Raw genomic sequence first — 407,534 nt, 5'->3', positions numbered from 1 at the left:
GGGGGCTGGTGCGGTTCGCTTCGCTCTCCGTGCCCGTGCTTCGCACGGGCTGGCGCCTTCCGCTTCGCTTCAGGCGCCGGTGGATGGGTCTCCGCTTCGCGGGGACCTTGGTGTTGCTGTGTCAGGGGTTCTGGTGCCCCGCCTTTGGCGGGGCACCAGAAGGGGATTCCGCTTCGCTCCATCCCCAGGGCCCCTTCCGGCTTCGCCTGCAGGGACCAAAAACCCGCTTCGCGGGTTGGCTGGCTACGGGGAGGGTGGTGTGGTTGGTTCAGTTGCTACATCATTTTGATGCAGCATGTAGTGATGGCAGTTGTGGGGTGTGCCCCGGGGTGGCCCCGCATCGCTGGTGTCGTGGACCAGTGAAACTGCGTAACGCTCAATCAATCTGCGCAGTCGGCTCCACGCCCTCGCCCGAGAAGCGATCACCTATCCCAAGGCCATCGCCCTCGCCCAGTTCTTCGCCCGCCACCCGCGCATGCTCCACGTTCGCGAACGCCCTGGGCGCGCTCATCCCCTCCACACCGCTGTCGCCACTCTGCTGGGCGGGCACAAACGGCGCCGGCAGCGATATCAGTGGGGGCAGGATCCCGTGTAGCTGATGACGATGTCCCCTGTCATCTCTGTATGCCGATATCCATCAGCCGGATACCAGGAGGCCATCCACTCAGCCAGCGTCCACGGACAACTCAAGGACCGCGCCCCAGACAGCCCACTCTCCCCCCTCATCACCGCACAGAACGGCGAACAACTCACCCGCACCGCAACAGGAATCCACTACCACCTGAAACCCGCACCGTAGAAGCAAGACCAATTACGCCCATCCCCCACCACAACCCTGAACAGCGACGACACCACCACGTTCTACCAACGAGCAACCAACTGACCAGCAACATCACCAAAAACACCAGCACCACATCAGCATCCATGTCACCACTCAAAACCCCGACCACAACAGCCTGAACAACAGAAACCTGCAGCTACCACACTGACACCACCATCCCGAACCACCACCAACAAAAACCCGCAGATCATCACGAACGGTCCTGCCGCCGACGGCTCGTTGACCGTGGGCATCGACGGCGTGCTCGTCCTTGCGCACTCCGAGAAGCAGGACGCCACCGCGACCTGAATGAAGACCTTCGGCCATCATCCGCTCGTCGCGTTCGTCGACCACGGCCAGGTCGGGTCCGGAGAGCCGGTGGCCGCGCTGCTGCGGCCCGGCAACGCGGGCTCCAACACCGCGAGCGATCACATCACCACCACGGGGCTCGCCCTGGCCCAGCTCCCCAAACACCTGCGGCGCCACGAACGCCCGTACCTCGTCCTCGGTCGCAGGGAACTCCGGTACCCGTAGGCGTCGCGGATCTCCCACGCGTGCTCGTACCGGCTCTGCCGACGGTCCGCTCGGTGCGCTTCGGTGCTCAGACCGTGTGAGCGCAGCGCCGGGGAAGACCTCCGAGTACCGGACCACATCGCCCTCGGCATGGCCGGACAGCACGATGACCAGGGCCTGGTCGACGTTCAGGCGCGTACTTCGGGGTCGGCCGCGGGCCTCGCCGGGCCGGAGAGTTCGGAGGCGGACCCACCCCCGGTGAGAATCCCGAGGGCGGTACGGGAGATCAGTGCGTCCGTGGCGGTGGACGGCGTGCCCGCCACTCCGGAGCGCATCAGAGTGCTGCCCTCGAGCAGGGCGATGAACACCTCGGCGCGGGCGCGGTGTTCCTCCTGTGGTACGCCGGGTGCGTGGGTGCGGATGCGGTCGGCGAGCAGATCCGCGTACTGGCGGTAGAAGGCGCGGACCGCGACGGCGACGGCCTCGTCACGCGCCGCGAGGGCCCACAGTTCAACGAAGACGCGGACCAGCTGGGTGTCGGACTGCTGAGCGAGCAGCAGGCCGATCACTTCGTCCGGCCTGCCGTCCGGGACCACCTCGGTGACCCGGTCGAGGGAGCGTTGGAGGATGCGGGCGAGGAGTTCGGCGACCAGGCTGTCCCGGGAGGGGAAGTAGTGCTGGAGGTGGCCGAGTCGGATGCCCGCTGTGTCCGCGACGGCGCGGAGAGAGAGGGCCGTGTACCCGCCGTCGACGAGGGTGGCCTCTGCGGCGTCGAGGAGGGCGGCCCGGCGCGCGGCGCCTTTGGCGGTGGTCACGCGGCCGCCACGGAAGAAGGCGCGGAAGACGCAGAAGAAGACGGCACGACGTCGATCAGGACGCCCGCCGCTTCCAGGGCCGGCAGAACCGTGGTCGGCAGCGGATGCGACTCGGGGAAGGCGAGCCCGGCCCGCGCCGCCGGTGCGCCGTCGTCACCGAGTACGCGTCGCAGGCCGAGGAGCCCGCCGGCGGCGGTCATGTGCGCCTGGCCGCGCGGGTCGGTCACGGTGGCGGTCAGGGAGCCCCCCGGCCCGCGCACCTCGATACGGACGGCCGCCGTGCCGCCCTCGCCGGGCGAGTAGAGGAGGCGGCGGCGCACGGGCCGCCAGCAGTCGCCCCGGGCGTGCCGGAAGAATCCGGTCCTGCCGAGGGCAATCAGGGTGGACGTGGAGGAGTTGCTGCTGAAGCCGATACGAGTGGTGACGGTACGGGCTCCCAGGGTCAGGGGCAGGGTGAACTGCTCGGGGGTGTCGATCCTGGCGACCCTGGTGCGGTCCTGGCCGATGGCGAGCGTACGGGCGCTGGTGAGCGGGCTCACCACCTTGCCCCGGCCCTCTTCGAGCACCTCGAAGTCGACCCCGAGCCGGTCCATGAACTCCACCGAGTCCACCCCCGCCCGGTCGGCGAGGTCGTAGCGGATCGCGGTGTCGACGCTCTCCACGCCGCCCAGCCGCTCCGCGAGGGCGGCGGCCACCAGCGGAACCACCCCGCCCATCCACCCGGAGGAGAGCAGCGTCGGCGCCGTGGGCGAGCCCAGCGACACCAGGGCTACCGCGCGCTGCATCCTGGCCGTCCAGCGCGTCACGTCCACATACGGGATTCCGCCGCCCAGGGCCGCCCGCAGCACCCGGTCGTCCGGATCGTTCACCAGGCTCACCACGGCTCGAACGGAGGCGTGGAACGGCTCGGGGGCGGACAGGTCCCACCGGAGGGCCTCGGCGGAGACCTCGCGGCACAGCTCCGCCGCTTTCCCGGGCGATCGCCCCGCGAACAGCAGCGGCCACCGCCCCCGCGCCGCCCTCGCCAGTTCCGCGCCCACCGTCCCGTATCCACCGACGAGCAGAACCGGGCCCTCGGGGTCGTGCACCAGCTGATCAATGTTCATGAATACGACTATAGGTCACTCGACCTAAAAGCGGACATGATCGCCTCAGCGTCGTACGCGCCCCTGGTCGCTCTGCTCCAGGGCCTTCGGTCTCATGATGAGCGCCTGGTCGAGCAGCTCGCCTCCCGCGCCCTGTCACGGAGCAGCAGGGAGCGGGCGGTGCACGTGGAGCGGGATGAGGACGGGCGGATCATCCACGCCGGTCCCGACGGCGAGGGCGGGGGTGAGGGTGAGGGTGAGGGTGAGGGTGAGGGCGAGGAGGGCGGTACGAAGGCGGTGGTGGAGTCGGCGTTGCTGCACTTCTCGACACCGCGTGATCCCGCGACCATCGCGGCGTTCCTGCGGACCCGGGTCTACCGGCCCGAGTCGCTGGTCTGGCTCGACGGCTACCAAGCACTACGACGCTGGCGCGAGCACCACGAGGTCACGGGACTGTTCGCGGTGCCGTACGACACCGAAACCGACGTCGGCGTGGTGCGGTTTCCCCTCGGCCAGTGGGTGCACCAGCAACGGCGGGTCCAGCGGGCCGGTGAGCTCGACTCCCATCGCAAAACCCTCCTCGACCGGGAGGGGATGGTGTGGGAGCCGGGAGACGAGGCGTGGGAGACGAAGTTCGCCGCACTGCTGTCCTTCCGCCGCCGCCAGGGGCATCTGGCGCCCCGGCAGGACGCCGTGTGGGGTGAGAGCGAGGCCGAGGGCCTGGTGGCGATCGGGCAGCTCATGGCGAACCTGCGGCGGACGGACGGCCTCGGCAAAGACCAGAAGCGTGCCGGGGAACGGGCCGAGCAGCTGACCGCCATCGATGAGGACTGGAACTGCGTGTGGCCGCTCGACTGGCAACGCCACTACCGGATCCTCGCCGACCTCACCGACACCGAGACCGGCAAAACCCTCCCCGACATCCAACCCGGCATCCTCTTCAACGGAGACGACCTCGGCAAATGGCTCGCACAGCAACGACGGGCACACACCTGGGCGCAGCTCAGCGATGAGCAGCAGGAACGGCTCAGCGGGCTCGGTGTGACACCCGACGAGATCGCCGCCGTGCCGGCGGCGCGCGCGGCCAAGGGGGCTGGTGGACTGCCGAAGGCGTCGTTCCGGCGGGGCGTGGCGGCCCTCGCGCAGTGGGTGGAGCGGGAGGGCGACCGGCCGGTCCCGCGGAAGCACGAGGAGCCCGTCGACATCGACGGCCAGGAGCACGTCGTGAAACTCGGCGTATTTATCAGTAACACCAAGTGCCGACGCGGCCGGCTCACCCCCGAACAGCGCCAGGCCCTCGCGGAGCTCGGAGTGGAGTGGACGTGACACCAGCCGCAGCCGGTCGTTGAACCGGTGGAACGGCACTGCACAGAGAGACCCCGGGCATCACCGCCCGGGGTTTCGTGCTGTCGGCTGCGGTGACCGGTGGCGGTTCAGGTGGTCGCGTCGTCGGGGGCGGCCTGGAGGCGGTCGAGGCGTTCGTAGAGGGCGCGGACAAGGCGGGCCCGGTCCGACGCATTGCGCTCACCCGGTGCAGAGTTGAATGCCAGTTGCTGAACTAACGGGCCCTCATGAGGAGCATTCTGAAAGACTTCGGTACGGCAGTATCCGACATGGGCGCAGGGATGCCCGAGGGGCAGGAGGCCCAGTGTGCAGCCGATAGTCATCGTGCTGATCTTGCTGGGGCTGCTCGTATTCACAGCCCTGTTCAAGGCAATTCATATCATTCCGGAAGCCAGCACCGCCATCGTGCAGCGGTTCGGCCGGTACACCCGCACCCTCAACGCGGGCCTCAGCATCGTCGTCCCTTTCGTCGACTCGATCCGCAACCGGATCGACCTGCGTGAACAGGTCGTGCCCTTCCCGCCGCAGCCGGTGATCACCCAGGACAGCCTGGTGGTCAACATCGACACCGTCATCTACTACCAGGTGACCGACGCACGGGCGGCGACGTACGAGGTCGCGAGCTACATCCAGGCCATCGAGCAGCTCACCGTCACCACGCTCCGCAACATCATCGGCGGCATGGACCTGGAACGGACCCTGACCTCCCGCGAGGAGATCAACGCCGCGCTGCGCGGAGTCCTCGACGAGGCCACAGGCAAGTGGGGCATCCGCGTCAACCGCGTCGAGCTCAAGGCGATCGAGCCGCCGCCCTCCATCCAGGACTCGATGGAGAAGCATATGCGCGCCGACCGCGACAAACGCGCAGCCATCCTGCACGCCGAGGGAGTGAGAGAGACGATGCTGCTGAAGGCTGAGACGGAGCGGGATGTGGCCGCGATACTCGCCCACAAGGATGCGACGACTCGTATCGCACCGCCGGCGCCCGTCGAAGTGGCTCCGCAGCTCAGGCACCAGCCGCTGCGGGAGGACGACCCCCGCCGTATCGGCCGATACCAGCTAACCGCGAGGCTGGGCCAGGGAGGGATGGGGACGGTATTTCTCGGTAGGTCCCCTGGAGAGCGCATGGTCGCGGTCAAGGTCATCCATACCGAGTTCGCCACCGACCCGACATTCCGGCAACGGTTCGCCCGCGAGATCGCAGCCGCACGCCTCGTCGGCGGATTCCACACTGCTGCCGTCGTCGACGCCGACGCCGACAGCGAACACCCTTGGCTTGTCACCGAGTACATCCCCGGCCCGTCACTCCACGATGTTCTCCAGCAGCACGGCGCGCTGCCCCCGAGAACCCTTCATATCCTCGCTCTCGGCATCGCCGAGGCGCTCGAGGGAATCCACTCCTGCAGCATCATCCATCGTGACCTCAAACCCAGCAACATCATCGTGTCCACAACGGGCCCGCGTGTCATCGACTTCGGTATCGCACGAGCCTTTGACAGCACCGCGCTCACCCGCACCAACGTCGTCGTAGGCACACAAGGCTTCCTAGCCCCAGAGCAACTCGCGGGCTCAGCAAGCACCCCCGCCACCGACCTCTACGCCTACGGCATGGTGCTGTGCCACGCCGCCGGAGCCGTGCCCTTCCCGGACGGCGAAACCCTTGAGTCAGCCCTCGAACTGCTGCCGTCGACCCTCGTCAACGTCATCACCAACTGCCTCAACCACGACCCCGCTCACCGCCCGACCGGCACAGAGGTACTAGGCACTGTTTCTCGGATCATGTTCTGAGCCAGATGACGAGGGCTGCGAGGGTGACGGTGCCGAGGTAGATGTAGGCGCGTTTCTCGTAGCGGGTAGCGACGGCGCGGAAGCCCTTCAGGCGGTTGATTGCGCGTTCGACGGTGTTGCGTTTCTTGTAGCGCTCGCTGTCGAAACCGGTGGGACGACCGCCTCGGGAACCGCGATTCTTGCGGTGTCTCTGCTGGTCGCGGCGTTCGGGGATGGTGTGCCGGATGCCGCGTCGCCGCAGGTAACGACGGTTCTTCCGAGAGGTGTAGGCCTTGTCCGCCAGGACATGGTCGGGCCGGGTCCGAGGTCGGCCGACTCCGATGCGGGGCACGGAGACCTGCTCCAGCACTCGCTCGAACTGGGGGCCGTCACCGTAGTGTCCGGGCGTCAGGACGAGGGCGAGGGGCCGGCATCGCCCGTCGGCGGCAAGGTGGATCTTGGTGGTGAATCCGCCACGGGAACGTCCCAGACACTCGCCGATCTGACCACTTCCTCCAACCGGACCGTCAGTTTCCTCAACACCGGATCGACCTGGTTCGTCCCCCCAGCGATCCCCTTGAGGGGCCGCGACCGCCGTCGCCTTGCGCGCGCCGGCGGCGTGCTGGTGGGCCCGCACAGCTGTCGAGTCCACCGAGACGTCCCAGTCGATCTGGCCCGCGGCATCCTCGGCCGCCTGGATCCGCGACAGCAGCATCGCCCATGTTCCATCCGCTGACCAGCGGCGATGGCGTTTGTAGACGGTCTCCCACGGCCCGAACCGCTCCGGTAGATCCCTCCACTGCACGCCCGTCCGGACCCGGTAGAGCACCCCGTTGATCACCCGACGGTGGTCACTCCACCGGCCCCCGCGGGCCCCACCAGGAGGCAAGAACGACTCCAACCGGTCCCACTCCGCATTCGTCAGATCGCCACGGCCCATACAAACAGCCTGACCCCAACACCCCACGTACGTCAGGAGATCCGAGAAACAGTGCCTAGAACAGCTCACCCAGATCCACCAACAGTCCGCAGATTGGCTGCCACCCCCCATCCGCACGATGGTTGATCTCCACAACGCCCCTACCGCCTAACTCGGCCGTCACCACCACCATGGCCGCCGCGCCGTGGACCGCATCGCCCCGCCGCCACCAGGCGCGGCCCCGCAGCTCGCAGAGCACCTCACCACGGCCGGCCAGCCGTGGACACGTTCAAGCAGTGGCCCAGCCTTGGGTCACTGCTTCTCCGTACTGCCCGTCGGACCGTACGGACGCGTTACCCCGGCACGCCGAGGCCCCGTCCGCGTCGCATGCCGCCAGTAGAATCCCTGCCGTTGCGTCAAGGTCAAGCCTGGATGAGCGTGTTGCCCATGGGGCGTCGGTGTTCGGTCTGCTGGGCCCAGCTGCGGATCCCGCCGACCGAGCCGTCCTGGAGCTCCGGCACAAGGTCGAACTCCACCGGATGACCGGCCGGGAAGCAGACCGTCCGGATCGAAGCCCTGGTCATCTCCCACTTCGGCGCGATACTCGGCATCTGCATGGGAGTCTTCCTCGGCTGGGCGATCACCCAGGCGGCTGGGATGGAACTCGTCGTGCCCTGGGGAGAGCTGGCCCTGTTCCTTACCGCGGCCGCCCTGGTAGGCCTCGCCGCCGCGGCAAGCCCGGCCCGCCGCGCAGCCCGACTCAACCTCCTGGCCAGTATCAAAACCGAATAGCAGCGCGCCAGTCAGCCGACAGTGCCACCGTCGAGGGCCGCTCAGCGTCCCGGCCCGAAGCCACAGGAGCGCCAGCCCGGCACATGTCAGGTAGCGGCACCCGTGCCGTGGTACGACGCGTTCTGACGACCTGCGACCAGAACACGGCCAGTTCTATGCTCCTTGGGGTGCCCGATGGCGAGCAGCGTGGCGATCCCGCATACGCAGTATGCGGTTCCCAGCCATGCCAGGAGGCGGGGGTAGTCGTCGCCGGGGGCCAGCGCGCTCTGAGCGGTCGCGAGGTGCGGCACCAGATTCGTGCCTGTTGCGAGTGTCCATGCGGCCAGGGCGAGACGCGCGGCGCGGTGCGTGCGGTTTGGGGGCGCCGCGAGCCACATGAGGGCCGGGATGCACCACACCCAGTGGTGGCTCCAGGAGATCGGTAGCAGCATCAGCCCGGTCAGTTGGACGACCAGCAGGATACCGAGGCGATCCGAACGCCGGGTGGCACGATAGCCCGCGAACACCGCTGTGCCAAGAACCAGCATCGCGCACGCGCACCACAGCAGGCCCAAACCCGTCTCCTGGCCGGTCAGCCGGGCAAGCACTCCTCGCAGCGACTGATTGCGCACCGACATCACCGACCCGACCCGGCCCGTGTCCCACAGCAGCCCCAGCCAGAAGCGGGCCGATTCCCGCGGTGCCACCAACCACCCGATTGCAAGGGTCATTCCGAAAGCGCCCAGGGACCACAGAGCCGCCTTTCTGCGGCCGGCGACAAGCAGGTACACGCTGGTGACCGCAGGAGTGAGTTTCATGCCTGCGGCGATTCCGACACCACCACCGGCAAGCACCGGCCTACCCGCTGGCAGGGCCGCCGCCGACAGGGCGATGGCTGCAAGGACAAGGTTCACCTGCCCGAGGTCGAGCGTGTGGTGGACCGGCTCGCACCACAAGAGCACCGCCGCCCACAGCATCAAGCGACCGTGCTCCAGCCGGGCACCGTCCAGCAGCACAGCGCTCCTGTCCACGATCACCAACAGGGCGAACACGCTCACCGTCTGCACCACGACCACGGCTACAGGCCATGGCAGCCAGGACAACGGCAGCAGCACAAGGGCAGCGAACGGCGGATAGGTGAACACGAGCCCGTGCGGACCCGACCGGACCTCGTACAGATGCCCGGACAGCAGGCCCGGGGCGGCCTCGTAATACACCCGGATATCCGTGGGCGCCGGCATCGACAGCAACATCAACAGCACATGAGCCGCAAGCGACGCCGCCAGTACCCACACCGCATGCCGCCGAGCCCAGCCGAGCCACGACGCGCCGCGCAACCTAGTCACATCAAGCCCTCCGCCACCATGATCAGCAACCGAGCCCTCGGCCGCTCGCGGAGAGCTCCGCGACACCACGCGGCGGCACACGGCAGAGGCTGAGGCCATCTATCATAAAAGCCGTATTGATGCTGAACTAACCTGAACGGACTATATGAGTACTAAAGGGGTGTAACGCATCTGAGGGGACGAGCAATCAGCTCGATCTCAACCGGGGCCGCCTCAATTGGATCACCGCGACGACCTCGGGGCCCGCTGCGACAGGCCCGGAAGGACTACGGAACTTCGGGTAGCCGGAAGCTGAACCGCGCCATGTGCTGTTACGGGCGCAGGTCATTCGTTCCCTGCGGTGGATCGCTCTGCTTTGTCTGCCGGGTCCCTGGGGCCCGGCACAGAGGCCAAGGTGAGGTTGAGGCGGGCACCCATATCGAGGTTGCCCTCCCCGTACGGGCGGACGTGGAACCAGAAGAGCGGGGTCAGGCCGCGCCGGTCGGCGGGCGTGAGGAGTTCGGCCCACTCCGGTTCATCGAGGACGTCCTGGAGCATCAGGGTGTTCACGTAGACCAACGCCGATTGCAGGATCTTCAGGCACAGGACGAACATCTCCTGTTCGTCGCGACGGTTCGAGGCGATCTCTCCGCCCTTGCCGTAGGCGATCACGGAGTTCGCGCCGTTGGAGGACTCCATGACGTTCAGCCCTTCCTCGATCTCCCGCTGGAGGTCGCGCAGTCGCAGGTAGCGGGCGACGAAGATGGTTTTCTGGGCGCGGCCGACCTCCAGCATTGCGGCGTAGGTGGGGTGGGAGGCGTTGCGGGTGAAGCGGCGCAGGATCGCTTCGGTGGACGCGGTCCGGGTCCGGATGGCGGTGGCGTACTTGATCATCTGGTCGTACTGCTGGGTGATGAGTTCCCAGCGGATCGGGCGGGTCAGCGCCGGAGCCAGCTGCGGGTAGGCGTCCGGTTCGCCTGCCACGGGCCGGTACAGCTTGACCTTTTTGATCCGCTTGATCCGTGGCAGCAGGTCGAAGTTCAGGAGCCTGGTGATGCCGAACCCGATGCCCGACTGGCCGTGGCTGTCTGTGTAGTTGGCCTCGACGTCCATGGTGGTGCCGTGCCGCATGGCGCCCTCGATCATCGCGGCGACTTCGGAGGCGGCGCAGTTGATCAGCTGGGAGTGGATGGCCAGGGACTTCTTCTCCACGTGCCAGTAGATGAGCACTCCGCGTCCGCCGTAGCGTGAGTGCCACTCGGTGAACAGGTTCTGGTTGTAGGCGCGCACGTGGGTGGAGTCGGAGGCGACCGCGGTCGAGCCCTGGCCCCACTCTGAGAGGATCGCAGCATGAGCGGCCCACGCCACGCCGCCACCGAATCCCACCGGCCCTTGGTCGTCTGCGACGGCGCGATGGGACTGTGGATGGCGCTGTCCGATCCCGACACCCTGCGTCATCTGTGAGGCCGTCCTTCGGGAACCCGGTGTCGTCCACCACCCACACCTGCGGGCGTCCGACACCGCGTCCTGTCCACTGTCCTGGCGGCTGTTTCTGCCCGGAAGCTGGGACGGCGCCGAGGCTGCTGACCGGCGGGCCCGCTGCCGGGTGCCCGAGAGTGAGCATCACCGGCCGAAGTGGCAGCTCGCGCTGGACATGCTCGACGAACTGGCCGCGGTCGGCCCGCGGTGCTGGTCGCGGACACCGGTTACGGGGCGAACGCCGCTTCCGCCACGGCCTGGAGGACCGGGGTCTGGCCTACGCACTGCAGGTCAAGGGTGAGATGTCCGCCCACGCCGAATCGGCGGTGCCGTATCAGCCGCCTTACGGCGGGCTACCTCGCAGCCGTATCTCTCACCACAGCTGGACCGACGTGCCGAACAGCAGTTCCTGCCGAGCCGGGCGCAGTTGGTGACAGTTATCGGCGAGCAGCTGGTGACAGATGTCGCGGCGAACTTGGCCGCACCCCGCAGGCCGGCGCCCCGACCTGGTGAAAGATAGCGCTGCGAGTCACAGGTGGCTGCGCAGGCGGACCTGAATGCGGTCGCGGATCGCGTCGTGCCCGTGGCGCAGGAGCTGCCAGAACTCGTCGGTCCCCGCCGCTCCCGGCGTCCGGGACGCCATCCCTACGATCGCGATCTGCTGTCGATCGGCCCCCGTCATGGCACTCCTCCGTCGTCAATACAGTCGCAGGTCGTACTCGACGGGAGGCTGGGCCGCTGTGCCGGTCCGGGTAGGGGGCTGTCCAGAAACTGCCAACCTTCGGGTAAACGCCGAGGTCGCGCCGTACCGGCCGGCCGGATGCCCTTGATAGTGGGTAGTTGCTGCTGCCATGCTTCAGCCATGAGGGCTGAGCGCCGTCGTCGCGGGATCGTCGGCGTAAGCCGGCCGGCCCGCCGGCGCGGACCAGGACGAGCCGATGCGGTGTCCGGCGTTCGGTGCGCCGGTCGTCCGTGCGTGGCCCCTCGGTGTGGATTTTGGTGGCGGGGGCCGGGAGCCGTCGCCTCTCCGTGCTCTCCGGATGCCTTTCACTCACCCCGGCGACCCCTAATGACGAGGACGGCCCTATGAATCCCCTCCTGCTGCCCATCGTCGCCGCGCAAGGGCTGTGGGTGCGATCGAAAACCGAGCGGATTCCCCCGGCGTCGGGCCCCACCGAAGGGACCGAGGGAGAGGGCGCCGGGGCGCCGTTGCGTATCGGTGTCCTGGGTGAATCGACGGCGGCGGGTTGCGGCGTGGACACGCAGGCAGAGGCGTTTCCGGCGCTGTTGGCCGGGATGCTCGCCGGGCGGACCGGGCGGACCGTCGCCTGGCAGGTGGTCGGGGAGTACGGCGCCACGCTGCGCCGGGTGCGCCACCGGCTGATGCCCGGGCTGGGCGGCGACCTGGACGTGGCGACGCTGCTCGTCGGCGTGAACGACGTGTTGGTGCGCCGTTCCCCGCAGGAGTGGGCGGACGATCTCGAGGCGGTCGTCGATCATCTGGCGGGGCAGGCCGAGCACGTGGTGGTGGCCGGGACCCCGCCGTTCGCGTCGGTGCCGTCCCTGCCGAGGGCGCTGGGGCATTTCCTCGCCGAGCAGGCGGCCGCCCTCGACGTGGCGTCCCGGCGGGTGTGCGCCGAACGGGAGCGGGCGACCTGGATCGGCGCGGAGGCGCTGCTGCCGATGGAACCGGAGTTCTTCGCGCGGGACGGCTTCCATCCGGGGGCGATCGGGTACCGCCGCTGGGCGGAGTCGATCGCCGATCATCTCGCCGACCACCGCGGCGACCTTCTCTCCGAAGCCATCTGAGCGGCATGAGCGACTCCGCACGGCGGGCCGAATCTGCCGCCGAATCCGCTGCCGAGGACGGGCCGCAGGAGAATCTGCCGTTCGAGGACCTGCCGTTCGTGGACGAACACTCCGTGCTGGTGAAGGCTTCCGCCGCCGACGTGTGGCGGGCGCTCGCGCGGGCGTACGGCGGTGGCAGCTCGATGTCGTCGGTGACCGGGGTGTACGGGCATCTGGTGGCTGCCGAGCCCCGGCGCAGCGGCGGAGAGCCGCTCGCCGCGGGTTCGACGCTGCCCGGTTTCGCGGTGGCCGAGTCGGTGCCGGAGCGGTTGGTCCGGTTCACCGGCCGCCACCGGTACTCGCGTTACGCGCTGGTCTTCGCCCTGGCCGAGCGGCCGGGTGGAACGCTGCTCAGTGCGCGTACGTATGCGAGGTTCCCGGGGGTGGCGGGCCGGGCGTACGGTCGGCTCGTCATCGGGTCGGGGGCGCATGCCGCTCTGCTGACCCGCCAGCTCTATGCCGTGCGCCGGCGGGCCGAGGGGTCCGCTCCGGCTGGGTGAACTCCGCCGCTGTCGCTTCCTCCTCTCCGGTCCCGGTCACGGTCGGCTTCGGCCGGGTGCCGCACGTGGTCTTCCTCTTTCATCAGGGCGGCGCGGCGCGGGGTGGGGATCAGGCCGAGTTCGGCGGCGCGTACGCCCATCTGGAAGCGGGAGTTGGCGCCGAGCAGGGTCATGATCTCCGCGACGTAGCGTCCGTAGGTTCTTACGGAGACGGTGAGTTCGCGGGCGGCGACCTCGTCCGTGACGCCCGCGTGCAGGTGGCCGAGTATCCGGCGGGCCAGGGCGGTGCGTTCGCCGTCGCCGAAGACGATCGTCCGGTGGGCGGGGTCCGCGTCGGACCAGACGCTCTCGAAGAGGGAGCAGATGGTGTTGAGGACCTCCGGTGTGCGGAGGACCGAGGATCTGGCGCCGGTTTCGGACTCGGTCACCACGAGGGCTGCCCGGCCGTCCGCGACGAGGGCCTGCAGCGGTGGCATCCGGCCGCCGCGGACGGCTGCGCCCCACTGGTCCCGTAGAGGGGCGTCATCGAGTTGGGGCGGGATCGTCAGGAGGCGTACGGAGACTCCCGACGTGGCGCCGTGCGCCTCCCGCTTGGCCCGGCCCGTCAGGCAGGGGGCCGATTCCCAGAGGCTGGACCGGCGCGCGTCGACCATGTCGATGCTGCGGGTGGCCTCGCCGACCAGGCTCCGGGCGGTGTCGAGGAGCGCGGGCCAGCTGCTGGCCACCGGGGTGGCCAGCAGCTGCCGTTCGCCGTCGGCGTCCGGTGGGCCGCCGGCCCGGGCGGTCAGCGCCCGTAGCTCGGACAGTGCTTGTTCCAGTGCGATTTTGTGTGTTTTGGACATACCTTCCCCAGCTCCTCGACCCGAATCGTCGCTCCCCGCGCCCCTGGACCCCTGGGCCCCACGGGGCTCCTGGTGTGTCTGCGTCAGGCCGGGAGCAGGCCGTACTCGACTGCTCGCGCTCCGGCCTGGAAACGGGAGTTGGCGTCGAGCTCGCGCATGATCTCGGCGACGTGGCGCCGGTAGGTGCGCAGTGAGACGTTGATGGCGCGTGCGGCGACCTCGTCGGTGTGGCCCTCGCGCATCCGCTGCAGGATGTCCTGGACGAGTTCTGTGCGCAGCCGCGCACTAGGCACTGTTTCTCGGATCATGTTCTGAGCCAGATGACGAGGGCTGCGAGGGTGACGGTGCCGAGGTAGATGTAGGCGCGTTTCTCGTAGCGGGTAGCGACGGCGCGGAAGCCCTTCAGGCGGTTGATTGCGCGTTCGACGGTGTTGCGTTTCTTGTAGCGCTCGCTGTCGAAACCGGTGGGACGACCGCCTCGGGAACCGCGATTCTTGCGGTGTCTCTGCTGGTCGCGGCGTTCGGGGATGGTGTGCCGGATGCCGCGTCGCCGCAGGTAACGACGGTTCTTCCGAGAGGTGTAGGCCTTGTCCGCCAGGACATGGTCGGGCCGGGTCCGAGGTCGGCCGACTCCGATGCGGGGCACGGAGACCTGCTCCAGCACTCGCTCGAACTGGGGGCCGTCACCGTAGTGTCCGGGCGTCAGGACGAGGGCGAGGGGCCGGCATCGCCCGTCGGCGGCAAGGTGGATCTTGGTGGTGAATCCGCCACGGGAACGTCCCAGACACTCGCCGATCTGACCACTTCCTCCAACCGGACCGTCAGTTTCCTCAACACCGGATCGACCTGGTTCGTCCCCCCAGCGATCCCCTTTTGAGGGGCCGCGACCGCCGTCGCCTTGCGCGCGCCGGCGGCGTGCTGGTGGGCCCGCACAGCTGTCGAGTCCACCGAGACGTCCCAGTCGATCTGGCCCGCGGCATCCTCGGCCGCCTGGATCCGCGACAGCAGCATCGCCCATGTTCCATCCGCTGACCAGCGGCGATGGCGTTTGTAGACGGTCTCCCACGGCCCGAACCGCTCCGGTAGATCCCTCCACTGCACGCCCGTCCGGACCCGGTAGAGCACCCCGTTGATCACCCGACGGTGGTCACTCCACCGGCCCCCGCGGGCCCCACCAGGAGGCAAGAACGACTCCAACCGGTCCCACTCCGCATTCGTCAGATCGCCACGGCCCATACAAACAGCCTGACCCCAACACCCCACGTACGTCAGGAGATCCGAGAAACAGTGCCTAGTGCTCTGACCGGAAACGATCACCGGGGTGGCGCTGACTGGTCCTGTGCCGGTTGGATGTGACGACACGTTCGGTCGGTGCGGGGAGGCGCGATGGCCAAGCCGGTCAGGGTTCGCAGGCTGGCCGAGCAGGAGGGACAGATACTGCTGCGGATCGTGCGGCGGGGCAGCACCAGCACGGTGCGCTTCCGGCGGGCGATGATGGTGCTGGCCTCGGCGGGCGGGAACCCCGTGCCGGTGATCGCGAATCTGGTGCAGGCGGACGAGGACACTGTCCGTGATGTGATCCACCGCTTCAACGAGATCGGGCTGGCCTGCCTGGACCCTCGGTGGGCGGGAGGCCGTCCCCGCCTGCTCACGGATGACGACGAGGAGTTTGTCGTCCAGACGGCCACCACCCGCCCCACCAAACTCGGCAAGCCCTTCACCCGCTGGTCGGTCCGCAAGCTCGCCGACCATCTACGGCGCAACATCGCACGCCCGATACGCATCGGCCGCGACGCCCTGCGCTGCCTGCTCGCGCGCCGCGGCGTCTCGTTCCAGCGGACCAAGACGTGGAAGGAGTCCGCCGACCCGGACTTCGACGCCAAGCTGGACCGGATCGAGTACGCGCTGACCGAGCGCCCTGACCGCACCTTCGCCTTCGACGAGTTCGGTCCGCTCGGCATCCGCCCCACCGCCAGGTCCTGCTGGGCGAAGGAGGGCAAGCCGGACCGGTTGCCGGCGACCTTCCACCGCACCCACGGAGTCACCTACTTCCACGGCTGCTACTCGGTCGGCGACGACATCATCTGGGGCGTCAACCGCCGCCACAAAGGCAGCGCCCCGTCGCTGGCCGCGCTGCAATCGATCCGGGCCGCCCGACCGGACGGCGCCCCGATCTACGTGATCCTGGACAACCTGTCCGCCCACAAGGGCAGCAAGATCCGCCGGTGGGCCCGGAAGAACAAGGTCGAGCTGTGCTTCACGCCGACCAACGCCTCCTGGGCGAACCCGATCGAGGCGCACTTCGGGCCGCTACGACAGTTCACCCTGGCCAACTCCCACCACCCCAACCACACCGTGCAGACACGGGCGCTGCAGCGATACCTACGCTGACGCAACCACAACGCCCGCCACCCCGACGTCCTGGCCGCCCAACGGCGCGAACGCGCACGTGTCCGCAGTGAGAGGGGAGTGCGGTGGGGCGGCCGACCACAGGCGGCAGCGGTCTGACGGGCCCGTCACGGCGGTCTACCCGGCCATCTCCTCGGGAGAACGACGGGTGATCTTCTTGCCCGCTTCGGTCTCCACAAGGGTCACCGCACCGATCCAGTTGCCGTCATCCGGGTACTCCCAGTTGGCCGCATCTTCGAGGACCGCGGGAAGCTGACCGCGAGGCACCAGCTCCCCAGGCTGGAGGCCCTTCTCCCCTGACGGCGACGTCCACGGGGCGACTCTACGAACCTCGATCCATCCACGATCGATGAGAGTGAGCAAGATCGCTGCCAGCTCGTTCACAGGCCGGGACTGATCGGCATCGTCGAGGTCGCCCCAGACACCAGCCAGGATGTCGATCTCATACGAATTGACCATGAACGCTTCCTCGGACTTGGTCAACGCCTGCCACTCACGCTCACTCATTCACCGATCATCGCAGGACACCCCGGTGATCGTTTCCGGTCAGAGCACTAGCGCATCGCGGAACACGACGTATAGGACGTCGACGGCTTCGCTGGCAGCCGTCCAAGCCAGCTTGATCTGCTTGTCGGTGACATCAGCCGCGTGCAGGTGGGAGGGGGGTTCAGTGCCATCTTTGCTCGCTGAGAGTGGCGGGCCCAACGGAAGTATCAGCAGTCATGATCTATGTGCTCGCGAGCAGCCATCACCCAAAGCGCGAAATCTGCGCCCATGGACGGGTGGGCCGCCACCGGTGTCATCGGGAAGATCCGTGACCAGCTCCGCAAGCGGAGTCGCCGGCAGACGGGCCGGACCCCAAGTCGCCACCGTCATCGGCGCTTCCGTCCTCGTCGAGCTCGTCCCTTCGGCCGGCAGGCCGAAGGGACGAGGCAGAGCGAGCCGAACTTCTCTCCACACTCCCTACTACGGAACGGGGACAGCCCGGCCTCTCGATGCAGCCGTGAGAGGTGGTGGGATCCGTCCCGCCCATTTTGTGCGCCGTGATGGTCCGCTGCGGTGTCCGGTGATGATGGCGCTCTGCCTACTGCGCGCCCAGTTCTTGCAGCATCTTCTGCTGATGGCGGTGACCGATCGTCTCGTAGCCGATCACGGTGACGAAGGGCGCGAGCATGACCACGAGCAGGCACACCGCGATGGCCACTCCGGCGGCGGCCAGGAGGACTGCCGCGACCAGTACGGCGACGGTGAGGGCAACCAGAAGGATGTGGAAGCGGTCTGCCGTGGACAGCAGCAGGGTGTGCAGGAGGTAGACCATCAGCATGTAGAGGCCGACGGGGAGAGCGAGGGCGAGGACGACGGCGGTGCCGGAGATCTTGGCGTGGTGTTCCATGTACAGGCCTGCCACGTGCAGCCCGGCGCCGGCTCCGGCGACGCCGATGAACAGGGGGATGTGACCGTAGCCGAAGAGGTATCCGCGGCCGCGGCGGTGCGCCAGGATGTCGCCGAACGGCGTCAGGAAATACATCCACCACATACCGAAGGTCAGGCCCACACCGGCGATGACAACGGCGATCGCGTTCCAGGTCCAGTGCGTGCCGTCCCCGCCGCCCAGGAGGTCCCCGGAGGAGGCGACCGTACCGACGACGCCCTCGCCGAGGACGATGATCGCGAAGAGCCCGTACCGTTCGGCGACGTGGTGCGGGTGCCAGGGCGTGCCGCCCGCGGAGCCCTGCGTAAGCACCGGCAGGACGAGTTCGAGGGCGCCCAGAACGCCGAACGCGGCGTAGACGGCGCCGTTCGGCATGGGCACGAAGGCCACGACGATCCAGCCGGCCTGGACGATCACCGTCCAGCGAATGTTCGCCATGCCCACGTCGTGGAACGACGGGGACTGCCGGGCGGCGCGCCACCACTGGAGCACCATCGCGATCCGCATCACGACGTAGCCGATGACCATGGCACGTAGTGCGAGGTGGCCGCCTTCCTCGACGGAGTGGAACATCGCGGGCAGGCCGAGCGAGAAGACGACGACGCCGATCATCTGCACCATCGTCACGGCCCGGTAGAGCCAGTCGTCGGTGGCGAATGCAGAGGCGAACCAGCTGAAGCTGATCCAGGCGATGCTGATCGCGAACATCGCCAGGACGAATGCGATGACCGCCTGGCCGGCATGCCCACCGGCGACCATCTCGGCGAACTGGAACGCCGCCGTGCCGACGGCGACCACGAACGTCAGGTCGAACAACAGCTCCAGCGGCGAGGAGACCCGGCCGTGCTCTTCCGGGTCACGGCCGTTCATGGGGACCAGCCGTCGCGACAGACCGAGCTTGCCGGTGGGTGGGGAATCATTCATGTGCGGCAGTATTTCTGACGCTGTCCCTGCCCGCCCGGCCGCACTGCCGACGCAGAGTTCTCCGGCGACAAGGGTGAAACACTTTACCCGCTCGGCCCCAGCAGCATCGCGGCATGTGGCTATTCGAGCAGCGGTCTCTCCTGGACGTAGCTCTGTGCTCGGTCCCTGACGTGCTCGTCGGCGTCTGCCAGCAGCACGGCCGCAGGCTCCGGCTGCCGGGGACGAACTCACCGAGGAGCAGTTGGGCTCGCTGAGGAAGCTGGGCCTGGACTGGGCGTGAATGCCGTCGTTGCTGGCCTGCTGGGCTAGATCCGGGGCACCTTGCGTGCGGCGGCGGCCAGGAGCGTGCTGACGGCTGCTGGTTCAGTGCCGGTCACGGTGGCGATCTTGTCGATACTCAGCCGCAGTTCCTCGTGGAGGAGCAACGTCTCCTCCACTGGCGTCAGCGTACGGCCGCTGCGTCGGGCCACGGCCTGGGTATGGCGTTGCCAGGACCAGGCCACCGGGTCGGGCTCGTGAACGATGGTGGTCCAGTTGCTGGCTACGAGGTCGAAGAGGTGGGAGACCGCTATCTGGGCTTCCTCCGGGGCGAGGCGGGCTGCGGCGTAGGCGCGGTAGGCGGGTCGGTGCAGGTCGTAGAACGCGTGCAGGGCTGGCGCAGCGAGTTCTTCGTGGTCGGCGCATCGTCGACCCGTGAGGTGATGGTGAGGGGGCGCGCAGGGGCCGGGTGCGTGTGGTCAGGTCCCGGTCGATGGTCTGCGGGTTGTACGGTCGTCCCCCACGCGTACGGGCTGCACCTTGTTGACGTGCAGCGTTAGAACAGATTTGCCTGTTCTTGGCGTGGGTTGGGGGACGTCGGCGGATCGCTCCGCCGAGGTGGCACTGTGCCGGGTGGCGCAGTGTCTTCCCGTTTCTTCGTCTCGTGCTTCCGTCCCCGTAGGGCCGGGAGTCTGACGGGGACTCCGCGGGCTTTTTGGGTCTCCCCGCTACCGGGGGCGACCGTTCCTGCTCGTTGGGTGCCGCTGAGGACGGCGTTGGCTGCGATGTTGCGGGCGGCGTTCGTGTCGCGGTCGATCCATAGTCCGCATGCGTCGCAGTGGAAGGTTCTGACGGCCAGCGTCAGGCGTGGGTTTTGCCATCCGCAGGTCGAACAGGTCTTGCTGGAAGGCCACCAGCGGTCAAGGACCGCGAGCTGGGAGCCGTACCAGGATGCTTTGCAGGTGAGCTGTCGGCGCAGTTCTCCGGGGGCGGCGTCCAGGATGGACCGGTTGAGGCCAGCTTTCTGTCGCACGTGTTTTCCTGGTGCGGCTGTGGTGCCGCGTGCGCTGCCGGTCATGCCTGCGACGTTGAGGCCTTCGATCGCGACGGTGGCGAACCGGGTGGTGAGCTGCTTGGTGATGGTGTGCAGCGTGGTGTCGCGGCGTTCGGCGACTTCGTGGTGGAGGCGGGCGACGCGGCGGTGTGCCTTGGTCCGGCGTGCGGAGCCTTTCTGGGTGCGTGAGAGTGCTCGCTGAACTTTGGCCAGTCGTTTTTCGGCGCGGCGGATGTGGCGGGGGTTGATCAGGAACAGGGTGGTGGGGTCGTCGGGGGTGAGGGGTTGAGAGAGGGCGGCGAGGTATTTCACGCCGGCGTCGATGCCGACGGTGCCGCGGGCGTGCTGACGGCCGGTCGGTTTGTCGGGCAGTTCGGTGGTGACCTTGCAGAGCACGGAGGCGTACCAGCGGTGTCCGGCTCGGGCCACGGTGACTGACTGTACGAATGCCTGGTCGCGTTCGACGAGGCGTGCCAGGCGTTTCCCGGAGTCGTGAGTCGTACTTCGCCGATTGTGGGCAGGCGCAGTCGCCGGTATCCGGTGAGCCGGATCGAGGGCTTCTTTCCGTCGTGGTGGAGGCGGAAGGCGTCTCGGGTCCGGCCTTTTTTCTTGAAGCGTGGGTATCCGAAGCGGCAGCCGGCTCGTTTGCCGCGCAGGGAGTCCAGCCAGCTTCCCCAGGCCGGGTCGGCGTCGATCATCGCTGACTGGAAGGCGTAGGTGTTGACTTCGTGCCACCAGGGGCAGGGCCGGGCCGGTCCCTGCACACCGTCGGCAAGGTCGGGGGAACGGGAGTCGCCCTTGATCTGGTTCAGGTGCTTCTGCACGGACGGCTTCGTCGGTACCGGTACCCGCACCCCTTACGGGCCTCAACCTCTGGGATCCCCGAGTCGACCAGGACCTGAACCCGGTGCCGCCATTCCTGGTGTGCGGCGACCTTCATGCCGATCGCGTGGTTGAACGCCCAGCGCGCCGCCCCCGCGTGACGCACCAGGGCCTCTTCCTGGGCGGAGGTCGGGTCCAGCGTGAACCGGAACGCCCGTAACACCTCGCTCTGCACGATGAACACCTCCTCCGCATCCAGTCGCCTTCATGCCACTGCCGACTGCAGGCGGCGGCACCGACAACGCAGTTCTGGATGTTCTCCCTCGGCTTGGTCGAACGGCGCTGCGGTATCGATGGCGGCAGTTCAGGGAGCCGTCGGGAGTCTTGGTAGAACTGCTGATCAGCCACCGCTCGGTGCACCCCGCTCCGGGGCGGCCGCGGCCTCCAGTCGGTCGAGGCGTTCGTAGAGGGCGCGGAGGAGGCGGGCACGGTTGACGCCCCCTCAGAACCTGTTTTCAGGCCTCTCGGGCATTACGCGGGAAAATCCGCTCGATGGGATCCGAGGATTGCTTCTGTTGACCATCGCCGATCTGATCGTTGAAAAAGGATCACTGTGATGGGCGGTTCAAGACCAAATCGTCCGGGGATGGGACGCGACATGGCAGCAGATCAGAACAGGCCGGAGGGCGCTGGGAGTGCTGGGGGTGCTGGCGCCAGAGACGATCGGCAACTACCACGGGGCGGTGAGCCGACGGCGAACGAGGAACGACCCTTCTTACAACGCCCGCAAGGCGTGCTTGCCGTGGTCGGCGGTTTCGTAGGTATTGTCGGGGGAATTTTAGGGCTGGTGTTCCTGTTGCTTCCGGACTTGCAGCCCGAACCCACCCCGGAACCCGAGCCTGGTGTGGAGTTGGTGGACTTCGACCTCGACAAAGAGGCGCTTATCCAAGCAGACATGGTTAGCGGTGGGGGTGAGCCTCAGACGACGGCTGACTGGAGATCATCTTTAGTCACCGTGATCCTCGGAAATAATGGAGATAATCCCGCACTGGTGTCGCAGGCCGAGTTCCGCTTTAGCAAGATCGCCGAAATAGGCTGCCCGTACGGGGCGGGAGGACTTGACGTGAAGGCCCGGTACGACATCAAGGTTCCCTTCGAGGCCCGTGCCCCGATGAAGCAAGTCCGCAAGATGAAGTACACCGTCCCGCCCCACGAGCAGGAGCGAGTCGCCTTCACCGTCGGCCCGGAACGGGCCTACGAGGGTAATCTGCCGCAAGTCTACGTCTTCACAATCATCCTGCGCCTCACCGACGGCTCACATATCGAGATCCCAAAGATGACGTATATGGATCCGTTTGGCCAGGAACCTGCACTCGAAGCAGCAGAACAAGCCATGACGAGCGGCCACTTCATGGCGACCGAAGCCTGCGTACGTGAGCAGGAAAGCAAAGCGCGAAATCTTGTCCGAGGTACCAAAAAGGTCTCTCCCGAACTAAGAAACTTCAGCACGCAACTGACCAGAATCACCAGCCGAAACAGCACCTGACGGATCCCCCGAACGAGCGGGCAGCGTAACCGGGTTTGATGGGTCTCGGACTGCTCCGGCGGCGACAACAATGCTTCCGCTGACGGCCTTCCGGCGGTGATGAGAAGATTCAGCCCAGGCCCTATTACTCCAGCCGTAGTTCTCCATTAGCGCTGGTCAGCGGCTTGGGTGTGGGCATTGTAGCGGGGTGGGTTGGGGCGCGGGGCGGTCTTGGCGGACCGTCCCGCGAACGTGTGACCGCGCCGCATGTAGTGGCAGTGGATCGAGCAGTCCGCAGGTGTGATCAATGATGTGCCCACGAGCGCCTGGGGTCATGAACTCGAGAACCTGTTCCTCCGGGCCGGAGCCTGCTTCGCCAGGGTTGAACCCCGGCGCCGGATGCGCGACTACGTACGAGGACTGCTGGGTCCGGTAGGTCGCAAGAACGGCTGGCAACTCGCCGAGTATGCCGGCCATGCCACCCCGGACGGGCTGCAGCACCTCCTGTCTCGCAGTCGCTGGGATGCCGACCGCCTCCGCGACGACCTGCAGTCTTATGCCACAGAACAACTCGGTTCGTCAGAAGGCGTGTTGATCATTCCAGTTCCTGTGTGGGCCGGCCGTCGTGGACGAGAAGGGTGAGTTCCTCGTACTGGGTGGGTTCGACGTCCGCGATCACGACGGCGCCCGCGCACACCGTGGCGGCGTCCGCCGGCGCGGCGTTCCACCACGGGCCGAAGTACCGCTGGGCCCAACCTGTGACCTCCGTACGGTTGCTGAGCACGGTGACGGCCGTTGTGGCGGCCTCGAGTCGGGTAGCACTGATCATGTGGCGATCCTCTCGGTATGGGCGGGGAGATGGGCGTAGGCGTCGCGGAGACTGCTGGCCGCAGAGTCCAGACACAGGCGTTCGAAACGGGTGAGCGGCGGCAGGCACGCTTCGGCCTTGCCGCCGGTGAAGCGCAGCGGGATTCCGAGCCAGACGTCCCCGTACGGCACGGACAGCTCCTCGACGCCGTCGACCAGGCCGAGGGTCTTGCGGAGCGTGGAGAGCACGGCTCCGGTGGGCCCGCAGCGGGTGCGTCCGATGCCGGAACGGATGAGTTCCGGACGACGCTGGAGGTCTTCCACGACCGTGCGCACCGGGACCGTGACGGGACGGCTGTCGACCGTGGTCGTGGAGACGCATACGACGGCGCGGTCACCGTGCTCGCCGATCACGTGGCCGCTCACGACGTCCGGAGTCACGTGGGCGTATCGGGCGAGCAGGAGCCGGTAGCGGGCCGAGTCGAGGTTCGACCCGATGCCGAAGACCCGAGCCACGCCGGACACTTCGGCGAATCGGCGAGCCATCAGGTCCACGGGGTTCGTCACGACGAGGACGGTCCCGCCGTACCCGTGCAGGTCCCGGGCGAGGGTGCCGAGAGCGGGGGCGTTCGCCGCAGCGCCTCCGCGCCGGATGTCCCGCTCGGCCGTGTTCACGAAATCGGTGCGCAGGGCGACGACCACCGCGTCACAGCCCTGGAGATACGCGACCTCGCCGGCCTCCACCGTGGTGCGCGACCTGGCTGCGAGTGCGAGGTCCTGGAGGTCGGCGACCAGGCCATGGACCTGGTCCTGCTGCCGGGACACAACGAGGAGCCTTCCGGGCAGCGCGGCAGCCACAAGGGCCGCGGAGAGGGTCTGTCCGACGGCGCCCGCTCCGACGATTCCCACCATCGGCCCGCTCATCGAGCGCTCCCGGCGGTGTGCTCGACCTCGGAGAAGAGTGTGTCCAGGAGTCGGGGGCCGGCCATCGACCCGACGAGGAGGGCGCTGGCCCGGTCCACGATGCGGGCCACCGCGCGGGCCCGCGTGACGAGGGACTGCTGATGAGGGGCCAGAGGGAGACCCGAGGTGCGCTGAGGCAGGTGCTCAGAATGTTCACCGTGTCCATGAGCCACAGGACCGCGAGCTCACGAAGTCGCCCCGCGCGAGCGTGACTGGGTAGCGCTGCGACATGCCGCGCCAGCGTGGAGGCAACGCCCTGCACGATCTGCTGTCCGGCACTCTGCTCCGACTGTGCGAGGGCGAGGAGCAGCGTCCGGTCGGTGAGCTTCGCGATGTCCGGCTGAGGTCCGGCGGCCCACTGCACGGCCGGGTCGATGAAGGTGAGACGTGGGCCGTCGATGTAGACGTGCTCGGGCTTGAGGTCTCCGAACACGACGGTGTCCTGGCGGGTCGATATGGCACCGGCCATCCGGATCAGTCGCCACACTGTGATCCGCGGGAGTTCCACGACCTCCTGACGCTCGTCTTCCGGGAGGCCGCCGTCCCGGCCGAGCGCGTCAAGGTAGGCCCCCGCTCACGCCGTTGAACTTCCGGCGGAAGACACCGACGACGGACCGCTCACCGATCGGTGCCACACGGCGCAGGCACTCCGCACCCACCGGGCCGTGCAGACCTCTGAGCGCGAGGAGAACCCCATCGAGGAGAGCACTCGTCTCCCACGGGCGGGCGGCGAGCACGTCACCCAGCGGGGTTCCACCCGCGACACGCGTGAAAAGGACCCCGCTGTGGACGCCAGCCGTCTCGCACACACGGGGGCTCCCGAGATTCCGCAGAAGCTCCAGGTTCCGCTCCTCACGGCCGGTCAACAGGTCAGGGCTGTGGACGTAGGCACGTTGTGCGTCCTGCACCTCTGTCCACGTCCCTCCGGCGCCCCTGAGAATGGACACCAACGACAGGCCCAGCCAGCTGTACTTGGCGATCAGCTGCGCAGCATGGCCGTGTACGGAGCCGACGCGCGCGCCCTCATCGTGAAGGCGATCGACGCACTCGGCTGACCCGAGCCGCGCGGCTCCAGCTGATTGTCTGTGGGCGGTCGTACCATCCGGCCGCGGCAATCGAACTGACAGACGAACTCATCGAACTGGAACGCGCAGCCTGGGCTGAGCAGCTGGAACAACGTCTGAAGGTAGAGACCGCGGCCCGCGTGCAACCAGCGATCCCCGCCCACGCCGAAGCGACCGGGCAAAGCCGATACAAGGTGGAGCGCGAGCTCAAGCGCGTCGTGCGCCACCCCGAACCGGGTGCCTGAACTCGCGATGCCAGGCCAAGCTCACCGGCCGATGCGCGCTCCGCTCCGCCCTGCCCGTACCGATGATGTCCATGCCGCGAGTGCCCTACGTGGCATCAGCCGCCGGGAAGTAGTCGCTGAGGTCCTTCGCCGAGATGCGCCAGCGGTCCGCGAACCGTTCCAAAAAGAAGACACCAGGATCGTCCAGTTTGTTGGAGCGAGCAACGGTGAGTGCGGCGGCCCTGCCCTTGACCTCGATCTTCCTCACCAGGATCTTGTCTCCGTCGACTGAGAAGAAGGTCGTGTCCATACTCTGCGCGGCAGTCTCCATGTACTCCTCGCAGTCACCGGCCGAACGTTCCAGCTCAGTCCGGGCCTCTGGTGTGTAGAGGGCGCACATCCGCTTGTAGTCGTGCCTCTGCAGCCCGTCGCCCATCGCATCCCAGACCTCCTGTACGCCAGCCTTCCCGCGCTCTGCGCCGATGGAGGCCACGCTCTTCGAGGAGAGGTTGCTGCCGTCACTGGCCGAACCCGATTCGGAACTGCTGCTCTCCCCTCCGAACTGGTTCTGATAATAGACCGCGCCTCCGATGGACACGGAGACCACGGCGACGGCAGCCACGCCGATAGCCACGGACTTGTTCTTGGTTCCCGTGATCTTCTGGCTGCCGCCGATCGATCCGGTGCTCACGCCGATTGCCCCCGCGCCGGACACGGAGGTGGACTGCTGCCCACTGATGCTCCCGGCGACCGGCCCCTCGTTGACGTTCACCTGCTGGACGGCCGTTCTCAGCTGCTCTGCGAATCCGGAATCCTTTTCGGCCTCCTCGCTGAGCACGGCCCCCACCGTGGCCGCACGGTTCGCGTCTTCCGGCCGCTCCTCAAGCCTCGCGAGCGCCTGGGCACCGAAGTCGCTGGCGCGCAGCCGCTCGGTAACGAGACGCCGTAGTTCACGACCGGCCGCGCTAGGCAGCGCACTGGAGCGGATGAGCCTGGCGAGGATCCCAGTAGCCTGCTCGCCTACGTTTGATTCTTCCATCATTCCCCCAAGCGCTTGGTGACCATGCGCTGTCAGCAGGTGAAGGTGCCGAGGCAACCTTCTGGTCCACCGTCAGTTGAGCGGTAGACCAAGAGGATCGGGGGCGGTCGAGTTGTTCTCCACGCTGCGCGGGCAGCCATAATCAATCAATCATTAATGGGCCGGCCGAAGGGCAAATCCACGGTGGAAGGCAGGGCGGGACGTCGAGAGCAGCCGCTCGATCCACAGGACGGCCCGCTGGAGCGCTTCGCGCTGGGGCTGCGCGAACTTCGCGAGAGGGCGGGCCTGACCTACGCGGAGATGGCCGACCTGGCTCATTTCGCCTCCAGCACGCTTTCTCAGGCTGCCGCTGGGCATCGGCTCCCCACCTGCCAGGTGGTCCTGGGCTACGTACGTGCCTGTGGTGAGGACCCTGGCCCCTGGGAGGGGCGCTGGGAGGACGTACGGCTCGCCTTGGACGGGCCGGAAGTGGTGCGAGGGCCGGCTGCGATCGCTCCGCATGACGTCGGCCGGGAGGACGGCACGAGTTTCGTGGGCCGTGAGCGTGAGCTCATTGCGGGCCGTGATCTGATCGAGCAATGCCGAGTCGTCACGCTTACCGGAGTCGGTGGCGTGGGGAAGACCCGGCTCGCCCGGCGTCTCCTGCTCCACTTAGCTGATCGGTTCGCAGACGGTACGTACGTGGTGGAGCTGGCCGACCGCAAGGGTGATGATGCCGTCGCGGCCGCGGTGGCGGCAGCCGTCGGCGTGCAGACACACGCGGACCTGGAGCCGCTGGCTGAACTCGCCGACGCACTGCGCGGCCGTCGCGTTCTCCTCCTGCTCGACAATTGTGAGCACCTCCTCGACGCGAGTGCCCGAACCGTTCGTGCTCTGCTCCCGCTCCTGCCGGAGCTCCGCGTTCTCACCACAAGCCGGCAGCCGTTGGATATTGGTGAAGAGCATGTCTTGCAGGTGGAACCCCTGGACCTGCCCGAGTGGGACGACGAACAAGCGAACGATGCGAGTACTACGGATGGGGCTCCTACAGCCTCATCCGCTGTGGCCCTCTTCGCCGACCGTGCCAGGGCCGCTTCTCCGGGCTTCCAGATAAGTCGAGCGAATCAGCGCACCGTGACGCGTGTGTGCCGGAAGCTGGACGGACTGCCGCTCGCGCTGGAGATTGCGGCGCGGCGGCTGCGCACTTTGAGCCTCGACGAACTCCTGGAACGGCTTGATCACCGGTTCCGTCTCCTCGGTCCGGGCGGGCGAGACCGCATGGCCCATCCGCGTCACCAGGCATTACGCGCACTGTTCGACTGGAGCTACGAACTGTGCACCGACGACGAACGATTCGCGTGGCAGCAGCTCTCATTGTGCTCGGGCGGAGTCCAGCTCGCCGACGCAGAGAACCTCTGCGGGCGCACCTCCGCGGACGGACCGCAGGATCCTGACGAAGACGCTGCCGTCGACGCCTTTGAGACTTTGGCCGGGTTGGTGGACAAGTCGCTCCTCACAAGGACGGAACTGGGCGGCCATACCCGTTTCCATATGCTGGAGACCGTCCGCGCCTATGGACAGGAGCGTCTCAGGGAAAGCGGCCGTGCTCAGCATTCGCTGCGCCGCCACCGTGCGTGGTACCTCGGCCTCGCCGCGCAAGCAGGCGCGGCCTACGGCTCATCCGACCAGGCCGACTGGCTACGGCGTCTGCGCCCCGAGCATGCAAATCTGCGGCAGATCATCGCTGCGCCCTCGCCGGCCGGAGAGCCTGCGGAAACCGTGCTGCGCGCGGCCCTCTGTCTCTGGCTGCACTGCCTGACGTCGGGAAATGTGGGAGAGGGGGCTCACTGGACGCGAACGATGATCGAACGGCACCCACTCCCGCCCACACCGGAGACCACCTTCACCTGGTGCCGGGCCGTATGGGTGGCCGGATTTCTGTTGCTTATCCATGGGGATCACGAGGCCGCGAAGCAGATGATCGGCCTGGGCGAACAGCCGATCGCCGACGCACCTGACGCACCCGGCATCGCCGATGTCGCAACGCACGAGGGGACAAGGTCTGAGCTCGTCGCCGCGTTCGCGCAGCTGCGCGGACTGGCGGCCCTGGTCATTCAGGACACTGAAAGCGCCGCAGAATACTCCCGGTCCTCACTGGCGATGGGGCAATGGTCCACGATGCTGTTGACGCAGCCTCAGTGCATCGCACAACTCGGCCTCTGCGCCGTCATCCAGAAAGACCGCGCTCACGCCGTCTCACTGATTGAGCAGGCCCTCGCCATGTCCGAGACGCGCGGAGACACGTGGCACCGCTGCTATCTGCTGTGGATCCTGGCGATTACGCGCGGAGAAGCGGGGGAAACGCGAGAGGCCCTGTACCTGCTTCAGCGTGCGCTCCGGCACACACGGGAGATCGACGAACGGATGGGGGAAGCCACTCTCAGCGAGACCCTGGCCTGGCTGCTCGCCTCCCGCGGCGACGCCCGCTCAGCGGCCTTCGTGCTGGGGGCTGCAGACCGTGTGTGGCAGCCATCCGGCGTTCCCCGCCATTTCGGATTTGCTCACATGGCGGGCCACCGCGAACGCGGTGTGGAACAGGCCCGCCACACACTTGGCGAGACTGAGTACGCACGCGCGTATCAAGAGGGTCAGCACGTCGGCCTACGACACGCACTGGATCAGGTGCTCGAGACCCAGGAGCAGCTCACCGACGGGCAATGACCATGCAGTGATTGTTGACTGGAGCCAGCGCCTCCAGGGCGCTCGGTCAGCTGTCGGGCATGCCGCCCGCTCGGGCGATGTCCTCGACCGTTTGCTGGTCCTGGGTTCGCTGGTGCTGCTGGTGGTCGAGCTTGTTTCGCATCGCGCGCAGCTTGTCGATCCATCCACGATCGATGAGGGCGAGCAAGATTTCTGCCAGCTCCTTCACGGGCCGGGACTGATCGGCATCGTCGAGATCTCCCCAGACACCGGCCAGGATGTCGATCTCATACGAATTGACCATGAACGCTTCCTCGGACTTGGTCAACGCCTGCCACTCACGCTCGCCCATACACCGATCATTACAGGACACCCGGTGATCGTTTCCGGTCACGGCACTACGTCATCGAGAAGCCGCGGCAACAGTCTGGCGTTCCTCGCCTACAGCCATCTTCGCGAACGACCCGCGCGCCGCCGTGGCGTTCGCCCGCGACTCCTGCGCCATGATCACCGCCAGGACGCCGTCCTCCCGCGATCCGCCGGTCGCTGATGATCGCTGCGCGCGTCACGTTCCCCACCACACAGCCGTGATCGACGATCCAGTGCTCGGCGTCTCACCGCTCACCATGCACGAGCCCGTAAGGCGGGGCATCCGCGCAGATCGCAGTCGGGCGGGTCAGCGATCACGGGGCGACGCGGTCTTCATGGGGCGCTTCCCGCAGGTCTTTCCCGTACGGGCGCACCTTGAGTATGGACTGGGCCGCTTCGGTCGTTCGCGTCGCCGCGTTCTGGACAGGCGGCCCGCGGCAAGGAAGCCCCGACCGTGAGGCTGCGGTCACATGTCCTGATTCTCAGCTCGCGTCGCTGTCCGTAGCCCGCTCTCGAATCGGCCATCTTGCGCCCTGAAAACGCTTGTTGGCCGGAGGGCACTCGCCCTGCCCTGTATCGCTGCGTCAGCCCGCTACACGGCGAGATGCGCCGCAGAGCTGCAAGAACCCAGGTGCCACACGACTGAGCGGCATGGTGCGCACTCCGCCACCGTAAGCCTCCACCTCGCAGACACACCTTCTCCACTGACATGAACATGCGTTTCTCGCCAACGGGGCAACGACGTGGCTGACTTGAAAGAGCCTCATGATCATCCGATGATACGCTCGCGTGCACATGCCACATGAGATTTCGCATCGGCATGGCTACAGCCAGGGGGCTCTCCGGGCGGTGCCGTCTGCCCACAGCCGAGGGTCCGCTTGGACAGATTTCGAGAGCTGGACTCCAGCCGCTCAATAGAGAGTCACATGACGAATTTTTGGCAGGATCCGACAGTCTGGGCGCTCGCCGTCGGCGTCGCTGTCGCCGCCACGGTAATCACTCGCCAGCGAAAAACGATCAAGGCGCTACGTCGTCAAAAGCAGGGCCTTCAGGGTGAGCTGGCCGCATCGCGGGGCAGGGCCGCCGGCCTCGAGTCCACCGTCGCCGAGCTGCGCAGCGGCTACGACGAGGTGGTCCGCCAGGCCAAGGAAGAGGCGGAGGAGGCCACAAACACCGTCCTGAAGTCGGCCATGCGGACCCTTCAAGGCCTCGCCGCGGAGCAGCAGCGGGCCATCTCCGGGCTGCAGAAGAAGTACGGCGACTCGGCCGTGTTGCGGGACATGCTGGACATCGACCACATGAACTCGCAATTCAACCGGCGTGCGCAGTCCATTGCTGTGCTGTGCGGCGGGTGGCTTGGCCGGCAGCGGGAGGCTGTATCGGTCTATGACGTGATCCGCGGAGCGCAGGGCCGTATCCGGCACTACCAGCGCATCGAGATCGCCTCACGGGTCGATTTCGCGGTGACCAGCCGTGCCGTCGAACCGATCGCGCTGACGGTGGCCGAGCTGCTCGACAACGCGACCAGCTATTCCGAGCCGTCCACCATGGTCGAGGTCGAGGTGCGGACGGTGCCCCGGGGCATCTGCATCGTGATCGACGACGCCGGTGTCGGCATGAGCGAGGAAGAACGGACGAACGCCACCGCTCTGCTGTCCAGCGAGTCCGCGGTGAGCGTTTCGGAGCTAGGCAACCCTCCCGCGTTCGGTTTCGCGGTGATCGGTGCCCTGTGTACGCGGTTCGGGTTCACGGTCGCCATCGACAGCACCTCTCCCTACGGCGGCGTCCGCGCGGTGGTGATGGTGCCGAAGGAGTTGTTGACCGAGATGCCCGAGCCCAAGACGCCCACTACCACGCAAGAAGTCAATGCCGCTGCCGCGAGTCGCGGTTCGGCTCCTGCGGCGACGGAGGGCGGGCTGCCCCGGCGACGGAACAAGCGCGGCATGGCGCTCGTGCCGGACGGCGGCCGCAGGTCTGATGAAGCGCCGCCGGCCCGGTCAGCAGAGGCACGGGTGGCGGCCATGGGCGCGTTTCAGCGCGGCACTCTCAGCGGCCGAAGTGCGGGGGTACCGGCCGCCGATGGTAATACGACTGCCGATTCACACGAAGGATTCGATGCCCCGTGAGCGACGACCTGTCCTGGATGCTTGAGGACGCGCTGCAGATTCCGCATGCTCTCCACGCGGTCCTGATTTCTGCCGACGGCCTCCAGATGTCCCGTACTGCGGAGATCGACAGGGGCGATGCCGACAAGGTGGCCGCCGCCGTCTCCGGCCTGCAGTCGCTCAGCCGGGCCGTCAGCTTCTTCTGCGGTGAGCACGGAGCGAACTGGCGCCAGACCCTCATCGAGTTCGACGGGGGCTGGGTGTTCCTGAACGCTGCGGGCGGCGGCAGCTACCTTGCCGTGGCGGCGTCGGCCGAGGTCGACATGCAGGACATCACGTACCGGATGCAGCAACTGGTCAGCCGGCTGGGCAAGGCGATGTCGACCGGCCTTCGCGGCGACACGGTCCCCTCATGACGGAACCCGGCCGTGCCGAGCCCGAGCCCGAGCCCGAGTTCGTGTCCGAGGCCGGAGAATTGGTCCGGCCCTACGTCATCACCCGTGGCCGTGACCTGCCCGATGAGGGCGAGTTCGCCCTCATCACTCTCGTTACGACGGCCACCGACGAGCAGCAGCGCCCCCAGCGGCTCTCGCCCGAGGAGCAGCAGATCCTGGAGATGTGCTCCAGTGGCTACCTCTCGGTCGCTGAGATCGCCGCGCACTCCCAGCTGCCGCTCGGGGTGGTCAAGGTGCTGCTCAGTTCCCTCGCCGAGGGGGGCTATCTCGTGACCCGGGCGCCGGTGCCCTCGGCCCGTCCCACCACCAAGGCCTTGCTTAAGGAGGTGCTCGATGGCCTCAAGGCTCTCCCTGTCTGAGGATGCCTACGTGCCCAGCGGCGCACAGCAGACTGCAGTGAAAATCCTGGTCGTCGGGCATTTCGCCGTCGGCAAGACCACCCTGATCGGCTCACTTTCCGAGATCACGCCGTTGTCCACCGAGGAGCGGATGACGACGCTCTCGGAGCGCGTCGACGACCTCAAAGGGGTTCAGGGAAAGGCCACCACCACCGTCGCCCTGGACTTCGGCCGGCTGACGCTGAGCGAGCGCATCGTTCTGTATCTGTTCGGCTCCCCCGGACAGCAGCGCTTCGTGAGTCTGTGGGACGACACGGCCCGCGGAGCGCTGGGCGCCCTGGTCCTGGTGGACCCCGAGCGCCTGGCCGACTCCTTCGACGTCATGGATCTGGTCGAGAGCTACGGCCTCGATTTCGCCGTGGCCATCAATCACTTCGACGGCAGTACGGTCCACACCCCGGAGGAAGTCCGGGAGGCACTCGACCTTCTGCCCGACACCCCCGTCGTCACCATCGACGCACGTGACGAGAAGTCGTCCGTCGACGCCCTGATCACCTTGGTCCGCTATCTGCACGAGCGCGCCGACCTGGAGCACACATGACAACCCCCTCTGTACCTCCGCCCGGCTGCCCCGCACACGGCAGCGGGCAGCGCATACCCCTGGACAGCGCGGAGTTCGCTGCCAATCCGCACGCGTACTACCGCTACATGCGCGAGCTCGGCCCCACCGCTCCGGTCACCATCGCCCCCGGCGTGGAGGCGACGCTGGTGACCGATTACAACGCGGCTCTGGAACTGCTGCAGGATTCGACGACCTTCCGCAAGGACTCACGCCGCTGGCGTGCACTGGCTGAGGGCTGCATCCGCCCCGACAGCCCGGTCCTGCCGCTGCTGGCCTACCGGCCGAACGCGATGTTCACCGACGGCGCCGAGCATGTGCGGCTGCGGCAGGCCATCACCGACTCCTTCGCCCGCGTCAGCAACAAGCGGCTGAGCCGGATCGTCAGCCAGGCAGCCCAGTTCCTGATCAACCAGTTCAGCGCCCGCGGCAGCGCCGACCTGCTCCGCGACTACGCCCAGCAGCTCCCGCTGTACGTGTTCAACGAGCTGTTCGGCTGCCCGGCAGAGATCGGTGACCGGGTGCTGTTCGGCATCTCCGGCATGTTCGACGGAGTCAACGCCGAGGCGGCCAGCCAGGTCCTGCTCGGAGCGGTCAGCGAGCTGGTGGCGCTCAAGCGCACCCAGCCCGGGGAGGACGTCACGTCCTACCTGATGCAGCATCCGGTGCAGCTGAACGACGAGGAACTGGCACACACGCTGGTGTTGCTCCTCGGTGCGGGCGGCGAGCCGGAGGGCAACCTGATCGGCAACGCTTTCTACACGATGCTGACCAACGAGGAGTTCGCGCGCCTGGGGCAGTTCGACAAGGCTGTGGACGACACTCTGTGGCGCAATGCGCCGATGTCCAACTATGCGCCCCATTACCCGGTGGTCGACACGGACGTGGCCGGCGACAAGGTACGCGCCGGTGACCTGGTGCTGGTGTCCTTCGGCGCCGCCAACACGGCGCTCGCGGACCGCGGTGCCGACACCCGCGGTCACCTCGCCTGGAGCGCGGGCCCGCACGCCTGCCCGTCGAAGGAGCCGGCCAGGCTGATCGCCCTGACGGGCCTGGAGACGCTGTTCAACGCCCTGCCCGACGTTGAACTCGCCGTCCCCGCGGACAGCCTCGCCTGGCGGCCCGGCCCCTTCAACCGGGCCCTGGCCTCCCTGCCCGTCCGGTTCAGCGCAGTCACCCCGCGCGCCGCGGCCGCTCCGGAGCCGACGGCCGTGCCCCGCTACCAGGCACCCCCCGTCGCGGCCGCACCCGCGCCCGCGGTGCTGCCGCCCACCGGCAAAGCGGCGCGCTGGAGCACCTTCATGAAGTGGCTGACGGGCCAGTAGCCCAAACCCCCTGTGATGCATGTGACACAGGCAGTTGATGCAGCCTGCATGAAAGATCAACTTCCTGGGTAGGACGGCGCGGAGTATCTGGAGTGACACAAGATGAAGGAGAGGCAGTGGACCTCGCAAGCATCTCCGCGCCCCCATCCGCAAGCGCCCGACCGGGCCCACGGCGCACCACCCCCAGCAGACGGAACCCAGGCGGGGGCGGCGACCCCGACCAGCCGCAGCACCGAATACCCGCTGCTCCCTGCAGTGGATTGGCCCTCGTCTCCACCCTTGTCGGCGGAGCACGTCCCCGTACTCCCGCACCGTCCGGACACGTCTCGCGCCACGACGTGCGAGGCACACGATGACCTCCCGCCGGGGCCCCGGCATACCGGCAACCAGCCCCGGCGAGAGGACGCTCGGCGACCACGTACTCGGTCAACTGCGGCTCCTGGGAGCCACGGTGGGCCTGAGCGAGGCGGACACCGAGCTGTACGGACAGGTCCTGATCGCCTCCCTCGCAGGCGCCGCCCACCGGCCGCTGTCCCTGCCGCCGGCCTCGCCCACCTTCCTCTCCGATGACCACACCCCCGTCGAGTTCTCCCTCGCCAGCGCTCCGGACGCCACCCCGGCCCTGCGAGTGCTCGTGGATCCCGGGTGGGCCCACAGCGACATGGTCACCAGCGGCCGCGCCGGGCTTGCGGTCATCCGCGCGATGGGCGCCCGCTGGGGTTTCGCCACCGACCGACTCGACGCCCTGGCCGACCTGTTCTTCCCCGCTGCAGCCCAGGGCCCCCTGGCCCTGTGGTACGCGCTCGATCTGCGCGCCGGAGGGGTCCCAGGGGTCAAGGTCTACCTGAACCCCTCCGCCTCCGGCCCGGAAAGCGCGGCCCGCACCGTGCACGAGGCACTGCGGCGGCTCGGCTACGGCCAGGCCTTCGAGCAACTGCCCCCGGCGGCCGGCTATCCGTTCCTCGCTCTGGACCTGGGCGCCTGGAGCTCCCCTCGCGTCAAGGTCTACGTGAGACACCCGCGCATGTCAGCCGATGACTCCTGCGCGCTCAGCCGTACCTCCGGAGCAACAGCGGCCGACATCCGCTACTTCTTCCACGCGGCCGCGGGCTCCCTCGCGCCGTCCGAGCGCGGCGGAATCGACCCCCTGCGACTGGTGCGGCGGCCGGCGCTCACCTGCCACTCCTTCACCGAAGGCGACAGCAACCCGAGCGGCTTCACGCTCCACATTCCCGTTCGCGACTACGTGCGCGATGACGAAGAGGCCCTCGCCCGCGCCACAGCCCTGCTGACCCGGGCCGGCATGGACCCCACCGTCCTGAACCGAGGTCTGGGAGCGCTCACACAGCGAACCCTCGCCGACGGCGTGGGGCTGATCGCCTACCTGGCCCTGGTGTACGAGCGCAACCGGCCGCCCCGGCTCACCGCCTACCTGAGTTCCGAGGCCTACCGCGTCCGGCCGCCGCAGGAGCAGTACCCGCGGGGCACCTGGATGCCTGCGCAACACCCCCAGAGCGTCCTGGACCTCGGGCACCAGGCCGTCGGCCACGTCAGCCCGCACACCGCACACCGCACACCTCACACCGCACAGAAGGAAGTCACGTGGAGCCCTACCGCATCAAGGTCGTAGAACCTCTTGCTTTCACCACCCGGGAGGAGCGCGAGGCCGCGCTGAAGCGGGTCGCCTACAACCCCTTCGACCTGCGGGCCGACGAAGTCACCATCGACCTTTTGAGCGACTCCGGGACCGGTGCCATCTCCGCGGACCAGCTCGCCGCAGGAATGCAGGGCGACGAGTCCTACGCCGGCAGCCGCTCCTTCTACCGGTGGCACGAGGTCGTCTCCGAACTCACCGGCTACCCCCACATCCTGCCGGCCCACCAAGGCCGCGCGGCCGAGCGCATCCTCTTCGCCTCGCTGCTGCGGCCTGGCACGAGTGTGCTGTCCAACACCCACTTCGACACCACCCGCGCCAACGTCGAACTGACTGGCTGCACGGCGTACGACCTGCCCTGCGCCGAGGCGAAGGACCTCGACAGCGACTTTCCGTTCAAGGGCAACATCGACCTGATCGCCCTCGAACAGGCCCTGGAGAACGCGGACCAGACGCCCGTGGGGGCCGTGCTGATGACCATCACCAACAACGGTGGCGGGGGCCAGCCGGTCAGCATGGACAACCTGCACCGCACCGCCGAACTGTGCCGCCGTCACAATGTGCCGATGATCCTCGACGCGGCCCGGTTCGCGGAGAACGCCTGGCTGGTGACCCAGCGCGAACCCGCCTACGCCGACCGCACCCCGCGCCAGGTCGCCGAGGAAGCCTTCCGTCTCGCCGACGGCTGCGTCATGAGCGCGAAGAAGGACGGGATCGTCCACATTGGCGGCTTCATCGGCCTGAAGGACGCCGAACTCGCCGAGCGGTGCGGGGGTCTGCTCATCGCCACCGAAGGATTCACCACCTACGGCGGTCTGTCCGGACGTGACCTCGACATGATGGCCCGCGGACTCCTCGAAGTGACAGAGCCGGCCTACCTCACCGAGCGCGCCGACATAGCCGCCTATCTCGCCGCACGCATCCGCGAGGCCGGCGTCGACATCGTGGAACCGGCCGGTCTGCACGCCCTCTACGTCAACGCCGGGCGCCTCCTGCCCCACATCCCCCCGCACCAGTACCCCGGCACCGCACTCGTCTGCGAGCTCTACCTGCGCGGAGGCATCCGCTCGGCGGAGCTGGGGTCGCTGTACCTCGGTGAAGAGGACGAGCACGGCAACCCTGTCAAGACGGCGCCCTACGAACTTGTACGGCTGGCTCTCCCCCGACGGGTCTACACCCGCAGCCACTACGACCACGTTGCCGCCACCCTGGCAGATATCGCGAAGAATCCTGAATCGGTCCGTGGCTACCGGGTTACGGGCCAGTCCCCGATCCTCCGGCACTTCAGCATCAAACTGGAGCCCGTGAAGTCCGGCGGCTGATCAGCGCGCTTCGTTCGTTACGACGCGAGCCCAGCCATCAGAATCCTGAAGCAGTGCAGATCCTTCGGTTGTACTGGTCCAGTGACAGTGCGGCGGCCACGGGAAGGCCCCACCCTGGTGGGCGAATTCCAGGGGTCGTTGCAACACGGGTGAGCAACTGGCTGTGGCCAGGGGCTTGGCGAGACGCTCGGCTGGGGTTTCCCAGCCGGGCGTTTTGCGTGGGCGGCGGTTGAGATGGGCGGCGACGGCCGCCAGGTCCTCGGCAGTGTGGGCCGCCAGGTCGGTGCCCTTCGGGAAGTGCTGCCGCAGCAGGCCGTTGGTGTTCTCGTTCGGGCCGCTTTGCCAGGGGCCGGCCGGGATACAGAAGTGGACCGGGATGTCGGTGGCGACGGTGGACGCCCGGTGGGCAGCCACCTCCGATCCCCGGTCCCAGGTCAGGGACCGCCAGAGGTTACGCGGGTGGGTCTTGGACAGTCGCGGCGAGTGCGTCGCGGGTGGCCAGGCTGCTGCGGCCGGTCGGCAGGTGGACGAGCATCAGGTAGCGGGTGGACCGCTCGACGAGTGTGCCGATGCCGGACTGGCCGTTCCTGCCGATACTCAGGTCGCCTTCCCAGTGGCCGGGGCCGGGATTCGGATCCCGCGCAGCGGACCCGGAAGGCCGAGAACCCGCCCGACAACTGTCCTGGCGGATCGCGCCTATTCGTCCCGCGCGATCCGTGGACACCTTCGTCGCCGAGGCATTCGGGCTCACCCGCAGCCGGCAGACCAGATCGGTCACCACCTGCGGCAAGGCCTTGCCGCAGGCCGCCCGCCCAGCTTCGACGCCGAGACATGCAAGGAGCGCAATGCCGTCGAGCGGTGCATCGCCCGACTCAGGCAGTGGCGCGGCCTGCCCCTGCGGACGCACAAACTCGCCATCGCCTGCCAGGCCGCACTCCACGTCGCGTCCATCCCTATCTGGACGCGTCAGTGACATGACTGCGGAAGCTACAGGCCCGAGCTCGGGACGAAGCCCGAAAAGGTAGGTGCGACGACCCGCCACTCGCACAGAGGAGGGTCTGTCCAGAAGTCACTGCCGACGATGCGGGGATCTGAGGGGTCAGGCCGGTAGTCGAGAGCCAAGGCGCCATCATCACCAGGGTTGCGAGTCGTGGCGATCACCATGTCTCTGTTGCCAAGGCTCCCGTTCATGGCCCGGCAGGTGGCTGCGCACCACCGGAGCGCGCCGCTGCACTCCCAGCGCGCTCCGCCAAACGGTTGATGCTGCGTCAATTCCCTTGGTATAGGAATCACTCTGATGGGTCAATTCAGGTGTCTGCATCACATGGGCGATGGTCCAGCGAGTCCTCGCGGACAATCCTCCCTCCCGGGACCGAACTCATCCCGCCAGGCCAGGCCACCCCGCATCCCCACCTGCCAGCGACCGAACGTGTCGGCCAGGGCTGGTTCGGAACGTCCGTGGATCGGAACACCCAGTCGCTGCTCGGAGAGGACTTCCGAGTGAGAGGAACCCCTCATGCCCATCAGTCCCAACCAAGGCTCCACCAGTGGCGGAACAACCGTCACCATCACAGGCGTGAACCTGTCCGGTGCCACCGCCGTCCACTTCGGGTCCCGGACAGCCACGATCACCGCGAACACCCCGACCTCGATCACCGTCATCGACCCCGCGGGCTGCGGCGTCGTCGATGTCAACGTGACGACCGCGGGAGGGACGAGCAACTCCCTCCCCTTCTTCTACATCAGCCCGCCGATCGCGGTGTCCATCGACCCGGTCTCCGGCCCCACCGCAGGCGGCAACACGGTCACGATCAACGGCTACGGCCTCTCCACGGCCACCACCATGTCCTTCGGCTCCAACAGCGCGACCCCGACGGTCGTCTCGGACAGCCGGCTGTCGGCGGTCGTTCCGGCCGGCACCTCCAGCGGTTCCGTCGACGTCACCGTCACCACCACCGGGGGAACGACCGCTCCGCTCACCTACGCTTACGTCGACGCGCCGACACTGGTCTCGCTCACACCCGCCTCGGGGTCGACGTCCGGCGGCACCGCGGTGACCCTCAACGGCACCGGCCTGGCGTCCGCCACAGCCGTCACCTTCGGCGGCATCACCGCGTCCTTCGGAGTGCTGAACAGCGCCACGCTGGTGGCCGTCACACCGTCCGGCACCACAGGTTCCGTCGATGTCGTCGTGACCACCGAGGGCGGTAGCGCCACCGTCAGCGGCGGCTTTACCTACGTGTCCGGCCCCGGTATCTGACGGCGTCTCGGACACGCAGCCGCCCATGGCGCCGGTGCGCTCCGGTCCACCGGCCCATGCCCAGCGGAAGCGGTGCGGGTACGCGTACGCCCGCCCGCACCGCTTCCGAGCCCCCAGCTCACGGCCCAGCCGGGCCGACCACACTCCTTGGAGTCGCCGTGGCCCCTCCCGTCCTCACCTCGGTCGTACCCAACACGGGTCCGGCGGCGGGCACCAATCCCGTGACCCTCAACGGAAGCCAGTTCACCGGCGCCATCGCCGTCACGTTCGGATCCGCCGCCGCCCTGTCGTACACGGTCAGCACCCCGTCGACGATCACGGCGACCGTCCCGCCCGGAACCGGCACGGTGAACGTCACCGTGCGCACTCCCGCCGGGCTCAGCAACACGACCGCCTACACCTACGCACCCACCCCGGCTCTCAGCGCGATCGCACCGAACCAGGGACCGACGTCCGGCGGGACCGGCGTGGTCCTCACCGGCACCGGCCTGACCGGGACCACCGCCGTCACCTTCGGCAGCACCCCCGCGACCTCCTACACCGTCAACTCCGCGACCCAGATCACTGCCGTCACACCGGCCGGTACCGGCGCGGTGGCGGTCACCGCGACCACTGTCGGCGGCACCTCGGGGCCGGTGTTCTTCTACTACATCAACGCACCCTCGCTGCTTTCCGTCTCGCCGGCCGAGGGACCGGCGACCGGCGGAACCAGCGTGGTCCTCACCGGCACCGGCCTGACCGGGACCACCGCCGTCACCTTCGGCAGCACCCCCGCGACCTCCTACACCGTCAACTCCGCGACCCAGATCACCGCGGTCACCCCGCCCGGTGCCGGCTCCGCCGCGTGCACCGTCACCGGTCCCGGCGGCACCAGCAATTCCGTCATCTACACGTATCTGGCGGCGCCTGCGCTCACCGCGCTCTCGCCCGCACAGGGGCCGAGGGACGCGGGCGCCGCCGTGACCTTGACAGGCACCGGCCTGACGACGGCATTCGCGGTCCGCTTCGGCACCGCACCGGCGGCCTTCACCGTGGTGTCGGACACGACTGCGATCGCGATCGCCCCGGCGGGTCCGGCGGGTTCGGTGCTGGTGAGCGTCACAACCTCGGGTGGCACCAGCAACTCGCTCGCCTACCAGCACGTCGCGCCTCCCGGGATCTAAGGGCTGTCCCGTAATCCCCGGCGGGCGCGCGACGACAGCTACGGCACCTCGCCGCGTTGTCGGAACGCCCGAATACATCCAGTATGCGGACGTCCCTCCGCCTTGCGATGCACCGCATCTGACGCCGCGCGCTGATCCGCCGGGGACCACGGAACAGCCCATAGCCAGTCGGCATCGGCGCCACCTGCCATCGCCAGCCCATTCGAGCGGGCCGATGACTCAGGTGGGTCCATCGGGACCCGCGCCTACCGCACATGCCATCAAATGCGGCCTAAGGTCACGCTCCGAACGGTCAGGCGGACCCCCGCCTGACGACCAGACCGAGGAGGCCCCTCAGTGAAAGCGTGTCTTGGACGCAAAGCCGGACTCGTGGTCGCCGTAGCGGCGGCCACACTGCTGTCCTTCGCTCCGTCGGCGGCAGCCGCCGATCAGTCGTCGACCACGGTCCAGGCCATCCCCTCCCCGGCGGCGACCGGGCAGCTGGTGACCCTCGATGCGAGGGTGACCTGCAACTCGGACCCGAGCGGCGGCCTCGGCGTGTCGTTCTTCGACGGCTCGGACCTCCTGGCGACCGCACCCGTCTCCGCCGACGGACACTCCTCACTGACCACCGGCTTCACGACCACCGGAGCACACACCATCACCGCCGCCTACAACGGCGACGACAGTTGCAGCGCTTCGAGCGCAACCACCACCGTCACCGTGTCCCAAGCCCCGTCTCCCCCGGCCAATAACCCGGGCTGCCTGCTGTGCGGGCTGATCGACTTCCACGTCGGGGACATCCACAACGAGGTCAACGTCAACAGCCACAATGTGACACGCATCGACAAGTGAGCCGGCCCGCCGGGCGCTGAACGCGCGCGAGTGGTGCCATGGACCGTGGTACCACTCGTCCGTCCGTCAAGAGAGCACCCGTGGCAGGAGTGGTCGGCCAAGAGCACAGCTCTTGAAGATCCTCCCCTGTATCCGCACCGAGCTGGCAGCGCGCTGGCTGTCACAAACGACTGTTTCTGAGAACCGGTTGGCCATAAGGCAGCTGCTCGTGCGCTCCATCGGGTCAACCCGTGCCCGTCTGCCGATCTCGCAGGTCATCAGGTCCCCTGCAATGGCGGCGGAGCAAGGCGTTTCATGGCTCATCGAGAGAAGGGGGGTGACCTGATGTTCGGCTATCGGATCAGGAGCAATACGGTCCGCGCCGGCATGGCCTTGGCGCTGACCGGCGGGACGAGTCCCCCCGCGCACGCCGCGGGCAGCGACGGGCGTGCAGACTCTTCAGAGGGGCACGTGGACCGTCGGCCCGCTGTTCCCTTAATCGCCTCACAAGCGATGCTCCTGCTGAGCTGAGGTCGAGCAGGACGAAGGACAGCCAGGTACCCCCTTCCCCGGACGTCACCGCAGAGAGTCGCATCGAGTCCGCTCGAGCGTTTCGAGTGCCGCTTACTCACCGCCCGGCACCGCCACGTTCCACCGGGTCACCGCGCCCGCGTGGTCAGCCAGGGCGCGCGACCTCGCGGGGGCGAGGGTACCGTGATGCCGTCCCTCGACCGACTCGCCGGCCTGACGCTGGAAGGGTGGGCCGCCGGTGGCGAGGGGCGGCCCACCGCCCGGACGCGGGTCAGCCCGAGACGCTCGCCCGGCCGTTCTCGATGTGCCCCATCAGCCGGCGCCGGAAGGCGTCGTCCCCGTCGACGGTGACGTCCAGGTCGTACCAGCCGTGCGCGGCGGCCGCCGAGTGCACCACGGTGCGGCTGCCCCCCGGCTTGACCTTGACGGTCCTGGTCCAGTTACGCAGGTCCGCCTCGTCGACGTATCCCCGCGGCCGCACGGTGAAGGTGAGCGTCGTCCGCCCCGTGTTGCGCAGCGTGAGATGCAGATCGCGCTCACCGGCGTCGACCCGCGACGCAACCTCGGCCGGGGCACCGTCCTTCGCGGACCCGGCGAACTCGCGGCGGAAGCCGTTCGGCCCTGTCACCGTGAACCGGTACGCCTCGCCGGTGACGGGCACCGTCCACTGCGTCGTGCCCTTCACGTCCCGGTGCTGCGGTATGGGGAACTCGCCCGCGTACGGATACAGCGCGAAGTGCGCCGACGAGCGCCCCGTGTTGCTGAGGGCCACCCGCACCGCGCCGTCCACCACCTTCGCCTGCGCGTCCGGCTGGTACGGCAGTGCGCGGGCCGGACGCGTGCCCGGCTCCTGAACGGGCATGTGCTGCACGAGGGGCGGCCTCGGTGACCAGCGGCCGCTGAACGGCGGAATGGCGCCCGGCTGCTCCGCCTCGGGTCGGCGACGTCCTCGCGAGAAGTCGAAGGCGGAGGTCAGGTCGCCGGTGACGGTGCGCCGCCAGTCGCCGATGTTCGGTTCCTCCACCCCTGTCCAGCGCTCCAGGAAGCGGATCACGGAGGTGTGGTCGAAGACCTCGGAGCAGACGTAGCCGCCGATGGTCCATGGCGAGACGACGAGCATCGGCACCCGCATACCGAGACCGGTGGGCTTGCCCTCCCACTGCTCCTCGGCCACCTCGGGCGGGGCTACCGGCGGCGGCACGTGGTCGAAGAAGCCGTCGTTCTCGTCGTAGTTGATGATGACGGCGGTGTGCCGCCACACGTCGGGGTGCTTGCCCAGCGCGTCCAGGACCTTGTAGACGATCGTCGCGCTGTGGATCGGCGAGGAGACGCTCGGGTGCTCCGAGTCGACGGCGGAGGGCACCAGATAGGAGACCTCCGGCAGCGTGCCCGCCGCCACGTCCTTGGCGAACTCGTCGGCCAGCGTTCCGGTCTCCAACCGGCGCAACGCCCGCTCGAAGAGGCGGCGTTCGGCCTTGTCCAGGGTGGCTACGCCCTCCTCCAGCAGGCCGAACAGCCGCTCCCGCTCGGCTGCGGGCGCGTCCCGCACGGCGGAGTAGAACGACTCCATGTACGTGTGCCCGCCGGTCCTCGCCAGCGCCTTGCGGGCGATGGCCTTGAAGGTGGCGAAGAACTCGATCTGGTTGTCGGTGAAGTTCTCCCACTCGGTGTACGTGCGCCAGCTGCGCCCGGCCTTCTCCAGCCGCTCCGCGTAGGTGCCCCAGTCGTATCCGGGGTGGGTGCCCTCGTCGTACGCGTCGTTGCCGACGGCCCGCTTGCCGTTCGGCTCGTTGCCCGTCTTCCCGCTCCACAGGTGGTTGCGGTTGGGGCTGGTCGAGGAGTGGATGGAGGAGTGGTAGGCGTCGCAGACCGTGAAGGTGTCGGCCAGCTCGTAGTGCAGCGGGATGTCACGGCGGTCGTAGTACGCCATGGTCGCGGCCGTCTTCACGGATACCCAGCCGTTCATCCACCCGCCGGCCCACGCCTTGCCGCCCCCGCTCCAGGAGTGGTCGAGCGCACCGATGTACTGGAGGTCCCTCTTCTGCGTCTCGGCGGCGCCGCGCACCGGGAACGGCAGCACGGAGGTGCCCAGCGGTGCGGGCTGCTCGAAGACCGGCTTGCCCGAGGGCAGCTCGACGGCGTTACGGTCACCGAAGCCGCGTACGCCCCGGAGCGTCCCGAAGTAGTGGTCGAAGGAACGGTTCTCCTGCATCAGGATCACCACGTGCTTGATGGCTCCGAGCCCGTCACGGCCTCCGGACCCCGCCGAATGTGCCGGCTGCGCGGCTATCGCGGCCTGCAGCGAAGGCGGCAGCAGCGACCCCGCCGCCGCAGCGCCGAGCGCACCCCCGCCGAGCGCGAAGAGCCGTCGCCGTGAAATGTCCGTGGTCAAGTTGAGCCTCCCGAGATCTGTCGTACTGCCGGGAAGCTAATCAAGCCGGGTGGCGCGGGGAAGGACTTCGTACGGCTTCGCGGTGAACCTCCAACAGGTCGTACGGGAAAGTCCAACCACCTCGCACGCACCCCAGCGGACCCGCCCCGCCCCGCCCGCATCGCTCGCCGACGAGCCGGCCAGCCTGCGAGACCAGGAACTCCTGATCCCTACCGAGTTCCAGCAGCAGAAAGTACGCCTGCTCGGCCTGTAACGCCCCCGCAGATCGGCGGCATCGGGGCCTGTCCGGCGCCCTTCTCGCTGCTGGCATGCTGGTAGGAGACCAGACTCTGCGTGAGGCGATCGGCCGTGTCGGCAGTTCTCCTACAGCAATTGCGTTGCAGCCCGGCCCAGCTCATCAACAACAAGGATGCGTTCGAGCGCGACCTCCGACAGGCCCTCACGCTTCGCCGCCGCCGGCACCTTCGACGAGCTCTTGCACACCGAAGCCGTCATCGCGCCCCGGCTCAGCTGACCAGCGGATTCCCCCACGGCGCGGACTCTGACCACGCGGTGCCGCTTTCCGGCAGCCGTCAGTCAGACGGCCACCAAAGCCGCCTCAAGAAGAGCAGTGAGCATCCGCATAGCAGCTTCAGTCTTCGGCCCTGTCAGGCCGTGTATCGAAAACGCCGGTCGCAGTGCTCGTCCGTGGCTGCAGCCAGCGCTGGACGGACGAGCGGTGTGGTGGTCCACGCCCGAGGCCCCTGCGATGGAACCGTTGTGCTGACGGCTGCCGGGCGGATCCGTACGGGCCTCAGGACATGCTGCCCCGGCACACCGTCCCCGGGGCCGGGGTACGGCCCGTGCGGAGGTATTGGTCGACCTTCTCCGTCACGCAGCGGTTCTGCGGGTATGTGCCGTGGCCCTCCTCCTCGGCCGTCAGGAGCACGCCGACACCGTCGCCCAGGGCGCGGGCCATGTGGCGGGCGCCGGAGTACGGGGTGATCGGATCGCCGGTGCCGCCGACCACCAGGACGGGGGCCGCGCCGTCGGCGTTCACCTGGGGCGTGGCGCGCTCGCCGTCGAACGGCCAGTCGTAACAGAGGTAGACGCCGGTGGACCAGGCCGCGCCGAAGACGGGTGAGGCGGCTCTGACGCGGGCCTCGTCCCTGTCGAGGCGTTCGAAGCCTGGGCGCAGGCTGGAGTCCGCGCAGGTGATCGCGGTCCGGGCGGCGACGTTGCTGTCGTGCGGGGTCGCCGCGCGGTCGGCGGATCCGATGTCGTCCGCGCCCTTGCTCAGCGGACGGCCGTCGTTGTGGTCGATCAGCGCGGTGAGGGCCTTGGCGAGCGGCGGCCAGCCGTCTGTGCCGAGGTCGAGATGGTCGCTGACGGCGTACGCGAGGTCGTCGGCGTCGAGCTTCCTTCCGCCGCCGGCCGGGGCGGGCTTCTTCTCCAGGCGGTCGGCCAGGCGCGCCATGCGTTGCTCGGCCTCCTCGGGCCCGTCGCCGGTCGGGCAGTGGCGGATACGGGCCGCGCAGTGCGCGGCGAACCGGTCGAACGCCGCCTGGACCGCCTTGACCTGCGACACCTGATCCTCGTTGAGGTCCTCGGTCGGATCGACGGACGCTTCGAGGACGATCCGTCCGACGTGCGACGGGTACTGATGCGCGTAGACCGCGCCGAGCGCAGTTCCGTACGAGACGCCGAAGTAGTGCAGCCGTTTGTCGCCGAGGAGGTAGCGCATCAGGTCGAGGTCGCGCGCGGTGTGCGAGGTGCCGACGTACGGGAGGAGCGCCCCGGAATGCTTGGCGCAGGCCTCGGACCCGTCGTAGCCGGTGTCGGCCGCGGTCTTCCCGCAGCGCACGGGGATGGTCGCGCCAACGCCGCGCGGGTCGAAGGAGACCAGGTCGTAGCGGTCGAGGAGCGGCTTGTACTGGCTGAGGTATTCGGGCAGTCCGCTCACGCCGGACACGCCGGGGCCGCCGAAGTTGAGGAGGAGCGAGCCGATGCGCCGGGCGTTCGGGCCGGTGGCCTTGCGGCGGATCAGGGCGACAGCGATCGTCCTGCCGTCCGGTTTCCGGTAGTCGAGGGGGGCCTTCATGGCGGCGCAGTCGTAGCCCGTGCGCGCGGTGGGCGGCGAGGTGCAGCGGGACCAGTGGAGGTGCTGGCCGGTGGTGAGCGCGGTGGGCAGACCGGCGGGCGGGTTGTTCGCGGTGAACTCCGTACGCGGCTCCGCACTCCGGCCGGGAGCGTCGTGCTGGAGCCAGGCGCCGACGGCCCCGATCGCGGCGAGGACAACCCCGGCGATGATGCGCGCACCGACCGAGAGGCCCGGTCTGCGGCTTTCTATCGGATGTGCGTCCTTCATCGAAATCCCCGCGCTCCCGCCCCTGGACGCCCGCCCCGTGCCCGCATGCCCGAACCCGTGATCGTCCGATCGTCGAATGGGTGCAGGGTACAAGCCGATTCCGACAACACGGCTCACGAGAGTGCCCAGAACTTCGGACCGCCCCGTGCTCACGCGACTCCTCCCCCGGTCCGGCCCGGCGTGTGCTGGAAGCCGGGCTGCCAGGTATGCGGCAGCGCGTCCGTCACCGGCGCCGGCGTCGTCCTCGGCCGGGGCCGCAGGCGAGGGCGCGCTCACGCATGCGGTCCTGGATCCCTGGCGGCCGGCCGGGCGGCTGCTTCGAATGCCCGGCGGGACTGCTCCACCGTGTCGACGTCGACGCCGGACTCCTGCTCCAGAAGGCGGCCGGCCCTTCGGCCGGTGTGGAACGGCCGCGGGTGCGGCCTCGATGCGTCAAGCACAGCGACGGCGTTCGGCCGGGAGTCCAGGTACGCCCCGCATCATGTACACCACGGCGACAGTGTCCACGGCCGCCAGGACGACGCCGACCACCGGCCGCACCGGGCCCACACCACCACAGCCGCACGCGCCCGCTCCCCAGACGGTTGTTGACGTCGGCGCCGTGCACACGGATTACTGAGCGGCATCCAACGGCACGGCTTTTGTTGGAGCTCCACGGCAGCGTTAGTCCGGCGGTGACAGCTGCGAGACCGTGTTCGAGGCCGTTGACGAAGGCGTGGAGGCTGGGCAGGTCGTCAGCGCGGACCGCCTTGATGCATTGCGGGAGCTGGTCACCCTGGAGCTGGGTGAGCATCTTCCCGAACGTGCGGACGTGCCCCGTGAGGGCATCGAGTTCGGGGCAGCCGGCAAGGACGGATTTGAGCTTCAGGCGCTCGCTCTCCGGCAGGGTGTCGGGGTGAGTCAGGATCCGGCCGGTGACATTGCGGTTGGCCCGACCGCATTTCGCCCTGAGAAGGGTGCCTTCCGGGTTCTCGGCGCTTCGTGGTGCGTCGGGATGTGCCCCTGGATGTCCGGCAGTCGACCGGCGGGGGGACGGGCGGGCAAGGCATGATCGAATCTCTGGGGATTCGATGGCGGGGTGTGGTGTGAGGGATTGGCGGGCCGATCCGGCGTTCGAGATGTGCCGGGCGCTGGTGGACGGAGTGGATCTGGCCTCGTTCGCGGGTGGCGCGTTCGATGTGCGAGCGGTGATGGCAGGCATCCAGTCCGGGGCCCACAGCGGGTTGCTTCTCGACGCCGTTCCGTGGGGGAACTTCCCTCACGGGAACGATGCCCGGAAGGCCGTTCACCTGCTGCACACCGGCGAGGACCACGCAAGCCACGCGACGGGCGTGCTGGGGGGCCTGTGTGCCAACGACAGCCGGGCCGCCGTCGCCCTCACCGTACCGTTCCTGATCCCCATTGCCACCGATGCCCACCACTCACACCGTGCCGCCGCCCTCGGCGTACTCTCCAGCCCGGCCCGTGCCCGGCACTTCGGCGTCGCCTCCCGCGGTGAACTCCTGCTCCACCGTACCGATCCTCGGCGTCACGTCCCCAACGACTACGACGACTACGGCGTCGAGGTGACCGGCTACCCGGCAGGCTGGTCGGTGGCCGCCGCCCGAGCCGCGATCACCGCCGAAGCACCCGCGCTCCTGCCCCTTCTCAACGACTCCGACCCCATCATCCGCATCGACGCCGCCTACGCTCTGGCCACCGCCGCCGACCCCGATCACACCGTCCGAACCGATCTCGCCACCAGGTACGCCACTGAGCATGACGCCATAGTCCGTGCCGCCCTGCTCCTCGCCGCCTCGGAGACCACCCGGGCCCACGCACATCCGCCGACCGTCCGGTGGCTCCGTGAGCGGTGGCAAGACTGGACAGAGGCCCCCGAAGTCCGCCTAGCTGCGGCGATCGGCTGGCTCTGCCTCACGGACGAACCCGCCCCCGAAGACCTCCACCAGACCATCAACACTTTCGCCACAGACGAACGCGCGCATGCCATGGACGCCCTGCCGTGGATGAACGCCGCCGCCGGATCCGGTGAACCGGGACTCCGGCGCTGCATTCGCTGCATGCTCCACCCCGAAGAGCCCGAACCGTCGGACAACCCCTGGGCCTCCTCGCCTTGAGCGCCCGGCCTCGGCCCCGTTTGTGCATCGAGGTTTTCCACCGGGGCCACGGATCTTCCAATCGCTGAATGCCGAGTGGGCACCGTTTCGGTGTGCCCTGGCCGGCCACACCGAAACGGTACTGGGCCGGCTGCATCAAGCCAGTGTCCTCACCGGCCACCACCACGACCGGAACGTCGTCCAGGACGAGGGCCTGGGCGAGGTGCTGGCCGAGCTCGGGCGCCGGGACCGGGCCCGCGGCCGTGCCCACAGCGACCGATGGCTGCGCCCGCTCCTGGAACGGTCCGGCGACGAAGGCGCGGGGGCGCAGCCGGCTGCGCGGGTGGTGGTACAGGCGACAGTGCCCGGGGCGGTCCGACTGACCCAGCGCCTGCGGGCCTGCCGCCGGGACTTCGACGACACCGGGCACGTCGTGATCGCGTCGCTGTACCAGGTCGTGCGCCGCTACCCGCGCCGGCACACAAGCGGAGCGGCGGCGAACCTCATGCCGGAAACCCTGCACCTGGCGAGCCGGGAACTGCGGGCGGACAGCCGGCCGTCCAGTCCGGCCGTGGACGCGGTGGCATAACACCCTGTCCTCGAGTCCGCCGTCATCCCCGACGGGCCGGCCCCGGCCGAACCGGCCGACGTCGTCTGGCAAACGGTGCTGCGCGGCCAGGCCGCCACCGCCGGACTCCTCGAAGACGGCGAATCCTTGACCGGGGCACGGGCCGAACCCGTCGAACTCCTCCTGTGGGCCGTGAACGCCGTGCAGCTGCCTGCCGAGCGGGCCCGGACCATCGGAGCCAAACATGGCCCGGAGTACGGGAACAGGCCGGAGTATCCCCACTGACACGGCGCCAGCGCCGCAACACGACATCCCGACTTCAACCGCAGTAACAGTACTCTGCGAGCCTGACCACCCATCAGGAACTTGGCGGAAAGAGAAGGGGGCGCCGACCGCAACTGGCAAGCAAACTCTGCCCCTGATTCAAAGACCCGGTCCGGATCAATTCTGGAACCACCACCCGGCACCACCACAACACCCACCGCATTCACCGGCCGGAAGGAGAGAGGTTCGGTTTCGAGAAGCGGCCCCCAATCGAAACGAGCTCACCCCCGCACCGGCGGGGAGCGCCTGGTCCTCGGGCAGACGCACCGTCAACCCGAGGAACACCCCGGCCGCCTCTCACGTGGCGACTACCTGCTCGGCGGCGCTCATCGGCTGCTCCGGATCGGGCCGTCGATCCAGGAGGCGAGCGCGAGGACAGCATCCGGATCGGCTTGGGTCAGGCGCACCCGCGCGCGCCACCCTGCGTACAGGGCTCAGTCATGCAGTGATCCAGTGCACTATCAGCAACAGCGGCACTCTAGGACGAGCCCGAGGCGGGCGGTGCCCGTCATCTTCCATCGCTCTCCAATTCGGAGCGGGGCCGACGAAGCATGACCATCAGGAACGCCGCGACCAACAGCACCAGCCCTGCCACGGCACTCAGCGCACCAGCCATACCAACGGTTGTCCACAGCCCGCTCTCCACACGTCTGCAAGTCGGTTCACACTCCCACGACATCGCCCCGTCGCTATGCGAACCAGCCACGCCAGCCAAACCGAGCACGAAGAGCAGGATTCCGCACCAGACCATCCAGCGTGCGGCATACAGGTACGCGCGCGAGTGAGTATCGACCATGCGACCACAGTCCCAGCCGCCCAACCGGCAGGCAACGGTGCAGGACACAGCTGAGCCCCAGGCCGGGGAGCCCGGGGTGATCCACTTACGTGGTGAGGACGAATCGTGGGGGCGCCCATCCTCACCACCACACCCCCACCCCACATCACCCCCGGCCACCCGGGCGGTCGGGCGCCCGGGCACTTCGGTATCCACGCCACAACCCGAAACCCGAGGCACGACGTCGCCACTGCCTGCGAGCTGCCCATCGTCGGACCGGCGCCGTGCCTGAACATGGTGCCCGCCACCCCGGCCGGGTACGTGCTGCACCAGTTCCCCGACACCGAGCAGCTCCTGTCCTGCAAGCCCAGGGCCGGGCATCGGTCGCCCGCGACTGGAGGCCGGCCCCCGCGCCTCAGCCCGGCGGCGAGTTGGTCCCGCCGTTCCAGTCCGCGCGCGGTGAACTACGCCTTCACCTCGTTCGAGCTGGACCGTCCTGACCCGTTCGGCGTCGCCGTCATGCTGATGGCAGAGGACGGCTACCGCGTGCGCCTCACCGAGGCGTTCGCCCGCTGAGCCCTTGGCACGGGACATCGACGACGACGCGCCCCGCCGGATCGGTGACGCGAAGGAACTGGTCCTCGCCCGCCGATGGGACTCCGACGAGCGGATCTACGTGGTGACCACCAACCTCGTCATCGACGCCCAGGAGCAGATTGTTCGACGACGCCAGTTGGACCGCATGTGGCGCGCCGGGGCGGCCATCAGCTGGCTGTCTCTACTCGCTGCGCTATCGGAACGGGCATCGCCCGGGGCGCCACGGGCGATGCCGGGAGGTTCGTCGTGGGCAGCCTGATCTGCGGCAGCCTGCTCCTGATGTTCCTGCTGGCGCTGGTCGGCGTCCACTTCGCCGGGCGGGACGTCTACAGCTTCCAGCGCCTGCAGGCACATCTCGCCTCCGCTCAGGAGTCGCAGTGGAAGCAAAAGGTCAAGAACAACCCGGACCTGGACGACCAGCGCAAGCTCTACCGCGAGGAAGTCACGACCGCGATCAAGCAGTACCAGGCCGACAGCCGCAAGTACCGGGCGATCCACGACGGCCTGCAAACCCTCATCATGATCGACTCAGACTCTACGACCACGATCGCGGCCCTGGACACAGCCAAGAAGCTGACCTGACAGAGCGTCACCTTTGCCGTCATCAGCTCGGCCATCACGGTGGCCGCGATGTTCACCGGCTACTACAGTTCCGCGAGCGCAGCTACTTCCTCCAGCAGCGAGGATCCCCGCAGTGCGCCCAGCAGGACGACACCCAGGGCAAAGACCAGCACGGTCGCCGGGATCGGCGGCCTCCTGCGAATGGGAGCGGCACTCGCCGGCCTGCCGGACCAGCACCGCCGCTCCCCCGGCCGTGAGAGGCAGCACGCTGTTTCATCTGACGATTTGATGACGTGGTCAAACACGACTTCCTCCTCCCCGTGAGGAGCCGATGGGTTCCACTCACGTCTCGTCAGAGTCCAGCGCTGCACTCAGAACCCTCACGGCGTCCGCGTATTGAAGGCGGTCGAACCGAAACGGGCCGAACCCCGAGTAGTCGCGTCTCTTGCGGTGAGGTTGCTCGAAGGAGCCCCAGTTCACGTGGTCAGGAGTCGCAGTGATGCCGGCCAACAGCGGCCAGCATCCCCACTCACCGCATTCACAGCCGAGCAAGGGCGTCTTCGGCCCCATGGCGTCGGTTGACTGTCCGCGGAAGTGGTTCTCCATCGGGCCAAACCGAAAGTACTGCGGGATGAGGCCTCCATAGGCGTCCCCGGCGGGCTGCATCCCGGCGCCGATCTCGAACGTGTCGATCAGCTTGGTGAGCGGGATGCCGTCGATGCATGGGACGACCTCGAACACCCCAAGAGTGTCACGGTGCTGCCGGTCGAACCGGATCAAATTGCTGGTCACCCCTTGACTGTCCCAGTTCGGCTCTCAACCGTCCGGTGAGTTTGGCGAAGGGTGGGCATGCCGAGGTTCGTTGTGTGGGTGTGCTGCTGGACTGCGGTGTCGATCTGGGCGAGTTCGTCCTCGGCCTCAGCCAGGCTGACCCGCAGCCCCTCCTCCTCACCGAGCCAGCCTTCGCGCTCGGCCTCGGCGATGCGGGCAATGAGGTTCTCGCCGATTTCCTCCAGGCGGTCCGGTCCCGTTGGGCCGGGTCCGGCCTGAGGAGTGCGCATCTGACACAGGCTTCTCTGAACAACGAGGTAAGTGCGGCTATCCGTTCGCGTGGCGTTTGCCCGGCCGCGTACGGTCTGTGCATGACGAGGACCACGCCGGACAGACCGGTGTCTGTGGAGACCGTGTTCCCGGAGCTGACCCCCTACCGAGCCCGGACGACCCGGTTGCACCCCCGACCGGGGCGGCCCGGCATGCACGACAGTCACGTCGGCGGGCCGATGCTGTGGCCGGACGGCGATCCGTGGCCGCTCTGCCACGAGCCGCACCAGCGCGAGAGCGAGGGGTACGCACCGGAGGAGATCCGCCGCGCCCGGGCCGCAGAGGTCTGGCCGCCGAGCCGGCCATGGCCCTCCGCCGGAACTCCTGGACTGGACGGATCGGTGCCCTTCCTGGGGCTGGCCCAGTTCTTCCGCCGTGACATCCCGGGCCTCGCCTGTGGGCCCGACGGCGCGGACCTGGTGCAGCTCTTCCGCTGTCCCTTCACCCACGGCCCGCACCTGGAGCGCCGCTACCACCTGCGGTGGCGACAGGCGGGGCAGACCGAGGACGCGGAACGCTTCCTTTCCGACCCGCCCCATGTGCCCCTGCTTCGATGGGAGCACGAACTCCCCGAGCCGTGTGTCCTGCATCCGGAAGAGGTGGACACCCATCCCTGGGCGGAGGACGATACGCTGCCCGCCTCGCTGATCGTGCGCATCGACGCATGGGACGACGCCCAGGTAGCGAAGCACGGCCCCGACACCCTCAGCTACCAGTTCGACCTGTCGATCCCTCCCGGCTGGCGCGTCGGCGGCTTCCCCAGCTGGGCGTCGACGGGCCCGATGGCCATCGACTGCGCATCCTGCGCAACCCCCATGCGGCTGCTGCTGACGGCCGAGGGGTACGAGATGGACGCCGGCTCGCACAGCTGGGTGCCACTGGAGGACCGTGACCCGACCCTGAGTGGGAAAGCATCGATCCGGGGCGGCCGAGCCGTTGCCCAACCCACTGGGCTCCGCTTCGGCCGGGACCGGGACCTGCACGTTTTCACCTGCCCGGCCGACCCCGGACACCTGCCCAAGTGGGTGCTCTCCTAAGCCGTTTGACGGCTTCTCCGCACCACGCCAAGTGGTCGGCTCGATGGGCCTTGACCGGCTTCTTGTGCGGGCCGGTCGCCTGTGTCTCCGTGGCGGCCGAGCCCGACTGCGGCCGGCTCGTCGACGTGATTGCCCTTGCGGCTGCGTGCCGCCGCAGCGCCTGAGAGATCGGAGTGCCGGTCATTGGCGATGGCGACGGCTCCCCCTTCGTCCAGGCGCAACGAGCCGAGGACCGCCTGGCCTGCATTCCAGACCTGGGCGGTCTGGGGTTCTGCCCCACCGAAGTCATCGGCCTCGATGTCAACCATCGGTCCTGTCTCCGAGCACGCGGTCGGCTGGCGATCAAAGCCCGCCGGCTGCGCGATCAACGATGTGTCGGACCACTCGCTCGTCGAGTGCGCGGGGTGCGCCGTGGGGCGTATCCCGCTGAGTGGTGCGGGTCGCGACCATCGCTGCGGGAGACCCGGTAGAGCACGCATGGGCGAAGCGGTCCCTCAGGCACACTCGGATCGTCGAAGTCGTCGGCCGGGTTCCGCGTCATGCCGATACGGCGCATCACGGCCTGGGAACGAAGGTTACCGACGGTCGTCGACGCAACCACTTCGTGCAGACCCAGGGCCTCGAAACCGAAGGCCAAGCAGGCCAGGGCGGCCTCGGTGGCGTAACCCTGACCCCAAGCCGAACGCGTCAACCGCCAACCGATATCCACACCGGCGAACGGCATGTCGTCGTCCACCGCGTCCAAGCCGGCACGACCGATGAACTCACCGGTACGGCGTACTTCGAGTGCCCACCACCCAAAGCCCCGCTCGTCGAACTCGGCCTGCATGCCTGCTGCCACGGCATCACTCTGCCCCCTCGTCAGCAGCTCCCCCAGGTACTCGCGGACTTCAGGATCGGCGTTCATCGCCGCCCACGGTTCGAGGTCGGACTCCCGCCAGGGACGAAGCAGTAGACGATCGGTATACAGCTCTGGCATGCACCCAGCCAACCCGACCCGAAGCACGACGTCGATCGGATATACGGGCCGTGGCTGCTACACCACCGGGCGCAGCCCCCATCAAGCCAAGCCGTCACGCGGGCCGGGTCCTCGAAGACGTTGCGGATAGGGAACTGTGGCGAGACTCTTTGATGGGCTGGTCAGTTGATCGGACACGCCTGCCCGGTTAGTGATCACAGAAGCGATGTGGGGCCGGATCGAGCCGTTGATGCCGGGATCCGGTCCGTGGGCGACGGTGGGCTGACCACCGCCGCACCCTTGAGGCCGTTGCGTGGTGGTACCGCACCTGCCCAGCGGGCTAGGGTCTTTTCAGGCCGCTCACAAGGGCTTGATCAGGTGGGCCGTGGACGGTACGTGGACGGCACGTGGGAACGCATCCTCACAGCGGTCCTTACTGCGGCGGACGAGGACGACGCTGTGGGCTGGACGGTCTCGTCGGATCGCGCCTACTCGTCCCGCGCGATCCGTGGACGCCTTCGGCGTCGAGGCATCCGGGCTGTCGTCCCGCAGCCCCCCGACCAGATCGGTCACCGTTTACGGCGAGACCGCGCCGGAGGCCGCCCGCCCGCCCGGCTTCGACGCCGAGCGATACAAGGAGCGCAACGCCGTCGAGCGGTGCATCGCTCGACTCAGGCAATGGCGCGGCCTGACCCTACGGACGGACAAACTCGCCATCACGTACCAGGCCGCACTCCACGTCGCGTCCATCTTGATCCGGGTCGGGCGCTGAGCAGGTCGCTGGACCCGGACATGCGGATCGTCAGTTGCCGAGTGCCGGCCTGATACCGAAGACGCCGATGACGGTGCCGGTGATCCGGTCGAGCAGTCGGCGGGCCTGGGGCTTGCGGAGCCACCCCTGCAGGACGCGAGCGAAGCCGATGAGGACGGCAGACCAGAGCAGACCGATCAAGATGTGCACCGTGGTAAGCAGGAGACCCATGGTGAAGTGGCCGGTACCTGAGGGGATGAACTGAGGCAGGACAGCGACGTAGAAGGCGCCCATCTTCGGGTTCAGGAGGTTGGTGAGCGTCCCCTGCCGCCAGCCGCCGCTGACCGAATCCGCGCCGGCGGCCAGAACAGAATCGTCCGTGTTTGTCGGAGGCAGCCCCCGGAATGTGTCCCGGACCATGCGGAACCCCATCCAGATCAGGTAGGCGGCGCCGATCCAGCGCAACGCGGTGTAAGCGAGATGAGAGGCCGTGAGAAGCGCCGTCACTCCGAGGGACGTAAACGCACCCCACACCATGGTGCCGGTTTGGATCCCGAGGACGACGCCCCAGGCCCTCCTGCGCCGGCCAAGGGCCGACGTGCGCAATATCAGCGCCGTGTCGAGTCCGGGAGTCAGAGTGAGAAACCCTACAACTAGGGCGAAGTACCACAGGGCGGAGCTTATTGCCATGGAATGCCGGCTCACCCCGCCAGATCGCCCGCCTTGCCAGTGGGTCCGGCGGATCTTGAGATGTCGAGCTCCTGATCCAAAGCGGCAGGCTCCAGCTGCGTATCGTCGGCGGACTGCAGTCGTTCAGCGCCAGGTCGCGCAGGCAAGCGCCGGCCGCCTCGATCTCGTTGTCGTACGCGTTCACGACGACGCACGGGGGGGTGGACACCCCGAACGAGGACAACGGCCAAGAGTGAGCTTGTCGGGAACCAGGAACAGGGCTCCTTCCGGCGCGTCGGCCGGTTCCGATCCGTACGATTCTTCGCTGTGCGTGATCCTGAGCTCCGACGTCTGCGCCCGAAACTGACGTACTTGTGACTGAGCGATTCAGTCGGCCCCTGAGCGTTGTACGTGGCCCGGCTGAGCGTGACGGTTGGCCCGGGCCGTTCGCGGGTGGCGCTCCGCCGATCCGATCGGATGCAGCGGCATGGGTTTTCTCGGTACTCCACAGCGTGGCCGATGAGTTTTTGGCTCCCGGCCAGTCCAAGCTCGTGACACCCCAGGAAAGGACAACCGCCATGTCTGAGCTCCTCGTCGACTTCATCACCTCCCTCGACGGCCACGCATCAGGAGAGGGATGGCCCGGGTTCTGGGGCCTTGAGGGCCCGGAGTACCTCTCATGGCTCGGCGAGCAGCCCGAGGTCACCTACCTGATGGGAGCGAACACCTACCGCCTGATGTCGGGCTTCGCCGCGGGCAAGGTCCCGGATGGCCAAGACGAGTTCAGGCCCGAAGAGGAGGCGTCCGTCGACGAGCTCACGCAAGCGTCCAAGATGGTGTTCTCCTCCTCACTCGAGAAGCCACTGACGTGGGCCAACTCCACGCTCGTCCGTGAAGACGCCGTCGAGACGGTCCGCGCCATGAAGTCGAGCGGCTCGGGGATCCTCAGCACAATCGGCAGCCTCAGCCTGTGCCAGTCCCTGCTACGAGCAGGACTCGTCGACCGCTTCCGGGTCGTAATGTTCCCGGTGATCACCGGGTCCACGGGCGAAGAACGCATCTACGACGGCTATCCGGACGTCGCCCTCGACATGATCGAACACCGCACCTTCGACGGCCGCATCCAACTGGTCGAGTACAAGCCCCGCGTGCTCGATCACCCGCCGCTCGGCGTCCCTGCGTGACGCCGCCCCGTCCGCCGATCTGGACGCCGCCCGGCCGGCGCCGGCGGGTGCGGAATAGGACCTGACAGGGGGCGAACGGCCAACGTCAGGACGCGCCCGGTCCACCTGGCCCCGGGTCGTCGCAGGGCAGCCCACGTACGCCCTCCCAGGCCGAAGTCGCCTCCTCCGCAAAGATCCACCTTCCGGATGCGCCGCTGGACGCTTCCTCGGCAGAGCCTCGCGAGCTGAGCGCTCTACATGGCCGATGGGGCCAACTGAAGCGCTCAGTCACAGTAACTGCGACTGAGCGCGGTGGATGACACTTGAGTGCTACGTTGGCCCATGTGCGCGCCAGGTGATCTTCGGGCCGGCGCAGCACCCAGGTTGGCAGGCCCGCGTGGGCCGCTTCGGGGGCCCATCTATCCTGGCCGGATGACGGATGCGGGGGAGTTCCGAGTCGGTGACGTGCTGTCGGTTGCCTGCCCCTTCACGGTGACCAGGGTCGAGAGGGACGTCACGTGGGATCACGTGTCGGTGCGATGGCCCTGGTGGGACATCGACAGCGACAGCGAGTTCGCCCAGTGGAACGGAATCGTCGCCCTCGGCGTGGGCAGCGGCGAGCACGTCGCGCCTGAGGTGAAGGCCGAGCTGTTCCGAACGGATCCTCCGCCCGAACAGCTGAAGGCAGGAGACGTTTGCCAGGTCGGCGTGCCACCCACCGTGGTGCATGTGACGGCTGTCGATCACCACGATCCCCCGCTGGAGACGCCCTGGCTGCCGCATCCCACCCAGACTGTGACGGTGCTGCGCCGAGGTCTGCCCTATCGCGAGTTTCCGGATGAGAGCCATCTCGATGGCTCGGGGTACACCATCCACCCTGGCGACGGGATTCCCTTCGTCTTCGAACTGTTGATGCGTCCGTACTCGTTTCTCCAGGTGGGCGACGAAGTCGCCGACGCCGTCGGCCGGGCATGGCGGTTCGACGGGCCCTGGTGCTGGACCGCCTTCGATCGAGAGTCGGACGGCGCGGTCCCTGAGTGGCCACTCGTTCTGCTCACCCGGGCAGGAACACCGTGTTTCGTCCAGGACGCGGAGGCAGTGGCTGCGAGCACAGTCAGCCGTTCGCACGAGGAGACCGTTCGAGACTGGATGTCGCTCACCGAGGCTTCGCCTACACCCTGACCCCACGGGACGCCTGCGGCATCTCTCAACTTCGAGAGGAGAGTCCCGCCCTCGCCGCCGAACACCGCCACGAACTGACCGTAACCGCAGACACGGAGCCGACTTCGAGCGTGCAGAGCGCTGCCTGCGCTCGCCGCCCGCCAACGCCGACACACTGCGCGGCGCGGACTGCTGGCTTCAGGGACCGACTGTAGCCACGACCCGCTCCGTCCCGCGTGAAGTGGTGTGCGAGGGCTGATGGCCAGAAGCGTCGACCAGTGCCGGCACTCCCGTTTGGGTGAGCGGGGCCGGGGCGCCCGCTCCGGCCCCGCTCGCCCGGAAGCTTCCTTTCGGCGGCTCCGATCCCGGAGGCCGGAACGGATCAATCGGGGTGCGTCAGTCGATCGGCGTTTCGCGTGCCCCGGACGCGAGGGGCGCCGGTTTCGCCTGAGGAGAGTTCGTACCCCCGAGAGGCAGTCGCCGGTCGGTCGCCCAGACAGCGAGCGCGCAAGCGGCGAATGCCGCTCCGAGGAGGCTGGACCCCGCCCAGCCGTGGGCGGCGAAGACAGCCGTGGTCGCGGCTGCGCCGACGGCGGAGCCGAGGGAGTAGAAGACCATATAGCTTCCGATGATGCTGCTGATGCGGTCCGGATGCGCGGTCGTGAGCAGGTGCTGGTTGCTCACGTGCACGGCCTGGACGGCGAAGTCGAGAAGCACGATTCCGACGATGGGCATCCACAGGGACCAGGGCAGTTGCGTGATCGCCGCCCACGAGAGGATGAGCAGGGCGAGCGCGAGACCGGTGACCGGTGACGCCCGCCCCGCGTCCGCCCATCGCCCCGCGCGTGCAGCACCGAGTGCGCCGGCGAGGCCGACGAGGCCGAACAGTCCGATCTGGCTCTCACTGAGCTGCCAAGGGGCTTCCGCCAGCGGCAGGGACAGTCCGCTCCACAGAGTTCCGAACGACGCGAAAAGGAAGAAGGCGATGAGTCCGCGGGTCAGAAACAGGCGCTGCCTGAACAGTCCGCCGAGTGAGAAGACGGCCCGTCCGTACCCGGCGGGCCGACTACGGCGTTCCTCCGACGGCAGTACCCGGAGTACGAGGACCGCGAGCGCCAGCGCCAGTACGGCGAGCACGAGGTATGCACTCCGCCAGCCCCACATCTCTGCGAGTGCGCCTGTCACTGCTCGGGCACCCAAGATGCCGACCACGACGCCCGACGTCACTACGCCGATGTTGCGCCCGCGTTCGGCGGGCAACGAGACGGACGCGGCGTAGGCGACCGAGGTCTGCACCACAACTGCGAACATCCCGGACACAGCGAGCCCGGCGAACGCCACCCAGGAGGCCGACGCCGAGGCCGTCAGGATCATGCCCGCCCCCATGATCGCCAGATGCAGGGCGATGAGCCGGCGCCGGTCGACCACGTCACCGAGCGGTACCAGCAGTACCAGTCCCGCCAGATAGCCGATCTGGCTGGTGGTGACGATCCAGCCGGCGAGTCCGGGCAGTACACCGAGATCGCGTCCCATCGGTGCAAGCACCGGTTGTGCCGCATACACGCTCGCCACAGCGACACCACACACCATCGCGAGCAGGAAACGCCGCCACGTGGTCATGACACCAACTTTGATTAGTAGCAAATTGAAACCGATCGAACGGTACGGCATTATGGTTTCAAACCGCAACTCAATGGGAGGTCTCATGCCACGCACCACGGCGCGCTCCACGAAGCCCGAGTGGACCGACCCCGACTGTCCTGTCGCCCGGACCCTCGATCTCGTCGGAGACAAGTGGAGCCTTCTCGTCATCCGCGACGCGATGGACGGGGCGCGATCGTTCACCGAGTTCCAGCGGCGCACCGGCATCGCCCGCAACATCCTCAGCGACCGACTCCGCAAGCTCATCGCCCACGGGCTCCTGGCCCAGTGCACCGCACCCTCGGGCCGCCGCCAGGAGTACGTCCTCACCGACAGCGGCCGCGACCTCTTCCCCGCCATCCTCACGCTCCGGCAGTGGGGAGAACGGAATGCCTTCGCGCCAGGCGAGCACCACTCCACCCTGGTCGATCAGCACGGCACACCGGTGCCGGAAATCGTGCCGACCGGCACCGACGGCGCCCTCGTCGACGCCGGCACCTCGCACGTCCGGAAGACCCCATAGGCCTGCTCCCGCCCCTGTCCCCAGGAGGGACGCTCCTCGCGCACCGCCGGCCCGAGTCACGAACGCCGGCCGACCCAACGGAGCCGCCGCCTGGATCCGTCGGATGAGCGCGCCTCCGGCGGAGGGAGGCGGCGCCGCCCATTCATCCGGAGCAATGGCGTGGTCTGGCCATCCGGACGGGCACGCTCGCTGTCGCTGACCGGGCTGCGCTCAGTTCGCCGCCATCCGCCTCTGGACGCGGTGCTGCCCGAGCCGCACGTTCATCAACTGTCGTAGAAGAACAGCTCAAGATCCTCCATGGATCCTGGCCCGGTCAGGAACCCCTCCGCCTGGGCGATCTCCGTCTCCGGTGGCACCCGCCCCTCGCGAAGAAACTCCGTCATCCACTTCTCGCCCTGCTCGCCGATCGCGTAGATGCCGGACAACAGCTCGGGCATACCGGCAGGATGCTTCGGGCTGCGCCCGGCAACAGGCTGGAGCTCCCACCCTCCCGCCCGGGCGGCAAGCCGGAGCACCCCCGCCCAATTGGCGATCCGCCCGATACGGACGTGCCACGAGTCCTCGGTGAACGGCGCAAGCCGGCCCCCGTGCAGGGCGTTGGTCGCGGCCATGATGTCCGCAACCACCTGCCGCTCCACGGCATCGCGAGCCCAGTGGCCCTCCTGCGCTTCCTCAATAGCGGCCCCCCACCACGCCCACGCGTCTTCCAGCCGAGCTGTGAATGCATCCATCCCGAGAGAGTCCCACGCGTGTCCTGCCGCTGCCGTGGCCAGCCCAAGTGCCTCAGTTGAGTCAGCCCCGGCTACAGCCGGCGCAGGAGCCGGGTCAGGTCGGCCCGCTGTTCGCCGGTGAGGTCTGCCTCCAGCATCTCCGACAGCCGGTCGACGAAGTCCGATGCCGCGGACGCGGCCTCCCGCTGCCGGTCGACCAGCTCCTTGAAGCCGGGCGGGGCCATGGGCGGAGGTTCGTCGGCGAGTTCCTCGTCAGACAGCAGTCGCCAGGTCGGCTCGTCGGTGGGGTTCATCGGGAACCACCGGATCTCGAAAGCCGGGCTCGCGGAACCGCCGCCGAAGATCCAGAGGAAGGCCTGGTACCACCAGGGTGCGTTCGCCTGGATCGGCACGGTGATCGCGCTGGGTGGATCGTTCTGGCTGGCACCGACCTGCACCGTGGACGCCCCGCCCAGAACCAGTTCTGCTGTGTGGGGTCGGAGATGCCGACGTAGGCCAGACTGGGGCTCGCGCCCTCCGGCAGTGCCCGCGCCATCACGAAGCCGTCTGTGAGGGCCTGAATGCCGATCGGCTTGTTCGGCGCCAGCGATCTGGCGATCAGGACTCCCTGGCCGAGCAACGACACCGGGCCGCCGCCGTTCAGCGCGCCGTTCACGGTGGCCCCGTTCAGCGTGCTGCTGCCCTCGACGCGCAACTGCCCGGTCACGGTGGCCTGGCTGAGGGTGGTGGGCTCGATGACGTTCAGTGTGCCGTTCACCGTGGAGTCGGCCGCGGTGAGCGTGCCGGTCTCGGTGCTGCTCAGGGTGGTGTGGCCGTCCACGTCGAGGGGGCCTGTGACGTTCACGTAGATCGCGGCGATGCTTCAGGTAGAAGCCGGGATCGACCTTGCTCAGTGCGAGGGAGCCTGCCCGCCATTGGAAGGTCGACGGATCGGATGAGGTGTACTGACGATGTCCACCGCGTGAGCACCTCGGTCCAGAACTTCTCGGAGTCCGCGGGTCCGAGGATGTCGAGAACGTGCCACCGGCTCCGTCCCCGGGATATCAGCAGCCACCACCCGGCCGCACGAGGAAGAAGGAGAGACCAGCATGGCGATTCAACGGATGGACAACGTCGGCATCGTCGTCGAGGACCTGGATGCCGCCATCGCGTTCTTCGTGGAACTCGGTATGGAGCTGGAGGGCAGGGCCGAGGTCGAGGGCCTCGTCGCCGACCAGTGCACCGGACTCGACGGCGTCCGCTGTGACATCGCCATGGTCCGGACCCCGGACGGTCACAGCCGGCTCGAGCTGGCGAAGTACCGCAGCCCCGCGGTGATGAGCGCCGGTCCGCGCGACCGGCCGCACAACATTCCGGGCACGCACCGCGTCATGTTCGCCGTCGACGACATCGAGGACACCGTTGCCCGCCTGCGTCCTCACGGCGCTGAACTCGTGGGCGAGATCGCACGGTTCGAGGACAGTTATCTGCTCTGCTACATCCGCGGCCCGGAGGGCATCATCGTCGGACTGGCCGAGCAGTTGCACTGAGGAGGAGGAACCCGGCCGTGCAGCCGGACGCGATCATCGAGGTACTGAACCGCCCGATCAGCCAGGGGCCGCCGGCCCGTGACGCGGCCCGCCCCGCCCCGCCTCACCTGCATCGCCACGGACGGATCTCCGCGCAACGCTCCGATCGAGGCGACACCGGTCATCGGTGGTACCCCGCAGGTCGGGGCGCTCGGCCACCAGCGCCGCGTCAGCTGCCGGGTTTCACAGCTTCGCACCGAAGTCCTGGGTCCACCAGGGCCCCCCGGGGCCCTGGTGGACGCCTATGCCGATGTCCTTGAAGGAGCAGTTGAGGATGTTGGCGCGATGGCCGGGGCTGTTCATCCAGGACTGCATCACCGATTCGGGAGTCTGCTGGCCTCGTGCGATGTTCTCGCCGTACGTCGACCAGCGATATCCGGCATCGGTGACACGCCGGCCCGGGTCGGCCCCGTCGGGATTGGTGTGCTCGAAGAAGTCACGGGCCGCCATGTCGTCGGAGTGCCGCTGTGCCGCGTCCGTGAGCTGCCCGTCCTCCGCGACCGGCCCGCACCCGGCCGACGCCCGCTCCTTGTTGACCAGGGCGACGACCTGGTCCGTGGTGCTCGCGGGAGCCTTCGGCCCGGCGGAGGCGCTCGGCACACGCGGAGCAGCCGTCTTCCCCGGCGTCGGCGCGACCGTGCTCCTCGGATTCCGGCTGGGGGTGGCGGTGGCGCTCTTCTTCGCGGAGGGCGAGGCCGGCTTCGGCACCGAGGGAGACAGCGAGGGTGCCGGCGCGGCGGATGCCGCGGTATCGGAGGCCGACAGGTCGGCGACGGGTCCGGTCGACGTGCGCGCCGTGGTGTCGCCGTCACTCCCGGCTCCGGGCCCTGGGGACGCGTACCACAGGCCCCCACCGGTCATGCACGCTGCCAGCACCGCACCGCCGACGGCCCGGCGCCGGTTCCGGCGGCGCCGGCGCGCGTCGGCGCGAGAGGTGATTCGGCCTCGCGACCGTCGTCCGCCCGGGGAGCGGTGCCGGCCGGGCAGGGCAGGTATCGCCCCGTCGCTCACCCCCGGACCGAACGCCCGCGCGGCGGCGACGGGTGTCATCCCCCCGTCCCGGGCCGGCCACAGCCCGAGGAGCGCCGCCGACACCGGGACCAGCGCCAGGCCCGCCAGCAGTCCCTCGGCAGGCATCATGCCGCCCCACATTCCGGCGCACCGCAGACAGTCACGGGCGTGCCGGGCTATCCGCTTGCGCCACAACGCCGAGGGACTGCCGTCCCATGTCGCGAGTACGCTGCGGAGTTCCCGGCACGACGGCTGCGCGTCGAGCGCCCGGACGACGACGCGGGCGGTCTCCAGTTGCGCCTTCATCCGCTGCACCCGGACCGCGGTGGTCTGCGGCGACAGTCCGAGTGCCCCGGCGACCTCGCTCCGGGCGAGCTCCCCCGCGCATTCCAGCCACCACAACGACAGCAGGCTCCGGTCGTCCGGCTCCAGCCACCGCGTCGCACGCGCCGTCTCCTGGCGCTGCCCGGACAGTTGCAGGCGCACCATCGTCAGATCGACGAAGTCGGCCCCGGGATCGGCGACCTCCCCGGCCTCCTCCAGTGTGCCCGGCGCGCCCATGCGCTCCTGCCCGTGCGTGCGGACGCGATTCATGGCGATCGCCACGAGCCAGGAGCGGAAGCTCTCCGGGGTCCGCAGACCGCCCAGGCCGTCCAGCGCACGGAGCATGGTGTCCTGCACCACGTCGTCCACGTCCGCCGAGCCGTTCAACGCGCGACCCACGATGTTGTAGAGGAGCGGCAGGTACGCGCTTGCCAGTGCGTCCTGCGCAGCCACGTCCCCGTTGCGCGCAGCGGTCACCATTGCCACCGTGTCCGCGGTGTGCTGATCGCTCATGAAAAAACTTCCCCGTCCATTAGGCCGCTGATGATGCCCGATGACTGGGAGACCGCCGCAGGCGGCTCTCATAACAGTTCTTCCGGTCGCGATTTCCGGCCCGCGCCCTTGCGTGGCTGCCCGGCGGCCGCGCATGTGACCGGCCGGGCAACAGCGTCCGTACGCTTCGGACTCGTACGATCAGAGCTTCTCTGTCAGCAGCTCGTGGATCGTCGTGATGAACGGGTCCGTCCTGTGCACCCGCCGGGTGCACATCGCCGCCACCGCGGTACCGGTGTCCGGGCGGAAGCCGAGGAACATCTGCTGTCCGAGCGTGGCGCCCGCGTGGAAGCAGACCGGCCCGCGCGGTGACAGATGGTGGAACCAGGTGAGCGTGTGCGTATGGGCGTGCCCCAGTCCGCGGCGCAGCAGCGGGCGCCGTACGTCCTCGAACGCGGCGGTCAGCGGGGGCGTGGGCGCGGCGGCCGCCGGGAGGTGCGCCTCCAGGAACGTGAGCAGGTCCGGGGGCGTCGCCCTGACGGCTCCGGCCGCGTTGAAGCCGCCGGTGTCCAGCGGAGGCAGGGATGTGCCGTCGCGCCGGTGGCCCACGGCGTCGCCGGGTGGCGGGCCCGGTCGCAGTCGCGTGCCGTGCAGACCGAGCGGGGCCAGTACCTCCTGCTGGAGCAGCGCCTCCCAGGGCGTACCGGTGGCGGCGGCCAGGGTGTGGCCGAGTACGGAGACCGCGAAGTTCGAGTAGTGCCAGCGGGTGCCCGGCCGGTGGCGCGGGCGGGCGCGGAGGAAGGCCCGGACGACTCGGCCGGCCGGGTAGCGGCTGTAGGGCGCGGTCGACCACCGCGGCAGCGCCTGCGGGTAGAAATCTGCCGGCAGGGCGGGGAGGCCCGAGGTGTGGGTGACCAGATGGCGCAGGGTGATGGCGTGCACGGAGGGATGCACCGGGTGGCCGGGGGCCAGCAGTTCGGCCGCCGAGTCCTCGTACCGCAGACGGCCCGCCGCGACGAGTGCGGCCAGGAGCAGCCCGGTGAAGGGTTTGGACGCGGAACCGAGCTCGTAGCGGGGTGCGTCGCCCGGCTGCACGCCTCCGTCGAGCCGGTACATCCGCCTGCCCCCGTGGCTGAGCGCGATCACGAGGCCGGGTGCGTCGATGGTCCGGGCGGCGTCGGCCAGCAGCCGGGCCCTCCCGCCGTCACCCCGGGACGGACTGCCGGCGGAGGCCCGGCGAACCTCCTGCGGGGCCGTCACGCGGGGGCCGGGGCCGCGAGGTCCGACAGCGCGCGGGACAGCGCCAGCGCCGAAGCGAACGCTGCCACCAGCGTGGGGTGGTAGACGAGGTCGAAGACGGACTCCTCGTCACCTTCCGGCATGCCGCCCATCACCGGCATCGCTCCGTCCGGCTGCTGGGCCCCGGCGAATCCCTCCCAGGCCGCCTGGTCGAGGGCCGGCTCCGGGAGGCATGCGTCGACAACGAGCAGTTCACCCAGCAGGTCCCAGCGCCCGAGGTCGAGCCAGTCGTCGAGCCACACCGGAAGCCAGAGGGCGAGGTAGTCCGCCACGTCGGCGGGCAGCCCGGCCGGGTTGGCGCCCCAGTCGGTCAGGTGGAAGACCGTGTGGGTGATGTCGTAGCCGATGTTCCCCTCGACGGTCCAGGGCTCGGGCCGTCGGGACAGCCAGGTGCGCCGGTACGCCTCGTCGAGGGGCATGCTCGGCTCCAGTCCGAAGCGACGCTCCATGGCGCTGAGTCCGAGCCGGCGCACCGGGACGACCTCCAGCGCGCCCCAGCTGCTCAGCCGGTGGTTCAGCCGGACAGCCGCCTCCAGGGACGGTTCCCGGAACCCCAGCTCCCGGAACGGTACGTAGACCTCCATCGGTACGGGACAGAGCGGTTCGCGCCGCTGACCGTCGAGCAGGCGGCTCCCCGAGCCCAGCAGTTCGTGCCAGGCGTGGTCGAGGAGCTTGCGCGCCAGGGAGGCCTGCCGGGAGCCCGCGACCCCTTCCCGGAAGATGACCTTGCTGATGAGCGCCAGTTCGCCCAGTGGCTTGAACCGGTCCAGGACCCCCACCTCGGGGGGCGGGTCGTCATCCAGCCGGAACCCTGCGCGGTGCTCGTACAGCCATCCCAGGGCCCGCGCGCCCACGTCATGGATCTGCTGGATGCCGCTCATGCGGCAACTCCCTTCGTGCGGCTGGTGCGGAGCCGGGTGCGGCTCATACGGCGGCCGCCCCGGTGACCGCTGCGGCTCCATCCGCCCGGTGCGTGGTGAGCCGCTTGAGGCACAGTGCGGCGGCGAACGCGGTCACCAGGGTGGAGTGGTAGCAGGCGAGGAAGGGGTACGGGTCCGGCTCCGCGGCCGGTCCCGCTCCCGCATCGCCCGGTGAGGCGGCCTGCACGGTGGGGCCCGTCTCCGGTACGGCACCGCTCGGGGCCTGCGCGGTGGCGAGCGCGGGCCAGGCCGCGTCCAGCAGGTCCGTGGGCGGCGTCCCCGGCAGGGCCGCGGCGACCGCGAGCAGTTCGCCGGTCAGGTCCCACTGCCGGCTCTCCAGGCATCCGTCGATCCAGGGTGGCAGCCAGGCCCGCAGATAGGCGTCGATGTCGGCGGGCATCCGCTCGGGGACACAGCACCAGTCCGTGATGTGGAAGACGGTGTGGGTCAGGGCGTAGCCGGAAGGCCCCTCGAACATCCACGGCTCGGACAGCCCGCCCAGCCAGGTGCGCGCGAGGACCTCACCGGCGTCGGCGTGCGGGGCGGTGCCGACCCGCCGCTCCGAGTTGATGAGTCCCAGCTCCCGGTTGGCGTGCTGCTCGGTGTGGGCCCAGCCCCTGGTCGCGGAGAGCGTCGCGGCCAGACGCTCGAAGCCCTCGCTGCGCAGTCCGTATCCGGCGAAGGCGGCGTAGATCTCGTACGGGTACGCGGCGAAGGGCTCGCCGCGCAGCAGTTCCAGCAGCAGGTCACCGGAGTGCACCTGGTCCCACGCGAACGTGATGAGGTCCCCGGCGGTCTCGTGTTCAGGGGTGTCCGGGGCCGTGCTGCGGCGGATCGTGGTGCAGAGCTGGGCCAGTTCGCCGAGGGGTTTGAGGGTGCGGTTGACCTCGGTGTGCGGCTCCAGTACGTCCGGGGGGAGCACGAAGCCCGAACGGTGTGCGTCGGCCCAGCCGAGCGCCTTGCGCAGTACGCCGGGCAGGGCGGACAGTGCCGCGCCCGCCCTGCCGCCGGGGGCGGTGGCCACCGATGCCGTCACCGCGCCCGCCCCTCGGCCATCAGCCGGGCCGCCCGCACGTGCAGCGCGACCCGGGGGTCGGTGCCGCCCATGAGCTCGACGAAGTCGAGTCCGCGGTCCAGGCCCAGGCTGTCGGGCCGGCCGTCCAGCGCGGCCAGCCAGCGGCCGGCACCCGCCGCCTGGAGCCAGTTGCGCCGCCGCACCGCGCGGACGAACCCGCGGGACAGGTCCACGACCCGGTGGGCGGCGGCCCGGTGCACGGCCGACGAGGCGGCGGGCACGGCGAGCGGGGCCAGCACGGAGAGCTGATGGGTGAAGGCCTGCCAGGGGGCTCCTTCGAGCCACGCCGCATCCGGCTCGTCGGTACCGGGTGCGGCGGCCGGCGGCTGACCGGGGGCCGATGCCGTCCGGTGCAGGGCGGACATCATGCCCCAGTGGCTCCAGGCCGCGGCGTCGGAGGCGTCGGGCCGGGGCGGGAACTCCCGCACGGCACGGTCGAGCACGGCGATGTCTCCGGGGTGCGGATGGCGCCCGTACAGCACACTGGGCAGAAGCAGATCGGCTCCGATGACACGTACCGCTGCGATTCCCGTCCGGTTGTCCTCGTCGATTCCGGCCGCGCCGCAAACCGTGGCGAGGTGGTCCCCGCTCCGAAGAGCGAGGACCACCTCTGTTGCCAGGTCATGCACGGCACCCGCGAGGGGGGACGAAGCATGTGACTGGTCCATGTGCTGCCGACTAGCCCTTCTTCGGGCGCGGGGTCGGCGGCGAGAGCAGCAGCGCGGAGCCGCCTCCGAGGAGGGCGAGGTACGCGCACTCGCGGGAGTCGCGGTAGAAGCCTTCGGCCTCGCCCGGGTTGAGCGCCTCGTCGAGGTCGAGCTCGATGTCGGTGGCAGTGGATTCTGTCTTGTACATGGGTGTTGCCCCGTCCTGTGGGAAGTGGGGGTTGCCGTACGTTTCGAGTGGAATGCAAGAAATGCGAAGCCGCAAACCAGACGGGCCGGCCAGATAATTTCCCCATTCAATTGAATGGTGAATTCAAGGAATTCCCAGCAAGGCGCTGACCTGGCGTAATGCGTATTCCGCTCACCGGACTGGGGGTAGTGCGCGGGGCGCATCCAGCGTGCCGGGGCGTGCATCGGGCGATCGATCGCCGCACGTTCTTGTGGGTACGTGCCCGAGGGGCCGAGCGGACGGTCACCGAGTGGCGCGCGGGAGCTCCGCGCGCGGCAGCCGCCTCCACCGCGACGGGCCCCGACCCGGCCTGCTCAAGGCCCTGGACCCCACTGATCCGGATGAGCTGTGCGCCGGCCTGCCTGAGCGCGGCCGGCTCGCTGTCGTCGACGGCCGGGCGGCCGGAAGCGGGGTGCCCCCGGCCTCGCACGCAAGGATGCGGGGCTGCATTTCTGTGCCCGTGGTGCGGCAGAACCGAGCCGGCCCTCACCCAGCCATCGGCCACCGTGTCACCGGTACCTGTCGCCGTCGCGTACTGATGCGAGGGCGTCTGTCACCAGGCCGTCTGTACGGTGACGCGGCGCAGGGACAGCCGGGCAAGGCCGTCCCTGCCGCCTGGCGCCGCTACGTCCACGACACGGCGACGTACTCGGGTATGAGGTCGGACTCGGGCACGACCACGCGCGAGAGATAGCGGCGTTGCAGGTCCTCGGGTCCCTGGTTCTCGAACTCCGCGCCGAGCAGTGAGGTCAGCTCGTCATCGGTCAGATAGGTGGCTTCCTCGGGGACCGAGCGGCTCCGGAACCAGTCGCGCTGATCAGCGAGTACCCGGCTCTCCGCGGCCGCCGCCGGCCAGTAGCTGACGGCGCTCACCACACAGTTGTCGAAGCCCGCGCCAAGGCCGACCACTGCACGCGCGTCCTCGGGAGGCAGATAGAAGACCACGCCCTCGGCCACGTATGCCACGGGCCGACCGTCAGCGAACTCGTTGACGAGCGAGATCAGTTCGCTGCGTGCGGACGGATCGTTGAGGTCCACCGGCGCATGCCGGACGTCACGCTCCGGCAGGACACCTGACGCCACCAGTTCCGTCACACGCTGCTGCTTGGCCCGGACCAGATCGGGCAGGTCCACCTCCAGCGCAGCCCTGAACGGAAGCAGCCACGGGTACGACGAGAAGCCGGCACCGCAGTTCACCAGGATCGTGTCGGGATCCTTGCGCAGCGCGGCCCCGAGGGTGTCGGCGACGCACCGTCCGCGCAGCGACACGACCAGGTCATCGTGCTCGTACACCACTTCGGCGAACTTGTCCCAAAGACCGCGCACCGCAGGCCGCTCACCATCCGGCATCCACGCCGCCGCGAGCGGGTCCCCGGCGAGATCAGGCCGTCGGGCCCGGGATTCGTTGACAAGGTAGGCGGTCGCCTCAACTCCACGATGCATGACTGCATACTCCCGGGGTCATGGATGGTCTCACCGCGTGATCCAAGTTCACTCCGAGTCCTTATGCAACTCACTTTAGGTAAAGGGATGTTGGCACTCACCGCAGGTCACGCGGAGACGCCTCGGGCGGGAGGGCGCTGCTGCACCGAGGCGCCGTCCCGCCACCGGTCTCTGCTCTCCGAGATCGCGGCCGACCGTCGGCCGCTCCCCCGTAACGCACCGGCCCGAGGGCGGTTCGTGGGGCCCCAGGTCACCGCACCGGCCGTCGGAGGCGTTCCGTAGGATCCGATCGTGACGACGGGAACAGGGACGACGGAGACAGGTGTGCCGGGGGCAGAGTGGGGGCCGCCGACCGAGGCCGAGCGGCTGCTCCACGAGACGGCGGCAGCCGGCAACCGGGACGCGATGCTGGACACCCTGGCCAGGAGCAGGCTCTTCGTGCTCGTCGCCCGGCTGCACGCGGACACTCCCGGCTTCACTCCCCCGCTCACCGCACAGCCGGATCCCGCGACGCCGGGCCGGATGTGCGTCACCGTGCTGACCTCCGGCACATTGCCGCCCTGGCACCCTGACTGGGTTTTCGAGGTGACCGGCCTCGACGAGCTCGCGCGCCGCTGGCCGAACGGAGTGCGGTGGCTGGGAATCAATCCGGGCACGCCGTATGCCGTCACTCTCGAGGCCGGCCCGGGACGTCGCCGGGCGTGGCAGAAGGCCCACGCACGGTCCGGGGGGCCGCAGACCGGGCTGCTGCTGACCCATCGGGCCGGACCGCTGCACGGACCGCTCGCACACGGACTGGCCCTCGGAGCCCATCTCGCCGTGCACAACAGCCTCGTCTGGAACGACCTGGGCGCCACCTACGAGGGGTACTCGACCGATCGCGCCCGGCTTCGCAATCCCTGGGGAGTGCTGGACCGCGCGGCCTACCGGGAGACCCTCGAAGCACTGCTGGCCACCCGGCTCGTCGGCCGTACCTACCAGTCGGTGCTCCGGATCCGTCGCACCCTCGCCGGGCGCCTGGGCCGCAACCCCACGACTCCGGAGTGGTCCGCCGCGCTCACCGATGCGCTGACGCGCCGCCAGTCGACACCGTCCGAGGCGGCCGAGGCCCATGAGGCACTGGGGCTGACCATCACGTACGAGGGCAGGCTCCGCGCGGATGGCGCTCTCGGCGCCGACGAACGGGTCGACACACTGGCCGCCTTCGACTACGGGCGGGCCGTCAACGTCGTACGGCTCGCGCTGGGCGCCCGCCTCTGCGATCCGCGCGAAGCCGAACAGACCGTGCTGCGGATCGGCGCTCTGGCCGGGCAGGAATACAGTTCCTGGGCTCAGTTCTCGCTCGGCTACTCGCTCGCCCGTGTGTTGCACTTCGACGCGGACGATCAGTCCGGGGTCAAGTACGGGCAGTCACTCGCACAGCACAGCATCCTGACGCAGGACCCCAACAGCCCCTACCGGAACATCGCATGGTCATGAATCCACTGCCCTCCCACCCCGGCCACCCTGCCCACGGCGTCCCCTGGATGTCGCCTTCGGTGACGGAACATCTGCTGTACGAGGCGGGAGTACGCGGTGACTCGGAGGCCCAACTGCGGGTGCTGGCCGGCGAGGAGCTGTACATCGTTGCGCCGAAGTCCGAGGTGGACGCCGCGCCCGACATGATCACATGGCGCTCGCTCCGGGACGAGGCCGGTCGGAGCTGCCGGCCGGTGCTCACCCGAGGGATGCTGCCGCCATGGCATCCGGAGTGGGTGTTCCACGCTGTCTCCCTCAGGTGGGTGGCGGAGTTCGACTGGCGCGATCCCTATCAGCTGCTGTCCGTCAACACGGGCACTCCCGCCCAGATACTCTTCCCGGCCACGCCCCCGCACCGCGCGATGTGGCGGCGCTACCACGCGGAGAACGACCGCCCGAGGAACGACCGTCTGATCGCGTTGCGCCACGGCGCGCTGCACGGTCCCCTGGCCTACGGGCTGGCGTGCGGGGCGCATCTGGCGGTCGGCAACGGCGTGCCCTGGAACGAGGTGGGCACCGCCTACCACGACTACTCGCGCGAGCGGGAACAGCTCAGCGACTCATGGGGCATCACCGAACCGACGGGCTGGCGGAGGCAGTTGGACGCTCTCCTGGATGCGCGCAACAGTCCCGCCGAGCCTGATTTCGCACTCCGGGTGCGTGAACAGCTCAGGGCCGGGCTGGGCGAGCAGCCGTCTGCGGACCTGTGGCGCGAAACGGCCGCCGGGCATGCCCAGGACATCGGGGTGGGCCACGACACGGTCAGGGACATCGAGGAGCTCGTACGGCGCATCGTCAGGTACGAGGCCCGGTTCCGCGCCGACGGGCTGCTGCCGCCGGACGGCCGGGTGACCACGACCGTCGCCTACGACTACGGGCGCGCGGTGAATCTGGCCAGGTGGGGGCTGTCCGCCCGATTCTGCGTTCCGCACGAGGCGGAGCAGGCCGTCGTCCACGCCGGTGCGCTGAGCAGATCGGCCTACCGGTCCTGGGAGGACTTCTCGGCGGGGTACGCGCTGGGCCGTGTGCTGCGGTTCGACGGCGAGGACTACGGCGCCTACTACCGGAGCAATGTCACGGCGCACCGTCTGCTGACGGAGAGCGAGGGCAGCCCATGGCGGAACATCTCCTGGCGCTGAGCCTGCCGACCACTTCTGTGGCGTTGCCGACGATCCGGCGGTCGGGCAGTCCGGCGGTCCTGGCGCAGACCCACCGGATCGCGGGAACGCTCCGCAAGGCGCCAACCGGCAGTTGGGCGACCGGGGCAGCCCACGTCCCGGTCGACGGCCGGCGTCAGGGCCCCGGTGGCGGCCGGCCGGTCGGCCACACCCAGCACCGGTCCGTGCTGGACCTTCACGAAAGTCCCCGGTCGGAGCGGTGCAGGGCAGTACTCGCCGGTCTCGTCCGGTGGGGAAGACTGAGCCCATGAGGGACATCGTTTTCACGCGCAACAGCGGCTGGATCCCGAACGTGATCCGCGAGGGCGGTGAGCTGAAGCTGACGCTCGGCGCTGGGGCCGACGCCAACCATGAACCTCGCACGTTCACGTTCTCGATCGGGGAAGCCCATCTTGCGGTGATCCGGGAGGACCTGGCCAGACACCTGCTGCTGTGGAGTGCGGTCCTTCCGCTGTGCGACGCCGCCGGAACCCGGGCCCGGCTCGACGAGGACGCTGCCGTCGCACTCCTGGACCCGATCCTCCTGGCCGCACCGGCGGACGTCGACGCGCTCTTCCAGCGCATCCGGTGGGACAGGGGCCGGCTCATCGCCCATGGAGCCGACATCGGTCTGCTCGAGCGCGGTCAGGTCTGCGCGGCAATGCGCTCGGCGACAGAGACCTCCGACGAGATACGCGCTCGGACCTACCACGCGGACCGTCGTCGCGCCGAGCGCGGAGCCGTACTCGGTCCGCTCGACGCCGCGATTCTGAGGTACACGGGCCAGTACCTGCACGGCGCGACGGTCCCGAGGAGGAAGCCCGATGCCGTCGACCCCGCGCTGCTGCCCGAGGTCATGTGTGTGATCGCCACCGCGGAGCAGGCGTGCGCCGGGATACGGATCGGCCGCGACCCGCGGCGGGGAAAGCGCGCCACGGACAAACGCGACTGGGATCGGATGGCGGCGACTGTCGACGCTGCCGTGCGCCGTGCACACCCCATGCTCGTCGATGACGCGGTGCGTAGCGTGAGCTTTCTGATGTGCTCGGAGGCCGCGGACCGCTCCAGGAGCACACCCATCGACGATGACGAGAAGGCTGGCGGCGCGAGCGCGAGGAAGAGAATCCTGTCGTTCACCGACGACAAGGGTGCCGAGAAGAAGTGGCTCCCAGGCAATCCCCGCACTGCCACCGCGGAGTTCTGGGAGTTCGTCGGCGATCGCGCTGCCGCGGACAGTGAAGTCTTCACCATCGAGGACGAGGAGATGGGCGAAGGGATCCAGCTCCACTTCTACGCGGACTCCATCGCCCGGATCACGACGGCCCACGAGGGTGCGGGCGGCTCGGATCCTGAGTACCGGGTCGAGTACGGCCTGGTCGACGGGATCGGCGGGTACCGGAACCTGGTGAGCGCCTTCGTCCGGGGCGGCTGCGCCGCACTCGAGGCGCACGGCTCCTGGATGTCGGATGCCGCCGAGTTCGAGCGCGCGCGTCGGCGGCGCGACGCCGAGTAGTCACGGCGGGAGCCCGCGCACGCGCCGTAGGAAGGGACCCGCGAAAGCGCGGACGGCGGCGGGGGAACTCGCACATCATCGTGCGCATTCCGCACGCCAGATAGCTGACCGGTGCCGAAGCCGGGGTTTCGCGCCGTGTCGAGAGGGTGCGACTGTCTGCGCGTCACAGCCTCCACCCCCTACCCACACGCCTCATCGCCGACTACCTTAATTCGGAATCTGTATCCAATATATGGAACTCATGAGAGTTGAGGTGCTGTGCACACGCTCACCTTCTTGACCATCGGTCAGGCCCCGCGTCCGGACCTGTCCGAAGCCATCGAGGCGCACCTGCCGTCGACCGCACGGGTACGGCACGCCGGTGTGCTCGACGGCCTGTCCCGTCGGGAGATCGAGCTCCGGTTCGGGGCGGCGGAGGGGCGTGCGACCCTTCTGAGCCGACTGGCCGGCGGCGGTTCCGTGACCCTGGACGCCGATGCCGTCGGCGCGGGGCTGCAGTCGCGCATCGATCAGGTGGAGGACGCGGGCGCCGACGTCGTGGTGCTCCTGTGCACCGGCGCGTTCCCCGGTCTGCGGACCCGGCGGGCGCGACTCGTCGAGCCGGACGTCCTCGTGACCGGATACGTCGGCACGGTCCTGCGGGGCAGCCGTGCCGGGTTCGTCGTACCGCTGCCGGAGCAGGTGACCGAGGCTCGTGAGAAGTGGCGGGCCGTCGTTCCGGCCCCCGCGTTCACCACGGCCTCGCCGTACGCCGACGACGATGCGGCCCTGCTCGCGGCGGCCCGTACACATCTTGAGGCCGGGGCGGACGTCCTGATGCTCGACTGCATGGGGTACGGGGCGCGGCACCGCCGGTCACTGCGCGCGGCGGGGCTCACCGTGCCGATACTGACGCCGGGTGCGGTGGTGGGCGCCGCCCTCGGCCCGCTGCTGGACTGAGGGCGCCTCAGCGGCCGGCGTCGGTCTCGACGTACCGCAGCCAGTACGGGTCACCGATGCGCTTGCCGACGCGCAGGGCGGCGTCCCGTACCGCCCGGCCGAAGCGGGCCGCGTTCCCGTCGTGCAGCTCGGGCGCGGGCAGCGCGACGCCGATGCCGAAGATCTGCCCCGTGTCACTGTCGAGCACGGCTGCGGAGACGCCGGCAACGTTCGGGACGTACTCGCCGCGCGAGGACTCCCAGCCGTCGGCGCGCACCCGGGCCAGGCACGAGGTCAGCTCGCCGGGGGTGCGCGGCGCCGAGCCCGTGCTCTGTTCGAGACGGGCGTCGACGAGTCGCAGCACCTGCGCGTCGTCCAGGCGGGCGAGCAGCGCCCGCCCCATGGAGCTGGCGTAGGCCGGCGCCCGGGTACCGGCCGGGGTGTACGCCTGGAGGGCACCGGTCGTGCCGAGCCGCATCTGCAGCACGAGCGACTCGGGGCCGTCCAGCACGTCCACGTAGCCGGTGTATCCGATGTCGGCGACCAGCCTGGCCAGCTCTTCCTCCAGGAGGGAGGCCGTGCTGCGCGAGGCACGGAAGTGATACGAGGCCTCCATGACGAGGACGCCGGGGCGGTAGGCGCGGCTCATCGGGTCGCGGTCGAGGAAGCCGTACTCGGCCATCATGCTCAGCGTCCGCGACACGGAGCTCTTGGGCAGGTCCAGCGCCCCCGCCACATCCGTGACGGTCAGATCGCGCTGCAGGCGCGCCATCAGCCGCAGGACGTCGCGCGCGTTGGCGAGTGTGCTCACCGTTCTCCCGCCTCCCCCGGGCTCCCCCGAGTCGTGTCGTCCGATCGTAAGCGGCGCCCGTGCGTCTTCGTGACCGCCCCTCGTCCGCGGCTCCGGACTGCCCGCATACCGAGAGCCCCGGGCCGGACCCTTGACGGCGGACCGCACCATATGGATGATCCAGGTAGATCCAGATATTCAGACGTAGTTCCAGATTTTAGAACTTCTCCAGGCGACTGACAAGGCGCCCACCCGCACGGGAGCACCGAAGACCCATGAGCACTGACGCCTCACCCCAGGCAGAGACCTCGCACCCCGCGACTGAGGGCCAAAGCCATCCCCGCGCCCTCGCGCCCGGCAACCTGATCCTCACCGTGGTGCTCAGCGTGTTCGGCGCGATCGTCGGGGTACAGCTGCTCGCCACGCTCGGCGTCACCCCCAGCACCTCGCTGATCGGCGCGCTGGCCGCGATGACACTGGCCCGCGTACCGCTCATGTGGTTCCGCGGCTTCCGCTCGGTGCATGCCCAGAACCTCGCCCAGACCAGCATCTCCTCGGCCACGTTCGGCGCCGCGAACAGCCTGTTCCTGCCGATCGGCATTCCGTTCCTGTTCGGCATGGACAACATGATCATCCCGATGCTGATCGGGGTCTCCGCCGCGATGCTGGTCGACGCCTGGCTGCTCTACCGGATGTACGACACCCCGGCCTTCCCCGCGAAGAACCCCTGGCCGCCCGGGCTCGCCGCCGCCCAGGCCATCAAGGCCGGCGACGAGGGCGGTCGCCGCGCCAAGGTGCTCGGGCTGGGCCTGCTGACCGGTCTGGCCGGCGCCGCGTTCACGCTGCCGATGTCGGCGTTCGGCGTGGCCCTGATCGGCGGGTTCGGCGCCATGGCCGCCTTCGGTGTCGGCCTGCTCTTCAACCAGTACGCCGACCCGCTGTTCGGGCTCGACCTGAACGCGATGTACCTGCCCCACGGCATGATGATGGGGGCGGGCCTGGTCGCCCTGATCCAGGTCGGCCGCACCCTGGTCAAGGCCCGGCGCACAGCGGCGGACGACACCCGCGCGACCGGACCGGCCGACGCGCCGGAAGGCGCCCGGCGGCTGGGGCGCTCCATGCGGCTGGGCTTCGGCGCCTACCTCGCGATCTCGGTCCTGCTGGCGTTCGGCACCGGCGCAGCCACGCACATGAGCCCCGGCATGCTGATCGGCTTCCTCCTGTACGCCTCCGTCGCCGCGTTCCTGCACGAACTGCTCGTCGGCATCGCGTCGATGCACTCCGGCTGGTTCCCGGCCTTCGCGATCGCCCTGATCACACTGCTGCTCGGCATCCTCATCGGCTTCCCGACCGAGGCACTCGTCGTGCTGTCCGGCTTCACCGCCGCGACCGGCCCGGCCTTCGCCGACATGGGGTACGACCTGAAGGCGGGCTATCTGCTGCGCGGCGAGAACGCCGACCCGGCCTTCGAGCTGGAGGGCCGCCGTCAGCAGCTGATCGCCGCGATGATCGGCTTCGGCGTCGCCATCGTCGTCGTCCTGGTCTCGTACCGGATGTTCTTCCACAACGGACAGACCGCCCCGATCGACGCCGCGTACGTCGCCGCGATCAAGGCGGGCCCGTCCGCGGAGACCGCCCGGGACCTCGCCCTGTGGGCGATCCCCGGCGCGATCGTGCAACTGATCGGCGGCTCGAAGCGCCAGCTCGGCATCCTGCTGGCGACCGGGCTGCTGATCACCACACCGATGGCCGGCTGGATGGTCGCCGCGGGCATCGCCGTCCGCGTCCTCGCGCCGCGCGTCCTCGGCCCGAAGGCCAAGGACGACCTGGAGGTCTTCGCCGGCGGCGCGATCGCCGGCGACGCCCTCTACTCGTTCGGCAACGGCGTGTTCAAGGCCGCCAAGTAGGCCGGCGGGCCTTGCAGCCGGACGGCCCGTACATCCCCTCGCACCCCTGTACAGAACCCCCCTGGGAGCCCCTCGTGAAGCGACAGTTGACCCATGACGACATCCGCGCGGCCGTGTACGGCGGTGCCGTACTGGGCGGAGGCGGCGGCGGATTCGTCGAGCGGGGTCTGCGCACCGCCGAACTGGCCCTCCAGATCGGCATACCGGAACTGTGGTCGGCCGATGAGTTCGCCGACGACGACCTGACGGCAACCGTGGCCCTGGTCGGCGCCCCCGCAGCGCCCGACCCACAGGTTCTGCCCACGCACCTGCTGCGCGCCCTGGAGCTCCTGCGCCGCGACCTGCCGCGCCCGATCGTCGCGATCCACACGAACGAGAACGGCGCCGAGACCACCATCAACGGCTGGTTCCACTCCGCGATGACCGGCCTGCCCGTCATCGACCTGGCCTGCAACGGCCGCGCCCACCCGTCCAGCGTGATGGGCGCGATGGGCCTGCACCTGGAGGACGACTACCGCTCTGTCCAGGGCTACGCGGGCGGCAAGCCGTACGCCTACGTCGAGGGCTCGGTCTCCGGCCGGCTGGAGGCCACGTCGAACGTGGTCCGGCGGGCCTCCGTGGAGTCGGGCGGCTGGGTGGGCGTCGCCCGCAACCCCGTCGAGGTCGGCTACGCGGTGCGCAACGGCGCGCCCGGTGCCATCGGCTTCGCCATCGAGCTGGGCCGCCGCTTCCTGGCGGAAGGCGTGCTCGGCGCCGCCCAGCACCTCGGCGGTGAGATCGCCGTCACCGGCACGGTACGCGAGTACCGCTGCGAGCAGCGGGAGGGCCTGGACATCGGTGTCGCGGTCCTGGACGACGCGGCACGCACCACCCTGTACATCGTCAACGAGTACATGGCGCTGGACGTCGCCGGTGCCCGCCGGGCCTCGTTCCCCGATCTGATCACGACGTTCGACGAGGCCGGGCAGCCGCTCGCCTCCGCCGCCGTCGAGGTCGGCAAGCAGGTCAGCGTCCTGGTCGCCCCGGCCGGGAACCTTCTGCTCTCCCGGACGATGTACATGCCCGAGGTGTACGCGCCGGTGGAGGAGCTGCTCGGCATCGAGTTCGCCCCGGCCGCGAAGGCCCTCGCCGATGCCTGAGCAGGCTCCGGCCGGTGTCGCCGGCCCCGCGCGACGCCTCGCATCGGGCCTGGCGCTGATCCTCAACGCCTGCGCCCTCCGGGCCCGGCCCGAGTGAAACCTCCGCCCGCGCGGACCGAACGACGCGCGGGAACGAAAGGGGGACCGCCCCGGAATGCTTCCGGGGCGTTCCCTTTCGCGCCAACGGCCGTGCTGGATCAGCTCGTCAGGTCGGGGCGCTGTGTCACCCGGATCGAGTTGACCAACGTCGTGCCGGTGACCGCCTTGAAGCCCACGTCCAGCCGGCCGTCGGTGACCTTGACCGTGAACGTCCTGGACAGCGCGGTCCGGGCTCCGCCCGACTCCAGGCGGACGTCCACGTCCGCGACCTTCTCCACGCCTTCGGCCGTCACGTCGAAGACTCGCTGCCCCGGCTTCACGCCCGCCGGCTCGGCGAAGCCCAGCTCCACCTGGTAGAAGCCGTTCGGCACGGCACCGAAGCGGTACTCGCTGACGCCCTCCCGGCCCGAGCGCAGCAGTTGCTGCTCCTGGGAGCTGTCGGCACCCGCGATGTCCTTGCGGGTGTAGGTGAGGGCAGTACTGTCACCCACGTATCCGAACGAGCCCTCCGCGTAGGGCCGGTCCGGGGTCCAGCTGTCGCCGGCGGCGTCCACGGACGCGGTGTCCGCACCGACGTCCACACCCTTCTGATACGCCGGGACGACCAGCTTCAGCGGCAGTGAGAGCGTCGGTGTGCGGGCGCTCTCCGATGTCAGCACCAGGGTTCCCGTGTAGACGGTGCCGGGTTTGGCGGCCGCCGTGTCGAACGTCAGCGTGACCTGGCGCTGCGCGCCCGCGCCGAGCGTTCCGGACGCCGGGGAGACCTTCAGCCAGGGGGCGCCGGACTTCTCCGCGACGGTGTACGCGGCGGACGAGCCGCCGTTGGTGAGGGTCAAGGTGCGCCGGCGCTGCTCGCCCGGCGGAACGACCAGCTGCCACCCGGAACCGCTGTCGGCACGCACCGCGCCCGTGGTCAGGGCGGATTCGGTGCGCAGCGCGGACAGGCTGCCCAGTTCGGCCGTGCGGGTCGCCGTGGCGTAGTGCGACGCCGTGACCGTGACCTTGTGGTCGGCGGCCGCGGTCACCGGGACCTGCGCCAGGTACGCGCCGTCGGCCCGGGTGGTCGCCGTGCCGACGCTCGTCCCGTCGCGGGTGACGGTGACGGTGGCGCCGGTGACCGGCTTGCCGTCGTTGGCGTCGGTCACCGTGCCGGAGACGACCGCGTGGCCCTCGGGCCGGAAGCTGATCGCCATGCCGTCACGGACGGAGAGCTGGTCGAACGAGTACTGGAAGGCGTCGGTGCCGTCGTGGTTCTCCGCGCCGATGGTGGCGCCGGCCCCCTGCTCGAAGCCCTTCTCGCTCGGGTCGATGCCCTTGTAGTGGAAGGAGTAGGTACCGTCCTCGCCGAGCACGGCGGCGAAGCCGATGCGCCGGCTCGTGTCGCGGGCGATGAGCATGTCTCGCCACTCGACGACGTACTCGCGGTGCGGGGCGGTGCCACGGACCGACGTGTAGATGCCCGACGAGGCGTCCATGGCGAGCTGGTCCCAGAAGGGCGAGAGCGCACCGTTGGCCGGGGCCTTGGCGGGCAGGGGGGTGTTGTCGAGCAGCGCGAGGTAGCCGAAGATCAGCTGGCCGTCGCGGGTGACCCAGCCCTTGTCGTACGTGTGGCCGTACAGGGCGACGGGGAACGGCGGGGTGACGGCCTGGTAGGCCGACGAGGACGTTCCGATGCCGAGCTCGGTCTCGCCGGTGGGGTACTCCGCGGACACCTGGCGGCAGGTGGTGCCGAAGGCGTCGGTGCGGGTGGCGAGGGCGATGTCCTTGGTGGCCGTGCCCGTGGCGATGTCGGTCACGATGCCGATGGTGGCCGCGCAGTGGTTGAGCGGGGTCAGGCTGATCCGGTAACTGCCCACGGGCAGCGTCAGCTTGTAGCTGCCGTCGGCCGCGGTCGTGGCGCGGACCGGGGTGCCCTGCACCTTGAACGCGACGTCGGCCTCGGTACCGGAGTCGCTGCGCACGGTACCGGTCAGGGTGCCGGTGGGTGCGGTGGCGAGCGCCGTGTCGTGGGTGGCTGAGCCGCCGTCGGTGACGGTGAGTCCGGCGGTGTCGGTGACGTAGCCGAACTTGCTGACGGACACCGTGTAGGCGCCGGAGACCAGCCGCGGGAAGGCGTAGGTGCCGTCCTTCTTCGTGGTCAGGGTGGCGTGCGTGGGACCGGCCACGGAGACCTCGACGTCGGCGGCCCGTTCGCCGCCGATGGTGACGGTGCCGGTGAGGGCGCCGACGTGGTCGCGCGGGGCCGCGTCGACGGCGGCGTACGCGTCGAGCCGGCCTTCGCCGTAGACGTTGTTGAAGGCCGTGGTGCCGCCGCAGGAGGTGTCGTCGACGTCGATCGCGGCCTTGTTCAGCACGGCTTCGGTGGCGGTGATGTCACCGCGCAGCGCCGGGGCCGCCGACCAGAGCAGGGCGACGGTGGCCGCGGTGTGCGGCGAGGCCATCGACGTGCCCGACTTGGCCGCGTAGCCGCCGCCGGGGGTGGCGGAGCGGACGTTCACGCCGGGGGCGGAGATGTTCGGCTTGACGGTGCCGTCGATGCCCGGTCCGCGTGAGGAGAACGAGGCGATCTTGTTGTTGCTGTCGAAGGCGCCCGAGGCGTACGTGTTCGTGAGCGCGCCCGGGGAGCCGGCGGTGTCGCAGTACGGTCCCGCGTTGCCGTTGGAGAAGGCCGGGAAGATCCCGGCGTCCCGCCACGACTGCACCATCGCCTGGTACCAGGTGTCCAGGCTGTCGGAGCCCCACGAGTTGTTGATGACGTCGGGGGCGCGATCGGGGCGCGGGTTCTCCCCGTCGGCGTCGGTCGGCGCGAGCATCCACTGCCCGGCGGCGAGCAGCGCGTCGCGCGGACAGCCGTCCGGGGTGCAGGCCTTGGCCGCCATCCAGCGGGCGCCGGGTGCGACGCCGATGGAGTTGGCGGTGCCGTCCTCGCCGACCATGGTGCCCATCGTGTGGGTGCCGTGCCCCTGGTCGTCGCAGGGCTTCGCCGTACCGCAGGTGTGGGTCGCGTCGAACCAGTTGTAGGCGTGGTCGTACGTGCCGTCGGCCTTCAGGCCGCGGTAGGCGGCGGCGAGGGCGGGGTGCTGGTGGTCGACGCCGGTGTCGATGCTGCCGATGACCGTGCCTTCGCCGCGTACCCCGTACTCGTTCCACACCTTGGGGGCGTTGATCCGGTCGACGTTCCACTCGATGCCGTCGACCTCGGCCTCGTTGGTGCCGTTGACCGTGGGCGGGAGCGGGACGGTGTCGTCGGCCTCGATCGACGCGACGTCGGAGCGGGCGGCGATCTTCGTGGCCAGGGCCTTGCTGCCGGTGACCTTGACGGTGTTGCTGATCCAGTACGACGTGTAGGACGCGTCGGCCTGCTTCAGCAGGGCCGTGAGTCCTTGCTGCGACGTCTTGGCGTACGCGGTCTTCGCCTTCAGGACGGCACGGCCCCGACCTGTCTTGGTCGCGGCCTTCTTCGCGGCCGAGGTGTCGGCCTGGGAGGCGAGCTGCACCCAGAACGAGACTTTGTCGTGCCGGGTGAAGTCCTTGAGCAGGGCGCCGTCCGCCTTGCTCTGCAAGGTGGTCGGCGGGACCGGTTCGGTGTCGGCGGCGACGGCCGGCAGAGCACCCAGGAAGGGGGCGCCCAGGGCCGTGGCGAGCGCGGTGGAGAGGAGTCCTCGCCACCGGGGTGTTCTGTGTCGGTTCACGTCTGCCTTCCTCATGGGATCAGTTGCTCAGGTCGGGACGCTGGGTGACGCGGATGGCGTTGACGAGGGTCTTCTCGGCGCCGGTGGCGACCAGCCGGACGTTCAGCCGGCCGTCGGTGACGGTGACCGTGAAGGACTTGGTGAGCGCCCGGTAGCTGCCGCCGGTCTCGGCGACGATGTCGAGGTCGGGCAGGTGGACGGAGCCCTCGGCGAGGACGTCGGTGAGGCGCTGCCCGGCCGTGACGTTGCCGAGCTCGGCGAAGTCCAGCTCGACCTGGTAGGTGCCGTTCGGCACCTGGTCGAAGCGGTATTCGAGGGCGCCTTCTCGGGCGGTGCGCAGCAGCTTGTCGTCGGTGGTGTCCTCGATGGCGTTGGTGGTGCTCACCTTCGTGGACCGGCCGACGAAGCCGTACGAGCCGGCCGTGTACTTCTGGTCCGGGGTCCATGCGTCGGACGCGGAGTCGGTGTACGCCTTGGCCCCGCCGGCGTCGATCGCCGTGCGGTAGGCGGGCACGGACACGGTCACCGGAATCCTGATCTCCGGGGTGCGGCCGCTGTCGGAGGCTACGACGACGGTGCCCTTGAGGGCGGTGCCGGGCGCCACACCGTGCGTGTCGAAGGTCAGGACGACCTTCTGCTCACCGCCCTTGGCCAGCCGGCCCTGTGCGGGCGCGGCGCTGAACCAGGAGGAGCCACTCGCCTCGGTGACCGTGTAGCCGGTGTCGGAAGCGGAGTTGGCGAGGGTGAGTGTGCGCTGCCTGCTTTCCTCGGCGGGGACGACGACGGTCGTCGCGGTCGCCGGGGTGGCGGTGACCTTTCCGGTGGTCAGCCCGGTGGAGAACTGTCCGGTCGAGCCGGTCGCGAGTGCGACGGTGCGGGTGCCCGCCGTGTAGTGCGCGGCGGTGACGGTGACGTCGTAGTCGGCCTTGTCGCCGGTCACCGGCGTCTGTACCAGGTAGCCGCCGTCGGCCCCCGTGGTGCCGGTGGCGACGGTCTCGCCGTCACGCGCGACGGTGACGGTGGCGCCGGCGAGCGCCTTGGCGTCGTTGCCGTCGGTGACGGTGCCGGTCAGGGCGGCGCTGCGGGTGGGCCGGAACTCGACGGCCAGGCCGTCGCTGACGGATTTCTCGTTGTACGAGTACTGCAGAGCGTCGGTGCCGTCCCCGTTCTCCGCCCCGATCGTGGCGCCCGAACCCTGCGCATAGTCGCCGCCGGTGGGGTTGCGGTAGTGGAAGGAGTAGGTGCCGTCCTCGCCGATCACCACGGAGAAGTCGAGCTTCTGCGTGCGCGCGACGGACGTCACCATGTTCCGCCACTCCACGACGATCTCGCGGTGCGGGGCGGTGCCGCGGGCCGACCAGTAGAGGTCACCGCCGTCGGTGGCCAGCTGAAGGTTGTCCCAGAACGGGTAGAGGGAGCCGCTGGGGAGTCCCGTGTAGGGCAGGGTCCGGTTGGCGCTGACGTTGACGGACGGCTCGAAGCTGAGATAGCCCTCGACGTTCGCGGCGGCCTGCCGGTACGTCTTGCCGTACAGCGCCACCGGGAAGGGGAACTTGACCGCGGCCGAGCCCTCGTAGTCGCTGCTGGTGCTCAGCTTGGTGGCACCGGAGGGGAACGCGGTGTCGTGCGTGGTCCGGCATACGGTGCCGAACCGGTCGCCGCGGTTGGGCAGGGTGAGGTCCTTGCCGGCCTCGCCCGCGGCGACCTGGACGCCGAACGATCCGATCGTGGCGCAGCGGGAGACCGGGGTGACGGTCAGCTGGTAGGCACCGGCGGGGAGCCGGAGCGCGTACGTACCGTCGGTCGCCGTCGTGGTGGTGGTGTCGGCGGGGGCGCCCGCCACCACGATCTTCGCGCCGGCTTCGGGGCCGGACAGAGTGGTCACGGTGCCGGTGAGCGTGCCGATGGGCGCGAGGGCGAGGGCCAGGTCGCGAGTGGCGGTGGCGTCCTCGATGACGGTGGCGGTGGATTCGGCGGTCGTGTAGCCGAACTTGGTGACCTTGACCTTGTAGTCGCCGGCCATGAGCTTCGGCAGGCTGTACGTGCCGTCGGCGCGGGTGTCGGCGAGGGCGTTCATCGGTCCGTCGAGTTCCACGGTGGCGCCGGCCAGCGGTGCGCCGTCGGAGGTGACGGTGCCGTTGAGGCCGCCGAGCGGGCCGCGGGGCACGGATGCGACGGCCTCGTAGGCGTCGAGCCGGCCCTCGCCGTAGACGTTGTTGTTCTCGGCGCTGCCGCCGCAGGTGGTGTCGTCCACGTCGTGGGCGGTGCGGTCGAGGAGGCGTTCGGTGGCCGCGACGTCGCCCCGGACCGCCGGGGACGCCGCCCACATCAGGGCGACGGTGGCGGCGGTGTGCGGTGAGGCCATCGACGTACCGGACATGACGGCGTAGCCGCCGCCGGGGGCGGCCGAGCGGACGTCGATACCGGGGGCGGCGATGTCAGGCTTGACGGCACCGTCCTCGCCGGTACCGCGGGACGAGAAGTACGCGATGTCACCGTCACTGTCGAAGGCGCCGGTGGCGTAGCTGTTGGTGTAGGCGCCCGGGGAACCGGCGGTGGCGCAACCGGGGCCGTCGTTGCCGTTGGAGAACGCGGGGAAGATCCCCGCGTCGGTCCATGACTGGACCATGTCCTTGTACCAGGTGTCGATGACGCCGGCACCCCAGGAGTTGTTGACGACGTCGGGGGCCAGATCCGGGCGCGGGTTGTCGCCGTTGCGGTCGGTGGGCGCGAGGATCCACTGCCCGGCAGCCATCAGCGCGTCCTGCCCGCAGCCGATCGGGGTGCACGCCTTGGCGGCGATCCACTGGGCGCCGGGCGCGACACCGATCCTGTTGCCGTCACGGTCGTCCCCGACCATGGTGCCCATGGTGTGGGTTCCGTGCCCGTAGTCGTCGCAGGGGGCGTCGCCCGAGCAGCTCGCGGTGGCGTCGAACCAGTTGTAGTCGTGCTGGTACGTGCCGTCTGCCTCCAGGCCGCGGTACTTGTTCATCAGCGTCGAGTGCTGGTAGTCGACGCCGGTGTCGATGTTGGCGACGACTGTGCCGCTTCCGTTGACGCCCAACTCGTCCCAGACCTTGGGCGCGTTGATGCTGTCGAGATTCCACTCGACGCCGTTGACCGTCGGTTCCTGCTCGGCGGGCAGTTCTTCGGGCAGCTGGAGGAGCTTGTCGGCCGCGATGGAGGCGACCTCCGGGCGGGCGGCGATCTTCTGGGCGAGGGCCTTGTCGCCCGTGATCTTGAGGGTGTTGCTGATCCAGTACGACGTGGCGTGCGCGCCCGCCTCCTTCACCAGGGCCTCGATGCCGGCCTGGGTGGTGGCGGCGTGCCGCTTCTTCGCCGCGATGACGGCCTTGTCCCGGCCCACCCGGGTCTTCGCCCGCTTCGCGGCCGAGGTGTCGGCCTTGGAGCCGACCTGCACCCAGAAGGTCGTGGTGTCCTTCTTGTCCAGCTGCCGGACGACCTCGGTGTCGGCCTTGGCCCGCAGTTCGGCCGCAGGTGACGGCGCGGGGTCGGCGGTGGCGGGGACCGCTGCGAGGAGCGGCATTCCCATGGCTACGGTGAGCGCGACGGCCAGCAGACCGTGCCGTCGCGCAAGTTGCTGTCTCACGTGCGGACTCTCTTTCCGGAGGATATGAGCAGGGGCCGGGCGGGGCCGGCGTGGACCGGCCGGGTCAGGAGAATGCCGGTGGCAGGGGCCTGGTCAGCCCGGACCGGAACTCATCATTGGCAGGCGCATGACATTCACGAGCAAAGGGGTGACGCCGCCGCGCCGCCGCGAGGGAACCTGCCGCAACACGCACTCTCCTTCACAGGAAGTCCACGCAAGGGACCGTGGGACGTTCGCGAGGTGGTGATCACACAGCAGTATGAGTGCGGCACAGCAGGTCATCAGGGGTGCTTGGCTGGCGAGTTGGCGACATGACGCGCTCTCGCCAACCGGCCGTCCGGACGGGTGGAACGGCCCCGCCCCGACCTCGAGCGCCCCCGGACGGGCCGTCCGGGGGCGCTCGACGGGGCCGGCCGGATCCGTCACTTCACTGCGTAGGCCCGGGTGATGGTCTGCTGCACCGAATCGCCGTCGGCGTCTTCGGCGCCGAGGCGCAACGACATGAAGCGGGAGCCCTCGGGGTGGTGAGTGGAGACTGCGAAGGGGCCCTCGGCACCACCGGTCACCCCACGGTGGCCGCGATGGCGCCCGGATGGTCGGCGCAGCGCAGGTCCTGCGCGTAGGGGTGCGCGGTCCGCGCGTGGTAATCGGCCGCGATCCGGACGGAGTTGCTGTTGTCCACCTTCAGCGTGGAGGCGGCCATGCCTGGCGTCCGGCCGAGGCCGCTCGCACCGAGGGCGAGGGCGGCAGCCGCCGCCAAGAGGGGCAACCGTCTGGATCCGGGCACGCGGGACTCCTTGTCGACATGGAAGTGCGGGGAGACCCCCGGAGCCTCGCGGATGCCCGCGCACCCCGACAATGCGTACCGCTGGCCAGTGTGCGACAGCGTGCCGGATGTCGCCCCTCCGCCAGGTGCGCCCCGACCGGCCATCGGGCTTACCGTCAGATCCAGTTGTTGCGCATGGCGTACCAGCCGAGTTGCAGCCGGGACGTCACCGACGCCAGGTCCATGAGCGCCCGCAGTCTGCGCTGCACCGTGCGGGGCGAGGTGCCGAGCTGGTTCGCGGTCGCCGCGTCCGTGAGGCCGGAGAGCATCAGCTGGAGGATCTGCCGGTCGACCGGGGTGAGTTCGGCGACCTCACGCAGATACGGCCGGGAGTGCCGCCACACGGCGGCGAACAGCTCGGTCACCAGCATCGTCAGCGGCTGCCGCAGCAGCACCGCACGCTCCGGGCCGAGCTGGACCATGGCGACGTCCCCGTCGGCCACGGCCAGTTTGAGCAGCGGGCTGTCCGTCACCCGCACCTGCTCACCGCGTCGTACCCGTTCCTCCAGGGCGGCCACCGCCGCCGGTTCGGCGAGGAAGTCGCGGTCGACCAGGAGCTGGTAGGTGACTCCGGAGGGAGCCCGGCGGTAGTCGGCGGACGTGTCCGGCGCCGACGACAGCGTCTGCGACACCGGCGTGATCCTGTTCAGGCCCGTCAGAAACGCCTGGAACGTGTGGCGCGCACCGGTTTCGAGCTCCAGGATGCGGCGGGCCTGTGCCGCCGGGCCGTCGACCGTCTCCACGCGCACCCGGCCGTCGTCCGGGGTCCGGTCGCGCACCAGGGCGGCCACGGCCGACTCGGCGCGCCGCAGTTCGTGCCCCAGCTGCCGGAAGACCGCGTGCAGTTGCTCCTCCGAGGCCTCGGTCCCGGCAGGCGCGCGCACGTCCCGAGGGGGCGCCTGGTCCGCCTCCTCGGCAGTCGTCACTGTTCGTCCAAGATCGGGCATGGCGTCAGTCTGACCGACCGTCGCGACGGTGTCCCGGTCCCCGAACCCCGCACGCAGACACCGCAGAAGGCCGATTCGCCCCGTCAGCGCTGGCCCGGAAGGGGTTCGCCGCCCACGTGAACGGGCCGTGGCGTAAGTGCGACATGTCGCGTCCTCGCCACCTGGTAAGGACACCGTCACTCCCCCGCCGCGGGCGGGCAGCCGAGCGGACCGGGCCCCTTGACGAGGGGCGCCGGTCCACTCGTGTTCCGTCCTACCGAAGGGGCTTGTTGACCTGGAAGGCCCGGGTGACGGTCTGCCTGACCGCGCTGCCGTCGTTCGCCGCGACGGTGGCCCGCAAGGTCGCGTACGAGGCGCCCCCGGGTGCGGTCAGACAGGTGTGCGACGGCGTTCCGTGCCGGCCCGCGGTGACTGTGGCCACGTGCCAGGTGGCACCGTCGTCCCAGCTGACCTCAAGCCCGGCGGGAGCGACCGCGGCTTCGACGGCGCCCGGTGCGCGCTGGACATCCACGTCCACCCGGGTCGTGGCATAGCGAGGGGCGCCGCCCGAGGCGTCGAGGCCGTGCGGGGTGAACCGGACTGCCATGAGCGGCAGGATGGTTCCGGCGCCGTCGTCGGTGTCCGAGTCGAAGCTCCACTGCGACCGCACTCGGGTGGACAGCGTGGCGTAGGGCTGGTCACGGGTGATATCCGCGTCGAGTGTGTAGCGACCGGGGCCCGCCGGAGCCGGGATGGTCCTACCGCTGCCGACGGCGTTCCACGTACTCACCTTCTGACCGTCCCTGGCCAGGGTGAGGGTGCCCGAAGCGCCCCAGTCGGATCCGCCCCGGCTGCCGTCGCCGTCGACGAACCACGGCGCGCCGGCCCAGATGACGGAGTCGTTGATCCGGTAGGCGGGCGCGGCCGGCAGCCCCGGTCCGACCACCGCGGCCGCGAAGTCCAGTCGCCGCAGGGCGTGCGGGCCGACCGTCTGCGTCGACGTCGCGAGGGACTGCCGCCCGGCGACCGAGGCCCGGTCGAGCCATTCGCCCGGTGTGCGGTAGTCACGCACGGTCGACGGGAAGCGGACCGACTGGTCGACGAACAGCGGGAGCAGGGCGTCGTCGTCCGGGGTGGCCGCGGTGGTGCCTGCGGCCGGGGTGCCCTGGGCGTTGAAGTGGACGCGCACGTCGGTCAGGTCCCGGCGCTGGACCGAGAAGGCGGGCCGGGCCGGGACACCGTCGTTCCAGGTGCGCGCCACGTGGTAGAAGAACGGGCTGGGCGCCGCCGACGAGGCGTCCTCGGCCGCGAACACGGCGAACGTACGGTACTTGGCGTCCGGCTCGGCGAACGGCGTCGCGTACAGCGACTCTCCGGCGCGCTCACCGGTGGTGACCACGCTCAGTGTGTACGTGCCGGTGCCGGCGGGCAGCGCGAGTGCGGCCTGCACGGCTGTGGCGTGGGCCGCGCGGTCGTGGACGTCCGCGCGAACCGGAGCGGCGGTGCGGGCGTCGAGGTCGACCGTGGTGTCCGCCACGGGGGTGACCGACGTGGCGGCCATCGTGGTGGTGCGTCCCGTGCCGGTACCGCTGTTGATCGTCATGCCGATCCAGTACTGCGCCTCGGGCACGGACGCCGTTCCGGTGCCCGCGATGATGCGGACCGGGTAGCGGTCGCCGGTCCACCGGTTGACCACCAGGGCGGTTCCGGTGGCCGGGGTGCCATCACGCTGCTCCGCGTGGAGCGTCAGCTGATGGGTGGGAATGGGGCTGTTGACGCCGAGGATCGTACGGGTGACGGCCCTGCCGTCCAGCGATGCCGTGAGGATCGCGGACCACGGGCCGTGCGGCAGCAGGCCTGCCCGGGTGGTGACGGTCGCGGTCGCGGTGCCGTGCGCGGGGACGGTGACCCTGTCGCGGTCGACCGAGAACTGCTCGGCGTTGCCCGGCTGTGCGGTGGGCGACAGCGGCTTGTCGAGAGCCAGGTCGAGCGTCGCGTCGCTGTCACCGGAGTTGGTGAGGGTGACGGTGTGCTCGGTGTCCCTGCCTGCGCCGTCGGACCAGCCGGCTGTCGTCGTCAGGTTCGCGGGAGAGGCGAGGACCGTCTGCCCGACGGCGCGGCCGACGTCCACCCGGCCGGTGCCCTGCTGGTAGGCTGAGCGCTTCGTGTTCGACTCCGCGCTGTTCATGAGCGCGGTCTTGATCTGCTCGCCGCTCCAGTCGGGGTGCGCCTGTGCGACGAGTGCGGCGGAGCCCGCCACGTGCGGCGTCGCCATCGACGTCCCGCTCTTGGCGGTGTGGCCGCCACCCATCTTCGCCGCGACGATGCTGACGCCGGGCGCCGTGATGTCGGGCTTCACGGCGTTGTCGCTGGGGCGGGGGCCGCGGCTGGAGAACGCGGCGAGCTGGTCGTCGGCGTCGACCGCGCCCACGGCCAGGGCGGCGTTCGCGATGGCGGGTGCGCCGACCGTCGCGGTCCCGTACTCACCGTCGTTGCCCGCGGCGACGACGAAGAGCGTGCCGGTGCTCGCCGACAGGTCGTTGATGACCGCGATCGCGGGGTCCTCCTCGTCCGCGGGACCGCCGAGGCTCAGATTGACGACCTTGGCGTGGACGGTGTTGACGGCCCAGTCGATGCCGGCGAGGAGCGCGGAGGTGGGGCAGGAGCCGGTGCTGTCGCAGACCTTGCCCACGGCGAGCGACGCGTCGGGGGCCACACCGCGGTAGGTGCTGTCGACGCCGGCGATGGTGGAGGCGACGTGGGTGCCGTGGCCGTTGTCGTCCTCGGCGGTGTCGCCGCCGAGGAAGTTGGACGAGACCGTCACCCGGCCGGCCAGGTCAGGGTGGTCGGAGTCGTATCCGCTGTCGAGGACGGCGACCGTGACGCCCTTGCCCGTGTACCCGTTGCCCCAGGCCTCGGGAGCGTGGATCTGGGGCACGCTCCTGTCGAGGGCGACGTGCATCCGGCCGTCCAGCCAGAGCTTGTTCGCACCGCCCGCGAGCGAACCGCCGGTGCCGGCGGTCAGGCGCTTCCAGGTGCCGGCCGCGTCGGTGCGGTCATGCGGGTCGAGTGCGGTCAGGCCCAGGCGGGGTATCGCGTGCCCGGGGTGGGCCGCCGAGCCGGCCGCGTCCCGGGCCCTGCTCGCGGCGCCCGCTCCCTTGGCATGCTGAACGATCATCCCCACGGCGCCGGGGGCGGTGGTGCCCTTCGCGCCGTAACCGGCGTCCAGCAGCGCCTCGACGTCGAAGAGGCGGGGGTCGAGGCGGCCGGCGGCAAGCAACGGCTCGGCATCCGCGGGCACGACGGTGACGTCGCCGTCACCCACGGAACTGGTGGTGAAGGTGACGTCCTCCCGGCCGGGGCCTGGGGTGACGGTGGCCGAGCGGAGCTCGGAACCGGAGCGCTCGACCGTCACGGTGTCGCCGGTGGGCAGCGGCACGGTGAAGGTGGTGGCTGCCTGTGTACGGGGCTCGGCGGCCGGTCCGGACGGGTCCGCCGCGTGGGCGGTGGTGGCAGGTATGGCGGGTATGAGCGCCGCCATCATGCCGGCAGCGGCCGCGATGGTTCTGACGTGCACGGAGAGAACCCCCAAAGATCGCAGAGCGAGGACGGATCGAATCCTTGCAGCGCCGGGGCTCTCAACCAGGCTCACGGAGTGGCGACTTGACGACGCGTCGCAGATCCGCCACCGCGGGGCCGCCCGGTGGGGGCGACCCCGCGGTGTCCCTCAACGGACTTCGTACGCGCGGATCATCGTCTGGTCGACCCGCGCCCCGTGCACGTCGGCGAGCGTGACGCGCAGGTGCACGAACGTGCCTGCGGGCGCGTCGCCCGGAACCGTCGCCCGCCACGCGCCGTGGGACCTCCGCACGTCCGCGCTGTGCCAGTCGGTGACCGCGTCCATGGTGGCCTGGTCACCGTAGGCGTACTGCACCTCGACGGCGCCCAGGGCCACCGGGCCGTCCGCTCCGTCCACGACGGCGCCGATGCCGATCGTGGTGCTCTCCCCCGCCGGGCGTGCGTTGCGCAGGTCCGACGGGAGGTCGAGGACCGGGACGAGGAGGCGCTGGGCACCCTGGTCGGCGGCACCGGAACGGAAGTCCCACTGCGTGCTGTACGCGAGACCGGTGCGGTCCGCGGCCGACAGCGGCCGGCGCCAGCTCTGACGGAACGTCACGTCGGCGGTGTCCCGCTGCAGTTCGAAGATGCCCGACACCAGAGCCTGCGGTTCGCCGTTCACCAGCAGCTGCCGGGTGCCGTAGTCGTTCCGGCCGGCGGTGGAGTCGTGGCCGCCGGCGTCGCCGAACGGGGCGACGGTGAAGGCCAGCCGATTGCTGTCGCGGGTCATCAGCGCGGCGCTGTAGGTGTTGCGCACGGGGCCGTACGGCGACTTGTACCAGTACGCCACCGACTTGCCCCGCGACGCCTTGCGCGGGCCGTCATAGGCGGTGCCGCCGTTCGGGCCGAGGTCGCGGCGCATCAGGGTCGTCCATGTCAGGCCCTCGCTGCCCGACGGTGTGAAGTACTCGGTGCGCTGCTGCGGGGCGTGCAGCGGCAGTGTCGTGCCGCCCGCCCACACGGCGGGCATGCCGGGCAGGCCCACCTTCACGTCGGACCAGTACGTGGCATCGCCGGTGGCCTGCTGTACGTGGTAGCGGGCGTCGGTGACGGCGAGCCCGCTGTCGCGCACCCGCTGGGTGCCGGGCCGGATCGCGTCCTTCGAGACGTGGGCCAGGTTGTAGACGTACGGGCTGTTCGCGGTCGCGGTGCCGGACCAGCCGATCTTCGCCGAACCCGACTGCGCGGCCTCGGCCTTGAGGGTGAGCGCGTCGTCCCAGGTGATGGTGGCCTGCGGAACACCGCCCTCGGGGCCGGTGATCTGGAAGCGGCCCCCGCTGTCGGGTACGGCGGCCAGGACGCCGGCGGCGCCGGCCTTCGCGGCGGCCGTTTCCCAGGTGTAGGCGTTGCCGCCCCCGGTGCCCGCGTCGACCAGGGCGACCTTGCCCTTCAGGTCGTGGGCCGCGAAGCCGTCGTCCGTGCCCTTGCCGATCGCGACGACCTCGGCTGTGCCCCTGCCGTCGAACTCCGTCGCCTTCTGCACCGGCAGCGAGTCCAGCACCCGTCCGCCTCCCGAGGTGAACCGGGCGAGCGGAGCGGTCTGCCGCGCCGAGGCGAGGAACGTGACCTTGTCGGCGTGCCCGACCGGCTGGGCGTAGATCGCCTTGGCGTACGAGGGGACGGAGGTGGCGTAGCCGGCGAGCAGCCGTCCGGCGCTGTCCAGGCCGTAGGTCAGCCCGATCGCGAACCCGTTGAGCCGGCTCGCGCGGTCGGTGTCCCACGCGACCCGCTCGGCGTCGCGCGCGTCGAGGGTGACCGTGGTGTCGCCGGAGACGGTGAGTTCCGGCCGGTAGAGCTGCGACACCGAGGCCACACTGCCGATGCTGCCCGGCTCGTCCCGGGTCATGATCAGAGCGCTGAGGGCGTACGCGCCGAGCGGCACCCGGATCGTGGTGCTGCCCGCGGCCGGGTAGCCGAGGGTGTACCGCTTCGCGGTGTCGCGATGGTCGTCGAACAGCTGGAACGCCGACGGGGATTCCGCCGGGTCGCCGTGCCGGTCGAGCCCCTTGACGGTCAGGTCGGCCGACGGCACCTCCAGGTGCACGCCGAAGGGGACGGTGACGCGCACGCCGTGGGCGCCCGTACCGAGGAGGCGGCCGGTGAGCGTGCCGTAGTCACCGGCGTCGAGCTTCGCCGCCGGGTCGATGCGGACCGGCACGTCGGCGGTGCCGTTCGCCGGGACGGTGACCTTGGTACGGGCCGCCTCGGCAAAGCCGTGGACGCGCGAGCCGTCGTCGCCGCGCACATCGCGCACGTCGAGGGTGAGGGTGACGTCCCTGTCCGTGACGTTGGTCAGCGTGATGGTCCTGTCGACCGGCTGGAGTCCGGACTGCGGATACGCGAAGTCGCCGAGCAGCGGGCCGGGTTCACCCACCACCGGCTGGGACATCGCACGGGCCACGTCCATCGGGCCTGCGCCCTGGTCCAGGACGGGGGCGTCGGTGTCCTTCGCCGAAGAGGTGAGCAGCGCCTTGAGGCGGGCCGGTGCGAGGCCGGGGTGCTGCTGGAGGAGGAGCGCGGCGCCGCCGGCGACGTGCGGGGTGGCCATCGAGGTGCCGGACATCGACTGGTACGCCTGGGCGCCACGCCCGCCCGCCCGCGCGGCGACGACGTCGACGCCCTGGGAGGCGATGTCGGGCTTGGCGTTGATCCCGTCGGCGGAGGGGCCGCGGCTGGAGAACGACGCGGTCTCGTCGTGGCGGTCGACGGCGCCGACGGTGAGGGCGCTCGGCGCGCAACCGGGCGTGGAAACGGTGCCGCGCAGCGAGGCGTTGCCCGCCGCGATGACGAACAGGGCCTTGTCGCCGAGGCGCTGGACCGCTTCGACGTCGGGGCCGGAGCAGCTGGTGGAGCCGTCGGCGCCGAGCGACATGGACACCACCTTCGCGCCTTCGGCGACGGCCCATTCCATGCCGTTGACGATGCCGCTGAGTGTGCCGGAGCCGTCGTCGCCGAGCACCTTGCCGACGAGCAGCCCGGCCCCCGGTGCCATGCCCGCGTACCGGCCGTCGGACGCTGCGCCGGTGCCCGCGATGGTGGACGCGGTGTGGGTGCCGTGGCCGGTGCGGTCCTGCGCGTCCTGGCCGTTGACGAACACCTTGGTCTGCGTGATCCGGCCGGCGAGGTCGGGGTGGTCCGCGTCCGCGCCGGTGTCCAGGACTGCGACCTTGACGCCGGAGCCGTCGAGCCCCGCCTTGTGGGCGGTGCCGGCCCCGGTGAGCGGGACGGTCGGGGTGCCGAGTGCGTCGGCGGCGCTTCCCCTGACCTTGGCGTCCAGCCAGATCTTGGTGACACCGCCGGCCGAGCGTGCCGAAGCCTTCGCCGGGGTCAGGTCCTGCCACGCGTCGGCGGCGGACTCCTTCGCGACGTCGAGGCCGGCGCCGCCGATGGAATCGAGCGTGGCGGTGGTCCGGGTACCCGGCCGGGCGGTCCGCGGTGCGCGGCCGCCGGCGTACTCGACGATCACCGGCATCGTGGCGGAGTGCGCGTCGTCGTAGCCGTCGGCGACGAGTCCTCCGATGTCGAAGAGCCGTATGTCGACGAGTCCGGCGTCGACCAGCTTCTCGACGCCCTGCGGGAAGACATAGGTGCGAGTTCCGTCCTGCCAGACGGCGGCGGGGTGGTCGGTGCCGTCCACGGGACGGGGTGCGGCCGACAGGATCCGGCCGTCGGGGGCCAGTCGCGCATCGACCACGTCACCGGTGACGAGGGTGACGGTCACGGTGCGGGCCGCCGCACCACCTGCACCGGTCGGCGGGGGGGCCGTGGCACCGGCGTGCGCTGCGGGTATGCCGACGGCCATCAGGGCGACGGTCGCGAGGCCGGCGGCCGTGGACCGCCATGGTCGGGTGCGTCTCACGGAACAGCTCCTGGTCGAAAGGGGTGATGGACCAGCAGCGTCGCCAATTCCTCACCGCCATGGGTGTGTTCGGGCTGGCGAGTGGCCGCCATGACGTAATCCCGACATGGGCGGCACCTCGGATGCGTACACCCCCGAAGCCCTGCCGAGGGGGGCCCTGCCCCTGCGCGCACGACGGCGGCGAGACTAGGGGCATGTCGTCTGTTCCAGAAACACCGTCCTCACAGCCCACCGGCGCCGCGACGTCCGCCCCTGCCCTGCGCGCGTCACTCGTCGAGCTGCAGGAGCAACTGCGCGGAACCGACGCCGTGCTGACCCGGCTGCTGAGCCGGTGGCAGCCGGGCGCGGGCGGGAACGACGAGCACTTCGTCAGAGTCTGGGAGAACCGGGCGGACCAGGCCCGCCGCATCCACGAACTGGAGTACGCGGCCCGGACTTCGCTGCTCGTCTTCCAGTCCGGGGCGAACACGGTCGCCCCCGTCCCGACGACGCTGCCCGACGAACCCGAGGAGCGCCAGGCGGACGCCACCGGGCCGGCGATGCGCAAGGACGGCAACCCTGACGCCGCGTACCGCGTCGTCGTGGACCGTGACTTCCTCTCCGAGCCTGCCGCGCTGCGCGCACTCGACCAGCGTGTGGCGCAGGGCCACGACGTCCGCGTCGTCGACCAGCCGTTGGTCAAGCTGGTCGTCGCGGACGGCGAGACGGCGATGGTCCGGCTGGAGCCCGGACATTCGCTGGAGCTGCGGCCGCCGCTCGTACTGCTCGCCACAGAGCTGTTCGAGTCGGTGTGGCGCCGCTCGCGCCCGTATCTGCGCGAGGACGGCGATCTGAGTCCCACCGACCGCCGCATTCTGCAGCTGATGCTGTCCGGACTGACCGACGCGGCGACGGCCCATCAGCTGGGCACGTCGCCGCGTACGGTGCAGCGCCGGGTGCGGGCGCTGATGGATCTGGCCGCCGTGGCGTCACGCGTTCAGCTGGGCTGGTACGCGATGCGCAACAACTGGGTGTGAGCACCCGCCGCGGCGGCCCTGCGCCTACATCAGGTCCAGGTAGTCCTCCAGCGACTTGCCGCGCAGGCGCTTGACCGGGTCGGTGTAGTGGTCGGCCGTGCTGTTCTGCGCCAGGTAGTTGTCCTTCACCCAGGCGAGATCCTTCACGCCGACCGTGCCGTCGTGGTCGATGTCGGCGGCGCGGTCGGCCGTCCCGCGCGCCGCGTACACGGCTGCCGCGTCCCGGACGTCGACGACGTCGTCGCCGTTGACGTCACCGGCGACGAGCACGGCCATCGAGCCGGCGCTGTTCCCGGCCACGCCCCAGGTGCCGTCCAGGCCGAGGTCGATGTCCTCGGTCCAGGTGAAGTGACCGGGCGCGGTCACCCGGAACCGGTACGGCTTGTCGGACGGAGTCAGCCCGCTGACGGAAATCCGGCCCGCCTTGTCCACGGCGACCTCGCGGCTGGTGCCGTCGGGCGAGGTGAGCGTCGCCTCGATGCCGTCGGCGGTGTGGTCGCGGACGTTGTCGTACGCGCCTTCCCTGGTGAGCAGGGCCTGGACGGCCGGGCGGGCGCCGAAGGTCGACGTCGGGTTGAGCATCCGCACCGCACCGTAGAACTGGATGTTCAGGTTCGTCTTGGTGCCCGCCGTGTCGACGGCGGACATGGCACCCGAGCTCAGGCCGGCATTCGTCGTCACCGTCCCACCGGTCACCTCGTACGTCACCTTCAGCAAGGGCATCGAGTCGCCGCTCAGGCCCGCGCTGTCGTCGACGTCGAAGGAGAGGGTGCTGTACGAGGACGATCCGGCCGACACGTCGGTGCGGCGGATCGCGGACGGGCCGTGTGCCTTCAGTTCGTCGGTCGGTTCGATGGAGACGAGCTTGACGTTCCGGTCGTCGTAGCGGATCTGCGAAGTGACCGTCCTCCAGTTCTTCAGCTCGTGTGCGGTCAGCGTGTATGTGACACGGTCCCCGGCCCGCGCCGATGACGCGCTCGCGTCGCCGACCACGTAGGGCGTGCCCTTCCTCATGATGTTGATCCGGCGGATGCCGCTGATGTTGCCGGCGGCGTCCGTGGGCCACAGCTTGAGCTGCGCGACGGGCGGGCCGACGGGAAGCTTGACCTGCCCGTCCACGGCCCCGTCGGACCCCGCCGGGAAGCTTCCTTCGGGCGCGTTCGGGTTGTAGAGCGAGTAGTACAGGCGGTTGTCGCTCTGGCCGATGTCGAGGCCCGCGGCGCGGATGTCGTCGGCCTGGGCGTCCAGCAGTGTGCCGGTCACGTGGAACGACGTGGCGTCGGCGGGTTGTTCGACGACGGTGGGGTGGGCCGGGTCCCAGGCTCCGTAGGCGTCCTCGTACGCGGGCAGTTCCGTGTCCACGTACACGTCACGCAGTTCGCTGTCGGTGCCGCCGGCGGCGTCCGTGCCGACGATGCGCAGCTTGTAGTGGCCGTCGTCGATGAAGCGGCCGCGCGGGTCGAACGGGGTGGCCTTGTCGCCGGTCGACGGGAAGTACCAGGGTCCGACAGTCGCCGGGCCGTACAGGACGCCCTCGGTGAGCCCGACGGTGTTGATGCCGCCGATGTAGCCGAGGTCCTTGCCGTCGGCGTCGGCGAGGAAGATGTCGATGCTGCGCAGCTGTCCGGCCATCCTCAGATTGAAGGTGGCCGCACCGCTCCCGACGGCTCCCTGGTCGGAACCCCGTCCGGTCGACATGACGGACTTGGTCATGTCGACCTCCTCGAACCCGGACTTGGCGACACGCATGCCGAACGGGACGTGCAGCGCGGGCATCCCGCTGCCGCTTCGCGGTGTCAGCGTGACCGTGCCCTCGTAGTAGCCGGCCGCGGCATCGGCGGGCACCCGCAGGGCGGCGGCAACGGACTTCTTGCCGTGGGCTCCGACCTTGATCCGGTCACTGGTGGTCAGGGTGATGTGCGAGGCGTCGGCGTCCGCGGAACCGCCGGAACCGCGTCTGAAGGCCGTCCGTACGTCGTACGTGACGGGCCTGCCGCTGTCGTTGACCACGCGCAGGGTGCGCTCGATGCTCGTGGCGCGGCCCACCGGCAGCACCCCGAGGTCCAACGCGCCCGTGACGGCGTCGACTTCGGTCTGCGAGCCGTCCACCGTGACGTGCGGGGTGGTCTCCGGGACCTGCACGGCTGCGGTGGCGTGCACGGCCGTGTACGGATCGACGGCTCCGGCACCGGCCTCGAAGACGCTGACGTCGCCGGGCAGTTCGGTCGCCGTGTTCATCAGCGCCGTCTTGATGTCGTCGGGGCTCAGTCCGCGGTCGTGCTGGAGCATCAGCGCGGCGGTGCCGGCGACGTACGGTGCGGCCATCGAGGTTCCGCTGAGGCGGGCGTACGCGTACGTGTAGTCGCCGCCGGCCGGGTCGATGATGTCGGCCGGTACGGACGACAGGACGCTGACGCCGGGCGCGGTGACCTCGGGCTTGATGGCCGCGCTGCCGTAGACCGGGCCGCGCGAACTGAAGTCGGCCAGTGCCCCGTCGCCGAGCCGGAAGGTTCCGGCCGGGGTGAACGAGACCTCGGCACCTGCTGCCGTCAGTGCGGCGCCGTCCGCCGCGGTCAACGAGAACGCCGGAACGTAGTTCGGGCTCTCACCGATGTAGTTCGGGATGTGCCCCTCGTCGGCGTTGTTGTTGACGAGGAGAACGGCCGCGGCGCCGTTGTCGTGTGCGCGTCGCACCTTCTCGTCGAGCGGGATGCCGCCACGCAGGACCAGGGCGGCCTTGCCGGTGATGTCCTTGCCGGTGTATCCGGCAGCGGTGCCGGTACCGACGCCGACGACCGCCAGGGGGCCGTCCGCCAGCTTGTCGAGGGCGTCGCCGTAGGGCTGGGCGAGCAGCCGGCCCTGCGCCGTCACCGATCCGGCGGTCAGCGTGTACGCGGGCAGCGTCAGCGGTTCGGAGTGGGCGCCGACCGTCAGCGAGAGGGCGGACGCGGCCGGAGTGGCGACGGTGCCCGGCTTCGGGCCACTGTTCCCGGCGGCGATGACGGTGGTGACGCCCGCGAGGACCAGGTTGTCGGCGGCTATGGACTGCGGGCTGAGCGGGTCGTTGATGGCGGCACCCAGGGACATGTTGACAACGTCCATGCCGTCGTCGGCCGCCTTGTCCATCGCGGCGATGATGTTGCTGGTACTGCCGCTGCCATAGGGGCCGAGGACCCGGTAGGCGTGGACGGAGGCACCGGGGGCGACGCCGTGCGCGGCCCGCGCCTTCGCCTCGGATCCCTGTCCGGCGATGATGCCGGCGACGTGGGTGCCGTGCTCGGTGTAGTACGTGGAACCCTGGTTGGTCTCGGCCTGGCCCGACGCCTTCCAGTCCTCGTACGTGGTCTCCATCGGGTCGGCGTCGTCGTCGACGAAGTCGTAGCCGCCCGCGTACACGCCCTTGAGGTCGGGGTGCCGGTAGTCGATCCCGGTGTCGATGATGCCGACCTTGACGCCCTTGCCGGTGATGCCTTCGGCGTGCAGGCGGGCCACGCCGCCGTCGGCGCCGCCGGTCTGCCCGCCGCCCGGCGCGGTGGCCTCCGGGTCGGAGAGCGCCTTCACCGTACTGTCCGGCCACACCGAGGCGACCTCGGCGTGGTCGAGCAGTTCGGCGACCCGGTCACCGGGCAGGCTGAGGCTGACCCCGTCGAAGCTGTGGGTGTAGCTGCGGTGCAGCCGGGGAGCCCGGGACTGCTTGCCGGACTTCCCCGCGGTGGCCTGCTTCTCGGGAAACATGTCCTTGAGCACGTCACGGAACGCGCCCTGTGCCTCGGTCACCGCGGCGCGCGCGTCCGTATCGCTGAGGCTGCGCCCTTGGGCGGCGGCAAGGAGGCGCGCGGTCCGGGCGGGCGGCGTGCGCAGTTGCACGATGACGTCGACGGGGTCGGCGGACTTCAGCGCCGCCTTGTCCGTGACGCGCAGGCCCCCCATGTCTAGCGTCGCCATCCGGTGCAGCGCCTGGCGCTCCTGGCCGTCCAGGGAGGCGAGCACGCCGAGGGCGTTAGGCGTGCTGCTGCCCGGGTTCGATGCGGCGACGGCCACGGGCGTCATGCCCGCCACAGCGGCGAGGACCGCGGCCGCCATCACCAGGGACAGGCGCCTTTGTTCCGGGACATGCGTCATGTTCACCTTGCTCCGCTCTGTACTTCACGGGGACCTTCGCACGATCATCGGCGCGTGACGGAACAACACGGAAGGGCGTCCGATGGCGCATTCACGACGTGTCGTCAAACCGCCATCACCGGCTCGGCACTCGGAGCAAGAGGCTGACAGGCCTATGCCGTGCGGACGTCCAGGGTCTTTCGTTAGGTCCAGGCCGGATCGGGGAGGGAGGGGGTCCGGTGCGTGCAGCTGCAAGGCGGAGGATGAGGCCGCTGGGATGCGGGACGCGGAAGCCGCGTGATCGCACGCAATAATCCCGGTGAAGTCGGCGATCATCCCCGGGATACTGGTCGCTCATGGATGAGGTCGAAGTCGTCGTCGCCCACTCCGAGCGCGCCACTCTGCGCGTCGGCGACATGTTCTTGAAGGTGGATCCCGATCAGGCGCGCATCGACGTCGAGGTCGAGGCGATGTCCCTCGCGCCGGTCCCGACCCCCGAGGTCCTGTGGCGCAGGCCGCCCGTCCTCGCAATCGCCGCTCTCCCGGGGACGACTCTTGGGCGCCTCGGCGGGCCGTCGACCGGGTCGCCGGCGGCGTGGGCCGCGGCAGGTGCCGCCATCCGGACGCTGCACGAAGCGCCCCTGCCGCCCCTGCCGGGCCGGGCCGGGCGGAGCGTCGCCGCGCTGGAGGCGGAACTCGACGCCGAGTGCGAGTTGCTCGTGACGAACGGCGTCCTGCCCGCCGACCTGGTCACCCGCAACCACCAGGTCGCCAAGGGCGCGCTCCGGCCGTGGACTCCGGCGTTCACGCACGGCGACCTGCAGATCGCGCACGTCTTCGTCGACGGCGACGAGGTCACCGGCATCATCGACTGGTCCGAGGCGGGCCAGGGTGATGCCCTGTACGACCTCGCCACCTTCACGCTCGGACACGAGGAGCACCTCGACGACGTCATCGCCGGCTACGGCACCGACATCGACCTCGACGTGATCCACGCGTGGTGGTCGTTGCGAAGCCTGCTGGCGGTCCGCTGGCTGATCGAGCACGGCTTCGACCCCTCCGCACCGGGCTGTGAGATCGATGTGCTGAGATCCCGTATGTGAAGCTGCGCGGGCCGGACTGCCACGGATGCGTTCTGGCACATGGAGGGACCGAGAGTGGGAAAGAAGCGAGCAGGGTGGCGACCGGACCGACTGCGCGAGCGGCGGGAGGCCAATGGCCTCACATTGGAAAGGGCGGGCGAACGGCTACGGGAGGTTGCTGAGAGGGCAGACCTCCATGGCATTCCAGCCACGAACCCGCAGACCTTGTGGCAGCACGAGCAGGGCGAGGTCTACCCCGGCCCCCACTACCGGCGCGCCTACTGCCTCCTCCACGGGGCCACAGAACCCGAACTGGGCTTCCGCACCGCTCTGCCGGGCGAGGAGACGTCCTTCCGGATCACGCCGAAGAGCGACCGGTTCGACGGTGCGCGCGTCCTTGCTGTCGAACGAGCCATTCACCGCATCCTGACCGGAAGTGAGGACGCGGGGCACCTCCCTCTCCAGCAGCGCATCATTGACGCTTCGCAGCGACGGCACACCGGGGGTGACCCGCACCGCCCGGTCCTGATCCTGGTCGGCGGATACGCCGGCAGTGGAAAGACAGAGTTGGCGAGGTTCTTCGTCCAGCTCACCGGCTGGCCGCTGCTCGACAAGGATCCGCTGACCGGGCCGCTCGTGGAGCGACTCCTGGTCGCACTGGGCGGCGACCCGAACGACCGGCACACAGAGCTCTACAGGGAGCAGGTCCGGTCGGTGGAGTACGACTGCCTCATGCAGGCGGCGATGGCCAGCATCAAGTGCGGAATCAGCACCGTGCTGAGCGCGCCGTTCATCGCGGAGATGACCGACCCGGCCTGGATGCAACGTCTTGCGAACCGGGCCGCCGGTCTGGGAGTCGACCTGTTCCCTGTCTGGGTTCGCTGCGACGAGGAATCGATGCGCGAGCACATCACCTTCCGCTCCGCAGCCCGGGACGCCTGGAAGCTCCAGCGCTGGGACGAGTACATGGCCACGATCGACCTGGACCTGCGCCCGACCGTGCCCCACCTGGTTGTCGACAACAGTCTGGGCACCGCAGTGACGCTCGCGGACCAGGCCCGGCAGGCACTGCGGGCGGTGCACCCATGACCGAAGTTGCAGACATGCCCCGCCCACGAGACACCCACGGTGCCCCACCCAGGGGCAGTTGGCTGTCCACAGACCCGGTAGGACGGGCAGGGAGGCGCAGGGGGCGTCCGCTCAGACGCCCCCTGCGCCTCCCGTAGGCTCCCGGCATGTCCTTCGGGGTGGATGCGCGGGAACTGTACGAAGCCCTGGCGTGGTGCGAGGGGGTGGAGCCGTACGAGACGATCGTCGTGCCGTGGGTTGATCGGGCCCAGGACGGCTACCGCGCATGGCTGGCCACGGCGGCCGAGGACGACTCATGGTGGGCCGAGAAGAAGACGGAGCCCGACGGCCAGGAACTCGTGTGGGAGCTCTACGCCCTGCACCGCGTCAGCGACCGGCTGCTGCTCACCTTCGAGCCTTCATCCGACGAGCCCGACTCCCCGGACCTGCGGCCCTTGATCTCGGAGCGCGAGTATCTCGACTTGTTCACCTCGCTCGGCATGACCCCGTTCGATGGCACCGACGCGTTCGACCCGTTCCTCCACGAGATCGTCGAGGTCGAACAGGCCGACGACCCGCACGCGCCGATTGAGATCACCGAGGTCCTCCTGCCCGGCCTGATGCTGGGCCGGCTTCTGTTCAGCCGGGCCGGCGTGCGGATCCGCGCCGGCATCGAGCACGCACAGCGCGGCGTCGCGGACCGCTCGCCGTTGTACTGGACGTTCCGGCGCCGTCACCGGCCAACGGTCGACCTGTCCCAGGGCTGGGGCCGCAATTCCCAGTGGCGCACCGACTTCCGACTTGACTACCGGACCCCGGCCGGCGATCGGCTCAACGTGGCAGGGGATCGTCCGATCGACGGCCGTGCCGACCTGCACCCCGACCACCCGGAGAATCTCAGCCCTGAGGAGAGGCTTCTGGCGCCCGGCGACCGGCGTGAGCTACTGCGCCACCGCTGCTTCCTGCGCGCACCCGAGGCCGCGTTCGCCCTGGCCGGATCCCCCGGCTGGGAGCAGGATCTGATGCCCTTCGACTGGCGGCTTCCGGATTCCGAGACCTGACCCCGGGACTCTTGCCGCGCATAGGCGTCGATGGGCTCTGTCAGCGCGCCGTCCATCACCCGCAGCGCCTGGTGTTCCGGCGAACTCCTTGATCACGACGCGGGGATCCGGCTCGGCTCCCCTCCCGGCGTCTCCGGTCGCCGAGAGAGACGTGACCCGACAAACTCTCACATCGGCTCGATGATCTTCTTCCGCAGGTGCCCGTAGATCACCGAGGTGCGTACGTCTGCGAGCTCCTGCCGCTCGGTCAGCTTGTCCAGAACCACGGAATGCAGCTGATCGGTGTCGCGGACCGCGACATGGAGGAGGAAGTCGTCGGTGCCCGTCAGCACGAACACCGCGATCACCTCGGGCATGCGCGCCACGAAGGCTTTGAACTGCTCGATGACCGCACGCGTCGGCGGCCGGACCCGCACGGCGATCATCGCTTGCAGCCCCCGGTCCAGCGAGGGGAGGTCCACCTCAGCATGGAATCCGAGCAGCACACCGCGCTCACGGAGCGCGCGCACTCGCTCCAGGCAGGTGGAGGGCGCGATACCCAACTCCTGTGCCAGGTCCCGGTTGGTGCGCCGACCGTCTTGCTGCAGAAGTCGCAGCAAGGTCGAATCTAGTTCGTCCACGTTCCGCCCCGCACCTCAGTATCCGAACTATGTTCGTCCAGTTTGCCATTCTTCCGGATTGATTTCTAGCGTTCCCCTCACAATCCCGTTCATGGTTCGCACCCCTGCCGTGCGGGTCAGGGCGGAGTCGGGGTTCGGGACGAGAGGGCATCAGCCGTGGAAGAACGGAAGACGAGGGCTCTGGCGATCTGTGCAGTCGTGGCAGCCGCGCTGTTGTGGAGCAGCTCCTACGCGGTGACCAAGGAGGTGCTGGCGGACGTCGGGCCGCTGACCATCGGGGCCATCCGCTTCACCGTCGCCGCCGTACTGCTCGCGATCATGGTGCGTATGCGACGCAACCCGGCCGCCCCGCCGGATGCCCGCCGGCGGCGGATGATCCACCTGAGCGGCCTGCTCGGCATCACGGCCTACTTCGTGCTGGAGAACATCGGCGTCGAGCTGTCGACCGCCTCGGACGCCTCCCTGATCGTGGCCACCTATCCGCTGATGACCATGCTTCTGGAGCTGGCTCTCCTGCGGACCAGGATGCCGCTGCTCCGGGTCAGCGGCGTGCTGCTCGCCGCGCTGGGAGCCTTCCTGGTCGTCCGCAACGGGGCGGAAGTCGGAGGCGGCGAACGCTGGTCCGGCGACGTTCTTCTCCTGCTCGGCGGTCTGATGTGGGCCGGATACAACGTGCTGGGCAAGTACGCGGGCCGCGGGCAGGACGCGGTGAGCCTCACCTACCACCAGACTGCGGCAGGCGCCGCCGGCTTCCTCCTCGTCTCGCTCCTGGAGACCGGGGAGTGGCGGGTGCCGGACGCTTCGGCCTCGGTGATGCTCGTCTATCTGGCCGTGGCTTGTTCCGTCGGCGGATTCCTCCTCTACAACTACGGACTGCGCAGGATGACTTCGAGCGTCGCGGTCAACATTCTCAACCTGGTTCCCGTGTTCGGTGTGCTCGGTGCCGTGGTGATCAACAAGGAGACGGTCCAGCTCACGCAGGCCCTTGGCGGGATGGTCATCATCGCCGGTGTGGCACTCGGATTGATCGAACGCCGGGCAGTCGTCCAGAAGGCCGCGGTTCCCGAGCCGAGTCCGGTCACCGATCGCATCTGAAGGCCTGGAGGGCCCAGCCCTCCGGAACCCGAACCCGCATGAGGGCCGGCGCACGTCCGGGGCCAGGGCCCGCCGAACTCGCGCCGAGCGGGGGCGGAGACCCGGCCGATCCGCCCGGGTCGACCACTGCATACCAGGCCATCGCGTACGCCTGCGCCCCAGGCGATCTCGCACCCGCCCCGGGGCAGGTCATCCGCCCGCGGCGTCCTCGGCGTCCTCGGCCTCCCAGCGCAGCAGGTCGCCCGGCTGGCACTTGAGCGCCTCGCAGAGCGAGGCGAGCGTCGTGAAGCGCACCGCATTGGCGCGGCCGCTCTTGAGTACCGCCAGGTTGGCGGGCGTGATCCCGACGCGGTCCGCGAGCTCGCCCACGGACATCTTCCGCCTGGCCAGCATCACATCGGTGTCGACGGTGATCGGCATCAGATCACCTCGTCCAACTCGGCCTGCATCTGTGCCGCTTCGACATCACGCGCGAGGGCCTGGGCGAGCAGCATCCGCAGCACGTGCACGATGAGTGCGACCCCCAGGACGGCCACGTAGGATCGCGATCAATCTGTTCGGCACACCGAGGGCAAGACCCACATGAGCGCCGTCCTGGCCATGATCCACATACGCGCTGCGGTCCGACGCAACGCCCCGAACTCCTGGCCACTCACAACCATGCCCTGAATCCATGCCGAGACCCCGATCTGCGGGGCGCAGGCACCGAAACAGCGGTCGGGCGGCGTGGGGGTGGTTCCCGCGGGGATGGTCGCGGTGGGGTGGGACGGTGGGTACGACAGCGTCTCCCCCTGCACCCGGCAGGGCAACCGATTTGGGGGCCGGTCCGCGTACGCTCCCTGTGCAATGTGTCTCTACCGGGGCTGATCGTGGTCGTTGTCCTCGAACAGTTCCCGGGTACGGCGCAGCAGGGCTTCCCGTACGTCGTCCGGTGACAGGACCCGCAGGGGTGTGGCCAGGCCGAGGAGGTACCTGGCGAGCCCGTCCGCGTCGGGGCCCCCGATGTCGACGATTGTGTGGTCGGGGCCTTCCGGGCGATGGGTTCCGACCGTCGGCGGGATCAGCTCGAGCGCCTGCTCCACGGGCAAGCGGAGACGGATCGTCGCATAGAGCGGGTAGGCTCCGGTCGCGATGGAGCGGGAGACAAGCAGCGCCGGGTCGGGTGGGTCGATGAGCTCCACCGGGCGCCCGGTGGACTGTATCCGGCCAACTCTGTCAGCCCGGAATGTACGCCATTCGTCCCGCGTCACGTCCCGGGCGACGAAGTACCAACGGCGTCCGGTGTGCACCAGACGGTAGGGGTCGACATCCCGGACGGTGGCCGTCCCCTCCCGATCGCGGTACGAGAGTCGGCAACGCTCGGCCCGGCGACAGGCACCGGCCAGTTCCAGGAGCATGCCGGGCGCGATCTGCGGCGCGTCGGGTCTTGTCGTGTGAACAAAGGCGTCGTCCATTTCGCCCAGCCGGTCCGCGATGCGGCCTGGCAGAACCTGACGCAACTTCAGCAGAGCGGACAGTGCGGCCTGGTCACCGCCGAGAACGCCGCTGAGTGCGGCCTCGCGCAGTGCGATGGCCACCGCGAGTGCCTCTGAGTCATCGAGGATCAACGGCGGCAACCGGGATCCGGGGCGGAGGCGATAGCCGCCCCAGGGACCGGGGTCGGACTCGACTCCGTAGCCGAGCTCCCGAAGCCTGGCGATGTCCCGCCTCACAGTGCGCTCGGTGACCGTCATACGGCCTGCCAGTTCGCTGCAGGTCCACGACGGCCGCGAGGACAGCAGCGACACCAGTCGCAGCAGGCGGGCGGATGTGCTGATCACACCGTGAAGTGTCCCGCATGACCAGGACCGAATCTGTCCTGGTCCCGTCATAGCGTCTTCCCCATGACCACTGGAAACACGTCCGTACCGGCGATCCGCTACTCGGCAGTCACCTTCGACTGCCCCGACCCTGCCGAACTGGCCCGCTTCTACGGCGAGGCCCTCGGCCTTTCCGTCGCCTACTCCACCGACGACTTCGTCCTGCTCGGCCAGGAGGGATCGGCCGGACTGGGATTCAACCGGCTGACCGACTACAGGCGTCCCACCTGGCCAGACCCTTCTCAGGAGAAGCAGGCCCACATCGAACTGGGCGTCGACGACCTGGACGCCGCGCATGCCCACCTGCTGGCCCTGGGTGCGGTCGAGCCCCCGGCCCAGCCCCAGCCCGACCGGTGGCGCGTCCTGCTGGACCCCGCCGGCCACCCGTTCTGCATCACCACCCTGGTCTGAACATGATCGGCAGATTGATGACCATGACCGCGTACCCGGGCAAGGGAGGCGAACTCGCCGCCGTTCTGCTGAAGGTCGCGGAGAGGCTGGATGGCTTCCCCGGCTGCGAGATCTACCTGATCAGCCAGGAGGCAGCCAACCCGGACACGGTGAACGTCATCGAGGTCTGGCAGGACGAGAACAGTGCGCAGGCCGCCCTCGCCGCTCCGGTGGACGCCGGCAGTCCCGACCCCGCAGATGTCCTCGCGCTGCTGTCGTCCCCACCGCACCGCACGGACCTCGCTGTCCTGGGCGGTGTGGGCCTCCCTGCTACCGACGGCCGGTCCTTACGACCCCCGCCGCAGGAATAGCCGCCGTCGCCCGCGCCATCACGTGGCCGGACCGGCCTCGTGGTGGAGAGCGGGTGCGCGTCAGATGCGGAGCGTCCCGGGGAACGCGCCGTGGCCGACGTCCGGTGCGGTGAGGGCCAGCCAGCCGTGGCCGCGCACGTCAGTGCCCGGGCCGACCTCGTCGGGGTCGACGGAGAGGTGTCCGCAGGCGGACCGGGCGCCCGCGGTGCCCGCGTTCGACGGAACGTGGTCGTACTCGGGATCGGCATCCGGGTCGTCTCCGGCGAGGGTCTCCCACGGCAGTGGATCGCCTTCCCATTCGGGGTCGCTCTCGGCTGCGTACTGACGGATCACCCGGCCGTTCTCGGCGACGATCCACACATCCGAGCCGCCGGCGTCGTCCAGGAAGAAGAGCTGAGCATGGCCGCAGTGGACACTGACCCGCTCGACCGTCTCGATCATGTCGTCCCAGGGGTCGCCAACGAGGAGGTCGAAGGGACCGAAGACCAGGCGCCAGCCGTCCAGTTCCGGGGTGACGAAGGCCCTCCCCACACTGTCGGGGCCGTCCTGCCCGAGCAGCCGGCCCTCCGCCGCCTCGACACCGGCGGCGACCGTGACAGGCCGTCGGTCGTGCAGGCCCAGCGCCTCGAAGACGCCCTCGTACGACGCCCCGGGCACCGCCATCCACCAGCCGCTCAGGACCGATGAAGGAAGCGTCGGAACCTCGTCCAGGATCTTCACCCGTATCAGCCGCTCGAGCGCCGCCCGGTCACGGTCGTCGAGGGCGTCGGCACCGCCGCCCGCCACAAGTGCGGCCATCGCGCCGCGTCGGATCCTCGGGGACGCGGCCGGGTCGTGACGCAGTGAGCGCAGCCGCGGCCGGAAGGATTCGTGCAGCAGGCGGGCGTAGTCGGATGCCTTGTAGGGGACGACGCGCCCCCCGGCGAACGTACGCACCAGGCCCATGAGTCCCGCCTCGGAGTCCACCCGCAGCCTGATGAGCCCCTGAAAGCCGCTGCTCGACTTCCCGTAGTCCGGATCGGCCGCCAGGGCGGCGTACTGGTCGGCGGAGCTCTCGTCGAACACCCTGAGGAGCCGCCCCGCCTGCCAGTCCGTCACTTCCTTGCGCCGCCAGGCCGCCAGCACACCGTCGAACGCCGGCGGACCGATGAGACTCAACGCCCGCATCACCGGCTGAAGACCGGCTGTGCGCTGCACCCCGGCCACCCCTCGGAGCAGTTCCGGCACCACGCTGTCGGCATGTTCCGCCAGCCGTGCGGCGGCGGCATCCACGCGTGCGGCGTCCTCGCTGTCGCGGTCCTCGAGAAGGGATTCGATCTTCATGCGGAGCACAGTAGCCCAGCGACCGGGCCCGCCCAGCGGGAAGGTGAACGCTCGAACTACCCACTCCAGCCAACTACTTCGACCAGAAGAGGCGCCGGCCAGACGACGCATCACCCACTCCCGCGCACGCCTTCCACGGACGGATCCCCATACGCCGACACGTGCCGTCCGAAGCGGTTGGATGTCCCGCACCTTGATCGCCTGTAGGTACCGGAGTGCCCACACGCGATGAGCGCGGTGCCCCTCGGCGAACCGCCAGCGAGGTCGAACCGGAGTACGGGACGCAGGTTCGCGGCCCTGGCCTAGCAACGCCCTCGAGGAACCCGAGCCCCTGACAGGGCTTTGGTCATCCTCGACCACCGTTGCGGGAAACCGTTAGGCTTCGTGCTCCCTGGCCGACGCGATACCCAGTCGAACCGCTTCCAGCAGCGTTTCCAGGCCCTGCGCCCGCTGCCACTCCTCGGCCGAATGGTGCCATGTGTGGTGCGCCGCAGGGGCTTCGGGTGAACCGGAGACGATCTCGACGGTCCGCCTCCCCTTCCGGTCGGGACCCGTGACCCGCAGGTCCATGTTCCGGATGTGGAACCGCTTCGGATAGCTGCCGAAGACCTCCAGGATCCGGCCGTCGAAGGTGTAGAACTCTCTACCTGCCCTGGCCGTGGTCTCGTCGGTCATGGGGTGACGCTACACGCGGGTACCCGAGGCCGTCAGGCCCCGGCCGCGAGCGGGTCCATCACCGCTCACACCGCCGGACGGACCGCCGCAGGAGACCGCGACGCCGTCCGAACCCGGCTTCACGCCTCCCTACAGCACCGGGACAGCCCGTTCGGCTGGTGCGGGCAAGGCAGTCAGCGGTGACCCAGCACATTGACGACCTGACCATTGGGGTCGCGTACGAAGAACCGCCGCACGCCCCACTCCTCGTCCTGCAACGGGTGAACGATCTCCGCACCGCTCTCCCGCATGACCGCATAGGCCGCATCCACGTCGTCCACCTCGACGCTCATGTCGGGGGTGACCGGCGCTGTCCTGTCATGGGTCATGATGCTGATCTGCGCGGTCGGGCTCGACGGGGAAGCGAGCGTCATAATCCAACCGTGGTTCATGACCTCCTCGAAGCCGAGCAGTCCGTAGAACTCCCGGCTCTCCTGCACGGCCTTCGAGTGAATGTTGGGCACGGCACGTCGAACAGACATTGACCACTCCAGGTGAGGACGAACCCGTCTCGCTGTCTCCCCAGGAGTATTACGGCACGTCCGTCGCCGCACGCCGTTTCGCAACACGCTCCGGCACAAGGAGGGGACCAGCGTGTCCATCGCTTTCCCCGAGTCCTTCCCGACGACTTCCCTCCCGAAGCCCTCCCGCAATTCCCAAGCCCTTCGGCGCAACGATCACCGCAGTCCGTCACCCAGGCAGTTCACCCGATCGAGGTCCCAGCCGAACATCGCAGGCGACGCCCCGAGGCGGACGGGACTGTGGCCAGTTGTCGCCGGCAGGCAGAAGAGCGGGGCGCAGAAGCCGCAGACTGCGCACTGGGAGCGGATACGGCAGTGCTGCCCGACGGCCATGACATGCCGAGTTCTCCGCACCCGCCGGTCAGCACTCATCCCGGCGACCGTCTCGACGGCGTGCGGTTCAGCTCCGGAAACCAATGGCGACATCGGGTGCGGGAACTGCCCGAACCGCCCGAACTACCCATGGCGATCAGGCTCGACCGAGTCGGTCAGCATGCCGCGCACGGTGCCTGTGACGGCCCTCAGATCGACGGCACAGCGCCCAGTCTCACGTGACGCTTCTCGCCGCCCGTCCGGAAACGACATACCTCGTTGAGCCCGCCTGTGGAACTTGTACTCAGCAGCGAGGCGGCGGGGCCGTGCGGTCGGACGACAACGACCCGGCCGGGTTCTCCGTGCAACTGGCTTCTGCGGAATCCGCATCCGGGTGGGATGCGAGCCGAGTCACGGCAGAACCACTCCGTCGTATATGGACCAGATCTCCTGCAACGTAGGCTCACGGATTGTGAACCAACAGGGTGAGGTCGGCATGACGCGCTATCTGGTCCTTCATGACTATGGGATGGGGGGTCTGTGGTGGTGGGTGTGGGCAGGCTCGGCCGAGGAGATCACCGGTGCCTGTGCCGAGGTTGAGGTGGTCTCGGACCCGGATGTCATGAGCCGTGCCGAGACGTGGACCTTGGAAGAGGTCCGCCTTGACGATCCGGATCCGAATCCGCTGTCCAGCCTTCGCGCTCAGCGGGATGCCCAGCGTGGTCAGCCGGGATTCGGCTTCCTCGCGGGACGGGAGCGTGTGTGCCTGCGCTGGCCGGAGGACGATGAGGGAGACGTCTTCCTGATGGAACTCGGACCGGACGGCAGGCGGTTGCGGCAGGTTGAGGTCGGTCCGGACGGTGGTTCGGTCAAGACGGGCATCGAGGACTGGCCCTTCAACCCGCCGTTCGACCTTCATGATCCGCAGTATGTGCCGATGGAGATCGAACCTGCTGACTTTCAGGAAGCGTGGCAGCGGGCCCGTCACGAGTCCGAGTCCCAGGACTGATCAGGCAGGTTCGCTGCGGGGCAATATCCCCGGAGGGAGGGGCCCCGGGGCCGGGCGAGGGCATCGGCGGCATGGCCTCGGCGGCGACCAAGCGGTGGGGGCAGGGGCCAGGTTCGGCACGCGCTGCGTCATCAGCCGTTCGTAGTTGCCCGTCGAAAGTACCGTCTGCCCGGCCAGGGCCATGCGGCCCCGGCCGGGCGGGCGGATCAGCGCAGTCCCGCGAAGAGATCGTTCTCGGGGACGGCCGCGCCGGTGGTGTCCTTGACACGCACGAACGTCTCCACGCCCATGAACTCGCCGAACCTCTCCCTGCCCATCTTGAGGAAGAAGATGTTCTCTCCCTGACTGGCATGCGCGGCCAGCGAATCGAATTTCTGACCGCTGAATGCGGTGGTGTCCACCCACGTGGTGATCTCGTCGTCGGGGAGGCCGATCTCGGCCATCGCGGCGGCCTCGGCAGGATCCGGCTCCGGCATGTCGGGATGAAACTCGCGGATGATCTCGCCGAACCGCTGCATGCCCGAGCGGGGCATCGTGGTCCAGTACACCTTCGGTGTCAGCTCGGTCATCTCGAGCGCCGCCATGGTGATGCGATGCGCCTGGATGTGGTCGGGGTGGCCGTAGAAGCCGTTCTCGTCGTAGGTGACGACCACATCGGGCCGGTAGTGCCGCATCAGCTCCGCAAGGCGGGCGGCGCCCTTCTCCACGGGGGTCTGCCAGAAGGATCCGGGGGCGTCGTTGCTCGGCCAGCCCATCATCCCGGAGTCGGCATAGTCCAGCATCTCCAGGTCACTGACCTTCAGGACGTCACAGCTCGCCTCGAGTTCTTGACGGCGCATCAAGGCCACAGCCGCCGGATCGTGCCCGGGATCGCCCGGCTTGACGCCTTCCGGTCCGTCACCGCAACCGCCGTCGGTACACGTCACAAGAACCGTGCGGATGCCCTCCGCCGCGTACCGCGCGAGGACCCCTCCGGTTCCGGTGGCCTCGTCGTCGGGGTGGGCATGCACTGCCATGAGGGTCAAGGGCCGGTCAGTCATGAAACATTCCTCCAGCAGAAATACGTCTTTGGCCGAGTGAGCGGCGGCGTTCCGCGATGACGGGGCCCGGTTCCTGCCGGAGCGGACCACCTGATTGTCTCCGTGTTTCCCGCCCGCGTGGCACCGGTCCCCCGCTCGATGCAACAGTGCGAGCCGGACCGGCTGTTCCCGCCCCGGCGTATTGATCTTCCGGGCGTCGGCGTTTCAGCGCGAACAAGGTACGGGCGCGACTCTGCACGTCTCAGCTCCACGCCGGATCTCACTCCCATCCGGCACCTGCCGTGCGATTCCGACACGAAATCTGAACCCCAACATCGCCAGGTCACGGAACTGATCCCTCCTGCGTCGGCCGTAGAGATGTGCTGCTTGAGACGCCAGGGGCGGGCGCGCCCCCCGCTTTGGGGACTGCTTCGTTGTATCCGTGGCGTGCGAGCTGGAGGCTCGGCGGATTTCCGGTGATACGCGCGTCAGCTCATGTTCGGGGCCGGTCCTTCATACCGGGTCGGCGGCTCCGGGGGCGCGGGGGCTGCGTGCCGGTGGACCTTGGGCCCGTAGGGCCGCGACTTCGTTTCGTAGTTCGGTCAATTCCCGGTGCAGTGCCTGGATAGCGACGATGGCCACGCCGTTGGCATCGGTGCAGCAGATCGTTCGGTCGTTCTCACCGACCCCGAACGCCTTCCACCAGTCCTGCGCCATGGGCCCCAGATGGCGCACGTGTGGCGGGTCCCAGTGGTAGCGCCAGGTACTGACCGGCAGCTGCACCACCTGCTCCAGCACCTGGTAACCGTTGACCGGGTCGCCGCCGCGCACCGCCCCCGGCACGGCATCGGACGCCAGACCGGCCGCGGATGCGCCCTGCCCCGGGCGCATCCTGGCCAGGGCCGGCATCCATGTCCTGGCCAAGGAACCCTTCATCCGACGGTAGTTCATCGCTCCCAGACCACCGCGGTGACCTCGGTCTTCAGCCCGCGGTCCGAAAAGAGCAGGCTGCCCCCACCACCGCGGTTCTCAGGGCTGTTCACCGGCAGCTGGACCAGACCGCTGCCCACCCCGCTGCTGTACGTCGTCACGCCGACCGCGGTGACCTCACGCTCCTTGTTGATCATCGTGGTGTCGTGAGCGGCATTGCCCGCCGCCAGAATGTTCGTGCTCGCGACGGCCGGAACACTCGCCGCACCTGTACCCGCAGCCGCGGTGGCAGTCAGTACCAGCAGACGGCGGGCAACACGCTTCGTGAACATCAGGCATCCTTCCGGCCGGGACGCCGAGTGCGTCCGCGACACCCCTAACGGCCTAATGCCCCAAAAGGCACGTAGGTCCGCGCACCTCTTCACGTCTTCCAGCCCGATGCTCGTAGCAGCAATCACCACAGCCAGGCGGTGGAATGCCCACCCGGGGCAGGGGGCCCGGGGGCGAGGTCATGCCGGCACCCCTGCGAGTGGCACAGCGGCGATCGGATTCCATCTGATGTGCGCGCCGTCGTGCCATTGCTCAACGAGGTGCAGTCGGTCCACGACCACAGTCCCGGACAACGGCTGGGCGATGGCGGCCAGCGCGGCCTTGAGGCTGACCGCGTCGATTGCCTCAGCGCCGTCCGAGGCGTAGGCGAGCGACATGTGCGGGTAGCGGCTCGGTGCGGCCTTGAAGTCCGCTCCGGCGCAGGCCGTCACCTGGGTGACGGCGTTCACGATCTCGGTGAACGGCAGTCCTGGCCATCCGCCGATCTCGATTCCGACATTGCCCACGGAGGGCCGGTCGAACGTCAAGGTGAAGGGCCGCACCGTCTGCGCGTAGCGCCCGACTTCCTTGATGAGCGCGTCCGTGTCGACGTCACCGCTGCCCAGTCCGACCGCGTGCAGAAGCGTGCAGTGCATTCCACTCACCGGCACGCCTTTCAGCCCCGGCGAGGCAAGTCCCTTGTACGGCACCGAGAGAGATCCGGCCTCATCAGGGGTCGGCAGAATGTGCCAGTGCAGATCGCGACGGCCCGGCGGCCAGAAGCGTCCCACCCGCTCAAAGAAGTTCTCCACTGTCTCTTCCCCTCTGTTGACCGGTATCGCGCCCATCCTCGTTGCCGTACAGGGACGGCAGACTCCGGCGCCGCTGGGCAAGTCTCCCGCCGCCGCATTCGCCCGCTCCGCAGCCTCAGCCGGGCGCGGTGCGACGGCGGTCGGAAGTGAGCAGATAGGCGACTGCCATGTCGCTCAGTTCGTCCGCGTACCGGCGTCGGGCAGCGTCTCCGGCAGGACTGTCGGGGCGCAGGGAGTCATGGAAACAGGCGCCGAGGATGGCACGGGCCACGGTGTCCAGGGCAGTCTCCGCATCGGAGCGCCGGATCCGGTCCGTGTAGGGGCCTGCCGCTTCGAGCAGGAGGCGGTGGATTTCGGTGATCGTGCGGGCCCCCCGGTCCAGGGCTCGCGTTCCCCGTGCATGCATCAGTTCAGGAAAGAGCCGGCTGCTGTCGGCGAAGGACTGCAGGAGTGCGTGCGCGTATGCGTCCAGGACTCCGGCGAGTGACGGCTCGGCGGCCCGCAGTTGCTCGGCCACGTACTGCTCGCGTCGTTCCAGCATCCGTTCCGTCAGGGCGTTGATCAGCTGTTCTTTGTCCTCGAAGCGACGGTAGATCGTGCCGACCGAGACGCCCGCGCGTTCCGCGACGCCGGTGATCGTCATCTCGCCCAGGCCGGAGGAGGAGGCGATTTCCTCGGCCGCCTGCAGCACACGCGCCAGCGTCGCGGCGCTGCGTGCCTGCCGGGGTGCCCGGTAGGGCGCTGGGCGGTCTGGCTCCTCAGTCATGTCACGCATCGTATCGGCGGCGGTCTCACCAGGTTCTTTGACAGGTGGGGCACCCCTCTGGGTACCCTCAAGATGCGAATGTGAATTCACATTCGCATGAGAGTCCTACGGGAGGTTCGCGAATGACCGACACCCAGACATCTCCGCTCGTGACCGTGACGCTGGAGTCGGGGCCCAGCAGCGCCGGGAGCATCGACGACTTCGAGCTGTTCTATGCCCGCCGCGCCCTCGATCGCTTCAGGACGCGGCTGGGACGCCAGGGGCTGCTCGACCTCCTGGCCGCGGACATCGAGGAGGGCAACGCCTTCCTGCGGGACGGTGCGGCCGCCTCCGACGGCCGCTTCACGGCAGGCACGACCGTGCTCACGACGCGGGGCCTCACATCGGGCGCCTTCCTGGCCTGGATGGACAAGGCCTTCGCGGGCGACGAGAACGCGCTCCTTGCCGCACACCCCGAGCACTACGTGATGACTCCCGGGGCCTACGGATCGTTCAACGTGGTGGAGAACATCGGCCCCCACGTCTGCTCCTTCTACATGGGCGGCTGGGGAACGGACGCGATGGCCTGGGCCGAGGACGCGGACGAGCTCCTTCCCGAGTCCGACTTTCCGCACAAGATGTCCTCGAACCTCTTCCTCGCCGACGGTACGGTCGTCGGGCGGGCGCTGACCCAGTTCGGTGACACCGCTGACGGGTTCACCGCGAGCCTGACCGTCTACGCGCCCACCGCCTGCCCGCAGGACGTCCTGGAGCACCATCTGCGGCACTACGCCGTCGAGTTCAGGAACTGGATCACCGCTGCGGCGGTCGGCCGCGCCTGAGGTCTCCGGCCGGGCGCCGGGCCCGGACGGCCCCGTACGATCCGACGTCCGGCCGGTAGACCATCCGGTCTGCCGGCCGCACGCACCTCGGCGGCACGGACCACCGCCCTGCATCCTGGGCTTCTTCAGCTGGTCCACCGCACGAGCGCCGACGCGCTCCCCAGTCCCGAGTTGTCAGATCCGGGTGGGAAACGAGGAAGCGGTCGAGTCGTGGCTGCTGCGCGGGAGGCCGCAATCGTTCCGTGCGCCGGCACGCCCCGCGACGAACAGTTGCTGTCCCGGGCCACGGTCACCCCCGCACCACCGAAGCGCGCCGTGCCCCTGGTGCGCCGCGGCGATCGCGTACTCACACCGCCGGAACAGGCATTCGCCGACCTGGTCCGAGCCCCGGCCGAGTAGCCTTCCTGACGGACCGTCAATATGTGATGTACGCGCTCGCTCCCGGCCGGCTCACGTCGAGCACGCCTGCCCCTGAGGGCGACCTCGTCTCATCAGTGGTCCGCGCGGTCGCCCTCCTGCTCGGCGACCAGCGTGGTGGCGACCCAGAAGGCGTCGTAGTTGTGGAGGCGGGCCGGGCCGCGGGCTCGACGCGCCACTGCGGTCACACGGCGCCCCGGGCGAACTGCAGATCCGGAGGTGTCCGCCCGTGCCCTGGCTCCCGCGTTCAGCGGTCCTGGACTACAGGCAGGCCGTGGCGCCGGCTGGGCGCCACGGCCTGCCCTCGGACGAGCCGGGGTGAAGCAGCTGGTGTCAGCGGGTGCGGATGCCGAGTGCGACAAGCTGGGTGACCGCGTCGTCGGCGAAGTTGTCGTCGCTGACGAGGAGCAGGCTCCGCTCGCCGCCCGGCAGGGCCGGACCCCAGGTCATGCCCTCGGTGTTGTCGACCGTGGACAGGCCCAGGTCATGGAAGTCGGCGACCAGCTTCTTGCGCATCGGCAGGACCTGGCGGCCGGCCAGGGAGTCGAAGGCCTGCACCTCGGTCGCTCCGCGGGTGGTGGCGTCGTAGAGACGGATCTTGTAGCCCGAGCCCGCCACCCAGCTCCGTTCGAGTACGAGGTAGCGGCTGGGGTCATCGGGGAACGCGAGGATCGAGGGCACCCCGGTGTCCGGCGGCCAGGGGCTGGACGGGTCGGACTCGGCGAAGATCGGGTCGACGGGGTAGGCGAACTGTCCGAGCACTCCGCCGTCCCGGCTCTGCTGGGTGACGCGGACCAGGGCTCCGTGTTCCAGGGTGGGATCCGGGCCGTCCTGAAGCAGCGGCCCCTCGACGGCGCTGGTCACCACGCGGTCCCTGTCCCCGAAGGTGAACGCTTCGACCGCCTTGTTCCGCCGGGGACCCCGATCGCCCAGGGTGACCTCGTAGTTGGCGGGCAGTGGCAGTTGGCCACGGTAGGCGCCGATACGGTTGGCGAACTGAATCGACGGCTGGATCACCGGTTGGCCGGCCGAGGTCGGCCGGTCGCCTTCCTGCGCCCACCAGTACCGGCAGCTGCGCGGGTCCACCCGCACCTCCTCCGGGTCCACGGCCTTCCCGTCGCCGACGCTCGCCGGCGGGTAGACCGATCCGTCCGGCTGAAGGAACGGGTGGGTGCCGGTGAAGTCGACGGAGTGCACACCGGCGCCGTCCAGCCTGATCCTGGCGGTGTAGAAGCGGGCGGGCTGGAGATTCGAGCGGTCGTCACTGATCATGACGTACTCGCCCGTGCACGGATTGCGGTCGATGCCGGAGAGCCCGCCAACCGTCGTGTCCCGGAAGGCGAGTTTGTACGGAACGATCTTCTCGCCCAGCAGCCGGGCCTTCGCCCCGAGGGCGGACTTCACGGCGGGACCGGGCCTCGCGGCGGCCGTATCCGACCGGGTTCCGGTGCCGCTCGGCTGGGCCGCCACCGCGGGGGCCATCGTCGCCGCCAGCACCAGAGCCGTGACAGAGGCACGGCGGATCAAGGAAGTTCTCATGCAATCGATCTTGGACCACACACGCACCGAGCACAGTCCCCCATACGCATGACGAAAGAGTGCAGGGGAGTGAAGCCGCGACAGGTCAGGAATGAGCCATACGACGCAGTCGAGTTGACCACGTCGCACCCGAACAGGGCGTCCGGCTCGGCATGCACGCGCACCACAGCAACCGCCCGCAGGCCATTCCGAACAGTCCGGCCACGGTTGACGGGTCCCCGTCAGGGCGGACATCCGTCAGGGCAGACCGGTCGACACACAACCCACCACCGCGAAAACTCTTCGCAGCACCCGGCACCACCCATCACCGGGTGCGCGGAGGAGAGTCAACCATGACCAGATTATCCGCGAGGCGGAGATGCCGGCTGCTGGCAGCGGGCCTGTCGCTCGTCCTGCTGCCGGCAGGGCAGGCCTTCGCAACCGGGGCATCGGGGACGGCGGGTGCGGGCGCAGAACGCGCAACGCCGCCCGTGCACTCACCCAGCACCGCGCGAACCGTCACACTGATCACCGGTGACCAGGTGACCGTGACCGACCTCGGCGCGGGCCGGAAGTCGGTCGCAGTCGAACGCCCCGAGGGCGCGACCGGAGCGGTTCGCAGCGAGATATCCGACGGCCGGATCACCGTCATCCCCGACGAGGCCCGGCCCTACCTCCAGTCAGGCGCCCTCGACGCCGAACTGTTCGACGTCACCGCTCTGCTCGAGCAGGGGCTCGGAGACCCGTCGTCCGACGGACTCCCCCTCATCGTGACGTACACGAAGAACACCCGGAGCGCGACGCCCCGCGGAACCCGTCAGGTCCGAGGACTGCCGAGCATCGGGGGCGCGGCCGTAAAGGCGTCGGGGTCCGGGGAGTTCTGGCGCGCGGTCGCGTCGGACGTCACCCCCGGGGCACGCGGCGCGACTTCAGGAGCTGCGCGTCTGTCAGGAGGCATCGAGAAGATCTGGCTGGACGCACGCGTCGACGCCGCGATGGAGGCCAGCAACACCCAGATCGGCACCCCCACGGCCTGGGAGGCCGGGCTGACCGGCAAGGGCGTCAAGGTCGCCGTCCTCGACACGGGCGTGGACCTGACCCACCCCGACCTCACGGACCGGGTGAGCGAGACCAGGAGCTTCATCGACGGCGAGGAGGTCGCCGACCGGCACGGCCACGGCACACATGTCTCGTCCACCGTCGGTGGCAGTGGCGCCGCGTCCGCCGGCAAGGAGAAGGGTGTCGCACCCGGCGCCACGCTCGCCGTCGGCAAGGTTCTCGACAACCAGGGGTCCGGCACCGAATCGCAGATCATCGCCGGCATGGAGTGGGCGGCCAAGGACATCCACGCCAGGATCGTCTCCATGAGCCTCGGATCGTCGCAGGGCAGTGACGGCACCGACCCGATGGCCCAGGCGGTGAACACTCTCTCCAAGGACACGGGCGCCCTGTTCGTGATCGCGGCCGGCAACTCCGGATACCCCGGCACCATCGGCTCCCCCGGCGCTGCCGACTCCGCACTGACGATCGGCGCGGTCGACTCCGCCGACCGGCGTGCCGCCTTCTCCAGCCAGGGACCGCGTCTCGGCGACAACGCGCTGAAGCCCGATCTGTCCGCGCCGGGTGTGAACATCCTCGCGGCCCGTTCGCAGCTCGTCAGCGGCAGCGGCCCGTACACATCGATGAGCGGCACCTCCATGGCCACCCCGCACGTCGCTGGCGTGGCGGCGCTGCTCGCCGAGAAGCACCCCGACTGGAGCGGACAGCAGCTCAAGGACGGGCTGATGAGCACGTCCAAGGAGATCGGCGGCACGTCGTACGAGGTGGGTGCGGGCCGGGTGGACGTCCCGTCCGCGATCGGCGCGCAGATCACCGCGACCGGCAGCGCCGATCTCGGCTTCTTCAGCTGGCCGTACGAGGAGAACAAGCCGGTCACGAAGACGCTGACCTACACCAACTCCTCCGACCGGCCGGTCACCCTGGCGCTGACGGCCGAGGGCGCTCCCGCCGGAGTGGTCACCCTCGCCGACTCCGCTCTCACCGTGCCGGCACACGGCACCGCGCAGACCACGGTCACCGGTGACGGCACCGCCGCGCCCGTCGGCGCCACCTCCGGCCGGATCCTCGCCAAGGACGGCGGCACGGTCGTCGCGCACACCGCCTTCGGCCTGACCAAGGAGAACGAGCGCCACACCCTCACCATCCACGTCAAGGACCGGGACGGCGCGGCATCCGCCGCGAACCTCGCCGTGAAGGAGCTGGCCAAGGACACGGACGCCTTCCCCGCCCGGGTCGGCGAATCCGGCACGCTCGAGCTGCGGCTGCTGCCCGGCACGTACACCTTGTCGACCTTCCTCGACGTGCGCGGCAGCAGGGGCAAGGACTCGCTGGGGCTCGGTCTGCTCACCGAGCCCGAGGTCACCATGGACCGTGACCGCGAAGTCACCCTCGACGGAACGAAGTTGCGGGAGATCAGGGCCGAGGTGGACCAGCGGACCCAGACCCGTCAGCTGCTGATGAGGTTCGACCGGGCCGCGAACGGCTCGTCCTTCTCCGGGGGCGCGCAGGTCCCGCCGAAGTACGACAGCATCTTCGCCGCGCCGACCCGCAAGCCCGCCACGGGCACGTTCGAGTACCGGACCGTGTGGCGGCTCGGCCGGCCTCAGCTCGATGTCGAGACGGGCGGGTCACGGCTCGGCGAGACCGCCGTGCAGTACGGATCGGACATGTTCACCGGGCACAAGCGCATGGCCCTGGTCGACGCGGGTGCCGGATCCACCGCCGACTACGCCGGCAAGGATGTGGCGGGCAAGGCGGTTGTCGTGCGCTATACCGGAGCGGTCACGACCGTCGAGCTGGCCCAGAACGCCCGTGACGCCGGCGCCGCGGCCCTGCTCGTCACCGACGAGGCTCCCGGACGGCTGATGGCCAACTTCAGCGGGGACGACGGGGAGACTCGCCCCCTGTACAGCGCGACCGTGAACGCAAAGGACGGAGCGCGCCTGATCGAGGCCGCTCGGCTCGGCCAGGAAGTGGAACTGACCGGCACCCAGTTCACGCCGTTCGTCTACGACCTCACGGAGGGATACCCGGGGGCGATCCCCACCGACCTGACGTACCGGCCGGCCAAGAGCGAACTGGCCGTCGTCAAGAACAAGTTCCACGCGACGATGGCTGCCGACGGCGGCGAGTTCCGCTACTCGATCACCGACGCGTTCCCCGTCGGCCTGGGGTTCCAGGAGAAGATCAAGTTCCCGGCGGAACGCACCGACTACATCAGCTCCGGGCCCGGCAAGAACTGGCACGAATCCATGTCGAGCGGCCCGGGCGCCCTTGAGGAGCGCAGCGGCATCGTGCACTACCGTGGCGGCATCCGCACCGGGGTCGACTGGTTCAAGCCTGTCTGGCACCCGTGGCTGGGTACCGGCCTGGGCTGGGGCCAGCAGCGCGCGGGCAACGACCTGCAGTTCAACACGCCGGGCTGGGGCGACTCCGGGCCGGACCACACCGGATTCGGCGAGGTGTACAACCAGAAGTCGCTGACCCAGTTCACCGAGGTCTACGTGGACGGGGTGCGGGTCGACCGCAGGAAGAGCTCGGGGGCGTACGCCCGGAACGTCAAGTCGACCGAGCAGGACTTCAGGGTCGTCACCGACACCACGATGGATCCGGACGTCTGGGGGCTCTCCTCGAAGGGCCACTCCGAGTGGACCTTCAGGTCGTCGGCCACGCCGGCCGACCGGTGGACGTATCTGCCGCTCCTCAACCTCGGCTTCGACGTCGACACCGACATCCGGGGTGATGTACCGGCCGGGAAGCGGCTGGATCTCGGGATCTTCTCCGAGTACGTCAAGGGAGCCCCGGACACCGGGCGGATCACCGGCTCCACGCTGGAGGTCTCCTTCGACGACGGCGCGACGTGGAGGTCCGTCGACCTCGACGGTGTGCGCGGCGAGTCCGCCGCCTGGGCCGGCTCCGTGCGGGTCCCGGGCGACGCGCGGTACATCTCCGTACGGGCCTCGGCCGCCGATGACAGGGGCGGATCGGTCAAGCAGGAGATCATCCGCGCGATCGGCGTGCGGAAGTAGCACTCCGGGTGGGAGCCGGGCCGTCGGGCCCGGCTCCCACCTGCCGCCGGCGTGAGCGCTACTCAGTTCACCGGCCGACGCGGCGCCACTGCTGGCCCGTGCCGCCATCGGCTTCCTGCTGCTCGACCGTCGCACCGTCGGCGGCCGAGTCGCCGGTTATGCCGAGTACCTTGCCGCTCCGCACACAGGTGAGGGTGACGTAGCCGTCACCGGCGTCGGCGATCGTCCACTGCTGGCTGGTGCTGTGCTCGGGCGTCCACGTGGTGACCTTCGCACCGGCCTCCGAGACACCGCCCCAGACGGCCCAGATCAGGGGTGTGCTGCCGTGCGTGGTGTAGATCTCGCACTGCCCCGAGCCCACGGGGACGAACCGGAACTGCTGGTTCAGGGCCGCACTCGGCGTGTACTGGATCAGTCCGGTGCCGTTGGCGGTGGAGGCACCGGGAACGTCGACCGCCTTGCCCGACCGGCGGTTGACCAGCTGGAAGACGGAGTGCTGAGCAGGTGGTGCGACCGTGACGAAGCCGGCGGCGGGGATCGTGACGTGGCTGCTCCACTCCCCGAAGACGACATCGGTGGACCTGCCGGCGGCGCCCCGCAACGTCGCGTCGGTGACCTGGCCGTCCTTCCACCGCATGTCCAGGGTGAAGCCTCCGCGCACCCCTATTCCGGTGACGGACCCGGCGGCGGCCCAGGCACCCGGGAGGGCCGGAAGGAGCTCCACCCGTCCGGGGCGGGACTGCACCAGCATCTGGATCATCGCCACGGGCGTACCGAAGTTGGCGTCGATCTGGAACACGGAACTGCTGCCGAAGCTGTACCTGTCGAACAGGTTGATCGCGCTGCCGTTGCTGAAGTTCACCGACGGCCTCAGCACGTCCAGGACGAGCTCGTAGGCCTTGTCCGCGTGCTTCAGCTTCGCCCAGCAGATGGCCCGCCAGGCGCTGGCCCAGCCGAAGCTCGCCATGCCGCGCGCCTCCAGCAGCCTGGTCGCGCCCGTGACGAGCTCGGCCGGGGAGTCCTCGATGGCGATGCGGTCACCGGGGAAGAGGCCTATGAGCGGTGACAGATGACGGTGCGTCGTCTCGCCGAGGTTGTCGTCGCTCATCCACTCCTCGAGCCAGCCGCTGGTGGTGCTCACCTCCGGCAGGTACAGCCTGTCCTGGAGACCCTTCACCGTGGCGGCGTAGGCGGCGTCCTTGCCCAGCGCGGAGGCCGCGGCGCGGTAGTTCCGGAACAGCTGCCAGACCAGTTCCTGCGCGTAGGTGATCCCTCGCGCGTCCTGCGGCCCGTGCTCCGGTGACCAGTCGTGGTCGTCGACGAGTACCTGCCTCGTACCGCCGGTCGCGGGGTCGGGCACGGTCATCGTGATCAGCCGCGACTCCCAGAATTCACAGGCGCCCTTGAGCAGCGGGTAGATCCTGGCGAGGTGAGCGTTGTCCTGGGTGTACTCATAGTGCTCGTACAGGGAGTTGCACATCCACGCGTTGCCGGCCGGGTGCCACCACCAGCCGTTGCCGCCCCAGATGTTCGTGGAGATCCCCATGGTCCAGCCCGCGACCTTGCCCGAGGTGTTGCGGAAACGGTTGCGGGAGTCCTGGAAGAGGTTCCTGGTGGCCGCCTGCCATCCGGGCAGCTGGGCGACGCAGTAATCGGTGAACGCGTCGAAGCACTCGGGCAGTCCCGCACGGTCGGGCAGCCAGTAGTTCATCTGAACGTTGATGTCGCTGTGGTAGTCGCTCATCCAGGAAGGGGTGTTGGTGTCGACCCAGAGGCCCTGGAGGTTGGTGGGGAGGCTGCTGCGGGAGCCGCACATCGTCAGGTAGCGGCCGAACTGCAGGTAGGACGCCTCCAGTTCGGGGTCGGGCGCCGAGCCGGCGGCGCGGGCCGCGAGCCGGGTGGGCGTGTCCATCGCCCGCTGCGCGGCGGACGAGGTGCCCAGGTCCACCGCCATCCGCTGCTGCAGACGCTGGAAGTCGGAGACGTGGGTGGCGAGCAGCGCGGCGCCGCCGGCCGCCGCCGCCCGCGTCGCCCTGGTGCGGGCGGCGTTCAGGGGCGCGAGCGACGTGTCCTTGTACGCCGTGGACGGGTCGGCCTTGTAGTTCGTGCCGCCGGAGACGACCAGGACCACCTCGGAGCAGCCGCTGAAGGTCACCTTCGCGCCTGACGCCGACACGGTGCCACCGATCCCCACGGCCTTCACCGCGGTGGCGTACTTCAGGGTGTTGGGCAGTGCCGCCGAGAACGACACCTCCGCGGCTCCGGCGTTCGCCGCCACGGTTTCGCCCCGGGTCCCCGACAGGGTCATGGACCCCGTGTAGGTGCCGCCGCCGCTCTGCGTCAGCCTGATCACCACCACGTCGTCGGGGTGGCTGGAGAAGACCTCGCGCCGGTAGGTGACACCGCCGGTCCGGTACGACGCGGTCACCAGGCCGTTGCTCATGTCCAGCGTGCGGCGGTAGTCGCCGACTGTCCCGAGGCTGTGGGCCGGGATGTCGAGCACCGTCTTGGCCAGCATCCCGAACGTACCGAAGTCGCCTGTGCCGTAAGGAAACTGCCCGTCCGACTGGAGCACGGCATTGGCATGGCCGGTCCACAGCGTCGCGTCCGTCAGGACCATCACGTCGTGCGAGGGATCGCCGGTGACGAGAGCTCCCAGCCGGCCGTTCCCGATGGGCAGGCCCTCCTCGGTCATCCGGTTCTCAGCGCCGGGCCCGGTGTACCAGAGCGTCACCGCGTCACCCTCCGGCACGAGCGACAGCGCTTCGGGACGCGATACGGCGGCAGCGTTCCCGGTGAACTCCGGCAGTGACGACAACGCGACCAGCGCGGTCATCGACGCGGCCGCACGCAGTACGCCGCGACGCGACATGCCGGCCTCGTCCTGGGCAGGGTGCTGAGCAGGTGTACGACGGGACATGGACTGCGGCTCCTTCTGGGGCAGCGGTGCTCGAATCGTGGGGGTGCGGCGGCCGCAGTGCGGCGCCTGGACAGAAGTGCAGTGGCACAGGCGCCTCCTGTCAATGAGTTCAACCAACCTTTCCTATACGATTCATGTCGCTCAGCACGAGCATCCCGGGTCCGGGCCATGGAATCCGGGTCCGCCCCAGCCGGATCCAACCACGGTGAGCCACGTTCAGGACTACACGTATGAACCTCCCGATGCCTCCCAACCAAGGCACATCTCCGCCACTTTGGGCGCATGCGGGCGAACGTGGGACCTGGGATGGATCGCGCCGCGGACCTTGACGAGGCGAGCCGACTTGTCAACCATCACCTCATCAATTTCCTATTTGATTTCTGAGGAGGTGGTGGAGATGCGTCTCCCGACCAGATCTGTGGTGCCCGGGATTCTCGCCGCTGCGGTTCTGCCGGCATCTGCCGCCTGCACCGTGAAGACGTCCGGTGAGCCCGCGAACGACCGGCCCCGGGCCTCGGGCAGGGCCGGCGGCGGAGCCCAGCTCGCCGACGGGTCAGGCACGAAGGTGGCGCTGGTCCCCGGTGGGGCCCACCCGTATTTTCATCCGTGGAAGACGGCCGGGGCAGCAGCCGAGAAAGCGTACGGCCTCGGCGACGTGACCTTCGACGAGACGGCCGAATGGGACCAGCAGAAGCAGAACAACCTGCTGTCCACGCTGGCGGCCCGTGGCTACAACGCCTTCGGCGTGTTCGGGGTCTCGCCCACCGACATCAACACCACCATCGCCGACCTGAAGTCGCAGGGGCTGGCCGTGGCCTCGCTGGGCTCGTGCCCGGCCGGCGGCACGAACGAGACCGACTTCTGCCTGTCGACGGATGTCGAGCTCGCCGCGTACAAGGCGGCGCGCGCCGCCATCGACGCGATGGGCGGCAAGGGCACCCTCGTACACCTCACCGGCAACAACGTCGACGCCAACACCCAGCTCCGGATGAAGGGCGTCTCCAAGGCGGTGGCCGAGTCCGGCGGCAAGGTCGAACTGCTCCAGACCATCACCGACATCGACAAGGACCTCCAGACCGCGCAGAAGGCCGTCTCGGACCTGCTCGCGGCCAAGGGCAGCAGGATCCAGGGCATCGTCGCCACCGCCTGCAACCCGGCGATGGCCGCAGCCGACGCGGTCGGCAGCGCCGGCTCGAAGGCCGAGGTCGTCGCCATCGACGACGCTGTCGGTGGCGCAGCAGCAGCTGGTGGAGATAGCGAAGGCGCTCTACACCGACAGCAAGGTGCTGCTCCTGGACGAGCCGACCGCCTCCCTGTCGCCGCAGGAGGCGGAGCGGCTGTTCGAGGTGGTCCGGCGCCTGGCGGCCAGGGGTACCTGCGTCGTCTTCGTCAGCCACACACTCGAAGAGGTCTTCGCCCTCTGCGACACCGTCACGGTGCTCCGTGACGGCCGGTCCGTGCTGGAGTCCTCTCCGCTCTCGGATCACACGCACGACGACGTGGTCGGCCTGATGGTGGGCCGCGCGCACTCGGCCGCGCGCACTCGGCCGCGGAGATGTCGCCCCGTGACGTCGACGCCGGCGCACCGCCGGTTCTCTCGCTCGACCGGCTCTCGACCGCCGACGGGCACGAGGACGTCTGCCTGGAGGTGCGCCCGGGTGAGATCCTCGGTCTGTACGGTCTGGTGGGTGCCGGCCGCAGCGAACTCGTGAAGGCGGTCCTGGGCCTGGACCGCTGCACCGGCGGTGAGATCCGGGTGCGCGGCAAGGCCGCCCGGATCAGCTCGCCCCGTCAGGCGCTCCACCGGTACGGCATCGGCTACCTGACCGAGAACCGCAAGGAGGAGGGCGTCTTCCTCGATCAGCCCGTCCACCGCAACATCACGGTGACGGTGTGGAGAAGGCTGGCCCGGGCGCCGGGCTTCGTCCCGGCACGCAAGGCGCGCACCATCGCACAGGGCCTCGTCGACCGTCTGGGTATCCGCGTCGGGGACTCGGGCAGAACGCGGGCGAACTCTCCGGAGGCAACCAGCAGAAGGTGAGCCTGGCGAAGTGGCTCGCTCCGACACCCGCCTGCTCATCGTCGACGAGCCGACCGTCGGCGTCGACGTCCGCACCAAGCACGCCTTCCACGAACTGCTGTGGTAGCTGGCCCGTGACGGTCTGCCCATCCCGCTGATCAGCAGCGACCTTCCGGAGATGGTCACGCTCGCCGACCGGGTCGTCGTGATGGCGGAACACCGGATCCGTGGAGAGGTCGCCAACGACCACGACTACGCCCGCATGAGCGGCCGGATCATCCGTATGATCCACGACCGTCCGGCCTCCATGGTCCACGACCGCGCGGCCTCCGCCGTGGCCACGAAGGCCGATGCCGGATGAGGCGGGTGGCCCAGGTGATCCGGTTCCTCCCCGAGAAGCTCGACGAGTACCGCGCCCTGCACCGCCGCGTACCGCAGCAGGTGCTGGACCGTCTGCGGGATTGTCACATCACGAACTACTCGATCCATCTCCTCGGCGACCGGCTCTTCGCCTACTTCGAGTACCACGGCGCCGATCTGGCCGCCGACCTCGCGCTGATGGCCGCGGACGAGCCCACGCAGGCGTGGTGGCAGCTCACCGATCCGTGCCAGGAGCCCGTGGCGGAGGCGGCGGCCGGGGAGCGATGGGCGTCGATGGAGCAGGTGTTCCTCATGGAGTGACCGGCCCGGCCCCGCGCTCCGTGGCGGAACCGGGGGCAGGCCGAGGCGGCCGGCCCCGGCCTTCCGTGCTCACGAGCGCCCCACCTCGGGAGTTCACCACGGCCCCCACTCCCGGCTGGCTAAACTACGACTGTCCCCAGAGGTCCCGAGCAACAGGAGAACGGATGCCCACGCAGGACCGTTCTGCCGACGGGCTCAAGGAACCGGGCGGAAAGCCACCGGCTGCGCAGCCTGCCAGGCAGGTGCTCTCGGACAGCGTCTACGAGAGCATCAAGGCCATGGTCATGGACCATGAGATCGCGCCGGGGGCCCGCGTCGGCATTGACGCCCTCTCACGGACGCTGGGAGTGTCGCCGACCCCTGTACGTGAGGCGCTGGCCCGCCTCGAGGCGGACGGTCTGGTGGTGAAGCGGTCCCTTTCCGGCTACCGCGCGACCGCACTGCTGACGCGGCAGGGACTCGAGGAGCTCTTCGAGATGCGGCTGCTCCTGGAGCCGCGCGCCGCGGCGCTGGCCGCGACGCACGCCACCGAGGAGCAGCTGGACACGATGGAACGGATCGTGGAGGAGATGCGGACGCTTCCGGGACCGACCGGCCGCTACGCGGACTACCGCGACTTCGCGGTCCTGGACCAACGCTTCCACGACGCGATCGCGGCCGCGTCGCATCGGCCCCTGCTCGCCGATGCGGTCGAGCGGCTCCACTCGCACCTGCACATCTTCCGGCTCAGCACCGTGACGGTCGCCGAGGATCCCACGCTGGCCGAGCACGAGCGGGTCGTACGCGCCGTGCTCCGCAGGAAGGCCGACCGCGCCGCCGAGGCCATGACGGAACATCTGACGGTCAGCCTCCGGCGCCGGCTCGCCCAGGAGACCGGGGCCTGAGCCGCGTCCCGCCGCTCGACGCGGTGGCGGCCGGCGGTCAGGCCAGGCGCAGGCGCACCCATGCCGACAGCCGGTCGACGGCGACGATCAGGACCAGCACGACCAGGATGTGTGTCAGCATCTCGTCGAACTGGAACAGTTTGATCGACTGGTTGATCAGGAAGCCGATCCCACCCGCGCCGACGAGGCCGAGCACCAGCGACGCACGCACGTTGACGTCGAGCCGGTACAGCAGCAGTCCGATCAGCTGGGGTGTCACGGTCGGCAGCAGGGCGTGCGCCGCGATCTGGATCCGGCCCGCGCCCGCCGAGCGCAGGGCCTGCACGGGACCGGGGTCGGCGTCCTCCAGCGCCTCCGCCCACAGCTTGCCCATCACACCGATGTTGTGGAGGAGCAGCGCCAGTACACCCGGGAAGGGGCCGAGTCCGACAGCGGTGACGAAGATCAGGGCGAAGACCACGTCGGGTACGGCGCGCAGGAACGACAGCAGGGAGCGCGCCGCCTGGTAGACCGTCGTCGAGGGGGCGGTCCCGCGTGCCGCGAGCAGTGCCAGGAGCAGCGAGAACGGCACGGACAGGGTCGTTCCGAGCAACGCGATCCACAGGGTGACCAGCGCGCCGTTGAGGCTGGGTTCCAGGACGTCCCAGCTCAGATCGGGCGGGATCGCGTCACCCAGGAAGTCCGCGATGCCGCCCCAGCCCTCGGCCAGTGCGCCGAAGGACATGTCGGTGGTGTTCCACGCGACCACATGAGCGGTGACCACTGCGGCGGCGACCACGGCTCCCACAGCCGTGGCCCGTGGCCGGACGGGCTTCGCCGGTACGGGAAGCCTCCGCACCTCGTTGAGATCGATCATGAAACGGCCTCCACAACCGCGGACTGGTACAGGGCGTCGACGTTCTGGCCGGGGTGCCCGTCCAGGATCATCCGGCCGTCTCGCAGCCCGACCATGCGGTCGGCGTGGCGGGCGGCGAGCGAGGGCTGGTGCAGGACGGCGAGGACGGCCAGGCCCGCGTCGTGGGCGAGTTCGGCCAGCAGCGCGAGTACCTGCTCGGACGCGGCCGGATCCAGTGCGGACACCGGTTCGTCGGCCAGCAGCACGCGGGGGCGCTGGCACAGGGCACGGGCCACGGCGACGCGCTGCTGCTGGCCACCGGAGAGGCGGCCCGCGCGTTCGTGCGCACGGTCGGCGAGACCCACCCGGTCCAGGCAGGCCATCGCCTCCTCCCGCAGTGCGCGCGGGAACAGTGCGGGAACCAGCGAGTGCCGCAGCCGCAGCCGTCCGAGGGCGCCGGCGCACACGTTCTCCAGGACGCTTCGTCGGCGTACGAGGTGGATGTGCTGGAAGACCACGGCGATGTCCAGCGGGCCGCAGGGCTTCCCGTCGATGCTCACACTGCCCGCCGCCATCGGCTCCAGGCCGGCGGCGGCCCGCAGCAGGGTCGACTTGCCGGAGCCGTTGGCCCCGAGCACGGCGAGCAGCTCGCCCCGGGCGACGTCGACGTCCACCCCGTGCAGCACCTGCCGCTCTCCGTACCGCACGGTGATCCCGGACAGGGTGAGCATCAGACGTCCTTCTCGGTCAGGTTCAGGGCGGCGGCCAGGTCGAAGAGCGGCTGGTACGTGGACTTGTCCACGGCGATCAGCGGCGCCGGCGGATCGACGTCGAGGAGGGCGCCGATCTCACCGACCTTGTCCGCCGGCAGCTTCAGCAGGGCGTCGGTGACGGCCTTCTTGAACTCGGCGTCGAGGCTGCCGCGGACGGTGATGGGGTCGTTGGGGATCGGGTCGGAGCCCCATACCTTGCGGAACCGGGACGGGTCGAAGGTGCCCGCGTCGGTGGCGCTCGCCAGCTGCTGGGAGTTGATCTCGGCGGCGTCGACCGTTCCCTTGGCGAGGGCCAGCAGCGCCTCCGGGTGGCCTCCGGCGTAGTTGACCTTGACGTCGTCCTTCTTCAGGCCCGCGTCGAGCATCGCCTGTCGCGGCAGGGCGTCGCCGGACGTCGATCCGACGGACGCCAGCGCGAGGGAGTGCCCCTTGAGGTCCTCGACCGATGTGATGCCGGAGTCCTTCGGCACCCAGATGCCTGCGGTGTAGCTGGACACCTCGCCCTTGCCGTCACCGAACGAGGCGATGGCCTCGGCCTTGGCGCGCCGGCTGGCGAAGACGTAGCCGAGGGGCCCGAACATGGCTATGTCGAGCTTGCCGTTCTCCATAGCCAGAACCTCGGCCGAGTAGTCCTCGGTGACGGTCAGCTCCACCTCGCAGTCCAGGCTTTCACCGAGGGCGTCGGCGAGGACCTTGGCTGCGGGGGTGAGCTTGGCGGGGTCCTCGAAGGGCTCCACCCCGAAGCGGATCCTGCCGCCGGGGCAGGTGGCGGACTCCGCCTTGTCCGAACCGCCGCCACAGGCGGTCAGGGACAGTACGGCGACCACGGCGAGCGAGGTGGCGAGGGTGAAACGGCGGACGGGCACGGTGAACTCCGGGTTCGAGGGCAGCACAGGGGAAATGACGCGGTGCGAACGGGGTGAGGGGGGGCGCTCGCCGGGGCGGCTGTGGCCAAACGTGTCAGCCACAGCCACCCCGGTCAACACTTGTATCGACAGGTTGCCAACTGTTCATCTCTGAGTCGGCAAGAGGTTGTCCGGCCCCGGCACGGAGGCGGACAGGAGGGAGCGGGCGGTTCAGCGGTGACTGTGTCCGCGACCGTCTTCGGCGTGCTTCCCGTCCCGGCCGTGGTGGGCCTGCGCGGGGCGCCTGGGGTAGGAGGTGTGTCCGAGTTCGGCCGCGCTTCGGGTCACCTCGAAAAGGCGCTCGCCGTCACGGTTGATCCAGGTCGCCGTGAGGGTCGGCATGTCGAGCGTCGTGTCGGCGACGAGCTTGAGGAAGACATGCGGCTCGACGGCGCTGTGCACCAGGTAGGGGCTGGGCACGTTGAGGCTCGGGATGGTGCTGTCGTGCATGGGACTCACGATGAACTGCCACAGGTCGTAGCCGACCCGGGGACCGTAGCTCAGGGCGCGGGAGACGTGGATGTCGCCGCCGATCAGGAAGCAGCCCGGGATCTCCTCCTGCGCGATGAAGTCGTAGATCGCCTCCCGCTCGTAGGAGTAGGTGGCCCAGTCGTCCTTCTCGGCGTTCTGCTTGTCGTCCCAGATCATGCCGGTGGCGATGGCCTTGAACGGCGCCGTGCTGCCGCGGAGCTGCTTGCGGAGCCAGTCCCACTGCACCGTGCCCAGACAGGTCACCTGCGTACTGTCGGCCCAGCTCGGTGCGGTCCGACTGAACCAGCGCGGGTCCAGGAGGAAGACCTCGATCGGGCCACGGCGGAAGGATGTATAGACACCCTCGCCGTCCGTTCGCTGCTTGAGGATCTTCCCGTCCGCGGTCTGCCCGAAGGTGGGATTGGCACGGTAGTTGACGAAGGCCGTGCGGTTCTGGCGCTTGCTCTTGTAGTCGCCGTGGAAGTCGTTGCCCCCGAAGTCGTGGTCGTCCCAGGTGGCCCAGACGGGCATGGAACTGATCATCCGGGAGATCTCCGGCTGCACCAGGAACGTACGGTGTTTCTGGCGGGCCACCGCGAGGTCGGAGCTGTCGACGTACGGAGTGTCGCCGAGCATGACGAAGCTGTCACAGCCCTCCTCCATGATCCTGGTCCACACGTGGTCGGGGACGGACGAGCCGCAGGAGCCCATCCCCATGGTCACCACGGAGGGCTTGTCGGGATCGGGCGAGGTGGCGAACGAGCCGGTCATGGGCGTGAAGCCGGCCGCCTCCTTGACCGGGGTGAGGACGAACTCGTACTCCGTGTCCGGAGCCAGGCCCCGCAGGTGGGCGATGAGCGTGTCGTCGTTGTCGGGCTCGATACGGGTGGTGACGGTGCGCCAGGCCTTCGCGCCGCGCCCGCCCAGCTCCCGGTAGGCACAGTTCCAGCGGGCATGAAGTACGGGGTCGAGCCCGGGGCGGGCCCAGATGCGGGCGTTGCCGGGTTCGGTGTGGCCGACCATCGGACCGACCGGCCGCTCGGGCGGCATCGGTGTCGGAACCACGGCGGGCGCCGTCCCGGTACGCACCGTCGTGACGTAGCCGGCCAGCGCGGTGAAGAACGCCTCGCTGTCCGCCACCGCCTCGGCCGGCTGCACCACCGTGCCCGCACTGTTGCGGATCTTGTCCACGGTCAGGCTGGTGACGAGGAACCGGCCGGAACCGAACTGGCCCTCCAGCAGCGCGGGCGGGAACCCGGAGGCGGAGCAGGCCATCAGCACCCGCATCGAACTCCACCGCTGAACCGTCTCGTAGCTCACCCGCGGACTGGCGTTCCGGCCGGTGAACAGCCGGCCGTTGCTGACGCGCAGCCCCTTGACGAGCGGGTGGCCGGGATCGGCCGGGTGGATCGTGTCGTAGTCGGCGTCGGTGCGGACGGCGGACAGACCGCTCGGCAGATAGGACACCGCCGCGCCGTACTGGTCGGACTGCGCGAGGTCCAGCACGACACGACGGTCGGCGACGAACCTGCGCAGGGAGTCGGCCTGGTCGGCGACGTAGTCGAGATAGTCGTCGCTGTTGTTCGTGAACGTGCCGAAGGCGATCAGGTCGGCCGGCTGCTGCTGCTCGTCGGCAGGCAGCGTCAGGTCGAGCGGCACGACCTCGAAGCCTGCCCGGCGCAGCAGTTCGGCCAGCCCGAGGGCCTTGGTCCAGGGGTCTTCGTACTCCAGGACGGCGGCGCGCAGCGGGGTGGTGTCATCCGCGGCGCGCGGCGCGCCGCCTGCGGCGAACGCCGGTGCGGCGGCACCGACCGTGAGCGCGGCGGCGACCCCGCCCGTGAGTATCTTCCGTCTGTCCAGACCGTTGTCCGGCATGTGTCTCTCCTTCGGAACGCGGTTCCCGGTCCGCCTTGTGCGGATACGGAGACCGAGCGGTGGGGTTGCCCCTCTCGGGGGCTGTGCCGCAGACGCTGGCAGAGTGAGCCGCGGGCGGCAATAGCTTGTATCGACAAGTCATTCGGAGTTCACGCACACCTCCGGCGCGCTGTGCGATGTTCACCCGCGTCGGGGATCACGCGTTCCTCCCCGACGGCCGCAGATCGGGCCCGTTCACTCCAGGCCCGGCAGAACGGCCTGGCGTGGCGCATCCGCTCCCTGGGCGGCCCGCACGGCAGCGCCGAGATCACCCAGGCGATAGGCCCCTTCCACGAGACCGGCGAAGGGGTGGGCGGCATGACGTGCGGCGAGGAAGGCCACAGCCGTCCGGAGGTCGGCGGGCCGGTAGTTGTGCACACCGGTGACCGTGCGCAGGCCCCGCACCAGCCACTCGGGATCGACGGGGACGGTGTCCGCCGGGGAGACAGAGCCGGCCAGCACGGCGGTCCCGCCGATGTCGAGGGCGGACAGACAAGCCCGGACGGCGTCCGTCCGGCCCGACAGCTCCAGGGCGATGTCGACCGGGCCCGGCGGTTCGCCCACGTCCAGCATCCGGGCGGCCCCGAACTGCCCGGCGCGCGCCCGCCGGGCCGGGGACGGATCGACGGCGGTCACGCGGGCGCCTCCCAGGGCGGCCATCGCCACCGCCGTCAGGCCGAGCATGCCCGCACCGGTGACCAGCACCTCGCGCCCCTCCAGGGGGCCGGCTGCGGCGATGACGGCAGCGACGGTGGCGGTCGCGCAGGACGCCGGAGCGGCGACCGCATCCGGCAGCCCCTCGGGTACGGCGGCGATGGCGGTACCCGGCAGCAGTACGCAGTGCGTGGCGAACCCGCCCGTCAGGGGGGCCCGTTCGTCGAGTGGCTCGTGCCCGTACTTGCGCAGGTCCCGGCACTTCTGCGGGTGGCCGCGCCGGCAGCGCGGGCAGGTCCCGCAGGACGCGGTGACCGACCACACCACCCGCAGCCCCGGAACCACCGGAGTGCCGTCCACGCACGACGGTGCCCCCGGCCCCACCGCCAGTACGGTGCCGACCTGTTCATGCCCCAGCACCGCCGGAACCGGGGACGGCCGCCTGCCGTTCACGGTGTGCAGGTCGCTGCCGCACACCGTTGCGAGGTCGATGCGCACCAGCACCTCGCCCTCGCCGGGCGACCGCGCAGTGGTGGTGGTCACCAGCGTGAAGGGCCGGCCGGCCCCGTCCCAGCGGGCGTAGCGGACGGCGAGGAGTTCGTCGGGGATGGTTCCAGGCATCGTGTCAGCTCAATCCGTCATGATTGCTTGCAGGCGGGTAAGCAACATGTATAGACAGCTTTTCGGGGCCGGGGCGAAACTCCAGATGAACAGCGGATGCAGACGCCGTTCCACGCCGCACCCGCGTGGTCGTACCCGACGCCCGAGGCCGGCCGCATGTCCCCCCGAACCGCGCGCGACAGCCGGGCAGTCCGGCCCGAATCACCTGAGAGAACCCGGATGTGCCCGAGGTTCCGGCGCGGAAGGTCCTCACACGGCCGGCCGACCGGGGACCGGGGCGGCGGGGGCGAAACCTGTAGGGTCAAGTCCATGGCCACCCCTCTGCACCGGACCATCGCAGCCGAACTCCGTCATCGGGTTCGTTCCGGGAACCTCGAGGTCGGTGAGTCATTGCCGTCCGAGTCCCAGCTCTGCGAAGAGTTCTCGGCGTCCCGAGGGCCGGTCCGCCAGGCCCTCGCCACCTTGCGGGACGAGGGGCTCATCGGCGGCGGGCAGGGCAGGCGGACCGTGGTGCTGGACACCGTCCCCACCCAGCCGTTCGAGTCGTTCCTGTCCTTCACCCGCCGGGCGGAACTGACCGGCCACTCCCCCGGCCAGAAACTGCAGGAGATCGCGCTGCGCCGTCCCGAACCGGAGATCTCCGCGGCCCTCCAGATCAACCAGGACGACCTCGCGGTGCAGCTCGTCAGACTGCGTCTGCTCGACGGACGCCCCGCGATGCTGGAACGCATGACGTACGTCGAGTCGGTGGGCCGTCCGTTGATCTCCGCGGACCTGGACGCCGGTTCCATCTACGCACTGCTCACCGAGCAGGGAGTGGACCTGCACTCGGCCCGGCACACGTTCGACGCCGTACCCGCCAACACTCTGGACGCCGAGCTCCTGAACGTCCCCGAGGGTTTCCCGCTGCTCAGGGAGCGACGCCTGACCACGGATTCCCAAGGCACCCCCGTCGAATGGTCCGAAGACCGCTACCGCTCGGACACCGCGACCGTGACGGTCACCAACACCCGCAGCTCCCGTACCGCCATGCTCTGAGCGCGGCACCACTTCCCCGGCCGCTTCCGCGCCTCAGGCGAACCGGGCGGACACACCTCCGTCGACGGCCCAGTCGGCACCGGTGACGAAGCCTGCGGCGTCGGACAGGAGGAAGGCGACCACGGAGGCGACCTGGTCGGGGGTTCCGAGCCGGCCGAGGATGTGTTTGGCGACTGCCTCCTGCCGGACCTCGGGCTTCTCCTGGCCGAAGTACTCGGCCAGGAGATCGGTCTCGATGTAGCCGGGGCTGACCGCGTTGACCCGGACTCCCTTCGGCCCCACCTCCAGGGCCATGCTGCGGGTCAGGCCGACCAGGCCCGCCTTGGCGGAGGCGTAGGGGAACATGCCGGGGCAGGTCATCGTGGCGTGCATCGAGGCGATGTTCACGATCGCGCCCCGCCCCCGGTCCGTCATGCCGGGCAGGACGGCCCTGGCCATGAGCCACGCCCCCTTGAGATCGACCCCGAACACCTCGTCCCACTGCTGCGTGGTCATGGAGACCACATCGGCGTAGGAGTTGCGCCCCGCATTGTTGACCAGGCCCGTCGCCGGGCCGATTTCCTCACGCAGTGCGGTGACCGCGTCATGGACCTGGTCCTCACAGGTGATGTCGCACACCGCCCAGGCCGCTGCCGGACCGATGCGGCGCGCGGTCTCGCGCGCGCCGTCACCGTCGATGTCCAGCACACCCACCCGTGCACCGGCGGCCGCCGCCATCGTGGCCACGGCGGCGCCGATGCCGCGGGCGGCGCCGGTGACCAGTACTGCCTCGCCGTTCAGGTCGTTCATGTCGGTCCTCCGTTCCGCGCGGGGCGCGGGGTGCCGTCCAGGTGGGGTGAGGAGGCCCGCAGAGCGGCCGGGTCAAGTCCCCGCCGCCAGGGCCTCGTTCGGCGTGCGGCTCGATGATGAGCACGACCGAACTTAGCAGCTAAGCTGAGAGGAAGGCAGTGTTTCAGAACCCGGAAGACGGTGACGCCGTGTTCCGGAGAGGTGAGAGAGCGAACGCATGACGATCGGGCGGACGACACTGAGCCACCATGTGGCGCAGGAGATCATCGGCGAGATCAAGCTGCGCGGTCCGCGGGCGGGCGACGAGATCCCGGCCGAGGGCGAGCTCGCCGAGCGGCACGGCGTCAACCGTCTCGCCGTGCGCGAAGCGATCCGCACGCTGGTCGCCCGCGGTGTCCTCGTCTCCGGCCAGGGCAAGCGTGCGCGCGTGGCGGTCCCCGCTCCTGCGGTCCTGGAGCAGATCATCGACTTCCGCCTCAGCCAGAACTCGATGGATCTGGTGGACCCGCTCGACTCGCGCAGGGCGAGTTACCGCGGCCGGGAGCGCCGGGGCGCTGGCCAGGAGGCCACGGTCGAGGCGCACAGGCGTATCGCCGACGCGATCGCCGCCGGCGAGGGGGACCGTGCGGCCGAGGCCATGACCGCCCACCTCGCGGAGACCGGTCACGACCTCGGCCTGTGACGCGCCCCGGACGGCAGCCCCCGTCCGTGATGCTGCCCGGACGGACGGTCAGGGCAGCAGTCGCACCCGCGCCGTGCCGCTCCAGCCGGCCGGCAGCGTGATCGCGGGGTCGATGTAGTTCCCCCAGGCCAGGTCCGGGTAGTTGATACGGGCGCTGACGATCAGGCCGACTCCGGGAGCCCGGCGCGGGAACGAGTCGCTCGTCAGCGCCTCGAACGCGTCGAGGACCACAAGGGCGTCGGAGGCGGCGGCGTTCCTGCGGCCCGTCACGCGCACGCTGACGGTGTGCTCGCCCTCCGCCAGACCGGAGCGTTCGAACACCCGTTGCTGGAACTGCTTGTCCGACGCGTAGAGGTCCACCTCGGTCGCGCTCCCGCCGTCGACGGAGATCTCGGCGATTCCCTGACCGGGACCCTTGGGGCAGATGACGCGGACGCCGGTGCCCCAGACCCTGACGGTCGCCGTGTCGCCCGCACTGCCGCTGAAGGATTCGGTGCGTCCCAGATCGCCGCCGGTCCACGTCTCGGTCGAGTCCGCATGCGTCCATGACCCCGTGTGGAGGACCTTGTCCGAGGCGTCGTCGACCACCGGGTCCACCACCTGGAACGCGTCGACGAGCGCGTAGATGCCCTTCGAAGCGGCGTTCTTGGTTCCGGTGCACTCCCCCCTGACGGTGTGCCGTCCGTACGCCAGCGATGTGCTCCGGAAGACGAGTTGAGCCGGCACCTTGCCCGGTCCGTAGAGGTCGACCGTCTCGGCGGGCTTGCCGTCCACCGAGATCTTCACGATGCCGAGGTTGTCCGCCCGGGCGGAGTACAGACCGACACCGGTGCCCGTGAACGTCAGCTCCGCCGCCGCCCCCGCCACGTCGGTGAAGGACTCCGTGCCGAACAGGTCGCCGGCGGTGTAGTCCGCACTCGCGTCCTCGTGGGTCCAGGCACCAATGTAGACGATGTCCGGGGACGCGTCGTCGATCAGCACCGGCTCGATCGGTGCCAGCCGGACCGAGTCGGTGCCGTCCGACTCGACCTGTACGCCCGGTCCTGCCGTGCCCGTGGTGGCCTTGGCGACCCGGACCTGCGCCTTGGTGCTGCGGAAGTCATTGGTCCAGTGCGCGGCGCCGTCCTTGCCGAACAGGAAGTAACTGTGCGTGTCCTGGGCCCATGGCCAGTCAGGCCTCGTGCGGTATCCGTCGGCGCCTGATGCCCGGTCGCGGGTCGCGGTGCCTGCGGCCCGGCCGATGTGGTCGTCGGGGTACGCCGTCCACTGCGCATCGCGCTGCCAGCTCAGGGTGTCCGTCCCGTCGGCGAGGACATACCGTACGCCGACGTCGCTGACCTGGCCGGAGGGCGGGTTGGCGATCGTATACGTCGTCGTCAGCAGTCCACGGGGGCTGACCGCCACCGCGACGGTGGTCTCGATGGCGCCGAAACGGCCCTTCAAGGTGACGGTCACCTGTCCGTCGGCCGTCCTCGCACTCGCCGACGTTCCCGCCCACTGACCGGGTACCGTACGGGAGATCACCAGGTCCGGGCCGCTGGTGAGGATCACCGTGCCGTCGGCGGATGCTTCGGTGAGCCGCGCGGTGTGCTTGTCGAACACCACTGTGAACGGTGCGTCGACGCCCGTGACGGTGATGGTGTCCGCGGTCTCGACGACGGTGGGCGCCGCGCCGCTGTCGGGGGGGGGGGGAAGGACGGCTTCGCCCGGGTGTTGAGCGAGAGGCGGTAGTCGTCCACGAGCGCCGATCCACGCCGGAAGGTGAGCCGGAGGGTGTCGCGGGCCGACCAGGCGCCGGCCGGGACGGTCAGGGTGCCGCTCTGCCGGGGCGCGATGTCGACGCCCTTGAGGGTGCCCGACCTGCTGCCCGTCTGCCAGCTCACCGTCAGTTCGCCGAGGTTGCTGTGGTCGTGCCAGTTCGTGACGGGCACCGGTATCGAGCGTCCGGGGGTCAGGCCGGTGAGTACCCCGTCCACGATCTGTACCGGAGAGTAGGCCTTCTTGGTGAGCCAGAACTCGGGCTTGCGGCGCCGCCACAGGTCGATGATGCCCCATTCGCCGTATCCCACCGGCCCGTTGGCCAGATGGAACACCTCGTCGATGGCCGCCCAGATGGCACCGCCCACGACTCCGTCCGTGGCACGGAACTTGACCGCCAGCTTCGCGATGCTGTGGCCCCAGTAGTCGCGCACCCCGGGGTCTTCCTTCAGCGTGCCCACGTTGTAGCACGGCACGTGGGCGAACTCGCCGTACTGGATGGGCTGGCCGGGGTTGCCGTTGGCGTTCTGGAGGTTGGGGTAGTGACCGCTGTAGATGTCGGTCTGGGTTCCCCCGTTGTGCTGCCCCATGTCCTCGAAGAGCGTCGGGCGTGAGGGGTCGGTCTCGTGGGCGTAGGTGTTCTCCGAGGCGAAGTTGCGCCCCATGCCGCTCTCGTTGCCGACCGACCACTCGACCACGCCGGCGTGGCTGCGGTCCCGCTCGATCATCTCGGCGAACTGCGTCATGTACTGCTCGGTATATGCGGGGTCGTCGACCGTGCCCTGCTGGAAACAGACGGGCGCCTCGACCTCGACGTAGAGTCCGAGGCGGTCGGCCCAGTCGAGCAGCGCCGGTGTCGGCGGGTAGTGCGAGGTACGGATGAAGTTGCAGTTCGCCTCCTTGTAGAGCCGGGCGGCCTGCTCCTCCATGTCCGGGTTCGTCGAACGGCCCTGCTTCTCCGTGATGCTGTGGTGGCAGACACCCAGCAGGTGAACAGGCTTGCCGTTGACGATCAGTTGATTGCCCTCGACCTTGACCTGGCGGAATCCGATCGCCCGGGTCACCGTCTGCGAAACACCTCCAGCGGTGAACGTCGCCTTCAGGGTGTACAGGTGGGGGTGTTCCGCGTCCCATTTGAGCGGGGCTCTGACCGGAATCACCCCCTGCTGCTGGGGATCCGCCCCGGTCAGAGTGATCTTCGACGGCGTGATCGCGACCGGTCGCCCCGCCGGATCGGTGAGGGTGAGCTTCACTGTTCCGCTCTGCCCTGCCTGGACCGCCGCGGCCGCCGTCACCGTGAGCGTCGCGTCCTTGTACGCGCTGTCGAATGTCGTGTCCGCGTGCAGCCTCGTGAGGTGGGAGGCCGGGAGGGCCACGAGTATCACATCGCGCAGGATGCCGCCGATGATGTGGTGCGCGTAGTCGGACTGGCCGGCGATGCTGGTCGGCCGGTCGGTGACGCCGAGGGTGAGGACCGCCTTGCGCCCCGGTGTCACCAGAGAGGTGATGTCGGCGTACCACGTGGTGAAGCCGCCGTCGTGGGTGCGTACGGCGGTGCCGTTCACCCACAGCCGGGCATAGCTGTATACGCCGTCGAAGCGGAGCATGACGCGCTTGCCGTGCTGGCCCAGCTCCGCGCGCAGGGCGTGGACAGTTCGTACGCGGTGACGGACCCTGAGGCCCCGACCGGCGTCCTCATCCGTGACAGTCATCCGGCGCGTGCGATCGACGTGCAGTATCTGCGCGCGGGTTCGGCCGCTTCCCGGCTGTCGCCGGACGAACTGGAGCCCGGCATGTTCGAGGGGGCACGGCTCGTGCACATCACCGGGATCAACCCGATGCTGTCGGCCTCGGCGAACCGGGCGACCTGGCGTCTGGTCGAACTGGCGCGAGCCGCCGGGGCGAAGCTCTCGTTCGATCCGAACATCCGCCACAAGCTCGGCTCCCCTGCCCGCTGGCGCGAGGTCGTCGGCCCGCTGCTGGCCCACGCCGACGTGGTGCTGGCGGGCGAGGACGAATGGGAGCTGCTCGGCATCACGCATCCGGCCTCCCTGCTGGAGGCCGGGCCCACCACGGTCGTCGTCAAGCACCGCGAAAAGTCGGCCACCTGCCTGACCCGTGGGGGCGATGCCTGCCGCCGGCCCGCCTTCGGCGTCCCGGTCGCCGACCCCGTGGGAGCGGGGGACGCCTTCGCCGCGGGCTTCCTCTCCGGTCTGCTGCGTGGTCACGGCCCGGACCAGTGCCTGCGCCAGGGCGCCGCTGTCGCGGCGCTGGTCGTCCAGTGCCCCACGGACACGGACGGACTGCCCGACCGGGCCGGACTCGACCGCGCTCTGGCCGGCTTCACAGGCACCCACGCGGAAACCGTCCTGCGGTGACGGCGACGAACGGACCACACCGGGCCGGCACACCACTTCACGAACGGAAGCGCAGGAACGTCATGTACCGATGGGAAACCACCCAGGCCGTCACCGCACAGCGCGTGTTCGGCATCATCCGCACGGCAGGTCCTGCCGAGGCCGTCGCGGCGGCGGAAGCCGTGCTGGACGCCGGGCTGCACGCCGTGGAGATCGCCCTGACCACACCACGTGCTCTCACCGCCCTGGCCCGCCTCGCCGAGACCCGCCCTGACGCGCTGCTCGGCGCGGGCACCGTCATCGACGCGGCTGCGGCACGCGCCGCCGTCGAAGCGGGCGCCCGCTTCCTCGTATCGCCGAGCCTCCATCCGGAGGTCATCCGCACGGGACACCGCTACGGGGTTCCGGTCTTCCCCGGCGTTGCCACGCCCACCGAAATGGTGCGCGCCCTGGAGGAGGGTGCTGACGCGTTGAAGCTCTTTCCGGCATCGGCCGTCTCACCCGCCTGGCTGCGCGACGTGCGGGCCGCACTCCCCCAGGCGCCCGTGCTGCCCACGGGAGGTGTGACAATCGACAACGCGCCGGAATGGATCGCCGCGGGTGCGGTGGCCTGCGGGATCGGTTCGGCCTTGACAGCGGGCGGTGCCCGGGGCGCCGGCGACCGGGTGGGCGCTCTCCTGCGCAGGCTCGCCGATCCTCGTTGACGTGCGCGGAACGACAGGATCGGCAGGGGCCGGCGTTTTGGGAACGAGCTACAGGGAGTGGCGTGGAACTTCACGGACTGCACGGTCAGGTGGTCGAGCGGATCGGGGAATCCCTCGCCGCGGAGGAGATCCGTGCGGGCGACGTACTGCGTCTCGAGGACGTACAGGACCGGTACGGAGTCTCGCGGACCGTGGCACGCGAGGCGGTCCGGGTCCTGGAGTCGAAGCGGGTCGTCACGAGCCGGCCCCGCGTGGGAATCACCGTACGGCCGATGGCCGAGTGGAACCTCTACGACCCCCAGGTCATCCGATGGCGACTGGCCTCGCCCTTCCGCAGCGCCCAGCTGCGCGAACTCACCGAGTTGCGGGCGGCGGTGGAGCCCTCCGCCGCCGCCCTGGCCGCGGTGGGTGCGTCGCACGGCACCCGGAGATCACTCGTCGAGCTCGCGCAGGCGATGGAGGCTGTCGCCCGCGCCGATGACATCCAGGGCTTCATAGCGGCGGACCTGGCCTTTCACCGGGCGCTGCTGAACGCGTCGGGGAACGGGATGTTCGCCCAGCTCTCCGAGGTCACCGAGGAGCTTCTCCTCGCCCGCCGCGACCTGCCCCTGATGCCGGACCACGTGGACGTGGACGCCGTACGCCGCCATATGGAGGTGGCCGAGGCCATCGCCGACGGCCGCCCGGACGATGCGTCGCGGTGCGTCCGCGCGATCGTCGATTCCGCCCACCGCGAGGTGGAACAACTCCTGGAAGGGGGCGCGCACTGCGCGCTCGGCAGCAGTCCCGGCGCGGCCTGACGCGGCGGCACCTCCCCTCACACGGCTGAGTGGGTCCGGGACAGGTTTCCGGAGAGTGTCCACCAGAGGACGCCGTAGATGATCACAATGCCGGCGATGCACAGGGCGGCGTCCGTCGCGTCCAGGGTCATCGCGAGGCCCCCCGCCACCAGTTGACTCACCCCGAGGGACAGAGTGGAGAACATGAAGTCGACACTCAGTACCCGCCCGCGGATGCCGTCCGGCGTCGCCGACTGAAGGGAGAAGGACGACAGGGTGGAGTTCATGCTGCCCCCGACATGGGCCAGAACGACCAGCATGACAGCCATCGGGAACCAGGTGACCAGGGAGAATCCCGCGTAGGCGAGGCCGAACGTGAGTGTCGCGGCCAGGGTGAGCAGGCGGATCCGGCCCTCTCGCCCCGACAGGAGCCGGCGCCCCAGCACGGGACCGATCAGCGCTCCCACTCCCCGTGCGGCGTACAGGAGGCCCACTCCGGCAGCGCCCACGTGGAACACGGCAGCGCCCAGGGCGGGGAACAGCGCCAGCACCCCGTTCCCCAGGGCGGTTCCCGGCTTGGCCAGCAGCAGGGCCACGATTCGGCGGTCCTCGCGGGCGAACGAGGCGGTCTCGCGCAGATCCTCGCGCACGCCTCCCCGCGCCTTCCCGCCCCGGCTTTCACCGCAGGGCTTGCGTACCCGCTGGACCAGAGCCGCGGAGACACAGAAGGAGACCGCGTCGATGGCGAAACACCAGTAGGTGCCGACGGCGGAGGCGAGGAGCGCACCCAGCGAGGCGCCCACGGCGAGCATCACTCCCCAGGCACCTCCGCCGAGGGCGTTGGCGGTCAGCAGATCCGGTTTGGGCACCAGATTGGGCAGGGCGGCGTTCGCGGCGGGACCGTAGAACGCCTTCACGCCCGCGACGCCGCCCAGGGCGATCAGGGCGATCCACGCCGTCGACTCGGTTCGCACGAGGAACAGGGTGGCGATGAAGCCGGCGGACAGCAGATCGCAGAGAACCATCAGCCGCCGGCGGTCCACCCGGTCGACGATCACCCCGGCGTACGGGGACAGCGCGGCGATCACCAGCGTGTCGGCCGCGAGGACCAGCGCCCCCCACTGGGGGGCGCCGGTCAGCTCCTGGAGCAGGGCCAGGAGCGGGATCATCGCGAACCAGTCACCGCCGAGACTGACCAGCTGGGACAGGTAGACGCGCCGGAAATCCGCTTCCTGGCGCAGCAGCTGCCAGGCCGGCCTCGGTGGTGCGGGAGCGTCCGGTGGGCTGTCCGTCGCGCTACTGTCCGTCAGCACGCAGGTCCTCACGGAGCTCGTCGGACTTGCCTGTCAGGAGAAGGGCGAGCCGGTGCCGGTTCGCCGCGGGCAGCGCCTCGAGCACCCGCTCATCGACCCGGCCGAGGAATCCGCGGCCCAGGTCCAGGGCCGTCGCCATCGCGGCATCGGTGTTCTCGAGCATCGCGAGCATCGCGATCCGCAGGTCACCGAGGCACATGTCCCGCTCGTAGGCGGGCAGGAGTCCGGGGGCGTGCTCCCGGAGGATGTCTCCGGTGTCCACCATCATGCGCATGCGAGCCGCGATGTTGTCGGGCTCGTACAGCCGCTGCGTGATCGAGGGCTCCCCGGCCTCCCGGATGCGCCAGTGGTACACGACCTGCCCGACGACGTCGACCGCCTGTGCCTCGATGTGAGCCCGCACCGTGACCGGCGCGTCCTCGTACTGGGCCAGGGAGAAGGCGAGCCGGTGGAGGTCCCAGAACGACCGCCGGAACACCTTGTTCCAGATCATCCGGTCGAGGATCAGGTCATGGTCGCGGGTGATGTGGGTGCGGCGGCGCGCGGCGGCGAAGACATCGGCGTACCGGGGATGGCGGTGGGTTCCCTCGGAGTTGAGGCGCCGTACGTCCCCGGACGCGAAGTCGGAGCCGGTGGACTCCAGCGAGTCCACCAGTGCCCGGTAGGCCGTCGGCGGTACGACGTCGTCGGAGTCGGCGAACGCCAGATAGGTGCCGGTCGCCTGCTCGGCGCCGGCGTTGCGGGCGGCGCTGAGACCGCGGTTGGGCTGGGTGACGAGGGAGAAGCGCTCGTCCTTGGCCACCCACGAAGAGGCGATCTGCGGGCTGCTGTCGCTCGAGCCGTCGTCGACCAGAACGACTTCGATGTCATCGAGGTGCTGCGCGGCCAGGGACTCCAGCAGTTCGGGGAAGTACGGGGCGACGTTGTAGAAGGGCACGACGACGCTGAGTGTCGGCATCTGGAGCTACCTCAGTCCTGGGAAGTGCGGGCGAGAGTTCCTGTGGCGCAGGCGATTCCTCCTGCGCCCTTGATGAGTTCCGGAATCGGGACACGGGCGACGCACTCGACTCCGTGGCGCGACAGCAGAGCCGCCGTGTGACGGGACCCGGACGGCATGAGTACCGCCCGTGGTGCCACCGTGACGAAGTTGAATGCCAGGTGGGTGCGGACCTCGTCGGACTCGGGGATGTCGACGACCGTGAAGCCCTGCTCACGCAGGTGCCTGACCTCCGCAGGGTTCATCATCGAGGTCCGGGCCGCGAGCAGGTCCGTGTCGAGCACCTGGAGAACACCCAGCAGGTGCTGGATCCCGGCCGGCACGGACAGCCGCAGGACCCGTGCGCCCTGCTGCCCGGCCTCGTCCGCGACCTGTCGCGCACCGGCAGCGTTCGTACGCGCGCCGAGGCCCACGGCGACGAGATCGGAACGCAGCCACTGGGCGTCGGCGCCTTCGAAGACACCGTCGGCGCCGATGGTCCGGGCCACCGGTACGCCGAGACGGGCGCAGAGCCTGAGGGCCTGCATCTCCTCGCCCGCGCGGACGGCGCTCGCCATCCGAGGGATCACAGCGCCCGCCCCGGTCATCCAGAGCAGGTCGCGCACGTACATCGCGTTGGCACCGCGGTACGGATTCCTTCCGGGCGGCTCCGCGGCGGGCACGTCGTGAACGGTGCTGCCGGGCGGCTCCGCGGCGGGCAGCTCGTGCACGGTGATGCCCAGCGCGCCGTACGCCTCGGCCAGTGCCTCGATGTCGCGGCGGAGCGCGGCGTGGTCGATCCGTTCGAGGTGTTGCAGCGCGTCCGGCTCACCGCTGGTGAGAAGTGCGGCGGACGGGCAGTGCAGGACGATGTCGGTGAGCCGGTCGGATTCGCGCCTCACACGCAACGGCGCCCATGTCTCACCGGCCGCGATGTCGTCCTCGTGCCGCCCGTGGCGGACGCGCCAGCCCGGCCCGTGGTACGCGGCGGAGGTCACAGCCATCGGTCCTCCTCCCCCTTGCGGTAGCCGAGCTCGTCCGCGACCTCCCGTATCTCCGGTTGGCCGACGGCCGGAAGTACGAGACCGGCGCGCCGGCGCCAGCGCGACGGGCCGGGCCGGGCGGTCGCCATCACGACCGGAAGGCATACGGGTTGAGGGGGCTGCCGGATCTCCGCGAAGTCGAAGACGGACCGCAGGGTCCGCTCCCGCGTTGCCGGATCGAGGATCTGCTCGAACGGCACCCGCAGGACCGCGTCTGCGGTGTCGGGGCCGAGCGCGTCGAGCGCGGCTCGGTGCGCCCCCGCCCACTGGTTGGCTCCCACCCACTCGAGCGGCTGGTCGACGAGCTTCTCCCAGCCGGGCGGGATGTCGAAGTTCCACCAGCGCCGGGCGTCCGGTCCGAGTTCCGAGTATCCGGCGATGCTCAGGGTGTGCCGGTCGGAGACGTCGTACGAGAAGAATCCCCGGTCCCGCCATCCGTCGTAGAGCCCGTTCACGCTCGCTGCGGGATTCCGGGTGAGATGGACGACCCGGATCCTGGCGTTCGGCATCAGCCGTCGGAGCAGCGGGAGCCGGTAGGCGTCGACGGACGACTTGATCACCACTGGGTGGTGTCGCAGCGCGTCACGATCGACGGCGGTGCGGGCGTGCGGGACGACGAAGGGCGGTTCCTCGATGCAGTATCCGTCGTGGGGCGGGCGCAGGACGGTGGTGGCGGGCTCGCCCCGCAGAGCGGGCGGCAGATCGTAGAAGGACGGATCGATACGGGGATGGCACGTGCGAAGGTGACGCAGGACAGCGGCGAACAGAGTGCCGGGATCGTCGGGACGGGGACATGTCCGCACAGCGTGGGCGACGGCGTCCCGGACGGATTCATGACCGATCTCCTCCAGCGGCCACTGGAGGGCGAGGCGTCGGGTCAGGACGTCCGTGTACTGTCTCCGCGCCGCGGCGTCGACGGGTGGGCGTGGCGGTCCCGAACCGAGCAGGGACATGAAGTCCGCGGAGATTTCGGACCAGTTGAACTCGACGTCGCTCTCCAGCGCGTCGGAGCCGTCGCGGCCCCGGTCGAGCCGGTTCAGCTTGTACAGGGCGGTGTGCTCACCTCCGAGGGACAGCGTGCCCGGCTGGTCGGAGAGGATCCGGTGAAGAAGACTGCTGCCGCCCCGGGACGAGGCCACGATCGCCACGACGGCGGTGACCTGGGACAGGTCCACGTCGTCGGCGCTGTGCACCCCGGCCATCGCACGGCGGGCGGCGGCTGTCGAACGCTCGCGCGACGGGACTTCGGATACCGGTGTCATCGGACCGGGACCTCGCTGCCGGCAGCCGTTTCGAAGGCGATGCTTCCGCCCGGCGGAACGTCGATGGCGAGAGAGCCTCCGGGGTGTTCGCGCCCGGCTGCCAGCGGCTCGCCGGTCGGCGACAGGACGGTGAAGCAGAGCCCGGCGTCCGGTGCTTCCACCGTCAGCCGGGTCGCGTACCCGCCGTTGAGAACGACGGCCGGCCGGTGGATCCGGCAGGATGTGGCGGGCTGGAGAACGAACACGACGTCGCGCTCGTCGGCCGCCGCGCGCAGGACGCTGTGCGAGGTGTTGTCCGCGGTCCGGTACCGCAGGAATCCGCTCATGTTCTCCGCGTACAGCCGGTGATGCCACCGGAGCACGTCCTTGCCCTCGTCCGACAGGCTCGAGAAGTCCGCGCCGTAGGCCGGAATTCCGGCGGCCAGCATGACGATGACCGCCACGGCGATGTCCTGCGGCGTGTCACGGGGGCCGAACGTCTGGTAGTCGTTGATCGCGGTCGGCGTGTACGACTGCACGTGCAGGGTCCGCAGGAAGTTCGACCGTGGGTCGAACGGGGCGTCGCCCGCTCGTGTACAGGTGCCGTACGGCGTGAGGGACACCGTGCCGTAGTTCTGCTTGAGCTCGACGATGTAGTCCGGGGACACTTCACGCGTTCGCCGGTCGGCGTCCGCCAGCATCATCCGCAGGCCCGTGAGCATGGAGTCCAGGTCGTGCTCATGATGCGGGCTCTCGCACCTCAGGTCGGGTATCCAGTTGAACAGGTCGTACTTGGCTCCGTGGAATCCGTACTCCTGGACCAGCCGTAAGCAGACGTCGGCCATCACGCCGCGTGCCTCGGCGTTCATGAAGCACAGGGAGTAGAACTGTGTCTCGCCCAGGACGGGTTCACCGGAGCCCGGGGCCATGAGCAGACGACGGCGGTCGGCGAAACAGTCGGCGGCGGGTCCGACGGCGTGCGGGGCACACCAGATGACGGCCCGTGCCCCCATCGCCCCGACACGGCGTACCAGTCCCGGCATGTCGGGGAACTTCTCGGGATCGGGCTTCCAGTCGCCGATGTTCAGCGGGGTTTCGTAGGCGGTGTCGAGACCGGGCCCGAACCAGCCGTCGTCGATGATGAAGTTGCGGACGCCGACGTCGAGGCCGATCCTGACGTTCTCCAGGACCATCTCCGCACCGATGTCGTCGCTGGCCCAGTCGGTCCAGCTGCACCAGAACGGTTCGAACGACTCCGCGACGATGCGGTCGTCCAGCCCGGACAGGTCACGGGTCCGCTCGGAGAAGTCCCGCAGGACATTCATCCACGGCCCGTGACTTCCTTCCTCCGGCCGGGTCAGGAGGTAGACGTGCTCGGTGAGGGAACCATCGGCCGCCGAGGCGGACCGGGGCAGGGGGTAGTCCTCCGTGCCACGGCGGATACTCACCTCGACGCCGCCGGTGTGGACGTTCAGCGCGCGATTGGAGACGGGCTCCAGAAGGCGCAGGTCGGTCTCGACGAGAGTGCCCACGACGCCCATGGCCAGTTCCACGTTCTGGTCCCGGCCGGTGAACATGTAGAGCGGGACCTTGACGTCGTTGATCCTCGAACGGGCGAGTCTGCCGAATTTCCAGAAGCCGGTGACATGCATGAGGTTCATGAACCACCGGCCGCTGTCCGGCGGTACGACCTCGTCGAAGTTGCCTATCGGGGCACGCAGCAGGTACTCGACGGACGCGATCCGCTCGCCGGCCGGGGGGCGCGCGGTTACCCGGTAGGGTGCCGTCGCGCTGATGCCGACACTCATGCCGGCGTCGACGGCGTCAGCCGCTGTCCCGAGTGCGAAGGGGCCGAACTCTCTCTCCTCTCCGCTCTCGAGCCGGACGATCAGACGCATCCGCGGTACCTCGTTCACCTGCTGCCCTTCTGGTTGTGGGTTTCTTCCGGGAGCTCGGGAGTGCTGTCGCGGCCGGGTCCGCGGGTGTGCGAGCTGTGAGACGGCCGGCTCGTGCTGGACCGCCTCGCAGCGCCTCCGGCCGATCAGCGCCAGACGGCTTCCTGCTGTGGCTTCCAGGTCCATGAGGGCAGGCCGGGAAGGGTGCCGGAGGGGCGAGGGACGCCTTGGATCGCGTCGTCCCAGGCGGAGATTTCCAGGATCAGGTCGGCGCGGGCCGCTTCGTCGAGGCTCTTCAGATTGATCGTCCAGCTCTCGCCGTGGTACAGGTCGTTCGTGATCCTCGTTCCCGCACCGGTCAGCGTCGCTTCGCCGCCTCGGTAGTCGAGTACCAGGTGGGCCTCGGCCAGACCCGCGAGCGCCGTTGAGCTGCTGTTGATACGCCACCGGCCGGCGCCCAGGGAGGTGAGCTGCGGAGCGGCCGGGGCCTTGGGGAGCTGGTAGGTGCAGCGCGTGAAGGGCTTCTCCGTCGTAGCCGCCTTCCACCCGGTGGCCGGGGCCAGGCCTTCGGCGGGGAAGATGTCGGCGGTGATCCTGCTGCCGGCGGGGCCGCTGAATCGCACGGCCGGCTGCACACCGGTCACGTTGGCCGTGCCGGTGAGCACCAGCCGGTCGCGGCCGTTGAGCGGGGTGACCACCGCGCTCAGCGATTCGGCCTCGGTGAGCACGATGATCCTGGCGGCCGGGGCGGTGGCCCCGGCCTTGCGCACCAGCAGCGAGGTGCGCTGTCCGGCCGGAAGCGTCGCGATGCGCTCGTTCCCGGTCACCGTCTGGGTGACCGTGCCCAGTTCGGCGGTGATGTCGGTGGTGCTGTCGAAGGCGAGTGCGCGGTCCGTCCAGTCCGGGGCCCAGTAGACCCAGGTGGGGACGTCGTCGCCGGCGAGCTTCGCCAGTGGTTCGAGCGTGGCCCAGCGCAGGTCGACGCCGTTCAGGTCGGTCATGACGGGGAAGAAGTTGTACCGCCCCTCCGGCATCGTCAGCGGCTCGGCGGGCAACGTGACCGTGCCACCGGCTGTGCTCACCCGGATCTGGACGTCGGACCGGGCCGGCAGGGTGACGTTGCGCTGGGTGTTGTTGACGAAGGCGAAGCCTCGGCCGTCGGTGTCGAAGCGGCCGATGTAACGCAGCCGGCGGGTCTGCGCCGGGTCCATGATCTGTCCGGGGTCGCGGGCGATCCGCGTCCTGATGAGTTCCTCCGCGCAGGTGGTGACAAAGGTGTGGAGGCGCCGGTACTGGTGGTAGGAGTCCCGGGTCTGTCCGAACTCGCCCAGCGGTGCCTGGAAGTCGTAGGTGAGCGGCCAGTTGCCGCTCAGGCCCGGCATCTGGGTCCCCCCGTGGAACATGTAGTAGCCCAGGTAGTTGGCGCCTCGCCCCACACTGTCGTAGGCGTGCGCCGCTACGTACTCGCGCTCGACGAGGAAGCGGTCGTTCCCGCGCATCGGGCTGCCCGTGCCGAGCTCGCAGAACCCGCGGGGGTAGTCGAGCGTGTCGTAGGTCGCCCCGCCGATGTCGGTGTTGGCGGTCCACTCGTCGGTGCCGTAGATGAACCCGGACGTGGCCGAGGTGCCCGCGCCCCACTCCCATCCACGGTAGGTGTAGGCGCCCTGGAGGGGGATCGCGGTGTCCTTGTCGAATCTGGAGTTGGCCGTGACCGTGTAATAGGGCACCACCATGCCGTGGGCGGTGCACATCTGCCGCAGGGTGGTGATGTGGGCCGGGTCGCCGTTGGCGAATTCGTTCTCGAGCTGAATGCCGACGACGGGGCCGCCGTCCTTGGCCCACATGCCGGTGAGCTGAGCGGCGATCCGGGCGAAGTAGGCGTCGACCTTGGCCAGGTACCCCGCGTCGTTGGTACGTGAACCGGGCAGGGCGAAGGAGGGGATCCCCCCGTCCGTGGTCTCCGCGTTGATGAACGGGCCCACGCGGAGCCAGACCATCATCCCCTGCCGCTGAGCGGCGGCCACGAAGGCCCTCAGGTCCTTGCGTCCCGTCCAGTCGAAGGTTCCTTCGGTCTGCTCGTGGTGGTTCCAGAACACGTAGGTGGCCGCGATGCCCACCCCGGCGGCGCGCATCTTGCCCAGCTCCCGCTCCCAGAGTGCGGAGGGATGGCGGACGTAGTGGTACTCACCGCTCACCGGATACCAGGGCGCCCCGTTGCGGGACCAGCCGTTGCGCGTCACACCGTAGGCGACCCCGCCCGCGACGCCGCCGGCGTTGGCGAGCGGTGTGTCGGGCCGTGACTCGATGGCGGTGGCGTCCAGCCGGTAGGGCGCGGGCGTCGCCGTCCAGAGCTGGGCCGGGTCGTCGGTGTAGGAGCGGATCTCGATCCCGGCGCCGGCAGTGGTCGCGGAGTCCACGACCGAGAGGAGCTTCCCGCTCGCTCTGCCGACGATCTTCACCCGGCCCTGCCCGGCGTCGTCCAGCTTCCACTGCTGGTTGGCGGCGCCGCTGCCGCTCCACTGGATCACCCGCGCGCCGTCGTCGGTCCGGCCGCCCGACACATCGAGCACCTTGCCCGAGTTCGTGGAGACGATCGTCACCCAGCCGTCGCCCTGATCGACCGTGCTCCACTCCTGATTGGGCGAGCCGGTGGCCGTCCACTGGATGATCGCGGCGCCGTCGTCCGGTGCGCGGCCGTAGACGTCGAGCATGCAGCCGCTGTGCACGTTCGTGAGGGTCAGGGGCGCCCCGGCCACTCGGTCCGCCGCGTATGCCCGTGAGGGCCGGATCAGTTCGCTGAGCACCGGACCGGCGGCGAGGACAACCGCCCCGGCTCCCAGCATCCGTATCACGCTGCGGCGGGCCGGTCCGCTGTGCCCGTTGCTCTTCCGGTTGTCCATCTCGGCTCCTGTGTTGGGTGCTTCGTCGATGCGCGTGTCATACGTGTCCACCGCCGTCGTCACCGCCGTGCGTGGATCCGCTCCGCGGCAGGCCGTGCAGGGGCTGCGCGTACGTGGGAGGGATACCGGTCACGGCCGCGGGGTGAGTGGCGGTGCCGGGTCACCACTCGGAGGTGAAGTGCACCGGCGAACCGCCGACGGTGAAGTCCCTGAAGCGGAACGGGATGTCGGAGTCCGAGACGCTCTCCACCTCGGCCAGCACACCGAAGCGGGCACTCCCGAGCCAGGACGCGTCGATCGGATCGCCGAGACGGGTGAAGTCCGTACCGTCGAGGGAGTACGAGGCGGTGACGCTGTCGCCGGTGCGCTGCAGACGCAGCCAGAGGTCGTCCTGATCGGGATCCGGCGCCCGGTACGGCTCCTCGGCCCGGGCCCCCTGCTCCGAGGAGAGGGTGAGGGTGGGGCTGCCTGAGTTGTGCTTGCGCTGGAGGGCGATGTAGTCGTCGTCGCCGCGGTAGAGGAGGAGACCGGCCTCCATGTAGCCGCGTTGCGTGCGGCCGCTCATCCTGACCGTCGCGGTTCCGCTGCCGTTCCCGGTGCCGGTGAGGACGAGGTTGCGGGCGCTGTTGGCGCCGGCCCACAGGAATCCCCGGCCGCTGGGGGTGAGCTGAAGGGTGTCGCCGGGAAGGACGGCGCGGTGGTCTGGCAGGTCGCGGACCACGGACCACGCGTCGGGGTCCAGGGCCAGCGGCTTGGCGCAGGCGGACGAGGCGGGGTCCGCGCCGACCGTGAGCGTGACCGGTACGCCTGTGGTGTCCCCGAGTCGGCTGTGTGTGACGGGCGTGATGACGGCTGTGCCGGCGGACCCTGCCGTGACCTTTCCGGCCGGGTCGACGCCGGCGACGGTCGCGTTGCTGGTGGTGTAGCTCGTCGTCGGCAGCAGGGGCAGGACGTGGTCCGCGCCGTTCACGACCTCGTCGCCGGTGACCTGGGCCGGGTCGGTGGCATCGAGGTCGGCGCGCAGGTTGAGGCCGTTGTCGAAGTCGTTGCCGCTGATGACGGCCCCGGAGGAGCCCCGGTAGGAGAACAGTGAGGTGGAGTACGGCGAGCCGGTGGTGACGGTACGCACGGAAGTCGTGCTGCCGGGTGCCGGGCACAGGTTCTTCGCCTGAGCGGCGAAAGTGGTGTGCCGGTCGAGGCGGGCGACCTTGTTCGACTTGAAGGTGATGCCGCCCACGCTCTTGGCGTCGAGCAGCCGCACGTCACCGGTCTCGAAGTCGTTGTTCTCGACGCGGATGTTGCGGTGCACGGGGCGGGCGGCATCCACGGTCTGGTTGGTCGGCTCGACGAAGATCACGGGCCCGGCGGGCCGCTGGAAGGTGTTGCGGCGGATCAGGACATCGGTGACCGGACCGGACTCGTACCACTGGTAGGCGTCGGAGGAGATGAAGATGCTGGCCATCGACATGCCGTCGAAGACGTTGTCCTCGATGACGACCGGCTTTCGTGTGGTGACCAGGACGCCGCGGGTGGGGATGTCGCGGAAGGTGTTGCCGCTGATCTCGACCGACGGGGTGTAGGTGGTGTTCTCCACCACGAAGTCCCGGGGGCTGACCGAGTCCGGGACGGGCTTGTCGAAGGTGACCGTCATGCTCGTCAGGGACTTGTCGTGGTCCTGGCCCGAGGGGCCGTCGACGAACACGACCCGGGCCGTCACACCGGGCACCGGCAGCATCGTCCGTTTGTCCACGATCTCCACCGTGTCGCCGGCGTGGAACTGCGGGAATCCGGCCGTCTCGTCGTGCCGGTACTCCAGGGTGAGCGCGTTGGGCGCGGGACGTCCGGTCACCTCCAGGTAGGTGCCGTGGATGTTGATCGCGTCGTCGTGCGCGCCGTCGAACAGGTTGTCGGTGATGTTCACCCTGCCCTTGACCCCCGACATCTGGACGAAGTCGGCGAATCCGGCCGTGGTGCGTCCGGAGGCGGGGTCGGTCCGGAACTCGTTGTTCTTGATGGTGACGTTCTCGCTGAGCTGCCCCACGAAGCCGAAGCCGTGCAGGTAGCGGGCCTTCAGGCCCTGGACGGTGACGTCCCTGGACTCCCAGAGGAGGGCCGAGGGGGTGTCCCGCACGGTCTGGCGCATCTGGTACACCAGTCCGCGGTCGCCCGGCGCTGTCCCGGTGCTGTAGTCGATGCGCAGCCTCTGGGCACCGAGATCCGTCATGGAGGCCACGCCCTGGAACAACGGATTGGATCCGCGCCAGGTGCGCTTCGCCGCGGGGTCGTGGACCTGGGTGTACTGCATGCCGTTGACTCCGGACCAGTACGGCAGGCCGGTGGCCGGGCTGGTCTCCCCCAGCCAGGTCACCTGCCTGTCACCGACCGAGAACCCGTTGCCCGCAGGAATCTTCAGTACGCGGTAGGCGTGGCCGTCGCTCACCCCGGCCTCGCTGACGGTCGCGTCGACCACCTTCGGGGCGGTGTAGTCGAAGCTGAAGTCCTTGACGGTGACACGGTGTGAGCGGATCGCCGCGAAGGTGGTCATCAGCCCGTGGAACTGCAGATGCGATCCGTCGCCGTCGACGGTGACGTCGTCCATGTCCTCGAGGAGGATGCCGATCCGCTTGTCCTTGTACGTCTGGTCGGCGCCGACGGTGTTGGAGACGTACAGCTCGCGGACCTCGGCCTGCTCCGGATAGATCTGGTAGGTGCCGTGGGGGAAGACGATCCGCACCGGACCCTCGATCGTCCCGGCGTGCTCCACGGCCTTGGCGACCGCGGCGGCGCTGTCGTGCCGGCCGGTCGGGTCGGCGCCGAACGCCGTCACCTCGACCACGGTCTCGGAGGCAGCCCGGGCGGCTCCCACGGGCAGGGGCCCGAGCAGGGTGGAGGCGACGACCGCGACGGACACACCCAGGGCGAGCACGGGCCAACGGAGAAGGTGCTGCATGGGGAACTCCTGCGGCTCTGGTGGGGGTGAGTGACAGCCAGTCGCAGAGGACTGGACCATGCGGCGCGCACGACCCGAGCGGCGTCCCGGCCGCTGATGCGCATGCACCTGGGAACGTAAACATCTGCGAGTACGACATGCCCTGCGTGTTGGATTAAGTGCAGCATGCCCCTCAACTGGCGTCAATATCTGTGCAGTTATGTTGTTCCTTGTGGGAACAGGCCTCTGGCCCGGCTTCCGGCACCCCACTTCGGCGATGCCGGCCCGCCTGGCATCCTTGACGTGATCCAGGAGGGGCACATGTCATTCGCGCACTACGTGGAACGGCTCGCCGGTGAGGTGGTCGCAGGGTTTCCGGGCGACTGCGGGATCTACGCGGTGACGTTCCGCATCGACAGTGTCGATCAGGATCCGCGGTTTCCGTACGTGGCGGTCGGCTACACGACCGAGGCCGACGCCGCGAAGTCGGCGCAGCAGGCGCAGACGGCCTCGGACGCCTGGGAGACCCGCTGGAGTTACGCGTACTTCCCCGAGACGGCTCTCGAAGGGGTGCGTACCGTCGGGTGTGATCCGCAGGGCGCGGCGGCGCACCGGCAAGAGGCGGAGTCCCGGGGGCTCCGGTACGAGGACGACGAAGAGCCGGACGGGCGCGACGAGTTGCTGGTCGAATGGTTCTACGAGGTCTGTGTCGGGGCGGCCCGTCGCCTCCACGGGAGCGGCCGGATCGTGGAGGCCCTGGGGCGCCCGGTGCCGGTCGTTCTCTACGACATGTTCGAGCCGGACGCGATGTTCGGGCTGACCTCGGCCGCCAATCCGGCCGCGCTGGTGGCGGAGTTCATGGCACAGGATCCGGGTGAGGATCCGTCCGGCACCACCAGCGAACGTCCAGAGGGCTGAGAAGGCCGGACCGGCCCCGGACCTGTGGGCCCGTCAGTCGTCCGCGGCCACGCAGCGGAAGCCGATGTTGCCTGAGCTGCTGTCCGGTGTGTTGGAGCTTCGGGCATCGACCCGGTAGCGGAAGCAGTAGCTGTCGTGACAGAGGTAGGAGCCGCCGCGCATCACCTTCCTGCCGGTGGTGTGCGGCGGGCCGGCGGGGTTGGACCGGGGTCCGGTGACGTGCCAGGCGGGGTGGAACCAGTCGGCGCACCACTCCCACACGTTTCCGCAGGCATTGTGGATGCCGTAGCCGTTGGGGGCGTACGCGTCGGCGGGGGCCGTGCCCAGGTATCCGTCGGCGCCGGTGTTGCGCGTGGGGAACTCGCCCTGCCACACGTTCATCCGGTGCACGCCCGCCGGCTCGCGCTCGTTGCCCCAGGGATAGCGGGCCTGTACGAGGCCGCCGCGCGCCGCGTACTCCCACTCGGCCTCGGTCGGCAGCCTCTTGCCCGCCCACTTCGCGAAGGCGCGGGCGTCGCGCCAGGTGACGTGCACCACCGGGTGGTTCATCCGGTCGGCGATGTCCGATCCGGGGCCTTCCGGGTTGCGCCAGTGGGCGCCCCGGACCTCTCGCCACCAGGGTGTCGCGGCCACGGCGGGCGCGGACCGGAGCCCCGCGTCGAGCAGGCCGTCGAAGACGAACGACGTGCCCAGCCGCTCGGCCACCGTCACCCATCCTGTCGCTCCGGCGAACGCGGCGAAGGCCTCGTTCGTCACCGTGGTGACATCGACCCAGAAGGGATCGAGCCGGATCTCGCGTACGGGCCCTTCCCCGTCGGCGGGATATCCGTCCCCCGCGTCGGTTCCCATCAGGAACGTTCCGCCGGCCAGGCGCACCATAGCGGCCCGGTCCGGCGGACTCGTGCGCTCCCGCCGGCTTGGTCCCTCCGGTGTGCCGGGCTCCGGCAGCGGTCCGGTCCGGCGGGCCGCGGCGCAGCACGACTTCGGGGTCGGGTCGTTCATGTGGGGTGGCACCTTGTTCCGTGGGGCGGGCCGGTGGGCGGGGGCTGAGGGTGTCTGACGCCCCCTGCCCCCGGGCCTTGGGCCCGGGGGCAGGGGGCAGGGGGCGTCAGACGGATACTGGCGCGTCGGCCACGCGGCTTCGGCGGGCGGCTTCCACGATCGCGACGATGTCGAGCACTTCGGCTTCGGGGACGTTGGGCCTGCCGGTACGGCACGCGCTGACGAGCGAGGCGAGCAGACCGGTGAGCATGGGGGGGCCGGCCTCGATGGTGAGCTCCCGCGCCTCCTGGCCGTCGCTGACACGCACCTGGGTGAAGGGCGACCATTGCGCATCGCCGCCGAGTGTGGCGACGCGGCCGTCCGGCCATGTCAGTGTGGTCCGGCGGCCCCGGCGGGCGTCGACGTTCACGCAGCCGGGGCCGAGCGCGGCAACCGCGAGGTCCACCAGGTGTACCCCGTACCAGGCCAGACCCGGGTGGCCGGGCTGGGTCGGCAACGGTCCCGTGAGGTCGATGCGCCGGGGGCGGAACGAGGTGAGCGCACTGCGGAACTCCGGGGTGAACCGCTTCGGTGAGCCGGCCAGCGGAAGGCATCCGTGCGCGTGCGCCGTGGCCAGCATGGACCGCGCGTCGGCCGTCGACAGGGCGAAGCGGGTGTCGACGTAGACGGGCTTGCCGAAGGGGGCGAGCCGGGTGAAGTAGTCGGGGTGGGTACGCGCGTCGGCGGCGACGACGAGCAGGGCGTCGCTGGCTTCGGCGACCTCTTCCGGGGTCTCGCGGAGCTCGACGCCGAGACCCGCCACCTCGTCGGCGAAGCCGTCGATCCGGTCACGGCTGGGCGGGAAGTCGGCCGCCGCCCGGCCCTTGAACGCGCTGACGACCCTGCCACCCGGCACCTCGCCGTTGATTCCGTCTGCGAAGAGACGGGTGAAGGACGGGGCGTGCGGTGAGTCCAGTCCGATGAGGCCGAACCGCACCGGCGCTGCCGGCCCCTTGCCGCCCGTCATCCCTTGACTCCGCTCGATGTGATGCTGGCGACGATGTGGCGCTGCAGCACCAGGAAGACGATGAGGCACGGGATGAAGCTGACCAGGGAGGCGGACATGATGTCCGCCGTGGAGACCGTCTCGGTGTGGAGCGTGGCGAGCCCCACGGTCAGGGTGCGGGCCGCGTCGGTCTGGCCCACGACGAGGGGCCAGAGCAGATCGTTCCAGTGCCACAGGAAGACGAAGATCGCGAGCGTCGCCAGCACCGGACGGATGAGGGGCAGCACGATCGCGACGAAGGTGCGCCACTCCCCCGCGCCGTCGATGCGGGCGGCGTCGAAGATCTCGTCCGGGAGGTCGCGGACGAACTGCCGGATGAGGAAGACCGCCTGGGCGTTGGCGAGAGTGGGCATGATCAGTCCCCAGAGCGTGTTCACCCCGTCCATGCGGGCGACCAGGATGAAGGTGGGGATGAGGGTCGCCTGCATCGGCACCATGAGCGTGGCGACGATGGCCCAGAGCAGGACGTTGCGGCCGGGGAAGCGTTTGCGTACGAGGGCGTAGGCGGCCATGGACGCCGTGAGGAGGATGACCACCACCGAGACGGCCGAGTACACGAGCGAGTTCAGCAGCCAGACGGGGAACTCGCCGATGTCGAAGATGCGGGTGATGTTGTCGAACGTGAGCGCGTGCGGGATCGCGTGCGGGAGGGTGGGGGCGTCCTTCGGCGAGAGCGCGAGGACGACCACGGCGATCAGCGGCGCGACGGTGAACAGCGAGATGACGGCGAGAGCCAGCCCGGGGCCGCTGCGGCGCAGGCGTTCGCGGCCCCGACTGCGATGGGCGACGCGCGGGTGCGAAGTGGTCACTTGGCGTCCTTTCCTTCGACGAACCGCCGCTGGATCAGGGAGAGGATGAGCACGATGGCGAAGAGCACCATGCCGACCGCGGACGCGTAGCCGAAGTCGAGGAACTTGAAGCCCTCGTCGTAGAGGAAGTAGATGAGGCTGTGGCTGGCCCGGTTGGGCCCGCCGCCGGTCATCACGTAGATCGTGTCGAAGACCTGGAATCCGACGATGGTCTCGATGACGAGCACGAAGAAGAGCACGGGCCTCAGCAGGGGCAGGGTGATGTACCAGAACGCCTGCCGGCTGTTCGCCCCGTCGATGCGTGCCGCTTCGTGCACCTCCGCGGGCTGCGCCTTGAGTCCGGCGAGCAGGACGAGCATGGAGTAGCCGAAGCCCTTCCACACGGCGACGAGGGCCAGGGAAGCCAGGACCAGCAGCTGGTCACCGGAGAGGAACGGCACGGGTCCTGCGCCGATCTTGTCCAGCGCCGTGTTCAGCGGTCCGTCACTGGCGAAGATCCATGACCAGACGATGCCCGCCATGACGAAGGAGCTGAGGTAGGGCACGAACAGCAGGGCGCGGAAGGTGCCGGAGAACCGCACGATCTTGTTCAGCAGTACGGCGCCGGCCAGCGCGACGGCCATGATCATGGGGACGAAGAGGAGTACGTACGTCGCCGTCGCGCCGAGGCTCTGCCAGAAGTGGGGGTCGGAGAACAGCCGGGTGTAGTTGTCGGTCCCGAGCCAGGTCACGTCGCCGTTGAGACGGTAGCGCGTCAGACTCATGGCGCCGGCGCCCGCGATCGGGAAGAACTTGAACAGTCCGAAGATGACGAGGGTGGGCAGCACGAACAGGATGCCGACGACCGCCTCGCGGCGGCGGAGCCGGCCGATCGTGGCGCGGCTGTTCACGGTCGTGCCCGTAGCCTCGGGGCGTCGGGTTTTCCTGCCGTCCGAGACCGTTCTCGGAGGTGTGTGTACGGACATGGCGGCCAATCAGCGCTGAGGGGTGGGGAAGAGACCGGTGGCGGCCCCTGGGCCTTTCGTTTGGATCAGGCCGGATCAGGGAGCGGGGTCCGGTGCGTGCAGCTGCGAGGCGGAGGAGGGAGTCGGATGGGGTCTCCCCCGCTCGAGCGAAGCCGAGAGCTCGGGGAAGGAGCATTGGCGACCGACGAAAACGCCGGAGTGGTCCCCCCTGGTCGAGCGAAGCAGAGACCTCGGGGGAGCGCGTGCCAGGCCCCGCGAGCCCGGCCTGATGCAAACGAGAGGCCCCTGACAGGGCCGCGCGACGCCGCGGGTCAGGAGCGGGCCAGCAGTTCGCGTGCCTCCTTCCCGGCCTTCTCGAGTGCCTCCCGCGCCGACAGGTCCCCGCCCAGGGCGCCCTGGATGTAGGGGGCGAGCGCCGCCATCACCTGGCGGGCGGCCGGGGAGGGCTCCCCGGGGCTGGCGTACTGCAACGAGTCGCTCAGGGCCTTGAAGTCGGGCCCGGTGCCGGGTGCCTTCACGTCCGTGCGGGTGGGGAAGTTTCCTGCCGCGGCGTTGAGGGACGCCTGTCGCTCGGGTGAACTCAGGTAGGTGAGTACGTCGTTCGCCGCGTCGCGGTTCTCGTCCTTGGTGATGGACGTCAGCGCGAGGAGTCCCGGGTTGCCGTACGTGGCGCGCTCCTTGCCCTGGAGGGGAAGGCCGAGAGCCACGTTGTCCTTGCCCAGCGCGGCCCGCATCTGGGTGAGTTCGGGAAGCGAGGTGACGGCGCGCATCGCGGCCTTGCCGTCGGCGATGGGCGCACCCTCGACAGCAGGGCCGTCGGTGGCCGCGTCGGCGGGCAGGCCGCCCTTCTTCTTGAGGTCGACCAGGAACTGCAGGGCGGACACTCCCGCGTCGGAGTCGAACGCGACGTCCTTGCCGTCGTCGGTGAAGACGCTGCCGCCGGCCTGCCAGAGCAGGGGGTAGAACGAGAGATTCAGCGTCTGCTCGGGGCTGCCCGCGTAGTCCATGACCGCGATGCCCTTCTTGGCCAGCACGGGGGCGGCCGCGAGGACGTCGTCCCAGGTCTTCGGGAGGCCGAGTCCGGCGTCGGCGAAGATCTTCGTGTTGTAGGCGGTCGTGTTGATGTTCTGGAAGAGCGGTACGCCGAAGAGTTCCCCGTCGATGGTGGCGGCCTTGAGCGTCTCGGGGTAGAAGGCCTTCCGCTGGTCCTTCACCGCGTCGTCGACGGGAAGCAGGCCTCCCACCGTCTGGTACGTCGCGGCCTGGTCGGGGGTGATGAGCACGATGTCCGGGCCGGAACCCGCGGCGAGGGCCGCGGATATCTGGGCGTCGCGCTTGTCGAACGTCTGCATCTGGATGGTGAGGTCGGTGCCCGGGTGGGTCCGCTCGAAGTCCGCCTCGGTCTTCTCCCAGTACTTCTTGCCGGCCGCCTCGTCCTTGATGACCGGGTACATCCACACGGTCACTTCGGGCTTGCCGCCGTTGCCGGGGGCGGAGCAGGCCGTGGACACCACGGCGAAGGAGGCGGCCAGGACTGCGGTGCGCAGCGGTCGGATGTTCATGCTGATTCTCTCTCTCGTGCTCGGTCTGGTGCCGCGCCGCTGCCGGGGCGGTGGGCGTCGGGGGCCTCGGGGGACGCGGACGGTGCGACGCACCGGTGACCCGCGGCACGGGTCAGCGCCGTGAGGGCGTCGCGATGGCGCGCCAGCAGGGGCTGGTCCGTGAGCAGGGGGTCACCGGCCTCCCGCATCCAGCCGAGGAGTGCGGTGGCCAGTTCGGTGAAGACGCCGGCGTACGCGGGGTCGTCGGCCACGTTGCGGGTCTCGTGCGGATCGTGTGCGAGGTCGTACAGCTCCAGCAGCGGGCTCGACCCGATGGTGGGGCCGTTCAGGTCGGCCGGCAGGCTGCGGTGCACCCATGACTGTGTGGGGTCCATCGCGCGCGGTGCGTTGGCGAAGTTGACGATGAGCTTGTGGGTGTCCGAGCGCGCCGAGCGCTTCGGGTCGTAGTACGTGTGGTGGGTGAGCTGCCCGAAGGTGTGGGCGGGGGGTGCGGCTCCCGCCTCCAGGAGCGGGACGAGGCTGGTTCCGGCGATGCCCTCGGGTTCGGGCAGGCCGACGAGTTCGAGGAGCGTGGGCAGCACGTCGACATGGCTCACCATGGGGGCGATCCGGCGTCCTTCCCACGCCGCGCGGCCGGGCACCCTCATCATGAGCGCGACTTCGAGGCCGGGGTCGTACAGCGTGCATTTGGCGCGGGGCAGCGGTAGTCCGTGGTCGGTGGTGAAGACCACGACCGTCTCCTGCCTCAGCCCCAGGGCGTCGAGATGTTCCAGGATCCGGCCGACGCCCTCGTCCATGTGCCGTACCGCGCCCTGCAGTTCGGCGATCTCCTCACGCGCTCCCGCGTCGTCGTGCAGATACGCAGGGACCGTGTGGCCGAGCGAGTCATCGGGGCTGACGGCATCACCCAGGAAACCCATCACCCCTGGCCGGTCGTCCTTGGACGGGGTGCGGTGCGGTTCGTGGAAGCCGACCTGGAGGTAGAAGGGCCGCGCCCCCTGCGCCGCCCGGTCGAGTGCGCCGGTGGCGCGCTCGACGACGACGTCCCGGTCCCCGCCGGTGCGCACCCGGTCGAAACCGAGCCGCGCCGCCACGACGTCGTCGGGCAGGACCCGGGACTCGTGGTGCACGCCGATGAGTTCGGTGCGGTACCCGGCCGTCCGCAACCGGTGGGCGAGGTGGCCGGACGGATCGGCCAGGTCCCAGCCGAACGGGTCGTGGGTGAGGCCGAGCACCCCGTTCGTCTGGGGATAGGTGCCGGTGAACAGGGAGGCTCTGGCGGGGCTGCAGTGCGGCGCTGTGGCGAAGGCCGCCTCGAAGAGGGCTCCCTCCTCGGCGAGTTCGTCCAGGTGCGGGGTGACGACCGTGGGCACGGCGTAGGCGCCGAGGAACCGGCCGAGGTCGTGGCAGTGGAGCACCAGGATGTTGCGTGCCATGTCGCTGTTCATGCCATGGACTCCATCGCCTGGCGCGTGACCGCGTGCTCGAGCGGCTCACCGGTGAGGTGCCGTCGGATCTCGTCCACCACGATCCGTCCGGCCCGGCGGCGGGAGTCGGAGGTGGCGCCGGCGATGTGCGGGGTGAGCAGCACATTGGGAAGGCTCCGCCAGCGGTCGCCGGCGGGCAGGGGTTCGTCGTCGAAGACGTCCAGTGCCGCGTCGATCCGGTCCGAGGCCACCGCGTCGAACAGGGCGTCCATGTCGATGACCGAGGAGCGGGCCGTGTTCACCACCAGGCCGCCGTCCTTGAGGGACGCGATCTCGTCGGCGCCGATCATGCCGCTGGTCTCGTCGGTCGCGGGGGCGTGGACGGCGAGTACGTCGCACCAGGGGAGCAGCGACGGGAGTGCGGCAGCGAGCGGGGCGAGGGGATCAATTTCGGCCAGATACGGGTCGTGGACGCGCACTTCGGCGCCGAGCGCCCGGCAGGCCTCGATGTAGCGGCGGCCGGTGCGTGAGGCGCCGACGACGCCGATGCGCGCGCCCCGGATCTCGCGCGCCTTGCGCACCCCGCGGGCCGTCTGCCAGTCCGCTCCCCGGCGCAGCGCGTGGTCGTAGCGGTGGGTGCGCCGCAACAGGGACAGGGTGAAGGAGAGCGAAAGTTCCGCGACCGCGGGCGCCATCGCCGCACCGGCCTGGGACACCGGGATCCCGGTCTCCCAGAAGTCGTCGCCGACCAGCCAGTGGAGCGAGGAGGCCGCGTGCATGACGAACCGCAGATCGGGTGCGAGAGCGAGCCGTTCTGCGTCGAGCCGCGGGAAGCCCCACGCGGTGACGAGCACGTGCACGCCCGCCAGGGCGCTCCGGAACGCCTCCGGTGTGTGCAGGGTTTCCGGTTCGGCCTCCGTCACTTCCCCCAGGGCCGCGAGGGCCCTGCGGGTCTCCGGCGGGAAGAACGCCTCGGATTCGGCTGCGGGAACGCTCAGCAGGATCCGGGTCTTTTCAGGGGGACGGGGGCCGCTGGGCGGCTCGGGGTCGGCACCGACCGTATGACTCATGTGGCGGAAACTTGCCAGCCTGCGCTACTTTTGTCAATGACCGAATTAAGTGGGGCCTGCCAGAATGCAGACCCCACATGCCGAGCAGCGCGAAGGATCCGCCTGAGATGAAGCCACGTGCCGGGAGCAAAGCCCTGATCCGCGAGATCAACGAAGCCCTGGTTCTCGATGTCGTACGGGCCCAGGGTCCGGTGGCGCGCGCGGTGATCGCCGCTCGTACGGGTCTCAGCGCGGCGACCGTCACGGGAATCGCGGGCAAGCTCCTGCAGTCCGGGCTCCTCTCCGAGACCGACGCGGTGCCCAGCACCGGCGGACGTCCGGCCCGCCTGCTGGAACTGGGCAGCGACACCGTGCTCGCGGCGGGCGTACGGCTCTCCGGCACCGAGGCGTTCGTGACCCTGGTCAACCTCCGCGGGGACATGATCGCCTCACACCGGGAGACCCTCGCGTCCACCAGCCCCGACGACGCCGAGGCCGCCATCGCGCGCGCCGTGGCGGTGGCCGCGGCCCGGCGCCCCGCGGCCACCCTGACCGGGGTGGGCGTCGCCGTCTCCGGAGTCGTCGACCAGGCGACCGGGGTGGTCCGCCACAGCGGCTCCCTCGGCTGGGAGAACGTGCCGCTCCGGGACCGGCTGGCCGGGCTGACGGGCGCCCCGGTCGTCCTCGACAGCTACGTCAACTCCTTCGCTTCCGGGCTGCTCCTGTTCGACGGCCGGCTGGCCGGCCGCGACCTGCTGGTCTTCAGCGTGGGTCCGAGCCTCGGAGCCTCGGTGGTGGTCCAGGGACGCATCCACCGCGGCTTCAACGGTTCGGCGGGAGGGTTCGCCCATTCCCGCGTCTGCGCGGGCACCGCTGCCGTACGGCCCTGTCACTGCGGGGCGGTGAACTGCCTGGAGACATGGAGCAGTCACTGGGGCATCCGGCGTGAACTGGAACGACGGAGCGAGGCCCCTGAGCACCTGTCAGGCGACGGCGAAGAGGTCGTCACGGACGCCGCGGACAAGCTCGGTGCCGCCATGGCGAACGCGGCCAAGATGTTCGGCCCCGAACGCGTGGTGATGGCGTTCACCCGCGAGATGGACCTCCCCGCCTTCGCGGCCCGGACGGAGCGGATGTTCCGCCTGCAGTACGCACAGGAGAACACGCCCGCCCCCGAGGTGGAACTGGCCACCGCCGACGAACCGGCACTCGCCAGGGGCGCCGCGTACAACGTCCTGGCCCGGCTGTTCACCGCGGAGGTCTCGGAGTCCGACGCGGGGCGGCCGACCGCGGTGTGAACGCACCGTCGGTGAGAGTTTGACCTTGCCACTGGCGGCAGGGTTGCACGATGGCCGGCATGACAAGCACCGCACCGCGCAGCAGCAGAGTCGTCGTCGTTACCGGAGCCGGCACCGGCATCGGCCGGGCCACCGCCCATGCCTTCGCAGCCGAGGGCGCCCACGTCATCGCGGTCGGACGGCGAAGCGCTCCGCTCGACGAGACCGCGTCGGGCAGCAGTCGCATCACCCCGCTGTCCGCCGACATCACCGCCGACGGCGAACCGGAACGGATCGTCCGGACCGTCTCGGAGACATACGGCCGACTGGACGTGCTGGTCAACAACGCCGGCATCGTCCGCAGCGGCGCCCTCGGCAAGCTGACGCCGGAGATGATCACGGCTCAGCTTGCCACCAACCTCGTCGCTCCGGCCCTGCTGGCCCAGGCCGCCCTTCCGTTGCTGGAGACATCGGGCGGAGTGATCGTCAACGTCAGTACGTCGGTGGGGCAGCGGGCCTGGCCCGGCAACTCCGTCTACGCCGCGAGCAAGGCCGCCCTGGAAATCCTGACCCGCAGCTGGGCGGTCGAGCTGGCACCCCGAGGGATCCGGGTGGTGGCGGTCGCCCCCGGCGCGATCGCCACTCCGATCGGTGAACACCAGGGCCTGACCCCTGAGCGATTGGCGGCAGTGCGGGAGTGGCAACTCGCGCACACCCCGCTGGCCCGGATCGGGCACCCCGAGGAAGTGGCCTGGGCGATCACCCAACTTGCCGCACCGGCCGCATCGTTCGTCACCGGAGTGGTCCTCCCCGTCGACGGCGGCGCGGTGGTGGCGTGATAGGAGTGGCCCAGGAGGTGGGGCTGGTGCGGATCGGTGAGCTGGCCGGGGCAACCGGGACGACAGCGCGGGCACTACGGCACTACGAGCAGTCCGGGCTGATCTCCTCGACGCGGGCCTCCAACGGCTACCGCGTCTACGACGAACTCGCGGTGGGGCGGGTCCGCAACATCCGCCATCTGCTCACCGCCGGACTCACCCTGGAGGACGTGCGCGTTTTCCTGCCCTGCCTGGACGGTGATGTGGCCGCCGTACCGCCCTCGGACAAGGGTCTGCGGGTCGCACGGGAACGGCTGGCGGTCCTCAACGAACGCATCGCGGCCCAGACCGAGGCCCGCGACCGGCTGGCAGCCGCACTCGCCGACCCCCTCGGACGTTCCCAGGAAGTGCCTCCACCCTTCGCACATGGATCTGGCTGACAGACGCGGCGTGCCGGTCCACCACCGCGCCTGAGTGGCTCTCCCCTGCTCGGAGCGCATCTCGCGGATCCCGTGGTCCGGGCCGACGGGCAGGGCGAGGAAGCAGTTCTGCCATGGATGATCGTGGGGTGTTGGTCCACGTAGAAGCAGTTCGGCAGGCCTCGGGCAAGGCTGCGATGGTTCGGGTGCGCTCGAGTGCGGGTATGGCCGTGGCGCTTTGGTGCGGGGATCCGACGGATGTGGGCTGTGAGCATCACGTGGAGTGGACTGTCGATGCCGACGTGGCCTGGGGCGGCAACACGCAACCAGTGGTTTCGTCCTCGCCCGCCTTGAGTGAGGACGGCGATCAGGTCGTCTTCCGAGGGCGTCTGAGTCTCACCGTCGACGGCGGGGCCGTGCTGGAGCTGGGTGACTCGCAGATCCTGTTCGACCTCGCCGACCCGCCGCCTCCGGTCGCGGCTGACGGAACGTGGGTCGAGATCCGGGTGCAGCGGACCGGCGTCAGCCTGTATCCCTGTCTGCTGTGACGCACGCGACGGCGACGCTGTCGCCGTTCACCCCCCTGGACCTTCGGTGTTGATACCCGAGTGGGCCTGCGGCTCATCAGGTCAACGATCGCTGTGCTGATCATGGCTTCGAAGCGGTGATCAGGACCACCCGGGACCGCCGCCCTGCGCAATCCCCAAGAGGCCCTCCCGCCAGAGGGGACCGCTGATCAGGAGGCGGGGCCGCCGGTCGGATTCCTCTCCCAGAACACTTCGTCGTGCCATGCGCCGTCGGCGTAGAAGTGGTCATGGGCGATGCCCCAGGACCTGAATCCGTGCTTGCGCAGGATCGCCTGAGACGCGAGGTTCGACAGTTGGGTGTGTGCCTCCAGCCGATGCAGCTTCAGCTCGTCGTCGGCGATCCGCAGCGCGAGGCCGACGGCGCGGCTCGTGTGCCCGAGCCCCTGGTGGAGAGAAGAGACCCAGTAGCCGAGGAATCCCTTCTGGAACGGGCCGCGCAGGATCGAGCTGATGCTGACCTGCCCGATGACTGTCCCGTCGCAGACCACAACGCCCGGCCACGCGAGCCCCTTGCCGTGGGAGGCCAGAAGGGCTTCGATGACCGGGGCCTGCCCGTCGGCCGTGTAGAACTCCGCGGGCCTCTCGGGCAGCCAGCGCGCATACGCCTCCCGGTCCCGGGAGAGCAGGCCCGCGAGTGCGGGACCGTCGGAGGGCTCGATCAAGCGAATCAACGTGGAGCTCACGGGTCTTCCGCCTGTCTTGTCAGCCGCGGCAGCCGGTCGGTGGGGCCCTGACTCAGGATCCTGACACGGGTTTGTGCGTTCCGGCCAGCGTAGTTGATGTTGCCGGGAAGGCGGTCTCGTAGCTGATCGGACTGCTCTGTCCGAAGCCGGCGCGGCAGCGCCGGACATCGGAGCGGTGCCGCGGGCGGACCCGGCGAGGCCGGCCTCTCCGCGTTGCGCTGTGCGGAACGCCGCGAGGCGCAGAGTTCCGCGTCATCCTGGCCCGGCCGTGCGAGGATCCCCCGATGCCCTCACCTCCGGACTGGCCGAACTGCTGCACCGTGACGGCCGCACCCCGGCTCTGGACGCCGAACTGACCGCCTTCGCCGCCTCGATGGGTGAGCTGGCCGCCGCGTCCGCCGGCCACGCCACGCGGTTCAACGCCCGCCGCACGGCACTGGGCACGGCTGCGGACCGCCTGGGCGACTGGGAGCATGCCCACACCGGTCTCTGGCGGAACGGACTTGCCCGGGCCGCCGCTCTCGGTGTCCCGCTGCCTGCCGCCGCGGAGCGCGATCTGGAAGCGGCCGTGGCCGAACTGTCGGATCCCGGCCCGTTCCTGGCCCTGACCAATGGCGACACCGAGTCGCACAACTTCCTGACCGGGCCGAGCGGCGGCGGCCGGCTGATCGACTTCGAGGGGGCGGGCTTCCGCCATGCCCTCACGGCCGCGACCGGTTTCACGGTCCCCGGCCCGAACTGGATGGCGGTTTCGGGGCCGGCCCAGATCGAGGCGTTCCGCCGAGCCCTGTCCCGGACGGTCCCCGAGGCCGAGGACGACCAGAGGTTCGGTTTCGGACTGGCCTCGGCCTCCCTGGTCTGGGTGATGATGCGCACCGACCGGCTCGGGTCGCTGGACGCGCGCGGCCCCGGCAACGCCTCCCGCACGCAGATGGTGGCTCTGCTTGAATCCGGAGCCCGCACCGCCGAATCGCACCGGGCCCTGCCACACCTGGCGGCGTGGTGCCGGTCCACGGCGGCCCTGCTGCGCCGCCGCTGGCCCGACACCGACATCGACACCGCCACCGCCACCGTCGCCCCCTACACCTGGCGCGAACGCCTGCCGGCCGCCGCACCCCCGGACAGCCTCGGCCCACAGAGGGGCCGGTAGCCTGCGGTTCGCGGCTTCGGCGCTCGCACCCCGCTGGTGCGGGTGGCCCCAACAGGCGGGCCACACAGGTCCGTTCCCTGAACACAGACAAGGCGAACGTCATGGCGCACCACATGAACGGCGACACCCCGCTGCCCATCGATATGGCCGCGATCCGGCGGACCGTCGAGGTGACGCGGGCCGAACGGGCCGCCAGGATCAAGGCGGACGACAGCGGCTGGCTTGCCGATCTCGCGGCGCGGGACCTCGACAGTTACCAGGAGTTCGTCGCCCAGCTGAGTGTCACTCTCAACCCCGACCTGCTCGGCTACGTCCCGGAGATCTGCGCCAGGGCTCTCGGCGACACCGGAACGACCCGCACCCTGATCGGCGACCAGCAAGTGGACGCCCCGTTCTTCCACCACGGCGACCTGGTGGTCAAGGGCGAACTGGGCGTGGGCGCGCCCTTCGTGGTCACCGGATCCGTGACGGTCGAAGGTGTGATGGCGGACAGCGCCCCCTGCTCGGTGGTGGCGATCGGCGGAACGGTGAAGGCTCGGGGGGTCCTCACCAGCGGCGAGATGCTGGTCATGGGCGACATCGAGGCCGACGTCGTCTACGGCGACTACAACGACAGCACGCTTCACGCGGGCACCATCCGCGCCCGCCTGGTCATCGAGGACGACCACGAGACGATCGCGACCGTGAAGGCGGACCTCTACTTCGACCTGGACGACTACCAGCAGGGGTACGGGGACGACGTGCAGGAGGAGCTGCGCGCGTTCCTGGTGGACGAGGTCTTCGCCGCCGATGAGGACGCCGACGAGGACGAGAGCGAGGAGATGTTCGACGCCGGCCTGCTCTTCGCCCGGCTGCGGGAGGGCCTGCCCGTCTTTCGCGCCGACGCGGCTCCCGAGGGGCGCTGAGGCCCGCCGGGCGGGCTCGTCCGCCCGCCCGGGTGCCCAACTCCCGACTCGCTCACCGAACCGCCCGGCACATCCCCCATGGACCGTCCCCAAAAGTGCCGCCCCCGCACCGGCCGGATCCCCGCCGCACCTCCTGGCCTGCCGGTTCTCCCCCGCGCGCACCTCGGCAGCCGTTCCGCCGCATCAGCCCTCCCGTGCGGCCACAACGTGACACAACCCTTGACGGGCATCAGGCCAGGGGCAAGGATGACCAAAATCTGACAACGTTGTCACCGTGCGGAGGACCCCATGCCCGATATCCCGACCTACTACGACAGACGCAGATTCGTCCAACTTGCAGGTCTGACAGGGCTGTTGACGGCCGGCTCGCTGGCGCTCCCAGGGGTGGCGGCGGCCTCGGGGCCGTCTGCCCTCACCGACGGCCGCCATCAGGACGGCGTCGAGAAGGGCGGCGCGGAGCAGGGCAGTATCGCGGAGACCTATTACCAGGTGCTGCTGACGCACACGCGCTGGGCGGAGACGCAGTGGGACTCCGCTCTCGGTCATCACACGGCCAAGGACTTCGGCTTCGCGGTGGTCCTCGGCAACGCGGTGCTCCTGACCCGGGGAACCTATGACTCCGGGCGCGCCGGCATCGGCAAGGACGAGCTCCTTTCGCGCACGCTGGCCACCATCAAGCATTTCGCCGCCTCCAACCGCCTCACCGGCGGCACGGAGTGGGGCCGTACGCTGTTCTTCGACACGACCTTCCAGTTGTACTTCGTTCTCGCCGCCCGGCTGCTCTGGGATCAGCTGGATGCCACCACGCAGCAGAATGTCGACACGATCGCCCGCGAGCAGGCGCAGTACACGACCGCTCTCGGCAGCAAGAACGACCCCGCCTCCGGGGGCTGGACGCCCAACGGGCTCAAGGGCGGTTTCGTCGGCGACACGAAGCTCGAGGAGATGGGCGTCTACGCCCAGTCGCTCGCACCGGGTCTCGCCTGGGCGCCCACCGATTCCCGGCACGACGAGTGGACAGCGGCCTTCGGCCGGTGGACCCGCAACGAAGCGGGGCTGCCCGCGGCGGATCTGGCCAATCCGGCCCTGGTCGACGGGGTCGCCGTCCATGCGAACACCGCGACGAATCTCTACGACACGTTCATCGTCGAGAACCACAATTCCTTCGGCCCGCACTACCAGGAGGAGTTGTGGCGTACGTCCGGCCGCAACGCCGCCCACTTCATCACCGCGGGCCGTCCCCTGCCGCAGGTCCTGACCGCGCAGCCGAACGCGGGGCCGCTGTGGCGCACCCTGCTGATGGTGATGAGCGACGCCGGTGAACCGCTGATGCCCATGGTGGCGGACCGTGAACACCTCTATGGACGCGATGTGATCCCGCTGGCCTTCCTGGCCCAGGTCACCGGGGACCGCACCGCCGCCTGGGCGGAGGCCGCGATGGCGAAGCGGCTGGAGCCGTACCAGGCATACGCGCCCGAGTACCGGCTCGCCAAGTTCTCGGGGGAGGCGAAGTACGAACCGGAGGCCCGCGCCGAGATCGCCATCAGCTATCTGCTGCACCGGTGGCGTGCGGCGCACGGTGGCGCCGTGACACCGCTGTCCGACGAGGAGTTCTACGCACAGGCCTCCGGGGTGAGGGACTTCGCCGGCGGACCCGGTCTGGCGGTTCAGCAGACCCCGGCGGCCTGGGCTGCCTCGGTGAGCAAGCCGGGCTTCGTCAAGTTCGCCTGGCAGCCGGCCCATGACGACTGGCTGTTCGCCCTGAGTGGCAACACCCCGATGTTCCTGCCCTCGACCGCGAGCAAGGTACTGCGCCGCTCGGTCACGACCTACCGGAAGGTCCGCGACGGTATCGACGCGACCGCCTCCGTACTCGAGCTCGACACCGGAATCGCCGGATTCACCACCCTCCCGTCGGGTGCGGTCGTCTACGCGACGAGCGGTACGGCCACCGGTGAGGGGCACCTGCAGGTACACAACCTGACGATGCCGGGGCTGGCGGGCCTGGACGGCAGTCGTACGTACACCTCGGCCGAGGGATCGGTCCGGGTGAAATCGAAGGACAGCGGGAACACTTCGGGCGGCTCTGGGCCCCGGGTGGACACCCTCGCGCTCCCCCGCGGTTCCCACCGCTTCGTCCGTATGCAGGGCGTCTCCGGACATCCCAAGTACGGCTACTCCCTCTACACCTTCTCCGTCCGGGACGGCGCGGACGGCGTCGATCTCGCCCGCTCCGCCACGGCCACCGCTTCGTCGGCGACGCCGGGCAACGAGGCGGCACGTGTGGTGGACGGCAACGACACCACCCGCTGGGCCGTCGCCGTCGCCGAACGCAATCGCCAGGACAGCTGGCTGACGGTCGACCTCGGCAGCACCGTCGCCTTCGACCACGTCACCCTGGCCTGGGAGTCCGCGGCTGCGACCAGGTACCGGGTACAGGGCTCCGACGACGGGGAGAACTGGACCGAACTGACCAGCTTCCCCGTGGCCGAGCTCACGAGCCGCGGCGGCTGGATCTCCGTGGACGGAAGGGCCGGGCTGGTGGTCCGTGACGCGGCCAATCCGCTTGCCGTCTACGGAGACATGGTTGTGCTGTCCGACGGCCCTGCCGAAGCCATCACCGTAGAGGGACACCCGACCGGAGACCCTGCCGCGCTGAAGGCGGCGGCGTCCCGGAAGGCACCGCGGGCCGGGAACCCCGTCGTTCACGCCAGCACCGCCGGCGGGCACCTGAGTCTGTTCAACCTCTCCCCCGATGCCGTGAAGACCTCGGTGGCCCTGCCCCGTCAGGGCACCGGCCTCGTTCTCTACGCCGGTTCGCAGACGGTGACCGCTTCCGGCACGGACTTCGCGGCCGAACTCGGCGCCTCGACCGCGGCCGTCGCCGCGGCCCGGTTCGTCCTCCTTCCGGCGACGGGAGGGACGGTGCCGCCCGGCGTCCGGGCGGATGTGGTCGACGCCTCGACCGTACGGCTGACCGGGCCGTCGTGCGACCTGCTCGTGACGGCGGGCAACGGCCGGCGCACGAAGGTGCGGCTGCGCCGCGGCCGGACCGCGACGGTGTCGGTGAGCGAGGTCGTTCCCTATCCGCTCGACGACGCCGCGCTGGGATGCGACACGTTCCCGAACGCACCGCGCCCCGCCGGCATGTCGGACCCGTCGGCCGCGGTGGACGGCGACCGGCAGACATCGTGGACCCCCGGATCCGACCGGGCCCGGATGGTCGTGGACCTCGGTTCCGCCCTCCCCGTCGAGCGGGTGCTCGCGGAGTGGACGACGGGCAGGGTGCCGCGGGCGGCGGTCGAGTTCAGCGACGACGGCGTCACCTACCGGCCCGGTGGAACGCTGCGGGGCCGCGGCACCACGAGCGCCCTCACCGCCGGCACCACCGCCCGCTACGTGGCACTCGACGTCTCGGGCTGGAGCGGCGCTCACGCACGCCTCAGGGCCCTCTCCGTACTCCCCCGGTAGGGCTCGCTCCTGGCGCCACACCCGCACGTGCACGTGCGCGGGGACGGTTTCGCCCGCAGCGCCGGCTGCCGGCGAAACCGTCCCCGCGCCGCAGCCCGGCCGCCGAGGCGGACGGGCCCGTCGTTCTCCGTCAGCGCGTTTCAGGCACCCGTTGGCCGGTAGGTGTCAAGACGCCCGCACATGCCGTAGCTGCCGTACTCCGCAGGGGCCGCGAAGTGTACCGAGCCGTCCGCCAGGTGGCCGGCGTCGCCCTCGGCGAGCCGGCTGAGCTGTTCCCCGGTGGCCCGGGCCGCCTCGGCGGCCCCACGCTCCCACCGGGCCCACCAGTCGGCGACCCGGGGCCGTACCAGCGCCGCGGCCGCCGCGTGGAAGGCGAGCAGGGGGCCGTTGTCGCCGGCCTCCGACGCGGCGCGCAGCTCCTGGAACCCTTCGAGCGCCAGGTCCCGGCGGCGGCGCGCGGCCTGCGAGGTGGCGTCCGTCGGCAGCGCCACGGCCTGCGCGTAACGGGCGGGATCCGCCAGGTAGGGCGGGGGCAGGGTGAGGACGGCGTCACCGGCCTCCGGAAGCCCGTTGTTCTGCATCAGCACGGTGATCCGCAGCCCGCCGTCCTCGTTGACCAGCCGGTGGATCGTGCCGGAGGTGAACCACACCACGGACCCGGGAGCGAGCGGGGTCACGGCGAACCCGCCGGCGGTCAGGGTGTGGACCGCCCCGCGCCCGGCCTCGACCACATACCCCTCGGAGCAGGTGAGATGCAGGTGCGGTGTGCCCCCGTGCAGACCGTCGGCGGCCTCCCAGTCGTAGACGCTCAGGTGGGACACGCCCACCGCTCCGGGCAGTCCGGTGAAGGTCACCACGGGCAGTCCGCGAGGTACTTGACGATGTCCGCGCGCCCGAGCCGGCCGTCGGCCACGACGACCCGGTAGCGCCGGGCGAGTGTCTCGCCCGGGGGCAGGACCAGTTCGTCGAAGAACGCCCAGGAAGGGGCGACGGCGGCGAAGGGGTCGTTGCGGACGAACCAGTGGGAGGGGTGGTTGGCGCCCTCCCCGGTGTGGTCGTTCTCGGGTGCGTGCGCGAAGACGAGGGTGGCGTGTCCGTCGACACCGTCGAACTCGCCCGTGAAGCCGAGCCAGGGCGACTGGGTGCCCATGGCCTCGGGTCCCTGCGCCCCGGCGGTCAGGATGTCACCGCCGCGGAAGGCCCGCGGTCCGCGCCAGAATAGGCCGGTGTAGCCGGCCATCTCGCGACCCTCGGTCGTGGGACTGCCGAACCGCAGGTCCTCGTCACGGAGGTTGGTGACGGCGGTGGAGACGGTGAGGTGCCAGATGCCGGACGCCGGGTCCGTGAGGGCCGCCTCGATCCTGCGCCTCTCCCCGGCCCAGGGGTCACCGTCGTGGTTGCGCCAGGTGAGCCGCTCCTCGATCACCGCCCGGCCGTCTTCCACGTGTACGTCGTCGAAGCCGTCATGGGTCATCGAGCCCACCCGGCCGGGCAGTTCGAGGTAGCCCTCGCCGTGGACGTAACTGTTGCCGCCCCAGAGGTTCTGCCCGGAGAGGTGGGAGGCGGTGACCTGAAGGCCCTTGTGCCAGCGGTGGTCGTTGGGCCGGTAGTCGGTGACGACCGCACCCGACAGGGTCGCGAGAGGATGCAGATAGGGCTTGGGGGCCTCGAAGGGGGCTTCGGGCGCGTAGACGTAGGACAGCAGGCGGGTCCCGTCCTGCGACACGTCGATGCGCTCGCCGTGGACGTGTGTGACCTTCATACGGTGGAGTTCTCCCGGTCCGTCGTGGGCACCCACCCGGGGGTCGTCTTGGTGCAGCGCGGTGGAGAGGGGCCCCGAGTCATTTCAGTAAGCGCTTTCTAAAGAGAAGCCTGTACCGCTCCGTGAACGTTGTCAACCAACTGGCGATGGGCGCCCGGACTGTTCCCGGGCACCCATCGCCAGTACCTGACGGGGCGCGCCTGAACGGGGCGCCGGGCCCTCGGGTCACCCCGGGGGCCCGCCCCCTCACGCGCCGGAACGTCCCGCTGTCCGAACGCGGTGAGGGCGGTGCGCAGCGAAAGGTCCTCTCCGGTGATCCCGCCGTTCGAGCTGTTCACGCCGTTCTACGCGAGGTGCAGCAGCCCGTTGAGCATCGAGCGGGTCGGCACCGCCTCCCCGGGAAGAGCACGAGCCGAAGCGACTCGGGTTGGGTCTCCATGGAGACCCGCTCCTGCTCGTGCCGGACGTTGACGCCGGCGAACGGCGGCAGCGGGTAGTCGGTGGAGTAGTTTCCGTTGCCGCGTCGCGTCTTCCGGCTGAGCTCTGGGGAGAGCTCCAGCCGTCCCCGTTCTCGTACACGTTCAGGGCCTTCACCGGCCAGGACCCGCCGACCGGGGCGGTACTGAGGACGCTTGGAGTGCTGAACCAGATCATGTTGGGGAGTCGGGCGAGGCAGAGTGCAATCTGCCCATTCGCAGACGTCAGATCCGAGTGACGCAGCGCGACTGCCGACCACCGGCCCGCCTATCCCCCGGCCTCAATCTCTGCCTCTGCGACGGCGATGGCGACGCCGAGAGCCGCGGCAATGTTGCCGGCCGCTGTCATGACGCGCGCCGTGCCCACGATGGGGGCGATGGCGACCAGGACGTCTTGGAGCCGTTCGGCCGTCACGTCCGCCCGCATGGCCGGGTCAATGTGCGCGGCATAGGAGATGGGAGGAGCGCCCGAGGCCGCGAGCGCGGCGATACGGGTGAGGATGAGCACGTCCGGCGGCAGGTCGCACCGTTCGACCGAGTCGACGGTCATGGCGGCCAGAGTGTCCAAGACGGGAGTTTCAGATGCTACGGACATGCGGAACCGCCTCCTGAGGCGATGGTGACATCGAGATCAGTGTGGTGAAGGCGGAGCCGAAGGCATCCACATGCACCGCACTCTCACGTTCAACCGTAGAAGCATTCCGAGTTGAGCGCCCGGGGAGCCTTGCGCGCACAGCTGCGCGGTCCACCGCTCGTCACCGATCTGACCTGGGATTTCTCCCTCCAGGGAGGGGTCCCACTCTGCCTCGGACTTCTCGTCCGCGGCGTATGCGTGAGCGGTGGGTGAGCGGACGGGGAACTGATCTCCTGGGTTTCTCCCGACGGATCAACATCTCCACTTCCTCGGCGCCGGAGAACGGCCGCTCCGCCGCACCGCCGTTCGGCACCGACGGAGGTGTCCCCTACATGACCTACGAAGCCGGGGAAAGCCTCGCGGGCGCGATCGCGATGGCCCGCGGCTGATCCTCCCCGCGGTCGCCGCACGATCCATCCGGCGACCGCGGGAGTTGTTCCACCCGTCGCCGATGAACGACACCTCGGCGCTCTTCTCGACCGGCATACCCCCGAGACCGGACGGCAGCGCCCTCCGCCGTGCCGCCTCGGGTCATTACGGAACCCGCACCTCTGCGGACTGTCGGCAGCCGCCGCCCACGCTCAGCCAGGCTCGACCGCGCTCGACCGGGCTCGACCGGGCTCGACCGGGCTCGACCGGGCTCCTCGGATTATCACTCCAGTTCCACCGATGCCGCCGGGGCATGTCGCGTTTCCGACCTTGCACCAAGCAGACGGTCGTGACACTTGCGGCCGGTGACGACATATCTGCGTCACGCCGGCCTGCCGGAACACCCGCAACGCCTTGGGAGTACGGGAGTTCCGTCGCTTCCGACTCATCGATCCCACCACGGAGACAGAACCAGCCACTCACGGAGCCTGGGCGCCAAGCACGGCTGGATCACATCGGTACCCGGACAAACATCACGCGGACGCGATCATCGTATCGAGCGAATATCGACGGTTTCCCTTGGTCCAGGGGGCGGAGGAGCCATTACTGTTCCACTGGATCTGGACGGATTCCCGTTCATATACCCCTTTTTCCCCTAGTTGCCCGGTGGCCTCCGCATACGTGTGCCACCGACCTGACCAAGGAGAGCTTGCCCGATGACTGTTGAATCGACCCCGGAAGCGCAACTGGAGCTCCCCCGGCAGTCCAGCCTGGGCACAGCGGCCGCCCGCAACCTCGCCACCACGACCAAATCCGCCCCGCAGATGCAGGAGATCACCTCCCGCTGGCTGTTGCGCATGCTTCCCTGGGTGGAGACCAAGGGCGGGGCCTACCGGGTGAACCGCCGCCTTAGCTACACCGTCGGCGACGGGAGCGTGGAGTTCGTCCAGGACGGCGCCGATGTCCGGGTGATCCCCCGCGAACTGGGTGAACTGGGCCTGCTGCGCGGCTTCGACGACGTGGAGGTGCTCACCGCCATCGCCGGGCGATGCGTCCAGCACGACTTCCGGATCGGCGAGACTCTGGTCGAGCGCGGGGCACCCGCGGACAAGCTCCACCTCATCGCCCATGGACGCATCGGCCAGACGTCCGTGGGGAATTACGGTGACGAGGTCGCCCTGGACGTACTCGCCGATGGCGACCGGTTCGGAGAGCACGCTCTGCTGGACGAGGACGCCAGGTGGGAACAGACCGCCATCGCCGAGACCTCGGGCACGCTTCTCACCCTGTCGCGCGCCGACTTCGCGGCCGTGCTGGCCACTGCACCGGGCCTGCGGGAACACATCGAAGAGTTCACTTCACTCTCCCGCCGGCGCCAGAACCATCGGGGCGAGGCGGAGATCTCGATGTCGGCCGGCCATACCGGCGAGCACGAGTTGCCCGGCGCGTTCGTCGACTACGAACTGAAGCCACGCGAGTACGAGCTCTCGGTCGCCCAGACCATTCTGCGGATCCACACGAGGGTCGCCGATCTCTACAACGGGCCGATGGATCAGACCAAGGAACAGCTCAGGCTCACCATCGAGGCGCTGCGCGAGCGCCAGGAGCACGAGCTGATCAACAACCGGGAGTTCGGCCTGCTCCACAACGCCGACTTCAAGCAGCGCCTCCAGACCCACTCCGGCCCGCCGACCCCCGACGACATGGACGAACTGCTCTGCCGGCGCCGCGGCTCCAAGTTCTTCCTCGCGCACCCCCGGACGATCGCCGCGATCGGGCGTGAGTTCAACTCGCGCGGACTCTATCCGGACCATGTCGACCTCGGCGGCCAGCAGGTCCCGGCCTGGCGCGGGGTACCGATCCTCCCCTGCAACAAGATCCCCGTCACGAAGGAGAAGACCAGCTCGATTCTCTGTATGCGTACCGGCGAGGACAACCAGGGAGTCGTCGGTCTGCACCAGACCGGATTGCCGGACGAGTACGAACCGGGCCTGTCCGTCCGCTTCATGGGCCTCGACGAGAAGGCCATCACGTCCTACCTCGTCACTACCTACTACTCCGCCGCCATCCTCGTGCCGGACGCGGTCGGCGTGCTGGAGAACGTGCAGATCGCCCGCTGGCCCAAGTAGCGGGCCCGGCCCCCAGGACAAGGCGCAACTCCCCGGAACCCCGGGGCCGGTCGCGCATGCCCTAACGGCTTCGGGACATCACCCACACCACCGAGGAGCCATGGATGCCCGCGCCCGAGCTGCCACCACCTCCACAGTCGAGCCTGCCGGATGCCGCCTCCCACTTCGGGACACACCTGCTCGCTGCCGCTGCGGCCCACGCCGCCGAGATCGAGGCCTCCAACGGCAGACCACCCCGCGTACCGTCCTTCCCCACCCCGTCTGCGCCCCCCTTCCCGGCCCCGCCTACGGTTTCCGGTGCCGCTACGTCTCCACTCCACCCCCCGGCAGCCGGGGCGCCGGCACCCAGCACCGATCTGACTCGGATCCTGCGTGGCCCCACCGGGCTGGGCACCGAGAGCCTGCGCCTGATCCTGCGGGAAGAGGCACCGGTGCCTTCGCAGCCGTCGGCACAACCGGCGGAGGGCAAACCGGTCCCGGGCCTCTACTACCACCCGGTACCCGAGCCCGACCCGGTGCGAGTGGAAGAGGTCAGCCGAAGGATCAAATCCTGGGCACTGGACGAGGTCGCCCTGTATCCCGAGGACTGGGAGCAGGAGTTCGACGGCTTCTCCGTGGGACGCTACATGGTCGCCTGTCATCCGGACGCGCCCACCATCGACCATCTGATGCTCGCCACACGCCTGATGGTGGCCGAGAACGCGGTGGACGACTGCTACTGCGAGGACCACGGAGGCTCGCCCATCGGCCTCGGTGAGCGCCTTCTGCTGGCGCACACCGCCCTCGATCCCCTGCACACGGCAGAGGAGTACCAGCCGCAATGGGCGCAGTCGCTCCACGCCGACGCGCCCCGGCGCGCCTACCGGTCCGCCATGGAGTACTTCGTCCGGGCAGCGGGCCCCTCCCAGGCGGACCGGCTCCGTCACGACATGGCCCGGCTGCACATGGGGTACCTCGCCGAAGCGGCCTGGGCCCAGCTGGACCATGTCCCGGAGGTGTGGGAGTACCTGGCAATGCGCCAGTTCAACAACTTCCGCCCCTGCCCGACCATCACCGACACCGTGGGCGGCTACGAACTGCCGGCGGACCTGCACGCCCAGGCCGCCATGCAGAAGGTCATCGCCCTCGCGGGAAACGCGACGACCATCGTGAACGACCTGTACTCGTACACCAAGGAACTCGACAGTCCCGGCCAGCACCTGAACCTGCCCGTAGTGATCGCCGAACGTGAGGGCCTCTCCGACCGGGACGCCTATCTGAAGTCGGTGGAAGTCCACAACGAGCTGATGCACGCCTTCGAGACCGAGGCCGCGGCCCTGGCCGTCGCCTGCCCCGCCCCGAACGTGCAGCGCTTCCTGCGAGGCGTGGCCGCATGGGTCGACGGCAACCACTACTGGCACCGGACCAACACCTATCGCTACACCCTGCCCGACTTCTGGTAAGAGAATGGATTCATCTGTGACCACCGAACTCACCGCCACCGCCGCCTCCACCACGCTGCACATCCCCGGCCAGGCGACCCCTTACCAGGGAGACATCGCCCGGTACTGGGACGGGGAGGCCAGGCCCGTCAATCTGCGTCTCGGCGATGTCGACGGCCTCTACCACCATCACTACGGCATCGGTGAAGTCGACCACGCCGCCCTCGGCGACGCCGAGGACAGCGAGAGCGAGAAGAAGCTGATCGCCGAACTCCACCGACTGGAGTCGGCGCAGGCCGAGGTCCTCCTGGGGCACCTCGGCAGCATCGGGCGTGACGACACCCTGGTGGACGCCGGCTGCGGCCGCGGCGGCTCGATGGTGATGGCGCACCAGCGCTTCGGATGCAAGGTCGAAGGTGTCACGCTGTCGGCCAAGCAGGCCGACTTCGCCAACACCCGTGCCCAGGAACTCGGCATCCAGGACCACGTCCGCGCCCGCGTCTGCAACATGCTCGCCACCCCGTTCGAGACCGGGTCGGCCGCGGCCTCGTGGAACAACGAGTCGAGCATGTACGTCGACCTGGACGACCTCTTCGCCGAACACTCCCGCGTCCTCTCGGTCGGCGGTCGCTATGTCACCATCACCGGCTGCTGGAATCCGCGCTACGGCCAGCCCTCGAAGTGGGTCTCGCAGATCAACGCCCACTTCGAGTGCAACATCCACTCGCGCCGGGAGTACCTGCGCGCCATGGCCGACAACCGCCTCGTGCCGCAGGCCGTCATCGACCTCACCCCCGACACCCTGCCCTACTGGGAGCTGCGGGCCACATCCTCCCTGGTCACGGGCATTGAGGACGCGTTCATCAACTCCTACAGGGACGGGTCCTTCCAGTACCTCCTGATCGCAGCCGACCGCGTCTGACCCGCTGCCGCCGGGAGGGCCCGCCCTCGATGGGACGAACCCTCCCGGCGGCCGTGCGACCGAGCCATGCTGCTGTGCCGTGCCCAGGCTGCCGTGCCGTCGCGGCCCTCGGGCCACGGTTCGGGGCCGTAACCCGGCTCCGCCGGTCAGCCGCGCACGTGCAGCCCGAATCCCGTGCGGCCCGCGGGTTCCAGTCCCTCCTTCAGGTGGAGTGAGGGGATCTCGTAGTCACCGAAGTTCTGCCGGCGGAACGCGATCGGCTCGGTCGATTCCAGGGTGAGCAGGCGCTGTTCCCAGGCCTTGGCGATGTCCGGGTAGTCGGCACGGGTGATCCTGTCGGTGCCGTACAGGACGAAGGGGGGCAGCACCTCGATGCCCGGGTAGTAGAGGATCCCGTGGTGGATCGGGAACAACAGATCGTCGATGGGCCCGTTGATCCCGCGAGCGGTGTAATGCGACTCCGGACCGCCGGCGGTCACCGACAGCAGAGCCCTCCTGCCCGCGAGGGTGCCTTCACCGAAGCGGTCTCCGTACTTGGTGCCGCTGTGCTCGCCGACGCCGTAGGCGAAGTGGTAGGTGAACACCCGGTCCACCCAGCCCTTGAGGATCGCGGGCATCGTGTACCACCACAGCGGAAACTGGAAGATGATCGTGTCGGCCCACAGCAGCTTCTCCTGCTCGGCAAGGACATCCGGGGTGAGCGCCCCGGAGTCGAAGGCCCGTCCCGAATCCAGGGCGACCTTCAGCGGGCTCGAGGCGTGCGGTCCGTAGTCCGCGGCGTCCACGACCGCCTTCCAGTTCATCGCGTACAGATCGCTCACCCGCACCTCGTGCCCCGCGGTCTCCAGCGTGGTCACCGCAAGGTCCTTCAGCGAGCTGTTGAGTGACTTCGGCTCGGGGTGTGCATAGACGATCAGCGTCTTCATGAGGGGAACTCCTTCGGATCGGATGCCTTCGATTCTGGGCACCGCGGCGCCAGGCGTTCAGGGGCGCTTCTTCCGTCGGGCGGGACTTCCTGGTATTGGCAGGGCCACCTTCGCGGACAACGCAGAGACCATACTGAGGGCATGGACGATCTTGCGGGCTTCCTGCGGACCCGGCGTTCCCGGGTCGACCCGGCGGCCGTCGGCATCCCCACCGACAGCCGCCGCCGGGTCGAGGGGCTGCGCCGCGAAGAGGTCGCGCACCTGTCCGGGGTCAGCGTCGACTACTACGTACGCCTGGAGCAGGGCCGGGCGACCCAGCCCTCCGAGCAGGTGCTCGACGCGCTCGCCCGCGTCCTCGGTCTGGACGAGACCGAACGCGGGCACCTTGACCGGCTCGCGCGGCAGCGCCGCCGCCGTGCGAAGGCGCCGGGCGGGCGGCTCCGGCCGGAGCTGCTGCGCGTCCTCGACCTGGTCCCCGACGCACCCGCACTGATCATGAACCACCGCCTGGACGTGCTCGCCGGGAACCGCCTCGCCGGGCTCCTCTACGGCCGGCCGATGCCGGGCCTGAACACAGCCCGGCACATCTTCCTCGATGAGGCCGAGCGCGGCCTGTACGCGGACTGGGAGACGTGCACCGTCGACGTGGTCGGGCACCTGCGTCTGGCCGCCGGCAAATGCCCCGATGACCCCCACCTGACCTCGCTCATCGGCGAGCTGGCGATGGGCAGTGAGCGCTTCCGGCGCCTCTGGGCCCGCGCGGACGTACGTGCCCGCACACATGGACGCAAGGCGTACCGGCACCCGCTGGTCGGACTGCTGGAACTGCACCAGGAGAACTTCGCTCTACCGGACGAATCGAGCATGGAGCTGGTGATCCTGACCGCGGCCCCCGCCGGCCCCGCCGAGGACGGACTGCGCCTGCTGGCGAGGCTGGGCTCCGCGGATTCCGGTGAGGAATCGTTCTCCCCCGCACCGGAAACCGGGGTGCGGGTGCCCCACCGTCACCCCTAGGCTGCGCCCACGGGAGGGGCGAGGCCCGTGTCAACAGTCAGTGGATCGGAGCTGCACGGGTATGACCAGTCAACTGTCCGCGATCTGCTTCAATGCGACCCAGCCGTCGGACCTGGCGCGATTCTGGTCCGGTGTCCTGGGCTGGGAGTTGGCCGACGCTCCGGATACCGGCGTCGTGATCGTGCCCCCCGATGAATCCGGGTTCCGCATCCGGTTCCTGCCGGGCCAGGAGCCGAAGACCGGCCAGAACCGGGCACACTTCGACCTGACGAGCACCTCCGCGCAGGATCAGCAGCAGACGGTGGCCAGGGCGCTCGAGCTCGGCGGCAAGCACATAGACGTGGGCCAGCTCCCGGAGGACGGACATGTGGTGCTCGCCGATCCGGACGGCAACGAGTTCTGCGTCATCGAGGCGGGCAACAAGTTCCTCGCCGACACGGGGTTCATCGGAGCGCTCGCCTGCGACGGTACGCAGGAGGTCGGCTACTTCTGGAGCGAGGCACTGCGGTGGCCGCTGGTCTGGGACCAGGACGAGGAGACCGCGATCCAGTCGCCGAACGGCGGTACGAAGATCACATGGGGCGGTCCTCCGGTGGCACCGAAGACGGGCGCGAACCGCCTGCACTTCGAGCTGGCGCTCTCCGCTGACACCGGCTGGGAGGCGGAGGTCGACCGCCTGATCGCGCTCGGCGCGAAGCGCACCGGCCTCGGTGAGGGCGACGGCGTCCGGGTACAGCTGCTCGACCCCGACGGCAACGAATTCTCCGTACGGAGGCCCCGCTGGCGGGGCAGTTGCCGGGTGGCCCGGATCTCATAGCCGTCCGGCCGAAGGACGCGCCGTCAGCAGCGGTGCATCGCCGCTGTCCATCATGGTGGCGTCGTCCGCTCCTCGGCGCTCCCGCCGGACCGGGCCGGCGCAGTGGGCCTCCGGCGAGCGCCGCCGGCACGTCCTGTCGGGAGACCGCGCGCAGCCAGACGAAACGGGCCCGGCCGTCCGGGCCCAGCTCGCGGAATCGCCGACGATCTTGTGATGCCGCCCAGCGAGCTCGCCGTTCAGGTGAATAGTCATTCCGGTTTGTCCTTTGACGTCCAGTACGCGTAGATTCCCCGCCGTGCTGCCCGCGAACTGTTGGCTCTCTGCATGCAGTTGAGCGACAACGCGACCCGTCATCATCGACCGGGAGGACCCCGCCCACATGTCCGCAACCGTCGACCGGTGGACCACTACGCTGCGCGGATCCTGGAGGGACGGCACGCTGTGGCCGTGGTGCCTGGCGGCCATCGCCGCCGCCTGCGGCTACGCCGTGGCCACCGTCTTCCACCCCGGATACCTCAGCGCGGACAGCAATACCCAGCTGGGGCAGGCGCTGGGGGACGAGCCGGTCAACGACTGGCATCCGCCGGTGATGGCACTTGCCTGGCGGATCACCATCGGGATCACCGGGGACTTCGCGACCATGGCCTCCCTGCAGGCGGCCCTGCTGTGGGGCACGCTGTGGGTCCTCGCCCGGCTGGCGTGGAGGAAGACCGGCAGCCGCGGGCTCTCCCTCGCCGTGCTGGCCGTCGGCCTTGCTCCGCACATCATGAATCTCACGGGAGTGGTGTGGAAGGACGTGCACCTGGCGTACGCGCTCCTCGCCGTCTTCGCGATCGCGCTGACTGTGCGCGATCTGCCGCAGGACCGGCCCAGGACCCGCTGGGCCCTGCTGGTGCTGGGGGTGCTCTTCCTCGCGTATGCCGCCCTCGTACGGAAGAACGGTGTTCCCGCCGCGATCCCGGTCTTCGCCCTGCTGGTCCTCGCGGCGTGGCCCGCCCCCGGCCGCCGCCGCTGGCTGGCCGCCACAGGCGTATTCCTCACGGTCGTGATCGCGGGCAGCGCCGGCGTGTCCGCGGCCACGAACCCGTCACCCACCCGCGTGTACGCGGTGATCCCTGTGGACGATCTCACCCACGTCCTCACCCCGGCCCAGGTGCGCGCCGCCGCCGGACAGGCGGGCGCGGGAGCGGACCTGCGTGACCGCCTGGTCACCGCCGCCGTCAACTGCCAGAAGCGGCACATCACCTCCGATGCGTACCTGCAGTGTTTCCCGCACCCCCGGCCGTTCGACGTGACGTATCTGAACCGGCACGCCGACGTTGTCGTCCGGATGTGGACGCAGCAGATGCCGCGGCACTGGAAGGGCTACGCCGAGTACCGGGTTCGGGTCTTCACCAAACTGCTCTTCCAGAGCAATCAGGTCTTCTGGAACGGCACCCACGTCAATGCCGGCGCCCGGCTGCACCCCGAGGCGGCGAAGGAGCCGCTGAACGACACGCTGAGGTTCGCGCTGCAGAACTATGTGACCGGCTTCGCCCGCGACCTGCCGCTGCTGTTCCAGGGCTGGTTCTGGCTGGCTGTCTCGTTGGTGCTGGTGCTGCGTCGCCGGTGGGCCGGCCCCTACACCCGGGAACTGCGGCTCATCGGGGCCAGCTCCCTCCTCTACATTCTCGCCTACCTGCCCACGGCTCCCGAGTCCAACTACCGTTACGTGTACTGGCCCGCGCTCTCCGGAACCGTCGCCCTCACACTCATCGCGATCACCTTCGTGGCGCGTCGCCGCTCGACGGCCGGCGGTTCCGCCGGCGAGTCGGACACCCTCCCCACCGTGCCGCCCGCCGGCCAGGCTCCCGACGCCGCCCCGGCGGGACCGCGCGAGGAGACCGGCGTGGCCGTGTGACCGTTGCCCCATTCCGGATCTCGCCGGAGAGACCGCGGTCGGTGAACCCATTCCTCGGGACGGTCACCGGCCGCCGCCAGCCCGATCCCGCGCACCCGCCGCAGCCAACGCGCAAGGATGTACAGACCGCCGCCGAACAACGCGCCCGGCTCCCGGACCTCCGTGACCAACGCGCAGATCCCGCTCCTGCGGCCCGGTGAGAGCACATCGTCCCGGCAAGCTCCACACGGGCGTCGAAGGTGCGAAACGCGTAGCCGCCGACAAGGAGCAGTGACGCCGCAGTGGCGGAGAGAATGGCTGCCATGACCTACGTAATCGACGCCCCCAGTGCCGACGACGGCGCGGCTCTGGGGCCTTTGCAGCTGAGGATCTGGCTGCAGACCTACCCGAACGCGGCTGCCGGGATCGATGAGACCTGGATCCGTGAGCACCGCGGCACCTCTGCCACCGCAGAAGGCATAGCCCAGTGGCGGGAGTTCATCGAAGCGGCCGAGCAGCGACCGGACCTGCTGTTCTGCCGCGTCGCCCGCTCCGGGACGGAGATCATCGGCTTTCTCTGCGGTCGCCGGGACGACGCGGTCTCCCTCGGGCCGATGTATCTGGTGAACGAAGCCCAGGGGCAGGGTATCGGCGGCCGGTTGATGACCGAGTTCCTGGCCTGGGCAGGAAACTCACCGATGCGCCTGTGGGTGACCGAGTACAACGAGCGGGCGGTCCACTTCTACGAGCGATACGGGTTCAGGACCACAGGTGAGCGAGAGATCTGGAGAGGAAGGCTGCCCAATGTGCGCATGACTCGCGACGCCACGCCGAGCGACCCCTTCGCTCGATCCCCGCAAGACTGAATACGAACAAAGCGGCGACGCACAGGGCGAGGGCTATCTCGCGCAACCGCTGCTCATGCTCCTCATGGTCGGTCAGGGTGCGCGTATGAACGGGCTCCGCCACCGTGCGCATCCAAGGTGCCGGATCGGATGTGCCCTCATATCCGATCCGGCCCAGCACCCACCACCGCTGCCTGTACTTTCACACGATCCCATTCAGGGCGCCTCGGCCTGGGGCCCGCCCGGGGACGGGGAACCGTCAGAGCGGGTTGAGACGAGCCTTGAGCAGGCAGAACTCATTGCCCTCGGGATCAGCAAGAACATGCCACTGCTCTTCGCCGGTCTGGCCGATGTCAGCCGGGCGTGCCCCGAGCTTCAGGAGGCGTTCGAGTTCCGCGTCCTGATCGCGGTCGGTGGCGTTGACGTCGATGTGCAGCCGGGTCTTCCCCGGCTCCGGCTCGTCCCTGCGGCTGAGGATGATCGTCGGCTGCGGGCCGCCGAACCCTTCGCGCGGACCGATCTCGAAGTACTCGTTCCCTTCTCGATCGAGCACCACGAAGTCCAGGACCTCGCACCAGAACCGCGCCAGCGTTTCGGGGTCGCGGCAACCGAGCACGAGCTCACTGATACGACATGCCATCGACAAAAACCTACTCTCGACGTGGGAACTGCGGGGGCGACCGCGCGCGTGACTCCTGGGCTCCCCGCAGCAGGAACATGATCGAGACCGTACCGGCTGAATCGAGCAGGTGAGAAGTATTTTGGGGGCGCCGCCCCGGCGGCTGCTGACGGCGAGGACTGTCCGCGCAGAGGACTGCGGGCGTGGGTGCCGGGCAGGGCGGCTGCCCGGCACCCCGTGGGGAAGGCAAGAGGTTGTGTGCCGTGGGGCGGCAGCCAACCCTTCACCATCCCCGGTCTATCGCCGGTGGTCAGCGGTGGTGGTGTCCGCCGCGGCCCCAGGACTCGGTGTCCACGGTGCGCCCCCGGTCATCGCGCAGGGTCGCGGTGTCGGAGTAGTTGCCCCAGACGTAGTGGTGGCGGTCCTGGTAGAGGTCCGTACGGGTGTCACGGCCGACACCCGTGTGGACACGGACGGTGGCGCGGCCCGCGAGGCGTACGTCGTCGAAGCGGAAGCGGTCGCCGTCACGGTTGCGCAGGGTCCAGCCGTCCAGGTTGACCGCGCGGCGGCTCTGGTTGGTGATCTCGACCCATTCACCGTTCAGCGACCGGTTGGAGCCGTTGTCGCGTCCGGGGCTGTCGGCCTGGACATCGCTGATGAGCACCCGGTCATGGGTGCGGTGACGGTCATGGTCCTGCGCGGAGGCCGGCAGAGCGACCGCCGAGACAAGAGCGCCGGCCGTGAGTACGGTCGCGGCGATACGGCGGGTGGCCGAAGAAGCAGACAAGGTGATGTCTCCTCAAGAACAGTGCCCCTGCCGGCCGATACGGGCGGCGGAGCGGTACGGGTTTCCCGACCCGTCCCGGGCCGAGAACCAGAACACTGCGCCCAGGAGCCGGCGCGCGGTGGACATACGCGAGCCGGTTACCAATCAGGGACATTTCCGCAACTCTCACCTGTAAACGGCACTCATATGCGGCGGATGTGACCCTGACATTCACTGACCGCTACACCCACCCGTTCAACGATCAACAGCAAGCCCTTCCCTAAGCCGGCGCCCGCCCGGGCGCCACCGGGCGCACCACCCGCACGGCGGGCACCGTCTTCGTAACGGCAGTTCTGCACGTTTCTTCGCACATCCGAACTCGAATCACACAACCGGACGAGCGAGAGTGACGTACGGCCGTATTCCTGCCGGGCGGATTCAGCCGCTCCACCGCGCTGACGCCATCCGGTGCTCACGCGCATCCACGCAGAAGGGATGCGCGCCGGATGGTTCAACCGAACACCCCCGAAAGGTGTTTGGCTGCCGCGTCGGCGCCCCTGTGGGGGCGACTACCAAATACCCTGGGAGCAGCCCTTCTCGTTGGTGTCGAGGCGGATGATGCAGACACGGGAGCCCGCGTCGGTGCCGTTCCAGTGCCAGCCGGTCTAGACGGTGCCGAAGCCGAAGGTGTAGGTGTCAGTGACCGTGGTCCAGTTGTAGTTCACCGTGCCGTCGCTGTTGTATCTCTTGCGCTCCATCCAGGCCTGGCAGAGGCCGCCGTTGTACGACTCGAAGACACCCTTGATGTCCGAGTTGAAGTCGCTCGGGTTGATGTTGGTGGTGTACGCGCGGCACTTTGCGGCGCCGCCTTCCCAGACCGTGACCATCCCGTATCCGTGCTGTTCAACGCTGGCGGAAGCCGTGGTGGCGGTGGCCGCGACGAACACGGCGGCTGAAACCGCGGCAAGGACGAGCTTCTTCTTCACTCTCACTCCAGGAGAAAGACGGGCTGCGGCCGGCTGCTGCCGACGGAGCGAAAGCTATGTCCGAAGGCCAACCCACCACAACCAACCGGTGGTTGACTCTCGCCTCGCAGCGCAGAGACCCCCGTTGGACGCCCTGGCCCCCCTGATCCCCTGCAACCAGGCCGTCGATGAGCCAGCCCATACATGGATCGTCCGGATTCACTCCGGTCGATCGCCGAGCGATCTCCGGCAGCACACGCCGGAGCGGTGCCTGTGCCTGTTCGTTGTCGACGTGCGCCCAGCACCGAGACTCAAGTTGACGCCTGATAGCGTCACCCGCTCCGGCTGGGGCAACCTGCTGGATTCCTGGCGGGATACACGGTGGCTGCTCCAGATGACAGGCTCCTCGCCGCTGCGATGTCGGACATCGCGACGGCCTTCACAGAGGCCCGGGCGGCTCGTAGGCGGAACGCTCAGTAAGCTTCGGTCACTGATTGCGGCTGCCTCCGTCACATCGTGGAGGTGTGCGAGAGAAACAGGACGGCAATTGACAACGCGAGCATGCCCAGGCAGTTCAGCCAGAATTCCTGCTTGAGGAAGCGCGCCCGGTAGTGGGCGTAGGCGGCGCAAACGAAGTAGGCGATCACCGCAACGTTCGCCGTTGCCCCGACCCCCTCGTACCGCAGTCCGGCGACGAGCCCTGCCGCTGCCAGGAGCTTGATGACTACGAGCGCCCACCACCAGTCACGCGGGAAGCGCACTCCGTCCAGGCATTGCTGGACGAACGCCGGGGGACGCACCGACATCAGCGCGTCGGAGAACAGCACCACGGCGAGCAGCGCAGTGGGCCACCACGGGTCAGGTGTACTGATCATGGTCGAGTTCCTTCGTGGTGGGCGACGAAATGGATGACTTCCTGGAACTGTGCGATCGCTGCCTGTGGTTCAAGGGCGCCGTTGCCGATGGTCATGAGGATGCCCAGGTAGCTGAAGTAGATGGTGCGCGCACCGGCGCCCGCCTCGGTGGCGGTGAGCGGAGTGCGGGCCAGAAGTGCTTCGAGTTCGGCGAGCAAGGCCTGGGCGAGAGCCTGGAAGACCTCTGATTCATGGGTGCCGCGGACGATGACTGCGGCGTACTCCCTGGACAGTTCGACGTCGAGGGAGAAGTAGGCAATGAAGGGTTCGACGAGATTCATGACCTCCTGGGCCGCCGTGGCAGGAGCCAGTGGAGTCACGTCGCCCTGCTCGTACTGGCCCTCCCTGCTGTGGTGCACGGCGGCGATCCAGGTGTCGAAGATGGCGACGAGCAGCGCGCTCTTGTCGCCCACTGACATGACGGTGCCCGTGCTCACTTCGGCGTCGGCGGCGATCTGGCGAATCGTGCTGGCGCCGAACCCCTGCTCACGGAAAAGCCGTTCGGCCGATGACAGCACCTTGCGGTGGGTCGCCTCCCGTTGCGCCGCTCTCGACTGGACGCGTTCAGTGAACATGTTCAGGATGCTAGGGCGTGTGGCCCTCACGCACAAGAGCAAGTGGCTGCGCCATGACCGACAGCGGCCCGGCGATCGAGGCTGCCGGAACGCACATGCTCGGCGCGGACCGTGCGTCACCTTCGACGCTCTCCACCCGGTCAGGCGGCGAATGGGATGATCGCCCGTATGAGTGCTGCCCAGCTTGTGATGCCGATCGCCGCTCCGTCTTTCGGGGATGTACGCCTCCGGGCCTTTGAGGAGCGCGATGCTGACATGCTCATGGACCTGTCGACCGACGCCTACGTGCCCAAGACCGGCTCGCTGCCTGGCAACGCCGACCATCCGGAGGCCCTCGCATACATCGAGCGGCAGAGCAGCCGTCTTCGCACCGGAGCCGGCTATTCCTTCTGCGTTGCGGACAAGGAGACCGACGAGGCGCTCGGGACAGCCGGCCTGTATCTCGCCCCCATCGCCGCAGGCCGGGCCACGGCGGGGTACTCCGTCGCGCCTCGCCACCGGGGCCGCAGAGTTGCAGGTCACTCGCTCATCGCCCTGACACGGTTTGCCTGGTCCATCCCGGAGCTGCACCGGATCGAGCTCTACATAGAGCCGTGGAACACGGCCTCCGTGCGCACGGCTGAATTCGCCGGATTCGAGCGCGAGGGGCTGCTCCGAAGCCATCAGGAAATCGGCGGCGAGCGCGTGGACATGCTCATGTACGCAGCGATCAGGCCGACGGCCGCGACCGGGTGAGGCAGGCGGCCGACTCGTTCGCGAACAGGCGGCGGGCGGCGGTGACGTAGACGGAAGCGGCAGGCGTCGATGGTGAGGGCCGCCGCGAAGACCGGGTGGATGTCCGGACCCCTGCCTGTCCCGTCCGCCCGGATCCGTCCGGGCTGCATTCGGTCCGCGGCAGGAGTCCGGCTCCGGTACCTGGACATCGGGTCCGGGATCTCCTCGGCCAAGAGCGCCCGGCGAAGGCTTACGCATCGGCCTCAGCGACTCATCGCGGTCTCGCGGTCCATGCGCGAGAGCTTCTCGGGATTGCGTACGGCATAGAGGCCGGCGATGAGACCGCCGTCGAGGCGCACCGCCATGACGCTGTCGACATCGCCGTCGCGGCAGACGAGCAGGGCCGGATGGCCATTGACCTGTGTCGGTTGCAGCACCATTCCGGTGCTGCGGCCCAGCAGATGGGTGATCCTGTCCAGCACACGAGCCACCTCGCCGGCGCCCACGACAGGCTCCAGAGCGGCCTGTACGACTCCGCCGCCGTCGGTCAGCAGGACGACATCGGGGGCGATCATGTCGAGCAGGCGCTGCAGATCGCCTGTTTCGATCGCCCGCCGGAACGCCGCGAGCACTTTGCGGGTCTCGGCCGGGGATGCGACGGCATGGGGCCTGCGCGCCGCGACATGAGCCCGTGCCCGGTGCGCGATCTGGCGGACTGTGGACGGTGTTTTCTCGACGGCTGCCGCGATCTCGTCGTACGAAAGGTCGAAGACCTCACGCAGCACGAACACCGCACGTTCGGTGGGCGCGAGTGTCTCGAGGACCAGCAGCATCGCCATCGAGACGCTGTCGGCCAGTTCGACGTCCTCGGCCACATCGGGCGCGGTCAACAGCGGCTCGGGCAGCCAGGGGCCGACGTAGGACTCCTTGCGCCGGCGGAGCGTGCGCAGTCTGGTCAGTGCCTGGCGCGTGGTGATCCGAACCAGGTAGGCGCGCTGTTCGCGCACCATGTCGAGGTCCACGTCCGCCCAGCGCAGCCAGGTCTCCTGCAGGACGTCCTCTGCGTCCGCCGCGGAGCCGAGCATCTCGTAGGCGACGGTGAACAACAGGTTGCGATGGGCGACGAACGCCTCGGTGGCGCGGTCCACTCTGCCGTCACGGATATGGTGCCGGGCCGTGCCGGTGTCCCGCTCGCCGCGCTCGCTCATTCCTGGCTCCCTGTCGGTGCGCTCTCGTCCGTGTCACGCACAAGACGCCGCCCCGCACCGAATTGTGACAGCCGAGCCCGGTGGCCTGCGTCACATCGCCGCACTGTCACACGGGCCGCGCGGCCGGCGTCTCGTGTTCGTCAGGAAGCCGCGCCAATGCTGCGCGCGGCACACACCAGTGACGGTAAGGACCAGAGATGGAACCCCGTATCAACCTGTTCGCCAACGCGGTCGGCGCCAGGATCGGCAAGCGGATCTATGCCGTCAGCCAGGCGATCCAGGAGTCGCCGCTGCCCAAGGACACCCAGGAACTGGTGCAGTTGCGTGCCAGCCAGATCAACGGCTGCGGATTCTGCGTCGACATCCACACCAAGGACGCCGCGGCCGCAGGTGAGACCTCGGCGCGGCTCGGCCTGGTCGCCGCCTGGCGCCATTCGACCGTGTTCACCGAGGCCGAGCGGGCCGCGCTGGCGCTCACCGAGGAAGGGACCCGTATCGCCGATGCCTCTCAAGGGGTGTCCGACGAGACCTGGTCCCTGGTGCGCAAGCACTACGACGAGGACCAGGCCATCGCGCTCGTCTCCCTGGTCGCCATGATCAACGCGACCAACCGCCTCGGCGTCATCCTGAACAACCAGGGCGGTTCCTACGAACCCGGAGCCCTCGCCGACGTCGCGAGCTGATCGCGCCGACACGATCGCGGACCCGGCCCAGAACGTTCGGTCCTGGGCCGGGCCCGGAACCCGGTGAGCAGCACGATCACGCCTCCAACGGCGCCGGGAGCGGTGGACACGGACAGACCACATGCTCAGCGCGACCGACACGATTCCTGGGGTCGTACGCTCGTGTTCGGGCATACGGACGACTGCCTTCGCTGCCCCCGACAGCCGGGGGACATCGCGAGACCGCACCCAGGGTCCTCCCCAGGCCGGTGCGCGCGGCCGAAGTGAAGCCGGCGATCTACGCGGCACGGCCCCTTCGAATGACAGACATGATCAACATCTTCCCACTGCACATGGCCGACCGGAAAGAATCAACTGCCGTACACAGAAAACGAGTTCACCGGCGAAACGACCGCCCCCATACCGCCTTAGGTGTTCGGCACCTGCTCCAAGCCACCGTAAACACGGTCGCGGTCCATGGAGTTCCCTGCTCGGCCTACCGGGGCGAGTGCAGCGACCGCATGACCCGTTGCCGTTCAGGGGCGCGCCTATCGGGGCAGGCGGCTCAGTACGGCACGGAACCTCTCCCGGCCTGCCGTGACACTTGTATCCCACAGAGTCGCGGTGTCGCCGTTCAGCGACAGGGACTGGAGCCTTCGTTCCTCGGCAACAAGGTCGGCACCCGCCCCGTCCCGGTCCAGCATCCCCATCGCGGTGAGTGCTATGTGGCCGCAGGACACCGCTTCATCAGCACTTCCCCAGCCGTGGGCGAGCAGGGCATGCCGCAGGCTGAGGACAGCGAAGTAGGCGTAGGTATCGGCGACATCGGTGATCCCCTCTTCGGACGGCTGAAGCTCCGGGAAGCGCTCCACCAGGCGTACACGCTCGGCGGCGTCGGCGAGCGGCCGGTCGGCGCACCAGAGGTCGCGTACGGACTCCGCGTAGAACTCCACGTCGGATTCCCGCCCCGGCACGTTCGCTCGCACCCCCATGAACAGCGGCGCCATGCGCTCGGCGCAGGCGGCGACGTACAGACAGATCGCCTCGCCACTCCCGTCACGAAGCGCCTCCGCGACATCTCCCTGTACCAGCTTCTCCACGTCCCGCCCTCCCTTTCGAACAGCTCACCAGGTTACATAGCGTGCTGTGCACCAAAGCTCGACGAGTGAAATCTGGCCGCAGACGGCGGCTGCCCGCCCCTGTCAGTAATGGTCACGCCCAGGCAGCGAGGCGAATGCACCTCAGATGATTCCGGCCCTGCAGCACGTTCGCGTACCACGGCCGGGCGGCGGTCACCCGCGCACCCGGCCTGATCACGTCAGCGACGACGAAGCGTACTCATCCTGGCGTAACGACCGCCGCCTACGCAGGCGCCAAGTCAAGCCCACCCCCCAGAAGAGCCGAGGACTCAGCGGGCCAACCGACAGCGCCGCCGGCAGGCGAGGCTGTCGACCCACCGGCTTCGACAGATCACTCGACAATCGTAGTCTGCTGCGATCACGCACAGCGAGCTGATCGTCGACCTGCACGGTCGGCGGCTGATCGAGTCACTCAACGGCTTCCGGCACGCGGTGAGCGAGCCGTGCAGACTGCCGGAGCGGTTCGGCCGGAACCTGGACGCGTGGTCGGACACGATCGAGACCCGGGGCATCTCTGAGGTCATCGACAGCCACGACATCCTGATCGTGCACGTCGAACAGCAGGGTCAACAGGTCCCTGCGACTTGAACCAGCAGGACGTCAACAACCTGTCCGGCATCTTCGAGGAGAGCAGAACCAGCTCGTTGTCCGTTCACTGACCTGACGAACCTTCGAACGCCTCACTCAGCGCCGGTTCCGGATGAGGATGGCAGCAAGGTGGAGCGCGGGATTACGGGACAGCCCTTAGCTTGTCCGTCCGTACATCGAGGCCGCACGCGATCGCCTCCCGGGTCCGGCGGTGGTCGGCCCACCGTCGTCCAATGACCGGATCGGCCGGCATCAACGCTCGATCCGGACCCCACATCGCATCAGTGCTCACTCACCGAACAGACACATCCGATCAACTGACGCCCTATCAAGGAGGCACCCTCTAGTCGCCGAGGACCCGCTCCCACAGAAGCCCGTCCCGCCAGCTCCCGTCTAGAAGGATCGCGGAGTGCGCGACGCCGTACGGGCTGAACCCGTTGCGACGCAGCACCCGCTGCGACGGCAGATTCTCCAGATTGGTGGACGCCTCGGCGCGGTGCAACCCGAGCTCATCCGTCATCACCCGGAGTACAAGCCCGACGGCGTTCCCGGCGTGCCCCTGATTCTGGGCGACGCTGGCTATCCAGTACCCGACGGATCCGCGACGCAGGTGTGGCTGCGGCAGGATGCCTCCGACGGTGACCTGCCCGATCACCTGGTCGTCGGCGAGCACCACTCCCGGCCAGACCACACCGGCCCGGTATCCGGCCAGCAGGCTGTCGATCCGCTCCGCCTGGCCCTCCGGGGTGAAGAAGTCGGCCGGCTGGGCCGGTTCCCACTGCCGGAAGGCCTCAAAGTCCCGCACCCTGTGCGCGGCGATCGGGGCGGCGTCGGCGGCCTCGATCAGGCGGATCCTGGTGTTGCTGCGCATGGGCTGACCCTCGTCGCGGTACGTCGGATGAGACGGCCAGCCTATGCGAGGGCGCTCGCATCACCGGACGATGCGGTGAGAGGGCGCTCGCAATCCGACGTCTGGCTTCGTTCGCTTTCAGCGACAGCTTTTGTCCATGAGTTTCAGCAGCAGCTGAGCGTCGGGAAGGTGGACACGGCCCGCTGGCGATCCGTGCTCGAAGCAGTCGACGGCGCCATGCACGACGCTGCGGAAGCGGTGAGGATCTCGGCGAAGGACCGAACATGTCCGGTGAGTGCGTCCAGTTCGGGGCAGTGGACCAGAACGGCCTTGAGCCGGATCTATTCCGTTTCGGTGAGGGGGTCGGGTGGCGGACGATCCAGCCAGCGACCGTGCGAGGTGAAGGCCGCGGTGCAGTGACCGGATCTGTCGAGAGTTGCTCGGCACGGAAGTGGGCACGAACTCGCTGGTATCTGCCCTTGTAGCAGGCGAACCGGTGGCCGGTGGGCCACGGCGAGCCAGAGCTGTCCATGGGGCATCGGGCTCGCCAACAACCGGGCGGGGTAGCTCGGGCGCCGTGCCCTGTAGGCAAGCACGGTGATCGGCGCAGGCCGGCGATGCACCCGCCTTCCGTAGCGTCATGGCACGCCTGCGCGTTCCTCGGCGCCGAGGCCGGCCTCGGACCAGGCCAGATGCGGTCCTGGCAGACAAGGCGCATTCCTCTCGCGAGATCCGTAACCACCTGCGCAGAAGAGGCATCCGAACGGTGATCCCGGTACGGGCCGATCAGCAGCCCAACCGCACACGACTCGGACGGACCGGTGGCAGACTGCCTGCCTTCAACCGAGAGGCTTACGAACAGCGCAACACCGTCGAGTGGTGCGTCAACCGCCTGAAGCAGTGGCATGGCATCGCCACCCGCGAGGAGAAGACCTCAACCATCCACCTCGCCGGTCTCCATATCGCTGGCATCTTCCTCTGGTCAGCATCATGATCAAAACCTTGCAGCCAGCCCGAGGGGTAGGCCGTGCGCGACAACTATCCGAACCTTCCAGGGTTCGAGTTCGTCCGTCTGGAAGACAGCTACGTCTTGGACATCACGATCCATCCAGGTGTCCTGAGCGTCCGGCTCGATCTGATGCTGTTGCCCGGCCACCCGGAGTACGGGGCGCCTTTTCCTGGAGATCGCGCCTGCTTTCGGCAGGCCACGCTCGCCTTCTCACACATACGTGACTTGCACTGGACGGACCAGGGCGTCGTCAAGCCGGCAGTCGACGCGAGCGGCACTCTCGACTTCGGATCAGTCGACTCCCTGACCCGCGACGACGACAACTACGAGGTGCAGGGTGACTGGGGCACGATCCTTCTGAAGTCATCCATACCCTCCCTTTCCATTGACCCGCCTCCCTCGCCTGATCCAGGCGAACCCGCCGGTGCCGTGACCGCATAGGTTCGCCGGGTTGCCGGTTGGGACGGGTGGCCCGGTGTGCTCGCCTCGGTTGGGGCGCGCTCATCGGCCTGGCGGCGGCTGAAGCCAATCCGCTCCTATGACCGCGGTGTGCTGTCCGATTACCACATGCCGAGACGACGGTGCCCCGGCAGTTCGCCGCGGCCGGTGGCACACGACGGGGTGAGCCAGGGATCCGCACCTCCGGAGCCTCCGGCATCAGGCGGGCGACCACCCGGGAGCAGAGATGCGGAGGGCGGGGTCCTTTGCGGCCCCAGCTGCACGGCGTCGTACAACAGGTGAACCGGTGAACCTTCCCGGTCGCAGCGCAATCGTGTTGACCGCCCCCGGCAGGCAGTGGTTGAGTCGGCCCGTGGACAGCACTTCTGCCAACCGGCGGCTCTGGAACCAGATCAGCAGCACCTATCAGCGCAAGCACGACCCGCAGATCGGTGCATCGCCCCGGTTGTGGGGCACGTACGCCATCCCCGATGCGCACCTGCAAGCCCTGGGTGACGTCACCGGCAAGCGCGTCCTCGAACTCGGCTGCGGCGCCGGCCAGTGGTCCAGGGCGCTCGCCGCTGAGGGTGCCAACGTGGTCGGGATCGACCTGTCCGAAGCCCAGCTCGCCGCGGCAGCTCGCGCGATGGGAGCGGCCCGCTACCCGCTGGTGCAAGGCGCCGCCGAACACCTCCCGTTCGCCGCCGACAGCTTCGACCTGGTGTTCTGCGACTACGGCGGGCTCAGCTGGGCGCCCCCGCACCTGGCCGTCCCGCAGGCCGTACGCGTACTGCGCCGCGGTGGGCGCTTGGTGTTCAACGTCGCGAGCCCATGGTTCGAAGCCTGCTACGACGAAGCCGCCAGCCGCGCAACCACTACGCTGCACCAGGACTACTTCGGGCTGGACGCCATCGCCGAAGGCCAGGGCGCGGTCAGTTATCAGCTCACCTACGGCGGCTGGATCAAGGTCCTGCGCGGCGCAGGTCTCGTCATCGACGACCTCATCGAGCCGCGGCCCGAACCCGGAACAGCCAACGGCTACAACCAGACCGACCCACCTGACTGGGCACACCGCTGGCCGGCAGAAATGCTCTGGGTAACCCACAACCCGTAGGCACCGCCGCACCGAGACGTGAAGGCACCGCACCCTCCCCGGTTGGCCCCAGAAAGTCCTGTCCCACGTGCCATCCGCGGACCGGCGCTGGACCGGACGACACCCAACGAGATCATGCGAAAGTGCCGGGCAGGGGTGGGGTGACACGGCGGGATGTGCTCAAGCCGAACGGATCCTCCTCGGCTATGACCTCACCGTCGGCGATCGTGTAGAGATGCTCACTGCGGGCCTTCTTGGCCGCGCAGTCCGGATCACGGGAGGTCTTCCAGGTCTTCAGGCGTTGAAACGCATAGCTTGGCGGCCAGATGCCACTGGAGCGTCAGGTTCAGGAGAATTCGTTGGAGTCGGCCCCAAGCGTCTTGCCTTCGACTCTTGACCGGGTGGCGCCGTCGACTGCCACACAGATACCAAACACGCGATCGTGGCTGGTCCAGCCATTGATGCGGCCACGATTACTGCTGATCTGCACCCGCTTCCTGGCGGGGTCCACGGACGACACCAAGTGCAAGTAGACCGTCCCGGCGACACGGGCGAGGACGATGTCCCCGACCTCCAACTTCGCCGGGTCGACCGGAGCAACGACCACTTGCTGCCGGCTGCGTATCAGCGGGACCATCGAGGCGCCGCTGGGCCGGAACGCCACGGTGGCCCCGCCAGCAACCCTGCCTGCCACTGCTTCCAATGCGCCCATCCGGCGATCGTGGCAGATTCCCCTGCATCAACCCACCGATTTACTCCTCCGTCTCCACAGGCGAGGCGAGCGTTGCCGGTTGCGGCGCAAGGCACTCTCGAACTCCCACGTTCTGCAACCGTCAGGCGCGCGAGCGGGTCGAAGCGGCATGCGTGCCTGGGGAGGGGCAGCCATCACGGCCGCGCTCGCGGCAATCGGCACCGGCATCGGCACCGGCATCGCAAGCAGCATCCGGCCGGTGTCCAGGGAGCTGGACACCGAGGACCTCCGGCGGTGGACCAACTAGTGTGATGCGCCAGAAATCTTGAAGGTCAGTAAGTACCGTGTTGTCATGTCGCATTCGGGGCCTTCTGCTGTGGCGATCACGTTGTCCGAGGCCGAGCGTGCCGAGTTGTTGCGCCGGACAGAGGTGCCGCACCGGCGCTCGGCTGAAAAGGCCCGCATCATCCTGGCGTGCGCTGAGGGCGGGCCTTGACCCCCGACCTACGCCTCTTGGGCCAACCCCATCGAGGCCCACTTCGGACCGCTGAGGCAGTTCACCATCGCCAACTCCAGCCACCCCAACCACACCGTGCAGACACGAGCCCTGCACGCCTGTCTACGCTGGCGCAACGCCAACGCCCGCCACCGCGACGTCCCTGGCCGCCGAACGCAAGGAACGCGCCCGCATACGAAGCGAGAAGGGCATCCGTTGGGGCGGACGCCCCTCAACACCGCAGCCTGACCAACCGCGAACTTACACAGCCACAGCGCATCATCGGTCCGCTCGTGGCCAAGCGCGGACGACCGAAGCGTTGTGAAGATGATCCCGGCTGGGCAGACCCGGAGCCCGAACGGGGCCAATTCAGGAGAAGGACGGCACCAGAGGAGAATGACTCAGGAGGCGGACGGCTCGATCTCCCCCGCGAAGACGATGACCTGGTCGATGAGGCTCCGCCGCAGATGGACGACGTCCGTTCCCGCCAGGCGGGGGCCTCCATCCGGCGTCGTGAAGACCCACTGGTACCGGGCCCACTCGTCCGGCATGTCCACCGCCGAACAGCGCACCATCGTGCCGGTCCCCGCCGGGTGGCGCCGGATGTCCAGCACGAACCGCTCGACCGCCTCGATCCCCTCACTGCGGCCCAACGGTCCCCAGAAGACCACGTCCGAGGTTAGGGCCTGGGAGAGCAGCGCAGTCACATAGCTGTCGTCCGAGGCGTTGAACGCGGAGATGAATGTGTCGATCGCGGACCGAGCGGTCTCTTCCTGCATGCACCAGTAATACCACTCGCCTCGCGGAACGCGCTCGTCCCGTGAGCCGTCTCCCGACCACGGTGAACCATCCCCGTTCACAGCACTAGGCAGTGTCTTCAGAAGCCCTTGCTTAGTGGATCATGGTCGGGTGAAACGGCGCCATGAACTGTCCGACGTCGAGTGGGAGTTCGTCCGGCCGCTACTGCCCGCGTCGCTGCGAGGGCGGAAGCGGTTGGATGATCGCACCGTGCTCAACGGCATAGTGTGGAAGTTCCGCACCGGGGTGGGATGGCGGGACGTTCCTGAGCGGTACGGCCCGTGGGGCACGCTGCACACCCGATTTCGCCGGTGGGCCCTGGACGGCACTTTCGACCGGATGCTCCGGGCCGCCCAGGCGAAGGCGGACGCGGCCGGGGGCATCGACTGGCTTGTGTCGGTCGACTCCACGGCCGTCCGGGCTCACCAGCACGCCGCCGGGGCACGAAAAGGGGGCAGTCCCGCACTCGGACGCTCCCGGGGCGGACTGACCAGCAAGATCCACCTGGCCTGCGATGCCCTGGGACGTCCGCTCGCTTTCACTGTCACTGGTGGGAACACCAACGACTGCACCCAGTTCACTGCCGTGATGGACGCGATACGGGTGCCCCGCCTCGGACCGGGACGGCCACGGAATCGGCCCGATCACGTCCTGGGCGACAAGGGCTACAGCTCCAAAGCCATCCAGGTCTGGCTCAGACAGCGCGGTGTCGGGCACACAATCCCGGAACGGGCCGACCAGATCCGAAACCGGCTCCGCCGAGGATGCCGCGGCGGGCGCCCGCCAACCTTCGATAAGCAGCTCTACAAACAGCGCAACGTCGTCGAACGCTGCTTCAACCGCTTGAAACAATGGCGCGGCATTGCCACGCGTTACGACAAGACCGCCGAGTCCTACCAGGCAGCAGTCGCTCTCGCATCGCTCCTGATGTGGGCTCGACGCTAAGCTACGGATAGTAGAGGAGCCCCTGACACCATGTCATGTGATGGATGGCGAGGGATGCCCGCACGGCTCGCGTACCGAGTTCCGCCGGGCCCGGGCAAGGTCAAGAGCCGTGCGACTCCCGGCTGTCGGAGTCACCAGCTGGCGTGCCCGTCGCCGTGGTGGCCGGTGCCGCCTGCGCCGCCCTCGGACCAACCGCCGGAGTCCAATCCGTGGCCAAGACCGTGGCCGCCGGTAGTGAAGTCGGCGTAGAGGTCACTGAGCTCGCCGAGGAGTTGGCGGGTGAGGACGTCGGCGCCGGTGGTCAGTGCCGCAGCGAGCGCCACGTCGGCGGCCGGGACCGCTCCGGCGGCTGCGGGGGTGAGAAGGTGCGTTGCGGCGAGGGCGGCCATACGGCGGCGGCCGGTGATGCCGCGCAGTCCAGGGTAGGCGGCAGGGGCGAGGCCCGCGGCCTGGGCAAGCACGGCGAGGGTGAGGTTGCGGTCAGCGGTGGACCTTGCCGAGCCAGAGCGGACCACGCTGTCGAGGCCGATCAGTAGCGCCTGGCGGCGCGGCATGTTCACGGAAAGAATGTCGTTGCGAGTACGGCCGCTGGAATCGCGCCACCGACGGACACGAACCGCCTTCTGGTCCTCCAGTTGGGAGAGGTACTCGATGGTCAGGGAGCGCGGTGTCCGGCGCAGCCAGTCCTTGAGGCCGGGCGGGGGAGTAGCTGCGCCGAGACCTTGCAGGACATTGCTCAGGCGACGGTCTTCGACAGGCCGGGTGTCCAACACCTCGATCCGTCGGCGCCCGACGGCGATCCGTCCGGCCAGGCACAGATCTGCCAACTCCGAGGCCCGCAGGGCGTACCGAAGCCGATTGTCGCTGCGTATGCGTATGCGCTGCCTGCCCGGGACTATCGCGAGCAGGAGTAGTTCATCCCCCGTAGTCATGCCTGCCAGGGTAGGCATGGCGGTCCGCGGAAGGGAGAGCTCCGCAGGATGCTCAGCGTGCTGCTTGTGCCGGAGTGTCTGCCCCCGGGAGTCTGAGCCCGGACGCACAGGCACTTCTGCCAGGACCTGGGCGGGCCTTTACGGCCTGGGGACATGGCGGAACTACTCCTGGCGTAATTGCCGTCTGCCACTCGGCGTTCTGGCGCTGGAAGCGTTGCCGAAACGCCCTGGCAGCTCCACTGCGAGACTATTCCAGCGCCCTGCGGTCGCACGCACCAGACGCAGCGTAGCCGCCCTTCGGGCGACGACGGCAGTTTGACGACAGGGCCTAGGGATGATCCTGGCGCTTGTCATCGTTCACCAGCACATGGTCACGACGGCCGGCCGCTCTGGCGGCCTGCTCGACCTTGGCACGGTGATTCTCCCAGTAGGCCGCATCGTGTTCCTGCATGTCCGTGCTCTGGGTGCCGACCGCACCGTCGAGCTGTTCACGCAGGATGTCGGCATGGCCGGCGTGCCGGTTGGTCTCGGTCAGCACGTGGACCAGGATGTTGAAGAGCTTCACGTCGGGGCGCGGCCACCAGGGCACATGACCGGGCGCGTCGATGTCGAGCGCGTCGATGGTCGCGTCCGCGTGTTCCCATGCGCGCCGGTACAGGCCAATAATCTGTTCACGGGACTCGCCCTCGGCTGCCCAGAGGTCGGTGCCGCTCGCGGCCTTGTTGTCCCAATGGGGCATCGGGTCCGGGAACGGGCGCCCGAAGACCTCGCCGAAATACCTTGCCTCCCAGGTCGCCAAGTGTTTGACGAGGCCGAGAAGGTTGGTTCCAGTGGAGGTCAGGGGACGGCGGATTTCGTACTCGGAGAGCCCGTCGAGCTTCCAGACGATCGCCTCGCGGATTCGCCGCAGATCATTGTGCAGGTACTCTTTCGCGAAATCATCGATCATGACGCACTAGCCTTCCAGGCCCCGCTGGTTTGTTCAACGCGCTGGCTTGGGCCCTTGCCAAGTGTCGTGATCCAACTACGGATTCGTCCTCGTGGGCGGGACTTGGCCCGTCTGAGCATCTTGAATGACGCGAGTGCAACTGTCGGATGTGGAGCGGGTATTCATCGAGCCAGCCATACTTGCCGATGACGGGTACGGTCTGCCCTCGGAGCGCGACTGCGGCAGCGGTTCGAGGGCGTGATCGGGCGCTTCAGGACCGGTGGGCAGTGGCCAGTGATGCCACGGGAGTTCGGCGCCTGTGCGACCGTCCACGACCGCCGCCGGCAGTGGAGGCACGCCGACGTCTTCGAGGCCCTGTTGGAGGGCCTGATCTCGCAGGCCGCGAAGCGGGGCGACGTGGAACTGTCCCTGGCCGGCGTCGACTCCACCACCGCGAGTGCTCACCACGGCGCTGCTGTGATGCACCTGGCCGAGTACATCATCACCGCCCAGGAAATGGCCACCGCTCGGAGGAGAAGGCCAGACAAGGCAAGGAGGGGCCGCCTCGAAGAACGAGGCGGACCAGGCGGACCAGCCGGAAGGAGATGGGCGGTCGGGGCGCGGGCGTCCGGTCTCCTGCGACGCCGAGTTGTTCAAGGAGCGCGACACCGAGGAAAGACGCGTCAGCAGGATCAAGGGCTGGAGGGACCGGCCACGCGCTTCGACAAGAGGTCCGACAGCTACACGGTGGGGCTTGAGCTGCGCGGCCCGGTCATCTGCTCGCGCCGCCTCCACTCCGCCACGTGATGACGACTCGGAACAGGCCAGGTAGTCGATGAGCTGTAGCAGGCCATGTCTCTTCGTATCGCCCACTCGGCCGACGTACGGGACAGCTCATGACCGGCGGCGGCCAACACAGCAACCGCCTCCCCTTGCGGCACCGGGGGCGCCGCCGTCTCCCCGCTCAGCGAAGACCGCGCTTCTCGCGTTCGGCCTCGACCAGCTCCTCCATGAGTTTCTCCGGGTCCACCCCGTACGCGGTGTCATCCAGGGCGTCGTAGTCCTGGATACCCAGCGGCAGGCCGAGCACGGCGAGTTCGGCGGCCAGCTGTGTGAACGCGATTCCCTCATCGGGTTCATCCTGATAGCTCGACCGCTCGGCAACAACCCCCTCGGTCAGGGTGAGGCCGACCAGGGTCCAGAAGCTGAACTCTGTGTCCAGCTCTATGAGGTGCCAGGCACGGTCCGCGGGCTCGCCGGGGTGCAGCCAGTAGCCGATCCATCCCTTTCCGCCCTTCGCTACGAGCTTGACGTACTTGGCCATCTCCGCGGCTGCTGCGTTGAGGGCCTGCATCTCCGGGTCCGCGAGGTCCTTTTCGCTCAGATAGCTGGTGTCCAGGAGCGGGTGGAGCTCTCCCGCCTCGAAGAAGTCGAGGTCGAGAAGGCGGGTGAAGTCGTTGCGGCCTTCCCATTGCGCCACGAGCAACACGCGCAGATCGTCGGGTATCGGACGACCGTCCAGCCGCTCGCGGGAGAACTCGGCGAGCCGTTCGTCGTACATGTGCCTTCTCCAGAGGTCGAAGCAGGATCCTCTCGTCAACGTAACAGCGGTGTCTGACAAGAGGACGGGTATGCAGGGGACTGCCCGCCACCCCCGCGATCCTGACTCGGAAAAGGTCCCAGCCGCCCGAAGCCCGCGCCCAGCAAGCATTCCCGGCCCTCTGGCCAACCGGGAATCCGACAGCACCTCACGGACTGCCCTCGCCGGTCATCTGTGACTGTCTGCGGCCGAGGAGCCGCCAACGCATCCGTGTCGTCCCACGCGCACCGGCGTCAGTCCGCCGGGGCACCGGCTGAATGAGCCGGCACCCCCGAGAACCTGGGCGAGGGAGAACGTCCGCGGTCGTCGGCGGTATACACATCGGCCGGGAGCCGGAACTGTCAGACCCTTGCGGCATGCTCACCGACATGAACGAAGACGCCTTCTGGCAGCTCATCGAGGAATGCAGGCCCCCGGCACCCGACCCGGACGCCGAACTCCTTGCAGCCGCAGTGACCGAGCGGCTCGTCCAGTCCCCGTTGTCGCTGGTCATAGGCTTTGCCGAACAGCTGTCATGGGCGCTCTACCGACTGGACCGCAAGGAGTACGGACACAACCTGTCCGATGATCCATTCCTCTACACCCGTGCCGCGGTCGTCGCCGCAGGCCGCACCGTGTTCGACAGCGTCCTCCGGGATCCTGCGGCGTTCGCTCCCTACGCCAATGACCTCATTTGGGCCGAGAGCCTGCTCTACGCACCTGACCAGGCATACGTACGCATCACCAGGGAGGAGTGGGACCGCGACACCGGCTACTCCTACGAGTCGCACTCGAACACCGAAGGATGGGCTGATTGAACGCCCTCGTTCTGCCCTCGGTGACGAACTGCCAGAGCCGTTGGTCATCCTCACGGAATGGGTTACAGAGCCAAGTACCGACAGGAGATGCGCACGATTCCGGGTTCTTGCTCAGCTTCCGTGAGGAGAGCACGCCGCGTCACGCTTGAGCGTCTCGGCAGTATGCGGGCCTGTCCGGGAAGAGCGGGAGGGAGCCGACCGGATTCGAACCGGCGTCCTCCCACATGCCGTGAAGGCACGACTACCACTGCGCTACGAACCCCATCCCGCCGACGATCGTACGAGCACCTGCGTCGAGCCCTGCACGGATACCTGCGCATCGGATCACTCGACGTGGCGGCAGCATCAAAGAAGTTGAGCCGGAACCCGTCCTCGTGAGCAGAACCACCCCGCAGACCCCGCCGGCCATGGGCCCCTGCAAGGCAGTCACCGAGGTCAGCGGCAACCCGCCGAGCGGGAGCGGGAGTCAGTGACGGCCGGATTGCGCCTCACCGGCCGCTCTGCCCGAGCACACGACGCGTCTCGTCCCCGGCATCACAGATGCCGAGGACGAGACTTCCGGGTCGCTCAGCAGGTCAGGAGGCGATGAAGCGGGCAACCCGGCCCAGCACAACCGTGTCCGTCAGGTACCCGATGTGGGTCTGGCAGGCCACGTTGTTGTTCGTCGCGCCGTTCAGCCGGGTGCTCGTGTACGGGAGGATGATGCCGTCACACGCCGAGTACCAGGTGGCGTACTTGGTGTCACCCGGCGTCTCGTCGCCCGCGGTGATCTGGGAGATGAACGAGGAACCCGGGTACATCTGCTGGCAGGTCGTGTAGATCAAGCAGGCACCCGCGTACGTGGTTCCGTGGTTCGCGCCGGCGATCGAGGCCAGGTGGCTGACGCTGGTGTTGCCGCCCAGCACCTTCAGGTAGTACTGGCTGACGAGGCCGCCCATCGAGTGATTGACGATCGCGACCTTGCTCGCGCCGGTTCGGGCCTTCACGCCATTGACGAAGGAGGCCAGGCCCTGGGCGTTGGTGATGTTGTTGCCGTAGGAGTTGTACTCGTATGCGAAGAGGTTGGAACTGGACCAGCCGTTGAGCTGGAAGACACTCATGGCTGTGACCCAGTTGGAGGCGTTGCCGGTGTACCCGTGGACGAAGACGACCGGCGTGCTGGTCGACAGGGGCTGAGCGGCGACTTCAGCAGAATTCGTGGCCGAGGCGGATGCGGTCGCGGTCTCGGCCGCCCCGGCCGTCGACGCCGAGGAGAACATGGTGAACGCGATCGTGACGGCCGCGAGGATGCCGAGGAGACGGCGGGGTGAACGACGACGCATGGTGCACTCCTGACAGGGATGCGGGGATACGGGGATGCGGATGCCTGCCCGGCCAAGAGTCGGGGAGCGGAGTGTGGGCGTCATCGGCGAAATCACCGGCGTTCGCGCGGCAGGGCGCGGCACCGGGCCGATCCGACGCCTGGCGCACCCTGTCGGACCGGGCCACTCAGCCCCTATCGCTTGAGCAGTACGGACTCTCGGGCGAAGTACCGGTGGCGTCGGTGACCTGTGTGATGTTTGCTGCCGGTCCTGTCGTGGTCACGAGGCTTCGTCCGGCCTCTGCTTCGGCGAATCGACGTCGTGGACGGGCGGATCATGTACGTCGAGGTGCTCGAAAGGAATCCCCTGCGGGACGTACGCGTGCCCTTGTCCGAGCAGTCCGGTCCGGGGTCTTCGCCACAGGGTGTGATCACAGATTCGAGTAGCCGTGCCCTGTGGAGCCGGCAGCGCGAGGACCCGAGGATCGACGGCGTCCTGAGCAGTGGGGGGCCCGCCGCCAACCGTGTCACCTCACCGCCCCCTCGCGGCCCCTTCGCCCGGATCTGCGGCCACCGCTGCGGCTGCTGCGCTGGAATCACTGACGGATGAGCCTCCTGGCCACTCCGGGCCGCGTCGCACAGCACCTCGACCTCACGGTCAACTGCGCCGGGCCTGCCCTTGATCCCTGATTCGGGCCGAGGAAAACCTCATCTGCCACACGCGTTTCAGGCACCGGCGATTCGGCCAATCCGCAGCGCTTCGCCCAGGCTTCAGAGCGCCGATGGCAGGTCCGACCCCGTGGTGCTCAAGGGGTCCAGCGCGTCCGAAATCGAGCGTGTTCGATTCCCTCTCGACGTCGTTATGCCGTGCACTGCCGAGCCATCCGCGTGCGGCACCGACGCCAAGGAGGGACACAGGTGACTGTGACCGACACCTCGACCGAATACGCGAAGAAGCCTCCCCCTCCCCCGCCGGCGACCATCTCCTTCGAAGGCAAGCACGGCAAGAATCCGCTGGCAGAGGCCAGTTTCGGAGCAATGTGCCGGCGCCTGCCCAGCGTGCTCGGGCACACTGCGCGCATGGCCTGGGCCGTCGACAGGCCCGGTGTCGTGCTCCTTCTCCTCTGCCAGGTCCTGACCGGTGCCGCCGCCGCCTGCGTCCTCGCGTTCACCGCGACAGCCATGACCCATCTGCTCGGTACGGGTACCGTGCCCGAACGCCTGCACGGGGCGCTGCCGCCCCTGATCGTGGTGACGGCCGCCGCGAGCCTCGGCAGGGTCAGCAGCGCCCTGTCCTCCTACGCCGACGGGCGGATCACACCCCTGCTCATGACCGAGGCGGACATCTCGCTCGTCTCCGCCGTGTGCCACGTGGAGACGTCCGCGTACGGAGAGGACGGTTTCGCCGACCGGCAGGAGGCCGCCGAGGTCGGTGTCACACGGACCCGGATGATGGTCCAGGACGCACAGCGGTTCATGGCGGCCCTCGTCCGCATGATCGCCGCGAGCGCGGTCATCGCGGCGCTTCACTGGATGATTCTCCCTCTGCTCCTGCTCGCGGTGCTCCCCGCCGGCGTCGGCGCTGTGCTGACCGCCCGTGTCGACTACGAGACCCACTATCTCAACGTCGGCGACCGCAACGTCCGCTCCATGATGCGCTGGTGGGCCACGTACTCCCGCTACGGTGACGAGGTCCGTGCGAACGGCATGACCGGCTACCTCATCTACTGGTACCGCTCGCTCTCCGACCGGATCGATCAGCGCACGCTGACCGCCGCGCCTCGCATGCTGCGCATCGTTCTGGCATCCAGCGCGCTGGGCGGCGCCTTCCTGCTGAGCACCTGGGCCACGCTTGCCTGGCTGGCGACCACCGGACGGGTCGCTCTGCCCGTGGCGGCCACCGCTGTGGTCGCCGTCCAGACCACACTCACCGCTCTCTCGCAGTTCGTCACCCACGGCGCCGCGATGTTCCACACCTCCCTCTACATGGCCGACATGCGGTCCTTCCTCGACATGGCGGATGAACGCGCCCCCAAGCGCGGTGAGCAGACCATCCCGGAGCATGTGGACGAGATCCGGCTCGACGAAGTCGTGTACCAGTACCCCGGCAAGGCGGAGCCGGCCGTCGCCGGCGTCTCGCTCACACTGCGCCGCGGCGAGATCCTCGCCATCGTCGGTGAGAACGGCTCGGGCAAATCAACGCTCACCAAACTCATCACCGGAATTCTTCTCGCCGACAAGGGCCGCGTCCTGTGGGACGGCATCGACCTCGCCCAGACCGATCCGGCCGCCCTGTGGAAGCGCACCGCCCTCGTACCTCAGAACTTCGCCTGCTGGCCACTGCGCGCCCGCGAGAACATCACCCTCGGCCAGCCCAAGACCCTCGACGACGGACCGGTGTGGGACGCCATCGACGCCGTCGGGATGCGGAGCGCGCTCGAGAAACTCCCCCAGCAGCTCGACACCCTTCTCGCCAAGGAGCTGTGGGGAGGTGCCGAACTGTCCGGCGGTCAGTGGCAGCGCCTTGTGGGCGGGCGCGCGCTCTACCGGCAGACGCCCCTGCTGATCCTCGACGAGCCGACTTCCCAGATGGACGCACGCGGCGAACACAAGATCTTCCTGGAGATCAAACGCATCGCTGCCGAGCGCATGACCATCGTCGTCACGCATCAGCTGGAGAACACCCGCCTGGCCGACCGCATCATCGTCATGGATGAGGGCCGAGTGATCGAGCAGGGTGGGTACCAGGACCTGGCGAACGCCGGCGGACTCTTCGCCGAGCTCCTAGCCCTGGCCAAAGACCGCTGAGAAGCGCCTCCGCCGCAGCGGCCCGAGGCCCGGCCCGGGCCTCGGCCCCGGCCTGGGCCTCGGCTGGACGCTCCCGACGCGACTGGACAACCGCACTGTCGCGGCCGCCGCACGCTCGGCTCTGGCGGCGTCCAGCCGGGCCGCGGCGGCGATGACGCGTTCGGCCGAGAGACGGAGTCGTCCCCAGCCGCAGTGGCTGAGGCCGGCGAGGCCTCCCCGGCGACCCGCGTAGTTCTGCCCACGGTGAAGACCGGCCCGACCGGGCTCGACGATCATTACAGTCCAGTCTCATGACGACGGTCACCACGAGCACAATCGAGTACCCGGCCGACGGCCTGACGATGATCGGACACCTCGCGCTCCCGGCCGGTGCCGGCCGTCGGCCGGCAGTCCTGATCGGGCCCGAGGGGCCGGGGCTGAACGACTTCCAGCGCCGCCGCGCCGACGCCCTCGCCGAACTCGGTTATGTGGCGCTGGCCTTCGATCTGCACGGCGGGCACTGGTTCACCGACCCGCAGGAGATGCTGGCGCGCGTGATGCCGCTGCTCGCCGACCCCGACCGGATGCGGGGTATCGGCCATGCGGCACTCGATGTGCTGTGCGCCGAACCACGCACCGATCCCGACCGGATCGCCGCTGTCGGCTACGGCACCGGGGGCGCGATCGCGCTGGAACTCGGCCGCGACGGGGTGGACCTGCGGGCGATCGGAACGGTAAACGGACTGACCACGGGCCGACCGGGCGAGGCGGCGCACATCCGATGCCCGGTGTGGGCCGGGGTCGGATCGGAGGACCCGATCATGCCCGCTGAGCAACGGGAGGCCTTCGCCGCCGAGATGCAGGCCGCAGGTGTCGACTGGCGCCTCGTGGTCTACGGCGGGGCCCTGCACGCCTTCCACCACCCGCCGGTCGACCAGACCGTGCTCCCCGGCGTCGGCTACCACCCGCAGCACGCTCAGCGAGCCTGGCGCGACATCGTCGGCCTGCTCGCCGAGTGCATGCCGGTAACGGAGTGAGCCAGTGGCTCTGCTCGCACCCCTGACCGCGGAGCTGCTCCCACGACACGACGGGCAGCAGCTCCGCGTCGTGCGGCCGCGCGCTGAGTCTGCGCTCCAGCGTGGGCCCCGGCAGACACGAGCTCTCTCTCACCGGACCGCGGAAGCACCACAACCCTGGGAGCGCTCTCAGCCCGATTCCGTCTGCGGATAGTCTGGTCGGAGCCGGCCACCCGGCCGGACCGGAACCCGCATCGCAGACAGAGCAGAGCCGCAGACGAGGAGCGCCCGCCTTGCCCGAGCAGACCACGGGGTCCCGCCCCACGCTGGAAGCCGTCGCCGCGCATGCCGGCGTGTCCCGGGCCACGGCCTCGCGGGTCGTCAACGGCGGCGCGGGTGTGCGCGCCCCGTTGGTGGACAAGGTACGCAAAGCGGTCGAGGAGCTCGGCTACGTTCCCAACCACGCGGCCCGCACACTGGTCACCCGGCGAAACGGCGCGGTCGCGGTGATCATCGCGGAGCCCGAGTTCCGGATCTTCTCCGACCCCTTCTTCGAACAGCAGGTACGCGGCATCAGCCGGGAGCTGACCGCGCACGACGCCCAGCTGGTACTGCTGTGGGTCGAGGGGCCCGGCGATCACGACCGGATCGCCCGCTATCTCGGCGGCGGGCATGTGGACGGGGCGCTGGCGTTCTCCTTGCACAACGACGACGAACTGCCCGCCCTCATCGGGCGGACGGGCATCCCGACCGTCTTCGGTGGGCGTCCGACGGCGGGCTCCGACATGGCCGTGCCCTTTGTGGACTGCGACAACCGGGGCGGCGCGCGGGAGGCCATCCGGCATCTGCTCTCGCTCGGCCGCCGGCACATCGCGCATATCGCGGGCCCGCGCGACCAGGCGGCCGCGCTGGACCGGATCGACGGCTACCACGACGTGCTGTTCGATGCCGATCCATCACTTCTGTGCCAGGGCGACTTCACCGAGGAGAGCGGCGCCCGCGCGATGGCCGAGCTGCTCGACCGGCGGCCGGACGTCGATGGCGTGTTCGTCTCCAATGACCTCATGGCCTCGGGAGCTCTGCGCACCCTGCGCGAGCGCGGGGTGCGGGTTCCGAAAGACGTGGCTGTGGTCGGCTTCGACGACATGCCGTCCGTCGTGCGGACCACGGAACCGGCCCTGACCACCGTCCGGCAGGACATCGAGGGCATGGGCCGGCTGATGGTCAAGCTGCTGATGCGGCAGCTCGATGACACGGGCGGCCAGGTCCCTGCGTCGGTGATCACCCCTACCACCCTGGTGCGGCGCGCCTCGGCCTGAGGATTCCCGGAAGCACGCCATGAGCCGGTAACCGGCAGGGCACCTCCGGCGGCTGCGGGCACCTCCGGCGGCTGCGGGCTCCTCGCCGGCGAGTGTCGCCTCGGTGCGCAACTGGAATGTGCTGGGGGTCTGCGACTCCGGCGGCCGGGTGGGGTCCGCACCACGCCCCACCGCGTACCGACAATCCCCGCGTCTGACGGCCCCCGCAGCGGCGACCCCGTACTGGCGATCCCCCTGGACGCTTCGACTGAACACGCTGGACGCATACGGGACTTGCCGGAGGAGAGAGTATCCGCCCGGGCGATGGAGCGGTCGCCCGCTCCGCCCCGGCGCGGGTCGCGCACCGGGCGAGGGCGGCATCGGTGGGGCGATCCTCTGGTCATCGGGAGGATGTTGTGCGCTGCCGGAAACGTAAAACTCCCGAAGACGGATGTCAACACGTGGAACGCAGCGGGGACTTGAGGCCGAGTCCAACCCGTTATGCCTTCGAGTCTTGACGGGACGCACAGCCGAGAGGCACGCTCCAGGCGCTGGTTTGAGAGCGCTCTCAAGAGAGGCGACTCTCGTTCGACCCCTGAGCCGAGGGAGGCTTCCCATGCCCATTGCCCGAGCCGCCACAAGAGCCACCGTCCGCATCGGGGCGGTCGCGCTCGCCGGGGCGCTGCTCGCTGCCTGCGGAGGTTCGTCGGATGAGACCTCGGACAGTACGGGCGGCAAAATGACGATCACCGTCGACCTGTTCGGATCCTTCGGCTACAAGGAGGCCGGGCTCTACGCCGCGTACGAGAAGGCCAACCCGGGCGTCACCATCAAGCAGACCGACACCGAGGACGAGGCCGACTACTGGAAGTCCCTCCAGACCCGGCTCGCCGGCGGCGGCGGACTCGCCGACGTCCAGGGTATCGAGGTGGGCCGGATCGCCTCCGTCACGCAGCAGCAGTCCGACAAGTTCGAGGACTTGAAGAAGTACGGCGCGGACGAGCTCAGGAGCAAGTTCGCGCAGGCCAAGTGGGCCGCCGCCACGGGGAAGAACGGTGAGGTCCTGGGACTCGGCACGGACGTGGGCCCGGAGGCCATGTGCTACCGCACGGACCTGTTCAAGAAGGCCGGGCTGCCGACGGACCGCGAACAACTGGCCCGCAAGTGGTCGACGTGGGACGGCTACCTCGAGCTCGGCAAGCAGTACAAGCAGAAGGCACCCGCCAAGAGCGCCTGGCTGGACAGTGTCGGCAGCCTCTACTCGATCATGATCGGGCAGGAGGAGAAGCGCTACTACGACGCCTCGGGCGCGCTGATCTGGGAGACCAACCCCGCTCTGAAGACGGCCTGGAACACCTCCGTCGCGGCGGCGGACAGCGGCTTGAGCGCCAAGCTGGACCAGTGGTCACCGCAGTGGAACCAGGCGTTCGCGGCCGGCTCCTTCGCCACGATGCCGTGCCCTGCCTGGATGCTCGGATACATCAAGGGTCAGGCCGGTGACGCGGGCCAGGGCAAGTGGGACATCGCGACGCTGCCCGGCGGTGCGGGCAACTGGGGCGGCTCGTACCTCGCCGTGCCGAAGGCAGCGAAGAACAAGGAGGCGGCCTACAAGTTGATCGAGTGGCTCACAGCCCCCCGGCAGCAGGCCAAGCTCTTCGAGAAGCAGGGCAACTTCCCCTCCTCCACCGGCGCGATCGAGCAGGTCGCCGATGCCAAGGACCCGTACTTCTCCAACGCCCCGATCGGCAAGATCTTCGGCGCCGCCGCCAAGGCCGCCCCGGTTCAGGTTCTCGGTGTCCACGACCAGAACGTGGCCCAGCAGATCACCAACGCGCTGAGCGAGGTCGAGCGCAAGGGCACGGCCCCGGACAAGGCGTGGGCGAACGCGAAGAAGGGCGTCGAGAACACCATCGGCTGACCCCCGGACCTCACCGCACCCCCTTCCCGCAGCCGGATCCGACCCACGGGCTCATAGCTCCCCAGCCGGATCCGGCCCACGGGCCCATTTCCCCTGCGGCCGTTTCCCACCCACGGCCCATTGCCGGACCCGGCACGCTACGCGCCCGTCCGGCAGTGGTCTCGGGAACCGGAATCCTCCGGGCCGGTCCGCAGCCCGAGCACCTGCGCCGCCGACCTGTCCGAAGGCCTGCGCCGCGATCCTGGCCGAAGGGCTGCACCACCGAACTGCCCGAAGGGCTGCACCGCCCTCCCCCGCTGCGGAGGGAGTCCGCCCACGCCCGGGGCCCCTCCCGCCCACTCCCGTAACGACTGACGAAGGGCCGAACCGTGACCCTCACAGCATCCGCGAAGCCGGCCACGCCCGAGCCGGCACCACTCCCGCCGCACCGGCCCCGGAATGTCCGGCAGACATGGCAGAAGCTCTCGCCGTACGCATACCTCGCCCCGTTCTTCACCCTGTTCGCGGCCTTCGGCCTCTTCCCGCTGATCTACACGGCCTTCGTGTCGCTCTACCGTGTCGAACTCCAGACGCCCGGCACCATGGAATGGCGTGGCCTGGGCAACTACACCGCCCTGTTCGGCGACGAGTTCTTCTGGACCTCACTGCGCAACACGTTCACCATCGGCGTGCTCTCCACAGTGCCGCAGCTGGTGATGGCCCTCGGGCTCGCGCACCTGCTCAACTACAAGCTCCGCGGCCGGACCTTCCTGCGCACGGCGATGCTCCTGCCGTACGCGACGTCCGTTGCCGCCGCCACCCTGGTCTTCGCCCAGCTCTTCGGGCGGGACTTCGGCCTGATCAACTACGTGTTCGGGCTCGTCGGCGTCAGCCCCGTCGACTGGCAGACCGGCACCGTCGCCTCGCAGATCGCTGTCTCCTCGATCGTCATCTGGCGCTGGACCGGCTACAACGCGCTGATCTACCTCGCCGGCATGCAGTCCATCCCGAACGAGCTGTACGAGGCCGCCGAGATGGACGGGGCACCGAAGTGGCGGCAGTTCTTCCATGTCACGCTGCCGGGCCTGCGGCCCACGATCGTCTTCACCGTCATCGTCTCCACCATCGGCGCGACCCAGCTCTTCGGTGAGCCGCTGCTCTTCGAGGGGTCGGTCTCCGGCGGCATCTCCCACCAGTACCAGACGCTCGGGCTCTACATGTACGAGCAGGGCTGGGGCTTCTTCCACCTGGGCCGGGCTGCGGCCATCGCCTGGGTCATGTTCCTGCTCATTGTGGTGATCGTCGGGGTCAACGCCCTGCTCGCACACCACCGTTCCCGCAAGGAGGCCGGCCGATGACCGCGCTCGCCGACCCGCCGGTCGCACTCCCCGCCCCGGAGAAGCGGCGCTCCCCCCGCAGCAGGCGCCCCTCACGCGCGGGACGGACCAACCATGGCGGAAAGCTCGCCTACGCGTTGCTGGCCGTGGCCGTACTGATCTCCGCCTTCCCGTTCTACTGGACGATCGTCGCAGCCAGCCGCTCCAACGCAGACCTCGCCCAGGTGCCGCCGTCCCTTCTGCCGGGGCCCAATCTGATGCGTAACTTCAAGGCGGTGTCGGAGGAGGCGGACATCGGCAAGGCGCTGATCAACTCCCTCATCGTCTCCGGCTCGATCACCCTCGGCACCGTGCTGTGCTGCACACTCGCCGGGTTCGCCTTCGCCAAACTGCGCTTCCGCGGCCGCGGCGCCCTGCTCGCGATCACGGTCGGCACGATGATGATCCCGCCACAGTTGGGTGTCATCCCGCTGTTCATGCTCATCGCGAAACTCCAGTGGGTGAACCAGCTCCAGGCGGTCATCCTGCCCGGCCTGGTTTCCGCGTTCGGTGTGTTCTTCATGCGCCAGTACCTGGTGCAGTCGCTGCCGGATGAGCTGATCGAAGCGGCCCGGGTGGACGGCGCGTCCACGGCCAGGATCTTCTGGTCCATCGTGGTGCCGATCGCCCGGCCGGGCATGGCCGTGCTCGGCCTGCTGACCTTCATGGCGGCATGGAACGACTTCTTCTGGCCCATCGTCGCCCTGACCTCGTCCGAGCCGACCGTGCAGGTGGCACTGCGCCAGCTCGGAGGTGGCTATGTTCATGACCAATCCGTGATCATGGCGGGTACCCTGCTGGGCACTCTGCCGGTGCTGCTGGTCTTCGGACTGCTGGGCCGTCAGATCGTCGGCGGCATCATGCAGGGAGCCGTCAAGGGCTGACACCAGACAAGCAGGCCGGGCCCGCGCCGCGGGTCCGGCCTGCTTGTCTGCCTGCGGCCCTGCCTCGATACGGACCCGGTTCACGCTTCGTCGCGGTGGGTGAGGTGGCCGTCCGTGAGCCGCCAGTAGTGCTGGTGCGGGGTCAGTTGCCAGGTCTCGTCGGCGGCGATCGCCTGTGTGACCCATTCGTGGAGTTGCGGGAGGGCCTGCGCTCGTAGAACAGCGCGGATCGAAGCACGTTCAGTTGCAGGGACCGGGTGGACGTCTATGCGGAAGCCGACCATGTCCGGGTGGATGCCACGGCCGTAGTTACGGGGGGCCGGCGCGACCCACGCAGCTCCCAGGACAATGGTCCCGCTGTCATGCCCGGTGAGAAACCCCAGGTCAGTGACTCGGGTCGCGTGAAGGCCGAGGCACTCATTGATGTCAGTGGTGGTCAGGGGCCAGGCCCGGTGCCGGGGCAGTCTTCGATTCCGTGCGGACATGGAAGCAGAGTGACAGAAAGCCGCCTTCCCGCACGACGCCCGTGGCTTGTCTCCGGGTTCCGTGCCGCCGACCGGGCTGGAGGTGCGGGGACTGACGGTGACCGGGCCCCAGACCGGTCCGATCGTCCGGCAACGGGAGGGCGGCAGGGGATGAGCAAGCCGCTGGGGCAGACATATCCTGGGGTCATGGCGACGGTATACGTACTCGACGGAACACGGATTCGAACATTGGACGACTTCTGGCGGGTCGTCATGGACGCCTTCGACGGTCCCGGGCGCCAGTACTTCGGCGGGAATTTCGCCGCCTTTGCCGACTGCCTCAGCGGCGGACCCGGACACCCGGACGTCGATGAGTACATCGTCGAATGGCGCGACCACGATGTGTCGCGTGTTCATCTCGGATACCCGGAGACGGTCCGCCGGCTGGAGCGAGACCGGACTCGGTGTCATCCATCGATCCGAACCGCCGTTGCGGCGTATCTGGCCGAGGCCCGAGGCCGGCGCGGACCGTCCGTCTTCGACCAGCTGGTCGAGGTCTTCGAGCGGTGCGCTCCCGGTGTTCTGCGGCTGCAATAGCCCGGTTGCTCAGACCTCTGGCGCAGGGACGACCGCTAGAGTCAGGCGGATGAGTGATCTTCAGCCCGTGGTATGGCTGCTCACCGGCATGCCCGGCTCGGGAAAGACCACCTTCGCGAAGGCGTTGGCACGAGACGGTGTCGTCCGTCTGTCAGTAGACGACCAGATGACCGCCCGGCATGGACGGATCGGCAAGGACCACGCCGAGCACGAACACCTCGCACTTCAGGCTCCCGTGATCGAGGACGTGCGGCGACAGCTCGTCGCACGCCTGCGGGAAGGATGTTCCGTAGTGCTGGATCACGGACTGGGCACCCGCGCGGTCAGGGACGACTACAAGCAACTGGTCGCGCAGCACGGCGCCAGGTGGCGGCTCGTCCACTTCCAGGCCGATCACGATGAGTTGTTGCGGAGACTGGCCAAGCGAAACAATGAACAGGACCATGGCGTGATTTCGCCGGAGACGCTGGCCTGGATCGCCGAGCACTCCGAAGTCCCTGCGGGTGAGGGTGAAGAGCCCCCGGTGCTTCCGGGCCCGGCCTGACAATCCCGGGCTGGGACGGCTCTCGGTCCCGCGGGCCCCGGCGGTGCCTATCTGCCTCGCTCGGCCTCGCTCGGCATCAGCGCCTCAGTCCCTCAGTCCCGCAGTCCCGCAGTCCCTCAACAACTTCAACAACTCAACGCAACGTCCCGCGACCTCTCGCGGGACGTGAGCGTGCCCGACCCCGTTCGGGGGCGGGCACGGGGATTCACCAGCCGATGCCGAGGGTGAGGGCGGTCGGCGGGTTGGCGTTGCCGAGGATCTGTACGGATGACTGATCGTTGATGTCGTCGTAGGGGAAGCCGTAGGCACGCTTGTTCAGACCCACGCTGTGGAAGAAGCCGGCGTAGCGATGCGGTAGGCGCTCTGCAACGGCTTGAAGACAGTGCCCACTGAGGCCGCGTACTGGGACATGACCTGCGCGCGGGTCATGGTGATGCCCTGGGTGTTGTCGTAGCCGGTGGCCGCCTGCGTAAGGCGTGCGGTCATGGGGAAGCCGAACTGGTCGACCTGCGTGGTGTTTCCGCCGAATGCCACGTGCCCGTGGACATAGGTGTACTCGTACCAGTCGTAGTAGACGTCGGTGTTGGGATCGTTGGGGTTGCGCAGGTCGGGGCCACCCCAGCCCTGGTCGTCGGGTGAGACGGGGATGTACATCGGGGATCCGAGCGATACGTAGATCCGTCCACCGCGGATGGGTGTGGGTGAAGGGACGGAGCCGCCCGACTGGGTCAGCGTGAACGACATGTCGGGGTAGTTCACGCCGTTCTTGACGAGATGCCCTGGTCCGGTCGCGTCCAGGTGGCTGATGTGGGCCATCGTCCCGTCGGCCCTCATGTACGACCACTGACCAGGTGTCACCTGTCCCAGGACTGTGATGTAGATCTGTGAACCCGGGTAGGCGCCCCGGGTGTTGTTCTGGAAGGTGATGGGGAATGTGCCCGCACCGCTTCCTCCCCCGCCCCCGCCATCTCCGCTGCCCACTGTGTAGGTGAGGTGCGGGGTGTCGAGGAGCGGGCCGTTCCTCTCGTACGTGAACCAGTACTCGAGGGTGAAGCCGCTCGGCAGTCCGCTGACGCTCTGCTGCCAGGTACCCGCGTTGTTCGTCATGCGGAAGCTCTGCTGTCCGGCACCGGGTGAGAGGTAGTGCACGTCGACCAGGGAGGCGGGTGCGGTCGGCCTGAACCAGATGCCGACTGTGCCGGAGCCGGACTGCGTCACGCCCTGGGGTGTATTCGGCGGCTGCCTGTGCGGGCGCGACGGTGGTGAGGGTGAGACCTGCCAGTGTCAGGAGGATGGTCAGGACGGCGGCCAGGGGCCGACTGCGTATTGGCTTTCCGGTCATGGGCAACACCTCCTGCCGGTCAGTGGCCGAACTTGAACGAGTTGATGTTCACGAAGTCGGCAGGCTGGCCGCTGGTGAAGGTGAGGTAGACATCGTGCTTGCCGGTGACGGCACCGATGTTGGCCGGCAGGTCCTTCCAGGTCTGCCAGCCGCCGGTGCCGGCGAGGGCGAAGCTGCCCGCCGGGGCGTTGGTGCGGCTGTCGACCCGTACTTCGACCAGGCCGCTGACACCGCCGGGTGCTCCACTGGCCACACGGGCGGTGAACTGTTTCGCCGGCGAGGAACCGAAGTCGACGCCCTTGTACACAGCCCAGTCACCGTTGGCCGCTGTGGTGAGGTCCTGGCCTCCGCCGGTGTCCGTCGTCGTCTCGGTGGTCAGTCCTGACTGCTGGTCTGCGGACTCCGCCTGAATGGTGCTGTACGCGTCCCGGTTGCCGGACGGCGGCGGTGTGGTGGGCGGGTCGGTCGGGGTGCCTCCTCCGCCGCCGCCGGACTGCAGCACCTGGACGTAGTCGACGACGAGCGGGTGGCCCGGCTCGGTCGCGCCGTCAGGGCCGCCGCCCAGGGCCGCGGGGAACTCGCCGCCCATGGCGACGTTGAGGATGATGAAGTAGCCGTGGTTGGTGGCGTTGGTCCAGGTGGTCGCGTCGACCTGGTTCTGGCGGACCGTGTGGTAGTTGACGCCGTCGACGTAGAAGCGCATCTCCTGTACGGCGGTCGACTTGTCCCACTCGACCGCGTAGGTGTGGAAGCCGGCCTGGCAGGTGGCTCCGGGGCACACCTTCTGGCCGCCAATGCCCGACTTCTCGTTGCACGGCCCGCCCGGGCTGGTGCCGCAGTGCATGGTGGCCCACACGTTGTTGATGCCCTGGACGTTCTCCATGATGTCCAGTTCACCGATGCCCGGCCAGTTCCACCAGTTGCCGCGGTACGGCGCCCCGAGCATCCAGAAGGCGGGCCAGTAGCCCTTGGCGGCTGCGCCCGTCACGTTCGGCATCTGCAGCCTGGCCTCGACGTGCAGTTTGCCGCCCGCGGCCGGCTCGAAATCGGACCGGACGGACTCGATGCGGCCGGAGGTCCAGTTACCGGCGCCGTCCCGCTGAGGTGTGATCCGGAGGTTGCCGGAGCCGTCGAGCGACACGTTGTCGGCGCTGGAGGTCATCGTCTCGACCTCACCGGTTCCGAATCCGCCGGGTCCACCCGGGTAACTGGTGCCCGTCGTGTACTGCCAGTTGGCCGTATTGATCCCTGATCCGGCCGGTCCGTTGAAGTCGTCGGCGAAGACTTGTGTCCAACCCGAAGGTGGCGGGGGCACGGAGGCATTCGCCGGCAGGGTGACGCTGACGGCAGCAGCGGCGAGGCTCAGGACACCGAGAGCGGCTATCAAAGCGCGTCGTACAGACGTGTTGACGTGCGGGTTTCGATTCACGAGCAGGTTCCTCCTACGTCGGGGAGTGCGCGATCACCACTTCTTGAGAGCGCTCTCAAGATGTTGCGGCCACTGTGCTCTCGACCCAATGAAGCGTCAAGAGTTAGCGCAGTGGATCCCTGAACCCATCCCGTATGGTTCAAGCGCTGACGTGACGGCGCGGCCAGAGATCGCACCCTTCAGCCACGCCGACTACCCCAGCGACCCCGGCAGGTTCGGCCGCGGCCGCTTCCGCTCTCGGGAGAGACGCCTCTCAACTCACCGAGAACCAGGGCGAATGACCCCCTCCGCGTCTCAGAGACGTCCGGCTGGGCCGACCCCCCGGGCCACCCCCTCGCTAAGGACATCGACCGTGACCGCGACGCCCCGTCATTTCCGGTTGTGAACACACCACTCGCAGTGTGCGAGGACAGGTGTTGGCCGGGACCTGGGAGGTGGCGGCTTATGGCGACAGCCACACAGCGCCAGGGGCAGGGGCAGGCTCGGGACCTCGGCCAGCCCGACCCCGGCCCCGTCCCCGCCCGGCCCTGCGCAAGGATCGCGTGCCGTTCCGGTCAGCCCGGGGCCCTTCGGCTGAGGGATTCCCAGGCCTGGTAGAGGTCGGCTCTGGCCCGGACCAGGTCCTGGACCTGGTCGTAGGACCGGCCGCCGACGATGAGCCGCCGGGGCGGTTCCGGCAGTGCGGCCAGTTCCATGACGACCGGGGCGGCTGTGCTCGGGGCCGGTCCTGTCTCCTCGCCCCACATCTCGGCCAGTTCGGCGCGCAGGGTGTCGTAGTGCGTGAGAGCCTCGGTCGCCGTGGTGCCCTGGGTGAACAGGCCGGTGTCATAGCCGCCCATCTCCACGATGGTCACCTTGATCCCGAACTGCGCGACCTCCATCGCGAGCGCCTCGCTGAATGAATCGAGCGCCACTTTGCCCGCACCGTAGAAGCCTACGGACGCCATGCCGCCGGCGGCGCCCATCGATGTGATCTGCAGGATGCGGCCGGAGCCCTGGGCGCGCAGGTGGGGCAGGACGGCTTGTGCAACCCAGACCGCGCCGAAGAAGTTGACGTCCAGATGCGCCCGGATCTGCCCCTCCGTGGCTTCCTCCACCATCCCGTAGAGCAGCCCGCCCGCGTTGTTGACCACGACGTCGAGCCGGCCGAAGGCGGCCGCGGCCCGGTCCACGCCGTCGAACACGGCCCTGCGGTCGGAGACGTCCAGCGGGAGCCCGACGAGCGTGTCCGGGTACTCGACGGCCAGGGCCGCCAGCGGCTCGGTGTTGCGGGCCGCCGCCACGACGCGGTCCCCCGCCGCCAGGGCCGCCTCGGCGAACGCCTTGCCCAGGCCCCGTGAAGCGCCAGTGATGAACCAGACTTTTGCGGTTGCCATGGAATCCCACCTCCCGTAACGAGACGGTCCGTCTCGGTTCGGCACAGCCTGCACCGCGGAAGTGACTCTGTCAATACGAAACGGTCCGTCTCGTTGGAGTGCTAGCCTGAGCCCATGTCCCAGGTCACGAAGCCGGGCCGCTCCCGGCGCAGCGAACGTTCACGGCAGGCGATCCTCGAGGCGACCCGCGCGCTGGTTTCAGAGGTCGGGTACGGAAAGGTGGCCATCGAGACCATCGCCGCACGCGCCGGCGTCGGCAAGCAGACGATCTACCGCTGGTGGCCGTCCAAGGGCGCGGTGATCTTCGACGCTTTTCTGGCGCTCAGCGAGGGCGCCGAGGGGCAGGACGCGGCACTGCCGGACACCGGCGACATCGAGAACGACCTCAGGACGGTCATGCGCGCAACCGTCGCCGAGTTCGCCGACCCGGAGTTCGAGAAACCGATCCGGGCGCTCAACAACGAGATCATCAACGATCCCGACCTGGCCGCGCTGTACCACGAGAAGCTGGCCGGGCCCCTGGACGAGGCCAAGAAGGAGCGGCTGCGCAGCGCGCAACGTGCCGGCCAACTGGCCGCGGACGCCGACCTCGGCCTGGTCCTGGAGGTGCTCTACGCGCCGCTGTTCCAGCGCTGGCTGCACCGCTCGGGCCCGCTGACCGCCGAGTACGCCGACGCGCTCGTCGACGTCACGCTCAGGGCCTTTCGGCCCTGAGGACCCGGCTGACCGGACCGGCGCGGCCGGACCGGTCAGCCCGGCGACCCCGGTCAGCCCGCGGCCGACGGTGCGAGGTGCCGCCACAGGAAGGTGTGCACCAGGGCGTTGTTGTAGGCCGACTGTTCGTTGTCGCTTGCGCCCGCGTGGCCGCCGCCGGTGTTCTCGTGGAGCAGCACACTGTGGCCGAGCTCGCGCAGCCGTGCGGCCGCTTTGCGGGCGTGGCCGGGGTGAACGCGGTCGTCGCGGGTAGAGGTGGTCAGAAGCACCGGTGGGTACACCTCGTCCGCCGTGAGCCGGTGGTACGGGGAGAGATCGCGGAGGTGCGGGCGATCGGCCCCGTCGTCCGGGTTGCCGTACTCGGCGATCCAGGACGCACCGGCCAGAAGCTTGTGGAAGCGCAGCATGTCCAGCAGAGGTACCTGAGCCACGACCGCGCCGAACAGCTGCGGATAGCGGGTGACCATCGCTCCCATGAGGAGGCCCCCGTTGCTGCCGCCTGCGGCACCCAGCATGGCCGGGGTGGTGATGCCCCGCTCGACGAGGTCCGCGGCGACGGCCGCGAAGTCCTCGAACGCGCGCGACCGGTCCGCACCCAGCGCGGCCCGGTGCCATTTCGGTCCGTACTCGCCGCCTCCCCGGATGTTCGCGATCACGTGCGTGCCGCCGCGCTCCAGCCACGCCCGGCCCGTCACCGCGCTGTAGAAGGGGGTGAGCGAGACCTCGAAGCCGCCGTAGCCGTAGAGCAGGGCGGGGCCGGGGCCCGTGCCGCGGCGGTCCGGGCCGATCACGAAGTACGGCACCCGCGTGCCGTCCCGGGAGGTCGCGAAGTACTGCTGCGCCGCGAGACCGGCCGTATCGAAACGGGCCGGAGCCTGCTTGATGATCTCCGAACCGGAGCCGATCCGGCCGCGGTAGAGGGTGGACGGCTGCAGGAACCCCGACACATCCAGGAAGTACTCGTCGGAGATGTCCGGGTCGGTGCCGACCACGGTGACGGCGGACAGTGCCGGTACATCCGCGAGCGACGAGCGCGCCCACCCGCCGCCGGGGGCGGGGGTGAGTACCTCGATGTGGGTACTGACGTCGCGCATCGTCTCCAGGATCAGGTGGTGGCGGGTCCATGAGTGCCCCGCCATGGCGGTCCGGTCATCGGGGCTGAACAGCACCTCGGCGGTGCGGTCGCCCGCCAGGAAGGCATCGAAGCCGAACGCCAGCAGCGACCCCGCGCGCTGTCCCAGCCAGTCGGACTTCAGCGTGACCATCAGATGCTCGCGGTGGGCATAGGCACTGGCGTCGTCGGGAACGTCGATCCTGACCAGCGAGGTGCCGGGGTTCACGAGGTACAGCTCGCTGCGGTGGAAGTCCAGTGACCGGGTGACGAAGTCCCGTTCGAAGCCGGGCGCGGTGTCGTGCCACCCTCCGACCGACACATCGCCCGCCTCCCCCTCGAAGACCAGGCCGGCCTCCTCCAGCGGTGTGCCGCGTCGCCACCTGCGAACCGTCCGCGGGTAGCCGGAGTCGGTCAGCGAGCCCGGCCCGAAGTCCGTACCGATGAGGACGGTGTCGGCGTCTATCCACCCTGTCTGCGTCTTCGCCTCCGGCACCTGGAACCCGCCCTCGACGAAGGTGCGGGTGGCAAGGTCGAACTCACGCACCACGGCGGCATCACCACCGTCGCGCGACAGAGCCACCAGCGCCCGGTCGTAGTCGGGGTGGCGCACCTGCGCGCCTGCCCACACCCACTTCTCGCCCTCCGTCGCGGCGAGCGCGTCGACGTCGAGGAGGACCTCCCATTCGGGTGCGTCCTTGCGGTACTGATCCAGCGTCGTGCGCCGCCACACACCGCGCACGTGCCCGGCATCCCGCCAGTAGTTGTAGAGATACTCTCCGCGACGGGTGGTGTAAGGGATCCGGTCGGAGGCGTCCAGCGCCTCCCTCAGGTGGGCCTTCAGGGCAGCGAAGTCCCCACCGGCTGCCAGCTCGGCCTCCGTCTCGGAGTTCCGCGAGGCCACCCATTCGAGCGCCGCCTCGCCGTCAACGTCTTCCAGCCACATGTACGGGTCGTCATCGATCACACCCTGAATTGTGCAGGCCCGGAGCGCGCGGCGGATCCACATCGGCCGGCAGCCGGCGGGGGCGTCACCGGTCCGGGCCTCCACGCCATGGCCCCGCCCGCCGCGCCCCCGGCCGGCACGCCCGGATGGCGTGCCGGCCCGGGGCCGGGTCGTGTCCGGTGCGGGACCCGGGTCTACTTGCGGGCGGACGCCTTTCCGGCGCTGCCGTTGATGACGAACTGTGATCCGGGTTCGACCACCACATCACCCTGGGCCGAGCCGGTGATGGTCACATCGGTCAGGGTCGCGCTTCCCCGTGCACCTCCATGGGCAAGGATTCCGGACCCGTTGACCGAGTTCTCGATGTGTACGTTCGAGATCTGCGCTCCGGGCACGGTTCCGCCGCCCGACTTGAACTGGATCCCGTCGTAGGTCGAGTCATGGATGTCGGTGTCGCGGATCGTCACACCGGGAATGTCCTGACCGGCCGCGAAGAGCGTGATCGCACCGAACTCCTGGGCCTCGCCCCAGAATGCACCTCCCGTGCGGTGGAGCGCGTTGTTGGCGATCAGGGTCTGCCCGGAGAAGGGCAGCGGGTCGTGGTCGGTCGCCAGCATGATGCCCGGGTAGTTCATCGTGTCCGAGATGATGTTGTTCTCGATCGCGTTTCCGTAGCCGCCGTAGACCGCGATGCCGTTGGCCCTCCAGGGCAACTGGATCGTGTTGTTGCGGAAGTGGTTGTCGTGGCCGATGTCCACCGACTGGTTCTTTACGTACTTGCTCGACCAGACGGCCAGTGAGTCGTCGCCGGTCGTCCTGAAGGAGGAGTTGAACACCGTCGAATTGCGCGTTCCGTTCGCGAAGTTGATGCCGTCCGCGTACGTGTCGCGAATGCGCATGCCGGTGAACTCGACACCGTCACCGGGTCCCCAGAGGTCCGGGATGTTGTCGTAGTCGCGGCCGACCCAGACACCCACGTTCGCGTGCTCCAGCCACACATTGGTGATCCTGGTGTCCTTGCCGAAGCGACCGTTCAGACCCACTCCGCCCTCGGCGTTGCCGTCCCCGCCGCGAATGGTTCCCGAGCCGAAGATGGCCAGGTCCGAGATCTTGGTGTTGTCGTCGATGTCGAAGCCGAAGTTCCCCTCGTGGGGATGGTTGATACCGCCCGCGTCCTGGGGCGCTGTCAGGGTGTACAGCTGGGAGTGCCACATGCCGGCACCACGGATCGTGACGTCGCTGATGCCGACCTGGTTGTACTGGCCCCGGTTCAGCGGGTCGTCGGTCAGGATCTTCTGCTCCTGCCGCCACTGCCCCGGCGGAATCCACACACAGCCGATGTCGCCGTTCTGGTCGGCGGTCACCGCCCGCTGGATGGCGTCGGTGTCGTCGATCCCGTCGTTCGGGACGGCTCCGTAGTCGGTGATCGAGGTGCAGCCGGCCGGCTGGGCGGCCGGCGGCGCCACCTGCTCCAGATCGACGAGGTCGATGATGTAGAAGGACGCCGAGTCACCGGCGTCGCGCTGGAGACGGAACTTCGTGCCCGCCGGATAGGTCTGGCCGAGCAGTGCGCTGGACTCGTCGAACAGCCTGCGGGCATCTCCCCCCGGCCTGTTCGTCAGCCCCTCCGGGCTGTCCGTGTCACCGTAGAGCCAGCTGTGCTTGGAGGAGAGCGTCAGTTTCCGCTCGAAGGTGTTGTTGACGTAGAGGCTGATCGTGGCCTGCGCCCCACCGCCACCGGTGGCGTCGGGGATGGAGTTGCGGACCACGATCGAGTTCGACGGTACGGTCGAGGTGACCTCGACGAACTGGCCGGTGGAGTTCAGCTGCACGGACTTGCGGCCCGAGGACTCGGTGGCGAAATTGGTGTGACCGAAGGTTCGCTTCTGGTCGGACGTCAGCAACGTGCCCTGATAGTCGCCCTGTTCCGCCTCGTACTCGGTGTACGGGACCGCGGCCCCGCGTCCGATCACGATGGCGCGCGAGAAGACGTTGTTGTTCTCGTTGGTCTCCGTGACGACGCCGGTCGCGTCCGCCGTGGCGGTCAGGTTCGCCCCTCCGCTCCTGGCGGTCCAGCTCCCTGCGATGGGCACGGTGACTGTGCCTCCGGCGGGAATGGCCCCGGTCGCTCCGTTCAGCGTGGTGCTCTCCGCCAGAAGACGGGTGACCGTTGATGAACTCACGCCTGTGGTACCGCGGTTGTGCACGGACACGGTGAAGGTGACAGCGGCGCCCACCGCGGGGTTCGTCGGGCTGGACGTGATGCCGAGCACCTCCAGGTCGGGGCCGGGGCTCTGGGAGACCTCCAGCTTCGTGACCGCGGTGCGGCTGTTGTTGCTGTTGTCCTGCTCGACGATCGTGTCGGCCGGGTCGACCGCCGCGGAGACGCTGTACGAACCCGTCGGCCGCTTGCCGACGGCGACCGGCACGATGACCGAGGCTCCGGCCGCGAGGCCGCCGACCGGTGCACTGCCGGCGACCGCTCCCTCGATGCTGACGTCGACCGTCGTCGCGGCGGCTGCCGCCGTTCCGGCGTTGCGCACGGTGACGTTCGTGGTGACGTCGTCCGTCTCGGTCGGCGTGGCGGGCGACCAGGTCAGCCCGGAGACGGTCAGGTCCGGGTTGGGGGCTGCGGTGCCGACGACCTGGATCTCGGCGACCTGAGCCCCGGGTGCACCGGTGTTGGAGAAGATCTTGAGCTGAACGTCCGCGGATCGTCCACTGATGGGGATCGTCACGGTGTTCTCGTTGCCGGAGGGGTCGAAGATGTAGTCGGCCCGGTCCTTCAGCGTGGTGAAGCCCGTGGCGGACTGGGCGCGGCCGAGCACCTGGACACTCTGGGTGCGGGTGGCCCAGGCCTGATCAGGGGAGAGCTTGACGACGACGGCCTCGATGTCGGCGTCGGCGCCGAGCTTCACCGTCAGCGTCGAGGGGTATCCGTTCGACTCCCAGTAAGTGCCGAGCTTGTCGTCGTTGGCGTTGGACGCCACGTAGTTCTGTGCGGACGACGACGCCTCGATCGGCTTGTTCAGGGCCAGGTTGGAGCCGATCGCGGGCGACGGTCCGGGATCACTCCCCGCGTCCGCGCCGTACACCTCCACCTGGGAGAGCTGTGCGGCACTCCATCCGCTGTTGGCGGTCACCTGTACACGGATGTACCGGACCTGCTTCGCGGTGAAGCCGATGGTGACGGTGTTGCCCGCCGACGGGCTGAACGCCCGGGCGGCCGAGGCGGACAGGGCGCTGAAGCCGTCCCCGTCCGTGCTGCCCTGGACGGCGAGAGTCTGGGTGCGCGCCTCCCACGTGGACGGCAGCTTCAGCACCACCTGATCGACGTCGAACCGGCTGCCGAGGTCGATCCGGACCCACTGCGGAAGTGTGCCGGGGCTCTCCCAGTACGTCTGCTGGCTGCCGTCGGTGACGTTCGAAGCCGGGTAGGCGCCGTGCGACCCGCTGGCCGTCACCTGCTTGCCCAGGGCGAGGTCAGGGCTCTGCGCGGCCGCCGAGGCGGTGACCGGCAGAAGCCCGACGGTCATCAGGGCGGCTGTCACCGCACTGGCGACGAACCGCCATCCGTATTGCTTCCATCTCATGTTGTCCTCTGTTCCGTGGGGCCGCGGGACCGGGAGGGCGCACAGGGCGGCGCCGGCCGCACGACGCGTACCGCGTCTCACGGCCGGCGAGGACCGGATGCGGACCGCCGGTTCACCGATGGGGGGCGTTCGGGGACGCCGGCAGGAGAGGGAGCAGGCAACCTGCCGGAAACTGGCGCTGTTTGACTCAATTTTTGAGTGATCTGGTCAATAATTTGCGGTGCTGAGGGGACAGGTTTCTAGCAGGTGACGCTTTTGTCAACGGTCCGCACACCGGTCCCGCACTGGCCCGCACCGGCGTGCAGCTCGGCGCCACCCCGCGGATCGCAGGTCGGAGCAGCCTTCTCGGCCATGGCGGCCGGCAGCGCCAGGCATGGAACCCCCTCGGCATGGATACGTTCACCGGCCACCTGGACGCGGCGCGGGAGTGATGGTCCGCCGCCGCCTCGCGGCGGAAGGGCTCGCCACCGACGAGGAGATCGACCGTCACCTGGCGCACGGCGCCACCGGACGCCTCGACACAGGCCCTTGCCTGTCTCATCCCGAACAGGGGACAAGAGGGCGGGAGTCGGCACTTAGCACAACCAAGCAGCAGACGAGCGTAAACATCTCAATATCGGCCTGATCAAGTGCGTACAAGCGGTATTCGGCCAACGATCGGCCTCTCGGCGGAGCCGAGACAACCCCAGATGCGGTCCCCCTGCTCTCACAGGCCGGACACAGGTTCGCGCACGGAGCCCCTGACCTCTGCCGGCAGGCACAGCGTGTACGTGGGCGGGCTGTTCGTCCTCCGTCCCAGCAGGCAATCGGAAAACGAGGAACGATGACCGGATCCCAGCATCCCCGCCTATGGCGTTCGGCGATCGCCGCCGGAGTGTCAGTCGCTGTCGTCGCCGGTGTCGTCGCCGCCGCGCCCGACAGCAAAAAGGCGCAGGCCACACCGGAGTTCAGCCTGATCGCCGCCACCACATCGGTGACCCTCGACTCCTGGAAGGAAGATCCCGGCGTCTACCTGGACCTCGGCACCTACCTCACCGCTGACGGCGGCCCGCTCGAGATCAAAGTGACCCGCAAGTCCTACAAGGACCCCGTGGTCGCCACCCAGATCATCCGCGAGGGGAACAAGACCCGGACCAGGACCCTCCCCGAGGGAGTGGTGAAGGACTTCTCCGGGCTGCCCGACTTCGCGCGGATCGAGGTCACGGACGCGGCCGGGAAGAAGGTGCTGGCCAAGACCGAGGCGTTCTGTCCCAACAACGCTTCGGGGCGTGTCCGTCCCGACGCCCCGGCCAAGTCGAAGTATCCGGAGAGCTGCCCGACGAACCCGTTCACACTCGGTTCGGTGTGGGGTGTCGAGAAGGGCTGGGCCTCCAACACCTACGCCGGATACTCCTCGGCTCCGGTGGTGCTCCCTGCCGGAAAGTACACCGCCAAGGTTTCCGTGACGAAGCGGTATCGCGATCTGTTCGGCATGGCCGACAAGCCCCAGAAGATCAAGGTGACGGTACGCGAACGGAGTTGGGAGGATCCGCAGGGGCAGACAAGGACCGCGGCCGGGCATGGATCCCACATGTCCGGGCACTCCGGCCACGCCGGGCACGGCGCCATGCGGGCTCCGGCACCCGCCGCGGCAACGAGCGGCGCGACCCCGTCGTACAACGTCGGCCACGGGCCGCTCACTGCCGCACCGCCCGCTCTGCCGTGGGCGGTCAAGAAGGCAGCCGGTCCGAAGGCGGCCCAGGTGGGTGACGCTCCGGGACAGACCGACGGCTCCCGGCAGGCGCCCGCAGCACAGCCCAACGCCAAGCGTCCGACGGGCAGGGCTGCCGTCCCGAACGTGCCCAAGCCCGATCTCCGGTCACTGCCCGCCTACGGCATCATGATCAGTGACGCCGAGGGCGACGCTCCGAACAAGGACTATCTGGCCTTCAGCGCCAACGTATGGAACGCGGGCCCCGCACAGCTCGTGGTGGACGGCTTCCGTACCCCCGGCAAGGCGCTGATGGACGCCTACCAGTACTTCTACGACGCCAAGGGCAAGCAGGTCGGCTACACGCCGACCGGCACCATGGAGTGGGACCCTCGTCCGGGCCACGAGCACTGGCACTTCACCGACTTCGCCAGCTACCGGCTGCTCAAGGCGGACAAGAAGGAGACCGTGCGCAGCGGCAAGGAGGCGTTCTGCCTGGCCAACACCGATGCGGTCGACTACACGGTGAAGAACGCCAACTGGCACCCGCAGAACACCGACCTGTCCACCGCCTGCGGACAGGAGAACTCGATCTCGGTACGCGAGGTGCTCGACATCGGCTCCGGAGACACGTACACGCAGGACCTCCCCGGCCAGTCGTTCGACATCACCAAGCTGCCGAACGGCACGTACTTCATCCAGGTGCTGGCCAACCCCGAGAAGCGGCTCAAGGAGACCAACCTCAAGAACAACAGCGCGCTGCGCAAGGTGGTCCTGGGCGGCAAGCCGGGCGCGCGCACGGTGACCGTTCCCGCCCACGACCTGGTCAACGCCAACTGATCCAGGACAGATGGATGCCGGCCCCCGGTGCGACCGCCGGGGGCCGGCGTACGGCGCGGCCCTGCCGGGCGGTCAGCGCAGGACATGCTCCTGCGGCTGCTCCGGACCCGGGGCAGCCGCGCCGGGTACAGGGGTGGCGGAACGCCCGGACGGAACAACTGTCAACACCGCGCCGCCCTATGCCGGAGCACACGGGGCACTTGCCCGGGCTCCGTGAACCGTTGGGCCGGCCCCTGCTGGAGGGTCCGGGCCCGCTCACGAAGATCCGCACACCAGTGCAGGACACCCACGACGGTAACCGCACGCTGTCAAACGTGAGTAGCATCCGGCAGCAACCTCATGGAGAAGGAGCGTGAACCACCGTGGGCAACGCAGACAGCGACAGGCAGAGCGTGCAGAGCGTCTATGCCGAGCGATTCGCCGCAGACCTCGCCACCAACCGCTCGGAGCAGGGAGAGATCGCTGCGCGTATCTCCGAGCTGGAAGCACGTCTGGAGCAGCTCAGGATGGATGAGGGCTGGCTGACCGGCATGCAGGGCAAGGTGCCGGCCGCCGCTCCGGCCGCTCGGCCGGTCTCCGCCCCGGCCACCGGCTCCGCCGCGCCGGGCGCAGAGCCCCAGGCCGCCACGGCCGTCCCCCAGCCGCGGCCTGCGACGGGTACGGATGCGACGCCCCCGGCACTCAAGGGCGCGGGCAGGAAGCGGGCCGCCGCTGGAAGGAGCGCCGCCGCACCAAAGGCGGCCAAGAAGACCGGCGGGAGCGCGGCCGTGAAGAAGAGTGCCGCCTCAGACGTTGCCCCGGCTGCCGAGGCGCCGCTGCTCCAGCTCGTCCGTGCGCTCCTGCCTGTCGGCGAGCCGCGGCTGGTGCGCGAGGTCCACGCGGATCTGGAGAAGGCGCATCCCAGCCGCAAGACGTCCACGCAGGTGGTGCGCAACACCCTGGAGACGCTCGTCAAGCGGGGTGTCATCAGCAAGGGAAACCAGAAGGGGTCGGTGCTGTACACGGCACCCGAGCCGGCCGCCGAGACGGAGCCGGCCGAGCCCGGCATGGCTTCCGCCGGGGCCTGAAACCGCAGGTACGGCACGGCGCAACGCTCCCGTCACCGGCCGGCAGCACACCGGGCCCTCGGAAGCTTCTCCGAGGGCCCGGGTGTATGCGGCGGCGCGATCAGGCAGCGGTGATGTTCTCCGCCTGCGGGCCCTTCTGGCCCTGGGTGATGTCGAAGGTGACTGCCTGGCCCTCCTGGAGCTCACGGAAGCCACTGGCGTTGATGTTCGAGTAGTGCGCGAAGACGTCCGGCCCGCCGCCGTCCTGCTGGATGAAGCCGAAACCCTTTTCGGCGTTGAACCACTTGACGGTTCCGCTGGCCATGCCGGTGCCTCTCGGTCGAAATCGGGATCCGCACCACGCGGTCCCGGTGGTGTCCTGGTCCGCCCGCACAGCAAGGCGCCCGTGCCGTAGCACGGGCCGGTACGACGAACCTCGACATCCGGGAGTGACGCTACATGGCGAATCCTCTCTCCACCAGAGAGCAACGGCGGTATCGCGTCGGCGTCGTCCCGGCACACCGGGCCGTAATGCGCCGCGACTTCACGCGATGGCCTGTCGTCAGGCCGATGGACGCCGGGTACGAGCACCGGGCGCGCGCGTGCGGGACTTCGGCGGAGCCGCGTCGTCCGTCCCGGAGGGACAGCGTCCGGCCGGCCGTTACCCGGCGGTGGTGCGCCGGCGGTCCGGGGACGGGGAGGGGATTGGCCGGAACGGCCCGTCGAGCGCCGCCCACTGGAGCAGCATGATGGTCTTGGCGTCGGCGATGTCCCCGGTGCGTATCCATGCGAGTGCCTCGTCGAAGGGCAGCTCCACCGTTTCGATGTCCTCGCCCTCGGCTGCGATTCCGTGCGCACCGGCCGCAGGCGGCACCGGCTCGTAGGGGGCGGCGAAGAAGTGCAGCCGTTCGGTGACCGACCCCGGGCTCATGTAGACGTGGAAGACCGGCTCGGGGGTCCCGATGGTGTGGCCGGTCTCCTCGGCCGCCTCCCTGCGGATGGCTTCCTCCGGCGCTTCGCCGTCGAGGAGTCCGGCGGCGGTCTCGATCAGCATCCCGTCGGGGTGTCCGTTGACGTATGCGGGCAGGCGGAACTGGCGGGTCAGCAGCACGGTGCGGCGGGCGACGTTGTGGAGCAGGACCGTGGCGCCGTCGCCCCGGTCGTAGGTCTCGCGCTGCTCCCGGCTCCAATGACCGTCGCTGTGCCGGTAGTCGAAGGTCGTCCGGCGCAGGACGTACCAGTCGCAGGAGAGCACCTCCACGTCCCTGACGCGCACCCGCGCATTCCCGGTCAGCTCCCGGCCGTGCTGGTCCAGGCCGGTGCGCCCTCGCCGGTCCGGGGTGTCCAGTCCGGCGGTCACCGCGCGGCCGGGATGTCGTCGATTCCGGTGTACACGTCCAGGCCCCGGTCCCGGGCGACCGTCACCATGCGGTCAGCGCCGTCCGAGGCACCCCCGATCCGCAGCACTGCGTCACAGCGTGCCAGCAGCCTTTCGGCGACGGGGTGGAAGATCTCCTGGAAGACAGGGTCTCCCGGGCCGGCGCTTCCCGCGGCCTCGACCAGGGGAAGGGCCAGCGCCTCGCCGGTGACCGGCAGGTGTCCCGCGCGGAAGAGCGCCAGTGCGGTCGTGTTCATCGCCCGTACGTGGGCGGCCAGCTTGGCCGGGTCGTCCCCGGTGCCCGCCCGGTAGGGGCCGGCGACCAGGATCATCAGGGGGCGTGGGACAGCGGTCATGACATGCGCTCCTTGTGGTGGAACCGGTTCAGGCCAGGGTGAGGTGAACGCCCGCGTCACGCAGGGCCGTCAGGGTCGCAGGGCCGTTGGGATGGGTGGCGGGGTCCTCTGCGGCGGCATCGGTGACGAAGTCGTCCACCGCGCCCACGGGAGCGACCTGGCTGAACGCGCGGACCCCGAGCTTGGTCGCGTCCGCCACCGCGACGGTCCGGGCGGCGCCCGCCAGCGCGGCCTGCTTGACGGCCGCGTCGTCCAGCGAGAACTCCGACCACCCGTACTCGGCGTGCACGCCGCCGATGGAGAGCACGAAGCAGTCGAAGGACAGGGCCTCCAGCGTGCGCAGGGCCAGCGGGCCGACCAGGGACCGCTCGCCGGGACGGGACCGGCCGCCGACGACCAGCAGATCGATTCCGGGCCGGTCCGCCAGGCACACCGCGGTCTGCAGGCTGAGGACGGCCACCGTCAGCGGAGCCCGTTCGGCCAGGTGCTGCGCGACGTGCAACGTGGTGGTGCCCGCGTCCAGCAGCACTCTTGAGCCCGGCTCCACCATCGCGGCGACAGCAGCGCCGAGCCGGTCCTTCGTCGCGGCCTGCCACGGCTCACGCGCCGAGAATCCGGCCCCCTCCTCGCGGGACCGCGTGGCGACGGCACCGCCGTGCACTCGGCGCACCAGCCCCTGGCGCTCCAGCGCGTCGAGATCTCTGCGCACGGTCATTTCGGAGACCCCCAGCCGCTGGGAGAGCTCCGACACGGAAACCCGGTCGGAGCCCTGCACCATCCGCAGGGTCAGGTCCAGACGATTGGCGACACCCATGGCCCATTTCTAACATATGAATGTTCGTTTGAACATGATGATGTGAGAGTTTCGGTGTCGGTGTAGTCATTGACGGAAGCCGGTGGCGGTGTGACGATGCGCCGATGCCCGCCCTGCACACACGGATGGCCACGCGCCGCCGTCACCTCACCGCATCCGTCGTCGCCCGCTGTGCGGCGGAAGTGCCGTTCTACGGGGAGCTGCCGCGCCGGACGCTCGAGGGCGAGGTGACGCGTTCGATCACGGCGGTTCACGATCTGCTGCTGCGGGCGCTGCGTGACGGCGGCGCGATGAGTCCGGGTGACCTGACCCGGCTCATCGAGTGGTCGGGGCGCCGGGCCGAGGAACGCGTGCCCCTGGAGGCGGTGATCGCCGCCTATCTCATCGGCGCCGAGGTGTGGTGGCAGGTCCTGGCCGAGACGGCTGAACCCGAGGAACTGACCGGGGCGGGGGCAAGGCTGCTGGCCTGTCTGCACGAGGCCATGCCCGCTGTCGTACTCGCTCACCGCAACGCGCAGGAGGACATCCACAGCGAGGACAAGCGGGTACGGCGGGCGCTGCTGACGGCCCTGCTGACGGGGCGGCCCTACGAGGAACTGGCGGAGGCGGCACAGGTCACGGTGGAGGGCGAGCACGAGGTCGTCGCGTTGGCGTTCGAGCCGAATCCGCCCGCCAGGCTGGTGCAGGCGTCGCTCGAGGCCCGTGCGGGGTTCCCGGTGCTGATGGATCACGTTGCCGGAATCGCGCTGCTGCCCGGTGGTTGCGACCTGACCGGCCTGCTGGAGTCGCTCGGGAAGGAGGTCGGGCAGCGCGTGTTCGCAGCGGCTTCCCCGGCCGTGGGACCGGCGGCTGTTCCCGGGGCGGCGCAGGAGGCCGGGCGCGTACTGGAACTCGTCCGTCGGCTCGGCCGCCCACCCGGCCTGTATCGCCTCGATGACGTGCTCCTGGAGTACCAACTGGCCCGTCCGGGGGACGCGCTCCTGCGGCTGGCCGCCAAGCTGGACCCGTTGGAGGAACACCCGTACCTGCTGGAGACGCTGCGCGTGTTCGTCGACCACGGGCACAACCGTCGCCAGAGCGCACTGGAGCTGTGCATCCACCGCAACACGCTGGATTACAGGCTGCACCGGGTGAGCGCGCTGACCGGCCTGGACCTCACGGTCCCCGCCGAGGCGCGGCTGCTCCAAGCGGCCCTCGTGGCCAGAGAGCTCGCCTGACGGGTGCCCGGTCCGGCCGGGGCGGTGGTGTCGGACCGGGCACCCGTCCACGCGTCGGCAAGGGGTGTGGATTCAGTGCGCGAGGAGCTCGGCAAGGGGTGTGGATCGGCGCAGGAGGTGAAGGGCACTCGTTGACGGCACTCCCTAGAGCCAGGCCTCCAGCTCCTCCTGTCTCGGTGCGAGGGTCACAGCCGTGCCCGGGTGGTCGAAGACCATGACGGGCCGGCGTGCGTCCCAGGCTTCCCAGCCGGGGTCTCCCGTGGCGGCGAACGCGATCCAGGACCGGTGCATGACATCGGCCAGCGGCTGAGGGGCGCCGGGCCCGGTCAGTGCCTCACCGTGGCGGAGGTTGTCGAAGACGAAGGCGATCTCCAGCGCATGGCACGCGCCCAGCTCCAGGACGGGTGAGGGCCAGGCGAACTCGTAGACGTACGTCCGTGCCGGCCGGGAGTCGGCGAGCCGGTTGAGCGGCCCGCGCAGCAACAGGTCCGTGGCCATCTCACCGAGGATCACCCCCGGCTTCGCGCCCGGCCGGGCGGCCCGGTACAGCCGCGCCACCCGCCCGGGGATCCGGAACTTGAGCAGGGCCAGCCGCAGTGTGAGTGCGCTGACGCGGTCCACGGCGCCGCCCGGCACGAACCACAGCCGGTACTCCTCCCGGTTGCAGCCCAGCAGCAGATCGGCCGTGGGCACCGGAGGATCCGCCGGCACGACGTCGTCGTCGACCACGATGTCGAAGCCGGGCCCCCCGCTGATCGGATCGGCCTTGCCGACCACTTCGGTCTGCACGTCCAGCAGTCGCTCACGGTCCAGCGCCGCGAACGCCTGCGCCGTGGCGGGTACGTGAAGCGCCTTGGCCATCGCCCGCACGGTCTTCGCACCCCGGCTGCGCGGCACCGTGTGCGGCGGACCGCTCTGCAGGACGGCCCGGTGGAACAGTCCGGCCGCGCGTGGGGAGGTCGTGAGGGCGGCGATGCTGATGGCTCCGGCGGACTCGCCGCACACCGTGACGTTCCCGGGATCACCGCCGAAGGCCGCGATGTTGTCCCGCACCCAGGTCAGGGCGGCGATCTGGTCCAGCAGCCCCCGGTTGTCGGGTGCGTCGGGGAACACGCCGAATCCCTCGACGCCGAGCCGGTAGTTGACCGAGACAAGGACGACTCCGTCGCGCGCGAAGGCCTCGCCGTCGTACAGCGGCATGGCGGCCGAGCCGTTCCGCAGGGATCCCCCGTGGATCCACACCATCACCGGCAGCGGTCCGCCGCCGGGATCCGGAGTCCAGACGTTGAGGTTGAGGCACTCGTCCCCCGGGATGTTCATGTCGGGGATCAGCTGGTCGAGAGGCGGCCGGTAGGGGCGTTGCGGCGCGGTCGGTCCGTACTCCAGCGCGTCACGCACTCCTTCCCAGGGCTCGACCGGTGCGGGCGCGCGGAACCGGTGGGTGCCGAACGGTGCGGCGGCGTAGGGGATCCCGAGAAACGTGGCGATCCGGTCCCGGACGCGGCCCCGGACCTTGCCTCGGCACGTGGTCGCGATGATGTCCATGTCGTTCCTTTCACGAGGTGTGCCCGCCTCCCCCGTCGCGAAGGCGAGCGGGAGGGGCGGGTACGAGGGGAATCGGGGCACCGCGGAGCCGCGGTGCCGGCCGGCGGTCGCTACGGGGTGACGGCCGGGACGCTCAGGGCGAGGCCGTTGCGACGGACGTCGGACCAGGTGGCGGAGTCGGTGCAGATGCCGCAGCCCGGGCCGAAGAACTGGGCGCGGGCCGTCTGGTCGCCCATGAGCTGGGCACGGAACCACGCCGTGGTGGGAGCGGCGAACGGGCCGGGGTCGCCCACGACGGTGAAGTGGTCGGCTCCCCGTACCTCGCCGTACAGGGCGGGTATGTGGTCGGCCGCGTCATAGAAGGCCTTGACCAGGAAGGGGAAGACGATGCTGTCCTTCTGACCGGCCAGGAGGAGTGCGGGAACGTGCACGGAGTTGATGTTGGCCAGTGGGCCCGGCTGGATCGGCAGGATGGTGTCGATGCGGGGGTCCGAGCCGACGACGATGGCGGCCGCGCCGCCCTGCGAGTGGCCCGATGCGCCGATGTGTTCCAGGTCGACGTGGTTGTGGAAGATGCTGTCCGGGTCGGCGTTCCTGCGGGTGAGCATGTCGATGCCCTCTCGCATGGAGATGCCGAGGTTGGACTGCGGGGTGTTCGCCGCTGCAACGATGAAGCCCTGGCTGGCCCAGTGGAGCAGCAGGTCCCGGTAGACGACGGGGAAGGCGAACGTGCCGTTGCCCCAGACGATCACGGGGTGCGGGCGGTCGCTGTCGGCGATGTCACGCGGGTAGTACAGGGTGGTGATCGCCCCGACTTCCACGGCGGTGGCGTACGGGCCGGGGGCGCCGAAGTCGGTGGCGGCCGCGGTGGGGGCACCGCCTGCGACCGCGGCAGTGCCGGTCGGCGCCGAGGCCGATGATGCTCCCGCGCCGGCCGACGCGGACAGGGCGAGGGTGAGTACGGCCAAGGGGACGAGCAGTTTCCTTCTCCACGACATGGCGGCTCCTTCAGTCAGGGCGAACGGAGTGATTCATCCGGGTCACACCGGTGTTCGATGGCACATCCTGCGGGAGCGATCGGCAGCCGTCTCTGCGCAATCGCGGCAATCACCGACGCCGGGGTTTGTGTGAACTGCCGACAGCCGTAGGCCGGGCGAGGGTGCCATGCTCGGCCTTGCCGACTGCTTGCGCCGGCACCGGCGGGGACATGTCAGGCAGGAGTGCTGTGCGCGTGAGCCTCCGCAGACATCTACGGCAGAAGGGCCGTTCCCGAGAGCCCCCGCAGGCATGTCACGCAAGAGTGCCGTTCCCGTGAGCCCGGCGGGCAAGTCAGGCAGGAGGGACGTCCGCACGGGGCCCCGCGGTCAGTTCGCGCTTGAGGATCTTTCCGGTGGACGTCAGGGGGAGGCTGTCGCGGAACTCCACGCTGCGGGGGTACTTGTAGGCGGCCATGCGCTCCCGGCACCAGGCGATCAGTTCCTCCTCCGTCAGTTCCGAGCCGGGGACGGGGATGACGAACGCCTTCACGTCCTCCCCGTGCGTGGCATGGGGCACGCCCACCACGGCGGCCATGCTCACAGCCGGATGCGTGATCAGGACCTCCTCGATCTCACGCGGATAGACGTTGAAGCCGCCCCGGATGATCAGGTCCTTGACCCGGTCCACGATGTAGTAGTAGCCGTCCTCGTCACGCCGGGCGATGTCCCCGGTACGGAACCAGCCGTCGCGCATCACCGAGGCCGTGTCGTCGGGGCGCCGGTAGTAGCCCTTCATGACGTTGTGGCCGCGGATCGCGATCTCCCCCTGCCCGTCGCCCGCGACGGTCTGCCAGGAATCGTCGATGAGCTTCATGTCCACGCCCACCACCGGCCTTCCGATGGACCCCGGCCTCGGCGGCAGTCCGGGCGGGTTGAAGCAGGCGACGGGCGAGGTCTCCGACAGTCCGTACCCTTCCCGCACGCCCACGCCGAAGGCCTTGCCGAACTGCTGGAGCACCTCGACGGGCAGCGCCGCCCCACCGGAGACGGCGGTACGCAGGTGCGCGGGCGGGGCCAGTTCACCGAGTGCTCCCAGCAGTGCCCAGTACATCGTCGGGACCCCCGCGAAGAACGTCACCCCTTCACGGTGCATCAGGTCGAGGGCCTGCCCGGCATCGAAGCGGGGCTGAAGAACGAGCCTGGCGCCCCGGAGCACGCCCATGTTCAGCACCGCGCTCTGGCCGAAGGCGTGGAACAGCGGCAGAGCGGCGAGCATCACTTCGTCCCCCTCCCCCTTGAACAGGCGGTCGGCGGTCATGGCGTTCATCACCATGTTGCGGTGGGTGAGTTCGGCCCCCTTGGGCCGGCCGGTCGTCCCGCTGGTGTAGAGGATCACGGCCGTGTCCTCCGCGTCCGTGGCCACCGCTTCGGCCGGCGCGGCGCCGCCCACCGTGCCCGCGTTGCCGGCATTCCCGGGGCTCGCGTTCCCGGTCCTCGTGTCTCCGGACCGGGGCAGCAGGAGGAAGTGCTCGCAGCCGGGCACCTCGTCGAAACCGGCCTGCCCCACCTGGGCCAGGGGCAGCTCCGGTGTGCCCTCGAAGCAGAGGAAGGCCTTCGCGCGGGAGTCGGCGAGGTGGTACGCGACCTCCTGCGGGCGCAACAGGACGTTCAGCGGAACCACGACCGCTCCGGCGCGCAGGATACCGAAGTAGGCGGCCGGGAAGTCCGGCACGTTCGGGCAGGTCAGGGCCACCCGGTCACCGCGGCCGACACCGCGGCGCCTCAGTCTGTCGGTAACGGCCTCGGACCGTGCGAGCAGTTGGGCGTAGGTCAGGCGGGTGTCACCGAAGACCAGCGCGGTGCGCTCCGGGTACTCCCGGGCGCTGTGCTCCAGCAGGGACGACAGATTCAGCATGGATTCTCCTCAGCGGCTCGTGAGGAAATGCTGAGGCACAACACATGCCGCACGCGGTGGGCGGATGACCTGGGTTCCGGCACCCACCTTGTGCAACTGCACAATTGCGGCCCGGTGGGTGAACCGTATGCTGACCGGCATGCCAGAGCACCACGCCGATGCCGGCCTGATCGTTCCTCCGCTGCTGTCGGTGTGTGCCGCGGGACTGCTGGAGCACGTCGATGCCCTCGCCGACGAACTGTTCCGCACGATCACCGCGGAGATCGTGCCGTACGCGCAGGCGAGCGACGAGATCCGGGCCGACGTGCGTGACTTCAACGAGCGGAATCTGCATGAGCAGTTGACGTGCATGGCACACCGACGGCCGGTGCGCACGGAAACCACCCGGCAGAGCGTCCGCCGCCGCGCCACACAGGGCGTCCCCCTCGACGCGGTTCTGCATGCCTTCCGCATCGGCTACCGCCTGATGGCCCGCGCCCTCATCGACCGCGCCAAGGAGCGGCCCGGCACGACGATGGACGACATCGCCCAGGCCTCCATGGCGCTGTGGTCGTTGCTCGATGCAGCGTCACAGACGGTCAACGACGTCTACCGGGACACCCTGGTCGGTCTGGCCCGCGCCGACGAGCTGCAGCGGCTGCTGCTCCTCGATGCCCTGCTGACCGGAAAGACGGCCGACTGGGCGATGCTCGGCGGCACCGCCGCCTCACTCGGTCTGCCGGAACAAGGGCCGTACATCTGCGTCGTCGCCGAGCACAGCGACGTCACCTCCATGGAACAGGCCCTGCTGCGCTGCGGGCTGCGCTCCGCCTGGCGCCCCCGTCCCGACGGCGTCGCCGGCATGGTCGCCCTGCCCGACCCCGCCCTCGCCTCCTCCTCCGCGCTCGTCCATGGACCTGCGGTGGTCCTCCAGGCAGTCGGCACCGCGATCACGGGGCGTGCGGGTCTCAGCCCGGCGTATACGCGACTGCGGGAGAGCGCCGATGCCCTGCGCCTGGCAACCCTTGCCCGGGCATCGCTGCCTGCCGGCACGCCCAGGGCGGTCACGCTCGATCATGATCCGGCCGCGGCGCTGGTCGCGGCCGGACACGACCTGGCCCTGCGAATGGCCTTCTCCCTCCTCGGCCCGGTCCTGGCCGCGCCGGACCGCAAGGACCTCATGGAGACGCTCACCGCGTGGCTGGACTCCGCGACCGGATCCACCACCGAGATCGCGGAGATCCTGTACTGCCACCGCAACACCGTCCGCAACCGGCTCGACCGCGTTTCCCGCCTCACCGGACGCTCCCTGCTCCGGCCGGCGGATGTCGCCGCCCTCTACGCCGGGGTGCGGGCCCTGGAGCTCCAGCCTCGGTGAACCGGCGCGGTTGATCGGATCACGTGCGCTCGACAAAGCATGATGCGTGAGTGCAGTTGCCCGAGACGTGGGAGTTTCGAGCATCTATTGACACGCCAGGGCCCATGCACTGCACTGACAGCTCCTACCTTTGTCATGCTCAAGACGATCGACAGGAGTGCGGGTGTCATCATGAAGCGAACTCACCTGACCGGCGGGTGGAGAGCGGCGCTGACCGCCGTGGCCGCCATCGTGACTCTGACAGGAACCCTGGTCACCCCCACGGCCCAGGCCTCCCCCACGGCCACCAGCCCGAGCGGCAACGAACTGGCGCTCACACCGCCCATGGGTTTCAACAACTGGGCGCGCTACGGCTGTGGCACCAACGTCCCGAACAACGGGGACCAGGGACCGACCCAACAGCTCATCCTGGAACAGGCCCAGGCGCTGGTGGACACCGGACTGGCCGGCAAGGGCTATGACACCGTCACCATCGACGACTGCTGGACCACCACGGCCCGCGACACCGACGGGAATCTCGTCGCCGATGCCGCCAAGTTCCCCAACGGCATGGGGTACATCGGAACCCGCCTGCACAGCATGGGGCTCAAATTCGGCATCTACGGCGACATCGGCACGGCGACGTGCGGCGGCTACCCGGGCAGCTGGGGCCACTTCCAGCAGGACGTGGATCTCTTCGCCGCCTGGGGCGTGGACTACATCAAGCTCGATGGCTGCAACATGCCTTCCTCCGCCGGCAGCGCAGCGGGCTACATCGATGCGTACGGCGACTTCGCGGCGGCGATGAGGGCCAACGCCTCCAAGCGCGACATGGTGTTCTCCGAGTCGTCCCCCGCGTACTTCTCCATCGGCGCGTCCGATCTCTCCGACTGGTACGACGTCATCGACGGAGCCTCGAAGAGCGGGCAGCTCTGGCGCAACGGCTATGACGTCAAGATGCGCAACATGGGCGGATCCGCCTGGGACAAGAACACCAACGGCGCCGGAGTCATGGCGCAGTACGGCTACAACTCGCTCCTGTCGCGCTATGCGGCACCCGGAAGCTGGAACGACCCCGATTTCCTCATCACCGGTGACGGGCTCACCGACGAGGAGTCCCGGTCCCAGTTCGCCCTCTGGGCGATGATGGCCTCGCCGCTGATCCTCAGCACGGATGTCGCCTCGCTCAGCGCCGAGTCCCTCGCGACCGTCGGCAATACGGACCTCATCGCCATCGACCAGGATCCGCTCGGCAGGCAGGCCGGAGTCGTCTCCCGCAACGGCACCGTGGACGTCCTGGCCCGGCCCCTGGCCAACGGCGACCGCGCCGTGTCCCTCCTGAACCGTGGCACCGCGGCCGTCCCGGCGAGCACGACACTGGCCGGGGCCGGAATCCTGGGTGACAGTTCGTGCTCCGCATCGGTCAAGAACCTGTGGACCGGAGCCACGACGACCACCGCCACCATCGGCGCCACCCTGCCCCCGCACGGCACGGCCGTCTTCCGGGTCACTCCCGGCGCGGGCTGCACCGGCCAGCAGCCGACCGGCCAGATCACCGGCATCGGCGGCAAATGCGTCGACGACAGCGGCGCGGGCACGGCGGCGGGCAACCCGGTCATCCTGTACGGATGCAACGCCGGAGCCAATCAGCGGTGGAGCCTGCCGGACGACGGCACCGTACGTACGCTGGGCAAATGCCTTGACGCCGTGCATCGGAGCGACAGTACGTACACCGGCTACCGGGCCGTGCTCAACCCCTGCGACGGGAGCACCACGCAGCAGTGGGCGTACGGGCGGAACGGATTCCTGAAGAACACAGGAGTGCCCGGGCACTGTCTCGACTCGTACGCCTCCCGGACGACCGACGGCAATCCTCTGCTCGTCGACACCTGCGCCAATTCCCGGCCGAACCAGCAGAATCAGATCTGGGCGCTGCCCGGGTAGCGGAACCGTACGGGAAACGACGGCGGTGCGGCCGGCAGGGGGGCTGCCGACCGCACCGGAATCCGCCCCGCCTCGGCCCGGGGGCCGAGGTGAGTGGCGGAAAGAGCCGGATCAGCAGACCGTGCCGCGAAGGCCCCCTGGTCAGGGGCGAATTACGGTCTGCCGGTCAAGCCCTTCCCACCACCGTTCTGAACGGCGCGGAATTCGACTGCAAGCACCGCCGAGGCAGGGCCGCACGAATCACCGCACGTCAGGCAGGGGCCGAGCCGCCCCGAGGAGCCGCAGACCAGTGCCTCACGCACTCCAGCATGGAAGGTAAACAGACCGTTTTCTACGTCCAGTTTTTAGCGCTAACCCCCGTGGCGCCAATTAGGCTCACGCCCGCTCAACGTGGCCCATACACGGGGGATTTGATCGCATGACCAACACCAACAAGGCAGCGCTCCGCACCCTGCTGAAAGACCGTCGGGCGTTGATCGACCCCACCGGGCACGGGTTCCACCGCTCGTCACGGCAGGGCCGGCGTGCCCCCGGGCTGTCCCAGCACCAGGTCGACCATCTCCTGCACCGGACCCCCGGCACGTACCGGCGTCTCGAGTCCGGGGCCTGGCCGAGGCCCGACATCGGCTTCCTGCGCGATGTCGCGATGCTCTTCGCACTCAACGAGCAGGAGTGGGTGTCCCTGTGCCGGTACGCCGGCATAGGCGACCCGCCCGGCCCGCTCACCCCCCGCTCGGGGAAGGAGGTCCCCGGCGTGTGGCAGGAGGCCGTCGACGGCATGACGCACCCCGCGTACGTCACCGACGCCTCATGGGAACTCATCGCCCACAACGCCGAGTTCGCCCGGCTCTTCCCCGACCGCCGTGTGCCCGCCAACACCATGCGCTGGATGGTCCTCGACCCCCAGGGGCGCACCATGCTCACCGACTGGGCCACCGCGTGGGCGCCCCTCGTCCTGCCGCAGCTCCGGGCCGCCCTCGCCTCCAGGCCGGAGGACGAGGTGTTGTGCCGGCTCGAGAGAGAGGTCATGGCCGACCCGGATTGTGCGCCGATCTGGGAATCGGGCGGCGCCCACATCCACCCCGACGGCGACGAGCGTCCCCTCCTCCACGCCGTCGACGGCCCCGGCTGGGTCACGATGTGCGCCGCGCAGCCCATGACCGCCCCGGGCGCCCGCCTGATCGTCCTCGTCTTCCACCCCGGGGCGCGGCGTGCCCACTCCCGCACCCCCGTGCTCCGCGCCCCGTAAGACACCTCGGGCGGCCTGATCCACAGGAGGGACGGCCGATCCGGCGGGCGGGCACTCCGAGGCCGCCGAACCCGCGTGCACGTGAATCCGCCGGGGCGCCGTGACCGTGGTCGGCGAGTGCCGCGAACCCGAACGGAACGGCACGCCCGGTCCGTTCCCGGCAATGCCCTGATCAGGGCAACGGCCCGTCCGGCGTGGCTTAGGTTGTCCTCACCCCCCACATCGCCGCCGCTCCCTGTCTGCCGGAGGATGTCGTGCCCGCCTTCATAGCCCGCCCCAGCACTGTGTTCCCTGCCCACAGGGTCGCCACCGCAGAGATCTCCGACGACATCCGCACCCACCACCCCGGCCACCCACGGCTGGGCGCGATCCTCCGCATCGTCGCCAACACCGGTGTGAACAACAGGTTCTTTACCAGGCCGCTGGGGGCGCCGACGGTGTCCGGGACCGCGGGCATCGGGGACCGGGCGATCGCGGCGTTCGGCGACGCGGTGCACATGGCGGAGAGGGCGGCGCGGGACACCCTCGGCGCCCACGGCCTCGGCCCGGGCGACGTGGACGCGATCATCACGACGCACTCCACCGGATGGGCCGTCCCGAACCTGGACATCCATCTCGTCGACCGCCTCGGACTCCGGCCCGACGTCCGCAGGATCGCGCTGACGACGATGGCATGCGCCGGCGGCACCCAGGCACTGATCCGGGCGGTCGACATGGTGACCGCCAGACCCGGATCGACCGTTCTCGTCGTCGCCGCCGAAGTCATCTCCGCCGTCTACAACCACCGGGACGAAGCGGTCGAGCACATGATCTACAAGGCGTTGTTCGGGGACAGTGCCGCCGCCGCCCTCGTCACGGGTGTGCCGGTCGGCCCGGGCCTGTGCGTCGAGTCCCCGGCGGACACCTATGAACACGTCCTGCCGCACAGTCTGACCCGGTACTCCGGTCGCGCCGACGACACCGGCTTCCACTTCGACAGCACCAAGGAGGCGTTGAGCGCCGCGGACGACGTCCTGCCCCACCTCATGGACTGGCTCGGCCCCCTTAAGGTCGACTTCGCCGTCATTCACCCCGGCAGCGCCCGCATCATCAGCGACACCGCCACCGCCCTCGGCCTCGACGCCCATGACAGCCGCCATTCCACCGACACGCTCGCCGACGAAGGCAACCTCGGCGGCGTCTCCGTGCTCCGGATCCTCGAACGCACCCACGCCGAACCCCCGCCCGGCGGGGCCACCGGCGTAGCGGTCGCGTACGGTCCCGGGTTCGCCACCGCGGCCCTGCGCGGCACCTGGACCACGTGAGCCGCAGGGGTACGTACTGCACGGCGGGCACAATGCGTACGGAATCCACCGGCAGGGCCCAGGGCATACGGGCCGAACCACGAACGGACAGCTGTCCGAGGAAGCGGGCCAGGTGACCGCCGCAGTACTCGTCCACGGCCTGTACCACCGCCCCGAACACGCTCGTCGTGGAACTCGTACGGGAACTCCTCGCGGTACCGGCCGGCCGGCGGATTCGGTCCCGGCACCCCGGTTCTGAAAGGGTCCACCCAGGCCCCGGCCACACCACCGCGGGGTCGGTCTCGCATTCCGCTGCCGCTCCGGCAGAATCTTGCAGGGAAGCCGTCGCGCGGGCGCCTTCCGGCAGAACGGACAGCACGTGATCAGTCTCCGTGAACATCAGGTGGCGGCACAGGCCCGCATCCGGGAATGGGCCGGGTTCCCGGCACGGTCCGAGGTGCCCGGACGAGGTGCGCGCGCCACCATCGTGTCCGCCACCGGATCGGGCAAGACGATCACGGCCGCCTCGGCGGCGCTGGAGAGCTTCCGTGGCGGCCGGGTTCTCGTCATGGTGCCGACCCTTGACCTTCTCGTGCAGACCGCCCGTGTGTGGCATCTGGTCGGTCACCGGGCGCCGATGGTCGCGGTGTGCTCGCTGGAGAGGGACGCCGTCCTGGAGCAGCTGGGGGTGCGTGCGACCACGAACCCCATCCAGCTGGCCCTGTGGGCCGGGCACGGTCCGGTCGTCGTGTTCGCGACGTACGCCTCGCTCGTGGACCGGGACGATGTCGAAGCCCCGTGGGACCGGCGGAAGGTTCGGGGACCGCTGGAGACCGCTCTGGCCGGCGGCGAGCCTCTGTACGGGCAGTCCATGGACCCGTTCGACCTGGCGGTCGTGGACGAGGCGCACGGTACCGCCGGGGATCTCGGCCGGGCGTGGGCCGCGATCCACGACAACCAGCGCATCCCGGCGGACTTCCGGCTCTACCTCACCGCCACTCCCCGCATCCTGGCCGCACCCCGGCCACCGAAGGGCAAGGACGGCCGCGAGCTGGACATCGCCTCCATGGCGTCCGATCCGGCCGGTACGTACGGCGAGTGGATCCATGAGCTCGGGCTCTCGGAGAGCATCGAGCGCGGCATCCTCGCGGGCTTCGAGATCGACGTCATCGAGATCCGCGACCCGGAACCGGTGAGCGGCCGGTCCGAGGAAGCGCTGCGCGGGCGCCGTCTGGCGCTGCTGCAGACGGCCCTTCTGGAGCACGCGGCGGCACACGGACTGCGGACCGTCATGACGTTCCACCAGCGCGTCGAGGAAGCGGCCGCGTTCGCTGGGAACCTGCGCGAAACGGCGGCCGAGCTGTACGCGACCGAGGCGTCCGACAGATTTCGTGAGTACGCCGCCGCGCTGCCACCGTCCTCCATCGAAGCGCGGCTCTACGATCTTCCGCCCTACCGGCACTCCCCCGCCGACCGGGTCTGGGCGGACTGGCTGTGCGGCGACCACCTCGTCTCCGAACGGCGCGAGGTCCTGCGCCAGTTCGCGAACGGCATCGACGCCCGCGACCAGCAGATGCACCGGGCGTTCCTCGCGTCCGTCCGAGTCCTCGGAGAAGGCGTGGACATCGTCGGCGAGCGCGGCGTGGAGGCCGTGTGCTTCGCGGACACCCGTGGCTCCCAGGTCGAGATCGTCCAGAACATCGGAAGGGCGCTCAGGCCCAATCCCGACGGCACGACGAAGGTCGCCAGAATCATCGTGCCGGTCTTCCTCGAGCACGGCGAGGACCCTGAGGACATGGTCGCCTCGGCCTCGTACGCGCCACTGGTCGCTGTGCTGAACGGCCTGCGCTCACACGACGAGCGGCTCGTGGAGCAGCTGGCCTCCCGCGCCCTGTCACGGAGCAGCCACGAGCGGCCCGTCCACGTGAAGCGGGAGGCGGACGGGCGGATCGTCGACGCCGGCGGGGAAGGCGGGAGCGGTGACCGGTTCGGGGAGCAGGCCATGGAGGAGACCGCGCTGCTGCACTTCGCCACCCCGCGCGACCCGGCCACCATTGCCGCGTTCCTGCGCACCCGCGTCTTCAGGCCCGAATCGCTCGTGTGGCTCGACGGCTACCAGGCGTTGCGCCGGTGGCGGGCGGAGAACGGGATCACCGGGCTGCACGCCGTGCCGTACGACACGACGACGGAGGTCGGTGTCACGAAGTCGTTCCCGCTGGGCCGGTGGGTGCACCAGCAGCGGCGCGCGTACCGCACCGGCGAACTGGAGGCGCACCGCAAGGAACAGCTCGACCACGAGGGCATGGTGTGGGAGCCCGGGGACGAGGCGTGGGAGACGAAGCTCGCCGCCCTGCGCTCCTACCACCGCGCCCATGGGCATCTGGCACCGCGCCAGGACGCCGAGTGGGGTGAGGGGGACGTCGACCTGGTGCCCGTCGGGCAGGTCATGGCCAATCTGCGGAGGAAGGGCGGCCTGGGCAAGGACCCCGAACGGGCCGGGCTGCGCTCCGCTCAGCTCGCTGCCGTCGATGAGGACTGGGCGTGCCCGTGGCCGCTGGACTGGCAGCGCCACTACGCCGTGCTCCGCGACCTCGCCCGTGACGAACCCGGCGGAACGCTGCCCCTGATCCGGCCCGGCGTCATCTTCGAGGGAGACGATCTGGGCAAGTGGCTGGTGCGGATGGCCCGTGACTGGCCGCAGTTGTCCGCCGCCCAGCGGCAGCGGCTGACCGCACTCGGCGTCCGCCCTGCCCGGCGCCCGCCCCGGGCCCGTTCCGCCAAGGGGCCGGGCACGATGCCGGCAGCCTTCCGACGAGGTCTGCAGGCACTCGCCCAGTACGTCGCCCGGGAGGGCGCGGGCACGCCCGTGCCGCGCGGGCACCTCGAAGAGATCCCGGCCGTCGGCAAGACGGAGCCGGTGGCCGTGCGGCTGGGCGTATGGATGTCGAACACCAAGGCCCGCCGCGACGGACTCACCGACCAGCAGCGCGCCGCCCTCGCGAAGCTGGGCATCACGTGGGTGTGACTCACTACGTGACCGGCTGAGTCCGTCGGGCGTGCCCGAGGGCGGATGCGCAGGCGTACGGGACGACGTACCCGGATCGGACGATGCGGAGTCCGGGCACATACGCCGGTGTTCCGGGATATGGGGCGAGGTCAGCCGAACCATACGAGCAGCCGGACGTTGTCGTCCCCGTGTAGGGCTGCGAGCTCCCGCATCGCCTGCCACACCGCGGCCCAGCGTCCCTCGTCCGGAGGGACGAGCATCCTCGCAGTGAGGATCACCGGGCGATACACGGCTCCGTTCAGGTGCACCTCGCCGCCCCGTGGCCACTCCGACGGGGCGAGGAGCAGATCCCCGCCGAAGACGTCGGCTGCCGCCTCGCTCACCTCGGGCGTGGCCCATGGCACGTCGTACAGGACGAGTTCGCCGTCCTCGCCGGGCCGCCACTCCCCCACCCAGGACCACGCGGGCCCGTCGGCCAGTGGTGCGTCCCAGTCGACCGCCGCGATCTCGGCCCACGTGGCGTACGTATGACTGTGCTGGTAGTCGATGCCGCCGGCCTCCCGTACCGGGTCCGAAACGTCGTCCGGAAGCCCTCGGCCGTCGAAGAGCGGGCGCTCCACACCCGACGCCCTGCTGACCCCGAAGAGGCAGTCCCATGCGTCGTGGTCCCGGCCCAGCCGGAAGTCCAGCAGATCGGCCTCTGTCTCCCAGCACCCGTCGGCCGAACGGCTCTCGATCGCGCCGTCGATGTCCGTCCCCATGCGGATGACCCTAAGGGGTGTCCTCAGCGGCCAGGTCCTGTCGCCAGTGGCCCGGTCCTGTCGTCAGCCGCCGGGCAATGCCGTCCCGTATATGCAGAGCCGCACGGCCAACGGCCCCGCCTCTCGGGCGCGGACCGTTGACCGTCGGCCCCAGCGGGTGTCCGGGGATTCCTCCGCCACCTGCTCCCGTGTCCGGGCTCGCGTGCTCATGCTCATGCTCATGCTCATGCTCATGCTCATCGTCCGAGTCGGCACCATCCGCAGCCGGTTCGGGGCCGGCCGGCGTGCAGGGCTGTTCTAGACGGGGAGGTTCACCGGGCGGCTTGCGGCCGGTACGGCGTTGCGGGCATGGAGGAGCGTGAGCGCCGCCAGTGTCAGGCCGCAGGTGATCCGGCCTTCGGCCAGCCACCGGGGCAGTTCCTCGGGCCTCATCCACACGGGTTCGGTGACGGACTCCATGGCCTCCGGCTCGGCGGGCTGCGCCGTCGCGGGGTCCACCTGCGCGACGAAGACGTGGACCGGGGCGGCCAGGATGCCGGTGTCGGCGTGGATGAGCCCGAGCGAGCTCATGTTCCGGCTGACCAGGCCTGTCTCCTCCCGCAGTTCACGAGCGGCGGCTTCCTCAAGTCCTTCGTCGGCCTCGACCCCGCCCCGGGGGAACTCCAGGGATGCGGCCTGTACGGGGTAGCGGTAGGCGGTCACGAGGGCGTACCCGTCGGGCCCGACGGGAACCACGACGACACCCTCCTGGTTCCACTGCCATCGCAGATACTGTCCGGCAGCCCCGGACGGGGCGATCACGTCGTCGTTGTACAGGGTGCCGAAGCGGTTGTGAAACACGGCCACCTCCCGGACACGTCGGATGGGCGGCGGTTCATCGACGGGCAGTGTGGACGTCGGTTCATCGACGGGCAGTGCGGACGTCGGTCCGGTCACCGTGGTCACTTGGCCTCCTTCGGGGATCTCCACACCCATGGAGGTATGAATTCCGGGCGGCGTGTGACATGAATGCGTGATCTTGTTCTCGCGGCCCGGTTCGGGCCGGTGAGCCGCGGACCGCCGCGGGCCGCACACGCTCCCCCGTTCGGGCCGGGTTACCGGCGACGCCCGGCATCGCAGCGGAGTCGCCGGGACGAGCGTCGGCCGGGGTGGTCCCGGCCGACGCCGTCGATCCGGCCGGGTCATCAGCGGACGCCGTTCACCGCCGCCCGGCTCAGCAGGAGTTCCGCCAGGGCCGGTTGATGCCCCATGGCCAGGAACGCCACACGCCCGGCACCGCGCCGTTCGAACTCGAACCGGTAGAAGGCCATGAAGAGAGATTGGGAGCCCATCACCTTCAGCGCCGTCACCTCCGTCCACGCCATCGCTCGTGCCCGGCCGAACAGACCGGTGACGACGAGGCCGTCGTTGAAGAGGTAGCACCTGCGGAGACCGAACCTCGCGCCGGCCCGGCCCCATGCCCAGGTGAGCCCGACCACGGCGAGCGCGACGGTGAGAGTGACGGCTCCCTTGGTCAACGCCGCCGGCGGCTGCTTGACGGCCAGCAGGACGAGTGTCACCAGGCACAGGGCCAGGAGCGTCCGCCGTGCGACCTGGGCGAGGGCGCCCCCTACGCCCGCGATGGCGTAGTCCCCCGATGCCTCGCCCCACCCGAGACGCTCCATGCCTGATCTCATGCCGGCTTCCTCCTCCGTAAGGCCATTGCGGTATCCCCTGTCTGTGCCTGCCGGCGTCATTACCTGGTCCGCGCGACGAGTTGGGCGAGCAGGCGGGCCCGCGGAACCATCTGCGCGACATTGACGTGCTCGGAATCCGCGTGCGCACCGCCCCCCACGGCCCCCAGCCCGTCGAGCGTCGGACAGCCCACCGCCGCGGTGTAGTTGGCATCCGACGCACCGCCCACAGCCGCTCCCCGCAGCGGTCCCTGGCCCTGTTCGGCGGCGATCTCGGAGGCGAGGGCGAACAGCGCGGCGGAGGACTGCGGCCCCATGGGCGGCCGTTGCCGCCCGCCCAGGACCTCGAGCCGGGCCCCTGGCGTACGCGGCGTCAGCCCGCGCAGCAGTACATCGATCCGGTCCTGCGCCGCCGTGCTGGGCACCCGTACGTCGAGCGAGAGGCGTGCCAGCGCGGGAACCGTGTTGCGCGCGCTGCCCGCCGAGAGAACGGTGGGTGTAACGGTCGCCGCACCCAGCACGTCGTCGTCCGCACCCCGCACGTCGTCGTCCGGAACCGAGACGGCCGACATGGCACCGATGCCTGCGATGGCCAGCACCTGGTGGGCGGCCTCGATCGTGGCGTTCACCCCCTTCTCCGGTTCCTGACCCGCATGGGCGGCCCTGCCGTGCACCACGACCTCGTACCGCGAAGTGCCCTTGCGGGCCGTCTTGAGCGCGCCCGCCTCGTCGGCCGAAGCCTCCAGCACGAAGGTCGCCGCACACCCTCGCGCGGAATCCTCGATCAACTGCCGGGAGGTGGTGGAACCGACCTCCTCGTCCCCGTTGACCAGGATGCACACCCCTTCCGGGGAGGGCAGGGACGCCAAGGCGTGGAACATCTGCACCAGGCCCGCCTTCATGTCCAGAACCCCGGGGCCGCGAGCCTTCCCGCCCGTCACCGACCAGGGATGCTCTCTGAGCGAGCCCATGGGCCACACCGTGTCGTGGTGCCCGACCAGCAGAACCCTCGGGGTGCCGAAGACCCATCTCAGATGGGACACACCCCCGATCACGATCCGCTCAGGCGCGGCCCCCAGCAGCCTCGCCCCGAGGGCGCCGACCACCTCCGCACTGCGCGCGACCGCAGCGTGATCGGCCGAGTAGGACTCGCAGAGCACGAGTTCCTCCAGATCGGCCAGCATCTTCGGCAGATCCACCGCCGGCTCCGTGCTCACCGGACCAGCCCCTTCTCCGTATCCCGTCGTAACCACACACGTCCCCCTCGGGTCTCTTGTGCCATGGGTGGGGCGGCGAAGCCCGGTTGCGTCCGACCTCCTCGCCGCATGAATGACGTTAGGGCGGGGTGCGGCATTCCACCAGCGACTGGATTGCATGGAAGCCATGCGTTCAGGGAATGCCATGGTCATGGATGATGAGCGAGCAGAGGCTTAACAGAAGGGTGGTGAGCGGGTGTTCGAGAACGAGGCACTGCGGCTGCTCGTGACCGTCGCGGAGAGTGGATCCTTCACGCAGGCGGCGGTCCGGCTCAACTACACGCAGTCCGCGGTGTCCAGGCGGATAGCCGCTCTGGAGCAGCAGGCGGGCGGGCCCCTGTTCGATCGGCTCCCCCGAGGCGTACGGCTCAATCCCGCCGGCCGCACTCTGCATCGGCACGCCACCGACGTACTGGACCGGCTGTCGAGAGCGGAGCGCGAACTGGCCGTGCTCCACGCCGGGCAGGGCGGGCTGCTGCATGTCGGGGCGTTCGCCACCGCCAACATCTCCCTGGTCCCCACTGCGCTGCGGGCGCTCCGGGATGCCCGGTCCGAGGTCGAGGTCGTTGCCGCCGAAGGTCCGACCGACGTCCTGATGCGGCGCCTCGCCGACGGGGCACTGGACCTCGCGGTCGTCAGCGACTACCCGTCAGGCCTGCCGCCGGCCGACGGTGTGACGACGACCGTGCTGTGCGAGGACGAATTGCGCGTCGCGCTTCCGCGCGGGCACCGGCTGGCGGGAGCCGGTGCGTTCGGCCTGGAGGAACTGCGCGACGAAGCCTGGCTCCAGAGCGCGTACGGCGACCGGCCGACCATGCTCGCCGACGCCTGCGCCCGCGCGGGATTCAGCCCCAGGAAGGTCATCCGGATCGCGGAATGGACGGGAAAGTTCGGCTACGTCGCCGCGGGGCTGGGGGTGGCGCTCGTGCCCTCGCTGGCCGCCCGGGCGGTCCCCGACACGCTCGTACTGTGCCGCCTCACCGACCCGGCTCTGCGCCGCACCCTGCACGTGGCCCTGCCCGAAGCCCCGATCCCGGCAGCGCTGGAGCTGGGTGAGCTGCTGCGTACCACCGTCGACCGGGGGTTCTGAGCTCTGCGGGGGTAGTCGCCGGTGGGGCCGCCGGGCTGACGTCCCGTCACTAGCGCGAGGAGCCGCTCAAAGTCCGCCAAAGGCCCCTTGCCGTAAGATAGTTGCCTCAGCACACTACATAGAGGGAGCGTACACGCATGCCGGTCGCACTCGGTCTCGGTCTTCCGCAGATGAAGCAGTTCGACATGGGCCGCGACGTCGCCGAGGTGGCGCGCGCGGCGGAGGCCGTCGGATACGAGAGCCTGTGGGTGTTCGAACGGGTGCTCTTTCCCGAGCCCGCCACCCAGGGGCTGTACGGAATTCCGGGGCTGGCCTGGCCCGATCACTACCGCAGCGTCGCCGATCCGCTCATCACCCTGACGCTGGCCGCTGCTGCCACCGGCCGGGCCCGCCTCGGAACCAGCGTGCTCGTCGCCCCTCTGCACGTGCCCTTCCAGCTCGCCCGCTCGCTCGCGACGCTGGACGCCGCCAGCGGCGGGCGGGTCATCGCGGGGCTCGGGACGGGTTGGTCCCTCGACGAGTACGCGGCCGCGGCCGTCGCTCCCTTCGAGAAGCGCGGGGCGGTCCTGGACGAACTGCTGGACGTGTGCGCGGCCGTGTGGGGGCCGGACCCCGTCTCGTACCAGGGGAATCTCACCACGATCGCATCGGCCGAGGTGGGGCCCAAGCCCGCACGTCCCATCCCCGTCTATCTGCCCGCGAGCGGCCCCCGGGCCACGCGCCGCCTGGTCGACCGGGCCGATGGCTGGATGCCTGTCGCCATGGGTGCGGCGCAGCTGTCCGAGCAGTGGCAGCGGGTTCAGGATGTCGCCGACGAGCGTGGCCGCACGCGCCCGGTCGGCGTCTGCGCCCGTGCCAACGCGCGCTACAGCGCGACGCCGGTGGACGGCCGGGAGCGGCAGCCGTTCCACGGCGACGTCGCGCAGATCGTCGAGGATCTGGTGGCGCACGCCGCCACGGGCGTTCCCGAGATCATGCTGGACCTCCAGGGAACCGTCCGTGATGCGTCGGAGCTCGTCGACGTGGCGACGGCGGTGTACGAGGGCGCACGGGAGGCGGGGGTCTGAGCGGTCCGCGTCCGGTCGCACGAGGAGGTTCCCGGGGGGGGCGGCCTCGCTGACACCCTCCGACGGAGGAATGCGACCGACAGCGGGTACTCGGTCGGGCCGGCGCTGCTGGTGGTGGTGCTGGTGGTGGTGCCCAACGCACCGGCTGCCCCGGCCCGTTGTCGTACCCCTGTGGCAGGGTTTTCCGTGGACGCCGAGCAGGTGTCCCCCTCCCCTGTCGGACGCCGTCCTGCAGCTGCCGAAGGAGCGCTCACATGTCCGGTCCCAATGACGCCCGCACCTCGCTCGCCGGTGTGGCCGCGCTGCTCGCCCCCGCCCATGAGGACGTCGCCGAACGGGTGTTGCGTGCCCACGACGATCCCGCGGGGTATGCGCGCGACCATGCCGGACGGCTGGAGGAGCGGGGGATCGACGGGCCGGTGCCCGACCTTGCCTGGATTGCGCTCGTCGACGCTCTTGCCGATCACCGACTGCTGGCCGAGCTGGACTGGAAGGAGGACGCGCAGGAGGTCCGGTCCCAGCTGAAGGCCCTCGAGTCCCGGCCGTCAGTCGATCCCTGGGTACTGGTCGAGGAGGACGAGATGCTCCTGCCGACCCACGAGTTCCTGGATGCCTGCGGCCGGCACTACCGCGAGGTCGGTGCGGCGCTCATGGTCCTCGACATCGATTCGGACTGCTACCCGGTGGTGGGCCTGCGCGCGGCGCGGGTCGGGGAACTGACCGCGGTGGCGGCCCGCGCCGGATTCGTCGCGCAAAGCCTCGGGACCTGATTCGGACGTACCCGGCCGATCGTTGGAAGAACAGACCGCGGCGACGACGGGAACACCCCCTCGGCGGCCCGCGGAAGGCTCGTGACGGGTCTCGCGGCGTGGCATGCGGGGCTGCCGGCCCAAGTGGCCGGCAGCGGGCCCCAAACGGCTCGAGCGAGGCCCCTCAAACCCTCATTGACCTGGTCTTTCCCGTCTCAGCCGCCTAACGTTTCCGATCGGGGAGGGAGGTACGGATGGACCGCAGGATTCGGAATGTGGACGACGTACTGAAGCTGCTGGACGGCCTGTTCGAGCCGGAGGCCGATCGCTGGACGGCGGCCGGGGCGTCCTGGTGGGACACCTTCTACGCGGACCGGACCAGGCCGGTGCCGTTCTTCACCGCGAAGCCGGACGAGAGTCTCGTCTCGTGGTTCGAGCGCGGTCTGATCGGGCCCGGCCGCGCACTCGATCTGGGCTGTGGCGCCGGCCGCAACGCGCTCCGTCTGGCGTCCCTGGGATACGAGGTCGATGCGGTCGATCTGTCACCGACGGCCATCGCCCGGTCCAGGGCGCGCACGGCGGAGGCAGGCGTCCGTATCCGGCATCTGTGCGGCGACGCGTTCGAACTCATCCCGGGCGATCCGGACCGCCGGTACGACCTCATATACGACTCAGGCTGCTTCCATCACCTGCCGCCGCACCGCCGCATCAGCTACCGCGCCCTGCTCGACCGGGCGCTCGCGCCGGGCGGTCACCTCGCCCTGACGTGCTTCGCGGCAGGCGCGATGGGATCGGAGCTCGACGACGCCGAGTTCTACACCCGCTCGCGCCTCCTCGGCGGACTCGCCTACACACCGGCGTCGTTGCGCTGGATCTTCTCCGACCTCACCGAGGTGGAGATACGCCGCATGCGGGACGAGCCGTCCGATTCACCGCTGTTCGGCGAGGCCTTCCTGTGGTCCGCGCTCTTCCAGCGCGACACCGGCCGGCGCGACACCGCCCCGCCCGACGGGAATTCCGTCACGCCGCCGGGCGCAGCCGCTGGTAGCTGACGCCGTCCTTGGTCCGCGCGAGCAGGCCGCCGATGACCAGGTAGCGGCGCAGCGCGGCACAGTCCTCGTGGACGGTGAGCAGCGCCTCGTTGACCTCGCGTTCCGTGTACGTGCGGCCGGGCTGGAACAGCGTTTCGGTGAGGTGTACGAGGAGCTGCTCGCGGCGGGCCGTCCTGCGCGGGATCGTCGTCAGACGGCCGTGCGAGAAGAGTGCTGCCACGCCGTGGCTGTTGCTGGACTGGTTGTCGGACATGGTGGGAAGCCTTTCAGCCGATTCGGCGGTCGGCAACGCATTTCCCGGGCCCGCATTGGCCCGGACACGGGCGGCGGAGGAGGTGTGATCCCGACCGGCTCCTGACGGGGGTCCGAATTGACGCGTTGCCGTTCACACGGTTCCCTGCTGCGATGACCACTCTTCGCATCGTGCCGGTGGACGGCGACGCCATGCTGCTGGACTGGCAGTACGTCCACAACACGATCATTCCCACTGCCGTGTTGTCCCTCGCGGAGGTGAGTGAACGTTCCCGTCGCAACCGGCTGGCCGTCGCCTGTCTGGGACCTGTCCTGGTGGGTTGTTCCACCGTGCGGCCCCCCGCTCCGGGCACGGAGGTCGCCACCGTGATCGCGCGAATACTGCCCCGGCACCGCCGCCGCGGATTCGGCAGCCTGCTGTACGCGCAGGGGCTGGCCGAAGCGCGCGGGCTCGGCGCCCGAGTGATCGAGACCTGTGTGCTGGAATCCAATCCGGAGGGGCTGCGCTTCGCGCTGGCGCATGGCTTCACCGAAACCGAGAGGTACGTACTGCCGGGTGACAGCGTGCCCTTCATCGATCTCAGGCTGGCCTGATCGCCGGCGTGCCGGACGCGGCGCTCTGCGGCGGGCGCAGAGCGCCGGTTGTCAGGCCTGGAGCGCGGCCAGTTCGCGCACCGTCGCCATGTCACTGAACGGGATGAGCTGTTCGCCGACGATCTGGTAGGGCTCGCTCCCCTTGCCCGCCACCAGCACGATGTCGTCCGGCCCGGCCACCGAGAGGGCGTACGCGATCGCGGCCCGCCGGTCCGCGTGGCGTTCGAACCTCGTGCCTGTGGCCCGGAGGCCGGGGGCGATCTGGTCCATGATCGCCTCGGGGTCCTCGTTCCTGGGGTTGTCCGACGTCAGGACGCAGAGGTCGGACCGGGTCCCGGCGATCTCCCCCATCCTGGCCCGCTTGGTGACGTCCCGGTCTCCCCCGCAGCCGAAGACCGTGACGACCCGGCCCGGCGAGAAGTCCCGCACGGCGCTGAGCACCTTGTCCAGGGAGTCCGGGGAGTGTGCGTAGTCCACGATCACCGCTGTGCCGCGCGGCGTCTCGAAGCGTTCGAGCCGGCCGGGGACCGGGGGCATGCGGTCGAGTGCGGCCACCAGTGCGGGCAGGTCGTGGCCAAGGAGGTGGCAGGCCGCAACGGAGGCCAGTGCGTTGGACACGGAGAACCGTCCGGGCACGGGGATCGCCGCCGGGTACTTGCTGCCCTCGTGGTGGAGGGTGAAGCGGGTACCGAAGGCGTTCATGCTCAGGTCCGTGGCCCGGTAGTCGGCCTGCGCGTCGATGCCGTACGTGGTGACCATGCCGGGCATCGTCGGCGCGATCGCCGCCCCGACCGGATCGTCCGCGTTGACCACGGCGCTCCGGCACAGCCCCTGGAAGAGGCGGAGCTTGGCGTCGCGGTAGTTCTCCATGGTGCCGTGGTCGTCCAGGTGGTCCTGGGTGAGGTTGGTGAAGATGCCGACGTCGAGGAAGGCGCGGTCCACGCGGTGGTGCAGCAGGCCCATCGACGTGGCCTCCAGGACCACGGTGGCGACCTCGCGGTCGCGCATGTGTCCGAGGAGGTACTGGAAGTCCGGTGACTCCGGTGTGGTGAGAACCGAACGGGGCATGGGGATCAGTTCGTCACCGATCCGGCTGCCCGCTGTACCGATCACCCCGACGCGCGCGCCCTCGGCGATTCGCAGCAGGGACTCCACCATGTACGAGACCGAGGTCTTTCCGTTGGTGCCGGTGACGGCCACCATGTCCATGGACCGGCCGGGCTCTCCGTGGTAGCGGGAGGTGACGACCGCCGCCGCGGTACGGGTGTCGGCGACCCGCACCACGCACGCATCCGTGGCCGCGGCACGCACGGCCGCCAGGAGCTCCGGCGACTCGCCTTCCGCGAGCACGGCGACGGCGCCCCTGGCCAGTGCCGGGCCGACGGCCTCGGGGCCGCCCTCCCGGTGTCCCGGCACGGCGATGTAGAGCGAACCCGGTGACACGCGATGCGCGTCGAAGCAGGCCCCGGCGGTGATCGGGGTCTCCGGATCGCCGAGAAGGACCTCGTGATCGTGCCCGGCCAGCAACTCCCTGAGATTCATGCAGGGGTCCTCTCGAAAATGCGGCTCGGCCCGTCGGCCGCCGCGGGGGTTGCCGACGGCGCGCCGCGGGAGCTGCGCATGGTGTGGTGCTGCGGACTGTGCAGCGAGGGAGGTGAGAGCTCCGGTGGCGGAGCGGGAGAGAACGGCCGGGAACGGAAGAACGTCCCGGCGCGGCCGGCTGTGGCGGGTGCCGGTCAGCCGTGGCCGTGCAGAGCGCGGCAGCGCACCTGGGGAGCGGCGGGGCCCAGCAGGTGAGGCACCTGTCGCAGGCACTCCTTCACCGCATCTGTGTGACCCATGTGTGGAGTGTACGTCCCATGGACCGCCGCGGATCCCGGCCGGCGTTCCGGCCTCCTGCGGCGGCTCCGGACCTGGAGCAGGGGGCGGCGGGCCGGAGCGTTCCGGCCTGCTGCGGCGGCTCCGGACCTGGAGCTGGGGGCGGCGGGCCGGGCGGCCCGACAGTGACGTCGCCGAAAGCGCGGCGGGGCCTGCCGCGCGGAAGCGGTTCGCTCCCGCGCGACAGGCCCCCTGGGGCCCGTCGGGTGTGGTCAGGCGGTGTGGAGCGTCAGCCCGTACCGGTTCAGGATCTCGTTGATCGGCTGGTGCCAGGTCTCACCTCCGGTGCTGCAATCGCCCCAGCCTCCGGAGGTGACGCCCTGCGCCTGGTCGCCGCTGATGAAGGCGCCGCCCGAGTCGCCCGGTTCGGCGCACACGCTCGTCTTGGTCATCTGGTAGACGGCGCCCTGGCTGTAGTTCACCGTCTCGTTGGTCGCCAGGACGTTGCCGCAATGCCAGTGCGATGTGGATCCGGAGCGGCAGATCGACGCGCCGACCGGTGCCACGGCCGAGCCGCGGACGAGCTGATCGGAGACGGTGCCCCAGCCCAGGACCACGGGGACCGTCCACCAGCCGTTGCCCACGCTGACCCACGCGTAGTCGTCACCGGGGAAGGAGGATCCCTGGAAGTTGCCTATCCCCGAGCCGTCCCAGCCGCTGACGGAGGCTCCCGCCTGCCCGCAGTGTCCGGCGGTGACGAATCCGCCGTACACGGAGAAGCCGATCGAGCACCGGACGTTCCCCGTGTAGTACGGGTCGCCGCCCACGGTTCCCGCGGAGAAGGTACGCGGTGCCTGGGCTGACTGCTCGACGATGACCGGCCCGGCCTTCCGGGCCCGTTCGACGAACTTCCGGACATCGTTGTCAGACCGCGCCGATGCGACGACGTCCACGACGACGCTGTTGGCCTCGGGGTCGACGTGCCAGCTGCTGACCCCGGCGGGCGCATCGAGCCGGTCGATCTTCGCCTTGGCAGCGTCGAGCCGGCGCACGGTATGGGTCACCAGGCGCACGGCGGCGCCCGTCGCCCGTACGGCAGCCGCCTGCCTGCCGCTGGTGACGGCGACGGTGAGGTCGCCCGTGGACGCGTCGAACCAGGAGCCGCCGTACGACGCTCCGGCGGCCTTCCGCGCCCTGGGCTGTATCTCGGTTGCCGTCTTCTCCGCCGACAGCCGCGCCCTGGCCTGACGCTCGGTCAGGCCGAAGTCCTTCTGCATGGCGGCCAGCAGGCCGGTGGATGCCTGCGGCGCGTCACCGGCGGCGCGGGAGGCGGTGGCGGGCGTGTCCGCGGCGGAGGCGGACGGGAATCCGGCGCCCGCCCAGGCTCCGACGAGGAGCGCGGCGGACAGGGCGGTCCGTAAAGCTGTGGTACGTCTCAAGGCCTTGGCCCTTCTGTTGTTCCGGCAGCGTGGGGGAGGAACAGCAGGCGTCCGGGAGACAACTCTCCTGAGAGCGCTCTCAGAGTGTGCCGCTCCGGACTGTAGCCCAGCACTGTTTGCAGGTCCATGCCAATGACGTAGTTCTCGTGCGGTTCCTCGGATGAGCAGCCGTACTCATCCGGCGCTCCACGGCCCGCCCTACCGTCACACCGGGCCGCGCCACAGGCGGGTACGCGCCGGGGCGTGCGGGGCAAGGGTAGCGGACATGGACAGGTCGTCGGGGCGCGCCGGTTCGGAGCCGGAGCGACAGGAGCACTGGTGTGCTCGGCCGCTCTGGTGCTCGGCGGCTGCGGGGTGGTGAGCACGAAGGAGGACCGGCGGTTCGCCGAGAAACGCGCCGAGAAGCACTGCCGCGGCCGGCCGGTCCGGTCCGCGAGGGCCGGGGACCTCTGCGACTGCCGCCGCTGTAAGGCGTGCGGAGGCGGGGCGCATCGCCTCAGGGCCGCTCGGGGCCGTAGGTGAAGGTTCTCCACAGCGCACGGACCGACTCACCGTCCCGCCAGGGGTCGGATCCCGCGGCCGGGTCCGCCGTCCCCCAGATCCTGACCCTCTCGCCCGAGGTTCCGCCGACCGGATCCCAGCCGGGGTCGCCGGTGGCCGCGAACCCGGCCCAGGCCGCGGTCATCCGCTCCGCCAGGTGCCGGTCCGCACGCGTCGGCGCGCCGCCGATGAGGAACCGGACGCTCTCCTCGCCCACGTTCCCGAAGCAGAACGGGACGTCCGCGCAGTGCCACGCGTACACCGCCGGCTGCGGCCCGCTGCCCCGCTGGCGGGCGAAGCGGGACAGGAAGGTGCGCCCGCCGGTCCGGGCATGGGATGCGGCGAGGCGGTTGCTGTACTCGCCGAACATCAGGTCCCCGTACACGGCGAGGTGGATGTCGCGCACGGGCGCACCGGGCAGAAGCGCGCGGTACCCCTCCAGCAACGTGTCCGGCAGGCCGAAGTCCCGGGCGAAACGCCCCAGTTCCTCGTCGGTCGTGATCTCGGCGCAGCTGCCGACAGCGTCCAGCAGCCAGTACTCCTGGGTGGTGTGGCAGACGAGCAGCTCGACGTCCGGAGCTGCCCCGGCGGCGATCAGGGCCACCGGGTCGCCGCGCAGGACGTGCCCGTCGGCGACGGGGCCGTAGATGACGGGGTCCCAGTGGACACGGCCGGAGTGCGGATCGTTGCGGTATCCGCCGACGACGGCATCGGAAGCGCCCACCAGCGTTCCGGCGGACGCGCCGGTCAGTCCGGCGCGCGTCGCGGGGACTCCCGCCTCGGCGGCCACCTTCTCCATGAGGTGCTCGGCGAGCTCCGGTGCGAAGCAGGGGCCGACGGCACTGTGCGCTATCGCGCGCCGGAACAGGCCGCGCGCGCCGTCCATCGTCATCAGGCAGGCCACCGCTGTCGCTCCGGAGGACTGTCCGGCCACGGTGACGCGGTCGGGCGCTCCCCCGAAGGCGGCGATGTTGTCGCGCACCCACTCAAGCGCGGCGATCTGGTCGAGCAGTCCCCGGTTGGGCGGGCAGGCGTCCTCGCCGTCGGCCGGGACATGACCGAAGCCCTCGAACCCGAGTCGGTAGTTGAGGGTGACCACGACCAGGCCGGCGCGGGCGAGCTCCGTACCGTCGAAGTCCGGCTGCGCGCCGGAGCCGAAGGTGTAGGCGCCTCCGTGGATCCACACCAGCACCGGCAGGGGGCCTTCGGGGATGCCACGATCGGGCGCCGGGGTCCAGACATTGAGGCTGAGGACGTCCTCGTCGCCGGGCGACCACCGCGGCGCGCCGGGGAGTTCGGCCGACTGCGGCGCCACCGGCCCGAAGTCCACACACGAGCGAACGCCGCTCCAGGGCCTGCGGGGTTGCGGTGCCCGGAACCGGTTCGCTCCGAACGGCGGCTCTGCGTACGGGATTCCGAGGACGGCGACGGCACCTCTGGCCGCCGCGCGTCCCCGCACCTGCCCGCTTGTCGTATCGAAGACACTCGTCAACGCTTCTCTGCCGTCCTTCGCCCCTCGCCCCCGGCCGGGGGCGGTGATCAGGATGGCAGAGCACATGGCGGCGACGCGACCGGAATGATCACCGGGTCACGAGCCGGTTCCGCGGTCGCTCCAGCCGTCGGCCCCGACGCGGGAACAGGAGCATTCAGGATGCTCACAGCCGCACTGCGCCGGGCTGTTGCGATCCGGTCGGATCGCTGCGATCCGGCCCTGCGGCCGGGTCAGCCGGCCTGGCCGATCGCGCTGCGGAGCATGGCCACTGTTGTCGCCGCCGCCGCGCGCTCCGCTTCGTCCCCCGTGGCTCGAACCCGCTCCTCCAGCAGCACCACCGCGGCCTGCAGCACACCGACGCGAACCGGAACGCTCTGCATCGCCGTCAGTACGGCTGCCGCCTGTTCCGCAGGCGTTGCCGTCGAGGCCTGCGGAATGAGGGTGGAGATACCGCGCCCGAGTGCACGGTCACGAGGCGGCTGAGCCGCGGCTGTGGTCACCGAAGAAGTCTGCCGCACCCGGTAGGCGGAATCGGTCAGCGACCTGGCCGCTGGGCCCTGGAGCCGCGCTCCGTCCGATCGTGCACACGCCTCAACAGAGCTGCCAGTTGCACGCGTTCACGGGTGGTCAGCGGTGCCAGGATGTCGTCCTGCACGGCCAGCGCGTCGGCCTGGAGGCCTGCGAGGAGTGTGCGGCCCGCGGGGGTGACGGTGACCGTGACGCGTCGCCGGTCGGCAGTGTCACGTGCCCGCTCCACCAGACCGGCCGCGCCGAGATCGTCCACGATCTTCACGATGTCGCTGCGGTCGATCGCGAGCCGCGACGCCAGTTCCCTCTGCACATGGGGCCCGAGGTCGACCAGCGCGGCGAGCACCGCCATGTGGCGGAGCCGCAGACCACGCTCGGCCAGCCGCTCCGCCAGCCTCCTCCGCGCCGTCTTGCCGGTCCTGGACATGAGGTAGGTCGTGAATCCCAGAAGGCTGGGCGGGGTCTCGTTCATCGTTCATATCGTAGGGGCGCACCAATGATGGGTACGCCCCTACTAAGAAGTCATCTCATTTGGAGGGGTCGGTAGGCTGTCGTTCATGGTGGGGATTGTTGAGCGGCTGGTGCCGGATGAGTTGTGGGAGCTGTTCCAGCGGGTGGTGCCAGAGGCGCCCTCGCGGCCTCAGGGTGGCGGTCGGCGTCGGCACGGTGATCGTGAGGTGCTGGCCGCGATCGTGTTCGTGGTCACGTCAGGCTGTACGTGGCAGCAGTTGCCCACTGCTTCGTTCGGGCCGTCGGGGGCAACGGCCCATCGCCGTTTCTCCGAGTGGTCGAAAGCCAGGGTCTGGGCCAAGCTCCACCGAGTGGTGCTCGACGAGCTCGGTTCCCGCGGCGAGTTGGACTGGTCCCGCTGCGCGATCGACTCGGTGAACATGCGGGCCCTGAAAAGGGGGATCTGACGGGTCCGAATCCTGTCGACCGGGGCAAGTTCGGGTCGAAGATCCATTTGATAACCGAGCGAACCGGTCTGCCCCTCTCCGTCGGAATCTCAGGGGCGAACCTGCACGACAGCCAGGCTCTGATCCCGCTCGTGCAAGGGATACCTCCGATCCGCTCCCGCCGCGGACCGCGGCGCCGCAAACCCGAAAAGCTCCACGCCGACAAAGGCTACGACTACGCTCACCTGCGACGGTGGTTACGTCAGCGCGGCATCCAGCAGCGCATCGCCCGCAAGGGGATCGAGTCTTCTCAGCGACTGGGCCGCCACCGGTGGACCGTTGAACGCACCATGTCCTGGCTCGCCGGCTGCCGCCGACTCCATCGACGCTACGAGCGCAAAGCCGAGCACTTCCTCGCCTTCACGAGCATCGCCTGCACCCTCATCTGCTACCGCAGACTCACCAAATGAGATGACTTCTAATGCCCGGTCGTCCGGTCGAACCGCATCCGGCCTGGCCTGGCCCGACGTGGCCGGCACCGGGCCCGTCGCCGACTCGGCCGGCACGGCACGGCGCTCAGGCCGGTGTGCCGCCCAGGTCGAAGACGAGGCGCCCGGACACCTTGCCCTCGAGGACTTCGCCGATCGAGGCGTTGATGTCCGCCAGGTCCCGGCTCTCGCGGACCACGCGGGTGCGGCCGAGTCGGTGCAGGCGGAACACTTCGGCAAGGTCCTCGCGGGTCCCGACGATCGACCCGAGGACCTTCGTGCCGTTCAGGACCGTGTCGAAGACCGGGAGCTCCAGCCTGCCCTCCGCCGGGAGCGCGACCAGGACGAGGGTGCCGCCCCGGCGCAGCGCGCCGTAGGCCGCACGGAACGACTCGTTGCTGACGGCGAGCGAGATCGCCGCGTCGGCGCCGCCGATGCGGTGGGTCTCCTCGGCGACGTCCTGGACACGGGCGTCGATGACGTGGTCGGCGCCCAGTTCCCGGGCGAGGGCCAGCTTCTCGTCGGTGACGTCGACGGCGATGGTCTCGGCGCCGAAGATCCGGGCGTACTGCAGGGCCAGATGGCCCAGGCCCCCGATGCCGGAGACGAGGGCGCGGGTGCCCGGGCGCGCACCGGACAGTTTCACCGCCTTGTACGTGGTGACACCCGCACAGGTCAGCGGCGCGGCGTCCAGCGGGTCGATACCGTCGGGCACCGGAACGACGTAGGTGCCGTGGGCGAGGGCGTACTCCGCATGGCTGCCGTCGACCGAGTAGCCGCTGTTCTGCTGCTTCAGGCAGAGCGTCTCCCACCCGGAGACGCAGTGGTCGCAGTGGCCGCACGCCTCGCCGAGCCACGGGATGGCCACACGGTCGCCCACCGCGAGATGGGTGACCTGCTCACCGGCCGCCTCCACGATGCCGATGCCCTCGTGGCCGGGAACGAACGGCGGACTCGGTTTGACCGGCCAGTCCCCCTGGGCCGCGTGGATGTCGGTGTGGCACAGCCCCGAGGCCTCCATGCGGACCAGGACCTGATGTCCGGCCGGGGTGGGGACCGGCCGGTCCTCGATGACCAGGGGCTCGGTGAAGCTGCGGACGACGGCGGCTCTCATGGGTGTTCCTCCGCTTCGATGCGTGCGTCCGGCGGTCGCGCTTCGCGCGGCGCCGGGCGCACAAGCCTCGGAACAGGGTATTTCGGATGACTGATTCTCGCCCGTTCTCGTCCCTTCTCCCCCTCCGGCCGCCCGGCCGCTACCCGCGCGCCCAGGTACGCATCGCCGTCCGTGAGGAGAAGGCCGCGACATCCTTGTCCAGCGGTTGGTCGGTGTACTGGTGAATGCGCCAGGACGCCTTGATCCGGGGCTTTCCGGCAGAGACGTAGTCGGCGATCCAGAGCCCGTCCCCGGCGTACGACGTCGTGTCGTGGTTCAGCCAGAAGTAGCGGTTGCAGTAGAGCAGGACCTTGTGGTGCGGCCGCAGTCTTTTGACCTCGCGAATGAACCGGTCCTTCTCGGCATTGCTCGCATGGGTGCCCTCGCCGTTCTGCTCCCAGTCGACGGCCAGCAGTTCGCCAGCCTTTTCCGGCGCCTTGCTCAGGAAGTACTCCGCCTGGGCCGTGATGTTCCCGGGCCAGAGGAAGTGGTAGAAGCCGACCACGCACTCTGCGTCCCGGGCGCGCTTCGTCTGCGCGGTCAGGCGTGGGTTGACGTACGAACGGCCCTCGGTGGCCTTGATGAGGACGAAATCAAGCCCGTCCGTCGCGAAGGAGGACTGATACGCGCTGACATCGACACCATGCAGCATGGGCACCGCCTTACACCGGGTCCGTGAGATTCCGCTTCCTTCTCTGTTACGTGCCCGCAGCCCGCGGGTCCCATCCTTCCGGGGCGCCGGGAAATCCAAATTGCCGCCGCCCGGAATAGCTTCCGGAAGAGCGGAGTTGGTGAACCGGCGAGACCCGTTTCGCGTATCGCTCGCACCTCAGGAAGGTCGGATCCATGAAGATCGGCATCATCGGAGCAGGGAACATCGGCGGCAACCTCACCCGGCGCCTCACCGCGCTCGGCCACGAGGTGTCCATCGCCAACTCGCGCGGCCCGCAGACCCTCACCGCTCTGGTGGAGGAGACCGGCGCCACCGCGGTCACCGCCGCCGAGGCGGCGAAGGGCGCCCAGGTCGTGGTGGTCACCGTGCCGCTCAAGGCCGTTCCGGCGCTGCCCGCCGGCTTCCTCGACGACGCCGCGGAGGGCTTCGCGGTCATCGACACCGGCAACTACTACCCGCAGCGCGACGGCCGCATCACCGCGATCGAGGACGGCCGGCCCGAGAGCCTGTGGACACAGGACCGGATCGGTCGCCCCGTCATCAAGGCCTTCAACGGGACGTACGCGCAGGACATCCTCTCCAACGGCCTTCCGGAGGGCGCCCCGGGCCGTCAGGCGCTGCCGGTGGCCGGGGACGACGCGGCCGCCAAGCAGACGGTCCGTGCCCTGATCGACGAGCTGGGCTTCGACACCGTGGACGCCGGCGGGCTCGACGAGTCCTGGCGCCAGCAGCCGGGCACGCCGGTGTACGGCAACAGGGGTGATGTCGCAGCGATCGAGAAGGCCCTGGCCGCCGCATCGGCCGAGCGGACCGCCGAGTGGCGGGCCTGAGGCCTCGTCCGGACCGCGCGTGCCGGCCGCCGTCCCCGGAGCCGCCGAGTATTTGAATCCGTTGCCCGGAACGGTGGTGCCGGGGCAGGGTACGAGGCGACCATGGTGCAGGAGGGCGGTATTCCCCGGGCCGCGGTTCCGGCAGCGGGGTTCGGGGACGAGCCGAGGCGGGGTCATGCGCAGCTATGCCGGTGTGTTGTTCGGACATCTGGTCTTCGCCACGATCTGCGGCTTTCCGGTCCCGATCGCCTTCGTTGTGGCATACACCGCCTGGCGCGAGGGCCAGGACTGGACCTGGATCCCCCTGCTCGTCGCACTGGCCGGATCGGTCCTCATTGTTGTCATCACCCTCGCGTTCTCCCGGAGCCAGTTCCCCCGGATCACCCGCAGGGACCGGGTGAAGGACGACAGCGTCTCCTACGGGGAGGAGACCCTCGTGATGTGGGCCCCGCAGTCCCCGAAGGGCCATCCGCAGGCGCGGCTGGTGCGGGCGGACGTCCTGGAGGCGTCCGTCGTGCGGTACGAACCCGATGGCGAGGCGACCTTCACGACGTACGGGGGCGACTACACACCCACCGAGTTCACGCCGCTGCTCCGGCTGAGGCTGCGGGTGCACGACACGGGTGAACCCGGAGGATCCGGCTGCTCCGACGCCTTCGAGATCACGGACGAGTGGCGGGTGCCGTCCCTCTGTCTCTCGGCGGTCACCGCGGGCCGCCTGGCCGTCCTCGTCGAACCGGCCGGCCCCGGAGCTCACGGGAAGGTCACCCCGTTGTGGCCGGCCAGTGCCCTGCTGGCGGGCACGAGGACCTGCCGGGTGATCGGCCTCGACGGCCGGCTGACCGATGTGACCCGGCGCTCCGGCCGTCAGCTGCAACAGATGCGGATCTCCCGGTCGGTGGGAGGCATCGCGCTGGCCGGCGACACGATCGACCTCCGTCGTCTGGACGCGCACACGGCGGCGCGCTACACGGCCGTGGCCGAGGCCGACCGCATCTCCCCCGAGGACCGGGCGCCGGTGACCGAGCCGGGCGAGGAGTCCCGGTGGATCGTGGACGACCTCCCGGGCGCGCGTGCGGCGTTCGGCTCGGTCGGGCGACGGTGGTCACGCCGCGGTGGGGTTCTGGTGCGTGGCCGGTTCCTGGAGATGCGCGCCACCCACACCTTCCAGGACCACGGCCCGGTCCTGGACACGGTGCTGCGGGTCCATCCGGCGGACGGCACACCGCCGTTCGAGGCCGCCCGGCGGCTCACCGTGCCGATGGACTACCTGGCGGTCCTGCACCGCACCAGGGAGGTCGTGCTCTACGCCCACCCGGACGGCGGGTCGTTCGTCGTCGACTGGCCCCGCACCGGCCTCCTCGCAGGCACCGCCTCGTCGGGCATCATCGCTCCCGACGGCCGGGAACTCCCTCTGACGGGGCGCCCCGACGTGATCTGGTCCCTGATGAATCTGCTGGCATCCCACGGCGTCTCGAACCCGGCTCCCGTCCTGGACCTGCGCCGGCGCCGGCTCAACGCCGTGGCGGGGATACTGATGGAGGCGGTGCCGGAAGTGTCTAGGAGGATTGCTCCTCAGGGGCCGGCAGGCTGTCCATGAAGGAGCTGACCGAGAAAACGGCCTGCCCGGGGCCGGGCGGTCCGTAGCCGGGGGGGGCGAGCTGAGCCCGTACTCCTCCATCGTCGAGCGGTAGGCCTCCAGCAGACGGATGTGGTACTCCAGCGGCGCCCCGTCCGGGTTGGTCCTGCCCAGGGGTGTCGTGGGCTCGGGGCACCAGGTCGTGAAGCGCGGTGTGATGCCGTGCGACATGAAGAACCGCAGGCCCTCGGTGGTCGAGTCGATGGCCTCCTTCACCGTGGTGAAGCCGAACGGCTCGGCCATCTCCACCCCGGCGACGAAGTTGGGGACGACGTTGCGGGCACCGAACGCCTCGGCGGAGTCCAGGATGCGGCGGTGCCATGCGTCGCGGCCGACGTAGCGCTCCTTGCCGGGGCAGTACAGCTCGAACAGCCGGCGGTCCCACACCTCGTAGTTGGGGTGGTAGATCTGCACCCCGTAGTCGTGAAATCGCTGTACGTCGGCCTTGGGCAGGGCCTGGGAGACGACCTTGCCGATCCACCGGCCGGGGAAACGCTCCTCGATGGCCCTGGCGTACCGGCCGTAGAAGTCGGCCTCGTCGCGGCCGCCGAGGTGGGAGGTGATGGCGCCACCGGTGAGGGTGTACACGGTGGACGTCCTCGCCGTGTCGTACCGGTCGATGACGGCCAGCGCCTCATCGACCTCCTCGACGGGCTTCACCCCCGTGTACGGGCGGCCCGCCGCCTTGTGCTGGCGCCAGTTGTGGTTGATGTCGCAGTACTGGCACTCCTCCTTCGCGCCGAAGTACTGGCAGACGCGGAAGACCGTCGGATAGACGAGGTATCCCCACCGGATGGTGGGCGCGACCTCCATCACGGACTTGCCGTTGTCCAGGGTGTGCCGGTAGTAGTCAGGCATCGGCGGCAGCCCGACATCGGAGTTCCGCCTGCCGTCGAGGTAGAGCCCGAGCACACCGCTGTCGTCGGCCGCCACACGGTAGGGGGACGCCGGGTTGACCCGTACGGAGACGACGGTGCGCCGCAGCTCGTACGGGCCGCCGGTGAGCACGATCTCCTGGGGCGGACGGCGCAGCGCGGCAGCCCCCCAGCTCGGGGAGGGTGCCGTGGTCGAAGGAGAAGATGAAGTACGACTTCGGCTTGACGTCACCGTCCTCGTTGTCGCTGAGCGCGGACTCGTCGAAGGCCAGGCCGCCACGGAGCAGGTCCTCCTTGATGACGGCCTCGCGCGGAACGTGCGGGAACCGCTCCGTGAGCTGCTCGATGAGGCGGGTGCGGCTCGCGTCGGTGCTGTCGGGGCCCGCATGGCCGGGGTCGGTGCGGCTGGGCATGTGCGGGGGCTCCTCGGTCCGGTCGTCGAAGGTGTTCCGGTTACGCCGCTCTGTCAACGAACCACGGGGCGAAGCATTCTCGCTCCGGCCGGCCGGATCCACCGGCGCCCGCCACCACCCCCTAAGTGACCGGTGAGTAGGGTGTGGGTCCGGGAGCACGTCGGCCGTGCGGTCGGCCCGACGTCCCTGAGTTGACGCCGTCGGCCGCGGAACGGAAGTGCTTCATGGCCCGCACCATGTCCGTATCGGACAGCATCGTGATTCTCGCCGAACCATCGGCTGTGTACGCCCGGTTGAGCGATCCCACCGCGATGGGGCGCTGGAGTCCGGAGAACCGCGGCGCGAAGGTCCTCGGGGAGCGGGGGGACGCGTACGTCGGCATGGTCTTCGAAGGCCGCAACAAGCGCGGGGCGATGAGCTGGACGACCCGGTGCACGGTGACGGCGGCCGACCCCGGTGAACGGTTCGCCTTCCGGGTGCACGCGATCGGGGCCCGGCGGCCGTTCCTGCCGGGCGCGATCGCCACCTGGGAGTACCGGTTCGAGGCGGTGGACGGCGGCGGCACCAAGGTCACCGAGACCTGGACCGATGACCGCCGCGCCTGGCCCGACTTCCTGGCGAACGCGTTCGACCGCGCGGCGACCCGCGGGCACACCTTCGCCGTGTTCCAGCGCCGCAACATCCGCACCACCCTCGAGCGCCTCAAGGTGGCGCTGGAGTCCCCGCTGGACGAGGGGGCACCGCGCGCGTGACGTGGCGGGAGGAGTCCGTCACTTCTCCCAGTGGGCCGGCCGGCCGAGTGAGTCCGGGAGCCGGGTTGCGCCGTTCCCCCTGGCCGCGTTGAGCTGGGACTGCGTCAGGAAGAGTGCCCCGGTCAGGTCGGCGCCGGACAGATCCGCGTCCCTGAAGTCGGCCCCGATGAGATCGGCCCGGCGCAGGTCGGCGCCGGAGAGGTCCGCCGCGATGAGGTAGGCGCCGCGCAGGTCGGCGCCCCGCAGATCCGCTCCCCCGAGGCGGGCGGCGATGAGATCACCGCCGCGGTGACTGCGCTTCTTCTTGCGCGGCACGGTGGCGCGCACGAGTTCGCTGGTACGCGCCAGCAGGGCGGCGACCTCGTCCCGGTGCGCCGCCACATCCAGCGCTGCGAGGGCGTCGGCGTCGAGGTGTGTGAGGCGTTCGGTCGCGTCGAGGGCGCGCCGGATCACTCCGTGCAGGGAGCGGGCCTCCACCAGCGACACCGCCTCGGTGAGGTACCAGAGGAGCTCGTGGAGCCGGCGCACGACGGGGAAGACCTGGAACATCTGCTGGGCGGTGTCCGGCGCCGTACGCCAGTCCCGGCCACCGAAGGTCTCCCCCGACACCTTCTGACCGGCGCCGAAGCAGTCGTACACGGTGCAGCCGGGGAAGCCTTCGCTGCGCAGCCGGGTGTGGATGCCGCAGCGGAAGTCGTCCTGGAGATTGTGGCAGGGCTTGCCCGCGTCCTTGTTGACGGCGAAGTCCGCGGACCGGGTCAGGGTCAGCGCGACGCAGCACAGTCCGAAGCAGTTGCCGCAGTCGGCCCGCAGAGCGGCACGGTCCGCCGCATCCGTGTGATCGGTGCCGGGGGCTCGGTCTTTGTCGGGCACGGTGCGTGGGTCCTTTGGAGTGCGGAGGCTCATGAACCGCCGAGCCTACCGAGGTTCGGCGCTCGCCCGGCAGCCACGCGCACCGATGTCAGTGGGGCGGCGCACACTGGCACCAGTGCGGTACGACGAAGGGGACACGAATGAGCACCGAGGAGGAAACGGGCTTCGAACCGGCCACCGGGGAGGGTCCGTCGCCCCCGGGGACGGCGGAGAACCGTGCCGCGTCGGTACGCACCGCGCTCGCCGGGATGCTTCAGATCCGTCGGCTGACCAATTCCGGCCATGCTGCCCCGGAGGCCGTACCCGCCCCGTGGGAACTGCTCAGACCGGTACGGGCCGTTGCCCTGGCCCTGGAGGCATCGGGTCAGGCCGCGTCCGCGGTCGACCCGTCGGGGCGACGCACCGCGACGGGGTACCGGGTGGCGGCGGGCACGTCGCCGGGGACGGTGCGGGTGGAGTGGCTCGGACCGCCCGGCAGCGGGGCGGCGCACGAGGAGGAGGGGGAGCTGACGCGTTGCGCGACAGTGCTGCGGGAATGGGGATGGACCGCGCTGCTGTACCGCGGGCCGCGCCGCCGGCGATTCCTGGAGGTCGAACCGCCGCCCGGTGTGCGGCGGCCGGACGGCCGATAGGCGGTGCGCCTCAGCAGTCGCCGAAGGGGACTGTCAGACCCTTGGGGGATGCTTGTTGGTCCGACACCCCGACCGGGAGATACTGAGATGCGCAAGGACGAACTCGCCGCGGCGCAGGCGTATGTGCGTTTACTGGAGGCGACCCGGGCGGCCCTGTCCGATCCGGATGACGGACCCCTGTTCATGCCTTTGCTCGCCGCGCCGATCGAAGAGGCCGACGCCGCGCTCCGGCAGGCTGGACTGTCGGGCAACGAGTCGCAGTTCTTCGATCTCGTGCGTTCGCTCCAGCCCTCGTTGTCGGGCAGCGGTCACTGAACCGCGCTCCGCGCAAGGCCCGTCGGCGATGGAGGCGGCCGGGCCACGGCCGCCCTCCGGACGTCCTTGACGAGAGCGGGCCACGACGGCACGATGGTCACGGCGTGGCCTGCGCCTCACCTCCCCCGGCCGTCCCCAGCTCGGTCTTCCACGGAGGCAAAGGGACTTCTTGTCTCAGGTCGCTGTCGTGGTCCGATCGTCTCGGGCGTGGTCGCTGGGGGGCTGACGTCCGTGGCGTGGAAGGCCGGATGACAGCCCACAGGAATCTCAAGCGCCGGGTACGTGCCCGTGCCGCCAGGACCGGTCAGTCCTATGCGACTGCCCTCCGGCATTTCCGTTCGGCTCCCCAAGGAGACGTCATGCCGGAAATAAAGAGCGTACGGCTGGCCGTGGCCCAGACCACGGTTCGTGAAGACCCCCGCAGCAGCGCCGAACTGAGGGCGAGCGGGGCGGAGGTGCGACGCCTGATGAGGGAGGCGCGTGCGGCCGGCGCCAGGGTCGTGCAGTTTCCCGAAGGTGCGACCTGCTTCCCTGACAAACGCCTGCTGTCCGTCCACGGCCCGGACGAGGTCGGACCCGCGGACTGGAGCCGGTTGCGGTGGGACGTGCTCGGAGCGGAGCTGGCGTCGACCGCGCTCCTGGCACGGGAGCTGGGGCTGTGGACCGTACTCGGCTCCGTCCACCGGCTCACCCCGCCCAACCGGCCGCACAACAGCCTGTACGTGATCTCCGACCGCGGTCGGGTGGCGACCCGCTACGACGAGCGCATGCTGTCGCACACCAAGATCTCGTACATGTACGCACCCGGGTCGACGCCGGTCACCTTCGAGGTCGGCGGTGTGCGGTTCGGATGCGCGCTGGGTATGGAGGCGCACTTCCCGGAGCTCTTCGGCGCATACGAACGGCTCGACGTCGACTGCGTCCTGTTCTCGACCACCGGAGGAGCCCTCGGTGGCGGCGAGGCCTTCGCCACGGAGATCCGGGCGCATGCGGCCACCAACCGGTACTGGGCCGGATTCGCCGTACCCGCGCAGCACGGTGACGTCACCCCGGCCGGGGTGATCGGTCCCGACGGCGAGTGGGCGGCCCGGTGCGCGCGGAGCCGAGCGCCCTCGGTGGCCGTCGCGGATCTGGGCCCACAGGATCCGGCGAGCGCCCTGGCCCGGCCGTGGCGGCGCCTGGCGCGGGCCGGTCTCTACGACGCGCACCGCGTCGAGGACGCGCGCAGCGAGGACCGTACCGGGTTCTAGGGTCTTTCGTTTGGATCCGGCCTGATCCGAACGAGAGGCCCTGGGGCCTCTCCCCGCACATGGTCCGGCCCGGTCCGCCCAGGAGGCAGGCCGGGCCGGATCCGCGTCCGTGCACGAGTCCCCGTCCGGCTGGTCCCGGGCTCCCTGCCGGGGCCGCCCTCGGCCGGGACGCCCCCTTCGTGGTGAATTGATTCAACCCCTGAAGAAGACTGGCCGGTCGCTTGACTAGTGACTGATGCCAAACCTAGCGTACGTTCCGGATGAAACGATTCACATCCTGACGGCCTCGGCCGCCGGATGACTCTGCTTACGAGGTGTTCATGTCTGATGTGTCGGCCGTCAAGGCAGCCCTGAAGTCTCAGGTGATCGAGACTCCGTCGTGGGGTTACGGCAATTCCGGGACCCGTTTCAAGGTCTTCGCGCAGCCGGGTGTGCCCCGCGATCCGTTCGAGAAGATGCAGGACGCGGCGCAGGTCCACGCCTTCACCGGGGTCGCGCCGAAGGTGTCGCTGCACATTCCCTGGGACAAGGTGGACGACTATGCCGCACTGACCCGGCACGCCGAGGGGCTCGGGCTGCGGATCGGCGCGATCAACTCCAACGTCTTCCAGGACGACGACTTCAAGCTGGGTTCGGTCACCCACCCCGACGCGGCGGTCCGGCGCAAGGCGACCGGCCATCTGCTGGAGTGCGTCGACGTGATGGACGCGACCGGGTCGCCCGATCTCAAACTGTGGTTCTCCGACGGCACGAACTACCCGGGCCAGGATGACATCGTCGCCCGTCAGGACCGGCTGGCCGAGGCGCTGGTGGAGGTCTACGAGCGCCTCGGCGACGACCAGCGCATGCTGCTGGAGTACAAGCTCTTCGAGCCGGCCTTCTACACGACGGACGTGCCCGACTGGGGCACGGCGTACGCGCACTGTCTGAAGCTCGGACCCAAGGCCCAGGTGGTCGTGGACACCGGGCACCACGCACCCGGCACGAACATCGAGTTCATCGTGGCGGTCCTGCTGCGGGAGGGACGGCTCGGCGCGTTCGACTTCAACTCACGCTTCTACGCGGACGACGATCTGATGGTGGGGGCCGCCGATCCCTTCCAGCTGTTCCGGATCATGCACGAGGTGGTCAAGAACGGTGGCCTCCGGCCCGAGACCGACGTCAATTTCATGCTCGACCAGTGCCACAACATCGAGGCGAAGATTCCTGCGGTGATCCGGTCGGTCGCCAATGTGCAGGAGGCGACGGCCAAGGCGCTCCTGGTCGACGGGGATGCGCTCGTCGCCGCACAGATGTCGGGCGATGTGCTGGCCTCGAACGCCGTTCTCATGGATGCCTACAACACCGATGTGCGGCCGCTGCTGGCCGAGGTCCGTCAGGAGCAGGGCTTGGCCGGTGACCCGGTCGCCGCCTACCTGGCCTCCGGGAACCAGGAACGCATCGCCGCCGCCCGGGTCGGCGGCACACAGGCCGGCTGGGGCGCATAGGTCCCTTCGTCTGGATCAGGCCGGATCCAGACGAGAGGCCCTGACCTCCGTACCGCGCCCCGCTTGTCGTTCACGCACTTCTCACCCCGAAGGAACCCTCATGACGTCCGCGACGCACGCCGAGGTCGCCGCGCTCCTGGAACGCGCGCACCGGATCGGATCCGATCCCCGCAACACCAACTACGCCGGGGGCAACACCTCGGTGAAGGCAGCCGGTCCCGATCCGGTCACCGGTCTCGAGGCCGAACTGCTCTGGGTCAAGGGCTCCGGGGGCGACCTCGGCACCCTGAGGGAGGAGGGTCTCGCCGTGCTGCGCCTGGACCGGGTGCGCGCCCTCAAGGAGGTGTACCCGGGTGTGGAGCGCGAGGACGAGATGGTGGCGGCGTTCGACTACTGCCTGCACGGCAGGGGCGGCGCCGCACCGTCCATCGACACCGCCATGCACGCCCTGGTCGAAGCGGCACACGTCGACCATCTGCATCCGGATTCGGGAATCGCGCTGGCCTGCGCGGCCGACGGCGAGAAGCTGACCGCCGAGTGCTATGGCGACAAGGTCGCCTGGGTGGGGTGGCGCCGGCCGGGCTTCCAGCTGGGCCTGGACATCGCGGCCGTCAAGGAGGCGAACCCGCAGGCGGTCGGCGTCGTTCTGGGCGGCCACGGCATCACGGCGTGGGGCGAGACGTCCCAGGAGTGCGAGCACAACGCCCTGTGGATGATCCGCACCGCGGAGTCCTTCCTCCGGGAGCACGGCAAGGCGGAGCCCTTCGGGTCCGTACTGCCGGACCGTACGGCCCTGTCCGCGGAGGCGCGACGGGAGCGGGCGGCGGCGCTCGCCCCGGTGATCCGCGGCCTGGCGTCCACCGATCGCGCCCAGGTCGGTCACTTCACCGATGCCGAACCGGTGCTGGACTTCCTCTCCCGCACCGGACACCCGCGGCTCGCCGCCCTCGGCACCTCCTGCCCGGACCACTTCCTCCGCACGAAGGTCAGCCCGCTGGTCCTCGACCTCCCCGGGGACGCTCCGGTCGCCGAGGCCGTGGAGCGGCTGAAGGCGCTGCACGTGGAGTACCGCGAGGCGTACCGCGCGTACTACGAGCGGCATGCCCTGCCCGGTTCCCCCGCGATGCGCGGTGCGGATCCGGCGATCGTGCTGGTGCCCGGGGTGGGGATGTTCTCCTTCGGGAAGGACAAGCAGACGGCCCGTGTCGCCGGCGAGTTCTACCTCAACGCCATCAATGTGATGCGCGGCGCGGAGGCCGTCTCCACGTACGCGCCGATCGAGGAGTCCGAGAAGTTCCGGATCGAGTACTGGGAGCTTGAGGAGGCCAAGCTGCGGCGGATGCCGAAGGCAAAACCGCTGGCCACCCGTGTCGCGCTGGTGACCGGTGCGGGCTCGGGCATCGGGCGGGCCATCGCGCACCGGCTGGTCGCCGAGGGCGCGTGCGTGGTCGTCGCGGACCTGAACGCCGAGAACGCGGCCGCAGTCGCACAGGACCTCGGCGGACCCGACCGGGCCGTCGCCGTCACCGTCGATGTGACCAGCGAGGAGCAGATCGCGGAGGCGTTCAAGGCCGCCGTTCTCGCCTTCGGCGGTGTGGACCTCGTCGTGAACAACGCGGGCATCTCCATCTCCAAGCCGCTGCTGGAGACCACGGCACGCGACTGGGACATCCAGCACGACATCATGGCGCGCGGCTCGTTCCTCGTGGCGCGCGAGGCCGCCCGGGTCATGCAGGCGCAGCACCTCGGCGGCGACATCATCTACATCGCCTCCAAGAACGCCGTGTTCGCCGGTCCGCACAACATCGCGTACTCGGCGACCAAGGCCGACCAGGCCCATCAGGTGCGGCTGCTGGCGGCGGAGCTCGGCGAGCACGGGATCCGGGTCAACGGCATCAACCCGGACGGGGTGGTGCGGGGTTCGGGGATCTTCGCGGCGGGCTGGGGCGCCCAGCGGGCGGCGACGTACGGCATCGAGGAGGAGGAGCTCGGCGCGTTCTACGCCCAGCGGACCCTACTCAAGCGCGAGGTGCTGCCCGAGCACGTGGCCAACGCCGTGTTCGCGCTGACGGGCGGCGACCTCACCCACACCACCGGCCTGCACATTCCGGTCGACGCCGGCGTGGCAGCGGCCTTCCTGCGATGACCCGGACACGATCCCCATGGCTGTGAACTCACTCGGCAGCCCGGCCGGCGACAGCGTCTTCGCCGCCGTGGACCTCGGCGCCACCAGCGGCCGGGTGATCACGGGCCGGGTGGGGGCCGCGACACTCGAACTGACCGAGGCACACCGGTTTCCCAACACACCGGTGCGCCTCCCCGACGGTCTGCGCTGGGACGTCCTGGCCCTGTACCAGGGGATGCTGGACGGGCTGCGGGCCGCCGGGCGCTCCGGTCCGGTCGCCTCGATCGGTGTCGACACCTGGGCGGTGGACTACGGGCTGCTGGACGCCGACGGGGCGTTGCTGGGGGCGCCGTTCCACTACCGGGACGGGCGCAACGCCGGGGCTCAGGACCTGTTGCCGCCGGGCGTCGGCGCGCAGGAGCTGTACGAGGTCGGCGGATTGCAGCACCTTCCCTTCAACACGGTCTTCCAGTTGCTCGCGCATCGCCGGACGGCTCAGTGGGAGGGTGCGCGGACTCTTCTGCTGATGCCCGATCTGCTGGTGCACTGGCTGACGGGCTCGGTGGGAGCGGAGATCACCAACGCGTCGACGACGGGCCTGTTCGACGCGCGACGCGGCCGCTGGGCCGATGACCTGATCGGCAGGCTGGGGCTGGAGCGTTCGCTCTTTCCGCCGCTGCGGGAGCCGGGCGATCCGGCGGGGACTCTGTTGCCGCACGTCGCCGAGTTCACCGGTCTGCCGCCCGCGACTCCGGTCACGACGGTCGCCTCGCACGACACGGCGTCGGCGGTCGCGGCGGTTCCGGCGCTGGAACGGGACTTCGCGTACGTCTCGTGCGGCACCTGGTCGCTGGCCGGACTGGAACTGGACGCGCCGGTGCTGTCCGAGCAGTCCCGGGCGGCGAACTTCACCAATGAGCGCGGGGTGGACGGCACCGTCCGCTATCTCCGCAACATCATGGGAATGTGGCTGCTGGAGGAATGCCGGCGGGAGTGGCGCCGCGAGGGCGCGGCTCCCGCGCTGGCCGGGCTGCTCGCCGACGCGGCCGCGGCGCCGCCCTTCGCCGCGGTGATCGACCCGGAGGACGAGTCGTTCCTCGCACCGGGTGACATGCCGGCCAGGATCGATGCCTACCTGCTGCGGACGGGGCAGGCGGCGCCGCGGACGCCGGGCGGATACGTGCGGTGTGTGCTGGAGAGCCTGGCGCTGGCCCACCGCGCGACCCTGCGCCGGGCTGCCGGGCTCGCCGGCCGCGCGCCGACGCGGATCCATCTGGTCGGCGGGGGCTCACGCAATGAGCTGCTGTGCCAGTGGACGGCCGACGCGAGCGGACTTCCGGTGACGGCGGGGCCGGCGGAGGCGACGGCGCTCGGCAACATCCTGTTGCAGGCGCGCGCCCGGGGCCTGGTGGGTGACCTCTCCGGTCTGCGGCAACTGGTCGCCCGTACCCAGCCGTTGCGGCACTACGAGCCGCGGGGCGACCTGCGCGACTGGGACCGGGCGGCGGCACGGATCGCTCCCGGGAGGGGGACGGCTCGTTCGCGTTGAACGTATCCCGGGAGAGGGACGGCTCGTTCGTGCTGAACGTGTCCGGGGGCGAGGTCGCCCCTGCTGGAGAGGGGCAACGGGCGCGCGGTGGCTCAGCCGGCTGCGGCGGCCGGGCCGAGGCCCAGCTCGCGGTCGCCCAGTGGTGCGAAGTGGCGTGCCACGTCCTCGTCGGTCACCTGGGAGAGCTCCGCGGGGTTCCACCCGGGGTTGCGGTCCTTGTCGATGATCTGGGCACGCACCCCCTCCACCAGGTCGGGCCCGGTGAAGGCGGTGGCCGAGACGCGGTACTCCTGGTCGAGCACCTCTTCCAGGCTGCCGAGGCGGCGGGCCCGGCGCACGGCCTCGAGCGTCACCTTGAGCGAGGTGGGCGACTTGGCCATGATCGTCGCCGCGGCCTGCTTCGCGGCGGGCACTCCGCTGCCGGTGAGGCGCTCGACGATCTCCTCGACCGTGTCCGCCGAGTAGCAGGCGTCGATCCAGCCGCGGTGCGCGGCCAGCTCACCGTCGGGGGCCGTGCCCCCGTACCGCTCGGCCGTCGCCCGGACGGCCTCGGCCGTGGTGCACGTGTCCAGGGCGGCCGTCAGGGCCGGGAGATCCTGCGTGGGTACGCAGTGGTCGGCCAGGCCGCACAGCAGCGCATCGGCCGCACCTACCGCGTCCCCGGTGAGTGCGAGGTGGGTGCCGAGCTCTCCGGGGGCCGCTCCGAGCAGGTACGTACCGCCGACGTCGGGGACGAACCCGATTCCGGTCTCGGGCATCGCGATACGGGAGCGTTCCGTGACGATCCGGACGGAGCCGTGGGCCGAGACGCCGACGCCGCCGCCCATCACGATGCCGTCCATGAGGGCGACGTACGGCTTGGGGAAGCGGGCGATCCGCGCGTTGAGCCGGTACTCGTCCCGCCAGAAATCCAGTGAGGACCGGCCACCGGCCAGGGCGTCGTCCCGGATGGAGCGGATGTCACCGCCCGCACACAGCCCCCGCTCCCCCGCACCGCTGATCACTACCGCGGCGATGGCGCTGTCCTGTTCCGCCGCCTCGAGCGCTTCCGCCATGCGCAGCACCATGGCGTGGTTCAGCGCGTTGAGGGCGCGCGGCCGGTTGAGGGTGATGTGGCGGATGCGTCCCTCGGTGTGCAGCAGGACGGGATCCTCGTGGTTCATGCGTGCGCTCCGGTCAGCCCTGTGCCGTTCCGTCCGCCGGTGACGGACGATCTTCCGCTGCCATTGTGCGGGGCGGTGTGCCGGGCGGGTCATGAGGGGGTGGTCCGGCTCCGGCGCAGGCGGAAGGAGCACTGCCGGAAAGTTTCCGCTGTGGCAGCGGTTCCGAACCGGCCAGACAATTGAGTCACGCCGTACGGCAGATCCGCCGGACGATCCCGGAGCTGGAATGACCGATCACGACCGGCCGCCGACCATTCCCGTCCCGCCCCGCCTTCTGGTCGAGAAGACACACAACGGCGAGACCGGGACGGCGGAGCGGCTTGCCATGAACCGCACCGGCAGTTTCGAGTGGGATCTCGACGCCCGGACACTGGACATCGACGAGGGCGGACTGCTGGTCTTCGGCCTTGATCCGGCCGCTTTCGACTCACGGCCCGAGTCTCTGGTGGAGCTCCTCGACCCGGCGGAACGAACCCGTCTCGATGTGGTGATAGACGAGGCCATCAAGAGCGGGAGCAATTCGTACAGCGTGCATTTCCGGGTGCCGCTCCAGGAGGGGGACGACCAGTGGACCCATGTCCAGGCGCGCATCCTGCGCAGCGCCGACGGCCGGGCGCACCGGGTGGTCGGACTGGTGCGGGACGCGACGGCGGAAGTCACCCATTCGGCCTTCGTGCTGGACCTGGAAAAGAGACGCCAGCGGCAGACCGACATCGTTGAACGCACAACGAGTGCATTGTCGCGGGCGGTGACGGTGGACGACGTGACAGCGGCCCTCACGGGACCCGGCGGGCTGGCCCGGCTGGGCGCTGACGGACTGGCTCTCGGGCTGCTGGACAACACCACGCTGAATGTCATCGCGTTGAGCGGCGAAGCCCTGGAGGTCGTCGACGAGCTGGGGCAGGGGCGGCTCGATCCGAAGTTCCCGCTGGCCGACACCGTTCTCAGCGGCCGGCCGCGGTTCGTGAGCTCGCTGAGCGCGCTGACCCGGCGCTATCCGGTGCTGGAGCCGTACATGGGGCAGCTGAAGTTCCAGGCGGCGGCCTATCTGCCGCTCGTCGCCCAGGCACGGCCCCTCGGCGGTCTGGCGCTCTTCTACCGGGAGCGCACGGCCTTCAACGCCGACGAACGCAATCTGTGTCTGGGGCTCGCCGCCATCGTCGCCCAGTCCCTCCAGCGGGCCACGCTCTTCGACGAGGAACGCGAGTTCGCCACCGGGCTCCAGTCCGCGATGCTTCCCCGGCGGATCCACGACATCGAGGGCGGGGAGATCGCCGTCCGTTACCACGCGGCATGGAGCGGCCGCCAGGTCGGCGGCGACTGGTACGACGTGATCGCCCTGCCGAAGGACCGCTTCGGCATCGTGGTGGGCGATGTACAGGGCCATGACACCCATGCGGCCGCGATCATGGGTCAGCTCAGAATCGCCCTGCGCGCGTACGCCGCCGAGGGGCATCCGCCGTCGACGGTGCTGGCCAGGGCGTCACGGTTCCTCGCCGAGCTGGACACGGAACGGTTCGCCACCTGTACGTACGCCCAGGTCGATCTGGGTACCGGAACCGTTCGCGTGGTGCGGGCCGGTCACTTCGGCCCGCTGATCCGGCACATGGACGGCCGCGTCGGCAGCCCACAGGTGCGCGGAGGCCTGCCGCTGGGCATCTCGACCGACTTCGGCGACGAGGAGTTCCCGGAGACCCGCCTGGACCTGGTGCCGGGCGAGACGCTGGTCCTCTACACCGACGGGCTGGTGGAGGAGCCGGGGGCCGACATCGACGCAGGGGTGCGCACGCTCGTCAAAGAGGTCAGCGCCGGGCCGGCGGACGCCGAGGCGCTGGCGGACCATCTGTCCGACCGGCTGTGGGAACGCTGGGGTTCCGGTGACGATGTCGCCCTGTTGGTACTGCGCCGCAGTCCGGACCCCGGCTCGCCGCGGGCACCGAGGCTCCACCAGTACATCCACCAGGCCGATCCGGAAGGGCTCTCCGACGCCCGGACCATCGTGCGTCAGGCCCTGACCGACTGGGACATGGCCAACCTCGCGGACGACGCGGAACTGGTGACCGGCGAACTGCTGGTGAACGTGCTGCTCCACACGGAGGGCGGCGCGGTGCTCACCCTGGAAGTGCTGCCCGAGCCGGTGCGGCGGGTCCGGCTGTCGGTGCAGGACCGCTCCAGCGCATGGCCCCGGCGCCGGACACCCGGCGAGACCGCGACCTCCGGCCGGGGACTGCTCCTGCTGGACGCCGTCGCCACGCGGTGGGGCATCGAGCCCCGGGGGGAGGGGAAGGCGGTGTGGTGCGAGATCGGTCCGGCGGCGCCGCCCGCCTCGGCTCCGGCCCGCAGGGACGCCGCGGAGCCGGTGGCGGAAGATCCCGCGGGCCCACCGCAATCTGCTTGAGGACAGCAGCCCGATGCCAGCAATGAGGGGCGTACCGCCTCACCGGATGTGATGCGGTACGCCCCTCGGCCGGCATTCCGGGCCCTGTATGCGCCCGGAGTGCCGGACTACGTCAGTGCTGCGCCGTACGACGCTTGCGCACGGACCACATGATGCCGCCGCCGGCCAGCAGCACGGCAACAGCCGCACCACCGATGATCGGGGTGGCGGACGACGAACCGGTCTCGGCCAGATCCGGCGAGCTGGGGCTCGGCGTGGCTGCGGCGGGCGCAGACGACGAAGCGGACTGGCTCGGCGTGTCGGTCGGGGTGGGCGTCGCCGTGGTGGGCGTCGCGGTGGTGGGCGTCGCCGTCGGCTTCGTCTCGGACGGCGTCGGCGTGGGCTTCGGCGTGCTGCCCTCGCACACCGGTGCCTGCTTGGTGTCGTCCTTCGAGTACTTGTCGCCGTCGCCGGCCTTGACGATCAGACGAACCGTCAGAGCCTTGTCGTGCTCGGGCAGCGCGATCGTCTTGTCGAGCCCCCTGCCGAAGGTCTCCGTCGGCAGCAGGTCCTTCCCGTCGACGGTGACGGTCACCTGGTTGGTGACATCAGCGTTGTACGCGGTCAGGTGCAGGCTCACTTCGGTACAGGTCACGTCCCAGGTGGGGGTGTGAGCTGCGGCCGGGCCGGCGGAGAGGACCGCGCCGGACAGACCGACAACCGCAGCGGCAGCGAGTGTTCCCGCGGCACGCCACGATCTCCTGGGTATGGTCATGGATTCTTCCTCCGCAGATGTTTCATCGCCCGAATGGCGGTGGAGCGCACAGTACTGCCCCCGTCGCCCATGTGTGCACCCGCCCCACAGAGGGTTCGGCGTCACAACCGACCCCAGATCGTCGCCGGTTGGGACATGCCGGACACAGACGTGTGTGCGGCGGCCGCCCTGTGGTGGCGCGAAGTGAACCTCCGGTCGCGGACCGTACCGACCGCACGGTCGGGGCCCGGGCCGCCCGGTTCGCCTGCGCGACCACATTCCTCAGAGCGGGCGGTGCATGATGTGCACTCCGACGAAGCCCTTCGCCGGGTGGTTGAAGCCCTCCGGCAAGGTCCCCAGGACCTCGAAGCCGAGCGAACGGTAGAGCCGGACCGCGGCGGTGTTGGTCTCCACCACAGCGTTGAACTGCATGGCGCGGTACCCGCCGGTGCGAGCCCAGTCGATCGTGTACTCGCACAGGGCACGCCCCACGCCCCGCCCGGAGTGCCGGGGATCGACCATGTAGCTGGCGCTGGCGATGTGTGAACCGTTGCCCATGTGGTTGGCGTTCATCTTCGCCGTGCCCAGGACGGTCCCGTCACCGGCGACCGCGACCACCGTTCGGTTCGGCGATTTCAGGAGCCACCAGTCCTGGGCGTCGGCCTCCCCGAGATCGAGTGGGTAGGTGAAGGTCTCGCCCGCCGCGACGATTTCGTGGAAGAAGGGCCAGATGGCGGGCCAGTCGCCCGTGGTTGCTTCCCTGATCAGCATGGCGCAAAGGATGCCCGGCACGGACGGCGTGCGCGAATCCTTAATCCCTTTCGCCGGCGCTCCCCCGCTCCGGACCTCCGCGTCCCTTGGCAAGTGCGCGGCTCCTGCCTGGCCGCCTCCGGCCGGCAGACCGCGCGGTGCCGGGTGGTGCCGTGTCCTCGCGCGGGCGCCGGTTGCCATGGGGCGTACGCAGCCGGATCCGGGCCAGGAGGCCACGCGCGCCTCCCGGCCGAACCGGTTCGCGCCGCCCACCCGGTCCCGCCGGTTCGCACTGAGCTGCCGACTCGCTCGGAACTACCGGCTCGCACTGAGCTGCCCGCTCACTCGGAACTACCGGCTCGCACTGAGCTGCCCGCTCGCTCGGAACCTCCCGCTCATCCGGTGCGCCCTGTTCCAGGGACCGGACCGGAACAGGCTCGTCCGCCGGGCCGGGCCACCGCTCGTCGCCCGGCCGCGGTGCCGGACGGAGCTCCCGGGCACTGTCCAGTTCCATGACCAGAGTGACCCGCCGCCACAGGATCTCGTCCGGCTCATCGGCGAGCATCAGCCGCGCCATCGTCTCCCGGCCGGCAGCCGACCCCCGTTGGCCGAGGACCGGTTCGGGCCGGACCCTGCCGAAGTAGGCCCGCTCATAGGGATCGTCGACCACCTCCGCCAGCTGAACCGGGTCCAGCCCCTGCGCAACGACAGCGGCCCGCGCCCAGGGATCCGCTGTGAGGGCGAGCAGACGCTCGATCCTGCGCGAGCGCCAGTTGCGCGGCCGGCAGTCCACCCCGGCGTCCAGCCGGCTGCGCATCCACGGCGGGCTGTTTCCCACCAGCAGTTCGGGTGACCGGGCCGCCAGTCCGCCCAGCTCCTGGGCGAGATAGAGCCACACCACCGCCCGGTAGCGGTTGAGATAGAAGGCGACCGGTGTGACACATCCCGCGCGTGCCAGGCGGGCGAAGCGGACGGGGCTGATGCCCAGCAGGCGTGCACCCTGCGCCGTACCCACCGTACGCACCCGCTCCTGCAGCGTGCCGGGGAATCCGTCCTCCGAGCGGAGCCGGTCGATCTCCTCCCGGCGGACCCGGGGCCGCCCGCTTCCCTGCCGCACCTCGGCGCCTACCGCCCCCAGGTGTACCGCCAGATCGAACTCGCCCCGCCTCAGTCCCAGTTCCCCTGCTGCCCGGCTCGCAGAGATCATGCCGGCACTGTCGTCGCGCACTGCTTCCGTCATCGGCATGGCGATGCTCCCCCGTGAGATCCGAATACTCTCCGTGACCACGGTAATCCGGGAAAGACAACTGCCGCCCGGCCTGTGGATAACTCCGGGGCCGGGCGGCCTTGCCGTGTCAGGGCGTGTCAGATCCGGTTGGCTCCCGCGCTCCCGCCCTGCCGCGCGGCCACACCGAGATGCTCACCCACCCTGTTGACCAGCAACGTCATTTCGTACGCCACCTGCCCCACGTCTGCGTCCGCCTCACTCAGCACACACAGGCAACTGCCCTCCCCGGCGGCCGTCACGAAGAGCATGGCTTCGTCGAACTCCACCATGGTCTGCCGCGCCTTTCCGGCGCGGAAGTGACGTCCCGATCCCCGGGCGAGGCTGTGCAGTCCGGACGAGACAGCCGCCAAATGCTCCGCGTCCTCACGTGCCAGACCGGTGCTCGCACCGGTCACCAGCCCGTCGTTCGACAGCACCAGGGCGTGCCGTATGTGCTCCACCCGGCTGGTGAGATCGTCAAGGAGCCAGTCGAGTCCCCTGTCCAGCGCCATTCTGTTCCTCCCCGTTCATGCGTTCCCCGTGCCATGCTCGTGCGCAAGCCTTGCGCACAGGTCACGTCCGGGCAAGCACCCTTCTGTACATCCCCGGGCGGGATCAGGACACGACGGCTCAGCCCACCGAGTCGAGGAGCCGTGCCGTGTGCATCCGGCCCGCGTACTCGACCATCCGGATCAGAACTTCCTTGCCGGAGTCACGGTCGCGGGCGTCGCACAGCACCACCGGTGTTCCGGGATCGAGGTCGAGGGCGCGTGACACCTCCCGCTCACCGTACGAGCGCGCCCCCGCGAAGCAGTTGACGGCGACGACGAAGGGGATCCGCCGGTGCTCGAAGTAGTCGACGGCCGGGAAGCAGTCCTCCAGCCGGCGGGTATCCGCCAGGACGACCGCACCGAGGGCACCTTGGGAGAGTTCGTCCCAGAGGAACCAGAAGCGGTCCTGACCCGGGGTACCGAACAGGTAGAGCGACAGACCTGACCGGATGGTGATGCGCCCGAAGTCCATGGCGACGGTCGTGGTGGTCTTCTGGGCAACGCCGTCGGTGTCGTCGACCGACTGGCCGGCCTCGCTGAGGAGTTCCTCCGTCCGCAGCGGCCGGATTTCACTCACCGCTCCGACCAGCGTGGTCTTTCCCACCCCGAAACCGCCGGCGACCAGGATCTTCAGGGCCAGGGCGTCGGACTGGACATCGGTCTGAACACCGGACTGGGCGGCAGCCCCGGTGGTCTCCCCCTGGGCGCTGTCAGCATGCTCGGACGGCATCGGTCACTTCTCTCGCCAGTGAGTCCCAAGATGCCGAATACGCAGGTCAGGGCGATCTTGAGGCCTCGGATTCAGTGAATCATCGGCAGGTGTACGGCGACAGCATGGCAAACAGGAACCTGGCTCGCGAGGCGGGACCGATTTTTTGAGGATGTGACTGTTTCAGCTCGTTCATTGCCCGTAACGGCTCACATTCCCCTGCGATTTTCAGCCGTTCGATTGTTCTTGGCCGATGACGGTGCGCAGCCCCTCTGCGGCCCCGCGGCTCGCCTCCTGCTGCAACTGCTCCTCGCCCAGAATGGAACGAAGCTTCTCCCACTGCCTCGTGCGACGCACCGCCACCCGGTCCGGGGCCGCCCCGTCCTCCGTGGCGGCAGGCCTCGGCCCCGCGAGTGCGCCGAGCAGACGCGCCGCCTCACGGTGGTTCCCCAGGCCCAGCTCGATGTCGGCGAGGAGTTGCGCAGCCACGTCCGCCGCCTGGCGGTCACAGAGATCGAGCATCAGGCGTACGGCCTGGACCGCGTAGCGGCGGGCCCGGTGCGGATCACCCTCCCAACGGCTTATATGGGCCAGGACCACCCTCGTCCAGGCATTGGCCTGGGCATCGGGTGCGGACAGTGTCCACTCCGCCGAACGCGTGAGCACGTCCATGGCCGCTTCGGGATCGGCCTGCACCAGGGCCAGGGCGAGGAGGGCCACCGTCATGCCCTTGCCCGGGCCGAACGCGGGATTCTCCGGCAGCAGCTCCAGCGCTTCCGTGAACTCGGCGGCCGCCTCGGCGGGCTGCCCTGTCCAGAGGTGCGCGACGCCCCTGATCTGGGCGAGCTGCCCGAGACAGGTGCTGTCTCCGTCACGGACGGCGAGCGGCCATGCCTCGGCGAGCACCGGCTGCATCGCTTCCACCTCCCCCTTGCACACCATGAGGTAGGCGAGCAGCCACAGCGCCCTGGCCGGCCGCGGCCCGAGGGTGGCGCCGAGGGAACGTTCTACGATCCGTCGCCCGTCCCCCTCCCCGGTGGCCCAGAGGAACCACAGCGAGACGGCGATGTCCGATGCGGCGTCCGCTTCGGCGGCGGGGGACAACGGTGCGGTGCCGGGGTCCATCGCGGCGTCGAGGTCGGGAAGTACCGCGAGTGCCAGCTCCCGCGCGGCGCGGTGACGCCCCAGCCGCCACTGCACGGCGGCCTCCGCGGCGACACCGGCGAAGTGCCGCCGGTGGTGCAGGACGACGGCCCACCGGTCACCCCGTTCGTCGAGCCGGGCCGCTCCGGTCCGCCGGGCGGCGACGGGCATCCGGTAGCGGCCGTCGGGGTCCGCGAGGAGCAGGTGCGGGGCCAGCCGGTCGAGTACGGCAGGGACGTCGACCACCGGCAACGCGCCCGAGGCGCACACGGCCCGCACCGCGGCCAGGTCGAATCTGCCCCGGAACAGGGAGAGCCGCTCCCAGAGCAGACGCTCCTGCGGATCACAGTCCAGGTAGGCCTGTTCGGCGTCCGCGAGCGGGCCGGACCCGGCTGAATCCCCGAGCGGGTCCTCCAGGACGGTCTGCAGACTCTCGCTGCCGAGCCGGGCCGCGGCGTGCCGCACCGCGCCCGGTATCGCGTCGAGCCGCTCGCACAGTTCCGCCACCCGGGCCCGATCGGCGGTCGGCTCGGTCCCGCCGTCCACTTCGGGTACGGGCAGCGGGTGGCCCGCGTCCGCTGCCGCCGCCGCGAACACCCGCAGCGCCTCGGGGCCGTTCAACGGGCCGAGCAGTACGGCTGCCTCGCCTGCCAGGTGCAGCCTGCGGCGGGCGGTGACCAGGAGGGATATTCCCGGGAACTCATGCAGCAGGCCCGCCGTCTCGGACCTGGCGTGGGGCCCGAGGTGTTCGCAGTCGTCCACCACCACGAGTGCGTCGCGGAGGTCCAGCCCGCGCAGGAGGGTGGCAGCTGTCGGACGCCGGCCCGGCGGTGGGCCGGCAGCGGATATCCAGTGCACCCGCCTTCCCGCCCTGAGTTCGTCGTCGGCCACCCGGCGGGCCAGCCAGGACTTCCCGATCCCCGGCGGCCCGTAGATGGTGACCAGCCGTTCCCCCGTCAGAAGCCCGCCGACGCTGCGTATTTCGTGGTCTCTGTCCAGCGCGTACACGGTTCACTCCTGTCCCGACAAGCACGGAATCACATGCTCATGGCATAGTCCGTTGACGCTCACCGATCTCCGCCGGCAACCGGCAAATCCGCCAGGAAGACACGTGCCTGCCGACAACTACGTCCTCAGCGAAGCCGACCGGTCGGTGATTCATGCGCTTCAGATAGCTCCCCGGGCCGCGTGGAGCCGGCTGGCCGCGGTCCTCGGGGGCCGGCCGGACACGTTGGCGCAGCGCTGGGCGCGCATGTGCGCCGACGGGACCGCGTGGTGCGGAGCGCTCGGCCTCCACACGGGTGAGACACCACCGTGCATGGCCTGGGTCGAGGTCTTCTGCACCGGTGAACGGGACCCTCTGCGGACCGCCCTGCTCACCGAGGATCCGCATGTGCTCTCCGTGTTCGAGGTGACCGGGGACCGCTCCATGCTGCTGTACGTCGCCTTCCCGGATCTCACGATGCTGGACGAGCACCTGTCCACCCGGCTGCTGCGGCTTCCCGGGGTGACCGGCACCCGCACCCATCTGGTCACCTCCGTGCACCGCTCCGGCACCCGCTGGCGTCTCGACCGGCTCGATCGCGTACAGACCGAGCGTCTGATCGATCTGCCCGGCCGGGGCCACGTCCCCGGCGGAGCGGCCGTCCCGTCGCTCAGGCCGGAGGACCGGCGGCTGGTCCTGGCCATGGCGGGCGATTCACGGCTCGGCGTCGCGGAACTGGCCCGTCTGCAGGGCAGGAGCGAGTCGGCCACACGGCGCCAGCTGCACCGGCTGGAGAACAGCGGAACCCTCACCCACAACTGCCGGCCCGTTCCCCTTCACTCCGGCTGGCCCGTCTCCGTCGTCTTGTGGGCGGACTTCCCCGCACCTGATCCCGCGACCCCTCCGCCCGTCGTCCACCTGCGCGAGACCGTCGACTTCATGTCGGTCACAGGTCCGCACAACCTGGCGATCACCGTCATGCTGCGCACTCTCGAGGATCTGCCGGGCTGCACCGCCGCCCTGATGCGCCGGATGCCCGGGCTCAGGATCGCGGACACGGTCGTCGTACTGCGCTGCCACAAGACCGCCGCGCAGGTGCTCGGTCCGGACGGACGCCGTATCCGTACCGTCCCGCCGGATATCTGGACTCGTCCCGTTCCGCTGCCCACCGGCCTCTGACCGGCGGATCCGCGCGGCCCGGGTGCTCCCGGAACGGCGCCTACACTGGTCACCTCGGGTGCGAGGAGTCGGCCCACGCGGACGGGAGTGCAGAGTGTCGACAGGTGCCGGCGGCGGTTTCCAGGATCCGCCCGCGGAGGTGCTGGCCCGGGCCGCTGCCGCCTTCGGTCTGCTGGCCACGCCGGCCCGTCTGCATATCGTGTGGGCCCTGGCCCAGGGCGAGAGCGATGTGACGGGGCTCGCGGAGCGGGTGGGGGGCACGCTGCCCTCGGTCAGTCAGCATCTGACGAAGCTGAAGCTGGCCGGTCTCGTCCGCTCCCGGCGCGAGGGCCGCCGGCAGGTCTACCTGGTCGATGATCCCGGTGTGGTGACGGTCGTGCGCCTGATGGTGGGCCAGCTCGCCGAGCAGGCCGGATACACGGCCGCACAGCCCGTGCGCCTTCGTGAGCTCGGTGCCTGAGAGCCCTGCCTCGGCGGGTCCCGGACGGACCGGCGACCGGTCGGCCGTCGTCGTGCCGATCCGCGGCGCAACCTCCGGCCCCGGCGCTCCCGCACGGCCTCCGGCCGCGATGACCTCGCTCCAGGTGCTGCGTTCACTCGACACCGGTCCCCGGGGGCTGCTGGAGCCTGAGGCGCAGGACCGGTTGACCCGGTTCGGTGAGAACGTCCTGCCCGCCCGGCGACCGGTCTCCTGGCCGGTGCGTTTCCTGCGTACGCTGCGCGACCCCTTCACCTCCGTGCTGCTCTGCCTGGGGCTGGTGTCGGCCGCCGTGAACGCCTGGGGCACGGCAGCCGTGACGCTGGTGCTCGTGGTCGTCAGCTGTCTGCTGCGGTCCGCTCAGGAGTACCGGGCCGAGCGGGCGACGGCCGCGCTGCGCGAACTGGTGGCGACGACCGCGACGGTGCTGCGGCGCAGCGGTCCGGGCGCGGTGCCGCAGGCCCGCGACGTGCCGGTCGGTGAGCTCGTGCCGGGTGATGTGATCCTGCTCGGACCGGGAGATCTGGTCCCTGCCGATGTGCAGTTGCTGCGCGCGAGTGGCCTCACCGTGCATCAGTCCGCCCTCACCGGGGAGTCGGCGCCGGTCGTCAAGCATCCCGTGGACTCCGGGGGCCGGGCCGGACCCGTGGTGAAGGGCGTGAGCGACGGCGGGGCGGGTGTCTTCGCGCAGCGCCGGCTGTGCTTCCAGGGCAGCAGTGTGGCGACCGGAAGCGGTACGGGGGTGGTGCTCGCGACGGGCGGGGACACCCGGTTCGCCGCCGCGTACGACCGCTCGGCACGCCGCCGTGGCGCGAGCGCGTTCGACCGGTCGGTGCAGGGGATCTCCTGGACGCTGATCCGTTTCATGCTGCTCACACCGCCACTGGTGCTGATGGCGAACGCGGCGCTGCGCGGACGGGGGCTGGAGACGCTGCCCTTCGCGGTCGCGGTCGCGGTGGGGCTGACGCCCGAGATGCTTCCGGTCATCGTCACCACGGCGCTGGCCAGGGGTGCTTCACTGCTCGCGCGCAACAGCGGCGTGATCGTCAAACGGCTGCCGGCGCTGCACGATCTGGGCGCGGTCGACGTGCTCTGCCTGGACAAGACCGGCACCCTCACCCAGGACCGTCCGGTCGTTCACGGTTCGCTCGACCGGGCGGGAGATCCTGGTCCACAGGTGCTGCACTGGGCGGCGGCGAATGCGTTCTGGACGCTGCAGCTCGCCGACCTGCCGGCACCGGACGCCCTCGACGAGGCCGTGCTGGAGGCCTGGGAGCGGCAGGAGGAGGCGGCCGCGATGCCGCAGTCCCCGATCGAGGCGTACGACGCGGTGGCCGCCCTTCCCTTCGATCCGGTGCGCCGGGTCTCCACGGCGGTGGTCCGGCCGCCCGGCCGGCTCGGCGCCCATGTCCTGGTGACGAAGGGGGCCGTGGACGCCGTCCTGGAACGGTGCGATCTGGACCCGGCGGAGCGTGAGCGGCTGGGCGCCCTGGCCGCGCGCGAGGCCGCCGAGGGTCTGCGGCTGCTCGCTGTCGCCCGTACCGAGCGGCCGGCCAGGCTCGGTGCGTACACACCGGCCGACGAACGGGGGCTGGACTTCCTCGGCTTCGTGACCCTGTGCGACGCGCTGGCTCCGAGCGCTGCCGACGCCCTGGAGGCACTGGTCCGGCAGGGTGTCGCCGTGAAGGTCCTCACCGGCGACCATCCGGGCACCGCGGCCCGGGCCTGCCGGGACCTGGGCCTGGATCCGGGACAGGTGCTCTGCGCCCAGGAGATCGACGCGCTGACGGACCCGGACCTCGCGCAGGCGGCCGGGCGGGCGACCCTCTTCGCCCGCTGCACCCCTGCGCACAAGGCCCGTGTCGTCGCCGCGCTGCGCGGCGCGGGGCACACCACCGGTTTCCTCGGCGACGGTGTCAACGACCTGCCGGCGCTGCACGCCGCCGATGTGGGCATCTGTCCGCGCAACGCGGTCGATGTCGTGCGGGAGTCCGCCGATGTGGTCCTCGCCGAGAAGGATCTCGCTGCCATCGATCATGCGATCACCGCGGGCCGGCGCAGCAGCGTCAACATCTCCGCCTATCTGCGCATCACGTTCTCCTCGAACCTCGGCAATGTCATCGCGATGCTGGCCGCGGGTCTGCTGCTGCCCTTCCTGCCGATGCTCCCGGCGCAGGTCCTCGTCCAGAACCTCTGCTTCGACGCGGCGCAGCTGGCCTTCGCCTTCGGCCGTGCCCCGTCCTCGGTCCTGCGGCGGCCGACGGTACTGCGGCCCCGGGACTTCCTGCGGTTCATCACGGGCTTCGGACTGCTGAACGCCGCCGCAGACCTTGCCACCTTCGGTGTGCTCGCCCTTGCGCTGCACGGTTCACCGTCGGACGGCCGGGCCGCCTTCCACTCCGGCTGGTTCACCGAGAACCTCCTCACCCAGGCTCTGGTGATGCTGCTGCTGCGCACTGGCCGGCGGACCGCAGAGGGCCGCGGCGGCGGGCCTGTACGCGCTGCCGCGGCGGGCCTTGCGGTCATCGGCGTCCTGCTGCCGCCGACCCCCGCGGGCCCGCCCCTGGGCCTGAGCGCACTCCCGCCGCTCTATTACCTGTTGCTGGCCACCGTCCTCGCTCTGTACGCATGTGGTCTCGCGACGGCGCGCACCCGCTACGAACGCAACCGGAGGAATTCATGACCGCCCCGAGCACCGGCCGCAGCGCCACCGGCGTCCGTACCGCCCAGGGTGGCCCGGTGCGAGTGCGCCGGGCCACGCCCGCCGATGTCGGGGCACTCGTGCGGCTGCGGGCCCTGATGCTGAGCGGCATGGGGATGGACGCCGGAGACGACAGTGCTCCGTGGCGGGCCGACGCGGCGCGGTGGTTCGCCGACCGGATACCGCGGGCGGAGGAGTTCGCGGCGTTCGTCGTGGAGGATCCCGAGCTCGGTGTGGTGGCGTGCGCGGTGGGAGCGTGCGACGCACATGCCCCGGGTCCGGGCAATCCCACCGGGCTGCACGGGCATGTGTCCAATGTGAGCACTGATCCTCGGCGGCGCCGACTGGGGTATGCCCGGGCCTGTGTCGACGCGGTGCTCACCTGGTTCGGGCAGGAGACCCGGGTGACGGTGATCGGTCTCAACGCCACGCAGGACGGGGCCGGTCTGTACGAGTCGTTCGGATTCGCGCCTCCCCGGCACCCCGCCCTGCAGTTGCGGACACCCCGGCCGGCAGGCTGATCCGTCCGCCATGTGTCAGCCGTACGAGAGGTCGCTGCACGGGTCGTCGGCGGCCGAGCGGGCGCCGTCGGCGACGGCGGACGGTACGGCGTCGGGGTTCGCCGCCGTGGGGGCGGAGGCGGGACCGGCCGTGGGCGCGTCGGCGTAGTCCCGTCCGACGATGACCTGGATTCCGGCGCCGGCGGATTCCTTGATCCGCGCCCCGGCGAAGAGCCGTGCCGTGGTCCCGGCCTCGGCCCGCAGGCCGGGCCCGTACACGATGACGGTCGCCTCCTGGTCCTGGGAGTTCGCGGTGGCCGTGCCCGTGACGGTGAAGCCGTGGGTGCGCAGCATCCCGGCCGCCCGTGCGGCGAGCCCGTTCACGGTGGTGCCGTTGTAGACGGCGACGTCGATGCCCTTGCCGGAGACGGAGGCCCCCGGAGCCAGCGTCGCGCCCGGTGCCGGTCCGGTGGGTGAGGCGCTGCCATGCGATGCGCCCGCTGTGTTGCGGCCGTCGAGCGTGCGGTCGGCCTTCAGTGCCGCCCACAGCTCGTCGGCTTCCGGTTCCACGATGGCGACGCGGGCGCCTTCGTAGCGCCAGGGAACGGTGACGAACTCGGTGTTGCGCAGGTCGATGTTCTTCATCGACATGATGAAGTCGAGCAGTTTGTCGGCCGATCCGAGACCCGGGTCGACGGTCATCGCTTCGGTGGCCGCGTTGGCCAGCGGCAGCAGCGAGGCGGGGTTCAGGCCCCGGGATCTGACCTTCTTGACCAGGGAGGCGACGAAGGCCTGCTGCCTCTTGATCCGTCCTATGTCGGAGCCGTCGCCGATGCCGTGCCGGAGGCGTACGTAGTCGAGGGCACGCTGTCCGGAGACCGTCTGTACCCCCTTGGAGAAGACGAGTGAGCCCCGGGTGGAGCGCTTGGGATTCAGGTCGCGCTGGTAGATGTCCTGCGGGAGGCAGGCCGGCACGCCGCCGACGGCCGAGGTCAGCGCGGAGAATCCGGCGAAGTCGACCACGATGGTGTGGTCGACCCGCAGGCCGGTGAGGTGTTCGACGGTGTTCTGGGTACAGGCCGGATTGCCCTGGGCGGTCTGCCCCACGGAGAACGCCTCGTTGAACTGACTGTGGTGCTGCGGGGCCGTCCAGCCGCCGTCGGGCTTCTTACAGGCCGGGATGTCGACCAGCGAGTCGCGTGGGACGGACACGGCGACGGCGTGCTTGTGGTCGGCGTAGACGTGGAGCAGGAACACGGTGTCGGAGCGGCCGACCTCGCCCGTGGCGCCGCCGAGTCCGCTGTTGTCGCCGGAGCGGGTGTCGGAGCCGATGACGAGGACGTTCTGTCCTGCGGACGTGCCGGGCGGCCGGTCACCGGAGATGCCGTCGGCGCTGAACGTGTCGATGCTGCCGTTGAGTCTGAGGTAGCCCCAGCCGGCGCCTGCGACCAGCAGCACGAGAATCGAAAGCCCGGTCATGGCCGTCCGCCGCAGCCGGCTTCCCTGTCCCCCGGTCGCCGCCCCCTTGTGACTGCTTGTCATCGACCGCCCCGTTCATCCGGCTGTCATGGAGGGGGGACTGCCGCCACCCCTGCATGGTTGTACAGTTGCGCAATGTAGCAAGTGTTGGTGTCCACCTGGACCGGCCGGACCCGTCCATCGTCGTGCCGATCCCCTGTCCACACACACCTGCTGGAAACATTGACCGGAAGACACCTGAAGAAAGGGCGTGAGGCGCATGCTGCGCAACGGCCTGGAACCCTGGCACCTGTTGGTCGTGGCGATCGTCGTGCTGGCGGTGTTCGGCTCGAAGAAACTGCCGGACACCGCCCGCGCCCTGGGCAAATCCATGAGGATCCTGAAGAGTGAGGCCAAGGCCATGAAGCAGGACGCGCCACAGTGAACCGCGCAGCCGCGGGCTCCGTGCCGCTCCATCACTTCATGGATTGCGCAATCAGGGAACCGCAGGGAAGGCGCCGTCGTTCTTTTCGGTGGCGGCCGGACAAGCGCTGGTCGAACGAGCACTGATCAGCGAATCACTGGATCATTGGAGGAAGTTCATGGGTGTGACCCTGGCCAAGGGCGGTAACGTCTCCTTGTCGAAGGAGGCGCCCGGCCTGACCGCGGTGACGGTCGGCCTGGGCTGGGACGTACGGACGACAACGGGCGCGGATCACGACCTCGACGCGAGCGCACTGCTGTGTTCGAACGCCGGCAAGGTCCTCTCCGACCTGCACTTCGTCTTCTACAACAACCTCAACAGCCCCGATGGTTCGGTCCAGCACACCGGTGACAACCTCACCGGCGAGGGCGAGGGCGACGACGAGTCCATCAACGTGGATCTCGCGGGCGTCCCCGCGGATGTCGCGAAGATAGTCTTCCCGGTCTCCATCCATGACGCGCAGAGCCGGGGGCAGAGTTTCGGCCAGGTCCGTAACGCGTTCATCCGCGTGGTGAACCAGGCCAACGGCGTGGAGCTGGCTCGCTACGACCTCAGCGAGGACGCGTCGACGGAGACGGCGATGGTGTTCGGCGAGCTGTACCGGCACGGCGCCGAGTGGAAGTTCCGCGCGGTCGGTCAGGGTTACGCCTCCGGGCTGGCGGGCATCGCGTCGGACTACGGCGTCAACGTCTGACACCTGGGCACCTGACCAGAGCGCGACCGGGCCCCGGTCCTCACCCCGGAGTACCGGGCGAGGACCGGGGCCCGCACCGCCAGTGACGGCAGGGGCAGGACCGGCTCGAACGCGCAGGGCACCTCCGGCGCGTCCGGACTGGTTCGAGCGCGCGGGTCCCCTCCGGCGGGTCGGGACAGCGGCGGCGGGCGCGGCGACGGACCACCGGCGCGCGGCGCGCTCTCAGAGCGCCCGCAGACCGTTGATCACCTCACGGAGGATGCGCTCGTCGGGCAGCTGGGCCGGCGGCACGGGGCGGCTGACCTTCACGTAACCCGATTCGAGCAGATCGCCCAGCAGGACGCGCACGACGCCGACGGGCAGGTCCGCGTCGGCGGAGAGTTCGGCGACGGACTGGGTCTCGGTCCGGCAGAGGCTGAGCAGCGTACGGTGTTCGGGCCCGAGCAGCCCGTCCTCGGTGCTCCCGGACACGGTGTCGTCGAACGTGACGAGCGCGATCAGGTCGAAATGCGCACCGCCCGGACCGGGTTCGGTCCGCCCACCGGTCATGGCGTAGGGACGGACCAGCGGGCCCGCTTCGGCGTCGTACCACTGGCTGCCGGGCAGCTCGTACGGGTCGGGGGCCCCGAGGCCCCCGTCGTTCCTGGACATGGCGGACTCAGGCCTCCTCAGCCGGCTGCCGACGACTGTCCGGCGAACCGCGCCGGTGTGCGCAGGTGCTCGCCGACGCGTTTGACGAGGCGGGCCATCTCGTAGGCGACCAGGCCGATGTCGGCGAACGCCGTGCTGAGTACGGCGAGGCAGGAGCCCTCCCCCGCGGCGGCCACGAACAGGAATCCCTCGTCCATCTCGACCATGGTCTGGCGGACGTCTCCCGCCCGGAAGTGGCGCCCGGCGCCCTTGGCCAGGCTGTGGAATCCGGAGGCGACCGCCGCCAGGTGCTCGGCGTCCTCACGGCTCAGCGCGCTGGACGCACCCACTGCCAGTCCGTCACCGGAGAGCACGACCGCGTGCCGGACCTCGCCGACCCGGGTCACCAGATCGTCCAGCAGCCAGTCGAGCTCGCCGGACCGGCCGTGTGTCCCGGTTCTCTCGTTCGCGGTCATGCGGGGTCTCCTTCGCTGGGCGGGCGGGGTTCGGTGGAACCGGGGCCGGGCGGCCGGGTACCCGGGGCCAGGCCGCCGCCGCGCACCCAGCCGGTCCGGTAGGCGGTCATCCGGTCCCTGGCCTGCTCAGGGGTGCGCCCGGCGGCGGAAACGTCGCTCCGGTCCTGCTCCCGGGGCGGCTCGGGCACGGGTTCCTCGCGCAACTGCGGGACGAGGCTGGCCTGCCGCACCCGGCGGGGCAGTCCGTCGTCGTCATCCCGGTCGGCGTCCGGGGGCGGGGCCGGGGGCGCCGTGCGGGTCTCCTCATTGGTGTCCGCCCGGCGGGGACGTCCGTGCAGCGAGGTCACCCGGGCGGTGGGGCCGGTTCGGGACTCCAGCGCCGGCGCCGGGACCGGTGCGGGGAAGGCCGTGGTCTGCGCCCGCACCGCCCGGGGGCCCGGACCGGGGCCGAACGGCGCCCGTTCGTGCTCGTCCCGGCGCTCGGCCGAGGAAGAGGCCTTGCGGGGTGCGGCCTCTTCCTCGGCCGGCGGCAGCGCACTCTGCAGCAGGGCCGTCGGCAGCAGGACCACGGCCGTCGTGCCGCCGTACGGGGAGGTGCGCAGCTGGACCCTCACCCGGTGCCGGACGGCGAGCCGGCTGACGACGAACAGGCCGAGCCGGTCGCTGTCGAAGAGGTCGAGCGCCTCCGCCTGTTCGATGCGGCGGTTGGCGTCGGCGAGGAGTTCGGGTCCCATACCGAGCCCGCGGTCCTCGATCTCCAGTGCGTAGCCGTTGCCGACAGGTTCGCCGGTGATCCGCACCTTGGTGTGCGGGGGCGAGAACTGTGCGGCGTTCTCGACGAGTTCTGCCAGCAGATGGGTGAGGTCGGCGACCGCCGTGCCCTTCACCGCGCCGTCGGGCAGCCGGCTGACCTCGATCCGGGCGTAGTCCTCGATCTCGGAGACGGCGGCCCGCACGACGTTGGTCAGGGACACCGGCATCCGCCAGGCCCGCCCCGGTGCGGCGCCGGACAGGATGATCAGGCTCTCGGCGTGCCGCCGCATCCGGGTGGTGAGGTGGTCGAGCCTGAAGAGGTCGCTGAGCTCGTCCGGGTCGTCGGCACGGCGCTCCATGCTGTCCAGGAGGTTGAGCTGACGGTGAACCAGCACCTGGCTGCGGCGCGCCAGGTTGACGAAGACGCCGGAGATCCCGTCCGCGAGCTCGGCCCGTTCGACGGCGGCGCTGAGGGCGGCCCGGTGAACGGTTCCAAGTGCCTCGCCGACCTGGCCGATCTCGTCGTGGGAGGCGAGCCCCGGCGGGGCCTCGGCCCGGATGTCGAGTTCCTCGCCCGCGCGCAGCCGTTGCATGGCCAGGGGCAGCTTGCGCCGGGCGATCTCCAGGGCGCTGTTGCGGAGGCTGACCAGCTCCACGACGAGTGCGCGCCCGATGCGTACGGAGATCACCAGGGAGGCGGCGACGGCCACACAGCCGAAGATCACGGCGGCCCCTGACGGGCTGAGCAGCCCCTGGGCGACGGGGTCCGCGCGGTCGGCGACCCGTACACCGGCGCCGGTGGCGATGCGCTGGAGTTCGCCGCGCACCTCGGACGCCGCCTGCCGCCAGGCGGTGTCGGGCACGGCGCGGGCGGCGTCGCGGCCCGGGGCGGCGGCGAGCACCTTGTCCTCGGCTGCCTGGATCCTGCTGTAGGCGGGCTTGGCGGTGAACTCCCGCCAGACGGTGCGTTCACCGGCGGGCAGGTCGGCGCCTGCGGTCTCGGTGAGGCTGCGCCGGGTGTCCACCGCGCCGGTGAACAGCCGCAGGGGGCGGTCCTTCAGGGTGCCGGTGCGGGCGGCCGTGGTCAGCAGGGCGTCCTCGCGGGCCAGCATCTCGTCGGCGCGGGCGAGTTCGAGCAGGACGCGGGCGTCGGAGCCGAGAGCATCGTCCTGGATGCCGGTGAGTGCTCCGGAGACGGCGAAGGCGGCGGTGACGGTTTCGGTGTACCGGTCGTACACGGCGCCCTCATCGCTCGCGGCGGCTTCATCGCCCGCATCACCCATATCTCTCGCGGCATCCTCGCCTCTCTCAGCAGCCCTGTCGCTCGCGGCACCCTTGCCCGTCCCTTCGCCGGCGCGCAGATCCTGGGCGAGGCCCAGGAAGCGGTCGAGGCGTCCGGCCACTCCCCCGGGCAGGCTTCCCGTCTCGCCGATGGTGTGGCCGTCGTCGAGGCGCAGTGCGCCGAGTGCGGTGTCGGTGCGCCCGGCCCGCTCCCGCAGAGCGGAGGCATGCGGACCACTGGGATCGGCCGCTTGGAGCATGGCCGCCGTGCGCTCGCTCTGCAGCGCGGCGACGGCTGCCGCCACCGGCGCCCGCACCTCCTCGTCGACGCGCTGCAACTGCCGCAGCCTTGCCACGTCCTGGGCCGTGGACACGGTGGCGAATCCCCACAGGGCGAGCAGGGAGACCACCGGCACCATGAGCAGCGAGATGATCTTCGCGCGCACGGTCCTGGGCCGCAGCGTCCAGCCGCCGCGCGGGGCGGATATGCCGTACGCGGGCAGCGGTCCGCCCTGCTCGGCGCTCTCGTCGGCCGGCGGCCCGGCGTGCGCGCGGCGGCCTCGGGCGGGCGGTGCCGGCGGGGTGCCGGGCCGGGCGTCCGAGGCACCGGTGTCCGGGCTCGTGCGGGGTGGGCGCATGGCCTCCTCGTTCCGGGTCGGAGCTGAGCGGGTCTGAGCTGAGCGGATCGGAGCTGAGCGGGTCGAATCCGGGAGGGGCGAAGCCGGGAGGGCCGTCGGCCGGCCGGTCGAGGACGGGCCGGTCGAGGACGGGAGGCCCGGAGCCGGTCGGGTCGGCCCGTCCGTCACCGGGTGCCGGCGGGTGCGGTGCCGGGGCTGCGGCCGGCGCGCCGCGTTCGGGTGCCGGGGCCGCGTCCGGCCGGTACGGCCGTTGCCGTGGAAGCCGGGTCCGCGGGTGGCTGCGCACGCCCGGCGTCGACGTACGCCGCGCGTTCCGGGGCGGTCGGGGAGAGGGCCACGAACGCCGAGGTGAGGAAGAGGTACGAGCCGAGCCCGACGGCGAGGGGGAAGATGAACTGCATGGCGGTGGCCCCGTGGAGGGTGCTTCCGGAAGGCGTCACCCGCACGGTCACGGCCAGCATCCCGGTGTAGTGCATGCTGCTGACGGCCGCGCCCATGACGAGCGAGGCGAGTGCCACGGCGCGAGGCGACCTGATGTTGAGCGCGGCCCACAGTGCGGCCGTCGCGGCGATGACCGCGATGACGACGGAGAGGACGACCCGCAGCGGGTCGTAGTGGACGGTGCCGTGCAGCCGGAGTGCCGCCATGCCCAGGTAGTGCATGCTGGCGACGCCCAGCCCGGTGGCGAACCCGCCGAGCAGCAGGGCCCGGGTCCGGTCGCGGCTGTAGCCGACGGCGAAGACGCCGCCGCCGACCACCACCATCGCGCCGAGCAGGCTGAGCAAGGTCAGCGGCACGTCGTAGCGGATGTCGGTGCCGTACACCCCGAAGCCGAGCATCGCCACGAAGTGCATGGTCCAGATGCCCGAGCCGATGGCCGATGCGGCCGTGATCAGCCAGTTGCGGCGCGAGCGCCCCGTCGTGTCGAGCGCACGCACGGTGCAGCTCAGGCCGAGCGCGGCGCCGATGCAGGCCATCGCGTACGACAGCAGCGGTGTCAGCCAGCCGAAGGTGGCGTGGTCCAGGTGTCCCATGACTCGGGGACGCTAGTCGCGCCGGAGCACGCGCCCGGGGCACATTCGAAAGGTGCCGAAATATGACAGAGAGATGTTCCCGAACGATCGCACCGTGGTCGAACGTGTACACCGATTCACGACGTTTCGTTCGGGCGACGACTGCGCGATCATGTCCGTATGGCCGATGACCACACACACGTCCAGGACTTCTTCACCGCTCGGGCCGCGGACTGGGACAGGCGCTTTCCCGACGACGGTCCGGCCTTCGACACCGCGGTCGTGGCGCTGGGGCTCCGCCCCGGCGATGCCGTGCTCGACGCCGGATGCGGCACCGGCCGGGCGATGCCGGCCCTGCGGGCGGCGGTCGGGCCCGGGGGCACGGTGCTCGGCGCCGATCTCACCGCGGCCATGCTGGAGACCGCGGCGCGCGCGGGGCGTGGCCACGACGGGCTGCTGCTCCAGGCCGACGCGGCCCGGCTGCCGCTGCGGGCGGGGACGCTCGACGCGGTGTTCGCGGCCGGCCTGATCTCGCATCTGACCCGACCGGGGCCGGATCTGGCGGAGCTGGCCCGGGTGGTGCGGCCGGGCGGGCTGCTGGCGCTGTTCCACCCCATCGGCAGAGCGGCGCTGGCCGCGCGGCACGGCCGGCGGATCACCGACGGCGATCTGCGGGCCGAGGCCAACCTCCGTCCGCTGCTGGCGCGTTCGGGCTGGACGCTGCGCTCGTACGTCGACGAGGAGGCCCGCTTCCTCGCCCTGGCCGAGCGGACGGCCTGACGGCTGCCCCGCCCGGCCCTGCTCGGACACTCCGCTCGCGCGCGGCCCCGCGCGTTCCGTTCACCCGGTCTGCGTGTCCGGTCGGCCGGGTTGCCGGACCGGACAGCCACCGGCCCCGGGTGTGGGAAACGTGCCGAGTGCGGACACCTCGTATCCGCGCGGGTAGCCCCTGATCTCCGGATTCTGCCGGGCGTAATGAGGGGAAGTGCGCGGCGGCAGCAAGCGCACGGCGCGCGCCCGCAGACGCAGAGCACCCCGGGTGAGGCCGCGGGCCACGGGGCCCGGACGCTCGTACCGGAACGCCCGCAGCAGCGAGTCGTCGAGGAGGGCGACACTCGCGCCGCGCAGGAGCGGTGCGAGGGGGCGCGGGTACCAGGACGCCATCAGCTCCAGCGTGGCGTCCGACACCGAGCGCGCGCCTTCGTCCCAGCCGAAGTGTTCGTTCTCGTAGGTGTCGAGGGTGTGCTCGAAGTCCTCGTACGTCCGCGGCAAGTCCTTGATCCCCATGTGGGCGCCCAGGGTCCGGTAGTACGCGGCGCACGCCCGCAGTTCGTGGTCGCAGAGACGGCGCCATCCGTACCTGTCGAGCCACCGCTTCGGGGTGACGACGAAGGTGCACAGCACGTAGCGCATGTTGTCGTTGCTGATGTCATAGCTGTTGTGCATCCGGTTGATCCGGCGGATGGCCGCACGCCCCGGTTCGCTGTCGAAGCCGTGCTCGACCACGGTGTCCAGGAGCAGCGCCGTGTCGTCGTACCGCTTCTGCGAATGGTCCGTCAGTTGTGCTGTCCGCGCGAGGAGTCGTCCGATGGCCGGGACGGCATAGGTTCGGTAGAGGGCCAGTTCGAGGGCGCGGGCAATGTCCCAGGGGAACTCGTATGTCGCCGTGATCCGGTAAATTTCCAGGAAGTCACGCTCCGGATCGAGGCGTTGGATTTCCTTCAGCCGGTCGAAACGCTTCACCGCACCGCCCTCTCGTCCAGGTCGAGTGTCCAACCCTATGTCCGCGGGCAAGACGGTCAGGAGGCGCGCCGCACGGGGTACGGCTGGTGCTCACGGCATCTGCCCCTCATGTGTGCGCGTCAGTCGCACAGCACGCACATCAATGAGAGGCGGTTCCCCATGACCGACGTGATCGGCATATTGCGCAGAGCCGTGACCCCCGGCCGCAAGGGCGCCCGGACCGCCGCCCCTACGCGGGCACCGGAACGCAGACAGCACAACCTCTTCGAGGCGGCCGCGACATTCGTCGCGGCGTCGGCGGAGGACGACCAGGAGCGGATGGACGAGGCAAGCGACTGGGTGTCACCGGAGCAGCTCTCCTTCGGTGTCAGCGAACTGGCCTGCCGGGCAGTCATCGCACTCGCCCGCGAGCGCGACGAATCACCGCAGGCGGTGGCACGCACCCTGCTCGGTCTGACCGACGACTGAGCCGGGCCGTCCGGCGGACGGCCGGAGCCTGACGTCCTGCCTTGTCAGGGCCTCGACGAGCGGGTTACCCACTGGTTAAGGTGCGCCGACGGACAACCATGACGGACGAGGAGGGTGCAGTGGCCGGGACGGACAACACAGTCGCCGACGACGACGCACTGTATGTGCTGACTGCGGTCCTGCTGACCCCTGCGCAGTTCCCGAGCGTGCTCGGCGACGACTACCCGGCGGCGTGTGCGGCACTGGGCCTGCAACCGTACGCCGAGGGGTACGGCCTGGTCATGGGCCAGGACGCCGACGGTGCGCGGTGGACCGTCGTCGTCGACGACGTGTCGCTGGTGGCCGTGGCGATAGCGTCCTGGGACTGCGGCATGGAGTACGACCTCTCGCCCGATGACCGTTCGGTCGTCAGCGCGCTCCCCGGCTGGCCGCTCGCCGTGGCCGTCGCCGCCCCCGGGGTGGCCGCCCCGCACGACCCGGCGCCGGACCCGGAGGCGGACGGCGTGGACCTGCCGCCGCTGTCCCCGCCCGACACCGATGCGTGGGGGCCGGCCCAGCGGCGTCTGGGCGCGGATGCGATCGCGCTGCACTGGGCAGTCTGGCGCGAGCAGATCGACGACGCGACCGTGTTCGCGCCGGGCGGCGACGGAAGCCCGGCGGGACGTGGGGACGCGAGCACGGACGGGGACACGGACGGGGACACGGACGGGGACACGGGCGAAGGCACGGACGGGGACACGGGCGAAGGCACGGGCGCAGACACGGATGTCTCCGTCGCCCAGGACCCGGAATCGGCGCAGAGCGTCGAGGACGCCCCCTCCTCCGGTCCGCATCCCGGTGTACGACGGGCTCTGGCCGAGGCACACGCCTATGTGGAGTCCCCACCGCCGCCCGGCCGTGTCCGGTCGTCCTTCGCGTCCGGCGACGCCCGGATGATACGGGCGGACGGCCCCGGCTGGTCGATGGTCGCCAGGACGGACGACATCGCGTTCCTCCTGCTGGACGAGGTACCGGGAGAGATCCTGACGGTCGGGCGCGGGACCGCGCTGCCCGGGCTGCTGAAGTCCCTGGACGCCCTGGCCGTCCGGCCGTCCTGACCGCTCGCCCCGCCTCGTCCCATCTCGCCCCGTTCTGAAGGTCGCACGTGTGAGCCCCGGGATTCAGGATCCCGGGGCTCACACGTCAGTACCGCCTCAGACGCGCTCCAGCGGCCGGTGGGGTCCGGCGGGGAGCTCGGTCCTGACCGGGTCGCCGGGCCGGACCACACCACCCGTCACGACCACGCTCATGATCCCGGCCTTGCGGACGATGTTGCCCGCCTCGTCCCGGCCCACGACCTGCTTGAGCAGACCGTCCTGGAAGTGGTCGATCTGGAGGCAGGGGTTGCGCAGCCCGGTGACCTCGACGACCGCCTCGTCGCCGAGGTGCAGCAGCGTGCCGACGGGCAGGGCCAGCAGATCGACACCACGGGTGGTGATGTTCTCCCCGAGATCACCGGGGGCGACGTCGAAGCCCGCCTCGCGCAGTTCACCGAACAGCTCTTCGTGGATGAGATGAACCTGCCGCAGATTCGGCTGGGTGGGGTCCTGAGCGACCCTGGAGCGGTGCTTGACCGTCACTCCGGCGTGCACGTCCCCTTCCACTCCCAGCCCGGCCAGGAGTGTCACACCGGCCCGGTTCGGCTTGGTGAAGGTGTACGTGTCGTTGCTGCTCACAACGGTGACTGTCCCGCTCACTGCGGAGATCCCCTCTCAGCGGCCTATTTCCTTGCGAGTGATCCTACGGAGCCTGCGCCGCTGACCTGGATCCAGTGCCAGATAGGCGATCGCGGGAACTCCGACGAGCACCAGCAGGGACAGCCAGAACCCGATGAACGGCATCAGGACGACCGCGACGACAACTCCCCCGATGGCGATCTTTGCGCTGTTCGACATCGTCCACGCCTCCTTCGCGGCCAGTGGCCGCTTCTGATGTGAGAACGCTTGTGCGTGCCCATCGGTTCCAGCCACCCCGGACTCGTCCGGGCCGGTCACCTCAGGGGCGCGCCGACCTCGTGCATATGCGCGAGGGCCTGGCGGTAGGACTCGATGAGTCCGGTCTCCGCGTACGGCATGCCGAGCGCCTCGCAGTGGGCCTTGACCAGGGGCTGCGCCAGCCGCAGGTGCGGGCGGGGCATGCTCGGGAAGAGATGGTGCTCGATCTGGTAGTTGAGCCCGCCGAGGAACCAGTCGGTGAGGACGGCGCCGCGCACGTTGCGCGAGGTGAGGACCTGGCGCTGCAGGTGGCCCCAGCGGTCCCCGTCGGGGTCGGGCATCTCCATGCCCTTGTGGTTGGGGGCGAAGGCCATGCCCAGGTGGAGGCCGAAGAGCGCGTGGTGCACGAGCGCGAACACGACGGCCTTTCCGGGCGACATGACCGTGAGCAGCAGTGTGGCGTAGAGGCCGAGGTGGGCCACCAGGAGCAGGGCGGACAGCGCTCGCTCCCGGGCGGGCTGCTGTCGCAGGTACTGGAATCCGGAGATCTTGAGGGCGATGCCTTCGAGGAGCAGCATCGGGAAGAACAGCCGGGCCTGGTTGCGGGTGAGCCAGCGGGCGAAGCCCTCACGCTGGGCCGCCTGCTTCTGGGTCCAGACCAGGGCACCGACGCCGACGTCCGGGTCCTTGTCGATGTGGTTGGGATTGGCGTGGTGACGTACGTGCTTGTCGTTCCACCACGCTTCGTTCATGCCGAGCAGCAGGTTGGCGTGGACCAGGCCGATGGCGCGGCCCGCCCTCCGGTCGCCGGATATCTGGGCATGGCCCGCGTCGTGTCCGAAGAAGGCGGTGCGGGACCAGACGATGGCGAGTGGCAGCGCGAGCAACAGGGTCCACCACGTGTTGCCGAGGAGGACCACTCCCGTGAGAACGGCGCCCAGGGCGAACAGATTGGCGGCGATGCCTGCCGCGTACCAGCCGGTGCGCCGTTCGAGGAGTCCCTGCCCCTTGACGGCTCGCAGCAGTGGCGCGAAGTCACTTCCTGTACTTCCGGCACTTCCGGCACTGTCGCGGATTCGTTCCGCGACGGTGGTTGCGGCCTGAGGCATGATGTCTCCGGTCTTAGGGGTGCGCTGACCTGATGAAACGTACGGGTCGCAGATATATAGCAGCCATGGAGCCACCACCCCGATTCCGGTGGGGCCAACCCCCTCATTCCGGAGGGGGGCCGGCCCCACCCGGCCGACATATCGGACACGGATGAGTGATTTGAATCACAGGACGGTGACCTCCGTCCCCGATTCCGGTGGAGTACCCTCGGCGACCTCGACCCACTAGTCAAATTTGAGGACTCTGACATCGCTGTGCACCGCCTCCCCGCAGCAACGCTCTCCGAGATCTCCGCACTCGCCCCCTGCTCCGTGGTCTTCCTGCCCTCGGATCCCGCCCGCACCGGGCGGGTCGCCTTCTGGCATCCCGACGGCAGCAGTCCGCCCGATGGCCCCGGAACCGTCGTGGGACTGACGGTGGCCGGTGCCGGCGCGCTGCCGTACGACGTGCCGGCGCGGGTGCTTTCGGTACGGGACGCGCTTCCCGTACTGACGCGTGCCCGCGCGTCGGCACTCGCCTCGCCGGCAGCCGCGTTCTGGGGCGCGGCGGGGCTGCTGGCCCTGCAGTTCGCGGCCCGGGGGCTGTTGCTGCCGGGGCTGAGCGCCACGGATCACGACACATGGCGGGCGGGACCGCTCACCGCGGACGACCAGACACGGATCCGCACCCTTGCCGCGTCCATGCCGCCCACCGCCCACGCGGTGCCGCTCGACGCCGCGGCAAGGCCCCTGCTGCTGCCCGAACCCGAGTGGCTGGTGCGGGCGTTCCTCGACGCGGTGGCCGATTCCCTGCCCCGCACACCTGCCGCGGCCTTCGCCGCCGGCGGCCCGGCGTTCGCCGCCGACGCACCGCAGCACCTGCCCGGTCAGCACGCCTGGGCCGCCGATGTGGCGGCCGGGCACGACGCGGGCGTACGGCTCTCGCTGCGCGTGGAGGTGTCGGGGCTCGACGGGGCCGGCGAGGCGGCCCCGGGCCGTCCGTCCGGACCTTCCTTCCGTGTGGTTCCGCAGATCCACAGTGTCAGCGATCCGGCTCTGGTCGCCGACGCCGCGGAGATCTGGTCGGGCAGCGGCCCTGCCGCCGCGGCCTTCGGTCCACGCGCCCGGATGGACGCCCTGCTGACCCTGCGCCGGGCCGCGCGGAGCTGGCCGCCCCTCACCCCGCTGCTGTCGGCGGCCGTGCCCGACGCGGTGGAGCCGGCCGACGAGGAGATCGCCGACCTCCTCGGTCCCGCCTCACGGGCCCTCGCCGTAACGGGGGTTCAGGTGCACTGGCCCAGGGGGCTGGCCCGCAGGCTCACGGCGCGCGCGGTGATCGGCCCGCCGGACGACGAGGACGGCGCCGGCGCCCAGAACGGGGCCCGGGGGCCGCTGCGTACCGCGACGGACACCGCGGCCCTCCTGTCCGCCGACGCCCTGCTGACGTTCAACTGGTGGTTCGCGCTCGGTGACCAGCAGCTCAGCCGCGCCGAGCTCGACCGGCTGGCCGAGGCCGGCCGGCCGCTGGTGCGGCTGCGCGACCAATGGGTACTGATCGATCCGGACGAGGCGCGTCGCGCCCGGGAGACCCAGGACCGCAAGGTCACCCCGGTCGACGCGCTCGGGGCGGTGCTGACCGGTTCCACCGAGGTCGACGGCCACCGGGTCGAGGTCCGGGCCACCGGCTGGCTGGAGCAGCTGCGGCAGCGGGTCGCGGACCCCGAATCCCGGCAGGCGCGGGACGACGAGCCGCCGGTCGGTCAGCCGCCCGCGCTCGCAGCGACGTTGCGCGACTACCAGCTCCGCGGCCTGAACTGGCTGCACACCATGACCTCGCTCGGGCTCGGCGGCTGCCTCGCCGACGACATGGGGCTCGGCAAGACCATCACCCTGATCGCGCTGCATCTGCACCGGCAGACACTCGAGTCGGCCGCCGGACCCACGCTGGTGGTCTGTCCGACCTCGCTGATGGGCAACTGGCAGCGGGAGATCGAGAAGTTCGCGCCGGGCACCCCGGTGCGCCGCTTCCACGGCGCGTCGCGCAGTCTGGAGGGCCTGGCGGACGGCGAGTTCGTGCTCACGACGTACGGGACGATGCGGCTGGACGCCCCGAGGCTGGCGGCCACGCGCTGGGGCATGGTGGTCGCCGACGAGGCGCAGCATGTGAAAAACCCCTACTCGGCGACGGCCAGGCAGTTGCGCACGATCGGCGCGCAGGCGCGCGTGGCGCTCACCGGTACCCCCGTGGAGAACAACCTCTCCGAGCTGTGGGCGATCCTCGACTGGACGACGCCCGGCCTGCTGGGCCGGCTCGGCACCTTCCGCACCCGCTACGCGCGGGCCGTGGAGGGAGGCAGCGACCCCGCCGCCGCCGAGCGGCTCGGCGCACTGGTCCGCCCGTTCCTGCTGCGCCGGCGCAAGTCCGACCCCGGCATCGCCCCGGAACTGCCGCCGAAGACCGAGACCGACCGCGCGGTCTCGCTGACCGCCGAACAGGCGGGCCTGTACGAGGCGGTGGTACGCGAGACGCTGGCGGCGATCTCCGACGCCGACGGGATGGCCCGGCGGGGTCTGGTGGTGAAGCTGCTGACCGCGCTCAAGCAGATCTGCAACCATCCGGCCCAGTACCTCAAGGAGGAGGAGCCGCAGATCTCGGACCGCTCGGGGAAGGTGGAGCTGCTCGACGAGTTGCTGGACACCATCCTCTCGGAGGGGGCGGGTGTCCTCGTCTTCACCCAGTACGTCCAGATGGCCCGGCTGCTCGAACGCCATCTGGCAGCACGCGGAATCCCGACCCAGTTCCTGCACGGCGGTACTCCGGTCGCGGCGCGGGAGGCGATGGTGAACCGGTTCCAGGCGGGCGAGGCGCCGGTCTTCCTGCTGTCGCTCAAGGCCGCGGGGACCGGGCTCAACCTCACCCGGGCGGGCCATGTGGTGCACTTCGACCGCTGGTGGAACCCGGCGGTCGAGGCGCAGGCCACCGACCGTGCGTACCGCATCGGGCAGACCCAGCCGGTGCAGGTTCACCGGCTGATCGCCGAGGGGACGATCGAGGACCGGATCGCTGACATGCTCGCCCGTAAACAGGGGCTCGCGGATGCGGTGCTCGGTTCCGGCGAGAGCGCCCTGACCGAGCTCAGCGATGCGGAACTGGCCGATCTGGTGGAGCTGCGAGGGGGCGCACGATGAGTGACGGATACGAGGCCGAGGCCTACGCCGACGATTTCGGCGCCGACGAGCCGCAGGACGCGGACACATCGCAGGAGGAGCGCACGTTCGCGGCTCTGCCGCCCGCGCACGGGCGCGGGTTCGCGGAGTCCTGGTGGGGCCGGGCGTGGCTGCAGGCACTGGAGGACACCGCTCTGGACGGTCAGCAGCTGAAGAAGGGGCGGCGGCTCGCCCGTGAGGGCGCGGTCGGCGCGGTGTCCGTGCGGCCCGGCCGGATCACCGCCGTCGTCCGGGACCGGGACGAGCACGCCCACCGCAGCGATGTGCTCCTCCAGGAGCTGGCCGAGGAGGAATGGGACCGGTTCCTGGACATGGCGGTCGAACGGGCCGGGCACATCGCGGCGCTGCTCGACCGGGAGCTGCCGCCGCATCTGGTCGAGGACGCGGCGGCGGCCGGCGTGGACCTGCTCCCGGCGATCGGCGACCTCGACCCGGAGTGCACCTGCGAGGCCTGGGACCACTGTCCGCACACCGCCGCCCTGTGCTACCAGCTGGCGCGCCTGCTGGACCAGGATCCGTTCGTGCTGCTCCTGATGCGGGGGCGCGGTGAGCGACGGCTGCTGGACGAGCTCCAGGTACGGATCGCGGCCCGGGCCGCGGGGCACGAGGCCGCCGGCCCCGGTGACGGTGAGGGTGACGGCGGTACGGACGAGGCCGGGGGCGGTCCGGTGCGCGGGGTTCCTGCGGCACAGGCGTACGCGAGGGCCGATGCCCTTCCCCCGCTGCCGCCGCCCCCGGTGCTTCCCCAGGAGCCGGGCCTGTCCCCCTCGCTGGACACGGAGACGGACCCGGAGCCGGGTGTGGACCCGTCGGCGCTGGAGATGCTGGCGACGGACAGCGCGGTGCGCGCCCAGCGGATGCTGGCGGACGCGCTGGCTCCCGGCCATGAACACCGGCCCCTGCCGACCGCCCTGACGCCTGGTCAGGACGCGGTGCGGCTGGCCGCCGAAGCGCATCCCGAGCCGTGGATCATGACCCGGCTGGCGACGGGCTCCGGACGCCGGCGCGCCGGGCTGCCCGCCGCGGTGCGCGCCTGGCAGTACGGAGGCGCCGCCGCGCTCGCCGTGCTCGACGAGGAATGGGTTCCGGACGCCGCCGGCCTCGCCCGCGCCAGGACTCAGCTCGCCGGAGCCTGGGAGGAGGACGAGGCGCCACGGCTGCGGGCCGGGCGCAACTGCTGGACGGCTGCGGACGGCACCGTTCAGCTCCGCTACGGGCGGGACGGGCGCTGGTATCCGTACCGCAAGGAGGGCGGGTCCTGGTTCCCGGCGGGTCCCTGCGACGACGACCCCGCGGCGGCATGGGCGCAGGCCGGCGCGGCCGACGTCTGACGGCGCATCATGGGAGGGGTACGGGCTGCCGGACTTCCCGTCCGGCTGCCCGCACCGCCCGTCCCGTCCTGAACAGCCCTTCCACTACGCCGGTTTCGGACTCCTGCCGTCTTTCGCCACCGGCTCGTCACCCGTACGGTAGGGGCCGCGAGACGCTCGGCCGTACATCGGACAGCCCATTCCGGTCATCGGACATGAGGGAGTCACGGGATGCCGGGGGAATCGGGTACCGGGCCGTTGCGCGCTGTCGTCGGTGTCCGGACGGATCAACTGCCGGAACCCGGCCGGTTGATCCGTCCCCCCACACAACAGGAGTACGCATGGACCGCAGAAGGATTCTCCAGGGCGCCGCGGCGACGGCCGCGGCTGCTCTGCTCCCCGCCTCCGTCCGGGCCACCGCCGCGACAACGGGGGACACGGACTATCCGTCGGCTCACTGGGTACCCGCGTCGACGTCCAACTACACCGTTTCGACGCGGCCTTCGGCGTACCCGGTCCAGTACGTGATCATCCATGTCACCCAGGAGATGTTCTCGGACGCCGTGGCCATCTTCCAGAACCCGGCGAAGCAGGTCTCCGCGCACTATGTGGTGCGCTCGGCCGACGGCTACATCGACCAGTGCGTGCGGGAGAAGAACATCGCCTGGCACGCCGGCAACTGGGACTACAACACCCGCAGCATCGGCATCGAGCACGAGGGCTACGTGGACCAGCCCGCCTACTTCACCGACGTCATGTACGAGAAGTCGGCGCTGCTGACGGCCTCGGTCTGCGACCGCTACTCCATCCCGAAGGACCGCGCCCATATTCTCGGACACGTCCAGGTCCCGGGAACCGACCACACCGACCCGGGTCCGAACTGGGACTGGGTCCGCTACATCCGCATGGTCAACCTCCTCGGCACGGGCTGAGAAGCCGCCGGTCCCGGGACTCCCCCGGGACCGCACCGTGGTTGTCGCCGCGGCCCGGGAACGGGTACCGGACCGGCCCACCCTGTGCGAGGGCGGCCGGCCGGCAAGCCGCACCATCGCGGACGCTCGCGGCCGTGCGGCGCGTGCCGTGAGCCGGACACGCCCGGGGTAGCATCAACGGCGGTGCCCATCAGGCGAGACAGCAGGTACAGCCTTCTTGACGGAGTCACGAAGCGCGCCGAAACTGGCGTGGACGGTCACGATTGTCAGCGCCGCCTCTGCGGGAACCGCCCCGCCCAGGTGGTCATCGGCCCCGGCCCGCTGGCAGGCAACCCTTCCACCGCGATGGGGTGCCCCGGGTGACGACCGGGTCCCGTCGGTGCGACGGGGCAAGCGTGGTCTCGCGTATCGCGAGTCCTGAAGGCGGGACCGGTGGCAATGCCCTGCAACGGTTTGACGAGGCGCCTGCACATCGATCTGCTGCGCGTCTCCAGCGCCTATTAGTCCGCGAACAGGACACGTACGCCTCCGGTGAGTCCGGCTGCGTACAGGTCCGTTCGATCCGGACCGGTACGCAGGCGCAGTCGCTCCGCATCCGGCCGCCGGTGCCCACGAGGCGCCGGTGGCTTCCTCGTTCCCCCCAGGAATTCCCATAGGGAGAGTCATGCCCGAGACAGCATCGCGCAGTTCGAGTACAGCCGACCCGTCCCCGTGTACCTCGGTTTCACCCGTGCCGGGCTCAGGTGCCGCACGCCTTCGGACCAGGCCGGCCGTGCCGTCCCCGCGCCTCCACAGCCGTATCGGAGTCGGCCTGGCCGGCGGTTTCTACGCCGCACCGCACCGCTACGAGCTGTTCCTGTCGGAGAACTGCCCGCGCTCGCTGCGCATCTCGATCACCCTCGGGCTGCTCGGTCTGCGGGGCTCGGTCGCCACCACGCTCCTGGGGCATCCCGCCGAGACCTCCGGCGCGTACGCCTCATTGCGCAGGGCGTACGAGGCCACGGAGCACCGCTACGAGGGGCCGCTGACGGCACCCGCGCTGTGCGACCGGTGGAGCGGGCGCATCGTCAGCAACCACACGCCCGGCATCCTCCGTGATCTCGCGGGCCTGCTGTCCGGTCACGACGACGCCTGCCCCTCCGCGCTGCACCCGCCGGCCCTCGCCCCGGACATCGAGGCCCTGCGCGATCTGCTGGACCGGGACGTCACCCCGGCGGCCGGGCCCTCGCAGCGGTCGGCGGCCCTGGACCTGCTGGAAGGCCGGCTCGGTCTCCACGACTACGCGCTGGGCGAGGAGCTGACGGCGGCGGACGTGGACCTGTGGGTGGCGCTCGTCCAACTCGGCCCGGCCGGCGCCCTTCGCTCACACCCCCGGCTCAGGGCCTACGTGAGCCGCCTCTCCCGCCACCCCGCCTTCCCGGACAGGAGCGCCGTGACACCCGAAGCGGCGTGAACCGGGGAGCCCGCCGACGGCCGGCGGGCTCCGTCAGGCCGGGCCGGCCGGACCGGTCCCCGACTGCCCGCCGGGGCCCGGCCGCTCCCCCGCGCCCCTGGCCGCCGACGGATAGTTCACGAACAGGACCCCGTGCACCTCGCCCTCCAACGCGCGGTAGATATGGGGCTGGTCGGCCGCCCAATGGGCGCAGGTACCGGGTTCGACACCGACGGCCCCGTCCCGCGGACCGACGACGGCAGTGCCCGACAGCACCATCAGGCTCTCCCGTGTACCGGGCACATGTGCCTCGGACTCCTGGGTGACTCCGGCCCGGATGCTGATCCGGAACACATCGGTGACCCCGCCCTCGTCCTCGAACCGTTCCAGCAGAACCCCGGTGACGGCGGTGCCCGATACGCCGGCGGGATCCGGGGCCCGGGCGCCCTGCGGCAGCGGGTCGCTCAGCACCGCGCTGAGCGGCTGGCCGAGGGCGGTGGCGAGCGCGTACAGGGTCTCCAGCGTCGGGTTGCGCAGGCCGCTCTCCAGCTCCGACAGTGTCCCCTTGCCCACTCGTGAGCGCCGCGACAGCTCCGACAGCGACAGGTCCTGCTCGCTCCGCAGGGCCCGCAGCCTGCGTCCGACGTCCTCGTTCAGTCCCATCGGCGTGCACCGCTCCACTGTCGCGTTGACGGGCATCGGCCCGGTTCTCTAGTGTTCCATAAACAGAACGTTCCGTATACGGAACAGATCGCGGCGCACCGGTCCCTTCCGGCCATCGGCGACGTCCCGCACGGCACAGGGAAGTGGCTCACTCATGTTCGCGCTCACCCGTATACGTTCGGCCGCTCCGCCCTCCGCCGTGGTCGCCGGGCTGATCGCCGTCATGGTCGGGGTCACCAGCTCCGCGGCGCTGGTCTTCACCGCCGCGAAGGCCGCGGGGGCCGACTCGCGCGAGATCTCCTCCTGGATGCTCGCGCTCGGCGTCGGCCTGGCCTGCACCTGCATCGGCCTGTCGCTGCGCTACCGGGCCCCCGTGGTCACCGCGTGGTCGACACCGGGAGCCGCACTCCTCACGACCGGTCTGAGCGGTGTGTCCATGGCGCAGGCTGTCGGGGCGTTCGTCTTCTCCGCGCTGCTCATCCTCGTGAGCGGGGTGACGGGGTGGTTCAGCCGTGTCATGAGCCGGATCCCCGTGCCACTGGCGGCCGCACTGCTCGCCGGTGTGCTGCTGCGGTTCGGCACAGGACTGTTCAGCACGATGCACGGCAGCTTCGCGGTCGCCTTCCCCATGTTCGTGCTCTATCTGCTCGGGCGGCGTCTGCTGCCCCGCTACGCGGTGCTGCTGGCGCTCGCCGCAGGTGTGCTGGCGACCGCGTTCACCGGGGGCTGGCAGCTGGGCAGGGTCCAGCTCTCCCTGGCCACACCGGTCTTCACCGCCCCGGAGTTCGACTGGAAGGTTCTCGTGAGCGTCGGCGCTCCTCTGTTCGTCGTCACGATGGCATCCCAGAACCTGCCCGGTGTGGCCGTGATCCGGGGCGCCGGGTACGACGTCCCGGTGTCCCCCGTCATGACGTGGACGGGCGCGGCCAACGCCGTACTGGCGCCGTTCGGTGCGTTCGGCCTCAACCTCGCCGCCATCACGGCCGCCATCTGCACGGGCGAGGAGGCACATCCCGACCGCGACAAGCGCTATCTGGCGGCTGTGTGGGCGGGCGTCTTCTACCTCTGCGTGGGACTGCTCGGCGCGACCGTCGCCTCCCTGCTCACCGCCATGCCGCACGAACTCGTCCTGGCCATCGCGGGAATCGGTCTGCTCGCCACCATCGAGTCCTCACTGACCGCCGCCCTGGCCGACAAGGCGTCACGGGAAGCAGCCGTGGTGACGTTCCTGGCCACGGCCTCCGGCGTGACGCTCCTGGGGATCGGCTCGGCGTTCTGGGGGCTGCTGGCCGGCCTGGTCACGAGCGCCATCGCCTCGGTGGGACGCGCCGGGGGCAAGGACCCGGCCCCCGAACCCCTGCCGCGCGAACTCGGCGTCCGCTGAGCCCTGTCGGGCAGGTCCGCCCGCCCATCCCCCTGGTGTCCCTTCCGTGGGACGGGGTTGCTCCGGACCGCCGGAGCAGGATGGGATGACCCCATGCAGAAAGCGGTTTCCCACTCCTGCCCCGAACCCCTGGCGTCCTTCGACCACCTGGACCACCGTTACCGCGGCGAGAACCCGGTCCGCACCCTCGGCCACCTCTTCCACCCCGACCGCCGGCTGCTGGCGCTCGCGGTCGCCATCTTCGTCGTGAAGCACAGCCCCATCTGGCTGCTGCCGCTGATCACCGCCACCGTCCTGGACGTCGTCGTCCAGCACGGACCGGAGTCCGGGCTCTGGAAGTCCACCGGCGTCCTCCTGTTCATCCTCGTGATCAACTACCCGCTCCACCAGTGGTACGTCCGGTGCCTCGGCGGCAGTATCCGCCGCATGGGCACCACCCTGCGCTCGGCGCTGTGCCGTCGGATGCAGCAGTTGTCCGTCGGCTACCACGCGCGGGTCAGTTCCAGCGTGCTCCAGGCCAAGGTGGTCCGTGACGTCGAGTCGGTGGAACAGATGATGCAGCAGAGCGCCGACATGGGCCTCGGCGCCGTGGTGACCCTGGTCGGCGGACTCGTCGTCATCGGTGTGCGCGTGCCCCAGTTCCTGCCCGTCTTCCTGATCGTCGTGCCCGCGGCCGGATTCCTCGTGATGAAGCTGCGCGCACGGCTGCGCAGCCACAACGAGTCCTTCCGCCGCGAGGTCGAACAACTCTCCTCCCGCGTCGGCGAGATGACGACGCTCATCCCCATCACCCGCGCCCACGGCCTGGAGCGGACCGCGCTGGGCCGCGTCGACGGTTCGCTGCGCCAGGTGTTCGCGGCAGGTCTGCGCCTGGACGTGATCAACGGCCGCTTCGGGTCCCTGGCCTGGGTCATCCTCAACACACTCGGCGTGCTCTGCCTGACCGGATCGGCACTGGTCGCCTATCACGGCTGGATGCCCATCACCCCGGGCGACGTGGTGATGCTCAGCGCCTTCTTCACCGTCCTGACCGGCTCGGTGACCACGCTCCTCGGTCTGGCGCCCGTCCTGACCAAGGGGCTGGAGTCGGTGCGTTCGGCGGGCGAGGTGCTCCAGGCGCCCGACCTGGAGCACAACTCCGGCAAGGCGCGGGTGGAGCACGTCACCGGCCGCATCGACTTCGAGGACGTCGGATTCGCGTACGACGACGCGGACCCCGCGGTCGACGGATTCACACTCTCCGCGCGGCCGGGCGAGACGATCGCCCTGGTCGGGGCCTCGGGGGCGGGCAAGTCGACCGTCCTCAACCTGCTCATCGGCTTCATCAGGCCCACCTCGGGCCGCATCATGCTCGACGGCACCGACATGGCCGGGCTCGATCTGCGCAGCTACCGGCGCTTCCTCTCGGTGGTGCCGCAGGAGTCGATCCTGTTCGAGGGCAGCATCCGCGACAACGTGACGTACGGGATGGGAGACACGGACGAGGCCACCCTGTTGCGGGCCCTGGAGGACGCCAACGCAATGGAGTTCGTCGCGCATCTGCCGCACGGCCTGGACACGGTGGTCGGCGAGCGGGGCGCACGGCTCTCGGGCGGGCAGAAGCAGCGGCTCGCGATCGCCCGGGCGCTGATACGCGACCCCAGGGTGCTGGTGCTCGACGAGGCCACCTCCGCGCTCGACAACCGTTCCGAGGCCCTCGTGCAGGAAGCCCTCTCCCGCCTCGTGCACGGCCGGACGGTCTTCGTCGTCGCCCACCGCCTCTCCACGATCCAGGGCGCCGACCGCATCGTGGCCATGGAGGGCGGCCGGATCGCGGAGGTGGGCACGCACGACGAACTGCTGGGCCGGGACGGGGTGTACGCGGGCCTCCAGCCCGCGTTCCCCTGACGGGCCGGCGCCGGGGCGGGGCCGTTCACGCCGTCACCAGTCGTGGACGGTGCCGTCCTTGAGCCGGTTGACCGGCAGATAGGCCTGCTCGTACGGGTGCGCCGCCGCCAGCTCCTCGTCCAGTTCGACCCCGATGCCCGGCGCCTCACCGGGGTGCAGGAACCCGTCGGTGAAGGTGTAGGCGTGCCGGAACACCTCCTCGGTGAGCGGGTTGTGCCCCGAGTACTCCTGGATTCCGAAGTTGTGGACGGCGAGGTCGAGGTGGACGGCCGCGGCCATACCGACGGGCGAGATGTCCTCGGGGCCGTGCACGGCGCTCTTCACCTGGTACTGCGCGGCGAAGTCGAAGAGCTTGCGCAGGGGCGTGACCCCGCCGAAGTGAGTGACCGCGGAACGCACGTAGTCGATCAGCTGCTCGGTGATCAGCGTCTGGTAGTCGTACACGGAGTTGAAGACCTCGCCGAGGGCCAGGGGCGTGGTCGTGTGCCTGCGCACCAGGCGCAGTGCCTCCTGGTTCTCGGCCGGTGTGCAGTCCTCCAGCCAGAAGGGGCGGTAGGGCTCCAGGTCCTTGCCGAGCCGGGCCGCCTGGATCGGCGTGAGCCGGTGGTGGGCGTCGTGGAGAAGCGGCAGCTCGGGCCCGAACTCGGCGCGCACCGCCTCGAAGACGGCGGGTGTATGACGCAGGTACGCGTCGGTGTCCCAGTCCTCGGCCAGGAGCCGGACCTGCTGGTGGAGTACGGGAGCGCCCCGGTCGTCCGTGGCGTGCACCCCGTAGACGGCCTTGAGCCCGGGGATGCCCGTCTGGATGCGGACGGCGGGGTAGCCGGCTGCCAGCCGGGCGCGTACGGAGTCGAGGAGTTCGGGTATGTCGCGGCCGTTGGCGTGGCCGTAGGTGGTGACGCGCTCGCGGGAGGCGCCGCCGAGCAACTGGTAGAGCGGCAGGCCGGCTGCCTTCGCCTTGATGTCCCACAGGGCCACGTCCACGGCGGCGATCGCGGCCATCGTCACCGGACCGCGCCGCCAGTAGGCGCCTCGGTAGAGGAATTGCCAGGTGTCCTCGATCCGGTGCGGGTCGAGGCCGATGAGCAGGGGCGCCACATGGTCGGTGAGGTAGCTGACGACGGCGAGCTCCCGGCCGTTGAGCGTGGCGTCACCGAGGCCGGTGAGTCCCTCGTCGGTCGTCAGTTTCAGGGTGACGAAGTTGCGTCCGGGGCTGGTGACGACGACCTTCGCGTCGACGATCTTCATGCGCGCTCGCTTTCGGGGTGCGGTGGGCAGGGCCGGTGCGGTCCGTGCGCGTTCCCGGGCCCGTCCCGGCTGCCGACGTCCATTGTCGGCCGCCGGCCCGGCCGCCGCGCACGCGCCCACATGGCGGTACGTCACTTCGCCGGCCGGTGCGCTACTCCGCGAGCCATCCCGTCGCCGGGTCCACCTGGCTCAGGAATCCGCGCGCGGCCTCCTCGAGGGCGGCGCGGTCCAGCGACAGGGCGCCATGGACCGCCGTCGTGAATCCGTACCCCTCGTTGGGACCGGAGTCCCACTCGAAGTCGTACACCCCGGGGCTGCCGGGCCGTCGGGTCACGGTGAATCTCTCGCCCTCGACGATCAACACCACGTCCGGCTCTCCTGTTCTCGCGCCGCTGTCCCGCCGCACCCAACCACAATCCCTCGCGCACCGCGCCGCACGCCGCGTCCCGCGGCCGGGTCCTGCATAGAGTGATGTGCGTGATCGTTCGTGAGAATCCAGCGCACCCGGGCCGGAAGCGGGCGGGGTACGCGGCCGCGGCAGTCGTGTTCGCCATCGGCATGTCCGGTACGACACTGCCCACCCCTCTGTACGGGCTCTACCAGGAGGAGATCGGCTTCTCCGAGTTGATGGTGACGGTGGTTTTCGCCGTGTACGCCGTCGCGGTCATCACCGTCCTGCTGGTCGCGGGCAACTACTCCGACAAGGTGGGCCGCAGACCTGTGCTGCTGTGCGCCATGGCGCTGTCCGCCGCGAGTGCGGGCTGCTTCCTGCTGCAGAGCGGGCTGCCTCTGCTCTTCGCCGGACGGGTGCTGTCCGGCTGCGCGGCCGGGCTGCTCAGCGGCGCGGCGACAGCGGCCGTGATCGAGCTGGCGGGGCCCGGCCAGAAGGCGCGGGCCGGATTCGCCGCCACTGCCGCCAACATGGGCGGACTCGGCTGCGGGCCGCTGCTCTCCGGTCTGCTGGCGCAGTACGCGCCGTGGCCGCTGATGCTGCCGTTCTGGGTCAACCTGGCGCTGGTCACCGTTGCCGCCGGGATCGCGTGGCGGCTGCCGGAGACGGTGGCGGACACGAAGCGGTGGCCGCCGCTGGAACCGCAGGGTGTCAGGGTGCCCCAGGAAGTGAAGGCCGTCTTCGTGCCGGCCGCGCTGGCGGCCTTCGCCGGCTTCGCGCTGCTCGGGCTGTTCACCGCGGTCGCGCCGAGCTTCGCCGCGCAGACGCTCGACGTGCACAATCTGGCGCTGACGGGTCTGGTGGTCTTCTCCGTGTTCTGCGCCTCGACGATCGGGCAGTCTCTGGCACCACGGATCGGTGCACGCCGCGCGCTCCCCCTCGGGTGCGCCGTCCTCGTCGCCGGACTGCTGCTCGTGGCGTCGTCGTTGCTGGCCGCGTCCCTGGCGCTGCTGATTCTGGGGGCCCTCTGCGGCGGCATCGGGCAGGGGCTCGCCTTCCGCGCCGCCCTCACCCTGGTCAGCGAGGCGACCCCTGCCAGGCACCGCGGGGGCACCATCTCCGCCTTCTTCGTCGTCGCGTACACCGGGATCTCCGTACCGGTGGTCGGCGTGGGCGCCCTGGCCACCTGGCTGGGGCTGCGCGACGCAGGCCTGGTCTTCACGGGCTGCGTGATGCTGCTGGCGGCTGGGGGCGGAGCGTACGCCATGCTCAGAATGCCCGCCGACGTGTGACGGGTCCCGGAACCGGGGCCATTTCGACCAGGAGTGCCTCTTGCCGGCCGCTCACGCATTGGCCCGAACGGGATGGTCGCAGGTGCCGCCGCTCTGGGCACCGCACCGCTGAGGGGTTCCGGGACCGGGGGTCCCCGGGGCCGCTCGCCCGGCATGATCCGGACGAGCGGCCCCGGCGGCCGAGGACGCATTCCGCGTGAGCCGGGTCACTTCCCGGCAGCCGCCGCGCATGGCTTCCCCCTTCCGGGGCAGACGGCCAGACCGCCGGGAACCACCCGGCGTCAGGGCCCGGGGCCACCGGAAGGGCAGCACACGACGTGTCGGCACAACACACCATCCATATAGCGGGAGAGTGGCGAGCGGCCGCCTCCGGCGCCACTCGCGAGATCCTCGACCCCGTCGACGCGACCGCCTTCGCCGTCGTGTCGGAGGGGGACGTCGTGGACGCGGACGCCGCGGTAGCCGCCGCCCGGGCCGCCTTCGACGCGGGGCCGTGGCCGCGCACCCCCGTCGCCGAACGCGCCGCGCTGCTCAGGCGGGTGGCCGGTCTCCTGGAGCGCGACCGGGAGCTGATCGGAGCGCTGGAGTGCCGTGACGCGGGCAAGACCCTCGAGGAGGGCCGGGCCGATGTGGACTGCGTGCGCGACACCTTCCGCTACTTCGCCGACCTCGTCATGAACGAGAGCGGCGGACGGGTCGTCGATGCCGGGTCGGACGAGATCCACAGCGTCGTGGTCCATGAGCCGGTGGGAGTCTGCGGCCTCATCACCCCGTGGAACTACCCCCTTCTCCAGGCAAGCTGGAAGATCGCCCCGGCCCTCGCGGCGGGCAACACCTTTGTGATCAAGCCCAGCGAGATCACCCCGCTCACGACCGCCGCCCTGATCTCCCTGCTTGTCGAGGCCGGTCTGCCGGACGGAGCGGCGAACCTCGTCACGGGCGCCGGCGCCACCGTCGGTGCCCGGCTCGCGGACCACCCCGACGTCGACCTGATCTCCTTCACGGGCGGACTCACCAGCGGTACGAAGGTGATGCGGGCCGCGGCGGACACGGTCAAGAAGGTCGCGCTGGAGCTCGGCGGCAAGAATCCCAACGTGGTGTTCGCGGACGCGTGCGCCACGGAGGAGGGCTTCGACACCGCGGTCGACCAGGCCCTCAACGCCGCCTTCATCCACAGCGGTCAGGTCTGCTCCGCCGGATCGCGGCTGATCGTCGAGGAGTCCGTGCGCGAGCGGTTCGTCGCCGAACTCGCCCGGCGCGCCGAACGGATCCGCATCGGCCGCGGCACGGACGCCGGGGTCGAGTGCGGTCCGCTCGTCTCCGCGCAACAGCTCGCCAGGACCGAGGAGTTCGTGGCCGGTGCGGTCAAGGAGGGGGCGGTGCTGCGGGCGGGCGGCGAACGCCCGACGGGGCCCGGCTACTTCTACCGGCCGACGGTCCTGGACCACTGCGACCGTTCCATGCGTGTCGTACGCGAGGAGGTGTTCGGCCCGGTGCTGACCGTCGAGACCTTCCGTACGGAGGACGAGGCGGTGGCCCTCGCCAACGACACCGAGTACGGCCTGGCCGGTGGTGTGTGGACCTCGGACGCCGGCCGGGGACGGCGGGTCGCGGGACGGTTGCGGCACGGCACGGTCTGGATCAACGACTTCCACCCCTATCTGCCGCAGGCCGAGTGGGGCGGCTTCGGAAAGTCGGGCATCGGCCGGGAGCTCGGCCCGACGGGTCTGGCCGAGTACCGCGAGACCAAGCACATCTACCAGAACCTCGCCCCGCGCCCCGTGCGCTGGTTCGCGGGCTGAGCGGGAGCAGAGGCGATGGAGAACATGACCCACTACGACTATGTCATCGTCGGCGGCGGCACCGCCGGTTCGGTGATCGCGTCCCGGCTCACCGAGAACCCCGCCATCACGGTCGCCCTCATCGAGGGCGGACCGAGCGACGTGGGGCGCGACGACGTGCTGACCCTGCGCCGCTGGATGGGCCTGCTCGGCGGCGAACTGGACTACGACTACCCCACCACCGAGCAGCCCCGCGGCAATTCGTACATCCGTCACAGCAGGGCCAGGGTGCTCGGCGGGTGCTCGTCCCACAACACGCTGATCGCCTTCAAGCCGCTGCCGTGCGACTGGGACGAGTGGGCCGCGGCAGGAGCGGCGGGCTGGGACGCCGCGTCGATGGACCCGTACTTCTCCCGGCTGCGCAACAACATCGTTCCCGTCGGTGAGGCCGACCGCAACGCCATCGCGAGCGACTTCGTGGACGCGGCACGCACGACGCTCGGAGTGCCGCGTGTCGAGGGCTTCAACAAGGCGGCGTTCCAGGACGGTGTGGGGTTCTTCGACCTTGCCTACCATCCCGAGGACAACAGGCGTTCCTCGGCCTCGGTCGCGTATCTGCATCCCTTCCTCGACCGGCCCAACCTCCATATCGCCCTGGAGACCTGGGCGTTCCGGCTCGAGTTCGACGGCAGCCGGGCCACCGGTGTGCGGGTGCGGACGGCAGCCGGCGAGGAGCGGCTGGTGCGTGCCCGGCGCGAAGTGGTGGTGTGCGCGGGAGCGGTGGACACCCCCCGTCTGCTGATGCACTCCGGTGTCGGTCACCGTGCCGAGCTGGAGAAGCTCGGCATTCCGGTGGTGCACGACCTGCCCGGAGTGGGTGAGAACCTGCTCGACCACCCCGAGTCGGTCATCGTCTGGGAGACGCACGGGCCGATCCCGGAGAACTCCGCGATGGACAGCGACGCCGGGCTCTTCGTCCGCCGGGATCCGCGCAGTCCGGGCCCCGACCTGATGTTCCACTTCTACCAGATCCCGTTCACGGACAATCCGGAGCGCCTCGGCTACGAGCGCCCGGCGCACGGGGTGTCGATGACACCGAACATCCCCAAGCCGAGGAGCCGGGGCCGGCTGTATCTGACGAGCCCCGACCCCGAGGTCAAACCCGCCCTGGACTTCCGCTACTTCACCGACGCGGACGACTACGACGGACGCACACTCGTCGACGGGATCAGGATCGCCCGGGAGATCGCCGCCCAGGAGCCGCTGGCCGGGTGGCTGAAGCGCGAGGTCTGCCCGGGTCCCGAGGTCACCTCGGACGAGGATCTGAGCGAGTACGCGCGCAAGGTCGCGCACACCGTCTACCACCCGGCCGGAACCTGCCGCATGGGCGCTCCCGATGACGCGCTCGCCGTGGTCGCGCCCGATCTGCGGGTCCGGGGTCTCGACGCAATCCGCATAGCCGACGCGTCGGTGTTCCCGACCATGACGACGGTCAATCCGATGATCGGTGTCCTGATGGTCGGGGAGAAGTGCGCGGAGCTGCTCGGCGCCGCCCATGGGGGTCAGTCCTGATGAACACTCCACCGCACGTCTATTCCGTACGCAACCTCTGGAAGGTGTTCGGTCCGAAGGCCGCCCTCGTCGCCGGCGATGCCGGGCTCGGTGCGCTCGACGCGGCCGAACTGCGCGCACGCACCGGTTGTACCGCCGCTGTGCGGGACGTCTCGTTCGATGTCCGCAAGGGCGAGGTGTTCGTCGTGATGGGACTCTCCGGTTCGGGCAAGTCGACGCTGGTGCGCTGCCTCACGCGGCTGATCGAGCCGACGTCCGGTGAGGTCGTCATGGACGGCGAGGACGTCCTGTCGATGAACGCCGGACGGCTGCGCGAACTGCGCCGTCACCGCGCCGCCATGGTCTTCCAGCACTTCGGTCTGCTGCCGCACCGTTCGGTACTGGACAACGTCGCGTACGGGCTGGAGATCCAGGGCATGGGCCGGGCCGAGCGCCGGAAGCGGGCTGCCGGGTTCATCGGCAAGGTCGGCCTCGACGGTCTCGAGGACCGCCGCCCCGGACAGCTCTCCGGCGGCCAGCAGCAGCGGGTCGGGCTGGCGCGGGCACTCGCCGTGGATCCCGAAGTCCTGTTGTTCGACGAGCCGTTCAGCGCCCTGGACCCGCTGATCCGCCGGGACATGCAGGAGGAGGTCGTGCGTCTGCACCGCGAGGAGGGCCGCACGATGGTCTTCATCACCCATGACCTGAACGAGGCGCTGAAGCTCGGCGACCGTATCGCACTCATGCGGGACGGCGGGATCGTGCAGCTGGGCACCCCGGAGGAGATCGTGGGCAGCCCGGCCGACGACTACGTCCGGGACTTCGTGCGGGACGTTCCGCGTGCGCAGGTGGTGACCGTACGGGCGGCCATGCGTCCCGCCGCCGGTTCGGAGGGTGTCAACGGTCCGGCGCTGGCGCCGGATGCCACCGTCTCCGAGGCCATCGAGGCCGTCGTGCGTACGGGCGAGACGGCGCGCGTGGTGGACGGCGGCCGTTGCCTGGGTGTGGTGGACCATGCCTGTCTGCTCGGCGTCGTGGCCGGGATTCCGGCTGTCGGGGAGGCCGCGTGATACGCGTGAGCGACGCATCGGCGCCGCCGGGGCGTGCACCGCTCCCGCCGGCGCGCGGGGCCGCCGCGGCGCTGCCGCGTGAGGAGCCCGCGGGCAGGTCTGTCATGGGCGGGGAGTGGTGGCGATGACCGCAACCGTCACCCCCGCGCCGGCGCCCCGGCTCGCTGCCGCCGGACTCCGTGCTTCCCTCGCACGGCATCGCACCGGTTTCCTGCTGGCCGGCGCGGCCGTGCTGCTGGTGCTGGGCACCGTTCTCGTCGGCGGTGGCGCGTGGCCCGGGGACCTCACCGTCGACCTGACGGGGCCGCTCGGCGACGTCAGCGACTGGATCATCGACAACCGCGACACGCACCCGCTGTTCCTCTACTTCTTCGGGCACATCAGCAACGGGATCGTGCTCTCGGTCCGTGGTGTCTACCTGGTCCTGCTCGCCGCCGGATGGGCCGGTGTCACGGCGGCCGCCGGGCTGATCGCGTGGCGGGTCGCGGGCGTCAGACTCGCGCTGACCGCCGTCGCCGCCTTCCTGGTCTGCGCGCTGCTCGGTATGTGGGTGCCCACAATGCAGACCCTCGCGCTGATGACTGTCGCGGTCCTGGTCTCCGTGGCGTTCGGCGCGCTTCTGGGCCTGGCCGCCGGGCTGTCGGACCGCGTCTTGCGCATGCTGCGGCCGGTACTCGACACCATGCAGGTCATGCCGGCCTACTCCTATCTGCTGCCGGTGGTACTCGTCTTCGGCATGGGTGTGCCCGCCGCCGTCCTGGCCACCGTCGTCTACGCGGCGCCGCCGATGGCCCGGCTGACGGCTCTCGGGCTGCGCGACGCCGACGCGGGTGTCATGGAGGCCGCGGCCTCGCTCGGCGCCACCGGCCGGCAGCGGCTCCTGACAGCGCGCCTTCCGCTGGCGCGCAAGGAGCTGCTGCTCGGCCTCAACCAGACGATCATGATGGCCCTGTCGATGGCCGTCATCGCCTCGGTGATCGGCGCCGGTGGTCTCGGTGACCGTGTGTACCAGGCGCTCGCCTCCGTCGATGTGGGCGCCGCGCTCGCGGCCGGGGTCCCGATCGTGCTGCTCGCCGTGGTGCTCGACCGGGTCACCTGCGCCGCCGGGGAACGCATCGGCTCCGCGACGCCGGCCGGGCCGGCACGGCTGGGCCCGGCCGTCGCGGTGGCCGGCACCGTGGTCGCCGCCGTCGCGGCCCGCCTCCTGTCCGCAACGGCCTGGCCCACCGGGTGGACGGTCGGCATCGCCGAGCCCGTGAACAGGGCCGTCGGCTGGATGACAGGCCACCTGTACTCCGGTGTACCGGTCATCGGCGGCACCGCGGACTGGGCCGCGCACTTCACCACCTGGGTCCTGGACCCCGTGCGTGACGGTCTGCAGTGGCTTCCCTGGTGGGCGGTGCTCCTGCTCATCGCCGTGCTCGCCATGCTGATCGGCACCTGGCTCACCGCCGTGACCGCCGTCCTCGCGATGGCCGCCATCGGTGTACTCGGTGTCTGGGACCCGGCGCTCGACACGCTCTCCCAGGTACTGGCGGGCGTCGCCGTGACGCTGGTGGCCGGCTTCGCCACCGGTATCGCCGCCTCCCGCAGCGAACGGGTGGAACGGGTGCTGCGTCCCGTACTCGACGTGTTCCAGACGATGCCGCAGTTCGTCTACCTCATCCCCGTCGTCGCCCTGTTCGGCGTCGGCCGCGCGCCGGCGGTGGCCGCCGCCGTCATCTACGCGCTGCCCGCCGTGGTCCGCATCACCACGCGGGGGATGAACGGCGTCGACCCCGTCACCATGGAGTCCTCGCGTTCCCTGGGCGCGACCGGCATCCAGCAACTCCTCAAGGTCCAGCTGCCGCTGGCCCGCCCGGCGCTGCTCCTCGCGGTCAACCAGGGCGTCGTCCTGGTGCTCGCCGTCGTGGTCATCGGCGGTCTCGTCGGCGGTGGCGCGCTCGGCTACTCCGCGGTGTTCGGCCTCGCCCAGGGCGACCTCGCGACCGGGCTCGTCGCCGGCGCCGCGATCGTTCTCCTCGGCCTGATGCTCGACCGCGTCACGCAGCCCACCGGGCGCCGCTCCGGAAAGGGGGCCTGACATGGCTCGTACGCGCATACCCCTCGTCGCGCTCGCATCCGTCACCGCGCTGGTGGCCGTGACCGGCTGCGGCGCGGCCGACATGACACAGCAGGCCTCGCCGTTCGCCGACGCACAGGGCGCGAGGACGGTGACGCTGTCCGTGCAGTCGTGGGTCGGTGCCCAGGCCAATGTCGCCGTGGCCCAGTACCTCCTCGAACACGAGCTGGGCTACCGCGTCGACACCGTCCAGATCGACGAGGTTCCCGCCTGGGACGCCCTCAGCCAGGGCCGGGTGGACGCCATCCTGGAGGACTGGGGGCATCCGGACCAGGAGGCCCGGTACGTCACGGACAAGAAGACGATCATCTCCGGCGGGGAGCTCGGGGTCACCGGCCACATCGGCTGGTTCGTCCCGGCGTACTTCGCGAAGGCGCACCCCGACGTCACGGACTGGCGCAACCTCAACAAGTACGCCGGCAGCTTCCGCACCGCGGAGAGCGGCGGCAAGGGCCAGCTGCTGGACGGCTCCCCGTCCTACGTCACCAACGACAAGGCGCTCGTACAGAATCTGGGCCTGGACTACCAGGTCGTGTTCTCCGGCTCCGAGGCGGCGCAGATCACCCAGATCAAGCAGTTCGCCAAGGGAAGGAAGCCGTTCCTCACCTACTGGTACAACCCGCAGTGGCTGTTCGAGAAGGTGCCTATGACGGAGGTGAAGCTGCCGGCGTACAAGGACGGCTGTGACGCCGACGCGAAGAAGGTGAAGTGCGCCTATCCGCGGACACCGCTGAAGAAGTACCTCAACGCGCGCTTCGCCGGCAGCGGCGGCAAGGCGGCCCGGTTCCTCAAGAAGTTCTCCTGGGGCACGCAGGACCAGAACGAGGTCGCCCTGATGATCGCCGACCGGAAGATGTCGCCCGAGGACGCGGCGAAGAAGTGGGTGGACGCGAACGAGCGGAAGTGGCGGGCCTGGATTCCCCGGTGACGCAGCCGCTACAGGGACCGGCCGTCGTTCGTGAGGCCGGCGGCCGGTCCCGGGGCGTACCTCACGGCCGCCGCCGGCAGCGGGGCTGCCACCCGTTCGGGTGACTCCGCGCGCGAACCCGGGCCACTCGCCGGAGGCTGACGATCTAGACGTCCCGCACCTGTGGCGTTGCGACCGGAGGTATGCATGAGCGCGATGGACATGCCGGCTGATCTGCCGAAGGAATCGGCGCGCCCCGTGGCCCGGGCCCGGCCGGCCGCGCCGAGGCTCAGCTGGCTGACACTGGCCCTGATGACCACGGCGTCGGTGGCGAGCCTGCGGGCGGCGCCCACCATGGCCGTCTACGGACTTGCCTGCGTCTTCCTCTACCTCATCCCCGCGATCGTGTTCCTGCTGCCGACCGCCCTGGTCTCGGCCGAGCTGGCGTCCGGCTGGCCCGGCGGTGTGTACCGCTGGGTGAGCGAGGGACTGTCCAAGCCGCTCGGCTTCCTGGCGGTGTGGTGCCAGTTCGCGATGACGATCTTCTACTATCCGAGCCTGCTGGCGTTCGTGGCCTCGACCATCGCGTACGTCATCGATCCGGCCCTGGCCTCCAACGGCCTCTACACCGCGATCGTGATCATGGTTCTCTACTGGACCGGTGTCTGGGTCTCCTCGCGGGGCACCAAGGCGCTGGCCGGTCTTTCCTCGTGGGGTCTCGTCATCGGGACCCTGATTCCCGGCACCGTGCTGGTCGTGCTGGGCATGGTCTTCCTCGGGCAGGGCAACTCCTCGGCCGCGCCGATGACCTCGTCGCACCTTCTCCCCCAGTGGGCCGGGCTCGCCAGCCTCGTCCTGATCGTCAACAACTTCCTGTCGTACTCCGGCATGGAGATGAACGCCGTCCACGTCTCCTCGCTGAAGAACCCGGCGAAGGAGTACCCGAAGTCGATGTTCCTCGCGATGGGTCTGGTGCTGCTGATCTTCATCCTGCCCGCGCTCGCGATCAGCTGGGTGGTCCCGGCGAACCAACTGAGCCTGACGGCCGGCGTGATGCAGGCCTTCGACGCGTTCTTCGCCCACTTCCACGTCGGCTGGATGACCCCGATCGCCGCGGTGATGCTGGTGTCCGCCTCCCTGGCCGGCATGCTGACCTGGCTGGCCGGCCCGTCCAAGGGCCTGCTGGAGATCTCCCGCGCCGAGGGCTATCTGCCGCCGTACCTCCAGCGGCTCAACAAGAACGGGATCCAGCAGAACATCCTGGTCACCCAGGGTGTGGTGACGACGGTCATCGCCCTGATGTACGCGCTGATCCCCAACGTCTCCAACGTCTACTGGATCTTCTCCACCATCACCACGCAGGTCTATCTGATCGTGTACCTGCTGATGTTCGTGGCGGCCATGCGGCTCCGCAAGACCCAGCCTGACCACCCGCGCGGCTACCGGGTCCCGGCGCTGAACGTACTGTGCGTGGTCGGCCTGCTGGCCTCCGTCGCGGCCCTCGCCATCGGCTTCGTACCGCCCTCGCAGTTCGGCGGCGGCAGCGTCGGTGTCTACGTCGCGATCATCGGCGGCGGGCTCCTCATCCTCGGCCTGCTGATCCCGTGGCTGTTCCTGAGACTGCGCAAGCCCGGCTGGCGTACGGAAGCCGCCGCGGCCGGTGAGGAGGCACTGTCATGAGCAGAACCCGATTCGCCTCGGAGCACCGCTGGGTGTACGTCGGAGCGATCGTGATCCTGGTGGCGCTCGCCGTCGTCGGTGTCATCCGCTACCAGGCCGTCAAGACCGACAACCAGGCGACGAAGAAGGCCGAACAGCTCGCTGACGCGGCGGAGGCCGCCGGGTATCCCCGCCCGGACGTAGGCACCCTCAAGCAGGCACTGGGCAACGACGGCGGCCAGGTCTGCGCCGATCCCGGCTCCTCACTGAACTCCGCGCTGTGGAAGATCAACCTGGCCAACGGTGCGACGGGCCCCGGCATGCGACCCGTGATCTCGGACACCGAGACCGTCCGGGCCGAGGCCAAGATCGTGGAGATCTACTGCCCGGAAAAGCTGGACACGATCCAGGACAAGATCGACGACCTCAAGACCGACGACACTGTGAGGCGCTGATGACCACCGACGAACTCGCCGGCCGCATCGCCGGGCTGATGCCCCGCGCGCAGGCCGATCTGACCGAACTGGTGGCCATCCCCTCGGTCGCCGATCCGCGGCAGTACCCGCCGCAGGAGTGCCGACGGGCCGCACAGTGGGTCGCCGACGCCTTCACCGAGGCCGGGCTGCACGACGTGCACCTCGTCGAGACCCCCGACGGCAGCAACGCGGTCATCGGGCACCGCCCGCCCCCGCCCGGCGCCCCCACCGTGCTGCTCTACTGCCACTACGACGTCCAGCCGCCGCTGGACGACGACGCGTGGACCACGCCGCCGTTCACCCTGACCGAACGGGACGGTCGTTGGTACGGGCGCGGCACGGCCGACTGCAAGGGCAACATCGTCATGCACCTCACCGCGCTGCGGGCGCTCGGTGACGACATCCCCGTCGGCCTCAAGTTCGTGGCCGAGGGTTCGGAGGAGCAGGGCACCGGCGGCCTGGAGGAGTACGTGGCCGCGCACCGCGAACTGTTCACCGCCGACGCCCTGCTGGTCTGCGACACCGGGAACGCGGCTGTGGGCGTCGGCACCGCGACCACCTCGCTGCGCGGGCTCGTGAACGTCGTGGTGAGCGTCGACACCCTGGCGGGCGAGGTCCACTCCGGCATGTTCGGAGGCCCCGCTCCCGACGCCCTGGCCGCCCTGATCCAGTTGCTCTCCACCCTGCGCGATCCCGAGACGGGCGCGACCCGGGTGGACGGCCTGGACGCCTCGGGCAGCTGGGAGGGCGCGGGCTACGACGAGGAGCAGTTCCGTGCCGATGCGGGCGTCCTCGACGGCGTGCCCCTCACCGGCACGGGCACCGTCGCCGACCGGCTGTGGGCCCGCCCGGCCGTCACCGTGCTCGGCGTCGACTGCCCGCCGGTGGTCGGTTCGGCGGCCGCGGTGCCGGCGACGGCCCGGGCGCGGGTCAGTCTGCGGATCCCGCCCGGCACGGACGCGGCGGCCGCCCGGACCGCCCTGACCGACCACCTGACGAAGGGTGCGCCGTGGGGGGTGCGGGTGAAGGTCGAGCCGGAGTCCAGCGGCTCGCCGTTCCGCGCGGCCACGGACGGTGCCGCGTACGGGGCTCTGGGCGAGGCGATGCGGGCGGTGTACGGCAAGCCCATGACGTTCCTGGGCCAGGGCGGTTCCATCCCGCTCTGCAACGTCCTCGCGGACGCGTATCCGGCGGCCGAGATCATCCTGATGGGGGTCGAGGAGCCCAAGTGCCTCATCCACGCCCCCAACGAGAGCGTCGACCCCACCGAGATCCAGCACATGGCGCATGTGGAGGCCCTGTTCCTCCATGAGTACGCGCGCGCGTTCCGCTGAGCCGGGTGTCCGGGCGCGGAAACGACCGGCTCCCCTCGCGGGATTCCGCGCGGGGAGCCGGTCGTTTCCCGGCCGCTGACGGGAGTCGTGGCTGCGCGGTGTGAGGGAACGTATCTTCGAGGTCAGCCCGCAGCGGTGTCCCCGGCGTCCGCCGGAGGCGCTTCGGTCAGCGCGAACCAGGCCGTCTTGCCCTCGGGTTCGGGGCGCACGCCCCACTGGTCGGCCAGGATGTCGAGGAGCAGAAGCCCCCGTCCCGACGAGGCGAGTTCCCCCGGGGTGCGCTGGTGGGGCAGTTCGTCGCCGCGGTCCATGACCTCGACGAGCAGCCGGCGCCGGCCGGTCTCCCCGGTGACGTACGCGTTGAGGGCGCCGTCCTGGTCGGTGTGGACGAGTACGTTGCCGAGCAGTTCCGTCGCCAGGAGCACGGCGGTGTCCACCTGGTCCGGCCGCGCCCAGTCGTAGAGCAGCGCCTTCAGTTCGGCCCGGGCCTCGGACAGCCCCTCGCCGTGGTCCTGGCCCACCGTCAGCATCAGCCGCCGCCGGCTGACCTCTTCCTGCGGCTGTCCGGAGTCGCGGCGCAGGAGCAGGAGGGCGATGTCGTCGCCGTCGCGTGCGGCGGCGCCCGCCTGGAGTTCGGGGCTGAGCACGGCCGCCATGAGCCGGTCGGCCATGCCCTCCAGGTCCTCGACGGGTCCGGGCGAGAACGCGTCGCGCACCCGGACCCAGCCGGTGTACATGTCGTGGCCGCCGTTCTCGATCAGCCCGTCCGTGCAGAGCATCAGGATCTCGTCGTCGTGCAGGCGCACGATGTCGACGGGATAGTCCTCCTCGCCGGGCATCAGTCCCAGCGGCAGGCCGCCGCTGACGTGCTTGATCAGACAGGTGCCGTCCGGTGTGCGCAGGACGGGGTGCGGATGTCCGGCCCGCGCGATGTGCAGGTCGCCGGTGGATGGATCGGCCTCGATGTAGAGGCAGGTGGCGAAGCGGTCCTCGTCGAGGGTGGTCAGGAAGCGCGAGGCCCGTGCCAGTACGGCGTCCGGGCCGTGTCCCTCGGCGGCGTAGGCGTGCACGGCTGTCCGCAGCTGGGCCATCAGCCCCGCCGCGTGCACATCGTGTCCCTGTACGTCTCCGATGACCAGGGCCAGCCGCCCGTTCGGCAGGTCGATGCTGTCGTGCCAGTCCCCGCCGACCATGAGCCCTCCCCCGGTCGGCACATAGCGCGTCGCCACGCTCAGTCCGGTCAGGGCCGGACCCGCGGTGCGCATGCTGTGGCGCAGACCCCGGGAGAGCTCCAGCTCCGTCCTGCCGGCCCGGGCGCGTTCGAGGACCTGGGCGATCATCCTGCCGGTCGCGGTCAGCAGAGCACGCTCGGCGGGCGTGAAGGCCACCGGAGCACGGAAGGCGGCCAGCCAGACACCGGTGACCCGCCCGGCCGTCACGAGCGGCAGGAAGGCCCATGCCTCGCGGCCCTTACGCTCGGACACGTGCCAGGTCGCCGGGAAGCGCCGACGGTACTCCTCGGCGGAGGCGAGGTAGACGGCCCGCCCCGTTCTCGCCGCCTCTGCGGCCGGATAGCCGGTCGTCATCGGCATCCGGAACCCCCGGTCGGCTCCCCCGGGCCGGAATCCGTACTGCCCCAGAACATTCAGGGTGCCCTCGCCGGTGCCGAACACACACTGGCCGTCGACCGGGAAGCCGGCGGCGTACAGAGCGGCCACCAGCTTCAGCGCGTCGTCCAGGGAGTCGGCCTCCGCGACGGCGTGCCCGGCGGAGAGCAGCAGGGAGTCACGGCGCCTGGCCTCCTCCGTCCCACCGGCCGGGCTCCCGCCGGCCGGTGCCTGCCCGGCCGGGGAGCCGGGGCGGGGCCTCTCCATCCGGTTCAGGGCTTCGATCTGGTCCAGTTCGGCCTCGAACGCGTCCGGCGGCGGCTCATGCCGTTCACCACCCATCCGGCATCCCTTCGTCCCGATGTCGTCGCCGACTGTTCGTTCCATGCTCCGACGGGAGAGCCCGGACCGCAGTGCGAGACGTCGTGACGGAGGCGGGGCGCACAGAGGTGTGCCCCGCTTCGACGCGGAAGATCAGGGGGCGGGCGGGGCGTTCTGCCAGCGCAGGCGAGGAAGGCTGTGTGCCGCCGCCGTGTCACCCGAGGTGAAGCCGCCCAGGCGGTCCCGGCCCGCCGCTACCGGTACGCCGCCGCCCTGCGTACATCGCTGAAGTCGATGGCCCGGTCGGCCTCGCGCAGGGTCTCCTCAGCCACCCGGCGTACCTCGGCCGGCACATCCCCGTGTTCCTCCACGAGACCGGCATAGATCGGTGCGTCGGTGCTGTCTGTGAAACTCACGTCGAAGTGCCTCAATCGGTTGTGTCTGCCATCGTTCGGCCGGAAACAGGGGCCGATTCTACGTGGTGCGCGAGCGCCGCCGCCGACCGCACCGAGGAGTGGGCGCGCACCACGTCCGGCCTGCGCTTCTCCCCGGTTTTCGATCTTGGCACGTCGTCGTGGCGTCCGTGCGGGAATGACCGTGCGAGGGCGGATCCGGTGCTTCCGGGCGTCCCCGGCGTTCCAGCCGGCCGGGCCGCCCGGCGAGGCATGAGATCCTGCGCCGGACGCCGGGAGGCCCGTTGACCTCAAGTCCGCTTGAGCTCATAGCGTTCTCTCTGCGCCCCGGTCCGTGTCCGGTCACCGGGAGCCGCGTCGGCTTTTTCGCACCCCGGAGGCACCGCATGAGTATGGAAGTCACCGCTTGGTCATCGCTGCACAGTGCGATGAACGCCCAGCAGGACCGCAGACCCTTCTCCCGGGCCACCGTGCGCCGGATCGCCGCCTTCGCCCGGCCGCGCCGGCGTGAGCTCCTGCGCTTCCTGCTGCTGAGCATTGTCATGGCTCTGCTGGCGGTGGCCACGCCGGTGCTGGCCGGCCATGTGGTGGACGCGATCGTGCAGGGCAAGGAGAGCGGCACCGTGACCCGGCTGGCGCTGCTGATCGCCGTGATCGCCGTGGCCGAGGCGGGGCTCGGTCTGCTGACCCGCTGGCTCTCGGCCACGCTCGGCGAGGGCCTCATCCTGGACCTGCGGACGGCCGTCTTCGACCATGTCCAGCGGATGCCGGTGGCCTTCTTCACCCGGACCCGTACCGGTGCGCTGGTGAGCCGGCTGAACAACGACGTCATCGGGGCGCAGCGCGCATTCAGCAACACCCTGTCCGGCGTGGTCTCCAACCTGGTGACCCTGGTGCTGACGCTGACCGTGATGCTGACCATTTCCTGGCAGATCACGCTGCTCGCGCTCGTCCTGCTGCCGGTGTTCGTCGTGCCGGCCCGCCGGATGGGTTCCCGCATGGCGCAGATGCAGCGCGAGGCGGCCACGCACAACGCCGCCATGGGCACCCAGATGACCGAGCGCTTCTCCGCTCCGGGCGCCACGCTCGTCAAGCTCTTCGGCCGTCCCGCCGACGAGTCCGCCGAGTTCGCCGCCCGCGCCCGCCGGGTCCGTGACATCGGCATCCGTACGGCCATGGCGCAGTCCACGTTCATCACGGCGCTCACCCTGGTCTCCGCACTGGCGCTGGCGCTCGTCTACGGACTCGGCGGCTACTACGCGCTGCGCGGCAGCCTGGAGGCGGGTGCGGTGGTGTCCCTCGCCCTGCTGCTCACCCGGCTCTACGCCCCGCTGACGTCGCTGGCCGGTGCCCGGGTCGAGGTGATGAGCGCCCTGGTGAGCTTCGAGCGGGTCTTCGAGATCCTCGATCTGAAGCCGCTGATCGCCGAGAAGCCGGATGCCCGCAAGGTGCCGGAGGGTCCGGTGTCCGTGGAGTTCGACGGTGTCTCCTTCGGCTATCCGTCCGCCGACAAGGTCTCCCTCGCGTCACTCGAAGAGGTGGCGACGCTCGACTCCCGCGGTGGTACGCAGGTGCTGCACGAGGTCTCCTTCCGTGCCGAGCCCGGCCGGATGGTCGCTCTGGTGGGATCCTCCGGCGCCGGCAAGTCGACGATCGCGCAGCTGCTGCCCCGGCTGTACGACGCCGATTCCGGTGCCGTACGGCTGAACGGCGTCGATGTGCGCGATCTGACGGCCGAGTCGATCCGCGAGACGCTCGGCATGGTCACCCAGGACGGGCACCTGTTCCACGAATCGGTCCGCGCCAATCTGACGCTGGCCAGGCCCGGGGCCACGGAGGACGACATCTGGGACGCGCTGCGGCGCTCCCGCCTGGACGGGCTGGTGGCCTCGCTGCCCGACGGGCTCGACACCGTGGTGGGCGAACGCGGCTACCGGCTCTCCGGCGGGGAGCGCCAGCGGCTGACCATCGCCCGGCTGCTGCTGGCCGGCCAGCGGGTGGTCATCCTCGACGAGGCGACCGCGCACCTCGACTCCACGTCCGAGGCTGCCGTACAGGAGGCCCTGGCGGAAGCGCTGGAGGGGCGCACCGCCGTGGTGATCGCCCACCGGCTGTCGACCGTGCGGGCGGCCGATCTGATCCTCGTCGTCGAGGACGGCCGGGTGGTCGAGCGCGGGACGCACACCGAGCTGCTGGCCACGGGCGGCCGGTACGAGGAGCTGTACCGGACCCAGTTCGAGTCGTCGGATCCGGAGGCGGAGCCGGAGACCGGGCCTGAGGCGGTGGAGGCGCACTCGGAGTCAGTCTGAGTCGGGCCGCACGCCGCGCAGTGAAGTGCCCCCGGTCCGTGCGAACCGGGGGCAGTCTTCCGTGCGGCGTGCCGGAACGTATCCGGGTCAGTGGGTGTCGGTTTCCTCGCTGGTGATGGAGCCGGTGGCCGCGTCGATGCCGAACGTGGTCTCGTTCCAGCTCTTGTCCACGACCTCGACGGACCAGGTGAGGACGTTCTTGTCGTTGTCGTCCAGGTCGACGGACGTGACGGTGCCCTTCTTCTTGTCCGTCGCGGTCGTCGCCGCCTGCTGCGGGGTCTGCTTGGCCTGGGCGATCCAGTCGGCCGTGCGGGTCTTCTCCGCGGAGTCCTGACCCTGATCCTCGACGGACTGGATCACCTTGCCGGAGACGGCGTCGATGCGCACTGTGTGCTCGGTCCCGTCCTTCGCGGCGACGGCCGCGACCCACTCCGGGCCGGTGGCGGCGGGCGAGGCGCTCGCGCCGCTGGGCGAGGCGCTTGTCCCCGACGGAGAGGGGCTCGCACTCGCACTCGCGCTGGCGCTGGCGCTGGCACTCGGGGACGCGCTCTCATCGGTGTCGTCGTCCGACTCCCCGGGGCCCCGCAGATCGAGTTCGATCAGCTTGCTGCCCGCGACGGCACCCTCGGCCGTGGTGATGGCCTTGTCGAAGGTGATCTTGGTGGAGTCGAGGAGCTTCTTGCGTTCCTGCTGGTCCTTGGACAGCGTGGCGGACGGCGACGCGCTCTTGCTCGCGCTGTTCGAGGGCGTGGCCGTCCGCTCCGGTACGGCGCGCGCGGCTTCCGAGGTGGCCGTGCCGGCCGACGTGTCAGCGCTGTCCTGGCCGCAGCCCGTGAGCAGGGCCGCGGCCAGGAGGACGCCAGCGGCGCCGGCCGCGCGGAGGCGGTGGGTGCGGAGGAGGCCGGTGTTCTTCGGTGGGAAATCACATGTCATGCCGGCATGCCTAACCGCCCGGACGGCCCGGCATGACGCAGGACCGCCCGGAGTCACCCGATCAACCGCGATCCGGTCCTCAGGCCTGCTCGTCCTCGGGGATGCTGACCAGCCACCGGGTCGCGCGCCGGGGGCGCAGATAGAGGGCCCAGTAGAGCGTGGCGACCGCGGTGATCCCACCGGTCCACAGCAGGTACTCGGCCTCCTGCTGGGTCAGGATGTACGCGAGGACGGCGATGAGCAGCACCGGGACCGCCGGCCACAGCGGCATGCGCCACGCCGGTGCGCCGCGGTGCGCGCCGCGGCGGCAGAGCAGGGCGGCGACGGCCACCAGCAGGTACATGGCGGTGACGGAGACGCCCGTGACGCCGTACAGGGTGTCGAGGTTGACGAAGCAGAGGGCCGCTCCCGGAATCCCGACGACGAGCGTCGCCACCCACGGCGAACCGAACCGGCCGAGCCGGGACAGGGCCTTGTTGACCGGGGCGGGCCATGCCTTGTCGCGGGCGGAGGCGAACAGCACCCGGGAGTTCTGGATGACCATGACGATGCCCGCGTTGATGATGGCGAGGGCGACGCAGAGGCTGACGAAGGTGCCCACGGCCGAGTTGGACCACGCCTCGACCATGCCGCTGAGGTCGCCGGAGGTCAGGGCCGCGAGGTCGGGGGCGCCCACCGTGATGGCGATGACGGGGACGAGGATGACCGCCGTCGAGATGGCGAGCGTGGCGAGGACGGTGCGGGCCACGTTGCGCCGCGGGTTCTCCAGCTCCTCCGAGAGGTAGACGGCCGTGGAGAAGCCCTGGGTGATGAAGAGGGCGATGGCGAGTCCGGAGACGACCATCATGGCGGTGACGGTCGAGCTCGTACCGCCCGGTGAGGCCACCGATCCGTGCACCAGCGCGGAGGCGCCGCGCTCCGAGTGGGCGAACCCGAGGATGGCGACGACACCTGCGGCGATCACTTCCAGCACCAGGAAGATCCCGGTGATCCACGCGTTGGCGCGCAGGTCGAGGAGGCCCGCGAGGGTGGCCAGCAGCATGACCCCCGCACCGGCGAGGGAGGCGGGGATGTGCACCAGGGGGGCCAGGTAGTCGGCGGTCCCCATGGCGATGACCGGGGGCACGATCATCACGACGAGCAGGGAGAGCACGAACACGAGCCAGCCGGCGAGCCGGCCCGCCATCGTCGACACCATGGCGTACTCACCGCCGGCGCTGGGGATGAGGGTGCCCAGCTCCGAGTAGCAGAAGGCGACCGCGACACAGAGCAGCGAGCCGATGGCGATGGTCAGGGCGGTGAAGGTACCGAGGCTGGAGAACAGGTCGGGCACGACCACGAAGAGGGTGGAGGCCGGTGTCACGCACGAGAGCGTGAGCAGGGTCCCTCCGACGACACCGATGGAACGCTTGAGCTTCTGCGGGGTGGGGCCGGTCGCGGGGGCGAGCGCCTGGGGAGCGCTGAGCGTGTCGGTCATCGAGTCGGGTTCCGATCAACAGGTGCGGTGTCAGAGCGCGGGAGCGGTATCGCCTCCGGACGAGGTGTGGTGGATGGTTCCGGTGCTCCCAGCGCGTCATGCAATACCGACGCGTTCCGCAGGTCAATAGCAGTTTTCCTTCGGAATTCGTTGCTCAGAAGCCAAGGATCAACGGTTTGTCGTTAAGAACGCATCAGGGCAACGGGATCGGCCGCGACGGGAACCGCAGGGCCGGCGCTCGAAAAGTTTCCTTCAAATCCACCGGTCGCTCCCTGTCGGGAGGCACGGCTGCGGCCTGCCTGCCTGCCGCATGGTCGCGGGAATTGCCTCCGGCGGGTCGCGATACGGCGGCTTTGGTGCGAGCCTTGATGCATGACCTGGGCGTCCTGGACGACTCGCGGAGTGTATTCGGGGCACGGCGGCGTGCTCACCGAAGAAGTCGGACCGCTGTCCGGCGACCTGACCGTGCACACCACATGGGCGGAGGGCACGGCGCAGATCACGGTGCAGTACACCGACGCGGCCGACTGGTTCACGATGTCGGGCAGCCCCGTGCCGTGCCAGTCGGAAGAGGCCAGCCGCACGCTGCACGAAGCCGTGGTGGAGGCCGTACGGCAGGGCTCGGCGGCGACGGTCCCGGCCCTGCCGCCCGACCGGGAGGCGGGGGAAGCCGCCGCGGAGTAGACCCGCATGGCAAGGGTGCGCGAGCCGTGACCGGCCCGCGCACCGCGCGCTCGGCGCCATGGGTCATTCGGTGTCACGTACCGCCACGAGGCCGTTGAACACGCCCACGTACGCCGTGCCGTCGGGACCGATGGTGACCGGCGCCCAGTTGTTGTCGTACGAGGGACCCGTGCCGGTGAGTTTCGTCCATCGGCGCTCGCCGGTGCGGTAGTCGACCGCGGTGAGATACCAGGCGTCGATGCCGAGACTGCTGGGCTGCTTCTCGTAGAAGTAGAGCAGGCCGTTGGCGGTGGAGAGCTTGGGCACGGTGGAGGGTGAGCGGACGGCGCTCTCCCAGACCGTGTCGCAGCCGCTGCCGTCGGGGCGTACGTCGATCCGGGCGACTCCGCCGACGACGCTGCGCCCCAGCAGGAGCGAGGTGACGTTCTCGTAACCGTAGTTGTTCTCGACGACGAGGCTGTTGCCCCAGCTGATCATGGAGTTGTCGGTGGTGGAGGCGCCGGAGCCGAAGACCGGGACCTTGCAGACGAGCCGTTGGCCGTCGGGAACGCCCTGGGCGCGGCGGAAGACGAGGACGTTCATCCGGTCGTCGGCGTTGTCGGTGATGGCGACGTAGTCGTCCCCGTCACCGAACAGGTCGGGGGTGGTGCCCGAACCCTGGTTAACCGAACCGGGTTTGGTACCGGTCCCCCGGTCGTACGTCTGCCGCCACTGGATCCGCGGAGTGCCGTCGGCCGGGGCCGCGAAGCTGTAGAGGGCGTGGTCGGTGACGATCGAGACACCGTCCTCCGCCACGGAGAACGAGTTCTGGATCTCCTCGCCGGTGAGCTGTACGGACCGGATGGCGGAGGTCTGCGGGTCCACCGTCCCGACCCGGCCGAGCCGGGTCACCCACCAGATGCGGCCCTGCCAGTCGGGCATGACGGAGGTGACGGGGTCGCAGGTGCCACTGGGGTACAGGTTCGTCCAGCTGACGCAGTCGTGCGGCACCTGAGCGGTGAGGTCCCAGTCGTCGACGACCACGAAGCGCCAGCTGCCGTCCGCCGCCTGTTCGTGCGCGATCCGCTGAATGTGCTGGCGGGAGTCGGCGAGGACCACCCGGTCCTGGTTGTCGAGGTAGAAGTAGGCGCCGCCCGAGGTGTCCTTGAAGATCTTCGAGAAGTCGAGCCGGGTGATGGCCTCGACGGTCGAGGAGCGCTGCGGCAGCGCGTACTCGGCGAGCGTGCCGAGGGTGCGCGGGTCCAGGAGCTTGAGCAGGAATCCGGTGAACGTACCGCACACCGTGATCAGCCGGCCCGCCGCGTCGAAGGTGGCGGTGGCGCACTCGCCGCCCAGTGGCGCGATCTGTTCGCTGCGGACCTCGGGGTCGCGCCCGAGCGGTCCGGAGTACGGGTGCGTACCGCTGCCCGCCGCGTCGCCGTGCATGCCGCTGCGGCCGTTCGGGGCGAGGAAGGGGTGCTGCGGCGGAGCCTGCCCGGGGACGGGCGCTGCCGTGGCGGGCGCCCCCGTGTAGTCGCTGACCAGCCGGTGCCCGGGGGCCCGGGGGATCTCGGCCGCGACGGCCGGCGAGCCGGACACCGTGAGCACGGTGGCACAGAGGGCCAGCGCCAGGGCCAGTCTGCGGAAGGGGCCACTTCTGGGCAGCGGGGACATCGGACTCCTCGGTCGGGGGCGGGGGGTCGCGCCGCCGCCCGACGCTAGAGCGAGGTCCTTGAGGTGTCCATGGACATGCACCGCGTTTCATGGACACTTCACGGTGGTGCAATGTTGCCGTGCGGCGCGATGCCCGGCGGCGGCACGGTGTGTCAACTCCGCCCGCGGGTACGGCGGTCGAGCATCTCGCGCCTGATCGCGGCGGCCGTGGTCCTGGCCCGGTCGGAGGCGGCCCTGCGGTCGGCCTGGGCCGGGACGAAGCGGTGCAGCGGATTCGCACAGCGCGGGCAGGGGGTGTCGTCGGTGACCAGCCGGCCGTCCTCGCAGCGCGATTCCGCACAGAGCCCGGGGCGGAGCAATTGCTCGGCGATCTCCAGGGGCTTTCGGCGGCGCCCGTCCTCGTCCTTCTCCTGAAGCGTGTGGGACCAGCGTGCGTGCCACCTGCGCTCGACGCGGTCCCGGAGCTGATCGGGGGTGCGACGGCGCAGCTCCCGCCGGATCAGTTCGACGAGTTCATTGGGGAAACGGGCGCCGAACTCCCGTATGAGCGGCGCCGGGAGCGCGTGGAAGAGATAGCCGATCGGGTCGGCCCCCGCGCGCTGCCAACGCGGGCACTGGCAGTCGCCGTCGGCCAGGAACGGGGTGCCGCAACGGCCGCACAGACCGCGGCAGTCGCCGCAGAGTCCGTGGTCGAGCCCGTCCAGATGCGGGGCGGGCGCCCGGCCGCACTCGCGGCAGCAGGAGGCGCAGAGGCCGCAGAGGCGTTCGTCGCCGACGGCCTTCGTCCAGGGCCGCTGCTGGCACCGGCAGCAGCGGCCGCTGTGGCAGTGCTCGTGGTGCACGGCGCCCGGTTCACGTCCGCGGGAAGGCAAGGGCATGGCTGGCTGTGGTCTCCGGGTCCCGGCCCGGTGTGACGCCCGACGGCTGGTGTCACGCCGGACGAGGTCGCGTCCGCGCCGCCCCGCGCCCCTTGGGACCTTTTCATACCCCTTTGCCCCTGGTCCCCGAATGACCAGATCATGTGACCGGCTGACCGTAATGATCATGTTCTGGTGTCGCACGGGACCGTCCGTGCACGTTTCCGCCCGGCTTCGGACCCTCACGGTGGATCCGCGCCATGAGGCGGATCCACCGGTCCGGCGCAGCGGTCAGGGCCTGATGCTGCTGACGACGTCGGCGGTGGCCGTGAGGCCCTCCTGGATCGTGGGCGCCATGCTCGTGCCCGCGAGGAAGAACCCCAGGAGGGCGCAGACCAGTGCATGGGAAACCTTCAGTCCGCCGTTGCGGAGGAAGATCACCGCAAGGATCAGCAGGAGCAGCACCAGTGAGATCGAAATGGCCATGGCCAACCTCCTCCGCCGCGCCGAATTGCGGCATTCGGCGGCCAGTTTGGCGTAGCGAAGGGACCATCCGGCGCACTGGCGTGTCCGCCAAACGGGTACGGCTGAACCGTCACCGCCGGGTCGGGGCGGCGCCGGTCAGGAAGCGGCTCCCCGGCCGGATTCCCACGCGTCGCGGTCGTGCGTGCGCAGGAAGCGGGCGAGCCCCGCCAGGTCGTCCGTGTTGAGGTGGTCCACGCCGGCCGCCAGCAGCTCGGCCCAGACCGCATCGCGCTCGGGACCGGCCACGTCGGGGGTGGCCCAGAAGCGCACGCGCCGCCCTTCGCGGTGGGCGGCGGCGGTGATCGCGCGCAGCCTGTCCCGTTCGGCACGCGGGATCGGCCCGGCGCCCAGCCAGCTGAAGCTCTCGGTCCAGCTGCTGCTGACGAGGGGGATGAACGCGGCCGCGGCAGCGGTGCCGAGGTCGTCGAGCCGGCCGTCGTAGAAGGCGTACCGGGTGTGCTGGACCTCCATCGGCGGGCGCGCCGTCCGGTCCCCGGAGATCACGGCGGTGACGGCTCCGGGCCGGACCCGGCCGTGCCGGAAGGCGGTGAGCATCCGCCGGTGGCGCCGGAGCTGACGGTCGAGTTCGGCATACGCCGCCGCTCCGTCCGTCTTGATGTCGATCAGCAGTTGTACGGGGGTGGGGTCGCCGGGGAACACGGTTCCGTGGTTGGCCGTGATCCTGGCGTGCAGGGGGTCGAGGTAGAGCGCGGTGAGCGTACGGGCGGGATCGAGGTCGGTTGCCTCGTGGGCGACGAGCAGTTCGCCGTCCACGAGGAAGACGTCCGCCTCCACGCTGGTGAACCCCTGCGCCAGCGCGTCGTGGAGCGGGCGAGTGTGCAGGTAGTCGTTGTGCGCGTGGGCGCGGAGCAGCGGCCGCGGGCTCCGGGCGCGCGCGGCGGCTTTCGGGGCTTCGGCCGCGGTGGCCTGCTGGTGGGGCAGGAAGGTGCCTGCGGCCGCGGTGGCGAGTGCGGTGGTGACGACGCTGCGGCGGGTGGGGAACGCCATGGATTCTCCCGGGTGCGAGGCGTGCCGGACGGGCGGACGCGACCGAGTATGGAACCGGTGCGCCTCAACAGGTCCCAGGATCGGGAGAGTTGTCTCGTTCGCCGCCCGTGCGTCGGCTGCCGTTCGCCCCGCCGTCCGCGACCGCCGCGGCCTGTACGGGAAGGGCGGTCGATTCCTTCGCGCACACGCACGACGGAGCGGGGGCGGTCGTCCGCGTGCCCCCGCTCCGGGTGAACATCCGGCGGTGCTACGGAGCCGGCAGCTCCATCAGGCCGGCCACGCTCTCGCGGTGGCGGCCTGCCGTGCCGTAGGCGATCGAGTCGGCCTTGGCCCGCTTCAGATACAGGTGCGCGGGGTGCTCCCACGTCATCCCGATGCCGCCGTGCAGCTGGACGCACTCCTCGGCCGCACGGACGGCGACCCGGGAGCAGTAGGCCTGGGCCACGGCCACCGCCAACGGCGTGTCGGGACTGCCTGTCGCCAGCGCGTCCGCGGCGTTCCGCGCCGCGGCCCGGGCCGAGACGACCTCCAGCCACAGCTGCGCCATGCGGTGCTTGAGCGACTGGAACGAGCCGACCGGCCGGTTGAACTGGTGGCGCTCCTTGGTGTGCCGGACCGTTTCGGTCAGGCACCACTCGGCGAGTCCGAGCTGCTCGGAGGCGAGCAGTCCGGCGCCGGCCAGCAGCCCCCGGTCCACCGCGACCCGTGCCGCCGTGGCATCCGCGAGGCGGGTTCCGGTGGCGCCGGTGAGGGTGACGTCGGCGAGCGGGCGGGTGAGGTCGAGCGGGACGAGCGGTTCGACGGCGACACCGGCCGCGTCCGTGGCGACGGCGTAGAGACCGTCGGTGGTGGGCACCAGCAGGACGTCGGCGGCGGCGGCGTCGGCGACCGGGCCCAGCGTTCCGTCGAGGGTCGCGCTCACAGCGGCCGGGTCCGCCGAGGCCGCGGAGAAGGGCACGGCGAGCACCGCGACCTTGCGGCCCGCGGCCAGTTCGGCGAGGAGTCCGGCCACCGGCCCGTCCTCGGCACCGAGCGCCAGGAGGGTCTCGGTGGCGACGACGGAGCTGGTCAGATACGGCGCGGGCGCGGCGCTGCGCCCGAGTTCCTCCAGGACCACCGCGGCCTCGCGGTGGGTGGCGCCCTGACCGCCGAGCTTCTCGGGCACCAGGAGACCGGCGGCGCCGATGCCGGTGGCGAGGGCCTTCCAGAGCTGCGGGTCGTACGGCGTGCCGGACTCACTGCGGGCAATCACCGTCGGCGCGTCGCACCGGTCGGTGAGCAGCGAGCGGACCGCGGACCGCAGATCCTCCTCGGCCTGCGAGTACAGCAGGTCGGGCGTCCGGCTCGTATCGGTCTGTGCGGTCATCGGGAGAGGTCCTTCCAGGCGACGTCCTTGTCGTTGCGGGGCTCGGCGGGCAGCCCGAGCACCCGCTCGGCGACGATGTTGAGCAGTACTTCGCTCGTGCCGCCCTCGATGGAGTTGCCCTTGGAGCGGAGGTAGCGGTAGCCGGCGTCGCGTCCGGTGAAGTCGACGAGCTCCGGGCGGCGCATGGTCCAGTCGCCGTACAACAGGCCTTCGTCGCCGAGGAGTTCCACCTCCAGGCCGCTGATCTCCTGATTGAGCCGGGCGAACGCGAGTTTCATGCCGGAGCCCTCGGGTCCGGGCTGTCCGGCGACGAGCTGCTGGCGCAGGCGCTCACCGGCCAGGCGGGCGACCTCGGCCTCGACCCAGAGGGTCAGCAGGCGCTGGTGCAGGTCGTGGGTGCGCAGATCGGGGCGTTCGCGCCAGGTCCGGGCGACCGGGCCGATCATGCCGCCCTCGCGCGGGATGCGGGAACCGCCGATGGAGACGCGCTCGTTCATGAGCGTCGTCTGCGCGACCTTCCAGCCCTCGCCGACCGGGCCGAGCCTGTGGCTGTCGGGAATGCGCACCCCGGTGAGGAAGACCTCGTTGAACTCGGCCTCACCGGTGATCTGGCGCAGGGGCCGCACCTCGACGCCGGGGTCGGTCATGTCGCAGATGAAGTAGCTGATGCCGCGGTGCTTGGGCACGTCCGGGTCGGTGCGGGCGATCAGGATCGCCCAGCGCGCCACATGGGCGCTGGACGTCCACACCTTCTGCCCGTCGACCACCCAGTGCTCGCCGTCGCGCACGGCACGCGTGCCGAGGGCGGCCAGGTCGGATCCGGCTCCCGGTTCGCTGAAGAGCTGGCACCACACCTCCTCGCCGACCCACAGGGGGCGCAGGAAGCGCCGCTTCTGCTCGTCGGTGCCGAAGCCGAGGATGGTCGGGGCGGCCATCCCGAGGCCGATGCCGATGCGGCGCGGGTCGTTGTCCGGGGCGCCTGCCGCGGCGAGTTCGGCGTCCACGACGGGCTGGAGGGAGCGCGGGGCGTCGAGGCCGCCCAGTCCGGCCGGGTAGTGGACCCAGGCGAGTCCGGCGTCGAAGCGCGCCTTGAGGAAGTCGGTGCGGTCCGTGGTGGCCGGGGGGTGCGCGGCGAGCAGTTCGCCGGCTCGCCGGCGCAGTTCGGCGGCGTCGGGGGCGCTCATCGGGTGGCTCCTGACGGCAGGACGACGATACGGCCGGTGCTGGTGCCGTCGGCGACGCGCTGGACGGCGGCCGCTGCCCCGGCCATCGGGACGCGCTCGCTGACCATCGGCTTGATGAGCCCTTCCGCGGCGAGCCGGGTGAGTTCCGCGTGGCAGTCGCGGACCGCCTGCGGATCCTTCGTGTTGTACAGACCCCAGTGGAGCCCGACGACGGAGTAGTTCTTCACCAGGGCGTGGTTGAGGCCCGGGGCGGGGATGACACCGCTGGCGAATCCGACGATGATCACCCGGCCCTCGAAGGCGATGCACTTCACGGACTTGGCGTACGCGTCGCCGCCGACGGGGTCGTACACCACATCGGCGCCACGGCCTGCGGTGAACTCCTTGACCGCGGCGACGATGTCCTCGGTGCGCCGGTCGATGACCAGGTCGCAGCCGAGTCCGGCGGCGGCCTCGGCCTTCTCGGGGCCGCCGACGACCCCGATGACGGTGGCGCCCGCGGCCTTGCCCAGCTGGACGGCCGCGCTGCCCACGCCGCCGGCCGCGGCATGGACGAGCAGGGTCTCACCGGCCTTCAGGTGCGCCCGGCGGTGCAGTCCGAACCAGCCGGTCTGGTAGCCGATGTGCAGCGCCGCCGCTTCGGCGTCGTCGAGGGCCTCCGGGGCCGGCAGCAGGGCCGCCTCGTCCGCGACGACGTACTCGGCGAAGCCGCCGTCCGGCAGGGCTGGGGTGGCGAGCACCCGGCGCCCGTCCTCGGTCCGGCCGCAGATCTCCACTCCGGGCGTGAACGGCAGCGGGGGCCGTACCTGGTACTGGCCGCGGCAGAGCAGCGCGTCGGGGAAGTTGATGTTCGCCGCGAGCACCTCGATGAGCACCTGCCCGTCGCCGGGCGTCGGCCGGTCCTTCTCCTCGAGCCGCATCACCTCGCTCGGCTCGCCGTTCCGGTGCACTCGCCATGCCTGCATGAAGGGCCTCCACAACACTGTCGGCATTACCACTGCTCCGGCGCATACTAAGCGGTCGCTTGCCCCTGTGGGAACAACCTGCGGGTGACCGTTTCGGCCGGGCCCCGACATGGGTGTGCGCCCGGCGCCGCCCGCAAGGAGTGCGGCGGCGCCGGGCGCACGGAGGGAGAGCGCCTACTCCCCCACCACCACCTCCGCGATCTGCGGTGCCTCGGACCCCGCACGCCAGGCCAGACGCACCGCGTCGGCGGTCCGGCCGGCCGTGTCGATCCGCGTATAGGCGCCGTCGAGGGCGCCGACCGTCCGCCAGGTGCCGTCCGTGTCGCGCAGCTGGACGTCGGCAGCGGCCGCGGAACCGGCCGGCTGCAGGACCGTGACCGAGGTGACCGCCCGAGCGGACACCAGGCCCACATCGAGCGACTCCCCTGCCTCCGGTGCGCGTGCGCCCCGGTAGACGGTGCCCGGGTCGCCGTCGACCGCCGAACGCAGCGCGGATCCGGTGGCCGCCGGCGGATTCCCGGTGACCGCTCCGTCCGTGGTCGCGACGCGGAACTCACGGACGACGACCCAGCTGTTCTGGCCGGCCGTCGCGCGGGCGCGCACATAGCGGGCCTTCGTACCGGCGGGCGGCGTCGCGGTGACGTCCGGCTTGCCGGAGAAGGCGGTGAGCTGCTGCCAGGTGGTCCCGTCCGCCGAGTACTCCAGGACGCCCGCGTGGATGTAGTCGTCGGCGCTTCCGGGCTTGCCCATGGCGAGCGTGATGTCGCCGATGTCCCTGGACTCGCCCAGGTCGACGGTGATCTGATCGCCCGCGGCGGGTGCCCCGTCGCTCCAGAAGTAAGTGGAGTCGTCGCCGTCGAGGATCCGGGCGACGGAGTTGGTCGAATAGGTGCCCAGGTTCGTCGTCGCGACGGGCCCGCCGCTCACACCGAGGACCCGGTCGTGCTCGGCGGTGGCCGCGTCGATGAACCCGTCCAGCTTCCCGTCACCGACGAGGACCGGCACTTTGCCGCCGCCGAGGCCGGTGTACGTGAACGACTTGGCCCGGGCGACCTGTCCGGGCAGCTCCTGACGGAGCGTCCAGGCCTCCGCCCCGTTTCCGTCACGGGCCGCCTCGACCATGCGCAGGGCCGTCCGTGACGCGGTCGCCCAGGCCTCGGTGGCGTCCAGCCAGGGAGCCGCGTCCTCGATGAAGCCCTGGTCCGGAAGGCCGGCGCGCAGCCGGGCCGGGGCGGCGCCGAGAGCGGCGAGCACGGAGTTCAGCCGCTTCGCGTCACCCGACTTCCAGTACCGGGTGAGTTCGGCCGTCAGGTCCGGGGCCTTGTCGGTGTTGAGCGCGGAGCTGTAGTTCACATCGGCGAACGCACGCAGCGCCGCCGCGGTGCGGGGGTCGCCGCCCGCGTACTCCTGAAGTCCCTTGATCCATGAGGTGCGCGGGTCGTACGCGGCGTCGTTCCAGGAGTAGTCCGCGACCGTGTACAGGGAGAGCTTGGAGGCGTACGGCTGGATCATCGGGTTGGCGGTGATCCCGGCGAGCCTGCCCGGCAGCCCCTTCTCGCGCCCGTTGAACGGGCCGAGCAGCAGGCGGTTGGTCGCGTAGTCGTTCACCGGGTAGTTGTCCCAGGTGAGGATCGGATGCCCGAAAACCTTCCGGGCGGCGTCGGCCTGAGCCACCGTCATGGTCGGGGCGACCACACCCACGCCGGTCCATTCGACCAGGACATCCGGGTCGAGCTGCTGGGACAGGGCCGTCTTGTACGCCGATTCGCTGACGTTGTAGTACTCGGTGGGCACCATCTGGAGCGGCTGGGCGCCGGGGTGCGTGGCGATGAACTCCTTGTTGACCCGGTTCAGCAGATACGCCTGGGCGGCGCCGGCGGCGCCGCCGCCGGTCCCCCACTTCGCCTTGTCGGCTTCGCAGTTCCAGTCGGTGTAGCTGATGTCGTCCAGCGGGACCGCGAAGGTCCTCACGCCGATGTCCCAGATGCTCTGGAACTTGTCGATCAGGGCCTTCGCGTCCGCGTCGGAGCTGTAGCAGACGGACAGCCCGGGAGAGAGCGCGTAGGTGAACTCGACGTGCCGCTGGACGGCCCGGCCGGTGAGGTCCTTGATCTGCGCCAACCGGTCGGCGGGATAGGCGTCGCGCCACTTCGCGCGGAGGTAGTCGTCGTCCTTGGGCGAGTACACGTAGATGTTCATCTTGTGCTCGCCGTAGTAGTCGAGCTGGTCCAGGCGGGCCGCGTGGGACCACGGGGTGCCGTAGAAGCCCTCGATGACGCCGCGCAGCGCGGTGCCCGGCCAGTCCCGCACGGCGAGTCCGCCGACCTCGGCTCCCGGCTGCTTCCGCTGCGGCAGGATCTGGCGCAGGGTCTGTGCGGCGTAGTAGGTGCCGGTGGTGTCCTTGCCGGCCAGAACGATGCGGCCGGCCCCGACGCCGAGGACGTATCCGTCGGCGGGCAGCTCCGACGGCCCCTGGAGCTTCTGGGCGGCGAGTGCGCCGGCGTCGCCGACGTGGACGGTGAGTCCGTTCACGGACGGCCGGGTGGCGCGGACGACGCTCTTCGCGCCCGCCTTGCGCAGGGCCGCCTCCACGACGGCCAGCGTCGGTTCGTCGGCCGTTTCCCCGGCTACCACGGTGACGGTGGGGGTGATGGTGATGCGGTCCGGACGGTTCGTCACGGACTGCGGGGTCGGGGTGATGGCCGGGGCGTCCTGGGCCTTGACCGGGGCGCCGGTGCGGCCGTGGTCGGCAGCCTGGGCGGAGGCCCCGGCGGTCATCAGTCCGCCGGCGAGCAGGGCCGCCGCCGCGGCGAGCGCGGTGAGGCGGGGTGGGCGAGGCGTCACAGATCCTCCATCAGTCACTCAAGTCACCAGAGTCGCGCAACACAACGACACCGAATTCAACATCCTGGCGCTTGCATGTCAATGGTCTGGACAACATCGGTGCGTGGACCTGGTGTTATGTCTTCGGAAGGGGTACTCATGCTTCCATGAAGGAGAGCATGAGCACCCCGGGACTCGCCGCTCCTCCCCCACTGGGCTCGAGCGCACTGCCGGCCGGCACGTACGAGGGCAGCGTGGTGCTGGTCACGGGTGGCGGTTCGGGTCTCGGCAAGGCGGTGGCGGCCGAGTTCGCCCGCCTGGGGGCTGATCTGATGATCGTCGGCCGGAACGCCGAGCGGCTGAGCGCGGCGGCGGGCGAACTCGCGGAGCTGACCGGCGGTCGCGTGCGGACCGCCACGGCCGACATCCGGGATCCGGACCGGATCGCTGCGGTGTTCGACGCGACCGAGTCCGAACTGGGCCCACCCGGCGTGCTGATCAACAATGCGGCGGCCAACTTCCCTTCCCCTGCGGAGGACTTGTCGCCGAACGCCTGGCGGGCGGTGCTCGACATCACCCTCACCGGGACCTGGTTCATGACCCGCGAGTTCGGGCGGCGGCATCTCGCGGCCGGCACGGCGGGGTCGATCGTGTGCGTCGGCGCGTCCTATGCCTGGACGGGCGGCCCGGGGTACGCCCACTCGGCGGCCGCCAAGGCCGGGGTGAAGAACCTGGTCGAGACCCTTGCCGTGGAATGGGGACCGTACGGGATCCGCGTCAACGGGCTGGTGCCGGGGCTCATGCCGCACGCGGACATGACCGGCGACATCAGCGGCCACCTGGACCGGGACCGGGCGGCGGGGGGAACCGGGGCCGCCGACCGGGAACTCGACGCGCGGCAGCCCGCACTCCGGGTGGGTCAGCCGCGCGAGCTGGGCTGGGCGGCGACCTTCCTGGCCTCGCCGTACGCCGGATTCGTCTCCGGCCATTCGCTGGTGGTCGACGGGGCGAACTGGCAGCGGCGTTCGCTGGTCGCGCCGCCCGTGGTGCCGGTGCGCGAACAGCTGGGCCGCGGCCCCTTCGCCCCGCCCGCCGGCGAGGGGACTTGAGCGCACGGCGGGCACGGGGTCAGGTGCCCTCGAAGCGCGGCGGGCGGCGGGCGGCCTTGGCGGCGTAGCCCTCGGCCGCGTCCTGCGAGGTGAGGGTGAGTGCCGCGGCCAGGGCCGTACGGTCGAGCGCGTCGGCGAGTCCGGCATCGGCGTAGGAGTCCACGGAACGCTTGATGTGGCGCACGGCCAGCGGTGCGTTCGCGGCCACGGCCTCGGCGACGGACCGCGCGGCGCCCTCCAGCTCGGCGAGGGGTGTGACGGCCTGGAGCAGCCCGATGCGCTCGGCCGTCGCCGCGTCGATCCGGCGGCCGGTGAGCGCGAGGTACTTCGCCCAGCCCGCCCCCGCCTCACGGGCGATCCGCATGTCGCCCCCGGCGTCGACCGCCACCCCGATCCCGGCCTCCGGCAGCGCGAACACGGCGTCGTCCGCGGCGATCCGGATGTCAGCCATGAGGGCGAGCTCGAAGCCGAAGCCGAGGCAGTAGCCCTGCACGGCGGCGATCACGGGCTGTGGAAGCCCTGCGAACGCGGCGAAGCGCTCATGCACCCAGCGGATGCCCTCGTAGTAGTGCTGGGTGCGCTCGGCGGGGGAACGGCCGGTGATGTCACCGCCGGGTGCGGTGACATCTATGCCGGCGCAGAAGGCGCGGCCCTCGCCCCGCAGCAGGACCGCCCGGACCGAGTCGTCGAACCGCAGCCGGTCGGCCATGATGCCGAGCTGCCTGCTGGACTCCCAGCTCCAGCCGTTGAGCTGCCGCGGTCTGCAGAGCGTCAGCACGCCGATGCCGTTCTCGACCCGGAGCGTGATCCGCTCCTGTCCGTGCGCGATGCCGTGGTCGTGGATGTCGAGCACGGCCACCCCCTCCATCGACTGACGCACCGTCAGAACCTTTGCGGGCGGCCAGCGTACGGCGGAAGGACCGGAGAGGGCCAGGCCCCTTCGCGGCTCAGCGCGCGAAGAGTTCGAAGGTGACGGCCGGGCGGCCACCGAAGCGCTCGGCGGCCGCCCGGGCGGACCCGGTGAGGAACGTGCGGCAGTACGCCTCCGGATCCTCGTCCGTGAGGACTTCGATATACGTGCGGTGCGCCAGGAGCGACTGCACGGACCGTTCGAGGCCGGCCGTCGCGTCGACGGCGTGCGTGGGAGTGGACGACCCGGCCACCGCCACCCAGCGCACGCCGCCCCATGGCTCAAGACCCTGCTCACTCAGCAGCTCCGGAAAGATCCAGCGGTTGCCGGCGTCGCCCGCCGCGTCCAGCGTGGCGCGGCCCACCGCGCGGTGGTCAGGGGTGTTCCAGGCGACACCGCCCCAGGTGTCCCGGTGGTTGAGCGTGATCAGCAGCTCGGGCCGGTGCCGGCGGATCGCCGCCGCGATGTCGCGGCGCAGGCCGGTGCCGTATTCGACCACCCCGTCACGGTGGTCCAGGAACTCCACCCGGGAGACCCCGACGACCGCCGCGCTCGCACGCTGCTCCTGCTCGCGCAGCGGCGCACATCTCTCCGGTTCGAGGGTGTCGATGCCCGCCTCTCCCCGGGTGGCCAGGAGATAGGTGACGTCGCGCCCGCCGTCGGTCCAGCCGGCGACGGCCGCCGCGCAGCCGTACTCCAGGTCGTCCGGGTGAGCGACGACGGCCAGGGCGCGCTGCCAGTCGGCGGGCATGGGCTTCAGCTGCTCGGTCATGTCGGCAGGCTAACCGGCCCGGCCCCGCCGGGCACCGCGTCACACCCGTCCCACCGGCTCTTTAATACCCCCAGGGGTATAAATGTTACGCTCGGATGAAATACCCCCGGGGGTACATCGCTACGAAAGGAGCGTGTCGTGTTCTTCGTCGACACCATCGAGACACCGGGCCTCGGCAACCGCAGCTACCTGGCGGGAGGAGTGCGGTCCGCCGTGGTGGTGGACCCACCGCGCGACATCGACCGCGTCATCGCCGCGGCCGCGGTGCGCGGAGTGCGGATCGTCGCTGTGGTGGAGACGCATGTGCACAACGACTACGTGACCGGCGGGCTGGAACTGGCGCGCGTCACCGGCGCCGCGTATCTGGTGCCCGCGGCGGCCGAGGTGTCCTTCCGCCGGACTCCCGTGGCCGACGGCGACACCGCGCCGGTGGACGACGGCATCGCGCTCCGCGCCGTGGCCACCCCGGGGCACACGCCGCACCACACGTCCTATGTGCTGGAGGAGGGCGGCCGCGCCGTGGCCGCGTTCACCGGGGGCTCGCTGCTGATCGGCAGCGTGGGCCGGCCCGATCTGGTGGAGCCCCGGCTGACCAGTGCGCTGGCACGGGCCCAGCACGCCTCCGTGCACCGGCTCGCCGACGAGCTGGACGACGCCGTCGCGGTACTGCCGACGCACGGCTTCGGCAGCTTCTGCTCTTCCTCCCGGACCGAGGGGACCTCGTCGACCATCGGCGCCGAGCGGAAGCACAATGCCGCGCTGGTCAAGGACGTGGACACCTTCGTCGCCGAGCTGCTCGCCGGTCTGGACGACGTGCCCGCGTACTACGCGCACATGGGGCCTGCGAACACGACGGGTCCGGCGCCGCTGGACCTGACACCGCCTCCGCGAGCCGGCGCGCAGGACATCGCCAGGCGGCTCGCGGCCGGCGAGTGGGTGGTGGATCTGCGCAGCCGGGTGGCGTTCGCCGAGGGGCATGTGGCCGGATCGTTCAACTTCGAGGGCGAGGGGCAGCTCGCGACGTATCTCGCCTGGCTGATCCCCTGGGGCAGGCCGGTCACCCTGCTCGCGGACACGGCCGACGAGCTGGCACACGCACAGCGCGAGCTGACCCGGGTCGGCATCGGCCGGCCCGTGGCGGCGGCCACCGGCGGCCCCGGGTCCTGGGTGAGCGATCCCCGGGAACTGCGGTCCTTCCCCAGGGCGGACTTCGCGGACCTGGCCTCGGCACGACGGCGCGGTGAGGAACCGGTGGTGCTGGATGTACGGCGCACCATGGAGCGGCGCGACGGCGCCATCACCGGCTCGGTGCACATCCCGGTGCATGAGCTGCCGGGGCGGCTGGACGAGGTGCCGCCGGGAGTGGTGTGGGTGCACTGCGCGGGCGGCATGCGCGCGGCGATCGCCGCGTCGCTGCTGGACGCGGCCGGCCGTGAGGTGGTCGCGGTGGACGACGGGTTCGCCTCCGCGGCGGCGGCCGGCCTGACGGTGACCGTGCCGCGGCCCGCCACCGACGACGCGTCCGCCGCCGCCTGACGGCGAGACGTCCTCGGCCGTCGTTCGCCGGCCGGGCCGTGCCCCGCGCCGCCCGGCCGTCGCACATCCACAGCAGTTCGGCATCAATCCGCCGGCTGTCCGCCCTCGCCCGGGGGCGGACAGCCGTATCCCGCATCTCCGGAGTGTTTCCCATGTCATCCCTGTTGTCCCTCTTCCGTCGTGGCCCCGGCCGGATCAGTGCCGCCGAGGCCTTGCGGCGGACCGCCGACGGGGCGGCCGTCCTGCTGGACGTGCGCGAACCGTCCGAGTGGGACGCGGGTCATGCACCCGGGGCCGTCCACCTTCCGCTGTCGGTACTCGCCGAAGGGGCCCGGCCGCCCGCTCCGGCGGACCGCCCGGTGGTGGTGATCTGCCGCTCCGGCAACCGGTCCCGGCAGGCCGCCCGCGTCCTCGCGGACCGCGGGGTGTCCGCCGTCGACGTGATCGGCGGCATGACCGCCTGGGCGTCCGCGGGCTTCCCCGTGCGTGACGTGCGCGGGGACGCGGGGACCGTCGCATGACCCCTCTGATACTGGCGCTGACCGCCGGCGCGGTGGTCGGGCTCGCGCTCGGCGGGCTGGGCGGCGGCGGCAGCGTCCTGGCCGTGCCCGCGCTCATCTATCTGCTGGGCTTCACCCCGGCCGCGGCCACCACCGCCGCGCTGCTCATCGTCATCGCGACCTCACTCACCGGTCTGCTCGCCCACGCCCGGGACGGCCGGGTGCGCTGGCGGACCGGCGGGCTGTTCGCCGCGGCGGGCATCGTCCCCGCGGCGCTCGCCGGGGCGCTGTCGGTGCGGATCCCCTCCGGGGTCCTGACCGGGGCGTTCGCGGTGCTGGCCACGGTCGCCGCCGTCCGGATGCTTCGCACGGCCGCACCGCGGCGGAGCAGCCCGGGACGGCCGGACGCCGTGCCGGCCGGGAAGACTGTCGGGGCAGGGGCCGGGCTCGGCGCGGTGACGGGATTCCTCGGGGTGGGCGGCGGCTTTCTCGCCGTTCCCGCGCTGGTCACCGTCCTCGCCGTGCCGATGTCGGCGGCCGTCGGAACCAGTCTCCTGGTCATCACGGTGAACTCCACGGCCGCACTGGCCGCCCGGCTCACCACGCCCACGGTGCTGGACTGGGCGCTCATCGCCCCGTTCACGGCGACGGCGGTGCTCGGGGCGTGGGACGGAAAGCGGCTGGCGGCGAAGGTCTCCACGGCCTCGCTGCAACGGATCTTCGGCGTGGTGTTGCTGGCGGTCGCCGTCTTCATGCTCGTCGACGCCGTCGCGTGAACCGGCGCCGGGTGTCTCGCTGCCCCTCAGGCCAGCGAGAGGAAGAGCTTCTCCAGCCGGGCCCGCATCTGGTCCCGGTCCGCGGGTTCACTGCCGCCGTCGGCCATGCAGTGCTGCAGCCCCGTAGCGATGATCGCGAAGCCGGCCCGGTCCAGGGCCCGCGAAACGGCCGCCATCTGCGTGATGACGTCCTCGCAGTCACGCCCCTCCTCGATCATCCTGATGATTCCGGTGAGCTGCCCCTGTGCGCGGCGCAGGCGATTGAGCACCGATTTGAGTTCATCGGCCGCCATGTCGAGTTCCACACATCCTCCTTTTAATACCCCAAGGGGTATTCTAGCCCGTCCGGGGCAGGAGAGACCGAGTCTCTGCCTCACACCCGGTGAACGAAAGGAAACACTGCTCGTGACCAGCCCCGTATCCCTCTCCCCCGCCCAGGCGGCCGCCCGTCTCGCGGAGTTCACCGTGATCGACGTGCGCGCCCCCGGCGAGTACGCCTCGGGGCACGTCCCCGGCGCGCTGAACATCCCGCTCGACCGTCTCTCCGAGGCGGTGCCCGCCCTCAAGTCCGCGTCGGCCCGCGGCGCCCTGCTGGTGGTGTGCGCCTCCGGCGTCCGCTCCACACGGGCCTGCGACATCCTCTCGGCGGCGGACATCGACGCCGCCACGCTGTCGGGCGGCACCTCCGCCTGGGAGGGCGCAGGCCATGGCCTGGACCGTCCGGAGGGTGCCCGGGGCACCTGGCCCATGGAGCGTCAGGTGCGGCTCGCCGCAGGCTCCCTCGTGGTGGCCGGACTGCTCGCGGGTGTGCGCTACCCGGCCGCGCGCTGGCTGTCCGCCGGGGTCGCATCCGGTCTCGTCTTCTCCGCGGTGACGAACACCTGCGGCATGGCAGCGGCCCTTTCGAAGCTCCCGTACAACCGCGCACCGCGCTCGGCGGCGAACCTCGACGCGACGCTGGACGCCCTTCAGGGCTGAGAGCCCAAGACGCGCAGGAGCCGGCCGCACCCCGTGTGCGACCGGCTCCTGTGCGTACCGGGACTCAGATCTCGTCGCGGACCAGGGCCAGCAGCCGGTCCAGCACCCGCGGGCCGCCGGCGCGCAGTCCGTCGTGCTCGAACTCGTCGGTCACCCAGGTACGCAGCCCGCGGATCGCGCCGGCGGTACGCAGCGCGTGGGCGGTGTCCACGTACATGTCGTCGTGGTAGACGGCGGCGGCCACCGGCACCTCGTTGGCGGCCAGGCGTTCGGTGTCGTACAGCGGCTCCCAGCCGCCCCGGCCGGCGAGCAGCTCGGCCGTCTCGCGCAGCGGCCGCAGCGCCGGGTCGACGTCGAAGTGCCAGGGGTGGATGCTCTCGCCCGTGAACAGGACCGGGCCGTCCCCCTTGAGTGCGGTCGCCGCGTCGAACTGCGGGAACTCGGCACGCACACGCTCGGCAGCCCAGTCGGTGGGGCGCTCGCCCTGGCCGTAGATGGACTCGTGCAGGAGCGCGTACAGCGGGTGCCCGGCGAACGAGTTGGCGGTGCGCATGGCCTCCTGGAAGGTGTCCGAGAGCTCGGTGCCGTGCGGGGTGGTGACGAAGGCGTTCTCCAGCAGGTAGTGCAGCTGGTGGCTGCCGCTGCCGCCGCCGAGCATGATGCCGAGGGACTGGAATCCCTCGGGCGTGAGCCGGTGGCCGGCGCTCTCGGGGCGGTGCTCCGCGAGGTGAGCGGTGATCTCGCGGGCGCGTTCGACGTCCTGCGGGTAGCGGGCGTAGTGGGCGGCGACCTTCCGCTCGATCCTCGGGTACGCGGCCCGGTAAACGTCGTCCGCGTGGGCGTCGAGGGAGGGCAGACCGCCGGTGATCAGCACGGTGCTGAGACCTTCCGGAGCGGCCGAGAGATAGCGGACGGCACAGAATCCGCCGAAGGACTGGCCGAGAACGGTCCAGGGGGCGCCCCCGGTCAGCTGCGGACGGATCAGCTCGCAGTCGCGCACGATGCTGTCGGAGCGGAAGTGCGTCAGGTAGTCGGCCTGCTCGCGCGGGCCGCCGCGCAGGGGCAGGGTCTGCCGGTTGGCCGGGGTGGACAGCCCGGTACCGCGCTGGTCCAGGAGCAGCACCCGGAACTCCTGCACCGCCCGCCCCAGCCATGCCTCCGCGCCGGTGAAGCGCCGGGCGCCGAAACCGGGGCCGCCCTCCAGGTACAACAGCCACGGCAGCTGCTCATCGGCCCGGGAGCCGGCCACCACCTCCCGGCCGAAGATCTCGATCTGCTCACCGCCGGGGTCGGTGTGGTCGAGCGGCACGGTGAAGTGACGGTCGGTGAGGACGAGGCCGGGCTGGCGATAGCTGTTCAAGGGGGGCTCCTGAATCCGATGGTTCCCGGACAGTTCAGCACATCCCCGTACCCCGGACAGTCCCGGCCCAGGTACGACGGACCGGCGCGCGCCCTCCCGTACGATCGACGGCTCGGGCGGGCTGCGCAGCCGGGTATCCGCGGACACGGTTCCACTCGCTCACGACATGACGCCGGCGGGTGTGCGCGGACCCACTTCACGCGCTCGCGACATGACTCCAGAAATCGCGCATGGTCGCGGGCGGTGTGGGCCCCGCCAGCTCCACCTGACTGAGCATGATGCCGACGGTGCCGGTGGCCGGGACGATGTGCGCCGTCGTGCCGGTGCCGCCGACCCAGCCGTAGCGGCCCGGAACGTTCCACGGATCGGTCATCTCGACGTCCACCGATCCGCCGAACCCCCAGCCCTGCCCCTCGGTGAACAGTCCGCTCGCCCTGCGCTGTGCGGGTGTCAGGTGGTCGGTCGTCATCTGCCGCACCGATTCGGGCGTCAGCAGAGCGCGGTCGCCGACGGCCCCGCCGGCGAGCAGCATCCGGCCGAAGGCGTACCAGTCGTCGGCGGTCGAGACCAGTCCGCCCGCCCCGGACGGGAAAGCGGCCATGCTGCTCCACTGTCCGCCGGGAGCGTCGACGAGCTCGAGCGTCCCTGCCTCACCGGCCCGGTAGTAGCCGGTGAACCGGTCGAGCTTCGCGGCGGGCACCTCGAAGCCGGTGTCGGTCATGCCGAGCGGCTGGAACAACCGCTCGGCCAGGAACTCGGGCAGCGGCTGTCCGCAGACCCGGGCGATCAGTACGCCCAGGATGTCGGAGCAGGTGTTGTACAGCCATGCCTCTCCGGGCTGGTACAGCAGGGGGATGCTCGACAGCGTCGCCATCCAGGCCTCCGGGGCGGCAACGGCCTGCGGCTGCGGAGGTCCCTGCTTCAACTCGCTGAAGAGGGGCGCCACGGCGGGCAGCGCGAAGTCCGACGGGAATCCGTACCCGGCACGAAAGGTCATCAGATCGAGGACGGTGATGGGCCGGGCGGCCGGGACCACGTCGTCGACCGGGCTCTCGGGCGTGCGCACGACCATGGGTGAGGCCAGTTCGGGCAGCCATCGCGCGACCGGGTCCTCCAGAGCGATCCTGCCGTCCTCGACCAGCATCATGGCCGCCGCCGCGGTGACCGGCTTGGTGACGGAGGCGATCCGGAAGATCGAGTCCCGGGCCATCGGCGTACCGCCGCCCGTGCCGGCGCTGCCGACGGCCTGCACGTCCACCCGGCCGTCCCGGGCGACCAGGCCCACGGCTCCCGGCACCGATCCGTTGCGGACGTGCGTCTCGAGTAGTTCGCGCAGGGTGCTCATCGCTCCGCCTTCTCACGTGTGGGGTCAACACCATGACTCCCGCCACGCCGCGAACTCATCGGACCGCGCCGGGCGGCCCGCCGCTCTCACTCCGCCGATACGGGCGGCACAGCCCTTGCAGCGGGGATGCCGGTTGGACTCAGGAGGAGGGGAGGACGGGAGGACCAGGGGAGGGCAGAGGACGGGATCACGAGGACGGGGCCAGGAGCCGGGCGGCGGGCACCGTGATCAGAGTGACGACGGTCATCGGGTTCATCAGGGTGATCGCCGACGACGCTCACGCGCGGCGTCGTACCGGGCTCCGCCTGGGACGCCGCCGCTGTCGGCCGCTCGCCACCGGTCGGTCGGTGGGAGCCGGCAGCAGGAGGGCGGTGCCCGTGGTCATGGCCAGATGCTGCGGCCGGGCCGGGTCCCCGGGCAACTCGCTTTCCGTGGCGCAGGCGGCCGGTGGCCGAGGGGCGCGCGCCCCTTGACCCGAACCCCGCACAAAGCCTAGGTTCCACCGGAGAAAGCGCTTGCTATCCGGTGGGCGCCCCTCACCGCGGAGGTGTTTGTCACGCCCAGCCAGGCTTCCCCCAGCACACCGATCCGGGTCGCGATCGTCGGCACGGGCGCGATCGCCCGCGGCAGCCATCTGCCCGCCCTGCGTGCGCTGGCCGCCGAATACCCGCTGGAGCTCGTCGCGGCGGTCGATGTGGACGCCGCCTCCGCCGAGGCGTTCTGCGCCGATGCCGGCGCCGGCCGTCCGTACACGGATCTCGACGCGATGCTCGCCGAGGAGCGGCCCGGTCTGGTCACGCTCGGCACGCCGCCGCGCTTCCACCGCGATCAGACCATCGCGGCGCTGCGGGCCGGTGCGTGGGTGTGGTGCGAGAAGCCCCCCTGCCCCTCACTGGAGGACTTCGACGCGATCGAGGCGGCGGAGGGACCCGAGCGCGGCGGCCCGTATGCCGCGATCGTGTTCCAGCACCGGTTCGGCTCCGGTGCGGACCACGTCCGGACGCTGCTGGCCGAGCAGGCGATGGGGCGCCCCCTGGTCGCCCACTGCCAGACCACGTGGTACCGGGACGAGGCGTACTACTCCGTTCCCTGGCGCGGGCGTTGGAGCACGGAGGGCGGCGGCCCCGCGATGGGGCACGGCATCCACCAGATGGACCTGCTCCTCGATCTGCTGGGTCCGTGGTCGGAGATCCGTGCGATGGCCGGGCGGCTGGTGCACGACGTCGAGACGGAGGACGTCTCCACGGCACTCGTCCGCTTCGAGAACGGCGCGATGGCCACCGTCGTCAACAGCGTCCTGAGCCCGGACGAGGTCAGCCGGATCCGGATCGACTGCGAGAGGGCCACGGTCGAGCTCACCCATCTGTACGGCCATCGCAACGCGGACTGGCGGATCACCCCCGCGCCCGGGGTGACACCCGAACAGGCCGCCGCCTGGCAGGACTTCGGCCCCGATGTGCCGAGCTCCCACGAGGCACAGCTGCGTGGCCTGCTCGCCTGCCTGCGGGCGGGACGCCGGCCGCGAAGCAGCGGCGCCGACGGCCGGACCAGCCTGGAACTGGTCGCCGCGCTGTACAAGGCGGCCTTCACCGGCAACACCGTCCGGGCCGGCGAGATCGGTCCCGGCGATCCCTACTACAGCGCCCTGCACGGCAACGCCCCCGGCTGGGCACCCGAACCGGCGGAGACGAGCGCCTGAGCGCGCGGCTGGACCTGGCGCACCGGGACGGCGAACTCATCGCCTTCCCGGCGGTGGGCAGTCGAGTGAAACGTCCCGCGTACTCCTTCTGCGTGAGGGGCGCGGCGGCACGGAAGGATCCGCCTCAGGCGCGGCGAACGGCCGCACGGACCGCCCTCCTGCACCACCGTGAACGCGGCTGAACCCTCCGCCTGCGCCACCCCGAATGCGGCGCAGCCTCCGGCCGGACCGGGGACGAGTCAGGATGCTCCTGCCGCCCCGGTCAGGATGCTCACCAGCTCGTCCGGCCGGGAGTACATCGGCCAGTGGCCCGTCTCCATCGTGACCAGCTCCCAGCACTCGCCGGCCAGCAGCCCGACCACGTCGTCGGTCGGTTCGGGGCCGTCGAGAAGGCACTTGACGTACGTCGCCGGAAGCCCGCCGAGCGCACCGCTCAGCACCGCGGGGTCGCTCAGCGAAGCGCCCGGGTGCGGTGTCGCAGCACTCACGATCCTCGCTGTCTGTTCGTCGGTGAGCCCCTGGCCCTCGAATTCGGGCGCGGTCGGCGGCGACCAGAAGCCGCCGTTCCCGTCGATCGCGCTCTCCAGCGCCGCCGGCCCCTGCCACCAGGTGGAGACGAACGACTCGCCGTCGGCCGGTACGCAGGCGTCGACGAAGACGACGCGTGCCAGCCGCTCGCCGATACGTTCCGCGGCCTGACCGACGGGAATGCCCGCATAACTGTGGCCGACCAGGACGACGTCGCGCAGACCGAGGCGCTCCACCTCGTCGACGATGTCGGCCACATGGCTCTGCCGGCCGACCGGCATCCCCTGCTTCTCGCCGACACCGGAGAGTGTCACCGGGTGGGCGCCGTGCCCCGCCGCGCGCAGCCCGGGCACCACCTCGTCCCAAGCCGACGATCCCAGCCAGGCCCCCGCCACCAGTACGAATTCAGTCATGAAGGAAAGGTATCCGGGGGGTCTGACAACCGCTCCGGACCGCGTGCGTTGTCCGTGTGTCAGAGCTCCGGGGATTCGGCGGCCGCCACCTCACCGCGCCTGCCCGCGCCACCCGCGGCCGGCGCCGCGCGGCGCTCCAGGATCTCCAGCACACGTTCCCCCCAGCGCAGGTTCTCCTCCTCGAAGGAGCGCCCGCGCATCAGCGTCAGATAGGGGCCGATGCGCTCGGTCCGCACCAAGAACGTGTCCTCGTCACGACCGTCCAGCAGTCGCTCCCGCAGCCGTTCGTAGCGGGCGATCTTGGCGCGCGCGCCTTCCATGCGTTGCTCGACCGACGCGCGTACCGCGTTGCGGTCTCCGCCGTCCACGGCCTGGATCATGACGAGGAGTTCGTCCCGGATGGCCGTGGGGCGCGGCGGTTGGGCGGTGAACCCGCCCAGTTGGTCACGGCCGGCTTCTGTGAGACTGAACAGCCGCTTGTTCGGCCTGCGTTGCTGCTCGACCACACGGGCCTCGATCAGACCGCTCTCCGCCAGGCGGTCCAGTTCGCGGTAGAGCTGCTGCGGCGTGGCGGACCAGAAGTTCGCCACCGAGACGTCGAAGACCTTGGCCAGGTCGTATCCGGAGGCCTCGCCTTCCAGCAGCGCCGCCAGAACCGCGTACTTGAGAGACATCTGGACAGGCTAACACCGATGTGATTAATCTCTTCCACACCTATTCAACAAATTGACTATGGAGTGATGGATGCACCCCTTCCGCAAAGCCGTTGAGGCGCATGACCTCGACGCCGTCGAGGCGATGCTCGCCGAGGACGTCGTGTTCAGCAGTCCCGTGGCGTTCAAGCCCTACGCCGGGCGCCCCCTCACCGCAGCGATCCTGCGCGCGGTCTCCGAGGTGTTCACGGACTTCCGCTACGTCCGGGAGATGGAGAGCGGCGACGGACGCGACCACGCCCTCGTCTTCGTGGCGAAGGTCGGCGACAGGGAGATCAACGGCTGCGACTTCCTGCACCTGAACGAGGCGGGCGAGATCGACGACTTCATGGTCATGGTCCGGCCCCTCTCGGCCGCGCAGGCGCTGGCCGCGGCCATGGGCGCCAAGTTCGAACAGATCGGCCGCGAGGCCTCGGCCGGCTGACCGCACCGGTCACCGGGTGCGGGAGCGCGCTGCCCGGAACCGGCGTTGGTACGATCACCGCCCCATGGACACCAGCACCGAGATCCGGATGATCACTGCCCCACCGGGGCAGGTCACACTGTCCGACCGGCGCACGCAGCGCAGTTGGGCGGTCGAGCTCGCGCCGTACCGCATCGGCGCGTTCCCCGTCACCCAGGCCCAGTACGCGCACGTCACCGGCGAGCGGCCCAGCACGGCGCAGGGCGAGCAACTGCCCGTGGAGGGCGTTTCCTGGCTGGACGCGGTGCGGTTCTGCAACGCCCTGTCCCTGCACGAGGGGCTGGCTCCCGCGTACCGTCTCCGGGCCGAGGCGGAGCTCATCGAATGGGACACCGCCGCCGACGGGTACCGGCTGCCGGCCGAGGCCGAGTGGGAGCACGCGTGCCGCGCCGGTACCACACAGGCACGGTACGGGGAGCTCGACGACATCGCCTGGCATCGCGGCAACTCGCTGGAGCAACCGCACGAGGTCGGCGGCCGGGAGCCCAACGCGTGGGGGCTGTACGACACGCTGGGCAATGTGTGGGAGTGGTGCTGGGACGTCTACGACGCCGAGGTGTACGGCAGCTACCGGGTGCTGCGCGGCGGTGGCTGGTTCGACGAGCGCTGGAGCTGCCGGGCGTCGGTCCGGCGCCGCAGCCACCCGACGTTCCGGATCGATGACACCGGGTTCCGGGTCGCACGTTCCGGACCCGGGTGAGCCGCCTTCCCGCTGTGGGCTTCGCGGATCGCCCGGCCGGAACCGGCCGCGGCGGCGCGGTGAGGGAGTGAGCGGGACGGGCCCCGGCATCCCCCGGCCCTGTTCTCGGCGGACGGACGGTCCCGCCCAATCGCGGGCCGGCGGCGTTTGGAGTCGTACGGACGGTCCCGCCCGCTTGCGGGCCGGCGGCGTATGGGGTTGATTCGAAGTGGGTGTGTGACCGCATCCCCTCTCCGGTCTGGGGGTGAACCCCCGTGCTCTTCGCCGACCGCGCCGACGCGGGACAGCGGCTGGCCGCGGCCCTCCGTCCCCTCGCGAGAAGCGATCCCGTCGTACTGGGCCTGCCGCGCGGTGGCGTGCCGGTCGCCTTCCACGTCGCCCGGGAGCTCGGCGCCCCGCTCGATGTGATCGTGGTCCGCAAACTCGGCGTCCCGTACCACCCAGAGCTGGGTTTCGGCGCCATCGGTGAGGGCGGTGTACGGATCATCAGCGACGACATCGTGCGACGCGGCCAGGTCTCCGAGGCCGACATCGCCTCGGTCGAACGCACGGAGGAAGCCGAACTGCTGCGCCGGGCCAGGGCGTTCCGTGGTGACCGGCCTCGTATCCCGCTCACCGGACGCCCGGTGATCCTCGTGGACGACGGCATCGCCACCGGCGCGACCGCTCGGGCCGCCTGCGCGGTGGCACGGGCCCAGGGAGCGGCACACCTGGTGCTGGCGGTGCCGGTCGCACCGCCGGACACCGCCGAGCGGCTGCGGGGCGAGGTGGACGAGCTGGTGTGCCTGTCGACGCCGCGCGGGTTCTCCGCCGTGGGCGAGTGGTACCGGGACTTCGGCCAGACTCCGGACGAGGAGGTCGTCTCGCTGCTGGCCCGGGCCGCGGACCGGGCGGCACCGGCCACGGGCGTTGAGGTGCGGGTGGAGGCGGGCGGTGTGGTCCTGCCGGGAGAGCTCACCCCCGCCGGGGACACCGGGGCTCTCGTGATGTTCGCCCACGGTTCCGGCAGCAGCCGGCACAGCCCGCGCAACCGGTCCGTGGCCGCCGCCCTCAATCGGGCGGGCCTGGGCACTCTCCTGTTCGACCTGCTCACCCCCTCCGAGGAGGCGGACCGCGCCAACGTCTTCGACATCACCACCCTGGCCGGACGTCTGGTGGACGCGGCCGACTGGCTGCGGCGCCGCGCGCCCGGCCCCCTCGGCGTATTCGGAGCAAGCACCGGAGCGGCCGCGGCGCTGCGGGCCGCCGCCGTCGTCGGTGCGCAGCACGGAACGGGGATCGGCGCGGTCGTCTCGCGCGGCGGCCGGCCCGACCTCGCAGGGGCCCGGCTCGGCGACGTCCGGGCGCCGACACTCCTCATCGTGGGCGGGCGCGACACCCGGGTGCTGGAACTGAACCGGCAGGCCCAGGCGGAACTGCGCTGCGAGAACCATCTGCACGTCATCCCCGGCGCGACGCACCTCTTCGAGGAGGCGGGTGCCCTGGACGAGGTCGCCGAGCTCGCCCGCGAGTGGTTCACCGGTCATCTGATGGCCGAGGAGAGCTGAGGCGGCGGCCGCGGCAGCCGGTGCGGCAGCCGAGGACGCATCAGCCGCCCCGCGAACCGCTTCCGCGCGGATTCCTTGATCGCGAAGCAACCCTCCGCACGGATCTGCCGTCTTGATCCACAGCAAGGCGGCATCCCGCACCACGACACACCTCGTCCGACCCCATGAGCGCACAGGTCAGAGCACCGGACAACTATACGCCGCATGTATACATGAAACGTATAGTTGTCGCCGGGCCGCCCGTTCGCGCGCGAAAGGCTCCCATGCACAGCAAAGCACTGGCGCCCGAGTACCAAGGCGCCCTCACCAAGATGTCCGTGAACGCGTCCCTCACGGATGTACTGGCCGAGGGGATACGCCACTTGACGGCGGCCGAGCTCTCCGGATCCCGGCAGGAAGTGGCCAAGGCCGGCCTCGCAGTGGCCGAGGCGCACCGCAGGCTGGGCAACGTGAAGGACGCCGACCGGGCCTGGAAGGCCAGCTACCGGGCCGCCCGGTCCGCCGGCGACACCGGAGCCATGGCCTGGGCGCTGTGGAGCGGCGGGACACTCGCCCGGCAGCGGGGCGAACTGCGGCTCGCCTTCCGGCTGTTGCGGCTGGCGGCGGACCTGGGGAAGGCGGGCGGGGATGTGGTCGCGCGCGGCTACTCCCTCGCCGGCCTCGCGGAGACCGGGCGCATCCAGGGCGACTACCGTACGGTCGCGGCGCTGCACGAGCAGCTGCTCGCCGAGGCGCGCGCCCGCGGCGAGGCCCGGCACACGGTCTGGGCCCTGGAGGGCATCGCACAGATCCACCGCAACACCGGGTCCTTCGACACCGCCCTGGAGATGTTCGAGGAGGCGGCTCAGCTGGCCGGGGACGCGGACGACCGGCGCGGCCGGGCCTGGGCGCTGCGCGGTATGGCCGACATCATCTCCGTCCGGGACGACGACCCGGAGCGCGCGCTCGCCCTGCTCGCCGAGGCCGAAGTCACCTGCCGGGACATGAAGTTGTCCAGCGCGCTCGCCTACAACCACAAGATGCGCGCCAACGTGCTCTACCGCGCCGGGCGGTACCAGGAGGCCCAACGGGTCTACGAACAGGCGCTGGAGGAGTTCCGTGCGATGACCGAGCCCCGGGGCGAGGCGCTGTCCCGGCTCGGCCTGGTCAAGTCGCTCGCCCGGCTCGGCCGCGACGCCGAGGAGACCGCCGCCGATCTCGACACGCTGCGCTCCACACTCGACCGGATCGGGCTGCTCAACGCCCGCGACATGGTCGACAAGGCGTACGCGGAGCTCGGCGTGAGGGCCGCGGCGGATTCGGCGGCCGGGGAAGGCGGACCCCGGTGACGCCTCCCCTGGCCCAGCGGGCCACCGCGCCGCAGATCCTTTCCCGTTGCCGCGACCTCGTCCGGCCGGCTCTCGGCCTGGCGGTGCGGCAGCTGCATCCGTGGCACGGCGAGATCACCGCTTTCTCCCTCGGCTGGGACGGCGTCGACGGCGGCGAGGTCCCCGGTGCGCAGGGCAAGGGGGTCCGTCAGGCGCTGGCCGTGCTCGGCGCGGAAGCCGTCGGCGCGAAGGGGCAGAGCGCGGTTCTCGGCGCCGTCGCCGTCGAACTGGTCCACACGTTCTCCCTGCTCCACGACGACATCATGGACGGCGACGAGACCCGCAGGCAGCGGGCGACCGCCTGGAAGGCGTACGGGACCGGGCCCGCGGTCCTCGCGGGCGACGCGCTCTTCGCGCAGGCCGTGCACACCCTGGCCGACGCCCCCGGCGCGCACTGCGTCCCGGCGGTCCGGCTGCTGGCCGGCACGCTCAACGACCTGGTGCGCGGCCAGGCCGACGACCTGCTCTTCGAGTCACGGCCCTGGACCGGCCCCGGTGCCGTGCAGCCGCACGAGTACCGGCTGATGGCCGAGTACAAGACGGGCTCGCTCCTCGGCTGCGCGGCCGGTCTCGGCGCCGTGCTCGGCGGCGCCGGGCGCACGAGCACCGATGCCCTGACCGCGGCGGGACGTCATCTCGGGGTGGCGTTCCAGGCCGCCGACGACGTGCTCGGCATCTGGGGCGATCCGGCGGTCACGGGCAAGCCGGTCCACAGCGATCTGCGCCGCCGCAAGAAGACGTACCCCGTGCTCACCGCGCTCGCCTCCGGAGGTCCGGCCGCTGCGGAACTGGCTGCGCTGCTGCGTGGCGCGGGGCCGCTCGACGACAGCGCCGTCCGGCGGGCGGCCGGCCTGATCGACGAGGCCGGCGGCCGCGTCGCAGCCGAGGCCGAGGCCCACCGGCAGCTGGAGAGCGCCCGCGCCTGTCTGGAGAGCGTTCCGCTGGCGTCGGAGGCGCTCGGGGAGCTCCTGACGCTCCTCCCGTTCCTCGTCGAGCGCACCGTGTGAGGGGGGTGGGCGTCCGGGGGCGTACGGGCGCCGTCCCCGGACGCGGACTCCCCGGTGTGCCGCGGCCGCGCTCAGGGGTGCATCGACGCACCCTTGAGGATCTTGTCCACGGCGTTGCGGGGACCGTGCACGGCCAGCCCCACGAGGTCCATCGCGTCCCGCCGCACCGCGCGTACGGCGGCCCGGTTGTCGCGGTCGTTGCCCGTCGCGAAGAGGTCGGAGGTGAACACCGAAAGGATGACGCCCCGGCCGACCGCACGGGTGTGGGCGGTCGTCAGCAGCTCCTTGGTCCCTTCGAGGACCAGTACCGGCTGGCGGAACATCGGCAGGTAGGGGGTGTCGTCGGCGTCGGCGTACGGCTCGCCGATCAGCTCCGGCACGGCGGTGCCGAGGCCACTGACCAGGAAGGCCGTGACGTTCAGCCGCTGCCAGGTCTCCAGGTCGTTCCGGAGCAGCACGGCGATCTTGGTGTCGAAGCGGACGGGGGCGTGATCATCTGTCATGCGGCCGAGCCTGCCGGGCCGCCCGCCGTGCCGTCTTGTACGAACTTTGCACGGCCGTCGCCGGCGCCCGGGGCACGGTCACCATGACGGCCGGGCGTACGATCGGTGGATGGCAGCCCTTCCGGAGATCACCGCGTGGCGTCCGCCCGTGGCCGGGATCGAAGAGGTCTTCCACGCGCACTTCACCGACCACACCTACCCCATGCACACGCACGACGCGTGGACGCTGCTCATCGTGGACGAGGGCATGGTCCGCTACGACCTGGACCGCCATGAGCACGGCGTTCTCACCCATGTGGTGACGCTGCTGCCGCCGCACGTTCCGCACAACGGCGGCGCCGCGACCGCCGCGGGATTTCGCAAGCGCGTCCTGTACCTCGATGTCGCGCAGGTCGACGAGGAACTGGTCGGCATGGCCGTCGACCGGCCCGTGCTGCACGATCCCGCGCTGCGCCGCCGGATCGACCGGCTCCACACCGCGCTCGCCGGTCCGGGGGACGAGCTGGAGGCTGCGAGCCGGCTCGCCCTGGTCGCCGAACGCCTGGAACAGCATCTGCGCAACCGCCCGGAACCGGTCCGCCACGTGCATGACCGCAGGGTCGCCCACCGGCTGCGTGACCTTCTCGACGAACACTTCGTCGAGGGGATCACGCTCCAGGAAGCCGCCCTGCGCCTGCACGCGCATCACACACATCTGGTACGGGCCTTCAGCCGCGAGTTCGCGATGGCGCCGCACCAGTACCTGACGGGACGACGCGTCGATCTCGCGCGCCGGCTGCTGCTGCGGGGGGTGCCGGCGTCGGCCGTGGCGACCTCGGTGGGCTTCTACGACCAGTCCCATCTGACGCGCCATTTCAGACGGGTCGTGGGTACGGGTCCCGCGCACTACGCACGTACCCACGCCGGCTCCGGCAGCCGGGCCGTATGACTGACGGTGACTACCGGCGTTCGAGCACACCCCGGACGAAGGCGGCCTGCCCGGCGTGCTGGAGGTCGTCCGACAGGACGCTGATCAGCCGCACGCCCAGGGTCACGGGCGGTGACCACGCCTCGTCGACGATGCGGTCCAGTGCCTCGCTGTCGAGGTCCCGGATGAAGTCGGCCGACCGCTCGTGCACGGCGTCGTAGTACCCGAGCAACAGGCCCGCCGAACCCACCCGGACGGCCGCGACCTGCTTGCCGCTGTGGCCGTAGCCGGTGGACCTGCGGGCAAGGGGAAGATCGAAACGGGCTGCCCAGTCCTGGGCGAACCAGATCTGCTCGGTCCCGGCCGCGTCCGCGATGTGGTCGTCCTGGACGCGGGTCAGATGCCAGACCAGCCAGGCGATCGAGTTCGCGCTGTCGTCCAGCCGGGCATTGAGGTCGTCGGGCTCGAGGCCCTCGACCGCCGCGTGCACGGTCTCCCGGATGCGGGTGTATCCGTCGGTCAGAATATCGGCGACGTTCATGTCCTCACCTTGACCGCTCCCCCGCTCGCACCCGGCCATCGACACACCCTGCGGCGGTCGGCGCCGGTGGGGAGATCCCGCACCGGCGCCGCCCGGTGATCAGCTGTAGACGCCGAATTCCCAGAGGGAGTAGCCCCAAGCCGTGCCCCGCTGCGTGAGGTTGAGCTTCACGTACCGTGCGCTCTGCACGAGGTCGAGGTCGTCGGCGTCACCGTTGCCGCTGGTGGTGGAGTACACCGGGCGCCAGGTGGTGGCGTCGTCCGAGACCAGTACCTCGTACGCCTTGGCGTACGCAGGGTCCCAGACCAGCTGGATATGGCGGAAGGACTTCCGTTCGCCGAGGTCGACCTGGATCGACTGGGGGTCGCTCCAGTCGCTGGCCCAGCGGGTGTCCGCCTTGCCGTCGACCGCCATCGCGGCGGTGCAGGGGCAGCCGGTGCTGCCTGCCTGCGCGGAGGTGGCGGTGGCCGGACGTCCGAGGGCCAGATTGGTGCCGGCGACCGGGGGGACGACGACCTTCACGGACTTGGTCTCGATGCCCGCGTTGCCGTGCCCGTCCTCGGCCTGGATGTAGACCTTCCACACCCCGAGCCGCTCCGGCGCCTTCACCGCGAAGGTGCCGTTGCCGGTGGACCGCCAGGCGGCCTCGACGAGGGCCTTGTCACCGGTGGCGTAGTTGCCGCTCAGATAGATCCTGTACGTCAGGGTGTCGCTGTCCGGGTCGCGGATGTCGGCGCCGACGGTGAACTCCTTGCCCGCGGCGGCCCCGTTGGCGTTCTGGACCGTCATCCCGCTGATGACGGGCGGGGTGTTGTCCCCGGCGGTGGAGCCCGTGAACGCCTTCTTCAGCGCGTAGTACGACAGCCGCTTCTTGCCGTCGGGCACCACGTTGAACCAGATGCCGCCGAAGTCGTGCTCGGTTCCGTAGTGGAAGAGCGTGGCGCCCAGTGCGACGCCCTGGTGGGCGGTGATGCAGTTCCAGGCCTTGGTGTACCCCTCGGCCTTCTGCACGTCGGTCGGCTCGTCCGGGACGCCGTTGGCGTCGTCGGGGACCTCCCACTCACCGGCCGGGCCGCCCTCGGTGATGATGTAGGGCTTGTTGTAGCCGCCGGACTCCCAGGCGCCTCGGACCCCGCAGATGTCGCCGTAGGAGTTGACCGAGTACAGATCCAGGTCGGGGGCGTTGCGCTTGTAGTACGGCCAGGCGCCGGTCCAGGCGTCGGTGGAGGTCACCGGATGGTTGGGGTCGATGCTGTGGATCTTCTTCGCCACGTCGTTGACGAAGGTGGTGTACGCGTTGCGCTGCTTCTCCAGCTCATCACCGCCGTAGCAGTTCTGCAGGCCGAGGACGGACTCGTTGCCCACGTTCCACATGAGCACGCCGGGGTGGTTGCGGTAGGTCTCGACCCATTTGGCGAACTCGGTGAGCGAGGAGGACTTGTACGCGTCGTCCGTGAGGTAGTTGACGCAGCCGCCGCTGCCGGGACCGCCGCCCGGCTGCAGCCAGAACCCGCTGACCACCCGGATCCCGTTGGCCGCCGCCTCGTCCAGCAGCGGCTTGGAGGAGCCGTCGGTCCCCCAGGTGCGGATGGTGTTGACGCCCATCGACTTCAGGTCGGGCAGGTAGCGCCCCGCATCGGCGACGGACGGACCCCAGGTCAGGCCCTTCACCTGGTAGGGCTTGCCGTCGACGGTCAGCTGCCAGTTGCCCTGCGAGCCGGTGACGCGGACGGCGCCTCCGGTGGCCGGGGGCGTTCCGGTGGTGCCGTACACCTGGAACTCCCAGAGGGAGTAGCCGTATCCGCCGGGGCGGGCGGTTCCGTACATCCTGACGTACCGTCCGGAGCCGGTGACGGCCAGCTCGTCCGTGCCGCCGTCGCCGTCGGTGACGGCCTTGAGGGTGCGCCAGTCGGATCCGTTGTCGGAGGCCTGGATCTCGTACGCCTTGCCGTACGCGGACTCCCAGGTCAGCACGACCCTGCTCAGCTCGGCGGTGGCACCCAGATCCACCTGGATCCACTGCGGGTCGCGCCATTCGCTGGCCCAGCGGGTGCCGGTCAGGTTTCCGTCCACGGCGGCGGACGCCGCGTAGCCGTCTCCCTCGTGGGACGAGTCGGTCGCGGGCCTTCCCTGCGACAGCAGGGATTCGGCGGCCCGGGCGGAGGACGCCGTCAGCATCACGAGCGACGACGCGAGAAGGGCTAGAAGAGTGATCAGCAGCGTGCCCGTTCGTGGTCTCGCGGGCAGGGCTGCGCAAGCTCTGTGCACATTCTCTCCTGGCAGAAGAGTGAGGGACCGGTTGTCCCGTAACCGAATGGGAGAGCGCTCTCCCAGGAGAGTGGCGTCTGATCGTTCAGGTGTCAACGAGCGTGACACGTTCTGTTCTCCGGGTTCCGCCGGCGACCCTTGCCGGACGCAGCCGCCCCGCCTGTCCGGCCCTACGGCACGAGGCGTCCGGCCTCCGCCGTCCCCTCCTCGCGGCCGCCCACCCCGGCGGCGCGTGCGGCGGCGTGCAGCGAGCGCAGGGCCAGCAGCAGGAACCCGATGTCATCCAGGTAGACGGGGTCCGGCAGCAGGTCCACGGGCGAGACGGTGTAGAGCACGGCCGCCCAGACCAGCGCCTTGTTGTGCAGCGGGATTCCGGCGTCGACCAGCAGCTTCCTGGCCCGGAAGACCCGCACCAGGAGGATGCCGGCGACACCGACGGTGAGCAGCACGAGCACTGCTGCGACGACGATCCAAGCCGTGGTGTCCATGCTTCATCCTGTACCCGTCCGACGCCGGAAGACCACGTGATGGGGTCGTCGGCGGTGTGACGCCGCCCTCACCCCCGTCCCGGCCCGTCGTGGGACGGCCGCCGAAAACCCCCGCACCACCTTTTCCGTGCCCGCAGGAGCTGCGCGGGCGGCGGGTCCGGGGCGACCATGGGAGACAGCGGACCCACGTCCGGGCACGGTGACGGCAGGGGAAGGATCGTCCGTGGGCGGCAGTGATGACATGCGTACCGGCTGGGGCGAAGCACGCCGCGAAGGCGTGCACCGTTCGCCCGAGGGGGGCCTGCTGGACGTCCTCGGAGTGGCGGCGATGATGCTGGACACCGAGGGCCGCATCGTGCTGTGGAGCCCGCAGGCGGAGCAGCTGCTGGGTTACGCCCCCGAGGAGGCGCTGGGCCGGTTCGCCGCCCAGGTCCTGGTCGACGAGGATCACTTCGAACTGGTGCTGAGGCTGTTCACCGAGGTGATGCGCAGCGGCGAGGTGTGGGCGGGTGTCTTCCCCGTACGGCACAAGGACGGCACGACCCGGCTGCTGGAGTTCCGCAACATGCGGTTGCAGGACGACCGCGGTGAGTTCTACGCGCTGGGGCTCTCGGCGGACGAGGCGACGGTGCGCCAGGTGGAGCGCGATCTCGCGCTCTCCGTGCGGCTGGTCGACCAGTCACCGATCGGTCTGGCGGTCCTGGGCAGCGACCTGCGCTATCTGGCGGCCAATCCCGCACTGGAGCGGATGGACGGGCTGAGCGCCGCCGGACACCTGGGCCGCCGGGTGGGAGAGGCGCTGCCGTTCCTGGACTCGGACGTCATCGAGGCGGCGATGCGCGAGGTCCTGGCGAGCGGGGTGCCGCAGGTGTCGCACGAGGTGGAGGGCCGTACAGCTGCTGACCCGGACACCGACCGCGCCTGGTCGGTGTCCCTGTACCGGCTGGACGACTCCGGGGGCCGGGTGCTGGGGATCGCCGTGTCGCTGATCGATGTGACCGATCAGTACCGGGCAGCCGCCGAGGCGGAACGGGCCCGGCACCACCTGGCGCTGGTCGCCGACGCGTCCGTACGCATCGGCACCACCCTGGACCTGGAACAGACGGCCCGGGAGCTGGCCGAGGTCACGGTGCCGGAGCTCGCCGACGTCGCCGCGGTCGATGTCCTGGACAGTGTGCTGAAGGGGCGCCCCGGCCTGACCGAGGGCCCGGTCCTCATCCAGGCGCTGGCCGTCGTCGCCGCGCGGCCGACCCCTGTCGTGGAGGCGGCCGATCCCCCGGGCCACGCCGCCCAGTACGGCGCCGACCGGCTGATCACCCGCTGTGTGCGTACCGCCAGGCCGGTCCGGGAGCCGTATCTCGACGCGGATAAGCTCTCGCAGATCGCCCGCGACGCCCGTTCCGCGGCGCTGCTGGCCAAGGCCGGTGCCCATTCCTATCTGGCGGTGCCGCTGATCGCCCGGGGCGAGGTCCTGGGCGCGCTCGACCTCATCCGCACGGACAATCCGCTGCCGTTCACCGAGTACGACGAGGTGCTGGCCGTCGAGCTCGCCGCGCGTGCGGCGGTCTGTATCGACAACGCGCGGCTCTACCGCCAGCAGCGGGAGACCGCGCTCACCCTTCAGCGCAGCATGCTGCCGCGCGACCACCACCATCCGGTGGCCCTCGAAGTGGCGTCCCGCTACCAGCCGGCCGCCGCCCGCTACGAGGTCGGCGGGGACTGGTTCGACGTCATCGCGCTCCGGGGCGGAAGGACCGCGCTGGTGGTGGGCGATGTGATGGGCAGCGGCATCAACGCGGCCACCACGATGGGGCGTCTGCGTACCGCCACGCAGACGCTGTCCAGGCTGGATCTTCAGCCCGCACAAGTGCTCGGGCACCTCGACGAGATCACCGCCGATCTGGACCCGTCGTTCGCCACCTGTGTCTACGCCGTCCACGACCCGGGGCCCGGCCGGTGCCGTGTGAGCACCGCCGGACACCTTCCGCCGGTGCTGATCCCCGACGGGGGCCGGCCGAGACTGCTCGAGCTGCCCCCCGGGGCGCCGCTGGGCGTGGGCGGTGTGCCCTTCAGCGACGTCACGGTCGCCCTCGGGCCGGGTGACCGGCTGGTTATGTACACCGATGGGCTGGTGGAGACCCGCGACACCGACATCGACACCCGGCTGGACGCCCTCCTCGCGCTGCTCCGTGAGCCGGACGCGTCGCTGGAGGCGTCCTGCGACCGGCTGCTGCGCGAACTGCGGGACCCCCACGGCCACGACGACGTGGCCCTGCTGATGGCCCGCGTCCGCGGCTGACGGGGAGTAGCGGCGGCCAGCCGAGAACGGTGGCTGCCCCTACCTCATGTGCGCCGCCGCGTAGGTCAGCGCACGCACGCACCTGCGGCGCCGCCGGCACCGGCTCGCCGCCGCGCCGCTCCGGTGTGTCCCGGCGCCCAGGAAGCCCAGGCCGATACCGAACATCCAGGAGTCCTTGGCCAGCGGTACGCCGTTCTGGCTCGGGCGCAGACTGCCCGGCTCGCGCATTCCGGGCACCCGCAGATACAGGCCGAGGAGCCCGCCGGAGAACCCGGTGAGGGCGAGTCCGGCGAGGCGGGTCGGCACGAAGGGGGCCAGCAGGGTGCTGCCGACCGCGATCTCCGACCAGGCGAGCAACCGGGTGAACGAATCGGGTTCGATCTTCTTGAGGAATGGATAGGCGGTGCAGGCCATGCCGTGCAGGGCCTGGGCGGTCGCCTCGTCGGCCTTGAGCTTGCCCACGCCGGAGTTGAGGATGAACGCGCCGGTGGCGAGGCGGGGCGGAATATCGCGCAGTTCGGGCAGCGGCAGCATGGGAGCCTCCATGGATCAGGTCATCGGCCCCTGCCCGAGCATAACCAGCGGAGGACTGCCCGGCACGCCGGCGGCTTCGGGCCGTGACAGTGCCCGGGGGCGCAACTCCGGGGAGCGACTTCGAGGGCGCCACTCCGGGGCGTCACTCCGGGGCACACCTCCTCAGCGCCACAGAGGCGTCGTCCATACTGGCCGTGGCGGGTACGGAGAGGCGGCACAGTGGTACAACAACAAACGCGGTACGACGTCTTGGTGGTCGGCGGCAGCGGAGTGGACACGATCGTCCGCGTCGGCTCACTGCCGGTCCCGCTCGCCGATTCGGTCATGGTCGGTCCGATCGAGGAGTGGCCCGGCCACACCGGGGGCAATGTGGCTCTCGGCGCCCGGGCGCTCGGGCTGGATGTCGCGCTGCTCGACTGCATCGGCGACGACCGGACCGGTGCCCAGGTACGCGAGCGGCTGGCCAAGGGCGACGTGGAGTTCCACCCGCTGATCTCGGCGGCGGGCACCCGCCGTGCGGTGAACCTGGTGGACGCGACGGGCCGGCGGATGTCGTTCTACGACGCCCGCGACCCCGAGGATCTGCGGATGCCGCGGGACTTCTACCTCCCCCGGCTGCGGCGCACCCGCCACGTCCATCTGTCCATCATGAACTTCACGCGCTTCCTCTACGACGACATCGAGGCCCTGGGCGTCCCCGTCTCCACCGATCTGCACGACTGGGACGGACTGAGCGACCACCAGAGGGAGTTCGCCCTGCGTTCCGATCTCGTCTTCTTCAGCGCGGCGGCCACGGGTGACCGTACGCCGGCGCTGATGCGGGAGATCCTGGGCGAGGGCCGCGCCGGGACAGTGGTCGCCACGGCGGGCGCGGAGGGCTCCCACGTCCTCACCCGTGACGGCGGCCCCGAGCCGCGTCATGTCCCGGCGACGGTGCCGCCGGCGCCGGTGGTGGACAGCAATGGCGCGGGCGACGCGTTCGTCACCGGCTTCCTGTACGGAAGGCTCCACGGCCGCGACGCCCTCGAGTCCGCCCGTCTGGGAGCGGTGGCGGGTGCCTACGCCTGTACGGCTCCCGGCTCGACCGCCATGATCGGACGCGAGGCCCTGCTGGCGGCGGACGGCGGCTCGTAGCATTCCCGGACCCTCCTTCCGAGGGGTCCGGGACCTCGCGTGGGAGCCCCGGCGGAACGAGATCCTCGTCCCGCCGGGGCTCCTGCGCTGCGGCTCGGATGCCGCTGCCGCTCCGCTACTTCAGGTAAGGACCCGCGGCGCCGATCCTGCCGGGTCCGTTCAGGACGTAGACGCGCATGTTGCCCTTGCCCGGGGCGTCGACGGTGAGCTTTCCGTCGGTGACGACCCGCGTGTCGCCGGTGACGGCGTCCCTGTACGTGCCGTTGGGGATCCCCGTGTACGAGGCACCACCCGTGACGGTGACGAGCGCGAAGCTGTCCGTCGTCCCGCTGGTGTAGCGCCGCTTGTACGCCATCTGACCGGTGATGCCCTCCGTGGAGTACTGGCCCATCTGCAGGGCTGGCACCGCCCGGCGGATCTCGTTGAGCCGCTGGACGTGCTTGACCAGGGGCTGGGCCAGGGTGTTGGCCACCTCACCGGTGGCGGAGTCGACCTTGGAGAACTCCGAGGCCGTGACGTTCCCGGCGAGGTGGTCGCCGTAGTAGGCCCGGCCGGTGGTGGCGAGCGGGCAGGTGGGCCCGCAGTCGATCTTCTTGCCGGCCTGGAACTCGATCTCAGATCCGTAGTACAGGGTGGGGATGCCGCGGAAGGTCCACATCAGGGACATGTTCTCGGCCCAGGCGTCGGTGCCGCCCGCGTAGCGCTCGCTGCTCTTGTTGGGGCCGTAGTCGTGGGAGTCGACGTAGACGACGTTGTAGGTGGCGTCATTCGTCGAGTCGTCGGAGTCCTTGCCGTTGTTGTAGGCGTTCGTGGCATCACCGAAGTTCATGTGCATGCGCATGTCGATGATGTTCATGCCGGAGAACCGGCTGTGGTCGGGTGCGTGGTAGGCGTTGCCGTCCAGGAACGCGTTGGTGGACGTGGGCTGTGACCCGGTGCCGAGCTGCTCCTCGTAGGTGTACATCTCCAGGGCGGCCTTGGTGTCGTCGGCGTCGTACTCCTTGCGTTCCTTCCAGGTGAAGAACTGCGCCGAGTGGTTGACCGAGCCGCGGTTCCACTTGTCGTTGACGAATGCTCCGACCTCGCCGAAGACGAGGAAGTTCTTCGCGGCCTCGGCACCGAACCGCTGGGTGACGCGTTCCTGGATCGCGGGCAGGAAGCGGCGGTTCCACGTCGTGCGCGGGATGTGGACGGCCGTGTCGATGCGGAAGCCGTCGACGCCCATGTCGATGTACTTGTCGTACGCGCCGATCAGATAGTTCTGCACCGGTGCGGACTCGGTGTTGAAGTCGGCCAGGTCCTCGTGCAGCCAGCAGGACCTGGAGTCCTCGCCCTCCCAGTTCCCCAGCCAGCAGTTGTGGTAGTACTCCTTCGGGAACATCCCCGATGTCGGGTTGGGCCACTGGCAGTTGTAGATCCGGTAGCCCTCCGGCGAGGTGTACTGCGTGGGCTTGCCCCAGTCGACACAGGTGTTGCCCGCGGGCTCGGCCGTGGACCACAGGTCGCCGTTGTAGTAGGACTTGCCGCTCTTCGGGTCGACGGTCAGCCCGTCGTACTCGAAGCCCTCGTTCTTCTCGTCGTAGTACCAGCTCCACTGGCTGTCCCGGACCCCGTAGACGGTCGGGGTGTACAGGCCCTTGGCGCCCCAGCGCGAGGAATGGTTGTAGACGACGTCCTGGTAGATCTTCATGCCCTTGGCGTGGGCGGCGTTGATCAGGTCCTGGTACGAGGCCCCGGCGGACTCCAGGCGCGGGTCGACCTTGTAGAAGTCGTAGCCGTGGTAACCGTGGTAGTCGTAGTCGGACCGGTTCAGCACGACCGGGGTGATCCAGACGGCCGAGAAGCCGAGCCCCTTGATGTAGTCGAGCTTGTTGACCAGGCCCTTGAAGTCCCCCCGGAACATGGGGTCGTTGTTGGCGGCGTTGCCGGACTTCACGTCCTGGTTGCCACCCCGGTTGTTGCTCGCGTCGCCGTCGTTGAAGCGCGCGGTCAGGACGAAGTAGATCGGGTCCTTGCGCGGGTCGGTGCCCAGCGGAGTGCCCTGGGGAGCCGTCGGCGGCTTCTCGCCGGTGGTCGCCTTCGCTGCGGCCGAGGCCGCCGAGATGTTGCCCGCCGCGTCCGCCGCTTTGACGGTGTAGGTGTAGGCGGTGTTCTCCTCGAGGTTCGACTCGGAGAGGACGGTCGAGCTCACATCGGTGACGACGCCGCCCTTGGTGCCCCCGGTACGGGTGACCTGATACTTGGTCACCTTCCGGTTGTCCGAGGAGGGTTCCCAGGTCAGGACCACCCCGACGCCGTCGGCCCTGGCCGTCACCGCGGTGGGTACGGTCGGTGCCTCGGTGTCCGGCGGCTGGGCGACGCACGGGTCCTTCGCGTCCTTGACGACCGCCCGGTCCTTCACGGTGCTCACACCGGCGGGGATCGTGTAGTTGACGCCGTTGTTGTTGTCCCAGACGCCGTTGCCGTTGTTGAACGTGGCCTGCATCGAGGTGGCGGCGCCGAGGCCCACCGTCTTCTTCACCCAGCCGGTGCAGGCCGGCTCCATGCCGACGCCGGGCACCGTGGTCCAGGCGCCGCCCGCGGGCTGGTAGTGCAGATTGGTGGTGGTCCAGCCGACCGTGGCCGTCGAGTAGTAGACCGATGCGGTGTTCGCGCCGTCGTCGGTCGGGCTCGGGCTCGGGTCCGGACCGGTGCCGCTCTCGCACGGGTCGCTGTGCGCCACGACCCCGTCCTTGACGGTGATGTTGCCGCTGCCCAGGTCGTAGTTCTGTCCGGCGTTGTTGTCCCAGACGCCGGAGCCGTTGTTGAAGGTTGCCTGAAGCCCCTGCGCGGTGCCGAGGCCGACCGTCTTCTTGACCCAGTCGGTACAGGCGGCCTCCATCGCCACACCGGGCACCGCGGTCCAGGAACCGCCGTCCGTCGCGTAATGAAGGTTGTACGCGGCCCAGTTCTTCGTCTTGGTGTAGTAGAAGACGGTCGTGGAGGCCTGGGACGCGGCGACGGGCGCCGTGTCGAAGCCGTTGTCGCGGGGCAGCGCGACGAGCAGTCCGAGCACTGCGGCCGCAGCCGTGGCTGCCGCCAGGAGGCGTCTCAGCAGCCGGTGAGGGGTGCGTTTCATCGGTGTCTCCAGGGAAGGGCCACGGCGACGGCGAAGCCGTGGCGTCCAGGGCACAGGAATGGGGGACCTGCGCCGTCCCGCCGGAAACCCTGACGCGCCTCAAGGTTCAAGCGAATGGGGATGATTCCCGCCTGTAACTCCAGCCGGAATATTGCTGCAATCTCTTGCAGTTGGGAAGTTACCGGCACATGACAAGGCCGTAAAGAGGTCCGGCGCCACACGGCCGGCCCTCCCCATCCGGATGGATGGATTCCGGACACTCGAACCGTCCGCGCCCATCCCCGCCGCCGCTCAGAGCGGCACGGTCAGCTGCGCCTGCAGGTGAGCACGCATCACACCCGCCATGTCGGTCGTGCAGCCGCTGAGGAGCCACTGCGTCTGGAGTCCGTCCATCAGCGCGATCAGTTGCTGCGCCGCCTCGTCGGGGTCGATCCCGTCCCGCAGAGCCCCCTCGTCACGGGCTTGCGTGTACGAGACCGCGGTACTCAGGACCAAGTCGCGGTACCGCTCGACGAAATAGGCGTGAGCCGGGTGCTCGACAGAGGTGGCCTCGGCGGCGAGTACGGAGAACAGTTCGACGATTCCCCGCCGTTCGGCGTTCAGCACGGCAAGGTCGACCAGCCGGCGCAGGCAGTCCACGCCCTTGGGATCACCGACGGAGAACAACTCCCCGTCCACCTCGTCGCGGTGTTCGAGCACCGCGAACAGCAGCGCCCCCTTCGTGGGGAAATGGTGCAACAGGCCCGGGTGCGAGATGCCGCAGCGGTTGGCGATCACGCGCAGCGAGGCACCCCGGTAGCCGACCTCTCCGAACAGAGCCATGGCCTGGTCGAGGATCTCCTCGCGCTTGGCGCGGCCCTTCGCATAGCCACGACGTACCTCACCCGTCACTCGCCACTCTCCCGGTCACGTCGGACGGCACCTCTGCGTACCGTCGCACACTCACATACTTACCACCCGGTCGGGATTCAGCGTACGGTGGATCCCAGCGGCTGAGCCGTACCGTGCCGCGCCATCCCGCCGACGCTGTGAAAGGAACTCCCGTGGGCTCCTCCCCGCCCTACCTCGACCCCGCACTGTCCGTCCCGGAGCGCGTCGCCGACCTCGTCGGCCGGATGACGCTGCCCGAGAAGGTCGGCCAGATGCTCCAGCTGAACGCGAAGGACGGGGTGCGGCACCTCATCGAGGACATGCACGCGGGATCGATCCTGCACGCCTCCCCCGACCGCGTCCTGGAGGCGGCGGCGCTCACCGGACGGACCCGGCTGCGGATCCCGCTGCTCGTGGCGGAGGACTGCATCCACGGTCACTCGTTCTGGGAGGGTGCCACGATCTACCCCACCCAGCTCGGCATGGCCGCCACCTGGGACCCGGAGCTCGTGGAGCGCATCGCGCGCGCGACGGCCGTCGAGGTCGCGGCGACCGGCGTCCACTGGACGTTCTCACCCGTCCTGTGCATCACCCGGGACCTGCGATGGGGCCGGGTCAGCGAGACCTTCGGCGAGGACCCGTTCCTCATCGGTGAGCTCGCCTCGGCGATGGTGCGCGGCTACCAGGGCGACGGGCTCGATGACCCCACGGCTGTCCTGGCGTGCGCGAAGCACTTCGCGGGCTACTCCGAGACGCAGGGCGGCCGGGACGCCAGCGAGGCCGACATCTCGCGCCGCAAGCTGCGCTCGTGGTTCCTGCCGCCGTTCGAGCGGGTCGCCCGGGAGGGCTGCCGCACGTTCATGCTCGGCTACCAGTCCATGGACGGGGTCCCGGTCACGGTCAACGACTGGCTGCTGAACGAGGTGCTGCGCGGCGAGTGGGGCTACACCGGCACCCTCGTGACCGACTGGGACAACGTCGGCCGCATGGTGTGGGAGCAGCACGTGTACGCCGACTACGCGCAGGCGGCGGCCGCCGCGGTCCGCGCGGGCAACGACATGGTGATGACGACCCCGAACTTCTTCGAAGGGGCGCAGGAGGCCGTCGCCGCGGGCACTCTCGAGGAGACGGACATCGATGCGGCGGTCGCCCGCATCCTGACGCTCAAGTTCGAGCTGGGGCTGTTCGAGAATCCGCGCCACCCCGACCGCGACCGGCAGGCAGCGGTCATCGGCAGCGCCGGCCACGCCGAACTGAACCTCGAAGCCGCCCGGCGCTCGCTGGTGCTGCTCACCAACGACGGCACCCTGCCGCTGGACGGCGGATTCGACGCCGGAACCGACGGCCGCGCGCTCGCCGCCGACGGCTCCGCTCCGCGCACCGTCGCCGTCATCGGCCCCAACGCCGACGACCCGCACACCCAGCTCGGCGACTGGGCGGGTGCCTCGGGTCAGGCGGACTGGCTGCCGGACGGTCATCCGCGCGCCATGATCCGTACCGTGCTGGACGGGTTCCGTGAGCAGGTGCCCGCCGGCTGGACCGTCACCCATGCACGCGGCGCCGACATCCTCACCGTGGGGCCCGATCCCGAGGGGGCCTTCTTCCCCGACGGACAGCCGCGGCCCGAGATCGTCGTCCCGGCCGAGCCGTCCGCGGCCCTGATCGCCGAGGCCGTCGCCGCGGCGCAGGCCGCCGACCATGTCGTCGCCGTCGTGGGTGACCGTATCGAACTGGTCGGAGAGGGACGGTCGACCGCGACGCTGGAACTGATCGGCGGTCAGATCGCCCTGCTGGACGCGCTCGCGGCGACGGGCAAGCCGTTCGTCGTGGTGGTCATCAGCTCCAAGCCGCTCGTACTGCCGCCGTCCGCGCACCGTGCGGCGGCGATCGTGCACGCCTTCAACCCCGGGATGCTCGGGGGCCGGGCCGTCGCCGAACTCGCCCTCGGTCTCATCGAGCCGTCGGGGCGGCTGCCCGTCTCCTTCGCACGTCACGCTGGGCAGCAGCCGACGTACTACAACCAGCTGCGCGGCCAGCACGGCACGCGGTACGCCGATCTGACGCAGAGTCCGGCGTTCGTGTTCGGTGAGGGCCTCAGCTACACGACCGTCGCCTACTCCGGCCTGGAGGTGCCCACCGACGTCCTGGGCGCGGGCGACACCCTGCGGGCGCGCGTCACCGTGCGCAACACCGGTGACCGGCCGGTCCGGGAGACCGTGCAGGCGTACGTCAGTGACACGGTCACGTCCGTGACCTGGGCGGAGAAGGAGCTCAAGGCCTACCGTCAGGTGACGCTCGCCCCCGGTGAGTCGCGTGAGGTCGTCATCGAACTGCCGGTGGCGGACTGCAGTCTCGTGGACGCGCAGGGCCGTCGGATCGTCGAGCCCGGCGCGTTCGAGCTCCTCGTCGGCCCCTCGTCGCGCGACGAGGCCCTGCTGCGCGCGGGCTTCACGGTCAAGGGCTGAGACCGCTCCCCCGGCCGGGCCGACGGCCCGCACCGCCCGGGCGGTCAGCCGCCGAGGTAGCCCAACCGGGGACCGGCAGCGGCCGGGCGGCATGTCGCGGGAGCACCCCGTGGCATGCCGCCTACTGTCACCCGCACGGAACCTGGGAGCGGGTGACGTTGCGGTATCGGCGCTGTGCGGGCCGCTCCGGCGGCCGCCCTCACCCTCGATGACGACGTCACTCATGACGAAGTACGGGGAGTGGCATGCCGCACCTACAGCAGCGCCGACGGCCGGGGGTGGCCGCCCTCATCTGCGGCCGGCGCACCAAATGGCTGGTCGTGGTGTTGTGGCTGATCGTCCTCGTCGTCGCGGCGCCGCTCGCGCAGAAACTCACCGACGCCCAGGACAACGACGCCACCTCCTGGCTGCCGAGCAGCGCGGAGTCCACCCAGGTCCTGGAGAGCTCGAAGGACTTCAGGCCCGAGGTCATCACCACGGTCGTCGTGTACGCCCGTGAGGGCGGGCTGACCGGGGCGGACCGCTCCCGGATCGTCGAGGACACCCGGCAGCTGCACACCCTGTCCGCGCACGGCGTGCGGGGCACACAGACCCGTGGACCCGTCTATGACAAGAGGGTCGCCCCCTCGGCCGCGCAGGTCTTCGTGCCCGTCACGATGGGCGCGGAGGGCTGGAAGCAGATCGGGCCCGCGGTCGACTCCATCAGGGAGGTCGTGGGCAAGAGCGGCGACGGTCTCGCCGTGCACGTCACCGGTCCCGGCGGGGTCACGGCCGACTCCGCCGATGCGTTCTCCGGCATCGACTCGACGCTGCTGTTCGCCGCGCTGACCGTGGTGATCGTCATGCTGCTGATCACCTACCGCAGCCCCACGCTGCTCCTGCTGCCCGTGATCGCGGTCGTGGCCGCGCTGTTCAGCGCGCAGGCGGTGATCTATCTGCTCGCGGCACACGCGGGCCTGACCGTGAACGGGCAGAGCGCGGGCATCCTCACGGTGCTGGTGTTCGGCGCGGGCACGGACTACGCCCTGCTGATCGTGGCCCGCTACCGGGAGGAGCTGCGCCTGCACGAGGACCGCCACGAGGCGATGGCCCGCGCGCTGCACCGGGCCGGGCCCGCGGTGCTGGCGAGCAGCGGCACGGTGGTGCTCGGCATGCTGGTGCTGCTGGTCGCGGAGATGAACTCGACCCGGGGGCTCGGGCCGGTGGCCGCGATCGGTGTGGCCGTGGCCCTGGTCGCCATGATGACGCTGCTGCCCGCGCTGCTGGTGATCTTCGGCCGGTGGATGTTCTGGCCGGTCGTCCCGCACTTCGGCTCCACCGAGCCGACCGAGCACGGCTTCTGGGCGCGGATGGGTGAGCGACAGGCGCGCCGCCCCCGCACGATCTGGATCGTCACCGCTGTGGTGCTGGCCGCGCTGTCCCTGGGGCTGACGCAGCTGCGCGCCTCCGGTCTCAGCAACGCCGACTCGTTCACCGGGAAGCCGGACTCGATCACCGGCCAGGAGGTCCAGGACCGGTACTTCCCCGGAGGCAGCGGTGATCCCCTGGTGATCGTCGCCGCGGCGGACCGCGCCACCGCGGTGCGTGCGACGGTGGCGACGACCCCGGGGGTGGTACGCGGTTCGGTCGGCACGCCGCCCGGTGCCCGGCCGGAGGCGAACGGCCAGGTCATTTTCGAGGCGACGATGACGGATCCGGCGGACAGCGACGCGGCCAAGGACACGGTGGAGCGGGTCCGTGACGCGGTGCACGCGATTCCGGGCGCCGATGCCCAGGTGGGCGGCAGTACCGCGGCCCTGATCGACATGGACGCCGCGACTCGGCACGACAACCTGCTGATCATTCCCCTGGTACTCCTGGTGGTGCTGATCATTCTGGGGCTGCTGCTGCGCGCGGTGGTGGCGCCTGTGCTGCTGGTCGCGACAGTGGTGCTGTCGTTCGCCGCCGCGCTCGGCATCAGTGCGCTGGCCTTCCGCCACGTCTTCGACTACGCGGGCGAGTCCACGGACTTCCCGCTCTTCGTCTTCGTGTTCCTGGTGGCGCTCGGCATCGACTACAACATCTTCCTGTCGACGAGAATCCGGGAGGAGGCGGTCCTCCAGGGCACCCGGGCAGGTGTGGTCGCCGGACTCGCGGCCACCGGAGCGGTGATCACGTCGGCCGGCCTGGTCCTCGCGGGCACCTTCGCGGCGCTCGGCACCCTGCCGGTCGTGGTCTTCGCGGAGATCGGGTTCGCGGTGGCGCTCGGCGTGCTGCTGGACACGTTCGTCGTGCGGTCGGTACTGGTCACGTCACTGTTCCTGGACATCGGCCCGCGCGTGTGGTGGCCGAGCCCGCTGGCCCGCGAGGACGGGGCGGCGGCGCGGGAGACCGCGGCCCCGGCGAAGCCGTAGCCGGACCGGGGACACTGCGCAGCCGTAACCGTGAACCGAGACCCGGCGGCATGGGCCGGACCGGCCGCCAGGGGTCCGGCGGCGCTCACGGTCCGCAGGTCATGGCTCAGGTGCGCCGGGGCGGTCTCGGTCACCCGCACGCGGCGGCTGCGCGTCCTCACCCGGTGTCCCGGCGCCGCCCCGCACCGGCTCCGCCGCCGCGCCCGCACCGGGCATCGCGGCGTTTCCGCGCAGACGTTCCAGGTCGGAGGGACGCACCTGGATGACGAACAGGGCGATCAGCGCGGCGACGACGGCGAAGACCGCGGCGACGACGAAGGCACTGGAGACACCCGATGCCAGGACCTGGTCGCCCCATCGTCCCGGCAGCTGTCCGGTCGAGCGGAACTCCGCCAGCTGGGCCGGTGTCGCCTCCGCCAGGAACTTCGGCACCTGGTCGGTGGCCTCGTTGCTGCTGGCCGTACCGAAGACCGTGACGAGGATGGACAGGCCGAGCGATCCGCCCACCTGCTGCGTGGTGTTGAGGATGCCCGAGGCCGCACCGGCTTCCTTCGGGGCCACCCCCGAAACGGCCATCAGGGTCAGCGACACGAACTGCAGTCCCATGCCGAGGCCGAACACCAGCACCGGGCCCAGGAGACTGCCCAGGTACGAACTGTCCACGTCGGTCTGCGTCAGCCAGCCCAGGCCCAGGGCCGCCAGGACCGCGCCCGTCACCATGAAGGGCTTGGGCCCCCACTTGGGCAGCAGCTGCGAGGCGAAGCCGGCGCCGACCGCGATGATGGCGCTGACCGGCAGGAAGGCGAGCCCCGCCTTCAACGGGCTGAAGCCGAGGACGTCCTGGACGAACAGGGTCAGGAAGAAGAACATCCCGAACATCGCGGCGGCCAGGCTCAGCATCATTCCGTACGTGCCGGCGCGGTTGCGGTCGCGGAACATCCACAGAGGCGTGATGGGCTGCCGGGACCGGCTCTCGATCACGATGAACAGGCCGAGCAGCACCACGGCCGCGCCGAAGGCCGCCAGCGTGAGGGGGTCGCTCCAGCCGTCCTGGGAGGCCCGGATGAAGCCGTAGACGAGGCACACCATGCCGAGTGTCGACGTGAGCGCGCCGATGATGTCGAAGTGGCCTGGATGGCGTTCGGACTCCCGGATGAAGCGAGGTGTGGCGAGCACGATCAGCAGGCCGATGGGGACGTTGACGAAGAAGATCCACCGCCAGTCGAGCCACTCCACCAGTACCCCGCCCGCCAGCAGCCCGATGGCGCTGCCGCCCGCGGAGACGGCCGCGAACACACCGAACGCCCGGTTGCGTGCCGGGCCTTCGCGGAAGGTCGTGGTGATGAGCGAGAGCGCGGTCGGCGAGGCGATCGCGCCTCCGACGCCCTGGAGGGAACGCGCGGCGAGCAGTTGCCACGATTCCTGGGAGAGGCCGCCGAGCAGCGAGGCGAAGACGAAGAGGGCCACGCCGAACATGAAGACTCTGCGGCGGCCGAGGATGTCGCCCAGCCGCCCGCCCAGCAGAAGCAGCCCACCGAACGTCAGGGTGTAGGCGTTGATGACCCAGGAGAGGTTCTCGGTCGAGAAGCCCAGCGAACTCTGAATGTGCGGGAGGGCGATGTTCACGATGGTGATGTCGAGGACCACCATCAACTGGCACGAGCAGATGACGAGAAGGGCGATCCCGCTGCCTCGTCCCTTCTCCGGGGATTCGGCAGCCTGTTGGGGTGTCACGTGGGAGCCCGTCATGGGTTTGCTTGCCGCTCAAGCCGTTCGTGAACGCAGTCGTTCACTCCCCCGACGTTAGCCCTGCCCGCAGGGCTCCGCCAATCGGGCGACGGACCCCGGCATCTTGACATGTACAAGGCGGCACGGATTCCCTTGCCGCACTACCCGCTAGCCCCGGACCGAACAACGGAGGACCGGCCATGCCCCCCACAAGACCGAACCGCGCCATCGGAATCGCCCTGCTCGCCGCCCTGCTCGCCGCCACGGCCACCGGAACGGCGCCCGCCACGGCGCAAGCGGCCGAACCCCCGGTGTGCAACAAGTACTGCGACGCCCGCGACCCCCGGAACGCCACCGGCGACCGCACCCCGGTCACCACCGCCATCTACGGACGCCGCATCGCTCTCCACCTTTCTGACAACGATGTCATGGGCTGGGGCTCGATCGACAACGCCGTCCCCGGCGACCAGGTCTGGCTCGACCGGTCCTTCGACGGCGGCCGCACCTGGTCCTCCGGCAGCAAGCTCGGCGCGACCGCAGTTCCCGAGGGCGCCACCGGATGGCGCTCGCAGATGTACAACGTGGACAACTGGAACACCGGCGGGATCGGCGCGCTCCGCGCCTGCGGCAAGGCCGGGAACCGGGCGGAGATCTCGTGCACCGGCTGGGCGCGCACCGACTGGAACGCCGGAAGCAGGAGCACCGCCGCGGCGACCGCGCTGATGATGGAGTACCACCGGGACACCGGGAAGTTCGCCGGCTGGTGGACATCGGCGACGGCGCTCACCTCCCTGATCGACAACATCCGGGTGAGCGGCATGCCGAGTTACCGCTACGCCATCTCGGAGACGTACGACAAGCTCATCGACGACGAGGGCGGTGACTTCACCAACTCCTATCTGGACGACACCGGCTGGTGGGGGCTGGCCTGGGTGGCCGCGTACGACGTGACCGGCGACGCTCGCTACCTGCAGACGGCGCGCAAGGACGCCGACCACATGCACGACTACTGGACCTCCGCATGCGGCGGCGGAGTTCAGTGGGCCACCGACAAGCCCTACAAGAACGCCATCACCAACGAGCTCTACCTCCACCTCAACGCCGCGCTGCACAACCGGACCGGCGGGGACACCACGTATCTTCAGCGGGCCAAGGACGAATGGGCGTGGTTCCAGGGCAGCGGAATGATCAACTCGGGCCGTACCGTCAATGACGGGCTCACCTCGGCCTGCGCGAACAACGGCGACACCACCTGGACCTACAACCAGGGAGTGATCCTGGCCGGCCTTGCGGAGCTGCACCGCGCGACGGGTGACGCCTCGGTCCTGAGCAGTGCCCGCACCCTTGCCGACGCGTCGACGTCATCGGGGTATCTGAACCCCGGCGGCACACTGCACGAGCCGTACGAGCCGGACGGCACCGGGTGCACATCGGACGGCGACTCGTTCAAGGGCGCCTACGCCCGGGGCCTCGGCATCCTGAACAAGGAACTGCCCGACCACCCCTACAGCGGCTACCTGGACCGGCAGGCGGACACCCTGTACGCGAAGAACCGCAACGCGCTGGCCCAGTACGGCCCGCACTGGGCCGGGCCCTACACGCTGACGGGCAACGGCTGCCAGCACAGCGCCCTCGACCTGCTCAACGCGGCCCAGGACAGCTGACACCGCGCCGCCCCCCGCAGCCGCCGTCGCTCACACACCCTGCCCCTGGTTGACGGCGACGGCGGCTGCGTGCCCGGCCTCCTGGCGCGTACCCGCGGCCCACCGGGCCACCGGCCCCAGCGCGTACGACGCGGCGAGGACCACTGCCCCGAGCAGCAGCCAGCCCGCCGTGCCCCATCCGACCAGCAGCGCGGTGAGCAGCAGGGGCCCCAGCGTGCGCGCCACGGTGACTCCGGTGCCGAAGAAGCCCTGGTACTCGCCGATGCGCCCCGCCGGCGCGAGGTCGAAGGCGAGTTGCCACGATCCTGCCGAGTGGAGCATCTCCGCCGCGACCAGCAGCACGGAACCGCCGACCAGTGCGGTCACCGCACCCCATGGGGAGTTCACCGCCGACACGGCGAAGACGGCACACGCGAGGAGCATGAGGACACCGGACCGTCGCAGGGCCTGGGCGGCTGTGGAGATCCCGTTCACCGAACGGGCGGTGCGGACCTGAAAGAGCATCACCGCCCCGGTGTTGAGGACGAAGAGTGCGGAGACCAGCCACTCGGGGGCCTCGGTCCGTTCGGTGATCCACAGCGGCAGGCCGAGGCTGAGGAGCGGCATGCGCAGCAGCAGCACGGTGTTGAGGAGCGTGACGACGGTGTACGGCCGGTCCCGCAGCACTTCGAGCTTCGCGCCCCGCTCCCCCGGCACCGGTGCGACGGCCGGCAGCCTCAGCAGGACAGTCGCGCAGAGCAGGAAGCTCAGGGCGTCGACGGCGAAGACCGCGAGGTACGCCTGCGTGGTCCCGGCGGACAGGGCGAGACCGCCGAGCGCGGCGCCCACCGCGAGGCCCGCGTTGAGCGTCGACTGAAGATGGGCGAGGGCGCCGGTGCGCTCCTCCTTGGCGACCAGGCCCGCGAGCAGCGCCTGCCGGGCGGCGGCGAGGCCCGACTGCGCGGTGGCGTAGAGGCAGGCGGCTGCGACAAACAGCGCGAAGTCCCGTACGACGAGGAAGGATGCGACCGCCGCGGCGGTGGCGAGGGCGAGCAGCACCGCCGTTCCGCGCGGGCCCCGGCGGTCCGCGATCCTGCCGATCGGCACCCCCGCGACCGAGCCGACGGCCCAGGCGACGGTGAGGCCGAGGCCGATCCGGGCGGGCGCGAGGCCGACGACGTGGGTGAAGTAGAGGGCCGAGGTGACGTAGTAGGCGCCGTCGCCGACGGAGTTGCTCAACTGGGCGAGCGAGAGGGTGCGTTGAGGTCCGGCCGGTGGCAGTGGGTTCGGCATGGCTCGACGATACGCAGGAAGAGGCTCACCGGTGTGGGGCAATTCGCCGCCCTGTGAGTGGGCCAATCAGGGTGCCCGCTGTCGCTGCACGGCTGCCGGGCCGCCCAATCCGCGCGGTTCCTCTTCCTGGGGCAGGTCTATGGCAGGGGCAGCCCCGCGTAGTTCTGTGCGAGTTCGGCAGCGGCGTGCGGCGAGGAGGCGATCCTGTCCAGTTGCGAGATCTGCAGCCGTGTCTCGAACTCGCTCTGCTCCGGGTCGGTGTGGAGCGTGGTGGTCATGAAGTACGAGAAGTGCTCGGCCCGCCACACGCGGCTCAGGCAGGTGTCGGAGTAGGCGTCCAGCAGATCGGACGATCCGGTCGTGTGCTGACGCACCAGGGCGCGGGCGAGCACGACGACATCGGCTGCCGCGAGGTTGAGTCCCTTCGCGCCGGTGGGCGGGACGATGTGGGCGGCGTCGCCCGCGAGAAGGACCCGGCCGTACCGCATGGGCTCGGTGACGGAACTGCGCATCGGCAGCACCGACTTCGACGTGATGGGGCCTCGCCGCAGCTTCCAGTCCCCGTCGACGGCGAAGCGTGCGTCGAGTTCGTCCCAGATCCGCTCGTCGGACCAGTCCGCGGGGTCGGTTCCGTTGGGCACCTGGAGGTACAGACGGCTGACTTCGGGCGACCGCATGCTGTGCAGCGCGAAGCCGCGCGGCGAGTGGGCGTAGATCAGTTCGTCACAGGACGGCGGAACTTCCGCCAGGATCCCCAGCCACGAGTACGGGTACACGCGGTCGTGGGTGCGCTGCACCCCGGCGGGGATCGCGGCACGGGTGACCCCGTGGAATCCGTCGCAGCCCACCACGTAGTCGCAGGTGAGTACCTCGTCGCGGCCCTCGTGGGTGTAGTGGACGCTCGGCCGGTCCGTGTCCGCACCCTCGACCGATGTGACCTGGGCACCGAAGAACAGCGGCGCCCCGTCAGCCAGTTGCAGGGCTATGAGGTCCTTGACGACTTCCGTCTGGGCGTAGACCCATACCCGGCGGCCGTCGGTGAGCGAAGGGAAGTCGACGCGGTGGGACCGGCCGTCCCAGCGCAGCTCGATGCCGTCGTGCACCAGGCCTTCGGTGTCGAGGCGTCCGGCGGCACCGGCTTCGCGGAGCGCGTCGACGGTGGGCTGTTCGAGAATGCCGGCACGCTGGCGCTGCTCGACGTACGCGCGGTCGCGGCTCTCCAGGACCACGCAGTCGACACCTGCGCGGTGCAGCAGGCGGGCGAGCAGGAGTCCTGCCGGTCCGCCACCGATGATCCCTACAGTCGTGTGCATGGGCTACTTCTTTTCTTCGGAATGGTTGATTCCTGCTGCGTCATGGGTGGCTTCCGCTGCGGCGTGGGCGATTTCGGTGAGGATCCGGTCAGCCGCGGCGAACGCGGCGTTGGCCGCCGGGACTCCGCAGTAGACGGCTGCCTGGAGCAGGACCTCCTGGACGTCCTCGGGGGTGAGGTCGCCACTGACGAGCGCGGCGCGCAGGTGCATGGCCAGTTCTTCGTGGTGGCCGCGTGCCACCAGTGCGGTGAGGGTGAGGCAGCGCCGGGTCCGGTGGTCGAGGCCGGGCCGGGTCCATACCTCTCCCCAGGCGTAGCGGGTGATGAAGTCCTGGAAGACGGCGGTGAAGGGCGTGGTCCGGGCGATGGCCCGGTCGACGTGCGGGTCACCGAGGACGGTGCGGCGTACGGCGAGACCCGCGGTGTACCGGGAGGCGTCGTCGGCGCCGGGCGCGGCACCGGTCGCGAAGTGGCTCAGCAGCGCGGCCCGTACGGGTGCGGGCCGTTCGACGTTGGCCAGGTGCGAGGCGCCCGGAAGTTCTACGAGTGCCGCGCCGGGAATCGTGTCCGCCAGTTCGCGGGCGTGGGCGACCGGGGTGGCCGGATCGTCGCGGCCCGCGATGACGAGCGTGGGGGCGGTGATGTCCGCCAGTTCGCCGCGCTGGTCGTGGCCGGCGAGGGCATCGCACAGCGAGGCGTACGCAAGGGGGTCGACGTCGCAGAGGCCGGCCAGGACCGCACGGGCCGCGGGGGTGCCGGCGAAGCCGTCGGTGAACCAGCGGCTCGCCGCGGTGCCGGCGACCGGGCTGAGGCCCTCGGCCCGTACGAGGGCCGCGCGTTCGTGCCAGGCCTGCGGTTCGCCGAACCGGGCGGAGGAGCACACGAGCGCGAGCGAGGTGATCCGGTCGGGGTGGTGGACGGCCAGCCAGGTCCCGACCGCGCCGCCGAGCGAGATCCCCGCGTACGCGAACCGCCCGATGCCGAGGGCGTCGGCGAGGCGCAGCACGTGCCGGCCCAGTTCGGCGACGCCGCTGCCCGCGGGAAAGAGTGCGGCGGGGGTGCCGCCGTGGCCGGGCAGGTCCCAGCGGACCACCCGGTGCTCGCGGGCCAGGGCGGCGGTCTGCGCGTCCCATACGGTCAGTGCGGTGCCCAGTGACGGTCCGAGGATGAGCGGCGGGCCGGAGAGGGGGCCGTCCGCCTGGTGATGGAGCAGGCGTGCGGTGGGGGCTTGGGATGTGTGCGGGGTTGTCATGGTGCTCCTGCGCCGGCCGGTGCCGGGTGAGTTGGTGCCTGGCTGCGGATGCCGGTGAGTTGGGGCCTGGCGCGTTCGGTGCCTGGCTGCGGATGCCGGGTGCGTTGGTCCGATGGTGTCTGCCGCCCCGAGGCGGATGCCGGGGACGGATGCCGGGGACGGATGCCGGGGACGGGTGGTCAGAGTGCGTCGTCATCCGGCAGTGGGTGCGGGCCGGGGTCGTCCTGTGCGGCGGCCCGCACGTCGCCGTGAGGTGTGTGCCGCTCCGGGCCCGTTGCCTCGCTCCGGCGGCGCAGTGCGCGGTCGACGAGAGAGCCGGCCGCCCCCGTGTATCCGGATGGGTCGGTGAGGGTCCTCAGCTCATCCTGCGGCACCACGCCGGCCAGTGCGGGTTCCTGGCCGAGGGCGTCGTGCAGGGGGATCGCGTCGCGGGCCGCGCGGGCGGCCGCACCGGTCACCGCCGTGCGGGCCGCGGCTCGTCCGATCCTGGCCGAGAGTACGGCGACGAGCCGTTCGCTGACGATCAGTCCGCCGGTCGCCCCGAGGTTCTCCCGCATGCGCCGGGGGTGAACGCGCAGCCCCTCGGCGAGGGCGGCCGCCGCGTCGGCAGCGCCCCCGACCGTGCGCAGCGCCTCGCGCAGGGGCTGCCACTCGGCGTGCCACGCACCGGGCGGGCGTTCGTCCTCGGCGGCGAGGGAGCCGTAGAGAATGCCGGCGAGCGCGGGGACCTGGCGGGCGGCCGCCGCGATCAGGACGGCTCGGGCCGGGTTGGCCTTGTGCGGCATCGCGGACGACGCGCCGCCGGTGCTCTCGGAGACCTCGCCGATCTCGGTGCGGGACAGGACGAGGACGTCCGCGGCGAGTTTGCCGAGCGCCCCGGAGGTGAAGGCCAGTGCTCCGCCGAGGTCGGCGACCGGGGTGCGCAGGGTGTGCCAGGGCAGTGCGGGTGCGGTCAGTCCGGTCGCGGTGGCGTACGCCTCGACCAGGCACGTGCCGACGTCCGAAGCCGCCGCGCCGCCCACGCTCGTACCGAGCCGCGCGCCTGTCCGGTCATCGGACTCCGCGAAGGCCGCGAAGGCCGCCAACGTGCCTGCCGCACCCCCCAGTTGTACCGGCAGGGCGGCCCGGACCGCCGCGAGACGGTCGTGGGCGTCGAGCACCAGGCTGCGCCACCCCGCCGCCTTCAGGCCGAAGGTGGTCGGCACGGCGTGCTGGGTGAGGGTGCGTCCGGCCATCGGCGTGTCCCGGTGCTCGGCGGCGAGAAGCGCCAGCGCACCGGCGGCACGGTCCAGATCGGCCAGGATCAGGCGCAGGGCCCGGGACGACACCAGCATGGCGGCGGTGTCGAGGATGTCCTGGCTGGTCGCGCCCCGGTGGACATGGGCGGCGGCCTCCGGGGAGCGTTCGGCGACGGCCGCCGTCAGGTCGGCGACGAGCGGGATGACCGGGTTGCCTCCCGACCGGGCACGCAGGGCCAGGGAGCGGGGGTCGAACCGGCCCCGGCCGGCCGCGGCCGATGCGACCGCTCGCACCGTCCCGGCCGGGGCGTGTCCGAGCGACTCCTGGGCGCGGACGAGCGCGGTTTCGGCGTCGAGCAGGGCCCGTACGTACGCCGCGTCTCCCGTCGCCTCCTCGACGGCCGTGCCCGCGCGGACCGGTGCGAGCAGGCCGACGTCCGCGTACGTATCAGCCGAAGTCAAGGAAGACCGTCTCCTCATGTACCCCGTCGTACTGCAGACGGATGTCGAAGCGGTGGATGCCGGTGTCCTGCGGCGTGGTGAGGAGGGTGGCCCGCCGCTCCGCCGGAAGGCCGGCGAGCAACGGGTCCCGGTCGAGGCCGTCGGCGTCGTGCAGGTAGGCGCGGGTGTGCAGGTGGTGGGTCAGACCGCGGGCGAAGACGGCGATCGCGACGTACGGGACTCCGCCCGGCGGCAGCGTCCGTACGGTGTAGTGCCCGTCGGCGTCCGTCGGCACCCGGCCGAAGCCGGTGAAGGCGAGTCCGTGACGGCCGATGACCGTTCCGGTGACCGGATCGCGGCGCAGCGAGCCGGGCGCGCCGCGGCGGGAGCCGTCGGGTGCGGGCTGCCACACCTCGACAACGGCGTCGGGCACCGGCGCACCGGCCCCGTCGAGGACGTGGCCGTGCAGGACCACGGCGCCGGGGTGGCCGGCGGGGGCCAGGTCGCCGCCGCCCGCGAAGGGCAGGGCGTAGCCGTAGAAGGGTCCGACGGTCTGGGACGGGGTGGGCGGGAGCTCCACGGGTGCGGCGGCGGACATCAGCGGCCTTCCTCGATCCAGGTGGCGGACGGGCCGTCCAGGACGATGTCCCAGCGGTAGCCGAGCGACCATTCGGGGGTGGACAGGTCGTGGTCGTACGCCGCGACGAGCCGGGCGCGCGCGTCGTCGTCGGTGACGGACTGGAGGATCGGGTCGTAGGCGAAGAGCGGGTCGCCGGGGAAGTACATCTGGGTGATCAGCCGCTGGGTGAACGCGGCCCCGAACAGCGAGAAGTGGATGTGCGCGGGGCGCCAGGCGTTGGTGTGGTTGCGCCACGGGTAGGCGCCGGGCTTGACGGTGACGAACGAGTACGCGCCCTGATCATCCGTCAGGCAGCGTCCCACGCCGGTGAAGTTCGGGTCGAGGGGGGCGGGGTGCTGGTCACGCAGGTGGGCGTAGCGGCCCGAGGCGTTGGCCTGCCAGATCTCGACGAGCTGGCCGCGCACGGGACGTCCGGAGCGGTCGAGGACCCGTCCGGTGACCGTGATCCGCTCGCCCTGCGGTTCGCCCTGGTGCTGCCTGGTGAGGTCGTGGTCGAGTTCGGTGATGTCGGTGACGCCGAATACGGGGCCGTGGAGTTCGACGGCTTCCGGGTCGGCGCCCACCGGGATCAGCGGCCGCTTCGGGTGGCGCAGGGTGCTGCTGCGATAGGGGGCGTAGTCCCGGCCGGGGTGCGGGCGCACGGGTGCGCCCTCGGCGAGGGACGTGGCGTAGTCCTGGCGGGCCGCGGTGATCTCGGCGCTGATGTCGGCCTGGGTGAGCGCACGGGGTGCGGCCGGGGCGGTCGGGGTGGTCATGGGTGTCGGTCCTTCCTTTCCGGTACGGGGGCGGCGGTCCGCCGGGGGCCGGTGCACGGCGCGGCTGTGCGGGAGCGGGGTCTCACGTCCCGATGCCCTCGGCGACGCGGACGGGGGCGGCGGTCCGGGCGAGCACATCGGCGACGTCGACGCCGGGTGCGGTCTCGGTCAGCACCAGTCCGGTGCCGGTCACGTCGAGGACGGCGAGGTCCGTGATGATCCGGTGGACACAGGCCCGGCCGGTGAGCGGGAGGGTGCACTCCTCGACGATCTTCGGGCTGCCGTCCTTGGCGGTGTGCGTCATCGTGACGATGACGCGGCGTGCGCCGTGCACGAGGTCCATGGCGCCGCCGATTCCGGTGACGAGCTTGCCCGGGACGGCCCAGTTGGCGAGATCACCGCGGGCGGACACCTGCATGGCGCCGAGCACGGCGGTGTCGATGTGACCGCCGCGGATCATGCCGAAGGAGAGCGCCGAGTCGAAGAACGAGGCTCCCGGCAGGACGGTGACCGTTTCCTTGCCCGCGTTGATGAGGTCGGGATCGACGTCCTCGTCGTACGGGAAGGGGCCGGTGCCCAGGATGCCGTTCTCGGATTCGAGGACGACGTGCACGTCTTCGGGCAGGTGGTTGGGGATCAGGGTCGGCAGACCGATGCCCAGGTTGACGTACTCGCCGTCGCGGAGCTCGGCGGCCGCGCGGGCGGCCATCTCCTGGCGGTTCCAGGTCATCGGGTGCCGCCCTGGGCCGGGTTGGTCCGTACGGTCACGGTGCGCTGCTCGATCCTCTTGTCGGCGGCCTGCTCCGGCGTCAGCGCGACGACGCGCCGGACGAAGATTCCCGGCAGGTGTACGTGGTCGGGGTCGATCTCGCCGGGTTCGACGAGTTCCTCGACCTCGGCGATCGTGATGCGGCCCGCCATGGCGGCGAGCGGGTTGAAGTTGCGGGCCGCCTTGTTGAAGACGAGGTTGCCGTGCCGGTCGCCCCTGGCCGCTCTGACGAGGGCGAAGTCGGTGCGGATGCCCCGCTCCATGACGTAGGGGGTGCCGTCGAAGTCGCGGACCTCCTTCGCCGGGGAGGAGAGCGCGACGCCGCCGTTTCCGTCGTAGCGCCAGGGCATTCCGCCGTCGGCGACCAGGGTGCCGACTCCGGCGGGGGTGTAGAACGCGGGGATGCCCGCTCCACCGGCACGCAGCCGCTCGGCGAGCGTGCCCTGGGGGATGAGTTCGAGCTCCAGCTCGCCGGACAGGTACTGGCGGGCGAACTCCTTGTTGGCCCCGATGTACGAGCCGGTGACCCTGCTGATCCGGCCGGCGGCCAGCAGGACCGCGAGCCCGGACTCCTGCGCGCCGCAGTTGTTGGAGACGACATGCAGACCGCCGGTCCCGCGTGCGTGCAGGGCGGCGATCAGCGCGTCGGGGACGCCGCTGAGTCCGAAGCCGCCGACCGCGATCGAGGCGCCGTCCGGCACATCGGCCACGGCAGAGGCGGCGGAGGCGACCACCTTGTCCATAGAAACGACCCCCACATGTTCGCGTAGTGAAGTTTCTTTCACTATCTTTGGCGCGGAGTCTGCCGCCCGTCCGCACACCTGTCAATGGCCGACAGCTCACCGGCGCCGGGCGGACCGTCCCTCACCTGCCGGTATTCACTACTGTGTCCCCACGACGCACGACGGAGAGCCGATGCCACCGACCCACACGCCCCAGCAGACCGAGACCCCGGCCCCGGCCGAAGCGGTCGCCCCCCTGATGCGTGGCATCCAGGTCCTGCGCCGGCTGACCGACGCGGGCGGGACCATGAGCCCCAGCGGCATCGAACGCGCCACCGGCCTCGCCCGGTCCACAGTCGACCGGGTCGTCGCCACCCTGGCCCGGATGGAGTACGTACGTGTGGACGGGCGCGATGTCGTCCTCGCCCCGCGCCTCATGGAACTGGGCAACGCCTATCTGTCCGCGCTCGGGCTTCCGTCGCTGCTCGGGAGGCGCGCCGACGCACTGGCCGACGAGCTCGACGAGTCGGTGTCCCTCGCGGTCGGCGACGGCGACGGCATCCGCTTCATCCACCAGGCGACCCGTCGTCGCGCCATGTCGCTGAGCTTCCGCATCGGCGATCTACTGCCGGCCGAACGCACCGCGCCCGGACCGCTGTTGGCCGCGGACTGGGGTGTTCAGGAGTGGCAGCGGTGGCGGGCGCACCGGGCCGCGGACCCGGAGGGCCTGGCCTTCCCCGCCGTACCCCCGCGCCCGCCCGTGGACGAGAAGGATTTCTCGGAACGCGCGGAACGGGCACGCCGCGACGGCTGGGCCCTGGACGACCAGCTGATCGAACCCGGCCTCGTCGCCCTCGCCGTGCCGGTCTGCCACCCCGACGGCGAAGTGGCGTGCCTGGTCAGCGTCGTGAGTCACACCAGCAGGCACACCGCCGCCTCCCTGCAGGGCACCCTGTTGCCCCGGGTACGCGCGGCCGCCCAGGCCATGGAGCGGGATCTCGGGGAGGCGCCGGCCGCCGTCGCCGCGCACTCCCCCACCGCGCTGGCCGCCTGGACCGGGGCATCGAAGCAGGAGCTGGGCCGCGAGTTCATCGAGTCGCTCGCGCGGGGCCTGACCGTACTGGCCACCTTCGGCGAGGGCCGGCAGGCGCTGACACTGACCGACGTCGCACGGGCCACCGGTCTGGCCCGGGCCACCGCACGGCGCGCCCTGATCACTCTCGAACACCTCGGCTACGTCACCACACAGGGACGGGACCATCACCTCACCCCGCGCGTACTGGCCCTCGGCTACCCGCCGTTGTCCCGCGCCACGCTGCCGCAGATCGCGCAGCCCCATCTCGCCGCGCTCACCGGACAGGTGCGGGACTCCGCCTCTCTGGCGGTACTCGTCGGGGACGACGTGCAGTACACGGCTCGGGTGGCGACCCGGCGCATCATGAACGTCAACATCACCGTCGGGACGCGCTTTCCCGCGCACGCGACCTCCATGGGGCGGGTCCTGCTCGCCGCGCTGCCTCCGGCGGAACGCGAGGCCCTGCTCGCCGGTGCGCAGCCGCACGCCCTGACCCCGTACACCGTGACCCGTCCGGTCGAGCTGCGTGCGGTCCTGGACCGCGTCCGCGCGGAGGGCAGCGCACTGGTCGACGAGGAGCTCGAAGTGGGGCTGCGCTCGGTCGCCGTCCCCCTCCACGACCGGCGCGGCACGGTCGTCGCGGCCCTCAACGTGGCCATGCACAGCAGCAGCCGCACCCTGGAGGAGTGCGTCACCGACGTCCTGCCCCGGCTGCGCGCGACGGCCGCCCGCATCGAGGGCGACCTGCACATCACCGAGCGGTTCGTGCGGGTCCCCGCGATGTGACCCCGGTGGGCGCCGCGCGCCCGGACCACGTCCGCACCCGGCCCTCGGCGCCCGTCAGAGCCTGCCGCGAACGGGCGCGGCCTCAACAACCGTGCGGCATCGTATGGTTGTCCCATGAGCGTGCGAGTCAAGGACTTCGATCACCTGGTGCTCAATGTGCAGGACGTCGAGCGCGCCCTGCGGTTCTACTGCGGACCGCTGGGGCTCGAACCCGTCCGGGTGGAGGAGTGGCGGGCCGGCAAGGTGCCGTTCCCGTCGGTGCGGATCAGCGCCACCACCATCATCGACCTGCTCGACCGCCCGCGCTCGGAGTCCAACGTGGACCACATCTGCCTGGTCGTCGAGCCGCTGGACTGGCAGGAGATCATCGACACCGGCACCTTCACCGTGCTGGAGGGGCCCGTCGGCCGCTACGGCGCCCGGGGCGACGCGCTGTCCGTCTACGTCCAGGATCCCGACGGCAACACCGTCGAGCTCCGGTGGTACCCGCAGGATGTCAGGGGCTGAACCCTCGCCGGACACAGCCGGCGGGTCCGGTCCCGAACCGGACCGAAGACCCTGGCCGAAGGCTCACCCCTGCGCCGGCAGTCCCGTCGTGCGCAGCAGGGCCACCGTCTGCGCCGAGGCCGCGCGGGGCGCCCGGTCCGCCAGCGCCGACAGCAGCCCCTCCCAGGCGTCGGGGAGTCCCGCGTCCACGGCCGGCCGGTAGGCGGCGCATGCCTCGGCCGGCCGTCCCTGTTCCAGGTACAGGGCACCGAGGGCGTCGTACGCCTCCGTGTCACCGGCCCGGCAGCCACGGACATAGGCGCGCTCGGCGGCGGCGGTGTCACCCCGTTCCTCACGCACGCGGCCCAGTGCGGTCCAGGCGTCAAAGGCGCCGAGAGCTCCGGCCCGCAGCACCGCTCGCCGGGATCCGTCCCGATCTCCCGCCCGTTCCCGCATCCGGGACAGCGCTGCCCACGCCGAGGGGGAACCCCGGTCCGCGGCCAGGTCGGCGGCGCGCTCCGCGCCCTGTGTGTCCCCGGCGCGTTCCCTGCCGCGCGCCAGCGTGATCCACGCCTCCACATCACCGGCGCGCGCCGCCTCCGCGGCGGCATGTGCGGCACCCGTGTCGTCGCCGCGTTCCGCGCGGGCCTCGGCCAGAGCGGTCCAGGCCTCCGGATCACCGGTGCGCACCGCCTGCGCCGCGGCCTCCTCGGCGGCGGGCCCGTTGCCGTCCGACTCGGCAAGCAGGGCCAGTTCACGCCAGGCCGCGCCGAAGCCGAGGGCCGCGGCCTCCCGATGGGCCGCGGCGGCCCCCGGCACATCCCCGTCCGTATGACGGAGTTGAGCGAGCAGGGACCAGCCCTCGGGGTTTCCGCCGTCCGCGCCCCCGGTGGCCGCGGCCACGGCTGACGCAGGGGCACCGAGCGACCAGTGCAGCCGCACCAGTCGCGCCCAGGCAGCTGTGACGCCCATACCGGCCGCCCGCGTGGCGTGCTCCACCGCCTCCGCGAGGTCACCTGCGCGTTCGGCGACCTGCGCGAGCCCGATGTGCCCCCACCCGTCACCGGCGCCCGCTGCCTGTTCGAACGCCTCGGCCGCCGCCGGGCCGCGGGCCGCGCGCATCCGGCCGAGCGTCCGCCAGGCGAGCGGCTGCCCCGCCGACGCCGCCAGGGCCGCTACGGCGTCCGCTGCGGCCGGGTCCCCCTCCTCCTCGCGGATCCGGGCCATCGACGACCAGGCCCACGCGTCGCCGGCCCGGGCCGCGTGCCGGTAGGCGTCGTAAGCGGCGGGCCCGTCGCCGGAGCCCTCCCTCGACACCGCGAGAGCCGCCCAGGCGGCCGGGTCCGCCGCGGCCGTCTCCTCGGCGGCGGTCCGGCCGTCGGTGGTCTCCCTCAGCACCGCCCAGGCGGCTCGGGCCCGGCCATGGCCCTGCCTGACGGCGTTCTCGTACAGCGCGGCGGCGCATCCATAGCGGCGCCGCTGTTCGGCGGCCCGCCCGAACGCGTAGAGGTCATCGGCGGTCCTGGCCCAGGAGGCGCCGTTCCAGAGCTCGGCCGGTGGCGCCCGATGCGCCCTGACCCGGCGGACGTGCTGCTCGAGGTAGTCGTCCGGGCGGTAGCTGTCGGGGTCGCCGACGCCGGGCTCATGCCGTTCGGCGATCAGTGGCGCCGGACCACGTCCTGTCGCCGTCAGCGCGCCGATGGCCGCGGGGAACCATTCCTTGCCGGCGGCCGCACGGGCGGCGGGGTCCATGAATCCGGCCGCGGCCTCCATCAGCAGACGGGCCGGGACGGCGCCGGCGTGGCCGAGCCTGCGTGCCTCGACGGCCGCCGTCAGCACGGCGTGTTCGGGAGCGGTGAACCACTGGTCCGGGCCCATCTCCCAGCGTCTCACCAACTCCGGTCCCCCAGTGAGGTGTTGCAGCACACGATGACCGGTCCCTGCCGCCCGCACCGCGGCGGCGAGGCGCGGATCACGGGCCGCCGCGGCGGCGACGGCCGGAGTGTCACCGGCCAGCGTGTCCGGCACGGCGATCATGGCATGACGCCCAGTCAGGAGAGCTCGGCTGAACGGGGATTCGTCCTCACCGCCTCGACGGTTCTCGGTCAGCCGCCTCAGATGCTCCGGCCACATGGTGCCGACCACCGCGAGCGGCGTCACCAGGTCGAGCAGCCGCCGCAAGGCCCTGGCCGCCCGCTCGCCCGAGCCCCCGTTCAGATAGCGCTGCGTCTCGTCGAGCCACAGCACGGACCGGGGCCCGATGTCCGCAGCGATCAGGTCGTCCGCATCCGCGGGGTGCACCACGGGCCAGTCGGGCAGGACGGCCGCGACCGCCTCGTAGGCGGCACGCGTCTTGCCACTCGCGGAGCGGCCCACCAGCAGGACGAACACGGCGTCGTTCGTGGCCGCGGTGCGGGCGAGGCGCTGGCGCAGCGTCTCGTCGTGCGGGCGCGGGAGGTACTCGGTCAGCGGCAGGTCGGCGCTGCCGTCCGGGCCGGGAGCGTGGTGAACTCCGAGGCGGACCGGGTCCCATTGGGAGGCGGTGCGCCGACGCGCTTCACGGTCGGACATACGCCCGGGATGCCGCCCGGCCGATGAACTCGACGGCGAGGTCTGCTGTTTCGAACCTGGGAAACACCTTGATGAGCCCGGTGACCCGGAATGTCTTCAGCACCTGTTCGGACGACACGACCAGCGCCACCTTGCCGTCGAAGGCCCGGACCCTCTTCAGGCCACCGACGAACACACCCACTCCGGTCGAGTCGATGAAATCGACGTCGGTCAGGTCCATGACCAGGTAGCACCTTCCCTGGTTCACCAGGTCGGCCATCAGTTTGCGCAGGGGCCCCGCCGCCCGGCCGTCCACCTCTCCGCCCGGCCTTGCGCCCATGACCCTCACCAGCGTGATGTCCTCGGAGAGGTGTTCGTAGGTGTGGTCTCCGGCCGCGACCACGGCCTTCGCCGACGCGCGCCGCCGGCGGGCCCGGTCCTCGATACCCGCCTGCGCATAGTCGGCAGCGAGCTCCGCGACCGCACTCGACACGGTGTCATGGACGCGCAGGACCTCGCGCAGCCCGACCCTGGACACCATGCCGCGCGCCTGCTTGCCCGGGGCGACCAGCAGGAGCGCCCCGCCTTTGAAGTGCACGCGTTTGAAGACCCCACCCAGCATGGTGCAGCCCGAATAGTCGACGGAATCCATCGCGCTCAGGTCGACGACCAGAATCAGCCGCCCGTCATCGACCAACTTCCCGAGCACCTCACGCAGTTCCGGTGCGGATGCGCTGTCGAGCCCACCGTCCGGACGCTCGCTCTCCACCCGTACGACGGTGATGCCGTCGTGCTGGTCCTCGTACGACACCTTCAGGTGCACCTGGCCCCCCATCATCTCGGGCACTGCGGATCATATCCGCCCGGCACTCACTGCACGGGGGTGAGCGCAGCCCGGGCCACGTCGAGGAACTCGGCCTGCGATACGGAGTGTTGGGCTCCGGAGACGGTGGCGCCGAGTGAGCCCAGCAGCGTCCGGGCCGCCACTGCCACCGGGTCCGGCCCTTCCAGACGTACGACATTGAGCGCTTCCCCGGCCGCACCCATGGCGGTGTCGTACGCCCGTCGGCGCGACGCCTCGTCCGCTGTACCGATGGCGCTCTGCCAGGCGGCGAGCGCCTGTTGGGCGCTGTCGGTGCGGCTCAGGTACGTGACGTAGGCAGCTCGCCGCACCGCCCGCTGGTCCGCGAGCGTCTGCTCGGCGAGGGTCCGGCGGGCGACGTCGAGCTGGGCCGTGGCCTGGAGCTGCCCGGCGTCCCAGGCGGCCGCCGCCTGTTGCCGTCCGGCTTCCCACGCCGCGGCGGCCTGGCGCTCGCCCGCCGCCCAGGCTGCCGCGGCCTGGCGCTTGGCGGCGGCGAGGGTGAGCAACCCCGTCAGCGCTCCGCCTCCGATCGCGGCACCCGAGGCGATCAGCGCCGTCACCACGGCTTCGTCCACCCTGCCCCCTCTTGTCGCGTCGACGCCGAGCGCCATGAGCACTACGGACCCGGCTGCTGCCGGACCTCGTTCAGCTGGTCCGGGCCGGGGACGGCTGCGCGTAGATCCTAGTGGCCGGGTCAGTGCGACGGTTCCCGTGCGGCGACCTCGATGAGCAGGGCCTGCCCCGGGTTGAGCGTCGGCATCGGCAGCCCCGCCCCGGCCAGTACGGCGCCGGGCATCGGCACCCAGCCCTCGACCGCCGCCCGGTACCAGGCGGGCGCGATGATCTGGTGCACGGCGGGCAGCCCGGCCTCCGTGCGGATCCGGACCCGGTAGGGGCGGCCGGGGGCGAGGCCGGGGAGGCGGACGCGGCCCGACTGTCCCGGCACGGAGGTCTCGGTACGAGACCAGCAGTACAGTGCGCTGCCGGCGTCGGTCGCGACGACCCCGTGGAGCTGCGTCGCGTCGTCGTCGAGGTCCGCCCTGACGACCCGCCCGCCGTGCAGCAGTCCGCGCACCTCCTTGTACAGCGCCGCCCACCGCGTCAGCGCCCCCAGTTCTTCGGGTGTGCGGGCGGTCAGGTCGTCCTCGATGCCCGCGTGCCCGAACAGCGCGGTGATCAGGCGGAACGGGTCGTCGGAGATCCGGCCCGTCGTGTGGCTGCGCGGGCCCCCGACGTGAGTGCCGACGAGTTCGGGCGGCAGCAGCTGCCCGGTCCACCGCTGGATGGCCTGCCGTTCCACCGGGTCGTTGCAGTCCGAGGCCCACACCCGGTCCGTACGGGCGAGGACACCGAGGTCGACGCGGCCGCCCCCGCTGGAGCACGACTCGATCTCCAGTCCGGGACGACGGGCCCTGAGCATGTCCATCAGCCGGTACAGGGCCCGGGTCTGGGCGTGCACGCCCGGCCGGTCACCGTCGTGCGCGCCGCGCTGGACCGCTTCGTGCAGGTCCCGGTTGTGGTCCCATTTCAGGTAGTCGATGCGGTACTCGGCGACGAGGGCGTCCAGGGACTCCAGCAGATACGCGAAGGCCGCCTCGTGGGCCACGTTCACCACGTACTGGTGGCGGGAGCTCGGACCCAGACCCGCGGACGGACCGAGAATCCACTCGGGGTGTTCCCGGGCCAGCCGCGATCGGAGGTTCACCATCTCCGGTTCCACCCAGAGCCCGAACTGCATGCCGTGGCCGTGCACCCGGTCCGCCAGCGGGGCGAGTCCCTGGGGCCACATCTGCGGGTCCACGGTCCAGTCCCCCAGCCCGGCCGTGTCGTCCCGGCGGCCGAGGAACCAGCCGTCGTCCAGGACGAGGCGCTCCACGCCGACCGCCGCGGCCGCGTCGGCCAGCGCCAGGAGGCGTTCGGGACGGTGGTCGAAGTAGACCGCCTCCCAGGTGTTCAGGGTCAGCGGGCGTGGTGACGACGGATGCCCGGGCCGGGAGCGGAGCATCGTGTGGAGGCGGCCGGCGAGTCCGTCCAGACCTTCGGCGGACCAGGCGAAGAAGCACTCGGGCGAGGTGTAGCTGTCGCCCGGGGCGAGCCGTATCTCACCGGGCGCGAGGAGTTCGCCACCGCCGAGGACGCCGCCGTGGACCCCCGCCCCCTCGGGCAGCCGCTCGGCCAGCCAGCGCTGGTTGCCGCTCCAGCCGACGTGCAGGGCCCAGACCTCGCCCGTACGGAATCCGAATCCGGGCACACCGACGGTCAGCAGATGGGGGGCGTCCAGTCCGGGCCGGCCGCGGCGGACCTCGCGCACATGACCGGCGAAGGCGAGCCGGCCGCGCTGCGGGGAGCGTTCGCGGCACCACTTGCCGGTGAAGTCCAGGATCTCCTGGGCGCGGTTCGGCAGCGGGAGCAGCGTGGTGGTGGCGGCGAGGTCGTACGGGACTTTGCCGGGTGCGCCGGCCGGGCAGGCCACCCGGGAGCGCACGCCCAGCACACCGGAGGGGTCGAGCCGGTAGGTGAGGGTGATGTCGAGCCCGGCCACGGTGTCCCGGAGGGCGATGACCAGCGTGTCCTGGCCCTCCTCGGCGCCGGTCATCGTGACACGGGGCGTGGTGGCCGTGCCGGCCCGGTGGCCTTGGTGGGCCGGGGTGCCCGACCAGCCGTCCGCCTCGGTGGGCCAGACGGTGAACTGCCGTGGTTCGTCGGGGGCACTGTTGACCACGGCGGCGTCCGCCGTGAGAGCCAGAGCGGCGAGGCCGTCGTCGGCCAGCTCACCGAGGTCCTCGCCCCAGTGCAGGATGCGGGGCAGCGGAGCGCGGAGTTCGACGACGAAACTCACCCCGGCCGCACGCAGGTGTGCGATCCGGGTGGTGATGCGGGTCATGCCTTGTCCTCTCGAAACCAGTGAGGGCGGCCGCTTCACTCCGCCGCCCCGTACGAGCGGCCTCTTGCCCGGTGCGGGCACAACGGCCCTTCCCCTGCGGGTGGTTCACGAACAGCGCCACGGTGCGCTCCTCGTGACGGGCTCTGCGGGGCCTGCGGTCGTTGCGCGCGGCTCGCCGCCGGCGCCTGCCGCCGTCTCCCTCACCGGCGGTTCCCTGACTCCCCCGGAGGGAGCGCGGCCGCCCCTCCCTCGGCGGGAAGCGCGGCAACGGTTGCGAATAATTTCCTTCCGACGTGAGTATATTCATCGCCCATCAGAGAGGGAAGATCTACAGACCTCGGGACCGCCATCGCCCCGAATACACCCCCTTACTTTCGGGCAGAAGGTAATCTCCGCAAGGTGAACATCTCTCACCAACCGCCGTCCGCGGCACTCGTTCTCCAGACCCTGCTGACCCAGGGCCCGTTGACCCGGGCGGAGCTCGGACGCCGCACCGGCCTGTCCTCGGGGGCCGTCACCAAGGTCTCGGCCCCCCTGCTCGACGACGGCTGGATCACCGAGCTCGGCCTGTCCGGGGAGCGCCAGCCGGGCCGGCCTGCCACCCTGGTGGCGGTGCGGCCCGAACGAGCCCGGTTCATCGGGGTCAAGGTGACGGCGGACGAGCTGATCGGCATGCTCGTCGACCTCACGGCCGCCCCGCTTGCCACCCGGCGGGTCCCGCTGCGCTCACGCGATGTCGGCACGGTGGTCAGAACGGTCGCTCGCCTCGTCCGCACGCTCGCCAGCGGCGCGGAGGGCGGCGCGGAGGGCGAGACCCGTCCGGCGGTGCACAGCATCGGGGTGACGGTCGCGGGCGACGTGGACGGGGCGGGCGGAATCGTCCGCTACTCCCCCTTTCTCGACTGGCGCGGGGTGGGCCTGGCCGCACTGGTCGAGGAGGCGACCGGCATCGCGACGGCCGTCGAGAACGATGTACGGGCACTCACCGTCGCCGAGCAGTGGTTCGGCGCGGGGGTCGGGCTCTCCTCGTTCGCCCTGGTCACGGTCGGTGCGGGGGTGGGCTGCGGGATGTCCGTCGAGGGCCGGGTGATCGCGGGTGCGTTCGGAGTCTCCGGCGAGCTGGGTCATCTGCCCGTCGGCGGCACCGACCGGGTCTGCACATGCGGCAACACCGGCTGCGTCGAGGCCGTCGCCTCGACCCAGGCCATCGTCGAACAGGTGCAGGAGCAGACGGGGAACACGGATCTGTCGCTGGCGGGCGCCGTCCGCCTGGCGCGCTCCGGGGACGCCGCCGCACGCGGCGTCTTCACCCGGGCGGGGCGGGCGCTGGGGCTTGCCATCGCGTCCGTGGCCAACCTCATCGGGCCGGAGCGCGTCATCATCTCCGGCGAGGGCGTGGCCACGTACGACCTGTTCACCGAGGAGATCCGCCGGGCCTTCGCCGAGCAGGCGTTCGGCGCGGCCGCCCGATGTGAACTCGTGCTGCGGCCGCTGCCGTTCGAGGCCTGGGCACGTGGCGGCGCGGCGATCGCGGCACACCGCCTGTTCTCCCCGCCCTCCGGCCGTACCACCGGGGCCGCCGGGTTCTGAACCGTCCCCGGCAGCCCCATTCGCCGCCGGTCAGGCGTAGGGGTCGAAGGGGATCCCGGCGGGCTTCGCCTTCTCCAGGTGAGGGCCGAAGTTGCCGTCCTTGAGGCCGAAGACGGCGCTCCCGAAGTCGGCCTGGACCAGCTTGTCCCGGACGCCTGCGGGGTAGCCGTTCCAGCCGACGAGGTCGGGGAACTGCCA

346 protein-coding genes, 20 pseudogenes and 1 riboswitch (1 of these 367 running past the window's edge) are annotated in these 407,534 nt (G+C 70.1%); of the genes and pseudogenes, 175 read left to right on the top strand and 191 right to left on the bottom strand.

Annotation, left to right across the window (positions count from 1 at the left end):
• Positions 1-1,060 precede the first annotated feature (1,060 nt).
• Positions 1,061-1,303 (top strand): annotated as a pseudogene (locus OG782_RS37100) (transposase); the annotation flags it as partial.
• Positions 1,304-1,521: 218 nt separating this feature from the next.
• On the opposite strand, the gene OG782_RS37095 reads toward OG782_RS37100, so the two are convergent.
• Together OG782_RS37095 and OG782_RS37090 are read right to left on the bottom strand one after the other, a co-directional pair.
• A complete protein-coding gene (locus OG782_RS37095) occupies positions 1,522-2,148 on the bottom strand; it encodes a TetR/AcrR family transcriptional regulator (protein WP_331742099.1) in 627 nt (208 codons plus the stop codon).
• On the bottom strand, positions 2,145-3,254 hold the full coding sequence (locus tag OG782_RS37090) for a saccharopine dehydrogenase (protein WP_331742103.1): 1,110 nt from the start codon (positions 3,252-3,254) through the stop codon (positions 2,145-2,147). Before OG782_RS37090 ends, OG782_RS37095 begins: the two co-directional genes overlap by 4 nt.
• 33 nt (positions 3,255-3,287) lie before the next feature.
• Between OG782_RS37090 and OG782_RS37085 the strand changes: the two are divergent.
• The 3 genes and pseudogenes from OG782_RS37085 to OG782_RS37075 form a co-directional block, all read left to right on the top strand.
• Positions 3,288-4,559, top strand: a pseudogene (locus tag OG782_RS37085) (helicase associated domain-containing protein); the annotation flags it as partial.
• 324 nt (positions 4,560-4,883) lie between these two features.
• Positions 4,884-5,537 (top strand): annotated as a pseudogene (locus tag OG782_RS37080) (SPFH domain-containing protein); the annotation flags it as partial.
• Positions 5,538-5,570: 33 nt separating this feature from the next.
• On the top strand, positions 5,571-6,365 hold the full coding sequence (locus OG782_RS37075) for a serine/threonine-protein kinase (protein ID WP_406459468.1): 795 nt from the start codon (positions 5,571-5,573) through the stop codon (positions 6,363-6,365).
• Here the strand turns inward: OG782_RS37075 and OG782_RS37070 are convergent.
• Positions 6,355-7,284: an IS5 family transposase gene (locus tag OG782_RS37070; protein WP_406458753.1), complete on the bottom strand. Its 930-nt coding sequence runs from the start codon at positions 7,282-7,284 to the stop codon at positions 6,355-6,357. The genes OG782_RS37075 and OG782_RS37070 overlap by 11 nt on opposite strands.
• Before the next feature lie 401 nt (positions 7,285-7,685).
• The gene (locus OG782_RS37065) at positions 7,686-7,880 is read right to left on the bottom strand and encodes a hypothetical protein (RefSeq protein WP_406458751.1); all 195 of its coding nucleotides are present in this window, start codon (positions 7,878-7,880) and stop codon (positions 7,686-7,688) included.
• On the opposite strand from OG782_RS37065, the gene OG782_RS37060 reads away from it, so the two are divergent.
• Positions 7,879-8,055, top strand: a complete 177-nt coding sequence (locus OG782_RS37060; RefSeq protein ID WP_406458749.1) for a hypothetical protein — start codon at positions 7,879-7,881, stop codon at positions 8,053-8,055. The two genes, OG782_RS37065 and OG782_RS37060, sit on opposite strands and share 2 nt — an antisense overlap.
• Positions 8,056-8,141: 86 nt before the next feature.
• On the opposite strand, the gene OG782_RS37055 is transcribed toward OG782_RS37060, so the two are convergent.
• The gene (locus tag OG782_RS37055) at positions 8,142-9,380 is read right to left on the bottom strand and encodes a glycosyltransferase 87 family protein (protein WP_406458747.1); all 1,239 of its coding nucleotides are present in this window, start codon (positions 9,378-9,380) and stop codon (positions 8,142-8,144) included.
• 324 nt (positions 9,381-9,704) lie between these two features.
• Complete coding sequence (locus OG782_RS37050) at positions 9,705-10,727, bottom strand: Tn3 family transposase (protein WP_406458745.1); 1,023 nt, start codon at positions 10,725-10,727, stop codon at positions 9,705-9,707.
• 70 nt (positions 10,728-10,797) lie between these two features.
• On the opposite strand from OG782_RS37050, the gene OG782_RS37045 reads away from it, so the two are divergent.
• Positions 10,798-11,139 carry a transposase gene (locus tag OG782_RS37045; RefSeq protein WP_406459466.1) on the top strand — a complete coding sequence of 114 codons (342 nt, stop codon included), beginning with the start codon at positions 10,798-10,800 and terminating at the stop codon, positions 11,137-11,139.
• Between the two features lie 228 nt (positions 11,140-11,367).
• On the opposite strand, the gene OG782_RS37040 is transcribed toward OG782_RS37045, so the two are convergent.
• Entirely contained in the window at positions 11,368-11,520 is a 153-nt protein-coding gene (locus OG782_RS37040) for a beta-ketoacyl synthase N-terminal-like domain-containing protein (protein WP_406458743.1), read from the bottom strand.
• A gap of 404 nt (positions 11,521-11,924) precedes the next feature.
• Here OG782_RS37040 and OG782_RS37035 point away from each other — a divergent pair, with 404 nt between their 5' ends.
• Positions 11,925-12,647 carry an SGNH/GDSL hydrolase family protein gene (locus OG782_RS37035; RefSeq protein ID WP_406458741.1) on the top strand — a complete coding sequence of 241 codons (723 nt, stop codon included), beginning with the start codon at positions 11,925-11,927 and terminating at the stop codon, positions 12,645-12,647.
• Positions 12,648-12,652: 5 nt separating this feature from the next.
• On the top strand, positions 12,653-13,186 hold the full coding sequence (locus OG782_RS37030) for a hypothetical protein (protein WP_406458739.1): 534 nt from the start codon (positions 12,653-12,655) through the stop codon (positions 13,184-13,186).
• On the opposite strand, the gene OG782_RS37025 is transcribed toward OG782_RS37030, so the two are convergent.
• The 3 genes and pseudogenes from OG782_RS37025 to OG782_RS37015 all read right to left on the bottom strand — a co-directional run bounded on the left by OG782_RS37025 (position 13,141) and on the right by OG782_RS37015 (position 15,264).
• The gene (locus tag OG782_RS37025) at positions 13,141-14,028 is read right to left on the bottom strand and encodes a LuxR family transcriptional regulator (protein ID WP_406458737.1); all 888 of its coding nucleotides are present in this window, start codon (positions 14,026-14,028) and stop codon (positions 13,141-13,143) included. The genes OG782_RS37030 and OG782_RS37025 overlap by 46 nt on opposite strands.
• A gap of 83 nt (positions 14,029-14,111) precedes the next feature.
• Positions 14,112-14,315 (bottom strand): annotated as a pseudogene (locus OG782_RS37020) (DNA-binding response regulator); the annotation flags it as partial.
• 17 nt (positions 14,316-14,332) lie between these two features.
• Positions 14,333-15,264: pseudogene (locus OG782_RS37015) on the bottom strand (IS5 family transposase).
• 150 nt (positions 15,265-15,414) lie between these two features.
• Between OG782_RS37015 and OG782_RS37010 the strand changes: the two are divergent.
• Positions 15,415-16,536: pseudogene (locus OG782_RS37010) on the top strand (IS630 family transposase).
• A gap of 18 nt (positions 16,537-16,554) precedes the next feature.
• Here the strand turns inward: OG782_RS37010 and OG782_RS37005 are convergent.
• The 5 genes from OG782_RS37005 to OG782_RS36985 all read right to left on the bottom strand — a co-directional run bounded on the left by OG782_RS37005 (position 16,555) and on the right by OG782_RS36985 (position 21,093).
• Positions 16,555-16,944 (bottom strand): hypothetical protein, encoded by a 390-nt coding sequence (locus OG782_RS37005; protein WP_402484584.1) that lies wholly within the window; start codon positions 16,942-16,944, stop codon positions 16,555-16,557.
• 577 nt (positions 16,945-17,521) lie between these two features.
• Complete coding sequence (locus OG782_RS37000) at positions 17,522-18,793, bottom strand: low temperature requirement protein A (RefSeq protein WP_406458735.1); 1,272 nt, start codon at positions 18,791-18,793, stop codon at positions 17,522-17,524.
• Positions 18,794-19,098: 305 nt separating this feature from the next.
• Entirely contained in the window at positions 19,099-19,230 is a 132-nt protein-coding gene (locus tag OG782_RS36995; protein WP_406458733.1) for a hypothetical protein, read from the bottom strand.
• Between the two features lie 377 nt (positions 19,231-19,607).
• Positions 19,608-20,534, bottom strand: coding sequence for an RNA-guided endonuclease InsQ/TnpB family protein (locus OG782_RS36990; RefSeq protein ID WP_406458731.1), 927 nt, complete (start codon positions 20,532-20,534; stop codon positions 19,608-19,610).
• A 379-nt stretch (positions 20,535-20,913) separates the two neighbouring features.
• On the bottom strand, positions 20,914-21,093 hold the full coding sequence (locus OG782_RS36985) for a hypothetical protein (protein ID WP_406459464.1): 180 nt from the start codon (positions 21,091-21,093) through the stop codon (positions 20,914-20,916).
• Positions 21,094-21,585: 492 nt separating this feature from the next.
• Here OG782_RS36985 and OG782_RS36980 point away from each other — a divergent pair, with 492 nt between their 5' ends.
• Both OG782_RS36980 and OG782_RS36975 read left to right on the top strand, forming a co-directional pair.
• The gene (locus OG782_RS36980; RefSeq protein WP_406458729.1) at positions 21,586-22,473 is read left to right on the top strand and encodes a hypothetical protein; all 888 of its coding nucleotides are present in this window, start codon (positions 21,586-21,588) and stop codon (positions 22,471-22,473) included.
• A gap of 378 nt (positions 22,474-22,851) precedes the next feature.
• Positions 22,852-23,094, top strand: a complete 243-nt coding sequence (locus OG782_RS36975; protein WP_406459462.1) for a transposase — start codon at positions 22,852-22,854, stop codon at positions 23,092-23,094.
• Here OG782_RS36975 and OG782_RS36970 read toward each other — a convergent pair.
• The gene (locus OG782_RS36970) at positions 23,048-23,281 is read right to left on the bottom strand and encodes a hypothetical protein (protein WP_406458728.1); all 234 of its coding nucleotides are present in this window, start codon (positions 23,279-23,281) and stop codon (positions 23,048-23,050) included. The two genes, OG782_RS36975 and OG782_RS36970, sit on opposite strands and share 47 nt — an antisense overlap.
• Complete coding sequence (locus OG782_RS36965) at positions 23,278-24,183, bottom strand: lactate/malate family dehydrogenase (RefSeq protein ID WP_406458726.1); 906 nt, start codon at positions 24,181-24,183, stop codon at positions 23,278-23,280. Before OG782_RS36965 ends, OG782_RS36970 begins: the two co-directional genes overlap by 4 nt.
• Positions 24,184-24,451: 268 nt before the next feature.
• Here OG782_RS36965 and OG782_RS36960 point away from each other — a divergent pair, with 268 nt between their 5' ends.
• Positions 24,452-24,808, top strand: coding sequence for a hypothetical protein (locus OG782_RS36960; protein WP_406458724.1), 357 nt, complete (start codon positions 24,452-24,454; stop codon positions 24,806-24,808).
• 393 nt (positions 24,809-25,201) lie between these two features.
• On the opposite strand, the gene OG782_RS36955 is transcribed toward OG782_RS36960, so the two are convergent.
• Together OG782_RS36955 and OG782_RS36950 are read right to left on the bottom strand one after the other, a co-directional pair.
• On the bottom strand, positions 25,202-25,513 hold the full coding sequence (locus OG782_RS36955; RefSeq protein ID WP_406459487.1) for a hypothetical protein: 312 nt from the start codon (positions 25,511-25,513) through the stop codon (positions 25,202-25,204).
• Positions 25,514-25,616: 103 nt separating this feature from the next.
• On the bottom strand, positions 25,617-26,552 hold the full coding sequence (locus OG782_RS36950; protein WP_406458722.1) for a hypothetical protein: 936 nt from the start codon (positions 26,550-26,552) through the stop codon (positions 25,617-25,619).
• 153 nt (positions 26,553-26,705) lie between these two features.
• Between OG782_RS36950 and OG782_RS36945 the strand changes: the two genes are divergently transcribed.
• Entirely contained in the window at positions 26,706-29,249 is a 2,544-nt protein-coding gene (locus OG782_RS36945; RefSeq protein WP_406458720.1) for an ATP-binding protein, read from the top strand.
• A gap of 46 nt (positions 29,250-29,295) precedes the next feature.
• On the opposite strand, the gene OG782_RS36940 is transcribed toward OG782_RS36945, so the two are convergent.
• A complete protein-coding gene (locus OG782_RS36940) occupies positions 29,296-29,580 on the bottom strand; it encodes a hypothetical protein (RefSeq protein ID WP_406458718.1) in 285 nt (94 codons plus the stop codon).
• A gap of 943 nt (positions 29,581-30,523) precedes the next feature.
• Between OG782_RS36940 and OG782_RS36935 the strand changes: the two genes are divergently transcribed.
• The 7 genes from OG782_RS36935 to OG782_RS36905 all read left to right on the top strand — a co-directional run bounded on the left by OG782_RS36935 (position 30,524) and on the right by OG782_RS36905 (position 37,415).
• Positions 30,524-31,723, top strand: coding sequence for an ATP-binding protein (locus tag OG782_RS36935; RefSeq protein ID WP_406458716.1), 1,200 nt, complete (start codon positions 30,524-30,526; stop codon positions 31,721-31,723).
• On the top strand, positions 31,720-32,118 hold the full coding sequence (locus OG782_RS36930; protein WP_406458714.1) for a roadblock/LC7 domain-containing protein: 399 nt from the start codon (positions 31,720-31,722) through the stop codon (positions 32,116-32,118). Before OG782_RS36935 ends, OG782_RS36930 begins: the two co-directional genes overlap by 4 nt.
• Entirely contained in the window at positions 32,115-32,516 is a 402-nt protein-coding gene (locus OG782_RS36925) for a DUF742 domain-containing protein (RefSeq protein WP_406458712.1), read from the top strand. The genes OG782_RS36930 and OG782_RS36925 overlap by 4 nt, the downstream gene beginning before the upstream one ends.
• A complete protein-coding gene (locus tag OG782_RS36920; RefSeq protein ID WP_406458710.1) occupies positions 32,491-33,096 on the top strand; it encodes a GTP-binding protein in 606 nt (201 codons plus the stop codon). The genes OG782_RS36925 and OG782_RS36920 overlap by 26 nt, the downstream gene beginning before the upstream one ends.
• Entirely contained in the window at positions 33,093-34,439 is a 1,347-nt protein-coding gene (locus OG782_RS36915) for a cytochrome P450 (RefSeq protein ID WP_406458708.1), read from the top strand. The genes OG782_RS36920 and OG782_RS36915 overlap by 4 nt, the downstream gene beginning before the upstream one ends.
• 352 nt (positions 34,440-34,791) lie before the next feature.
• Positions 34,792-36,069: a tryptophan dimethylallyltransferase family protein gene (locus OG782_RS36910; RefSeq protein WP_406458706.1), complete on the top strand. Its 1,278-nt coding sequence runs from the start codon at positions 34,792-34,794 to the stop codon at positions 36,067-36,069.
• On the top strand, positions 36,042-37,415 hold the full coding sequence (locus OG782_RS36905; protein ID WP_406458704.1) for a tryptophanase: 1,374 nt from the start codon (positions 36,042-36,044) through the stop codon (positions 37,413-37,415). The genes OG782_RS36910 and OG782_RS36905 overlap by 28 nt, the downstream gene beginning before the upstream one ends.
• 162 nt (positions 37,416-37,577) lie before the next feature.
• Here the strand turns inward: OG782_RS36905 and OG782_RS36900 are convergent.
• Positions 37,578-38,037, bottom strand: a pseudogene (locus tag OG782_RS36900) (IS30 family transposase); the annotation flags it as partial.
• Here OG782_RS36900 and OG782_RS36895 point away from each other — a divergent pair.
• From OG782_RS36895 to OG782_RS36880, 4 genes are all read left to right on the top strand, one after another.
• Complete coding sequence (locus tag OG782_RS36895) at positions 37,939-38,388, top strand: transposase (protein ID WP_406459461.1); 450 nt, start codon at positions 37,939-37,941, stop codon at positions 38,386-38,388. The pseudogene OG782_RS36900 and the gene OG782_RS36895 overlap by 99 nt on opposite strands.
• A 543-nt stretch (positions 38,389-38,931) precedes the next feature.
• Positions 38,932-39,675 carry an IPT/TIG domain-containing protein gene (locus OG782_RS36890; RefSeq protein WP_406458702.1) on the top strand — a complete coding sequence of 248 codons (744 nt, stop codon included), beginning with the start codon at positions 38,932-38,934 and terminating at the stop codon, positions 39,673-39,675.
• Positions 39,676-39,833: 158 nt separating this feature from the next.
• Positions 39,834-40,838, top strand: coding sequence for an IPT/TIG domain-containing protein (locus OG782_RS36885; protein WP_406458700.1), 1,005 nt, complete (start codon positions 39,834-39,836; stop codon positions 40,836-40,838).
• A gap of 336 nt (positions 40,839-41,174) precedes the next feature.
• Positions 41,175-41,672, top strand: a complete 498-nt coding sequence (locus tag OG782_RS36880; RefSeq protein ID WP_406458698.1) for an Ig-like domain-containing protein — start codon at positions 41,175-41,177, stop codon at positions 41,670-41,672.
• 781 nt (positions 41,673-42,453) lie between these two features.
• On the opposite strand, the gene OG782_RS36875 is transcribed toward OG782_RS36880, so the two are convergent.
• Positions 42,454-44,574: a phosphocholine-specific phospholipase C gene (locus OG782_RS36875; protein ID WP_406458696.1), complete on the bottom strand. Its 2,121-nt coding sequence runs from the start codon at positions 44,572-44,574 to the stop codon at positions 42,454-42,456.
• An 82-nt stretch (positions 44,575-44,656) separates the two neighbouring features.
• Here OG782_RS36875 and OG782_RS36870 point away from each other — a divergent pair, with 82 nt between their 5' ends.
• Positions 44,657-44,827 (top strand): hypothetical protein, encoded by a 171-nt coding sequence (locus OG782_RS36870; protein ID WP_406458694.1) that lies wholly within the window; start codon positions 44,657-44,659, stop codon positions 44,825-44,827.
• A 110-nt stretch (positions 44,828-44,937) separates the two neighbouring features.
• Here OG782_RS36870 and OG782_RS36865 read toward each other — a convergent pair whose 3' ends face one another.
• Both OG782_RS36865 and OG782_RS36860 read right to left on the bottom strand, forming a co-directional pair.
• Entirely contained in the window at positions 44,938-45,105 is a 168-nt protein-coding gene (locus OG782_RS36865) for a hypothetical protein (RefSeq protein WP_406458692.1), read from the bottom strand.
• 262 nt (positions 45,106-45,367) lie between these two features.
• The gene (locus OG782_RS36860) at positions 45,368-46,921 is read right to left on the bottom strand and encodes an alpha/beta hydrolase (RefSeq protein WP_406458690.1); all 1,554 of its coding nucleotides are present in this window, start codon (positions 46,919-46,921) and stop codon (positions 45,368-45,370) included.
• A 691-nt stretch (positions 46,922-47,612) separates the two neighbouring features.
• On the opposite strand from OG782_RS36860, the gene OG782_RS36855 reads away from it, so the two are divergent.
• The 6 genes from OG782_RS36855 to OG782_RS36830 all read left to right on the top strand — a co-directional run bounded on the left by OG782_RS36855 (position 47,613) and on the right by OG782_RS36830 (position 51,863).
• Entirely contained in the window at positions 47,613-47,972 is a 360-nt protein-coding gene (locus OG782_RS36855) for a hypothetical protein (RefSeq protein ID WP_406458688.1), read from the top strand.
• Positions 47,973-48,006: 34 nt separating this feature from the next.
• On the top strand, positions 48,007-49,038 hold the full coding sequence (locus tag OG782_RS36850; protein WP_406458686.1) for a hypothetical protein: 1,032 nt from the start codon (positions 48,007-48,009) through the stop codon (positions 49,036-49,038).
• A gap of 202 nt (positions 49,039-49,240) precedes the next feature.
• Positions 49,241-49,606 carry a hypothetical protein gene (locus tag OG782_RS36845; RefSeq protein WP_406458684.1) on the top strand — a complete coding sequence of 122 codons (366 nt, stop codon included), beginning with the start codon at positions 49,241-49,243 and terminating at the stop codon, positions 49,604-49,606.
• Between the two features lie 1,204 nt (positions 49,607-50,810).
• A complete protein-coding gene (locus tag OG782_RS36840) occupies positions 50,811-51,260 on the top strand; it encodes a hypothetical protein (RefSeq protein WP_406458682.1) in 450 nt (149 codons plus the stop codon).
• A gap of 4 nt (positions 51,261-51,264) precedes the next feature.
• On the top strand, positions 51,265-51,540 hold the full coding sequence (locus tag OG782_RS36835) for a hypothetical protein (RefSeq protein ID WP_406458680.1): 276 nt from the start codon (positions 51,265-51,267) through the stop codon (positions 51,538-51,540).
• Positions 51,528-51,863 (top strand): hypothetical protein, encoded by a 336-nt coding sequence (locus tag OG782_RS36830; RefSeq protein ID WP_406458678.1) that lies wholly within the window; start codon positions 51,528-51,530, stop codon positions 51,861-51,863. Before OG782_RS36835 ends, OG782_RS36830 begins: the two co-directional genes overlap by 13 nt.
• 321 nt (positions 51,864-52,184) lie before the next feature.
• On the opposite strand, the gene OG782_RS36825 is transcribed toward OG782_RS36830, so the two are convergent.
• Both OG782_RS36825 and OG782_RS36820 read right to left on the bottom strand, forming a co-directional pair.
• A complete protein-coding gene (locus OG782_RS36825) occupies positions 52,185-52,634 on the bottom strand; it encodes a hypothetical protein (protein WP_406458676.1) in 450 nt (149 codons plus the stop codon).
• Positions 52,631-52,903: a hypothetical protein gene (locus OG782_RS36820; protein WP_406458674.1), complete on the bottom strand. Its 273-nt coding sequence runs from the start codon at positions 52,901-52,903 to the stop codon at positions 52,631-52,633. The genes OG782_RS36825 and OG782_RS36820 overlap by 4 nt, the downstream gene beginning before the upstream one ends.
• 192 nt (positions 52,904-53,095) lie before the next feature.
• On the opposite strand from OG782_RS36820, the gene OG782_RS36815 reads away from it, so the two are divergent.
• Positions 53,096-53,980 (top strand): hypothetical protein, encoded by an 885-nt coding sequence (locus OG782_RS36815; RefSeq protein ID WP_406458672.1) that lies wholly within the window; start codon positions 53,096-53,098, stop codon positions 53,978-53,980.
• Here the strand turns inward: OG782_RS36815 and OG782_RS36810 are convergent.
• Positions 53,977-54,288 carry a hypothetical protein gene (locus OG782_RS36810; protein WP_406458670.1) on the bottom strand — a complete coding sequence of 104 codons (312 nt, stop codon included), beginning with the start codon at positions 54,286-54,288 and terminating at the stop codon, positions 53,977-53,979. The genes OG782_RS36815 and OG782_RS36810 overlap by 4 nt on opposite strands.
• 56 nt (positions 54,289-54,344) lie before the next feature.
• Positions 54,345-54,959, bottom strand: a complete 615-nt coding sequence (locus OG782_RS36805) for a GNAT family N-acetyltransferase (RefSeq protein WP_406458668.1) — start codon at positions 54,957-54,959, stop codon at positions 54,345-54,347.
• A gap of 205 nt (positions 54,960-55,164) precedes the next feature.
• Here OG782_RS36805 and OG782_RS36800 point away from each other — a divergent pair.
• Positions 55,165-55,710, top strand: a pseudogene (locus OG782_RS36800) (transposase).
• Positions 55,711-55,740: 30 nt separating this feature from the next.
• Here the strand turns inward: OG782_RS36800 and OG782_RS36795 are convergent.
• Complete coding sequence (locus tag OG782_RS36795) at positions 55,741-56,379, bottom strand: LysE family translocator (protein WP_406458666.1); 639 nt, start codon at positions 56,377-56,379, stop codon at positions 55,741-55,743.
• Between the two features lie 557 nt (positions 56,380-56,936).
• Here OG782_RS36795 and OG782_RS36790 point away from each other — a divergent pair.
• Together OG782_RS36790 and OG782_RS36785 are read left to right on the top strand one after the other, a co-directional pair.
• Entirely contained in the window at positions 56,937-57,542 is a 606-nt protein-coding gene (locus OG782_RS36790; RefSeq protein WP_406458664.1) for a dihydrofolate reductase family protein, read from the top strand.
• A 411-nt stretch (positions 57,543-57,953) separates the two neighbouring features.
• Entirely contained in the window at positions 57,954-58,703 is a 750-nt protein-coding gene (locus OG782_RS36785; RefSeq protein WP_406458662.1) for a hypothetical protein, read from the top strand.
• A gap of 375 nt (positions 58,704-59,078) precedes the next feature.
• Here the strand turns inward: OG782_RS36785 and OG782_RS36780 are convergent, their stop codons facing one another.
• Positions 59,079-60,302: an MFS transporter gene (locus tag OG782_RS36780; protein WP_406458660.1), complete on the bottom strand. Its 1,224-nt coding sequence runs from the start codon at positions 60,300-60,302 to the stop codon at positions 59,079-59,081.
• An 85-nt stretch (positions 60,303-60,387) separates the two neighbouring features.
• Here OG782_RS36780 and OG782_RS36775 point away from each other — a divergent pair, with 85 nt between their 5' ends.
• Positions 60,388-60,846 carry a winged helix-turn-helix transcriptional regulator gene (locus OG782_RS36775; protein ID WP_406458658.1) on the top strand — a complete coding sequence of 153 codons (459 nt, stop codon included), beginning with the start codon at positions 60,388-60,390 and terminating at the stop codon, positions 60,844-60,846.
• Positions 60,847-61,109: 263 nt separating this feature from the next.
• On the opposite strand, the gene OG782_RS36770 is transcribed toward OG782_RS36775, so the two are convergent.
• Complete coding sequence (locus OG782_RS36770; protein ID WP_406458656.1) at positions 61,110-61,577, bottom strand: hypothetical protein; 468 nt, start codon at positions 61,575-61,577, stop codon at positions 61,110-61,112.
• Between the two features lie 71 nt (positions 61,578-61,648).
• Positions 61,649-61,969 carry a hypothetical protein gene (locus OG782_RS36765; protein WP_406458654.1) on the bottom strand — a complete coding sequence of 107 codons (321 nt, stop codon included), beginning with the start codon at positions 61,967-61,969 and terminating at the stop codon, positions 61,649-61,651.
• A gap of 168 nt (positions 61,970-62,137) precedes the next feature.
• Here OG782_RS36765 and OG782_RS36760 point away from each other — a divergent pair, with 168 nt between their 5' ends.
• Both OG782_RS36760 and OG782_RS36755 read left to right on the top strand, forming a co-directional pair.
• Positions 62,138-62,425: a hypothetical protein gene (locus OG782_RS36760; RefSeq protein WP_406458652.1), complete on the top strand. Its 288-nt coding sequence runs from the start codon at positions 62,138-62,140 to the stop codon at positions 62,423-62,425.
• Between the two features lie 240 nt (positions 62,426-62,665).
• Positions 62,666-63,106, top strand: a complete 441-nt coding sequence (locus tag OG782_RS36755) for a VOC family protein (protein WP_406458650.1) — start codon at positions 62,666-62,668, stop codon at positions 63,104-63,106.
• Positions 63,107-63,328: 222 nt separating this feature from the next.
• Here OG782_RS36755 and OG782_RS36750 read toward each other — a convergent pair whose 3' ends face one another.
• The 7 genes from OG782_RS36750 to OG782_RS36720 form a co-directional block, all read right to left on the bottom strand.
• Complete coding sequence (locus OG782_RS36750; protein ID WP_406458649.1) at positions 63,329-64,993, bottom strand: sigma-70 family RNA polymerase sigma factor; 1,665 nt, start codon at positions 64,991-64,993, stop codon at positions 63,329-63,331.
• A 180-nt stretch (positions 64,994-65,173) separates the two neighbouring features.
• Positions 65,174-66,232 (bottom strand): serine hydrolase domain-containing protein, encoded by a 1,059-nt coding sequence (locus tag OG782_RS36745; protein ID WP_406458647.1) that lies wholly within the window; start codon positions 66,230-66,232, stop codon positions 65,174-65,176.
• On the bottom strand, positions 66,229-67,152 hold the full coding sequence (locus tag OG782_RS36740) for a DUF6895 family protein (protein ID WP_406458645.1): 924 nt from the start codon (positions 67,150-67,152) through the stop codon (positions 66,229-66,231). Before OG782_RS36740 ends, OG782_RS36745 begins: the two co-directional genes overlap by 4 nt.
• A gap of 43 nt (positions 67,153-67,195) precedes the next feature.
• Positions 67,196-68,227 carry a DUF6895 family protein gene (locus OG782_RS36735; protein ID WP_406458643.1) on the bottom strand — a complete coding sequence of 344 codons (1,032 nt, stop codon included), beginning with the start codon at positions 68,225-68,227 and terminating at the stop codon, positions 67,196-67,198.
• A complete protein-coding gene (locus OG782_RS36730; protein ID WP_406458641.1) occupies positions 68,224-68,934 on the bottom strand; it encodes a hypothetical protein in 711 nt (236 codons plus the stop codon). The genes OG782_RS36735 and OG782_RS36730 overlap by 4 nt, the downstream gene beginning before the upstream one ends.
• A 10-nt stretch (positions 68,935-68,944) precedes the next feature.
• On the bottom strand, positions 68,945-69,121 hold the full coding sequence (locus OG782_RS36725) for a hypothetical protein (protein ID WP_406458639.1): 177 nt from the start codon (positions 69,119-69,121) through the stop codon (positions 68,945-68,947).
• Between the two features lie 663 nt (positions 69,122-69,784).
• On the bottom strand, positions 69,785-70,603 hold the full coding sequence (locus tag OG782_RS36720) for a class I SAM-dependent methyltransferase (RefSeq protein ID WP_406458637.1): 819 nt from the start codon (positions 70,601-70,603) through the stop codon (positions 69,785-69,787).
• Positions 70,604-70,894: 291 nt separating this feature from the next.
• On the opposite strand from OG782_RS36720, the gene OG782_RS36715 reads away from it, so the two are divergent.
• The 4 genes from OG782_RS36715 to OG782_RS36700 all read left to right on the top strand — a co-directional run bounded on the left by OG782_RS36715 (position 70,895) and on the right by OG782_RS36700 (position 75,730).
• Positions 70,895-72,082 carry a DUF1266 domain-containing protein gene (locus tag OG782_RS36715; RefSeq protein ID WP_406458635.1) on the top strand — a complete coding sequence of 396 codons (1,188 nt, stop codon included), beginning with the start codon at positions 70,895-70,897 and terminating at the stop codon, positions 72,080-72,082.
• The gene (locus OG782_RS36710; RefSeq protein ID WP_406458633.1) at positions 72,073-73,260 is read left to right on the top strand and encodes a DUF1266 domain-containing protein; all 1,188 of its coding nucleotides are present in this window, start codon (positions 72,073-72,075) and stop codon (positions 73,258-73,260) included. Before OG782_RS36715 ends, OG782_RS36710 begins: the two co-directional genes overlap by 10 nt.
• A 286-nt stretch (positions 73,261-73,546) precedes the next feature.
• Complete coding sequence (locus tag OG782_RS36705; RefSeq protein WP_406458631.1) at positions 73,547-74,791, top strand: DUF6357 family protein; 1,245 nt, start codon at positions 73,547-73,549, stop codon at positions 74,789-74,791.
• Between the two features lie 258 nt (positions 74,792-75,049).
• The gene (locus OG782_RS36700) at positions 75,050-75,730 is read left to right on the top strand and encodes an AroM family protein (RefSeq protein ID WP_406458629.1); all 681 of its coding nucleotides are present in this window, start codon (positions 75,050-75,052) and stop codon (positions 75,728-75,730) included.
• A gap of 7 nt (positions 75,731-75,737) precedes the next feature.
• Here OG782_RS36700 and OG782_RS36695 read toward each other — a convergent pair whose 3' ends face one another.
• On the bottom strand, positions 75,738-76,520 hold the full coding sequence (locus OG782_RS36695; protein ID WP_406458627.1) for an IclR family transcriptional regulator: 783 nt from the start codon (positions 76,518-76,520) through the stop codon (positions 75,738-75,740).
• A gap of 254 nt (positions 76,521-76,774) precedes the next feature.
• On the opposite strand from OG782_RS36695, the gene OG782_RS36690 reads away from it, so the two are divergent.
• Complete coding sequence (locus tag OG782_RS36690) at positions 76,775-78,406, top strand: OPT/YSL family transporter (protein WP_406458625.1); 1,632 nt, start codon at positions 76,775-76,777, stop codon at positions 78,404-78,406.
• A gap of 74 nt (positions 78,407-78,480) precedes the next feature.
• Complete coding sequence (locus OG782_RS36685; RefSeq protein WP_406458623.1) at positions 78,481-79,545, top strand: DUF917 family protein; 1,065 nt, start codon at positions 78,481-78,483, stop codon at positions 79,543-79,545.
• Between the two features lie 197 nt (positions 79,546-79,742).
• Here the strand turns inward: OG782_RS36685 and OG782_RS36680 are convergent, their stop codons facing one another.
• The 6 genes from OG782_RS36680 to OG782_RS36655 all read right to left on the bottom strand — a co-directional run bounded on the left by OG782_RS36680 (position 79,743) and on the right by OG782_RS36655 (position 96,175).
• Positions 79,743-83,336, bottom strand: a complete 3,594-nt coding sequence (locus tag OG782_RS36680) for a S8 family serine peptidase (RefSeq protein WP_406458621.1) — start codon at positions 83,334-83,336, stop codon at positions 79,743-79,745.
• Positions 83,337-83,355: 19 nt separating this feature from the next.
• The gene (locus tag OG782_RS36675; protein WP_406458619.1) at positions 83,356-86,946 is read right to left on the bottom strand and encodes a S8 family serine peptidase; all 3,591 of its coding nucleotides are present in this window, start codon (positions 86,944-86,946) and stop codon (positions 83,356-83,358) included.
• A 562-nt stretch (positions 86,947-87,508) separates the two neighbouring features.
• Positions 87,509-87,733: a hypothetical protein gene (locus tag OG782_RS36670; RefSeq protein ID WP_406458617.1), complete on the bottom strand. Its 225-nt coding sequence runs from the start codon at positions 87,731-87,733 to the stop codon at positions 87,509-87,511.
• Between the two features lie 155 nt (positions 87,734-87,888).
• Complete coding sequence (locus OG782_RS36665) at positions 87,889-88,719, bottom strand: helix-turn-helix transcriptional regulator (RefSeq protein ID WP_406458615.1); 831 nt, start codon at positions 88,717-88,719, stop codon at positions 87,889-87,891.
• Positions 88,720-88,972: 253 nt separating this feature from the next.
• Positions 88,973-92,275 carry a S8 family serine peptidase gene (locus OG782_RS36660; RefSeq protein WP_406458613.1) on the bottom strand — a complete coding sequence of 1,101 codons (3,303 nt, stop codon included), beginning with the start codon at positions 92,273-92,275 and terminating at the stop codon, positions 88,973-88,975.
• A 150-nt stretch (positions 92,276-92,425) separates the two neighbouring features.
• Positions 92,426-96,175: a S8 family serine peptidase gene (locus OG782_RS36655; protein WP_406458611.1), complete on the bottom strand. Its 3,750-nt coding sequence runs from the start codon at positions 96,173-96,175 to the stop codon at positions 92,426-92,428.
• A gap of 194 nt (positions 96,176-96,369) precedes the next feature.
• Here OG782_RS36655 and OG782_RS36650 point away from each other — a divergent pair, with 194 nt between their 5' ends.
• On the top strand, positions 96,370-97,191 hold the full coding sequence (locus OG782_RS36650; protein ID WP_406458609.1) for a helix-turn-helix transcriptional regulator: 822 nt from the start codon (positions 96,370-96,372) through the stop codon (positions 97,189-97,191).
• 24 nt (positions 97,192-97,215) lie between these two features.
• Here OG782_RS36650 and OG782_RS36645 read toward each other — a convergent pair whose 3' ends face one another.
• A complete protein-coding gene (locus OG782_RS36645; protein ID WP_406458607.1) occupies positions 97,216-101,313 on the bottom strand; it encodes a S8 family serine peptidase in 4,098 nt (1,365 codons plus the stop codon).
• A gap of 335 nt (positions 101,314-101,648) precedes the next feature.
• Here OG782_RS36645 and OG782_RS36640 point away from each other — a divergent pair, with 335 nt between their 5' ends.
• The 3 genes from OG782_RS36640 (at position 101,649) to OG782_RS36630 (ending at position 104,503) form a co-directional block, all read left to right on the top strand.
• Positions 101,649-102,395, top strand: coding sequence for a phosphotransferase family protein (locus OG782_RS36640; RefSeq protein ID WP_406458605.1), 747 nt, complete (start codon positions 101,649-101,651; stop codon positions 102,393-102,395).
• A gap of 54 nt (positions 102,396-102,449) precedes the next feature.
• Positions 102,450-103,463: an AAA family ATPase gene (locus OG782_RS36635; protein WP_406458603.1), complete on the top strand. Its 1,014-nt coding sequence runs from the start codon at positions 102,450-102,452 to the stop codon at positions 103,461-103,463.
• Between the two features lie 146 nt (positions 103,464-103,609).
• Positions 103,610-104,503, top strand: coding sequence for a hypothetical protein (locus tag OG782_RS36630; protein WP_406458601.1), 894 nt, complete (start codon positions 103,610-103,612; stop codon positions 104,501-104,503).
• Between the two features lie 167 nt (positions 104,504-104,670).
• Here the strand turns inward: OG782_RS36630 and OG782_RS36625 are convergent, their stop codons facing one another.
• A complete protein-coding gene (locus OG782_RS36625; protein WP_406458599.1) occupies positions 104,671-105,123 on the bottom strand; it encodes an Lrp/AsnC family transcriptional regulator in 453 nt (150 codons plus the stop codon).
• 198 nt (positions 105,124-105,321) lie between these two features.
• On the opposite strand from OG782_RS36625, the gene OG782_RS36620 reads away from it, so the two are divergent.
• Entirely contained in the window at positions 105,322-106,218 is an 897-nt protein-coding gene (locus OG782_RS36620) for a DMT family transporter (RefSeq protein WP_406458597.1), read from the top strand.
• Between the two features lie 189 nt (positions 106,219-106,407).
• On the opposite strand, the gene OG782_RS36615 is transcribed toward OG782_RS36620, so the two are convergent.
• From OG782_RS36615 to OG782_RS36605, 3 genes and pseudogenes are all read right to left on the bottom strand, one after another.
• Positions 106,408-106,638, bottom strand: coding sequence for a helix-turn-helix domain-containing protein (locus tag OG782_RS36615; RefSeq protein WP_406458595.1), 231 nt, complete (start codon positions 106,636-106,638; stop codon positions 106,408-106,410).
• A pseudogene (locus tag OG782_RS36610) lies at positions 106,638-106,754 on the bottom strand (DUF2975 domain-containing protein); the annotation flags it as partial. The pseudogene OG782_RS36610 and the gene OG782_RS36615, both read right to left, overlap by 1 nt.
• Positions 106,755-107,072: 318 nt before the next feature.
• Complete coding sequence (locus OG782_RS36605; RefSeq protein ID WP_406458593.1) at positions 107,073-108,038, bottom strand: helix-turn-helix transcriptional regulator; 966 nt, start codon at positions 108,036-108,038, stop codon at positions 107,073-107,075.
• Between the two features lie 63 nt (positions 108,039-108,101).
• On the opposite strand from OG782_RS36605, the gene OG782_RS36600 reads away from it, so the two are divergent.
• Complete coding sequence (locus tag OG782_RS36600; RefSeq protein WP_406458591.1) at positions 108,102-108,488, top strand: VOC family protein; 387 nt, start codon at positions 108,102-108,104, stop codon at positions 108,486-108,488.
• Between the two features lie 2 nt (positions 108,489-108,490).
• Complete coding sequence (locus tag OG782_RS36595) at positions 108,491-108,838, top strand: putative quinol monooxygenase (RefSeq protein WP_406458589.1); 348 nt, start codon at positions 108,491-108,493, stop codon at positions 108,836-108,838.
• Positions 108,839-108,898: 60 nt separating this feature from the next.
• On the opposite strand, the gene OG782_RS36590 is transcribed toward OG782_RS36595, so the two are convergent.
• The 3 genes from OG782_RS36590 to OG782_RS36580 form a co-directional block, all read right to left on the bottom strand.
• Entirely contained in the window at positions 108,899-110,161 is a 1,263-nt protein-coding gene (locus OG782_RS36590) for a hypothetical protein (protein ID WP_406458587.1), read from the bottom strand.
• A gap of 375 nt (positions 110,162-110,536) precedes the next feature.
• A complete protein-coding gene (locus OG782_RS36585) occupies positions 110,537-110,836 on the bottom strand; it encodes a hypothetical protein (protein ID WP_406458586.1) in 300 nt (99 codons plus the stop codon).
• 173 nt (positions 110,837-111,009) lie between these two features.
• Positions 111,010-111,357, bottom strand: coding sequence for a VOC family protein (locus OG782_RS36580; RefSeq protein WP_406458578.1), 348 nt, complete (start codon positions 111,355-111,357; stop codon positions 111,010-111,012).
• Positions 111,358-112,204: 847 nt separating this feature from the next.
• On the opposite strand from OG782_RS36580, the gene OG782_RS36575 reads away from it, so the two are divergent.
• Positions 112,205-112,717, top strand: coding sequence for a hypothetical protein (locus tag OG782_RS36575; RefSeq protein ID WP_406458576.1), 513 nt, complete (start codon positions 112,205-112,207; stop codon positions 112,715-112,717).
• Positions 112,718-112,923: 206 nt separating this feature from the next.
• On the opposite strand, the gene OG782_RS36570 is transcribed toward OG782_RS36575, so the two are convergent.
• The 5 genes from OG782_RS36570 to OG782_RS36550 form a co-directional block, all read right to left on the bottom strand.
• The gene (locus tag OG782_RS36570) at positions 112,924-113,757 is read right to left on the bottom strand and encodes a PIG-L family deacetylase (protein ID WP_406458574.1); all 834 of its coding nucleotides are present in this window, start codon (positions 113,755-113,757) and stop codon (positions 112,924-112,926) included.
• Positions 113,758-114,249: 492 nt separating this feature from the next.
• Entirely contained in the window at positions 114,250-114,660 is a 411-nt protein-coding gene (locus OG782_RS36565; RefSeq protein WP_406458572.1) for a tail fiber domain-containing protein, read from the bottom strand.
• Between the two features lie 23 nt (positions 114,661-114,683).
• A complete protein-coding gene (locus tag OG782_RS36560) occupies positions 114,684-114,998 on the bottom strand; it encodes a hypothetical protein (protein ID WP_406458570.1) in 315 nt (104 codons plus the stop codon).
• A 177-nt stretch (positions 114,999-115,175) separates the two neighbouring features.
• Entirely contained in the window at positions 115,176-115,823 is a 648-nt protein-coding gene (locus OG782_RS36555; protein WP_406458568.1) for a 2'-5' RNA ligase family protein, read from the bottom strand.
• Positions 115,824-115,902: 79 nt separating this feature from the next.
• Complete coding sequence (locus OG782_RS36550; RefSeq protein ID WP_406458566.1) at positions 115,903-116,553, bottom strand: TetR/AcrR family transcriptional regulator; 651 nt, start codon at positions 116,551-116,553, stop codon at positions 115,903-115,905.
• Positions 116,554-116,675: 122 nt separating this feature from the next.
• On the opposite strand from OG782_RS36550, the gene OG782_RS36545 reads away from it, so the two are divergent.
• Together OG782_RS36545 and OG782_RS36540 are read left to right on the top strand one after the other, a co-directional pair.
• On the top strand, positions 116,676-117,374 hold the full coding sequence (locus OG782_RS36545) for a hypothetical protein (protein WP_406458564.1): 699 nt from the start codon (positions 116,676-116,678) through the stop codon (positions 117,372-117,374).
• A gap of 210 nt (positions 117,375-117,584) precedes the next feature.
• Entirely contained in the window at positions 117,585-117,773 is a 189-nt protein-coding gene (locus OG782_RS36540; protein WP_406458562.1) for a hypothetical protein, read from the top strand.
• Positions 117,774-118,124: 351 nt separating this feature from the next.
• Here the strand turns inward: OG782_RS36540 and OG782_RS36535 are convergent, their stop codons facing one another.
• Positions 118,125-119,330 (bottom strand): esterase-like activity of phytase family protein, encoded by a 1,206-nt coding sequence (locus tag OG782_RS36535; protein ID WP_406458560.1) that lies wholly within the window; start codon positions 119,328-119,330, stop codon positions 118,125-118,127.
• Positions 119,331-119,662: 332 nt separating this feature from the next.
• Between OG782_RS36535 and OG782_RS36530 the strand changes: the two genes are divergently transcribed.
• Positions 119,663-123,397 (top strand): S8 family serine peptidase, encoded by a 3,735-nt coding sequence (locus OG782_RS36530; protein ID WP_406458558.1) that lies wholly within the window; start codon positions 119,663-119,665, stop codon positions 123,395-123,397.
• 67 nt (positions 123,398-123,464) lie between these two features.
• On the opposite strand, the gene OG782_RS36525 is transcribed toward OG782_RS36530, so the two are convergent.
• Positions 123,465-126,317 (bottom strand): glycosyl hydrolase family 95 catalytic domain-containing protein, encoded by a 2,853-nt coding sequence (locus OG782_RS36525; RefSeq protein ID WP_406458556.1) that lies wholly within the window; start codon positions 126,315-126,317, stop codon positions 123,465-123,467.
• Positions 126,318-126,714: 397 nt separating this feature from the next.
• On the opposite strand from OG782_RS36525, the pseudogene OG782_RS36520 reads away from it, so the two are divergent.
• The 6 genes and pseudogenes from OG782_RS36520 to OG782_RS36495 all read left to right on the top strand — a co-directional run.
• Positions 126,715-127,539: pseudogene (locus OG782_RS36520) on the top strand (substrate-binding domain-containing protein); the annotation flags it as partial.
• 7 nt (positions 127,540-127,546) lie between these two features.
• A pseudogene (locus OG782_RS36515) lies at positions 127,547-127,654 on the top strand (ATP-binding cassette domain-containing protein); the annotation flags it as partial.
• A gap of 218 nt (positions 127,655-127,872) precedes the next feature.
• The gene (locus tag OG782_RS36510; RefSeq protein ID WP_406458554.1) at positions 127,873-128,358 is read left to right on the top strand and encodes an ATP-binding cassette domain-containing protein; all 486 of its coding nucleotides are present in this window, start codon (positions 127,873-127,875) and stop codon (positions 128,356-128,358) included.
• 157 nt (positions 128,359-128,515) lie between these two features.
• Positions 128,516-128,698 (top strand): hypothetical protein, encoded by a 183-nt coding sequence (locus tag OG782_RS36505; protein ID WP_406458552.1) that lies wholly within the window; start codon positions 128,516-128,518, stop codon positions 128,696-128,698.
• Positions 128,695-129,018 carry an L-rhamnose mutarotase gene (locus OG782_RS36500; RefSeq protein WP_406458551.1) on the top strand — a complete coding sequence of 108 codons (324 nt, stop codon included), beginning with the start codon at positions 128,695-128,697 and terminating at the stop codon, positions 129,016-129,018. The genes OG782_RS36505 and OG782_RS36500 overlap by 4 nt, the downstream gene beginning before the upstream one ends.
• A 164-nt stretch (positions 129,019-129,182) precedes the next feature.
• Positions 129,183-129,902, top strand: coding sequence for a GntR family transcriptional regulator (locus OG782_RS36495; protein ID WP_406458549.1), 720 nt, complete (start codon positions 129,183-129,185; stop codon positions 129,900-129,902).
• 37 nt (positions 129,903-129,939) lie between these two features.
• Here the strand turns inward: OG782_RS36495 and phnE are convergent, their stop codons facing one another.
• The 5 genes from phnE to OG782_RS36470 form a co-directional block, all read right to left on the bottom strand.
• The gene (phnE, locus tag OG782_RS36490) at positions 129,940-130,758 is read right to left on the bottom strand and encodes a phosphonate ABC transporter, permease protein PhnE (RefSeq protein WP_406458547.1); all 819 of its coding nucleotides are present in this window, start codon (positions 130,756-130,758) and stop codon (positions 129,940-129,942) included.
• Positions 130,755-131,468: a phosphonate ABC transporter ATP-binding protein gene (locus tag OG782_RS36485; protein WP_406458545.1), complete on the bottom strand. Its 714-nt coding sequence runs from the start codon at positions 131,466-131,468 to the stop codon at positions 130,755-130,757. The genes phnE and OG782_RS36485 overlap by 4 nt, the downstream gene beginning before the upstream one ends.
• The gene (locus OG782_RS36480) at positions 131,468-132,376 is read right to left on the bottom strand and encodes a phosphate/phosphite/phosphonate ABC transporter substrate-binding protein (protein WP_406458543.1); all 909 of its coding nucleotides are present in this window, start codon (positions 132,374-132,376) and stop codon (positions 131,468-131,470) included. The genes OG782_RS36485 and OG782_RS36480 overlap by 1 nt, the downstream gene beginning before the upstream one ends.
• A gap of 210 nt (positions 132,377-132,586) precedes the next feature.
• Positions 132,587-134,761 (bottom strand): alkaline phosphatase D family protein, encoded by a 2,175-nt coding sequence (locus tag OG782_RS36475; protein ID WP_406458541.1) that lies wholly within the window; start codon positions 134,759-134,761, stop codon positions 132,587-132,589.
• 234 nt (positions 134,762-134,995) lie between these two features.
• Complete coding sequence (locus OG782_RS36470) at positions 134,996-136,075, bottom strand: zinc-binding dehydrogenase (RefSeq protein ID WP_406458539.1); 1,080 nt, start codon at positions 136,073-136,075, stop codon at positions 134,996-134,998.
• A gap of 309 nt (positions 136,076-136,384) precedes the next feature.
• Here OG782_RS36470 and OG782_RS36465 point away from each other — a divergent pair, with 309 nt between their 5' ends.
• Positions 136,385-137,113 carry a GntR family transcriptional regulator gene (locus OG782_RS36465; RefSeq protein WP_406458537.1) on the top strand — a complete coding sequence of 243 codons (729 nt, stop codon included), beginning with the start codon at positions 136,385-136,387 and terminating at the stop codon, positions 137,111-137,113.
• A 33-nt stretch (positions 137,114-137,146) separates the two neighbouring features.
• Here OG782_RS36465 and OG782_RS36460 read toward each other — a convergent pair whose 3' ends face one another.
• Positions 137,147-137,902: an SDR family NAD(P)-dependent oxidoreductase gene (locus OG782_RS36460; RefSeq protein ID WP_406458535.1), complete on the bottom strand. Its 756-nt coding sequence runs from the start codon at positions 137,900-137,902 to the stop codon at positions 137,147-137,149.
• A gap of 217 nt (positions 137,903-138,119) precedes the next feature.
• On the opposite strand from OG782_RS36460, the gene OG782_RS36455 reads away from it, so the two are divergent.
• Positions 138,120-138,584 carry a FadR/GntR family transcriptional regulator gene (locus OG782_RS36455; RefSeq protein WP_406458533.1) on the top strand — a complete coding sequence of 155 codons (465 nt, stop codon included), beginning with the start codon at positions 138,120-138,122 and terminating at the stop codon, positions 138,582-138,584.
• A gap of 48 nt (positions 138,585-138,632) precedes the next feature.
• On the opposite strand, the gene OG782_RS36450 is transcribed toward OG782_RS36455, so the two are convergent.
• Both OG782_RS36450 and OG782_RS36445 read right to left on the bottom strand, forming a co-directional pair.
• Entirely contained in the window at positions 138,633-140,186 is a 1,554-nt protein-coding gene (locus OG782_RS36450; RefSeq protein WP_406458531.1) for a hypothetical protein, read from the bottom strand.
• Positions 140,132-141,949, bottom strand: coding sequence for a glycoside hydrolase family 2 TIM barrel-domain containing protein (locus tag OG782_RS36445; RefSeq protein WP_406458529.1), 1,818 nt, complete (start codon positions 141,947-141,949; stop codon positions 140,132-140,134). Before OG782_RS36445 ends, OG782_RS36450 begins: the two co-directional genes overlap by 55 nt.
• Before the next feature lie 12 nt (positions 141,950-141,961).
• Here OG782_RS36445 and OG782_RS36440 point away from each other — a divergent pair, with 12 nt between their 5' ends.
• The 3 genes from OG782_RS36440 to OG782_RS36430 all read left to right on the top strand — a co-directional run bounded on the left by OG782_RS36440 (position 141,962) and on the right by OG782_RS36430 (position 144,203).
• A complete protein-coding gene (locus tag OG782_RS36440) occupies positions 141,962-142,720 on the top strand; it encodes a sugar kinase (RefSeq protein WP_406458527.1) in 759 nt (252 codons plus the stop codon).
• Between the two features lie 62 nt (positions 142,721-142,782).
• Positions 142,783-143,403 carry a bifunctional 4-hydroxy-2-oxoglutarate aldolase/2-dehydro-3-deoxy-phosphogluconate aldolase gene (locus tag OG782_RS36435; RefSeq protein WP_406458525.1) on the top strand — a complete coding sequence of 207 codons (621 nt, stop codon included), beginning with the start codon at positions 142,783-142,785 and terminating at the stop codon, positions 143,401-143,403.
• Positions 143,404-143,465: 62 nt separating this feature from the next.
• Positions 143,466-144,203: a FadR/GntR family transcriptional regulator gene (locus tag OG782_RS36430; RefSeq protein WP_406458523.1), complete on the top strand. Its 738-nt coding sequence runs from the start codon at positions 143,466-143,468 to the stop codon at positions 144,201-144,203.
• A 17-nt stretch (positions 144,204-144,220) separates the two neighbouring features.
• On the opposite strand, the gene OG782_RS36425 is transcribed toward OG782_RS36430, so the two are convergent.
• The 7 genes from OG782_RS36425 to OG782_RS36395 all read right to left on the bottom strand — a co-directional run bounded on the left by OG782_RS36425 (position 144,221) and on the right by OG782_RS36395 (position 156,500).
• Positions 144,221-145,495, bottom strand: coding sequence for an MFS transporter (locus OG782_RS36425; protein WP_406458522.1), 1,275 nt, complete (start codon positions 145,493-145,495; stop codon positions 144,221-144,223).
• Positions 145,479-146,453, bottom strand: coding sequence for a glycosyltransferase family 2 protein (locus tag OG782_RS36420; RefSeq protein ID WP_406458520.1), 975 nt, complete (start codon positions 146,451-146,453; stop codon positions 145,479-145,481). Before OG782_RS36420 ends, OG782_RS36425 begins: the two co-directional genes overlap by 17 nt.
• An 11-nt stretch (positions 146,454-146,464) precedes the next feature.
• Positions 146,465-147,475 (bottom strand): dimethylarginine dimethylaminohydrolase family protein, encoded by a 1,011-nt coding sequence (locus OG782_RS36415; protein ID WP_406458518.1) that lies wholly within the window; start codon positions 147,473-147,475, stop codon positions 146,465-146,467.
• Positions 147,466-148,776: a hypothetical protein gene (locus OG782_RS36410; protein ID WP_406458516.1), complete on the bottom strand. Its 1,311-nt coding sequence runs from the start codon at positions 148,774-148,776 to the stop codon at positions 147,466-147,468. The genes OG782_RS36415 and OG782_RS36410 overlap by 10 nt, the downstream gene beginning before the upstream one ends.
• Positions 148,773-150,671 carry an alpha-galactosidase gene (locus tag OG782_RS36405; RefSeq protein ID WP_406458514.1) on the bottom strand — a complete coding sequence of 633 codons (1,899 nt, stop codon included), beginning with the start codon at positions 150,669-150,671 and terminating at the stop codon, positions 148,773-148,775. Before OG782_RS36405 ends, OG782_RS36410 begins: the two co-directional genes overlap by 4 nt.
• Before the next feature lie 125 nt (positions 150,672-150,796).
• On the bottom strand, positions 150,797-153,550 hold the full coding sequence (locus OG782_RS36400; RefSeq protein ID WP_406458512.1) for a beta-galactosidase: 2,754 nt from the start codon (positions 153,548-153,550) through the stop codon (positions 150,797-150,799).
• Between the two features lie 160 nt (positions 153,551-153,710).
• Entirely contained in the window at positions 153,711-156,500 is a 2,790-nt protein-coding gene (locus OG782_RS36395; protein WP_406458510.1) for an alpha-1,3-galactosidase, read from the bottom strand.
• Between the two features lie 300 nt (positions 156,501-156,800).
• Here OG782_RS36395 and OG782_RS36390 point away from each other — a divergent pair, with 300 nt between their 5' ends.
• Positions 156,801-157,397 carry a hypothetical protein gene (locus OG782_RS36390; protein WP_406458508.1) on the top strand — a complete coding sequence of 199 codons (597 nt, stop codon included), beginning with the start codon at positions 156,801-156,803 and terminating at the stop codon, positions 157,395-157,397.
• 33 nt (positions 157,398-157,430) lie between these two features.
• Here the strand turns inward: OG782_RS36390 and OG782_RS36385 are convergent, their stop codons facing one another.
• The 7 genes from OG782_RS36385 to OG782_RS36355 form a co-directional block, all read right to left on the bottom strand.
• The gene (locus tag OG782_RS36385) at positions 157,431-158,399 is read right to left on the bottom strand and encodes a formylglycine-generating enzyme family protein (protein WP_406458506.1); all 969 of its coding nucleotides are present in this window, start codon (positions 158,397-158,399) and stop codon (positions 157,431-157,433) included.
• Positions 158,400-158,505: 106 nt separating this feature from the next.
• Positions 158,506-159,405: a hypothetical protein gene (locus OG782_RS36380; protein WP_406458504.1), complete on the bottom strand. Its 900-nt coding sequence runs from the start codon at positions 159,403-159,405 to the stop codon at positions 158,506-158,508.
• A complete protein-coding gene (locus tag OG782_RS36375; protein WP_406458502.1) occupies positions 159,402-160,253 on the bottom strand; it encodes a carbohydrate ABC transporter permease in 852 nt (283 codons plus the stop codon). The genes OG782_RS36380 and OG782_RS36375 overlap by 4 nt, the downstream gene beginning before the upstream one ends.
• Entirely contained in the window at positions 160,250-161,143 is an 894-nt protein-coding gene (locus OG782_RS36370) for a carbohydrate ABC transporter permease (RefSeq protein ID WP_406458500.1), read from the bottom strand. The genes OG782_RS36375 and OG782_RS36370 overlap by 4 nt, the downstream gene beginning before the upstream one ends.
• Before the next feature lie 386 nt (positions 161,144-161,529).
• Complete coding sequence (locus OG782_RS36365) at positions 161,530-162,780, bottom strand: extracellular solute-binding protein (RefSeq protein ID WP_406458498.1); 1,251 nt, start codon at positions 162,778-162,780, stop codon at positions 161,530-161,532.
• Complete coding sequence (locus OG782_RS36360) at positions 162,777-164,228, bottom strand: sulfatase (protein ID WP_406458496.1); 1,452 nt, start codon at positions 164,226-164,228, stop codon at positions 162,777-162,779. The genes OG782_RS36365 and OG782_RS36360 overlap by 4 nt, the downstream gene beginning before the upstream one ends.
• Positions 164,225-165,277: a hydroxyacid dehydrogenase gene (locus tag OG782_RS36355; protein WP_406458494.1), complete on the bottom strand. Its 1,053-nt coding sequence runs from the start codon at positions 165,275-165,277 to the stop codon at positions 164,225-164,227. Before OG782_RS36355 ends, OG782_RS36360 begins: the two co-directional genes overlap by 4 nt.
• A gap of 107 nt (positions 165,278-165,384) precedes the next feature.
• Between OG782_RS36355 and OG782_RS36350 the strand changes: the two genes are divergently transcribed.
• The 4 genes from OG782_RS36350 to OG782_RS36335 all read left to right on the top strand — a co-directional run bounded on the left by OG782_RS36350 (position 165,385) and on the right by OG782_RS36335 (position 168,318).
• Positions 165,385-166,554: an ROK family protein gene (locus OG782_RS36350; RefSeq protein WP_406458492.1), complete on the top strand. Its 1,170-nt coding sequence runs from the start codon at positions 165,385-165,387 to the stop codon at positions 166,552-166,554.
• Between the two features lie 50 nt (positions 166,555-166,604).
• Complete coding sequence (locus OG782_RS36345) at positions 166,605-167,372, top strand: SDR family NAD(P)-dependent oxidoreductase (protein WP_406458490.1); 768 nt, start codon at positions 166,605-166,607, stop codon at positions 167,370-167,372.
• A 26-nt stretch (positions 167,373-167,398) separates the two neighbouring features.
• Complete coding sequence (locus OG782_RS36340) at positions 167,399-167,791, top strand: MerR family transcriptional regulator (protein ID WP_406459459.1); 393 nt, start codon at positions 167,399-167,401, stop codon at positions 167,789-167,791.
• Between the two features lie 113 nt (positions 167,792-167,904).
• Positions 167,905-168,318: a hypothetical protein gene (locus OG782_RS36335; protein WP_406458488.1), complete on the top strand. Its 414-nt coding sequence runs from the start codon at positions 167,905-167,907 to the stop codon at positions 168,316-168,318.
• A gap of 188 nt (positions 168,319-168,506) precedes the next feature.
• Here the strand turns inward: OG782_RS36335 and OG782_RS36330 are convergent, their stop codons facing one another.
• Entirely contained in the window at positions 168,507-169,019 is a 513-nt protein-coding gene (locus tag OG782_RS36330; RefSeq protein WP_406458486.1) for a GNAT family N-acetyltransferase, read from the bottom strand.
• A gap of 289 nt (positions 169,020-169,308) precedes the next feature.
• Here OG782_RS36330 and OG782_RS36325 point away from each other — a divergent pair, with 289 nt between their 5' ends.
• The 3 genes from OG782_RS36325 to OG782_RS36315 all read left to right on the top strand — a co-directional run bounded on the left by OG782_RS36325 (position 169,309) and on the right by OG782_RS36315 (position 174,566).
• Positions 169,309-170,190 carry a hypothetical protein gene (locus tag OG782_RS36325; protein ID WP_406458484.1) on the top strand — a complete coding sequence of 294 codons (882 nt, stop codon included), beginning with the start codon at positions 169,309-169,311 and terminating at the stop codon, positions 170,188-170,190.
• Positions 170,191-170,291: 101 nt separating this feature from the next.
• Positions 170,292-171,095, top strand: a complete 804-nt coding sequence (locus OG782_RS36320; RefSeq protein WP_406458482.1) for a hypothetical protein — start codon at positions 170,292-170,294, stop codon at positions 171,093-171,095.
• A gap of 288 nt (positions 171,096-171,383) precedes the next feature.
• Positions 171,384-174,566, top strand: a complete 3,183-nt coding sequence (locus tag OG782_RS36315; protein WP_406458480.1) for a discoidin domain-containing protein — start codon at positions 171,384-171,386, stop codon at positions 174,564-174,566.
• A gap of 140 nt (positions 174,567-174,706) precedes the next feature.
• Here the strand turns inward: OG782_RS36315 and OG782_RS36310 are convergent, their stop codons facing one another.
• The 3 genes from OG782_RS36310 to OG782_RS36300 form a co-directional block, all read right to left on the bottom strand.
• The gene (locus OG782_RS36310) at positions 174,707-175,423 is read right to left on the bottom strand and encodes a cupin domain-containing protein (RefSeq protein WP_406458478.1); all 717 of its coding nucleotides are present in this window, start codon (positions 175,421-175,423) and stop codon (positions 174,707-174,709) included.
• Positions 175,417-176,328 (bottom strand): PmoA family protein, encoded by a 912-nt coding sequence (locus tag OG782_RS36305; RefSeq protein ID WP_406458476.1) that lies wholly within the window; start codon positions 176,326-176,328, stop codon positions 175,417-175,419. Before OG782_RS36305 ends, OG782_RS36310 begins: the two co-directional genes overlap by 7 nt.
• Before the next feature lie 744 nt (positions 176,329-177,072).
• Positions 177,073-177,399, bottom strand: a complete 327-nt coding sequence (locus OG782_RS36300) for a carboxymuconolactone decarboxylase family protein (RefSeq protein ID WP_406458474.1) — start codon at positions 177,397-177,399, stop codon at positions 177,073-177,075.
• Positions 177,400-177,647: 248 nt separating this feature from the next.
• On the opposite strand from OG782_RS36300, the gene OG782_RS36295 reads away from it, so the two are divergent.
• From OG782_RS36295 to OG782_RS36280, 4 genes are all read left to right on the top strand, one after another.
• Positions 177,648-177,827, top strand: a complete 180-nt coding sequence (locus OG782_RS36295; RefSeq protein WP_406459485.1) for a hypothetical protein — start codon at positions 177,648-177,650, stop codon at positions 177,825-177,827.
• 696 nt (positions 177,828-178,523) lie between these two features.
• Positions 178,524-179,936: a family 2B encapsulin nanocompartment shell protein gene (locus tag OG782_RS36290; protein WP_406458472.1), complete on the top strand. Its 1,413-nt coding sequence runs from the start codon at positions 178,524-178,526 to the stop codon at positions 179,934-179,936.
• A gap of 104 nt (positions 179,937-180,040) precedes the next feature.
• Entirely contained in the window at positions 180,041-181,378 is a 1,338-nt protein-coding gene (locus OG782_RS36285; RefSeq protein ID WP_406458470.1) for a family 2 encapsulin nanocompartment cargo protein terpene cyclase, read from the top strand.
• Between the two features lie 4 nt (positions 181,379-181,382).
• On the top strand, positions 181,383-182,279 hold the full coding sequence (locus tag OG782_RS36280; RefSeq protein ID WP_406458468.1) for a geranyl diphosphate 2-C-methyltransferase: 897 nt from the start codon (positions 181,383-181,385) through the stop codon (positions 182,277-182,279).
• A gap of 146 nt (positions 182,280-182,425) precedes the next feature.
• Here the strand turns inward: OG782_RS36280 and OG782_RS36275 are convergent, their stop codons facing one another.
• The gene (locus tag OG782_RS36275; RefSeq protein WP_406458466.1) at positions 182,426-183,205 is read right to left on the bottom strand and encodes an NAD(P)H-dependent oxidoreductase; all 780 of its coding nucleotides are present in this window, start codon (positions 183,203-183,205) and stop codon (positions 182,426-182,428) included.
• Between the two features lie 141 nt (positions 183,206-183,346).
• On the opposite strand from OG782_RS36275, the gene OG782_RS36270 reads away from it, so the two are divergent.
• The 4 genes from OG782_RS36270 (at position 183,347) to OG782_RS36255 (ending at position 187,781) form a co-directional block, all read left to right on the top strand.
• Positions 183,347-184,219, top strand: a complete 873-nt coding sequence (locus OG782_RS36270; RefSeq protein WP_406458464.1) for a helix-turn-helix transcriptional regulator — start codon at positions 183,347-183,349, stop codon at positions 184,217-184,219.
• A 61-nt stretch (positions 184,220-184,280) separates the two neighbouring features.
• On the top strand, positions 184,281-185,036 hold the full coding sequence (locus OG782_RS36265) for a VOC family protein (RefSeq protein WP_406458462.1): 756 nt from the start codon (positions 184,281-184,283) through the stop codon (positions 185,034-185,036).
• Between the two features lie 379 nt (positions 185,037-185,415).
• Positions 185,416-186,936: a hypothetical protein gene (locus OG782_RS36260; RefSeq protein WP_406458460.1), complete on the top strand. Its 1,521-nt coding sequence runs from the start codon at positions 185,416-185,418 to the stop codon at positions 186,934-186,936.
• Positions 186,937-187,229: 293 nt separating this feature from the next.
• Entirely contained in the window at positions 187,230-187,781 is a 552-nt protein-coding gene (locus OG782_RS36255; protein WP_406458458.1) for a GNAT family N-acetyltransferase, read from the top strand.
• Positions 187,782-188,019: 238 nt separating this feature from the next.
• Here the strand turns inward: OG782_RS36255 and OG782_RS36250 are convergent, their stop codons facing one another.
• The 5 genes from OG782_RS36250 to OG782_RS36230 form a co-directional block, all read right to left on the bottom strand.
• Positions 188,020-188,400, bottom strand: a complete 381-nt coding sequence (locus OG782_RS36250; RefSeq protein ID WP_406458456.1) for a VOC family protein — start codon at positions 188,398-188,400, stop codon at positions 188,020-188,022.
• A 289-nt stretch (positions 188,401-188,689) separates the two neighbouring features.
• The gene (locus OG782_RS36245; RefSeq protein ID WP_406459457.1) at positions 188,690-189,172 is read right to left on the bottom strand and encodes a lamin tail domain-containing protein; all 483 of its coding nucleotides are present in this window, start codon (positions 189,170-189,172) and stop codon (positions 188,690-188,692) included.
• A gap of 638 nt (positions 189,173-189,810) precedes the next feature.
• The gene (locus OG782_RS36240) at positions 189,811-190,131 is read right to left on the bottom strand and encodes a hypothetical protein (protein ID WP_406458454.1); all 321 of its coding nucleotides are present in this window, start codon (positions 190,129-190,131) and stop codon (positions 189,811-189,813) included.
• Between the two features lie 488 nt (positions 190,132-190,619).
• On the bottom strand, positions 190,620-190,985 hold the full coding sequence (locus OG782_RS36235; protein ID WP_406458452.1) for a DoxX family protein: 366 nt from the start codon (positions 190,983-190,985) through the stop codon (positions 190,620-190,622).
• Entirely contained in the window at positions 190,982-191,599 is a 618-nt protein-coding gene (locus OG782_RS36230; protein ID WP_406458450.1) for a TetR/AcrR family transcriptional regulator, read from the bottom strand. The genes OG782_RS36235 and OG782_RS36230 overlap by 4 nt, the downstream gene beginning before the upstream one ends.
• A 168-nt stretch (positions 191,600-191,767) precedes the next feature.
• Here OG782_RS36230 and OG782_RS36225 point away from each other — a divergent pair, with 168 nt between their 5' ends.
• The gene (locus tag OG782_RS36225; RefSeq protein ID WP_406458448.1) at positions 191,768-192,334 is read left to right on the top strand and encodes a GNAT family N-acetyltransferase; all 567 of its coding nucleotides are present in this window, start codon (positions 191,768-191,770) and stop codon (positions 192,332-192,334) included.
• 242 nt (positions 192,335-192,576) lie between these two features.
• On the opposite strand, the gene OG782_RS36220 is transcribed toward OG782_RS36225, so the two are convergent.
• A complete protein-coding gene (locus tag OG782_RS36220) occupies positions 192,577-193,521 on the bottom strand; it encodes an RNA polymerase sigma-70 factor (RefSeq protein WP_406458446.1) in 945 nt (314 codons plus the stop codon).
• Positions 193,522-193,718: 197 nt separating this feature from the next.
• Between OG782_RS36220 and OG782_RS36215 the strand changes: the two genes are divergently transcribed.
• On the top strand, positions 193,719-194,204 hold the full coding sequence (locus OG782_RS36215; protein WP_406458444.1) for a carboxymuconolactone decarboxylase family protein: 486 nt from the start codon (positions 193,719-193,721) through the stop codon (positions 194,202-194,204).
• A 527-nt stretch (positions 194,205-194,731) separates the two neighbouring features.
• Here OG782_RS36215 and OG782_RS36210 read toward each other — a convergent pair.
• A complete protein-coding gene (locus tag OG782_RS36210) occupies positions 194,732-195,283 on the bottom strand; it encodes a hypothetical protein (RefSeq protein ID WP_406458442.1) in 552 nt (183 codons plus the stop codon).
• 69 nt (positions 195,284-195,352) lie between these two features.
• Between OG782_RS36210 and OG782_RS36205 the strand changes: the two are divergent.
• A pseudogene (locus OG782_RS36205) lies at positions 195,353-195,653 on the top strand (IS5/IS1182 family transposase); the annotation flags it as partial.
• 101 nt (positions 195,654-195,754) lie between these two features.
• Positions 195,755-195,910 (top strand): barstar family protein, encoded by a 156-nt coding sequence (locus OG782_RS36200; RefSeq protein WP_406458440.1) that lies wholly within the window; start codon positions 195,755-195,757, stop codon positions 195,908-195,910.
• Positions 195,911-196,097: 187 nt separating this feature from the next.
• On the opposite strand, the pseudogene OG782_RS36195 reads toward OG782_RS36200, so the two are convergent.
• A pseudogene (locus OG782_RS36195) lies at positions 196,098-196,187 on the bottom strand (IS5/IS1182 family transposase); the annotation flags it as partial.
• Between the two features lie 66 nt (positions 196,188-196,253).
• Entirely contained in the window at positions 196,254-196,781 is a 528-nt protein-coding gene (locus OG782_RS36190) for a GNAT family N-acetyltransferase (protein ID WP_406458438.1), read from the bottom strand.
• Positions 196,782-197,376: 595 nt separating this feature from the next.
• Here OG782_RS36190 and OG782_RS36185 point away from each other — a divergent pair.
• From OG782_RS36185 to OG782_RS36175, 3 genes and pseudogenes are all read left to right on the top strand, one after another.
• Positions 197,377-197,754: pseudogene (locus OG782_RS36185) on the top strand (transposase); the annotation flags it as partial.
• 33 nt (positions 197,755-197,787) lie between these two features.
• Complete coding sequence (locus OG782_RS36180; protein ID WP_406458436.1) at positions 197,788-198,210, top strand: hypothetical protein; 423 nt, start codon at positions 197,788-197,790, stop codon at positions 198,208-198,210.
• Between the two features lie 370 nt (positions 198,211-198,580).
• Positions 198,581-199,321, top strand: coding sequence for a class I SAM-dependent methyltransferase (locus tag OG782_RS36175; protein WP_406458434.1), 741 nt, complete (start codon positions 198,581-198,583; stop codon positions 199,319-199,321).
• A gap of 175 nt (positions 199,322-199,496) precedes the next feature.
• Here OG782_RS36175 and OG782_RS36170 read toward each other — a convergent pair.
• Positions 199,497-199,610 (bottom strand): annotated as a pseudogene (locus tag OG782_RS36170) (IS630 family transposase); the annotation flags it as partial.
• A gap of 36 nt (positions 199,611-199,646) precedes the next feature.
• Positions 199,647-200,012, bottom strand: a complete 366-nt coding sequence (locus tag OG782_RS36165) for a S26 family signal peptidase (RefSeq protein WP_406458432.1) — start codon at positions 200,010-200,012, stop codon at positions 199,647-199,649.
• A gap of 148 nt (positions 200,013-200,160) precedes the next feature.
• Here OG782_RS36165 and OG782_RS36160 point away from each other — a divergent pair, with 148 nt between their 5' ends.
• Complete coding sequence (locus OG782_RS36160; protein ID WP_406458430.1) at positions 200,161-200,298, top strand: hypothetical protein; 138 nt, start codon at positions 200,161-200,163, stop codon at positions 200,296-200,298.
• Positions 200,299-200,490: 192 nt separating this feature from the next.
• A pseudogene (locus OG782_RS36155) lies at positions 200,491-200,722 on the top strand (IS630 family transposase); the annotation flags it as partial.
• Between the two features lie 166 nt (positions 200,723-200,888).
• Here the strand turns inward: OG782_RS36155 and OG782_RS36150 are convergent.
• Positions 200,889-201,266, bottom strand: coding sequence for a nuclear transport factor 2 family protein (locus OG782_RS36150; protein WP_024757633.1), 378 nt, complete (start codon positions 201,264-201,266; stop codon positions 200,889-200,891).
• Between the two features lie 130 nt (positions 201,267-201,396).
• On the opposite strand from OG782_RS36150, the gene OG782_RS36145 reads away from it, so the two are divergent.
• Positions 201,397-202,230: an IS5 family transposase gene (locus OG782_RS36145; protein ID WP_406458428.1), complete on the top strand. Its 834-nt coding sequence runs from the start codon at positions 201,397-201,399 to the stop codon at positions 202,228-202,230.
• Positions 202,231-202,361: 131 nt separating this feature from the next.
• Here OG782_RS36145 and OG782_RS36140 read toward each other — a convergent pair whose 3' ends face one another.
• Together OG782_RS36140 and OG782_RS36135 are read right to left on the bottom strand one after the other, a co-directional pair.
• Positions 202,362-203,162, bottom strand: a complete 801-nt coding sequence (locus OG782_RS36140; protein ID WP_406458426.1) for a GPP34 family phosphoprotein — start codon at positions 203,160-203,162, stop codon at positions 202,362-202,364.
• 328 nt (positions 203,163-203,490) lie between these two features.
• Entirely contained in the window at positions 203,491-204,111 is a 621-nt protein-coding gene (locus tag OG782_RS36135; RefSeq protein ID WP_406458424.1) for a DinB family protein, read from the bottom strand.
• A 216-nt stretch (positions 204,112-204,327) separates the two neighbouring features.
• Here OG782_RS36135 and OG782_RS36130 point away from each other — a divergent pair, with 216 nt between their 5' ends.
• Positions 204,328-204,897, top strand: a complete 570-nt coding sequence (locus tag OG782_RS36130) for a transposase (RefSeq protein WP_406459455.1) — start codon at positions 204,328-204,330, stop codon at positions 204,895-204,897.
• 157 nt (positions 204,898-205,054) lie between these two features.
• Here OG782_RS36130 and OG782_RS36125 read toward each other — a convergent pair whose 3' ends face one another.
• Positions 205,055-205,651 (bottom strand): hypothetical protein, encoded by a 597-nt coding sequence (locus OG782_RS36125; RefSeq protein ID WP_406458422.1) that lies wholly within the window; start codon positions 205,649-205,651, stop codon positions 205,055-205,057.
• A gap of 407 nt (positions 205,652-206,058) precedes the next feature.
• Between OG782_RS36125 and OG782_RS36120 the strand changes: the two genes are divergently transcribed.
• Positions 206,059-206,487 (top strand): DUF4240 domain-containing protein, encoded by a 429-nt coding sequence (locus tag OG782_RS36120; protein ID WP_406458420.1) that lies wholly within the window; start codon positions 206,059-206,061, stop codon positions 206,485-206,487.
• A 575-nt stretch (positions 206,488-207,062) separates the two neighbouring features.
• On the opposite strand, the gene OG782_RS36115 is transcribed toward OG782_RS36120, so the two are convergent.
• Positions 207,063-207,809 (bottom strand): esterase/lipase family protein, encoded by a 747-nt coding sequence (locus OG782_RS36115; RefSeq protein WP_406458418.1) that lies wholly within the window; start codon positions 207,807-207,809, stop codon positions 207,063-207,065.
• 896 nt (positions 207,810-208,705) lie between these two features.
• Here OG782_RS36115 and OG782_RS36110 point away from each other — a divergent pair.
• The 6 genes from OG782_RS36110 to OG782_RS36085 all read left to right on the top strand — a co-directional run bounded on the left by OG782_RS36110 (position 208,706) and on the right by OG782_RS36085 (position 217,045).
• Positions 208,706-210,595 carry an ATP-binding cassette domain-containing protein gene (locus OG782_RS36110; protein WP_406458416.1) on the top strand — a complete coding sequence of 630 codons (1,890 nt, stop codon included), beginning with the start codon at positions 208,706-208,708 and terminating at the stop codon, positions 210,593-210,595.
• 290 nt (positions 210,596-210,885) lie between these two features.
• The gene (locus OG782_RS36105; protein ID WP_406458414.1) at positions 210,886-211,611 is read left to right on the top strand and encodes a dienelactone hydrolase family protein; all 726 of its coding nucleotides are present in this window, start codon (positions 210,886-210,888) and stop codon (positions 211,609-211,611) included.
• A 272-nt stretch (positions 211,612-211,883) separates the two neighbouring features.
• On the top strand, positions 211,884-212,909 hold the full coding sequence (locus OG782_RS36100) for a LacI family DNA-binding transcriptional regulator (RefSeq protein ID WP_406458412.1): 1,026 nt from the start codon (positions 211,884-211,886) through the stop codon (positions 212,907-212,909).
• Positions 212,910-213,504: 595 nt separating this feature from the next.
• Positions 213,505-214,806, top strand: coding sequence for an extracellular solute-binding protein (locus tag OG782_RS36095; RefSeq protein ID WP_406458410.1), 1,302 nt, complete (start codon positions 213,505-213,507; stop codon positions 214,804-214,806).
• 368 nt (positions 214,807-215,174) lie between these two features.
• Entirely contained in the window at positions 215,175-216,143 is a 969-nt protein-coding gene (locus OG782_RS36090) for a carbohydrate ABC transporter permease (RefSeq protein ID WP_406458408.1), read from the top strand.
• Positions 216,140-217,045, top strand: coding sequence for a carbohydrate ABC transporter permease (locus OG782_RS36085; protein WP_406458406.1), 906 nt, complete (start codon positions 216,140-216,142; stop codon positions 217,043-217,045). The genes OG782_RS36090 and OG782_RS36085 overlap by 4 nt, the downstream gene beginning before the upstream one ends.
• A gap of 80 nt (positions 217,046-217,125) precedes the next feature.
• Here OG782_RS36085 and OG782_RS36080 read toward each other — a convergent pair whose 3' ends face one another.
• Complete coding sequence (locus tag OG782_RS36080) at positions 217,126-217,530, bottom strand: hypothetical protein (protein ID WP_406458404.1); 405 nt, start codon at positions 217,528-217,530, stop codon at positions 217,126-217,128.
• Between the two features lie 186 nt (positions 217,531-217,716).
• Between OG782_RS36080 and OG782_RS36075 the strand changes: the two genes are divergently transcribed.
• Both OG782_RS36075 and OG782_RS36070 read left to right on the top strand, forming a co-directional pair.
• Positions 217,717-218,106 carry a barstar family protein gene (locus OG782_RS36075; RefSeq protein WP_406458402.1) on the top strand — a complete coding sequence of 130 codons (390 nt, stop codon included), beginning with the start codon at positions 217,717-217,719 and terminating at the stop codon, positions 218,104-218,106.
• A gap of 49 nt (positions 218,107-218,155) precedes the next feature.
• Entirely contained in the window at positions 218,156-218,650 is a 495-nt protein-coding gene (locus OG782_RS36070) for an AAA family ATPase (protein ID WP_406458400.1), read from the top strand.
• A gap of 315 nt (positions 218,651-218,965) precedes the next feature.
• On the opposite strand, the gene OG782_RS36065 is transcribed toward OG782_RS36070, so the two are convergent.
• The 3 genes from OG782_RS36065 to OG782_RS36055 all read right to left on the bottom strand — a co-directional run bounded on the left by OG782_RS36065 (position 218,966) and on the right by OG782_RS36055 (position 222,797).
• Positions 218,966-219,868 (bottom strand): beta-1,3-glucanase family protein, encoded by a 903-nt coding sequence (locus OG782_RS36065; RefSeq protein WP_406458398.1) that lies wholly within the window; start codon positions 219,866-219,868, stop codon positions 218,966-218,968.
• A 143-nt stretch (positions 219,869-220,011) separates the two neighbouring features.
• The gene (locus tag OG782_RS36060) at positions 220,012-221,421 is read right to left on the bottom strand and encodes a glycoside hydrolase family 16 protein (RefSeq protein ID WP_406458396.1); all 1,410 of its coding nucleotides are present in this window, start codon (positions 221,419-221,421) and stop codon (positions 220,012-220,014) included.
• Positions 221,422-221,975: 554 nt separating this feature from the next.
• Positions 221,976-222,797: an SDR family NAD(P)-dependent oxidoreductase gene (locus OG782_RS36055; RefSeq protein WP_406458394.1), complete on the bottom strand. Its 822-nt coding sequence runs from the start codon at positions 222,795-222,797 to the stop codon at positions 221,976-221,978.
• Between the two features lie 114 nt (positions 222,798-222,911).
• Here OG782_RS36055 and OG782_RS36050 point away from each other — a divergent pair, with 114 nt between their 5' ends.
• Positions 222,912-223,511, top strand: a complete 600-nt coding sequence (locus tag OG782_RS36050; protein ID WP_406458392.1) for a TetR/AcrR family transcriptional regulator — start codon at positions 222,912-222,914, stop codon at positions 223,509-223,511.
• Between the two features lie 53 nt (positions 223,512-223,564).
• Here OG782_RS36050 and OG782_RS36045 read toward each other — a convergent pair whose 3' ends face one another.
• Both OG782_RS36045 and OG782_RS36040 read right to left on the bottom strand, forming a co-directional pair.
• Positions 223,565-225,631, bottom strand: a complete 2,067-nt coding sequence (locus OG782_RS36045; protein WP_406459453.1) for a prolyl oligopeptidase family protein — start codon at positions 225,629-225,631, stop codon at positions 223,565-223,567.
• A gap of 131 nt (positions 225,632-225,762) precedes the next feature.
• The gene (locus OG782_RS36040) at positions 225,763-229,161 is read right to left on the bottom strand and encodes a CARDB domain-containing protein (protein ID WP_406458390.1); all 3,399 of its coding nucleotides are present in this window, start codon (positions 229,159-229,161) and stop codon (positions 225,763-225,765) included.
• Between the two features lie 433 nt (positions 229,162-229,594).
• On the opposite strand from OG782_RS36040, the pseudogene OG782_RS36035 reads away from it, so the two are divergent.
• The 3 genes and pseudogenes from OG782_RS36035 to OG782_RS36025 all read left to right on the top strand — a co-directional run.
• Positions 229,595-229,786: pseudogene (locus tag OG782_RS36035) on the top strand (hypothetical protein); the annotation flags it as partial.
• A gap of 198 nt (positions 229,787-229,984) precedes the next feature.
• A complete protein-coding gene (locus OG782_RS36030; protein ID WP_406458388.1) occupies positions 229,985-231,691 on the top strand; it encodes a lysyl oxidase family protein in 1,707 nt (568 codons plus the stop codon).
• Between the two features lie 362 nt (positions 231,692-232,053).
• On the top strand, positions 232,054-232,758 hold the full coding sequence (locus OG782_RS36025; protein ID WP_406458386.1) for a hypothetical protein: 705 nt from the start codon (positions 232,054-232,056) through the stop codon (positions 232,756-232,758).
• A 100-nt stretch (positions 232,759-232,858) separates the two neighbouring features.
• On the opposite strand, the gene OG782_RS36020 is transcribed toward OG782_RS36025, so the two are convergent.
• The 4 genes from OG782_RS36020 to OG782_RS36005 form a co-directional block, all read right to left on the bottom strand.
• Positions 232,859-233,062 carry a cold-shock protein gene (locus OG782_RS36020; protein ID WP_018104984.1) on the bottom strand — a complete coding sequence of 68 codons (204 nt, stop codon included), beginning with the start codon at positions 233,060-233,062 and terminating at the stop codon, positions 232,859-232,861.
• Between the two features lie 336 nt (positions 233,063-233,398).
• Entirely contained in the window at positions 233,399-234,097 is a 699-nt protein-coding gene (locus OG782_RS36015) for an NUDIX domain-containing protein (RefSeq protein WP_406458384.1), read from the bottom strand.
• Positions 234,094-234,471 (bottom strand): DUF4406 domain-containing protein, encoded by a 378-nt coding sequence (locus tag OG782_RS36010; RefSeq protein ID WP_406458382.1) that lies wholly within the window; start codon positions 234,469-234,471, stop codon positions 234,094-234,096. The genes OG782_RS36015 and OG782_RS36010 overlap by 4 nt, the downstream gene beginning before the upstream one ends.
• A 28-nt stretch (positions 234,472-234,499) precedes the next feature.
• Positions 234,500-235,285 carry a DeoR/GlpR family DNA-binding transcription regulator gene (locus OG782_RS36005; protein ID WP_406458380.1) on the bottom strand — a complete coding sequence of 262 codons (786 nt, stop codon included), beginning with the start codon at positions 235,283-235,285 and terminating at the stop codon, positions 234,500-234,502.
• Between the two features lie 104 nt (positions 235,286-235,389).
• On the opposite strand from OG782_RS36005, the gene OG782_RS36000 reads away from it, so the two are divergent.
• Complete coding sequence (locus tag OG782_RS36000) at positions 235,390-236,502, top strand: PucR family transcriptional regulator (RefSeq protein ID WP_406458378.1); 1,113 nt, start codon at positions 235,390-235,392, stop codon at positions 236,500-236,502.
• A 144-nt stretch (positions 236,503-236,646) separates the two neighbouring features.
• Here the strand turns inward: OG782_RS36000 and OG782_RS35995 are convergent, their stop codons facing one another.
• The 3 genes from OG782_RS35995 to OG782_RS35985 all read right to left on the bottom strand — a co-directional run bounded on the left by OG782_RS35995 (position 236,647) and on the right by OG782_RS35985 (position 240,939).
• Positions 236,647-238,047 carry a carboxylesterase/lipase family protein gene (locus tag OG782_RS35995; RefSeq protein ID WP_406458376.1) on the bottom strand — a complete coding sequence of 467 codons (1,401 nt, stop codon included), beginning with the start codon at positions 238,045-238,047 and terminating at the stop codon, positions 236,647-236,649.
• Positions 238,048-238,157: 110 nt separating this feature from the next.
• Entirely contained in the window at positions 238,158-239,045 is an 888-nt protein-coding gene (locus OG782_RS35990) for an alpha/beta hydrolase family protein (RefSeq protein WP_406458374.1), read from the bottom strand.
• A gap of 331 nt (positions 239,046-239,376) precedes the next feature.
• Positions 239,377-240,939 (bottom strand): long-chain-fatty-acid--CoA ligase, encoded by a 1,563-nt coding sequence (locus OG782_RS35985; protein ID WP_406458372.1) that lies wholly within the window; start codon positions 240,937-240,939, stop codon positions 239,377-239,379.
• 139 nt (positions 240,940-241,078) lie between these two features.
• Here OG782_RS35985 and OG782_RS35980 point away from each other — a divergent pair, with 139 nt between their 5' ends.
• From OG782_RS35980 to OG782_RS35960, 5 genes are all read left to right on the top strand, one after another.
• A complete protein-coding gene (locus OG782_RS35980; RefSeq protein ID WP_406458370.1) occupies positions 241,079-242,296 on the top strand; it encodes a PucR family transcriptional regulator in 1,218 nt (405 codons plus the stop codon).
• Positions 242,297-242,467: 171 nt separating this feature from the next.
• Positions 242,468-244,219: a ricin-type beta-trefoil lectin domain protein gene (locus tag OG782_RS35975; protein ID WP_406458368.1), complete on the top strand. Its 1,752-nt coding sequence runs from the start codon at positions 242,468-242,470 to the stop codon at positions 244,217-244,219.
• Positions 244,220-244,637: 418 nt separating this feature from the next.
• Positions 244,638-245,468 (top strand): helix-turn-helix transcriptional regulator, encoded by an 831-nt coding sequence (locus OG782_RS35970; RefSeq protein WP_406458366.1) that lies wholly within the window; start codon positions 244,638-244,640, stop codon positions 245,466-245,468.
• Positions 245,469-245,722: 254 nt separating this feature from the next.
• Positions 245,723-246,772, top strand: coding sequence for a PhlD (locus OG782_RS35965; protein ID WP_406458365.1), 1,050 nt, complete (start codon positions 245,723-245,725; stop codon positions 246,770-246,772).
• A 358-nt stretch (positions 246,773-247,130) separates the two neighbouring features.
• A complete protein-coding gene (locus OG782_RS35960; protein ID WP_406458363.1) occupies positions 247,131-249,776 on the top strand; it encodes a Helicase associated domain protein in 2,646 nt (881 codons plus the stop codon).
• A 131-nt stretch (positions 249,777-249,907) separates the two neighbouring features.
• Here the strand turns inward: OG782_RS35960 and OG782_RS35955 are convergent, their stop codons facing one another.
• The 4 genes from OG782_RS35955 to OG782_RS35940 all read right to left on the bottom strand — a co-directional run bounded on the left by OG782_RS35955 (position 249,908) and on the right by OG782_RS35940 (position 253,376).
• The gene (locus OG782_RS35955) at positions 249,908-250,519 is read right to left on the bottom strand and encodes a hypothetical protein (protein ID WP_406458361.1); all 612 of its coding nucleotides are present in this window, start codon (positions 250,517-250,519) and stop codon (positions 249,908-249,910) included.
• A 297-nt stretch (positions 250,520-250,816) separates the two neighbouring features.
• A complete protein-coding gene (locus tag OG782_RS35950; RefSeq protein WP_406458359.1) occupies positions 250,817-251,464 on the bottom strand; it encodes an NUDIX hydrolase in 648 nt (215 codons plus the stop codon).
• A 239-nt stretch (positions 251,465-251,703) separates the two neighbouring features.
• Entirely contained in the window at positions 251,704-252,195 is a 492-nt protein-coding gene (locus OG782_RS35945; RefSeq protein WP_406458357.1) for a hypothetical protein, read from the bottom strand.
• A 59-nt stretch (positions 252,196-252,254) separates the two neighbouring features.
• Positions 252,255-253,376, bottom strand: coding sequence for a M20 family metallopeptidase (locus OG782_RS35940; protein WP_406459451.1), 1,122 nt, complete (start codon positions 253,374-253,376; stop codon positions 252,255-252,257).
• A gap of 268 nt (positions 253,377-253,644) precedes the next feature.
• Here OG782_RS35940 and OG782_RS35935 point away from each other — a divergent pair, with 268 nt between their 5' ends.
• The 4 genes from OG782_RS35935 to OG782_RS35920 all read left to right on the top strand — a co-directional run bounded on the left by OG782_RS35935 (position 253,645) and on the right by OG782_RS35920 (position 257,406).
• Positions 253,645-254,538 (top strand): LysR family transcriptional regulator, encoded by an 894-nt coding sequence (locus tag OG782_RS35935; RefSeq protein ID WP_406458355.1) that lies wholly within the window; start codon positions 253,645-253,647, stop codon positions 254,536-254,538.
• Between the two features lie 137 nt (positions 254,539-254,675).
• Complete coding sequence (locus OG782_RS35930) at positions 254,676-255,605, top strand: TIGR03619 family F420-dependent LLM class oxidoreductase (protein ID WP_406458353.1); 930 nt, start codon at positions 254,676-254,678, stop codon at positions 255,603-255,605.
• Between the two features lie 254 nt (positions 255,606-255,859).
• The gene (locus OG782_RS35925) at positions 255,860-256,375 is read left to right on the top strand and encodes a DUF6630 family protein (RefSeq protein ID WP_406458351.1); all 516 of its coding nucleotides are present in this window, start codon (positions 255,860-255,862) and stop codon (positions 256,373-256,375) included.
• 233 nt (positions 256,376-256,608) lie between these two features.
• Positions 256,609-257,406 carry a class I SAM-dependent methyltransferase gene (locus OG782_RS35920; RefSeq protein ID WP_406458349.1) on the top strand — a complete coding sequence of 266 codons (798 nt, stop codon included), beginning with the start codon at positions 256,609-256,611 and terminating at the stop codon, positions 257,404-257,406.
• On the opposite strand, the gene OG782_RS35915 is transcribed toward OG782_RS35920, so the two are convergent.
• Entirely contained in the window at positions 257,375-257,659 is a 285-nt protein-coding gene (locus tag OG782_RS35915) for a DUF2087 domain-containing protein (protein ID WP_406458347.1), read from the bottom strand. The genes OG782_RS35920 and OG782_RS35915 overlap by 32 nt on opposite strands.
• A 152-nt stretch (positions 257,660-257,811) precedes the next feature.
• Here OG782_RS35915 and OG782_RS35910 point away from each other — a divergent pair, with 152 nt between their 5' ends.
• Positions 257,812-258,252 (top strand): GNAT family N-acetyltransferase, encoded by a 441-nt coding sequence (locus tag OG782_RS35910; RefSeq protein ID WP_406458345.1) that lies wholly within the window; start codon positions 257,812-257,814, stop codon positions 258,250-258,252.
• Between the two features lie 51 nt (positions 258,253-258,303).
• Here the strand turns inward: OG782_RS35910 and OG782_RS35905 are convergent, their stop codons facing one another.
• From OG782_RS35905 to OG782_RS35885, 5 genes are all read right to left on the bottom strand, one after another.
• Positions 258,304-259,794 carry a UDP-N-acetylmuramoyl-L-alanyl-D-glutamate--2,6-diaminopimelate ligase gene (locus OG782_RS35905; RefSeq protein WP_406458343.1) on the bottom strand — a complete coding sequence of 497 codons (1,491 nt, stop codon included), beginning with the start codon at positions 259,792-259,794 and terminating at the stop codon, positions 258,304-258,306.
• Positions 259,795-260,342: 548 nt separating this feature from the next.
• The gene (locus OG782_RS35900) at positions 260,343-261,509 is read right to left on the bottom strand and encodes a S1 family peptidase (RefSeq protein WP_406458341.1); all 1,167 of its coding nucleotides are present in this window, start codon (positions 261,507-261,509) and stop codon (positions 260,343-260,345) included.
• A 496-nt stretch (positions 261,510-262,005) separates the two neighbouring features.
• Positions 262,006-263,607 carry a carboxylesterase/lipase family protein gene (locus OG782_RS35895; RefSeq protein WP_406458339.1) on the bottom strand — a complete coding sequence of 534 codons (1,602 nt, stop codon included), beginning with the start codon at positions 263,605-263,607 and terminating at the stop codon, positions 262,006-262,008.
• Between the two features lie 164 nt (positions 263,608-263,771).
• Entirely contained in the window at positions 263,772-264,041 is a 270-nt protein-coding gene (locus OG782_RS35890) for a hypothetical protein (protein WP_406458337.1), read from the bottom strand.
• A 35-nt stretch (positions 264,042-264,076) separates the two neighbouring features.
• The gene (locus OG782_RS35885) at positions 264,077-264,541 is read right to left on the bottom strand and encodes a MarR family winged helix-turn-helix transcriptional regulator (RefSeq protein ID WP_406458335.1); all 465 of its coding nucleotides are present in this window, start codon (positions 264,539-264,541) and stop codon (positions 264,077-264,079) included.
• Positions 264,542-264,626: 85 nt separating this feature from the next.
• Here OG782_RS35885 and OG782_RS35880 point away from each other — a divergent pair.
• Positions 264,627-265,435, top strand: a protein-coding gene (locus OG782_RS35880) for an IS5 family transposase (RefSeq protein WP_406447101.1) whose coding sequence is annotated in 2 segments (ribosomal slippage) — positions 264,627-264,975 and positions 264,975-265,435 — 810 coding nt in all. Because the reading frame shifts where the segments join, the coding sequence is not laid out codon by codon here.
• Positions 265,436-265,541: 106 nt separating this feature from the next.
• Here the strand turns inward: OG782_RS35880 and adhP are convergent.
• Together adhP and OG782_RS35870 are read right to left on the bottom strand one after the other, a co-directional pair.
• Positions 265,542-266,567, bottom strand: a complete 1,026-nt coding sequence (gene adhP, locus OG782_RS35875; RefSeq protein WP_406458333.1) for an alcohol dehydrogenase AdhP — start codon at positions 266,565-266,567, stop codon at positions 265,542-265,544.
• Positions 266,568-266,706: 139 nt separating this feature from the next.
• Entirely contained in the window at positions 266,707-267,258 is a 552-nt protein-coding gene (locus tag OG782_RS35870) for a glycoside hydrolase family 25 protein (protein ID WP_406458331.1), read from the bottom strand.
• Positions 267,259-267,443: 185 nt separating this feature from the next.
• On the opposite strand from OG782_RS35870, the pseudogene OG782_RS35865 reads away from it, so the two are divergent.
• Both OG782_RS35865 and OG782_RS35860 read left to right on the top strand, forming a co-directional pair.
• A pseudogene (locus OG782_RS35865) lies at positions 267,444-268,109 on the top strand (NADPH-dependent F420 reductase); the annotation flags it as partial.
• Positions 268,110-268,284: 175 nt separating this feature from the next.
• The gene (locus OG782_RS35860; RefSeq protein WP_406458329.1) at positions 268,285-269,709 is read left to right on the top strand and encodes a hypothetical protein; all 1,425 of its coding nucleotides are present in this window, start codon (positions 268,285-268,287) and stop codon (positions 269,707-269,709) included.
• Here OG782_RS35860 and OG782_RS35855 read toward each other — a convergent pair.
• Positions 269,669-271,036 (bottom strand): annotated as a pseudogene (locus OG782_RS35855) (radical SAM protein). The gene OG782_RS35860 and the pseudogene OG782_RS35855 overlap by 41 nt on opposite strands.
• Positions 271,037-271,260: 224 nt before the next feature.
• Here OG782_RS35855 and OG782_RS35850 point away from each other — a divergent pair.
• A complete protein-coding gene (locus tag OG782_RS35850; protein WP_406458327.1) occupies positions 271,261-271,788 on the top strand; it encodes an SRPBCC family protein in 528 nt (175 codons plus the stop codon).
• An 18-nt stretch (positions 271,789-271,806) separates the two neighbouring features.
• Here the strand turns inward: OG782_RS35850 and OG782_RS35845 are convergent, their stop codons facing one another.
• Positions 271,807-272,661, bottom strand: coding sequence for a pentapeptide repeat-containing protein (locus tag OG782_RS35845; RefSeq protein WP_406458325.1), 855 nt, complete (start codon positions 272,659-272,661; stop codon positions 271,807-271,809).
• Positions 272,662-272,801: 140 nt separating this feature from the next.
• Here OG782_RS35845 and OG782_RS35840 point away from each other — a divergent pair, with 140 nt between their 5' ends.
• The 6 genes from OG782_RS35840 (at position 272,802) to OG782_RS35815 (ending at position 280,019) form a co-directional block, all read left to right on the top strand.
• The gene (locus OG782_RS35840; protein ID WP_406458323.1) at positions 272,802-273,293 is read left to right on the top strand and encodes a hypothetical protein; all 492 of its coding nucleotides are present in this window, start codon (positions 272,802-272,804) and stop codon (positions 273,291-273,293) included.
• 87 nt (positions 273,294-273,380) lie between these two features.
• Positions 273,381-273,608: a hypothetical protein gene (locus OG782_RS35835; protein WP_406458322.1), complete on the top strand. Its 228-nt coding sequence runs from the start codon at positions 273,381-273,383 to the stop codon at positions 273,606-273,608.
• Between the two features lie 359 nt (positions 273,609-273,967).
• On the top strand, positions 273,968-274,858 hold the full coding sequence (locus tag OG782_RS35830; RefSeq protein WP_406458320.1) for a carbon-nitrogen hydrolase family protein: 891 nt from the start codon (positions 273,968-273,970) through the stop codon (positions 274,856-274,858).
• A gap of 320 nt (positions 274,859-275,178) precedes the next feature.
• The gene (gene rhaI, locus OG782_RS35825) at positions 275,179-276,345 is read left to right on the top strand and encodes an L-rhamnose isomerase (protein WP_406458318.1); all 1,167 of its coding nucleotides are present in this window, start codon (positions 275,179-275,181) and stop codon (positions 276,343-276,345) included.
• A 100-nt stretch (positions 276,346-276,445) separates the two neighbouring features.
• Positions 276,446-278,491: a bifunctional aldolase/short-chain dehydrogenase gene (locus tag OG782_RS35820; RefSeq protein ID WP_406458316.1), complete on the top strand. Its 2,046-nt coding sequence runs from the start codon at positions 276,446-276,448 to the stop codon at positions 278,489-278,491.
• Positions 278,492-278,507: 16 nt separating this feature from the next.
• On the top strand, positions 278,508-280,019 hold the full coding sequence (locus OG782_RS35815) for a rhamnulokinase family protein (RefSeq protein WP_406458314.1): 1,512 nt from the start codon (positions 278,508-278,510) through the stop codon (positions 280,017-280,019).
• Positions 280,020-280,111: 92 nt separating this feature from the next.
• Here the strand turns inward: OG782_RS35815 and OG782_RS35810 are convergent, their stop codons facing one another.
• Positions 280,112-281,182: an enoyl-CoA hydratase/isomerase family protein gene (locus OG782_RS35810; protein ID WP_406458312.1), complete on the bottom strand. Its 1,071-nt coding sequence runs from the start codon at positions 281,180-281,182 to the stop codon at positions 280,112-280,114.
• Positions 281,183-281,408: 226 nt separating this feature from the next.
• Here OG782_RS35810 and OG782_RS35805 point away from each other — a divergent pair, with 226 nt between their 5' ends.
• Entirely contained in the window at positions 281,409-283,580 is a 2,172-nt protein-coding gene (locus OG782_RS35805; protein WP_406458310.1) for a SpoIIE family protein phosphatase, read from the top strand.
• Between the two features lie 112 nt (positions 283,581-283,692).
• Here OG782_RS35805 and OG782_RS35800 read toward each other — a convergent pair whose 3' ends face one another.
• The 6 genes from OG782_RS35800 to OG782_RS35775 form a co-directional block, all read right to left on the bottom strand.
• A complete protein-coding gene (locus OG782_RS35800) occupies positions 283,693-284,334 on the bottom strand; it encodes an LAETG motif-containing sortase-dependent surface protein (RefSeq protein ID WP_406458308.1) in 642 nt (213 codons plus the stop codon).
• Positions 284,335-284,595: 261 nt separating this feature from the next.
• Positions 284,596-285,084, bottom strand: coding sequence for a GNAT family N-acetyltransferase (locus OG782_RS35795; protein ID WP_406458306.1), 489 nt, complete (start codon positions 285,082-285,084; stop codon positions 284,596-284,598).
• A 40-nt stretch (positions 285,085-285,124) separates the two neighbouring features.
• Positions 285,125-286,309 (bottom strand): DUF6397 family protein, encoded by a 1,185-nt coding sequence (locus OG782_RS35790; RefSeq protein WP_406458304.1) that lies wholly within the window; start codon positions 286,307-286,309, stop codon positions 285,125-285,127.
• A gap of 119 nt (positions 286,310-286,428) precedes the next feature.
• Positions 286,429-286,842 (bottom strand): roadblock/LC7 domain-containing protein, encoded by a 414-nt coding sequence (locus OG782_RS35785; RefSeq protein WP_406458302.1) that lies wholly within the window; start codon positions 286,840-286,842, stop codon positions 286,429-286,431.
• 118 nt (positions 286,843-286,960) lie between these two features.
• Complete coding sequence (locus tag OG782_RS35780; RefSeq protein WP_406458300.1) at positions 286,961-287,611, bottom strand: GTP-binding protein; 651 nt, start codon at positions 287,609-287,611, stop codon at positions 286,961-286,963.
• Positions 287,612-287,818: 207 nt separating this feature from the next.
• Positions 287,819-289,741, bottom strand: a complete 1,923-nt coding sequence (locus tag OG782_RS35775) for a hypothetical protein (RefSeq protein ID WP_406458299.1) — start codon at positions 289,739-289,741, stop codon at positions 287,819-287,821.
• Between the two features lie 103 nt (positions 289,742-289,844).
• Here OG782_RS35775 and OG782_RS35770 point away from each other — a divergent pair, with 103 nt between their 5' ends.
• From OG782_RS35770 to OG782_RS35755, 4 genes are all read left to right on the top strand, one after another.
• A complete protein-coding gene (locus OG782_RS35770; protein WP_406458297.1) occupies positions 289,845-290,897 on the top strand; it encodes an Lrp/AsnC family transcriptional regulator in 1,053 nt (350 codons plus the stop codon).
• 94 nt (positions 290,898-290,991) lie between these two features.
• Positions 290,992-291,357, top strand: coding sequence for an ArsR/SmtB family transcription factor (locus tag OG782_RS35765; RefSeq protein ID WP_406458295.1), 366 nt, complete (start codon positions 290,992-290,994; stop codon positions 291,355-291,357).
• Positions 291,341-294,058, top strand: coding sequence for a magnesium-translocating P-type ATPase (gene mgtA, locus OG782_RS35760; RefSeq protein ID WP_406458293.1), 2,718 nt, complete (start codon positions 291,341-291,343; stop codon positions 294,056-294,058). The genes OG782_RS35765 and mgtA overlap by 17 nt, the downstream gene beginning before the upstream one ends.
• Positions 294,055-294,597 (top strand): GNAT family N-acetyltransferase, encoded by a 543-nt coding sequence (locus OG782_RS35755; RefSeq protein WP_406458291.1) that lies wholly within the window; start codon positions 294,055-294,057, stop codon positions 294,595-294,597. The genes mgtA and OG782_RS35755 overlap by 4 nt, the downstream gene beginning before the upstream one ends.
• A 15-nt stretch (positions 294,598-294,612) precedes the next feature.
• Here the strand turns inward: OG782_RS35755 and OG782_RS35750 are convergent, their stop codons facing one another.
• Positions 294,613-296,055 (bottom strand): LCP family protein, encoded by a 1,443-nt coding sequence (locus tag OG782_RS35750; protein WP_406459449.1) that lies wholly within the window; start codon positions 296,053-296,055, stop codon positions 294,613-294,615.
• A 259-nt stretch (positions 296,056-296,314) separates the two neighbouring features.
• Between OG782_RS35750 and tatA the strand changes: the two genes are divergently transcribed.
• Complete coding sequence (tatA, locus tag OG782_RS35745; protein ID WP_406458289.1) at positions 296,315-296,479, top strand: Sec-independent protein translocase subunit TatA; 165 nt, start codon at positions 296,315-296,317, stop codon at positions 296,477-296,479.
• A gap of 157 nt (positions 296,480-296,636) precedes the next feature.
• A complete protein-coding gene (locus OG782_RS35740) occupies positions 296,637-297,212 on the top strand; it encodes a TerD family protein (protein ID WP_406458287.1) in 576 nt (191 codons plus the stop codon).
• A 222-nt stretch (positions 297,213-297,434) separates the two neighbouring features.
• Here OG782_RS35740 and OG782_RS35735 read toward each other — a convergent pair whose 3' ends face one another.
• From OG782_RS35735 to OG782_RS35720, 4 genes are all read right to left on the bottom strand, one after another.
• Positions 297,435-297,863 carry a DUF742 domain-containing protein gene (locus OG782_RS35735; RefSeq protein ID WP_406458286.1) on the bottom strand — a complete coding sequence of 143 codons (429 nt, stop codon included), beginning with the start codon at positions 297,861-297,863 and terminating at the stop codon, positions 297,435-297,437.
• 17 nt (positions 297,864-297,880) lie between these two features.
• Positions 297,881-298,318, bottom strand: a complete 438-nt coding sequence (locus OG782_RS35730) for a roadblock/LC7 domain-containing protein (protein WP_406458284.1) — start codon at positions 298,316-298,318, stop codon at positions 297,881-297,883.
• Positions 298,315-300,990 carry a nitrate- and nitrite sensing domain-containing protein gene (locus OG782_RS35725; RefSeq protein ID WP_406458282.1) on the bottom strand — a complete coding sequence of 892 codons (2,676 nt, stop codon included), beginning with the start codon at positions 300,988-300,990 and terminating at the stop codon, positions 298,315-298,317. Before OG782_RS35725 ends, OG782_RS35730 begins: the two co-directional genes overlap by 4 nt.
• A 164-nt stretch (positions 300,991-301,154) precedes the next feature.
• A complete protein-coding gene (locus tag OG782_RS35720) occupies positions 301,155-302,024 on the bottom strand; it encodes an MHYT domain-containing protein (RefSeq protein WP_406458280.1) in 870 nt (289 codons plus the stop codon).
• Positions 302,025-302,183: 159 nt separating this feature from the next.
• On the opposite strand from OG782_RS35720, the gene OG782_RS35715 reads away from it, so the two are divergent.
• Positions 302,184-302,783, top strand: coding sequence for a class I SAM-dependent methyltransferase (locus tag OG782_RS35715; protein WP_406458278.1), 600 nt, complete (start codon positions 302,184-302,186; stop codon positions 302,781-302,783).
• A 60-nt stretch (positions 302,784-302,843) separates the two neighbouring features.
• On the opposite strand, the gene OG782_RS35710 is transcribed toward OG782_RS35715, so the two are convergent.
• On the bottom strand, positions 302,844-303,746 hold the full coding sequence (locus OG782_RS35710; RefSeq protein ID WP_406458276.1) for an oxygenase MpaB family protein: 903 nt from the start codon (positions 303,744-303,746) through the stop codon (positions 302,844-302,846).
• A 159-nt stretch (positions 303,747-303,905) separates the two neighbouring features.
• Here OG782_RS35710 and OG782_RS35705 point away from each other — a divergent pair, with 159 nt between their 5' ends.
• The gene (locus OG782_RS35705; protein ID WP_406458274.1) at positions 303,906-304,214 is read left to right on the top strand and encodes a hypothetical protein; all 309 of its coding nucleotides are present in this window, start codon (positions 303,906-303,908) and stop codon (positions 304,212-304,214) included.
• A gap of 98 nt (positions 304,215-304,312) precedes the next feature.
• Positions 304,313-305,311: a hypothetical protein gene (locus OG782_RS35700; protein WP_406458272.1), complete on the top strand. Its 999-nt coding sequence runs from the start codon at positions 304,313-304,315 to the stop codon at positions 305,309-305,311.
• A 96-nt stretch (positions 305,312-305,407) separates the two neighbouring features.
• Here OG782_RS35700 and OG782_RS35695 read toward each other — a convergent pair whose 3' ends face one another.
• The 3 genes from OG782_RS35695 to OG782_RS35685 all read right to left on the bottom strand — a co-directional run bounded on the left by OG782_RS35695 (position 305,408) and on the right by OG782_RS35685 (position 307,296).
• Entirely contained in the window at positions 305,408-305,950 is a 543-nt protein-coding gene (locus tag OG782_RS35695) for an MOSC domain-containing protein (protein WP_406458270.1), read from the bottom strand.
• Positions 305,951-305,965: 15 nt separating this feature from the next.
• Positions 305,966-306,148 carry a hypothetical protein gene (locus tag OG782_RS35690; RefSeq protein WP_406458268.1) on the bottom strand — a complete coding sequence of 61 codons (183 nt, stop codon included), beginning with the start codon at positions 306,146-306,148 and terminating at the stop codon, positions 305,966-305,968.
• A 95-nt stretch (positions 306,149-306,243) separates the two neighbouring features.
• Positions 306,244-307,296: a fatty acid desaturase family protein gene (locus OG782_RS35685; protein WP_406458266.1), complete on the bottom strand. Its 1,053-nt coding sequence runs from the start codon at positions 307,294-307,296 to the stop codon at positions 306,244-306,246.
• A 255-nt stretch (positions 307,297-307,551) separates the two neighbouring features.
• Here OG782_RS35685 and OG782_RS35680 point away from each other — a divergent pair, with 255 nt between their 5' ends.
• From OG782_RS35680 to OG782_RS35660, 5 genes are all read left to right on the top strand, one after another.
• Complete coding sequence (locus OG782_RS35680; RefSeq protein WP_406458264.1) at positions 307,552-310,464, top strand: DEAD/DEAH box helicase; 2,913 nt, start codon at positions 307,552-307,554, stop codon at positions 310,462-310,464.
• Complete coding sequence (locus OG782_RS35675) at positions 310,461-311,834, top strand: SWF or SNF family helicase (RefSeq protein WP_406458262.1); 1,374 nt, start codon at positions 310,461-310,463, stop codon at positions 311,832-311,834. Before OG782_RS35680 ends, OG782_RS35675 begins: the two co-directional genes overlap by 4 nt.
• A 320-nt stretch (positions 311,835-312,154) precedes the next feature.
• Complete coding sequence (locus tag OG782_RS35670) at positions 312,155-312,745, top strand: N-acetylmuramoyl-L-alanine amidase (RefSeq protein WP_406458260.1); 591 nt, start codon at positions 312,155-312,157, stop codon at positions 312,743-312,745.
• Between the two features lie 255 nt (positions 312,746-313,000).
• Positions 313,001-313,147: riboswitch (SAM riboswitch) on the top strand.
• A gap of 36 nt (positions 313,148-313,183) precedes the next feature.
• A complete protein-coding gene (locus OG782_RS35665) occupies positions 313,184-313,249 on the top strand; it encodes a putative leader peptide (protein ID WP_406459447.1) in 66 nt (21 codons plus the stop codon).
• A gap of 268 nt (positions 313,250-313,517) precedes the next feature.
• Entirely contained in the window at positions 313,518-314,198 is a 681-nt protein-coding gene (locus OG782_RS35660) for a glutathione S-transferase C-terminal domain-containing protein (RefSeq protein WP_406458258.1), read from the top strand.
• Between the two features lie 33 nt (positions 314,199-314,231).
• On the opposite strand, the gene OG782_RS35655 is transcribed toward OG782_RS35660, so the two are convergent.
• A complete protein-coding gene (locus OG782_RS35655) occupies positions 314,232-314,840 on the bottom strand; it encodes a helix-turn-helix domain-containing protein (RefSeq protein ID WP_406458256.1) in 609 nt (202 codons plus the stop codon).
• A gap of 154 nt (positions 314,841-314,994) precedes the next feature.
• Between OG782_RS35655 and OG782_RS35650 the strand changes: the two genes are divergently transcribed.
• Both OG782_RS35650 and OG782_RS35645 read left to right on the top strand, forming a co-directional pair.
• Positions 314,995-316,224, top strand: a complete 1,230-nt coding sequence (locus tag OG782_RS35650) for a benzoate/H(+) symporter BenE family transporter (RefSeq protein ID WP_406458254.1) — start codon at positions 314,995-314,997, stop codon at positions 316,222-316,224.
• 93 nt (positions 316,225-316,317) lie between these two features.
• Positions 316,318-318,111: an ABC transporter ATP-binding protein gene (locus tag OG782_RS35645; protein WP_406458252.1), complete on the top strand. Its 1,794-nt coding sequence runs from the start codon at positions 316,318-316,320 to the stop codon at positions 318,109-318,111.
• Between the two features lie 33 nt (positions 318,112-318,144).
• On the opposite strand, the gene manD is transcribed toward OG782_RS35645, so the two are convergent.
• Entirely contained in the window at positions 318,145-319,359 is a 1,215-nt protein-coding gene (gene manD, locus OG782_RS35640; RefSeq protein ID WP_406458250.1) for a D-mannonate dehydratase ManD, read from the bottom strand.
• A 151-nt stretch (positions 319,360-319,510) separates the two neighbouring features.
• Positions 319,511-319,726, bottom strand: coding sequence for a hypothetical protein (locus tag OG782_RS35635; RefSeq protein ID WP_406458248.1), 216 nt, complete (start codon positions 319,724-319,726; stop codon positions 319,511-319,513).
• Between the two features lie 113 nt (positions 319,727-319,839).
• On the opposite strand from OG782_RS35635, the gene OG782_RS35630 reads away from it, so the two are divergent.
• The 9 genes from OG782_RS35630 (at position 319,840) to OG782_RS35590 (ending at position 331,942) form a co-directional block, all read left to right on the top strand.
• Positions 319,840-321,042, top strand: coding sequence for an MFS transporter (locus tag OG782_RS35630; RefSeq protein WP_406459445.1), 1,203 nt, complete (start codon positions 319,840-319,842; stop codon positions 321,040-321,042).
• Between the two features lie 317 nt (positions 321,043-321,359).
• The gene (locus OG782_RS35625; protein WP_406458246.1) at positions 321,360-322,844 is read left to right on the top strand and encodes an aldehyde dehydrogenase family protein; all 1,485 of its coding nucleotides are present in this window, start codon (positions 321,360-321,362) and stop codon (positions 322,842-322,844) included.
• A 15-nt stretch (positions 322,845-322,859) separates the two neighbouring features.
• Entirely contained in the window at positions 322,860-324,395 is a 1,536-nt protein-coding gene (locus tag OG782_RS35620) for a GMC family oxidoreductase (protein WP_406458244.1), read from the top strand.
• On the top strand, positions 324,395-325,444 hold the full coding sequence (locus OG782_RS35615; protein ID WP_406458242.1) for a glycine betaine/L-proline ABC transporter ATP-binding protein: 1,050 nt from the start codon (positions 324,395-324,397) through the stop codon (positions 325,442-325,444). The genes OG782_RS35620 and OG782_RS35615 overlap by 1 nt, the downstream gene beginning before the upstream one ends.
• A 124-nt stretch (positions 325,445-325,568) precedes the next feature.
• On the top strand, positions 325,569-327,527 hold the full coding sequence (locus tag OG782_RS35610; RefSeq protein WP_406458240.1) for an ABC transporter permease: 1,959 nt from the start codon (positions 325,569-325,571) through the stop codon (positions 327,525-327,527).
• A gap of 1 nt (position 327,528) precedes the next feature.
• A complete protein-coding gene (locus OG782_RS35605) occupies positions 327,529-328,494 on the top strand; it encodes an ABC transporter substrate-binding protein (RefSeq protein WP_406458238.1) in 966 nt (321 codons plus the stop codon).
• A gap of 186 nt (positions 328,495-328,680) precedes the next feature.
• Entirely contained in the window at positions 328,681-330,153 is a 1,473-nt protein-coding gene (locus tag OG782_RS35600; RefSeq protein ID WP_406458236.1) for an APC family permease, read from the top strand.
• A complete protein-coding gene (locus tag OG782_RS35595; RefSeq protein ID WP_406458234.1) occupies positions 330,150-330,587 on the top strand; it encodes a hypothetical protein in 438 nt (145 codons plus the stop codon). The genes OG782_RS35600 and OG782_RS35595 overlap by 4 nt, the downstream gene beginning before the upstream one ends.
• Positions 330,587-331,942 carry a dipeptidase gene (locus OG782_RS35590; protein ID WP_406458232.1) on the top strand — a complete coding sequence of 452 codons (1,356 nt, stop codon included), beginning with the start codon at positions 330,587-330,589 and terminating at the stop codon, positions 331,940-331,942. Before OG782_RS35595 ends, OG782_RS35590 begins: the two co-directional genes overlap by 1 nt.
• A 122-nt stretch (positions 331,943-332,064) precedes the next feature.
• Here OG782_RS35590 and OG782_RS35585 read toward each other — a convergent pair whose 3' ends face one another.
• Complete coding sequence (locus OG782_RS35585) at positions 332,065-333,936, bottom strand: SpoIIE family protein phosphatase (RefSeq protein WP_406458230.1); 1,872 nt, start codon at positions 333,934-333,936, stop codon at positions 332,065-332,067.
• A 188-nt stretch (positions 333,937-334,124) separates the two neighbouring features.
• Positions 334,125-334,286: a hypothetical protein gene (locus OG782_RS35580; protein WP_326733509.1), complete on the bottom strand. Its 162-nt coding sequence runs from the start codon at positions 334,284-334,286 to the stop codon at positions 334,125-334,127.
• Positions 334,287-334,669: 383 nt separating this feature from the next.
• Here OG782_RS35580 and OG782_RS35575 point away from each other — a divergent pair, with 383 nt between their 5' ends.
• Positions 334,670-336,592 (top strand): ABC transporter ATP-binding protein, encoded by a 1,923-nt coding sequence (locus tag OG782_RS35575; RefSeq protein WP_406458228.1) that lies wholly within the window; start codon positions 334,670-334,672, stop codon positions 336,590-336,592.
• 87 nt (positions 336,593-336,679) lie between these two features.
• Here OG782_RS35575 and OG782_RS35570 read toward each other — a convergent pair whose 3' ends face one another.
• On the bottom strand, positions 336,680-337,525 hold the full coding sequence (locus OG782_RS35570) for a PepSY domain-containing protein (RefSeq protein ID WP_406458226.1): 846 nt from the start codon (positions 337,523-337,525) through the stop codon (positions 336,680-336,682).
• 79 nt (positions 337,526-337,604) lie between these two features.
• Positions 337,605-339,002, bottom strand: coding sequence for an APC family permease (locus OG782_RS35565; protein ID WP_406458224.1), 1,398 nt, complete (start codon positions 339,000-339,002; stop codon positions 337,605-337,607).
• A 372-nt stretch (positions 339,003-339,374) separates the two neighbouring features.
• Here OG782_RS35565 and OG782_RS35560 point away from each other — a divergent pair, with 372 nt between their 5' ends.
• Positions 339,375-339,686: a hypothetical protein gene (locus OG782_RS35560; protein WP_406458222.1), complete on the top strand. Its 312-nt coding sequence runs from the start codon at positions 339,375-339,377 to the stop codon at positions 339,684-339,686.
• A 63-nt stretch (positions 339,687-339,749) separates the two neighbouring features.
• On the opposite strand, the gene OG782_RS35555 is transcribed toward OG782_RS35560, so the two are convergent.
• The 8 genes from OG782_RS35555 to OG782_RS35520 form a co-directional block, all read right to left on the bottom strand.
• A complete protein-coding gene (locus OG782_RS35555) occupies positions 339,750-341,339 on the bottom strand; it encodes a hypothetical protein (RefSeq protein WP_406458220.1) in 1,590 nt (529 codons plus the stop codon).
• 152 nt (positions 341,340-341,491) lie between these two features.
• Complete coding sequence (locus OG782_RS35550; RefSeq protein WP_406458218.1) at positions 341,492-342,217, bottom strand: hypothetical protein; 726 nt, start codon at positions 342,215-342,217, stop codon at positions 341,492-341,494.
• Between the two features lie 270 nt (positions 342,218-342,487).
• On the bottom strand, positions 342,488-342,682 hold the full coding sequence (locus OG782_RS35545; protein WP_350998335.1) for a hypothetical protein: 195 nt from the start codon (positions 342,680-342,682) through the stop codon (positions 342,488-342,490).
• Between the two features lie 135 nt (positions 342,683-342,817).
• Positions 342,818-343,729, bottom strand: a complete 912-nt coding sequence (locus OG782_RS35540) for a phosphatidylinositol-specific phospholipase C/glycerophosphodiester phosphodiesterase family protein (RefSeq protein ID WP_406458215.1) — start codon at positions 343,727-343,729, stop codon at positions 342,818-342,820.
• Between the two features lie 247 nt (positions 343,730-343,976).
• A complete protein-coding gene (locus OG782_RS35535; protein ID WP_406458213.1) occupies positions 343,977-345,095 on the bottom strand; it encodes an acyl-CoA dehydrogenase family protein in 1,119 nt (372 codons plus the stop codon).
• Positions 345,092-346,279, bottom strand: a complete 1,188-nt coding sequence (locus OG782_RS35530; RefSeq protein WP_406458211.1) for an acyl-CoA dehydrogenase family protein — start codon at positions 346,277-346,279, stop codon at positions 345,092-345,094. The genes OG782_RS35535 and OG782_RS35530 overlap by 4 nt, the downstream gene beginning before the upstream one ends.
• On the bottom strand, positions 346,276-347,244 hold the full coding sequence (locus OG782_RS35525; protein ID WP_406458209.1) for an NADPH:quinone oxidoreductase family protein: 969 nt from the start codon (positions 347,242-347,244) through the stop codon (positions 346,276-346,278). The genes OG782_RS35530 and OG782_RS35525 overlap by 4 nt, the downstream gene beginning before the upstream one ends.
• A 174-nt stretch (positions 347,245-347,418) precedes the next feature.
• Positions 347,419-350,088 carry a beta-N-acetylglucosaminidase domain-containing protein gene (locus OG782_RS35520; protein WP_406458207.1) on the bottom strand — a complete coding sequence of 890 codons (2,670 nt, stop codon included), beginning with the start codon at positions 350,086-350,088 and terminating at the stop codon, positions 347,419-347,421.
• A gap of 158 nt (positions 350,089-350,246) precedes the next feature.
• Here OG782_RS35520 and OG782_RS35515 point away from each other — a divergent pair, with 158 nt between their 5' ends.
• Positions 350,247-351,176, top strand: coding sequence for an SDR family oxidoreductase (locus OG782_RS35515; RefSeq protein ID WP_406458205.1), 930 nt, complete (start codon positions 350,247-350,249; stop codon positions 351,174-351,176).
• A gap of 19 nt (positions 351,177-351,195) precedes the next feature.
• Here OG782_RS35515 and OG782_RS35510 read toward each other — a convergent pair whose 3' ends face one another.
• Both OG782_RS35510 and OG782_RS35505 read right to left on the bottom strand, forming a co-directional pair.
• Complete coding sequence (locus tag OG782_RS35510; RefSeq protein WP_406458203.1) at positions 351,196-352,056, bottom strand: enoyl-CoA hydratase/isomerase family protein; 861 nt, start codon at positions 352,054-352,056, stop codon at positions 351,196-351,198.
• 67 nt (positions 352,057-352,123) lie between these two features.
• Entirely contained in the window at positions 352,124-352,858 is a 735-nt protein-coding gene (locus OG782_RS35505) for a PIG-L deacetylase family protein (protein ID WP_406458201.1), read from the bottom strand.
• Between the two features lie 138 nt (positions 352,859-352,996).
• On the opposite strand from OG782_RS35505, the gene OG782_RS35500 reads away from it, so the two are divergent.
• The 3 genes from OG782_RS35500 to OG782_RS35490 all read left to right on the top strand — a co-directional run bounded on the left by OG782_RS35500 (position 352,997) and on the right by OG782_RS35490 (position 355,670).
• Positions 352,997-354,394, top strand: a complete 1,398-nt coding sequence (locus tag OG782_RS35500) for a rhodanese-like domain-containing protein (protein ID WP_406458199.1) — start codon at positions 352,997-352,999, stop codon at positions 354,392-354,394.
• A gap of 152 nt (positions 354,395-354,546) precedes the next feature.
• A complete protein-coding gene (locus OG782_RS35495) occupies positions 354,547-354,915 on the top strand; it encodes a rhodanese-like domain-containing protein (protein WP_406458197.1) in 369 nt (122 codons plus the stop codon).
• Complete coding sequence (locus OG782_RS35490) at positions 354,912-355,670, top strand: sulfite exporter TauE/SafE family protein (protein WP_406458195.1); 759 nt, start codon at positions 354,912-354,914, stop codon at positions 355,668-355,670. The genes OG782_RS35495 and OG782_RS35490 overlap by 4 nt, the downstream gene beginning before the upstream one ends.
• Positions 355,671-355,696: 26 nt before the next feature.
• Here OG782_RS35490 and OG782_RS35485 read toward each other — a convergent pair whose 3' ends face one another.
• The gene (locus OG782_RS35485; RefSeq protein WP_148015298.1) at positions 355,697-355,975 is read right to left on the bottom strand and encodes a metal-sensitive transcriptional regulator; all 279 of its coding nucleotides are present in this window, start codon (positions 355,973-355,975) and stop codon (positions 355,697-355,699) included.
• A gap of 100 nt (positions 355,976-356,075) precedes the next feature.
• Here OG782_RS35485 and OG782_RS35480 point away from each other — a divergent pair, with 100 nt between their 5' ends.
• Positions 356,076-356,648, top strand: coding sequence for a rhodanese-like domain-containing protein (locus OG782_RS35480; protein ID WP_406458193.1), 573 nt, complete (start codon positions 356,076-356,078; stop codon positions 356,646-356,648).
• Positions 356,649-356,712: 64 nt separating this feature from the next.
• Here OG782_RS35480 and OG782_RS35475 read toward each other — a convergent pair whose 3' ends face one another.
• Both OG782_RS35475 and OG782_RS35470 read right to left on the bottom strand, forming a co-directional pair.
• A complete protein-coding gene (locus OG782_RS35475) occupies positions 356,713-358,008 on the bottom strand; it encodes an alpha/beta fold hydrolase (protein WP_406458191.1) in 1,296 nt (431 codons plus the stop codon).
• Between the two features lie 196 nt (positions 358,009-358,204).
• The gene (locus OG782_RS35470; RefSeq protein ID WP_406458189.1) at positions 358,205-359,353 is read right to left on the bottom strand and encodes a serine hydrolase domain-containing protein; all 1,149 of its coding nucleotides are present in this window, start codon (positions 359,351-359,353) and stop codon (positions 358,205-358,207) included.
• Between the two features lie 547 nt (positions 359,354-359,900).
• On the opposite strand from OG782_RS35470, the gene OG782_RS35465 reads away from it, so the two are divergent.
• Positions 359,901-361,052 (top strand): Gfo/Idh/MocA family protein, encoded by a 1,152-nt coding sequence (locus OG782_RS35465; protein WP_406458187.1) that lies wholly within the window; start codon positions 359,901-359,903, stop codon positions 361,050-361,052.
• A 239-nt stretch (positions 361,053-361,291) separates the two neighbouring features.
• Here OG782_RS35465 and OG782_RS35460 read toward each other — a convergent pair whose 3' ends face one another.
• The gene (locus tag OG782_RS35460; protein ID WP_406458185.1) at positions 361,292-361,993 is read right to left on the bottom strand and encodes an alpha/beta fold hydrolase; all 702 of its coding nucleotides are present in this window, start codon (positions 361,991-361,993) and stop codon (positions 361,292-361,294) included.
• Between the two features lie 59 nt (positions 361,994-362,052).
• Positions 362,053-362,667: a PadR family transcriptional regulator gene (locus OG782_RS35455; protein ID WP_406458183.1), complete on the bottom strand. Its 615-nt coding sequence runs from the start codon at positions 362,665-362,667 to the stop codon at positions 362,053-362,055.
• A 70-nt stretch (positions 362,668-362,737) separates the two neighbouring features.
• Here OG782_RS35455 and OG782_RS35450 point away from each other — a divergent pair, with 70 nt between their 5' ends.
• The 5 genes from OG782_RS35450 to OG782_RS35430 all read left to right on the top strand — a co-directional run bounded on the left by OG782_RS35450 (position 362,738) and on the right by OG782_RS35430 (position 367,790).
• Positions 362,738-363,130, top strand: coding sequence for a nuclear transport factor 2 family protein (locus OG782_RS35450; protein ID WP_406458181.1), 393 nt, complete (start codon positions 362,738-362,740; stop codon positions 363,128-363,130).
• 64 nt (positions 363,131-363,194) lie between these two features.
• Positions 363,195-363,869, top strand: a complete 675-nt coding sequence (locus OG782_RS35445; protein ID WP_406458179.1) for a formylglycine-generating enzyme family protein — start codon at positions 363,195-363,197, stop codon at positions 363,867-363,869.
• Positions 363,870-364,123: 254 nt separating this feature from the next.
• Positions 364,124-365,416: an alpha/beta family hydrolase gene (locus tag OG782_RS35440; protein ID WP_406458177.1), complete on the top strand. Its 1,293-nt coding sequence runs from the start codon at positions 364,124-364,126 to the stop codon at positions 365,414-365,416.
• A 263-nt stretch (positions 365,417-365,679) separates the two neighbouring features.
• Positions 365,680-366,744, top strand: coding sequence for a tetratricopeptide repeat protein (locus OG782_RS35435; protein WP_406458175.1), 1,065 nt, complete (start codon positions 365,680-365,682; stop codon positions 366,742-366,744).
• Complete coding sequence (locus OG782_RS35430; RefSeq protein ID WP_406458173.1) at positions 366,741-367,790, top strand: polyprenyl synthetase family protein; 1,050 nt, start codon at positions 366,741-366,743, stop codon at positions 367,788-367,790. Before OG782_RS35435 ends, OG782_RS35430 begins: the two co-directional genes overlap by 4 nt.
• Before the next feature lie 71 nt (positions 367,791-367,861).
• Here OG782_RS35430 and OG782_RS35425 read toward each other — a convergent pair whose 3' ends face one another.
• Positions 367,862-368,293 (bottom strand): DUF2000 family protein, encoded by a 432-nt coding sequence (locus OG782_RS35425; RefSeq protein WP_406458171.1) that lies wholly within the window; start codon positions 368,291-368,293, stop codon positions 367,862-367,864.
• A gap of 109 nt (positions 368,294-368,402) precedes the next feature.
• Here OG782_RS35425 and OG782_RS35420 point away from each other — a divergent pair, with 109 nt between their 5' ends.
• Positions 368,403-369,221 (top strand): AraC family transcriptional regulator, encoded by an 819-nt coding sequence (locus OG782_RS35420; protein WP_406458169.1) that lies wholly within the window; start codon positions 368,403-368,405, stop codon positions 369,219-369,221.
• Positions 369,222-369,231: 10 nt separating this feature from the next.
• Here OG782_RS35420 and OG782_RS35415 read toward each other — a convergent pair whose 3' ends face one another.
• The 3 genes from OG782_RS35415 to OG782_RS35405 form a co-directional block, all read right to left on the bottom strand.
• Positions 369,232-369,741 (bottom strand): DUF664 domain-containing protein, encoded by a 510-nt coding sequence (locus OG782_RS35415; RefSeq protein ID WP_406458167.1) that lies wholly within the window; start codon positions 369,739-369,741, stop codon positions 369,232-369,234.
• Between the two features lie 99 nt (positions 369,742-369,840).
• Positions 369,841-372,009 carry a discoidin domain-containing protein gene (locus OG782_RS35410; protein ID WP_406458165.1) on the bottom strand — a complete coding sequence of 723 codons (2,169 nt, stop codon included), beginning with the start codon at positions 372,007-372,009 and terminating at the stop codon, positions 369,841-369,843.
• A 170-nt stretch (positions 372,010-372,179) separates the two neighbouring features.
• Positions 372,180-372,497, bottom strand: coding sequence for a YkvA family protein (locus tag OG782_RS35405; protein ID WP_406458163.1), 318 nt, complete (start codon positions 372,495-372,497; stop codon positions 372,180-372,182).
• A 241-nt stretch (positions 372,498-372,738) separates the two neighbouring features.
• On the opposite strand from OG782_RS35405, the gene OG782_RS35400 reads away from it, so the two are divergent.
• Positions 372,739-374,796, top strand: coding sequence for a SpoIIE family protein phosphatase (locus OG782_RS35400; protein WP_406459443.1), 2,058 nt, complete (start codon positions 372,739-372,741; stop codon positions 374,794-374,796).
• Positions 374,797-374,835: 39 nt separating this feature from the next.
• On the opposite strand, the gene OG782_RS35395 is transcribed toward OG782_RS35400, so the two are convergent.
• On the bottom strand, positions 374,836-375,330 hold the full coding sequence (locus OG782_RS35395) for a hypothetical protein (RefSeq protein ID WP_406458161.1): 495 nt from the start codon (positions 375,328-375,330) through the stop codon (positions 374,836-374,838).
• A gap of 249 nt (positions 375,331-375,579) precedes the next feature.
• On the opposite strand from OG782_RS35395, the gene OG782_RS35390 reads away from it, so the two are divergent.
• Positions 375,580-376,464: a carbohydrate kinase family protein gene (locus OG782_RS35390; RefSeq protein WP_406459441.1), complete on the top strand. Its 885-nt coding sequence runs from the start codon at positions 375,580-375,582 to the stop codon at positions 376,462-376,464.
• Between the two features lie 115 nt (positions 376,465-376,579).
• Here the strand turns inward: OG782_RS35390 and OG782_RS35385 are convergent, their stop codons facing one another.
• Both OG782_RS35385 and OG782_RS35380 read right to left on the bottom strand, forming a co-directional pair.
• Positions 376,580-379,582: a carbohydrate binding domain-containing protein gene (locus tag OG782_RS35385; protein WP_406458159.1), complete on the bottom strand. Its 3,003-nt coding sequence runs from the start codon at positions 379,580-379,582 to the stop codon at positions 376,580-376,582.
• A gap of 291 nt (positions 379,583-379,873) precedes the next feature.
• Positions 379,874-380,473: a TetR/AcrR family transcriptional regulator gene (locus tag OG782_RS35380; protein ID WP_406458157.1), complete on the bottom strand. Its 600-nt coding sequence runs from the start codon at positions 380,471-380,473 to the stop codon at positions 379,874-379,876.
• A gap of 152 nt (positions 380,474-380,625) precedes the next feature.
• On the opposite strand from OG782_RS35380, the gene OG782_RS35375 reads away from it, so the two are divergent.
• Together OG782_RS35375 and OG782_RS35370 are read left to right on the top strand one after the other, a co-directional pair.
• Positions 380,626-382,917, top strand: a complete 2,292-nt coding sequence (locus OG782_RS35375; RefSeq protein WP_406458155.1) for a glycoside hydrolase family 3 N-terminal domain-containing protein — start codon at positions 380,626-380,628, stop codon at positions 382,915-382,917.
• Between the two features lie 245 nt (positions 382,918-383,162).
• Entirely contained in the window at positions 383,163-385,310 is a 2,148-nt protein-coding gene (locus OG782_RS35370) for an MMPL family transporter (protein WP_406458153.1), read from the top strand.
• 99 nt (positions 385,311-385,409) lie between these two features.
• Here the strand turns inward: OG782_RS35370 and OG782_RS35365 are convergent, their stop codons facing one another.
• On the bottom strand, positions 385,410-387,059 hold the full coding sequence (locus tag OG782_RS35365) for an MFS transporter (protein WP_406458151.1): 1,650 nt from the start codon (positions 387,057-387,059) through the stop codon (positions 385,410-385,412).
• A gap of 179 nt (positions 387,060-387,238) precedes the next feature.
• Here OG782_RS35365 and OG782_RS35360 point away from each other — a divergent pair, with 179 nt between their 5' ends.
• Positions 387,239-388,702, top strand: a complete 1,464-nt coding sequence (locus OG782_RS35360) for a glycoside hydrolase family 76 protein (protein WP_406458149.1) — start codon at positions 387,239-387,241, stop codon at positions 388,700-388,702.
• A gap of 30 nt (positions 388,703-388,732) precedes the next feature.
• On the opposite strand, the gene OG782_RS35355 is transcribed toward OG782_RS35360, so the two are convergent.
• From OG782_RS35355 to OG782_RS35320, 8 genes are all read right to left on the bottom strand, one after another.
• The gene (locus OG782_RS35355; RefSeq protein WP_406458147.1) at positions 388,733-389,974 is read right to left on the bottom strand and encodes an MFS transporter; all 1,242 of its coding nucleotides are present in this window, start codon (positions 389,972-389,974) and stop codon (positions 388,733-388,735) included.
• Between the two features lie 137 nt (positions 389,975-390,111).
• Positions 390,112-391,287, bottom strand: a complete 1,176-nt coding sequence (locus OG782_RS35350) for a 4-hydroxybenzoate 3-monooxygenase (protein WP_406458145.1) — start codon at positions 391,285-391,287, stop codon at positions 390,112-390,114.
• A gap of 3 nt (positions 391,288-391,290) precedes the next feature.
• Positions 391,291-392,538 carry a 4-carboxymuconolactone decarboxylase gene (gene pcaC / locus OG782_RS35345; RefSeq protein ID WP_406458143.1) on the bottom strand — a complete coding sequence of 416 codons (1,248 nt, stop codon included), beginning with the start codon at positions 392,536-392,538 and terminating at the stop codon, positions 391,291-391,293.
• 179 nt (positions 392,539-392,717) lie between these two features.
• On the bottom strand, positions 392,718-394,256 hold the full coding sequence (gene pcaB / locus OG782_RS35340; protein ID WP_406458141.1) for a 3-carboxy-cis,cis-muconate cycloisomerase: 1,539 nt from the start codon (positions 394,254-394,256) through the stop codon (positions 392,718-392,720).
• Positions 394,225-394,815: a protocatechuate 3,4-dioxygenase subunit alpha gene (gene pcaG / locus OG782_RS35335; protein ID WP_406458139.1), complete on the bottom strand. Its 591-nt coding sequence runs from the start codon at positions 394,813-394,815 to the stop codon at positions 394,225-394,227. The genes pcaB and pcaG overlap by 32 nt, the downstream gene beginning before the upstream one ends.
• Positions 394,815-395,612 carry a protocatechuate 3,4-dioxygenase subunit beta gene (gene pcaH, locus OG782_RS35330; protein ID WP_406458137.1) on the bottom strand — a complete coding sequence of 266 codons (798 nt, stop codon included), beginning with the start codon at positions 395,610-395,612 and terminating at the stop codon, positions 394,815-394,817. The genes pcaG and pcaH overlap by 1 nt, the downstream gene beginning before the upstream one ends.
• Before the next feature lie 82 nt (positions 395,613-395,694).
• Positions 395,695-396,342 carry a CoA transferase subunit B gene (locus tag OG782_RS35325; protein ID WP_406458135.1) on the bottom strand — a complete coding sequence of 216 codons (648 nt, stop codon included), beginning with the start codon at positions 396,340-396,342 and terminating at the stop codon, positions 395,695-395,697.
• On the bottom strand, positions 396,339-397,124 hold the full coding sequence (locus OG782_RS35320) for a CoA transferase subunit A (protein WP_406458133.1): 786 nt from the start codon (positions 397,122-397,124) through the stop codon (positions 396,339-396,341). Before OG782_RS35320 ends, OG782_RS35325 begins: the two co-directional genes overlap by 4 nt.
• A gap of 172 nt (positions 397,125-397,296) precedes the next feature.
• Between OG782_RS35320 and OG782_RS35315 the strand changes: the two genes are divergently transcribed.
• Both OG782_RS35315 and OG782_RS35310 read left to right on the top strand, forming a co-directional pair.
• Complete coding sequence (locus OG782_RS35315) at positions 397,297-398,964, top strand: IclR family transcriptional regulator C-terminal domain-containing protein (protein WP_406458132.1); 1,668 nt, start codon at positions 397,297-397,299, stop codon at positions 398,962-398,964.
• Between the two features lie 114 nt (positions 398,965-399,078).
• Positions 399,079-399,471: a VOC family protein gene (locus OG782_RS35310; protein ID WP_406458130.1), complete on the top strand. Its 393-nt coding sequence runs from the start codon at positions 399,079-399,081 to the stop codon at positions 399,469-399,471.
• 63 nt (positions 399,472-399,534) lie between these two features.
• Here the strand turns inward: OG782_RS35310 and OG782_RS35305 are convergent, their stop codons facing one another.
• The 5 genes and pseudogenes from OG782_RS35305 to OG782_RS35285 form a co-directional block, all read right to left on the bottom strand.
• Positions 399,535-402,021 carry a hypothetical protein gene (locus tag OG782_RS35305; RefSeq protein WP_406458128.1) on the bottom strand — a complete coding sequence of 829 codons (2,487 nt, stop codon included), beginning with the start codon at positions 402,019-402,021 and terminating at the stop codon, positions 399,535-399,537.
• Entirely contained in the window at positions 402,008-402,340 is a 333-nt protein-coding gene (locus OG782_RS35300) for an STAS domain-containing protein (protein ID WP_406459439.1), read from the bottom strand. Before OG782_RS35300 ends, OG782_RS35305 begins: the two co-directional genes overlap by 14 nt.
• Before the next feature lie 153 nt (positions 402,341-402,493).
• Positions 402,494-402,835 (bottom strand): annotated as a pseudogene (locus tag OG782_RS35295) (STAS domain-containing protein); the annotation flags it as partial.
• Between the two features lie 35 nt (positions 402,836-402,870).
• Complete coding sequence (locus OG782_RS35290; protein WP_406458126.1) at positions 402,871-403,437, bottom strand: hypothetical protein; 567 nt, start codon at positions 403,435-403,437, stop codon at positions 402,871-402,873.
• A gap of 119 nt (positions 403,438-403,556) precedes the next feature.
• On the bottom strand, positions 403,557-405,746 hold the full coding sequence (locus tag OG782_RS35285; RefSeq protein ID WP_406458124.1) for an alpha-galactosidase: 2,190 nt from the start codon (positions 405,744-405,746) through the stop codon (positions 403,557-403,559).
• Between the two features lie 399 nt (positions 405,747-406,145).
• Here OG782_RS35285 and OG782_RS35280 point away from each other — a divergent pair, with 399 nt between their 5' ends.
• A complete protein-coding gene (locus OG782_RS35280; protein ID WP_406458122.1) occupies positions 406,146-407,336 on the top strand; it encodes an ROK family protein in 1,191 nt (396 codons plus the stop codon).
• Between the two features lie 30 nt (positions 407,337-407,366).
• On the opposite strand, the gene OG782_RS35275 is transcribed toward OG782_RS35280, so the two are convergent.
• Positions 407,367-407,534, bottom strand: partial view of an NPP1 family protein gene (locus OG782_RS35275; protein ID WP_406458120.1) — the final stretch only. 636 nt of this gene lie beyond the right edge of the window; only the last 168 of its 804 coding nucleotides appear in the window; its start codon lies beyond the right edge, outside the window; its stop codon occupies positions 407,367-407,369.

Source organism: Streptomyces sp. NBC_00876 (genome assembly GCF_045207435.1).
Taxonomy (GTDB): domain Bacteria; phylum Actinomycetota; class Actinomycetes; order Streptomycetales; family Streptomycetaceae; genus Streptomyces.
This window is presented reverse-complemented; position numbering and strand designations above follow the sequence as displayed.

Bases quoted from the DNA above. Each gene is read 5' to 3' on its own strand.
- OG782_RS37090 (WP_331742103.1), bottom strand. From the start codon at position 3,254: ATGAACATTGATCAGCTGGTGCACGACCCCGAGGGCCCGGTTCTGCTC.
- OG782_RS37070 (WP_406458753.1), bottom strand. From the start codon at position 7,284: ATGGGCCGTGGCGATCTGACGAATGCGGAGTGGGACCGGTTGGAGTCG.
- OG782_RS37060 (WP_406458749.1), top strand. From the start codon at position 7,879: ATGGGAGTCTTCCTCGGCTGGGCGATCACCCAGGCGGCTGGGATGGAA.
- OG782_RS37065 (WP_406458751.1), bottom strand. From the start codon at position 7,880: ATGCAGATGCCGAGTATCGCGCCGAAGTGGGAGATGACCAGGGCTTCG.
- OG782_RS37040 (WP_406458743.1), bottom strand. From the start codon at position 11,520: ATGACGGGGGCCGATCGACAGCAGATCGCGATCGTAGGGATGGCGTCC.
- OG782_RS37035 (WP_406458741.1), top strand. From the start codon at position 11,925: ATGAATCCCCTCCTGCTGCCCATCGTCGCCGCGCAAGGGCTGTGGGTG.
- OG782_RS37030 (WP_406458739.1), top strand. From the start codon at position 12,653: ATGAGCGACTCCGCACGGCGGGCCGAATCTGCCGCCGAATCCGCTGCC.
- OG782_RS37025 (WP_406458737.1), bottom strand. From the start codon at position 14,028: ATGTCCAAAACACACAAAATCGCACTGGAACAAGCACTGTCCGAGCTA.
- OG782_RS37005 (WP_402484584.1), bottom strand. From the start codon at position 16,944: ATGAGTGAGCGTGAGTGGCAGGCGTTGACCAAGTCCGAGGAAGCGTTC.
- OG782_RS37000 (WP_406458735.1), bottom strand. From the start codon at position 18,793: ATGAATGATTCCCCACCCACCGGCAAGCTCGGTCTGTCGCGACGGCTG.
- OG782_RS36980 (WP_406458729.1), top strand. From the start codon at position 21,586: ATGGCAGCAGATCAGAACAGGCCGGAGGGCGCTGGGAGTGCTGGGGGT.
- OG782_RS36975 (WP_406459462.1), top strand. From the start codon at position 22,852: ATGCGCGACTACGTACGAGGACTGCTGGGTCCGGTAGGTCGCAAGAAC.
- OG782_RS36970 (WP_406458728.1), bottom strand. From the start codon at position 23,281: ATGATCAGTGCTACCCGACTCGAGGCCGCCACAACGGCCGTCACCGTG.
- OG782_RS36965 (WP_406458726.1), bottom strand. From the start codon at position 24,183: ATGAGCGGGCCGATGGTGGGAATCGTCGGAGCGGGCGCCGTCGGACAG.
- OG782_RS36960 (WP_406458724.1), top strand. From the start codon at position 24,452: ATGCCGCGCCAGCGTGGAGGCAACGCCCTGCACGATCTGCTGTCCGGC.
- OG782_RS36950 (WP_406458722.1), bottom strand. From the start codon at position 26,552: ATGATGGAAGAATCAAACGTAGGCGAGCAGGCTACTGGGATCCTCGCC.
- OG782_RS36945 (WP_406458720.1), top strand. From the start codon at position 26,706: ATGGGCCGGCCGAAGGGCAAATCCACGGTGGAAGGCAGGGCGGGACGT.
- OG782_RS36940 (WP_406458718.1), bottom strand. From the start codon at position 29,580: ATGGGCGAGCGTGAGTGGCAGGCGTTGACCAAGTCCGAGGAAGCGTTC.
- OG782_RS36935 (WP_406458716.1), top strand. From the start codon at position 30,524: ATGACGAATTTTTGGCAGGATCCGACAGTCTGGGCGCTCGCCGTCGGC.
- OG782_RS36925 (WP_406458712.1), top strand. From the start codon at position 32,115: ATGACGGAACCCGGCCGTGCCGAGCCCGAGCCCGAGCCCGAGTTCGTG.
- OG782_RS36920 (WP_406458710.1), top strand. From the start codon at position 32,491: ATGGCCTCAAGGCTCTCCCTGTCTGAGGATGCCTACGTGCCCAGCGGC.
- OG782_RS36915 (WP_406458708.1), top strand. From the start codon at position 33,093: ATGACAACCCCCTCTGTACCTCCGCCCGGCTGCCCCGCACACGGCAGC.
- OG782_RS36910 (WP_406458706.1), top strand. From the start codon at position 34,792: ATGACCTCCCGCCGGGGCCCCGGCATACCGGCAACCAGCCCCGGCGAG.
- OG782_RS36890 (WP_406458702.1), top strand. From the start codon at position 38,932: ATGCCCATCAGTCCCAACCAAGGCTCCACCAGTGGCGGAACAACCGTC.
- OG782_RS36860 (WP_406458690.1), bottom strand. From the start codon at position 46,921: ATGAAGGACGCACATCCGATAGAAAGCCGCAGACCGGGCCTCTCGGTC.
- OG782_RS36820 (WP_406458674.1), bottom strand. From the start codon at position 52,903: ATGCGCACTCCTCAGGCCGGACCCGGCCCAACGGGACCGGACCGCCTG.
- OG782_RS36815 (WP_406458672.1), top strand. From the start codon at position 53,096: ATGCACGACAGTCACGTCGGCGGGCCGATGCTGTGGCCGGACGGCGAT.
- OG782_RS36810 (WP_406458670.1), bottom strand. From the start codon at position 54,288: ATGGTTGACATCGAGGCCGATGACTTCGGTGGGGCAGAACCCCAGACC.
- OG782_RS36805 (WP_406458668.1), bottom strand. From the start codon at position 54,959: ATGCCAGAGCTGTATACCGATCGTCTACTGCTTCGTCCCTGGCGGGAG.
- OG782_RS36795 (WP_406458666.1), bottom strand. From the start codon at position 56,379: ATGGCAATAAGCTCCGCCCTGTGGTACTTCGCCCTAGTTGTAGGGTTT.
- OG782_RS36790 (WP_406458664.1), top strand. From the start codon at position 56,937: ATGTCTGAGCTCCTCGTCGACTTCATCACCTCCCTCGACGGCCACGCA.
- OG782_RS36785 (WP_406458662.1), top strand. From the start codon at position 57,954: ATGACGGATGCGGGGGAGTTCCGAGTCGGTGACGTGCTGTCGGTTGCC.
- OG782_RS36780 (WP_406458660.1), bottom strand. From the start codon at position 60,302: ATGACCACGTGGCGGCGTTTCCTGCTCGCGATGGTGTGTGGTGTCGCT.
- OG782_RS36775 (WP_406458658.1), top strand. From the start codon at position 60,388: ATGCCACGCACCACGGCGCGCTCCACGAAGCCCGAGTGGACCGACCCC.
- OG782_RS36770 (WP_406458656.1), bottom strand. From the start codon at position 61,577: ATGGATGCATTCACAGCTCGGCTGGAAGACGCGTGGGCGTGGTGGGGG.
- OG782_RS36760 (WP_406458652.1), top strand. From the start codon at position 62,138: ATGCCGATCGGCTTGTTCGGCGCCAGCGATCTGGCGATCAGGACTCCC.
- OG782_RS36755 (WP_406458650.1), top strand. From the start codon at position 62,666: ATGGCGATTCAACGGATGGACAACGTCGGCATCGTCGTCGAGGACCTG.
- OG782_RS36750 (WP_406458649.1), bottom strand. From the start codon at position 64,993: ATGAGCGATCAGCACACCGCGGACACGGTGGCAATGGTGACCGCTGCG.
- OG782_RS36740 (WP_406458645.1), bottom strand. From the start codon at position 67,152: ATGAGCGGCATCCAGCAGATCCATGACGTGGGCGCGCGGGCCCTGGGA.
- OG782_RS36730 (WP_406458641.1), bottom strand. From the start codon at position 68,934: ATGGACCAGTCACATGCTTCGTCCCCCCTCGCGGGTGCCGTGCATGAC.
- OG782_RS36725 (WP_406458639.1), bottom strand. From the start codon at position 69,121: ATGTACAAGACAGAATCCACTGCCACCGACATCGAGCTCGACCTCGAC.
- OG782_RS36720 (WP_406458637.1), bottom strand. From the start codon at position 70,603: ATGCATCGTGGAGTTGAGGCGACCGCCTACCTTGTCAACGAATCCCGG.
- OG782_RS36710 (WP_406458633.1), top strand. From the start codon at position 72,073: ATGGTCATGAATCCACTGCCCTCCCACCCCGGCCACCCTGCCCACGGC.
- OG782_RS36705 (WP_406458631.1), top strand. From the start codon at position 73,547: ATGAGGGACATCGTTTTCACGCGCAACAGCGGCTGGATCCCGAACGTG.
- OG782_RS36690 (WP_406458625.1), top strand. From the start codon at position 76,775: ATGAGCACTGACGCCTCACCCCAGGCAGAGACCTCGCACCCCGCGACT.
- OG782_RS36665 (WP_406458615.1), bottom strand. From the start codon at position 88,719: ATGCCCGATCTTGGACGAACAGTGACGACTGCCGAGGAGGCGGACCAG.
- OG782_RS36650 (WP_406458609.1), top strand. From the start codon at position 96,370: ATGTCGTCTGTTCCAGAAACACCGTCCTCACAGCCCACCGGCGCCGCG.
- OG782_RS36645 (WP_406458607.1), bottom strand. From the start codon at position 101,313: ATGACGCATGTCCCGGAACAAAGGCGCCTGTCCCTGGTGATGGCGGCC.
- OG782_RS36640 (WP_406458605.1), top strand. From the start codon at position 101,649: ATGGATGAGGTCGAAGTCGTCGTCGCCCACTCCGAGCGCGCCACTCTG.
- OG782_RS36630 (WP_406458601.1), top strand. From the start codon at position 103,610: ATGTCCTTCGGGGTGGATGCGCGGGAACTGTACGAAGCCCTGGCGTGG.
- OG782_RS36615 (WP_406458595.1), bottom strand. From the start codon at position 106,638: ATGCCGATCACCGTCGACACCGATGTGATGCTGGCCAGGCGGAAGATG.
- OG782_RS36600 (WP_406458591.1), top strand. From the start codon at position 108,102: ATGACCACTGGAAACACGTCCGTACCGGCGATCCGCTACTCGGCAGTC.
- OG782_RS36595 (WP_406458589.1), top strand. From the start codon at position 108,491: ATGATCGGCAGATTGATGACCATGACCGCGTACCCGGGCAAGGGAGGC.
- OG782_RS36590 (WP_406458587.1), bottom strand. From the start codon at position 110,161: ATGAAGATCGAATCCCTTCTCGAGGACCGCGACAGCGAGGACGCCGCA.
- OG782_RS36585 (WP_406458586.1), bottom strand. From the start codon at position 110,836: ATGACCGACGAGACCACGGCCAGGGCAGGTAGAGAGTTCTACACCTTC.
- OG782_RS36580 (WP_406458578.1), bottom strand. From the start codon at position 111,357: ATGTCTGTTCGACGTGCCGTGCCCAACATTCACTCGAAGGCCGTGCAG.
- OG782_RS36575 (WP_406458576.1), top strand. From the start codon at position 112,205: ATGACGCGCTATCTGGTCCTTCATGACTATGGGATGGGGGGTCTGTGG.
- OG782_RS36570 (WP_406458574.1), bottom strand. From the start codon at position 113,757: ATGACTGACCGGCCCTTGACCCTCATGGCAGTGCATGCCCACCCCGAC.
- OG782_RS36560 (WP_406458570.1), bottom strand. From the start codon at position 114,998: ATGTTCACGAAGCGTGTTGCCCGCCGTCTGCTGGTACTGACTGCCACC.
- OG782_RS36555 (WP_406458568.1), bottom strand. From the start codon at position 115,823: ATGGGCGCGATACCGGTCAACAGAGGGGAAGAGACAGTGGAGAACTTC.
- OG782_RS36550 (WP_406458566.1), bottom strand. From the start codon at position 116,553: ATGACTGAGGAGCCAGACCGCCCAGCGCCCTACCGGGCACCCCGGCAG.
- OG782_RS36545 (WP_406458564.1), top strand. From the start codon at position 116,676: ATGACCGACACCCAGACATCTCCGCTCGTGACCGTGACGCTGGAGTCG.
- OG782_RS36535 (WP_406458560.1), bottom strand. From the start codon at position 119,330: ATGAGAACTTCCTTGATCCGCCGTGCCTCTGTCACGGCTCTGGTGCTG.
- OG782_RS36530 (WP_406458558.1), top strand. From the start codon at position 119,663: ATGACCAGATTATCCGCGAGGCGGAGATGCCGGCTGCTGGCAGCGGGC.
- OG782_RS36525 (WP_406458556.1), bottom strand. From the start codon at position 126,317: ATGTCCCGTCGTACACCTGCTCAGCACCCTGCCCAGGACGAGGCCGGC.
- OG782_RS36510 (WP_406458554.1), top strand. From the start codon at position 127,873: ATGTCGCCCCGTGACGTCGACGCCGGCGCACCGCCGGTTCTCTCGCTC.
- OG782_RS36505 (WP_406458552.1), top strand. From the start codon at position 128,516: ATGGTCACGCTCGCCGACCGGGTCGTCGTGATGGCGGAACACCGGATC.
- OG782_RS36500 (WP_406458551.1), top strand. From the start codon at position 128,695: ATGAGGCGGGTGGCCCAGGTGATCCGGTTCCTCCCCGAGAAGCTCGAC.
- OG782_RS36495 (WP_406458549.1), top strand. From the start codon at position 129,183: ATGCCCACGCAGGACCGTTCTGCCGACGGGCTCAAGGAACCGGGCGGA.
- phnE (WP_406458547.1), bottom strand. From the start codon at position 130,758: ATGATCGATCTCAACGAGGTGCGGAGGCTTCCCGTACCGGCGAAGCCC.
- OG782_RS36485 (WP_406458545.1), bottom strand. From the start codon at position 131,468: ATGCTCACCCTGTCCGGGATCACCGTGCGGTACGGAGAGCGGCAGGTG.
- OG782_RS36475 (WP_406458541.1), bottom strand. From the start codon at position 134,761: ATGCCGGACAACGGTCTGGACAGACGGAAGATACTCACGGGCGGGGTC.
- OG782_RS36470 (WP_406458539.1), bottom strand. From the start codon at position 136,075: ATGCCTGGAACCATCCCCGACGAACTCCTCGCCGTCCGCTACGCCCGC.
- OG782_RS36465 (WP_406458537.1), top strand. From the start codon at position 136,385: ATGGCCACCCCTCTGCACCGGACCATCGCAGCCGAACTCCGTCATCGG.
- OG782_RS36460 (WP_406458535.1), bottom strand. From the start codon at position 137,902: ATGAACGACCTGAACGGCGAGGCAGTACTGGTCACCGGCGCCGCCCGC.
- OG782_RS36455 (WP_406458533.1), top strand. From the start codon at position 138,120: ATGACGATCGGGCGGACGACACTGAGCCACCATGTGGCGCAGGAGATC.
- OG782_RS36445 (WP_406458529.1), bottom strand. From the start codon at position 141,949: ATGCTCCGCTTCGACGGCGTATACAGCTATGCCCGGCTGTGGGTGAAC.
- OG782_RS36435 (WP_406458525.1), top strand. From the start codon at position 142,783: ATGTACCGATGGGAAACCACCCAGGCCGTCACCGCACAGCGCGTGTTC.
- OG782_RS36420 (WP_406458520.1), bottom strand. From the start codon at position 146,453: ATGCCGACACTCAGCGTCGTCGTGCCCTTCTACAACGTCGCCCCGTAC.
- OG782_RS36415 (WP_406458518.1), bottom strand. From the start codon at position 147,475: ATGGCTGTGACCTCCGCCGCGTACCACGGGCCGGGCTGGCGCGTCCGC.
- OG782_RS36410 (WP_406458516.1), bottom strand. From the start codon at position 148,776: ATGACACCGGTATCCGAAGTCCCGTCGCGCGAGCGTTCGACAGCCGCC.
- OG782_RS36400 (WP_406458512.1), bottom strand. From the start codon at position 153,550: ATGGACAACCGGAAGAGCAACGGGCACAGCGGACCGGCCCGCCGCAGC.
- OG782_RS36395 (WP_406458510.1), bottom strand. From the start codon at position 156,500: ATGCAGCACCTTCTCCGTTGGCCCGTGCTCGCCCTGGGTGTGTCCGTC.
- OG782_RS36390 (WP_406458508.1), top strand. From the start codon at position 156,801: ATGTCATTCGCGCACTACGTGGAACGGCTCGCCGGTGAGGTGGTCGCA.
- OG782_RS36385 (WP_406458506.1), bottom strand. From the start codon at position 158,399: ATGAACGACCCGACCCCGAAGTCGTGCTGCGCCGCGGCCCGCCGGACC.
- OG782_RS36380 (WP_406458504.1), bottom strand. From the start codon at position 159,405: ATGACGGGCGGCAAGGGGCCGGCAGCGCCGGTGCGGTTCGGCCTCATC.
- OG782_RS36365 (WP_406458498.1), bottom strand. From the start codon at position 162,780: ATGAACATCCGACCGCTGCGCACCGCAGTCCTGGCCGCCTCCTTCGCC.
- OG782_RS36360 (WP_406458496.1), bottom strand. From the start codon at position 164,228: ATGAACAGCGACATGGCACGCAACATCCTGGTGCTCCACTGCCACGAC.
- OG782_RS36355 (WP_406458494.1), bottom strand. From the start codon at position 165,277: ATGAGTCATACGGTCGGTGCCGACCCCGAGCCGCCCAGCGGCCCCCGT.
- OG782_RS36350 (WP_406458492.1), top strand. From the start codon at position 165,385: ATGAAGCCACGTGCCGGGAGCAAAGCCCTGATCCGCGAGATCAACGAA.
- OG782_RS36345 (WP_406458490.1), top strand. From the start codon at position 166,605: ATGGCCGGCATGACAAGCACCGCACCGCGCAGCAGCAGAGTCGTCGTC.
- OG782_RS36335 (WP_406458488.1), top strand. From the start codon at position 167,905: ATGGATGATCGTGGGGTGTTGGTCCACGTAGAAGCAGTTCGGCAGGCC.
- OG782_RS36320 (WP_406458482.1), top strand. From the start codon at position 170,292: ATGGCGCACCACATGAACGGCGACACCCCGCTGCCCATCGATATGGCC.
- OG782_RS36315 (WP_406458480.1), top strand. From the start codon at position 171,384: ATGCCCGATATCCCGACCTACTACGACAGACGCAGATTCGTCCAACTT.
- OG782_RS36305 (WP_406458476.1), bottom strand. From the start codon at position 176,328: ATGAAGGTCACACACGTCCACGGCGAGCGCATCGACGTGTCGCAGGAC.
- OG782_RS36300 (WP_406458474.1), bottom strand. From the start codon at position 177,399: ATGTCCGTAGCATCTGAAACTCCCGTCTTGGACACTCTGGCCGCCATG.
- OG782_RS36290 (WP_406458472.1), top strand. From the start codon at position 178,524: ATGACTGTTGAATCGACCCCGGAAGCGCAACTGGAGCTCCCCCGGCAG.
- OG782_RS36285 (WP_406458470.1), top strand. From the start codon at position 180,041: ATGCCCGCGCCCGAGCTGCCACCACCTCCACAGTCGAGCCTGCCGGAT.
- OG782_RS36280 (WP_406458468.1), top strand. From the start codon at position 181,383: ATGGATTCATCTGTGACCACCGAACTCACCGCCACCGCCGCCTCCACC.
- OG782_RS36275 (WP_406458466.1), bottom strand. From the start codon at position 183,205: ATGAAGACGCTGATCGTCTATGCACACCCCGAGCCGAAGTCACTCAAC.
- OG782_RS36270 (WP_406458464.1), top strand. From the start codon at position 183,347: ATGGACGATCTTGCGGGCTTCCTGCGGACCCGGCGTTCCCGGGTCGAC.
- OG782_RS36265 (WP_406458462.1), top strand. From the start codon at position 184,281: ATGACCAGTCAACTGTCCGCGATCTGCTTCAATGCGACCCAGCCGTCG.
- OG782_RS36260 (WP_406458460.1), top strand. From the start codon at position 185,416: ATGTCCGCAACCGTCGACCGGTGGACCACTACGCTGCGCGGATCCTGG.
- OG782_RS36255 (WP_406458458.1), top strand. From the start codon at position 187,230: ATGGCTGCCATGACCTACGTAATCGACGCCCCCAGTGCCGACGACGGC.
- OG782_RS36250 (WP_406458456.1), bottom strand. From the start codon at position 188,400: ATGGCATGTCGTATCAGTGAGCTCGTGCTCGGTTGCCGCGACCCCGAA.
- OG782_RS36235 (WP_406458452.1), bottom strand. From the start codon at position 190,985: ATGATCAGTACACCTGACCCGTGGTGGCCCACTGCGCTGCTCGCCGTG.
- OG782_RS36230 (WP_406458450.1), bottom strand. From the start codon at position 191,599: ATGTTCACTGAACGCGTCCAGTCGAGAGCGGCGCAACGGGAGGCGACC.
- OG782_RS36225 (WP_406458448.1), top strand. From the start codon at position 191,768: ATGAGTGCTGCCCAGCTTGTGATGCCGATCGCCGCTCCGTCTTTCGGG.
- OG782_RS36220 (WP_406458446.1), bottom strand. From the start codon at position 193,521: ATGAGCGAGCGCGGCGAGCGGGACACCGGCACGGCCCGGCACCATATC.
- OG782_RS36215 (WP_406458444.1), top strand. From the start codon at position 193,719: ATGGAACCCCGTATCAACCTGTTCGCCAACGCGGTCGGCGCCAGGATC.
- OG782_RS36190 (WP_406458438.1), bottom strand. From the start codon at position 196,781: ATGCGCAGCAACACCAGGATCCGCCTGATCGAGGCCGCCGACGCCGCC.
- OG782_RS36165 (WP_406458432.1), bottom strand. From the start codon at position 200,012: ATGGGCGCATTGGAAGCAGTGGCAGGCAGGGTTGCTGGCGGGGCCACC.
- OG782_RS36160 (WP_406458430.1), top strand. From the start codon at position 200,161: ATGCGTGCCTGGGGAGGGGCAGCCATCACGGCCGCGCTCGCGGCAATC.
- OG782_RS36150 (WP_024757633.1), bottom strand. From the start codon at position 201,266: ATGCAGGAAGAGACCGCTCGGTCCGCGATCGACACATTCATCTCCGCG.
- OG782_RS36140 (WP_406458426.1), bottom strand. From the start codon at position 203,162: ATGACTACGGGGGATGAACTACTCCTGCTCGCGATAGTCCCGGGCAGG.
- OG782_RS36135 (WP_406458424.1), bottom strand. From the start codon at position 204,111: ATGATCGATGATTTCGCGAAAGAGTACCTGCACAATGATCTGCGGCGA.
- OG782_RS36125 (WP_406458422.1), bottom strand. From the start codon at position 205,651: ATGTACGACGAACGGCTCGCCGAGTTCTCCCGCGAGCGGCTGGACGGT.
- OG782_RS36120 (WP_406458420.1), top strand. From the start codon at position 206,059: ATGAACGAAGACGCCTTCTGGCAGCTCATCGAGGAATGCAGGCCCCCG.
- OG782_RS36115 (WP_406458418.1), bottom strand. From the start codon at position 207,809: ATGCGTCGTCGTTCACCCCGCCGTCTCCTCGGCATCCTCGCGGCCGTC.
- OG782_RS36105 (WP_406458414.1), top strand. From the start codon at position 210,886: ATGACGACGGTCACCACGAGCACAATCGAGTACCCGGCCGACGGCCTG.
- OG782_RS36095 (WP_406458410.1), top strand. From the start codon at position 213,505: ATGCCCATTGCCCGAGCCGCCACAAGAGCCACCGTCCGCATCGGGGCG.
- OG782_RS36085 (WP_406458406.1), top strand. From the start codon at position 216,140: ATGACCGCGCTCGCCGACCCGCCGGTCGCACTCCCCGCCCCGGAGAAG.
- OG782_RS36080 (WP_406458404.1), bottom strand. From the start codon at position 217,530: ATGTCCGCACGGAATCGAAGACTGCCCCGGCACCGGGCCTGGCCCCTG.
- OG782_RS36075 (WP_406458402.1), top strand. From the start codon at position 217,717: ATGGCGACGGTATACGTACTCGACGGAACACGGATTCGAACATTGGAC.
- OG782_RS36070 (WP_406458400.1), top strand. From the start codon at position 218,156: ATGAGTGATCTTCAGCCCGTGGTATGGCTGCTCACCGGCATGCCCGGC.
- OG782_RS36055 (WP_406458394.1), bottom strand. From the start codon at position 222,797: ATGGCAACCGCAAAAGTCTGGTTCATCACTGGCGCTTCACGGGGCCTG.
- OG782_RS36050 (WP_406458392.1), top strand. From the start codon at position 222,912: ATGTCCCAGGTCACGAAGCCGGGCCGCTCCCGGCGCAGCGAACGTTCA.
- OG782_RS36045 (WP_406459453.1), bottom strand. From the start codon at position 225,631: ATGTGGATCCGCCGCGCGCTCCGGGCCTGCACAATTCAGGGTGTGATC.
- OG782_RS36040 (WP_406458390.1), bottom strand. From the start codon at position 229,161: ATGAGATGGAAGCAATACGGATGGCGGTTCGTCGCCAGTGCGGTGACA.
- OG782_RS36030 (WP_406458388.1), top strand. From the start codon at position 229,985: ATGACCGGATCCCAGCATCCCCGCCTATGGCGTTCGGCGATCGCCGCC.
- OG782_RS36020 (WP_018104984.1), bottom strand. From the start codon at position 233,062: ATGGCCAGCGGAACCGTCAAGTGGTTCAACGCCGAAAAGGGTTTCGGC.
- OG782_RS36010 (WP_406458382.1), bottom strand. From the start codon at position 234,471: ATGACCGCTGTCCCACGCCCCCTGATGATCCTGGTCGCCGGCCCCTAC.
- OG782_RS36005 (WP_406458380.1), bottom strand. From the start codon at position 235,285: ATGGGTGTCGCCAATCGTCTGGACCTGACCCTGCGGATGGTGCAGGGC.
- OG782_RS36000 (WP_406458378.1), top strand. From the start codon at position 235,390: ATGCCCGCCCTGCACACACGGATGGCCACGCGCCGCCGTCACCTCACC.
- OG782_RS35995 (WP_406458376.1), bottom strand. From the start codon at position 238,047: ATGGACATCATCGCGACCACGTGCCGAGGCAAGGTCCGGGGCCGCGTC.
- OG782_RS35990 (WP_406458374.1), bottom strand. From the start codon at position 239,045: ATGTCGTGGAGAAGGAAACTGCTCGTCCCCTTGGCCGTACTCACCCTC.
- OG782_RS35985 (WP_406458372.1), bottom strand. From the start codon at position 240,939: ATGCTGAATCTGTCGTCCCTGCTGGAGCACAGCGCCCGGGAGTACCCG.
- OG782_RS35980 (WP_406458370.1), top strand. From the start codon at position 241,079: ATGCCAGAGCACCACGCCGATGCCGGCCTGATCGTTCCTCCGCTGCTG.
- OG782_RS35975 (WP_406458368.1), top strand. From the start codon at position 242,468: ATGAAGCGAACTCACCTGACCGGCGGGTGGAGAGCGGCGCTGACCGCC.
- OG782_RS35970 (WP_406458366.1), top strand. From the start codon at position 244,638: ATGACCAACACCAACAAGGCAGCGCTCCGCACCCTGCTGAAAGACCGT.
- OG782_RS35955 (WP_406458361.1), bottom strand. From the start codon at position 250,519: ATGGGGACGGACATCGACGGCGCGATCGAGAGCCGTTCGGCCGACGGG.
- OG782_RS35945 (WP_406458357.1), bottom strand. From the start codon at position 252,195: ATGAGATCAGGCATGGAGCGTCTCGGGTGGGGCGAGGCATCGGGGGAC.
- OG782_RS35940 (WP_406459451.1), bottom strand. From the start codon at position 253,376: ATGCTGGCCGATCTGGAGGAACTCGTGCTCTGCGAGTCCTACTCGGCC.
- OG782_RS35930 (WP_406458353.1), top strand. From the start codon at position 254,676: ATGCCGGTCGCACTCGGTCTCGGTCTTCCGCAGATGAAGCAGTTCGAC.
- OG782_RS35925 (WP_406458351.1), top strand. From the start codon at position 255,860: ATGTCCGGTCCCAATGACGCCCGCACCTCGCTCGCCGGTGTGGCCGCG.
- OG782_RS35920 (WP_406458349.1), top strand. From the start codon at position 256,609: ATGGACCGCAGGATTCGGAATGTGGACGACGTACTGAAGCTGCTGGAC.
- OG782_RS35915 (WP_406458347.1), bottom strand. From the start codon at position 257,659: ATGTCCGACAACCAGTCCAGCAACAGCCACGGCGTGGCAGCACTCTTC.
- OG782_RS35910 (WP_406458345.1), top strand. From the start codon at position 257,812: ATGACCACTCTTCGCATCGTGCCGGTGGACGGCGACGCCATGCTGCTG.
- OG782_RS35905 (WP_406458343.1), bottom strand. From the start codon at position 259,794: ATGAATCTCAGGGAGTTGCTGGCCGGGCACGATCACGAGGTCCTTCTC.
- OG782_RS35895 (WP_406458339.1), bottom strand. From the start codon at position 263,607: ATGTGCTCTGCCATCCTGATCACCGCCCCCGGCCGGGGGCGAGGGGCG.
- OG782_RS35885 (WP_406458335.1), bottom strand. From the start codon at position 264,541: ATGAACGAGACCCCGCCCAGCCTTCTGGGATTCACGACCTACCTCATG.
- adhP (WP_406458333.1), bottom strand. From the start codon at position 266,567: ATGAGAGCCGCCGTCGTCCGCAGCTTCACCGAGCCCCTGGTCATCGAG.
- OG782_RS35870 (WP_406458331.1), bottom strand. From the start codon at position 267,258: ATGCTGCATGGTGTCGATGTCAGCGCGTATCAGTCCTCCTTCGCGACG.
- OG782_RS35860 (WP_406458329.1), top strand. From the start codon at position 268,285: ATGCGCAGCTATGCCGGTGTGTTGTTCGGACATCTGGTCTTCGCCACG.
- OG782_RS35850 (WP_406458327.1), top strand. From the start codon at position 271,261: ATGGCCCGCACCATGTCCGTATCGGACAGCATCGTGATTCTCGCCGAA.
- OG782_RS35840 (WP_406458323.1), top strand. From the start codon at position 272,802: ATGAGCACCGAGGAGGAAACGGGCTTCGAACCGGCCACCGGGGAGGGT.
- OG782_RS35835 (WP_406458322.1), top strand. From the start codon at position 273,381: ATGCGCAAGGACGAACTCGCCGCGGCGCAGGCGTATGTGCGTTTACTG.
- OG782_RS35830 (WP_406458320.1), top strand. From the start codon at position 273,968: ATGCCGGAAATAAAGAGCGTACGGCTGGCCGTGGCCCAGACCACGGTT.
- rhaI (WP_406458318.1), top strand. From the start codon at position 275,179: ATGTCTGATGTGTCGGCCGTCAAGGCAGCCCTGAAGTCTCAGGTGATC.
- OG782_RS35820 (WP_406458316.1), top strand. From the start codon at position 276,446: ATGACGTCCGCGACGCACGCCGAGGTCGCCGCGCTCCTGGAACGCGCG.
- OG782_RS35815 (WP_406458314.1), top strand. From the start codon at position 278,508: ATGGCTGTGAACTCACTCGGCAGCCCGGCCGGCGACAGCGTCTTCGCC.
- OG782_RS35810 (WP_406458312.1), bottom strand. From the start codon at position 281,182: ATGAACCACGAGGATCCCGTCCTGCTGCACACCGAGGGACGCATCCGC.
- OG782_RS35805 (WP_406458310.1), top strand. From the start codon at position 281,409: ATGACCGATCACGACCGGCCGCCGACCATTCCCGTCCCGCCCCGCCTT.
- OG782_RS35800 (WP_406458308.1), bottom strand. From the start codon at position 284,334: ATGACCATACCCAGGAGATCGTGGCGTGCCGCGGGAACACTCGCTGCC.
- OG782_RS35795 (WP_406458306.1), bottom strand. From the start codon at position 285,084: ATGCTGATCAGGGAAGCAACCACGGGCGACTGGCCCGCCATCTGGCCC.
- OG782_RS35790 (WP_406458304.1), bottom strand. From the start codon at position 286,309: ATGCCGATGACGGAAGCAGTGCGCGACGACAGTGCCGGCATGATCTCT.
- OG782_RS35785 (WP_406458302.1), bottom strand. From the start codon at position 286,842: ATGGCGCTGGACAGGGGACTCGACTGGCTCCTTGACGATCTCACCAGC.
- OG782_RS35780 (WP_406458300.1), bottom strand. From the start codon at position 287,611: ATGCCGTCCGAGCATGCTGACAGCGCCCAGGGGGAGACCACCGGGGCT.
- OG782_RS35755 (WP_406458291.1), top strand. From the start codon at position 294,055: ATGACCGCCCCGAGCACCGGCCGCAGCGCCACCGGCGTCCGTACCGCC.
- OG782_RS35750 (WP_406459449.1), bottom strand. From the start codon at position 296,055: ATGACCGGGCTTTCGATTCTCGTGCTGCTGGTCGCAGGCGCCGGCTGG.
- tatA (WP_406458289.1), top strand. From the start codon at position 296,315: ATGCTGCGCAACGGCCTGGAACCCTGGCACCTGTTGGTCGTGGCGATC.
- OG782_RS35740 (WP_406458287.1), top strand. From the start codon at position 296,637: ATGGGTGTGACCCTGGCCAAGGGCGGTAACGTCTCCTTGTCGAAGGAG.
- OG782_RS35735 (WP_406458286.1), bottom strand. From the start codon at position 297,863: ATGTCCAGGAACGACGGGGGCCTCGGGGCCCCCGACCCGTACGAGCTG.
- OG782_RS35730 (WP_406458284.1), bottom strand. From the start codon at position 298,318: ATGACCGCGAACGAGAGAACCGGGACACACGGCCGGTCCGGCGAGCTC.
- OG782_RS35725 (WP_406458282.1), bottom strand. From the start codon at position 300,990: ATGCGCCCACCCCGCACGAGCCCGGACACCGGTGCCTCGGACGCCCGG.
- OG782_RS35720 (WP_406458280.1), bottom strand. From the start codon at position 302,024: ATGGGACACCTGGACCACGCCACCTTCGGCTGGCTGACACCGCTGCTG.
- OG782_RS35715 (WP_406458278.1), top strand. From the start codon at position 302,184: ATGGCCGATGACCACACACACGTCCAGGACTTCTTCACCGCTCGGGCC.
- OG782_RS35705 (WP_406458274.1), top strand. From the start codon at position 303,906: ATGACCGACGTGATCGGCATATTGCGCAGAGCCGTGACCCCCGGCCGC.
- OG782_RS35700 (WP_406458272.1), top strand. From the start codon at position 304,313: ATGACGGACGAGGAGGGTGCAGTGGCCGGGACGGACAACACAGTCGCC.
- OG782_RS35690 (WP_406458268.1), bottom strand. From the start codon at position 306,148: ATGTCGAACAGCGCAAAGATCGCCATCGGGGGAGTTGTCGTCGCGGTC.
- OG782_RS35685 (WP_406458266.1), bottom strand. From the start codon at position 307,296: ATGCCTCAGGCCGCAACCACCGTCGCGGAACGAATCCGCGACAGTGCC.
- OG782_RS35675 (WP_406458262.1), top strand. From the start codon at position 310,461: ATGAGTGACGGATACGAGGCCGAGGCCTACGCCGACGATTTCGGCGCC.
- OG782_RS35670 (WP_406458260.1), top strand. From the start codon at position 312,155: ATGGACCGCAGAAGGATTCTCCAGGGCGCCGCGGCGACGGCCGCGGCT.
- OG782_RS35655 (WP_406458256.1), bottom strand. From the start codon at position 314,840: ATGGGACTGAACGAGGACGTCGGACGCAGGCTGCGGGCCCTGCGGAGC.
- OG782_RS35650 (WP_406458254.1), top strand. From the start codon at position 314,995: ATGTTCGCGCTCACCCGTATACGTTCGGCCGCTCCGCCCTCCGCCGTG.
- OG782_RS35645 (WP_406458252.1), top strand. From the start codon at position 316,318: ATGCAGAAAGCGGTTTCCCACTCCTGCCCCGAACCCCTGGCGTCCTTC.
- manD (WP_406458250.1), bottom strand. From the start codon at position 319,359: ATGAAGATCGTCGACGCGAAGGTCGTCGTCACCAGCCCCGGACGCAAC.
- OG782_RS35620 (WP_406458244.1), top strand. From the start codon at position 322,860: ATGGAGAACATGACCCACTACGACTATGTCATCGTCGGCGGCGGCACC.
- OG782_RS35615 (WP_406458242.1), top strand. From the start codon at position 324,395: ATGAACACTCCACCGCACGTCTATTCCGTACGCAACCTCTGGAAGGTG.
- OG782_RS35610 (WP_406458240.1), top strand. From the start codon at position 325,569: ATGACCGCAACCGTCACCCCCGCGCCGGCGCCCCGGCTCGCTGCCGCC.
- OG782_RS35605 (WP_406458238.1), top strand. From the start codon at position 327,529: ATGGCTCGTACGCGCATACCCCTCGTCGCGCTCGCATCCGTCACCGCG.
- OG782_RS35600 (WP_406458236.1), top strand. From the start codon at position 328,681: ATGAGCGCGATGGACATGCCGGCTGATCTGCCGAAGGAATCGGCGCGC.
- OG782_RS35595 (WP_406458234.1), top strand. From the start codon at position 330,150: ATGAGCAGAACCCGATTCGCCTCGGAGCACCGCTGGGTGTACGTCGGA.
- OG782_RS35590 (WP_406458232.1), top strand. From the start codon at position 330,587: ATGACCACCGACGAACTCGCCGGCCGCATCGCCGGGCTGATGCCCCGC.
- OG782_RS35585 (WP_406458230.1), bottom strand. From the start codon at position 333,936: ATGGAACGAACAGTCGGCGACGACATCGGGACGAAGGGATGCCGGATG.
- OG782_RS35575 (WP_406458228.1), top strand. From the start codon at position 334,670: ATGAGTATGGAAGTCACCGCTTGGTCATCGCTGCACAGTGCGATGAAC.
- OG782_RS35570 (WP_406458226.1), bottom strand. From the start codon at position 337,525: ATGACATGTGATTTCCCACCGAAGAACACCGGCCTCCTCCGCACCCAC.
- OG782_RS35565 (WP_406458224.1), bottom strand. From the start codon at position 339,002: ATGACCGACACGCTCAGCGCTCCCCAGGCGCTCGCCCCCGCGACCGGC.
- OG782_RS35560 (WP_406458222.1), top strand. From the start codon at position 339,375: ATGACCTGGGCGTCCTGGACGACTCGCGGAGTGTATTCGGGGCACGGC.
- OG782_RS35555 (WP_406458220.1), bottom strand. From the start codon at position 341,339: ATGTCCCCGCTGCCCAGAAGTGGCCCCTTCCGCAGACTGGCCCTGGCG.
- OG782_RS35550 (WP_406458218.1), bottom strand. From the start codon at position 342,217: ATGCCCTTGCCTTCCCGCGGACGTGAACCGGGCGCCGTGCACCACGAG.
- OG782_RS35545 (WP_350998335.1), bottom strand. From the start codon at position 342,682: ATGGCCATTTCGATCTCACTGGTGCTGCTCCTGCTGATCCTTGCGGTG.
- OG782_RS35540 (WP_406458215.1), bottom strand. From the start codon at position 343,729: ATGGCGTTCCCCACCCGCCGCAGCGTCGTCACCACCGCACTCGCCACC.
- OG782_RS35535 (WP_406458213.1), bottom strand. From the start codon at position 345,095: ATGACCGCACAGACCGATACGAGCCGGACGCCCGACCTGCTGTACTCG.
- OG782_RS35530 (WP_406458211.1), bottom strand. From the start codon at position 346,279: ATGAGCGCCCCCGACGCCGCCGAACTGCGCCGGCGAGCCGGCGAACTG.
- OG782_RS35525 (WP_406458209.1), bottom strand. From the start codon at position 347,244: ATGCAGGCATGGCGAGTGCACCGGAACGGCGAGCCGAGCGAGGTGATG.
- OG782_RS35515 (WP_406458205.1), top strand. From the start codon at position 350,247: ATGAGCACCCCGGGACTCGCCGCTCCTCCCCCACTGGGCTCGAGCGCA.
- OG782_RS35505 (WP_406458201.1), bottom strand. From the start codon at position 352,858: ATGACCGAGCAGCTGAAGCCCATGCCCGCCGACTGGCAGCGCGCCCTG.
- OG782_RS35495 (WP_406458197.1), top strand. From the start codon at position 354,547: ATGTCATCCCTGTTGTCCCTCTTCCGTCGTGGCCCCGGCCGGATCAGT.
- OG782_RS35490 (WP_406458195.1), top strand. From the start codon at position 354,912: ATGACCCCTCTGATACTGGCGCTGACCGCCGGCGCGGTGGTCGGGCTC.
- OG782_RS35470 (WP_406458189.1), bottom strand. From the start codon at position 359,353: ATGAGCACCCTGCGCGAACTACTCGAGACGCACGTCCGCAACGGATCG.
- OG782_RS35460 (WP_406458185.1), bottom strand. From the start codon at position 361,993: ATGACTGAATTCGTACTGGTGGCGGGGGCCTGGCTGGGATCGTCGGCT.
- OG782_RS35455 (WP_406458183.1), bottom strand. From the start codon at position 362,667: ATGTCTCTCAAGTACGCGGTTCTGGCGGCGCTGCTGGAAGGCGAGGCC.
- OG782_RS35450 (WP_406458181.1), top strand. From the start codon at position 362,738: ATGCACCCCTTCCGCAAAGCCGTTGAGGCGCATGACCTCGACGCCGTC.
- OG782_RS35445 (WP_406458179.1), top strand. From the start codon at position 363,195: ATGGACACCAGCACCGAGATCCGGATGATCACTGCCCCACCGGGGCAG.
- OG782_RS35435 (WP_406458175.1), top strand. From the start codon at position 365,680: ATGCACAGCAAAGCACTGGCGCCCGAGTACCAAGGCGCCCTCACCAAG.
- OG782_RS35425 (WP_406458171.1), bottom strand. From the start codon at position 368,293: ATGACAGATGATCACGCCCCCGTCCGCTTCGACACCAAGATCGCCGTG.
- OG782_RS35420 (WP_406458169.1), top strand. From the start codon at position 368,403: ATGGCAGCCCTTCCGGAGATCACCGCGTGGCGTCCGCCCGTGGCCGGG.
- OG782_RS35415 (WP_406458167.1), bottom strand. From the start codon at position 369,741: ATGAACGTCGCCGATATTCTGACCGACGGATACACCCGCATCCGGGAG.
- OG782_RS35405 (WP_406458163.1), bottom strand. From the start codon at position 372,497: ATGGACACCACGGCTTGGATCGTCGTCGCAGCAGTGCTCGTGCTGCTC.
- OG782_RS35400 (WP_406459443.1), top strand. From the start codon at position 372,739: ATGCGTACCGGCTGGGGCGAAGCACGCCGCGAAGGCGTGCACCGTTCG.
- OG782_RS35395 (WP_406458161.1), bottom strand. From the start codon at position 375,330: ATGCTGCCGCTGCCCGAACTGCGCGATATTCCGCCCCGCCTCGCCACC.
- OG782_RS35385 (WP_406458159.1), bottom strand. From the start codon at position 379,582: ATGAAACGCACCCCTCACCGGCTGCTGAGACGCCTCCTGGCGGCAGCC.
- OG782_RS35370 (WP_406458153.1), top strand. From the start codon at position 383,163: ATGCCGCACCTACAGCAGCGCCGACGGCCGGGGGTGGCCGCCCTCATC.
- OG782_RS35365 (WP_406458151.1), bottom strand. From the start codon at position 387,059: ATGACGGGCTCCCACGTGACACCCCAACAGGCTGCCGAATCCCCGGAG.
- OG782_RS35360 (WP_406458149.1), top strand. From the start codon at position 387,239: ATGCCCCCCACAAGACCGAACCGCGCCATCGGAATCGCCCTGCTCGCC.
- OG782_RS35355 (WP_406458147.1), bottom strand. From the start codon at position 389,974: ATGCCGAACCCACTGCCACCGGCCGGACCTCAACGCACCCTCTCGCTC.
- OG782_RS35350 (WP_406458145.1), bottom strand. From the start codon at position 391,287: ATGCACACGACTGTAGGGATCATCGGTGGCGGACCGGCAGGACTCCTG.
- pcaC (WP_406458143.1), bottom strand. From the start codon at position 392,538: ATGACAACCCCGCACACATCCCAAGCCCCCACCGCACGCCTGCTCCAT.
- pcaB (WP_406458141.1), bottom strand. From the start codon at position 394,256: ATGAGGAGACGGTCTTCCTTGACTTCGGCTGATACGTACGCGGACGTC.
- pcaG (WP_406458139.1), bottom strand. From the start codon at position 394,815: ATGTCCGCCGCCGCACCCGTGGAGCTCCCGCCCACCCCGTCCCAGACC.
- pcaH (WP_406458137.1), bottom strand. From the start codon at position 395,612: ATGACCACCCCGACCGCCCCGGCCGCACCCCGTGCGCTCACCCAGGCC.
- OG782_RS35325 (WP_406458135.1), bottom strand. From the start codon at position 396,342: ATGACCTGGAACCGCCAGGAGATGGCCGCCCGCGCGGCCGCCGAGCTC.
- OG782_RS35320 (WP_406458133.1), bottom strand. From the start codon at position 397,124: ATGGACAAGGTGGTCGCCTCCGCCGCCTCTGCCGTGGCCGATGTGCCG.
- OG782_RS35315 (WP_406458132.1), top strand. From the start codon at position 397,297: ATGCCACCGACCCACACGCCCCAGCAGACCGAGACCCCGGCCCCGGCC.
- OG782_RS35310 (WP_406458130.1), top strand. From the start codon at position 399,079: ATGAGCGTGCGAGTCAAGGACTTCGATCACCTGGTGCTCAATGTGCAG.
- OG782_RS35305 (WP_406458128.1), bottom strand. From the start codon at position 402,021: ATGTCCGACCGTGAAGCGCGTCGGCGCACCGCCTCCCAATGGGACCCG.
- OG782_RS35300 (WP_406459439.1), bottom strand. From the start codon at position 402,340: ATGGGCGCAAGGCCGGGCGGAGAGGTGGACGGCCGGGCGGCGGGGCCC.
- OG782_RS35285 (WP_406458124.1), bottom strand. From the start codon at position 405,746: ATGACCCGCATCACCACCCGGATCGCACACCTGCGTGCGGCCGGGGTG.